Below are 461373 nucleotides of genomic sequence, written 5' to 3' on the forward strand. Positions count from 1 at the left end.
CACAGCCTTTGATTTGGTAGGGGGTTACGTCACCTCCTATTCTAAATCAAACCCGTCTCCGACATAAGCCGCCATTCGTCTAAAAACAACAACAACAATTCGGTTAAGTGGTATGAATATTCACGGACTTTTTTGCCGTGAACTCTATATTAAATTTTTGAGTCTATAAAATAGTTAAAGGTGTACGTGATGTTATTGCTATGTTTTGTAAGCTGTGCTACGCTTTATAACGCAAGATAGTGAATTATTTCACAATACAATCGTGAGGGAGAAAGATCTCAGTGGAACTGACAAAAAAGAGATGGATTATTCTGATTGCAAGCTGTTTTATCAATCTATGTATTGGCTCCATCTATGCGTGGAGTGTATTTTCTGCCCCAATGGCAGCTTATTTAAGCGGCCTTGCAGGGCGTACATTAACACCAGGGGATTTGGCTATTGTTTTCACAATCTGCAATTCGGTAGGACCGATTACCATGATATCGGGCGGATGGATTAACGACAAGTTTGGGCCGAAAAACGTTATTCTGATTGGCGGATTATTATTTGGGGGCGGCATGATTTTATCCGGATTTGCATCTTCGGTAGGTTTTCTGGTATTTGCCTACGGGATCGTACTTGGCTTGGGAACAGGTATGATCTACGGATGTACTATCAGCAACTCCATCAAATTTTTTCCGGATAAACGTGGATTGGTTGGGGGTGTAACCACGGCTGCTTATGGTTTAAGTTCTGTAATCATTCCTCCGATCGCCAATGTTATTATTAGCGGCTCGGGTATAACTTCTGCATTCATTATCATCGGGATTACTTTTCTTATTATTATCTGTGGGGCTTCGTTCTTCATTGAAAAATGTCCGGCTGACTTCGTTCCGTCTGGATGGGCACCGAAGAAAGCCGAGTTCAGTCGTGCTGCGACAGAGGATAAAAACTGGAAAGGCATGCTTGCAAGCCCGATTTTCTATGTTATGATACTGCTGCTCATTAGTGGAGCTTTTGCCGGACTTATGTGCGTATCCCAAGCCTCACCGATCGCGCAGAAAATGGTTGGTTTATCTGCTGCGGCTGCGACTACTGTTGTGTCTGTCCTGGCATTATTTAACACAGGCGGACGCATTCTGGCAGGATATGTATCAGACAAAATTGGCCGAATCAATACACTTGCCATCACGTCTCTGTTATCCGTGGCCGGGCTGATTCTGCTTTATTTATCAGGAGAGAGCAGTGCAGTCACATTTTATATGGGAATTTCCATGATTGGTCTAAGCTTTGGTGCCTTAATGGGGGTATTCCCCGGCTTTACGGCAGATCAGTTCGGGGCCAAAAACAACAGTGTCAATTATGGGATTATGTTCATCGGATTTGCGCTGGCGGGTTATTTCGGACCTTCCATCATGAGAAATGTGTACAGCCTAGACGGCAGTTATCAGAGAGCTTTTGTTATTGCAGCGATTTGTGGTCTGACTGGCTTCATTCTTACCTTCGTCTACAAATGGGCCGTTAAGTATCAGAGTAGAAGTTCTAATAACAACACAAAAGTGACAGTGTAAAAAAGACTTTTCTGATTCGATCATAGAATGTTTGAATCAGCTGACATATAGATCATAGGATACAAAATGAACCGAACCACCTGTGAATACACGGGTGGTTTTCATGTTTCGTCAAAAAGAGCGTTCTTGTCTTAAATGGGTAGTCTTTTAAGACTATAAAGCGCTGCATGATATACACACCTTTTTTACCAGTAGATTACAAAAATACTCGTTTACGGCCCTCGTTTTCGGTGGTATACTCTCCTATATTCAAGGAAGATATTAGCGCAAATATGCAGCAAGCATTGTAAAAATTTGTCGAATTGGGGCTCGTTTCGAATGATTATAGCTAGAGAAAAGGAAGAGACGATCATCCTTATTCCTTCCCTGGAACCAGATGATAGACTTTTATCCTATGTACGTCAGCTGCAGGATTATGGTTTTACCAAATTAGTTGTTGTAGATGATGGTTCTGGTGAAGCCTACCAGTCCATCTTCGAAGAATTAGAAGACAATGGGTGTGCGCTGCTGAGGCATACGGAGAATCAGGGGAAAGGTGAAGCACTGAAGACCGGATTTCGTTACATAGTACAGCACTACGGGCGGGCTCATTATGTTGTTACTGCGGATTCAGATGGCCAGCATGCAGCGGAGGACGTGTACCGAATTGCACAGGAAGCTAAGCGTCATCCCGATGATCTGCTGCTTGGTGTGCGGGATTTCAGTGAGGGCGGCATTCCCCCCAAGTCTTTGCTTGGGAACCGAATGACTTCGTTTATTTTTGCCCTGTTATACGGTAAGAAACTATCGGATACCCAGACAGGGCTTCGCGCCTTCAGCACAGGGTTATTGCCGTTTATGCTGAATGTGCGCGGCAAACGGTTTGAATATGAGCTGCAGATGCTGATCTCCTGTATTCAGTCCGGGATCACCATCCAGACGGTGCCCATTCAGGTAATCTACGAAAACGGTAATGCTGGTACGCATTTCAAAGCCATTCAGGATAGTGCTCGGGTGATGGGGGTACTGTTTGCGAATTTCTTCCGTTTCATCTCGTCGTCGCTGGCCAGCTCCGTGGTCGATCTGGGCATTGCCTGGTTTCTGATCGACTTTCTGCGTCCGATCATGGGGGAACAGCATTATTTAAGAATTCTGCTCGCCACCGTTATCGCGCGTGTGATATCTATTGTTGTGAATTACGTGCTCAATAAGTATTTTGTATTCCGGAAGGAAGACAGCCGGGGGAGTCTTTGGCGTTATTTGACGCTGTGCGGCTTGATTATTCTGCTGTCGAGCACCGGTGTTTATTTATCGCATACCCTATTCCTTGTGGATGAGAAGGCGGCGAAGTTTGTATGTGACGCGATCTTGTTTCTGCTCAGCTTCCAACTGCAGCGGAGATGGGTATTTGCGGCAAGGAGGCAGCAGCAGTAGTGCAGAACGAGAAAAGACAAAATGTATTTTTCATCATTACGATGATCCTCATGACGATCTATTTGATCTGGCGTGCGTTCTTTACGCTTCCATGGGGAGAAGGTGTGCTGAATGTCATATTTGGCATGCTGCTCATTGCAGCCGAGACCATCACGGTAGGAACAACCTTCGAGTTATTTTTCCAAAAGATGCAGAAGAAGCGGGCTCAGCTCGATTTTCCGGTGATTCCGGACGAATATTACCCGCATGTTGATGTATTTATAGCAACCCATAATGAACCTGTTGACCTCTTATATAAAACTGTGAATGCCTGTACGTTTATGGATTACCCGGACAAGTCGAAGGTACACATCTACCTGTGTGATGACGGTGCAAGACCAGCAGTGGAGGAACTGGCGAATCAGTTCGGTGTAGGCTATCTGGGGTTCCCCGGCAACAAGGATGCCAAATCAGGCAACCTGAACAATGCGCTGAGCAAGACATCTTCTCCCCTGATTGCAACCTTTGATGCAGATATGATTCCGCAGCATACGTTTCTGATGAAAACAGTCCCTTATTTTATGCTCTCCACATTTATTGAAGAAAATGGAGAATGGCGCCTACGGCGTGAAGATGAGATCGACCCCACCTTTAAGCTGGGGCTGGTTCAGACACCGCAGAGTTTCTACAACCCGGATCTGTTCCAGTTTAATCTCTATGCGGAGCAGGGCATCCCGAATGAACAGGATTTCTTCTCCCGTGAAGTGAATATTCTGCGCAATGCATCTAATGCGGTTGCATATACGGGCAGTAATACGGTAATTTCCCGGCAGGGAATGATGGATATCGGGGGCTTCCCGCTGAATACCATCACGGAGGATTTCGAGACAAGCATCCGGCTGCAGCAGGAAGGTTACATCACGTATGCCACGCAGGAGGTGCAGGCTGCGGGCCAGACGACTACCACGATTCCGAGTATGATCAAACAGCGGATTCGCTGGGCGAGGGGCATTATTCAGAGTCTGCAAAATACACGCGCACCCTTCTCCCGAAAGCTTCCTTTCTGGACCAGAGTGACCTATGTGAGCAGTTTTTTGTATTGGTGGTCTTTTTTTAATCGACTGATCTTTATCCTTTCTCCAATTCTATTTGCTTTGTTTGATTTTCAGATTGTAAATACAACCTTCTGGCAGATTCTGATCTTCTGGCTGCCGTCGTATTTCTTCTATAGTCTGTCGATGCGTTATCTGTCCAGCAACATACGAAATCAGCGATGGAGTCAGGTCATTGATACGATCTTTATGCCTTATCTAATCTGGCCTGTCATTCTGGAAACGGTCGGTATCCGGGAGCGAAAGTTCAAGGTAACGAATAAAAGTCGTTCAACCGGACGCCAGTGGATGGCCTCACTGAAATATGCGCTTCCGCATATCTTTTTGCTGCTGCTGTCCATCGCCGCAATCATCCGGTATGTTAATGGCAAGTACGGCATGGCTCTGTTTTTCAGCAGCATTATTATCTTCTGGCTCGTTCACAATATGATAGCCTTGTTCTACGCCTTGTTCTTCATGATCGGGCGCCGTGCATACCGGGAGAATGAGCGGATTCGGGCACAGGAGGAGCTCACGATTCGTTATCCAGACAGCCCACTGCGTTATGAGGCGCAAACTGTCGACCTGTCAGAGAACGGCATCGCATTCTATGTACCGTACCCGATCTACCTACCAGAGCAGAAGACAATCTCTTTGATGGTCCAATCGAGTCGATATGAAGCGAATCTGGATGCTGTTATCGTGTATGTCAAAGCAGATGGGGAAGGCTGGCGCTATTCGGCTACGGTCCAACCGATCAGTGAGGCGGATAATCGCCAATACATGCAGCTCATCTATGACCGGAAGCATTCGCTGCCAGAGCAGATGAATCTATGGGATACTGCGTATGATGACATGCTGCGCAATGTGAAAAAACGGATTGTTCAGCCTAGACCCGATCAGCGGAAGATGCCGAGACTTTCCCTCCATCTTCCCGTAACGTTCACGAACCATGCGAGCTGTACGCTGTTGAGCTTCAATTATCGTTTCTTCTCTGCGACCGGGCTGCAGGGCAAAATAGCCGAGGGGTCAGAGGTTATCTTTTATACGGTCAGTAATATCGAAGTGGTCTTGAGACATACCGGTAAAACAACGGCGAACAAACGTGAAGTGCTTCTCTCCGTGGAGAACATCGATGAGATTCTGGGGCGTGGTTTGATTGATCAACTGCTGAGTGATTTGATCCGTCCGCAGGCTGAGCGGTTCACCAAAGAGGGTTAGGAGAGATAGAAATGCTGTTCTTGCTTCAACTTGTGATGGGTATATTACTAATAATATCAATGATCGGTTATATGCAGTTTGTTCGTAAAGTCATGTCCATCCGGTGGGAGTTCATCCCGATATTTGTGTTCTCGTCTATTGCCTGTATCATCTATTTTGCCGGATTAGCGGGGCAGCTCTTCACGGGAAGTATTATTGTGCTGGTCGCAGGATTGCTGATGTTTAGAGGCAATGTGGTGCAGGCCTTGTATCAGAGCAAACGAAGGGCATGGTCATTTTCGTTTTCGTTATTCCAATTAAGCTTTTTGGGCGGGGTCTTCATATTTCTGCTGATTCTGTTCCATACCGAGCTGACACACTACGATAATTTCTCACACTGGGCAATTGTCGTGAAGGATATGCTGAGCACCAATGCGTTTCCGACGCCGGATTCCGATTTGATTGAGTTTAAAAATTATCCACTCGGCACCTCGTCGTTTATCTATTACATCTGCCGGTTTATGGGACATGCTGAGCCAATCATGCTCTTAGCGCAGGGCCTCTTGATTTTCTCCTGTTTCTACGCCATGTTCGGTATTGTGTCGGAGAAAAAACGGTTCCTGCTGTATGCTTTTCTCGGGTTTGGTTTGTCCACCTTGTCCTTCTTCAACCTGACAATTCGTATTACCAATCTGCTGGTGGATTTCCTGCTTCCGATCTATGCCCTAGCCATAGTGGCAGCCATATATCAATACCGTCATGATCTTAAGCGGGCCTGCATCATTATTCTTCCGCTGGCAGGCCTGCTGACCATTATCAAAAGCACAGGTATTATTTTTGCTGCTGTTGGCCTCATCTTTCTCGTATACATCTGGCTTAAGCATAAGCAGCGCGCTAACTGGAGAATAGGACTTGCTGTGATCGGAACGATAGTAGGAGCGCTGCTGCCCTATTTTAGCTGGAGCTGGCGTATGGCAACCGTATTCCACGGTGTAAACAACAAATTTGAGGGAGCCGCTGCTGCGCTGAAGTCAGGGAAAACAGCTGAGCAGAAGTGGGAGATCCTGGTGCTCTTCCTGAAATCCAGTATAGATATTACATCCAGACCTGTACTGGGGATTGTTATTTTCCATCTTGCTGCAATCGCTGCTTCCATTACGGTCTATGTGGTGCTCAAGAAGAAGTGGAATCTGTGGAAAGCACTGATTGCGCTCGATGTTGTGGTTGTGCTGTACTATGCTGGAATACTGGCCTTGTATCTATTCTCCATGCCGGTGGATGAGGCCGTCCGACTGGCCGGGTTTGAGCGTTATGCATCTAGTATCGTTGTGCTGTTTGCCGGGGGACTGGTACTCTGTGCTGCTGTTGATATAGAGCGTACGTTTCATTACCGCATAGGTGAGGTGCCTGATTATCAGTCATTCAAGACGGTACAGTCCAAAAGGCATTATCAGCAGGGGATTATCGCCTGTATGGCGCTCGCGGCCACAACGCTCCTGTCGGAGTATAACGGCATGATATCCATCACCCAAAGCTATGATAAAACGCTGCCTTATGAAGTTCATGCAGTGACAGGTGATCGGTGGTATACCGGCGGCAGGGAGAATATGAATCGTTATCTGTTTTATGGCTCTGATCGGGATCAGCAGGTTACGAGTTATTACATGCAGTATGTCGGCAGATATTTTCTATACGCACCGAATGTGGATGGCATCGTGCTGTTCTATGAAGATAATATGGATAATCTATTAAGTAACTACGATTACCTTGTCGTGGTCGAGACTGATCTGAATGCCAAATGGCTGTTGAAAAAACACTACGGTATTGATATGCAGAAGGGCATTTACAAAATCACCCGCACCGGGAACCAGATTGTGCTGACTTTGACATAGTCCTTAATCGACAAAAACATGTTTCTATGATAGGCTGAAAGCATCCCAAGGGCATTCTACTTTTTCAAGTAGAGTGCCTTGCTGTATATTATGGGTGTTTACATTTAATGTATTTATTATGATTGCGATGCAATGTGGAGGTGGTGATGCTATGTTTCTCTCTTTAGCCCCCTTAGGGGAATGTTGGATGATCGAAAGAGTACAAAAAATCATTGAATATAGAGGAGCGAACATAGCATGACTACTTATATACAAGCGGAGAGCCGCATCAAATTAAAGCCTTCCAGACTTCGGAATTTGCGTCAATCTGGCCGCCTGCCCGGAATTGTTTTTGGCAAGAACACAGAGAATGAGATGATTCATATACCCGCGATTCAATTCGAAAAGTGGCTCAAACAAGGCACTTCCGGTTTTATCGAACTGCAGTTTGAAGAGAAGCCTTCGCTTACCGTGCTGTTTGAGGACCTGCAGCGTGATCCGGTTACACGGGATTTGATTCACGTCGATTTTCAGCAGGTACAGAGTGGAGAAGTGCTGCGCACCAAAATTCCTGTCAAGTTCAACGGAACACCAGCGGATGCGAAGTATGGTGGTGTTGTGCAGATCCAGCTAGCTGCTATTGAAGTGGAGGCGCTGCCTCGCCATCTGCCAACCGTGGTCGAGTTCGATATCAGTGCAATGAAGATTGGAGAAACGCTGCATGTGAAGGACGCAGTGTTCGCTCCTGAGGTAACGGTAATCTCGGAGGGCAACGAGTCACTTCTTTCGGTTATTAAACCTTAAGAGTAGCGAAGTATAATTAAGTCAAGCTGCATGGGCTAATCGCCTATGCAGCTTGTTTTTTTGGAGTGTGAATCGCAAATAAAATATTTCTCATCCATGGAAGGTAATATGGGAAATAAGATACAATACTATAAGGAGGAAGTTTTTGAACAAAGGTGGTGAATGTATGAAGGAATTGCACAGTCCGGTGAACCGTAAAACGTATTATTTTTCCATGTTATTGATGATCATTCTAATGGCGGCTGGATTAGGTGTATCTACATTAGAACTTCAGTCCGTTACACCCGGGTATATAATCCACTTGTTATGTGTCATGATTATCCCTGCATGTCTGCTCATGTATCCTCAATATGAGACGTTTGCTTTCCGATTGACCATCATTTTGCTCGGGTTTGTCTATTTCTACACACTTGCCCTGCTCTATCCTCAGACGTGGACAACGTACATCATGATCTGTCTGCTTCCGGCTCTCGCTATATTGTTTTATGATTTCAAACTGTTCTATATCTCCCTCACTCTGAACGTAATCCTGCTGGTGATCGTGACGGGTTATATCCATAGTCAGGGAACGACGTACAGCTATATACATACAGATCTGGCGGGTAATCTCATTAATATTATTGCGAGTCAACTGCTGCTGTTTCTCATCTTTTATCTGACCTTTGATCGTATACGAAAGCAGGAATTATATCTAGAGCAGGTCCAGCAATCCGAACGTCTAAAAATGGTTTCGCATTTAACGGCAGCGGTTGCTCACGAAATTCGTAATCCGGTGACCGTGGTGCGGGGGTTCCTGCAGCTCTATCGGGAGAATCCTGCGTTTAACGCTTCGGATAAATCGAAGTTTGCGCTAATGATAGACGAGCTGAATACGGTCGAACAGGTAACGTCTCAATTCCTGAATATCGCCAAACCAAACCATGAGATGATTCCCGAGAGGGTGGATGTACAGGATGTGCTTGAAGGGGTTGCCAGTCTGCTGGGTTCTTATGCGACATTATCCAACAAACATATAGATATTCAGGTCGGCGAGGGATGCACCATCCTCATGAATGCGATTGAGTTCAAGCAGGTAATCATTAATCTGATCAAGAATGGCCTCGAGGCCTCGGATGTGGGGGAGATGGTTCTCGTAACCGCAAAACGCGTGAAGCAAACGGTGGAGATCAAGATTAGTGACCAGGGCTGCGGCATGACTGAGGAAGAAGTGAAGGCTCTCGGGACACCGTTTTATTCACTAAAAACGAATGGTACCGGACTTGGACTGATGATCTGTTTCAACATCGTGGAGAAGGCTCTCGGAACGATTAAGTATCAGAGTGAGAAGGGAAAAGGGACTACGGTGACTCTAACGTTTCCGGCAGCAGACCGCAGCTAAAGGGCACGGAGAGTTGTCGATTCCCTGTGAAGAGGAATAAATAAAAGAAGAGTATGAGTATAAATAGATTTAAAAAGTGAGTTAAGAAAGGCTGCCGAGGGGCAGCCTTTTTCCTGTTCTTATTCACCATCTTAATCAGCTCTGACTCAGGGGAACGAAGGATAACGCTCGCCGGCTGCAAACCCTTTTGGCGAGATGTGTTCGATCTCGGCCAGTTCTTCCGGCGTGATCATTACCTGCAATGCACCGAGGTTCTCCTGCAGCCGATCCAGACGTTTCGTACCAGGAATAGGCACAATCTGCTCCCCCTGCGCCAGGAGCCAGGCTAGAGCCAATTGAGGCGTAGTGCAGCCTTTTCGTGCGGCAAGCTGTTCAATCAGCCGAACGACTTCCAGATTTTTATTGAAATTATCCCCTTGGAAACGAGGAAAGAAACGGCGGTAATCATCCGCAGGAAGATCATCAAATGTCCGAATCTGTCCAGTCAGGAATCCGCGTCCCAAGGGGCTGTAGGGTACAAAACCGATACCCAGTTCATCCAGCACAGGCAGTACCTCATCTTCTACTTCGCGGCTCCATAGCGAGTATTCTGTTTCTACCGCTGTGATGGGATGAATGGCATGTGCCCGCCGGATCTGATCCGCCGCTGTTTCTGAAAGACCAAGAAAGCGGACTTTACCCTCCTGCACAAGTTGAGCCATAGCGCCGACGGTCTCTTCAATGGGGATGTCTGGATCAACACGATGCTGATAGTACAGGTCGATGTAATCCGTGCCCAGTTGAAGCAGGCTGGAATCGATTGATTTTTTGACATACGCCGGGTGTCCGAGTACTTTCATGGTTGGAGATACAATGCCGAATTTGGTCGCCAGAATGGCTTGATCACGGCGGCCTTTCAGAGCTCGGCCAACCAGCTGCTCGTTACCTCCGAACCGTCCTTGCTGCATGAAATGTTCACCATATATATCAGCTGTGTCGAACAAGGTAACTCCCTGATCCAGTGCACCATGGATCGTGCGTATCGAATCCTCGTTATCAGGCATCATCATGGTACCAAGTCCCAGTGCGGATACCTCAAGTCCAAGTGAACCTAACTTCCTTTTCACCACTCCATTATTAAACTCCATCATATTGTTCCTCTTTTCCGCAAATTAGAGAATATAGACCTTTCATTGTTACGCTAAGGTATGATCCTATTTTAATTCAGCAAGCTTGCCCCAACCACAGCATGCCTATGCTGGTAACGGCAGTACCAGGATGAGGTATTATTTCGGTTGTCTTGTATAGAACTACGGTGGTAAATGAAGTGTAGATCAATCAATTTGTGAAAGAAGAGGGGCAAGCAAAGTTTATGATTCCTGTTTCTTGACTGGAGAATAGATGCACAGATGCAGATCTGGATGGTCGAGGGTGAAGGATAGAGATTTAATCTCGTATACATTTACTTGCTCTTGGCCTGGAGGTTGGTAGAACACACGCGTAACCCTCTTAGCCTCTACTTGGTGCAGCTTCCATAACGATGCAAATTCAGGACTTTCTTTGGAAAGGTTGTCTACAAACCGGGGGAACCACGGATCATGTGCATATTTATCATAAGAGGTACGGAATATGGCAGCGGAATGTGCCGCCATCTCCTCCCAATTGATAAGTCGAACGCGCATTTCCGGATCTGTAAATAGGCTGGACATCATGTTTCGTTGTTCTGGAGCACGTGAAGTGAAGTCCATTACGTATTTGTCGACAGCGGTGTTCCAGGCCAGCAGCTCGGCACGGCCATTCGTGATGAACGCGGGAAAAGCCATCTGATTCACAATATCCCACCAAGATTGAGAGATTTCCGAGGTGATTAGCGGCGCCATCTCAGGTTCATTACCATTCCATAGACCGAGCAGATGAGTGTGCTCGTCGGGGGACAACTGGAGTGCCCGACCGATGCTCTCGATAACTTCTCGGGAGACTGCTGCCTCTCGCCCCTGTTCCAAAAACGTATAATAGGTTGCGCTAACCCCTGCCAGTATGGCAACTTCTTCTCGGCGTAACCCCGGTGTTCGGCGCTGCCCATGAGTCTTGGCGAATCCTGCTTGCTCGGGTTGAAGCCTTGCGCGTCGAGATTTCAGATAATCTCCCAAGGTTTTGGCACGCATGCTGTTTAAGTCCACAGGTGACAGATGGGCTGGTTGTGATAGGCTGTTCATATCAACCATGACGAGATCACCTCCTGGGCTTTTTTATCCTAAATTATATTGCTTGTGATATACGTAAATCTTTACGGAACTTACCGTATCCGTACGATATATGTTACTCCGTGTCCCAGCTATTATATCACTACTGTATCCATTGCTGCTGGCTCACGGCGTTTTCTGCGTTTACAGAATAGAGTAAGCATAAAGGCAAGGAAGTGAGGAAAATAGGAGTGCGAGCATGGGTATGTTTATTCAATCTCTATCTCCTTCACCGTCTCGCCCTCCACCAGCTCAGGCTGATAGTAGGTTTGATGGGGGAGATCTTTCTTCCCCTGCAGCTTGCGAATGACCCAATCGGCAGCGTCGCATCCCATCTGCTCTTGAGGATGCGTGAGTGTGGTGAGTCTGATATTGGCATTTTTGGCGATGTAGGAATTGTCCTGACCAATAATGGATAACTCATCCGGGATTGAAATGCCGAGCTGGCGACAGGCATGCACTACCTCTAACCCAACCTCGTCGTTGTAACAGACAATTGCGGTGAGTGCATCCCGATTTTCTTGCAGATAGGCTGTCACGTTTGCAGACAGATCAGCCTTTGATGCGGTATCAAACGAGAGCACATGCTCGGGATAGAACCTCAGTTTTGCTTCCCCCAGTGCCTTGATGTATCCCTTCATCCGGTACTTGCCCTGCAGATCATCCATTTTGGCAATTATCCCAATCTGGGTGTGGCCTTTGGAGATTAACTCTTTAGTGGCGAGATAACTGGACTGTACATCATCCAGACAGAAAAAGGGTACCTCTAACTCCTCATAATACGCATTGATCATCGCAAACGGCACATCCTGCTCCTTAAAGGACAGGTAGTATGCAATATTCGGATTATACAGATTGCTTTTGGTCGGTTCCACAATCAAACCATCCACACCATAAGAGAGCATCATTTCAAGCGCCTTTTTCTCTTGTGCCACATCATTATTTGTACTGGCGAGCAGCAGCGAGTAGTTGTCCTCATTCAGACGACGTTCGATACCGCGAATAATGGATGGGAAAATATAGTCCGAGATATAGGTTGTGATGACCCCAATCGTCTTTTTGGAAGGGTTACCACCTGTTCGCGATCGGTACAGATTGCTGACATAGGTGCCCGAACCTTTTTCGCTGCGTAAAAATCCCTCGTTGGATAATTCCAAAATGGCCTTACGAACCGTCTGACGGCTCACGTTATACCTCTCCTGCAAGGCTGATTCGGTGGGGATTTGCTCGCCGATGCTGTACGTTCCCGACAGGATATGACTCTTTATATCATCAATAATGACTTGGTATTTAGGTCTCAATTCGTCCACTTCTTTCGTTGTAACTTCTATATAAAAAATTGAATTACAGGTCGTTCGTGCATTGCAACTCGATGATAGAGTAACCTTCTATATTATTCAATCCATAGTATTTCAGTATACAAATTATTAAATCAGTGATTAAGTTGTACGTACATATTCTAGCATGGTTTGCTTTGCTTGCAAGAGAAACCGTACATTTTGTTAAATGTTGCGTACAGCTGGCTTCAATTTTGCCAAATTGAATGTTACTTTTTGAAGGTAGAACAATTGAAAATACGTTGATATTACTGAATATTTCTCAAAAGTAGTTCTTTGTTAGTATAACTTTGATATCTCATTGACAAATGTACGTACAAAAAATATACTAAGGCTGTCAGTACAGGAAAGCGCATTCTTGGAATGTTGGAATAGATTAGAGCCATTAACGGAAGTGGAACTGCACATGGTTGTGTGTGGACTGGAATAGATGCCATTCCTCGGACGTAGATGGCGACCAGAGAGGGGAAATGCGGAAGTGACGAGTCATGTGGATGTGAAAGAAGCTATTGCTAAGGGCGCAACCTCACTTGGGATTGAGCTTGGATCAACACGCATTAAAGCGGTATTGATTGATGAGCATTTCGAGACGATTGCCTCCGGCAGTTACGAGTGGGAGAACCTGCTAAAGGACGGCTATTGGACGTACAATCAGGAGGATATCATCACGGGTTTGCAGACAGCGTACCGCGAGTTAAAGCAGGATGTGCAGCAGAAGTATGGTGTACCGCTGGCGACCGTAGGTTCAATCGGATTCTCTGCGATGATGCACGGATATATTGCGCTGGATCAAGCGGGGGGAATGCTCGTGCCGTTTCGTACATGGCGTAACTCTACGACGGGTGCGGCTGCACGCGAGCTGACAGAGCTGCTGCAGTTCAATATTCCGGAGCGCTGGAGCATTGCGCATCTGTATCAGGCAGTTCTGAACGGAGAACAGCATGTGCCTCAGATTGATTACCTGACCACACTGGCGGGTTACATCCACTGGCTGTTGACAGGGAATAAAGCGATTGGGATCGGCGATGCATCGGGGATGTTCCCGATTGACGAGACAACGCATAATTATCATCCGGCGATGATTAAACAGTTTAATGACCATATTGCTGGTAAAGGGTACCCATGGAAGGTCGAGGATCTGCTGCCTAAAGTGTACCTCGCTGGAGAACATGCAGGTGCATTGACCGAAGAAGGAGCGAAATTGCTCGATCCATCAGGAGAACTGGCATCCGGTATTCCACTGTGTGCACCAGAAGGTGATGCAGGAACGGGGATGGTTGCCACCAATAGCGTTCGAAAGCGTACAGGGAATATCTCAGTGGGCACCTCCGTCTTTGCGATGATTGTACTGGAGAAGGAGCTGTCCAGCGTATACCCCGAGATTGATATGGTAACTACGCCGGATGGCAGTCCGGTCGGCATGGTGCATGCCAACAACTGCTCCAGTGACCTCAATGCATGGATCGGATTGTTCCGCGAATTCGCTCAGGCGATGGGCATAGAGGCTGATTCCGGCAAGCTGTTCAGTGTGCTGTTTAACAAGGCGCTTGAAGCCGACCCGGATGGGGGCGGATTACTCAGCTACGGGTATTACTCTGGCGAAAATATTACAGGTCTGGAGCATGGACGTCCGTTATTCGTGCGCTCACCTGAAAGCAAGTTTAACCTGGCGAATTTCATGCGCACACACCTGTTCAGTGCGTTTGGCGCACTCAAGATTGGCATGGATATCTTGACCGAGAAGGAGCAGGTGGCGATCGACAGCATTTTGGCACATGGCGGTCTGTTTAAGACACCTGTGGTGGGACAGCGAATCGTAGCTGCGGCCATGAATGTTCCTGTATCCGTCATGTCTACCGCAGGTGAAGGCGGAGCATGGGGAATGGCCTTACTGGCTTCATACCTGATTAATCAGGGTGAGCAGGAAACGCTGGACGTTTTCCTGGAGCAAAAGGTGTTCAAGGATGTCGAAGGGGTCGAAGTGGCACCGGAATCAGCAGATGTAAAGGGCTTTGAAGCATTTATCGAACGCTACCGGAGCGGACTTGCCATTGAGCACGCCGCCGTAGAGCACTTGGTAGAGAACGGAGGAAACTAAACATGTTAGAACAGCTAAAACAAGAAGTATTCGAAGCCAATCTGGAGCTGCCTAAGCACGGTTTGGTGAAGTTCACTTGGGGGAATGTCAGCGCGATTGATCGGGAAAGCGGTCTGTTCGTCATTAAACCAAGTGGAGTCGACTATGAAAAAATGAAAGCCAGTGACATGGTTGTCGTCGATCTCGACGGTAACGTGGTCGAAGGGGAGATGAGACCTTCCTCGGACACTGCAACCCATGCCGTCCTATACAAACATTACAAGGAAATCGGCGGCATTGTGCATACGCATTCCACATGGGCAACCATCTGGGCGCAGGCAGGCCTGGACGTACCTGTCATGGGGACGACTCACGCCGATACGTTCTACGGAGCCGTGCCGTGTGCACGTTTCCTGAACCAGGATGAGATCGATCGCGGATACGAAGCGGAGACAGGTCGCGTAATCATTGAAACGTTCGAGCAGCGTGGACTGGATGTGATGGCGATTCCGGCAGTGCTCCTGCATGGTCATGCACCGTTTACATGGGGCAAAGACGCCAAGTCGGCTGTGGTGAACAGCGTCGTGCTGGAGGAAGTGTGCAAAATGAACCTGTACGCCCGCCAATTGAACAACTTTGCCAAAGAACTGCCGCAAGGTATTTTGGATAAACACTACCTGCGCAAACACGGCAAGGACGCCTACTACGGCCAGAAGTAATCTGGAACTGTAGAGGTTGCGATGTTGCAATCGGAGTGACCTGGTGTAACTACCCTGCCCAACCCGCAGTTGAATAACCTTTTTACACCATTAACAGAGCAGACAGAAGAAAGCTGTAGAAGCGGAGCGTTCACCTTTATCACCGGATTTCCCCCTTAAGAGGGGAATGGAAAGGAATCCGATGATAACCAGCGATCGAAAGATGGTACTGCAATCGTGTCCTGGTGTAACTACCCTGCCCAACCCGCAGTTGAATAACCTTTTTACACCATTAACGGAGAGTGCAGAACCAATCTGAAGAAGCGAAGTGTTCGCGTTTATCCTCGGATTTCCCCATTAAGAGGGGAAGGAAAAGAAATCCGATGATAACCAGCGATCGAAAGATGGTACTGCAATCGGAGTGCCCCGGTGTAACCAGCCTATCCAACTATAAACTAACGAAATGAGGATGATTCCATGTCAGCAACAGCAGCAAAAGAGTTTTGGTTCGTTGTCGGTTCACAGCATCTGTACGGAGAAGAAGCACTCGGTGAAGTTAAAGCAAACGCACAGAAAATTACGGATGCCCTGAACGCTAGCGGCGTACTCCCTTACCCGCTTGTGCTGCAGGATTTGGCTGTAACCGCAGACAAAATTACCAGCATCATGAAAGAAGTGAACTACCGCGATGAAGTAGCGGGTGTAATCACTTGGATGCATACCTTCTCTCCAGCAAAAATGTGGATTCGCGGTACGAAGCTGCTGCAAAAGCCGCTTCTTCACCTCGCAACGCAGTATAACGAGAGCATTCCATGGGCAACCATCGACATGGACTTCATGAACCTGAACCAAGCGGCACACGGTGACCGTGAGTACGGCTTCATCAATGCTCGCCTGAGAAAACAAAATAAAATTGTTGTGGGATACTGGGAGCGTCCGGAAGTGCAGCAGCAGGTTGCAGACTGGATGGACGTAGCGGTGGCGTACAACGAAAGCTTTAACATCAAAGTTGCTCGTTTCGGCGACAACATGCGTAACGTAGGGGTAACAGAAGGTGATAAAGTCGAAGCTCAAATCCAGTTTGGCTGGACAGTAGACTACTACGGCATTGGCGACCTTGTGGAATACGTGAACGCTGTAACTGAGCAGGAGATTGATGAATTGATCACGCAGTATGCGGATCTGTATGAATTCGATTATGGCACGAACAGCAAAGAAGCGTGGGAAGCCAGCGTACGTGTGCAGGCAAGCTATGAAATTGCGATCAAAAAGTTCCTGGATAACGGTGGTTACACGGCTTTCACAACGAACTTCGAAGATCTGCACGGCATGAAGCAGCTTCCGGGCCTGGCGGTACAACGACTGATGGCTCAAGGCTACGGATTCGCGGGAGAAGGAGACTGGAAAACAGCTGCGCTGGATCGTTTGCTGAAAATTATGGCTCACAATGAAAACACGGGCTTCATGGAAGATTACACATATGAAATGGCATCCGGTCAGGAGGCGATTCTGCAATCCCACATGCTTGAGGTTGACCCGACACTTGCCAGCACAAAACCAAGAATCATCGTCTCCCCACTGGGAATTGGCGATCGTGAAGACCCGGCTCGTCTCGTATTCGACGGCAAAGCTGGAGAAGGCGTCGTAGTATCCATGGCAGACTTCGGTACACATTATAAATTGCTGATCAACGAAGTATCCGCCTTCGAACCAACCGTTCCTGCACCCAACCTGCCAGTGGCACGTGTATTGTGGACAGTGAAGCCGAACTTCCAGGACGGGGTTAAAGCCTGGATTGAGAACGGGGGCGGACACCACACGGTTGTATCTCTGAACCTGACGACAGATCAGATCATCACGTACGCGAAGCTGGTGAACTTGGAGTACGTTGTAATTAAATAGGAAAAAGACGCGGATTTATTGGTTTTATACAATCATCGTGAATAACGTAACACAAACTGCAGCGGTTGAATTCAAGTTGTATTCCGGCAGTACCTGAAGTATGATCAGAGTATAACGAGATCGGGCTGGAAAGTCATATCAGACATCAGCGCGAGCATCTGCTTGCAGTATAAAAAGTGTATTTCCAGAGGCCGAGAGATAATCTCGGCCCTTTGTTTTATTTTGCGGCAGATCGTTTCATTTCAAAGGAGGTTATTTCATCATGACACATACATACGAAAGTCTTACAGCTCAGCTTAAAACATTAGGCATAGATCCCTGCGGTACACTGCTTGTCCATTCATCCATGAAGAGTATGGGAGAAGTGGAAGGTGGAGCAGATACTGTGCTGGATGTGCTGAGTGACTACATGAAGGACGGATTGCTTGTGCTGCCTACACATACGTGGTCAACGATTAACAAGGATAATCCATTGTTTCACGTGGAAACTTCTTCCTGCTGTGTGGGCATTCTGCCTGAGCTGTTTCGTAAACGTGATAACGTAGTCCGCTCCTGGCATCCTACACACTCCGTAGCGGCCCTAGGTAAAGACGCACGGGCGTTCACTCAGGACGATCATCTCTTCGATACGCCGTGTGCACGAGGTTCTGCATGGGGCAAGCTGCTCGATCGCAAAGCTACTATACTGCTGGTCGGCGTGGACTTGAAACGGAATACGTTCATCCACGGCATAGAAGAATGGGTGGACATTCCAGGCAGAATGACAGATGATCATGAGATGCTGTATACGGTTTTGCCGGATGGAACTAAAATTTCCGTGCCTTCGCGCAGACACTGCGGTTTATCATGGTCAGAACATTTCTGGAAAGTAGATGATGTACTGGTTCAAGCAGAAGCTATGCATAAAGGAAGCTTTGGAGATGCTGTCGCCAGCGTATGTGATGCCGCCAAAACAACTGAGGTACTTACGGAGATGTTAAAGGAAAATCCGGATCTGTTCTCGGACAATGAGCCATTGGCAGATGTGAAGTAAGCGGAAATTGTCTGATACTCAGGTTGAAGAAGGAGCCTGATTTTCAATGCAAAGCAAACGATCTTCTAATGAAGCGAATGAAACAATGGGGCGTTAAGATGAGAAACGAGCTTCAGCTTCTGATACTTCACCTATAGGAGACTGATGTCCTTTCAGGTATTTGAAACAAGAAACCTACCTCTGATGATGTAGGTTTCTTTTGGTGTTTATCTCTGTTTCTGAAAAAGTTAGAAAGTGAGACCAGCTACTTTTGATGTCAGGGTCCATAAGATTAGAGAACGGCGTGTTCTGCTAGTCTGTTGTCGCTCTGTGCTAGTTACGTATCGGAATGTGAAGAGTATCATCATATTCATAAGTCAGCGTAGGTGGAAGTTTATCATCCGAATGTGTCAGTCAGCAGAAGGAGGTGCAGATGAATGACAACTCAATCCTTTGACCGCATCAAAATGCCGCCAGGTTTCTGGGGTGGACTATGTCAATTGGGGATTGCCGCACATGATGTCGTCCGCAAAGCCGGACTGCCGCTTACGATTATTTCGGAGCCGGCTGTAATTACTGCTCAATATTATGCAATCTGGCAGGCATATTCCGACTTAGCAGGGGATATTGCTCAAGGAATAATCAAACTTGCAACCACATATGAAGTCGCGAAATATCCGCCAACAATATTAGCCACCTATCACGCCTGTGATTATCGTGATGCATTGCAGCGGATGTCCCGATATAAGCTGCTCTGTCCTCCCGAAAGGTTGAACATGATTGAAGACGGCGAGGAATGCACGATTGAGTTGGATTGGCTCGTTACCGATCAATCTTGTCCACCGTTACTGGTTGGTATAACGCTGGCATTTCTGCTTGAGTTGGGACGGCGGGGGACAGGTCAGCATCTGACAGCAAAAGCTGTAGAATTTGCACAGCCGATGGGAAATGCACAGGTTCTCGAAGCGTACTTTGGGTGCCGCGTCCGAACAGATGCCGATCGGAATCGATTGACACTGCATCGGAGAGATTTGGATCGTCCTTTTCTTACTTATAATAAAGAATTGCTTGAAATTCTCACCCCTGCACTGGACTGTACGATACATGAACATCAAGAAACTTGTTCTGTGTCGGAGATGGTCCAATGGATTATGAAGCGCAGCTTCAGCGCCGGACGTCCCGATATGCATACGATAGCCAAGGAAATGGGCATGAGCGATCGTACGCTTCAGCGCCGACTAACCGATGAGAACACAAGCTTCGTAATTCTGCTTAAAAAGGCAAGGCATGAACAGGCACGAATGTATCTGGCAGACTTATCTCTGGACATTAAAGAAGTGGCATTCCTGCTTGGATATGAAGACCAAAACTCATTTTACCGGGCATTCCGTACTTGGGAAGGCGATACACCTGCTCATTGGCGCAGCGAATATGCGGAAGGATATGCAGCTCAGGCAGAAGATACACATTCGGACATTCAACGTAGTCATTAAACAACCGGAACAAAAAGGGAGAAAGTATCATGGATATGGGATTGAATAACAAAACAGCATTGATTACTGGATCAACGAAAGGAATCGGCAAAGCGATTGCCATCGAGTTGGCCAAAGAGGGCGTTAACGTGTTAATCAATGGACGGAATGTTGAAGAAGTAGAATGCGTCGTTAGCGATATCAAGGCTGCGTATCCGAATACGTCTCCTCAGAATGCTGCAGCTGATATCGTTAATGCCACTGAGCGGGAGGCTTTGTTTTCCAAGTTCCCGCAGGTTGATATTTTGGTCAATAACACCGGGATTTATGAGATCATATCTTATTATGACGTAGATGATGCGGTGTGGGAGAAATATATCCAAATCAACGTGCTTTCCGCAAACGCAGTCACCAAATTTTATTTGCCGTCCATGCTGAGCAATGGCTTTGGCCGCATCATTTTTATAGCGAGCGATGAAGCAGTGATGCCTGGACAGATGCCGCAATATGCCGTAACCAAGTCGATGCTTCTCTCCCTCTCGAAAAGTTTGTCCAAATTGACAGTGGACACGGAGGTAACAGTCAATACGATTATGCCTGGACCAACACTTTCAGAGCATGTGCAGCAGATCGTTGAGAGTGTTATTCAGGAGGAGAATATGACTTTTGAAGAGAAAGAAAAACAATTCATGGCCTCTCATCTTCCACAATCCGAGCTGCAGCGATTCATTAGACCCAGTGAAATCGGTAGGCTTGCGACATTTGTATGCAGCCCTTATGCAGCACCGTTCAAAGGTTCACCGATCCGTATGGACGGGGGAATGGTTCCGACGATTTACTAATTAAGCCGGGTTAGATATTTAAACAATAACGCAATAGATTAAAGTGAAGCCAATCGAAACAGGGGTTGGCTTTTTTGATTTTCATAACGTAGATTCCTTACTGCTGCGGGCTGGACGATGTTTAGTCGAACGCTGAACGTTTTTTGATATTGAGCGAGCCTTCAAAAACTTTCATAAAAGTGCAAAATAGATCATGATTTCAATCAGAGGTTGGTCAGAATTCCAGCGAATGGGCTACTCAGGGTATCGGGGGTGTGGTACGATATGGGTAATTTAGCCAGTGGGAAAATAGTATTGGGGTAAAGGCAGCTCATCATTGTTGCTTTTAGAACGTTCAGAAGGATAAAGTTTTAAATTATGTCAGTGTATCAGCATTATTCCTTGATAACCATGGAATCATTGTCGCATCCAAGAAGGAGAAGATTTGTGAACCCTTTAGTGTGGTATGACCTTTCGTTGTTCGTGCTGTTGTTTGGTGTGGGCGTGTATGTGTTTGCTGCGGTTAGAATTACGAACTTACATAAAGTGTACTTTTTGTTTCATGGTTTAATGATGATGTGGCCGTTCTGTCAGTTTGCGATTACGCTTACAGATGATCCGGGGCTGCAGTTGTTCTATGTTTTGCTGTCCTTTGTTTCGGTCTCTCTGCTGGGGAGCGGGTGGCTGCTGCTGACACTCTTTATCACCGGTTATGCGGAACGGCTGAGTAATGCGCGTTTGATGCTTTTGTTTGTACCTGCTGTGATCGGAGCAATTGGGGTAGTGGCCAATTCATGGCATGATTTTGTGATGCCTCTGGAGGGTGGATATATCCATCGTGCTTATGGCCCTTGGTTCTGGGTTGTGATGTCCATTTTGGTGAGCTACTTCGTTTCCTCTCTGGTGATCATGTTCCGCGCCGTATTCTCGTCCAAGACACCCGCGATGATTCAAAAGCAGGTCAAAATTACCCTATGGGGTATTTTTGTGCTGGCTGCGTTTGCAGCCCTTGATGCGATTCTGAATGTGCTGCTGAGCCGCTGGCTGCCAATCATTCCGGGTCTGACCTCGCTCGGGATTTTCCTGTCCGATCTGTTCTTTGTGTATGTGATCAAAAGGTACAATGTGTTCAATCTGGTCTCCATTGCCCATGAGGACGTCATTAATACGATCCCCTATGGCATCTTGGTGCTGGATGAGAACGGAGTCATTGTGGAGGAGAATAAAGCCTCTCGTTTGTTTATAGAACAGCATGTGGGGGATGTCTGGGACATGGAGGCATTTCTTGCAGGGGGGACTGCTGAGGGGGATGCCCGGAGGTTTTTGAATACGTATCGTTTGAAAAAAATGGAGCTTTGCCAGATCGAAGTGATTGTGGAGAGGGATCATCAGCTTTGTCACTACATTCTGCAGTCATCTCCAATCGTAGATTCGGCTCTTGCTCCGTTAGGGCATCTGCTGACGTTCCAAGATGTTACGCAGGAACGCTTCTATGCCAAGGCGATGAATCAGCAGTATAGAACGCTGCATGAGCGCACCGAGGCACTGGATCTGATTCGACAGGAGTTGTCCGAGGCCAACCGCAAGCTGGAAGAGCTGGTCCTGACGGACAGTCTGACGAATTGTTATAATCGCCGCTATCTGAAGCAGCATCTAAACCACGAAGTACTCACAAACCTGCAGTACAAAATGCCGTTCTCTCTTATGCTGCTCGATATTGATCATTTTAAAGCGGTCAACGATCATTATGGTCATGTCATTGGAGATGAAGTACTGGTGCGTACAGCAGAGGTGCTTCGGCAATCTGTACGCAGTACGGATATTCTAACCCGCTATGGCGGAGAGGAATTCATGATCTACCTGCCGCATACGGAGCATGACTTGGCCATTGAGATTGCGGAGCGTGTAAGAAGGGCAGTGGAGTCCAACCGTATAGAAGCAGACCATGAGATTGGGGACATAGCGATTACAATCAGTGTTGGAATTCTGTCGATTGATGATTTTGAGTATGATGACGACGAGGTGCCGGAAGATGGCGATCGATACCTAATCCAGCTCTTTAATGCGGTGGACAAGGCACTGTATCGGGCGAAGCAAAAGGGCCGAAACCGGGTGGAGTATGGGGTATTGGAGCGGGGAGCGGTGTGATATTTATGAAGACGATAAAGATTACAGTGGATGGGAAGGCCGCAGGAGGCGGTGGATTTTATTTTGAAGTCGATGTGTGTAGCGGACAGGCTGGGGATGGAGAGGCATATTATCAAGTGTACAGCGGTATTGGAGTCGTTGCGAGAAATAGCGACGGAGGAGCAGATTGAGCGGTATCGGGTGTTTTTAGCGGGAATAAAGTAGGGACGTTATTGGGTTTACTGAAAATGGTAGGATGTGCTTGGATGTGGGTATATGCATATAGGACTATAGCACCGATGAGTGGTGTATCAGATGTCGGGTTATAGGTAAATTCAGGATGTTAACCGGATGGTTTTACATATTATACTTCTGCTAACATAGGATAATCCTATTTCAAATGAGCGGAGAAAGCGTATGAGTACAATCAAAGTGACCCCTGAACAATTACATCACGTATCGAATCAAGTGGATCAGGCGAGACAACAGTTGGAGCATATCCAGGATAACCTTTCAAGGCAGATCATGTTTCTTCAGGCTGTATGGCTGGGTGTGACGCAGGAACGTTTTTATGGTGATTTTGCACGGTCACGTCCTGTATTACAGAAAGCACTGGAGAGCATGTTGTATACTTCAAAAGAGTTAAAGGATATTGCTACGAGGTTTGAGCAGGCAGATGCCGAGAAGGGCAGTCTGGGTGGTGTTATTGGCGCTGTGGGTGCGGCAGCGATGACGAAGAGCTCGGGGAGTGATGCGGGTTCGGGGGATAAAGGCTACCGGATGGCACAAGTCGATGTCTTTGGTAGGCTGATGTGGATGCCTGTAAACGAAAATGGTGTTCCCGATCAGGCATCTCTGCAAGCTTATGAGAAGGATCAGGGGCATTTGGATATCAATCGGATGCAAGCAGCAGGTCATGTGGAAGAGCCGGGGGAAGATATCAATGCGTTGCAGATTAAAGCTTTTGAAAATCGAATCCATCCCTTCACGGGCGAGCTTGTATCCGACAAGTATGCTCAGATGATGCTGACTTCTCTGAAGTTCAGCCAGATCGTTATGGCTTTTCAGATGGTTCGCGGAAGTATACCGGGTCGCAAAGGACCATTTCATTTGCCTGCTTCTGATCCGGCAGTCGCAAAGATGAAGGCTAATGTGGCGAATGCAGAGAAAGCTAGCGTAAACAACAAGATTCACGAAGTGAACCCAAGTAAAAAGTTTACCGGCTCCGGGATGAAGGATTATGATAAAGTGGCAGAGATGGAGTATGAGTCCATAAGACAAACAAAAATGCATGATATCAAGGACGTTGCGGCAAATACCGGATTAAGTGTAGATGAAATAAGAGCCATGAAGAAGCATTTATTCTTTGGCAAGCATCAGGTTCCTCAACCTGGTGGTAAAGAGTTTAAAATGGAACGGTTCATAGCAGACGACGAAATAGCATACGCATGGAAAACTGCTCAAAAGGGTGAACTGAGCGTTGAACAAAAATCTTGGTTCAAGCAATTGGCAGATCATGAGCTAGTTGAGCGGAAGTTGATGGCACAGGACAAAAGTATCGGACTTTAGAATCATGGAATCCAATAACGGGAAGATATGATGGATTTCCACCTGGAGCCCATGAGAACGCTCCTAAACAACCTAGAGCTTCTTTTCCTGGATATGAAGAGTATTTCTTTAATAAATCTTTTAAGTAGGTGAAAGATAAATGGGATATTTATTAAATAAAGCTGTTGAACGTCTAAAGTCAATAAATGATGTGACAGAAGAAAAGTTACAAGAATCCCATCATGTTTTGATCGTAGAATATTTCAGAAGAGTTAATTTATTTTTGGACATGAAGGCTATTAACATAGATCGGTATCCCATATTTAGTTTTGCCAAGACTATAGGAGAAACAATAAACAATGAAGTATATGATTGCCTTCCAAAACTAAATATTTTTCAAAATGTATATATGAAGGCGGTCTGTTATAGTTTTTTAGAAATTTCCGAATTAGCAGATCGAGGTGTACAAGAAGCATATAAACATATTGATTTATTTGAACCTATTATTAAATTTATGGAGAGAGGTGGGAGCTTCACAATTCGGCAAGGTGAAATGATGGTGGGAGATTCGGCATATCCTCTTAATTATTGGAGAGATAAGGTTATTGAGGAACAAGATATCAGTGAAAGGACTCTACAAATACTTGATGAAAGGCCATTTTAAAAGTTCAAATAAATACAGATTTTGCTCAAACAAAAAACATACGAAATCTGCTTGGTCAACTAGCGCCGGGTTCCTACGGCATTCTTCACGTAAAAGAACGGATATGAACAAGAGGTGACCAGAGTGATTCTGAAACAGCAGTAACCAGGATTAATACGATTAATTGGGAAAGTGTGGGGACGCGCTCTTCTGAAATAGAAGCCGATTTAGCACGGGAGTATCTAAGAAGATTAACACTCTTCTTTAGAGACACCTCTAATAAACCTCTGCCTCCTTTCATAGCTAATGTTGCTAGTATACTTGGGGATGAACAAGAAATTGAAATCTCAAATTATTGCAACGTGGAAGCCATGGCAACACACGGTAGTAACGTGTATGTGTATAAAGTTTTTGAATACTACTTGCAGTTAGCGAAGCTAGCTGATCAGGATCATGGTTATGTTGATTACTTACTTATATATGAACCATTCATCAAAATCTTTGAAAGAGAAGGATTGGTTGTACTAAAACCAGGAGAATTAAACGTGGTAGGGTTTGCACATATTCCATTAAATCATTGGTACGATAAGTTTATAGATATGGAACCGTTCGACTTAAACAACTTGAAAGAATAAATGTCCTGAATAGGTCTTCTTAGTAACTAGCATTGTAGTTTTTGAGAAACAAGACGGATGCAAAGTATATATTGAATACGATTGAGTGGAACCGGAGTGTGCTCAAAATATGTTCACGATTTCATTTAAAGCCATAGATGATTTGGACGCACTGAAGCAAATGTCGGCAGAGCAGTTTGATCAAGCCAAACAAGATATAGATGGAATAATGGAATTGAATTTCAACGGAAGAACGTTTGGTTTGTTTCTGTTAATGGTGAATTTCACCTTTTGTGCCTAAGTTAGAGGATGAATGCTGAGCGTTTGCTCTCCTGAGAGCGGAAATGAACAATACGATAAACAATTTTGATCTACTCCCTAAAATTCAATAGCATCTTTTAGTCTTGATCAGGAAGAATAGGCATTTTATCTTCTACATGAAACCATTTTTCGATATGATCATTTAAAGCAGGGATATCCTTAATACCTAATTCGCAGATTTTATTGTATCTTTCACCCAATATACGCTTTAAGTCATAGTGTTCTTTAAATTCGTCTGTTGATCTTGCTAAGAATACTTCATATGGCTCTAAGCTGTAATTTTTATTACGGCTCTCAAAACTTAGGTACAATTTCCACTGAAGTTCCCCTTCTTGGAAAGAATCTACACATTTAGCCAATTGGTTATACACTTGCCCTGGACTATGAAATCGAAAATATAATCCAGGTGTACTGTGGTAAATGTTCTCTTTTGCAAACATATTAAATTTGACCCATTCGTAGGTACAAAGCTTAGATAATGTATAGCCTATGAGGTGGGTCAATTGAACGTCTTTTTTATCCATGCTATATATATTCATAACGTCACCTCTAATTTTCTAATGGTTTAATTGATAGTTGTATTTTCCCGTTATTATGTTGTTGAATGGATTTCAAATAACTTTCTTTAAGTACAGGCTTATCTCTATATCTGGGGTCATAAACATATTTGCCGTCTGAATATACTGTGTGATAATAGAAGTCTTGCTTCGTTCCATATTGTTCAATCTCAATGGTTCCTTTATCCGAAGATTTGAGAGTGATTATTTGACCTTTCCCTTTAGCCGCTGTTGCTAAATCCTCCGCTATTTCTGAACAATCATAGGATAGGTTTGCTCTGTACATCTTAGATTTATCCAGCATTGCTTTATTCACGTAAGGGTTCCCAAATTCAGGGGGAGAATCTTCCTTAAGGTCTGATTTTTCTTCAGTATCCTCATTCCTATTCTTGCTTCCTCCAGAATCGGTATGAGGTGAATGGTGCTGTTTACCATCAATTGACTTAATCCCGACCTTCCAGCCAAAAAGGCCAAGAAGCATGGAAGTTGTGATATTTGCAGCGTACTCTGCTCCGCCTTCTTGCTTCATTTTATCGAATTCGGCTGTAATATACTTCTCTGCCTGATTTCGGGTATCTCCGTTATCCCAGGCGTAGTTCCAAGTAAATGCAATACCGTTTCCGATGTCCGTAATTGTACCGATGGTATTATCATACAAGAAGTTACCCGCAGTATCTAATGGATGTTCAATAAAGTCTTTACCTAGCTGCAGGGCAGAATCACCAATGGATATGACGTTCTCTCCGGCTTGCTTAAAAAAAGCTTCCATGTGTTCTTCAACGCTCCGTTTAGAAGGGGACTCGTTAGGACCACAAACAAGATCATTAGCACGAGCTGCACCCGTATTAGCCTGATACTGTAGTAACGCGGAGATATTAACCATAGTGGAATCACTATCTAAAAAACGATCCCGGATCTCTTCCAAACGAAGAGATATTGTATGAAGCAGATCAAGAGTGGTATTTAGGTTTTTCTCTGCATAACGAGACAAATGGGCAAAGCGCTCGGCAGTCTCGCCCTCAAAACTGTCTAGGAGAGGAGTGAGTTGACTGTGCAGCCTAGCTAAAATTTGTTGCAAATGCCCATGTCCTAACTTAAATAGACCAATTGTATGTGTCATTTGATCCACAGGAATTTGTATCTTCGCCATTATTTCAATCCTTAATTTTTATCATAAAATATATTTTACTCCATGTTAGATGATGTGTTTGAGAGTCTTTGGTGCCATTTTTTTGAATCTTATTCCTAATTTTGTGTTTTATGAGTGGATCAAATGGACTTTTTTTCAGATAAAAGTGTTGTGTACTCTGAAAAAAAGCAAGTGACTTAGATCTGTTGCTCTAAAAATAGGACCGCAACACCGAAGGAGATTTTGAATGATTTTGATGAAGGGTACAAGTCAGGAGGTTAGCCGGATAGTTTAGTGTGATGACTTCTGCTAACATAGTATTATCATTTTCATTTCTGAGTTTATAAGAGTTGAAGCAAAGTTGTTGGATTTGGTGCGAATAAGGGAGAATCAAAAGCTTTTATAAAATGGCTGAGCTTCGTCAATTTAACCTAATAAAGTTATTTGTAATTCCTAAATATAAAAGAGTACCAGCGGATATCAAAATAACTGCTAGGAACAATCCACTAAAAACAATAATTTTGTCAACCTTATTCCATTTTTTAATCATTGTCATCCACCCCCTATTTTCAATTCTCAGGAACATCATAGAAATAATCATAATATATCTTGCTTTATTCTTACTTATATGATGAACGAGGCGGAACTATTAGCATGCGGCAGGGTGAGATTATAGCAGGGGGATATGTCTTCCCTTTGCAAATGTGGAGTATATGTCTAAACAGACTCCAACGGATATAAGTCATGAGGAGCTGAGAGCATGGATAGGTCACTACTCATTGATATTAACTATCCTTTACCTGCAGTTTTTTAGTTTCTATTATCTTCATCTTTTTATTGGTATCTCCGTCTTGATCATCCGTTATGGTGAATTCAGCGACTGCCGAAATATAATAAGTGCCTGATTTCTTAATCTTATACGTGTAATCTTCCGTGATATTTGTTCTTTCCTTCAAAATACGATTAAGTCCTCCATCGTTAACAGCCATTGAATTGATCTGCCTCCTGTTCTCATCCTCGATTACATAAGTAAATAACTGCACCCTACTGGAAATGGGGATTGAGGTCATGCTTTCATTTTTCAAACTTGCTTGAATTGAAAATGGTTCATTGACCTTTGCGGTTTGTGGTAGCAAAAGCATGACTTTAAATGGATCCGGCCTGGTGTTCATAGTAGAGGAGCCGTCTTCCACAATGGACGCGGAATCTGGATTCGGGTTTGGTAAGGAACAGCCTGCGAGGAGAAACAGGGCGAGAACTCCCACAAGATACTTTTTAAAACTCATAATTGATCCCCTCCTTTCCTATATAAACGGTATTTAAGATCTTTATGTTTCAATGTCCGAATACTATTATGCCAGCGAACTTCGTAGATATTTTGAACAGATTGATCCTATAGCGTTGCAAAATGCCGAAGGTTACTGTTCACATCTACTTGAAGACTACGAAACAGGTTTGCAGCGCTCCATATGAAACAAAAAACATACCCAATCCGCTCTCATTGGAGAGTCGGATTTTTTTGCGTCCAACCCACCAAAAATATCTTGTCAAAACGTAATCATTACGATAAGATAATACTCATTGTTTAGATGATAATGATTACGATTAACAACCATATGAATTAGAATGAGAGAGGGGCATGACCTTGTTTACGAAAAAGAAGCCTTTGCTGGTGCTAATCTCCTTGGCCCTGAGTGCTGCAGTGCTGCTCACCGCTTGTGGAGCATCCACATCTAGTCCGGCGGCGCAAGGCAATACCATTACCCAAGCGAATAAGAACGTTCACTTCTTATATAACTTCTCCACCAGCTCCCTTGATCCGCATGTGGATTCAAGTTATGTGCCGCTGCGTGCGGGCATCACGGAAACGCTGCTGCGTCTGGATGAGGACAATCTGACCGTTGCGCCGTGGCTTGCCGAGAGCTGGGAGAGTAAAGATGGTCGGCACTGGACGATTCATCTGCGCGACAATGTGACTTTCCAGAATGGTAAACCGATGACAGGGGAAGCGGTTAAAGCATCTCTGGAGCGGGCGCTGAAGGAGAACGTGGCCATCCAAAACACATTGAAGGTGGATACGATCAAAGCCGAAGGGAACAAACTGGAGATCACCACGACCGAGCCGTTCCCTGAGTTTGCATCCGAACTGGTTAATCCGAACACGGCGATTATTGACGTTAGTGAGCCGGATATTGTGAACAAACCTGTCGGTACAGGCCCGTTCAAGCTTACTTCATTCACGGCAGGCAGCAAGCTGGAGCTGAGCCGCTACGATACATACTGGGACGGGGCTTCGCCGCTGAACTCCGTGACATTTTCGTTCAATGAAGATGCCAACGCACGTTCACTTGCACTGAAGTCCGGTCAAGTAGACATTGTCTACCGCCCGGAAGTGGAAAGTCTGGATTCCCTCAAAGCCATTGATGGGTTGAAAGTCGAATCCACCTCCACGTTCCGCGTGCACCAGTTAACGATGAATATGCAGCGGGAGAGCATCAAGGATGTGAATGTCCGCCGAGCGCTGGATGCGCTAATTGACCGCAAGGGCATTGTCGATACGATCCTGCTTGGCTACGGCGAGCCTGCCATTGGCCCGTTCCTGCCATCGCTGCCCTTTGCGCCTAAATACACACATGCAGCAGCGGAGAGCGGCCCGGATGTGGCTGTAAAATATCTTGGCGAAGCTGGTTACACCCAGCAAAACGGTGTGATGACCAGAGACGGCAAACCCTTGAAGCTGACGCTGCTCACCTATTCGTCACGCGCCGATCTGCCGCTCATTGCACAAGTGTTCCAGTCCGATGCGAAAAAGATCGGGATCGATGTGCAGATTCGTCAGATTGATGCACCGGAAGAATACATGGCCTCCAACCGGGACTGGGACATCGCAACATACAGTAATCTAACCGCTCCACGAGGGGATGCGGGTTATTATCTGAATGCGACATACCATCCGAAGGGTGCGCTGAACTTTAGCGGATCGGAAGACCCGGCACTGACCAAGATCATCGACGAACTGAACCTTACCGTTGAACCGCAGAAACGCGCGGAGCTGGCAGAGAAAGCAGCGAATTATGTACATGATAACGTGCTGAACTCCTTTGTACTGCATCCAGCAACGATTGTGGCCTACAACGGCAAGAAGGTGAAGAACTGGGTTACCACGCGCAGTGAATATTACATGATCACAAACAAGCTGGATGTGATGTAATGTTTCGCATTTTGATTCGCAAGTTTCTGGAGGTATTTGTATTTCTGCTCTTCATTATGTTTGTGAGCTTTCTGTTCATCCGGCTTGCTCCCGGCGATCCAGTGCTGACCATCCTGAATGTTGAGGAATTATCGGTCAGCAAGGAGCAAGTCGAAGCGCTGCGGGAGGAGATGGGCTTTAATGACTCGCTTCCGGTACAGTTTGGTCGCTGGCTGCTTGATTTTGTACGGATGGACTTTGGTGTATCCTATTCAACAGGTCAGCCGGTGATGCAGACACTGATGCGCGCACTTCCGGCAACAGCCGAGCTGACAATCGGTTCACTGCTGATCATGTTAATCGTGGCCATCCCGCTGGGCTCCCTGTCCGCACTCTATCGGGGCAGCTGGATCGATCAGGGCAGCCGCATCATATCGATTCTGGGTGCCGCAGTGCCCAGCTTCTGGTTGGGACTCATCCTGATTGACTTGTTCGGCGTGCGATTCGGAAGTCTGCCAACGATGGGACGGGACGGATTCACCTCGCTTATGCTGCCATCACTGACGCTGGGACTTGCCATCTCCAGTGTTTATGTACGTCTTTTACGCTCCAGCCTTCTGGACTCTCTGAGTCAGGAATTTGTACGTTCTGCCCGGGCTAGAGGGATCTCGGAGGGGCGTATCTTCTTCCTGCATGCATTCAGACACAGTCTGCCTCCGGTGATCACCGTATTTGGGGTCAGTTTGGGGAGTCTGATTGGCGGCGTGGTGGTGATTGAAGTGCTGTTTGCTTATCCGGGGATCGGCAAGCTGGTAGTTGATGCCATCCGCCAGCGCGATTATCCGTTGATTCAAGGATACATCCTGATCATGGCCATCATCGTGTTCCTCGTGAATACCGCCGTCGATCTGTCGTACCGTTATTTAAATCCAGAGATGAAATTGAAGGAAAGGGAGGCCCACCGATGAAAACAATGCCCCTGCGCATGCCGTCAACCAAAACAAAAAAGCACAGCTGGCAGGCCATCATCGGCATGCTGTTTGCACTGCTCGTTATCGCGGTCTCCCTCTATGCCTTTTTATACCTTAAACATGATCACACCCTCACCGACCTGCGCGGCAGACTGCAGGGCATGAGTGTGCTTCACCCGCTCGGCACTGACCATCTGGGCCGTGATGTGCTGACACGTCTGCTTCTGGGGGGCGGCCAGACACTCGGTTACAGCCTGCTGGCACTCGGCTCAGCACTGCTTATAGGTATTCCGTTTGGTCTAATAGCAGGGTACAAACGCGGCTGGATCGACAAGCTGTTCATGCGTATTGCAGATGCGTTTCTGGCTTTCCCGGATACCATCGTGGCGATTGTACTGAGCGGTCTACTTGGTGCAGGCATCGGCAATCTGGTACTGGCGATTGTCATTGTGAAATGGGTGAGTTACGCACGTCTCGTTCGAAGCACCGTCCTATCCGAGTCGCAAAAGGATTACATCCGTGTGGCCCGGACGAACGGTCTGTCCGATGCACGAATCATGACCAAACATCTGCTGCCGCATATTGCAGGTCATGTGCTGGTGCTGGCGAGTCTGGATCTCGGCAAAATCATCCTGCTGATCTCATCCTTATCCTACATCGGACTCGGCGCACAGCCACCAACACCCGAATGGGGAGCGATGCTGAACGACTCGCGTCCCTATTTCCAATCCAGACCTGAGCTGATGGTCTTTCCGGGACTCGCTATTGTCTCCGTTGTGCTGCTGGCGAATATGCTGGGCGACTACCTGAGAGACCGGTTTGATGTGAAAAAGGAGGTGCAGTCATGATTCTCTCCATCCAGGAGCTGAGCATCTTCAGCCGGGAGCGGACGATTGTGGATCAGGTATCCCTTGCTGTCCGCGAAGGGGAATTCATGGCGCTCGTGGGACAGAGCGGCAGTGGTAAAAGCCTGCTCTCACAGGCCATTGGACAGCTGCTGCCGCCCAACCTGCGCGCATCTGGACGTGTCCTGTTTGAAGGCAGCAGCCTGCTCGAACGGAAACCGAAGGAGATGCGAACACTGCGCGGACGCAATATCTCGTATATTTTTCAGGACTATCAGGGAGCATTTACACCTTTTCGCAGCATTGGCGGACACTTTGACGAATATCAGAAGGTGCATGGAGAGAAGTCTGCCGCGATCCGTAAAAAGCGTGCCGCAGAAGCGCTGGAGTCTGTTGGACTTCACCCCGAGCTTCTTCGCCGCTATCCGTTTCAGCTGAGCGGGGGTCAGCTCAGACGTGCATCCATTGCAGCGTCGCTCATGCTCTCGCCGCGCCTGCTCATTGCCGATGAAGCAACGACCGCGCTGGATAGCATGTCCGCGCATCGCGTACTGGAACTGCTCGCACGCAAGCAAGCCGAGACGGGCTGTGCAATCCTGTTCATTACGCATGATTGGCGGCATGTGCGCCGATATGCGAACCGCTTGTCTGTCATGAAAGAAGGGCAGATCGTCGAATCTGGCGGCAAGCATCGCATTTTGGATCATCCCCAGCATGAATATACACGCCAATTGATTGAAGCGGCGCCTGTATTGAAAAGCAAGTTAAAGTCTGGATTGAAGGAGGGGGGTGCAGAGTGAGAAGCCAAGCCAGCCAAGTCGTGTTACGTGTGGAACAGCTCACCCGCACCTATGCTGGTGCGGAACATCCCGCCATCAACGATATCTCGTTCACCCTTAATCGCGGCGAGTGCCTGGGTCTTGTCGGAGAGAGCGGCTGTGGCAAAAGCACACTGGCCCGGTGTCTGCTTCGCATCGAGGATGCGGATCAAGGCTCGATCCAGCTTGGCGGGCATGACATCGCGCGGCTGGATGGACGTCGTTTGCGTCCGCATCGGAGCAAAATTCAGATTGTTTTCCAGAATCCTTCGGCTGCACTGAATCCAAAGCTCACCATTGGAGCTTCCTTAATCGACCCCTATGAGCAGCTAGGGCGGGATGCCAAGCTAGAGCACTTTACCTATACATCAAAGGAAGCCTACATCCGTCAGCTGCTGGAGGCGGTAGAACTTCCGAATGAGCTGGCGAACCGCTACCCCCATGAGCTGAGCGGCGGGCAGCGGCAGCGCGTGACCATTGCCCGAGCCATCGGCATTGAGCCCGATGTCGTTGTTCTGGATGAACCAACGGCCAGTCTGGACGTCATCTCACAGGGAGCGATTCTGCAATTGCTCACCGATCTGCGCACGTCGCTTGGCCTGTCCTACCTGTTTATCTCGCATAATTTGGCGGCGGTGCACCGGATGAGCCAACACATCATCGTTATGCAAACCGGACAGATTGTGGATCGGTTTGGTGCGGATGCGTTGTTCGCCGAGGAACGCCACCCGTATACGAAGGAACTGATTTCAATATTCTGAGGGCACGGCGCGTATGAGCATATGAACTACTTCTTTCTACAATAAGAGCCGTTATGCGAGGGTTATCATGCATGCGGCTCTTTATGCACCCTTTTTCACAGCGATACATAGTCTTTAAAACAGGGCCTTTTACCAGGCGAATGCAGAGTTCCTTCTTTGCTTTGAACAAATAAATCTTTCAGGCCTATAACCGGGCTAACGAACCGCGGCAAACTAGCGTATACTGAGGAAATAGCAAATATCTTGAAATTGCATATTTAAATTGCTCTATATTATTGATACACTAGTTCAAGGTTATATTCATTCAGACAAGGCGTGAACCCTCGAAGAGTGGGCTTGCAGCCAATGCCAAATCGATAACGCTTACATCCTTTTGGCAAATATAGGATATAAGGACGGTAAACATGAGCCAGGGACAAACGAGTACAGATGTAATCTTGATCGGTGCCGGAATTATGAGTGCAACTTTGGGAACTTTGCTGAAAGAATTGGCACCAGACTGGAATATTAAGGTTTTTGAGAAGCTTGCCACCGCAGGAGAAGAAAGCTCGAACGAGTGGAACAATGCCGGAACCGGGCATGCTGCGCTGTGCGAACTTAACTATACTGTTGAACGACCAGACAAAACCGTAGATATTAGCAAAGCCATTAAGGTGAACGAGCAGTTCCAGGTTTCCAAGCAATTTTGGTCCTATCTGGTGAATAGTCGTCTGATCCGTAATCCGAGGGACTTCATTATGCCGATTCCTCACCTCAGTTACGTACATGGCGAGAGCAATGTGCAGTTTCTGAAAAGACGGTATGACACATTGTCGAACCATCCGCTGTTCGCAGGCATGGATTTCTCGGACAACCGCGAAGAGCTGGCGAAGTGGATGCCGCTGATGATGAAAGACCGTACAAGCAGCGAGCCGGTTGCGGCGACCAAGATTGACTCCGGTACGGACGTTAACTTTGGTGCTTTAACGCGTATGCTATTGAAACATCTGCAGGAACAAAAGGTGGAAGTCCACTATAAACATAGCGTGAAGAACATCAAACGTAAGAGTGATAAGTCATGGGAATTGACCGTGAAAAATCTGACGAGTGGAGCTGTTGAACGCCATCGGGCGAAGTTTGTCTTCATCGGTGCGGGCGGCGGAAGCCTGCACCTGCTCCAGAAGTCCGGCATTCCGGAAGGCAAACATATCGGAGGCTTTCCGGTAAGCGGCATCTTCATGGTGTGCCAAAATCCAGAAGTCGTGGAACAGCATCACGCCAAGGTATATGGTAAAGCTTCGGTAGGTGCTCCGCCGATGTCGGTACCGCATCTGGATACACGTTATATCGATAACAAGAAGTCACTGCTGTTTGGACCATTCGCTGGCTTCTCGCCGAAATTCCTCAAGACCGGGTCAAACGCTGACCTTATTGCATCGGTGAAGCTGCACAACCTCTTAACGATGCTTGCGGCAGGTGTGAAGGAAATTTCACTGACCAAGTATCTTATTCAGCAGCTCATGTTGACGAAGGAACAGCGTATGAAGGAACTGCGCGATTTCGTGCCAAGCGCGAAAAGCGAAGATTGGGATATGGTACTGGCAGGTCAGCGGGTACAGGTGATCAAAGACACGGTTCAGGGCGGCAAAGGTACGCTGCAGTTCGGAACGGAAGTCGTGACTGCGGCGGATGGCTCGATTGCCGCACTGTTAGGCGCATCGCCGGGTGCTTCGACAGCAGTTCAAGTTATGCTGGAGATTCTGGAGCGCTGCTTCCCGCAGCATATGAAGGAATGGGAGCCGAAGATCAAAGAGATGATCCCGTCCTACGGCATATCACTTGCAGACAATCTGGATCTGCTTCGAGAGGTGAACCTGTCTACGGCGAAATCGCTGGGATTATCAGATGAGAAGCAGGCACTGCATGTGTAACTCATGAATCATATAAGCAAGCATCAATTATTCATATATGCAGGCGCAAAGGAGAAAGCTGAGCTGGGATTAACCCCTGGCTCAGCTTTTTCAGGTTGGTTGTACTTCCATCGATACTCAATTAATTCAAATCTGGATAATCCGGAATAAAAAAGGAAACCTTCGTTCCTTGACCAGGAGAACTTACAATTGTTAAACCCTGCCCATAGAGCTGATTCAGGCGCCGATGTGTGTTAGTTAAACCGATGCCTCCAGGCTCTAACGGATATGGCTTGGGCCATGCTAAAGCTCGTTCAATCTGCTCCGGGTGCATCCCTGAGCCGTTATCTTCAATCTCGATCAGCGTGCCGCCGGTTTGGGCGAGAATGCGAATCCATACCGTCCCGCCCTCCACTTGGCTGAGAACACCATGACGAACGGCATTTTCAATCAGCGGCTGGATTGTGAGCGGAGGCAGCATAATATCGATCTCATGCGGAATGTCCCAGACTACGTTTAATCGCTCTTCAAATCGTTCCTTCTCGATGTAGAGATAGGCTTTGGAGAGGTCGATCTCATGACTAATTTCCACCATTTTCTCCGAATTCACAAAATGAAAGCTGGTTTGCAGATACTCGATAAACGCATCTCCTAACCGCTGCATCCGGTCCGTATCAATCTCACTCAGCATCATAATGGAATTAAGCGTATTAAACAGGAAGTGAGGCTGGATCTGGGCCTGCAAATAAGCCGCTTCCATGCGCAGCCTCTCATCGATCGACTGCTTCAGCACAATCAGTGAACCAATGCGGTGTCTCAGCTCCACAGCATCTACAGGCTTTGTCACATAATCTGTAGCACCGGCCATGAATCCGGCATAAATATCAGCAGGTTCGTTCCTGGCCGTTAACAGCAGAATGGGAAGCTCGGACACCGAGTAGCGTTTACGAACCGTTTCTGTCAGTTCATAGCCGGACATATGAGGCATCATCACATCAGCAATTAATAGATCCCATGACTGCGTATTTAACCATTCAAGTGCTTCTAAGGCTGAAGCTGCGGGTTGAATATCATAAGGTTCATTGGACAGCATGGAGATCAGCACGCGTAAGTTCACGGGATCATCATCGACAGCCAGAATACGGGCAGTCGTCTTCTCATGAAGAATGGGCTGCTGCTCTTCGCTTACACTTGCGGCAGTCTCTTCAAAATGATGAATATCCCATCGCGGCAGCGTTTGGTCGGATAAGGCTGCTGTATCTTCCCGTGGAAGTGAGATCTGGAAAGTAGATCCTTGTCCAGGCTCCGATTGCACGGTGAGTTCACCGCCATGAAGCTCGGTGAGCTGCTTGCTGATACTTAGTCCCAGCCCAATGCCTCCACTCAAACGCGCCTGATCTGTGCCCTGTTCGTAAGCATCAAATATACGGGCTTGTAATTCCTCGCTGATGCCTGTGCCTGTATCCGAAACCTGCATGATCACGCTGTTTTCGCAGGCTCGAGCCGATACCGTAATAGTACCCTCATCCGTGAATTTTAGTGCGTTATGCAGCAGGTTGTACAGAATCTGAACAAGCCGTCTCTCATCGGCTTGAACAAGCGGCAGTCCTTCCGGGAAATCTACATTAATCTGCACTTTCTTTCCCTCTGCCATAAATCGGAACATGCCGATGACACCGGATACAACCGATGCAAGAGATAACGGCTTTTTCTGAAGAGTAATGCGTTTTTCCTTCAGACGGATGACGTCCAGGAGATCATCAATCAACTGCGACATGCGCCTTCCGATAGTCATCAGCAGCTTCATGTCTTCGCCATGCTGTCCCCCGGACTTACGCTGTTCGCGCACCGCAATGCTTTCGGCAATGTTAATGATTCCATGCAGCGGAGTTCGCAGTTCATGAGCAGTGTTTACAAGGAATTGGTCCTTCTGCTGATCCTCCTCTTTAAGCTGTTCATACAGCATTTCAATCTCATTGGAGTTGCGAAAATACTTCCTGAACCAGTAGGCTGCGAAGCCGAATATGGCTGCGATCACATCAATCGGATAGTATACATTGGTGATTTCGCTGTGTGAATTCACGAATCCCCAGAGCACACTGGATAAGCTGCTCATTGCGGCGAAGAGCAAAAAGCTTGCGTCACTTTGCTTAGCCGCGGCCATTTTGAAGAATAGAAGTACAGACCAGCCGATAGCGAAAAAGTAGAGGAAATCAGGAATCTGGGTGTGAAGCGCATAATACACAAGTGTTACGGGTGCAATGAGCAAAAATCCAAGGTATCCTGTGATTATGCTGGCGTAAATAACAAAGAGCCTTCGTCCCTGAATGGGATTCGCAAAGCTTCTGGCCAGCATGAGAAGAAAGAGTGCAAATGATGCATATGAGATTGCCTTAGCTTTGACGATCCAGGTGAAGTTAAGCGGCAGCCAGTTTAATAACAGACCATCGTGGTCAGATACAACCGTTAGGGCTGTTGCCAGGGTCAAAAAAGAAAAGGTGAGCAGCGCTCGCTGCTTTCGGATGAACAGAAACATAACAAAAGCATACAGGCTGTGCAGCAGCAGTATGGCAAACGTTATTTTCTGCAAATCAATGGATATTCCCCGCTCCTTTCCTATAGCTTCAGGAGAACCAATGTAAAGAGAACGTGTGATTCCTCCGCTAAATGGGTCATCGAAGTTAGCTATCTGCACATGTAGAATCAGTTCACTCGACTCACCTGGTGCATAAGAAGTTACAAATGCAGTCCTTTCTGGTTGATAGTTTGCTGCTTGGCTGGCGGGCTCTCCGAACTTGGCCACAACCGTTCCGTTAATGTCAATGATGGAGGAAGTCTGCATTTTCTGGGCCCAGAGGGCAGCTTCCTTCACCGACGGATCAAGCAGTATACGAAGATGGTAGGTTCCATAGCCGAATGAAGACGCGGCTTGTGGCAGCGCATTACGCCAGTCACCCGGTACTTTAATCCATGTGGAAGGCGTATCTGAACGGGTGTTCTCTTTGGAAGAGATCAATGCATGAGGAGTGAATCCCCATTCTCCATCCAGGGAGATCGGTGAAGCCTTGGCAAGGTCCCAGCCGCGAAGGTCCAACACGCCTCGAACAGGCTCAGGATGATCGGGTATAGCAAAAGCGGCAGACCATATCCAGCGAAATCCCAGCAAAATAGTTAAAAATAGAAGTGACAGTACTACATATTTAGGTATTTTCATATTAGTTAGTGGTTTCATGGCAGATTCTAGTTTTCGACACGCTGCACCGAACTCCTGCATACCCGGCGGCAATCACGGGTATTTTTTTGATTATAGAAGTTAGACAGTTTATCTAAAGTGATAGCGCTATCAATCTAAAATTTATGGTAAAATTATAGATTAAAGGATGATAAGCAAGTCAGAGGAGCTGTGCATATGAGAGTGATTTTGGTAGATGATGAAAATCTCGCTCTGAGCAGATTAAATAAATTGTTGTTAGAGAGAGAAGATTGCAAGGTTATCGGTTCTTTTCTGAAGGCAGAAGAAGCCATAGAGCAGATCAAGCATCATCTGCCTGACCTTGTTTTCATGGATATTCATATGCCGGGAATGAACGGAATTGAGGCGACTGAACGAATTCATGAAGTTTCCCCCAAAACGGAAGTTATTTTCACGACAGCATATAACGAACATGCACTGACAGCCTATGGGCTTGAAGTCCTGGACTATATTATGAAACCTGTAACGCGGAACCGTTTGGACAAAACGATGAAGATGTATCAGCGCAGAGCTGTGCCGACACCTATGAATGTGACTGAAGAACCGGAAGAGCCGTTGATGTTCATCCGCTGTCTGGGAATGCTGCAGGTGCAGCTGCATCCCAGTGAGCCGCCCAAACATTTGAAATTCAGAACGACCAAAATCAGGGAACTGTTTGCCTATCTTCTTCATCATCGAAATAAACCGATCAAGCGGGATACCCTGCTTGAACTGTTATGGCCGGAATTGGAGGAGAGGAAAGGCATATCTAATCTGCACAGCGGTATTCATCGCATACGCGGTATGATGAACGAATTCATGGGTGAAGACCGGATGTCTGTTCGGTATCAGCATTTCGGTTATATTTTGGACACAGGCGAGTTCCGGATTGATGCAGAAGAATGGGAGAGACGTCTTAATCGGTTGTCTGTATTATCACCGTCAACACTTGCTGAACATCGATATGTCTCAGACCTGTATGAAGGCAAATATTATGGTGAGGATGATTATGCCTGGGCAGAGCTGGAACGTCAGCGTCTGCATGCGCTTTGGCAAAATCATGCCATGAAGCTTGCACAATATTATATGGATGCGGACCAGCATAATGAAGCAATTGTGTTATATCATCGAATGCATCAGTTTGACCCGACGATGGAGGAAATCAGCCTTTCTTTGATGAAACTGTATGCTGAATTAGGTAATAAAGACCCGGTAGTGGCTCAATATAATCAGCTGGCAGCGGCATTACAGCAGGAGGCAGGCATAGATCCTGGCTTCGACGTTCAGTTTTGGTACGATGAATGGAAAAATAAAAATAGTTGAACAACGGATAGATACTAGAGTATAAAATTGTTTTGGATGTTCTTAGTCTTACAGCCTCTTTGAAGAGGCTGTTTTTTGTTGTCTTCACATAAGTTGGGCTTGGTCAGAATTTGGTAAGCGGCTTGGTTTAGAATATACAAGATATGTAATACCAAGACCAAATCATACGAAAGATGACAGGAGGCTAAGTCAAGTTGAAGGTATTTAAAGCATTGAGAATATCGTTTCTGGCTTTTGCGGTTCTGCTATCAACCTTCTCATCCTATTTTGCTCCGGGAGCAAGTGCGGCGGATGAAAATATCTATGTATCCTCACAGGGAAGTGATAGTGAAGGTACGGGTAAAGCAGAAGCACCGTTTGGGACGATAGAAAAAGCACTAACAAACATAAGTGCTGCAGGGACGATTGTTCTTCGGAGTGACATCACTTTAGATGGAACCTTGGCAATTAACGCTCAAGGGAAGAACATTCACATCCAATCTGATGAAGGACATGTATATTCAATCATTCGCAGCAGCAGTAACATTGATAAAAATCTGATTGAGGTTAGTGGCGGTAATCAAACGAATACCGTTACCTTTGATAAGCTGATTATTGATGGGAATCAAGTGAACCTGAATGCTGCGAGGCATGGTGTATATGTTTATGGTGGGACTGCCATTTTTAAAGATGCAGAAATTAAAAACCATCTGGTGAAGTCAGGCGGTCAGCCTGCAAGTGTCATCTCACTTAGCGGTGGCGGCGCAAAAGTGGTTATACAGGAAGGAACCTTGATTCATCACAACAAGATTTCTGGATACCTGCGAGATAACCCGTCCAATGTATTAGGGGCTGGTAGTGGGGCAAGTCTGGAAATCGAGGGTGGAGTTATTACCGATAACGAAGTTATGACGGGCAGTAACGGAGTTATCGTCGGCGTAGGGTTGTATAAGAGCCCGACGTTTAAGATGACGGGCGGACAAATAACAAAAAACAAGCTGTCAGGAACGGAATTAGACGAGAACGCTACAATAGGAAATGTAGCCGTTTATATGCGCGGCAGTGCTAGAGATGCCCGATTTGACTTTGGGGGAACGGCTTTTGTATATGATAACCTGAATTCAGACGGGAAACAGCGAAATGTATACCTGAAAAATGCGCAAGCTACAGGTGATGCTTATCTGACACTGGTAGAGGCTCTGCAGCAGGGGGCGAAGATTGGTGTTTACGCCAATATTATGCCTGATGAAGTAGATAATCCAATTGTTGATATTGCAATCGGGCCTAATGCCGGAAGCAGCAGATATGAAGCGACGGAGGCGGACGCAGCGTATTTCGTATCGGATATTAATACGGCAGCTGTCATTCGGTATAACGGGGATAGCAAAAAAGTGGTTTTGTCTTATCAAAAACCGATCGAGCTGAAGCTTACTCAGCCTGGGGATGGCAGTATTGTTGATGTACAACCTGACGTAAGCGGGACGGTTACTCCAGGTTCAAAGGTTACCGTTACCTTGATCAGCAAATCAGGTCTGAACGAACCGCTGATCGCGGAAGCTGAAGTCCGGGAAGATGGGACTTGGAGCTTCACACCAACTACAAAGCTGCAGGGCGGGGAGTACACCCTGAAAGTATCGGCAGCAAGTAATGGCGTTTCGTCTGAAACGTTATCCAGAGATATAACGGTGGTAGACAAATCGGCACTTCGAAATAAAGTTGACGCAATCAACAGTGAAAATTTAGCTGAAGTGAACTATACATCAGAGAGCTGGACTATATTCCAAAATGCGATGAACAAAGCGGCAGAAGTTCTGGATAATCCGACTGCAGCTCAAGCGCAGGTGGACAACGCTCTTCAGGATCTGACGAATGCTCGCACAGGTCTGACTGCAGTGAATGGTACAGACTCAGCTGGTCCTGGGGGAGTGGATAATCCTGTACTCTGGCTGCTGCCGGATGAGCATATGGGAATTGCCAGCGGGGAAAAGGTGAATATCTGGAAAGATCGCAGCAGTAAAGGCAATCATGCATCACAAGAGACAGCGGCTAATCAACCGGTTTATTGGGATGACTTGAATCATAACATCAATTTTAATCCGGTATTGGCATTTGACGGGTCTAACAGTTATATGAATCTGGATGTAAGCAAGCTTCCGCAAGGAAAGAACCCAAGATCGATCGTTACCGTGAGCAAAACGAATCGAGTGGAAGGCATTGATTACATCATTTCCTGGGGGAAGAGTGATTCTAGTGCTTACTCGGGTATAGGGATGCTTCATAATGAAACAAGAGGTGGCTTGACAACCTTTAACAGCGATAGGAATCAAACGTTGTATACTCCTCTAGAGTTCCTGGGAACCACGTTCCCGAACGAGCAATTTGTCACTTGGACAGGTGGAATCACAGCGCCTAACCAAGCCAGAATGTACAGTAAAATGAAGCAGGTACAGCAGCTGAATGATTGGGGAAAAGACAATGCCAAGTTATGGGATACGGGTAATGCCGATGGAGCCATAGTCGGCAAGCTTATCCCGGAAACGAAAAAGGATGGCTATTGGAAGGGGACTATCGAAGAAATTATCATCTATGATCGTGCGCTGACAGATGAAGAACGTCAAAAAATCAGCACCTATTTGGCCATTAAATACGGTTACACGCTGGATCAGACCGTACCGAATTCCTATTATGATTCAAATCTGAATACAATCTGGGATTCACAATCGAATACAGCCTATACCCGCCGCATTACAAGTATCGGTAGAGACGATCAAGGCGGACTGCTGCAGAAACAAGCCAAAGCACAGGAGCAGGGCTCCATTGTGACAATGGCTTTGGGTGACCGCATTGAGAATACGAACTCTGCTAACCAAAACGATGTAGTGAATGATTCTTCTTTCTTTATATTTGGTGATAACGGAGCAGCTGCCGAATTCAAAACCTCCCTGACGAAAGGAGCAGAGAAACTGCTTCGAATGGAGCGGCTCTACAAAGTACAAAAATCGAATTGGGATGAAGCACAGATTACGATTTAACTCGATGCCATCGAAGGCAGCACCCAGCAGCCTCGATATTTGGTTATCAGCAATGATGATCAATTTGATACTCAGGATTCGTTCTATCCTATTGAAAACGGGAAGGTTACGCTTAATACTTCACATTTCAATTCTGATTCGTACTTTACCTTTGCCATTACAGCCAATCCGCTGACAACACCGGAAGTCACACTGACCGGAGACGAGTTGACTTGGGGAGCGGTAGAGCACGCGGATCAGTATGAAGTAACGATCAACCTGGAAAACGGCACGAAGCGGACAGTACCCGTCGAAGGCACATCACTGAACCTTTCTCTGCTGGAACCATCACTGGCGTCCGGCAGCTACACCGTGACCGTAACGGCAAAAACAAACAATCCAGCTTATGCAGATTCGGAACCATCGGCGCCTAAACCATATGTCGTTGTTGACAAAACGAATTTGAAAGCTAAAACCGATGAAATTAACGGTAAAATCCAGACCGGAGAACTGGATAAAGAAGAGTACACACCAGCCAGCTGGACAGCCCTTGATGAAGCGATGAACGAGGCACAGCGAGTGCTGGATGATCCAGCAGCATCACAAGCACAGGTAGATAAAGCATTAGAGGACCTGACGAATGCAAGAAATGCATTAACTAAGCTTACTCCTGATCCTGGAGTAGATAAAACAGGTTTGCAAAATAAGTATGATGGCATCCGGGAAGAGAATCTGGAAGAAGAAGAGTACACACCAGCCAGCTGGACAGCCCTTGAAGAAGCGATGAACGAGGCACAGCGAGTGCTGGATGATCCAGCAGCATCACAAGCACAGGTAGACAAAGCATTAGAGGACCTGACAACTGCAAGAAATGCACTAACTAAGCTTACTCCTGATCCTGGAGTAGACAAAACAGGTTTGCAAAATAAGTTTAATGACATCCGGGGAGAGAACCTGGAAGAAGAAGAGTACACACCAGCCAGCTGGTCAGCCCTTGAAGAAGCGATGAACGAGGCACAGCGGGTTCTGGATGATCCGGCAGCTTCACAAACACAGGTAGACAAAGCATTAGAGGACCTGACAACTGCAAGAAATGCATTAACTAAGCTTACTCCTGATCCTGCAGTAGACAAAACAGGTTTGCAAAATAAGTTTAATGACATCCAGGAAGAGAACCTGGAAGAAGAAGAATACACACTAGCCAGCTGGTCAGCCCTTGAAGAAGCGATGAACGAGGCACAGCGGGTTCTGGATGATCCAGCAGCTTCACAAACACAGGTAGACAAAGCATTAGAGGACCTGACAACTGCACGTACGGGCCTCACTCTGGTGAATGGTGAAGAGAATACGGCTGTACTGCAGACGCTGGTTCCATCTACAGGCAGTCTATCGCCGGCCTTTGATCCTGCCAAAGATTCGTACAGCATCACTGTGCCAAACAGTGTATATCAACTGCAGTTGACGCCAACAGCACTAGATCCCCATGCGAAGATTGAGATCTCGGTTGGAAATGGGGAATGGAGTGAGGTTTCAAGCGGGGTTGTCAGCGGTAATCTCCCGCTTCAAGTTGGCAGTAATACCATTGTTGTAAAAGTGACAGATCCTCTTGGACATGTCATGAAGTATACAATTAACGCAACCAGAATGCCTGCTTCAGACAGCAATAATGGAGGCGGCAGCGGAAATAATGGTGGAGGAAATAGCGGAGGTAACAGCGGAAGTACACCAGTGTCGACACCACCGGCATCTACCCCTGCGCCAACACCAACCCCGGCGGCTCCAAAAGACAATCTAGAAACAACGCGGGATGGCAGTCATCAGCCATTTGCAGTTTCCAAGTCATCGGATTCGAAGCAAACGGTAGTCGAAGTTGATCCTGCCAAACTGCTTGCTGCAATGTCACAGGGTACAGGGCAGCAGTTCGCCATTCATTCACCGAATGAAGGTGATGTGAACGTAGGCGGTCTAACGCTGGAAGTACTGAATCAATTAACGAATCAAGGCTCGAAACTAAACATCAGTAATCCGCTGGCGATTTATCCGGTGCCTGGAAGCAAAATGGACATGAAAGCTGTATCCAGCCAGCTGGGCAGCGCTGCAATGAACGATATAGCCGTGCTTGTCGATATCACACGTTCGTCGGACGCTTTAATCAGCAGTGCGAAGAACAAAGCTGCAGCCGACGGATATGAGCTTCTGGTTAATCCGGTAGATCTGGATCTGACTTTCACGAAAGATGGCCAAACGGTTAGAACAGGCCAGCTGAATGGCTATGCACCGAAATATATTGCGCTTCCGGAAGGAATCGATCCGAACCGGATTACTACCGGCGTGATTATCAACCCGGATGGAAGTATCTATCACGTACCTACTGTTGTAACGAAGATTGACAGTCGTTACTATGCACTCATCAATGACTTACGCAGCAGCGGCTCCTATTCTGTAATCTGGAACCCGCAGGATTTTGATGATGTACGCACACATTGGGGAAAAGAAGATGTAAACAACATTGCGGCTCGATTGGACCTGAAAGGAAATGGAGATAATACCTTCGCACCTAATCGTCAGGTTACCCGTTCCGAATTCGCAGAGCTTGTGGTTCTTAGTCTGGGCCTGATGCGTCAGGATGCTCCACACAACAAATTCCCTGATATCCATGAGACGACCTGGTTCCGATCCAGTGTAGCTTTGGCTAATGAATGGGGTATCGTTAAAGGGTATAATGACGGCAATTTCTACGGCAGTCAGCAGATGACCCGGGAACAAGGATTTGCGATGATTGCTCGTGCATATCGTTTGGTTAATCCAGAAGCTGTCGTGAGTGGAGAGCAGATCAATACCGAGCTTGCTCGATACAATGATTCAACCGCAGTATCTGCTTGGGCTCAAGCAGATATAGCACAACTGATTCAAGCAGGAATCATTCAAGGAAGCGGGAAAGAAACGTTTCGTCCTCAAGCATCGATGACTCGTGCTGAGGTTGCGGCACTGCTCGCAAGAATGCTGAAAGTAACCGATTTGATTGATAAGTAATAGAAGAGAGTTATAATAGAAAAGCCTTTGCTGATATTTGGGGTCAGCAAAGGCTTTTTCTTGTGCAGCGAACGTTTGGTAGGGGCTTTATTTTTGGATTACAGATACCACTGCTTGGCCTTCTGATTAAAGAATCGGGTAACTTCCGGGTAATGGGCAAGATCAATCTGGTGCTGCCTCATCATTCTCTGAAGGAAGATGGTGTCTGTGAACATGCTGCTAAGGATGAAACTGCATTCCTCCGGGATATCTTGGAAAGCCTCCACGAGTACCCGTATTTCTTCAAAATCAAAGAATAGTACGTACAAAGCGTAATTTTGAAGCAAAAGGGTAAAACAGTGGTCACGGTATGATACAGGTTTCTCTGAACAGTGCTCAGACGAAACACTGATCCTATGATCATAGGCATCCGCATCGCTGTTCGTATCTATGTCTGTATACATAGTCATACCCGCGAGCAGGTCTCTAATGATCTGGAACAGCGCAGCGGGATTATTCGCATACAGTTTAAGCATGCCATCAACGTCGTTGATAAGATGAATCGCTGGTTCCAAACCGCTCTCAAGGGGAAGGTGCAGCTTGTTCGATCGTCCCTCAAGGACGTGTAACAGCTCCAGGGTAAGATATTTGCAGGCCTGAATCTCTTCGGCGGAGATGACAATCTGTTCGCTGTATTTGTCTCGATGACTGATGTAATGATCATAATATGCGGTGAAGTAATCTTCCAGAGGAATCCCCGTCTTTGTATGAATCAAACGCTGCCCATGGAATGAGCAGGCATGTAACGTTTCATCATTAACCGGATGCGCATAGAGATAGAAGAAGAAGAGATATTCGTGCAGCTGCTGTTTTTGCCCATGATCTAACCGAGTTATGTCGCGCAGATGGGACAGCTGAAGGAAGCTGTATTTTTTCATGAGATCATTCATCGCACTGTAGGTATTGTATGTATTCATGGACAGCGTACTGTTTACGGTGAACAGCAGGTAATACAGAATCATCTCATCATACACATCAAGTGGATCAAACGTTTCGGACAGGACAGGCTTCCAATCGGGTACTGATCCATAGTACGGGTCTTCGGGGCGCAGCTCGGTGAGCCAGCCAGTAAAGCTTTCTTCTGGATGATCAGCAAAGAATAAGTCTGCACTGTCATCTTCATACAGCCCATATGCCATCATATTGCCATGTGTCGGCTCCAATGAAAGATTGAATCGGATGCGATAATAATCGTTATATATATTTTGTAGATTCATTTCAGGCAACCTCGTTTCTATGTATGTCGTGACTTTCTACAGCTCTGCCTCCATCTTCATTCTATTCTATCCTTCGGCTTTATTCGATACGTGTTTGAATACTCACTCTGTAGGCTCGAGCTATGCGGATTAGATCAATTTCCTCTACCCGGCTATCTTTTCTCCTGAAAATAATCCAAAAAAGCATAAAAAAATCATGTCGTAATACTTTCACCCTGCTCACGAAACCCAAATTCTGAGATGATGAGTTCACCAAAGGTTCGGGTTACGAACATCGGAACTTCGGGCCCTTGGCCTTCAGGCTATGGCGATCCTTCCTTCTACACATCATTGGAGATTCCAGGGTCGCCGCTCTCCTGAAGATTTCAATTCAGAGAGGAGGCGTCCAGGCTATCATATTCCTTCCTTCTCAAGCTAACCACCAAATGTTATATAGGGATATGGCTTTCCTGGACTCTTTGATCATGAACAATACAAATTACAATAACAATAATGAGAACAACGATAACTACAATACCGATGAGGGCAGCAGTACGAATATGAATGGCGGCATCAGTATAATGGAAACCAATATGAGAATGAACAGCATTTATGTGCGCAGAGCCGGCAAACTGATGATTCAACCGAGCGAACAGCGGCAGCATCGGCTTCCTAAAAAAGTTCTGGCGACAGTGCTCAAAAATATAGAGTCCCTCGGCTTCACCTTCTCGCTTGAACTGATGCAGGCGCTGCGAACGCTGACTCAGGAGCAGTTCGAAGTGCTGGTTCAACAGCTGATCAAAGATCTTAAAGTCATGGTTGGTGCCCATGTGCAGTACAAACCGATGTATAAAGGTTTCCCGGAACAAGTGATGGAAGAGGACGACGCAGAGCTGTATCTGAATGCGGTTCTTCATTATCTGACACATCTTACGCTGGATGATTTCGAGCCTTCGGCTGTGGCAGCGGGTGTGCGGTCTCCTTTGCTGGAGCAAACGAAGCTGAAAGTCATTGACCTCGGGAACAAGCAGGCATTCCTGAAGCTGATCCGTCAACTGATTGAAGCAAAGGGTTCTATCTCCGATACAGACAAAAAAGACATCAAACATGTACTCAAGCATGCAGACCCAAGTGATGTTGAGGCAATACTGCCTGCAGAGATTCCGTTCAAGGAAAATGTGGGCTATGTCGTTGCGGTGCTGCTGAAATATGAATTGGCAAGCATGGAACGCATCGGGTCTTATTTCAAAACGGCAAGCGATGTGCTCCGACTGGCAGTATCTTGGTCGGAGGGGGACGTCAGTTTGGCAGCAGCCTCACCTTTTCGTAAATTTAAACGTCGTGAGCGCCGCCTGCTCCTCAGCCTGCTGGAACAATGCGGCTCCATCACAGAGGATATGCTCCGCTACAAGAATCGCTGGATCAGGCTGGGTGAGATTCTGCACCCATCCGAATACAAGCATAGGTATCCGCGCTGCCAGGAGGCTTTTGATATACTGCGAAACAACAAGCCGTTCTCGACCTTCAACAGCAGTGTCGAGCTGGCTTTCCAGTATCGCAATATCTGGAGCTTGATTGATCTGCTGTCTCAGCGTCCGGGCGAATTTGCGCGAAAACTGGATCATATGCTGCGCATCACAGAGGATGAGGCGTATGTGCTGCTGGCTTTTGAAGAGGCAGCTGCAAAGGTATCGACGCCAGTGTTATTACAGGTGAGACAGCATTTTGCACAGCGAAATGAATCTCAGAATCTGCGTGTCTTTTTCCCTAAAGGCAATGTCGCCAAGGCTTTTGGCATTCCGAATGAGCTGCCGAAGCTTGATGAAACAGTCTGTCAGGAAGTGGTGCAGCTATGCGAGCAGGCTTTGATCACACGGTTTGCTGCATTTCCTTCACTGGGGAAGACGTATGTTGATGAACGACTGCAGCATTATTTGGTTCCTTTTTCCCAGCGATCTGCGAGCAAAGCTTTACGGACCATTGTGCGGGGAAGCCGCATCCCGATGGGAGAGGGCGATACGATACGCTTCTTCAGCTGGTGGAAGGAGGGCGAGGTGGACGGCACGCCTACGGGACGAGTGGATATTGACCTGTCGGCAGTCATGTATGACGAGAACTGGAATTACGTCGAACATATCTCGTATACGAATTTGCGGTCTGTCAGGTATAAGGCCGTCCACAGCGGGGATATTGTAACTGCGCCGTATGGAGCAAGTGAATTTATTGATCTGCATATGCCTTCCATTGTGAATTACGGCGGACGTTATGTGGTAACCACGCTGCACTCCTTCACCAGCCATCCGTACTGTAACTTGCCGGAATGTTTTGCGGGCTGGATGATGCGTAAAAAGCCCGGGTCGGGCGAAATTTATGAGCCTACCACGGTGGAGAACAAGATTGATATTACCGCCGATACTCAGATTGCGATTCCCGTTATTCTGGATCTGGTGGAGCGAACAATAATCTGGACCGATCTGGCGTTAAAGAGATACCCGGATTACAACAACAATGTGGAAGGGAATCAAAAGGGAATTGTGCTGATGGGGAAGGCCATGACCACATTGCGCAAACCCGATCTGTATAACTTGTTCCTGCTGCACGCCAAAGCGCGAGGTGAACTGGTGGATACAAAGGAGCAGGCCGATACCATCTATGCAGTTGATGAAGGGGTAACGCCTTATGATATAGAGCAGATTATGGCAGAGTATCTGGCTTGATCAGTAAGTATGACATGAATTGGAGCGAAGTCGTGGATACCAATTATGAATTAGTAATTGGTATAGAATAGTAATTTAACAATAAATAGTAAACATTAGGGGTTAGAAGTAGATAGATAGTAGATAGTAGAGTAGATAGTAAATAGTAAATAGCAGTTGTGGTGAGTGTCCAGCATGCGTTTAGAAATGTATAGGGATGAGAAGAAGCAGCCGCAAGGCTGCTTCTTTGACCTGTTTGACTGCCAGTTCCATTTTATAGTAACCTTGGCGTGACTCTAGGATTGTTGCTTTCTTTTTAAAAAGGAGTGATCTACATTGAACAAAAATACAAGTCAACGTGCAGGTATAGAACCAAGTATGGATGCAAGCATAGAAGTGAAAATAAACACCAGCGTCGACGTAAGTAGAAGCACAAGCATGGATTCGGTACTTAGTCAGTATGCATATAACGAGCAGTCATCCTCTCAAGAGCTGATTGAGTTCACATTGAAATCACTGCGGGACCTGCTTCCAGTGGCTGGGTTCAAGATTATCAAATCCCGTAAAGCCATCGAGATGAAAACGCGGGAATTTATCATATCCATCTATCTTCAGGCTAATAGACATAATAGGTCAGGAACGAGTATAGAAGTTATGGTGCATTGTAAGGTTACGCATACTAAGCGAAAGGCACATACGGGGCTGCCGGAAAGTTACTATCAGCATTCGGAGCTGAAGTGGTATGAACTATTTGGCAAGGACGCATTTAAGGAAAGCCTTATATCGATGACGGAATATATTATCCAGCATGAGATTCCACTCATTGAGCAGCTTTTATCGGATCCTCAGCGTGTGATAGAAGAACATCTGAGGTATGAAGAAGATGAGAAACATGAGGATCAAGAAAAACATGAGGACTATGAAAAGCATGCAGAGCTGCAGCAGAGGGTATTCAGCCCTTATTTTTACTATCGCTACGGTACAGAAGCCCAATTTGAGCAGGCGAGACAGCGATACGTTGGGAGTTTAAGCGAAGCGCAGAATAAGCAGTATGACGAGGCGGTTACCAAGTTTCAAGCCGATAGAAACAGTCCAATCAAGCGCGGAGGAGATTGGGCATATTTGACGGTGGCCAAGGCATCCGGGTATGAAATATGAATATTACCCCTGTTATTCTGATCGCTGCTGCCCTGTTCAGCTATATGTTTATCTACTTTATGTGCAAAGTCGTTAATCCGCAGGCATCAAAGAGGCATGTCGTATGGGCAGGAATTTGTTTTGCCATTCTGGTAGTGATGCTGTTCAGTATACTGCTCTTGCTTCTGCTTGTTGAGAGATGAAAAGGTCCATTTTCGCACCACGTGCAGCTAGCTCGCAGCATGCGGTGATCCGCTTCATGGGCAAGGATGGTCAGTATATTACAGACAGCGGCTAACGATTTCAGATGACGCTATTTGAGGCATTTTACCCTGTTTGAAAACGTAACGATTCTGAGAAACGTTATTTGCGCATTTTGGTTGTAAAATCTTCATTTGTGGTGCTTTTCGGCAGCAATAGCGTCGCTGGGGATCGTTATATTTCTAAACGTGAGAAAATCACCCAAATAAGGTTTCTAGAGATCGTTAGAAGATAGAGGGGCCCCCAGTCTACTAGCGTCCTCACATTCGTATGTTGAGTTCCATATAGATTACTGATCTCCATACACGTGGGTGAGCTGCGAGTAAAATCGGAGTTCACTCTAACTTGCCAGGCTGCAAACCAGGTTATATTGGATCGGTTTGCCGAGTTTCGAAGGTTTCAAAATCCAAACTACTGTGAAGCTGCGTGTCATATCATAGCTTGTACTTACCTTCCAAACTTACTGCTTCCACGCGTTCGCTTCACTGACCACTTCCGCTCCACCTGCGGACATGAACTCTTGTCTGAACTCATCGAATTCGCTGAGCGGCCGCTCGCCCGTAATAAATGCGATATAGGCTTTGTTTTTTAGCCGGATCAACGCGTCGCCATAGTTGGCTAGAGCGGGGGTAGCGACTTCCAGCGCGTTATATATGCCGTCCTGATCGAGGTGCAGCGCGGCTGCCCATTGCTCCCGTTCTCCTGTCTGTTTCAGTGGAACGGTCATTCCGATATTGGCACCAATCGTATTTTGATATCCGAACATGGCGTCATACGGGGGCATGACGATGACATTTCGGGGTTCGACAGGTGTCCAGACCCAGTGCTTGTTTTCCGCCCCGAAGGTCATGCTTGCCGCCTTGTCCGGATCCGGGTCTGCACTGACCTCGTCCAGAATGCGCAGCATCATCTCCAGCTTGCCGGGTTCTTTCACCGCATCGGCTCCGATCGCAGTGAAGCTCATTAACATATCGTTTCCTTTGGAGCCGCGCTGTCCGTGGGGGCCGACGAACGGTTCACCGAAAATAACCTGTGCCTCAGGAAACTTGGACTTTAATTCTTTGACGTTAAATGCTGCCTGAGAGGGGCTTTTCAATGCCTTACCTTCATGGTCGACACGCCAATCCTCATAATCGCCGTCCTGAATCCAGTGGTAGTAGTTACCCATCGAAGTCATCCCGATTTTACCGTTAATGAACGCATGGGATAGATGTTTATATCCGCCTTTATTCTCCCCTGTGACAAACTCTGGATCAATGACACCGTCCTTGTACCATTTCCGCAGGTAGGCCAGCGCCTCTTGCATCTCGGGTTCCAGCGCACCGATAACTTTCTTTCCGTCTTTTGTGCCGAAGTACAGCTGATCTGCAAAAACAATCTGACCAAAGGCTCCAAACACAACGTTCATGCCTTCACTGGACAAACCATACGTATCCTGAATGCCGTTGCCGTCGGGATCTTCAAAGGTAAATGCATAGATGACTTTCTCGAATTCTGCGAGCGTCTGTGGAACAGCCAAACCCAGCTTGTGCGCCAATCCTGCCTGAACACTACAGGTGTGCGATAGATGTTAGTCGGATTGATGACAGGTATGCCGTAATATTTACCGTCGATGACTCCTGCATTTTCATAGGCCGGAGCGTATTCATGGATAATGCGAATCAGATTTGGTGCATAGGTATGCAGTGTCTCTACCGGAATCTCCGCGAGTACTCCTTGCTGTTGGTACTTTAACAGATCCTGCGGCTGCCGGATTCGAAACAGGTCGGGTATGCTGCCTTGAGCCAGCTTCATGTCGAGGAGGGACTCGTATTTATTGTTTTCCATATTCCAAATGTCTAAATCTACACCAAACCGGTCCTCCACTACCTGCAGCATCTCGGCATCCTGGGGTACAGGCAAGTTCTGATGCATCGTCCATGAGATGTGATATTTGGCTTTGTCTTTTAGAGGGGAGAGCGTGCTGCCTTCTTGTGAATCAACCATAGCGCTGGGCCCTGTCAGCAAATTGCAGCCGCCAAGAATAACGCCCATCATGGTGAGCAGCGCTGTAGTCAGGAACATCTGATAGCGATAAGGTGTTTTCATTCTCGGTCCTCTCGTATTCATCCCGCTCATCCTCCTTACACTCATGATCCGGCCTCCGGCATCGCTGCCGAGGTGAGACTTCGTACATAACTCCCTGGTGTACATCCGTACATTTCCTTGAAACGTTTAATGAAATAAGCAGTTGTGCCGTAGCCAACCGAACTTGCGACCCGGTCAATGGTCATGTTGTTGTTTTCAATCAATACCTTGGCCTGTTCCATTCGTCGGGATGTGACATAATCGGTGTAGGTTACACCCATCTCTTCTTTAAAAAGCTTGCTCAAATATTTCGGACTTAGGAATACTTTGGTCCCAACAGCCTCAAGTGAGAGATCCTCGGAGAGGTTGGCTTCAATATACTGCTTCGCCAATTCAATGGTTGAGACAGCACGGTCACTATTGCGATTTTCGGTCTCTTCCATAAATGTGGTGATCGATGCTGTCAGCCAGCTGCGGTATGCGAGAATATTACGCAGACTCGTATACTCATGGTACAGATCGGGGTGCCCGAACTGCAGTGGGTGTTTATAACGTACATTCTTGGCTGCGTCCGAGTAGATGAACACCATGTTCGACAGAATAAAATGGCAATAATCAGCCGGATACTGTCCCTTTCGCATATGTTCAGCCACTTGTTCAATCGTGCCTGCAGCCTCATCCAGCTGCCTGCCCTGAAGCTTGTCTCGAAACTTGGCAAGCAGGGTCTGAGGAATTTCATCCAGACTGTGCTCACGCTGAAGCAGGGAATGATCCTTCAGAATGTGCAGTTCAGGCAAAAAATAAGCATATTTCATCAACGTATGTGCCTCATTGAAGCTCTGGTGGATGTCTCTCAAATCACTGACCCAGCATCCGGTAGACAGCTGAATGTCCGGCTGGAGCTGCTGCCGTGTCTCCGCAAGCAGCAGCTGGGCGAACTTGTCCAACAATGCCTCTGAAGCCACGTCGGTACAGAGAATGACAGCAAGTCTCTTATCCGGCAGCTCTTCTGCAATGAGACGGCTGTCCTGCAGGGACAAGCATTCAAGTCCATGCATCAGTCTGGCGATGGCTTCCGGCTGGTCTATAGAATCTGGTTCTACAGAGCTTGCTCCTGTATTCATCAGCATACAGCAGTATTCAGCATATGGCCTTGCGATACCAAGAGCGGCTCGTTCCTCTTTCCACGGTCGATGTTCCGGGTTACCCTGCAGCAGGTTAAGCACTGCTTTATGCCGGACAGCTGCGCTGTTCGCGATCATCGTTTCTTCAAGGCTGCTCACTTGTTCCTTAAGATGAAGAAATGCACTGTCGATCAGCCGGAACTCGTTAGTCATCTGGTTCGATGCCGTTCCAGTGAGATCCTTGATACGTCCTACCAGACGTTTGATCGGACTATAGTTCGCACGAACAAGTACGGCTGATAAAATCAGCCCGATCAACAGTGCGGCTAAACAGATTCCGAGAATAAGCTTCTGAATCATGATGGATTGTTCATAATAATAGCTGGACGGGGTTGCACTGTAGATCGTCCAGTGGGTTGATGGCAGCGTTTGATAGGATACAACGTATGGCGATTCTGCGATTGTTTCGTCAAAGCTGCCTTTTGCATCGCCTAGATTAAGGACTTTCTTCAGACTAGCTGCATACATGTCAGACTGTCCGGATTCCTGCTCTTGTGATTTGCTTACCGCAGCTCCGGCCGCGTTGACGATCACCGTATGCTGATATTGGGAAGGCATCATATTCTCAATGATGTGACTCACAGCCTCTTCTTTGACATCAATGGCGATGATGACGTCACTGGTTTCCCCTGTGGAACGAAAAGGATAACTGTGCGCATATGTAAACAATTCATTGGTATCCCCGGTCTGACTTGAGAAAATGTCCTTTGGAATAGGGCGTGCTGATGTCCAGAGACTGTTGTGCTTGCTGGTACGCATCTCTTGGAGCCAGTCTGTGTAATAAACAGATCCTTCACTCTGATCTGCCCCATAACGCAGGCCGTAGAGTGAAGAGAGCATAATGTTACGTGCGGGATAATAGAGATGAATCCCTTGAACAATGTCGGTATTAGCTGCGAGCTTTGGCTTTGAGCAGTTCCTGCAGGTCTACGACCTGATTAAGTCCATTTCGATCCTCCTGGTCCGCAAAGAGCCGGATGTTGGCTGATCTATCCAGAGACAGTTCAACATACATCTGCTGTACTCGCTTTAGTATAGTTTCTTCGATAGTCCGTGCTGTATTTTCAAGAATCAGCTGATTCTTATTCCTTAATTCTTCATTATAGCTGCGTGAGAAATAGATATAGAAAAAAGAGCAGATCAGCAGCACAATAACAATCACGATTGAACCATAGGAAAGGGCTAGTCCAGCCCATGCAGTGCTCCATTTTTTCATCAGGCATTCCTCCCGGCCCAAATTATACACTACCCGAATTCTGTAAGGTTCACGATTTATATTAACTTGATGTAAAATGTTGAAGATTTATGATATTGCGTCGAAATTGATACAATGACGAAATTGTTTTATTGCTGGTCTGACGGCCCGAATGCTACATTGAGACCGAACCGAGACCAACTATTAAACGATGGGAGTCGACAAGATTGAAAACAAAAATGGCTAACAACAAAAACAAAAAAAGATTGTTCACTGCTGCTCTAGGTTTGGTCGTTCTAACAAGTTCCATAGCTCCAGGTGCTGCATTTGCTGCACAGAATAATGATCCGGTAGCTTTACCGAAACAACCGGCCTGGGGTTACTTCGTGGATACGTACAAAAATAACAAGCCTGACAATATGACTGTAAATAATAATCCCGCAATTGGAACGTTATCCAAGTTCCTCGATCTATGGACACCAGGAAGTGCTTGGGATAATGGTACGAAGCTGAACAGTGCTGTACTGGACTACAACATTGATTATGTGGCACAGCGTGCCAAAACACGTTCCAAAGCAGACGAGGATGCTGCCTACTATACCGATCGTACGAATCAATCCTATGGCGCAGTAGAAGGTCTGGGGAAACTGGCTGGTGTGTATCGGGAGAAGTCAGGCACATTTACTTCTATTACAAGTATTCCGGCAGATGCAGCGACAACCAAGTATTCGGATAAAAATGATTCCAACAAAGCAGGGGATTCTAATTCGGAGCTTGGTAAAATGGTAGATCTGATCGGCAAAGTTCGCGGTGACTACGCTTCAACACAACAGGCAAAAATGTTCTATCAATATAAACGCCCGTTCCGCTGGCAGGGTGAATCCCTTATCGTGCCTTCACTCGCTGCCGTGAAGAGCAGCAAACCTGAAACGGATGGCGGTTTCCCGAGCGGTCACACGAATGCGTCCTACCTTGCAGCCATTGCTCTTGCTTACGCTGTACCTGAACGCTACCAGGAGCTTATGACGCGTGCTTCCGAGATGGGCGATGACCGAATCGTAGCCGGTATGCACTCCCCTCTGGATGTTATGGGCGGTCGTGTGCTTGCAACAGCATTTGCAGCATCTGCGCTGAATGATCCGGATAATAAAGAGCTGAAAGAGCAGGCATATGCTCAAGCACATGACATTCTTTTGAAAGAAACGGGTACAAGTAAGGATCGCTTCACAGATTATGCTCGCAACAAATCCGAGTACAGCGAGCGTTTGACTTACGGCTTCCCGCAGATCGGCTCCACAACCGAAGCGGTGCAGGTGCCTAAAGGTGCGGAAGTGCTTCTTGAAACAAGACAGCCTTACCTGAACGAGCAGCAGCGCCGTGCGGTACTGTCCACAACAGGGATTGCATCAGGCTATCCAGTGCTGGATGATCCGGAAGGCTGGGGACGCCTTAACCTGTTTGCGGCAGCAGATGGATACGGCGCGTTTAACACAGATGTAACGGTAGTCATGGATGCAGCTAAAGGTGGATTTAACGCCAAAGACGTATGGCGCAATGACATCTCTGGTACAGGCAAGCTGACCAAAGAGGGCAGCGGAGTGCTGCACCTGCAGGGTAACAATACGTATTCCGGCGGTACCGAAGTGAAAGCAGGTACGCTCGAAGGGGATGCAGCCAATGCATTCGGTGCCGGTTCGGTTGTGAATAACGGTGGTACGGTTGCAGAGAATGTAGAGGGTAAATGGAATATCCAGGGTGATTTCACACAGGCATCCGGCGGTACGCTGGAACTGAACGTGAGCAGTGCGAGTGATGTATTGGATGTAAAAGGTGCCGTGAATGCCAACGGTAAGCTGCAGGTCAATTTTGACAACAACTACGTACCTGCACAAGCAAATCTCACATTGATCAGCTTCGGTGCGAACAAACTGAATGGTAAATTTGCATCGGTGGAAGTGAAGGGTCTGCCAAGCCAGTATACAACCGAGGTTGTATATCAAAATGATCGGATTGCCCTTGCTGTTAAAGATACTGCGAATCCGGGTGCAGTAACGACGAATCCGTTCAAATCGGATATCGTCAGCCAGGATAACGTTCAGAAAAACGTAAATGCAGTAATTGAAGCGACGAAGAATGAACAACTGGCGATGAGTGATATCTCCACACACTGGGCCAAGAAAAACATTAATGCTGCACTGAAACTGCGCGTCGTCAACGGATATGAGAACGGCACATTTAAGCCGAATGCATCCGTTACTCGTGCTGAATTCACGGCAATGATTGCTCGTGCACTTGGCCTTGGTGAAAATAAAGCGGCAAACAGCTTCAAAGATACAAAAACAAGCTGGGCAGCGGGTTACATCGGTACCTTGGCGGATAAAGGCGTAATTGGTGGATACGCAGACGGTTCCTTTAAGCCGAATGGAGCGATTAGTCGTGCCGAGATGGTGACCATCATGGCTCGTGTACTGGACTTGAACACACTCGCAACAGGAACCAAGAACAGCTTCAGTGATGTGAAATCCGGATACTGGGCGGCTGAAGCAATCGAGCTGGCATCCTCCGCGAAACTGGTGAATGGATTGACTGATTCCGAGTTCGCGCCTAACGGCAAATCGACTCGCGCTGAGGCGGTAACCATCATCGTCCGTGCACTGGAAAGTGACAGCACAATCAAATCATGGATTGCAGGACTGTAATTGTAATCTAGTCCAACAGATCATCTAATCATTTGACCATCAGATCAAAACGGCCGAGGCGGTTCGAATATCGAACCGCTTTGGTCATTTTAATTTTGGCTTAGGAATGTACTGTAGACTATAAGCTCATCTATGGATGTGGTAAAATGTGGTTTATAATTTATGTGAATTACATAAAAGGCGGGGAGAATATGAGTCGAGTGAATAATAGCGGATTTTACAAAATAAAGTTTTGGATCACACCGGAAGAACTGGATGAAATCTTCGAGCTTTTCAATCATCAGGGGGCCTTATTTGTTTCTACCAATCATGCCCAGACCCCGTATGACAAGCAGCAGGTGCTTCAAGCGTATCATCGGTTCTATGGTTACTATGCTGCTGCTGAGAAAGCGGCGGACTATTTTCCACACTTTGTATACTCCATCGTGCTTACGTTGGATCAGGATACAGCAGGTTTTTTCGTCAGAAATGAAGGGATCAGTTTCCCGTATCATGAACAGTGGGCTGTGGATGAGCTGCCCTGCATCATGATTTCGCTCCCCAAAGACATTCGGATTCAGGCAGAAGGTGCCGAAGGAGCAGATTACACCTATGAGGATATCCGGGAACATCGGCCGCTGGCATACCAATTGTACGAAGAACTGGTGAGCGAGATCAAAACGAGAACAAAACTGCTGCGGTTTTTGGTTCCCGAATCAGGTGCATTGTCCTTACAAAAGCCTTCGGTGCGTATTAGCAGGAAGGCTGCTGAACATATCAGCAGTGGCTGGACTTTTGACAAGTATAAGCTAGTGATGCACACCAAGTAACAGGTCGCATCTCCCCAATAAGAAAGTGCAGCATGACAATATCGCTGTAAAAATATGTAATATAATGGTATTATATAGATGTGATTGTAAGAGGTTTAGATTAGAAATATAAATGGGAAGAAGGTGGGATACAAGTTGAAAACAATGTAGAAAGTTTGCGTATACGACAAAATGTAAGCGCTTTACAAAATGAATAAATCTCAGGAGGGATATTCACATGACTTACCGTTTGGCTAGAAAGGGATGGAGCGTGCTGCTGCTCATCGTTATGTTTGCCTCCGTTTTCGCTTTTCCTGCCTCTACAAGCCATGCAGCGACTATCCATGTCTCTGATAATGGTTCCAGAATCGAAGTAAACACCGGATCGGGACTTGTATATATCGTAAATAAAACGAATGGAGATATTATCTCGGCCAAGATGAATGGAACCGAGCTGAACAGCAGCAGAGGGTCACATATTGGTTCGGGATTAGGGTCTTCTGCCAACGTAACGTGGAATAAATCACCTTCCGGCTCAACGGTGCTGATCACCGTCTCCACCAACACGCTGACTCATTATTACGCTTCGCGCGGCGGTGAGAACATCATTTATATGGCTACCCACATTACGGCACAGCCGTCCATCGGAGAGCTTCGTTATATTTTCCGCGGCAACGGAAGTGTGCTGACAGGGGTTCCCGTTCAATCAAACAACCGGGGGAATACCGGAGCGATTGAAAGTCAGGATGTGTTCGGGTTTGCGAATGGCCAGACAGCCTCCAAATATTACGGCAATGATCAGGCAAAAGACCTGTCTGTCAGAGGGGTGACCGGCAGCGGGGTCGGGGTATATATGGCCTATGGCAATCGGGAGAAAAGTTCAGGCGGTCCCTTCTTCCGTGATATTCAGTTCCAGAGCGGCTCTGAAACCGAAGTCTACAACTACATGAATTCGGGACATGCACAGACTGAGGACTGGCGCCTCGGCCTGCATGGTCCGTATGCGCTTATCTTTACAACGGGAGGTACACCTGCAGTTCCTGATTTCAGCTGGATGTCGGGGTTGAATCTGCAAGGGTGGGTCACCAGCCGGGGCAATGTGGTGTTAAACGGGCTTTCGGACATGGAGTCAGGTTATGCCTACACCATCGGATTTGCGAACAGCAGCGCCCAGTACTGGGTAAATGCTTCTGGCAGCGGGGCTGCTGCCAAGTACGGTATGATCCCGGGGACATATACCATGACCGTATATAAAGGTGAACTTGCAGTATACACGGAAAATGTAACTGTTAATGCAGGACAAACAACAACCGTAAATACCCGCACCATTACGAATGATCCAGGCAAAGCCCCCAGCATCTGGCGGATCGGGAACTGGGACGGGACACCACGAGAGTTCCTGAATGGACAAACGATACCCATTCGTCATCCTTCGGACAGCCGCAATCCAAGCTGGGGACCGGTAAATTATACGCCAGGCAGTGCAGTGAACCGTTTTCCTGCCATTCAGTTCCGTGGGCAGAACTCACCTACCACCGTAAATTTCAACTTGAATGCAGCACAGGCATCTTCCTCGCATGTATTCAATATTGGTATTACGGCGGCATACAATAATGGCAGACCAAGTGTAACCATCAACGGGCAGACATTAAGTAATCCAGCTCCTTCGTCACAGCCGAAAACACGCAGCTTCACCATTGGCACGTACCGGGGCAATAACACGACCTTTAGCTGGAACATTCCTGCATCTTACTTTGTTCAAGGCGCCAATACAATTACCATTACACCAATCAGCGGCTCTAGTGATCTAGGGAACTGGTTAAGTGCAGGCTGGGTCTATGATTGTGTGGAACTGCTGCATTAACTTAAAAATCATTAATCAATCCAGCCCGGCGGAATGAAGTATATCAGGTCGGGCTGTTTTTGGTATGGTTTCAGATGAATGTCAGTGTAATTCGGTTGTTCCGTATGTAAAGCTGACAAGGTAGAAAGCCATGATGGTTCTGGTAGGTACCTTCTAAGCTGGAGAAGCAGTTCCGTATAGTGGTATAATTTTCAATACATAATGATGAGATGAAGGAACGGAGGCACGATAATGAGCGAAGAGTTGTTGGAACAGTTGGAAACTTGGCATGAGGAAGACGAATACGAGAAGATTGTGGATGCGGTGCAGGAGATTCCTGTAGAAGAGAGAGACTATGAACTGGTAAATCATCTGGGGCGTGCACTGAACAATCTGGAACGATATGAAGAAGCAGTAGAACAATTTCTGACCGTATCCGAAGAGGGAGCAGATGACCCGCTTTGGCAGTATAGGATTGGACTAGCGTATTACTATCTGGAACAGTATGACAAGGCTGAGCAGGCATTCGAGCGTTCGGATGAGCTGGAGCCAGGGGATGAAGATACACTGGAGTTTCTGGATTGGATTCGAACAAGGGACGAACATGAAGATGATGAGGACATGGCTGATGAAGGGAGCGATGAAGTACAGGAGGGTGGTGAGCTGGGACAGGAAACATCTGAAAAGGCTCCTGCAGCGATCTCAGCCGCACCTGTCGTTCTTGGTGATCCTGTACCAGCATCCGGCGAATTCTGGAATGACAGTGAACTGGCTCTGGAGCGATATGTATCTGATCCGCCAAGCGACGGTTTGATTGAATCGGTAGAGGAACAGCTCGTATTCCGTTTACCTGCCTCCTATATTGAGATGATGAAGAAACACAACGGCGGCATTCCATATAACCGCTTCTTCCCTGTGACGAATGAAGAATCAGGTGAAACGGGATATGTGGAGATTGAAGGGATATTGGGGATTGGTCGTGATAAAAGCAGCTCCCTATGCGGCGCAGAGGGCAGCTGGGCAGTGATCGAACGTGATGGTTATCCTGAAATTGGCGTGGTCATTGCCAAAGCGCCTTCCGAAGCGGGGGTTGTCATGCTGGACTACCGTTCCTTTGGTAATGATGGCGAGCCTGAGGTGGTCTATGTAACAAAGGATCAGCGAACGATTACACCCCTTGCACCGAACTTCGAAGCTTTTATTCAGGGGTTAATGCGTCCGGAAGTTTGAGATAGAAATGGCATGATCAGAATAAAGAATATAAACCAAAGAGAAGCTGCAGGATGAGGTCCCCCTCTGCGGCTTCTCTTTTTTCAGATATACAGCATATCCGTGGCATAATTCGAATCATTCTGTTCATTTAAACCATCTTCCGTCTCTGACGGAATGGAGCTGCCCATCCCTCAGTTTTTAAGCAGGGAATCCACCACCAGGAGGCGGCCATGCACCATAGAAACGGCGAAGCAGAACAATCTCGCCCAGATGGTATGAGTTGTGTGAAGCAATATTGCGCAGCAATCCGCCTTTGGTTTCTCCTGGAAAATAGAGCAGTGGATCGTTCAGCTGTGCAGTTTCTGCAATGGATACGGCTTGGTCGATTCCGCTTAGAAATGCTTGAATGTCCTCCTGCCAAGTTTTTTCATCCTGTGGACCTTTCTCTACAGGCCAGCTCTCGCTTACATCTGCCGGCATCTGCGGTTTACGTCCCTGGATATGCTCCAGCATGAACTGCTGCCAGTAGTGCATATGTTTCACCAGTTGATAAATCGTGTAAGGCATAGCCTCATGTGTGCGTCCCGCGAGATCCAGATCAATATCGGGCAGTGCCTTGGCGATGCGAATATGCCCGCGTTCTCCTACTAAGGATCTGACAAGAGCTTGTCCAAAACTTTGATTTACATCTGACATGTGTAATCTTCCTCTCTATACAAACAGGTCTATAAGAACAGGTCTCTCCCTGTTATTATATATATTATACAATTAAATTGCGGAAAATTAAAAAGTGGGAACAGAAACCAAATTTGCTGTATGCTTATGATATAATAGTGGAAATAAAATCGAGATCTCTGGGTCAAGGAGGAAGCTCCTGTGAAGGTCATATTGGTTGATGATGAACGTCTCGCGTTGATTGGACTGCAAAAGTTGCTAGAGAAAGAAGTAAGTGACATTCAGATTACGGCTGCCTATATGAATCCGATAGAAGTAATGCCTGGAGTCCTGCTGCATCGACCGGATGTCGTTTTTCTGGATATTCATATGCCAGAGATTGATGGAATCGAGTTGGGACGGCAGATTCAGGCTGCTGTACCCGGCACAGAGATTATTTTTGTCACCAGCTATGATCAGCATGCCGTCCATGCTTTTGAACTTCAAGCACTGGATTATGTGATGAAACCTGTGAAGAAGGAACGTCTGAAGCAGGCATTAAATCGTGTACAGGAGAGGCTTGCCGTTAGACGTGAGCAGCAAACAATCCCGAAGGAACCTCCCTTAATCTGCTGTTTTAATCAGATCCGGTTTAAACTCCCGGGTAAAAAGCCGCAGGTTGCCAAGTGGCGTACCAGCAAAGCTCAGGAATTGTTTGCGTACCTGCTGCATCACCGCAACCAGACCATTCATCGCAGTGTACTGCTGGAGCTGCTGTGGCCCGAATTGGAAGATGACAAAATTGTGCATCAACTGTATACCACCATGTATCATATCCGCCAAACACTGAAAGCATGCGGGATGAACATGATCAAGATTCAGAGCGGGCATCTGGAGGCTGGATACCGATTGGAGCTTGGTGAGGCCAGGTTGGACTGTGCGCAGTGGGAGCAGAATATCCGGCAGTGGAAGACGGTAACTCCTGATTGTGTTCAGGAATATGAGCGTGTCCTCCATCAATATGAGGGTACATATCTGGGACAATATGAGTACATGTGGGCCGAACCTGAACGCGAAAGACTCCGTTATTTGTGGCTGTTCCACATGAAGCAGCTGAATTTGTACTATCAGAAACAAGGCTTGGACGAGAACGTAATTGAGAACACACGGCGTATGCAGCAGATCCTTCCGGATGAAGAGGAAAGTTACGTTATCCTGATGAAGATGTATGCGGAGATGAATCATGATCTGGGTGTGGAAGAACAGTATCGCCTCTTAACCGCCAGAATGGAGCAGGAATTGGATATTTCGATAAGTGAAGAAGCACGTGAATGGTACACGAACTGGAAATCTGGGTTGACCAGATCAAGGCTCCGTCACCGATGAACCTACAATATAATCAACCTTTGAAGCGTTACCGGTATGTTCTGATCATGCTGGTCATCTTTGGTGTGCTGCTGGGCATGCGTTTGTCTTGGTTTTCTATGTTCCCTACTCTGGAAGGGCACCGTCCTGTGAATGGAGTGCTTGATTTGCGCGGGGTTAATCTGAACCAATCGCCAGTGATGAATCTGAACGGAGAATGGGAACTTTATTCGAGTGAGCTGCTTACGCATCAGGATTTTTTGAATAAAGCAAAAGAGCCCGCGGCTTCGATCGTTCAGGTTCCCGGAGACTGGAGAACTGCCGCCAGCATGGATCAGGACAGTTCATTTGGATATGCTACCTACCGATTGCGCATTTTGACGGATCCCCTTCAGACACCTGTCACCTTCTGGTTCAAAGACATCCGCAGTTCATCCGATGTTGAGATCAATGGGGAGAACGTGGGTGGTATGGGGCAGACAGCAGACCATGAAGATAACTATGTGCCTAGAAGCACTTCTTTTACAGCTGCCTACGATGGGGAAGGTACAACTTCCATTGAACTGCTTATTCGTACATCCAATTATGACAGCCCTTATAAGGGAGGAATCAGCAAACCTGTTCAGTTTGGTTCGCAGGCCGCTGTTGACTACGTACGCTGGTATTCGATCGGTTTTCAACTGGCTATCTTTCTTGTGCTGATGCTGCACGGGATGTATGCCTGTATTTTGTATGCGTTCAATCCGCAGGAGCGAACCCTGCTGGTTGCAGCGATCCTTACGCTGTCCGTTGGCATCACAGTCATGGCTGGTCACGATAACATTTTAATGTTATGGCTTCCGATTAACTATACATGGGGAGTCAAGCTTCGGCTGATCTGTCTGATGCTGCAGAATGCTTGTATCCTGCTGCTGTTTCAGAGGTTGGCCCTAGTTCGTATTCGTAAAAAATGGCTCCAAATCTACACAGGCACAGCCTTGATCTATATTGCTGTCATTCTGGTTGTACCGATTAGCATGGTGTATATGCTGAATCAGTACTATCTCCTCAACCTGTTCTTTCTGATCTCAGGGATCTGGTTTCTATCCATTGTCGGTGCAATGATCTTTAGAACATCACCAGACCGGGATACGGTCTTCCTGCTTCTGACCGCCGGGGGGATTATATCAAATCTGTTATGGAGTGCAGCAGACACTTTTGGGGACGGGACGACCGTATATTATCCGCTCGATATCGTGTTTGCCATTACAGGCTTCTCCGCTTATTGGTTCAAGAAATATTTCAGAAATGCTCGTGAGAATATGGAACTGAACAAGGAACTGGAGAAGGGGGACAAGATCAAAGATCAGTTTCTGGCGAATACGTCGCATGAGCTGCGGACACCACTGCACGGAATCATCAATATAGCTCATAATGTCATTACCCGGGAAAAGAGCAAGCTTGATGCACGCAGTGTGGAGGATATGGAGCTGCTGATTACGATTGGGCGGCGAATGTCTCATCTGCTTGGAGACCTGCTGGATGTTGTTCGCCTTAAGGAGCACCGCATTACACTGCAGCCTTCTCCGCTATCAGTTCAATCACTCGTTCCTGGCATCATGACGATGCTTGGTTACATGGTCGAACGGACATCGGTTCAGCTGCAGATGGACATTGAGGAAGACTTTCCTCAGGTATTGGCGGATGAGAAGCGGCTTGTACAGATTATGTACAACCTGCTGCACAATGCGCTTAAACACACGGAGGAAGGTACGATTACGGTAAGTGCCGAGATGGGTGATAGCTGTGTTCTGATTCATGTTGCCGATACAGGCACAGGTATGGACGAGGCGGCCCAAGGGCGAATCTTTCTGCCATATGAGCAGGGATTTTACGATGAACGGGATGGGCAGGGCATCGGGCTTGGATTGAGTATCTGCAAACAGCTCGTCGAGCTGCACGGCGGAACACTGTCTGTACGTTCTGTACCTGGGGAAGGTTCGGTGTTTAGCTTTAATTTGCCGCTGGCCCCGTCAACTATGCAAACAGAGCCGCAGTCACAGTCACCGTTGGAACCACAGCATCCTGCTGCGTGGGAGCAGGATGCCGCGATGCTGGAGGGAGCACTGAATGGCTTTTTGCTGCAGCATGCCGTCACGAAAAATGCGGAATCGGCTGCGGCCGAAGAAATGCCTCCGCTTTTAACCGAAGGAAAGTCATACATACTTGCTGTTGATGATGATCCGGTGAACCTGGAAGTGCTGGTCAGCAGCCTCTCCAATGAGCCCTGCCTGATCACAACTGCTCGTTCAGGGCAGGAAGCATTAAAGTTGTTAAATACACGGCAGTGGGATTTACTAATTACGGATGTAATGATGCCCAATATGTCCGGATATGAATTGACCCGGAAGGTACGTGAACAATTTTCCATGTCGGAGCTTCCGGTGCTGCTGCTGACGGCCCGAAGTCAGCCGCCGGATATCTATACCGGATTTGCATCCGGGGCTAATGATTATATCACCAAGCCAGTAGATGCTGTCGAGCTTAAGTACCGGATACGTGCATTAACGATGCTGAACCAGTCTATCAAGGAGCGCCTGCGAATGGAAGCTGCATACCTGCAGGCACAGATTCAGCCGCATTTCTTGTTTAATACGCTGAATTCACTGATGGTTCTTAGCGATATCGATGCGGAACATATGCGCAAGCTGGGCGAAGCCTTCTCCTCTTATCTTCGGATCAGTTTTAACTATCTTAATACGAGGGAAGTTGTAGATTTATCCCATGAGCTGGAACTCGTTGAAGCGTACCTGTTTATTGAAAAGACACGTTTCGAAGATCGGCTTTCCGTTGTTTTGGACATCGATCCTGATCTCAAGCTGCGTCTGCCACCACTGTCGATTCAACCTTTGGTTGAGAATGCGGTGCGACACGGTTTGCTCAGCCGCAATGCGGGCGGAACGATATGTTTGACTATTAGTAAGCGTGAGGGCTGCACCCGGGTTGAGGTCAAGGATAATGGCAAAGGCATGGGGCCTGACCAGGTCGCCGCCTTGCAGCAGTCTTCCTGGAACAGCAAAGCCGGGATTGGAATTGCAAACACCAACCGCAGATTACTCCAACGGTACGGCCGTGGATTGACGATCGTCAGTCAGCTGGGCGAGGGCACTATGGTATCTTTCGAGATTCCAGATCGTGCAGACGATCAGGAGGACAGGAGAAGTGCATCATCTCCAAATTTTAATGATTTCTAATGTTTCTAGCGTATGTTAGTATATTTTACATTAGAAGCGCAGGCTCTGGCAGCCTGTGCTTCTAAACGCTGCTATAGTAGGTGGAACGAGATGCGCAATTGGGTCAAAAACGAGAACGTACAGATGATAGCCGTTGCCCTGGCTACAGCGGCAGGTGCACAGTTCAAAATTAATCCCTTTCGGGAGGATGATTTCCGAATTGGTCTGGGGGTCAGCATTCTTCTATTTCTGCTGATGATTATGCCGCATTTACCCTACGTGAAAACAGGGATTCTGACCGGGCTGGCAAGTATTACTCTCCAATCCGCTGATCTGATTCATCATGTTCACACCTTATCGGTATGGGACAGCATGCGGGATAACCTGGGGGCAGGTTTGTATTATGTGGTCTTTGCGTATGGGCTGAGCAAGATTAAATATCGTTTTCATGAAATTCCTCCGCTCCTGCTCGGAGGGATGATAACGGGGATTGATTTTTCTTCCAACTTCGTGGAGTTATTCGTGCGGGGCGTGCTGAGCGGGACCAATATTTTTTATATGCGTGAATGGCTGTATCTGCTTATTGTGGGCGGTCTGCGAAGTTACTTTGTGATTGGACTGTATAACAGTTTTGCAGTCAGACAGATCAGGCTTCTGCATGCAGAACAGGAGAAGCGGATGGAACAGATGTTAAGTGTGAATTCAGGACTTTATGGCGAGGTCTTTTATCTGAAAAAAGCGATGAATACAATTGAGGGCATTACGGCAAACAGCTATGAGCTGTATCGTGATCTGCGAGATCGGGATATGAACGAATACAGCCAGCGAACGCTGGGGATTGCGCAGCAGATTCATGAGGTGAAGAAGGATTCACAGCGTATTCTGGCAGGACTGCTGAAGCTTTATGACAATGAGAACACCGTTAATATGAGTCTTTCGGAAGTGGTACATTTTGCGGGGAAGGCCAATCGGAAATACAGTGAGATGCTGCACAAACAGATCAAAATCGAGATTGAGCAGCAGTATGAAGGAGAATCACCTTACTATATTCCACTGCTCACGGTCATGAATAACCTGCTTGCGAATGCAGTCGAGGCCATTGAGCGTGAAGGTACGATTCAAGTAAGAGTATTTGAACAGGAGAACGATATTCACTTTGTGGTGATCGATTCGGGAAAAGGGGTACCTGACGCGAAGCGCGGGGTTATTTTTGAACCCGGTTATACGACCAAGTTCAATGAAGTTGGCATAGCCGCCACAGGTATCGGGCTGTCACATGTACGTGATATCGTGCAGTCACTAGAAGGACAGATTCTGGTGAAGTCCGCTCCATTAGGGCATGGGACTGCATTCAGTGTCATAATTCCCAGAGCCAGTCTAATGAAGGAACCGGGTGTCGAAAGCACTCTTGACCACGATCGTGGATGATCAAGTGCTGAGCCGCGGCATGGTCCATGACATCATCGATATGTGCGGAAACGGTACAAAGACTTAGAGCTTGCAGGCATGACTGAGGGTGGTCTGGAGGGCAGCCATCAATGGGATGGAAACAACGTAGGGGAAGTTCAAATGGGATTCTCGATGTGAAATGATCGAGAGTCCCTTTTTGTTTGGAAGCGTACCTGTTCATGAACGGAGTACATCGGATAAAATGAACTTGAACAGGTTGATTTGCAGGGATTCTGGCTGCTGCGCCTAATAGATATAGGAGATCTGGAAGAAGAGAAATTCATCTATAGCGTCAATACATATTACGACCAGGGAGGACATCTTCTATGGAGCGAGCAACTCAGATGGATAAAGTCATCTTTCGAACACATTTGCTGCGTGCGCTTGAAGAGATCCAAAGACGGGATCAGCTGCAGTACGAGGAGATTTATCTGCTCATCGATCCTGTTCACGAGCCAGGCACATCATTGAACGGTGCAGACGAAATGATGCGGCTGGTTGTACTGGCTCCCGACAATGTGGCACACCGGCAGTTCACTGTGGATGAGGCCGTCAATCTCTTATGCTGGCACGCACCGCTGGTCCCTCTATGGATTGATGTATCCTTGGCAGCATCGGAACGGAAGAAGGCAGTATTCCAATTGAGATGCAGCCTGCGTCTGCGCAAACCGACACAGCTGTTTCATGCCGAGACAGGCCACGCCCCGTTCCGCATCGTATAGGCAATGAACAGGAGACATGTACTGTACTGATATATCATTCAAAAACGTTAATAGTGAGACACTCATCAGAATCAGAGCGGAGTGTTGCGTAACACGGATATTATAACAGGAGGTTTTACATATGAAGCTCAGCAGCAATGAAGAATTAGAGATCACTGCCATGTCGAAGGTGCCGCATATGAGAGTGCACGGCAGAACAACGGAAGACCGTTCACCCCTGACTTTATTTTGGACAGGCAGCGCGGTCGAACTTAACGTGCAGGGCTCAGAACTGTGGGTGGAAGTAGAGTCATCATATGATCAGCTTGAGCCCTGGATCAGCGTTATCATTAACGGTGTTCCGGTCAGCCGGCAGATGTTGGTGAGGGGCAGATTCTGGATCTGTATATTCCGCGGCATGAACCCTGATGCAGTAAAAAATGTGCGTATTATTAAGGATGTACAGGCGATGAGTGTTGATCCGGGCTGCAGTCTGCAGTTTCATGCAGTGAAAACAAATGGCACCTTTCTACCGGTGGAAGAGAAGCGGCTTAAAATCGAATTTATTGGAGACAGCATCACTTCGGGTGAGGGAGCGATTGGCGCGAAGACGGAGGAGGACTGGGTCCCGATGTGGTTTAGTGCGCTGCACAACTATACGTTCATGACGGCTGAGGCGTTACACGCGGAGTACCGTGTCATCTCTCAGAGCGGTTGGGGCGTACTGAGCAGTTGGGACAACAACCCGCGCGGTAACATTCCAGAATATTATGAACAGGTCTGCGGCCTGCTGCAGGGTGAACAGAATAAACAACTTGGTGCGCTGGAGCCGCATGAATTCAGCTCTTGGCAGCCGGACGTAATCGTGGTTAATCTCGGCAGTAATGATGATGGCGCATTTCATTCTCCAGCATGGACTGACCCGCTCACCGGACAGGTGTACAAGCAGCGTTTGAATGAAGATGGAACGTATCATGAAGAAGACTTGGCCAAGTTTGAGCAGGCTTCTGTACAATTTCTGATCCAACTGCGGAAAAATAATCCGCAAGCATATATCGTCTGGGCTTATGGCATGCTTGGAGCATCCATGCTGCCCGCGATATACCGTGCGGCTGACACATATAAAAGCCAAACAGCAGATCACCGGGTTTCCATCGTGCAGCTTCCCAATACAACCCTGGAAACGATAGGCGCAAGAACACATCCTGGTGACCTGTCACATCGCAGAGCGGCTGATGTACTAACCGAATGGATTAAAGGAATTCTGAAATAAAATTATTTTGATGCGTGTCTCCATGATAATTTTAAGTCATGGGATAACGAAAGACCGTGCAGCGGGACGCTGTACGGTCTTCTTTTAGTTGTTTTATCGAAACTGATCATCTGTTAACCTGTAATGAAACCTCTGCTTGCAGGGCTGCGCCGCACCTCATAACGAATGGATATGATCTGTCCAAGTGTCTGGGTACGAATCATTCTGAGCAGTGCAGGTGAGGTACCTTTAGGAAATAAGGGGATTCCTTCACCGAGCACCTTCGGTATAATCGCTATCTCAATTTCATCCAACAGCTGTGTTTCCATCACGGATTGAACAAGCAGGCCGCCGCCTATAATCCACACATCTCCCTCGGAAGTCTCTTTGAGCCGGGGAATAAGTGTCTCCACATGCTCGGTTGTGAATTGTACATGCGGTGCAGGCGGCTGCTCTGCGCGGGAAAGGACATAGGCTGGACGATCTGCGTAAGGGAATTCCTCTGATAAGGTAAGAACCTCCTCGTATGTGGAACGTCCCATAACAACGCTCCCTATCGTCTGATAAAATGCGGCATATCCGTTATCTCCTCCGTCACCTTCAACATCAAACAGCCAGTCTACAGAACCGTCCAATCGGGCAATATATCCATCCAGGCTCATAGCAATGTAGAGAATTGTTTTTGAAGCAGTCACGTGTGCATCGCTCCCTTCTTTTGATACCTTTAGGATACCGCATAACTATGACATATCATGTCGTAGTTGGTATGCTGGCTCAAAAATTAAAGGGCAGCATTGACTGCCATCAACAATGCACTATTTCCAACAAGCAATGAATCAGCGGACATTAATCTGCAGCGGACTGTCTTTCAATGCATAGATTTTCTGCAGTATTCGAGCATACGGTTCCTTTGCTTCCACAGCTTCGGCATGGAGATACCCTTCTATAAGTCTGTATCCAAACACGATCAGAATCATCTCGTACACGCAGTGATCAGCGAGTGGGGGAGCATCAGCATACTCCGCAAAACCTTGGTAATACGCAGGAATACAGCGCTGATAGTACTCCACCATATGATCAATATCTGTTTCATCTGCGATCAGGCTGGCCAGATCCTCTCCAAGGTAACCCCATCCGGATGTATCCCAATCAATGAGCGCAATTTTCCCATCGGCATAAAATATATTGGTCACCCAGAAATCCCGGTGGTTCAGCACGACGGGCAGCTGCTCGATTCGGGCAAAGATGTTGTCCGAGTTCTCATCTATATCGATTAGCATTTGCCGGACATGCGGCGGGAAATCACAATTTTCGGAACGGATATAATCATACACAAGCGGCCAGGAGCGATAATAAAGATACGTGTTTTTCATCAGATCGACATGGCTCAAGTTGGTCAGATTCTGCAGCACGGCGGGCTGCTCCGCATACAGTTTGCCATGATAGCGACCTAACTCCAGCGCAGCCTGTTCATACATATCATCGGACAGCTCTAAACCAGTCACCCCATCGATGTATTCCAGCCACAGCTGATATCCAGTCTCTTCATCATTCATTTCTGCATAGTAGCAAACGGGCCAGCGAAAGGTATCCGAGAAGGTCGTTCCGAGATCAGACATGTAGAGATCATATTCTCGGCGCCAGGAGTCAGGGTCATTGTAACGTTCCCATTTCGACTGAATCTTCAGCACGATTTGATAGGGCAGGTTCTGACCATCAGCAGTTTCGGCAGTACCCGTAACCAGACTTACATTCCCTACTGTTCCGCCATGAAGCGTGATAGTGTCATATTCTACTGTGATTACATCTTGTTTAAAATATTGCTTTAACACCTGGTACAGCGTTTCCATCGTCATATTCATTGTTTGCGGCCTCCATTTTTCTTCGCTTGTTTACTCCACATGGCGTTTGTTTTATCTTTCGCTCTTTTGTCGATAAGATAGCTCGATCTGTGCTGCACAAACCTGTTCTCCTGCTGCTGCGATTGATACTGCTCCCATCGTTCACGGGTCAGCGAACCGCTGTTCAGTGCGGAGAGAACAGCGCAGCCAGGCTCGGTCTGGTGACGGCAGTCTGAGAATCGGCATTGGGAGAACAGCTCTTCGATATCAGTGAAGCTTGCGCTTATACCTTCTTCAGCATCAAATAGACCCAACTCGCGCATCCCGGGCGTATCAATAACCATCGCTCCGGAGGGCAGCATGAATAGTTGACGATGTGTTGTGGTATGTCTTCCCCGGCTGTCGCCTTCCCGAATTTCCTGAACTTTCATGACATGTTTTTCGAGTAACACATTGAGCAGTGAGGATTTGCCCACGCCGGACATACCGAGAAAAACAACCGTTTGACCAGGTATCAGATAAGAAGCTAGTTCGTTCAGCCCCAGACCGGAATGACTGCTGATCACGTGAACAGGTACATCGGGTATGCTTTCTTGAACTGCTGCGAGCATGGGAAAATAATCTGCAGCAAGGTCTGCTTTGGTCAGAATAATGACCGGTTGACCACCGCTTTGTCTGGCTTGTGTCAGGTACCTCAAAATACGATTAAGGTTAAAGTCCTGGTTCAGCGAAGTAAGGATGAATACAGTATCGAAATTGGCGGCTACAACCTGTTCCAGTACCGTTTTGGCGTAGCCGGCAGCGTGGCCTGTGTAATCTGCACGTGAGAACTTGGAGCGGCGGGGGAGCACCTTAATGATCAGAGAATCACCGCTTTCGCTGTACCGCAGCAGGACAAAATCACCGACACACGGAAAATCAGTCCGCATATCCGCATGGTAATAAAACGAGCCTTTCAGTAGAGCTGTGACTTCACCTAGTTCAGTCATGACGGTGAAGCGCTCCCGCTGAGATTCTGTGATTCTGCCAGGCAATAACCCATCTAAATTCTCTTCTGTTTCTATATATCCATAAGCTTTCAAATTCATCATTGGTATACAATTAGCTCCTTTAAAGTTGTTTTTGGACGCAAAAATACCGCAGACAAGCAGCCTCTTAAGAAGCTGCTGTTCTGCGGCATCAGGATGCAAAAAAAGATACGACCTTCATCGTATCTTCAAAACAGCAATATTCACGAAAGGTTACTTTGGATGGCATAACAAATAATACGGGAGTTTTCCCGCCTTTTTCAGATATGCCAGCTATTCAGTTTTAAGAACGGACCACCATATCCATATAAGTAGCTGCCATTAAAAACCTCTCCCTTCGTGTAAGGAACTTGCTTATCACTAAGCTGTCTATACAATAACCTGTATTGGAAAATAATTCAATGTTTAATGATGCGGATTTTTATGAATTCCCTACGGTTACGTTCATCGACCCCTGTTTATTGATGATTTGATGAATCATAACGAGCAGCCGAACCGTAAGATCAGCCCGAAAGTTCAGCCGGTATCCACCTCGCACGCGGTCGACAAACCCAAGTTCAATGCATTCTGTAAGGATCTCATCCAGATGTATGGAGTCTGGAAGCTGCTCCCGCAGCATTTCTTCATCTACTGCATAATCCGGCTTCAGATCATCTATATCTCGCAATAAATGAAGTAAAACAAGGCGGACCTCATCAGACAGCAGGTTCAGCGGGAAGCCTGGCTCGCTGCGTAATGTCTCAACAGCTTCTTCCAAGAACGTCGGTGAGGCAATACAAACAAGGCGATCCTTAGCCCAGGCACCCAGCCCTGCTGGCCCAAGGTGAATATGTACAAGAGACGGATGCCCGTCTGAACGAACCGGCAGTGCAGATGCAGGTCCTTCGGTTAGTGTGATCAGCTGCCCAAGAAATTCAATCCGATCGGTTAATTCCAGCTGGTGGAACGTCTCGCGGATTTGAGGAATAAGCGACGTGAGTCCACCTTCGTGTCCCAATAAATAATCCGTCGAGCAGCCAAACGTTTCGGCTAACTTTACAATCAGTGGCAGATCGGGTAAGGAATCGCCATTCTCCCACTTGGACACTGCTTGTGCGGACACGGATAAATGCCTTCCTAACTCCTCCTGAGTCATACTGCTGGACCTCCGAAGCTTTGCAATTTTGGTGCTCATATACTGAAGATTGTTCATTAGAGAAAACCTCCTTCGAAATGTTATCTATAGCATAACGTCTGTTCTTCATCTCGTGTATGGAGGCGTAAGTGACACTTCAACCAACCGTTGATATTTCTATATCTCTGGTTGAGTGATGACGGACTTATTTACTGTGTACTGTCTGCTGTCTCGTGTGTTTAAGAACGAGTGTAGATGATAAATTGCCCCTCGCTTGCAGATTCACTGCCTACCCAGCCTACGGGCATACCCTGATTTTTATATACTTCAAACATTGCTTCAAAATAAGGGTGCGGTTCCCTGCACAGCAGCCGGGCTTTGGCAATCTGATAGAGGTCGCCGCTGATTATATCTGCGAGAAGGTTAACGTACGCAGGCTGCAGGCTTAGTTCATCAGCCAGTCCATCTATTCTTTTCTTCATGATGCCATAAAAGTCATGCGCTTCTTCGTACAGAATAAGTGCTCGTGCAAGAGTTCGCTCTTCCTCACTGGAGGCAGGCGGGATATCTCCGGATGCATCTGCGGTGATGTCCAGCAGAAAATAATAAGGCGGAGCTGCATCTTCATCCTGATAAAACAGCAGGGCTTCTTCTAGATTCATAAACAGACCCGATTTCTCAGAACCTGCTCCATCTACCGCTGTGTTAGGTGCTGCTGAAGAATAAGGGCCCTTCAGCACATCGCCATGCTCAAGGTAATCAATAACCTCACGTACATCTGCTGGAAAGAGTTCTTTGCTGCTCATCGTTGGCTTCAGCTCCCGATATTTAGTCGTGAATGCTCTATATTTCTACATGGGTGTTGGAGGGCCCTGCTTGCATCTCAAACTTATCTCAGGGCCGATGCCCAGATGGGAATTCGTGAAACAGCCCCGATGTGCTACAATTTTCGTGAGACCTAATTTTATTACCTAAAGCGACATAGGTTAAGGTGGGATGATGATGAATCAACGCAGGCTGGCGATGATGCGCCTCATGGATTCCAGACATAAGTTCACGGCACGTGAATTGGCCGAACGGTTCGAGGTCTCGGTGCGAACGATCCAGCGAGATCTGGATGCGCTGCAGGCACTCGGATTTCCCTTATATACGGAGGTTGGAGTAAACGGGGGATACCGGGTGCTTCCAAACCGGATTTTGCCGCCCCTGCAGCTGACACAGCAGGAAGCACTGGGGCTGTTTATGATGCTTGAATATCTGCAGCAGGTTCCTGATTTTCCGTATGGTTCGGTTCGGGAGCATCTGGCGGAGCAGTACTTCTCCACGCTGCCTTCGGATGTACAGGACCGGATTGCAGGGATGAGAGATCATATTGCATTTATGCAGCATCCAGGTGATCATAGCGAGTTCTTAACATCCGAGCTGTTAACGGCTGCTGTTGAGAAGAAAGGCATTGTATTTATGTATCATGCTAGAAGCGGCTGGAAAAAGGTGAGTGTGTATCCTCTGGGTATCTATTATGAACAGGGATATTGGTACATGCCTGCGCGAAATAATGACCGAGTATTGCTGTACCGCGTGGACCGAATGAAGCAGCTTACCGTGCTCGATCAGACGGATGAATCACTGCCTACGCTAAAGGCATGGCTGAAACAGGCAGCGGATCAGGAGGCGGAAGCAGTTGTTCTGCGATTCACCGAATTCGGTGTTAGAATAGCGGCGTCGGATGTGCTGTTCAGAGCGGTGTCCCATCAGGAGTGGCGCGGAATGGTACCTCGAACAGAGTTTGCCTTTACGGCGCGCAGATTGCTTTCTTATGGTCCCGAGGTGGAAGTGGTGTCTCCGCCAGAGCTGCGGGAACAAGTCCGCAATATGCTGCGGCAAAGTTTACACCAGTATCAAGAAGAATAAAGGATTTCGGCTGTTTATGGGGAAATTATGATTAATGAAAGGGGGGCTACCATGATTCGATTCATAATAAATTTGACGACCCGCTCTATGCAGAGTCTACACGAGGACAACGGCGGTTGTTTGCATAGAGCCAGATTCACTTTTCCGCCATCAATGACGTACTAACGTCAGAAGTTTCTCGTACGGCTCTGCTGCCTTAAAGATTACATTTTTTAAGGAGCGGAGTACGATGAAATATGTTAATGCTGATACTATCCTTCCGGAAGAATTGCTGAGAGAAATACAGCGTCATCTTCCCGGCGGATTAATCTACATCCCGAAGCCCAAGGATACCCACAAGAAATGGGGAGAGAAGTCAGGCGGTCGACAGTTGATTCGGTCGCGAAACAACGAGATTCGCGGGCTTCATCGTGAAGGAATCACGATTGATCAGCTTGCAGCACGTTTTTGTTTATCGATCGACAGCATCAAGAAGATCGTATATTGCAAAGATAAACGGTAAAAGGATAAACAAGTAAGTCACATTCGCTCCCCTGGATGTGGCTTTTTGGTGTGCATCCATCGATGGGCCAAAACCATCTTTCGGTTCTCAAATACTAAGTTGGTCAATTAGATCGGCGGGTGCTTATCTCTAAGCTGCCCTATTTCAAGGTCATCCAAAAATTGGACTTATCATTGTGATTATTGGATAATTTAAAGTAATTTGGAGATGAAGGGGGACTTATTTATGGTGCGGAGTTCAGGTTCCATGCTGGCTGTGCTGATCCTTATATCCATCCTCATAATTGGCTGTACCTCAACTGAAACAGCAGAACCTTCCAACCAGACCCCTCCGCCAGTCATGGAGAAACTGAATGATGCTGGCGGGGACAAAGCTGGAGTTGAGGAGCAGCAGCAGGCCTTGGAAATGTCGCTTGATTATAAAACCAAAGAGCTTACGGTGGACGGCAAAGATTATGAAGATACATTAACACCAGAAGGGTTATCAGCCAAAGCGGAATCAATGAGATTATTTCTGACCTCCAGAAATTACGAGTCGTACATAATAAATCGCTATATTAGTTTGCCGCTTCACGCAGCAAGTATCGAAAAAGCGAAGCTGCACCCTGAGAACATACAGGCCAAGATTAAAGATCACAAAAGTGACTGGATCCTTGTAGAATATACACTTGATCTGAAATTTACAGATCAGAAAGGTAAAGAGTACAAGTCCATCCCACTCTCAGGCGATATCACCTTTTTGCAGGATGAGGGAGCATGGCGTATTCAGGATGATACGTACAATATGAAGCCCTTCACAGACATCATTAATAATGCGTTATAATGCGTGCTGTGTAATGTGGAGTTTCTGCATCAAGTCGCCTTTTTGGGACTGGAAATTATGCTTTAATGATCGTGGCATCCGGGGTTTGGATGCGGAAGCAGAAATTGGTGTGAACAGCTGATCAGCATAATCTTGAGCTGAGAAATATGGTCTCAAGCTGAGAAGGCCTCCAATCAGGCGAGTATCACCTGATATAGAGGCTCTTTTCACAGCTATGGTTGGGCCCTTGTCATAAAAATGGGCAGCGTGTGCGGAGAAGTGTAGACGCATTGTATAACATACGGTTTCTATTTGTTTAGGCAACTTAGAAATTCATTCGTGCAAACGTTGCATCACCCTTTGTTGTCGCGCTGCTGGCGGCGTTCACAACATCGAGCTGCAGCACATAATCATAATGCCGAATGTACATTCCAGGCTGGCTGTACGACTGCAGAGAGATTTTGGAGCTGTCGGCCCAGCCGGGGCTGATCAGGAATGTGGCATCTCCTTTGTAAGCGTTGGTATTGGTGAAAGCTTCAAGCACGACATGGTTACTGGCGTCGCGTTTCAGGAAATAACCTGGGTAATTGATCGACTCCAGGGATATACCTATAGAGCTTGCGAGACCCGGTACAGTGCGGAACTGTGCATCTGCAGCAGGCGAAACATTGGCATCAATACGAGCGATATAGTTAGCGTGACGGATTGTTCGATCCGGTACATTGTGTGAAGTGAACTGGCTGTAACCTGCAGCTTCCGGGGTGGATGGACCCAGCATTTTGACTTCATGCAGCGTTGGCGTGTACCAGTTCCCCGGATTGTTCCACAAGACAGCATTGACCATGTTGATTCGCACATAACGGGCGGTGAAATGTACTGCATCTGTGGTAAAGCCATAGGTCAGATTGTTAGTGCGGTCCAAGGTGGAATAATTTACGCCATCGTTACTAATCTCGATTTTATATTTGTAATATCCCTCTGAGCCTTTATACATAAACCACGAAATATCAATCTCCGTAATGGTCTTCGGTGCACCAAAATCAACCTGCCACCACGCAGGCCAGCTGTTGGAGGAAGCCGCCCAATAGGTCTGGTAGCTGCCATCATTGGCAAGAGAAGCAGATGAACCGGAAGCGGTGGAACTGGCGGAAGCTGACTTGCCCTGAGCATGATTGACAAGTGCAGGCAGCGTGACCTGACCGGTAGATGCATCTATACTCCATGTCGTATGCCATTCCAGTGAGGCTGTTCCATTAGCATCATTTAATGTGAGCGGCAGCCAGATATGCTTGTGTTCGCCTAGATTCATTGGATTCCAGCGATCAGCCATATAAATATAAGAGGTGGTGCTGCTCCCCTGAATCGTGGCAATATCATGGATCTGTGAGCCGAAGGCAGAAGGATTGCCATAAGGCGTAAGCGGCGACCATGGTCCGGTCATCGATGTGGCCACAGCGTATGCACCCTGATTTGGATACCAGCCTGCAGCCTGGGAAGTGAAGAGGTAATAGCGGTTTCCTTTTTTCACAACGGCAGGGGCCTCACGGTACGCATTCTCGAACAGCCATCCTTCAAAGGACTGTATCCCCGTATAACTCGAATTCATTTTAAAAATAGCCATCGTATCATTGGCACCCCCATTTTTACGGGAGGCTGTCACCAGATACCCTGTACCGTCCGTGTCCACAAAAACGGTCATGTCACGAGATTCATGATCAAGTGGACGAAAGCTGCCTTCATATGTGAATTTACCATTCGGTGTATTACTTGTGGCTACGGCAACGCGCCCCAGATTGTAATCTGTACCGTTCTCATAGTGTGCCCAGAGCACATACTGCCCTGTCGATGCATTGTAGATGACTTTAGGACGTTCAATCTTGCTGGAGGCCAGTTCGGTCGCGGAGTCTTTGGTCAGGATGGCGTTGCTGAAGGTCCAGTTTTTCAGATCTGTCGAGGTGTAGACGTTCACACTGTCAAACTTGCCCCCCACTGCGTGCTCTCCATACAGATAATACGTGGAGCCTACCTGCAGGATGTTACCGCTGTTCGCATGGATGGGGTTTCCGGCTGTATCAAGCCAATCGGTACCATTGGTAATCGTTACACCCGCCGCACTGGTTCGTTCAGGATGCAGACCAAACAAGGTTAATGTCAGTGTAAAAACCAGAAACCAGACCATCTTTTGTTTTCCCACCACGAACACCTCCATAGAGATTGGAAATAAATATAGCGCTTTCATTTATATTCTAGTTGATTTACAATCTTTGGCAAGTGAACATTTTGATGAGAGATGAACAAAGCAGCAGGCCAGAAGGCAAGAGCAGCAAGAGCGATGACCCGAATGCAAATGAAGCGGAAATGAAGCCAAGGTAGATCGGATGGCGTATACTTCTGTTAGCGTGTTTTTATTTCAAAATAAATCTGGTACAGGGTGCGGGAGGGCTGGTTGTTATGTTGAATCCCTTGTGGTGTGAGGTAAATTCAATAGAGGACTACTTATCAACGATCGAGAGGCTTCCTTACGGGAAGGACGGGTACTATTTTCGCGGAGAAAACGGGCGTTTTGCCTGTCAGAATTCCTGTTTATTGCGCCACACTTTCTCTCGATTACTTCGCGGTAACCCGCAATACTATGTCAATGTCGTGAATGATTATATGCACGATATGGCGGATGAAGCGGGTGTATGGGAACAGGAGCATGTACTGGCATGGTGTCATCAGGAGGGCCAGCCAACGAACCTGCTGGAGCTGACAACCTCTCCGCTGCAGGCTTTATTCTATGCCAGCTTGTATCGAACGAGTGGAAGCCTGAAGCGAGGCCAGGAGATATATGTATATGGATATGCGAAGACGAATACGGTAGATGCAACCCCTTTGATCCTTGAAAATACAAAAATGTCTTCAACCCGTTATAACCTGCTTGAAGATATGAACGATGATCCCCGGTGGAACCGCATGGTTTGGAGTACCGATACCGACAAAGCTATTCCCAAAGAATCACTGCCGGATTTATCCCAATTCCCCTACTTGACCTATGATGTGCCACCCAGACATAGAAACTCGCATCAACCGAGCAGTCTGTATTTCTATCAATTGTTCCAGCTGCAGTCTGCATCGGACTCTGAATTGCCCTATGACCTCATAATGCAGCGATATACGCCCGCAGTAGTCTTTAAGGTGACTGAAGCCGATCGGATTCGGCGGGAGCTCCAGCTTCGCTCAGAGGATATACGGATGTGATCTACGTATGCTGAACGAATTGACCCTGCCGAATATGAGAGCAACATTGTGTATGTCGTCTCATGATATAACTGTCCTGTGCCCGTGACGGGTGCTACTTAATTCAGTAGGGGGATAACGTATGAACGAGACATGCAGAAGACTGGAAGGACAATTGGCTCTGGTCACAGGAGCGAGCAGAGGCATTGGACGCAGTATTGCAATCCGTTTGGCACAGGAGGGCGCATATGTGCTTGTGCACTTCGGGACGCGGCAAGCCGAAGCGGAGCAGGTTGTGCGGCATATTACAGATCATGGTGGACAGGCCCAAGCCATTGGAGCTGATTTACGCACGCTGGGTGGCATTCATGAATTATTTTCCAAGGTTGATGATGCTATTCGGAAGCATGGACGTGACGACAGGCTGGACATTCTGGTAAATAACGCGGGGATCGGGCAGATTCTCGATCTGGAGCAGACGACAGAGGCTTCCTTCGACGAAGTGATGAACATAAATGTAAAAGCTCCCCTGTTTGTAACGCAGCAGGCAGTCCCGCGCCTGCGGGATGGAGGGCGAATCATTAATATTTCTTCTTTTGTTACACGGGTGGCTTCTCCAGGGGTATTTGCCTATAGCATGACGAAGGGAGCGGTGGATACCTTCACAAAGCTGCTGGCAAAAGAGCTGGGAAGTCGCCAGATTACGGTCAATGCAATCCAGCCGGGCATTATTAATACCGAGATGAATGCAGGAACACTCACGAACTCGCAAGGACAGGCATATGCAGCAGGCTTGTCTGTTCTGAACCGCTGGGGAGAGCCAGAGGATGTTGCAGATGTGGCTGCATTTCTTGCTTCAGCGGACAGCCGCTGGGTTACCGGGCAGTGTATTGATGCCAGCGGGGGATCACACCTGTAACATGTGAAGTGTAAGCAAGGATTAGAGAAGGGACCTATCTAGGAGAATTACATTGTAATCGTGGGGCATGCTGTTCGGATGTTCTTCCGGAATAGCACGTAAGAAAAAAGGTGAAATTGCATTGATTATTCAATAACTGTGGCAACAAAAGATCCCCTCTGATTCCATAGTGATGGAGGAGGGGATTTATTCAGCATTCTTGATAATGAATGTACTTGCTTATGAGTATCGCAGGTGCAGACGCTAAGCTAGGTGCGCTAGATAAGTTGGAAACATTCATTTACACGTTAACGGAGAGGACAGAAAAAACCTGGAGAAGCGTAGCGGTCGCCTTTATCACCGGATTTTCCCCTTTGGAAGGGAATCAAAAAAATCTGGGGATAACAGCGATGGGAAGGTTATTCTGTCATCGGAGTGGAAGGTGTAAAACCTTTAGTTCAACTTATATAAATGCGAACACTCAACGATTAGCTGGACGTTATTTGGATGTGTTCAAGAGGGCGTTCTCAATGAATTGCAGCTGCGCCTCCAGAGAGATCGGGTCATTATAGAATGAGCCATCTGCGTTGATGAAATAGACGTGTTTGTTTTTTACAGCAGGAAGTGCCTTCCAGACATTGCTTTCGTATACCACATCAGGGTTACCGTCATCCCATCCCCAGTTGCTTGTGAAAATAAAGTCTCCGGCATATTCAGGCAGCTGCTCCAAGGACAGGCTTGCACCTGCACCTTCCCCGTCAATCAGTTCCTTCTGGATCAGGGAGGGGGCTTTCAGGCCGAATTCTCCATATAGAATCTCCCCGCCTCGTGCACCTTTGTTCCCCCACGCGTAGATTCCTTTGGCATAGGGCTGAAGGATAGATACCGTCTGATCGCCAACGACCGCTTGAATCTGTGGTTTAACTTTGGCAATTTTGGCATTCCACTGGTCTATCCAAGCCTGGGCTTCCTTCTCTTTGCCCGTCAGCTTACCGAATTCCAGCAATAATTTCTGGGGATTCGCCGCACCATATTTCAGACTCACGACAGGAGCAATCTGGGACAAGGCTTCATACTGGTTGTCCACCAGATAGTCATACGTGATGATCAGATCGGGTTCCAGATTTAGTATGGCTTCCGCATTACTACCTTCCCCCAGATCGACAATGCCTTCCAGCATGCCTTTATGATAAGGATTTCGCATCGCATCATATGTCGATGCTACCGGCTTGACCCCCAGCACCAGTAAATTACCGATGGCACTGCCCGTCAGATCGACAATTCGCTGTGGATGGGCGGGAATGGTGATCGTTCCTCTGCTATCGGTATAGGTCTGAGTCGCTGTTGTGGCTGTCTCGGCTGCTGGAGCCGGCTTTTGTTGAGATATGCCGGATTCTGCTGTTGTACCTGTTCCGGCGTTGTTCGTGGCAGTTGGTCCGCCGGCACATGCCGAGAGAATCATGGTGAAGCACAAGAGCAATGCCGCTGTGGCGATGGATGATGATCGTTTTGTCTTAACCATGGATAAACCTCCGCTTGGATGTAAATGAGAATCGTAATCAATGAAACTATAGCATTGGGTTCCAGTGGCAACAAGGGCAGATCGGGTACGCACCTTGGGCAAATCCGGTATGAAGCTTCCGTTCTGAGCAATAACTGCCCGGTACTGGGTGGGAGTTACGCCATATACTTTTTTGAAACTGCGGCTCAACGTATGGGCATCTGGGTATCCGACGAGTTCAGCGATCTCCTGAAGTGGCGTGTCTGCGTGTGTTAGCATTCGGGCAGCCTGTTGTATGCGAATAATTGCTAGAAGCCGGATGGGGCTTTCCTTTACACGAGATTTGAACAGTTTGGTCAGATAGCTGATGCTGCAATCGAACAGGTCTGCCAGAGATTGCAGCGTGATGGGTTCCATGTAATGCTGTTCCATATAATGTATCACTTGGGCTGGCAGATCAGGAGGGACGGGGTTGATACCTTGCTGCTTCATCTGTGAGAGAAGGGCGTGAACAAACGAATAGAACAGCGCTCGTGCCTGTAACTGATGGAGTCTGTCCTGTATCGTCCAGTGCTCATACATATCTTCCAGCTTGCGCAGTAGTGAAATGGGATATTGCGGGAGGAACGCACACTGATGCAGGAAGGGACTATCGGGCAGCGGTCGTTTCTTCAGAGGATGAGAAGCGGGTAACATTAGAATAGCTCTGTACAGAATTAAATAATATTCAAACCGCTCTTCTGCGGTAATATTTAATAAAGCTCCCCGGCCTCCTTGAAGGACATGGAATCGTCTCAGAGTATACACGTTGTGGTCTAGCTGTAATGTGGCATGACCATCCAGCACATATACAAATGCATGTGCCGGGAGTTGATAACGTTGCAGGTTCTCTCCTGGCTCCAGCACGGCAAGCCGAATATCCATGACCTGGATTGAAGCATAATTCCACCAATAGATGTGATCGTCTAGTGTAAGGGTCATCTGTACCATCCTCCTACCATGAGGGCATTTCTTATATTATATTGATAATGATTCTCAACGTAAAGAGCAGACAAGGGATAACGGGCCACTGGAGACCTGTTATCCCTTGCTCTATAACTGGTTGATGAGGCACATTCCTACTGGGTATGATCTTTCTATCTGTCACCAGAGTTTGCATATTTACCCTCGTATTGAGATTGCATAGCTGCCTTTGGTTTGATTATGCGATGGGATCTGCCTATTTGCGGCCTTTACGCACCTTGAGCTGCATGCGCTTGATCGTAGTATGCTGCATGACTTCCAGCACGAGAGGACCTTTGCCGTTCAGAATCTCCACATCGGTTACGTTATCCAGAATGGTAATAATTCCGATATCGTCTGCGCTTACGCCCTCAATCTTGGCAATCGTGCCTACAAAATCGACTGCACGAAGTTTCTTCTTCTTGCCTCCGTTGAAGTTCAGCTTCATGATCTGCTGGTTCAACTGCTCACGCTTGTCCTTTTTACGTTCAGGCACAATTTTGAGCCGTTTCTCAAACTCTTCTCTGCGGCGATCGACCGCTTCCTCGGAAGGGGCCTTCATAACCGGGATTTCGAATCCAATATACGATTCAATCTCTGCAAGACGTCTGCCATCCTTTGGGGTTACCAAGGTGAAGGCTCTGCCTGTTTTACCTGCACGGCCCGTACGGCCTGTACGGTGCACATAGCTTTCTTTTTCGAGAGGGATATCATAATTGATTACATGGGTGATGTTCGTGATGTCGATTCCGCGCGCAGCAACGTCAGTGGCGATCAGATAACGGAATTGTCCGCGCCGGAAAGCATTCATTACTTCAATCCGTTCATCCTGCTCCATGCCGCCGTGTATACGATCAGCGGGATAATCGAGGTCAGCCATGACCCGGAACAGTTTATCCACATTATCTTGTGTCCGGCAGAATACAATGCAGCTGTCCGGGTTTTCCGTAATAAGCAAATCCTGCAGCAGCGCAGTTTTATTCACTTCCGAAGTGTGAATTACGGCATGTTCGATCGTGGCTGTGGTCAGTCCACTGGCCTTGATCTCGATCTCTACAGGTGTGTTCATATACTGCCGTGACAGCTTCGCTACATCTTCCGGGAACGTTGCGGAGAACAGCATCGTTGTACGCTCTTTCGGGAGAGCCTGAATAATGGCCTGTACTGTCTCGATAAAGCCCATGTTCAGCATCTCGTCTGCTTCATCAATGACCAGATAAGCGATGCGGTCCAGCGGCAGTGTGCCCCGTTCAATATGATCCAGAACCCGGCCTGGTGTACCGACAGCCACATGGGTTCGCTGCTTCAGCTCGGCCTTTTGAATGTGAAAAGGAGATTGTCCATATAGTGCGGTGGCTTTAATCCGCTTAAAGCGCCCGATGTTGGTAATGTCCTCATTGACCTGCAGGGCCAGCTCTCGTGTTGGAGTCAGAATCAGAGCCTGCGGTTTATTTTCGTTCCAGTCCACCAATTCGCAGAGCGGAATGCCGTATGCGGCTGTTTTGCCGCTGCCCGTCTGTGATTTCACCACAAGATCCTGATTCTCCAGTGCGACAGGAATGACCCGGGTCTGAACTTCTGTAGGATTCTCGTAGCCCAGGCTGTCCAGTGCTCGGACAATCTCTTCGCCCAAGCCGTAATCTTTAAAATGCTGCTTACTCATCGTTTACCTCTTTTGCGTTTAGTTTGGAATGCTTACAACTGCGCCCATGATACTGGTCCAGCAGCATCTGTCATCTTCTCTTACTACTTACAAGCATTACACCGTACATGTATCATATACTTGCCTTATTATACCTTATGTACGAGAGATGCATATGGTAATTCACAAATCCAGCGTGCTGGCGGAGTTAAAATGAAAAGAAACTTGGCAGCATGCCGTTCATATATACAGTGCAGCGTTCCACGTGAAACGTTTTGTATCATTTTCAAGAATGCAGTGTGGGAGGAGATACAAATTTGGATATAAGAATTAAGCGAGTGTGGGTGCAGATTGTATGGTCAGCCTTGCTGCTTATGATGTTTACGGTGACTTTAACAGCCTGCAGCACTGCTGCTTTCAAATCACCTCAAGGGGCAGAGCCGAGCAGGTTATCAGCGGAGCGGATACAGGAACTGCGCGATCAATACCCGGTGTACTCCGGTGTTCCGCCATTAATCAACATGAGGGAAGTAAGCTTTCGTGAGATCATGAATTATGCCGATGCAGTTATTGTGGCCGAGGTGATCGGAGACCACCCCCCTTTTAGCGTAGAATTGACTGCAGAGCCAGGCACTTCTGAAGGAGCACTTGCCGAGAAACAGCGAAATCAGGGATTAAGTCCGGATGAACCGGAATTTACAGCCTATCAGGTAAAAGTGCTTGAAGTTGTAAGCGGAGAAGATGTACCCGAAAATACGTTTCTGTTCTACAATGCGGTGTTTGCAGGTATAGAACCGGAGCTTAAACCGGGAATGAGAATAGTTACTGCGGTGGGCAAAGGTACAGCGGGCGGGCAGATCGGAGGATATTCATTCAGCCGTTCCGGCACATACTATATCGTGGATGAGGACTATGTGCTTGCAGCGTATGAAGGCCAAACAGAGGATGTGCGTGATTTTACGGATCAAACGAATGGCATTCGGCTCGGTGCGATGATGCGTATAATCAAGGATATAGGCCGGGAGGCTGCGTCAAACGATAGGCCGCACCCAAGAGGGCGATGCCATCCCATCGTCACTTGGGTGCATCGCCCTTCATATATCCAGCGGTTACTTTAGAATGCTTACATACTTGCCGTATACGTATGCTGTTCTTCCATCCAGCTTCACTTTGACCCAGCCGTAATCATGGTCTGTACTGATGACATCAAGCATCGTGCCTTTTGGTACGGAAGTGATAACTTTGGCCTTCGATGAAGCGCCTGCACGTACGTTCAGGTAATTAGCAGTAACCTTGGCTTGTTTGGCAGGAGTCTTGTTCCCCGGTTTGCCTGGTTTTACGGTGTCTGGCTTCGATGTTCCTGGCGATGTTTCCGGTTTTGGTGCTGGCTTCGGTTTCTCTGGAGCAGTAGGATTCCCAGGAGCAGGTGCAGCCGCATCGTCTTCACTGCCAGTATCATTACCAGCTGCTGTCTTGCGGGCTTTGTTCAACTGCTGATAGAATGTGCCTTTCGTTGGCACACTTTTGAACTGAGCCGCATCTACCCCTGCTTTGGAGGACAACGCTTCGATCTCTTCTGCAGTGACAGCATCCAAAATATTAATGGAGGCAATGTTGGTGTATTTGCCATCTTCCGTGGTTGGCACAGACAGGATGCCATCATTGATGAGTTCCACAACATCTGCACGTTCCGGTGCAGTCAGGTCAACGCCCGTAATTTTCCAATTGTGCTGTATCTTCGGTTCATATACACCTTTCATCACATCTTTCAAATAAGCAATAGAGAGATTGCGAATGGTGCCTTGAATTTCACCGAACGCTGCAGCGTCCTTGGAAGACCAGAGCTGCTTGAACTTGCGTCCTTCGAGTGCTCCTCCTTTGGCAATCAGCGCTTCCATTCGGTATGCATTCATGCCGAGTTTGAGCGTATCCTCTGCCAGAACCGTTTTTCCGTCACTGTATTTCAAGTCCGTAATCCGGCTGCCATACGGCTTGGTCAGATCAATCTCATACGTTACACCGCCGAAGAAGTCATCGGTGCTGTATTTGGAAGCGCGGCGCTTCGGATCAAAGCTGATGGTGACATCTCCGGGCCGTGTAGAATTAAAGTACCCCGCAGACCATTCCATATAATCTTTCAGATCACGTCCGGTCACTTCATATACGGTAACTTCACCAAAGGTGTATTGATAGTTGAATGCAATATCCTTTTTCTTGATTGGGCCAACGTCCAGCCTTGCTTTGTCATTATCGATCTGATGGGCAACGACATCGGCATCACTGTAATGGAGCATGACTTCGGTGAAAAAATCGGAAAGCGGCGTTTCCTGGATCTGTACGGCAGGTATACCTTTAATTTCATCCGCAGGGACCAGGTTGATTCCTTTCAACTCGGCCACTTCAATGTTGGCATCGGCACGCGCGAACTCGTGGAACGGGTGCAGTGTTTTTTCGAGCGAAGGATCGGAGACCTCATACGTACCATCGGCTTTTTTGACAGCAAGTGCTTTGGCTTCCTTGCTTTTCAGCGCGATCTTGCCGTCCTCTTTGGTAAACTTCAGGTCAATGCGTGACATATGTGTACCGTATTTATTCGGTTCAGAGATCAATACGCCGTTAACCGTCTGGGATTCGATCAGCTGATGCATATGTCCGGCGAAAATAGCAGCCAGCTCCGGGTTGGCATTGGCGATATCCGTTACTCCGGTACCCGGATTACCGTTCTCGTTATCCAGTCCCATATGCATCAGGCCAACCATTACGTCCACTTTGCCTTTCAGCTCGGCAATGGCTTTGCGCGTCTCTTCGACCGGGTCTTTGACAATGACACCATCCAGATGGTCTGTTCCTTTCTCGAACTCGGTGATCATCGGGGTGTTCATGCCGATCACGCCCACTTTGATGCCGTCCCGCTCTATAATGGTATATGCAGGCATGTACCTGTCACCATTTTCTTTGAAAATGTTACCGACAAGCGCCTGACCTTTGAACTGTGAAGAGATTTTCTCCAGCACGTCCAGGCCAAAGTTGAACTCATGATTTCCCATAACCCAGGCATCATAGTTCATCTCGTTCATGGCAACCATCATCGGAGATTTGGGTTGATCATTAAACAGTTCAGCAGAGTTATCCTGAATCATATCTCCCGCATCCAGCAGGATGGTGTTCGGATTCTCGGAGCGAACCTTCTTCACCATCGTATAGAGCTGTGTCATGCTGCCTGCCGGGTTGGGACCGTCTAATGCATAATCCCATGGCATGAACCGGCCATGAATATCAGACGTACCAAGCAGGGTGATTGTTGTTTCCTGATCTGCTGCAGCCGCTTGAGCGCTTTCAGAAGCAAGCGGGGTGAGCAGCAGGGAAGCACCTAACAGAATGGATAAAGACCAGCTGGCGAAACGTTTCAAACGATGTGTGCGCATGTGTAATCTCCCTTGTGTTCTAATGTGTGTGTGTTGTATGTATCATTCCATACTAGAGAAACGTCAACGGAATGTAAACGCTCATGTCATATTTGTGTTCGAAATAGTTGAACGATGAAAAGGAGAAAAGCAATACAAAGTATACTTTCCTAAGTAAATAGTATGATTTATATGTGTATAAAACCAAAATTATCCATTATGATGTCCTTGTAAGCGCTTTATAAAATATACCCAACCAAGGAGGAATATTATGTTGAAGACCAAATGGTTTAAGACGGTAGGTACGCTTGCTCTGGCAGGTGTACTGGCTGCGTCGGTCGCGGTGGGCAGTGTCAGTGCCGGATTGGCCAAAGGTAGTAAATTCCTGGGGAATATTATAGCCAGCCAGGTACCGAACAATTTCAGTCCGTACTGGAACCAGGTAACGCCAGAGAATTCCACGAAGTGGGGGGCGGTAGAAGGTACGCGTAATGTGATGAACTGGGGCCAGGCAGATATGGCTTACAACTATGCAAAAAACAATAAAATGCCTTTCAAATTCCATACCCTTGTTTGGGGAAATCAGGCACCTAACTGGATTAATGGCCTCTCTGCTAATGATCAGAGAGCCGAAGTGCTTCAGTGGATTCGTGCTGCAGGACAGCGGTACTCCCAAGCGGAGTTTGTCGATGTCGTCAATGAACCGCTGCATGCGAAGCCATCTTTCAAAAACGCGATTGGTGGAGATGGACAAACCGGCTGGGATTGGGTGATCTGGTCATTCGAGCAGGCAAGACAAGCCTTCCCGAATTCCAAATTGCTGATCAATGAATACGGCATTATCGGTGATCCTCCGAAAGCAGATCAATATATCCAGATTATCAACATCCTGAAAAGCAGAGGCCTTGTTGATGGCATCGGTATTCAAGCGCACTACTTCAATATGGACAACGTATCTGTGAACACGATGAACACGGTTCTGAACAAACTGCAAGCTACAGGCCTTCCAGTGTATGTATCCGAGCTGGACATGACTGGCGATGACAATACCCAGCTGCAGCGTTACCAACAAAAATTCCCGGTACTGTGGAAGCACCCGGCCGTTAAAGGTGTTACGCTGTGGGGTTACAACGAAAACCAAACTTGGACTAGTGGTTCCCACCTGGTAAGAAGCAACGGAACAGAGCGTCCTGCAATGCAGTGGCTGAAAAACTACCTGGCGAACAATCCTTAAACCTGAGTAGAACCATTTCTACCGCTCAATATCTAAAATCAGTTAATCCCCTTATCCCCCAAGAGCCTGTCCCGTTAGATTCGGGACAGGCTCTTCTTTAGCATACCTATGCAGTAATACAGAACGAGGATTCAGTCCGCTGTAATCACCATACTGTTAAAGGAATCGGCTTCTAACTGCACGTGAATCGTCTGTCCTTCGGCGAACGTCAAGTGAAGATCACGGCGATCCGGGAACGGATTGTTAACTATGATGACGAGACTATTATCCGGGTTGCGGAAGGCAACAGCTTTGCCGCTCCATGCGCCAGAGAGACCCAGCCGGCGAGCACCGTTAACGATATGATGAGCAAAATGTTTCATGACATAATACTCTGGATTACGAGTAATCTCCCTATTCGCAGGATCAACGGTAATCATAGAATTCTGCTCCCAGCCCCAAGTACTGCGTCCTTTCGGCTCCAGCACCATATTCCAGTAAATATAGGCATTAACGCCGTTAGTAAAATAGTGCTGGTACAGGTTATATACATGCTTGGCATAGTTCCACGAGTTATTACCATCCCCGCATTCATTCTCCGTCTGCATGTAGCGAAGCTCCGGGTAACTTGCCGCGGTACGTTGGATGGCATGTTTACCTGCCCATTGATACCCGACCCCTTTGATGTAGGAATAGGCTTTTGGATCACTCAGCACGAGTCCGGCGTATTCATCGAAACCGGTTGTTTTCTTTTTCATCAGTTCTTCCCAAGGATCAGGCGCATTGATCGTACCCAGCCATATTTCGGTGTCCAGACCATGTTTGTCAAAAGCAGGCCCCAGATAATCAGCGATAAATTCGCGCAGCTGCTCGCCTGTCCACATGCAGGAAGGGAACTTCTGATCTGCGATGACTTCATTCTGCACATGTACCTGATGAATTGTAATGCCTGCCTCGCGGTAGGCCTCTACAAACTTCACAAAGTACAGGGCGTAAGCCTCCAGGATCTCCTTTTCCCAGCGCAGTGTGCCGTAGTTATACGCTTTGGGGAACTTCATCCAGGTGGGCGGACTCCAAGGTGATGCGAACAGCTGCAGGTCCGGGTTATAACGCAAGGCTTCCTTAATGTAAGGAATCAGATATTTGAAATCTCGCTCAATGGAAAAATGGTCCATAGCCACATCGCCGTCTACCTCGTTGTGGCTGTACCACTGCTCTGCGTAATCACTTGCGCCAATAGGCAGGCGGCAGATGGTAAACCGATGCTCCCCTTCCGGGTGGAACAGGGAATGCAGCACCTCGTGCCGCTGTTCCTCACTTAAATGAGCGAGAGCCAAATATCCAAGTTCGTTGAAGCAGCCGCCGAACCCTTCGACAAGCTGATGCTGCTCTCCGGTCAGCGCTAAGTTAGCGTTTTCATTTGTAAGTACAGCAGCTAGTTCATTCCATGGATTTGCTGGTGTAGTAGAATATCCATTAAACGTATATGTCATATGATGCTCCTCCTTGTTGGTCCCTCAGCAGCCTTTTTGATTATGTTCAGTATATCAACTTCCATCCTAAAAGCAGATGTGCTAAACCGTGCAATATTTACCCTAATCCAATATAGTCAGCTTCGAACTTGAATGAATGTGGAATGATGAGAACCACGCCATTACGCATACAGCTTCTACAGAGGCTGCAGTGAGTAATTCGCTGCACGGATTACAGGAGATACCCTAATCCCTGAGATGCCGTATTTGCATAAAGAAGAGCACGGGAAAATCCCCGCTGAAGATTCAGGCGGGGATGCAGTCATGTTTCTGTGATACACCATTCTGTAATAGGTCATGCAATTGGTCATGGACTAACCTGGGGGAATGGCTGCTGTGAAGATTACCTTTATTGGTCGTAATAAGTAATACCTTTGGGGTTAGGGAGCGGCACGATCGGCACTTTCAGGCTGTGGTTTATTCTCAAAGATCAGAATCGTTTTACTGCGAGCTATATAGCCAACAGTTGTACGAAGCTGCTCCGAAATGAACCGAACGGGTACGTAGGCTTTACCTTCTCTCATCAACAGCGGAGCATCATTCAGGACGGATTTACCGTTAAGGTCCACCTGTTTACTGCCTACGCTCCAGCGAATCGTTTGATCGTCCTGCGTAATTACAGCTTCTCGTGCGCCGCTGTTCCAGGTCACACGAGCGTTCAACTGCTCGGATACAAAACGGAGCGGTACGTACGTCCGGCCCTCATCAATAAAAGGAGCTGCATCCAGTGCGTATGCACGATCACCCACATATGCCGTGGCAGACCCTTCGATCAGGCGTTGAAAACGACCCTGCGGTGTTCGTTTCTGCTCTCTCACATTCATCTGGTTGAGCTGCTGCATCGTGTGACTGCCATTGGTCACATCCAGGTAATTATTCTGTACGGTAAGTCCGGCCGGGACTGTTTCTGTCACAACACCCTGCATACCTGCGGACAGAGAGGTGGATGCCGAGATGTTGTCGACACTTGGCAGCCCTGAACTGCCCAGCGTGAGCGATAAGTCCGCGAGCGGTGTCAGGTCCCAGATGCGGTTGTTGGACAGCTTCAATACGTTCAATTTTGTTAACTTGCGCAGCGGCTCCAGATCATAGATCTGATTGGATTCCGCATTCAGTTCGGTTAAGTTAATCAATGCGGTCAAGCCGCTGAGCTGATGAACCTGATTATTTGAAATATCCAATGTCCGCAGATGGGTCATCTGACTCAGAGGTGTAAGACTGGATATATGGTTGCCTGAAACATTCAGCTCTCGCAGTGTATTTGGCAGATCTGCAAGGACATCGAGTGACGTAATATGATTGTTTGCCACATTCAACTTCTCCAGCTTCTTCTGTTCTGTCAGAGGCGTGAGGTCTGTAATCAAATTGTTGGAGATTTCAAGCCATTGCAGCGAATGCAGCTCTGCCAGAGTATCCAGACTTGCAATCCGGTTACCGCTGGCATGCAGTGTATGTAATCTGGGAAATTCCCGCACTATGTCAATGGATGTTATGGAATTGTTGCTGATATACAGGCGGCCCAGCTGCTGCAGTGCAGCCAGAGGTTCAATGGATGTAATGTAATTATTACGAACGTCAACCTCGCGAAGCTGTGTCAGGTTCTCGAGCGGTGTAAGGTCTGTAATTTCGTTGCCGTACAGACGCAGATGGGTCAGATTTACGGCATGCTCCAGCCCGGACAGATTCTGAATGCCGGCACTGCTCAGATCTACCACGCGAAGCTGCTTCAGATCCGTGGAAGTTAGAGACTGGTCTACAGGGATGTTTAGAATAAGCTTGAGTCCGTCTTCCAGTGCAGGGTCCTTGATGAGATGCTCTTCCGCTTCAGCTGCCGTTTGGGCCATCGCCTGCCCCGCTGCACTTATACTTAACACGCATATGAACAATAACAACGTTATTCTCTTTATTAACATGCCTTCCCTCCAGATCAACATCAATTTATAGTGAGAATCATAATTTTCCGATGGTGACATCCAAACCATAATAAACCAAAATGATAGTATCCAAACTCTATATGAAACTGCGTCAGCAGATCATTAACAGTTCTTTGAATGTGAGTCTGATCGTATAAAGTAAGTGTTCATGAATTATCTTTCGCCCAACTTATAGTCATTAACCTGTATTAAGAGAATAGGAACACTAATTTTACAACATGCACCTATGTATACTTTTATTCTATATGATATAGGTCATGCCCTGCACTTTTTCAGTATAACTTTGTCCAAATTAAAGATATTTCCATCATGTCATATTCAATCCCTCTATGAAGAGGGTAAAGATGTACAGATGCCATATGTGGAGAGGAAGATGTGTCGATGAGGAAAGCAATGATTATTAGCAACCCGTCGTCAGGCAAGGAAAAAGCAGAGCAGTACGTATCCAAGGTCCAAACGATTCTGGAATCCAGGCAGTATGCGGTGGTGGTCAATGAAACAGGAGGAGAAGGAGATGCTGCCAACTATGGTTTGAATGCCTGCAAAGATGGGTGCGATGTGGTGATCTCCATTGGTGGAGACGGCACCCTGCATGAAACGATTAACGGCATGCTGGATCAGGAGCATCGCCCTCTGCTGGGTATCGTGCCGCTGGGAACAGTGAATGATTTTGCACGGGCATTACATATATCTCTTGACCCGGATGAAGCCATCGAACAGCTCCGCTCGGAACAGACCCGACTTGTGGATCTCGGCATGGTTAATGGGCAGCTCTTTGCCAATGTCATTGCTGCCGGTTCTCTGGCGGAAGCCCTATTCTCTGTATCGTCAGAGGAAAAGTCGAAGCTTGGATCGTTCGCTTATCTAAAAGAAGGACTGAAGGATCTGGTGAATACACCGCCCAATACCTTGAAGATTGAATATGACGGACAGCTGTGGGAGGGAGAATCACCGCTCTTTCTGGCAGCACTCACCAACTCGGTTGGAGGGTTCGAGAAGCTTTCACCGGATGCAGAGGTAGATGACGGACTCATCCACTGTTTTGTGATTCGGAACATCGGTGTGTTCAACAGCTTGACCTTAGGCACCTCACTGTTCTTCGGCAATCTGAAGGAGCACAAAGATGTGGACTATTTTACAGCCAAAGAAGTAGTTGTCCGTTCAGACGAACCTATTCGTACGAATGTTGATGGAGAGGAAGGCCCTGCTTTACCGATTGATATTCGTGTTCTGCCTGGCTGTATGAAGGTCATCGTGCCGGAAGAAAGATAACAGATTCAAGCCCGCTGATGAGCAGCTCCGGCGAAAACAAATCATTTCTCCATATAAATGTGCGGAAAGTCTATTGAAACCGATTGCAGATATATGTCACAATCATAGACGGAAGACAGGCATGGACATGTATATACGGATCAGTCTATGCAAACAAACTATTTTTGAATATGGAGGGGAAACATCTTGAGAACCATTAAACTGGGCAGCAGTGCACTCGATGTACCTGTAGTTGCTGTAGGTTGTATGCGAATCAATTCATTGGATCGTAAGGACGCGGAGCATTTTGTACGTTCTGCCATGGAAATAGGAGCAAATTTCTTCGATCACGCCGATATTTACGGCACAGGGACATGTGAGGAGATTTTTGCCGATGCTGTGCAGATGAATCCCCAAGTCCGTGAAAATTTGATTCTTCAATCCAAATGCGGAATTCGTAAAGGCATGTTCGATTTCTCCAAAGAGCATATCCTGAATTCGGTAGATGGCATTCTGCAGCGTCTGAGAACGGAATACCTGGATGTACTGCTGCTGCACCGTCCGGATGCACTTGTTGAGCCTGAGGAAGTGGCAGAAGCATTTAATCAGCTGGAACGTGAGGGGAAAGTCCGTCACTTCGGCGTATCAAACCAGAATCCAAATCAGATTGCCTTGTTGAAAAAATACGTTAAACAGCCGCTGGTAGCCAATCAGCTGCAGATGAGTATTACCAATACGACAATGATCGATAGCGGCATCAACGTAAACATGGAGAATGATGCTGCAGTGAACAGAGATGGCAGCATTCTGGATTACTGCCGTCTGCATGACATCACCATTCAACCATGGTCTCCGTTCCAATACGGATTCTTTGAAGGTGTCTTCCTGGGAAATGAGAAGTTCCCGGAATTGAATGCCAAGATTGATGAGATCGCTGCGAAGTATGGTGTGAGCAATACAACGATTGCGATTGCATGGCTGCTTCGTCATCCTGCGCAGATGCAGCCTGTAACAGGCACGATGAACATTGAACGTCTGCAGGATTGTGTGAAAGCGAGCGAAGTCCACCTCACTCGCCCAGAGTGGTATGAAATTTACCGTGCTGCAGGTAATGTACTGCCTTAAATCCGGCACGATGAATGATGCAGCTCCAGTGCATGCACTGCAAATGTGCATGCAAATATACTGTGATGTTTGATTGATCGACACGAGTCTGACGGCTCGTGTTTTTTTTGTTCACTTTAGGTCTTGGAAAAATAACACTTTTTGATATAAAATATAGATACATACTTTTTCGTTTCAAAAGGATTAAAATGTAATTAATACAAATTAGTTGAAATTATTTTATTGAAAAGCATGTACAGATTACATATAATTACTTTTGTGTACTAACAATCTCGTTTTGGTGTTTTTATTTTGGAGGGTGGTGTTCCCTTGGAGCCGACAACCACGATACGTGATCATTTAGAACGTTATCTGAAGCGCGAACAGATGTCGATCAGTCTTTTTTCAGAACTGTCAGGAATTAATTCCGGTACACTCAGCAATATTTTGAATAAAAATAGGCCGATCTCTATGCAGCAGCTGGACCGCATCACATCAGCCATGAAGCTTGCGCCGGGCCATTTCTATGAGATGTATATTGATGAATGCTTTGTGCATGCTGCACCGGATTGGCGGAGATTAGGTCCGTTCCTGCATCGATGTGCCGAACTGGACAAGCTGGACTGCATCGAAGAGGTCGTTCGTCTAATGATGGATAATCTGTCTTATATCCCGCTGTTATTTGAGGTGGCAGAGGAATTCTATCATGAAGGCAAATGGAAACCGGCAACTCTATTATATGAAACGATAGCCGAAAGTGAGAAGATGCAGCATTCCGAGCGGCTTGCCCTCTGTCAGTATCGCTTGTTCAAGCTGGGACTGACAAATGATCAGCAGCGGAATGTCATTATTGCTGCACAATTTGAATATTACGTGGATCGACTGGATGAACGGTATCAGCTGGATGCACTAAATGAGCTGATTAATGCTTTTGCCTCACTCCACAGATGGAGCAAAGTACAGGAGTTATCCGAGAAGCTGCGGGTGAAGGCGACCATTCACTATGAACTGAATGGGCGGAAGAAGGCGGAAGAAACCAAGCGAGCAATCATTTTTTATATCATGTATGCTTATCTGGCTTCAGGAAGTGCCTACTTTCATTTGGATAATTATGAGATGGCGCTTAAATATGTTTCGTTATATTCGGATTCCACTTGGGTGAAAGATCCCGATCATGAAGAAATGGTTGTTATTCAACAATTTCAGGAATGGGCTGAGGGGAACCGTTATATATATCAATTAATGGCTGGACAATTTGAAATCCTGCCTCAATATCTATCCTACATTTCAACGAAAGAGAACGAAATATTTCCTGCGTTATGTGATATTGTAACAGCGGCCAATCGATATGATATGAATATCGATGGTGTGTTAGAGCAGTATGCGCCGCACTTTACTTATCAGGAGCAGCGGAACCGGATCGGGAAAGTCAGCAAACAGATTACAGATGATCGGTACGTCCGTCTTTTGTCTGGATTAGGCAAGTACTATCTGAGACGAGACCAATTTGCGCAGGGTATAAATTTTGTTCTGGACAGCTTGAGATTTTCTATTGAAATTAGCGATGGAAGAGGTATGCTTAGAAGTGTCGGACTGTTTGAGCAGTATAGGGATTATGCGTCCGATGCGGCTATACAGCAATACAAAATCTTGATTGGTGAGGTGCAGAAAATCAATGAAGAAAAAACTGGCTTTGCTGATAGTTACTTGTAGTATACTGGTAGGTGTTTTACCGGTCATTACGGGTCCTTCTCCAACCCCGGGTAATCTCAATCCCCCAATTAACAAAACATTCGATCACGGTTTAGGGACATAAGTCTAAGCCACCTAAGCGCTTCTGATTCTTTCAGAGGCGCTTTTTTGATGTGTCATAGAAGCAGCAGCAGGTGAAAGAGCTCATCTGTCATATCTTCTTCAACCTACTGATTGGCATAATAAGCTAAAATATGACAAAAGGAGGGGAGGCTGTGGATCGTATGGAATTAAAGTCACAGATCGAAGATGCAAGACAGCAGCTGCATCAGGTACATCTGCAATACGGCAGTCTCCTCCATCCTGAAGTGATCCGACAATCTGTAGCGCTTGATGCTCTTCTGAACCAATATAATCGAATCCAGATTAAAAAAATAATGAATTAACAAGGGCCTATTTACAAGGTAGTTATTGTATACTATAGTTAGTTACATGAGTAACTAACCAACTAACCGAAGGTCGAAGAAGATTAGTTAACGAAGTAGGCAGCAGGGCTGTCGAGCTGTTCATCGACGGATGAGGTACACCAATCATTATTATGTATGAAAGTTGGAAACAGATGAAATCGACTTTGGATGAATCTCAGCCTATTTTTCATCAGATCGCTATGATGATCATGGACGATATTGTGGAAGGCAGATTAAGGGTGGAAGAGCAGGTTCCCTCCACCAATGAATTGTCTCGCTTTTACAATATTAATCCCGCTACGGCGCGAAAGGGGCTGCAGGAGTTGGTAGACAAGGGCATTATCTATAAACAGCGGGGTGTAGGAATGTTTGTTGCCAAGGGGGCCAGAGAAACATTGATTGTGGAACGGAAGCAGCGTTTTTACGAAGAATATATCCAGCCTTTACTTGAAGAAGCCAGACGCATTCGTATGGATGAGGACATGATTATTGATCTGATTCGCGGCAAGAAGGATAAGGAGCGTGAAGTATGATTCATATGGAACAGGTAAGTTACAGCTATCAAAAGAACACCCCCCCTATGCTGGACAACGTCACCCTGCATGAGAAGGAACCTGTGATTGGAGCAATCTGGGGAAGGAATGGGGCTGGCAAAACCACATTGATGAGTCTGCTCGCTGGGCACAACCGTCCCGACTATGGGACCGTTCGGATTATGGGCCAGAACCCGTATAATAATCTCAGTGCCCAAGGGCATCTGTGTTATATCCAGGAGAATCATCCGCTCGGCAAAAACTGGACGATCCATGATCTGGTTACCATCGGATCACATTTTCATTCTCAGTGGGATGAGCAGCTTGCCAAGCAGCTTATTGACATATTCGAGCTGCCCTCCAAACAGAGAATCAGCAAATTTTCGAAGGGGATGAAGACAGCCGCGCAGATTATTCTGGGGCTGTGCAGCCGCGCTAGTGTAACGATTATGGATGAGCCTACAAACGGGCTGGATGCTGACAAAAGGAAACTTTTCTATGAGGCATTACTGGAAACGTATGAAGATCACCCGCGTTTGATTCTCATATCAACACATCACATTGAAGAGGTACAGCCTTTGTGCGAAACCCTGATGGTAGTACATCAAGGAAACATCTTGTACCATCGACCTATGGAGGAGATACGCGAACGTGGGATTCTTCTAACAGGGAATATTCGAGATGTGGAAGAGGTTTCTCAGAGGGCTGATGTTATTGATACTGCCCGGATGGGTACAACTGCCAAAGTGATGATTGATGACGTGTATTCCAAGGATTGGATAGTAAAGGCTCAGCAGCATGGGCTTTCGATCGAAAAAGCATCACTGCAGGATTATCTGGTTCATGTAACCCGGAAGCAGGAGGGAGCGAGAGTATGAATGCAGTAAAAGGGACGAACCGGCTGATTTTAGACGATATGCGATTGTATCTGATTATTTTCACTTCCATAGCTCTTGGACTAACGGCTATCTATATTGCTATTGGCCTCCTGTTTGATGTTAGTTATTCCTCGCAGTTATTCGGACCGATGTATGGGGGGATATGTACTTTTGCCATCGCGGGTCTGGTCACGCTCTATCCGGTAGCTGTGGGCATGGGCAGTACACGGGTTCAATTTATGAAATCATTTTATATTATGGGGACCTGTATGGTTGCTGGTACCATGGTTATACTGCACATGATCTATTTGTTCGTTCATCTGCTGAATGTAAAGGGAGGGCTGCATGTCATATTGTACCAACCGGGCATGCTTTACTCTTCCCATTATCTTGTACTTCCTTATCTATGGATGGATCTGATGCTTGGCTTTTTGGTTCTCGGTCTCTCCGTTTTCTTGACGGTGTGCTGGATCAGGCTTGGTATGCGTAATTTCCTGTTCATGTTTTTTGGTTTGGGTCTGGTGATATCGCTGGTGATTGCATTTGTGGACATGGAGCAATTTACGCTTTGGATCGCCTATCTAAATCGAATGATGCTGTTCACCGTACTCGGATTGATCGGCGCAGCATTTCTACTGTCCACCTATCCCATGATGAAACATGCACCGCTTGTACGGAAAAGCAGCAAGGATTAACGGTGAGCCAGCCCTAATGGCTAACGTCAACAAATTTTTCTAGGCAGGACATGAAGCTTGGTGTTCAATCAATAGAGATGGCTTGCCCATTGATAGTGGTAGTAACACACAGTGGATTAATAACACATAGTAAAAAAGGGAATCAGAAAAACACGAGGGAGATCTTCTCACCTCGTGTTTGCTGTATTTTATTTACGCTTGGGTTTGCGGTTTGAATCCTTCTTCCTGAAGATATTCACCAGCTTCGCTGCGTGTTTCAAAAGCCATCTCCAGCTCATGACCGGCATATACACACCACATATCATTATCATATTTTAGTGTAAGTGTATGTCCATCTTCATTGATCCAGATCCCCCCGCCTGTTGAGAGAGTCATTGGAGATGCAGCGGATTCCTTTAGAGGCGGTACGTTCTCACTCACTTCAACAGCATCTGGGTTATGTGACATTGCTTGGATCGCTGCATCGAGCAGGGTACGCAGATCCGCTTCCGAGTAATCGCGAATATTGACGAACCCTTTCGCATCTGTTTCGTAATCGGGCAGCAGTCCTGCATAGATATAACCATTACCGTTCGGATGAATATGAAGTGCCACAATTTTTTTCTCGTACGCACTGTCTTCGTAGTGAAAATTGACACGCCCCAGAGAAACATCTCTACGCTGCAGCTGGGGATAGGATTCCAGAATTTCAAGCTTTTGTTCAACGTTAAGCATATATGCCTCCTGTTACTGTTAGGTAGTGGGATTATACCATAGGCGGAGGCTGGAAACACCCTCCGTCCTTGAGGGATAGCTCGGTACAAATACACATCTTCATTATGAGCATTATGAGCCTGTTAAAATACGCTGCCCGAGCCCCTTCAAATGCTCCATAACCTGCAGATAAGGATAAGGGCCATAACTTACTCGTGAAGCCCCCAGTGCAGCCAGATGTTTGGGTGAAGGCTCTGAGGAGGTTACCATAACATTGACGGGAAGCGGCGAACGGCTGCACACCTCCTGAATCCAGTGATGATCCTGTAAACCTGGAACGAACAGACCGCTTGCCCCCGCCTCTGCGTAAGCTTTAGCTCGTAAGACGGCTTCGTTGATTAAGGCTTCATTGTGCTGGTCGGGAGCATGCTGCAGAAATAGATCGGTACGTGCATTGATAAAAAGAGGGATGCCGATCTGCGCAGCAGCCTCTCGAGCAGCGGATAATCTCAGACACTGCTCTGTGGTGCTGTACAGACCTTCCCCTCCGGGAAGCTGGTCTTCGATATTAATTCCCACAGCGCCATGATCCATAATTTTTCTGACATTTTGTTTCACTTCTGACACAGACCTGCCATACCCTCCCTCGATATCGATCGTTACAGGCAAATCTACACTTTGTGTGATGCGGGCCAGATTGGCAAGCACCAGTTGGAAGGGTAAAGCTTCTCCATCCTGTTCACCATGAGCCGCGGCAGCGGCCCAGCTGCCGGTAGCAATAGCCTTGGCTCCTGCAGCCCGAATGGTCTGTGCACTTCCAGCATCCCACACATTAACTAATACGAGTGGATTCCCTTTCTGGTGGTATTGATGAAATTGCTCAGCTTTTTCCCGCAGTATATTGATATTCATCTTGATGCTCCTCTTATATGAAATAGATGCAGTTTTCCCTGTGACATGCTGCTTCCTGACATTTATGATCCCTGCTTCTCATGCTGCAGCAGCCAGTTTTTACGTGTCAGTCCTCCCCCATAACCGCCCAGTTCTCCGCTTGAATTAATGACACGGTGACATGGAATAACGATGGCCAACTGATTGGCCCCGTTGGCTTGCGCTACCGCTCGGCAGGCTTTGGGCCTCCCCAGTAGATTGGCAATCCCCTGATAGGATTTGGTTTCTCCGGCTGGGATCGCCAACAATACTTCCCAGACCTGCTTCTGAAATAGTGTTCCTAAACAGAACAACGGTGTGTCGAACGCTGTCCTTTTGCCGTCGAAATATTCATTTAATTCCCGTTCAATGGATAGAATCGGTGCTGTTGTGCCGGGCACGATCGCAGATTTGGTCCGTCTGCGCAGTCGTTCCACTTCACGCTCCAATCCTCTGCGGTCAACAAATTCAAGCAGATAAAGCGCCTGCTCATCCGCCACCGCCATCATAGGGCCAAGAGGAGTATCAATCCAGGCTGCTTTGAGCACCAGTTCTTCATCGACCTGTGTAGGCGCAGCCCCCATAATCCGTGAAAAGGCATCGCGGAACCCGCTGCTGGATTCATATCCTGTGGAGAGCTGACTATCAATGACAGTACGCCCTGAGCGAATATGCTTCAGCGCCAGTCCCATTCGCCGGGCGCGGGCATACTCGACAAAGGTCATGCCGAATCTCTTTTTGAACTGACGGCGAGCTGTTGACTCATCAATGGATAGGGCTTTAAAGTCCTGTCCCTTCCAGCGCTTCTCCGGTTCCTTCTCTACAGCCTCCACTAACATGCGAACCACATCCGAAACGTGATTGGGATGGGATAAAGGGCGGCATCGCTGGCACGGACGAAAGGAGGCAAGCAGGGCTTGCTGGGCTGTTTCGTAGAACTCACAGTTCTCGAATTTCGGTTTTCGCGCCGGGCAGGTAGGACGGCAGAACACACCTGTTGTTTTAACACCGACATAAAATAAGCCTTCATATTCCGAATCTTTTTCGAGCAGTGCCCGGTAGTATCGTTCCTTCAACTCTGCAGAAATCATAAACTGCACGTCCTCACTTCAGTAGAATCATCCTTATTCTTTTATTATAAGACAGGATTGCCGTTGTCATCGCCGAAAATCAGGCATCGATTCTGATCAGGAATATTTTTTGAAAGTATAGGGATTGTTCAGAATTTGTTTAGAATGAAGTGATAACATAGACCTATAAATCAAATTAAAAGATAGTAATTTATGCCTAGTCACATAAAAGAGGTTGTTAAATATTTATGTTGTTAGATGAATTTATATAGGCGAATTAGTCATAGGTTGACGAAAAAGAGAAGATAAAAATCGGAGGTCAAAAATACAGATGAGATATTCCACGTACAAAAGCATTCATCAACCTGAACAGGCTCTGACGGTCAAGCCAGATGTTCTGTATGGGAAACCGCAATCGCATAACCTGCGTTCTCTGCCCAATCAAATAAAACAGAGAGCAATGATTAAGCTGATCATTACCATTAGTGTCTTTATTGCTGGATGCAGTGTTGTATTCACAGCCTCGGCTGGAGATCAGCCGGTCCTGTTAAATAAGAAGATCGTTGTATCATCAGGTGACACGCTGTGGAGTATATCTCTTGCCAATAAGCCGCAGCAGATGGATACCCGGATTTATGTCGAAGCGCTCAAAGATACAAACTCACTCGCTCATGGAAACATTCAGACAGGCCAGGTACTGGATTTGCCGCAATTTCATCATTAATCATAACCCATTTTACAACGTCTGATTCCGATATTCTTTTATGCAAACCCATACAATTTCACTTAAAGAGCAGCAGCAGTTTAATTTCTTTATTACTCATTTACATATTATGGAGCTTCACGAGGGACGATATGGTGTAGTGATGAATAAGATGCACGTTCTAGCTGTGTATGAGCTGCATGCAGGAAGAATGAAGGGAGACGATGGAGAGTATGAATCGGAAGATCGGAAAATCATTACTGTATACAGCTGTGTTATGTATGGTGATTGTCGTCAGCGCCTGCGGCGCCAAAAATAATAAAGAGTCGGTGCAGGAGCATGCATATCCTCAATCGAAACAGCCAGTTGAGGAAGCTGGCCAAGGTTCCATACCTAATGCGGAGGCCAAGAACAATCAGGATCAGAGCAGCACAAAAGAAGAGAGCAGGATGGAGACAAAATCCGGTACGAAGGCATCATCGGAGGAGATCGAGATTGTCATTGATCAGTCAGATAAACCAATGGAAGGCAACAGCTTTGATTTTGCGATCAAGCAGCTGCCCAAGGGGTATTCTTTAACGGAAATGCGCTGGACCTCGAACACTGTAACTATTGTGAATTCGCTCCAGGAAGCAATCGATCATGGTGCGAACGGGGAGGAAGGCTTTTATTTAAGCGGTAATGGACAGTTCTCCGGGTTTATCTATTCCGACGAGATGAAAGGCGAACGCGGAAAGGCCACATTTGTATTTACCAATGAGGAAGGCGGCAAGCTGATGTCCGAGAAGGAGATCCAATTGAAGTAACTGCTGGATTATTGTGCAGAAATAAATTAGAACAGAAAAAGCAGCCATTAGGGCTGCTTTTTTTGATGATGACATGGACATGCATAATCATTTTAGAACCATACTTTACTAGGGGTGCCTTGAAGCCTATAGAAGTGTGTTTTACCGCCTTTTTGTCCTCCATTACGTCAGTTTCGCTTGACGTGCCCCGGCATTTCTCATGAGAACTTTCTATTGGTAACGAAAATGCAGTAAAATCTGTTTCCTTCATCGTTCCCAGACACGCCCTAGTCTTTAGTGACCGTATCTCACATAAATTCAAAGAAATACCGTACAACGTGAAACATGACCGGAGAGGTGTAGGTGAGACTGTCAACCCGGCTGAGATAACTCTTTTTCAGTGCATCAGACTTGTTGTCATCCCCGATCAGCAGATCACGCTTCAGCACGGATACCGTGAGGCTGCCGAAGAATCCGGCGAGGCTGATCAGCGCCCCGATGAACAACGAGAATGGCCAATCAAATGGTGTCAGGTAAGGCGTGATGAAATAGGAAACTGCGGTCGTGACAAGGAATGCGCACACAAATCCTTCCCATGTGATAAAAGGATTCGCCGTGGGCACTACTTTGCGTTTGCCCAAATATAGAGACACCAGATAATGTACCACATCATTAAGCTGTGTTAACACTACAAGGAAGAGTACCAATTTCGATCCATACTCAGGAGAGGCAAATGGAAAATAAGCCAGATGACTGAGCCCGAACACCATCAGCATGAGTCCCCACTGGGTGGAACTGACACTGCGCAGAAACCCGATGGTGCCTTTGTTAATGAGACGCGGCATTGGCAGGACGAGAAATACATAGAGCGGAATAAAGATGATAAACATGCCATACCATCCAATGTAAATCCAGTAGAACTGGACTGGAATCGCAAGATATGCCCATAGAAACAAGCGGCGGTCAGCTTTACGTGTGTTGCGGATCATCGAGAAATACTCTTTAAGCGAAAAAAATGCAAGCACCATAAGGGAGATCAAGGAAACGATCGGATTAAACAGAGTGGCAAGGCAGAAGATAACCAGCATGCCCCACCAGGTTTTGATTTTCGTTCCGATGCCCGAATAATCCTTGTCCGGCTGCAGTTTGGCAGTGATTTTATATACGATATGAATAACAAGTAAAGCTGTGAAGATTAAAGTTAATGTGAATAGGGAGCTGCTCATGTACGAAGATCACCTGCTTATTCAATGTGAGATTCCATTATAGGGTACCTATGTTATTATGAAGGAATAGAGCCAACTTGATAAGGGGAAATATGAGGATGACCGATGAACGTTCGATTTATATTTTGCTGACCAATACAGGGACGCTGTTCACAAGAGTGATTCAGAGCTACACGAAAGCGCCGTACAATCACGCCTCGATCTCGTTTGACCGGGAGTTGACGGAACTATACAGCTTCGGCCGCAAACACCCGAGCAATCCGCTAAACGGCGGGTTCGTCAAGGAGGATATCCAGACGGGAACTTACAGTAAATATCCCAACACCACATGTGTCATATATAAGCTTCAGGTAACGGAGCGTGAAGTAGAAAAAATGAAGCGGGTGCTGCACATTTTCATCCGCAGTCGTCAGAAATATATGTACAATCTGCTGGGCGTCATAGGTATTACACTCAAGGAACCGGTGGAATTCAGCAACTCCTACTTCTGCTCGCAGTTTGTCGCCGAAATGCTCGCAGCGCTCAGGGATCAAGCTCTGGAACAAACTCCCGGCGCTCGTAACCCCGGATGATTTTCGCCAATGTGAGCAGCTGCATCTGATCTATGAGGGGAGACTGCGGGAGTATAAGCTGGTAGTAGAGGATGGAAAGGGTCAAACCCAATAAATGTTGATAAAATTTTGGGCTAAGAACAGTAGGTGGAAAGAATTTGTTTAATGGGGGATTTATAATGAACAAGGTGAAAATGTTTTATTCCAATTTAAGTAATTATGTCGATAGGAACCCTTTTATAGGTCTTGTTCTTCTCATATTTTTTGCTGCCAGCGGGGCCTTGCTTATTTATAATTTTGGCAAAGATGTCGGGGAGTTTATCCAATTGAGGCAGTCAAGTTAGGTGGCGGAAAATATAAAGAGATCCACTCTATATTTAACTATAGGGTGGATCTTTTTCCTTTTATTATCATTTTCTGTTTAGATTCTGTTTATTGCTGTGTTTTACACTAGGTCTTACGTCGCAGAACAATAAACTTATACAGAAAAACACGAGACAGGGAGGATATAAACGAGATGTATTACAAGAAGTTGGTAAGCTGCTTATTGGTGATGGTTTTAGTACTGCAGGTAGTAGGTGTGGGAGGTATTGCTAATGCTGCATCTACACCTCAGGAACTGTTGAATTGGGAGAGAAGTAACTACGATGAATCCAATGCAGAAACTAAAATAAACAATATCCGCAATTTATTGGAAACAGGGGAGTTACTTCAATTACCTGAAGATTACGCAGGATTGAGTGAAGATCAAAAAAGTGAAATAGCCCGAGGCATGCTCCTGCTGCTTCCACTGGGATATTCATATGAAAATGAGGACCAAGTCGGGTACGTATTTGATTTGGTATACCACCTCATCAAACTTCCAAAACAGATTGAACCAAATAAACTGCAGGAAAACATAAGTCTGGTTTATAGTCTGCTTGCAGAATGGCCTACCTATTTTCCAAACATTGAACAGTCGGAATGGGTCAATGATGGAAACCATTTTCTGAGCTTGACAGGTGCAGATGTGAAAATGTTCGTGAGTGATATTTTATTTTATAACCTCACATTCATAAATTTCCCTTCCACTACGTATTTTGATAGTCAGCTAAACTTTATGAGAACTAAAATATCTTCTTATAAAGAAATAAATAAAGCCATGGATCTTACCAGTATGAAAGAGTCAGTGAATAAATTATATGGAATTTATGGCTTCATTCAGGTTCATATAGATTTCCCTAACAAATCCGAAGTTCTGCCTTATGCGCTTGATATGAGTAAAATGTCGACTATTCAATCAGACGATACTAAAAAAGCTGAACTTGCCCAGTGGATGCTTGATCATAAGGGTGAGGGTTATGAAACGATATCTGACGTTCAAAAAGCGTTTGATGCTTTCTTTGAACCAGGGCTCATCAAGTATAACGAGTTAAAAAAAGTTGCGGATAGAGGCAATTATAATAACTATATTACAGAAGCGATTGAACTGTTGAGTGATGAAAATTTCATAGCCACACCTAATTTTAAACAGCTCTCTGCGGAGGATCAGAAGGCGATCGCTGTATATATGCTGAAATTAGATCCACCTACGAGTGATGGATATGCGAATAAAGAACAGGTGGAGTACCTTGTGCAGTTAGCTCTGAAGGCAGTTGAATTCATCCACAATATAGATGGTCCAAATGAAATAACTTCACTGAATGAACTGTATACGAAGCAAAATGACCGTAAACTTTATTTTGATTATCCTGCTGCTGACAGTTTATTCTATCAGGTTATCGATCTATATCTTCAGTCTTCAAACATTGAAAGAGATATGACAGCAGATATATTGGAACTGAGATCTAAAAAAAATGATCCTGTGTCACGAGTTCTTTCTTATATTGACAGCGCAGTGAAGGACACCCCTTTAATCAATAGTAAGGGGCAAACCACCGCTGAAATGAACGATTCAATGTCGAGATTGATCCAACTTCAGTTGGATATTAAGGAATACAATATTAGTAACTCCGGAAGTCCAGTGAAGAGCTTTCCGATTGATGTGAGCAAGATGGATGGGATAAAGACAGATCAAGAAAAGTTAAATGCACTTGCAGATCATATGATAAAGGAGCGTCCATCATCTGAAGGATATGCAAACTTTGAACAAATCCAGACTGCTTTTGACAAATTCTTCACCGACGATAACGGCACAGATTCTTTGTCTGTTTTGAATGCCGCGAAAAGAAGTGGAGACATTCCAGCTATGCGTGCGGCTATGGAAGACCCTAATCTGGGCATTACTCTACCTAATCGATATGGTGCTTTATCTCTACAGGTTAGAAATTTCATTGCAAACTTCCTGATCAAGAATGTAAACAAAGATTTCGATAACAAAGGCCAGGTTCAGTATATGATTGAGCTCGGTTTTCTGGCCCAATCGGTATGGGAGCAAAATCAATTCAGTACGCTGAGAGCGAGGCTTGATCTTCTTGCTCAGCAGCTGGTAGATGGCACCCTTCACTTTAATGATCAGCGTACACAAGGACTGAACAGAATTGGTGATGAATATTTGGAGCGCAGTAAACTGGATCGAGGCGTATTAGCTTACAAATATCTGCACGCTATTGCCTTTGAGAGACTGGAAGGGGAGTTTAAAGGTGATATTGTGAATCCGGATATTGTGCTTGAGCATCTGTCCAAACCTTATACTTCTTTTGGGGAGTCTAACACCATCCCTCTAATGGATGAATGGCTTGAGTCAGCAATGAACGATCAGCTTAAAGGCGAAGCCTTTTTTAACAAATATAAGTTTGATCGTATAGGTGCCCTCGATCTATCCAAAAGAGTAGAGCTCAGCCCTGAAGGAAGAATGGAATTAGCTGAGTGGGTGCTTGATGATCAACACAGCTATGAGGATATTGGAAATCTGCAGTATGTATTCAACCGATTCTTTAAAGCTCCGAAAGTCCAAGGGGATGACATCAATAACAAAATCATCGGTCTGGATAGTAAGATGGAGATTTCTTTTGATGGCAAATTGAACTGGATTGACCTTGCCTCCGCTCCGATCCTGGACTTTAGCGGCAGCAAGACTGTGTGGGTTCGCTACAAGGCTTTTAGCGATGAACTGCCAAGCCGTGCCGTGAAGATTGTCTTTACAGCAAACGGAGACAGTGGCAACGGCTCTAATCCTAACCCTAACCCTGGCAGCGGTAGTGGCGGTAATACAGGTGGAACAAGCGGCAGCACTGGTGGTGGATCATCTTCACCTGCATCGTCTGTACCAGCATCGACAACGAAGCAGGAGCAGTTAGTGGTGGATGTGAACGGCGTTAACGGCATGAACCTGACCAAAACTCCGATCACCCGTACAACGGAAACCAATGGCAAGGTTAAAGATTTGGTGAAAATGACAGAAGCGATTGCCAAACAGTCGGTCGAAAAAGCAAAACAGCTGGGCACCGATACAGCGCGCATCGTCATTCCAGATACCAAAGACGCAGTGTCCGAGACACGTGTCGAAGTTCCGAAAACGGCAGTAAAAGACCTGAGTGATGGCTCGCTCAAGCTGGAAATTTCGACGGAGAATGCCGTAATCTCCATTCCAACGAAGTCCATCGCTGGATTCGATCAAGATTTATACTTCCGCATCGTGCCGCTTAAGAAAGAATTCGAGCGTAAAGAAGTGGAAGAGCGTGCGAAAAAAGAGCAGATGATTCAGCAGGCTGCTCCGAATGCAAACGTTCGTGTACTGGCTCGTCCGGTAGAAATTGAAACGAACATGCAGAGTCGTGAAGTGACGCTGACACTGCCGCTGGGAAGCAGCCTGCCAACCGAGACAGCCGCCCGTCAGCAAGCATTGAATAACCTGGCGGTGTACATTGAACACAGCGACGGCAGCAAAGAATTGGTACGCGGCAAGCTCGTGAAGCTGACGAATAACAGCGAAGGCATCGAGTTTACCGTAACGAAATTCAGTACATTTACACTGGTTGTGGTCGATGGCCTGAACAAGGAATCGAAAGCAAATCACCCGTACATTCAAGGTTTCGGTACAGACTTCCGTCCAGATGCATTCGTTACACGTGCACAGATGGCCGCGATGCTTGCTCGTAATCTGTCGGGTGAAACAGCTGCTGTGGAAGGTACAAACTTTGCAGACGTAGCTGCGGCACATTGGGCAGCAGGCGAGATTCAACAAGCGCAGGCTGCAGGTATCATGAATGGCCTGAATGACACCGTATTTGCTCCAGAAGGATCGATTACGCGTGCACAGATGGCGACAATCGCATACCGCTGGATGCAGCAGCAGACGAATGATGCATCGGCTGCAGGCACGGCCTCCGCGGCATCAGGAGCCGCTTCCTTCACGGACGTGGCAGCAGATCTGTGGGCAGCAGACGCGATTGCCTATGTGCAATCGACAGGTTTGATGACAGGTTACAATGACGGTACATTCAAACCAGATGGCAAGCTGACCCGTGCAGAAGCGGTGAAAGTGCTGAACGTGCTGTTCAAACGTACACCGCTGACAGCAGAAGTACCATCCTTTAGCGATGTGCCTGCCGAACATTGGGCATATGCGGATATTGAGGCAGCGGCACAGAAGTAACATTTAAAAGAAGCGGAAACTCAGAGCATACAGAATGAAGGAAGACCATTAAGAAGAGCTGCACCGAAGTCATTTATTTGACTAGGGCAGCTCTTTGGTTTATATGCTCGTTATATAATGAAGCAATCTTACATCTCTTCTTTTTCTTATGCAGTTTATAAAAGAGAAGGGAATGATAATATATACAGAGGTTGGGTTTTATCCTTAATAGGAGAAACGATGCCGTGGTGTATGGCGGAATTATACATAATAATCAATTTCAAGCTATGAGTGAGATCGAATTTTGTTGTGAAGGGGTGACTTCTCTTTGAGGAAGGCAAACTGGAAGATTTACAGTAAAGGAATGCTGCCTATAATCGTACTGGTGCTGGCAATCATTATTTTTAATGGATTCCGTTTTTTCATAAAAAGCACCGTTAATCTTGTTGAAGAGTCCTATAGTTTAGGATATAAATTAGGCGATTTCCTCGAGAAAATTTTTTGAAGCCGTTTGAGAAATAACTAACAATGAAGGCTGCATCAAAAATCTAATCTGTACAGCTTCCATTATAGTTTTGTTTATCATTTAAAAGAAAGTTCCACGTGAAACGTCACGCAAATGCGTCTTTCTGGGTAAAGTTGTAAATGGGTATGCTGAAGATTTATACTCAAATAGATACACATGGTCAGTCTGATGATGTATACCTATTAATTCACTTATTTACGGAGAGGATGTAGAAGCGGCATGCGAGAACTTCAAGTTGAAACGAAATATGGTATGGTTCAAGGCGAGCTTTTACACGGTGCAAGCGTATGGAAGGGTATTCCGTATGCGAAGCCGCCAGTAGGAGAGCTGCGTTTCCGAGCTCCGGAGCAGCCCGATTCATGGGATGGAATCAGACAGGCGACCGAATTCGGACCTGAGAATATACAGCCGCGCCATGATTCAGAATGGATGGGCGGGCAGAAGCCGCCAGAGTCAGAAGACAGTCTATATTTGAACATTTGGGCCCCTGAAAAAGAAAGCAGTCACCCCCTGCCTGTTATGGTCTGGATTCATGGAGGCTCATTTGTAACCGGATCAGGCAGTCTGCCTGTATATGATGGCACACAGCTGGCCGTTCGCGGTGATGTTATTGTCGTGACCATTAATTATCGGCTTGGGCCGCTTGGATTCCTCCATATGGCCCCACTGGGTCACTCCTTCGCATCCAATGCCGGACTGCTGGACCAGGTGGCTGCCCTGCAGTGGGTGAAGGATAATATTGCGGCCTTCGGTGGTGATCCGGAGCAGGTTACAGTGTTTGGTGAGTCGGCAGGCAGTATGAGTATTGCTGCATTAATGGCGATGCCATCAGCCAAAGGGCTGTTCCAGCGTGCCATTATGGAGAGCGGTGCATCGCAGTTTATGCCAGCAGAACAGGCCTCAGCTTTACGAGAAGGTGTATTGAAAGTGCTGGGTGTGGAGCGGAATAATCTGGAGAAGCTGACCAGCATTCCAGTGGAGCAGATCATGGAAGCAGCAGAAACGGTGAAGCAGCAGAGTGGAGCAGGTATGGCTTTGCTGTTCCAACCTGTGCTGGATGGCGAGACGCTGCCTCAGATCCCGCTTCAAGCTGTAAGTGAGGGTTCCGCACAGGATATTCCTGTACTTATCGGCACCACGCTGCATGAGGGAGCGTTGTTTATTCAGCCTCATGTACCGTTTTCCGAGGAAATTGATATGGTGCAGGGGGTTGATTTCATGACTCCCGATCTGGAGAACCGTGTCGCCATTGCCAATAGTTATCCGAAAACAGCAGATGGACAGGCCCAAGTCATGACCGATATGTTCTTCTGGCGGTCAGCGCTGCAGTATGCAGCTGCACAGCAGAAGCATGCCCCCGTATGGATGTATCGTTTTGACTGGGTGATGCCTGAGCATCCTCTTCTGCAAAGAGCCATTCACAGCATCGAGATGTTCTTTGTATTTAACACGCTGGATGCCCTGAAATTCATGAAAGCAGAGCCGGATGATGCGGCTAAAGCTCTTGCGCTTAAGGTGCAGGATGCCTGGATTTCCTTTGCCAAGAATGGAAAGCCTGAGACAGCAGGAATTGAATGGCCTGAATATCGCCAGAATCGGGCAACGCTGATCTTTAATCATGAGATTGAGGTTGTTCATGATCCGGAAGCATCCAAGCGTGAGCTGTTAGGCATTAAATGATTTTTTTTAAGTGCAGCATCCGATATGTTCAGCATGCCAATATCTTAAGCCGGTATCTGAGGATACAAAGGTAAATATAAAGGCGGCGCTTCATTGATATGAAGCACCGCCTTTTTTCAAGTGAACGTCGGATAGAGGGAGCTCTTCCTTTTGTTATTTGCGCGAAGCTCGTATTTGGGATACCTCATCGAAGTAGAAGGAACGCTTTCCACCAGAGAACAGCACGACCACCACATGAATCAACAGGACGATATACACGAGGAAATACAGAGTACTTACACCCAGGGAAATCCAGATCAGATAAGAATCAAGTGCATCGTTCTGATAATTAGGGTATGCATACTTGCTTGCTAGTTGAATAATGGTTAACAGCAGCCAAGGGGCATAGATAGCGATGAATCGTTTAAATAATGCTCGCGGCTTCGGCATGCCGCTCTGGCGATCTACATAACGGAATCGCAGAACGACAGATCCTGGTGTAACCCCGCTGCGGACCCAAGGGACAAAGAGCAGCACGATAACCATCGCGGTAGATGTATTTATTACATCTTGTATATCATTTGATAAGGTAAAGATCGATAAGAAATTCGCAATAAGCACTACGACAATTCCGTCGATCAGCAGTGCAAGCAGCTGTGGTACAGGATAGACGTGGTTCTGTTCGGCAATCTGTTCACTCTTGGCCTGGATACTTGCACGTGACGGGAATAAGGCCAGCAGCAGTGGGGCGGCAAAGAATCCAATCACAGCACCGGATGTGTTCAGCATCAGGTCATCAACATCAAACAGCCTGTAAGGGCAGCTGTAGTAGCCATAAAGACCGGTAAGCTGCGTAATTTCGAAAAACAGGGAAAGTCCAAAACCGGCCACTAGCGCGTGCTTCCAGAAGGCTCTCTTTTGCCAGAAATAGCGAATATATACCCCCAGCGGCATAAGCAGCAGTACGTTAAACATCACCTGCAGGAAGGCCCGACCCTTGAGCATGTTAATCCAGGTTGATGGCTGTGACCATATGACAGGTGTCTCCCTCATAATATCTTTTACGAACATAAACGGGGACAGATTATAGAATGCATGTGCAGCTGGCCCGGTACAGTTGTTTCGAGTCGTTGGAACCGGCAGGATCACGAGACAGTAAGCAGCCAGCAGGAAAAAAATAAAAGAAAAGCTGACAGCAAACCGTGACCAGCTGAAGAAGCCATCCTTGCGATAACCATAGATCAGCCAAGGCACCAGCAGGAACATGGATGCAATGACAAAGATAATAAATGCAGTCTGAATGGGGAAAACATATGAAGACATAAACGGAAGCTCCTTTGAATAGAAAGTTTTTTATGAAATCGTTTTTTAATTATTAGCAGAACTAAGATCATTTATCGGTGCTCAACAGGTTATACATAATCGCATTAAGATGAGCTGTTATTCTTTAATCATAATGTTTTTTCCTTAAACTGAAGATCCTGTTCCTTTAAATTTTGTTTAAATATAAGACAAATGAAGAATGCAGTGAGCCATCGTATGGAACATACGCCCGAAATCACGTATACTTGCGAGATAGTGAAAATGCAGAATGGAGAGTTTAATACATATGTCTAATTTGCCTAATTGTCCAAAATGTAATTCGGAGTATACGTACGAGGATGGCCTGCTGCTGGTCTGCCCTGAATGTGCACATGAATGGTCTTTGGAAGCAGATCAAGGGGATACCGAGGAATCCAAAGTTATCCGTGATGCCAACGGTAATGTGCTGCATGATGGGGATACGGTTACGGTCATTAAAGACCTGAAAGTAAAAGGCAGCTCCCTTGTCGTGAAGCAGGGAACCAAGGTGAAAAATATTCGTCTGATCGACGGAGACCACGATATTGATTGCAAGATCGATAGCTTGGGTGCGATGAAGCTGAAGTCCGAATTTGTAAAAAAAATCTAGACTGACTTCCCAGCACTTCACTGGCTCGTTTAAGTTTTGTATTAACCTATGAAGAACGTTCATTTCTGCATTGTTGTGGAAGGGGGCGTTCTTTTTTTGCTGCGCGGAGATAGAAGAAATGAACCTTTGAAGCACCGGCTTTGTCTATAGATTTGAAAAGGCTGAAGCAGAGAAAGGAGGGGGAACGTTTGAGCGAGAAGGAATTGTTCGAAATGTACAGCAAGGATGTGTACCGGACATGTTACTACATGCTCCATCATGCTCAGGATGCGGAAGATGTCTGTCACGATGTATTTATTACGGTATTCCGTCAGGATTGGCAGAACGTCGAGTACAAGAAAACATGGCTGATGAAAATTACGGTGAATCACTGTCTTAATTATTTGAAAAGAGAACGTACATTCAAGCAGCGGGAAAAAAAGCAGTTTTTGCTTACGCCGCAGCAGACGGTCGATCCGGTGGATACACGGATTGAACAGGTAGAGGAATCGGCGCTGTGGGAACAATGGGTTCAGGAACTGCCCGAGAAGATGCGCTCAGCCATTCTACTGCGTTATATGAATGAATTAAGTCTAGCTGAAATTTCAGAGATTTTAGGAGTTCCGCTGGGCACGGTGAAATCGAGAATTTATAAGGGAGTTCGGATGCTGAGGAAGAAATGGGATCAGGCAGGTAAAAAACAGCAGAAAGGGGAAGTGTACAATGAAAAATACAGAAAATCAGTTGTCTCGTCATCTGAAAAAGGATAAAGATATTCCCTATCCCGATTTTGATGCCATGTGGGATCAGATCGTACAGGATCAGGAGCGCTGTCCTGAACTTCATCATGCAGCAGCGGGAGGCCAAGGAACACGGGGCTTGAGATGGAAAAAGACTGCACTGATCGGAACAGCTGCAGCCGTGCTTATGGCGACCCCCGTATATGCAGCAGTTCATTATAACTGGATTGATCTCCTGGATCACCGGAGTGGTATCCAGACCGCGCTTCAAAATGGACTCGGACAGAAACTGGATAAGTCTGTGACCGTACAAGGAGTAACACTAACGCTGGATACAGCTTTTTCCGATGATAATCGCACGGTTATTTTGTATACCCTGAACCCGGGTACGTACCAAGGCGATACGGTAAGATTCCCTTCCATCGGTCTGCAGGATGAGAGCGGCAAACTGATTGAGGGCAGGTACTACCATGTTCTTGATCAGACCGACGGCCTTTATAAAGGTTACTTTGAGACAGAGTGGACACCATCAGGTAATACAGCCAATGTTAAACTTACAGCAGGTGGAATCCAGGTATTGGCGCCAGCAGAGAAAGAAATTAATCTGGACCTCTCCCGTCAGCAATCACAGGTGTTCGACATTAACCAAGACGGCTTGGGTAAACTTGCAGTGAGTGTATTCCATGAGAAGGGCCATAAGGTGATGCTGTCAACATCTTTGAGTTTAGACCAGTCCGAGGTCCGTGAATATGTCTTTCCTTCTTTAAAAATATACAATCAGGAGAAGCAGATTCTGGAGGAGACGGCACCGGGTATAAGTGGTAAGCCTGGAGCAAACGGTGAGTATATTTCAGAACAATTCTATAATCTTGAAACATTGAAGCAGCAGGCAGCTTCTTATGTACTGGCTTACAGCAGAGAAGAAGGCAAAATGGATCAATCGCTGGATATCGGTATCCAGCTGGATAAAACAGAGATGCTTAGCGGTACGAGTAAAAGAGTACTGAATCTCCCTCTGGATCAGCAATCGGGTGAAACAATGGTTAAGGAAGCTGTTATTACACCAACACAAATCAGGGTGATCCTGGCTCATGATGAATCGTTTGCACGACTGCCTTATCTGAATTACAAACTGGATGTGAATGGCACTGAACTGGACGGTGGAGTATGGCCATCCGAGGGTTCAAAGCAGGAAACCGAACTGCGATTCGAAGTAAATCCGGGTCTGAAAATCAATCCAGATACACCAATGACCCTGTATGCCAATCATCAAGTTCAATATATTGAAGGTGAATTCGAGCCGGTCACTCTACCTGCGATTAGTGAGAAACCACAGGTTGTGGATTCAAACCTGGGCGGTTTTACAATCCATTGGACTTATTACCTTAAAGATGGAGATTTGTACGTGGAAAGATATAGTGATGATTCCCATTTCGGGGGGATCAATCAGACCTATATGCTGCAGCAGGGAGAACGAAGTTACGGTGTACCGGCCAAAACCCAGTTCGCCGGCGATGGAAGCAATCAGGGCATCGACCGGTATGAGAAATACACCTCGGATACAGCCGTTGTATATCCGTACATGTACAGTACGGAGGAGCCGGAACGTAAAGCTGCTGTACCATTGACGGCAGAGAAGAAGAAGTAAGAAAAGACCGAAAAGACCACTGCAGCAAGGTGAGAACTAGCTTATAGATTTCTTAGATTATGATGAGTTGACAGTAAATATTTAGAAGAACTATACTGGATAGAAATTGAACAGCTGAATGCAATGATCAGGAGTATTAAGGTATACGGCATGGCCCAGAGAACTGTCGATCGGGTGCGAGACAGTCCAGCCTGTTCCCCAACTCACCTGTGAGCAGCAGGATTGAAGAGCAGTTATATGCATGTCTTGGATTGGTTCAGCGAATGAATCAAATCCCGGGACAGGTAGGATGCACTGACTCACGTAGATTCTGACGGGTAACCTCCGTCATCAGGTCCTGAGATATTATGGATGGAAAGCTTGGTATATTGTTTATATGCTTCTCCTGTCCATGAATCAAGAAGAGTGGTACCGCGAAGGTCAAACCTGTCGCCTCTTAGCTGAGGCGGCAGGTTTTTTGGTTTCTATATGGCCTTAATCCGAGAAAAGGCAGGTGCAGCATCATGGAAAGATCACGTGTGGTAGACTATTATTCTAAATTTGACGAGTGGGGAAGATTGGACAGAGAACCACTGGAGTTCTTGATTAACATGCACTATATCCGGCAGTCACTCCCGGCCTCAGGTCTTGTGCTGGACAATGGAGCAGGGCCAGGAAAGTATGCAGTGGAGCTTGCCAGATTGGGGTATCAAGTTACGCTGTCAGATCTGACTCCTGCATCTGTTGAACTGGCTGAACAGAAGGCAAATGAGATGGGCTTGATGCAGCAGTTTGACGGTTTTCATGTGCTGGATGCGACTTGTCTGAACGGGATTACGGATGAGACATATGATGCAGCGCTTATGCTGGGGCCTCTGTATCATCTGCAGCACGAGGAAGAGCGGGCGGCAGCAATGCGTGAACTCTATCGGGTAACGAAACCGGGGGGCCTTATATTTGTGGCGGTACAAAGCCGGATGCGCATGAGCATCAATTCATTGCAATCACCGCAGCATTGGAAGCCCAATGACAGTATGGAAGCGATTTGGTCTTTTGTCGAAAAAGGGACGTTCGATCATCAGGATCAGGGACGATTCACGGGAGCATACTATTTTCATGTGCAGGATGTTGTGCCGTTTATGGAACAGCATGGATTCGAGACCGTGAATCTGATCGGTTCATCCAGCCTGAAAGCAGTGCTTACAGATGAACAGGAGCAGTATTGGAAGGAACGTGGCGAGGAACAGAAGCTGTTTGAATTCATGGTTAAAGCGGCTGAAGATCCTTCCATTCTGGGCATTTCATCGCATCTGATGTATATTGGGAGAAAACTGCTGCCATCATAGATCCTATAAAGAAAGTGCCCTCTGGAAACAGGGGGTACTTGTGTTTTTGTTCAAAATAGTTCAATATAAAGATAAATAACAAAAGGTGATCTACTTACAATAGGTTAGATGAACGACGGATCGCTTCATACACAGGGAGGAACAAACCATGGAGATCGGAATCAGTACATTTGTGGAGACAAACCCGGATGTAAATACAGGAGAAGTTATCAGCCACGCACAGCGTATTCGTGATGTCGTGGAAGAGATTGTTTTGGCAGATCAGGTAGGTCTGGATGTATACGGCGTAGGGGAGCATCATCGTTCAGATTATGCAGCTTCATCTCCGGCAGTCATTTTGGCGGCAGCGGCTTCACAGACGAAAAATATTCGCCTGACCAGTGCAGTAACCGTGTTGTCATCGGATGATCCGGTGCGTGTATTTCAAGACTTCGCCACATTGGACGGTATTTCAAATGGACGTGCAGAGATTATGGCTGGACGCGGATCGTTTATCGAGTCCTTCCCATTATTCGGATACGATCTGAATGATTATGACGAGTTATTTGATGAGAAACTGGATCTGCTCTTGAAACTGACGGAGTCGGAAAAAGTAACCTGGTCCGGCAAACACCGTCCTTCATTCAACAACCTGGGCATCTACCCGCGCCCTGTGCAGGAGAAGCTTCCGGTCTGGATTGGCAGTGGCGGTAATCAGGAATCGGTCGTTCGTGCAGGTCTGCTCGGATTGCCGCTGGTGCTTGCCATTATTGGGGGACGTCCAAAACAATTTGCACCTTTGGTAGAGCTGTACAAAAAAGCTGCCGCACATGCAGGACATGACGCTTCCAAGCTGACGGTAGCCTCCCACTCTCACGGCTTTATTGCCGATACAACGGATGAAGCCGTGGAGAAATTTTTCCGTCCTGCACAAGCGGTGATGAACCAACTGGGACGTGAACGTGGATGGGGACATTACGGGCGTGAAACATTTGATGCAGCACGCAGCCTGGAAGGTGCGCTGTATGTAGGTGATGTGGATACGGTCGCTGAGAAAATCATCTATCTGCGCAAAGAAGTAGGCATCACCCGCTTCATGCTTCATACTCCGCTCGGCACGCAGCCTCATAACGAGGTTATGCGCGCGATTGAACTGCTCGGCAAAGAAGTTGCGCCAAGGGTTCGTGAAGAGATTGCACGCTGGGAAGCAGAGCAAGCCTAAATTATGATTGTTCGGCTCATTAAATAAACAGGGAAAGAGGAGCAGCCTGTGCGTATATGAAAATACGCTCGTGGTCTGCTCCTCTTTCGGTTATTTATGAATTCATTAAGAGTAGACCATAAGCTGTGCTGCAGCCGCATGCACCAAGAGCAATGGTCTGCCATTTCCAGCTGATCCCCTTAAAATCAAACACATATGGAAGCAGCCAGTATAAGCTGACAAGAGTCCAGAAGATGTGGACTGCCGCTGCCGCTGGCAGTTGATCTGTCAAGATGAAGGGTGCGATCAGGCCGCCTACCATTCCGGGGAAAATCTGCTTGACTAACAGGTTCGCATTCCATGAACTTAACAGGAAAAGCATAAACACAACAGCCATCGTACCTGTAACCATCATCTGGATTTTGTCCCAGATTGGTTGGTGGGAAGGCCTTCGTTTGTGCGTTTGATTCCCAAACCCAATCCAAAAAAAGATAAGGCCAATCACTAATGCTGCTCCCGTTACTGACGCGTATAACGTGTTCAGGATAATTCCGGTTATTCCGATCCATTTCATGACAAACACTGTCATCTGATCACCTTCAAGTTCAACGATTCATCTAAGCTGTATATCCGTGGTGACGTATTTTCCTGCATGGCTCATATTGTACGCCTGTTTCTAGTGCGGCTCAAGGCTGGATTGTTATATCCAAACGAGGAACATTTCTTCTTCCTATTTATTCTCCATCTTCATTTTCCATCCTCGCCACTTTCCGATTCATACTTCTCACGGTGATGTTTCTTCATCTGGATATAATCCTCATCCTTCTTTGCGACTTCCCATTGGGCTTTAAATATGGCTGCAGCCTCAGCCTTCACCTCATCATTCTGATAGGGTAAGATCGAACCATCCTCTTCGGAATATTTACGCCCGCCCTTATGATTCGTGTAACGTCTCGCCCGGGTGTATCCCATCTGTAAGAACTTGCGGGCCATATCCATACCAACAAAATCACCCTTTTTCTTATATTCCAAAAATAGTTCATAGATTTTCTCTGATGACTCTGTTGCGATCTCAGGTGTTTTGAAGCGCCAGTAGGGAAGGATTTCGCTTTTGTACGGCTCTACCATGAGCACACCCTGCTCGCCCCGGCCAACGGTATATAATTCAGGCTGCTTGCGCAGATCCAGCTCCTCGTAATTGAGACTGTAATCGAATTTTTTCATCGGGTTTTCCTCCTTGGAAAAGAATCGTTTCCTCCACATAAAATACATGCTGCAGCGTTTCAGGTGTTCTTTTCCTTTTTACCCCGATTCTGATGTAACATGCGCGGTTAATGGGGAACAATAGAAGGAAATGTTCAGGGAGGGATGAAACGATGGGGATGTCGGGCAGGTATGTGGTAGTGGACGAGGAGTTGGTGCAGTCCATTCAATCAGGTGAGGTTAGCGTGCTTGATTGTCAGGTTGACCTCGATATTGATAAAACGTGGCAGATGCTGCAGTTCACGCTGAATGGCAGCCTTTTGGATGGGGAACCTCCCCTGGGTTATGTCGTGCCGCTTGCAAGCCAGCAGTATCTGGGGAATTATTCGGATATGGATCTGTTCCTGCTTGACCACAAACAAGTGCTGGAAGCTTATATGGCATTGGAACAGCTGACTCCTGATGATATAAGAGCACGTTTCAGCCTGCAGCGTATGCTTGCCGAAGGGGTATATCCCGTGATGGAAGGCTGGGATGAAGAAGAGGTCTTGCAGGAGATTGTACAGACGCTGGATCTGGTTCAGGCTTTGTTTCAGGTGACCGTCGAGAATGGGAACAGCATTATTTTTTATGTTTTCTAAACAGCTGCCATGTGAAAGTCTCTACGGAATGCTGTTTAGTCCCGGAACAATTGCCGCTGGGTATGTTTGATTCATGCGTCATCGGGTTATTGATACACACAAGGCATCGCCTTGATGATATTCCGTCGAAGAGAGGGAGAGCAGTATGACACAAAATCAGAATGAAGAGAACAAAGCCATTCAGGACGATGAACCGGATCAATTCGAGACACCAGTGACGCCGGCAGACGAAACGAAGGATGAAGCGGCTGCGGAAGCGGAAGGTCAGGAGCAGGAATAATCTGAAAATGTTACATGAAACAGCACGTTTCCACGCGCATGTTATGACATATGAAGGATAGAAGAACCAGAGGGCCGGATGAGTTCCGGCCTATTTGGCCTATTTTTTCACGTATCCGTTTACAACGATTCCTTGTGCCCTCATAATATGAATTGAACCATATTTTGCTAAGGGGGAGATCCCAATCAAGAATCGAAAGTTCTACCAATGGATGGCAGTGCCGCTTGTTCTGCTTATGGTTGTTCTTACAGGATGTCAGGCTGTAGGCGGAGTCGATGTCGGTCAAGCCATGGTCAACAACACCAACCTGAAATCCGGTGAATCCAAACAATCCATACATATTAACATAGAGCCGGATAGTCAATTTGCAACGAGTGAAGATCTTGCAATGATTAAACGAATCAACTCGATTTCACTGAATATCGATCATGCCAAAATGAAAGACACCGAAACGGCATCGGTCAAAGGATCACTGAGCATGGAGGGAACAAAACTGCCTTTCCATCTGACCGTAGACAAGTCGGGGATGACTATTGATGTAGATGGAGCTCAGAAACCGGTTTACATCTCTCTGGATACACTTGGGGGAGCAGAGACGATGCTGCTGCCTCTGGATACGAAAGAGCTGGAGAAACAGATGAAGCAGCTTTCTCCAAAAGTATTAACTTTTGTTATGAAACATCTATCTAATCCGAAAAACATATCCGTCACACCTGTTCAGGAAACCGTAAACGGTGAAACCCTGTCTCTTAACAAGCTGCACATGGAGATTAACGGTGAAGAGCTGCTCGCTATGGTTAAGCCGTTCCTGACCAGTATTGCGAAGGATGAGCAGGGTCTCAAGCAGTTAATTGGAGACTTGTATGATGTTCTGTACCCTGTATTCGAAAGTTATATGGGCTTGGAAGGTATGGAAGGTATGGAAGGTATGGAAGGTATGGAAGACGATGAAATGACTTCTATCGTTCCGCAATCGAAGGAAGAAGCAGTTAAATCCATATATGGAATGATCCAAGTAAGCTTGGACAGCATGTTGGAGAACTATGACCAGGAACTGAACAACCTGCTTCAGGAGATGCCGGAGCTGAAAACAGTGTTTGGTCCGGAAACCAAACTGAATCTTGACTTATTCATGGACAGCAAGCTGAATATTCGCAAACAAAACATGTCGCTCAAAGTAGCTGTGCCTGCTTCGGAAAATCTGCCGGTGCGTGCTGTGACCCTTCGTTCAGACAGTGAGCTTTGGAATATAGGTGGTGCGGTCACAGTAGATGAAGTGGATACTTCACGCGGTGTAATGGAGCTGACAGAAGGGGAAGTTACCCCGGGTCAGGTGCTTCGCAATTTTGACCCCAATTCGTTCATGTATCAATTACTGAAGAATGAGATGAAGATTACAGCGAAAAGCATTTTCCTCTATCCGGAAGACGAAGAGTATGGTGCAATTACCGTTAAAAACACAACTTTCGTGCCGCTTCGGTATCTATCCGAGCAGCTGGATGCGGAAGTGAAGTGGAGCAAAGGTTCCAATGAGATTGTTGTAATTGACGATATTACCGGAGATGAGATTGCGCTGACTGTAGGTTCTCCGAAAGCAGTAGTCGCGGGGAAAGAAGTAACCATGGTGGAATCAGCCTTCGTCGGAAAAAACGGCAAAACCTACGTACCGCTGCGCTTCATGGCCGAATCGCTTGGAGCCGAAGTGGAAAAAGAGCCGGATACAGGCTGGATCTTTATTGATCGTCCGTAATATGTAATTTATAGCATGAAGATGATGCGTTAATGGGAAGGGGTTTTCAGAGAATGCCAGATTTCTCGTAATGATGTAGAAAAGAACACGGCGTAAAAAATTCCGTTAGACCAACACGGGATACGTCTGTCCTTTTTGACCCATTACGAGGAGCTTCGGCGTTTCTTCTGAAAGGATGAAACGATACGGGAGCACCTCTATTGGAGGTGCTCCTTTTTGTCGTGTCATCACACAATAAATCCCTAAGAGGTGTTCATATGAATCATCAGTTTAGACTTCATGCCAATGCAGTTATGCTGCGCCCCTTTACGCTTCAGGATCAGGAAGATCTGGCGGCCTTGACCCGCCAACCTGAAATTACCGACTTGTTACCGGACTGGAAGATGACAGAAGAGCAGTTAAGTGACTTTTTGCAGTTTGTCGTGAGTAGTTATGAGCAGTTTGACCCGCAGGATGTGCGGATTATGCTTGCGGTTATCCATCAGGAGAGCCGGCAGCTGATCGGTTGGTGCGGTGTATTTCCAAATGATATGCTTGATCCGTCGGACCGTGAGGTGGCTTATGCCATCTCACGTAATTATCGGAATAAAGGTTATACCACAGAGGCAGTGAGGACATTAACCGCGTATCTATTCGAGCATACGTCGCTAACTCGGATCGTAGGCATTGTGAAGACGTATAATCCTGCTTCTCGTCGAGTACTTGAGCATACAGGCTTCCAGTATGCGAATCGGAGACGGTTGTCTGATGGAGAGGTCTATGATTATTTTGAACTTTACAGCACCAATTCCGGTGGGAAAACCACTGAGCGGATTACATCCAAACCATTATCGATAAACCTGCGTAGAGCGGAACACGAAGATGCCGTTGTGCTGACAGAAATCTGCACTCGTGCTTTTGATCATGTGATCCGCGTCTGGACCAAAGGAAAGGATGACCTCGATAGTAATTTAAGCCCTCCGGGTTATAACTCCGTCCGTTTGCATGAATATGTCATTCGTGAGTGGGACTATTATGTGGTAGAAGCGGATGGCTGTGCCATTGGCGGGGTAAGCGTGAATGTGCTTGGGCAGGAAATCGCAAGGCTGGACAAAATCTATATCGACCCTGTCTGCCAGGGACGCGGAGCAGGCTCACAAGTGATCAGACAGATTGAGGCTGCGTACCCACATATCCTGCACTGGAGGCTGGAGACCTCGGGTCGGCAGACGAGTAATCATCATTTTTACGAAAAGCTCGGTTATGTTCGTATGTATGCCTCTGACGAGGAGTACGGTTATGAGAAGAAGACCGATGCCGGGAGCGGGCAGCACAACCCAGGGATAGAACATGAACATGTTCAAGCCAATTTGGACTCGATGTGGTACAGTTCCAGCACAATGAAGAACAGCCGCATTACCGATTGTAATCTGAGCGGAAGTAAATTAACGAACCTGAACATGACAGAAATGCTGCTGGCGGATTTACGTTTAACCAATACCAAGTTTGAATTCTGCGCGCTGGACGGGGTTCAATTTCAGGATACACATCTGGGAACAGGCAAGATACCGATGCAGTGGAAACATTGTGATCTGGGGGGCAGTCGTTTTGTAGATTGTGATCTGTCCGGTGTTGAGCTGGAAGGCTGTCAGGTGACAGGAATGAAAATCAACGGGGTTCCCATTGAGAAATACATGGAGGCCTATGAGATGTCGAAACCAAACGGCTGATTTCAGAAGAGGTTGGTGGAGCGCAATTCCTGCGGATTGAAGGGCATGAGCGGGTATTGAGAGCAAGCAGAGTCTGATTGGAAATTATGAGACGGATCTGTTCAACAAAGTCATCGAAATCATCTAAAACATGTGCTGCCTGTGATGAAGAAGCAGTGCATGGCTTTCAACGTTAACACCTTCTTCCTCAGTGTTATTTGCAATATAACGTAAACATGCCCTCTCAAGCTGAACAAGAGCTTGGGAGGGTATGTTTTGTTGTTTTTTTCATTCGAAGGCCGGCTTAATATCCCGACGTTCAGTTGTGCTGCAGCAGCATTGTTTTTTTGCTAAAACCGGTACTGCCGGGGGTATAGCCCATTTCCCGATAAAATTCATGCGCTGCTTCACGATTGGCACGGTTGCCGCTGTTCAGCGATATGGAGTCCACCTGATGTGCAGCTGCCCACTGCTCAGCAGCCAGAAGCAGCTGGCGGCCAATACCGGAGCCGCGGTGATGCTCGTGAACAACCAATGCCATAATGCGGCAGTGTCTTCCGTTCTTTTCGTACATATAAGACGTCTGCATCCCAATCAGTCCCACCACGCGCCCGCGTATCTCGGCCACCAATGTGGTAAAGTTGGCATCCGCAGCAATGTGCGTATATCTCTCCTGCATTTCTGCAAAGGTTGTAGGATATCCAAGCTGATCCATGAGGATCACCATATCCTGCAGATCCTGATCCGTGCTGTGCCGGATATTCACATCCAGACTCATGCGCGGGACACCTCCCCTGCGCGTTCCTTCAGAGACAGATCGATGATCGTATCGAGCAGTTCGGCAAAAGAAATACCGGCTGCAGCTGCACTTTTGGGCAGCAGGCTGTTCCGGGTCAGCCCCGGCAGCGTGTTGACCTCAAGTACGTATGGTACGCCTTCGCGTATCAGCATATCTACCCGGGCATATACGCTGCATTTGAGCACGCGGTAACAAGTTAGCGCAGCTGCTTCAACACGCTGGTGCAGCTCAGAAGGCAGCTGCACCACCTGCTCATCTGCACCGTCATCATTATATTTGGCGGTATAGTCAAAAAAGGCAGCATTCGCACGAATGGAGATCACCGGCAGCATTTTGCCATCCACTATGGCACATGTAATTTCTTCACCCTCAATGTACTGCTCGATCATTACACTGTCATCCCAGGCTAGAGCGGCCTCCACCGCTGCAGACAGGTTAGACGGTTCATGTACAATCTGAGTTCCAATGCTGGATCCACCGGAATTTGGCTTCACTACAACAGGGTACGTCAAATGTTGGACCGCTGCCGATGACAAATCCTGCATACGGCTGACTTGAAGCCAATCACCAGTGAGTACTCCCGCCTGCCGCATAAGCTGTTTGGACATGTCTTTATCCATGCACACGCTGCTTGCGAGTACGCCGCATCCGGTGTAGGGAATACCGAGGGATTCAAGTGTACCCTGCACGGTACCATCTTCTCCATATTTACCATGGAGAGCGAGCAGGGCAGCATCGATTCCAGCAGATTTCTCGATCAGATCCCTTTTGGAATTCAGCTCAATTGGTACAACCTCATATTTACTTCTGTCCAGATTCGCAATCATCTCCTGTCCGGTGAGCAGGGAAATATCCCGCTCTGAAGATGTACCGCCCATAATAACGCCGATTTTCATGTAAAAATCCTCCCTGTTTCTGTACAAGTTGAACCAAAGGTTTTACACTATCCACTCCGACGACAGAATAACCTTCCCATCGCTGTTATCCCCAGATTTTTTGGGTTCCCCTTTCCAAAGGGGAACATCTGGTGATAAAGGTGACCGCTTCGCTTTTTCAGGTTTTTTCTGTCCTCTCCGTTAATGTGTAAAAAATAGTTCATCTTATATCGTACTTTTATTAAATTACCTTACATCATAGTGGCAGCAGTCTCCCCGATGATGCGAATCCCTTTGCGGATATTCTCGTCACTGACTCTGGAGAAACCGAGACGCATCGTGTGAAGTCCCTGGCCTGGTTCCAGATAAAAGGTATCCCCAGGAGTAAAGGTGACTCCTTTTACCTTGCAGGCAGTAAGCAGCTCTCTCGTTCTTACCTCTGGCGGAAACTGTACGAACAGATGCAGGCCGCCTGCACCGGATATTTGACACCTCGGCAGATACTGCTTCAGGCAGTGGACAACGAGTTCGTATTTTCGCTTGTACTCTGTACGGGCCCGTTTCAGATATTTTTCAAAATTACCGTTACTCAAATATTGATAGAGCAGTGACTGATCCAGTGTAGACGTATGAATGCTGCGGGCCCGCTTCATGCTCTCCAGGTAATCAATCAACGCTGCATCCGCAATGATCCATCCTACTCGCAGGCCAGGGAATAGTACCTTGGAGAAACTCCCCAGATAGATCAGGCTGTTACCGCTGCCCATGCTGGCGATCAAGGGTGAGACATGGGAACCGGAGTAACGAAGCTCTTCGTTGAAGCCGTCCTCGATGATTGGAACCTGATACTCATTCATTAAACGAATAATTTCAGTCCGTTTAGCAGGAGAAGTCACGATTCCGGTAGGATTGTGGTAAGAGGGCACAAGATAGGCCAGATCATACGCACTGTCTGCCAGTTCATGCTCCAGCTGCTTCAAGTCGAGGCCGTCGGATTCCATGGAAATACCGGTGAGCTGGAACTGATGCAGTTTAAGGTTTTTGATCGCTGTATGATGCGTAGGATTCTCACAGAGGGCTCTGCCGCTTTTTTTGCGCAGTGCCCCGAGCACCAGGTCGAAGCCCTCTGTAAATCCGTTTGTAATAAGGATATCCTTACCTGCAAGGTCTACTCCTTTATTCTCCATGTAGCGAAGTAAATAGTTCATAAGCGGTTTGTACCCTTGTGCGTAGCCGTAATTGAGCAGAACCTCTCCTTCAAGCGACATCCGATCCAGGAACGCCCGCTTCACATTGTGCAGATCAAACAGCTTCTCATCCGGCGCAATGCTGGTAAATGAAATCTCCCCGCGCTCTGCTCCCGAGCCGTGTTTCATGAGATCGTACTGCTCTGCCTGAACCGCATACTCGCTGACTTCTGCTCTCCAGTCTAACTGCCAGTGTGCTTCGGCTTTCGGGGTTTGGATGAGCGTGCTGACGTAATTACCCTTACCTTTGAGCGCATAGATCAGCCCTTCGTCTTCGAGCTCCGCATAAGCGAGCAAAATCGTGCTTCGGCTTACTTTCATCAGCGTGCCAAGCTCACGGGTTGAAGGCAGCTTCTGATTAGGCTGCAGGCCGCCTTTTAACATTAATCGCTTTAAATAATCTTTGACTTGTATATATACAGGGCGGTCCTCCGTCAATTGCAGATCGGAATACATCCCATCACTCCCTCTACTGGTATCTTGCCATATTATAAACCCGGCAGAAAGAACCACGATACCTCTGTTTCGCCGCCAGGGTGGACTGTGTTGTGTGCACAAACGGGAAAAAGCCCTGGCTCATATGCCGGGCTGAAGGTGAAATCTGTTCATTTCTAAAGTATAATGCGATTCTGTCTAACTACAGCTGTATACTCTGACTAGTCTCTACAAATTCTCTGTCTGTATCCTTCTAAGTGGAGCTTCTTGCTATCTTTTATGATATCTAGATCATTTCTAATTGCTGGATGGTAAACTTGATGCTGTGATAAATTAAATCTGTTAATGGCTACTTTTTGCCACTAAATGCTTGCTGCAATAAGGTAAGGTCGATTAGCTGGTAAATCTATAAAGCTAGATTGAACTAACTGTACTCTTCTTGTGTGCACGTCACCGAATTCAGTATGAAAAAGATTAAAACCTTAAGGCCCTTTTAGACGAACGTGGATAAAAAGACATGTGTCTTAGTGCCCAATTTCTTCCTCATACCCTTATAGTACCACTTTGAATCAGGGAAGTTAACCTTTTTTTTGAAATATTTGTCGCAATAGCGAATATTCCGTGAATTATACTTCATTTAGATTGAAATGGTGTCGGTTTATAATCTGTGTTAGGATATAAATCTATAGATTATGAGGAAGTGAAAATGATGATTCAGATTACTGTTCCAACACCGGATGTGACCATTACCAAGCAGGAGAATCCACAGTTAAGCCACATCTACGGATTTACAGATTTTCATCTGATTACGCGTGAGCTGGGCGGGATTTTTATGTTTTATAATGCCGCAGGCGAGTTGTTATTTGTCGGGAAAGCACGAAAACTAAGACCGCGAATCAAGAAGCATTTTGAAGATACCGTATCCCCTATCAAGAACCATCGTGAAGAAGTCACGACGATTGAAGTATGTCTAGTCGAAGATCCGATGGAGCGTGAAATTTACGAAACGTATATTATCAATACGATGCGGGCGAAGTATAATGTAGACAAGGTGCTGTATAAGTAATTAGGGCAGGTAAGCAGTAAAATAGCGAGATACTAGTAAGTAGGGAATGGATGAAGCAGGTGCGTAAGTGTGTACGTTAGATACTTGTTTATGCGCTGTTATGCGCATATTTTTAGATGGAGTACATGGCATGCTTCATACATTGCAGTGATATGAAAAGAATTAAGAATGGTTAGGACATATGTCCTAACAGTATATACTGGCGGGCGGGGTGTGATCTGTGGATCGCATCCGGTTTCGTTTCCAATTTGTACAGCAAGAGCAGTAATCCATATGAGGTTTCACAGATTTACCAAATACATAAGAAGAGGTGATTGTGTTGATCGGTCGTAGCGGTAACCCTACACTTAAAGACAGCACGTTTGAAAACAGAGGGTATGGAGAAGAGCGATACCAGAATTACATGACCATTAATGGTACGGTGAACAAAGCATTCATCACACTGGTTATTCTGCTGGGCAGTGCATTTGCAGCATGGATGATGTTCTTTAAAGGACAAGAGGTTATGCCGCTTGCCTATGGTGGATTAATTGTAGGATTCATTTTGGCAGTGATCATTTCGTTTAAACCGGTAGTATCTCCTTACCTCGTACCGGTCTATGCTGTTGCAGAAGGTTTGTTTCTAGGTGCACTCTCGGCAAATTATGAGTCACTGTATAACGGGATTACGCTGCAGGCTGCACTGCTGACGATGGCTGTGTTTGTGGCTCTGTTAACGGCTTATAAAACGAAATTAATCAAAGCAACAGAGAATTTCAAGCTGGGTGTGGTGGCTGCAACCGGCGGTATTATGATTATGTATCTGCTTAGCTTTGTGCTTGGACTCTTCGGTATTACGATTCCGTATCTGCATGAGAATAGTTTGATCGGTATCGGTATTTCTGTTGTCATTGTTATCATTGCTGCTCTGAATCTGGTACTGGATTTTGACTTCATCGAAGGCGGTGCAGAACAAGGTGCACCCAAATACATGGAATGGTACGGTGCATTTGGGCTGATGGTAACACTGGTATGGCTGTACCTTGAGATTCTTCGCCTGCTCAGCAAACTGCGGAGCCGGGATTAGCACTGTCCATTAAAATAGTTCAAAAAGGTTGTCTCAAAAAGCCAATGCGCGTGAACTCTCGTCGTTGGCTTTTTTACGTATCCTATATGTTTTATGACGTCGACGGTTGTGTATGTTTTGCCATATATCATTGACGGTAAGAAAATAATTGTGGTACCTTATTGATAATGATTATCAATATCGTTTGAGTTATTTTAATATGTCTGCATATTATTTAGCTATGTATCAATTTCATCAAACAGTTTTGAAAGGAGTGGCCTCATGTTACTGGAAAATGATTCGCAGTTTACTGCGCACTTGCCTGTTACCGGCCGCAGTCCCAAGACGAATCTCGCCAATGTTAAACTATACATGGACAAACACTACGACCAGCCGCTATCCATTGCAGAGCTCGCATCGGAGGCAGGCATCAGCCCGAAATATTTCGTGGATTTGTTCAAGAAAACATATGGACAGAGCGCAATGGAGTACCTTACTGATATTCGCATTAACCGTGCCAAGCGATATCTGAAGGAGTCGAACCACAAACTTCGCGATATAGCCCTGAAAGTCGGGTATAGTGACGAGTACTATTTTAGTCGCAAATTTAAAAAGGAGGTAGGCGTATCTCCATCGGATTATGCAAAAAACGCGAGAAAACGGATTGCTACTTGCTCTTCCAGTATGATTGGACAGCTTCTGGCCCTCAATGTCATCCCCGTGGCTGCGCCGATTGACCCCAAATGGACTGCGTATTATTATAATACACTCCGTACAGAGATTCAGTCTCACCTGAAATTGACTGATCCATATACAAGTTGGCGGTTTGAGGCCAATGTGGAAAGACTGGTTCATATTCGTCCTGATGCCATCGTAGGTACAGATCAGATTAGTGAACAGGATCAGGCTCGATTGGCTGATATCGCTCCTTGTTGTTTTGTCCCTAAACACGCTTCGGATTGGCGAACACAGCTGCGCATGATCGGGTCATTTCTGGAGAGGGAGGAACAGGCGGAGCAATGGCTTCGGCTGTATAACCAGCGAGCAGAGAATGCGCGCGAATCGGTACAGAAGAAAGTGGGCCCGGAGAAAGTGATCGTCGTGCGGATATACAGGCAGAATTTGTACCTCTACAGCAATCCGGGTATTGAAGAAGTGCTGTATGGAGCACTGCAATTCGATACCTTTTCTGATCTTAGTGCCAATGCTCCTTTAACGTTGGAGCAACTCGTTGACATGAACCCTGATCGAATTCTAGTCATGGTGTGCCCTGAGGCTGCTTCACGAGCATATTGGCTCAGCTTGCAGCATTCGGTTGCATGGCGTGAGCTCAACGCTGTTCGTCAATATCAGGTTCATCTGATCACAGGTGACCCCTGGTTTGATTATTCAGCTGTAGGTGTGATGCGAATGTTGGATGAAGCTTTACTGATCTTCACGGGATATTGTCCAAACATATATCTGGATAACGTCCATGGTGATTCCCGGGCGAGGTGACATATAATCCTTGTATCTAAATGAGAATGTTTATCAAGGGGGATATCACATGTTTCACGATCTCAATAGAAGCGCACAACGTTCTGTTGTTAACAAATTCCGCAGCACCCGGCTTTTAGCCCTAATCTTACTAGTGTTGATTACAGGACTGTTGTCCGCCTGTGGGGCAGCGTCCGAGAACAATACCGGAGCGGCTCAGGAGGAGCAGCCTGCAACTGAGAGTTTAACAACGGCCTCGACCGAGACGGCTGTGGAGAAGGATCAGGAACCACAAACGACGGGTGACCGAACCGTAAAAGACGACTTGGGACATGATGTGCTTGTGCCTGCGGATACAGAACGAGTATTTGCACCGTATCTGGAAGATTCCTTGTTAACTCTTGGTGTGAAGCCCGTAGCCCAGTGGGCTAGTGGTACAACAGGTCATGCTTATTTGCAGGATCAGCTCAGTGATGTGCCTACACTTGATTTCTCCAGTGGGTTGCCCTCACCAGAGGCGCTGATGAAATATAATCCGGATTTTATTATTTTGCATACGGCTCAGTATGCGGAGAATGGGGTATACGAGAGTTACTCCAAGATTGCTCCAACCTACGTATTCACGAATGCTTCGGGTGATGTAGAGAAGTCTTTGCAGGTCATCAGTGATCTGCTGGGCAAAACGGCTGAAGCCGAAAAGGCTATTGAAGCCTACCATGCGAAGGTGGAGTCAGCTAAAGCTGAACTTGCGAAAGTAGCCGAAGGCAAGAAAGCAGCCATTATTCGTTTTGCTCCGCGTGGTATCAGCATGATGGGCGGCAACTACTTTAGCGGGTATGTCGTTTACGAGCAACTGGGACTTGGTAAACCGGCATTGGTTGAGACGGAGAACAGTGCAATCGTGTCCACCGAGGTATTACCCGAAATTGATGCCGATTTTATTTTTGCCGTGGAACAAGGTGCTGGCAACATGAAGGAAATGACGGAAACGAACGTATGGAAAAGCATGCCTGCGGTGCAAGCGGGACATGTATACGCTGTTGATTCTGCTCCGTGGCTGGGTAGTGGACTGATTGCATATAGTCATGTCATTGATGATACGTTAGAGGCGTTAACACAATAATTCTGATTAGTAAAAACTCCCTATGATTACCGAGAAACGGATGTCAGTCCGTGGTTTCAGTACATACTGAGGGAGTTTTTTTGTTGGATAGCCAATACCACCATATGACACAAATATGGAAATAATCAAAATGATTTCTGGATATCGTCCATGGGACAGAAGAGTCGACTCTTTTATAATTGGTAATGAGAATCAATCTCATATGAAATATATAGTTCAGTCTTTAATTTATATAAACAGAACAACGAGGAGGACCCGTCCGTAATGATGTTTCAGCCCGATCTAACTGCTTCCGGTAGCCTTGAGCATATCGCACGCAGTAACGTTGAAATCCCGCATGCCGAACAATGGACCATGAAATCACGTACAGGGCACCATGACTATCAGATCATGGTGTTCAAGCCTGTTGAACCTCCGCCCCCGTCCGGTTACCCGGTTATCTACTTGCTCGATGCCAATTCCGTATTTGGCACGATGGTGGAAGCCGTTCGTGTGCAGGGACGCAGACCAGAGAAGACAGGGGCGATTCCGGCAATTATCGTTGGTATAGGGTATCCGATCGCTGCCCCTTTTCTCCCTATCGATACTATGACTTTACCCCAAAAACAACGAAGGAATATACCCGAAAATCCGATGGTACACCGCTACCGGAACAAGGCGGCGCTGATGAGTTCTTGCGCTTTATTGAAGAAGAGCTGAAGCCGGATATGGAGCAGCAGTTTCAGATTGATCGGGATAGGCAGGCCATCTTTGGACACTCGCTTGGCGGTTTATTCGTGATTCATGCGTTGTTCACCAGACCGGAGGCTTTTCGTTATTACATTGCGGGCAGTCCCTCGCTGCACTGGAATCAGGAGGTCATGCAGGAGGAGGAACAGGAATTCGTTGCAAGGCTGAAGCAGCATCCGGTAAACGTCAGGGTGTGGATTGGTATGGGCGAGCACGAGAAGACACATCCGGCCCGTAACAATGACAAGGCATCCGGTCTTACAGAACGCTTATCTGCGTTGAAGCAGCCAGGGCTAGATATCGCATACACCGAGTTTGAAGAAGAGAATCATGTTTCAGTACTGCCTTTTCTAATTAGTCGCACGATGCGTTTTGCCTGTAGTCCGGAGTCCTAGAAGGTAAGAAGTGAAGGGAATCATAGCAGACAGTCGTTACAAGGGAGGTGCATGAGGTGAGCTACACAGGAATCGATGGAAACGTGGCCGTAGTCACCGGTGCTGCACAAGGGATCGGTGAGGCGGTGGCACGATTGCTTGCACAGCATGGCGCTATCGTTGCTCTGGTGGATCAACAGGAAGCTGCGCTGAGTCAACTGGTTAGTGATTTGCGCAGTCAGGGCCATCAGGCCATAGCCTGCGTTGCTGATGTATCGGATCGTCAAGCTATTGAAGATACAGTCCAACGAATTGAAGAGAACGTAGGTCCCATTGGCATTTTAGTGAATACTGCGGGTGTGCTGCACACCGGAGCCGTGAGTGAGTTGACGGATGAGGAATGGACGAGGACGTTTGATGTGAATACGCATGGTGTATTTTACATATCGCGTGCGGTAGTGAGGAATATGTCTAAACGTCAAACGGGAACGGTGGTTACCGTAGGTTCGAATGCGTCGAGTGTTCCGCGAATGCATATGTCGGCATACGCTGCCTCCAAAGCTGCTTCGACCATGTTCACCAAAAGTCTGGCCCTGGAATATGCAGGTCAGAACATTCGCTGCAACATTGTCTCTCCAGGTTCAACGGATACACCCATGCAAAGAGCCCTGTGGCAGGAGGATCATGGAGCGGAGGCAGTGATTGCGGGTTCGCTGCAAACCTTTCGTCTGGGCATTCCGCTGAACAGAATGGCATTGCCATCGGATATTGCGGATGCCGTTATTTTCCTGATATCGGATCAAGCCAGACATATTACGATGCATAATCTGTGTGTGGACGGAGGCGCCACACTCGGTGTCTGAATCAAGATAAGGAGATGATGAGTCATGTCAAACGCGGGTTCGGTTATAGCAGCAACTTCTGCCATAGACCTTCTGGAGCAATATCGGGAGGGGACGTCCTTTTTTTGGTCTTCACCACAGCATACCTTGCTTGCACAAGGAGAACAAATTCGTTGGTTTGCGAAGGAAACTGCTGAAGCACTTCAATCCACTGTGAATAAATCTGTCAATGGTAAGAGTATAGAGCAAAAATATAAAGAAGAGTGTGGATTGTTCATTGAACGGATTCAACAGCTCATGGAGCAGGCCAAGCAATCGGGTCAATCGAACCCGCTTGTGGTGGGGGCAGTTCCCTTTGATCCAATCCATTCCACTGCTGAGCTATATGTGCCAGAGACGGTACAGTGGGCTGAACCTCTGCCCTCGGAGCCACGGACATTTATCCCCAAACTTCCGGCTGCGGCAGGGTGTGAGGTTACTGAGGTTCCTGCGGGTACAGTGTACGAGCAAAGTGTGAACAACGTATTGGTTGATCTGAACGAGGGCGATCTGCACAAAGTCGTGTTATCCCGTACGCTGGAGGTAACTTCGCAGACGGTTGTAAACACGCACCAGTTGCTGCTTAACTTGTTCAAGGACAATACGCACGGTTATACATTTGCTGTTCCAATGAGGGACATAGTTCAAGTTGAAAATCATGTAACAACGTACAAACAATCCAATAAAACATCCACTCCGGTTGAAAATAAACCCAGTCGCACCTTCATTGGAGCAAGCCCTGAACTGTTAGTAACTCGCCGTGGCTCCAGCGTAAGAGTCAACCCGCTGGCAGGTTCGGCCGCCCGCAGTGAAGACCCGGCGGAAGATCGTCGCCGAGCAGAAGCGCTGCTGGCTTCAGCCAAGGATCGGCATGAGCATGCCTTGGTCATTGAGGCGGTAGTGACGGCACTTAGTCCTCTATGCAAACATTTATCCGTTCCCGCAGAGCCTACTCTGATCCAAACGTGCACAATGTGGCATCTATCCACGGAAATACACGGGGAACTAGTGGACCCTTCCACAACATCAATGGAGTTGGCATTGGCACTGCACCCGACACCCGCTATTTGTGGAACGCCTGTACAGGTTGCTCGGGAAGTCATTCAAGAACAAGAGCCGTTCGACAGGGGATTGTTTACAGGAATGGTGGGCTGGTGTGACAGTAAGGGGGATGGCGAGTGGGCCGTAACCATTCGATGTGCCGAGGTGCAAGATAGAACGGTGAAGTTGTTTGCTGGAGCGGGTATTGTAGCCGGATCTACGGCAGAAGCAGAGCTGGCAGAGACGGATGCCAAGTTCAGAACGATGCTGCTCGCGATGGGTTTGGATTCAACGGTGTCCAATCGGAAGGAGGACTGAGCCATGCTGTCAGGATATCAGGCTTGGCCTGATGAATATGCGGAGCTTTATCGGAAGGCGGGTTGCTGGGAAGGGATTACGTTTGGGGAAATGCTTCGCCAGCGTGCGGATTTATATGGCAATCGGGTAGCCGTTATTAGCGGTAAGCACCAGCTCACGTATACGGAATTGAATGATCGGGTGACTCGATTAGCCTCCGGTTTGTATGGCAGGGGAATACGGAAGCATGACCGGGTCATTGTTCAATTGCCAAATGTTACGGCGTTTCTTGAGGTATGTTTTGCTTTATTTCATATCGGTGCATTGCCTGTATTTGCACTTCCCTTGCATCGAAAGAGCGAAATCACATATTTCGCCCGTTTCTCCGAGGCTGTGGCCTATATCATCCCGGATTATGATGGAGGATTTGACTATCGCACATTGGCGGAGGAGGTACAAGCTGAGGTTCCGGAGCTTCGGCATATTTTCGTCGCAGGCGAGGCTGGATCTTTTACCGCGTTGGAAGATGTTTACGCAGAGCCAATCCGCTTGTCGGATGTGCCAACGTCTTCAGATGTAGCTTTCTTGCAGTTATCGGGCGGAAGCACCGGATTGCCTAAAATGATCCCCCGTACGCATGATGACTACATCTACAGCTTGCGGAAGAGTGTCGAGGTATGTGGCCTCCATCCAGACAGCGTCTATCTGGCAGTTCTGCCTGCAGCTCATAACTATCCAATGAGCTCACCCGGCATTCTGGGCACGTTGTACGCCGGCGGGACGATTGTCCTGTCACGGGGATCAAGCCCGGATGAAGCCTTTCCGTTGATTATACGCCATCAGGTAACCATTACAGCGCTGGTGCCGCCGCTGGCTCTTGTCTGGCTGAATGCAGCAGCAGCTCGGGGAATCAGGCTTCCGTCGCTTCAGGTGCTTCAGGTCGGAGGAGCCAAATTTAGTGCAGAGGCGGCGGCACGTGTCAAACCGGTTTTTGGTTGTACATTGCAGCAGGTGTTTGGCATGGCTGAAGGGCTGGTGAACTACACACGCCTGGATGATTCCGAGTATGTAATCACCCATACACAAGGGAGACCGATGTCTCCATATGATGAGGTGAGGATTGTGGATGACGAGGATGTTGAGGTGGAGCAGGGACAAGCCGGGCACCTGCTGACACGCGGCCCATATACCATCCGTGGGTATTACAAGGCGGAGGAGCATAACGCCAGATCGTTTACGACGGATGGCTTCTATCGTACAGGAGATATTGCGAGCTTGACGGCTGATGGATATCTCGTAGTTGAAGGACGAGCGAAGGATCAGATTAACCGTGGAGGGGACAAAGTGGCTGCCGAAGAGGTGGAAAATCATCTATTGGCCCATCCTGGTGTGCATGATGCGGCCTTGGTATCCATGCCCGATGAATATTTGGGTGAACGATCTTGTGCTTTTATTGTGCCAAGCGGGGATACGCTGTCGGTGGCCGAGATCAAATCCTTTTTGCGAAATCGGGGCCTAGCGAGTTATAAAATCCCGGACCGATTCGAGATGGTGGACGTTTTTCCGAAGACCCAAGTGGGCAAGGTTAGCAAAAAAGCACTAAGGGAGATGTTGACTGCCAAGCAAGCTGCATCCAATTAGAAAATTTCGATCGCGATGACGTTGTACTTTATCCGTTAACTGATATGGCTGGACTTGTTCTGATAAATAAAGCTGAAAAGAGGGATATTCATGGCACTTCCAGTGATTCAACCATATACAATGCCTGTAGCGTCTGAGCTCCCGGTCAACAAGGTTGCTTGGACACCGGATGCGAAGCGTGCAGTACTTTTGATCCACGATATGCAGAACTATTTCATGAATGCATTTACGCCGGGAGCCTCTCCGGCAGTGGAGCTGATCGATCATATTACAGAGCTTCGTTCAACGTGTCACAAGCTTGGCATTCCTGTAGTCTACTCGGCTCAACCTGGCGGGCAGACACCGGAGGAACGCGGGCTCGGAGCTGGACTTCTGGGGTGCGGGAATCGATGGCGGAGCAGTACAGAAAGAAATTGTAGAATCGCTTGCCCCCGCTCCGCAGGACACTTTTATGACGAAATGGCGATACAGCGCCTTTCAGAAGACGGAACTGCTTGAGCTCATGCAGAAGCAGGGGCGGGATCAATTGATTGTCTGCGGCATATATGCACATATCGGATGCCTGATGACGTCCTGTGAAGCATTTATGCGTGACATTCAGGCGTTTCTGGTTGCCGATGCGGTTGCTGATTTTTCGTTGGAAAAACATCGAATGGCGCTGACGTATGCGGCAGAGCGTTGTGCGGTAACACTGACGACCGAACGTTCGGTTTCATTGCTAAATGCATCAGCCATAGCCCAAACTGGCAGTGCATTTACACCCGAAGCACATGATAATGTTCAAGACAAGCACAGGAAGCAATCGGGTGCAGTATCAGCTCCAGTAGCTGTAGCTGAGGTGAAACATCAAGTGACTTCTACCGCTGAGCTAGAGAATACTTTGAAAGGGCCAGAAGGCAGTGATCATGCAAGGCTGAAAGCATTACAGCTTCAGATTGCCAATCTTTTGCAAGTGCAGCCCGATTCGATTGGAATGCATGATGATCTGGTTCACAGCTGGGGAATGGATTCCATTCGCATGATGAGTCTGGCCGAGCGTTTTCGTGCGGAAGGAGCCGAGGTTACCTTTGTCGATCTGGCGGAGAAGCCAACATTGGCAGCGTGGGTAGCAATTCTGGATAACGCCCAACCGAAAGTGCTGCTGAACGGAGACTACTTTTGAGCGGGGCGGTGCAGTTGTCGCAACGTCGGAACACAGCTTGGCCTTTGTCTTCTGCACAGTCTGGCATCTGGTATGCCCAACAGTTAAATCCGGACAATCCGATGTACAACACTGCCGAGTATGTGGTTATTGAGGGGCAGATCCATCCTGGACTTTTTGAGAAAAGTGTACGTCAGACCGTGATGGAAGCCGAATCACTCAATATGGTGTATGGCGAAAATGAGCAAGGCCCGTGGCAATCGCTGCGCGCCAACATGAATGATTGGACATTCCATGTCATGGATGTCCGTGATCAGGCTGATCCTCATGCGGCTGCGTTGGAATGGATGAAGCAGGACCTGAGACGACCTGTTAATCTGGCGATTGGTCCACTCTTCACAGAGGCTTTGTTCCGGGTGAGTGAGGAACGGTATTACTGGTACCAGCGCATCCACCATATAGCCATTGATGGGTATGGTGTATCCCTGATCACACGCAGGGTCGCCAGCTTGTACTCGGCAAACATCAAGGGAGAGGGTGGAGCACAGAATACAGCACAGGCACAAGGTACGACAGCATTTGGCCCGCTCACTTCTGTGCTCGAAGAAGATGATGCCTACTCAGGCTCTATCCATCAAGAAGAGGATCAACAGTTCTGGATTAACCGTTATGCAGATGCACCGGATGTTGTGAGTCTTAGTCATCGAGCATCGCTGACTTCAACGGGGTTCCTGCGGAAATGTGCAGTGATTACACCATCACAGCGGGAGCAGATGAAAGCAGCAGGGGAGAGGTTTGGTGCGACCTGGTCAGATATGTGTGTTGCGGCGACAGCCATCTATGTGCACCGGATGACAGGGTCAACCGATGTGATTCTGGCTTTGCCCGTCATGTGCCGTTTGGGTTCGGCGTCGCTGCGTGTCCCGGGCATGGTCATGAATGTGCTTCCACTGCGATTGACGGTACATTCGCAGATGGGGCTGTCTGACTTGATCGGCCAGGTCGTAAGTGAGATTCGGGCTGTACGTAAGCACCAGCGATACCGTCATCAGAATCTGCGGCGGGATCTCAAGCTGCTGGGAGAGAACCAGCGTCTGTATGGACCGATGATTAATGTGATGCCCTTTCATCATGCATTAAATTTCGCAGGCGCGCGTGGCATGATTCATAATCTGTCCACGGGTCCTGTGGATGATCTGTCCATTCATATCGTGGATCAAGGGCATGGCCAAGGGATGAGTATTACTTTTGACGCCAACTCTTCCATCTACACGGAATCGGAATTGCGTATGCATCAGCTTCGCTATGAACAGCTTCTGGAATCCATGATTTCAGAAGGAGATGTAGACATAGCAATTGCACAACTGGATATTCTGCTTCCTGCCGAGCGCAAGCAAGTGCTGGAAGGATGGAACCAGACACATCATGTCGTCTCCGAATGGAACTCGGCAGCGTTATTTGAACAGCAGGTTAGGCGGACCCCTCATGCCACTGCGATCACATTCGAAGGAGAGACGTTGACCTATGCAGCGTTGAATGAACGTGCGAATCAGCTGGCACATGAACTGATACAGGTCTATGAGGCAGGACCGGAGCAGGTCATTGGCATTGCGATGCCTCGTTCATTGGAAGTGGTTATTGCGATCCTGGCTGTTCATAAGACGGGGGCCGCCTATCTGCCGCTTGACCCTGATTATCCGGAAGATCGCCTGATCTACATGATCGAGGATGCCGAACCGGCTTGTGTAGTGACAGTGATGGACAACCTTGCTAACATTCCGCAGACGTCTGATATACCGATTCTCGCCATAGATCAGACAGATATTGTACAGGCACTATGCTGTCGGTCTGGAAGCAATCCGGAAGGTGATGATCTGCCGAGCAAAGCATCTCTGCTCAATCCTGCCTATCTAATCTATACTTCCGGTTCCACGGGCAAGCCCAAGGGTGTGGCTGTGACTCATCTGGGACTAGCCAATCTGCTGGAAGACATGAAGACGAGATTGCAGGTCGGTCCGCAGGACCGCTGGCTGTCGGTGACTACGATTGCTTTTGACATCTCCGTACTGGAAATCTTCCTGCCACTGACGACAGGGGCGAGACTGGATATCGCGCCAAAGGACACTATCCTTGATCCGGTCGCGCTGGCCGGGAAAATGCGAGAGCAGGAAACTACGATCATGCAGGCTACGCCGACATTATGGAAGTCTCTGGTCCTGAGTCGGCCTGGAAGGTTCGACGGGCTAACGGTAATTACGGGCGGAGAAGCTCTGACGGAGGAGTTAAAGCTGTCACTGGAAGGGCTGGGTTGCCAGGTCAATAACCAGTACGGGCCAACCGAAACGACAATCTATTCAACAGCTGCATCGTTGGGGACGGGTCAATCAGGCAAGCCGAGTATTGGTGGTCCGGTGCGTAACACGCAACTTTATGTACTTGATCAGAGCATGCAGCCTGTGCCTCCGGGTGTAGCAGGAGAATTGTATATTGCAGGAGAGGGGCTTGCGCGGGGATATTTGGGCCGACCTGACCTGACCGCAGAACGCTTTGTCGCTAACCCTCATGGACAGCCGGGGAGTCGGATGTATCGCACAGGTGATCTTGCTCGATGGTTGCCGGATGGCTCCATTGATTATTTGGGCCGGGCAGATCATCAAATTAAGATCAGAGGGTTCCGCATTGAATTGGGAGAGATAGAGTCGATCATCGCAAATTATCCAGGCGTGGCACAGGTGACGGTGATCGCACGTGAAGACCAGCCGGGGAACCAGCGGTTAGCAGCTTATATCGTGGCTGAGGCCGGAGAATGTCAGACTGAAATCAATCTGTCTGATATCAGAGCATACGTAGCGGATGTATTACCGGATTATATGGTGCCCTCTGCCTTTATGCTGCTGCCTGAGATGCCGCTGACTCCAAACAAAAAAATTGATCGGAAACAGCTTCCTGTCCCATCCATGGCATCCAATATATCCGGAAGGGAGGCTCGTACACCGCAGGAAGAGATGTTATGCGGCCTGTTTGCTGAAATTTTGGGTGTAGCCAAGGTAAGTATTGATGATGATTTCTTCGAGCTGGGTGGGCATTCCCTGCTGGCTGGTCGAATTACAGCCCGGGTAAGGGAGGTATTTGGCGCAGAGCTGAACATCGGAACAGTGTTTGAATCACCGACAGTAGCAGGACTTGCGAGGAAACTGGATCAGGCAAATTCCGTCAGACCGGTGATTCAGCCAGTTTTGCGCGAGGGGGAGCTTCCGCTTTCCTTTGCCCAGCAACGGTTATGGTTCCTCTATTGCCTGGAGGGGGCTAGTCCGACCTACAATATTCCATGGGTTGCCCGGTTGACAGGAAAGCTGAATGTGGGTGCTCTAAGAGATGCTTTGCAGGATGTTGTTGAACGTCATGAGACGTTGCGCACATTGTATCCACCAGACCTGGGTGTGGCGAGCCAGTGTATTCTTCGTGCAGCCGAGGTGAACTTGAATATGAAATTCACCCGGACTTCGGCTGAGGAGCTTCCAGCAATGCTCTCGGAAGCGTCGCGTTACAGCTTCGAGCTTAGCTCAGAGCCGGGCATACAAGCGGAATTGTTCCATTTGGATGCGGATGAACATGTGCTGCTGCTGCTTGTTCATCATATTGCAGGGGATGGCTGGTCCTTGTCACGGCTCATCCGGGATTTGTCTGAAGCGTATACGGCTCGTCTGAATGGGGCGGCACCCGATTGGGAGCCACTGCATATTCAGTATGCGGACTATGCGTTGTGGCAGCAACGGCTGCTGGGGGATGAGCAGCATAAGGACAGTCTGATCGCGAGGCAGTTTGAGTTCTGGACAGACCGACTCGCAGGCATACCGGAGCAAGTCACATTCCCGGCAGACTATGCCCGTCCAGTGGTGTCCAGCTACCGGGGGGGAGTTATACCTTTTACAGTCAGTCAAGCACTGCATGGGCAACTTATGGTTATTGCTCGGGAAAACAAGGCCAGTCTCTTCATGGTTCTTCATGCGGCGTTAACTGCATTGCTTACCGGAATGGGAGCAGGAACGGATATTACGATTGGCACGCCGATTGCCGGACGAAGTGACGATGTACTGGATGATGTTGTGGGCATGTTCATCAATACGCTGGTGCTGCGTACAGACGCTTCGGGTGACCCTACCTTCAGAGAGCTGCTTGCTCGCGTGCGCGAAGCTGACCTGGCTGCTTACGAGCATCAGGATGTACCCTTCGAACGGCTGGTAGAAGTATTGAACCCATCAAGATCTCGTGCCAAACATCCGCTCTTTCAGGTGATGCTGGTACTGCAAAATACGCCGGACATCTGTCTTGATCTGCCAGGCATTGAAGCAGATACTCATATCCGGAGTGTGGGTTCATCCAAATTTGACATGACGTTTGAACTGACAGAGAAACGGGATCAGAACGGACAACCAGCGGGAATAGATGGGCTGCTGGAGTACAGTACAGACCTCTATCGTGAATCGACTGCTGGTGAACTGGTGATTCGGCTGTTGCGGTTGCTTGAACAGGCCGTACAGCAGATGGATATCGGTATTGGCCGATTCGATCTGGTTACACCGACAGAGCATACTCAGCTTGAAAAGGAATGGACTGCTGTACCCGATCAGTCTCCACAATGGACGATAACCGAGCGTTTCGAAGTGCAGGCGGCCGCTCATGCAAGCTCGATAGCCCTCCACTGCGGAAATGACCGTATTACTTACAGGGAACTGAATGTACAGGCAAATCGACTTGCGAGACGATTGATCGCCGAGGGTGTAGGAGCGGAACAGATGGTGGCACTGGCCCTGCCCCGTTCCGTGGATATGGTCGTAGCCATTCTCGCTGTACTCAAAACAGGTGCCGCCTATCTGCCACTTGATCCGAACTATCCGGCAGACCGGTTAACACATATGCTGACGGACGCAGAGCCGAAAGTGATGATTACAAATACAGAGGTATATGCTTCACTGCCGCAGATAGATGACATTGAATGTATTAACATGGATGATCCAAATACGTTGCGGCAACTGGAATCTATGGATGAGAGGAATCCTGCAGACGATGAACGGAATGCACGGGTAACTCCGTTGAGCCCGGCATATATGATCTATACCTCGGGTTCAACTGGGAAACCGAAAGGTGTTGTGATTCCACACGCGAATGTCATCCGGTTATTGGATGCAACGCAGCACTGGTTCCATTTTAACGAGCATGATGTGTGGACGTTGTTCCATTCGTATGCTTTTGATTTCTCTGTCTGGGAGATCTGGGGGCCGCTGCTGCACGGTGGACGATTGGTTGTCGTTCCGCATGAGATTAGCCGATCGCCTGGAGCCTTTTTACAGCTGCTTGCGGAGGAACAAGTTACTGTTCTAAACCAGACACCATCTGCATTCTACCAGCTAATGCAGGCAGACAGGGAAAATCCGGCCTGGGGAGAGCAATTGGCGCTCCGCTATGTGATCTTTGGAGGGGAGGCGCTGGAGTTGGGGCGTTTGCACGACTGGTATGAACGTCATGCAGATCATGCTCCAAGGCTCATCAATATGTACGGTATTACTGAAACAACAGTTCATGTCAGTTACAAGGAGCTGCACGCAGGCAGCTCGGCAGAGGGGGCAAGCAGTTGGATCGGATGTGCTATTCCAGACCTGCGCGTTTATGTGCTGGATGATCATCTGAGGCCTGTGCCGACTGGGGTAACCGGGGAGATGTATGTGGCGGGGGCGGGTCTGGCTCGCGGGTACTGGGGAAGGCCTGATCTAACGGCCGAGCGATTCGTTGCCGATCCATATGGTCCGCCAGGCACACGAATGTACCGTACAGGAGACTTGGCAAAACGGCTGCACGATGGTTCGCTTGATTATCTGGGACGAGCGGATCAGCAGGTGAAAATCCGCGGGTTCCGTATTGAGCTCGGCGAGATTGAGGCTGTACTGGCAAGACATTCAGGTGTGGCGCAGGCCGCCGTGGTCGTTCGTGAAGACCAGCCGGGGGATAAACGCCTTGTCGCTTACGTTGTTCCAGCACCGGATGGAGAAGCCGGACTGGAGACAGCAGCACTCCGAAGGCATGCAGCAGCAAGCCTTCCTGATTACATGGTACCTTCTGCGGTTGTGGTGATGAAGGTTCTGCCGCTTACGCCAAATGGCAAGCTGGATCGTAAAGCATTACCTGCACCCGAGATACAACTGTCGGTCGATGGCCGAGCGCCACGTAACCCGCAGGAGCAAATTCTGTGTGATTTGTTTGCTGAAGTGTTAGGTTTGCGGAGTGTAAGCATAGATGACAGCTTTTTCGAATTGGGTGGCCATTCGCTGCTTGCTGTGCGCTTGATGAGTCGAATCCGTGAAGCCATGGGCATAGAGCCCGGCATAGGCATTTTGTTCGAAGCCGCGACGGTAGCTGGACTGGCCGAGCGATTGGAGATGGGAGAGTACTCCGGTGATAGCTCGTTGCAAGTGTTGTTGCCGCTTCGGACGCATGGGCAGCATCTGCCTGTATTCTGTGTTCATCCGGCAGGGGGTCTAAGTTGGTGTTATGCCGGATTAATGAAACATCTGGGCATGGAGTATCCGCTGTACGGTCTACAGGCAAGGGGCATTGCCGAGTATGAGGAACTCCCAATGACACTGGAAGAGATGACGGCAGATTATATCCATCATCTGCGTTCAGTACAGCCTGAGGGGCCATATCGTTTGCTTGGCTGGTCACTTGGGGGAAATGTTGCCCAGGCGATGGCTGTGCAGCTCCAGTCCGAAGGAGAAGAAGTAGAGTTTCTTGCCATGCTGGATGCCTATCCGAGTCATTATCTTCCCATTCGCGGAGAGCCTGATGAAGCAGAGGCATTGACGGCTCTGCTGGCACTTGGCGGCTACGATCCGGACAGCATTGGAGACGAGCCACTTAATATGGCCACAGCCATGCGAATACTTCGCAGCGAAGGCAGTGCACTGGCGAGCTTGAGCGAAGAGACGATCCGTAAGCTGCGGAGAACCTATGAAAATTCTGTTCGCATCCTGGGGGCTTATACCCCATCCCGATTCGAAGGGGATTTGATTTTCTTCCGCTCCACCATTATTCCTGACTGGTTTGATCCGATCGAACCGGAAATGTGGAATGCGTTTATTGGAGGACATCTGGAGCGTCATGATATTGCCTGTCGTCACAAAGACCTTTGTCAGCCTGGGCCATTGGAAGAAATCTGCCGTACCCTTGCCGCGAAGCTGGAGATGCTGAACAAAAAGCGTACTATTCAACATAAATAGGAGGATAAACGGATGAGCAATCCTTTTGACTATGAAGACAGCAGTTATCTGGTGTTAAAGAATAAAGAAGGGCAGTATTCGCTTTGGCCCGCACCCATTGAGGTTCCGAAAGGCTGGACCCAGATGCTGGGGAAGGCCAAGCGCCGTGTATGTCTGGATTACATTGCGGAGCAATGGACTGATATGAGACCACTTTGTCTATGTGACGAAACGGGAATACTGGAGTCATTTCATGAGACTGGCGGATGAATTTCCTGTCAGGTTCGAAGAAAATTGTAGGCACGGTCTATGTTCTCGCCATGTTTATCGTTGCAATGGATGCAACTGTACTGAATGTGGCCCTGCGAACGATCAGTGAGGAACTGGGTGTTCCTCCGGCGGCAGCAGGTACGTTAAATGTGGGGTATCTGGTCAGCCTGGCTGTATTTCTGCCTGTGGCGGGATGGCTAGGAGATCGATGGGGGACAAAACGGGTCTTCCTGTCGGCGCTGGCACTGTTTACGTTATCTTCTGCATTGTGCGCTACAGCTGATCAACTGGAGACACTGACACTTTTTCGTATTTTGCAGGGTGCGGGGGGAGGTCTGCTTACGCCTGTAGGCATGGCGATGTTATTCCGAGCCTTTCCTCCGCAGGAACGGGCCAGAGTATCTCGTATGCTGGTGCTGCCCATTGCCCTTGCTCCTGCGCTTGGGCCGATTGTGAGCGGATTAATTGTGGATCAGCTATCGTGGCGCTGGATTTTCTATGTTAATCTGCCTGTAGGTATTCCAGCCGTGATCTTTGGCGTGCTGTACCTGAAGGAGCATAGAGAACAGGGAGCTGGTCAACTGGACCTGCCGGGATGGTTGTTATCTGCGCCGGGACTCGCACTGACGATGTATGCGCTAAGTCAGGGACCGCTCCGGGGATGGACATCCCCACTTATTATGGGGGCGGGTCTTACAGGAATGCTGCTTCTTACACTGCTCGTTAGGGTGGAGCTGCGCGCGAAACAGCCGTTGCTTGATCTGCATCTGCTGCAGCAACGACTTTTTCGCTACACAGGTCTGGTATCTGTATGTGGGGCGGCAGGGTTGCTGGGCATGTTATATGTGTTTCCGTTGATGTATCAACATGTGTTGCAAGCCTCTGCACTGGAAACAGGGCTAACCACATTTCCGGAAGCGATCGGATTAATGATCGCTTCACAGCTTGTTCCATGGACCTACCCACGTTTGGGCCCACGCAAGCTCATATCGATGGGATTGATCTGTACGGCGATCATTTTTATTACCCTTAGTCAGATTACAGTGGATACGAATCCATGGTTCATCCGGTTCTTATTATTCGGAGTGGGCATTTTCCTGGGACAGACGGTAGGGGCGGTACAGATTGCGGCCTTCGCTCAGATTCCTCCTGCTGCTATGGGACGGGCTTCGACCTGGTTCACGGTGCAAAATCGTCTGGGTTCCGCAATCGGCATGGCCATACTCTCTGCTGTTTTGGCGGTTGCAGGTACAACCACGGTGACTGCGACAGGTACACTGGAGCCGAATATGATAGCATACCGTCTGGCTTTGCTAGGAGCAGCTGCATTTCTGTTCATCGGGCTGTGGTTCGCTCTGATGATTCGCGATGCGGACGCAGCGGCTACGATTCGGAAGAAACCGATTGGAGGGACAACGCCTATGGCGAAGAGTTCCTCTGCATTAGGATCAGGATCAGTCGCAAAGCAACAAGATTGATGTAAACTCGTAAATGCAGCAGCAACAGCTAAATTAAATCAATCATGCAGACAATCAGGTTTCACAGACAAAGGAGCGGATCACCGGGAAGGTCTATCACCGGATTAAACTGTACCCCTTGTAAAGGATAATTTAAAAAAGGTTAGGCGATTTCAAGCTGCTGTCTGTATCGTACAGGCGGCAGCTTGTTTAAGTTCCATTGACCTCGATAATGATTGTAATAACTCTTGAGTCGTAAAGTGTTTTTTGGACATTCGCTTGACCGCTAGTTTTTATTCAATGTACACAAAAAAACCTACAAGATGACTTTTTTAAGTGTCCATCTTGTAGGGGCTATTTTATAGACCTGAGCAGCCCTCTTTGAGTTGTTCGGCTTGCTGGGTGGTTATTACCGTGGAGAAAGCTGGACTAAAAAGGACATCAAGAGCCGAATTGTTGAACTTCGGTTTGCTCCGCAGGAGCGTTTATATATAGGAGATACTGTGATCGGCTATGCTCCAACTGCTCATCGGTTACATGGGATACATCATGAAGTGAATATGGAGGTAGGTAATCTGCGCCAACATAACGTGCCAGTGCCTCCAGAGGCCGTAACAGCTCTTCAATTGTGAAGCGGTTGGTTCCGGCTGACTGATATGATTCAGCTGTACCAAAAGTCGATACGGCTGCGCCTATCTGTTTTCCTTGCAGCTTGCCTCCGTCAGGCCCATAGGCAAATCCAGGCTGAAGCACGGTATCAAACCACTGCTTCAGAAGTGGCGGGCTGCTATACCAATACATTGGGAATTGGAAGATGATGCGTTCATGCTGCTCCAGCAGCAACTGTTCATGTCTTTCATGGATCGTTCCTGTGGGATACTGACGGTATAAGTCGTGCACGGTAATATGATCATGCTGCTGTAATTCTTGTACCCAAGCCTGATTGATCCGTGATGAGGCCAGATCGGGATGAGCCGCAATAATCAACGTTTTCATAGTTATCTCTCCATTCTGCGGAAGGTGTGTTTTGCCCTTACATCATAGTCAATTTACTTTATAAAAGTAAGTACTCACTTTTTAGTTCAATACTTACAAAGTAGTAAGTAAGCTGAAAAAGGCAGCCCCGCATGTTCATCATGCACAAGGCTGCCTTTTTGGATGTACGCTTACGGAGAGACTAGGGAGGGTCTAGCTATCCGCCGATAAAGGAACGGAGATTTGAACAGGGGACTCCTGAGGGAGCTCTGTTGCGAACTGACTGCCCCACTGCTGTAATAGACGGATGGCTGGCGTTAATTGTTCACCCAGCTCCGTTAAAGCATATTCTACTTTGGGCGGCACGACAGGATAGACCTTGCGGTTAATAATTCCTGCCTGTTCGAGCTCACGAAGTTGTTCAGCAAGCATCTTGTGGTTAATCCCGTCAATGAGCTTCTTCAATTCCCCGTATCGCTTTGTGCCATCCATTAATTTGCATATAATTGTTGTTTTCCATTTTCCAGAGAAGAGAGAGACTGAAAGCTCGATTGGACACTGATACTGCTTGCCATTGAATTCATATTGAACAGCAGACATTCTCTAACGACACTTCCCTTCCGGTAAGTTTTGCACGAAAAAGTGTGTACTTATCTTTTGTAAGTATATTTTGTATGATTAGCGTTGTAAATAGGGATTATGGAGGTGGAAAGATGCGCAGATCGTTATTGGTTTATTTGGTTTCTCTGGCAGCGTTTTTTGGTCCATTCACACAAACCCTCTACTCGCCGTTGCTGCCAGAATTAGCGAAGAAGCTTCAAACCTCTCAAGACGCGGTTAACTTATCAATTGCTATCTATCCGATATTTTTTGCTTGTATGCAGCTCGTTTACGGTCCGTTACTGGATCGATATGGAAGGCGTAAAATGTTGTTGATCGGATTTATGTTTTATGTATGTGCCACGATTGGCGCAGCGATGTCTGATACGGTCACGCAATTAATTATATTTCGGGCGCTGCAGGCTATGGGAGTTGCCGTGGGTTCGGTAGCAGCTATTACCATCATCGGAGATTTGTTTGAAGGGCAAAAACGGGGACGATCTATGGGGATCTATCAAATGTTGGTGGCACTTGGGCCCGGTCTGGGGCCAGTCGTAGGTGGCATTGTAGGACAACATTACGGCGTGGATCATTTATTTTGGCTTCTGTTTGCAGTGAGTTTATTGTTTTGGCTCATTTTATTTTTGGGTTTGCCAGAGACGTGGACGCCCCATGTTAATGGGGGACAATTTCGGCTTCAGCAGATGACCGCGGTACTAACTCACCGCATCGGACTGGCGATTGTTGTGCTAGGTTCTGTACAGTACGCAGTCTTCTATACGTTACTTGTGCTGCTTCCGAATATTTTGATCGACGGATATGACTTGACGCCAAGCAGCATCGGGTGGCTGTTTTTGCCTATATCGGTCTGCATCGTCATCGGAAGCATGATTGGCGGACGTCTGCAGGAGTATGTCGAAGCCAAAAGGTTGCTGTTGTTGTTAGCGGTATATAATATGATGTCCATACTGTTGTTCGTAATGACAGCGTCACTGTCGATTTCCACACTGGCAATAAGTTTGGCCATATTTGGTTTGACTCTTGGATTATCGCTCCCCGTCCAGATCACGATATTGGCTGATGAAATGCCGAATCATCGAGCAAGTGCAACGGGAGTCTATAACTTTTTCCGATATGTCTGGATGACAATTGGGCCAATAGCAGGCACGTTTTTTTATCGCTTTGGATACAAGATTGAATTTTTAGTTTTCGTTCTCATTTTTGTCGCTGTCCTTTTCTTTATGTGTTCTCGGTTCTTTGGGAGAACTAAAGGGTCGCGTTCTATGGGAGCTTAACGGTTCCCTTTGAAACAGAAGGACGAGTAGTGAATAAGACTACACCGCCCGCGCGTCCAATACGTTACTTGCAGCGTTTCTTGGGGGAGGCCCGGTACTTTGCTTCAACCCCACCGGGCTAACATAAACATATCATCTCCCAGCGTTAGCGTCTTCCACCAGCTTGGTATACATCTGATCCAACGTCACAACTTCCGGTCTCATTGGCAGTTCACCATCGGCGGTGCAGGCAGCCAGCATATGCTTTGTATCCAGAGGCTGGCTGTAGAAACGATGGGGCATGACGCGTATGTATTTATCACCTTCTGCATCGCTGCTCAGCTGCTCCCCTTTTTGCTGTAGCTTTCCTGTTAACTCTGCGTGCCCAGTTTGCGTGCAGCGCCAACAGAGATCATCAACCTGTTGCCCTTGTACCCACTGGCTTGGGAGAATAGCAAAAGAATCCAGCGGCAGCGACAGACCTGTGCCTATAGCTTTAATGTAACTTTCTTTTAGCGTCCACAGGCGATAAAAGGTATTTAACTGTTGATCGACAGGCTGTGCTGCCAGATACGTATTCTCTTGTGGCGAGAAGAAACGCTCTGCGATCTGCAGATCGATCGGACTTATTTTTTCCACATCTACACCAAGTTCATCTGTCCCTCCGGAGATTAGAGCAACCCAGTCCCCAGAGTGAGAGACATTAAATGGCCTGTCAGGGTATTGAGCGAGGCAAGGTTTACCATAGATGCTGCGGGAAAAGGAAAGCTTGTCTGCCCCTATTCCCGTTATTTCGCTTAAAGTTACACGGGTCAGCACTTCACCCAGCACGGACCGATAGGCATCCGCTTGATGTATAAAACGAGAAGCTTGTGCACGCCGCTCCTCAGAGACGGATGACAGAAAAAGATCCCAGTATACTTCGGGTATCACAGAGGGTACTTGCAGTACTTGTATAGTTATCATCATTTATCACCTGATGCTGTATTCGGCACGGATGACAGGCTTTCCTCTATATTTAGCCTTATCTCGCGTTTTCCCCAGTGGATCAAGCTGGTTGTGTTTTCTTCCATTCTTCATGCGCAATTTGTATTTGATCCCACATCTCCCTACGTTCTTTTTCCGTATAATTCACCAACGGTTCAAAGAAAAGCTTGGTTAGTATGTCTTTCCACTCATTGTAGGTTTGAATTTCCGTCTTGCTAATGCCTTCGATTCCGTGCGTGCGAAGCATGCATCCACGCAGCTCATAGCTGTGTCCTCGATCTCTCTGACGGAGCAAAAATGTGTTATGCCAAGGCGAATCGGCAGATTGACTGTAGAATTCATGTTTGGGAATAAACTCATCCAAACTGATGAGCTCCTCGGGATCGAAGTCCACTCCCTTACTGGGCCCGTTAAGCTCGTATTCAAGCCTCCATCCACCGGAAACAACGGAAGAAGGCATTAAAGTATAAGTAAACGGCGCGGATCCATAGGTTCCGTAACGGAGAGGGATCGGTTCAAAAGGCATGCCGCCCAGACCGACATCTACAATCCAACGTTCCACATTCGGTTCCTCATCTGGCAAAGAGACGGACAGACCGAGATGGAACGAGTTTACACGCGGCTGTTCTCCGTGCGGCTGAACACCTGCGCGGTGCCAATGTACTTTATATCCAAGGGAATGAAGTAAAACACTGAATGCGCCATTCAAATGGAAACAGTAACCGCTTCGTCCTTGTAGAATAAGCTGCACGGATTCTTGCAGATCGATGCCCACAGGTCTACCTGCAAAAATATCGACCGTTTGCCAAGATAAATGGTGGATATGTGCCTGCTGCATTTCGGCAAGGAATTCTAAAGTCGGTTTCTTGATCGTATCCAAGCCTATCCGTTTCAGATAAGCGTTTATTTCAGCTGGAGTCAATGTAACATTCATCTCGATCACCTCAAGTTATATGATGGGCTGCAGGTCATTGTATTGAACGCTGCTGCCCTGAATTCATTGTATAAGTGAACATCTGAAATGCACACATGTGTTTGCTCTAATTGTACCGGTACAATTCAATTGACCGTAAAGTATAGGGATTACAGGGTATGCACATCATATTCCCGGTGTGGAGTTATTTCGATGTATGGGAGTTTGGTTTCTTTTTCCGGGGTATGTTAACCGTTTGGAGTGGAAATAGGTTAGAATAGAGATAGATAGCAGGATTAGGAGATGGAAAACATGGCTAATGATGAAGTGATTTTGACACAGGAAGGCTTGGAAAAGCTGGAGGAAGAACTGAAGGAACTGAAAACGGTAAAGCGCAAGGAACTGGCAGAACGACTGAAGCTTGCGATCAGTTACGGGGACCTGAAGGAGAACAGCGAGTATCATTCAGCCAAAGATGATCAGGCATTTATGGAGACCCGTATTCTGATTCTGGAGAAAATGCTGACGAAAGCAAGAGTCATCAGCTCAGACAATATCGATTCTAACCAGGTAAGCATCGGCTCAACGGTACTGCTGAACGACCTTGAATTTGCTGAGAAGATTGAATATCAGCTGGTCGGTCCTGCAGAAGCGGATGTATCCAACAATAAAATTTCGTACGAGAGCCCACTGGGCAAAGAGCTGATGGGTAAAGAAGTAGGCAGTGTTATCCATGTGAATGCTCCCATGGGTGTCATCAAATATGAACTGCTTGAGATCAAAGTCTAGACAACCTGGAGACAGAGCATAACGCAGCTTCGGGTGAGTGAAAGCGAACGCTTTGACCAGTGCAGCAGAAATCTTTAGATGAAAGAGATGCACCAGAGGCCTTGGAATTGGCTGTCTGAGGCGTCTCTTTTTTGTTTTTAACGGGATGGATGGTTAAGCTCCATAGAATTGTCCCATACTGGAATCAGCCCCCAATATGGTGATTTTTCGACAAATTTTTATTTTTGAATGACCTGACAAGCGGAGTAGTATATAATTACGGGAAAACTTTAAAGTGATGGAGTAGATACAATGAATTTGAGTAAGTCTGAACTGGACCCTAACAACGGCAGCAAAGGGGAGCGCTTCTCGCGTGCCGGTTTCATTCTGGCAGCGATCGGGAGCTCCGTGGGTCTCGGTAACATGTGGAAATTCCCGTATATCACGGGTGAAAATGGAGGAGCGGCATTTTTCCTGCTCTTTATTGTCTGTTTATTGCTGATCGGTCTGCCGGTCCTCCTTGCTGAGCTGGCTATCGGACGCAGTGGACGGGGGAGTGCAGCAACTGCGTTTATCAAAGCAGGCGGGCATAAAGGCTGGCTGGCAGCGGGTTTGCCTGCAGGTATTAACACCGTTTATCATTCTGTCCTTCTACGTCATCATCGCGGGTTGGACATTGCAGTATGCTGTAACTTCATTCAGCGGCACGTTGTTTAACAATTCGGATTATGCCGGACAGTTCAATACATTTGTAGGCGGTTATATGCCGATTGTATGGCAGTTGGCTGCCGTCCTGATTACAGGCTGGATTGTAGCGAAGGGTATATCCAACGGGATCGAGAAGTTTAACAAAATTCTGATTCCAGCCATGCTGGTTTTGCTGATTATCCTGATGATTCGAGCAGTTACACTGCCGGGCTCAGGTGCCGGGGTATCCTTTTTCCTGAATCCGGACTTCTCCCAGCTGACAACGGAGTCGGCGCTGGTTGCGCTTGGACATGCCTTCTTCTCCCTGTCGCTTGGTATGGGTATTCTCGTGACCTACGGATCGTATGTAGATAAAAGCCAATCTCTCGGTGCAGCAACAGTAGCTGTTGGTGCGGGTGACCTGCTCTATGCCTTTATCGCAGGTCTGATCATTTTTCCGACGACCTTCTCATTTGGCATTGCGCCTGACCAAGGCCCTTCTCTGATCTTCATTGCGCTGCCTGCAGCATTCTCGGCAATGCCGCTGGGATTCCTGTTTGCCGGGTTGTTCTTTGTTTTGCTGGCCATTGCAGCGCTGACTTCAGCGGTATCACTGCTCGAGGTTCCCGTAAAATATTTCATGGAACGTCTCTCCTGGAGCCGTAACCGTGCTGTATGGGTCATTTCTCTGGCTGTATTCATCGTGGGGCTTCCTTCCGTGCTGTCGCTCGGATTGTTCCCCGAATGGAAAATTGGATCGAAGAATGTATTCGACTGGCTGGACTTCGCGGCGTCCAATATTATGCTGCCTGTAGGCGGATTGTTAGTGACCATTTTCGCGGGATATTTCTGGAAGACAGCGGCTGAAGCATCCGGTCTGACATCTGGCTGGTTCCGCATCTGGCTGTTCATGCTGCGATATATTGCACCGATTCTGGTTCTGCTTGTGCTGCTGCATACATCAGGCATTATTCACTTCTAAGGGCTGCTGCGCAGATTTACCAAGCGTAAAACCTCTTGGAAGAAATGCAAAAGCCCTTGTGTTCCCCTGTTAATTTTGGGACAATACAGAGTAGAGGTTTTTTGGGTAAGACGACCGATGAGCCATATGCTTTTTGCGAAAAGAGGTTTATACCATGATTAAATCATCCATATATGGATTAACATTAGAGCAATTACGTGATTGGCTGCCCGAGCATGGGCAGAAGAAATCTCGCGCTTCCCGCATCTGGGAATGGTTATACCAGGAGCGGGCACACAATTTTGACGGTATGTCCGATGTCCGTCAGGAGTGCCTGGATGTACTCGCTGAGCATTTCACGATGAATTCACTGAGTGAACATGTGAAGCAGGAATCAGCAGACGGCACGGTGAAATTCCTGCTCCGTTTGCAGGACGGCAATCTGATCGAGACAGTGCTCATGCGGCAAAAGTACGGCTTGACCGTCTGTGTTACTACCCAGGTCGGATGTAATATCGGCTGCAGCTTCTGCGCGAGTGGTCTGATTAAGAAAAGCCGTGACCTCTCCGCAGGAGAGATTGTGGAGCAAATTATGCACGTACAGCGTCATCTGGATGCAGCGGGACAAGGGGAGCGCGTCACCAACGTCGTTGTGATGGGGATTGGTGAACCGTTTGACAACTTCGAGCATATGAGCAGCTTTATCGAAGTGGTTAAGGATCGCAAAGGGCTGGCTCTTGCGGCGAAACGTATCACAGTGTCCACAAGCGGGTTACCGGATAAAATTAAGGAATTTGCAGACAGCAGTCTACAGGTAAACCTTGCGATCTCGCTGCATGCACCGAATAATGAGCTGCGCACCCAGATCATGAAAATCAACCGGGCGTTCCCAATCGAACAATTGATGGATGCGGTGGATTATTATCTGGAGAAAACAAACAAACGTATCATGTTTGAATACATTCTGCTTCGTGATGTGAACGATCAGCGCGAACACGCTGCGGAACTGGCTGCACTGTTATCAAGCCGGAAGAGCATGGTGAGTGTTAATCTGATTCCATACAACCCGGTGGATGAGCACAGTCAATATCAGCGGAGTACGGAAGAGTCCATCTTGGGCTTCTACGATACGTTGAAAAAGAATAATATTAACTCCACGGTACGTATGGAGCATGGTACAGATATTGATGCTGCTTGCGGACAGCTGCGGAGCAAGCAGATGAAAAACAATGCAGAAGCAAAGACAGATGGCAAAGCAGCTGCAAAAGCAGATACAAGCCGTCTGGCTATGGGCTAAAGCTAAGCGGGTACCAAATTACCCTTTCATGAAACAAGAAGCAGGAAGCTCGTATCGGAGGCGAAGCACTACATATGATGCGGTGCATAAAGCCGATTGCACATGCACAGTGCTTCAACGTGAAGTAACGCTGCCCTTGTTATTTAATGTCTATGTATACAACAAACGCCTTGATCCAATCACTAATGAAGTGAGGATCGAGGCGTTTTTTTAAGACAGCAGGGTAACTTCTTCATTTCTTAAATCGTGAGCTGATTCGTAATGAGAGTATTTGCAGCCTAATTCAGCTTTTTTGTCATCAATAGATGGGGAATGCCATCTTCCATAAATACATCAGAAGCTGGAGCGTAGCCCAGACGTTCATAGAAGCCGGAGGCCTGAACCTGTGCGTGCAGCTTGGCTTTCTCCAGCCCATCTGCTGCTGCCATCTCCTCCAGCTTGATAATTAACTTCCGGCCCAGGCCATGTTTGCGGTAGTCCAACATTACGCAGATTCGTTCAAGCTTCGCCACCTGCTCCACAATGCGCAGTCTGGAGGAAGCGGCAGGCACTCCGTCTACATACAGCAGGATGTGGCGTGCTTCTGTTCCTAACGCATCATATGCATCAAATTCATCGGCAGCAGGCACACCCTGTTCTTCGACAAAAATGGCGGTGCGAATGGCAAAGCATGCATCAAGAAGCTCTTGGGTGTTTGCCTGAACAATCGTTATTTCCATAAATATTTCTCCTCTGCATAATCGTAATGTAATAGGGTAATAGAACTGAACGTGATAAACTAAGTGTAGTTATAACATTATTTATGTTGCGAATGCAACAATTTTATAGGGGAGTGGGCTCTGTGAATGAATCAAACGATCCGAGAGAAGTGCTGCGAGAGATTGGCATGATCGCCCGCTGTCTGGATTCCATCAGCAACGTTGAGTTTCAGCAATTCAATTTGTCTCGTGGACAGTATTTATATTTATACCGCATCTGCGAGAATCCCGGTATTATCCCTAACCAGCTGGCCGAACTGCTCAAGGTTGATCGTACAACGGCAGCCAGAGCAATCAGCAAACTGGAATCAGACGGCTTTATTGTAAAAAAGTCCGCATTGGGTAATAAAAAGAATAAGGTTCTTTATCCAACCGAGGCAGGGCTTGAAGCTTGGGAATTCATTCGCAGAGAAGGAGTGCATTCAGATCAGGTTACGCTGCATGGCATGTCAGAGGAAGAGATACATACAGCGATCCGTCTGCTGCGGAAGATGAGGCATAATATTGAGGTGGATTGGAAATTTGTTAAAAAGGGCGGACGCCGCTCATACATGGATAACCTTGATTAAGCGCACACTTGGGATGAGACCTTCTGTCTTACACAGAGAGGGGCAGGCCGCTTCGTCGTATATTCCGATCAGGAGGAATGGTGTGAAGTTTATTTTTCATAACAAGCGTTCAGTGTTCGTACTGCTTCTTGCTGCCGCATCTTTGCTGATAGTACTGCTGTGGAGGGAGCGATTCGTCATGGAGAAGGTATCGCCTACGGCCGTTTTTATTGAAGAACATATGACAAATCCGAATGGTACTCTTGCCACCTATCTGCAGGATGCAGCATCCGAAAGGGCAGAAATCGCGGCAGGCCGAGAAGCGTTGTCGGAATCGCTTGGACTGTGGATGCAGTATGCTTTGGCGAGTGATAACGAGCCTTTGTTCGAGCAGGCATTCAAGCAGCTCCAGGCATATTACGTGATCCGGCCGGATTTATATATTGCTTGGAAACTTGATCCTCAGGGGGATGCTCATGTCACGACGAATGCGCTGGGGGACGACCTGCGAATTGTGGGAGCGCTGCTGCAGGCAGCTGACAAGTGGGAGCAGGGCAGAGCAGACAGACTGGCGGCAGCATCGGCGCTTTCTCGTACGTTGACGAAGAGAACCGAGCAGAAGGGGTATATGGTCGATTTTTATGATTTTAAAATAGGTCATGCTGCGGATACACTCAGTTTGGTCTATGTAGACATAGCCGCACTGCAGGCGATGAGAGATCATCAGATGCTGGAGCCGGATGCCTATATGCGCTATGAAAGTGTACTGCATAAAATGCCTGACGATGGATTATTCTATCCGAAGAGCATCAACGTAAGCACCCTGTCTTACGCTTATGATGACAAGGTGAGTTTGATTGATCAGCTTATTGTAGCGAATCATGTGATGGAGACGGGAAACAAACCCGACAAGCTTATCGCTTTTCTAAAAAAAGAATATGACACCCGGGGCAGGCTCCCCGGACAGTATGATCGAAAAGCACGCACACCTGCCGTTAATTACGAATCGGCGTCAGTGTATGGCTTGGCCATCCTGCTCGCTGTTCGCACAGATGATCCGGCTTGGGCCAAACAATTGTACAAACATATGCTTACCTTCCGGGGGCAGGATGCACGGTACCCGGGCGGTTATGTGTTCGATGGAAACACTCATCTGTTCGACAATCTGTTTCCGCTGCTTGGAGAAACAAAATTGTATAATTTTCTCAAAAAGTAAATTTATAATTATATAATCACTGATAATATGGTTATATATTAGTAGATGATATTGTCACTTTTTGTAGAAGTTTCTGAGTTTATCGTTTTAATTAAAAGATATATGGGCACCGAGTGAACCTGATATTCGATGCAGCGAAGGAGGCCTATGAAAAATAAAGCACCTACTCATCGTCTTGCCTGGGGATATGCCGTCTTGATCAGCCTTGCCATCGTGCAGCAGCTCCTCGTGTATCTTCACTTGTACATGAACCAGAGTTATACCAGCCTTAATGCCGCGCTCAGCATTGCATCGCTTGGGGCACTCGCTTTAGGCCTTTTGCTTCCTGTTGGTGTATCCGTCGTGCTGGTATTTGTATACCTGGTCATCTATTTTGTTTGGCTGGTGACATTCGCGGATCCCAATGTGCTTGTGTTTTCCTGGTGGCTGCTGATTCCGGCGAATGTCATCGTCGCTGCATTCATCAAGAGAAGACTTGTGCGAAGTGCAAGGGTAATTGAACGTCTTGAGCAGATGAAAAATCAAAATCCTGAGATTGATCTGGATACCACCCTGGGCAATAAAGATGCATTACACGATACATTAATCAAGCAGAGCAATCTCGCCCGTCGTTATTCAGATTGTTACGGTTTCAGTATCGCGATGTTCAAGATCGAATTTCTACCACTTGTGCAGGAGTCCCTTGGTTCGGTGCGGTATGCACAATTCCTGCTTGAGATCTCACAGACCATTCAGAAGCAGATTCGATACGAGGATCACAAATTTTTCGTAGATCGTGGTCGCTTCGTTATTTTATGTCCCATGGTGAATGTGGAATACCTGCCGATGCTTACCCGCCGGATCAAACAAAGTGTAATGGATCTCGAGGTGCTGGACAAACGGGGAAATGAACTGCAGACCGTTATTAAATCCGGTGCACTGGTATTCCATAAGGAGCAGTTCAGCAAGTATGAAAATCTGGATGCTGTGCTGGCTGCGCTTGAGCGAAATACAGAGACGGACCTCATTGGGGAATATATCTAACAGGAAGGAGCGATGCGAATGGATTACATGTCCTGGTTTATCCCGATTTGTATTGCTGTCAGCTGTATTTTTGCGGTATTTACAATCGGGTTAACGATAGCAACGCTTCGTTTTCGCTCCAGGGTGATCCGGAGATATGATCGGAGGAAAACGGGTGGCTGATATCATTCTGATCTTATCGATATTTAGTATCTGGATTGCGGTATTTGAATCCATCGTCATTATGGCTGGAGCCATTCGATTTATTCGCAAGCAGGAAAAGAGAGGCATTCAGATCCCGGACAATATGGAGCAATACCCAACCGTAACTGTCATGGTACCCGCTCATAACGAAGGTCTGGTTATTGTAGCAACGGTAGAGCATATTTTGCGTCTCAACTACCCGGAAGATAAGGTGCAGGTAATTGTCATTGCGGATAATTGTACGGATGATACTGCAGATCGGCTGCAGTCGTTCCTAAGTCAGACCAGTTATATGCATCGCAAAGTCACGGTTCTCGAGCGTAAAGGCACCGGCGGCAAATCCGGTGCACTGAACGATGGGCTGGAACTGGCGACGGGCGAATGGATCTGCATATTCGATGCAGATGCTGCACCGGAGCGGAATTCATTGATGTTTCTCGCGCAAAAATCGCTGGAAAACCCGGAGCAGTATGGTGTCGTGTTTGGTCGTAACAAAGCACGTAACCGGGGGCAGAACTTTCTCTCCAAATGTATTAATCTCGAAATTATTACATCGCAGCGTGTTTACCACACGGGGCTGTGGGAGCTGTTCAAGCTGGGAACGATTCCAGGTACCAATTATATCATCAAGACAAGTCTCATTCGTGAGATCGGCGGCTGGGATGTCACTGCCATTACGGAAGATACCGCCCTCTCATTTGAGATCATGAACCGGGGACAGCTGGTTGCACTTGCGCCGCAGGCAGAAGCATATCAGCAGGAGCCGGAGCAGCTGCGCGTCTACATGAAGCAGCGTGAACGCTGGGCTAAAGGGAACTACCAGGTTGTTCTGGATAACATTCATAACCTGTTTAATCGTTCCAGTTGGCGCAACAAACTGCTCGTTCTCTACTATGCCGTGAGCTACTTCTGGTTTATGCTGGCCATTATCGTGTCAGACATTATTTTTGTCGTGAACCTCGTATATCAGGTCATCGCTATGTTCAAACCGGAAGTAAGTTCTCCGTTCCAGTTCGCAGGAGATGCTTACGTTTATCTCGTGATTGGGTGGGCACTGATGTACTTCATCTATGTGCTGCAGATTAATCTGGCGCTCGCTGCCGATATCGGGCAGAGCAACACCCGCAATTTTATCTATTCATGCGTATCGTATTTCACGTACGCGCAGCTCTTCATTCTGATCTCGATTCGGGCATTCTACAATCTGCTGATGGACAAGATCCGCAAACGGGAGAGCAAATGGTACAAGACCGAACGCTTTGGATAGACGATGAGAGACTGTTTACAGACGGAATCTGTGAGCAGTCTTTTTGTTATGGCAGGAGTCGTTTATGTCTGGTATACTTTCACAGATTCCAGACAGGAGAGAATCCCTAAATGGTTAAATGATGGATGTGCAGCTCATGAACGAATGGAGGACGATACAGATATGGGTGAAAGAGGTTCGGATTTCTATGACAATGATGCTGTATTTCAGACGTATATGGAACGCAGGCAGGGGCAGGACAATGCCAATGATACACTGGAGAAGCCGGTTATGCTGGAGTTGATTGGCGATGCTGCGGGTAAGAATATTCTGGATCTTGGCTGTGGGGACGCAGGGTTTGCAGCTGAACTGTTGGGGAAACAGCATAAAGGTTTATCCTACACAGGAATTGAAGGATCGACCAATATGGTTCAGGCTGCCCGCAAATCAGTTCAGGGATTAAATGCCCGGATTGAGCAGTCTTATCTGGAGGAGTGGACGTATCCTGCGGACACATACGACTTGGCCATCTCAAGATTAGCAATTCATTACGTTAAGGATGTGGATCACCTGTTTCGCAGTGTATACGGTGCTTTGAAAACGAACGGTTCCTTTATATTCTCGGTAGAACACCCGGTCATTACATCCACGCTGCAGCCTTCTGGAATACGGACGAACTGGATTGTGGATCAGTATTTCGTCGAAGGTTTCCGCGAGCAGGAGTGGCTTGGGGGTTCGGTCAAAAAAATGCACCGATCCATTGAATCCTATTACACAGCACTGCAGCAGGCCGGGTTTCGTGTGGAGCAGCTGCGTGAGTCGGCACCGCAGCGTGCTTTTTTCACGGATGAAGAGACGTATCTGCGAAGACAGCGTATTCCGCTCTTTCTGTTTCTGTCCGCACGTAAACTGAAGTGAGTAAGTTATACTCAATTTAGGGAAAGTTCTGCACAGAAAACAGTGGATAACACAACATATAGGAGTGAAAAGCCCAAAAACTATCCACATGTGGATAAGATTTTGGGCTTTGCTTATGATTTATCCCTGATGCTGTGAATCTATTCTGATGCATCTAACCTTCAGCTGCAGCTGCTCGAACATAGACTCGCTCACCATGCTGCTCCACCTCTACCGGGGCTTCAAAGAAATCACTTAATACACTCTTAGTCATCAGATCAGAGGTTAATCCGCTGCCGAACACTTCTCCCCGGCGGAGCAGCAGGCTGTGCCGGAAGACAGGCAGTATTTCCTCTGTATGATGTGTGACATAGATCAGGGAAGGCGTATCAGCTTGAGCTGTGAGTTCACTTATGCTGTCCAGCAGACGCTCTCTGGAGAATAGATCAAGCCCATTACAGGGCTCGTCGAGAATGAGCAGCTGCGGATTTGCCATCAAGGCGCGGGCAATAAGAAGTTTTTGCTTCTCTCCTTGGGAGCAGGTGCGGTATTCGCGATCCCACAGATGCTGGCAGCCCAGTGTGTGCATCCAGTGCCTGGCCTGCTCCAGATCTTCATCTGCCAACTTGTCATACAGGCCAATGGTGGCATGTTTGCCGCTGATTACGACATACTGCGTGCGGTCGGAAGCATGCAGTTTCTCCTGCAGAGAGGAGCTCACCCAGCCGATCGACTTTCGAAGCTCGCGCAGGTCCACACTGCCATATTCATGACCAAGTACCGAGATGCTGCCTTCGGTTGGCCACAGGTAACCTGTAATCATATTGAGAAGCGTTGTTTTGCCGGAGCCGTTCAGGCCAAGCAGCGCCCAGTGTTCGCCTTTGTTTACACGCCAGCTGACATCATGCAGCAGCGTGAGCGGCCCTCTTTTCCAAGTAACATGCTGTACATCAATGATCATTCCAAACGTCCTCTCTTCCATATCGCTGTTTGAGTTACACGTGAGCCTGCTTCAATATCTTTATTGTAGGCACAGATTCCGAGCAGATTCAATGTTGAATTGGGACGTAAGGGCAGGCCTCTAATATTTGTTGTTGCCAAACAGTGAAGACTTTGCTAAGATGGGAAAAAGTTTATGTAAGCGTATACATTTAAATTAAAATTACAACGTTGTAATTACGATGTAAACACGGACTGAGAAGGTGTGATTGAAACTCAAAAGATACTTTGCTCAACAATTCTCGCATATATATACTTGTATAATAGAGGTTAATACAGAGTTGTATGTGCATCAATATTAGACCATGTCGGCAGAACAGAAATCTATTTTATCAAAAAATTCAAACGTTGTAATTATGAAGCGAAGGGGAGTGGTTACGTTGAAAAAACGCATGTCTACGCTGCTGGGTCTCATCCGGCGGGATAAGTATCTGCTGCTGATGTTCTCACCAATCTTTCTGTATTATCTCATCTTCATGTATCTGCCCATGCCGGGTGTACTTCTTGCCTTTCGTAACTTTATACCAGGTCAAGGCATGTTCAGTGGCGAATGGGTGGGGCTGCGCTGGTTTGAGCAGTTTGTGAACTCGATCTACTTCTGGCGGCTGCTGCGCAACACCTTTTTACTGGCTTTTCTTCCGCTTTTGTTCGGTTTCTCCATCCCCATCCTATTTGCAGTCTGCATCGTAGAGATTAAGAACCGAACCTTTAAACGCTTCGCGCAAACGGTTACGTACCTTCCTCACTTTATCTCCACCGTTGTGGTGGCCGGCATCATTATCAACTTCCTGTCACCAACAGACGGTATTGTAAACACCCTGATCGCAAGTCTCGGTATGGAAAAAGTAAACTTCATGATGGATGCCAGCTGGTTCCGCACCATCTTCACCAGTTCTGACATCTGGCAGAGCTTTGGCTTCAGCTCCATCATCTATATCGCAGCCATTATGGGGATTGACCCCGAGATGTATGACTCCGGCAAAATCGACGGCGTGAACAAATTTCAGGAGCTGTGGCATCTTACACTACCCAGTATCAAACCAACCATTGTCATTCTGCTGCTGCTGTCGCTTGGCGGCATTATGAGCGTAGGCTTCGAGAAAGTATACCTGCTCTACAACGGGGCCACCTATGAAACGGCAGATGTGCTGTCTACCTATGTATACCGGATGGGGATCGAGGGTCAGAATTATGGCTTCGCCACAGCAATCGGACTATTTAACTCCATTATTACCTTTGTGCTTGTTTTTGCAGCCAATACGATGACTCGCCGCCTTACCAAAATGTCACTCTGGTAAGACGCCTAATGAACCAAGAGAGAAAGGAGAACCTGTATGCAAAAATCGAGAAGTGACCGATTATTCTATGTCTTCGTCTATCTACTGACGATTCTGGCGGTTGTAGTCACCTTGTATCCGTTCCTGTACGTTGTCAGCATTTCCTTCAGTTCGGTGGATGCCATCGATAAACAGAAAGTGGTGCTCTGGCCTGTAGGATTCACCTTGTCAGGGTACCAGATGGTCCTGCAGTACAAGGAGTTGTGGGTTTCCTTTTATAACACCATCTGGTATACCGTTGTGGGTACGCTGCTGAACATTGTGGCCACCTGCCTTGCCGCGTTCCCCTTGTCGAGACAGCAGTTTTTCCTGCGGCGCAAACTGAACTTTTTCATCGCTTTCACCATGTATTTCTCAGGTGGCCTCATTCCGGTCTACATGCTGATTACATCACTGGGGCTGTACAATACCCGCTGGGTGATGGTGCTGCCAGTGCTGGTGATTACGTTTAACGTGATGATCTGCCGCTCGGCTTTTGAAGGCATTCCGAATGAAATTTTTGAAAGCGCCAGCATTGATGGAGCCAATGAGATGACGATGCTGTATCGTCTCGCTGTTCCGATTATCAAGCCAACACTGGCGGTGCTGACGCTGTACTATGCCGTATTCCACTGGAACAACTTCTTCTCGGCCCTGCTGTATTTGGGCAAACAGGATATGCAGACCCCTCCAGATGTTCCTGCGAAGGGTACTGATCATGGCTTCGCCGGAGGTTATGCAGAAGATGGGTGGTACGATGACATCCGGCGCACTGGCGGTTTCAACGCTGCAGGTTCGTTATGTATCTATTGTGGTCAGCATTCTGCCAATTGTGATGATCTACCCGTTTATCCAGCGGTACTTCGTTAAGGGCATTACCCTCGGAGCCGTGAAAGGATAGATTTTGCTGCTGGGCTTTTCTGTCAGAATGAAGTGGAAAACAGGGTTGTTCAAGGATCAAGGGAGTTCAAAAAGGATTCATACCAAGGAGGAATGATGGATGAGATTCAAAGGGGCAGGAAGAAAAAGTGTCATTGCAGCGATACTTGCGATCAGTTTGGCGGGCTGCAGCGGGGGGACAGGGGCAGGAACCGATGCGGGGAAAACACCTGAGAGTACAGAAAAAGCCTTCAATTATACCGGCGCCGGGCCGGTAACAGATCAACCGGATGCGAAGCTGTCTATCCTGGCAACGAACGCATGGACAACCAACGTAGACTTGTCTACCGCAGCCATCGTCAAGAAAATCGAGAGCAATGCAGGTGTGAAGGTAGATTGGGATCTGATCCCTCCTCAGAACTACGCAGATGCTGTGAACCCAAGACTGGCAGCGGGTACGGGGCTTCCGGATATCGTGTACCTGCCGGATCAGGACCAATTAATGAAATACATTAACAGCGGTCTGTTCATGCCGATTAATGATCTGGTAGACAAATACGGAGTCAATCTCAAAAAAATATATGAAAAGTCTCCATCGGTTAAAGCCAGTTTAACGACGCCAGATGGTAAAATGTATTATATTCCGCAGCAGACGCTGACCCGAAACTACATGCCCGTATTCATGGTTAATGAGCGCTGGCTGAAAAAACTGGGATTAAGCGAACCGACCACACTGGATGAGTTCACAGCGATGCTGCGCAAATTCAAAACAGACGACCCGAACGGCAACGGCAAAGCAGATGAAATTCCATTGTCTATGGAATCCAAGTTTGTACCGATGGCCTTTGGCCCAGCCTTTGGACTTGATCTGTCTAACAATTTCTATGCCGATGATCAAGGCAAAGTGCACTTCAGTTATTATGAGCCAGCTTACAAGGAATATCTGACATACTTGAATGGTCTGTATAAGGAAGGTCTGCTTGGAGTGGACTATGCGAGCACGACGAGTGACCAGGTTACCTCACGGATCTCCCAGGATGTAACTGGAGCAACGTTTAACTTCAGCTGGTATATGTCGATGGTGTACAGCCCGCTGTTCAAGGATTACAAGCCGGAAGAGTCTATTATCAAAGGCATTCTGCCATTAAAAGGACCGCACGGAGACCAGTTCTACATCGGACGTACACCGGTTAGCGGCATCTTCGGCATCAGTAAGGACAGCAAAAATCCGGAACTTGCTTTCCGCTTCCTGGATTATGCCGTCAGTGATGAAGCACAGACGTATTACACTTGGGGGATCAAGGATGATACCTATACAGAAGAGAACGGTGTAAAGAAATTCACGGATAAAGGTAAAGACAATGAATATATCCAGAAGCTCGGAATTGGTCCGGTCAATCTGCCCAATATCCAATCCACAGATTCGGCAGATTCCATCGTTGCACCATGGCATGCGAAGCTGGACAAAGAGTTAGAAAAATATGTGCGTGAGCCGTTCCCGTTTGTGTACGCGCTTCCGGATGAAGCAAGCGTTGAAAGCATGTCGATGCCTGACATCACCACCTATGTGGAAGAGATGAACTTCAAGTTTATTAGCGGTGACGCAAGTCTGGATCAGTTCGACAGTTATATCGAGACTCTGAAGAGCATGAATGTTGAACAAGTGATTGCAGGCAGACAGGCTCAATATGATCGCTATAAAGCTGCACAGAAATAGAAACAGGTTTCAGGCATATGAGAGGTGTTGATTCCATTTGATTACCATTAAAGATATAGCCAAACTGGCGGGGGTGAGCTACAGCACAGTATCGAAGGCACTGAATGACGATCCCCGAATTAAACCGGCAACCAAGCAGAAGGTGCTTGCGGTAGCGGAAAAACACCAATACCGGAAAAACATGCTGGCCCGGCAGCTCTCTACCGGCAGGAGCAATATCATTGGTTTTGTGCTGGATGAGCTGAGCAATCCATTGTTCTCCAACATATCAGGCAGCCTGCATACCGAGCTGAAGAAGCGAGGATATCAGATGATTCTGGTTGCAGCCGATGACGGGGTGGATGTGTTCAGCCAGCTGCGGGTGGATGGTTGTATTCTGTGGGACTATGCACTCGACAACCGGGATGCATTTTGGAAAAAATTCGCAACGCTGAACATGCCATGTTTCGTACTCGGTACAGATGAAGCCCCGAATTCGCCTTACATCAAGATTGATCGTAAGGAGGGCCTGTTCAAAGCAGTGGAGCATCTGAAATCATTCGGTCACAGCCGCATCGGATTCATCGGCAACTCACAGCATGTCAAGCTGGAAGGGTATAGGGAAGCGCTGCGAGCGCACGGGTCTGACTTTTAATGAGGACGATGTGCTGCCAGCTTACTCTTCATGGGAAGATGGCTATTTTGCCATCCGAAATTATACGTTTGGCCCTGAGTCTCCAACGGCATTTATCGGCCTGAACAACCTCGTGACACGGGGGGCGCTTCGGGCGCTTCTCGAAGCAGGTTACAGCGTGCCGCGTGACATCTCGATCATTGGCTATGACGATCTGCCTGATATGCAGTATGCCGAAGTCGCGCTGACCACCATCGGTCCGCCGCTGGATGAACTCGCTGTTCAGGCGGCCGAGCTGATTGTATCCCTGATCCGTGACGAGCAGGTGGATGTACCGGTTGTCATCCAGCCGAAGCTGAATTTGCGTAATTCAACAGCAGTGTGCCGGCAGTAATGCCGGATTTCGTAGAAAGAATGAGCAGAATGAGAGCAGTGATTAGTAACAGATCCGATGTACGTCATTATTCGAACCAATACAAAATACTAGGAGGTACCGCGATGCAGGTACAGACACAGTTATCCTGGTCCGAGCGAATTGCAGCTTCGATTATGCAGCAGTGTAACGAGGAAGGCTTTCATGCATTTCCTTCAGGACGATGGGCATATGTGGAGGGCATGACGTTAATGGCTGTGGCACGAACAGGGGAAGAGTATAACAGGCAGGAATATATCGATTTTATGAAAAAACATATGGACCTGTATGTGCAGCCAGATGGCTCCATCGGTACTTACTCCTTGGAAGAATATAATCTGGATCAGATTAATCAAGGGAAAAACCTGTTTGCGTTACTGGAAGGTGCTGAGGATGGGCGCTACGCGGAGGCAGCTCATCTGCTTGCCGCACAGCTTGCGGGCCAGCCCCGAACGTCCGAGGGAGGATTCTGGCACAAAAAAATCTATCCATTCCAGATGTGGCTGGATGGGCTGTACATGTCTTCCCCTTTTCTCTCCCAGTATGCAAAGACGTTCCAGCGTCCGGATTTATGGGATGAGGTGGCCCATCAGATTTTGCTGATTGAACGAAAGACACGCGATCCACGTACCGGACTGCTGTATCACGGGTGGGATGAGTCGAAGGAGCAGATCTGGGCAGATTCCCAGACGGGATGTTCTCCGCACTTCTGGAGCCGAGCGATGGGCTGGTATGCGATGGCAATTGTGGACAGTGTGGAGCATTTTCCACTGAATCATCCCAAACGGGGTACGATTATTGGCATCTTTGAGCGGATGTGTAATGCATTGGTACGTATACAGGAGCAGGAGAGCGGACTCTGGTTCCAGGTGCTGGATCAAGGATTCCGCAAAGGAAACTATTTGGAAGCTTCAGGTTCAAGTATGTTTGTATATGCACTTGCAAAAGGAGTCCGCCTGCGATATCTGGAACCTCACTTTAGAGCAGCTGCAGAGAAAGGCTGGCAGGGGCTTACCTCCAGATTGGTCGAGGAGACGGCTGAAGGTGTGCGGTTAAACGGCATATGTCATGGGGCGGGACTGAGTCTGGATCGTGATGGATCATATGGTTATTATGTCAGCGAGGCAGTTGTAAGCGATTCCTTTATGGGCGTTGCCCCGCTGCTGCTGGCCGCACTGGAAATGGAGCGTTTGCCATGACGGAGCATCGCTTGCCGGAAGTACAGCTGGCAGCGGAGTTGGAAGCGGAGTCAGCGCCCTCTTATATCACTGTTGCTTCTGATGGATCGGGAGATTATTCGAGCATTCAGGCTGCAATCGATGCGCTGCCGGACAATAGTAATGGGTGTGTTGGAGTCAGTGATATGGGCAGTGGTAGCGACCGCGGCAGTCTTCCAATTCGAGTGAAGGCAGGCGTATATTATGAAAAGCTGCACATGGAGAAGCCGGGCATTCATCTGATTGGTGAAGGGGCCGAGCAGACGATCATCACCTACGATGATCATGCGCTCAAGAGATTTGCGGACGGCTCGCAGTACCATACGTTCCATTCCTACACAGCATTTATCGGAGCAGATGATTTTACAGCGGAAGGAATCTCCTTTGTGAACTCGGCCGGACCGGGCAAAGAGGTAGGGCAGGCGCTGGCCGTTTATGTGGATGGGGACCGTGCGGTGTTTCACAGCTGCCGTTTTATCGGTTATCAGGATACAATCTTTACGGGACCGCTGCCCGAGCAGCCTTTGGACCGCAGTTATTTCGGCGGGCCGCGGGACGGTGCGGAGCGGCGTAAGTTAAGACAGTATTTCGAGAATTGTTATATCGAAGGGGATATCGATTTTATTTTTGGCTCGGCTACGGTTGTGTTTAAGGGCTGCGAGATTTTTACGAAGAGCCGTCTGACGGAAGCGGAGGCCGCGGAAGGGCAGGTGAATGGCTGGATTACGGCAGCTTCTACACCAGAGGATGTTCCTTACGGGTATATATTTGTAGACTGTGATCTGACCAGCAATGCTCCTCCACAATCGGTCTATCTGGGCAGGCCATGGCGTAATCATGCCAAAGTCTGTTTCTTGAACTGCTGGCTTGGCGCGCATGTGAAACAAGAGGGCTGGCACAACTGGGACAAGTCTGAAGCGGAAGCGACGGTCCATTATGCAGAATATAAAAGTGCCGGACCCGGAGCAAAAGGTGCGGACGATCGTGTGTCATGGTCCAGAATACTGACGGACGAAGATGCAGCCGAGTATGAGTTATCCCGCGTTCTATCAGGGGATGACGGCTGGAAGCCTTTCATATAAACTGGGACTGGAAATTCACTCAGACCTGGAGCTGAACCGAAGTGTACGTAGAAGGAAGAGCCGGTGTAGAGCTTGAGTTCGAAGCCAGCATCAAGGTAGAGCTGGAGTCAGAGCAGTGCTGGAAGTAGAGGCTGGAATGAAATCTAGGGTGCTGGATTTCTTGGCGAGATCAGGCAGTGATATATTTCGGTGGGTATTGTTTACAAGGCGAGCAGAGGCTGTATCTAAATTTCGGATCGAATTTAGAGCAGCCTCTTTGGTGCTTTACTTTTTAAGAAGATTTGTGATTTGTTTCTCCAATGCTCTGTGCTCTGCCTGAAGTGTTTCAATTTCTTTTTTACCCGGACAGAATAAACATTGAACCGATGGAGATCGAAACAAGTTAGAACCGCTTCATTTTAGCTGAACCCATGCACCTCACCTCTCATTTAGAAGATATATGGAATAGAAGCGCTGGTTTAACACCAAGTTTTGCTCTCGGCTGCAGCTTGGATAAATGCCAGAGGAGCAGAATATAGCGTAGAGTACAGCTTAACAGGTAAGGTCTATTCAATTTGTTTGTTAACTTTCACTTTTGAAGATCAAATGTTAGATGATACTTTTATTATGGTCCCATGATGGATCTTAGCTGATATAGTTATAATAGGTTATTAACCTATTACTTGTATATTTGTGGAGGTGAGCATAATGGAGCGGGCAAATTCAATTCGAGAACAATTGATGCAATACATACAGGATAATCAGATAAAACATTCCCATTTCGCTCATCGCTCTGGCATCAACTCAGGAACCCTCAGTCGTATATTACAAGGTAATAAACCTATATCAATGAATCAACTCGCAGCGATTACTGCCGGAATGGGCTTACCCGAAGACTACTTTTTTAGTGATTATATCGATGAGTGCTTCTCTACTCTAATCACCATCAGGCGTATAAGACCCTTTATATTCCGCTGCGCTGATATAGATCGGATTGATTGTATCCAGCAGGTAACTAACCGTATATTAGAAGACCTTTCTTATGTTCCCGTATTATTTGATATGGCTGAAGAGTTATTTGAGGATAACAAACATGCGGCTGCTGGAATTCTCTATAGAGGTGTGAGTGAAGCAGAGAAATATCAGCATTCTGAGCGTCTTGCGCTCAGCCAATATCGGTTGTTTTTAATTAGTCTCGGAGAAGATATGGAGGAAAATGTACGTGCAGCCGCTCAGTTTGAAATATACGTGAATCGACTGGATGAAGCTGATCAGCTTGATGCGTTAAAACAACTAATGCATGTTTTTGGAATGGCTCATAAATGGGAAAAGGTTGATATATTAGCTAAAGAAATGCAGCGTATCGCAGTAATACAATATGAGATGCAGCATCGTTCTCTACGCCCCACAGAAGAAAGGAAGCGTGCTGAAAGACCGTTTTATTACTATATTTTATATGCCTATCTGTCTCAAGCTACAGCAAGTGAACATTGCGGTGATTACCAGAGAGCATTGGAATTTGTTGCATTGTATAACAGCGGGGAATGCTGGATTCGAGAGCAGGATGAGGAAGCCCGGCAGATTATTGGGCAGTTTTCGGAATGGGCGGTCGCTAATACATATCTGTATCGTTTGATGTCGGGAGAGGTAGGTGTCATCAATGAATATGCGGATTATATAGCAGGCCGTGAAGGAGAGATATTCCTTGCTTTGTGGCACATGATTCAGGCGGCGAATCAGTACCATTTCAACATAGATAAAATCTTGGAGCGGTTCGCAGAGTATATCCCTTATCAATCGGGAAAAGCTGCGTTTGGCGAGTATAAATCGACGATAGTTAAAGAGAGATATGTTCAGTTTTTAGGTGATTTGGCAGTTTACCGATTCAATGAGAATAAGGATATTCATGCTTCCACGGAGCTTATGTTAGAAGGGTTGAATTTATCCATAGCTATGGGGAGTAGTAAAATTATACATTCATGCTTGGCGTTTTTTGAGAAGATCAAAGCTCATTCAGAACTCTTTGAAGCTAAGTTGAAGTGAATCATTCTTTGGCTTTTACGGAAAGAAGAGCATTTTATATTTTCAATGATCTCATTTTGTGCCTTTAAAATTATTTTCTATAACTTGACATCAAATTCTAAAATGATTCAAGAAGGGTCATCGAACAGTCGGAGATTCTGGACAAACTCATTAACCAGTTTAATATGTAAAACCAAATTAAAAACAAAGCCGATTGATGAACAATCGACTTTGTTGACAGCGTATTATTTTGTACAGACGAATGAGAATCAGAAATCAAAGTTGTCCGGGTCTGGACCTACACGCACGTTCTCGTTCAGTGCATTGATGCGCTGCATCTCTTCCGCGGACAGCTCGAAGTCATAAATGGCCGCATTCTCAATAATCCGATGTTCCTTCGTTGATTTCGGGATGGTTACAACACCATTTTGCAGATCCCAGCGCAGGATGACTTGAGCGACAGACTTGCCTTTGGCTGCAGCGATCTCTGTGAGTACAGGATTGTCCAACAGTTCACCCTGCATGAGCGGTGACCAGGCCTCAAGCTGAATGCCATGCTGCTCACAAAAATCCTTTAACTCAACCTGTGTCAGACGTGGGTGGTATTCGACCTGGTTGACCATAGGTTTCACCTGCGCATCCTGTATCAGATCCTGCAGATGGTGGATCTGGAAGTTGCTTACGCCAATTGCGCGGATTCGGCCTGCTGCGTACAATTCCTCCATGGCTTTCCATGCCCCTTTGTATTTGCCGGCTTTGGGCCAGTGAATCAGGTACAGGTCCAGAACATCCAGTCCAAGCTTGTTCATCGTTGTATCAAATGCGGCAAGTGTCTCGGCATATCCGAGGTCCGCATTCCATACTTTGGAGGTAATAAAAAGGTCTTCGCGCTTTAATCCGTTCTCCTGCAGTGCTTCGGCAATCGCCTGGCCTACACCGGACTCGTTACCATAGATGGCAGCTGTATCAATACTGCGATAGCCGTGTTTAACCGCGCTTTTTACCGCTTCAATCAGTTCGGAACCTTCTTCAACCTTGAATACGCCCAGACCAAACCAAGGCATATGAACGCCGTTATGCAGTGTTGTAGTGGATTGCAGATGTTGTGCTGTTGTCATGAGAAATCCTCCTTAAGGTGAGTGAATATTTCCATTTAAAGTGAGATTGCCAAAATTTCATGATACAAAATCAAATCATAGTAGATCAAATTGCATCCAGCGTATATAGTTACGTATATAGTCTGTCGAAATTGGATATGAAACCGGTTCCCGTTTCAGACTTTTTCTCTTCAACCAGAAGATAGCTGACTTAACGGGTTAAACTTTAATGAAGTTAGGCTCCCTTTTATCCAACTTGTCTGAATGCGCTGTGACCTGCTGTTCCAGATGTTTGGCCCATATCGTCAGCATTGCCGCAATGAGCACCATTAATGCACCAACCCAGGTGGTATGAATCAAACCGATGGAGTCATTAACTACGCCGCCCAGATAGGCACCTATAGCAATACCTGCATTAAAAGAGGCAATGTTAAAAGCAGAGGCGACATCCTTAGCCTGCGGTGCAAACCGTTCAGCGAGTGAAACAACAACCATCTGAAGACCAGGCACGTTCATAAAAGCCAGCAGCCCCATGCCCATAATGGTCAGCAGTGCGGTCCATTTGAAGGGGAGGGTAAAGTATAACACACTCAGTATGATGGTCTGTACTATGAACATGTAGAGAAGGGACTTCAGCGGATTACGGTTGGCAGCCCTCCCTCCAATCATATTGCCAATGGCAATAGCGACACCGTACAGCAGCAGAATGAAAGCCGTCGTTTTGTCTGAGTACCCGCTGATGTCATGCAGCAGCGGAGACAGATACGTGAATACAACAAACGTTCCTCCATAACCTACCGCTGTGATGGTAAAGGCAAGCAGGAGCCGTCCGTTCGTTACCAGCCTCACCTGATTTCGAAATGCAGTACGAGTTCCGCGCTGTAACGCAGAAGGGACCAGCAGCAGGTTGGCTGTCCACGCAAGGACCCCGACAGCTGCGATCAGGATAAAGGCAGCACGCCAGCCCAAGTGCTGGCCTATGAACGTACCGAAAGGCACACCGGTTACCGTTGCAATGGTTAGTCCCGAGAACATGGTGGCAATTGCACTTGCTCTGCGGTCAGCAGGCACCAGGTCGGCGGCTATGGTGGAGCCAATCGACATGAATAAGCCATGTGCCAGAGCCGATATTACCCGTGCGATGAGCAGCATGGTAATCCCGGTGGATAGTGAAGCCAGCGTACTGCCTGCTGTGAAAACCAGCATGATGACCAGCAGCAGCGTTTTGCGTGATATGGCTGCTGTCAGTGAAGTAAGGATTGGCGCACCGAACATGACGCCCAAAGCATATATGGTAACGGTCAGACCCGCTGAAGTTACGGAAATATGAAGATCGTCTGCGATCAACGGTAGGAGTCCTACACTGATGAATTCGGCTGTACCGATCGCAAACGCGCTGATTGCCAGTGCCAGCAGCGCCCAAGTGCTGTGTTTTGCCTCATGATGCATGTTCTGTTCAACTCCTAGAATGTAGATTTGCTTACCGGCAAATGCTATTATGAATTATTCGGTATAACATGGCTAGTACGTACTTTTTAGTACCCTACGTACTTTTTGGTGCCCATACATTAGCATAAACGGAACGAGCGAACTTGATTAAGGAGGAAGAAGGTCATCATGGAGCGTAAAAAATACAATATTTCGGTGGAAGCTACGCTGGAAGTCATTGGCGGCAAATGGAAATGTGTCATTCTCTGTCATCTGACTCATGGCAAAAAACGGACAAGTGATCTAAAGCGGATTATGCCGGCCATCACCCAGAAGATGCTGACACAGCAGCTGCGTGAACTGGAGAATGACGGCATTGTAAAACGAATAGTATACAATCAGGTCCCACCCAAGGTAGAGTATGAATTAAGTGAATACGGATGGAGCCTGGAGCCGATTCTGAACGCACTTTGTCATTGGGGAGACCAGCATATTATTAAAGAATACGGCGACAAAGCAGCCGTGCTGGAAGATAACGGCCTCAACGATTTTAAGACTGATCATCACAGGGAGCTGATGAAACCGTGAGATACGAAATTCTATACGATGGTGCATTTGCTATGCTCAAGGTAGAATTGCAGCGTGGCGAGCGTTTCAAGGCTGAAAGTGGAGCCATGGTATCCATGTCACCAACAGTTGAACTTAAAGGATCAGCAGAAGGCGGTATGTTTGCCGGATTTGGACGTATGCTGAGCGGGGAGAAATTTTTCTTTCAGGAATTGGCGGCAGCTGGAGGAAGTTCAGAAGTTTTGTTATCTCCATCAACCATGGGCGGCATAGAGGCCATAGAACTGGATGGGTCATACTCTTTGTATGTACAGAAAGACGGGTTTTTGGCGGGAACGGAAGGCATTCAGGTTAACACCAAAATGCAAAATTTGAAAAAAGGTCTTTTTTCCGGAGAAGGCTTCTTTATTATAGAAATCAGTGGGCGAGGCACTGTGTTCCTATCTTCTTATGGTGCGATCCACCCCATACATCTGGCTGAAGGCGAAGAGGTCATTGTGGACAATGCACATCTGGTGGCATGGCCCCATTATGTCAATTATCGGATCGAAAAAGCATCACAAGGCTGGTTGTCCAGTGTGACGAGTGGTGAAGGTTTGGTCTGCCGTTTCCGCGGAGAAGGCACCATCCTGATCCAGAGCCGAAATCCGCAGGGATTTGGTCAATGGGTGAAGCAGTTTATTCCTACACGATAAATAAAATATAACATTTTTTTTTCATAGATCAGTATCTAAAGCTGCAGCGGATGCGTGTTGTGAAGCGTTAGTATAACAGATTCGTTATACAATGGATGATACACACATCTCTGCAGCACAAGATCGTACATCACGGAGGTATAAGAATGAAAAGTTCACGATACACCAATCCGCAAGATAGTCCAGGGTACCTGTTATGGCAGGTGACGACGATGTGGCAGAAGGAAGTACGCAGGGTGCTGGAACCACTCAATCTGACACAACCTCAATTTATTTTACTGCATACTTGTTTATGGCTTAATGAACGTGACGTGGAAGGTAAGGGAGTTACCCAGGTCCAGATTGCCCAATTTGCCAATGTAGACGTTAATGTTACCTCTCAGGTTCTTCGCGCTCTTGAGAAGAGAGGATACATTACGCGTGCTCGTCATCAGACAGATACACGGGCCAATATTATTACGACGACGCCTGAAGGCACAAAGCTGGCGATTGAAGGGATGAACCTCGTGGAAGAGTCCGACAAAAACTTCTTCGAGCTTCTTGCTGATCGCAGAGAGGGTTACATGGAAATTATGCAGGAATTTATCCGGCATAAAACAGACCATTAATGCTCCATTGTTATTCATCAACAAGTTACGTTTGATTAGGGCGATTCATCATATAGGTTGTGCGAAAAATGACGAAAAATGAAATAAACCTCCCTGACCCTATATGGTCGGAAGGTTTATTTGTCATTAGGCGATCTATTCCAGCCTGTAGGAAGCAAACGGCTTGCCGTGGCGGAATTGCTGGCTGATCTGATCCAGTTCATCCAGCAGTTCAGGTGGAAGCTTTAGATCAAGGCTGGCGAGATTATGCTCCAGCTGTTCAGTCCGGGTAGCTCCTACAATCACGGTCGATACTGCCGGGCGCGTCAGCAGCCAAGCGATCGACAGTACACTTGGAGAGCAGCCATAGGCATCTGCCTTGGCGCTTACCTGCTCGCTCAGCTGCATGTTGTGCTCGAGCAGGAAGCGGCTGAAGGTTGGGTCCGTGTCCGCTCTCGAACCAGAAGGTACGCTGGCCTGTCCGCTGTATTTCCCGGTCAGGATACCGCCAGCCAGCGGGAAATAAGGGATAATGCCTACGCCCTGATCAAGACAAAGCGGAACAAGTTCGTTCTCGGGTGTTCGATCGGCAAGCGAGTAGCTGGTTTGCGTGGAAATATACCGCGCGTATCCTCGCATTTCGCTGATGCCGAGGGCCTTCATCAGCTCCCAGGCGGCGTAGTTGGAGGCGCCAATGTAGCGCACTTTGCCGGACGTAATCATGTCATCCAGCGTGCGCAGTGTTTCATCCAGCGGGGTATGCGGGTCAAAGGTATGGATCTGGTACAGATCGACATAATCCGTCTGCAGACGCCGCAGGCTGTGTTCCAGCTCTTGCTGCAGATGGCAGCGCGAGGAACCGCGTCCATGAGGACCATCATGCCGGGGCAGGCCGGCTTTGGTTGCAAGCACAGCGTTTTCCCGTCGACCGACCAGTGCCTGTCCAATGATTCGTTCCGATTCCGTGCCAGCATAGATGTTGGCCGTGTCAATAAAGTTAATGCCTCGGTCCATTGCAGCATGAAGAATGCGGGTCGAAGCGGACTGATCTGCTCTTTTGCCAAATGCATTCGTGCCCAGCCCAAGTGCCGATACCCGCAGACCGCTGCTGCCTAAATGCCGATACTCCATCTCTCATCGCTCCTTCTATGTCCCTTGTTGTACAGCCGATTATAACGTAATCTATTGAAAACGTGTACTTAATATAGTTAAATGGATGAAGAAACCGCAACTAAAGGAGATATGATGGAAAACAGTGCTGCAAACTTAACTAGACGGAAGCCGAAAAAGTCGAAAAAAAATTGGAAGAAGCCGCTCATCATAACCCTCAGTATACTAATTGTGCTGGGAGGCCTCGGGTTTATTTTTCAAAAGGAACTTGTGAGGTTGGCCTTTAATATGTTCGCCTCAGGTACGGTGAAGGAAGCGCTGGACAAATCGTATAAAGCCGTTGGTAACGAAGAGGCTCCGGTCGTGGAGCATACCGATCCGTTCTCAATACTGCTGCTGGGTATCGATCAGCGCGATAATGAACCAAGCCGTTCAGACACCATTATTTATTCCGTCGTGCGTCCAGAGGACAATAAGGTGCTGCTGCTGTCCATTCCTCGTGACTCCTACACCGAAATTGTCGGTCGTGATGTGAAATCCAAAATCAACTCGGCCTATGCTCACGGCGAAGCCAAGATGGCCATTGACACGGTGGAGAAGCTGCTGGAGAACAAAGTAGATTTCTATGCGGCGATTAACTTTCACGGGTTGAAGGACATCGTAGATGCGGTTGGAGGCGTTGAGCTGCCGATCAAGAAAAACATAGAGAACAAACTTAAGATCCATGAGAAGTTATTCGTAGAGGCTAACAAACCGATCTATAACGGCGAAGAGGCCTTGGCTTATGTGCGCTACCGGGAGGATTCTGATTTTAACCGCACGATGCGTCATCGGATATTCCTGAGTGCATTCATGAATCGTGCGCTGGAGGTCAAAAATCTGACCAAAATCCCAGACGTCATCAAGATTGCCGGATCGAATTTTACAACAAATATGAAATCGGATTTTATCGTAGATTTTGCCGAGGCTTTATATATGAAAGACAGCATTCCAACCATCAGCAACTATATGCTGAAAGGGGACGGGAAGATGCGCAGTGGTACTTGGTATTATGATCTGTCCGAAGATGATCTGACCTATGTACGCGGCATGATTGCCAGCTGGCTGGACCCGAACACAACGCAGTTGATCGAGCCGGACACAAAGGATGAGGCGGACACGGCCGCTGAAACCAACTAGAACAGAAGAATGGTAAGGCAATTAATAGTAGAAGAACAGGAAAGTACACGGAGGTTCACACGCTCCGTGTACTTTTTTTATGGCATAATACGGTCACTTTACAGGCTGTGCCCTGCTGTCTTTCGTTCTCTTTGTAAATGTATGACATCATGTCAGCGATGCAGATAAGGGCAGCCGTGAAGTCAGTTGTCCAAGATCAAACTCCTCCGAGCTGTTATCTACGGTAATGAATTCGATATTTTCCCACACACAGCGATTGGCCTGCATTCCCTGGACAAAGGTATCCCAGTGATCCAGCTTCCATTGGTCTCGCTCCAAGCCCCGACTTTTGAGCCGCTGATGCAGAACCTCCACCTCCACATCAACTCGTATCACAACAGGAACAACCTCTGCCCATGCATATCTAGAGAGCAGCTGATGAATGTAATCGCTTTTATGAAAATAGCCAACAAAAGGCGCATCCAGAATGACCGATCTGCCTAATTGCAGATTGTCATTTGCTACGTTTAACAATGTTTCATACTCCAAATCCATGACGGTGTCGCGATAATAGGTGCCATCGCGGTCATGAGGGGAGAAGCCGTGTGCTTCCAGAAGCTTTCCCGTAAAGGTGTTGCACACCACATCTTTGTCCAGATAACAAAAGTGGTGCTCGGCAGCCAGTTTTTTGCCAATCGTTGATTTGCCCGAACCGGCAGAGCCAATCAGAAAAATCAGGATAGGTTTCATGAGAATTTCCCCCTATAAGTGATCCAGTTCCAGAGATCGTGGATAAGTTTTGTGCATGCGTAGTGAGTTCGAACATTCATCGGTTCGCATATACGAACTAAATTCGTGCTGGTGAACAGTCGCTTCTAGAGTATACTCTTTTTCGTGGAAATACAATCCCTTTTGAGGAAAAAGCATAAACAAAAAAAGTTTTAAGAAAGCGGTTGAAATTTCCCGAGGGGCTGATCTATAATGAGGGCATCGTTCGGTGATGTGAAATAAGTTCACATATACGAACTTCGACGTCGAAGCAGCGAAAAGGAGATAACATGGACAATATTCGCATGAATAAGTCTGCGGAGCGAGTTGCGGATTTACTCGTTTTATTTGCGAGGAGTGGTACTCCGTTAACACTGAATGAGATTTGCAAACATATGAACATGCCAAAGAGCAGTGGTTTCGAACTGGTACAAACCTTGCTGCATAAGGGTTTTGTTGAAATGGATGATGCGCGCCTCAAGACGTATCGTCTAGGCATCGCCGTGTTTGAGACGGGTATGGCTTATTTGTCCAACATGGGCGTTCCTCATATGGCCCGGCCTCTGCTTCAAGAGCTGAATCGTCAGACGGGAAGCACGGCTTTTCTTGGGATCGAGGATAAAGGTCGAATTGTATATCTGGATAAAGCAGAGAGTTATTCGGTCATGCGTCCAACAGCCAAGCTGGGCTCCCGCCGATATATGCATACGACGGGTTTGGGCAAAGCACTGCTTGCAGCCCTTCCGACCAGCAGGGTGATGGAGATTCTGGGAGAAGGCGAGATTCCGTCACGCACTTCCTACTCGAAAGTAACCATTCCTGATATTTTGCAGGATATGCAGGAGATTCGCGAGCGTGGTTACTCCATCGACGACCGGGAAGACCATCTGGAGATGTACTGTATTGGATCTGCTGTCTATGATCAGTGGAACGAGCCTGCAGCTGCAATCAGCGTGGCCAGCATGTACTCCACGATGACTCCGGAACGTGAGGCGAGCATTGTCAAACTGGTTAAGGAAGCGGCATGGAAGCTTTCAAGTCAGCTGGGTTACAGTGGTGATCGGTTATACCCTGGAATACAGGAGTAAACCGAAGCGAACATACCGAATATACAAGGTTTAACAATAGACAGATGGGCTGAGGAGGACATAGATATGTGGCGTAAGCTGGAGAATATGAACATCATTGCGGATACCGGTATTGTACTGATTATTCGATCAGAGAGTGAAGAAGAGGCGTTAGCTGTTGCCGAGGCGGCGATCGCAGGGGGCATTCGGGCGCTCGAGATTACGATGAGTGTGCCGGGTGCACTGGATGTTATTAAAGTTTTGTCCCGAAAATATTCATCCAAAGGGATTCTGATTGGTGCGGGTACCATTCTGGATGGAGAGACGGCGCGAGCTGCCATTTTGGCCGGTGCTGAAATGCTGGTAAGTCCGCAGCTTAATCCTGACATGATCAAAGTGGCCAATCGCTATCAGGCGGTTACGGTCAGTGGTGCATTCACGGCCAAGGAGATCGTGGAGACGCTTGAAGCGGGTGCAGATATTGTGAAGCTGTTCCCGGCAGAATCTGTGGGGCCGCAATATGTCAAAGCGATGTCTGCCCCTCTGCCTCAAGCAGCGATTGCACCTACGGGCGGAGTAACACCGCAAAATGTGCATGAATGGCTGGCAGCAGGTTGTGTTGGAGTTGGTGTGGGCAGCTACATTACCAAAGCCGCGAAGGATTCCGGTGATTATGGGAAAGTAACCAAGGCAGCTGAAGAGTTTCTGCAGGCCGTAAAGGCCGCACGCTGAGCTGCTTCAAATAGACCTATGAAATGAACGTACCGTGAGGTTCACAGCGATCAGGCATATAACCATCATGCCGGGCGTTGTGAACGCACAGGTCCGGAATAGATTTAGCTAATGAATGAAGAGATTCATTATTCAGTTATGAAAGCGTGTACTTCAATGGATTAATGCTTTTTAAAGGAGCAGAAGAGGCTTTCTGCAGTCTTTTATTTCCATATTTATTCATTATATATAATATGAGTAATTTAATATTTATATCTATGGAGGAGAGTGATTTTCATGGCAGTGTTAAAACCATCGCCATCCCCTGCCTCAGTCCCTCAAACCCCAAAAGTGGGTCTGAGATGGGGAATTATTCTGTTATTGCTGCTGGGTGCAGTCGTTAACTATTTGGATCGATCCAATCTAAGTATTGCCAATACAACCATTGCCGCAGAATTCGGGCTGTCTTCAACTCAGATGGGTTTGCTGTTATCAGCCTTTCTATGGCCGTATGCCTTAGCAAACCTGCCTGCCGGGTGGCTGGTAGATAAATTCGGTCCGAAAAAGATGTTTGCATGGGCATCAGGACTTTGGTCCATTGCGACCATACTGAGTGCGTTTACCAATACGTATTCGTTGTTATATGCAATGCGAATGCTTCTGGGTGTCTCCGAGTCCCCTTTTTTCACTTCAGGGCTGAAGGTAACAGAGCGCTGGTTTGCCAAAAGTGAGCGGGGCTTGCCGACCTCCATTATTAACACAGGCTCGCAGATTGCCAACGCAATCGCACCGCCGCTGCTGACCGTTCTGATGTTAACGATGACATGGAGAGGTATGTTCATCTTTGTGGGTGTTATTGGTCTGATTATCATGTTGATCTGGATCAAGGTATATCGTGATCCAACTTTTGCCGAGAAGCGGATGATCAAAGGGCCGGAAGCCGCCCCAGATCAAAGTGCCGACACGGACGAAACATCAGCCGCTGCAGCGCCCAAAGCAAACTGGGGTTCGTTATTCAAACATAAAAGCACCTGGTTTATGATTATCGGAAACTTCGGAATTATGTTTACCATCTGGGTATACCTGACTTGGCTTCCGAGCTACCTGGAGAAGGAGCAGGGCTTTACGCTGAAAGAGACAGGCTGGATTGCATCTATCCCGTTCGTAGCCGGAATTATCGGCGTGCTGCTTGGTGGATTTATTTCGGACTTTTTCATTCGAAAAGGGGTTAACGCGGTTACCTCACGAAAAGTTCCCATTGTCGGCGGAGCTATTCTGGCCGCGGCTTCAGTCGCCCCCATACCATTCATTGACAGTACAGTAGTAAGCATCATCCTGCTATCTGTAGGTTACTTTGCTTCTCAGCTGCCATCGGGTGTGATCTGGACACTGGCTGCAGATATTGCTCCGGGTGAACAAGTCGCTTCCTTGGGAGCCATTCAGAACTTCGGCGGATTTCTGGGAGCAGCACTTGCTCCGATTGTAACCGGATACATTTTGGATACGACAGGCAGTTTTAATAATGTATTTTTACTGGGGGCAGGACTGCTGCTCTTGGGGGCTGTTTCTTATGGTGTATTTTTGAAAAAGCCAATCGCTAAAGCTGCCTAATTAGGGATGTGGGATGATCTGTTCCCTTCGGTTATGCTGCCTTCTATTACAATAGAGATAATTAGATCGTATGATTAAAAAAGACATCAGCATTCTGTAGTATTTGTCAGTGTTATGGCAAATCGAGGCATGCTGATGCTTTTTTATTTGGAATCCACTGTTCATCATCCTGCATGATCTCCATGTCACCGTTTGAAAATCTATAATTATAGTCTCATTTTTTGGCATATCTATAGTAAAATATTGAAAAACATCATATGACAACCAATGGAGGATGTCCATGAACGAATTTAAGGATCGACTTAGGCAGGTTCAGGAGCAGCAGAAGCAGCTCGCCAAGGACTATCAGGCCTTGCTGCAGGAGTATCAATCCGATGACTTGACGGTTCGCAATGAACAACTGCTGGAGCAGACCGAAGCGCAGCAGCTCAAGCTGCATCAGTTGGAACAGCGTGCACGCCAGATGGAAGAGGAAAATGCGCGTCTGCGTATCGCATTGTCCGAACAGATGCTGGATGAAAAGCTGAATCTGATCCGGGTATCAAGGGAGAAGATGGAGACGTATTTTCAAGGCAAAACAGCCGAGCATAATGATCATATCAGCTATTTTGAACATCGAACAAAATCGAATCTGAACGCTCTTTTCAACAAGGCTTCCCAGCATCTGCAGGAGGATGCGGCCGAGATGAAGGAGCGGATTGCCTATCTGGCATCCGAGGTGAATGCAAGGATTGAACTGCACAGGCAGACCGTATGGGAGCGAGCCGAGGCTGTGCGCGGGCAGATGCAGCATGGTTATGAGCAGATGGCCGAGGAAGAGCTGAGCGAGGAAACGATGCAGCGCCGGATTAAGCAGAACCGAATGGAGATGCGCATTGGACTCAGCTGGATTAACAAAGTGGCCATCCTGCTCCTTATACTGGGAGTCGGTGCAGCTTTTCAATATTCATATTCCACATGGTTTAGCGATGAGATGAAGGGTTTAGGCTTCTTCCTGCTCGGCATATTGATGCTTGCAGGCGGTGAGTGGCTGTTTCGCCGTAAGCAGAAAACATTTGCGATGGGACTGCTCGGCGGAGGCATCTCTGTGCTGTTCGGTTCTATTTTCTACAGTTACTTCCTGCTGCATATCATCGGGCTGTATACGGGATTGGGCTTATCTGTACTGATATCGGCCGTCTCCGTATTGTTGTCCTTGAGGTATCAGTCTAAAACGATCTGCTCCTTTGGTCTTGTGGGCGGATATCTGCCTTTCTTTTCTTACATGTTCACCTTTGGATTGGAAGGGACAGCAGTCTATACCGCGATGATCTATCTGCTGCTTCTGAACGGTATTATTGTATTCATATCCTTTGGCCAGCGTTGGCCGGTGGTGCATTACATCAGCTTCCTGCTGCACACGCCGTCCATGCTGATTCTGTTATGGCTGTCACCAAATGAACAGGTGGGGATGCTCTATTCTGTGGTAACGTTTGCATTGTATCTTGGTATTACGCTCGCATATCCGTTTAAGCACCGGGTGAAGTTAACCTGGTGGGATTTTGCTTTGTTAGCGATGAATACGAGCTTAAGCTGTCTCGTCTTATATGTGCTGTTTGATGCAGCGGGCTGGAATAATGCGCAGGGCTTACTCGCCGTTATTTTTGCACTCGTATATGTAGGACTCGCCCGCTTCGTTCAGCGCTTTATGGCGCAGGAGAAACAGACGATCCTGCTTTTTTATCTCACGTCACTTACCTTCACCATCCTGCTCATTCCATTCCAGTTTGGTTCCAGATGGCTGTCGATGGGCTGGTTGATTGAAGGCGTGCTGCTCGTTACATTTGGACATTTCAGAAAATTTAAGGCAGTCGAACGTGCAGGCTGGGGCATTGTGCTCCTGTGTATCATGATCTTTGTACAATATGATCTGCTGTCCTTATTCTTTGTAGGGGAACAGTCGTACTTCATGTTAAAATACTCCAGTCTTACGCTCGGCACCCTGCTTATCACCCTCTATTATGTCTGGGCGCTGCGCGGCAGCTCCTCCGCAGGAACTGGAGCAAAGTTCAGTTATGCCTCGTGGGAGCGTGGTTTTCTGGATGGGTTCAGATATGTGACCCTTGTGAACGTGTGGTTATACGTGCTCTATGAATCGAATGAACTGTATGTAAGGGCAGTTGATGAAACGTTCCTGCTGTACATGTTCTACAAACTGCTTCTGTTTGCGGCACTGACAATTGCACTGGGGTATGGACTAGGTAAAGTGAAGCTGCTCCGTGATCCGTTCCTACGAGGGTACATACTCTTTTTACATGCAGTCGGATGCTGCATCGCGCTGGCAGTGACCTTGACGATGCCTGCACTGCAGCCGGGGGTAGAGCAGCATACGGCGGCCGAAATTGTCGGGCTGCTGGTGTTAATTATTTTCAATGCAGGTGTGTTCTTCGCGGGAAGGGATCTGCTCATAGCGGGTATCCGTGGTCAGTTCAAAAGTGTCGAGTGGTATCCGGTCATTGCGGGAATCTATCTGCTTGGTATCATCACCGTGTTCCTGACGATCCAGTTCCAGTGGGGTGATGTGGGACTTATGTTCAGTCTGATCTATCTGGTGCTGGCGATTCTTTATATTGCCTACGGGTTCCGCCGAAAATATGTCATGATTCGGCGCCTCGGCTTGGGGTTGACGCTGTTCGCCACAGGTAAGATGGTGTTCTACGACGTGAGTCTGCTGACCGCAGGCAGCAAAATCTTCGCCTATTTCAGCTTTGGTGTGCTGCTGCTGGGCATCTCTTACCTGTATCAGAAGGTATCCAGCCGGATGGAGGAGATCCAGTCGAAGGAACGCGCGGCAGCTGCATCATCAGATACATCCCTCGACTCGGATGATGGACAGAATCAGAATTGATGTAAGCATACAGCAAGTATCGAAGTAAATCATTTGGAAAAACGCTGTGCTTATTACGCTGTATACTTCGTTGAACGTTGTAGAAGGACTCTGGAATTGAGAGGATTTCAGAGTCCTTTTTTATTAAAATCATCGTTGTAGATGATTTCCTCCACAACCTGGAACCCTTTCGCGTCCCCATTCAGATAGCCCCGCTCATAAAAGTCGATTCCGTCCAGTGTGATGCTTACGGCGACCATCTCAGGATTGCTCTCTAAGGGCTGTGCATGGAGGTATCCTTTATCCAGCAGATAGGATATCGCTCTGTGCTTTTCAATATGTTCTGTTTGATAAAATTGCTCCTTGGGAGCAAGAAGAGATGGATTCGTAGTAAACCATGCGCTATAAAATTCACCCGTAATATCATATCTCTCCTGAATTCGCTCTTTGATCTGTATCTCAAGTTCATCTAACATGGTATTCACCTCTTATAAAGGATAGGACATTTTCTTAATGATCATCACTATGAGTCGATCCTGTATGTATAACTTACCACAATAAAGAAGGGGAGTGACATTTGAAGGAGTTGGATGTGGATCGTGAACATACCTGAGGACAAACGAGAACCGGAAGCTTTAACCTGCATCACATTGCTCATCAGTGCAGGGTTTATTAGCATTGGTAGATACCTGCAGATGCTGTTTTTATATTTTTTGAGACTGCGCAGTCGAGCTATTCGATTCTATTGTACAGTTCAGTCATCAGATCTGCTAATTCATCCTGCGGCTCGATTCGCTGCTGATTGATATTGGTGGGTGTCATCCAAAAGACAACCTCTTCCTGCCTAAACATCCTCACATGGAACAAAACTCCTGATGTATCTTCCTGGTCTGGATTCGGGATGATGTTTAAGTACCGTACCTTTTCAATCCAGTCATGCATCAGCTTTGGATCGGCAGTCCGTTTGGCAGTACCATCACTGCCGCTCCTGATTTCAATGGAATCCACCTCGGTGATGCTGGCGGGATAGAATGTTTCCAGTTTTTTTGGTGTTTTATTTAACTTCGCTGAATTGGGCAGATCAGAGCTTTGGCAGCTGCTGAGAAGCAAAGCAGCAAAGAGTGCACATGTAATGACGTTAAGCCGGTTTCTTTTCACCGTAATCCCTCCCCATTCGTCTGTAAAACGAAGGATGTTTAGAAATGTTCTGCACTGCATAGATGACATTCGTGAAACGTTTTGCTTCAGAGTCGCGTTTATAATAAATAAGCTGCTGTTTTTAAGGGTGGTTGTTCGTTTGAAGCCATGAAACCTCGGAGGCAGCTGTACCTTGTGGTACTTCACCGCCATTATCACTCACACGAGACAGTATGGTCAGGGTGATGGATAGAGCAAAAGCGAGCAGCATATATATCAACATGTTTTTTTTCTTCATGGGAAATACCTCTCTTGTTGAATAAGCTAAAGCGTTCTTACGTACGGCTGTTATGAGAAAAAAAGCACAACGTCTGGTATAGTAATAGGGTAAGTCATGTATGTTTAAATCTGTGGTGGTCCTGTATATCACTATATGAAATGTCAAACATGCAAACAATGGAACAAATCTGATGAATTTATCAGTATCGAATGAAAAGATAGAGATTGAGTGACATCAAAGGTGGGGAATAACATGCGGGAGACGGCAAAAATCGTCATTCGTACGCCGGGACAGGAGAGCGATGGTTCATTCGCTTTTGTGAGCCAAGGCCGCTCGATTACGGTGGGGCGCTACACAGGTGTTAGTGAACTGGACTTGTCCATCTATAATCAGATGATATCGAAGCAGCACTGCCGCATTCATTATGACACGAAAGAACAGCTCTGGGTCGAGGATCTGGATAGCAAAAATGGAACCGAACTCAACGGGCAGCGTCTCGTTCCATATGAGAAATACCCGTTTGGCGAAGGGGACAGCCTGACACTGGTTAACGGTCTGATCCACCTTCGGGTGGAAGGCGATCTGGGAGAAACGAGAGAATATCGTTTATCCGATCTGCTTGGCGAGGGTGTACGTCTGCAGGACCACCTGCAGACAGTGCAGGTGAACGAGGACGAAATTCCGCTATCCAAAAAAGAGTACCAACTGTTCAAGCTGCTGTACAGTGAACTGGACCATTTTGTAACGAGAGAGCAGATCATTGCTCAGGTGTGGCCGGAACGCAGCATGCTGGAGAGTGAGCCGGTAGGTATCGACGAAATCAACTCGCTGATTTATCGCACGAATCGCAAGCTTGGTATTCATTTTACGATTAAATCCGTGTACAAAAAGGGTGTATACATGAAGTCTCATGTTGGCGAGACGGATTAAAGGGATGATCAGGACGATCACGGTGATTAGAATTAAAAAAAACAGACAAAGGGAAGCTATCGCGCGATCATAGACCGCCGAAGCTTCCCTTTGTTATGATGAGGGCATGATGATTATTCAATATATTCCGTGGCTCATCGCTGTATTGACGCTAATCGCAGTTGTGTGGATTGTCGTGGTAAGCTGGCAGAATGGAATCTCACCCATGCCTACCTCTCGCCCGGTCAGGCAGGTGGTGATTCAGGAGGTCAACCGCATATCAGGTTATGCTGATATTATCGAAGCCGGCTCGGGGTGGGGGACACTTGGTATGGATGTGGTGAAGCATTGTCCGGGCAAAAGATTGACCGGCATCGAAAATTCACTCATTCCCTTGTGGACTTCTCAAGGGCTGACATGGCTCAGTATATGGCTCCGCCGTGCCGGAGGGAGACAGCATTCGTTGAAAGGGCGTCTGCGCTTCATTCGCGGCAGCATCTACACCTGCTCCTATGCGCATGCTGACTGTGTGATTTGTTATCTGTTTCCGGGTGCGATGACTCGGATCGAGGACAAGTTCCAACGTGAGCTGCCGCCGGGTGCGAAGGTGATCAGCGTCTGTTTTGCACTGCCAGGCAAAGAACCGCTGCGTGTAATCACCTGCCGTGATGCCCTGCGAACCAAGGTGTATGTGTATGCCTTTTGAGATGTTTCGTGTAGAGCAGGATTAGAAAACAGAAAACATCCGCACAGCTCAGGTGTTAGTGTAAAAGGGTGTTTTCGGAGAAAATCCTGCTGCGCTGACGGTTGGTTTACCCAGAAAGCGAGCATATAGCTGTGCGCTGGCGGCATGGTTAGACGAATATGTACCATTAGCTTGGAGGGTTCACCCAATTCGGTATATGATGAGCAAAATATTGGCCTATCTTGGTCAGCTCTTTCATCACGGGAGCAATTTTCTTATCATCAAAGAACCAATTGTCTTTGGTAATCCCGCTCTTATCTGTTACAGGTTTCACATAGAAAGAAGTCTCGTTAAAAACAGTCTGATACGTCAGTAAGGCACGGCGTGCATGGTGTGATTTGCAAACTAATATCGCTTTAGCATGTTTAATCCCCATTTGTTGAAGGACATTCTTCGAGAATCTTGAATTTTCAAAGGTGTTTGCAGCCTGATCTTCACGTAAAATGGCTGTTTCGGGTACACCTAATTCTATTCCGGTGTCGCGAAGAAATTCCCATTCTGTTGCTGGAACATTTGGTGTTGAGCCGCCTGAGGGCAGGATGTAAGGTGCAAAACCTGAATGATACAGCTCAGCCGCACTTTCCATCAACTGCGGATGGCTCCCCCCAGGAATCAGGATCACATCAGCGGTTTCTATGTTGGTTTCGAAGAACATAAACTCGGTAATGCAGTCGAATGGATATGACATTTTTATGATCCTCCTATTATAAGTATGACTCTTCCAAACCGGAGAGGAAGCGAACCCCTAGAGAGAATTGACCGTCCTTATATTTGGGGAAGACAGTAGATGATCATGCCTCACGTTCTAATTGTCAGCGATTTTGAATCAATCTCCTGTTAACGATCTCCAGAGAGGTTATCCAGCTGGATATGTCCTTTATTGTTAGGCCACCATTTTTTCGCTACAAAAGCTGTGACTTTCTCGTTTTGATAGATAATATCCTCTCGCTTGGTTCCCTGATTCGGCTGCTCGATTCCCCAAATACTGCAGAATGGACATTCATACCCTTCAGGTTGATGTGTAACAGGGGCTATCATATCTCAATCGAACTCCCTTCATATCTTGAATAAATAAGGTATGCTCACCTGTGCTGCGAGCCGCAGTTAACCGAAAACCAGCCAAAGCTCAATTTATATTATATATCCATATTCGTGTTAGGTTGACAGGTTCCTGTTGTGTGGTCTACTTTCCCCATAAGAAAAACAAGCAAAGTCCGGCTCCAGTTTCACCTTGATTGTGAAGTCAGAGCCGGACTTTTTAAATTTGCGCAGGTCAGGGCAGGTTTGCCCTTGACTCAATCTGCATATTCAGTTACTTTGTCGAATCCGTAGTTCCTGTTGTGCTTGTCGAACCCGTTGTGTCTGTAGATGTACCGGATTGCGAACGATTTCTTCCACCGCCGAATCCGCCTTGTCCACCTCCATTGCCGCCGCCAAAACCACCCATTCCTGAGCGGGCTGTTGTCACGCCCGATTCATTCACCCAAGTTACATTGCTTGTGGACTGGAATGCAGCAAGTTGAGTTCCTCCGCTATAGGTACCGCCAGTATAGAGTCCATCTACTGCTTTGCCTGTCGATGTTCCGCCAGAGAAGATGACGTAAGATCCATCTTTTGCGAGATCAGGCGAGCTGACCACTACAGTTTGATAATCTTTTGCAGGTGCAAATGTCAGAATGTTATTGCTTTTGCTGTCTTGAACATGAACCAGCGTTCCAGCCTTTTTTGTCTCAGGGAAGGTCATCACAATTGTATTTTGCGTTGAAGCATCGGAAGAACCTTGCGCCATGCCAGAACTTCCCGCAGCCACCAGATATCCGCCGCTGATTACAAATGTGCCGTCATAATCCAGCGCACCGTTACCGTTATTCGTTGGTCCATTCACGATAACCGTTCCGCCCGTCATTGTGATGGAGCCATTGGCGTCCAGGCCGTCACCGCCAGCATTTACGGTTAGGGAGCCGCCGTTGATGTGAAGCTCGTTATTGCTGGATGATTTGCCTGCCATACCGCCAGGGCCACGGTTTTGCTGGCTTGCATCTGTTCCTTGTGTCGCCGTGCCGGTTGTTGAAGTGGATTCTGTTGTTCCAGTAGTTGCTTTGCTCGTTGTTGAGGCTTCGGCTGTTGTATTAGCCGTTTCTGTCTCACCGCCAGCGGCGTTCACACCGTCATCTGATGCCGTTACGTCTACATCCCCATCATTCAGGGTAATAATTGCCCCTTCGAGTCCTTCGTAACTCTTCGAAATGGTGATGGTCCCACCGTTAACGGTCAGCAACCGATCGGCATGAATGCCGTCATCTCCGGACTGTATTTTGAAGGTTCCGTTGTTTACTGTCACATTGCTGTTGCTGTGCAGGGAATCATCCATAGAGTCAATCGTGTATGTTCCGCCATTTACCCTGAGATCGGTTCCTGCTTTAAGTGCTTTGGCACTTATGGACGCTTCCTCTGCTTCAGTGCTGGATGCATTCGTACTCGTACCTGCATCTGCTTGTGTACCTGTGTTCGAGCCATTGCTATCTGTCATCGCTGGCATATCAGCAGGCGGTTCACCGTCTGGCGTTGTACCTATATCGGTCGGAGGCGTACCGCCATTCATTGCATCATCACCACCGAAGCCGCCACGGCTTCTGCCAAAGCCAATGCCTCCTCCGGGACCCTGCTCAACCTTGGCTGGTGCATTCGCACTGCCGCCGGCTGTCACGATGTTATACGTACCGCCATCGGTGACCAGTGCGGTTTCTGCCTGAATGCCGTCGCTGCCGCTCTGGATGTTGAAGGTACCGTCTGCGATTGCGACAAATCCTTTGCTGGCATCGGTATCATTGGTTGATTTAATACCGTCTCCTGCTGCCTCGACAGTAATGGTGCCTGCTTGAATGGCAACCATGTCTTTTCCTTTGATGCCGTCATCGGCAGCTTTGACGTTGATTGTACCGCTGATGATTTTTAGATCATCTTTGCTTGTGATTCCTTCATTATAGCTGCCTGTAACGGTCAATTGACCTGCACCGTTAAACGTAAGATCAGCTTTGCTAAAGATGGCCGCATCTGGCTCATCGGTGCTGCTGTCGGTATATACGTATGTTTTACCGTCGGAAACGGCGTTTTTGGTTCCTTTTTCAAGCGTAATCACCGCTTTGCCTGCCTTTTGAATGTAGATTCCTGCACTGTCATTGTCATGAATAGTTGCGCCGTTCAACACGAGATGTACCACGCCTTTATCGGCGACATTGACCACGATTTGGCCGTTGGTTAGCTCACCGCTCAACACATAAGTGCCTGCTTCGGAGATCGTAACTGATCCGTTTGCTGCCTTTGCACCCGAACCGGTTACAGTTGCCATAGTCCCACTCAGCTTGATCATGGTCGAATCCGCTTCAGTCCAGCTGACATTCGTATCATCGGCATCGAGTGATACCAGATCGGCATACTTCACGGACGTAGACTCGCTGACGGATACGATTTTAGTAGTTCCTGTTGTGGAGACGGCTGCATTTGCTGTGCTGCTTGTCGTTGTCGGAGCACTGCATGCTGCGAGCAGACTGGTAATCATGGCGATGGACCACAGTTTGCTGCCTGTCATCATGTTTTTACGTTTCTGAGCATTTTTTTTCATCATATATATCGTTCCTCTCCAAATCAAAATGGGGTCTATCGAACAAGTGAGTAAACCAACGTTCCAAGTTTAATATTCTGTCGTTGGACTCATCGTCAACGAGATGTCCAGATTACCGTTCCGTGTACGAATCGCATCAAGAAATTGCTTCTGATTCACGCTCTCGTGAATCGTGACATTATAGACCAGTTCATAGAGGCTGCCGAGTTCGGTCGTTCTGATTTTTTTCAGATCAAATGGGACATTGAAATGATGGAATACTTCGTTCAGAGCTTCTTCATAGCTCAAATTCTCGGGAATGGTAACCTTGAGCGTCTTCTGCTGACTCTTTTTCCCGCCAAAGTTGAATCGGTTCAGTACAAACATCAGCACACACAGGATAACGGTGAACAGAATGGCGTAACCAAAGGCACCTACACCGCAGGCCAGACCGGCTGCCATCGTGAACAAAACGTAAGCAATGTCTTTCGGATCACCAGGTGCGCTGCGGAAACGGATGATGGAGAAGGCTCCCGCCAAGCTGAATGCTCGGGCAATGTTGCTGCCGATCAGCAGAATGATGATGGCAACGATCACGGGAAGCACAACCATAGTCAGCGTAAAACTCTGTGAATAGGTGGCCTGGTTGGTTTTCATATAGGTAAGGCTGATGATAAGTCCCAGGAGAATGGAAAGTCCGATCGTGATGACAGCACTGCTGAAACTCAAGGTTGAATCGTCTAGGGCGGAGCTGAAAAGGGCATCAAGCATAGAGTGCACGCTCTCTTTCTCTAATTAATTTCTCTTGTGAAGTAACCGGGGCCGCATCGTTAGGATTGAAATCTGTACCCGGCATAAGCTCACGTTCCGTCTGATAATTCAGATTGGTGGTTCTCACCAGATGTCTGTACTCATTGCCGTATTTGGAAAATCCGGTTCGGTACAGCCTGTGCTCCGACAGTAATTGGGACAGCCAGATCGGAACGGTTTTCTCTGCTTTGACTTCCATCAGCCACCGTCCGTCCTTCACCAGCGGTTCACCGTAATCTCCTTGTTCCAACTTCAGATCGTATCTACGGCTGCGAATGTTGGTGTCAAAGGTAATGCGAAGATCGCGGCTGTTCTTGTCAAACAATGCTTTTCGTTCGTAGGCCAGATACACTTTGGGCTCAAGGTCATAGAGCCGGAGAAAATATTTGATCTCTTCCAGCACCTGCGGATTCATGTAGTCGGCCAGCTCGGGCGCTTGTCCCGAGCGAACAAAATCATAGGCTTCATCCAGCTTCAGCGCCGTTCTGCGTTTGTTGACGAGGCCGAACACTTTCTTTTTGATCTCCAGATACACTTTCGCATTCTCTTCAGGTACGCCGTAGGCTCGCAAGCGCAGCTTTTCCTTGTATTTCGGTTTGGATAGACTCGCTCGAATCAGTGAATCCTGCGGTGTATCGAAGTACAGATTGCTGATGGAGTAAAACTCATGTTTTTTGTTGTAGGCATCCAGTTCCATGTAGTGGAGCAGATCGTTGTAGAAATGCTGGTATTGCTCATCGGTCAGCAGGTACTTGCTCTCATATCGGTTGAATACTTCAATTGCCATGATGGTTCAGTCCTTTCGGGTATGGATAAGTTGGTGTATGTTTTGATGATGTTTGGTATGTTGTGTGCTGCTGTCATGTCTGTATCTTAGCGAAGCAACCTTGAATGAATCTTAAATCGTTTTACATGGCGTTAACATTTCTTTCCCTTCATCTATATAGTTGTTAAATGGAGGATTCACACACGGATTCCGACGACGGATTAATCTTCCTGATTGCTGCTGCTCTTAATGAGTTCCAATTAAGGTTGATTCAAGGTTTAGTTGATAGAATAAGAACATACCAACCATCGGGAGCAGAGGATGAATAGATCATGAGAATTTTGATAGCGGAAGATGAAGTTCATTTGGCAGAAGCCGTATCGCAGATTTTGAAAAAAAACAATTATTCCGTGGACATGGTCCACGACGGAAGATCAGGACTGGATTATGCGCAGAGCGGCATCTACGACCTGTTACTGCTGGATATTATGATGCCGGAAATGGATGGCATAACGGTGCTGCAAACGCTGCGCGGTGAAGGGAACCATACGCCAGTTATTCTGCTCACAGCAAAAGGGGAATTGTCGGACAAAGTATCCGGCCTCGATTATGGTGCGGATGATTATATTGCGAAGCCTTTTGCCACGGAAGAATTGCTTGCCCGGATTCGGGCAGCCTTGAGACGTAAAGGGGAATTGATCCCTGAGGATGGATTAAAGTTTGGTGATATCGAACTGAATACCACGCAGTTGAAGCTGAGTGCACAGGGCAAGGAGATCAAATTAAATCTAAAGGAGAACGAGTTGCTGGAACTGCTGATCACCCGCAAACAAGCGATCACCTCCAAAGAGCAGATCATCGAGAAATTATGGGGATTCGACTCGGATGTCGAGTATAACAACGTGGAGGTTTATATTTCTTTCTTACGCAAAAAACTAATCTTCCTGAATTCGGCTGTTCGCATTAATACGATTCGGGGCGTAGGATACGTACTTGAGGTGACGAGCTGATGTTTAACAAACTCCGTAACCGGTTCCTGATTGTCAATCTGGTGTCGATCTCGATTATGATGCTGGTGGCCTTTGTAACGATCTACACCATTACGTACCAGAATGTGCAACGCGAAACGAATATGGAGCTGTACAAGGTGTCCGATTTCTACCATAGCCCCTTTGGTTTGGGTGCTCAACAGTCACGAGGTGAAGGGGAAAGTGAGGGAGCGGGAGCAGGAACAGGAACGGGAACGAACTCGGGGTCGGGAGTAACAACGGATACAGGTTCTACTTCAAGTTCTAGTTCAGGTACTGGCTCCGATGCTGACGAAGGAGCGAATTCAGGATCGGCAACTGTACCCTCTTCTCCGGGTAGGGGCGGGGGCAACAACGGCATGAACGGTGGGAACTTTGGTGGGTATCGAGGACCGGGTGGAGATCCCAGTGCACCTCCTGCCCGGTCGGTTTCTTTTATGATCCAGACCGATAACGAGTGGAAGATAACCGACACCCATTCGCGGTTTGATATGGAGGACTCTTTTTACACACAAGCGCTACAAAAAGTAGACCAGGAGAAAACCGGCCAAGGTGACAGTAATCGGTGGACTGGACAATTCGCACTGAACGGTACGGACTGGGCCTATGTGGTTGATCCTAGCGGGGATGGGCACATGATTGTATTCATGGATGTAACGGCGCAGCAGGGCATCCTGACCAATTTGATTTACACGTTCACGGTGGTGGGGCTGATTATGTTTGTGGTGATTTATTTCCTAAGTCGTTATTTTGCCAATCGCTCGATTGCGCCTGTGCGTGAAGCGTTTGAGAAACAGAAACAATTTATTGCCGATGCTTCTCATGAGCTGAAAACGCCGCTAGCGATCATTAATACGAATACCGATGTCCTGCTGGCGAATCAGGAGGACACGATTGAAAATCAGGCCAAATGGCTGCACTATATCAAGTCGGAAACCGAACGCATGTCTGGACTAACGAATGATCTGCTGTATCTGACTCAGATGGACGACTCACGTTCCACTCTCATGCATACCAAATTTAATATGAGTGATGCAGTAGAAAGTATTATTTTACCGATGGAAGCTGTGATTTTTGAAAAAAATATCGCCCTTGATTACAGCATTGATCCCAATCTGATGGTTCATGGGAATCCGGAGCAGATCAAACAAGTCATTTTAATCCTGCTCGATAACGCCGTGAAATATTCCGGGCCAAAGGGGGCCGTGAACATTACGCTCCAGAAGCAGAACCACGATATCATGCTGACCATCTCCAATACGGGGGAAGGGATCGCACCAGAGTATCTGGAACGGATCTTTGATCGCTTCTATCGCACGGATTCATCCAGAGCGCGTAAACACGGCGGGCATGGTCTGGGTCTGGCGATTGCCAAGTCTATTGTAGAGCAGCATAAGGGAGAGATTTACGCCAAAAGTGTCGTGGGCGAGGGGGCAGCGTTTTACGTACGGTTATCGTAAAAGAGCCAAGGGGGCTCTGTTAAGAAGGCTAAGTCTATGAGGATGTCCGGTGGGAGTATCGGCTAAGCTCATTTTCAGAGGCTTGGGCATAAGTTCTGCCTGCTGTGGGTTAACCTATGCTACAATGACAGCAAGATGGATAACCAAGGAGATGACTAACGTGGCAGACAACAATGCAGTTAATGAGCAGGAAATGATGGAATATATCTCAGGCAAAACCAGGGCAAGTAAAGCAAACATTGAACTTGTATTGAAGCATGAGCAGGCTTACATCAACAAGGCGCATGAGAATGCAAAAGGTAAAGATGTGGATATTGACGGAGACGATCTTGCCGATTACATTTTGAGCCGCAAAGACGTGAAGCTTGACGAACTGACGGTAGAAAGCATTCTGGATGCTGAAATGGATTACTTGATGGACAAGGGTCATGCAGGTTATGTGGATTAGGTAAAGTTTTGGGGTTAGGCAACGAACGTTTTGGATTAAGTAACGAACGATGGAGTAAACTAGAAATAATAGGTCTTTAACCGTGCACCAAAATTCTAACGATCACCAGCGACGCTATTTCGGTGTTTTTCGGATCTCTTTAAACCTAACGATCAGGAGAGACGTTATTTTCGGAGTAGAGGGTCATTTTTGATGAAAATAGGGTGTTTTTTACTGAAATAAGGTTCCTGGTGATCGTTAGATTAGGAAATGTGCTGAAATGGCCGAAATAAGGCCCGTGGTGATCGTTAGCGTATTGAGTCAGCTCCGGATGAGAGTGCAGCTGTTGCATATAAGAAAAAAGACCTCAACTTCACATAAGGGAATTCCTTATCGATATTGTTGAGGTCTTTTAGCTTTATGCATGTAACAGAAGCATGTTTCTGTTACTAATATGCTGTTTACCATTATAATTTTATTATATGCCTGTCCTTATGCTGGCACGGTCGGTAGTATCCTATTACTGACCCATCATGCCGCCGTCTACAGTGTAGAGGGACGCGGTCACGTAAGATGCATCTTCGGATAGCAGGAAGTTCATCACGGCTGCGACTTCTTCCGGTTCACCGTACCGGCCCATTGGAATGGCGGATACCGTAGCGGATTGGTAGTCTTCTACGTTGCCGGAGTTGGCTTCGATCTGACGCATCATACGAGTATTGATGGTGCCTGGCAGTACAGCATTTACCCGAATGTTGAACGGTGCCAGTTCATTGGCAGCGGTACGTGTGAGACCAACAACGGCATGTTTGGACATAATATATGGAGATACAGCCGGGGCACCCATCAGACCCGCAAGGGATGAGGTATTCAGGATTGCACCGGATTTTTGTTTTTTCATGACAGGAATGACGTTTTGCAGCCCGAGGAATACCCCGCGAATGTTGACGTTATATACTGTATCGAGTGCTTCTACACTCAGGTCTTCAATCAGACCGGTTGGGCCTTCAATACCGGCATTATTTGCAAAGTAATCAATACGCCCAAACGCATCGAGCGCTTTTTGCACGTAATTTTTAACATCAGCTTCATCGGATACATTGGCTTTGACTGCAATGACATGTTCTTGATCAAGGTTCAATGCAGCAATCGTTTTTGCAATCGCTTCTTCATTCAAGTCAACGAGGACCAGATTGATTTTTCGTTCAGCCAAGCGGCGTGCAAGCTCCTTACCAATACCTCCGGCAGCACCTGTAATAACGGCAGTTTGTGTATAGGATGTACTCATGATTGAATCGTCTCCTTATTATATATAGTGGGCAGGTAATCTCTAGAAGGTGAAAACCTGTCGTTTTTTCTTCCTGTCTTAATGTTAAGATATACATAAACATGTGACAATAATCATTGACAGCGCAAATGTCAGCTATTGAACATAGATGTAAGCGCTGTTCATTTAGGTTACAATAATGGACAAAGGAGGCGAAAGTGTTGATTAGTGAACACCCTCAGGATCGGAGAGCACGAAGAACGCAGGATGCGATCATCGCTGCGGCGGTGTCCCTAATATTGGAAAAGGGAGCGGATGCCCTGACCATCCGTGATATTACGGAACGGGCAGATTATAATCGGGGAACGTTTTATTTACATTTTCCCGGCAAACCAGAGCTGCTGCAGTTCCTGCTGGATGATTTTCTGCAGGGATTGGGACAGGCATATGCTGGACCTTATGCCAATCTTACCGAGGTGGACATGACGGGATTGCTGCCTTCAACGATGCCTGTTTTTGAATATATTGAGACACATCAGGATCAATTCCGGGCTTTGATGACGATGCATGGGGACATGGCCTTGAGAATCAATAATGTATTCCGTAATTACCTTACCCAAGACTTCATTTTGGTCATTGAAGATAGCGAGCAGGTCATTGATTATGACATTATGTTAAGTTATCTCGTATCTGCAACCGTGGGCGTTATTATGCACTGGGCGGAGTCCGGGTTCAAATATTCCGCACACTATATGGGGGAACAGCTGACAGCTCTGATCAACATCAAACCGACCCGTCTGCTGATTGAACCAGGGCAGAAGGGTCGAACGATGCATGAGCGTATGCTGTTTGATTGAATTTTTGGTGCTTCATTAACAATTGTATAGATACACTACATCTCATGCATGATGCGTAAATGCGTATGAAGCGCACTTTGTTCCAACGTCATAACCCGGCTCAACCTAACCCGTCATTGAAGCACTTGCAGCGCGCTGCATCTGGAGAAGCTGTTCCCGGATGAGCACAGACTCGCCAATTATAATTAGAGCTGGATTACAGATGCGATGCACGGCAGCTAGTGTCTGCAGCTCGGCAAGCGTGCCTGTAACGATTCGTTCTTCACTTGTCGTTCCGCGTTCAATCAATGCGGCTGGAGTATTTCCGGCTTTGCCATGACGAAATAATTCCTGCTGAATCAGCGGCAGCTGACTGATTCCCATATAGATCACAAGCGTATCTACGCTGTGTGCAAGCAGATCCCAGCGAACAGTAGATATACATCCATCACTGCCGGTTCCAGTCACGCAGGCAAAAGAAGAAGCGACCCCGCGATGCGTAAGCGGAATCAGGGATGAAGCAGACGCACCTACAGCCGAGGTGATACCTGGAATGATCTCATAGGGGACACCGGACTCGGCAAGCACCAGAGCCTCTTCCCCGCCGCGGCCGAAGATGAACGGGTCGCCGCCCTTGAGGCGAACGACTCGCTTGCCTTCCGCCGCATGTGACGCAAGCATACGTCCAATCATCTCCTGACTCATGGAGTGAAGACCAGGAGCTTTGCCGCAGTAAATGCGAAGGGCATTAACCCGCACCTCAGCAAGTAATTCATCTGTGACAAGTCGATCGTACATAATAACATCAGCAGCCTGAATCCGTTTCAGGGCTTTAACTGTAATCAGTTCGGGGTCTCCGGGGCCAGCACCAATGATACTTACCATCCCCCGGCTCATGACCGTGTCTCCACTGGTCAGTGTTTGTGTCCGATTCATTTTGGTTTTGTGCTCACCAATGTCAACCATAGATTGCAGTACTTCTGCAGGTTTAACGAAATCCATCGTGCGCCCCTCCTTCTGTCAGGTCGACTATCTGGAGTTAGCCAATAATACCCATTAAGATTTAGGCCAGCATCCAAGACCATCGTCCAAGATTATCATCCGAGGTCCTCATCCAAAACCCACATCCGATAGTATTGTTTTGCTCCCCATTGCTCTGCTAACCTGCAATTGTAATATAGATATCTCCACTGGTTCCATCCACTTCGGTTTTATATGTGTTCAGGCACCCGTCGTCCGGTTCATGCACTCTGCCGCTCCGCAGATCGATCTTCCAGTCATGCAGCGGGCAGTGAACGGCTGTGCCGCAGACCATGCCCTCCGATAGCTTGCCGCCTTTGTGTGGGCAGCGATTCTCCACGGCATGCAGACTGCCGTCACTCAGCTTGAAGACTGCAATTTCGGTATCCTCGACCAGAAAGGTTCGAGCCCCTTTTTCGTCAATATCGGCCAGATGCCCAATTCGTAATTTACTCATCGCTGATCCTCCTCTTCTAGTGAGCTACCGGTTCTGCACCGGACAGTGGGGTGAAGTTTTTACGCAATTTCTCATCTTCAATAATCTCTTTCCAAGGATCCACCGTGTGACCCAGTGTCACTTCCAGACGCTCAACCAGTGCGAGACGTACATCCCGTTCGGCCAGAGCCTGCTTCACGTGATCCAGACCTACCCGTTCAATCCATGCCGCTGTTCTCTCATTCCATCTCGCATTTTCTCTATAGTACTGCAGGTAAGCATACGTCCACTCTTCCACTTCAGCGTCCGTCTTCACCGTGCATAAAAGCTCGGCTGCACGAACTTTAACACCTCCGTTGCCGCCGACATGGAGCTCCCATGCTCCATCAATCGCGACGACACCCAGGTCCTTAATGGTTGCTTCCGCACAGTTCCGCGGGCATCCGGAGACCGCCAGTTTCACTTTGGCTGGAGCCACCATCTTGTCAAGCTTCTTCTCCAGACGAATGCCCATCTCAATCGAATCCTGTGTGCCGAAACGACAGAACGTATTACCTACACATGTTTTTACTGTGCGTAAAGCTTTGCCATAACCAAATCCAGAAGGCATGTCGAGCTCTTCCCAAATCTTCGGTAGGTTCTCCTTCTGCACGCCAAGCAGATCGAGCCGCTGACCGCCTGTAAACTTCACCATAGGCACGTCGTACTTCTCTGCAACTGTTGCGATCTTGATCAGTTCTGCCGGAGAGGTTACACCGCCATAGATGCGCGGAATAACGGAGTAGGTACCGTCCTTCTGGATGTTAGCGTGATAACGCTCATTGGTGAATTTGGACACCCGCTCATCCTCATACTCTGTCGGCCAGATCATGCCAAGGTAGTAGTTGAGGGAAGGGCGGCATTTGGAACAGCCCTCTGGCTCATCCCAGCCGAGCACATTCATGACTTCTTTGACCGTTTTCAGGCCCATCTCCTTGATTTGTGCTACAATCTCATCCCGATCATACGAAGTACACCCGCAGATGCCTTCTTTGGTCTGCTCGCCTACGTTATCTCCCGCATAATACGTCAGCAGTGACTCCACGATTGGTTTACATCCGCCGCAAGAAGCTGAAGCTTTTGTGCAGGATTTGACAGCACCGACCGTATTGCATCCTTTATTGAGAACGGCATCGCCGACAGCTGCTTTCGTTACACCGTTACAACCGCAGATAATCTCATCATCCGGCATGGCAGCCATGCGTTCTGCTGCAGACGGGCCGGAGCCGGAACCACCGGAAGGCATGCCGAGCAGAATTTCTTTTTCACGACCGCTGATATTTTCGCCGCTTTTAATCAAGGAGAACAGGGATGCGCCATCGGTCGTATCACCGAACAACACGGCACCGATGAGCTGACCGTCTTTGATCACCATTTTCTTGTACACACCGTCTACATCATCCTGGATGCGAATGCTGCGTGTATCTGGCGAGTCTTTGAACTGCCCGGCAGAGAATACATCGACTCCCGAAACCTTCAGCTTGGTTGAAGTGACTGATCCTGTGTATCCTTCCGTGGCTGCACCCGCAAGTCGTTTGGCAAGAACCATGCCTTGTTCATATAGCGGAGCTACGAGACCATAAGCGATGCCGCGATGTTCAGCACATTCCCCGACAGCCGAAATCCCCGGAATGCTGGTACGCATATAGTCATCCACGATGACCCCGCGGTTAACGTCGAGGCCGCTGTTTCGAGCGAGTTCAATCTGAGGACGGATACCGACGGCCATCACCACCAAATCTGCCTCAAGCACGGTTTGGTCGGTGAAACGAAGTGCTTTAACACGGCCTTTGCCTGTAATCTCTTCGGTATGTTTGTTCAAAAGGAACTTCATGCCCTGCTCCTCCAGCTCACGCTGAAGCATTAATCCTGCGGGCAGATCGAGATTTCGGTCCATCAGATGTCCGTTAATATGAATGACAGTCACGTCCATGCCCAGGTTCAGCAGTCCACGAGCGGCTTCCAGGCCGAGCAGTCCGCCGCCGATCACAGCCGCCTTACGATACTTTTGGGATGCTGCCATCATCGTTTCACAGTCTTGGATGTCCCGGAACCCGATGACCCCTTCTTTGTTTGCACCTGGAAGAGGGAGAATGAATGCCTGCGAGCCTGTTGCCATAATCAGTTCGTCGTAGGATGCGTGAACGCCATTTTGAGATACAACTTCTCTGCGCACTGTGTCGATGTGCACCACAGGATCACCTGGATAGACATGAATACCGTTATCTTCATACCAGCTCCAGTCGTTAATCACAATATCCTCAATAGATGTTCCACCTGCCAGAACGGAAGACAGCATGATTCGGTTGTAGTTTGGATGCGGCTCTGCGCCAAAGACGGTAATCTCATAGGCATGCGGAGCAAGCTTCAGAATATGCTCCAAGGTACGGATTCCCGCCATACCATTGCCGACCAGCACCAGTTTTTTCGTTGTACTCATTGTAGTTAGCCCCCTCAGATCCATTTCTGTATACTGCTTAAAGCCCAGTCTCGCCTTGAAAAATCGAAAAAGCCTGTTATGCCTCGGAGGACTGCGTACACATACGCATCCCTTTGCTCCGAATTTGCAAAACAGGCTTCATTGCCGTTTCAACCAGCTACGCCGTTGTAACTGTGAGTGGTCCCTTAGTTATAGAGTTCTTATGGCTTAACTATAAAAGAATGAATTATTCATGTCAATATAGTTAACATAAAAAAGTATTTGAAATTTGAAGTTAATTATGTTTACATGAGTTTAAGAATATACAGAATCGGCGACGAGGAATTATTGTTTTTGATTATAAAAAATAATAAAACAAATCCGTTTTATGCTCCATAACGATATACAATGTAGGAAACATGCCATGATAGAACGAATTCACTCCGTTGTTTAATCCACTTTATTCCCTTATGATCAGACCGATGAACGAGCTGCACCACATGATCTTCTTATGAATACTTCTGAACAACCTGAATTTCGAAATTTAGATGTTTATTTCTTAATTTTTGTTAGGTAATATGACATTGTGTTGCTTTTATGTGGTAATGTATTAAAAGTAAACGGAGGGTTCTGTTCTGTATATCAATATAAGGAGGGATTGATCCATCATGCGATCCATATTGGTCATCCGTGTACAGCCAATTACAGTCGGCTCTTCCGAAGCAATCCCTCTGACACCAGAGAAGCTGCTCGGAGCGGTTGGCTACCACGTACAGGTCTCGGACAATGAGGATGAGGTCATGAAGCTGGCCCGTAAGGTTGATGCCTCTATTCTGCATCTGTCTCTTGCGGACGTGGCTCGATGGGTGAACTGCCTGGGAAAGGGAAAGTCAGATACTCCCCTCCTCTGGTGGTGCGCTCCGGATACAGCATCTTCCTCTGCCCATGACTGTGAGGTGGAGACCTCGTTCGACGGTATCGTTACACCGTCCATGTCCGGGCCGGAAATCCACTGGACACTGCACTTTGCCGCACGCCGTTATATGGAACGCAAGCAGTGGGAGCAGGAGCGCAAGCAGCTGCAGTCCAGACTGGAGGATCGCAAATGGATTGACATGGCGAAGGCTATTTTGTGTGATCTGAAGCAGATTTCCGAGGCGGAAGCGTATGATTTGTTACGTAAAAAAGCGATGGATGAACGCAAACGGATGGTTGATGTAGCTACAGCGATTGTGAAGGCTCATCAACTGCTCCAGTCATAATCGAAGGAGGATGCTCTATGGATATGTCTCAGATCCTCAGAGAGGTTGGACGTGGGAAAAGAGGCTCGCGTGACCTGAGCTATGCAGAAGCGCTGGTCGTTGCCGAAAATATATTGAAACAGCAGGTTTCTCCTGCCCAGACGGCCGCCTTCCTCATGGCTGAGCGAATGAAGATGGAGAACGTTGAGGAGATGGAGGCTTTTGTCCATGCCTGCCGGAATAGTGCGGAGCGTTTCGACGTATTTCAGGATGGTTTGGATTGTGCAGGTCCTTATGACGGACGAACCAGGTCATTTTTGGCTACATATCCCGCGGCATTTGTGCTGGCAGCGGCGGGGTTGCCCGTCACGCTGCATGGCAGTGAACCTCTGCCGCCCAAGTGGGGAGTTACTTTGTCGGTTGTACTTAGGGAGGCGGGGATAGATACACGAAAGATGAACCGGGAGGATGCCCGAAGTGCAGCCCTTCACACGGGTGTGATGTATGTTTCCTCGGAAGAATGGTGTGAGCCGCTGCGAAGGCTTCGCCCTTTGAGGGAGGAGCTGGGTTTTCGAACCGTGCTGAATACTGCAGAGAAGTTGATGGATTACAATCACTCCTCCTATCTCGTGTTCGGCGTGTTTCACAATACGTTTCTGGACCGAATTGCAAAGCTGCTTACGCGTTTTGAATATAAGCGGGCATATGTTGTTCAGGGCATGGAAGGTTCAGAAGATTTGTACATTGATCGTCCTACACGTGTATATGCTGTGGAGGATGGGGACACAAGGCTTGAACTGGTGGACCCTTCAACCTACGATCTGGATATGCCGGTGCCCGATATGAACTGGACGGCTGCCAATCAGATTGAAGTGGCGGAGAGTGTGCTGCGCGGAGATGGACATCTTACGTTTGTAAATCAGGTGCTGTTAAACGCAGGGTTTCGCTTATATGCTGCGGGACGTGCCGCTTCCATAGAGCAGGGGATATACACATGCAAGGGGTATTTGGAGAGCGGAGCAGCGTACCGTCTTTATCAGCAGTGGTGTGTCTCCATGGGTGGAGAGCTGCCGGATCGCAGTGCAGTATCCATCTATCCGGCATCATCTGGTTAACCATGCTGTTAACAGGCAGTAACTCTCGTGACAACTTTTTTTCTGGATTTGCATCAACCCTCCGCAGGGAGGAAGAGGACACAGTGCAGCCCGCTGCTTTGGTGACAGCTCCGTGTCCTGTGTACTTCAGGTCAACGTATATTTCTCCGGGACGTGCCTTGAATATCGGCTGAACTGCATCTTGTATCCCCTTTTTGCCCCTGCTGCGTCACTTTCCTATGCCGTGTCCCGGCACGTGTTTGCAGTCAACTTCTTAGCTTGGAACGTAAATTCGGCATCAATGGCTTCCTGCAGTTTCTTCAGACACAGCCTGGTTATTCTTCTTTATTGTTATTCCCAAGGGTAAGTCACGGTTAGGAAGTCGGCGAATTTTTTGCTCTCTTCCCGCCGTTGTTTCCGCATGGCTGCCCGGTCAGGTGCAGTCTCGTACAGTTTCATCTCTTCTTCCGTCTCCGGAATGATTCGGGGAACGATCAGTTTACGGTTGTTCTCATCCAGGGCCACGAAGGTCAGAAAAGCCGTTGCCGCAATTTTTTTCTCCCCTGTCAGCAAATCCTCACGAATCACTTTCACGAAAATTTCCATGGAACTGCGTCCTGTCCACGTGGCGAATGATTCCAGTGTTACCGAATCGGTTGGATTAATCGGATATAGAAAATCGACAGAGTCCGTTGAAGCTGTAACGGTATTAACCCGGCACAGTTTGGATGCAGCGATAGAAGCAATATCATCAATGTAGGACATCAGTTTGCCGCCGAACAGGGTGTTATGGTTATTAACATCTGTCGGAAAAACCCGTGCCGTTTTGAAGCACCGCGTTTCTCGTACATATTTTTTCTCCACTTGTTCTATCTCTGTAGGTTTTGTTGTCTCGTTCATGCTCGTTCCTCCTTGTAATATGGCAGCGATGATGTATCCTTCTAATACGGTACTGCTGATCAGGCCTTTTGCCAGATGCGAAGGTATTCTATCTAGTATAGGTGTCGGTCAGATTCATATTCAAATGCTGTGCTTGAAGGTCCCGAGATATGAAAAAACATAATATGAAAAAAACTGCCAGGCGCGGACCGGCGCGCAGGCAGTGGATCATACATCTGTATATTAAGCCTTAGGTCTGAAGATACCGGACGGTTTGCCGATGGGCAGGAATGTATAACCGAAGTGAGCATTCAGAACGGAAGCACCTGTACCGTACAGGGACACAATACCGATTCCCATCTCAGCATAAGCAGCAATCGTATGGAAGATATGCGGTGCTACGCCGAAAGCGTCAAAGGTCAGACCAAGGAACAGGAAATCAATCAGAATGAAAATGATGAGCAGTACTTTGTTGGCTTCTACAGCACCAATTGTCATGAACAGGGTGAAGACCAGATATCCGGCAAAAGCAAATCCAAGCTGTTTGCCATCGGTTTGTTCAGCGAGAGTAGAGCCGAATACGCCCATTTTAATCATCCAGTTCGCACCCATGGCAAACCAGAAAAAGGCGTATGCCCCAAATGCGGTTGTACCAAATGTATTGCTGCGTTTGGAATCCTGAATACATGCGAACAGCTGGGCAAAAGCACCCAGAAAGATCGCCCACGGAATAGCATAGCTAAGTCCATCGGTAATACCAAGCTTTTGGGATGAAGCAACCAGGGTGACTATCGCCAACCCAAATAATCCCATCGCGCTGGGATCGGCGTTTATGATTTTGACTTTAGTTTGTGACTCGGTTTGCATGGTGTTGATAAGCCTCCAATAATATTATATCTGGATGATGAGCCTGTATAGGCCCTCCTCGAACTTCATGTTGGCATCCGCCGGACCCGGACACACATATCGACCTATTGTAACCGAATGCCCCGGTTATGGAAAGGGATTTTATTACCTGAAACACTGGAAAGACAGCTGCTTAGGTGACGGTGACTTGAACAGAGCCGCGATTATATCGGGTTTGTGGTGAAAATAGACGGATAATTACATGTTATTTCCAGAGAATTAACGTTAGTATCGAGTGGAAATCAAATCTGCAGTTCGGAATTCACCTGCTGTATGCAGCAGGATGAGCTGCGGCCGGAAGGGAGGGTCTCAAGGCGGGACGGAGCGAAGATACGGTCAGCGTTGGATCTTGGAATACTGTTTGCGAATCAGTAAAATGCAAGCGCTTACTTAATTGAGATTCAACAGGGGAATTTGCATGTATTCCATTCATGAAGAAGCGAAAGGATGGGTGTTGATGATTGCGAAACAAACGCGGCAGCTCGGCTTGATTTTGCTTATATCCGTGTTTACGATGTCCAGTTTGGGGTGGGGCTCTTTCTTTGGTACAGGAGCAGTGAGTGCAGCAGAACGGGATTATTCTGCTTCGGGTGCGGCTGTTTATCGATATGATTTTGGTTCAGGTGCAGCTGCGGATGGTTATACCGGTGTGGATGCTGACACGGTGTACACCGCAGAACGGGGATATGGCTTTGCGGATATTTCCAAAGTTGCTGCGCAGGATCGGGGGACCAGTGATCCGATCAAATCTGATTTTATAACGTTTGCTGCCGGCGGGCAGTTCAACGTGGATTTGCCGAACGGGGATTATACGGTCTCGCTTATTGCCGGGGATGCTGGTGGCGCTACGGAGATTGCGATGGATGCCGAAAGCATGAACAAGGTGCAGCTGAACAGCAAGGCTGCAGGTGAGTATTTGGAGATGAGCTTTGATATGGCGCTGGTGGATGGGCAGATGAATCTCGTTTTCTCCGGTGCGGCAGCGAACCTGAACGCACTGGTCATTACGAAGCAGGCCGAGCGCGAGCCCGGAAGCAAACCTGTCCTGTATCTGGCAGGGGATTCTACAATGCAGACTTACAACTCGTACTGGGAGCCGCAAGCGGGCTGGGGGCAGATGCTGCCTTCCTTTTTTAACGACAGCGTGGAGATCAAAAATCATTCGATTGGTGGACGCAGCTCCAAGTCGTTCCTTTTTCAAGGACGATTGGATGAAATTCTGAGAGTGATCCGACCGGGAGACTATCTGTTTGTGCAGTTCGGACATAATGATGCCACAATCAGTGTCCCTGACCGTTACGCGTCGCCAGCCGATTACAAAATCTATCTGAAAACTTACATAGACGGTGTACGGCAGCGGGGAGCCACACCGATTCTGGTGACACCGATGGGACGCAGGGATTTTAATGCAAGCACAGGCAAATTCAATGTTTCGTTCCCTGAATATGTGCAGGCAGCCAAAGAGGTCGCATCCGAAAACAATGTGCTGCTGATCGATCTGAGCAGACTGAGCATCGAATATTATGATTCGATTGGGCCGGAAGCTTCGCTGTCGGTGTTCCTGCATGTTGCACCGGGTATTTATCAGGCATTCCCTAACGGAGCAGCCGATAATACACATTTTCAGGAGTATGGTGCCATTCAGATCGCTAGAATGGTTGCGGGTGCGGTGCGCGAGCTCGATATTCCACTGGCGGATGCCGTGAAAGATGCTGAAGTGCCTGCTGAAGTTCCAGTGAAACCAAGCGGTCTGAAAGCTGGCAGTATCAGCAATGCTGGTGCTGTATTGAAGTGGACGGCAGATGATGCGGCAGATATTTACAAAATCTATCGCAAGCTGTCTTCCGAGCCAGCATCTGCGTATACGCTTGCCGGAACAGCAGCGGTTCCGACCATGACATTATCTGGCCTTACCGAAGGTGAAACCTATACGGTGCGTGTCACAGCCGTGAATGGTCGAGGCGAATCGGAGCCTTCGGACGAGGTGAGTTTCACAACGAAGTCGGCTGCATATCGATACGATTTTGGCCCCGTTGGCGCTCCAGTCGCGGAAGGGTATAACGAAGTGACTCGGAATACCTTATATACGCCGGAGCGTGGTTACGGCCTTACTTCTTCGGCCAATATGGCGGATCGGGATCGTGGTAACGCCACGGATGCGCTGCGTCGTGATTTCGTCATCTATTTTGGCGGGAATTATGAGTTTAAGGTAGATATACCGAATGGCAGCTATTCGGTTAAAGCCTACATTGGGGACTGGATCGGCTCCGCACGAACCAATATCAATATCGAGGGCAAGGACTATGGGACGGTGTCTTCCGGTTCCCAGAATATCGCAGAAAAAGTGATCAACGATGTCCAGGTTCAGGATGGTCAGATGAATCTGGTGTTCAGCGGACAGACCGCACATCTGAACGGTTTGGAGATTACACCAACCTTTATGGCTCCATCCGGGCTTCAACTGGATGAGCTTGATCTGAACAGCGATCCAATCCGTGCAGTATTGTCGTGGGAGGCAGCCGCTGGAGATTCACAGTATAGAGTCTATCGGCAATCAGCTGGAGCAGTTAAACCAGAATTGCTTGCAGCGGTTGATGACCCAACCTACACGGACAACGAGATTGAACTCGGCATGGATTATGTGTACACGGTAACGGCTGTGGATCAAACAGGAACGGAATCCCTTGCTTCCAATACACTGAACGTGTCTACGATCGATCCAAGTGTGACGAAGGCAGAAGTCCCTTCCGGGCTTACGCTCCAGGAAATTCATAAAAACGAGGCTTCCTTTACATGGGATGAAGCTGCGGGTGCGCGTTTTTATCAGATTTATCGCTCCAAACACCAGGATGGAGCTTATGAGATGATAGGTCGTACCAAGGAGACTGCGTATAAGGATACGACCATTCTCAGCACAGTTTCTTACTACTATAAAGTGGCATCAGTGAACGCAGGCGGTGTATCCGAACTGTCCAGTGTGCTTGAAACTCCGGCAGCAGTAACGCTGAATCGGGCAATGGAATATTTGGATCGTGCACCGGTTGCGGTGAAAACGGAGCAAGGCAACTACGTTGGCTGGCGCATGCTGGGGCTGGATACGGATTCGATTGCTTTTAATCTGTATCGTGATGATGTGAAGCTGAACGCAGAGCCGCTGACAGGAAGCACGAACTATACGGATGCCGAAGGTACGGACAGTTCGAAATACCGTGTCACGACGGTAGAAAATGGAGTAGAGAAGCCGGCAACAAAAGAGTTTGGTGTATGGCAGGAGCAATACCTGTCTGTGCCGCTGCAGAAACCTGCCGATGCGTATACCAAAGACGGGCAGCCTTATTCCTACTATGCAGGGGATGCCAGTGTCGGGGATGTCGATGGGGACGGCGAGTACGAAATTGTATTGATGTGGTCGCCCAATAACGGCAAGGATAATTCTCAGGCCGGAATTACCGGCATCGTATACATGGATGCTTACAAGCTGGACGGAACCCGTCTCTGGCGAATTAATATGGGGCCGAATATCCGGGCAGGGGCACATTACTCACCGTTCCTGGTCTATGATTTTGATGGAGATGGCCGAGCTGAGCTGATGATGAAGACTGCAGATGGAACCGTTGATGGACAAGGGAAGGTGATCGGGGATGCGAGTGCGGATCATCGTAACAGCTCCGGATATGTACTGCTGGGTGACGAGTTTCTAACCGTATTTGATGGAGAAACCGGGGCGGCACTGGATACCGTGAGATATGATCCGCCGCGCGGAGATGTCGCTGCATGGGGGGATGGATACGGAAACCGGGTAGACCGCTTCCTCGCAGCTGTAGCCTATCTGGACGGGGAGCATCCGAGTGCGATGTTCAGCCGTGGATACTACACACGTACTGTGCTTGCATCCTATAATTTCCGGGATGGCAGGATCAGTCAGGTGTGGCGTTTTGACTCGAACGATGAGGGCTACGGCGCCTATGCAGGTCAGGGGAATCACAACCTGTCCGTAGGTGATGTAGACGGCGATGGCAAAGATGAAATTACATTCGGAGCGATGGCGATTGATGATGACGGCAAGCCGCTATACAACACAAGACTGGGACATGGAGATGCCATGCATCTGAGCGATCTTGATCCAGCCCGTCCGGGGATGGAGGTATTCGGGGTACATGAGGATCGAAGCTCGAAATACGGCATGGAGATGAGAGATGCAGCCACAGGTGAAGTGCTGTGGGGAGTGTTTACAGGCATAGATACAGGGCGCGGCATGGCGGCTGATATTGATCCAAACTACCCGGGAGCTGAAGTATGGGCTGCCACAATTACGAACGAACAGCATATTCCGATTACCGGGCTGTATAGTGCCAAGGGAGAACTGATCACAACCAAGATTCCTTCCTCGACCAACTTCGGGATCTGGTGGGATGGCGACCTGCTGCGTGAACTTCAGGACGGTATTCGAATCGATAAGTGGGACTACGAGAACCAAACTACGGTGAACCTGCTGACAGCAGCGGGGGCGGCTTCCAACAATGGCACCAAAGCCAATCCAAGCCTGCAGGCCGATTTATTTGGCGACTGGCGCGAAGAAGTCATTTGGCGCAGTCAAGACAGCTCCGAGCTGCGGATCTATACCACAACCGATGAGACCGATGTTCGTCTTCGTACGTTGATGCATGATCCAGTCTATCGTCTTGGCGTAGCATGGCAAAATGTTGCTTATAACCAGCCTCCACACACAAGCTTTTATCTCGGTGCAGGCATGGAACAGCCGAAGGCTCCGAATATTCGCTATGTGGGTGGCCCGCAAGAGCCGGAAGACACCACACCTCCAGTCATTACAGGCATGCCAGCGGAGCAGATGAGCGAGGATGATGTGCTTCAAGTGAAGGTGAAGGCTGAAGACCCTGAATCGGGTATTACACGTCTGGAGATGACTTGGGATGGTGAGGCGGTGCAGCAGGGTGACGAGATTGCACTGACCGGACTGGCGGGCAAACATACATTCACAGCTCGTGCTGTGAACGGCGCAGGACTGGTTAGTGAGGCCTCCGTTGATGTGACTGTAACGGCTGGTGATCAGGTATCCGGTGCACCCGGAACACCCGTGCTGTCAGACGACAACGGCCATGGGAACGGTCTTAGCGATGGGAATTATACGATTACGATGAACATGTGGTGGGGTAATAATGGTACAGAGTATAAACTGTATGAGAACGGAGAGCTGCTGGATAGGCAGAAGCTATCTGCATCTACTCCCTCTGCTCAGACGGCATCCACTTCCATTCAAGGGCGGGCCAATGGGACGTACGTGTATACATGTGAGCTGACGAATGCCAAAGGTAAGACGGAATGTCAGCCGCTGACGGTAACCGTGCGTGATGCTGCACCGGCAAAGCCTGAACTGTCCAATGACAATTGGGATGGGGACGGCACCTACACGATCACAATAAATATGTGGTGGGGCACCAATGCAGCATCGTATCGCTTGTACGAAAATGGTACAGAGATTGACAGCCAGCCGCTAACAGCATCCACTCTGCATGCGCAGACAGTCACGGTGGAGATCAAGGATCGAGCCATCGGAGAGTATGAATATGTTGTGGAATGGATCAATGCAAGTGGAACGACTGTGAGTGAGAAGATGCAGGTGAAAGTCATGAAATAACACCGATTATCCCATCTGTAACATCTAATGTGTAAATTCGGTCAGCATGATATGTGGGTCATGCTCATCAAGCACAAAATAAGAGAAAACAGAGAGCACCTCCCCATTCTCAGAAGGACACCAGTCAGGTGTTCGAGATTGGAGGGGTGCTTTTTGGTGTGCTTTTATAAAATACACAATTACGACACAAACCTTTTTATAGCGGTATGGAGTGAGAGCGAGGTTTCGTACGGATTCGTCTTAAAGTGACAATGCGGCGTTACATCTGGTATTTTCACCCAATCTCTATTAGAATGGAATTAGCCCTTTCAAAAATATGGAGAAGCATACAAAACATCCATGTCTCCTATGCCATATGTTAATCCAACTATAGATTGACAGGAAACACTACAATGGAACACAAATTAAGGAGGTATCAGGGGCCATGGTTATGAGTTTGGAATTGAAGACTAAAATAGAAAAAGCCAGGCATAACCTTCATAAATTAGTAGAGCATAATAAGGGAAGGCTTGGGCATCCTGAAGTCATTCGGCAGTCGATGGCGTTGGACGAATTAATTAATGAGTATAATCGAATATCCCGAAGTCAGACGCGAACGTGAAGCGAATTAATCGGGAGTGGAACTATATACAGCAAGGCATCATCAGATGAACCTATATGACTTTGGCTTGCAGCTAATCGTACAAAACAAGAAAGGGCATGAAGATCGCCGAAAGGGTTTACCCTGCATCATCACGAGGGGACCTTGACGGCCGATCATTCATGCCTGTTTTTGTTCAATGAAGCATTCGTTTGGCTTCCAGATACAGCACCTGTACGAATTTCTTTGTATTGATGCGAGTCTGGGACAAAGAAGGCTCCACATTGTTCTGCAGTTCCAGCATCTTTTTGCGAATCTCGGTAAAGTCAAAAAATTTGGAGGCGTAATTTTCGAACTTAGGATGGGTATAATCGGTCAATCCGAGAGAAACCACATGACTTAATGTTTGAAAAATAGCCCTTCGCACCCGCTGTTCGGATGCTTTTACCTCCTTGGTTACATCCGCAGCCGAGGCATCGTGTCCGAGTTTACGCTGGGCTACATTTTGAAAGATGTCTTTGAGCGATGGGAAGGTGTACGTCGATAGCTTATGTTCTTCGGTCTCCACCTGCTCCAAATATTCGAGCATGTCGAGCAGGTCCCGACTTCCGGCCTCACCGATCATGCCCATCTCGGACAGCAGGAAATGGCCAGCTGTAGCAATGCTTTTGTCCGGAGCCTGTGTCTGCTTGCGTTCACCGGTTTGCAAAATGGACAGTCCCTGCAGTGTACGCTGGATATCAGCAATAGACTGCTGCATGCGCAGCCTTTCCTCAACCAGCCGCAGCACGGATAGAATCTCAAGCCGATTGATCGGTTTCGTAATGTAATACTCAATACCGAGAGAGTAGGCTTCCCCAATCATATTTTTGGACTCAATCTGGGAGATCATCACAATCTTGCCTTTGAATTTTCCTTCCAGCGCACGAACCGTCTGAATCCCATCCTGGTGCGGCATCAGCAGATCAATCAGCAGTACGTCCACCTTATGCAGCTCCAGCAGTTCAGCATAAATATGTGCTCCATCCTCCGCTTCCCCAGCAATTTCCCCCAGCCCTTCATCTTCAATAATGTCCATCAGCATGGAACGCATGCCTGGATCATCATCCACGATAAAATATCGCATATCCGTCATATCCTTTCTAGTTATTGATGGTAAACCCAAGATGGAATGTTATATGGTAACGACGGCTTGCTCCGTCATGCCAATCCTGTTTTATTTTCATAATGTCTATATCAAGCTTTTGAGGTACCCTTCCTTATCATACTGCCCGCTTACCCTTCTGCATAGAAGCTTACATGTAAGGTTAAATGACAATGGCTGGATGAGAGTGGCGCGTTTTTGAAAAAAATGTGCTGTAATCATGTAGGTATTTGTCGTTTTCGGTAGGTGTAATTGTAGTATAAGTCACATGCATCAATCTGAGCCTGTTGTTGTGCGAAATGTTGCAAATGATCGATTATATTCACGGCACAGCACCCGATCAGACATGGGAAGTTAGTCAGGATAACGAACGAATGCATTTGGTCTTTTTTATAATACATCATAATAAGGGGCGTATCGATGGAGCAAACAATACAAGATGTTGTCGTCTTTTTCAATGATTTTCTCTGGTCCAAACTGTTAATTATTTTGCTGGTCGTTTGCGGTGTTTATTTCACAACCAAAACAAGATTCATGCAGTTCCGTATGATTGGTGACATGGTCAAAGTACTGAAAGAGCCAAAGAGCAAGGAGCCGGGCAAAATATCCCCGTTTCAGGCATTCTGTATCAGTATGGCCGCACGCGTTGGTACAGGGAATATTACAGGGATTGCACTGGCTATAGCCTTGGGGGGACCTGGTGCTGTGTTCTGGATGTGGATTATCGCTATTATCGGGTCAGCATCCAGTTTTGTCGAGAGCACACTAGCTCAAATCTACAAAGTTCAAGACAATGGTGGTTTCCGCGGGGGACCGGCGTATTATATGGAGCGAGGGCTTGGAAAACGGTGGATGGGCGTCCTGTTTGCTGTTCTGATTACCCTTTCGTTCGGCTTGGTCTTTAACGCTGTACAGTCAAACACCATTACAGTGGCATTCCAAAATTCGTTTGGAACGGATCGTTTAACGGTAGGTATTATTATGGCTGTCGTTTTTGCAGGTATCATTATGGGCGGAGTTAAACGGATCGCGAAAGCTTCAGAGTATATCGTGGTTGTGCTTGCCGTTCTGTATATTGGTGTGGCTGCGTTTATCGTGCTGGCGAACATTACGGAACTTCCGGCAATGATTGCGTTAATTGTGAAAAATGCCTTCGGTTTCGAACAGATGGCTGGCGGAACACTGGGTGCCGCGTTGATGAACGGAGTGAAGCGGGGGTTGTTCTCGAATGAAGCCGGGATGGGCAGTGCGCCGAATGCTGCAGCGACAGCAGATACGTCTCATCCGGTCAAACAAGGCCTTATTCAGGCATTTGGCGTCCTGACAGATACGCTGGTTATCTGTACAAGTACAGCAATGATTATTTTGTTATCCGGGGTGTATCAAGGCTCCGACCTGGGCGGAATCGAGCTGACTCAGGCTGCGCTCAGTGTACACATCGGCTCATGGGCTTCGGGTTTTCTGGCGGTGATGGTATTCCTGTTTGCCTTCAGCACGTTGATCGGCAATTATTACTACGGGGAAACCAATATTGAATTTATCAAGTCGAACAAGGTATGGCTTTGGATTTATCGGATTGCCGTGATCAGCATGGTGGTATTTGGTGCGGTAGCGAAGGTGCAGCTGGTTTGGGATTTGGCGGATCTGTTCATGGGACTTATGGTAGTTGTTAACCTGATTGCCATTCTGATGCTCTCCAAAGTCACCTTTGAAGCGCTGAAAGACTACAAGCGGCAGAAGGCAGAAGGACGTGATCCTGTCTTCACCCGTGACCGCATTCACATTCCGGGCGAGATCGAATGCTGGGAGTCTGAAAAAGCGGTAATTGGTGCTGAGAAAATGGATGCGACTGGATAAGTCAGGGTTCAACTTGTCAGTTCGAGGGCTTCCGAAAAACTAAAGATGTTGTTGTCGTTTTTAATACAAAAGTGCAAAACAAAAACAGGGCTTGGACTACCATATATGGCATTCCGAGTCCTGTTTATTGCATTCTGCACTTATCTGCGGGGGTTATCAGGATCGGTTCGGCAGGTGCTGAACCGTGTATCAGCACCCCCTTCTGATATTACCTTTGTACGGAGTAGCTGATCAGCTGCTCGGACAGAGATTTCATACGTGCGCCAGTGTCATTGAGTTTCTCAATAACTTCGGTGAAGGAAGCAACCAGTGATGCCTGCTCCTGTGAAGAAGCCGCAATCTGAGACACTTCAACCTCCATCTGCTGGATCACCTGCTGCACATCTTTCAGGCTGGCATCAATATCGGTCGTTGCCTGCTTGGCGTCAACGGAAAGTTTACGTACTTCGGAAGCAACAACGCCAAATCCGGCACCGGCTTCACCTACACGGGCTGCCTCGATTGCGGCATTCAAGCCAAGCAGGTTGGTTTGTTCCGAGATTTCACGAATAAACCCTGCAACCTTGTTGATTTGGGATGAGTTCTGAACGGCTAGCCGTGTGTTCTGCAGAATCTGCTCACTGGTGGCCTGCAGTTCCTCGGCATGAGCCGCTACATGCTGTACCATATCGACCAGGTTGGCATTGATGTTCTGGTTCTCTTCTATAATTTCTTCCAGGTGGTTCTGATTGGACTGGTCATAAGATACACAGAATACGGCTACAACGTTTTGGTGATCATCAAAAATAGGAATGTTCAGCGTGTCCAGCTCAATGCCGTACACTTCTTTGGGCAGCGTAGAAAGTGTAGCTTCTCTTCCATTCTTCAGCACAGCAAAGTTTTGATAGGCGTCAAGAAGCCTCATCCCTTTTTCAAATCCAAGGTCGAACTTATCAGTTGCTAGAACGTCCAGTACCTTTTCGTGATCATAAACGGACAGGCTGGCTGGTTCCCGCAGGATCAAGCTAATATAAGGCATGACTTTTAACAGTGCGTCAACAACGTTTATGGAACTCATGGAACAAAATCATCCTCTCAATATTTTAATGTAAGTAATTTGGAAAGTTTGCAGAACCTCTATTGTTCATCGGACAGAAGTCAGGTATCCTGAATGTTTGCCTGCAATTAAATTGAACTATTTTCAAAATCATTTCAATATTTTTCCCATCTAGAACGGTTTCATGGATATAAGTTCTAATTGTAACTTTTTTTATGTCTATAAGTTAATATGAATCGGCTTGAATTATGGGACACGTGTCCATTTTGTACATAATTGAGTTTACTTTGGAGGTGTGCCCGAATGAAGGAAGTGTTGGACTTTGAGCTTATGCGCCAGTTTGCCAGGGAGCATGGATTGGATCAGGTGCTGGACGAGACAATGCTTGCCGAACTGCGTCTGCTGGAGGCAGACAAAGGTGAGGTGATATGTGAAAAAGGGGAGCGCCCTGAGCGCTTGTATTTTCTCGTGCAGGGCAAGCTCAAAATTATCACAACGCTGCCAAACGGCAAGCCGCTGCTCCTTCGATTCAGCACACCGCTCGCTCTTGTCGGTGACCTGGAGCTGGTCAACGGCAAAGAAGCTAACCATACGGTGCAGTCTGTGAATCAAAGCTTGCTGCTGGCTATCAGCTTCCGTGTGATTCAGAATGGCTATGCCGAGAATGCGAAATTTCTCTATTTTATGCTTGGTCAGGTGACCCACAAGCTGTACATGTTCTCGAATCTGTCCAGTCTGAATATGCTGTACCCTGTTGAAAGCAGGTTCGCCAGTTATTTATTATCCATTACGGGGTTGGATGCAGCGGCCTCGGAAGAGATTCATACCTCTGAACTGACAGAGCTGGCCGATCTGCTGGGCGCCAGCTACAGGCATCTCAATCGAATCATTCAGGATTTGTGCAGACGCGATATTATTCGCAAGGTCAGACGGAAGATCATCATTCAGAACATAGACGAGCTGCGAGAGATTGCGGGAGGCAGTATATACGAGTAAGTGCTGCTGTGATTAAACAAAAGGCACCCTTCAAAAACGTGAAGGGTGCCTTTTCATCCAAATCTTTGCCATTGAAGTGTATGTGTACATTATTTTAGCTAACTTAAGCTTAAGCACAGACCCCAATCAATCAGATGTTTCCCTGCTGCTCGAACAACTGTGCAATCTCTACAATAACCTTTGTGGCTTTTACCATATTATCTACCGATACATATTCAAATTTCCCATGATAATTCTCGCCGCCAGTGAAGATGTTTGGTGTCGGCATGCCCATGTAAGAGAGCTGGGACCCGTCTGTTCCTCCCCGAATCGGACGAATCACCGGGGTAATATCCAGTCGTGTCATGGCTTCATGGGCAATATCAACGATTTGACGGACGGGCTCAATTTTCTCACGCATGTTGTAATATTGGTCGTTCATCTCGACGGAAACACTTTTCTCACCATACTTGGCCTTCAGTTTGTCCGCAATGTTTAAGAGGTTGGTTTTGCGGGCTTCGAACTTTTCCCGGTCAAAATCACGAATGATATAATGCATCTTCGTCAACTCCACATCACCCTCCATCGCAAGCAGGTGGTAGAAGCCTTCATACCCATCTGTAGATTCAGGCGCTTCCTCTACAGGTAAATGTCCGTTCAGCTCCATCGCGATTTTAAGCGAATTCACCATCTTGCCTTTTGCCGTACCAGGATGCACGTTTGTTCCCCGCACTGTAATTTTAGCTGCTGCTGCATTGAAACTCTCATACTCCAGTTCACCAAGCGGTCCGCCATCTACAGTATAGGCATATTTAGCGCCAAACGCGGCGACATCGAATTTGTGCGGCCCACGGCCAATCTCTTCATCTGGAGTAAAAGCAACCCGAATCTTACCATGTTTCACCTCTGGATGTTCGATCAAATAAGCCATCGCGGTCATAATCTCGGCAATGCCTGCTTTATTGTCTGCACCCAGCAGCGTTGTGCCGTCCGTGGTAATCAGAGTGTGGCCATTGTACCCATGAAGTTCCGGAAAGTCTTTGGTAGACATAATAACATCCAGTTCCCGGTTCAATACGATATCTTCACCGTTGTAGTTCTCCACCACCTGTGGTTTCACATTCTTACCCGTAAAGTCGGTGGCCGTGTCGAGGTGAGCTAGAAAACCAATGACAGGTACATCCTTGTCCGTATTAGAAGGAAGCGTCGCCATCACATAACCGTTCTCATCCATCGTCACTTCCTGCAATCCAATGGAGGTGCACTCCTCTACGAGTAGTTTGCCTAGTTCCAGTTGTCCTGGAGTGGAAGGGCAGGTGGCACTATTTTCATCGGATTGGGTATCCATCTGTACGTAAGTACTCAGTCTTTGAATTAATATATCTTTCAAGTGTAATCGCTCCTTTGTGGGTAATATATACGTTACAAGCGGTGTATCAGGCAGTACATGTCCAGCTTTGCTGTCCGTTCCAATCTCGATCAGAATGCTGATCCTTCAGAATGAATGTGTGCACTTCGCCCGGGATCATAAAGCTGCCTGAGTCTGAAGCGTATCTGCTGGATATTTCTTCCGCCGGATCTGTAATAACATCATATCACGTTTTGAACTGATTTCGAGAACGGGATGCATTTGGTGGGTATATACTTCGGTCAGGAAGGATGCCGATGGAAGGGCACTAAAAAGTGCGTACTTTGAATTTCAGAGCCTCAGGTTCATAATAGCTATGAAGAAAGGATGTGTTCAGATCATGCCATTTATTACGGTGAAAATGCTGGAAGGCAAAACAAAAGAGCAGAAACGTCAGTTGATCGAGCGAATGACCGAAGCTGCCTGTGAGACACTGGGTGTGGAAGCGAGCAGGGTTTTTATTTTCATAGAGGATCTGGAGAAAGATAACTACGGCAAAAACGGCAAGATGTTCTCGGATCTGGATGAAAATGGATGAATAGATAGATGGTTAGCTTAACAGTAATTTGATACAGCCTTAGTTACATGTGACCGAACATGATGACCATGCTGCTGATATAGAACAAGAATAGGAGTTGTATGAAACGATGACAGAGCAATTATTTTCACCTTACGAATTCAAAAGTCTGCAGCTGCAAAATCGTGTCGTGATGGCACCGATGTGCCAATATTCAGTTACGGCCAAGGATGGTATCCCGAATGATTGGCATCAGGTTCACTATGTCAGCCGTGCAGTTGGCGGAACAGGACTCATTATTATTGAGATGACAGACGTTGATCCGGATGGACGGATTACAGACAATGATTTGGGTATCTGGTCCGATGAGCATATCCCGGCCTTCACCAAGCTGGTAGACGGAATGCATGCATACGGCTCCAAAGTGGCCATCCAGATCGCACATGCAGGTCGTAAAGCTGAAGATGCACCGCAGCCGGTTGCTCCATCCGTGGTAACGTTCCCCGGAGAAACCTATAAGGAGCCGCGTGCGTTAACCACCGAAGAAGCGGAAGCCATGGTACAGAAGTTTGCGGATGGCGTGCGTCGTGCAGTTCAGGCGGGTGTGGATGCGATCGAGCTTCACGGTGCACACGGATATTTGATCCACCAATTCCATTCCCCCTTGATGAATCATCGCGAGGATGTGTATGGTCAGGATCTGTCTCGTTTCGGTGCAGACGTCATTCGTGCGGTGAAAAAAGAAATGCCTGCAGATATGCCGCTGATCATGCGAATCTCTGCTGTGGAATATGCGGATGGCGGATATGATATCGATCATACCCTTCGGCTTGGACGTGCCTATAAGGAGGCTGGCGTGGACATGTTCCATATCAGCTCCGGCGGTGAAGCACCATCGGGTCAGCATAAGCCGGGGAACTATCCGGGGTATCAGGTTCCATTTGCCCGTCGTTTCCGCGAAGAACTGAACGTACCCGTGATTGCTGTAGGCATGCTGGAGGGTGCGGCGCTGGCACAGGCTGTCATCGGCAATGGGGATGCCGATTTGGTTGCAATAGGTCGGGGCATGCTTCGGGACCCATACTGGGCTAACCATGCAGCACTTGAGCTGGGTGTGAGCAAGGAGCATGCAGCGATTGCTGCGCAGTATTCCCGCGGATACTAAGCCAGAGTGGAGTGAATTGTAAATTATGAAGTGTTTTGAAACGTAAAGGGAGCTTGACCTCAAGGAGTAGTGGGCATCGGAATGCAGCAGATACTTTTGTTGAAGGGATCATTTCATAAATGATCCCTTTCGTTTATGTCATTTGATTGACTTAAAGATCTGAAGTCAATTGAGGCATATAATTAGATGAACCAGTATAGGAGATGCGATTCAAATACAAGTCTGCATCTCAGTCTGTACGGCTGGCCAATAGCAAGCATAAGACTCGCTTAATTATACTTTTCGTGCTGCTTCGAATACGAACTTCTGGCTGGCCTTTGTAGGAGCTTGTCCAGGCTTGAAATCTGCATAGATCTCAATGTTGGCGAACCCGATCTTCTCCAAAATCAGACGAAGCTCCTCCACACCGTACCAACGCAGTGTGAGCTCCTGCAGCTCTGTGCCGACAAGACTGCCCTGATGCCACTGTTCGTAGCGAATCAGACTGGTTTTGTATTGGTGCAGCAGATTGATTTCGGTCGTTTTCACTTCAATGGTTATCGTGTCGCCATCGGGTAAGCGGACAGTTGAAGTTTCAACTGCAGCGGGCTGGGTAATGTCTGGCAAAAACAGATCAAAGATCAGCCTGCCCCCGGGTTCCAGGTGATCGTATAAATTCTGAAGCGCCTTAATTGAAGCGCAGCGGTCCTGAATAAGCATCAGCGAGCCGCCTGGAATAATTATGGCTTCATAATGATAGGGAAGACGTAAGGTCTCAAGATCGGCCTCGAACAGCTCAGGCGTAGGCAGTGCGCGTTCGGCGCATCGGGCAAGGCAGGATTGAATCATCGCTTTGGAATAATCAATTCCGTCCACCTGCAGGCCTGCTTCGAGCAGTGGAATGAGCATTCGTCCTGAACCTGACATTGCTTCAAGTATGCGTCCACTGCACTGCTGCAGCAGATTGCCGTAAAATTCAATATCGCCTCCCAAGGAATGCCCGACAGGCTTGGTTATATCGTATACCTTGGTGCATAAGGGACCGTAGTAACTGAATGACATCGTATATTGTTCCTCCACATAGTCAGATGTTTGAAACGGGAATGTGGAAGGTAAAGCTGAGCGGTGCTATCCCTTCCGGCAGCGGTGTTTGGAAATGGATTTATCAGAGCAGACTATCATAGGAATCACACACCTTATATGTAAGATGAACCCATTATAGGTTAAATTTAAAAATAGTGTCAAGGAGGCGGTAACATGGAATCATCATCAACGGCATTGCCGGATATTCAGGAAGAGCTTGTACTATTGGCGTCTGTGGAAAAGGTATGGAATAAAGTCTCGACAGCGGAAGGCCTGGAATCATGGTTTATGCCCAGTAATCTGGAGCCGGTCGAAGGCCATGAATTTATACTGGAGGCAGGACCATTTGGACAATCTCCCTGCCAAGTGATCGAACTGCGGCCGCAGGAGAAGCTGGCTTTTCGCTGGGGTAAAGACTGGACATTAACATTCAAGCTTGCTGAACAAGCTGAGGGCACCCATTTTACCTTAGTTCACAGCGGCTGGGATGCCGACAAACTGACTGAATTCGGACAGGCGCACGCATTAATTCGCGAACGTATGGCCCAAGGCTGGTCTGGTCTTGTACAGAAGCTTGCCCAAGTCGTTAAATAGAGACGATCTTTTGAAAAAGACCGCAGGAAATAGATTCCTGCACAATCAACTGACCCCGGGTTTCTCCCCAGTTTTATCTGGCGGAGACAGCTCCGGGGCTTTTTCTGCTGCAGCAGATCCATAGTAATGACTGCATCGTCTCCCATTTTGACGAAAAAAAAGGAATCCAAACGGGTCATGAACTATTTCCGTGAGCAGCGGAAACGTGTAACATGGAATCATAGGAATAAATCGACAAAAATTGACGTCTCTCGCTGTTTGAGGATGGAAGGAATACATAGATGAGAAAACACTGGATCATGCTGACGTTAAGCTTTATATGCGTTGTGCTGCTCCCGCTGGGATGGATTGCTCAGACGTGGATCAGCGAGCGAAACAATCCACAAGTTAAAGATGGACGTATAGATCTGCGTCAATGGGATTTCAGCCAAGAGGGAGCAGCGCCGCTGAATGGCGTTTGGGAATTCTATCCTCATAAGCTGCTGGGTCCGGGAGATTTTACACCGGATATGTCGGGGCGAAGGCCGTTGTCCACTCCCTTAAATATTCAGGTTCCGTCCAGATGGAACACATCGCTTGGACAGGCTCATGGATATGGTACCTATCATCTGCAGGTGAGGCTCACTCCCCAGCAGATGAAAAACCGCTTTGGCATCCGGACGCAGAATATACGAATGTCTCATCGCATTTTTATTAACGGAACGCTTATTGGGGGTACGGGCGTGCCTGGCGTATCCAAGGACTCCGACACTCAGATGAATCTGCCCTTCACAGGGTTCACATCCCTTGAGGGAGATACAGCTGACATTGTCATTCAGGTATCCAATTACAGCTATTCTTCCGGAGGTATTGTAGCGCCCGTTCTATTTGGGGATGAGCGCAGTATCTTTCGAAGCCAGCAGCTGGACTGGTTCAAAGACCTGATGACACTATTCGGATTTATTCTGCCGGCCATTTTTTTCCTGATGCTGTTCAGGCTGAGGCGCAGTGAGAAGGAACTTCAATTTCTGGGGTTGTTCAGTCTCTCGGGTGCATTATATGCCGTCACGCATGGAGAGAAGCTGCTCGCCACATTTGTGCCGCTGCTGACACATAATGAGCTGCTTCGTCTGCAGCTTCTAAGCGGAGCCTTCGCCTATTACTTCCTGCTTCGGTACTTGGCTGCGTTAGTGCCGGGTGCTGTCCACGGATGGTTTGTTCGACTGGGTCTGGTGCTGCTTGTCATACAGACCCTTATAGGCGTCATTCTTCCACCAGCGTTGTTCTCAACCCTTGAACTTCCAATGCTGATCATCTCTTTTACTGTGATGATCTATGCGATACGCACCATGATTCATTGGTCGCGTAAACGTACAGAAGACAGCCATTTTGCACTGGTTGGCCTGATGAGCATAATGATGGTGGTCATCCTGCATACCATCGGAGCATTTGTGGCGGTTGACACTGCCTTTCTCGCACTGCTTGAGCTGCTGTTATTTGTATTAATCCAGATGGTTGTCACAGCTATTCGCTTTGCGCAGTCGTTCCGTGATGTGGAAGCTCTGTCAGAGCGCTTGCTGGTGATCGACAGCCTGAAGGATGAATTTATGGCGAATACATCGCATGAGCTGAGGACACCGCTGCATGGCATCATTAACATTGCCGAATCTATGCTGGAGGGAGCTGCAGGTGCAGTGAATCCAAAACAAGCCAAAAATCTGTCCATGATCACGTCAACGGGAAAACGGTTATCGCTGCTGGTCAATGACATTCTGGACTTCTCCAAATTGAAAAATAGGGAGATTGAATTGAAGCGGGTCCCTGTTGATCTGGAGTCGGTCGCGCGAACTGTAGTTGAGGTATCCGGGTTTACGTATGAGGATAAACCCGTCGTATTGGTACAGCAGTGGCCTGATCCACTGCCGCTGGTGGAAGCCGATGAAGATCGACTTCGGCAGATTCTTTATAACCTGCTGGGTAATGCTTACAAATATACAGAACATGGTGAAATTCGGCTGTCTGCTTCTGTTGAAGGAGATACGGTCAGGGTATCTGTTGCCGATACTGGTGTGGGTATCGCACCAGAAAGACTTGAAGATATTTTTCAATCCTACGAGCAGGCGAATGGAACGATGGAAAGGTCTTACGAAGGAACCGGACTGGGACTCAGCATTACGAAAAAACTTGTGGAGCTGGGGGATGGAGAGATTGGGGTTGAATCAGAGCCGGGTGTGGGATCAACGTTTTATTTCACCCTGCCGATCGTGAAGCTCCCGCTGCTGCAGGAACAGACGAATCCCGTTCCGGCACGTTACGTAACGGCGCAGGCGAAGAAGGCAAGTGAGGATATCGCAAATGACCTGGACCCATTGAGTTCATTACAAGAACAGGACGAGAACCAGGAAGGGGAGCATACCATTCTGATTGTGGATGATGACCCTGTGAACCGACATGTACTCTTGAGCCTGCTGTCCACGGAACGATACCGCGTACTTGCAGCAGACAGCGGTTTCAAAGCTGTGGAGCTGTACGAACAGAATCCGTCCATCGGTCTGGTTATTACAGACTGGATGATGCCCAAAATGTCCGGGCTGGAGCTCTGCCGCAAACTGCGGGAGCATCGTTCGTTGTCCGAGCTTCCGATTCTTATGCTGACTGCTCGTGGATTACCCGAAGATATCCGGCATGGTTTTGAAGCGGGAGCGAATGACTTTCTGAGTAAACCGGTAGATGCAGGTGAATTGCGGGCAAGAGTTCGAACCTTGATTGAGCTGCGCACTTCTGTGCAGGATACGATTCGGACCGAAATGGCCTTTCTTCAAGCACAGATCAAACCTCATTTTCTCTATAATGCACTGAATGTAATTATTTCCACATGTGCTGTGGACCCCGACAAGGCAACGGATCTGCTAATTGAATTGAGCCATTACCTGCGAGGGAGCTTTGACTTTCACAACAGAGATCAGCTGGTGCCTCTGTACAAAGAGCTTGAATTGGTAGAGTCCTATGTTCATCTGGAACAAGCCAGATTTGAAGACCGGCTCGTCGTCAAGATTGAAGTACAGCCGGATATTCGGTTATTTCTGCCGCCTCTTACCATTCAGCCGCTTGTAGAGAATGCCATCCGTCATGGAGTTATGGAGAGAGCAGCCGGCGGTACGGTGCGGCTTCATATATATCAGGAAGCCGAAGATGTCATTGTTCGGGTGCAGGATGATGGTGTTGGTATTCCTCCTGAACGTATGGCTCAGGTAAAATCAGGCCGGACCGAAGGTCCAGGAGGGGTTGGATTGCAGAATATCAATCGCCGTCTTGTGTCGCTCTATGGACAGGGACTGGACATTCAAAGTCATGTGGGAAGCGGTACACAAATCCAATTTCGGATTCCGCTGAATCAGGTTCATCATTTTGCATGATAAATTTAGAATGCAGTGTTATCTGGGTAATTGTGGTTAACATACGAATAAGCGGATGCCGATATAGTGTGTGTCCATATTGAATCTCTCATGGCAGGAGGTTGAGAAACGGTGAGAGCCATTGTAATTGATGACGAGAAGCCAGCGCAGCTGCATCTGCAGCGTCTGCTGCAGTCGGACGGAAGAATTACCCCTGTGCAGTGTTTTTCAACAGCGCGCGAAGGACTTCACTATCTGGCAAATGATCGTGTAGATGTTGTGTTTCTGGACATTGGCATGCCAGAGGTTAATGGCCTTGAAGCAGCTGAATATATACAGCAGTTGGACCCGACCATTCGAATCATATTTGTCACAGCGTATGCCGATCATGCGGTAGAGGCATTTGAACTTCATGCTCTGGATTACGTGTTAAAACCGGTCAGTTCGGCCAGACTGAGCAAAACGATTGATCGAATCGCAGGCGCGATGACCTATCATGCTCAGGCTGCTGCTGCGGCCGAAGTGCAGGAACCGGAAGCTGAGGAATTGGAATTCCAGGCGCCCGGACTGCTCACATTCAAACATCTCGATATCTTCAGAAGTCTGGAGCAGAGCGCGGAGAAACATAAATGGCGCACAACCAAATCACAGGAACTATTTGCTTTTCTGTTTCACCACAGGGAAGAGTGGGTAAGCAAGGAGATTCTGCTTGATAAGCTCTGGGCAGATGTATCTCAGGATAAAGGTCTGACACTGCTGCATACATCGGTGTACCAGATTCGCAAGTTATTGAAGGAATGGAGCATGACAGCCAAGCTGGAATACAATATGAACCGCTATCGTCTGTTGACCGGCAATTTGGTAAGCGATATTGAGCAGTTCGAACAGGCCATGTCCTATGAAACCATTACTTCGGATAATGTGAATGATCTGAGGCAGATTGCCCTGCTCTATCGCGGTGATTATCTGGAAGAGCATGATTACGATTGGGCAAGATCCAAGGGCAGGGAGCTCCGGCGCAAGTATATCGGACTTGTCATGGATATTGCCAGATGGGAAATGGCTCACGAGCGGGGCGAACAGGCGATTGAGCTGCTGACTGAATTACAGGAGCGTGAACCGTATTCGGAGGAAATCTGCCGTTTAATGATGGAAGTATATGCTTCCATGGATGATCAGCAGGGTATATTGCGGCTCTATCATTCATTTACACTGGTGCTGAAGGAGGACCTGGGACATCAGCCCGAGCCTGAAACGAGCAAGCTATATCAAAGTCTGACGAAACAATAGATATTCAGGCAGGAAGGGGCAGCGCGTGAAGTTATTCATACATCGTAAAGATCTGCGTACAGATGATCTGCACGCATTTGATTATTTGCGGGAACGGGATGAGAAGAGCCTGCATGTGTTGATCTACGATCCATTCCTGCTGCGGAAGGACCGGGAGAAAGAACACAGCGGTGTGAATTTCCTTCGTCACGCTTCGGCACTGGGCCGAAAATATAAGGAGGCAAAGAGGCAGCTTCATACGGCTTATGGCAAACCTGCGGAAGTGGTCGAATGGATACTGAGCTGCCTTCAGGACGAGATCAGCGAGATCGTGGTTCATCGGGATGTGACCCCTTATGCGCAGGAGCGGGACCGGCAGATTCGTGAGGTGTGCGAATCCTATGGGATTTTATTTACGCAGCTTACTGATCATCTGCTGATGGACCTGCAGGCCTTTGCCCGTTTCACAGGCAAGTCAGAACCCTATAAAGTATTTGCTGCCTTTCACCGGCGCTGGGTGGAGTTTATGAATGAACATCCCAATCCGCCATCGGCGGTAGCGGTTACAGACTTGAACGTAAGCGAACAGATGCTGGATTGGCCTGAGTCTATAAAGGTTCCTGATGCACTGCTTAAGAATGCTGATGAGGCCGTGGATCAGGACCCACATGTGCTGCTGGATCAGTTTCTGTCCGAACGAGCAGCGGATTATGGAGATCACCGGGATGAATTTGAGGCTTATGAACCAAGTCATCTCAGCTCTTATGTGGCTGTCGGAGCAGTATCCATTCGCAAGATGTATGATGCTGCGCAGCGTGTCTCAGAAGCTGGAGAGTGGATCAGACAGCTCTGCTTTCGCGACTTTTACTTGTACAGGGCAGTGTATGAGAAGCATTATTTTGAGTATGAAAAAGTATACGACCTTTCGCTTCTTCAAGATACTTACTTCGAGCGTTGGTGCAGAGCAGAGACGGGCATCCCGATTATTGATGCAGCGATGACAGAACTGAACGAGACCGGACATATGCCGAATCGGCTCCGCATTCTGACAGCCATGTTCCTGACCAAAAACCTGCAGTGCCCATTCACAATGGGTGAAGCCTATTTCAGACGGAAGCTGAAAGATTATGACAACGTTCAGAATCGTGGTAACTGGTTGTGGTGTGCCTCGCTGGGTGAAAATGCTGCGCCGTATTTCCGCGTGAACAACCCGGTTACCCAGTCCGAAAAATATGATGCTCAGGGAGACTATATCCGTAAATGGCTGCCGGAGTTGAAGGATCTGCACAGCAAAGAGATTCATCAGCCAAGGCAGGATGCAATCGTTGACCTGAAGGCGTCCAGGCAGGCAGCTATTGATGTGTACAAACAGATTCTGGCAAGTCGTTAGAAGAACTCCTTTCGTTAAGAAGCGGAATATACATGTCTCTACTGGAAGTATTCTTTGCTTGAACTTCCAGCGCATAAGCGGAAAGATCGGGTATCAATCCGCGAAGCTTTAGCTTCTTAATCATCCATAGAATCGATTCATCCATCTGTACCCGGTCAGCATCTCCGTGATGGGTATATCGGGCATATTCCCGGGCAGCCAACGTTATACCTGTCATGCCTTCGGGCAGCACGTCATAATAGGATACCTCCACCCCCGCGATATAATGATATAAGCGCTGGCGGCTCAGAACCACACCTGTCCTTACCCCTGCCTGTTTCTGGCGGGGGATTTCGTGCTGCCTCCGTTCCAGTTCCGTCCATAACCTGGGGATCATGACCTGTGCCATAAACACTGCCGTGAAGGGTGCCTGAAACTCCAACCCAACTACATAAGTCTGAGGTCGAACAGTCTGCTGAAATGGATCGCTGCGAACTGCCCGTTGGGCTGCTGTCCGGCTATCCAGGCGTTTCGGCTGCAGTAGGAAGTATCCTCCCCTGCGTCCAGGTTCTGCATATAAGGGAACACCCAAACCGCTTAGTTCATGCAGATAACGAAGCATTGTCCGATATGATAAGTCAAACTCCGCGGCCATCTCATCCACGGTAAAGGTTGGTTTTTCATAAACTCGCATCATCAGCTCAATTAAACGTGCCGTTTTGGTCATAATACCCTCCCTTGATTTAAAATAATTATACTGACAGAATTTGTCACTATTTTAGTATAAAATAGAATCATGACAGGAACAACACGACTTGCTCGACTACATTAAAGAGGGAAGGAAGAGTTATATGAAGCGTATTCACCAGACAGAATTGGTTCACAAGGATAATGCGGTGATGATAGGTTTGAAGTGGGAAGGGTCCTTTGCCGATGCAGGTGCTGGAGAAATCCGCAGGGTGCAGACTGAATTTAAGCATCGTTTGCATGAGATAAGGAATGTGCTCCATCCAGAAGAGTTATTAGGGCTGTCATATCATATGACAGACACCGGATTTGTTCATTATGCGGCTGTTGAGGTTGACCACAAGACACTACAGTCTATCCCGGAAGGGATGATTAAATTCGAAGTCCCATCGCATACTTATGCAAAATGCAGTCACGTAAAGGGGCATTTGGTTGAATCGTCCTATAATCGGATATATACATGGATTGAAGAACAGGGATATCACCTTTCAAAAGGGTCACTCACACATTATGAAGTTTATCCGATGGAACAGGACCCGTACGATCCGGAGCCTGAATTCACAATTTTGGTACCAATTAACTTGAAATAATCTGGTCCATTATAAAAAGCTTACAGACCGCGATGCTGCGGTCTTTTTGGTGTGTTAAAGTATGTAAATAATGTGAATTGGACTGAAAAATTAAAAAATATTAAGAGATTAGACTACACATGTTAAGCAATATGGCTTTTAATAGATAGAGAGTTTAATGGACTAAGTCATATTTAACATATCGACGAAAACATGAAGGAGAACCTCTAAACATGACTCAAACACTGAAAAGAGAACGAATCCCGGAACTGAACCTCGTACGGGCGATAGCCATTATCGGTGTGCTTTTTGTGCATTCTACCTCCAGTGCTACGCTGGAAATGACGGATTCCAGGTATTACTGGCTGTACAACTTTATTAATATTTTTATGAAATACGGTACGCCGACCTTTATTTTTTTGAGCAGCTTTGTGCTGTTTTATAACTACTATACCCGTCCGCTGGACAAGAAACTGGTCAGTAATTTCTACAAGAAGCGATTTGTCTATATTTTGCTGCCCTATTTCCTGTTCTCTATCTTGTATTTTGTCGTACTGCATAATATGTACTATCAAGGACGGCCATTTAATGAGTCGCTCATCACTTTTATAGAGAAGTTATTTACAGGTAAAGCTCACACGCATCTGTATTTTGTGTTTATCAACATGCAGTTTTATCTGATCTTTCCACTTGTGCTGTGGCTGCTTAAGAAATATCCTGCTGTGGTAAAGTGGTCTATACCGATCGGGCTTCTTATTCAATGGGCTTTTATCGTAAGTAATAAATATGGATTCCAAGTACCCAATAAGGGGAGCTGGGCATTTTCCTATTTTTCCTACTTTATGTTAGGAGCTTTCATGGGAGTATATTTCCCGAAAATCAAACAATGGTTTGTACTCAGCCGGGAGAATGCATCGAAATGGCGCTTGGCCTCATGGATTTTGCTGTGGGTTGTGTGGATCACGGCGGGGCTGGCCCATGTCAGTATCTATTACTTGCTGCGGTTGAAGATTGCGACGTATAACACATTGTGGTACGAGCTCTTCTGGAATGTACACACGTATGCCTGTGCGTTAGTTATTATTCAAATATCAATTTGGCTTTATCATCATGGTCCTTCAATCGTGGTCAAACCGCTTAATCGGCTTGGCGCATTGTCTTTTGGCGTTTATCTGATTCATCCGTTCTTCCTGCTTTTTTACCGTGAACATCCTCCGCAAACCGGTGTGTCCTGGTTGATTCACCTCTGGTACGCGGGCGGGTTTGGCATCGCACTGATTGCTTCATGGATTGTGGTAGGACTTGCGGCGAGGTTTGTTCCTTATGCATGGGTCCTGTTCGGTAATCTGCCCAAACCCAAACTGCGTCTTGTCCCGCAGCAGCAGTCCGGGCAGATGGATGCCTGATAGACAACAGGCTGCATATGATCTTGGTGTGTCTGAAAACGCTGAAGGAGGCAGGTTTGCCGAATTTTCGGTTCCCAGCCAGAAAATTTACTGCAGACGTGTCGGGCACGTCAGGAAAAGTGGCGTATCAGGATGCGAAAAGGTGAAATAAGAGATGCACTTCAGCAGGTTTCAAGATTTGAATTGATCTAGTTAGCCGTTTCCAGATACAGCCTTAGGGTGACTGGAAACGGTTTTTTTTGGTACTTCCGCTGCATGGTGCTGATGGTTATTCCGTTATTATGTCGTGGGAACGAATGTTTCTTTTTCTGAATGGAAGGGTAATCATAAGGCGGAATGATAATATACAGCAAACTTCGAAGACAGGATCAAGGTGATCAAATATGACTAGATGTGAACAATGCGGGAAACCGATGCAGGATATATTGGAATATGTAGAGCACATTCTTCACGAATGCAGTGAACAAACCCCTGAGTATAAGTCGGAAGATTACAACGCGTATGGCAATGAGGGTGTTCACGAGCAGATGTGATACAATAGAAAGAAACCGGATTCATTCGGAACCGAGGTGACAGCATGGAGACAGGACCAGCCCCTTCTCGCCAAGTAAGGGCAGCTCACGAAACAAGACAAACCAAGACATGTATGTATTGCGGAGAGCAGCGCCCTGCGTCTGATTTTCGGCGCAGAACAGGGAAGCGTGCGGGTCCCGGAGCCAGACGCGGCGCATGCCGTCGTTGTCGTCAGCTTGGTACACGGGACGAACATCATGGGCGGGCAGCAGTGGTACCTGATGCTTCGATGCTTCCCCAGGCCCATGATGAGACGGATAAGAACCTTAGACAGGGCAAGGCTCAGCCTCGGGTGACGAATGAACGTGAACGGAATACGCATGGCTCAGTGAAGCAGCGCGGAGAGAATGCTCGGGAAAATAATCCGGAAAGCCGTGTGCACTCAGATGTAACAATAGAATCAGCACCTTCCGATCATAGTGGTCCGGCTGCGGATCAGATATTGAAGGATGCGGCCATTTCGTCAGCTTCCTCCTCGGGCAGTCAGCGAAAGAAAAGACGAAGACGGCGGAAAAGAAAGCCGTCGGAGATGATAAGCGCTCATACCTCCGGGGAAGTGGAGTCTGAGCGCGAGTCATCCACCGGGCAGGATGCGGTGGATGATTGGAGGCCGGGCGGAGAGTATCCGCCCGGCGAAGCCCATTCGCAGGGCGCTGCCGCTGCGAATGCACAAGGCAGCGCGCAGCGGGCACGCAGACAAGCTGCCGCTGCCGTTCCAGCCGCCGAGCAGGCATCGGCGGTTGGGGCACTGCTGCCTGCTTCGCCGCAAGACCAGGCAGCAGCGCCTTTGCCTGCGGCTGCGGATCCAGCGGCCGCAGCCCGGCCCAAGCGCAAGCGGCGCCGCAAGCGTGCGGCCGCACTCGCGCCCGGCGCAGGGCAGGCCCGCAGCGGAGCTGCCGAGGCCCCTGCGCCGGAGCTAGGCACTGCCCGTGGCGATGCCAGCACGGGCAGTGCACCTGCAGCGGCGAAGGCACAGCCAGCCGCTGCAGGACGCGAGCCATCCCATTCCAGCCGCAGTCACGGGGCTGGAATGGATGGCAGGCCGCGGCGTCATCACACGCCGCCGGCCATTGACCCGGAAGATCCGGCTTCGCTCCGGACCAATCGGCAGGGCATGGTACGCATGCGCGGCAAAACCGACAAGGGAAGACGCTGGCATCAGGAAGTGGATATGGAGCTTGCGGTTACGCTGGTGAAGGAGAAAGCAGCTGTTGTGGTCAATCGGTACACTATTCGCCGATTATTCAGCAACAAGGATTTCAAGCGGTTTATTCTGGACCGGGACAACTATACCTGCTATTTCTGTGGCTCCTATGGAGATACGATTGATCATCTTCTTCCACGGGCAAAAGGCGGTCATACCACTCCGCTCAACTGTGTCTGTGCCTGCAATCTATGCAACCAGTCCAAAGCAGCGATGGATGCGGAAGAATTTATGCATTCGGGCATTCCCGAGTGGAATGCGGCCCATCAGGCGGAACTGCTTGAGCTTGCGATGCAGGAAACGGGATTGGAATGAAAAATTAAGCAAACCAGCCTGCTGTATTGGATTGGATAGGGATACAGAGGTTGTTATATGAGAAGCACACCTAGACGAATAATCGGGTGTGCTTTTTGGTTTGGCTGTCCATCCGAATATTTCTTCAAATTGACAACGATACTGCCTTCCAATGTACGTTATACTTGGAGGGCGGAGATCGAACAGATCAAATAGATTGGATGGATGTGGATGACACCAGCAGCACTTGATATTATGTCATATATCACGGAAGAAAATATTCGGTTTTGGCTGGAGAAATTCCGTTCTCTGGGTCCACTGCCGGGAATTTTACTAACGTTTATGAAGTCTTTTGTACCGCCACTGCCAACGTTATTAATCGTGGGTGTTAACGGGGCAGTGTATGGGCTGTGGGCAGGTTTTTTGTACTCCTGGATCGGTATGGTGCTTGGTTGTACTGTGACATTTCTGATTGTACGGGAGATCGGGAAATCTGCTTTTGTGGAAAGGTGGGCGCGTAAACCGCGTGTGCAGCGCAGCATGGTTTGGATTCGCCGTAATGCATTCAGTTATGTATTCCTGCTCAGTATTTTTCCGGTAGGTCCATTCGTCATCATTAATGTGGCTGCGGGGATCGCCCGAATGCGTCTGTTATCCTTTCTGCTCGCGGTTGGAATAGGTAAAGGTATCATGATTTTTTCTGTAACGTATATCGGTTCGAACGCAGCGCAGTTTCTGGAGCATCCGGTACGCTGGATTGGCGTAATTGTGTTCATTGCAGCTTCTCTATGGGCTAGCCGAAAATTGGAGCGTCACTTTACCCGGCTCAACCCGGATCAGAATGAACAGAAGCCGCTGCACCAGGCATCAGGGAATTCCATATCTTCATAACTTGAGTCAGGCAAATACCATGGGTAGAGCAGTGGCATGCTGCATGTCCATTTGAAATTGAATTTAAATTTTTAACGGCTGCTGTCCGTGAGCATGTCAATCTAATCAAGGGAGGTCTCTGGATGATTAAAAGTGTCTTTGATTTTGATAACGAACTGCATCAGATGAATGAGGAAGAGCTGAGATCGCTGCTGCGCGAGCTTTATCTGCGAACAGATATGGCGCTGCATGACAAGAGCGGAGAAGCGCATTACACGCAGTTTGCAGAGAGACAGCAGCAGTTGTTCAGCCGCCTGCATGAAGAGCGAAAGCTGCAAAAGGCGGGACGCCCACTGCCCGATCTGCAGCATGCACAGGAAATTCATATTGCTATTGGTGAATCGCCTCTGGGAAGTATCAAAGTAGCCTTGGGAAAATTCCCGGGTCGGGAAAGTCGCCGTTTTTTTTCACTGAATGATTATTATGGCATCGGTCCATTGGGAGATTTGACAGACGCATGCGCGCTGCAGCGAAGGCACTTATGGCTGCTGGAACGGCTTCACCTGACAGAGCATGGAAGTTATCTCCTGCAGGGTCTGGAGCAGCTGCGGCATTTAGAATCATTTATGAGTTCAATTGGTGAAGAGATCAAGGTCATGATCTGGTATGCAAACAATGGTCATGAACGAACCGGCCTGCTCTATGCTCTTCATCTGCTGCGTCATCGTCAAAATCCGATTAAACTAATCGATACCACAGCGCTGTACTCCGTTCTGTTTGAAGGTTCTGAACGGCATGTCCTCCACTTGGGTGAGCTGACGTCCGATCAGCTGTCCATGATGTGGGAGCACAGAGGGAATGCCGATCCGTTATCATCAGAGCAGCGGAACCTTCTGGAGCAGGAGTGGTTGGAACTGGCCGCACAGCCCGGAACACTGAGAATGTGGAAAGACGATGCGGTTTGCAGCGTGCCTGAGGACAGTCTTGATGAATTCATTATGGAACAGGTAGCAAAACTTACTGCCGAACGGACAACAGGTGAATTCATCAATACAGCTCGTGTTGTGGGAGAAGTGCTGGGCAGCCTGCCTCAGGCTGTCGGTGATTCCTTTATTGAATATCGGGTGCGTCAGCTTATACTTCAGGGCAAGCTCGACATGGAAGGCAGCCCTCGTGCCATGCGTTTCTATCGTGTCCGAATGACAGGCACAGTCTAGTTCTCGACAAGCATTTGTAACCCTGTTATATACTGCGATGTTTAGACACTATAATTTTGCCACAGCTTCGTTAACGGTCCATCTTTTCCATACACCGGGTCTGTCTCCGGCAGTGGAACCTCTTGAATCTCTCGCAGCACGTTTGGGCGCTCCCCTTCTTCCCCTGTACGTGTGTTGTAACTCATCCCTCCGGGATAGGCGCCGGCGATTCGAAAATCGGAACTGGCCTCCAGACGTTTATGGCCGGTTCCGGCAGGCAGTACAACGACATCTCCGCTCTCCAGATAAACTTTCTTTCCTTGCTCACCGCCAATAATCAACTTCACAAATCCACTCACTACGGCAAGAGCCTCATGGGCATTGCTGTGATAATGATGATAATCAAATACACCGTTGATCCAGCTGTTGCCCCAGCCGTTGCGATTCAAGCGGGATGCAGCATGGGCAGGCTCGATACGCCAAACCCCTTTGTATAAAAGCACAGGCAGAACTGGATGGTTTGGAATAACCCCATCATCTTGAAAATGCATACGTTGAATCTCGTTGTAATTGGGTTTTGGATCACTCATCTTGATTCACCTCTTTCCATTCATTAACCTGTCATTACAGGAGCAAACAAAAAAATATTGTAAAATGATACAAAATGTATCATTTTAAGTTTATACTGATGTCATAGACTCTCTTCACAGTGCCCGATGTATAAATGTATAGGGGGAAAGTGTGTGAACATTGTGGTAACCGGAGCTTCTGGATTCGTTGGATTTCATCTTTCGCAGTATTTGGCACAAAAGGGGCATCAGATCACCCTGCTGGATCAGGACGACTATTGTCAGAGACTTGTTCACCTCTCACCACTGCATGACATGCCTTATATCCAGTGCAACCTTGCTGAGGACAGCCTCCATCTGCCCCACAACACGGATTACATCATTCATCTTGCTGCTATGCCTCACGTCGACTATTCATATCATCATCCCGCAGAGGTGTTCCGCAATAATACACTCAGCACACAAGCGGTCCTGCAGTATGCTGCAGACCGTAACATTCCTCTTTTACTAGCTTCATCCGTTGAGGTGTATGGCGGTGAATGGGGCAGGGTTTACAGCGAGTCTGATCCTTATGCGCCTGTCTCCCCATATTCAGCTTCGAAAGCAGCCTGCGAGATGTTGGCACATTCTTATGCTCAATGTTATCAGCTTCCAGTGAACATATTTCGTTTAACCAACCTGTATGGGCCATGGCAGCTGCCTGACCGTATTATTCCGCGCAACTTTGGACGGATGCTGGATGGACTGCCGCTCGATATTCAAGGGTCAGCTGTTCGGGACTTTCTGTATATTGATGATGCTGTGCGCGCAATAGAGCAGATTATGATCCGCAGTCAAGACGGACAGACCTATAACATTTCTACCGGAATCGGAACAACGATGCAGGAGATTGGCATGCTGCTGGAGCCGCTGGATCAATCTGCTGCTGCAAAAGTGATACGGGAACAGGAGCCCACGCAATCCAGAGGTTCAAGCCTCGTTGTTCATTCAGGCAAGCTGCGTGCAGCGTTTGGCTGGTATCCAAAGACTACACTGGAGCAGGGACTGGAGAAAACGTTCCGGTGGTATCAGGAGCATGCCGACTGGGTCAGGCTGTTCAGCAGGGAATATCACACAACGCGTGAAAGCCGCAGCTTTATTATTGATATGGCGCGTTACTCGGTACCTGCGATGTAAATCAAACGAAAAAAGCCAGGGAAGGGTGGTTGTTTCAACACCTTCCTTGGCTTTTTTGTGCCTCCGTCACCTATATCAAATGCTCAGAACCGAATCTAAACATGGACAGTCAGGCTGGTTTACCATGCTCCAGCCGTCTTCATGCAGGATACGCACAGACCAGCTGAGTATGCAAACCCGACTGCATTATTCGTGATGTTTTTTCACATCGGCCACTTTATCTTGAACGGCCCCTTTGGCCTTATCCATTTTACCCTCAGCCTGAAGGGACTTATTGTTCGTTGCGTTACCGACTTGATCCTTCACTTCGCCTTTGGCTTTGTTAATGCCTGCTTTAATTTTATCGCCAGTTGAATTACTCATATCGAACATCTCCTTCGTTGTCTGGTGTAGTCCTTATTAACCGGGCTGAAGAATATTTAAACGTTCACGTTCAGAAGACATTTAAAATTTGTTCTGCAGTTTTGTCAGATTTCATCTCTTTGTGAAGTCATCTAAGTAGAGGCATTTTTCAAGGATGCCGCACCAGATCAAGAGGAGATGTTATGATTATGAGTAACTATATCGGGAATGCTGCGTACTGTTATGCCAACTCTGCTGCAATGTTATTATCGTCTATTGGAGAGCGTATTGAACCGGGATTGGTGGAAGTGCTGGGTGGATTTTCGTTGGGGGCATTTCTGGCACCGAATGAGATCCTTTACTTTGATAACTGCAGCCAGAGCCCAGACTATGCTGTAACCAAAGCATTGAATATTCTAGGTTTCACGGTGAAGGAAAAGGCGTATGAACGCGGCTGCGACATGCCATTGGATGAGCTTAGGGTGTCTTTAAGCGAAGGTCCGGTCATGGTTGGACCGCTGAACATGGGGAAGCTCAATTACAATCCCAATTACAGAGCACTTGAAGGTTCTGATCATTATGTGTTGTTATTACGCCTGGAAGGCAATGAGGTGCTGCTGCATGATCCGGCGGGATTCCCTCATGTGTACTTGGGACTGGAGCAGCTTGAAGAGGCATGGAGATATGAGTTTCCTTGGAGTGCAGAGGTGTATCGCAGCTGGTGGCGTCCTGAGCGTATAGAGCATCCGGACAGAGCAGAGGTAAATCGGCGGGCTTGTGTCTGGTTCCAGACAAGTATAGTCGAGCAGAACAGGGATAAGGTGTACACAGGCAGGACGGGAGCTTCAGCGATCCTTCGCAAGGCAGAGCAGATCCGCTTGGGCGATCTGAGCGATAATGAATGGGCACATTATGTCTATTTTACACTACCGGTAGGTGCACGGCGGGCGGAGGATTACCGTCTCTTTTTTGAAAAGATAAACCCCGCATTATCTGCTCTGAAGCATACCCAGTCCCTGCAGATGGGAGCATGTCAGAGCCGCCTCGTATCCCGCAGCTGGGGGGAAGCTGGTGAATGGATGAAGAAGCTGGCTGATACAGAAACGAGAATAGAGGCAGAGATGATGAGGATGGAGCTTAATGAAGCTCGATGAATCTTGATTGGATCAGCAGAAGGGACAGATCCGGTTTATGACTGTATAGAGAGGAGACAGGGATATGCATGAAGTACCGACTGGCAAACAATATAAGGACATTACAGCTCAAAGGTCTGACCATCACTCATGGATCTCTGGTGATTACTCCGGGATGCCGGATCGTATCATTGTGCAGCACATCCAGCAGGGAGACAGTCAGGCATTTGAAGAAATGGTGCGTCGATATCGTTCACAGCTGCATCGCTTCGTACGAGGCATCATACAGGATGAAGGCCTTGCAGATGATGTGGTACAGGAAGGTCTTATTCGTGCCTTCATGCATATGGATCAACTGCTGGATGCTGATCGTCTGCTCGCCTGGCTGCAGCGAATTGTGAAAAATCAGGCATATTCTCAAGTACAGCGAAGAATCCGTTTGAAAGAACAATATTTTTCGTCTTTTGCAGTCAAAAGGGACCATTCATCCGTCGGGGCTTTCTGGAGTGAACAGGATTCCTTGGACCAGCATCTGAACCAATGGATCGGTCCCACCCAGCTGCATGCACAAGAACAGTTTCGCGACCCTTTTTACGCAGCCGCTGCCCAGGACCTGAATCAGTATATTTATCAACTGCTGGCTGGACTTCATGAGAAGGAACGGCTTGTTTGTTATCATCACTGGATTGAACATATGTCACCCCAGGAAATTGCAATTCATACCAATCTATCTACAGCTAATGTGTATCAGATCCTGTCCCGTTCCCGCAAAAAGGTAACCAGGCATCATATTCAGCAAGCTGTGAATGAAATGCTGACAGAGAACATCCCTTCCCTACTCCAGTGTGTGGTGCTGAGGGAACCGCAGACATTCCGATCTCCTCAGACATGTAGCTCTGCAGCAGCAGCCATTCATGAGATGTTAAGCTATATAGGTCCGTCGGTATCTCTACCCATGGTTATGGGCTGCAGCGGGCTGGCCTTTCGGATCACCATATATCCAGCCGATATCCATATTGCGGGACCCACGGCTTATAATTTTAAAGAAGTGCTGGGCAGAGGACTGCGGCACATGGGTTATCTTCCTTCTGCTGTTGAGGCAGCTTCCAGTGAAGCCGGACTGAATGCTAATCTGGTTGATCCCGCATGGCTGCAGGATGCTGCGAAGGACAAGCGCATACTGAACCCCAGACTGGTTCGGGCACTTTCAATGATTCGCTACTCGGTATCCAGGGGCCTTCCAGCGGTCGTGTGGGATTTGAACATTCCTGAGTTCGGATTGATCTATGGCTATGATGATCAGATTCGTAAACTGCATGGTGTGGATTATATTCAGGCAGCTGCAGTTCCATATGACCATCTGGGGAGGGGTGTGAATGAGGAAATCTTTGTGCTGACGGTGGAACCGGAGCGTATGCGGGAGGAGATTCATGTTCAAGCCGTGCTTCAGGTTATTCTGGCACACTATAAGGGGTATGACCCTTATGCAATGCCAGGTACGATCTGCGGCTTGGGTGCGTATGCCGCTTGGCGGGAGGCTTTGAGGGAGGGGAAAGTCGAGCCTAATGGACATGCTTATAATATTGCTGTGCTGCGCGATGCAAGGCATTATGCCCGTGAGTTCTTCAGGGAATTATCGCAGCTGTGGACAGAGTCAGCTGATCAACAGACCAAAGTACGTCTGAATGATGTTCAGGATGTACGGATGAGAATGGATGTGAACCGCCTGATTGCTTTAAGCCAATTGGCAGAGGAGCAGTATCGTTTAATCGCAGACAGATTATATAGGTTAGTGCAGTATTTTCCCTTCCCCGATGGCGGGAAGCCGAATCATAAAGTTCATGCAGACAAGGCCATCTCTGTGCTGCATGATGTGGAGCAGATGGAGTATTCTGCTGTAACCATTCTCGAAGAGATGCTGGCTGCGCTGGAGAACATGGAGCGGAATCTGCAAGATACAGATTAGGCACATGGCATGTAAGTCTGCTGTGTGTTTTTGCATTCTCGTGCGAAGATGTTCATACTTGAGTGGGAAAGATGTTTGAACTGCAAGAATAAGGGCGGGGCTATCGCTGCATAATAACCAAAGTGACCAAATTCGTTGCATGAACGGTAAATTTTTGGGAATCCACTCCTGAAAAAACGTTCATCATGCACTTTCATATGTGCTTTTCGTACATATGGTTTGTTGTGATCATGTCTTAATACCACATATGGTAGCTTACGGGGTTTGGTAAAGAATAAAGGCCATTCCTGACGAGTCCGCACACCTTGACAAAAAGATCGATTTTGTTACAATGTTCACAATATCTTCACAAGTGTAAAAAATTTCTTTTTCATGTTCATGTGTAAGAGGTGTAATATAAGGGTATAGAGTTCGGTTTCGGCCTGCTTGTCGTTTTGTGCGTCAACATGTGTTGTGCGCAATAGACCCAACATACCATGCATACGTGAGAGTGGTCTCTGGCTGCGCTTATCCTAATGTGTGAAATTTGGTACATTTAGTGTATTGATGTATTTGTGGTTCGGCTCAGCTTGACAGGCATCATGAAAGTTGCGGACTTCTATCCCAAAGTAAAGGAGGACTTTCTCTTATGTCACAATCGCCTACTCAACAAGAGGTGCCGGTAACAGAAGGCGCCGAGCGCCAGTCCCTGGACGTACTGGATCAACTGATGAAGCCTGAGGTACAGGAGTCTTTAACTGTCTTGGTGGAGAACCTGCCTAAATTGGCTGAAATGGTTACTGCAATGACGAAAGCTTACGACTTCGCACAAGGTATCGCTACAGACAAAGTTCTGATCAGCGACACGATGAGTGCAATGGGTGAGTTCGCTAAACCTGTTGTAGACAAAGCTAAAGGTGTAGCTTCTGCTGCCATCGAGGCAAATGACCGTGCGCAAACGGAGCAAACTTCGGTTGGCCTGTTCGCTATGCTCAAAATGCTTAAAGATCCAAACGTACAGCAATCGCTTCGTTTTGCTCAATCTTTCCTGAGCATCTTGAACGAGCGTCAACAATCGAAACGTTAAGACTTAGAAAGAACGGAGGATGGATATGTCGAAGCAAATTTTGATCTTGGGTGGAGGTTACGGCGGTCTGTTGACTGCGCTGACTGCGCGTCAGTACTTGACTCCGGAAGAAGCGACAATTACAGTCGTGAACCGTTATCCTACGCACCAAATTATTACGGAACTGCACCGTCTTGCTGCAGGAAGCATTGCTGAGCAAGCTGTTGCTCTCCCGCTTGAAAAATTGCTGCGTGGTAAAGATGTGAACCTGAAAATCGATACGGTGGATACAATCAAACCGGACGAGAAGAAAGTTCTCATGACCAGCGGCTCCACATACTCTTACGATGCACTCGTCGTTGCTCTGGGCAGCGAAACAGCATTCTTCGGAATTCCGGGACTGCAGGAGTACAGCTTCACGCTCAAATCGGTTAGCGATGCAAACCGTATTCGTGCACATGTTGAAGCACGTTTGGATGCATACAAACAATCCGGCAACAAAGCAGACGCTACGTTTGTTATTGGCGGCGGCGGTTTGACAGGTATCGAACTGGTTGGTGAATTCGCTGACCTTCTGCCAGGCGTATGCCAACAGAAAGGTATCGATTTCAATGATATCTCCCTCTATACAGTAGAAGCAGGTCCTTCCATTCTGGCTGGTTTCCCGCCAGAGCTGGTGGATCGCGCGAAATCCAGTCTCGAAAAACGCGGCGTGAACTTCATCGTTGGCGTAGCGATTACCGAGATGAAAGAAAACGAAGTATTGCTGAAAGACGGCAGCTCGATCCCTACGAACACACTCGTATGGACAGGCGGCGTACAAGGTAATGCGGTTGTTGCAAACAGTGGAATTGAAGTGGATCGCGGCCGTGCAAAAGTAACGGAAGTGCTGCAATCTACATCTCACAAAGACGTGTTTGTTGCTGGTGACAGCGCAGTGGTCTTCCCTAGCGAAGGCGCTCGTCCGTACCCTCCAACAGCACAATTGGCTTGGCAAATGGGCGAAACCATTGGTCACAACCTGGGCGTAATGTTCAAAGGTGGCGCAATGGAATCCTTCTCGCCAATCTTCTCCGGTACACTGGGAAGTCTGGGTCGTAAAGACGCTGTCGGCATGATCGGTGGCAACCAGACTCGCCTGAAAGGTCTGCCTGCAACCATGATGAAAGAAGCAAGTAACATCCGTTACCTGTCCCACATCCATGGCTTGTTCGCACTGGCTTATTAATCTATAACACCAACGTTAAAGGGCGCCTATCAGGTGCCCTTTTTTTGTGTTTCTATAAAATGAAATTCTTCAGATCAAGGTACGGAACACATATAGGTATGAACATGGATCGTTATACAGATATTAATGGAATGATAGAAACGGATCGAAACCAGACGGAAACGAAAAGGGAAAGAAACAAGAACGGTGCATAGAAGTGGTGCACCGGCAGTCTGCGCTTAGAAGCGCCGGCTTTCGTTTAAAAGATAAGATGGGGATGCGTCATATTATAGTCAGAGAGCGACGGTGCTCTTTGCGCATTTGAGAGGAGAATGAACGATGAATGTATTGGTGATTGGAGCAAACGGACAGATTGGTAAACACTTGGTGGAGCAGTTGGCCCAGGAAGGTAAACATCAGGTCACGGCCATGATTCGCAAGCCGGAGCAGGCAGACGCACTGAAGGAACTTGGTGCCCAGGTGGTCATGGGTGATCTGGAGGGCACAGTTGATGAGCTTGCCGAAGTGATGAAGGATCAGAATGCCATTATCTTTACAGCAGGTTCCGGCGGTTCAACAGGCGCGGACAAAACACTGCTCATCGACCTGGACGGTGCGGTGAAAACGATGGAGGCTGCAGAGAAACAAGGTATTTCCAGATATATTCTGGTCAGCGCCTATGGTGCCGATCAGCGCAGCAAATGGCCGGAGGAGATCAAGCCGTATTATGTGGCGAAGCATTTTGCAGATCGGGCGCTGTTTGCCAGTGAGCTGAACTATACCATTATTCGTCCCGGAGGTTTGAAAAATGAACCGGGCACTGGCAAGGTGAGCGTAGGTGCGGACCTGAAACCGGGCAGCATTGCGCGTGAGGATGTGGCGCGTGTAATTGCAGCTTCTCTGCAGGAAGAGAAAACCTACCGAATGGCCTTTGATCTGGTAGCTGGAAATGACGCCGTACCGGATGCTTTGGGCAAACTGTGAACAGATGTTGTAGAATAACGGGAGATTGATATGACGGATTGAGGGGGAGTCAGCATGAATGAGGCTGTGCTGGTCATTGAGGATGAGCCCAAGATTGCACGACTGCTTGAACTGGAGCTGCAGTATGAGGGATATCAGGTCACCAAGGCAGGGAGTGGGACGGAAGGGCTGGAAAAGTACATGGAAGGGAAATGGGACTTGGTCCTGTTGGACATCATGCTTCCTGGCCTGAGCGGCATTGAGGTTCTAAGGCGGATCCGAGCCAGAGATGCAGCGGTCCCAGTCCTCATGCTGACAGCCAAGGATTCGGTGGAAGACAAAGTGTCCGGGTTAGATCTAGGTGCCAATGACTATATTACCAAGCCGTTTCAGATCGAAGAACTGCTGGCAAGAGTTCGTGCAGCCCTGCGGCTTGCTGCAGCTGCTTCAGCAAGAGCGATGTCTAACGCAGCTGGACACGAGCCGGAACAGGGAACGGCGAATCAGCTGTATGAAGGGCAGGAAGAATGGTTAACTGCCGCGGATTTGAAGCTGAACGAGGGAACACGTGAGGTGTTTCGAAACGGACAAGCGATTGAGCTTACCCCGCGTGAGTTCGATCTGCTGGTATATCTGCTGCGCAATCAGCGTCAGGTACTCAGCCGGGATCAGATTGTGCAATCCGTGTGGGGATACGATTATTATGGCGATACCAATGTGGTGGATGTGTATATCCGTTATGTGCGCAAGAAGGTGGATAACGGATTCACACCACCCTTAATACATACCGTAAGGGGCGTAGGATACGTCCTGAAGGAGCAATCATGAGCCTGCGCAGTAAAATCTACGGATATTCGTCGGTTTTATTTGCCGTGCTGTTAACCGCAGTGAATCTGTCTGTATATCTCGTATTTGAGCGAGTATCCATTAATAATGAGATCAGACGGGTGGAAGCCGAGGCAGAATCTATCGTCACAGGGGTACGGCAGTCAGCCGGCTCCATTCCGCCAGATGATCTGCTCCGGGCTTATGCGCCCGTGAATGGCATGCTGCGTATTGTACATGAGGATGGAAGCAGTTCTCCGGTAACTACAACCGCTGCGTCCGAGCAGCTCAGCAAGCTCTCTTATCAATATGAGAATGAGAAAAAAGCAGAGTACATCCAGGTGGATCAGGTCGGATACGTGTGGGTTTCCATGCCATTAATCTGGCCGGATGGTGAAGTAGTCAACCTGCAGGTTACCCAGAGTGTGGCCGAAACAGAGGGCGGGCTTACGACCCTTCGCACCGTATTAGTGATCGTCACCATTATTGCGCTGATTCCTGCCGTGATTTCCAGCCGGATTTTAGCCAACCGCATGACAAGACCGATTCAGCAAATGACACGTACAATGAGTGATATTCAAGCCAGTGGGCATTTCAAGCGGCTTCCGGTGGAGGAGAAATCCAAGGATGAATTAACAACGATGGGCCAGACGTTCAATCGCATGATGGAGCTTCTGGAATCAAACTTTGAACGGCAGGAACGTTTCGTTTCGGATGCATCGCATGAGCTGAAAACCCCGCTCACCATTATTGAGAGCTACGCCAGTCTGCTCCAGCGTCGGGGCAAGGAGCGGCCTGAAGTGTTCGATGAAGCTGTGGAAGCGATTCTGTCTGAATCGGCCCGGATGCGTGAGATGACCGAGCAGCTGCTGCTGCTGGCCAAGCAGCCGGAGCAGTGGAATGTGCAGCTGGTACGCGTAGATATCGCCAAACTTGCTGCGGATTCCACCCGTGCCTTCCGTGAAGCGTACCATCGCAAAGTTTATTGTGAAGCTCAAGGTCCAGTCTGGGCGATAAGTGACGAGAGCAAGCTGAAGCAGATGGTGTTTATTTTGCTGGATAACGCACGGAAATATAGTGAAGATGCCATTAAAGTTCAAGTGGAGACACAGGGGGAGAAGCTGCCTAATCCGTATTGTCGATACAGGGATTGGTATGTCGGAGGAGAACCTTGAGAAGGTATTTGACCGTTTCTACCAGGTGGATATCTCCAGAACTCGAAGCATCACCGCCCGTGGGTCCGGGCTTGGACTTTCCCTTGCCAGAGAGCTGGCAGGTGCTGTCGGAGCAGAGATCAAACTCTTCAGTACCGAGGGTGTTGGTACGGAGGCTTGTATTATTTTGCCGCAATCCAGATTGGAAAGCTCAGCCCGTTCACTCAGCCCACTCTCATGAAATTCTCATACTTCCCCTCTATACTGGATAGTGATTTAATCTGAACTAAGCATATTCTCATAGAACAATTCAGTGACAGTATACATTGGGTGTGCTGTGATCCCCGGATTTTTTGAATATTTCCTTGTTATGGACAAATCTGGCGGCACAGGTGAAGGTGTGGGAGAGAATGAGGAGGAAGTGCATATGGCAGAGCAGGAACAACGGCCTGAAATGACACGAAGTGAGCATGAACATGAGTCTGGACGTAGGACTAAAAATACAGATAGAAGTAACGCGGGATACGGATCAGGTAAGATGCTTTGGGGGGGAGTCGGGATATTGGCTGTGGTACTTTTTGCGGCTGTGGTGTGGTGGAGACCGTGGGAACCTGCAGGTGAGCAGCTTTCTGCCGATGCAGCAGCACAATCCGTACTTGATCAATATCCGGGGGAGATTATTCATTCCACGCTGAAGGACGGCACGTATATGATGCAGCTTCGTTCGGAGACAGGTCTCTACGATGTGCAGGTCGATGCGTTTACGGCAGCGGTTCAATCGATTAAACGGCTGGAATCGAGTCCGCAGGTACAGGAGAAGACACTATGGAGTCGTGAGCAGATGAAGTCTGAGCTGCTGAAGCAAAGAGCCGGTGAGCAGCTTGTATCGCTGGAGCTGGTTGAACAGCAGGGCAGCCCTGTGTACACCGCAGTGGTGGAAGACCAAGACAACGGCCGTCATGAACTGACGATTGATCCATATACGGGCGAGATTCTTTCCTCCAAAGCGATCAAGTCACCTCCTGCATCACAAACCGGAGAAATGGATAAAGAACCGCAGTTTCTAAGTGAAAAGCAGGCCAAACAGAAGGCACTTGCGAGAATTCCCGGTGAAGTCGATGATGTGGAGCTGCGCGGCACGAACAGCGGCAATCCATATTACCTGGTCGAGATTGATCTGGAAGACGGACGGGAGGCTACGGTGCAGGTGAATGCGATCTCCGGTGCCATCCGTTCGGTGACTTGGGATAAGGACGATGATTAATTGATGTTGAAATGAGTGATGAAATATGATCGGCCGTAGGGTACTCGTGAAGATCTTTGGCTTTAATTATGTGATTCGCTGTAAAGGGTAAGCAGGCTCTCCTCATTTTCTCATCAAATTCTAATCTTTCTCTCGCTAATCTCTCATTCGTTCAGGTTATTCTATAACTGTAGACGAGAACGAGAACAACAGTGAGGAGATGAATGATGATGAATAAACATAAACTATGGATCGGCAGCCTGTCCGCAGCGGTGCTGCTTGGTGGATCAGCCGTCGCAGCCAGCGGCAGTATGAACGGACAACAGGCTCCGAAAGTACAATCTGAAATAACACAGTCCGCTCCAGCCTCAGCGGCTCAATCTACGAGTTCAAGTCAGAACAACTCAGGTAAGCTGCTGACAGCATCACAAGCCAAATCTATAGCGCTAAAGGCAGTGGAAGGCAAAGTTGACGATGTGGATCTGGAGCGCAGAAATGGCCAGACGTTCTACGAAGTCGAAATCGACAGAAAAGGCAGCCCGGATGCATCGGTTCGGCTGGATGCGTACACGGGCAAGATTTTGGCTGTGATCAATGACGATGATGACGATGACGATGATTATCGTGATAATGGAACAGCTGAAACTTCGAGTGCGTCTGCTTCCAATCAAGTGAAATTGACAGCTGTACAAGCATCGAACATTGCGCTGAAACAAGTGACTGGTGGAAAAGTGACCAAGGTTGAACTGGATCGTGACAACGGCCGTTATGTCTATGAGATTGAGCTGAGAACGACACAGGGCGAGGCTGATGTTGATATTGATGCCAACACGGGCAAGGTGCTGTCGGTTGATCAGGATTTTGACGACGAGGATTAATCGTTAACTCACTGAATATAGTATGTCTAAGATAAAAGCTTATGTGCGGTGTAATGATAGAATGGTAGGAAGGCGCTTCGAATGAAGCGTCTTTTTTGCTGTGCATATCCAGCGATTAGTTGGGAGAAACTGCGTGACACTGCCTGCTTAAGGTCTGTCCAAGGTTCGCCTGCTGCCCCATGCCCGTGGAAGGAATAGATTAGAGCGTTCATAGGTCATTGAATCCAAACTGTGGTAAACTAGTAGAATTGTAGAAAATGATATAGATAAGGAGCTGGATAACGAAGTGGCTGGAGAACAAATGCTATCAGGAATAGGCGTAGAACATGTGCTGTCAATTGAAGGCTTGCGTATGAGGTATAACGGACGTTATGTATTGAATGGCATCGATCTTGAAGTGAAACGCGGGGAGATGATTGGATATATCGGTCCGAATGGAGCGGGCAAGAGTACAACGGTCAAAATTTTGCTGGGATTGGTAGAAGGATATGTGGGAACCGTTCGTATTTTTGGACAGGATATCGCAGATGGCGATGTGGAGTATAAACGCAGAATCGGTTATGTGCCGGAAGTGGCAGAACTGTACGAACAATTAACTCCGGCGGAATATTTGACGTTTACGGGAGAATTGTACGGCTTGTCCTATGAAGATGCGGATTATAAAGCAAAGCTGCTGATGGATTGTTTCGGACTGGAGAAATCCTATCACTCGCGCATTGCCTCCTTCTCCAAAGGGATGCGTCAGAAAGTGCTGCTGATCTCGGCGCTGCTGCATGACCCTGATCTGCTTTTTCTGGATGAACCGCTTAGCGGACTGGATGCCAACAGTGTGATGGTGGTGAAGGAGATTCTGTCTCAGTTATCAGCCAAAGGTACAACCATCTTCTATTCATCACACATTATGGATGTGGTGGAGAAGATCAGCAGCCGGATTGTATTGATTGCCGAGGGTCGTGTCGTGGCAGATGGTACGTTCAAGCAGCTTCAGCAGCAATCCATGGAAGGGTCGCTGGAGGAAGTGTTTAATCAACTGACAGGCTTTAATGAACATAAGGCGATTGCTGAGCGCTTTGTGTCGATCGTGCAGGAGGTGAACTAATATGGCGGAATCCTCCGATTTCCGTACGCTCAAAATTCTGGATCGTTTTCGGCCGATGATCACCAAGACAGGTGCTGATTATGATGTGCTTCGCCTTATTTTGCGGGTGAAGTTCCAGATGGATCAGCGCAGAGTGCCAACGATTATGGCCGGAAGGCAAAAGAGTAAGGAGAACAAAGAAGGTAACCAGTATGTACGCTCTCTCTGGCTGTATGCCCTGATGGGTGCAATCATGGTCCCCTTTGTGGTCTGGAATACAGGACAATTCATGCTTCAGATGGGCATTCTGTTTGGCGTGCTTATGTTTATGATTATGACATCGATGATTTCGGATTTTTCATCCGTGCTTCTCGACATCCGGGATAGAAACATTATTTTGACCAAACCCGTCGATGCACGAACGGTGGGGATGGCCCGAGCTATTCACGCAGGGGTCTATCTGGTGCTGCTGACAGGGTCAGTGACGGCTGCGCCGCTGATTGCCGGGCTTGTTAAGCACGGGATTGGTTTCTTTTTACTCTTTCTGGTACAGATTATTCTGATCAGCACCCTGATCATGGTGACCACATCTCTCATCTATCTGTTCATGATGAGGTTTCTGGACGGGGAGAAGCTGAAAGACATGATTAATATGGTGCAGATTCTGCTTTCGGTTGGGATTGCGATTGGATATCAGTTTGTCATCCGCTCGTTTGATTTGATTGATTTCAGTGCGGTGTTCACTCCGGCATGGTGGCAGCTCCTGTTACCTCCGCTGTGGTATGCCGCCGCATATGATTGGTTTTTCTCCGGTGGCGGCGGAGTATGGATCTACACACTCACAGCGCTTGCTGTGGTTGTTCCGGTGATCGGTTTGATGATTTACGTGAAGCTTATGCCATCTTTTGAGCTGTATTTAGAAAAAATGGCTCATTCCGGCCAGACCTCAGAGCGCCGCCGGGGAAAGTGGGATCGCCTGGCTGCCAAGCTGTTCAGTCGCTCTAAAGAAGAGCAAGCCTGCTTCCGTCTGGCGTCCAGCATGATGCGCAATGAACGGGAGTTCAAGTTGAAAGTTTACCCATCGTTAGGGTTATCGTTAGTTATGCCTTATATTTTCTGGTATACAGCTTTACAATCATCGACCTGGTCAGAATTCAGGCAAAGTTCATTTGTGTATACCTTGTACATTATGCTCGTTCTTCTGATCAGCATCGTCATCATGCTGAAATATTCCGGCCAGTACAAGGCATCATGGATTTTTCGTGCAGCGCCGATGGTTAATGAGAATGTATTATATCGAGGAGCCTTGAAGGCATTCCTGAGCAATATAATCATACCTGTATTTCTGTTGAATGGCATTGTGTTCACCTGGACATTCGGACTTCGAGTTTTGCCAGATGTTTCCATTATACTGCTCACAGCTGCGGCACTGATTCCGGTATCAGGCAAGTTTATGCTGCAAAGGCCGCCGTTCTCCCAATCGTTCAGTATAGCGCAGCAAAGTGATGGTTGGTATATCTTTGCTGCTATACCGGTGTTTGCTTTACTGTGGGGTGTCCATGTCCTTTTCCGCTCCTTCTCCGGAGGGGTATGGATTTACGGAGTTATTTTGATCTTGGCGAATGCACTGCTGTGGACACTGCTGTATCGAGTGAAGAAACCAGGGGTGGACAAGTCCTCGTTGGTACAAAGTTAGATTCAAGTAATGGTTTGATTTCTTATCTTTGAGTCAACAAGTTGAAGAAGCGAAGAGCAAGTCGGATCGGTTTAGATGGCATAATCATTGTTGATACTGGGCGAAAGGTAAAAGAGAAGTAGGGTGGAGTGAAGTGAAAGGGAGCAGCGTGTTTAACGGTGCGTTGAAGGAGAATAAAGTGAAATGCGGTAAACTGCGGTGAAGTTCTGTAAAGTCCTGTAGAGTTAAGTTGACAGAGCGAATTGCGGTGCAGTAAAGGGCGGTGTAGTAAATTGCCGTAAAGGACAGTAAATTGAGGTGCGGTAAACTGCAGTGAAGTTCTGTGCTGTAGAGTACTGTGAAGTATAGTGAAGTGCTGTAGGATAATTAAGTAAAGTAAAGTAAGTAGGGAGTAAGATGAGTGACGCTCCTTGGAGACGCTAACGATCTCAGATGTGCTTATTTGAGCGATAAAAAGCCCTCAGGAATTCTAACGATCTCCAGTAACCTTATTTCTGCAAAAGAGGGTGTTTTAGCTCGATAAAGAGCTGGTTTTTGCAAAATAGCGTCTCTGGAGATCGTTAGTTTGAATAAACAAGGAAAATTGGTCTAATAACGTCTCCTGAGATCGTTAGAGTGTATCGCAAAGTAATGAAGTGTAGAAGTATTATTTGGAAATAATTGATATAATGTAGGCGGCTCCGTATCCGTAGTGCGGCTTTAATAATCAATACGATTGATTTATTATTCACTTCATCGACACGCATATTGGTTGTTACTTACATGTCGATATTTATTATCCAATGTACATTCTCCGTATATTCTTTCATACGAATTGTGCCTGAGGGTGGAAGTGACTTCCAAAACAGGTCAGAAGCCAGCCGGCTGCAAAGTTAACGAAATGCTGCTGCTGCCACAGCTGATACACTCCTTAGGGTTCATTAGCATTTTACTTGGTCCGGCCGGATTTCAGGATGGCTTCGGCCAGACGATCGGCTGCATCTGCAGTGGAGACCCCAGATTGCGCAGCTTCTGTGTATACTTTGCTGAGCGTGCCTGCAATCCCCGCCACTTTCTGGCGGATCTGGTCAGGCCCTGCGCCCTGCAGCTCGCAGGCGGTGCTGATGATGCCGCCTGCGCTCAGCACGTAGTCAGGCGCGTACAGGATGCCGCGCGCCTGCATGCGGCGACAATAGAGCAGCGAAGCTCCTCCACGGTCGCCGGGGTTAACACGCCCCCTAGGGCACAGGGGGCGAACACCGTGCAGTCAGCGGCGTGAATACGGGCCGGATCGGCCGAGATGGCGCCGCTGAACTGCACAAGGGCACGTTGTACACGTTCCGGTACAACGTCTGCCACGATCAGCCGTGCCCCGGCTGCATGCAGGTAACGGCACAGGGCATACCCGACCTTGCCCAGTCCCTGGACAGCAACAGGTAAGCCCTGCAGATCGGCTCCGCCCTGATGGCGCAGGGAGGTGACAATGCCGGTGTATACGCCATAGGCAGTCATGTCGGCAGTGAAGTCATCCTGTGCGCCGAGTGACCCTGTGGTATCCGTCACATATGCCGTCTCCAACCGGATCTGATCCATGTCTGACGCCGTAGTGCCCAGATCGAGCCCTGTCACGAATCGGCCTTTTAGCCGCTCCAAACACCGTCCCAGCGCTCGAAAGCGCAGGGCACGCAGCACTTCGCCCTTCGCAGGGTCCATCATCCTTCCGCCGAGCGTATCGCCTTTCCCGGAGTCTGCCAGCTTTTCGCCAACTGGCTCCCCTGCCAGTGTCTGGTCTGAAGCGTCAGTCTCATTCCAGACAACAGCCTTGCCGCCGCCATAAGGGAGACCTGCCATGGCATTTTTGTAGGTCATGCCTTTGGCCAGCTTTACCGCATCATGGATGGCTTCTTCTTCGGATGCATAGGTCCAGCAGCGGCATCCCCCTAGAGCCGGGCCCAAGGCGGTATTATGAATTGCAATGACTGCTTTAAGCCCGCTGGAGGGGTCGTGGCAAAAAACCAGCTCTTCCATGCCTCCACGTGCCATTTCCCGCCAGATCTGCATGACATACTCCTCCTTCAAAGTTATTCCTTCCTGTATCCGCCAAAGGCGTCTCCATTCCCTAAAAGCCTGCATCAAGTCGATCAACCAAAGCTGTATATTGCTGCGTATGGATATGGACACTGCCTATTCCAATGGTTCATACAGCATATTCAAGCTTTGGCTTTAACGCCCCTGATACCTTGCCGGGTTGAACATCGGTACAAAGGGTTTTATAATGGCAGTTCCGGTACACATGGACAAGACAGACGCCTGAAAATTTAGTTCAAGCCGTTTAGGAAGATGGCATAACGTCCAATGATGGAGATAGAGGAACGTGATGAGCTGTATGGAGCGGGTGCTGTTAAAAGGTTTCGCCGCGCTGGATTCAAATTTTCGCCATGCAGCATGTAATAAAGGCTGATTGACGGAAAAAGGCCAAGAAAGAGGGATGTCATTGCTTAAAATACTGTTATTTATCTTTTTGATCCAGATTGTATATGTATCAGCGTATACGCTTCGCATGATCCTAACGCTCAAAGGCCAGAAATATATCGCCGCCTTGATCAGCATGGGTGAGATTGTGATCTATGTGCTGGGCTTGAACCTTGTGCTTAACTATTTGAAGCAGCCAGAGGCGCTGATTGTGTATGCAGTGGGGTATGGACTTGGAGTACTGCTCGGTGCGTGGATTGAGGAAAAGATTGCACTAGGATATGTGACGGTTAAGGTGATTTGCAATCAGATGGACGGAGGTCTGGCAAATGCTCTGCGGGATAAAGGATATGGTGTAACCTCATGGGTTGGCAGCGGACGAGATGGAGATCGACTTGTCATGGAGATCCTCGCCAAACGCAAAAATCAGAAGCTGCTCTATCAAACCATCCTGGCTCTTGATCCCAAAGCGTTTGTCATTACGGTGGAGCCCAAACAGTTCCATGGCGGCTTCTGGACACGTTCTATTAAAAAGTAAAATCGGGCAGGTCTGCATTGGATGCAGTCCTGTCTTTTTTATTTCCATTTTCCGAGGATATGTTAATCCCTTCACAATCACTCCTTTCCTTCCGCAAATCCTGATTCAGAAGTTAACTTCATACGATACCAGGTTGCTTCGGGCACAGATCTCCTCCGTTCCGCCATTCCTCCTTTAGATGTGAGTTCAGGATTATTGTTGTAATCAATCCCACCATTTACATTGTGAATATGTCACTTGCGACATGGCATGCCGCAGAGGGACAGGCAGGACAGCTCCATATCAACCTTTCGGGAGGAATCAATTCGATGAAAAAAACAGTAAAAAGCTTATGCAGCACGGCTCTGGCTCTCACGCTGGGGTTCGCCTTATTATCCGGACCTGCGAGTGTGCAGGCAGCGGGTAATGCAGATTATAATTTGACTGGTTTCTCCCCAAGCAATACAGGCGGCGGGATCATCAGTGAGTCGAACACGTCCACGTACAAAAAAGTGTACAATGCTGCTGATCTGGCGCTGGCGCTAAAAAAGAACTCTGGTGTCAAAGTTGTCGAAATTATGAATGACCTTGAACTAGGATGGAACGAGATTCCAAGCGCGGCGCAGACGTCGCCTTTTGCCAAGCATAACGACGCTCTTACACATCCTGTATTGAAGCAGACCGGCGTCAGCAAAATTACGGTTGACGGCTTCAACGGCCTGACCATTTTCTCCGCCAACGGGTCCAAGATCAAGCATGCTGCCCTTACCATCAAACGAAGCACCAACGTTATGATTCGCAACCTGGAATTCGATGAGCTGTGGGAGTGGGATGAGTCCACCAAGGGCGACTACGACAAAAACGATTGGGATTACATTACGCTGGAAGACAGCAGCGGCGTATGGATCGATCACTGCACGTTTAACAAAGCCTATGACGGACTCGTCGATTCCAAAAAAGGAACCAGTGGCGTGACCATTTCCTGGTCTACCTTCAAAGGGGACGACGGCAGCGCAAACAGCTGGGTTACCCGCCAGATTAATGAGATGGAAGCAAACAAGGCTTCCTATCCAATGTACAACTACCTGCGCAGCAGCGCGGTTGGTTTAAGTAAAGAAGATATCATTGCCATCTCCGGTCCACAGAAAAAAGGTCATCTTGTCGGTGCAACCAGTCTGGAGCCGGCTAATGCCAATCTATCCATCACGCTGCATCACAATCTGTATAAGGACATTCAGGATCGCATGCCTCGTCTGCGCGGCGGTAATGCACATGCGTATAACATCATCATGGATGCCGCGAATGCCCGTGCTGCCCAATCGCGTATTTCGACCGCTATGGCAGCAGCTATCGCTTCTAAAGGTTACAAATTCGGTATTACCAGCAATGGCGCCATCTCCACCGAAAGCGGCGCTGTGCTGGTTGAAAAATCAGTGATCAAGGATGTGCAGTACCCTGTACGCAACAATCAGACGGACCCGGCTAATGCGGTGTACACAGGTAAAATCCGCATGGTAGATACGATCTACTCTCTGGATGGAAGCTCGTTCCGCGGCAGCAGTGATACAGCAGGCAGCCCGCTGGCTCCGATCCCGGCCGTAATCAAGCCGTTCTCATGGAATGGCTTCTCATCCCTTCCATACACGTATACTATGGACGATCCGTCTGCGCTGGATGCACGCCTTGCAGGTTCCAATGGTGCGGGTGCAGGCAAGCTGTCCTGGCCCAAGGATAACTGGCTGAAGACGAACTATTGATTTTTTAGAAGAACATATGAATCTAGAAATAAGCTGTTCTGCGAGTAAGAAGCGGAACAGCTTCTCGTTTTTTATAAGGTCATATTCGGGCTGGAGATATGATATCCGTGAAGCTTTTTGGATGAGCAGAGATGGCTTTCTTTAATTATTTAATATGGATGCAGACTATGTCGATTTTTGTTGACAAAAGGGAGGCTACTTCATATTCTTAATGAATATGAGAATCATTATCACGATAATGATCAGGTGAAGAATGAGAGAAGAGAGAAAAGGGGTTTATATCTATGTTAGGACAACAACACAAACGTTCTACTACCCTTATGATGGTGACAACACTGTTGTTGCTGTTATTTATCGTGGGTTGCAGTAATAAAGAGAGCAGTTCGGCGTCTTCTTCTGCTTCGGGAGATCAGGCGTCTTCGGCGAAGTCGATTACGATGTCTTGGCCGCGTGATATCGGTACAATGAATCCGCATACGTATAATCCGTCCCAATTGTTTGCCCAATCCATGATCTATGAGCCGCTGATCAGTTACCAGAAGGATGGTAAACTGGAGCCGGCACTTGCGGAGTCCTGGACCATCTCTGATGATGGCAAAGTATATACATTCAAGCTGCGCCAAGGGGTGAAATTCTCCGATGGCACGCCTTTTAATGCGGAAATTGTGAAGAAGAATTTTGATTCCATCATGAAAAATAAAAAAACACACAGCTGGTTGGGTATTATTGGCGTGCTGGACAAAATCGAGGTCGTGGATGACCGTACGTTCCGCATGACACTTACCGAGCCGTATTATCCTGTACTTCAGGATTTGTCCGTTGTACGTCCGTTCCGCTTCCTCGGTGCGGCTGGATTCCCGGATGACGGGGATACATCCAAAGGCATCAAAGAGCCAGTTGGTACGGGGCCATGGATGCTGGCTGATTATAAACAAGATGAGTACGCGGTCTTCAAACGTAACCCGAATTACTGGGGAACTGCACCCGCATTTGATCAGATTACTGTGAAAATCATCCCCGATGCAGAGACACGTGTGCTTGCTTTTGAAAAAGGCGATCTGGATCTGATTTACGGTGAAGGTGTGATCAGTCTGGATGCGTTCCAACAGCTTCGCGAGAACGATAAATATGTAAGCGAACTGTCTGACCCTGTAGGTACTCGTGACCTGCTGCTGAACTCTTCGAATCCGAAGTTGTCCGATGTGAGAGTGCGGAAGGCACTGCAGCAGGGCTTCAACAAGAAAGCAATGGTGGAAGGCGTTACGTCGGGTCTGGAAGAACCGGCTGATACGGCACTGTCCAAAAACTATCCGTATACCGATGTGGACCTGAAACCGATTGAATATAACGTGGAGCAATCCAAAGCACTGCTGGACGAAGCAGGCTGGAAGATGCCGGCTGGTGGAACGGTGCGTGAGAAAGACGGACAGAAGCTGGAATTCGAATTGATTTTTGATAAAACCGATCCGATTCAAAAAGCGATGGGCGAAACCATTCAGGCGGAATGGAGCGAGCTGGGGGTCAAAGTAAACCTTACCGGACTTGAACTAACGGTACAGATTAAACGTCTGAAAGCCAATGATTTCGATCTGTACTTCTGGTACAATTACGGGGCACCATACGATCCGCATTCCTTCATTAACGTCGTAGCAAGCCCGGGATTCGGAATCTCCGAGACACTTACTGCTTTGCCGATGAAGAAGGAACTGGACGAGCAGGTGCACGCAGCACTGTCCTCTACAGACGAGAAGAAACGTCAGGAACTGTATACATCCATCCTGACGACACTGCAGGAGCAATCGGCCATTGTACCGATCTCTTATGTGAAGAAAACAGCTGTATATCAGAAGAAAATTGCTAAGTTTGTCTTCCCGGCGAACCGCGATGAGAATCCGTTTGTGGGAATGCAGCTGAGCAATCCGTAATCATAAAGAAAATTCAGAAAAGAGATAACACATCAGGCAACAAGAGCTTGTGTGGCAGGGTAAAAGGGGAGGAAAGTTTGGTGATCGGCTATATAGGTAAACGAATGATCGCGATCATTCCTATCGTTTTTATCGCTACACTTGTCACTTTTGGGCTGATCCATATTTCACCGGTTGATCCGGCCGAAGCGTATCTCACAGCAGCACATATCTATCCAACACCAGAATTGTTGGCAGAGAAGCGGCATGAATTCGGTCTGGATCGCCCTTTATTCACTCAGTATGTTGATACGTTGAAGAGAATAGCTCAGCTGGATTTCGGCACCTCGTATCTCACCAACAAACCGGTGATCGATGAGGTGATGGATAAATTCCCAGCCACGGCAGAACTGGCCTTGTGGAGCATTATATTCTCTGCACTGGTGAGCATTCCTTTGGGGATTTTGGCGGCGGTATACAAAAACAGCTGGATTGATATGGTCAGCCGGGCCATATCTTATTTTGGAGCTTCTATTCCGCAGTTTTGGCTGGGTTATCTGCTTATTTTCTTTTTTGCAGTCAAACTGGACTGGCTTCCCGTCGAAGGGCGCGGCTCCTGGGAGAACCTGGTGCTGCCTACGCTTACGCTTTCCATGGTGATGATTGCGTTATACACCCGTATGCTGCGCACCAGTGTATTGGAGCAGCTGCAGGAATCGTATGTGCAGTACGCCAGAACCCGCGGCATACGTGAACGGGTTATCATGCTGAAACATGTGCTCAAGATTGCCATCACTCCGTTTATTACAGGAATGGGTATGACTATGGGCAGGCTGTTAACCGGAACGATTATCGTAGAACAAGTCTTCTCGTGGCCGGGCTTTGGACGTTACTTTGTGGAAGCGATCTTTAACCGGGATATTCCGGTGATCCAATGTTATGTCTTTATCTCGGCTTGTCTGTTCATCGTATGTAATCTGATCGTTGATCTGGTGCAGCTGTATATGGACCCGCGGATTTCAGCGAAAGGACGGGCAGAGCATTGATGAACCGATGGCGAACGATGTTTCGAGGGAAAAAAATAATTTGGATTTGCTCTGCTATGATCATTCTATTCTTCATCCTGGCACTGCTGGCTCCATGGATTGCACAACATGATCCTGTGAAGGTTAATCTGCTGCAGAAGCTGAAGGATCCATCTGCCGAGCACTGGCTTGGCACAGATCATCTGGGAAGGGATAACCTCTCCAGACTTCTCTATGGAGCGCGGATTTCGATTGGATTTGCCACGATGATCTTCCTGTCGTCTTTGATTATCGGACTGATCGTTGGTTCCGTCTCCGGTTATCTGGGCGGCTGGATCGACAATGTGCTGATGCGTTTATGTGAAGGTATACTGGCATTTCCGCAGTTGGTATTGGTGCTGGGCATTGTAGGAATATTCGGTCCAGGTCTAATGCAGATTCTGCTGGCGCTCATGATGGTACAGTGGGTACATTATGCACGGATTTGCCGGAATATGGTTGTCAGCTTAAAGGAACGAAATTTTATTGCAGCCGCTCGAATCAGCGGATCTTCCACCTGGACGATCATCCGCAAACATATCATTCCCAATGTGCAGCGTCCTATCGTTGTTATGGGGACACTGGAGATGGGCTGGGCGATCATGGATATCTCGGCCCTGTCCTTCCTGGGACTTGGCATTCAGCCGCCTAATGCGGAGTGGGGAGCCATGATTCATGAAGGCACAGGGTATATTCGCAGTCATCCAGAGCTGATGATCTATCCGGGTGCAGCTATTCTGCTGGTTGTAATGACGTTTAACATTTTGGGAGAGGCATTATCCGAGCGTTATGGTATTTCCAAAAAGTAATCGTGAAACTAACTGAACAAGGGGGAGTGTGACGATGGACGAGGCAGAGATTGTACTTGCAGTGCGTGATCTAGAGGTTAAGCTCAAGACAGCGGAGGGAGCCGTCCCGTTACTGGAACCTGTTCAGTTTAATTTGAAAAGAGGTCAGGTATTTGGCTTGGTTGGGGAGAGTGGCTGCGGCAAAACCGTGACGTGTAACGCGCTGCTGCGCCTGCTTCATCCCCGCAGAATGGAATCGTCGGGCAACATTCGTCTGAACGGGAGAGAACTCAGCTCTTTATCGGAAGAAGAAATGCGGCGGATCCGGGGCAAAGATATCGGATTCATTATGCAGAATCCAATGAATGCTTTCACCCCCGTGTATACGATCGGCTCTCAATTCATTGAAACGCTGCGAACCCATGCAAAGATGTCCAAAGCAGAGGCGCGGGATCAAGCCATTGCTGCGCTGGCTGATATGAACCTGCCTGATCCGGCAAAGCTGATGAGACGTTATCCTTTCCAGCTCAGCGGAGGTCAGCTGCAGCGTGTCATGATTGCCGTTTCGATGTGTCTGAGGCCTGCTCTTGTTATTGCCGACGAGCCAACGACAGCGCTGGATGTGGTGAACCAGTTAAATGTGCTGCGAGAACTGGATCGGCTCCGCAAGGAGCACGGCACATCAATCCTGCTCATCTCCCACGATCTCGGCGTCATCTCTCAGATGGCAGACGAAGTCGCCGTTATGCAGAAGGGGCGGATCATCGAACAGGCAGATGTATACCAATTGTTCGATCATCCACAGCATGAGTATACGCGGATGCTGCTCCATGCTCGGCCGAAGTTGTCTCTGGGACACTAGAAGTTGTCTTTGGCTGCTGAAGGAGTAGACCGGGGCATGCTGTCACGGGCTTCAGGGGTCAATATGTCCTAATCGTGCGGGGACTTGTTAGAGCCGAGCCGAGGACAGGATGGGTGTAGAGTTTTACGGAGCGCTCTGGGTGAATGGGTCTGAACAAGGAAGGAGGGTGACCAACCGGATGTTAAAAGTAAATGAAGTAAGTCATCGTTATGGCAAGCGGAGCTGGCTGGAACGTTCGGGATCACGCCCTCCTGTTCTGACCGATGTTTCTCTTACGATTGAGCAAGGTGTATGTCTAGGTCTTCTGGGAACGAGTGGGGCAGGTAAAAGCACCTTGGGCAAAATCATTCTGGGGCTGGAAAGACCAAGTCAGGGTCAGGTGTTTTTCCAGGGCCAGGACATCTACCGAGCGGATAAAACAGTGCTTAAAGGGCTGCGTCGTGACCTGCAGGTTGTTTTCCAGGATTGCTACTCGGCTGTGAATCCGATGATGACAGCAGCACAGATCATTGGAGAGCCGCTGGATAATTACGAGCGATTGTCAGCTAAGGAGCAGCAGCGCATCGTTGAACAGCTGCTTGTTCAGGTCGGGCTCACCCCGCAGGATGCGGGCAAACTTCCACATCAGTTCAGCGGCGGGCAGCTGCAGCGGGTGAACATTGCCAGAGCTATTGCACTTAAGCCAAAGTTGATCGTGCTCGATGAATCGATCAGCAGTCTGGATATGGTGCACCAGACACAGATTCTGTCCCTGCTGGCAGAGCTGCGAGCATCGTACGGGCTGTCCTATCTGTTTATCACACATGACATCCGTGCCGCGCTGACCATCTGTGACAGCATCGCAGTGATGGATCAGGGAAGGCTGGTCTATACGGGGGATGCCACGGATTCCATCTTGGAGTCGGATCAGCCTGCTGTCCGGCAGCTGGTGTCCTCCATTCTGCCCGAGCATCCGTCAGGCCGAATTGTGTTTGAGTGAATGATGAAGCATACCAAGCAAACCAAAATAATCAGAGCAGTCTGCATTGGTTATACATGGATGAAAAAGGGAATGACCAAAAGGACCAGTCGAATTTTATCGGACTGGTCCTTTTGGTTATGACTGGAATCGGGATTAGAATCCAGTCATAACCTGAATGCCTTATTCTTAGCATTCACCCTTATTCTTCACTTCAATTAGATAAGATGAAGCGATAACCTCTACATAACTGTCATACCCGGCGACAAGGTAATGCTTCAGATCAAGGCGATTACGGGGATCGAATAGCGTTTTTTTTTCGTCTAGAATGGGTGAATCCACGACCTGATAAAAGCCGGGATCGGGGTGATAGCCGTTTGACTCCCAAAAGTGAAGTACATCCTCAGTGTGAGGAATTCCTTCTACCTGACCTGCATACAGCTCGAAGAAATTGAGCGTAACGCATCGCAGTTCAGCAGCGGTGCTGAAAGTAAATTCTGCTTCTCGGTATTGATCGAGAGGCATATCCTCACGCGTCTGTACATCTACACGTAAAGTTACACCGCCAGACTCCGTATAGGTGGCATGCAGATCGGTTGTGGAGATGCGAAAATCTACTTTTTCAGGCATTAGTACAATGCTCATAGTTGTTCCTCCTATGTAAAGGTGTACCCTTGGAATCGGCTATTCCATTATATCATTGTGCACAGAGAGATCGGAAAGGAATGAGCTGCACGGGTACAAACATGGCGGCCATTTAGCGGTGATAGGATAAACGATCTCGTAATATGTCTCTGTTTTCCAGTAAGAAGGACCACTTGCAGGCCGTTCGCCTGCAACGTATGATGAATAGAAATCCTGTACGGAACAGTTAGACAGAGAGGAGGAGAAGTTTATGAAGCATGCGGAGAGCTCCCAAGACATGCAGGCCATGCAGCGTACACAGAACGTAAATTATATGGAGAGCAAGCAGCATCCGGAGCGCTGGGTGACATCCGAAGGAACATTAGACGAGCAGCAGATCGCAGGCCGGCAGCTGCTCTATCAGGGCATGAACGGCAGACATGTGGAACGATTTACTGCTCGGTCGGGTCAGACTTATATTTTCAAACCGCTGACGAATCCTGCGCAGCATGGACGGGAACGCTGGATGTACAAGCATGTGATGCCGGAGTTACCTCCGGTGTATCCGCAGCTCATCGCGGCTTCGGATCAGGCGGCGGCTCCGGAGCGGAGCTGGATGATCTACGAAGACATGGGACAGCTGCAGCATCAATCATGTGAATCGGCCATGCTTCGTGCAGCGGCTCATATGGCAGAGTGGCATGCACTTCCCTTCGCTGCCGCTTGGCATGAACTGCCGCGAGTCGGTCATAAACCGCCCATCCGGGATATGCTGGATGAACTGCAACAGCATCAGTCAGCAACGGATGAACTTCTAAGCAAACTGCATCTGACGTTGTCTGCAGCGGACTGGGACAGACTCACCATGCTAATCCTTACGGCAGAGGACGAGTTGCCGCTGGTACTATGTCATGGTGATCTACATCCCGGCAATGTGGCTGAGGCGGTGGACAGATTGATCATCCTGGACTGGGAGCATGCTCACTTGAATACGCCGCTGTGGGATGTTTATCATCTGCTGGATTTGTCGCATCCACTCTTTCCTCGACCGATGACGCCGGGGCTGCGGGCGCGCGTGATGAAGGTGTATCTGGACAAACTGGAGAGCCTTGGCGTACAGGTTGAACGGGGTTCTTTTGCAAAGTGGTACGATGCTTATGCGATTGTATTCTCGCTCTGGATGCTGCATCTGATCGACGGTGATCTAAAGAATCCGGACTGTGTGTGGCCGCAGGGACAGCTGCGCAATCAATGGCATGAGACGGCCGCGGCGCTGGAACAGTGCATGAAACATTTGAACGGGCATTAGAAATAAAACGGTTGAAGTGAAAAATGAAACAAGGGGTGAAAAGTATGCGTAAAGTCGGATTGGTTATGCGTAAAATTCAATTCACGGAGGCTCAGGGACCGCGGGTGTTCGCGGATCGACTGAAGCAGATCGGGCTGGAGCTGGGCGTGGACATTGTGTTCATCTCACCGGAGCGTCATGTGAGCGGGTATGACTGGCTGCCTGGATACGAGCATGAGAAGGGTGACCTGGTGAACTATGATATCGTGCTCGATCAGATCCACAGCCAAAATATTGAGCATGTGATCTATACGGTATCGGGATTTACATTTTTAAAGATGTTTTTGCCGAAAAGTGTACTGTTTCCACACAGTTTCCCTGACCCGGCACTGACGGGGTATGAGATGATGAAGCCGTTCTACACGATGGTGGATAAAGCGATTGTACAGACCGAGTTTTTGAAAAGAGAGCTTGGGCGCAATTTCGGTGTTCATGACGTGAGCGTCATTCCGATTGGCTTCAACGAAGAGCTGGCGCACCGCCATTATGACCCGAGTCAGGTCGTTCACAATCGCGTGCTCTGGATCGGGCGGGATGAGGCGAATCGCCGTCCCGACCTTGTGCTGGAATATGCCCGTCAGAACCCGGACAAGGAAGTGTACATGGTATTTGGCGGTGTGCGCTACCAGGAGAGCATGAAGAAATACGATATCCCAAGTAACGTGAAGCTGAAGTTTGCACTTACCCAGGATGAGATATTTACGCTGATGAACTCAGCCAAGGTGTACTGGAGCTGTTCAGCGTTTGATACGTTTGCGATGCCGCTGACGGAAGCGATGGCGATGGGGAAAATGGTCGTGAAGCCCGAGCATGCCTGCTACGGGCATATAAGGTCCACGCATGCCTTTGCCGGAAATGAGGATAACTGGTTTGAGCTGGTGAACATGGCAGCAGCTGCACCGCGCAGTGTATCGGAGGATAACCGGGAATATGCATTTGGTGCCTTTTCAAGGACCATTATGAAGGAAGGGTATCGGAACTTTTTCGCAGACTGGCTGAAGTAAGAGCGCCACGGTATGAATATGTATGGATAAAAAGCGATCATTCTAGTTCATGCTCTATGGAGAGGTTACACCGTAATGCAGCTCCGCAGCGGTCGATATGAATATCCAATCATAAGGAGAGGATTTTGTGGATATCGTTATTTTGTGGACGCTTGGGATGTGGGTGGTACAGCTGTTGATCGAATGGGTGGTATATCGGGTACAGGGACGCCGCATGACGTGGATTCAATCCATTTTGCCGTGTCTGACGCTGCTTGGCGGAGCGGTTGTCATTATGATTAGCATCGATATAGGGGGTTGGAACGGTATCGGGTATGCGCTCCTTGGTGCGGCATTAGGTACATCAGGACTGCTGACGCTGATTACGGTTGCGATTGCGGCTCTGGTGATTCGGCGTCGTGGCAGGCATTAATCCGGAATATACAGGCATGCTGTTTCAGGGTCTGATGTAACCCCATGCTGCATGCTGGAAGCCATGCGGTGTAAGATAAGGTTGCTTTTATATAAGGAAAGGAACATGCGATGAATAGCTTAATCATGGAACATTGGTCTGCTGAACAGCGAGAACTGCCGGGCATGAACTGCATTGCTTTTGCGGATGGAACGGTCATCATTTTAGATATTCTGAAGATTCACGACCCTAACAACAATGAACGAACCATGCATGTTTCTCCGCTCTGTGATACAACGATTGATAGTATGGTGAAGTATAATCCAGATTGCTGGACGATGATAGATGCATGGACAAGTATCGACTATCAAGATGGGACAATCGTTGGCGGGGACGGGGCCATGGGAAATGAGGGCTTTATTGCTTATACGGATGCAGAAGACCGTTTGGTGTGGGCCATTTTTTTCGAAAATACCAATCCAATCAAAAAATTAAGTGTGAACGGAAGCACATTAAATGCGATCAATGAACATGACGAACTGCGCATTGAGATTCATTTGAACCATTTAGTAGATATCCAGATGACTTATCTGGGGTAATTCGCCTTCTGGATAGAAGAGTGGTAGAACAATCGGAAGAAGAGCGTAGGAGGTCAGCACGAGTCGTTACAGTATGAAGTATGCTGATGAAGAATGGCTGAATGAAAACCGTGGACACAGGCATATGACAGGGATGTTGGGCGCTGAGGTGGTTGCAGAGGTGCAGCCGTCTGTGATATATTGACATTACTTATGACAAAGGGAGGTGAAGACAGGTGAATCACGAGATGCTTAACAACCGTATTAGCCAGCTGCCGATTGCTATGGCTGGCATTGTTCACACTTTTTCGAACAACGGGAGAAGTCTGTCCAATTTTATATATACGGAAGTTAACATGTACGAGAAGAAGCCTGCCTTGACCTCATTCGGACGATAAGTGTATTTGCCTTATTGATTTCTGAAAGAGCCGCGGAGCTAACCTCCTGCGGCTCTTTTTGTGTTGCAGTCAGGCTCTTCCACACCTTAGGAGGAACCTTATTATGATGATCATTAGCGCGCAGCAGTTAAAACAATATCATGGAGCACATCTGGTGCTGGACGGCATTACATTTGAGATTATGGAAGGTGACAAGGTTGCGCTGATCGGGCGCAACGGAAGCGGGAAAACCACACTGATGCGTTTGATGGCCAGGTTAAGCCAGCCGGACGAAGGCCAATTGATGCTGAAAAAGGATACACGAATCGGTTACGTGGCTCAGGTGCCCGAAGGACTGGGTGACCACACCGTGCTGGATGTGCTGGGTCTCGGGTTTCAAGAGCTGATTACCTGCCGCAACCGGATGAAGGAGCTGGAGCAGCAGATGTCCGATCCGGCTTGTGCAGCAGACCCGAAGCAGCTGGAGCGTCTGCTGCAGCGGTATGCAGCCCTGCAGGAGCAGTTCGAACGCGAAGGCGGATACGAGATGGATGCACGCATAGATCAGGTCGCAGACGGGCTGGATATAGCCAAGGAACATTACAGCTGGCGGTTCGGCTCTCTCTCTGGCGGGGAGCAGACTCGGGTGGTCCTGGCTTCACAGCTGATCGTCGGTCCTGATCTGCTGTTACTAGATGAGCCAACGAACCACCTTGATCTGGAGCGCGTGGAGTGGCTGGAAGGTTTTTTAAGAGAGTACAGCGGAACCGTTGTTCTGATCTCGCACGACCGCTATTTCCTGGATCGGGTGGTGACACGCACGCTGGAACTGGAGGATGGTGAGGCACAGACCGCTGCGGGTGGTTACACCGAGTATATGAAGGTGAAGGAACAGCGGCTGCTGCAGCAGTTTGAGGAGTTTAAAGAGCAGCAGAAGGTTATGAAAAAAATGAAGGAGACGATTCGTCAGCTCGAAGAATGGGGCCGTGTCGGCGGCAACGAGAAGTTTTTCCGCCGCGCAGCCTCCATGCGCAAAGCACTGGAGCGGATGGAGCAGGTGAAGCGGCCTGTTTTGGAGCGCCGAAGTGCGGATTTTGATGTACGTCCTACGGATCGGACAGGTAAACGTGTGGCTGTGTTGGAAGACGTGAAGAAACGATACGGGGACCGGGACATTTTAAACGGCGTGTCCGCTCTGCTCGAATACGGAGACAAAGCGGCCTTGATTGGCCGCAACGGCTCCGGTAAAACTACACTGTTCAAGCTGCTTTTGGGTGAAGAACAGCCGGATGCAGGCAGGCTGGAGTGGGGTTCGCGTGTAGATGTGGGTTACCTGGCACAGCAGGAAGAAGCGGTGAATCCGAAGCTGAACGTACTGGAGCATTTCCGCTTGGAAGCAGGAGTGGAAGAGGGAGAGGCCCGCGGCATTCTGGCGAGGTATTTGTTCTATGGAGCAGATGTTTTTCGTTCCGTTGGGCAGCTGTCCGGAGGGGAGTGGACTCGTCTGAGGCTGGCCCTGCTGGTGCAGCGTAAACCGAATGTACTTTTGCTGGATGAGCCGACCAACCATCTGGACATCGCATCACGAGAGGCGCTGGAGGATTCACTTGCTGACTTTGAAGGGACCGTGCTTGCGATCTCTCATGACCGATATTTTGTGAATCGTCTGGCTTCCCGTGTATGGGAACTCGAGGATGGGCAGCTGACGACATATCTTGGGGATTACGAAGCGTACCGGGAAAAGAAGCTTGATTTGCAGGCTCGCACGGCGAATGAGGCGCGGCTGGAAGAGGGAGCAGCAGGAACGGGAACAAGAACGGGATCGGGATCGCGGATCAGCAGGAAGTCAGGGGAACGGGGAGCAGGCAAAAGTATCGGCACGTTGGAAGTAAGCAGCAAGACAGGAGAAGTGGGAGGAAACAGCAGGACACGGGATCATGAATCGGTCGAGAAGTTGGAGCAGGCGATGGCCCGGATGGAAGTCCAGATGCAGGAACTCGATCAGCAGCTTGAAGCATTGGAAAATGATCCGGAAGCTCTGGAGCAGACATGGAACGAGCGGGAACGGTTATCCGCAGCGTACGATGAACTGCTGGCTCAATGGGCAGAGATGTGAGAGTAGAAGATTAGAACTATAGGTTGAGTCGCAGAACGATAGCTAGTGCAGTACTAACTGCAGTGCACAAGATCGGATTAGGGTAACCTGAACGAGCGTGAACAGGCAGGCCAGGAATCAGCATAAAAAGGATTGTCTCTCAGTGGATATGCATTTGGCATGCAGCGGCTGACATGAGGCAGTCCTTTTTGTGCAGTACTGCTTCAGAAGTACATATGGGAAGAAGGGGCTGGAGTACATTAGATGGAGAAATTACTTGTTTCTTTTTACATGTCTCGGCGAATAGTGTAACTTTTTTCCTTCTGATGCGTTTAATACGTTTGTGTGTATGGAAACGGCTCATCTAAGAGCTCGCAAAAGGGGAGGGAACAGCAATCTATTATTCATTGACGTATCGCAGCTGGTCGGAGGATAAACAGGCAGAAACGGGTGTGCTGGAGCAGACCTCGGTTACGCGGGATGAACTGTTCATGCGTAAACTGGTGGATGCTGCCCTGATGAAAAACAAACTATGGGCCCACCTGTCCAATGAGTGTCAGGACCGGCGTGATCATGCCATTTATGTAACGGCGTATGATCAGCAGATGCCGGAAGGGTATGGTGCTGCTATTGCGGATGCAGCGCTGGGGATGTGTAAGATGTCTTCCACGTCAATGTACAGCCCGGAGTATATGCTGTGGAATGGACGTTCCTTCCAGGAGCTGGAGCTTGCGGAGTCTTCCAGCTATACGATGGAGCTGGCCGAGCAGCTGCTGGATCACTATATGGTCCGTGCAGACTCAACATACGAGATTTTGTACTCTGTACTGGATACGGATCGGAAGAAAGTGTTGTTTTTCATGAAAGAGGTGGATCTGTAATGAGGGAAGAGGAAGTACGAAAACCGTTAAACTCGCAGGAGTCTGGAGAAATCATGGGGAATACGCCCGCGCCAACGTATGAATCCATACCAGAGTTAAAATCTACGTCAGCGTTTGAAGCCGTATCGGGATTAAATCCCGCATTAGAATTGAGCCCAGCTTCGAGCATATCAGAAGCCGGTGTAGGGCGTAACATCAGACAGACGTCAGGGTCTAAACCGGGCTCCAAAGCAAAACTGGTGGCGTTTTCTCTGATGCTGGCGGTGCCTGCAGTACTCTCGGGATGCGGCAGCAGCGATGAATGTGACCCTGAGTATGATACCGGCTGTGAGTATGATTCCAGCAGCGGTCATTACTATTACGGAGGGTACGGCGGCTCATCCTATCGCAGCAGCAAAGACGGCAGCAGCTCCTATAAAAGCTCATCCAAATCCAAATCGAGCGGCTTCGGCAGCTTTTTCCGAAGTTCGGGAGGTTGATTGCATCATGAAGCAGGCAGCTGTTCTCAGCGTCAACCGGGGGAGGTCGGCAGGATGAGGGAAGTGTACCGGATGCCGTACAGTCACGAAGAGATTTTCTCGGGTGAGGCTGGAGAGAAGATTCCGTATCACCGCATGTACGGCAAGCAGTACTGTGTGCCTGCACTGACGGTTTATACCACGGAAGAAGTGCAGGAGCTGCGTGCTGCGGCAGAAGCGGTGGATGCCATTTACAGTAAAGTGATGCGTTTTATCCAGCGATATATGCCCGATTCGTTTCTGATGCACCCACTGGGCATTCATCCGGGGCTGATTCCAGCAGCTCGTATGGAGGCTGTTACGGGCGGAATCACTCGTCAGGACTGGATTATTGGTGAAGCTGGTCTGAAATGTATAGAAAATAATACCGATACGCCTACAGGTATCCCTGAATCGGCTGCACTCGAGCGCATTCTGATCGGATGCACAGCTGATCCGATGTGGACTGCACCGTCTGCAGATATGGATGCACGGCTTCGGGAGTGTTTCCGATCCTGGCTGTCGTTTTACGCTGAGCAGGGGCTGGAAGGGCCGGTTACATTTACTTCCTATGGCGAACACGTCGAGGATCGAACCAACACTGCTTATCTGATGGAACGCTGCTGTGAAGCGGGATATGAGGTGCTGTATGCTCCGTTGGAAGAGCTTGAGATTGTGCCGGGAGAAGCGCTGTATCATCAGGGACGCGAGATCAGGCTGCTGTATCGGCTGTATCCGCTGGAATATCTGATTGGCGATCGGGACGAAACGACCGATGTAGATATTGGGGCTGCGTTGATTGAGCTGGTGCGGGAAGGTCGGCTTGGCCTGATGAATCCTGTACAGCATGTGCTGATGCAGAGCAAAGGTTTTATGGCAGCCATCTGGTCACTGTACGAGCGGAATGAGCAGACGCCGGAATACTGCGGATTTACACTTTTTGATGAAGCCGAGATGGATGTCATTTCCCGTTATCTGCTGCCAACCTACTTTACCGCGGAGCCGTTTGAGCAGAGCGATGTTCCTTACGCAGCCAAAAGCTACTGGGGGCGCGAGGGTCGTGGGACACTTTTGCTGGATGGAAACGAAATTGAAGAGACGGTGGGCGTGAACATGGAAACCAATAAAGATGCTGAAGAAGACGAAGAGACAGCCGCCTACTACGAAAATCAACCCAAGGTATACCAGCAGCTTGTGCCGATGGAACAGGCTGTAATTGAGACAGAGGATGGCGAGTACAGTGGTTATCTGCTGACAGGTGTATTTGTAATCGGTGGACGTTTTGCCGGAATGCTGCCCCGAGTTGGGGAGAAAGTAACCGGAGATATGGCGTATTACTGTGCTGCTGCAGTGCGTGAACCGATGAATGATGAGGAGGAAAAGGAATGGAAAAGCTGGGAGTAAACCTCGTGAATGTGGGATTAGGGATCGGCATTCTGCTGGTGGTATTGATTGTTGGATATTTTGTGTTTAGTAAATTAACCCGTTATAACGACAGCGAGGAAATTGCAAAAGGCAATGAGGCGGCAGGCATGTATATGGGCAGCAAGCTGCTCGGGTTGTGTATTATTGTGGGAATGGTGTCTTTCTCGACGCATGCATGGCTGGATATGCTGCTGTGGTCAGGAATAGGTATCATCATTCTGTGTCTGGTCTATATTATATTTGATTTCCTGACGCCTAAAATCCGGGTATGTGATGAGATTGCGCGCGGTAATATGGCGGTAGCACAGCTGCTGCGCTCGGTGATCATCGGTGTGTCCATCGTCATCGGTACGTTTTTGATGTAAAATAGACCCTGACGTGTAATTAGGTGATTTCAACTTATATAGAACGAATATTATACAGAAGAAGGGGCGCGGCAGCATGAGAAGAGTCATCATTGATACGGATACAGCAGGAGACGATACGATTGCGATCCTGACGGCACTGCATCATTTTCAGGTGGAGGGCATTACGATCACTGGAGGCAATGTGCAGTTCGACCAGGAGGTTGAAAATGCGCTGTACACGGTGCAGGCCGCCGGACACGGCGGTAAAGTTCCGGTATATAAAGGCTGCGAGCGCCCACTAATGTCCTATGGTCAGGCGCAGCACCGGACAGTAGAAGACGTACATGGGGATGACGGCATGGGAGGTGCACATTTTCCCAAGGCAGAGCAGCGTCCCGAAAGCGGGCATGCAGTTGATTTTATCATTGAGAAGGTGCATGCACATCCGGGTGAAATCGAACTGCTGGCTATCGCACCGCTAACGAATATTGCAATGGCGATTCAGAAGGACCCGACGATTGTTCCCGAGATTGCTCACCTGTACATTATGGGCGGAACGAATAATGCTCTGGGTAATATTACACCGGCGGCAGAGTATAATTTCTACGTGGACCCGGAAGCAGCCAAAATTGTCCTGCATGCAGGTATCCCGATTACGATGGTTGGCTGGGAGATGTGTACGCAATACTCGGTTATGGATGATGACGACCATGCCGAGATTGCAGCGCTGGGCACTTCGGGTGCAGATTTCTTCACGGCGATTAACAAGGTGGTCATGCAGTTCAACAAGTCGGTACATAAATTGAATGGAACAACGCATCCCGATACCTTGTTAATGGCTGCAGCGGCAGATGAGTCACTTATGACGAAGTCCGGTCATTATTATGTCGATGTGGAAGCGGCGGGCGAACTGACGCGCGGGTACAGCGTGGTGGATATTAACGGACGCTTGGGCAAAGCGCCAAATGTACGTGTATGTGAGGCGATTGACCGTCCGAAATTCAAATCCATGCTGCTGGATGTGCTGTCTTCGATTCAGTAAACGTTTCGCGCAAATGCAGGGCGGAGAACAGCTCTGTACATTGGCTCGGTGAATCTAACAACAGACATCATTATACCAAACGATATACTTATCAAATCCGTACCTTTATCCAGGTGCGGATTTTTATTTTATTTCGTTGCACACAAACTACTTCATCTGTCGTAGTAAATGTGCTATACTCAAACTACTACGACAGATGAAGTACTGAGGGGGAATATGTTTTGTGATCAGCAGTGATGTAATACGCGGTTATAATGATACGCTGATCCTCTACATGCTGCTTGAAGGGGAATCGTATGGATACGAGATTTCCAAGAACATTCGGCAGTTGACAGACGAAAAGTATGTCATGAAGGAAACTACACTTTATTCGGCATTCACCCGTTTGGAGAAAAACGGTTATATCGAATCCTTTTATCAGAATGAAAGTCTTGGCAAGCGCCGCACCTATTACCGGATCACGCCAGCTGGCCTGGGCTATTACAGGGAAAAGTGTGAGGAATGGAAGGTTACGCAAGAGGTTGTTAATCTTTTTATCAGGGAGCTGTGACGGAATATGGAGACAATTATGGTGTATCTGGAAAATATGTTTGCGGGTTTGCCGAGAACTCCTGAGGTAGAGCGTATGAAGCAGGAGCTTCTTTCGGGTATGGAGGATAAGTATCTGGAGTTAAAACAGGAAGGCAGATCGGAGAACGAGGCAGTTGGCATTGTCATCTCCGAGTTTGGCAGCATCGAGGAGTTGATGACGGAGCTTGGCATTCAGCCCAATGAAGCTCAGGAAACCCTCCCTATACTGGAGGAAGAAGAGATCCATGGTTATATGGCAGCCAAACGAAGTGCGGGATTCTGGACAGGGCTCGGAGTATGGTTGTGTGCATTTGGCGTGGCCTTCCTGATCTTTATGGATACGCTGTTTGAGAGCAGCATCCAGTTGGGAAGTAACAGCCCTGTGGAAACAGGGGCGGTAATCGGTCTGATTGGCATGTTTTTACTGGTCGCACCTGCTGTAGGTATGTTCATCTACAGCGGTACAAAGCTGGGACGGTTCGAGCATATGGAGAATGAGTTTCAGCTTCCTCGTGCGTTTCTGATGAGTCTGCAGCAGAGTAAGGCAGGCTTTGCGCTAACCTATCGTGTTGCTCTTATTACGGGGGTATGTCTGTGCGTTCTGTCTCCTGTGTTCATATTCGCTGGGAACTATATGAATGATATTTATGCGGCTTATGGTGTGTCGGCTTTTCTGATTACGGCAGGTGTTGGCGTGTTTCTCTTTATTTATTACGGTAATATTCAGGGAGCGTATACAAAACTGCTGGAGGATCAGCATCTGGATGCATCGAAGAGAGAGGAAGCAAGAGCGGTTCGTGCAATAGAAGCCGTGGTGTGGCCGCTGGCGATCGCAATCTTTCTCTTCACCGGTTTTGTGTATCAGCGCTGGGATATCAACTGGGCGATCTTCCCGATTGTGGGTGTCCTCTCCGGCAGCTTCAGCCATGTGTATCACATTATGAAAGATAGAAAATCTTTCTGATTCTTTAATTGAACAGTGAATTGAAGAAGTTTAAAATGCTGTACCCGCCTTATTCATTCCATGAAGGCGGGTTTTTGCACCCCAAAGAGAAGCTGTAAGTTCACGTTAATGCTCTAGAAATGAACGAATTCCTGAGGTAACGAGGTCGTGGTCCTCCTCATCAGGCAGACCGGATATCGTGATAGTGCCTACCTGCCCTTCCCCTTTTAAAATCAACGGAAATGCTCCGCCAGCGAGTACATAATCAGATTCAGACAGATCAAAATCCTTCTCCAGTGTCTTGTTCTCGCTTCTTAACCGCAGAGCGGTATGCCAGGAGCTGGAGCCGAAGTAGTTCACGACATTATTCTTACGGCGAATCCAGTTTTCGTTATCAGGGTGTGTGCCTTCCATCGAATGGAGAAAGAGACGATGCCCCCTCAGCGTAATCTCAATGGTCACTGCCTGTGAGCGGTGATCAGCTTCCTGAGTCAGATGCAGGCCGAGCTGCAGTGCTGTTTCGGAATTAAACGTATCCCATACCAGTTCCTGTTCTTCCTGCTGCATCAGTTCTAATCTGGCTGTAATTTCAGGATCGATAGAATTCAATGAAAGACATCTCCTTCGTATGTGTGATGAAGCTCTACATTCGACGCAGGACATAGCTGTACCTGCCCAGAGTGAAACACGGATTTCAATAGATGTTACAGGAGGGGAGAGGCGGTATCATTTGGAGACGGGATAACCACTGTGGTAAAGTAAGAGGAACATGATGACGATGTTCTTGATGTGAATTAGGATGTTCTTCTTGGGATAAAGAGCAGCATAAGCAGACAGGAGGGAAAGGGCAATGCTGTTTTATTTTGTCGCGCTGCTGGTCACGCTGGTAGATCAAGGAACTAAAATAGCGGTGCGGATGTATATGGAGATTGGCGAAGTCATGCGGCTGGGTGACTCGGGGATGCAGCTGCAGCATTATGAAAATAGCGGTATGGCGGGAAGTATGTTCCAAGGCAATGCGCGTCTGTTCGGAGTGATTGCGGTGCTCTTTATCGCAGGCATACTGTATTATCGATACAAAGGTGAGATACGTGGTTTCTGGATGCAGGCAGGAGCAGGGTTCATGGTGGGCGGGGCGCTTGGTAACGCAATTGACCGTTTTATCTATGCCCGGGTGACGGATTTCCTCGTGTTCCCCTCCGGACGCGGTATATTAAATATCGCCGATGTAGCAATCAATATCGGTGTGATCATGATCATCATCGGCATGCTGATTCGTGCATATCAGCGATATCGGGAGAAGCGTCTGCGTAATGCACTGCCTAAATCGTAGCGTTTTGGCATAATGGATCTGTGCTCAGAGGTCTGGATTCTTTATAGCGGTGCAGTTCCTTGATGCAGATGCAGCAAATGTCAGGCTGCTGCGTGCAGGGACTGCACCCGTATATTGGAGAGAATAAGGTGATTTATCCATTGCTTAACGGCCAAAACTGTGATATTTTGAATTCGATAGTTTAATCGGTAAACAAAGTGAGGTTGAATAGAGGAAAAGAGGCGAGAAGGAAACCTCCTTTTGCAAGCGCTTTAATGGCAACACGGCAGAATAACATAGGCGAATCCGGCATCGAGTGTATCCCGTTAAATCCAGCTGCGGGCGTGAGATGGTGGGTTCTTTTACATGCAGACAGAGGAGGAGTTTGGGACATTGCAGCGTAAAAATAGACATTTTAACTCGCTCCGCAATCAGATTTTTGTCGGTTTTGTGATGGTTATGCTCGTTGTGCTGCTGCTCGCAGGCATTACAGCCTATGACCGTGTAGCCTCTCTGCTGAAAAGCAATGCCGAGAAGCATATCCATCAAACAGCTGTGCAGGCCAGCGGCAGACTGGACGCATTGATTGCTCAGGTGAATTCGTTGACGGCTCAGGTGGCGGATGATGCTTATGTGCAGCGTCTGTTGAACGGGGAGAAACACGGAGAGAAGGCAACCTTTAATCAGCGTCAGGCGCTGCTGCAGATCGCGGGCAGTTACCAGTCCTTTATTAATGGCGCTCAGAGCATGGAGATCTATACTACAGAATACAGCCGTATCTTCCCAATGGATGATCGGTCCTTGAATCACAGGCTGGAGCGAAGCTGGATTGTCAGAGCCGATGAGGGAAAGGGCCGACTGGTATGGGCAGGCTCTGATCCAGATGATCCGAGCATTCTTCTGGCAATTCGGCGGATCAGCCTGCTGGATCGTTCCTTCGAGCATGGAGGATACGTGGTTGTGCGTATGCAGCGAAGTTTTTTTCAACTGAATGATTCGGACGGGACAGACGGTTCACAGGATTCAATCATGCTTCTGGATGGCGGGGGTGAAGTGGTGACCTCCAATCTGGATGTCCATCTGGACCCGCAGGCCGTAATGAACAGTGAATCTATCGTTCAGAACGGGAAGGAGTCCTATATCGTGGTGAAGCAGCGTTCGGAGTTAACCGGATGGACACTGGCTGTGCTGACACCGCTGCGGGAAACGACTGAGGGAGTATCGATCCTGAGAACAGCTCTGCTTGTTTCGGGAATCATCGGTGTCGTTCTGTTTCTTGTGATGTCGTTTTTTCTATCGACAATGATCACTCGTCCCCTGATTCGGCTGATGCGGGCGATGCGAGGAGCGCAGCCAGGAGCGATGAGGCCCAATCTCATGGTCAGCTCTACTATGGAGATCAATGAACTGAACGAGGTGTATAACCAGATGGTCTACAGGCAGAATGAATTGGCACAGGTAGTGCATGAGAAAGAGGTTATGCAGTCCCGGGCTGAACTAAAGGCGCTGCAATCCCAGATTAACCCTCATTTCCTGTTCAATACATTAGAAGCCTTCTACTGGTCGCTGGAGGATAAAGGAGAGGAGGAGATGGCCCGAATGGTGATCGCCATGTCGCGGTTATTTCGCTATATCATTTCCAGCCCGGATCAGGATGAATGGGTTACGATGGCGGATGAACTGGAGCATGTAGAGCGCTATTTGAACATTATGCAGATGCGTCTGGGTGACCGAATGCAGTGGGAGATCAGACTGAGCGAGGAACTGCGCGGAGTAAGGATTCCTAAGCTGCTGATCCAGCCTCTGGTGGAAAATGCAGTGCTGCATGGCATCGAAAGCACCTTGAAACCGGGGAAGATAGAGATTAGTGTGCAGTCGTCGATGACAGCAGGTCTGCTGCATGTGCAGGTGCAGGATGATGGACCTGGTATGGATCAAGAGCGTCTACAGGCTGTTCTGCATGCATTGGATGGTGGTCCGGCTGCTCCCGGCAAAGGAACAGGTGTAGGGCTGATCAACGTGCAGCGCCGCCTTCAGCTGTACTTTGGCAGTCAGCTTGGCCAAGCTGTCAAACTGGAGGTTGAGAGCAAAGCAGGAGGAGGAACCGTCATTTGTTTGGAAATTCCGAGGGGAACGGGAATGGAGGCTGTACATGATTCATGAAAAAACGATTCTGATTGTGGACGATGAGCCGCGCACAAGAGAAGGCATACGCAAAACACTTGAAGCATGGTCTGTCGGGAAGAACCGGATTCAGACGGCAGCGAGCGGTGTGGAGGCTAGGGAGTGGCTTGCCAGCCAGACAGCAGATCTGCTCATTACCGATGTACGCATGCCGGAGTTCTCCGGCTTATCTCTGGTGGAAGCCATTCAGCATTCTCCAAGCAAACCTGCGGTTCTCATTATGTCGGGGTACGCGGATTTCAACTATGCTCAGCAGGCAATTAAGCTGGGTGTGGTGGATTATTTGCTTAAGCCAATCGAGAAGGAGCAGCTGCTGCAAACGGTACAGAAGGCACTGCATATTCATGAGCAGCAGCGGCGTATTCAAGCGATGCAGGACATTGTTGATCCGAAGCTGGTTGATATTCAGGAGCGAAGAGATCCGCAGGATAACAGTCCGATTGGAGAAGCTATGGCTTATATCCAGGCACATCTGGGTGAACCGATAACGATGCGTGAGCTTGCCGATTCCCTGCACCTGAACTCCAGTTATTTCAGTGTGCTGTTCAAAGAACAGGTTGGACTGAATTTCAGTGAGTATCTTATGCGCAAACGGGTACAGCGGGCAAAGGAATTGCTGGTGCAGACCGTACTGCCGATTTCGGAGATTGCCGAGAGAGTCGGTTACCAGACGGACAAATATTTTATCAAAGTATTCAAAAGTTTGGAGGGCATCAGCCCGAGCAAATATCGTCACACGGTAAATGAAAAGAGCTAACACATTATAAAAAGTATTTTCTAAAAACCTCTCAAAATAGTGGAGTTTTACCAAATCATTCTACCCTTATAGCCTGATGGTGCCCGTGCTACAATTTTTTTGAAGCGGTTACAAAAACCGAAATTCCACTATTGGGGGTTGGAAATATGAAAAAAAAGACACTGGCTATGCTCCTGTCATGGACGCTGATTCTGGCTGTCATTCTCACGGGATGTAACAATGCAGGCTCCGGTGGGGGCAGTGACTCCGGTAGTAACGCGGGTGGTGGGGACAGCGGTACAGATGGTAAGGTTACCCTGAAATTCATGCATCTCTGGCCAGCCGGAAGTTCGGCCCAACAGAACAAACTGGTCAATGATATTATCCAGCAGTATCAGACGGATAACCCAAATGTGACGATCAAGCAGGAAGTGCTGGAAAATGAACAGTACAAGAACAAACTGAAAATTTTATCTGCTTCCAATGAACTTCCGGATGTCGGCGTAACGTGGGCTGCGGGCTTCCTGGAGCCTTATGTTAAGGGCAGCTTGTTCGCACCGCTTGATGAGCTGTTGAACGGCTCTTTGGGCGAGAAGTTCATTGCCGGTACGACGGAAGCTTATGCGGTAGACGGCAAGACATATGCGCTGCCAATCGAGCTGAACATTTCCCCCATTTATTACAACAAAGCGATTTTTGACAAATATAATTTGCAGCCGCCAGCCACTTATGATGAATTCCTGAATGTGGTGAAGACGCTGAATGATCATGGTGAAGTGCCGATTGCACTGGGCAACAAAGACCGATGGACCGGCTCCCTCTGGTATATGTACTTGGCGAACCGGGTAGGCGGGGATGCGCTGGAGAAAGCCATTAATGGTTCCGGTAAATTCGATGATCCAGCGCTGACGCAGGCTGCGGCGGAAGTACAGAAGCTGGTGGATATGAACGCATTCAACAAAGGATTTAACGGTTTGTCCAACGATGAGGGCAAATCCGAATTTATGAATGAGAAAGCTGCGATGTATCTGATGGGAACGTGGGAACTGCCAAATTTCACAACGAACCCGGATATTCCGCAGGAATTCAAAGATAAGGTTGGATTTTTCAAATTTCCGACGATTGACGGCGGCAAAGGTGATATTAACAGCTGGGTAGGCGGACCAGGTGTAGGTTTGTTCGCGGCCCAGAACTCGAAGGTGAAGGACGAAGCACAGAAATTCATTCAATACTTTGTGGAAAAATGGGGCGAAAGCTCTGTGACTGAAGCAGGTGTCATTCCAGCGACCAAAGTGGATACAGCTGCCGTGCAGCTGCCGCAGCTTTACATTGATCTGCTGAACGAGCTGAACCAGGCGAGCAGTCTGACTCTCTTTGCAGATGTGCAGATGAAACCGGCTGCTGCTCAGGCGCATCTTGATATGATTCAAGCGTTGTTTGGCAAAGCAGTCACACCGGAGGACTTTGTGAAGAACCATCAGGCTGCGATCGACAAAGGCAACTGATGTACACCTCGCCTACACTTACACCACTTGGATGGTTAAACGTTTGAAGGGAGGAACCCATCTTGGACAAAGTCATGTCGAACCGTCTGGTGGCCGCGCTGTATGTACTTCCTGCGCTGCTTCTGCTGCTGGTTCTGGTTTACATTCCGATCGTGCTCACCGGATATTATGGTTTGATGCAGTGGGATGGGATCGGGGCAATGACGTTTATTGGTTTGGATAACTACACCAGATTGATCCAGGACAGCACATTCTGGCAGAGTGCAAATCATACCTTTTTGCTGGCCTTATTCTCTGCGCTGAGCCTCATCGGTTATCTAATGATTGCCCTGGTGCTGTCGGGCAAGATCAAGGGCGCGAATCTGTTCCGCAAAATATATCTCATTCCAATGCTGCTTTCTTCCGTTGCCATCGCTCAGTTATGGCTAAAAATCTATCACCCCAGTAACGGAGTGCTGAACAGTTTTCTGGAGGCAATCGGATTTAGCAATCCGCCAGCTTGGCTGGCGGAGCCATCACTGGTGCTGTATGCACTGTTCGTGCCGATTCTGTGGCAGTATGCAGGTTTTTATATTTTGATCTATTATGCGGCACTCAAAAATATCCCGGAATCGCTCATTGAGGCTGCGCGGATTGACGGCGCGAACCCGTGGCAGATTGCTTTTCGTATCAAGCTGCCGCTCATTACAGAAGTCATCAAAGTCACTGTAGTGCTGGCCGTGGTCGGCTCGCTTAAATATTTTGATCTCATCTATGTGATGACGGATGGCGGCCCGAATGGTGCGAGTGAAGTGATGGCCTCCTACATGTATCGTCAGGCGTTCCGCAGTTTTGACTTTGGATACGGCAGTGCGGTAGGTTTCTTCCTGCTTCTGATCTGTCTGGTCGTGACTTGGCTGCTTCGCAAAGCAACGGCATCCAAAGATACAATTCAGTATTCCTGACGTAATCGTAAAATGAAAGGGGGTTTATTCGGTGAAGACGGATACAGCTGTTCGGCTGCCAGTAGGCCCGGAGACAGGTCACAGCCCTGCATGGACGAGAAGGCTTGGATATGTCCTGCTCTATGTACTTCTGTCACTGGTGGCTTTGCTTCAAATCCTGCCTTTAATCTGGCTGATGTTATTCTCACTCAAAAATAACCAGGAAGTATTCGACATGGCTCCTTTTGCGCTTCCGGCACAGCCGCGCTGGGAGAACTATGTTAAGGTATGGACAGAAGGCAATATCAGTTTATATTTCTTCAACAGTGTATGGATTACGGTTGTTTCTGTCGTGTTTACGGTGCTGTTTGCCAGTCTCGTCACCTTTGCGATTACACGTATGCGCTGGAAGGGACGTTCGCTGGTGCTAGGGCTGTTCATGGTGGGACTGATGATTCCGGTGCATTCCACACTGATTCCTCTGTTCAGCCTGTTCCTGAAACTGCACCTCACAGACCATCCCTTATCGGTCATTCTGTCTTACATTGCATTTAATATGCCGATCACCATTATGATTCTGCTCGGCTTCTATTATGCACTTCCGAGGGAGGTCGAGGAGGCAGCGGTGATGGACGGATGCTCGGTGAACCGCATTTTCTTCCGCATTGTGCTGCCGATGACGGCCTCCGTCATTGCCACGACGGCGATCATTAACATGATCTATGACTGGAACGAGTTTATTTTCGTGAATACCTTCATCAGTTCGGATACGTATAAAACGCTGACCGTTGGAGTGCAGAACTTTATCGGGCAGTATACAACGGATTGGGGTGCCATTGGTGCTACGCTGATGATCAGCATCCTGCCGATTCTGATTGCGTTCCTTGTGCTGAGTGAACGAATTGTTGAAGGGATCGCGGCAGGTTCAGTCAAAGGATGATTCGAGGATATACTTTTCCAAATAGAGGCCCTTCCATTACTCACTTGTCCGTGAGTTGGAAGGGTTTTTAGTGTGAAGGGAGAAATAGGTGAAATAACACATTGCAAAGGAGCTGTCATAATGAAGCTGAACAAACGAATATCGTTATTAATGGCTGGAGCTGTATTGGGGGCAATATTATTTGCATCCACTACGACGGCAGAAAGACCTGCAGCCCAAACTCCGCTGGAAGCCGCAGCTGGCTATTATGACGCTTATATGGATCGGGATGCAGCCGGAATGATGTTTTATTCAGAAGACACCAATTATCTGGATGAGAAAAGTCGTAAAGAAGGTTACCTCAAAGATTTTATAACGAACCCTACTACCGATTACCAGATCGTAGGCAGCAAAAAAATGAACAACTATGAATTTCAGTTCTATATTGTACAAGAGTATGCGGGGCAAAATTATGATCAATCACCTCCACTACCCCATAAGGTATTCAAAACTGAAAATGGATGGAAGGTTCTGGTGGAACCTCTGGAAATCAACACAGTAACTGGTGAGGTCACGAAAGGCACGCCAATTCATGCTTTGAAGCATACGGAAGAATAAGCTGTTGTAACGGTTTGTTTGCTCATGTATGCTGCACCATACTTTTGAAAGTGCTAAAATACCTATTACTGGAATTTTCAAAATATTTTCAATTATTTTCGCAAAACTACTGCATTTTCAAACCACCTGTGCTAACATACCCTATGAATTAAAGCAAACGTTGGAAAGGTGAGAAAATGACAGCAATATCCTCGACCAAAGAGTCCCTCCGTTCAGACGCCCAGGACCTGAAGCTGATCCGGCTGACTTGGCCTATTTTCCTAGAACTCTTCTTGTTTATGTTGATGGGGAGCGTGGATACGCTCATGCTTAGCTCGGTATCGGATAATGCCGTTTCCGGGGTGGGCGCAGCCAACCAAATTATCTCGATTGCGATTCTTGTACTTGAAGTCATTGGACATGGTGCTGCAATTGTTGTGGCCCAATATATCGGTTCGAAAAAGCTGACAGAAGCAGCGCAGGTTACAGGTAATGCCATTACGCTAAACCTAGCGGTCGGATTGATCCTTAGTGTGATCTTCCTGGTGTTTGGTGGACATTTGCTGTCACTTTTAAACATACAAGGTGAAATTTACGATTATGCTCGATCCTATATCAGTATTGTAGGGGGCGGGATTTTCCTGCAGGCCCTCATTAATGCACTTGCTGCAACGATCCGGACACACGGTTATACGAAGGAAACGATGTATGTCTCCGTGTTTATGAACGTCATTCACGTGATTGGTAACTATGCGCTGATTTTTGGACATTTCGGCCTGCCGAAGCTGGGGGTGGAAGGGGCAGCGATCTCGACGGTGGGCAGCCGTTTCATCTGCCTGCTGGTCTTCTTCTGGCTGCTGTATCGTGTAAGCGAGGTACGTGTTGATTTTGAATACTACATTAAATTGTCCAAACATTTTATTGGTAAAATTCTGCGAATCGGCATTCCATCTGCGATGGAGTCCATGGTATATCACTCCTGCCAACTGGTATTCACGCTGTACGTGACTTATCTGGGGGCAGAAGCTATGGCAACGAAGCAGTACGCAGGCAATATCTCTAGTTATATTTATCTGTTCAGTATGGCGATCGGTATGGGAACGTCCATCATTGTGGGCCGGCTTGTGGGCGCAAGGCGCAAGGATGATGCATACAAACGTGTATTTGACAGTGTGAAATGGGCGCTTCTGGCCACGATTGTCATTGACGTGATTATCATCATTTTCCGTGTGCCGCTGATGGGTATCTTTACGGAAAATCCGGAGATCATCCGACTAGGTGCTCAAGTCCTGCTGCTAAGTTTAGTACTTGAAACCGGGCGAACCTGCAATATCGTCATTATTGGTTCCCTGCGTGCAGCGGGGGATGCGAAGTTCCCGGTATACATGGGGCTGATCTCCATGGTGTGCATGAGTCTGCCTCTTGGATATCTGCTGGTATTCCAGCTTAACATGGGGCTTGCAGGTGTGTGGCTTGCCATTGCCGCAGACGAATGGACACGGGCGGTTATTATGTACTTCCGCTGGAAGAGCCGTGCGTGGGAGAAACATGAGCTGGTGGAGCACGAGGAAGATGAGGTTAGCGGACAGCCGGTTCCGGCAGTTTAAGGGAGTTATTGCTTGTGAGATTGTTAAGAGTCAGACGAGGACATGGTTGTCCCGGTCTGGCTCTTCTTTTTTAATTTCGCAAAAATGATCAAAACGGCTGCTGCGCGAACACGTATAGTATGGATATGGAAGGGGGGCCATCCTTAATTGAGCCGTTATCAGGAGATGATTCAGGACAGTTTGTTCTATATTGAGAGCCATCTGCATGAAGAGATTGGACTGGAAGACGTGGCTGCCAAGGCGTTGTTATCGCCTTATCATTATCACCGGGTATTCCGGGATGAGGTGGGTATGACGGTCGTTGATTACATTCGCCATCGGCGGATGAGCCTGGCATCTACGGCACTGCGTTCGACGAAAGCAGGCATCCTGGACATTTCGCTGGCATGTGGATTTGAAAGTCAGGAAGCGTTTACTCGTGCTTTTCGCAAAATGTATGGCATGCCGCCCGGACGTTTTCGTAAACTATTTAATCTGAAACTATTCACTGGAAAAACTAGAGGAGGAGAATTACAAATGAATGCTGAAACTGCAATCAAAGGCTGGATGTTGACCGGGAGTCACCCGCAAAATTATGAGATGGGTATTGATCCTGCAGAGGTACATCAAGGGAAGGCCTCAGGGTATTTGAAGGCAGTCACACCGATGACACCTAATGAATTTGCTACCATGATGCAGCAGTTTAAGGCGGATAAATATTTGGGCAAACGGATGAAACTGTCTGGCTTTGTCAAAACCGATCGTGTGGAAGCATTTTGCGGACTATGGATGAGTGTAGCTAACCAGGCTCAAGATGTACTGCAGTTTGATAATATGCATGACAGGCCGATCACGGGTACACAGTCCTGGAATCAATACAGTATTGTGCTGGATGTCCCGGCAGCGAGTGAAACGATCTCGTTCGGGGTACTCCTGAACGGTAAAGGTAAGGTCTGGGTCGACAGTTTCCGCTTTGAGGAAGTGGACCCGAGCACTCCTGTGACCCATATGGAGACAGAATATGAGATGGCGGACGAGCCTTTAAATTTATCGTTTGAGGAGTGAAAAATTAAAAGTTGTTGGTGTAACATAAACAAGTTTTACTCATTCTATCTGAATTTTGTGCGAAGTTAGAGCCATCCCATCTGGTGGAATGGCTCTTTTTGCTGCCTTTAGGGTATAAAAATAGAAGAGCGGCCAGCATGCCGTCCGTTTGGTACCTCTCCTGCTGGGAATGATCAAACTTTTCATGGCGTATTTAGACAATACCTTGCTAACATAGACGCATAAACATTATGACTCAGATAAAAAGGATGAATCCGATGAATAGAAAAGTGCTTGTTGTGGATGATGAATCCAGCATTGTCAGTGCCATTGCGTACGCATTGCGGCGTGAAGGATATGAGGTGGAGACAGCGAGTGATGGTGAAGAAGCACTGATGAAAGTGGCTGCGTTCAACCCGCAGGTCATGATCCTGGATGTGATGATGCCCAAGCTGGATGGATACGGTGTTTGCCGCAGGCTGGAAGACCGCGAGGATATCGGCATTATTTTACTTACTGTGAAGAACGAACTTGTGGATAAGATTGTCGGTCTTGAGATGGGTGCGGATGATTATATGACGAAACCGTTTGAAATCCGTGAACTGCTGGCCCGCGTGAAGGCACTGATGCGCCGGGTAGAAAAGACCGCTTCAACCCCACTGGACGATACCAAGGGTCAGGCTGTTGTGAACGGGGCAGTTCGCATTCATGCCGCCCACCGCACGGTAACGGTAAATGAAGAGAAGCTGGATTTAACGCCGAAGGAGTTCGACCTGCTGATGATTCTAATGTCAAACCCGGAGCGAGTGTACACACGAGATGATTTACTTGACCGGGTGTGGGGCATGGAATACGCAGGGGGCACTCGGACGGTAGATATTCATATGCAGCGTTTGCGTAAAAAAATCGGGGACACCGACCAGCAAATGCTGCAGACTGTATACGGAATTGGGTACAAGGCTGCAGCTCCTGAAGCAGGCGGGGCAGTATGAGAGTCAGCATCAAGCTGAAATTCAGTGTGTTTCTGGCGGCACTGCTCATTCTCACCGTAGTTGTCTTGAGTTCACTGGTACTGCGAGGTATTGAACTGAATCAGCAGTCACAGGTTGAAAGTATTCTGGCCCAGCAGACAAGGCTGGTCAATCTGAATGTACGCCAAGCGTATTATACCGAAGCTGTTCGCCAGGAGCCGGGAATGTTTCTGCAGCAGAATGGGCGAAGGTTGGTGCAGGCTCTGTCTAATTCAACAGGCCTGCCGATTGCGCTGTATGATATGAGCGGGAAACAAGTGGGTGCTTCTTTTCCCCAAAATGAAAGTGAACTGGTTCAGGAGACGTTGAATTACGCCTTACAAAATAAAATAGCTTATCATGAGCAGGGGGAGACACTGCTTTATGCTGCGCCGCTGGACGGTCCCGAGGGACAAATCGGTGCGGTATGGATTCAGTATCCGGTCCAGAGTTATCATGATTTTTACGCGCGGATTCGGCAGCTGTTCCTGTGGGCAGGCATCGTAGTAGTTGCACTGAGCTTCATTCTCGGATATCTGTTCTACAACCGTTTTGCCGCAGCCATTACCCGGTTGAAGAAGTCGGCAGCCTCCATTCAGGAAGGGAACTATATTACCGAGTCTCCGGTTAAACGCAAGGACGAACTGGGTGAGCTGGGACAAGGGATATACTATATGAGCACATCTATTCAACAAAATATAGCAGCCATGCATACCGAGCAGCAGAAGCTTCAGCTGGCGATTGAGAAATTACAGGCACTGGAACAGCAGCAGAAACAGTATATCGGCAATATCAGTCATGAGTTCAAGACACCGTTAACGTCCATTAAGGCCTATGTGGAGCTGCTGAACATGTACAAGGATGATCCACAGCTGCTGGACGATGCGATCAGTAACATCGGTAAAGAAACCGAGCGATTATATGAAATGGTAGAGAAGGTGCTGCATCTGTCTGCGCTGGAGAAGTATGATTTTGAGAATCTGGCCGAGGATGTAGAGATTCGCGCGTTGCTGGAGGATGCCTGCGGACGAATGCGAGGCAAAGTGGAGAAGTTTGCATTGAAAATGGAACTGCATCTTGAACCTGCCATTATTCACAGTGACCGCGAGAGCTTGATGCACATTTTCATTAATCTGCTGGATAATGCGATTAAATATAATATTCCGGGAGGTACCATCCGGGTAGAGAATGAGCGGCGAATGCAGGGACAGCCCCGAGTCATGATTCGTATCCATAACTCAGGAACGCCGATCCCGGATGAGGCAAGAGAGAAGATATTTGAACCTTTTTACACTGTCAATAAGGATAGAGCTCGAAAAACAGGCGGAACCGGGCTTGGCCTGTCGCTTGTAAAGCAGTTTGTGGAAAAGCAGGACGGAACCATTACACTGCTGCCTGGCGATGAACAGAATCAAGAAGGCGTAACATTCCAACTCGTATTCCCACTCGTAGATACAGATATAGATACAAGTTTACAAGTTGGAAACAAGTCTGAATAACTTTGGAAGTATCCCGGCTTTAGAATGGGTCTTATACAAGAGAAATCAAGGGGGACCATGAAAATGATGAATTGGATGAAAGCGGCATTTGGAGCGCTGGGTGCAGTCGCTTTGCTAACAACAGCTGCCTGTGGAAGTACAGCAGAGCCGGGGGGCAGTGAAGCAGGGGGCAAAACAGCCACCGATATTACCGTGAAAGATAATACCAATACTTCCGTCTACCAGAGCCTTAAGCTGGAGAAAATAGATAAACTGCCTAATATGCGGGGAATCACTTGGTTAAGTAAGGGCTCCGTCGTCACAGATAAAGAAAACACCTCCATGAAACCCGTTAGTGTAGAGGGAGAAGAACGGTATCCGCATAACCTGTATAAGTATGATCTCGCGAAGGGCACAGATACAGCGCTCAAAGAAAGTGAAGTTAATTTGGGAGCACCGCAGGTGTCACCGGATGGACAGCATCTGTTCTACTGGGAGACGGAGGAAACAACGGGCTGGCCCTTCATTTTAAACCTGCAGAGCGGAGAAGCCGTGGCAGCGGGTAAAGAGGATGGATTTATTCAGGAGGGTGCATGGCTGGACAATGAACATGTCGTTTTCTCGAATATGAAAGGAGATCTGATCTCGGCTGCACTGGACGGCACCACGAAGGTACTGGTTGAGACAGGTACTTTTAACGTAAAGAGCATCAAGGTGGCAAACAGCGTGGTCTATTATATTACCGGAGAAGATGGACAGTTGAATGCGTATGATGCAAAGACGGGCGAAGTAAGACAAGTGCTTAAAAGCGCAGAGTGGGTTATTCCTTCGAACGACGGGACAAGACTTGCCATTGTGAAAAAAACAGCAGATACGAAACGGGCGCTGGTGCTCACCGATCTGGAAGGAAATGAGAAGGCCACACTTGCCAGAGGCACACAGATTTTTGGCACAAGCTGGTCGGGTGATGACTCCAAGATTGCGTACACGATTAATTCCGATAATGATAACGAAAAAGGGTTATTTGTTTCCAACACCGAATCGGCAGAGCAGTTTCAAATTTCTGCGGATATGGACAATGTGTCCGATCCGGTAGCCTGGAGCCCCGAAGGGGACAAAATGCTGCTGTCACAATCCGTGATGGAGAATGAAAAATATCATTTCGTGACATCGATCATTACGATATCAGAATAGGCTTCACATAAGGGGCCTGTTCCATATCTTTCATGCCTTTCTATACATTTATATTGACTAAGTTAATCTGCTTCCGATAAACTAGTATGCAGGAATATATAGTCGAATGGTAGACAGCAGTTCGAGACCATGTTTCGGGCGGCTGTTTCTTTTCTTTTTCTTCAAGTAAGGGTGCAGCGTAGGAGGCTCGCCGGAGGAACCGGCCAACAACATGGAAGAGGAACAGGTGATATACATGTGTAACAGCGCGTACCGCGTGCTTTTATATTATAAGTTCGTGAAGATTGAAGACCCCGAGACGTTTACGCAGGAGCATCTGCAGTACTGTAAAGACCTAGGGGTGAAAGGCCGTATTCTGATTGCTTCCGAAGGAATCAACGGTACCGTATCGGGAACGCCGGAGCAGACGGAGCAGTACATGAAGGACATGCATGCAAACCCGTTGTTCAAAGACATGGTGTTCAAGATTGATGATGTGGAAGAGCATGCGTTCAAAAAAATCTTTGTACGTCACAAAGCAGAACTGGTGACGTTCCGCGTAGATGAAGAGCTTGATCCGAACGAGATCAGCGGCAAGCGCCTTTCGCCGAAGGAGTTCCACGAACATCTGCAGCGTGAGGATGTGATCGTCATCGATGGTCGTAATGACTATGAGTATGAAATCGGTCATTTCCGCGGGGCGATTCGTCCCGATGTCGAATCGTTCCGCGAGTTCCCGGAATGGATTCGGGAGAATCTTGGCGATATGAAAGATAAAACCATCATTACGTACTGCACGGGCGGTATTCGCTGCGAGAAGCTGACAGGGTTCATGATCAAAGAAGGCTTCCAGGATGTTGCCCAGCTTGAAGGTGGTATTGTCACGTACGGTAAAGACCCTGAGGTGCAGGGACGTCTGTTTGACGGTAAATGTTATGTATTTGATGAGCGAATCTCAGTGCCGATTAACCGCACCGATGAAGATATTGTCATCGCCAGCTGTTATCACTGCGGAACGACACATGACCGATATATTAATTGTCCAACCTGCAACCTGCAGCATGTGTGCTGTGAGGATTGCGAAGAGACGCATAACCGCTTTTGCTCGGATGCTTGCCGGGAGGCAGCGCCCGTACACGCATAAGCAGGAGAGCAGGTGCTGAACGTGAAGCGTGAAGAAGAACGTACAACGCGTGAACGGATTTTGTTCATGCTGAAACAGCAGGGAACGATGACTGCACGGGAAATCACTGCAAAGCTTGGACTGACCGGTATGGCGATTCGCCGCCATCTGACAGCACTGGAGCAGGACGGCTGGATTGAAGTACGCGAGGCTCGGGCAACAGCGGGACGACCATCGTCGGTATACCATCTGACGGATCGTGGAGATAGTTATTTTCCGAAGTCTTACTCTTCCCTGACACTGGAGCTGCTTGAAGAATTGTCAGACACCGCAGGTGGTAGTGTCGTGGATGCCCTTTTCGAAGGCCGCCGTGACAAGCTGCTTCGCAGCGGCTTGCCGCAGATGGAGGGGCATGACCTCGCGGGACGCGTGGAGGAACTGGCACGAATCCAGAATGCCAACGGGTATATGGCGGATGCGTCCAGAGAAGAGGATGGCACGTATGTCATCACTGAGCTGAACTGTCCGATCGTACAAGTCGCGAGTGTGTACAAGCAGGCCTGCCGCTGTGAACTGGAGCTGTTCCGCTCGCTGCTGCAAGCAGAGGTGGAGCGCACTGAATGTTACGCTGACGGCGGCAAGAAGTGCAGGTATCAGATTCGTGAAGCGTCGGGAAATTAAGTGAGAACGAGAATGATCTGAGCAGAATAATTTGTATAAAGAGATGGTCTTGGTATATCGAGGCTGTCTCTTTTTTTGATAAAAAATCACGTTTTTACGAATTAAATTACGTATTTACGTGTCAAAATGGAGATAAACCTGCTATAATGGAGTTCACATCTTGTGCATGCTGCATCTTTATATCTGTAGGCATAGAGCGGATATATATTGTTAAATTTGCGCATAGGAGCGAATAGTGATGAATGAACTTCTTGATCCCAAGAACGATTATGTGTTCAAGCGTATTTTTGGAAGTGAAGATAACAAGGATGTACTTTTGGCTTTTCTTAATCAGACATTCAAGAATGCAGGAGAATCTCTTTTAACAGAGATTGTTTTACTAAATCCATACACGGACAAGAATACGCCGAGAGAGAAGCAGTCCATATTAGATATTCATGCAAAAACAGATAAGGGCAAACTCATTAATGTAGAAATGCAGTTGTTTAACCAGTATGATCTAGAAAAAAGAACGTTGTTTTATTGGGGGAAGCAATTTTCTGGACAATTACTCGAAGGGCAGCGTTATAATGAACTTAAGAAATGTGTAACCATCAATATTATAAATTTCAGTATGCTTCCTAATGATCAGTATCACAACATATTTCATTTAAGAGAGGATCATACCAATATACCGTTAACCGATGATTTAGAAATTCATTTTATGGAAATCCCTAAGTTAAATGATAACAACATCAAGATGGATGACGGATTAGTGCGTTGGCTGTTATTTTTGAGGGGGATAACCAAATCCAGCTGGGAGGCGTTTATGATGCATGAATTGGAACCTGCTTTGAAAAAGGCCATGAGTGTACTCGAGTTCCTAAGCCAAGATGAACAGGCGCGCCAGGAATACGAAGCACGGCAAAAGTTTCTGCGAGACGAAGCCTCGATGATTGAGGGAGCGAGGGAAGAGGGATTAAAAAAAGGTCTTGAGGAAGGAATCAAAGAAGGTATTAAAGAAGGTATTAAAGAAGGTGAAGCTGTGAGTAAACGCAAAATTGCGCAAAATATGCTGGCTCTTGGTCTTGATGAAGAGATTATCATTAAAGCGACAGGACTAAGCTCTTCTGAATTGGAAAGCATCCAACAAAATAAATGACCTTAATATGTCAGTTTCCTAATAAATCAGCAAGGCAATTCGTATATTCTACGGATTGCCTTTTTTTGATAACATGTAAAGAAACCTACCATATTTATTCTCCGAAATGAAATTGGAAGCGGTTCAACCATTGACGGAAGCCGGGATGCACTTTAATATTAGGAAAACAATAAAAGAGCAGCACGGTATGGACTTCAGTCGCATGCCCAAAGTCTAGATTTGTCTGCTTTTGTCGATCAAAGCAACAATGCGTTGAAGCGTTCGTTTTATCCCGCCTTATCGTATCGACGGAAGGTTGACGGAGCAGCGGTGTGGGGGATCACATTTTAACAAATGGAGAGGGGTTCTTACAGATGAAAAAGAAGTTTTGGATGTCACTGATGATGGCTGCTTCGATGATCGTGGCAGCAGGTTGCGGAAATAACAGCGGTTCAGGCTCGGAGTCCAAAGGATCAGACAGCACAACAGGCGGAGGCAGCGCTGAAAAGTCCTATCAGATTGCTATCTCCCAGATTGTTGAACATCCATCACTGGATGCAACACGTGAAGGTTTCATCGCGGCCCTGAAAGACGCAGGCATTGAAGAGAACAAAAACCTCAAGATCGATTACAACAATGCACAGGGGGATTCAACGAATAACCTGTCTATTGCACAGAAAATTGCGGGTGATTCCAAAAACGACCTCGTACTCGGAATTGCTACTCCATCTGCACTGGCCCTCGCGCAGCAGGTGAAGGACAAGCCGCTCCTGTTTGCTGCTGTAACCGATCCACTGGGTGCCAAGCTCGTGAGTGACATGGACAAGCCGGGCGGCAATGTGACCGGAGCATCGGACACGAACCCGGAAGCCATCGTGCAGCTGGCTGACTTTATCGCGAAAAATATGCCAAACGTGAAGACAGTGGGATTGGTGATCAACGAAGGTGAACCGAATGCCGTTGTCATGGCTAACAATGCAGAGAAGGCTCTGGCAGCACATAACATCAAGCTGGTTAAAGCACCAGTAACCAATACATCGGAAGTAAAACAAGCGACAGACTCGCTGGTTGGCAAAGTTGACGCGTTCTACATTACACTCGACAACTCCGTCGTGAGTGCAGTAGATACGATTATCCAGACAGCAAACAGCAATAAAATTCCATTCTTCTCCAGTGACCGCGATACGGTGGAGAAAGGCGCATTTGCGACCGTAGGCTTCAAATATTATGACCACGGCTACCAAGTTGGTGAGATGGCTGCGGACATTCTGAAAAATGGAACAAAACCAGGCGACATGAAAGTTACCGTACCGGATAAGCTCGATCTGATTCTGAACCTGAAGGCGGCTGAAGCCCAGGGGATTACGGTAACGGATGAGATGAAGGCCGAAGTGAAAGATCAGGATAACAACATTATCAAATAATGAGCCAATGAACAAAACGGCCGGTTTCATTTATGGTGCAGCTGGCCGTATGACAATACTTCGACAGACGGATTCGAGGCGAACGTACAGAGGGTTCGCCTCATTTTTTTCGATAGAGATAGACAGGGAGGAAGCAGTGTGAGTATAAGTTGGAATTCCATTGAAGGGGCAATCGAGCTGGGACTGTTATATGCGCTGATGGCACTGGGTGTATACATTACGTTCCGCATTCTGGATTTCCCCGATCTTACCGTAGACGGAAGTTTTACTACAGGGGGCGCAATTGCGGCGGTCATGATCTCCAATGAGTACTCTCCTTGGCTGGCCTGCTTGGCTGCAATGGCTGGCGGAATGATCGCTGGAGCCCTCACGGGTCTGCTGCATACCAAAGGCAAAATTAACGGACTGCTGTCCGGGATTTTGATGATGATTGCCCTATATTCAATCAACATGCGCATTCTTGGCGCACCAAATAAATCGATTATGGGCGTAGAAACGCCGTTCTCAGGTGAACATGTCATGATTCTGATCATCATCGTTGTGCTGGTATTCAAAATCATGCTCGATCTGTTCATGAAAACAGATATCGGTCTCGCACTTCGTGCCACAGGAGATAACAAACGAATGATTCGCAGCTTCGGTGCGAACACAGATGTGACTACCATTATTGGTGTAAGCCTGTCCAATGGACTCGTGGCCTTGTCTGGTGCATTTATTGCCCAGCAATCCGGGTTTGCAGATATTACGATGGGCATCGGGATGATTGTCATTGGTCTGGCTTCCGTCATTATTGGCGAAGCGATCCTCGGAGCCAGAACGGTATTCTGGGCAACGCTGGCGGCTGTAGTCGGCTCAATTATTTACCGTATTGTGGTTGCACTGGCCCTGCAGGTGGAATGGTTTGATACGTCCGATCTCAAGCTGATCACGGCTGTTATCGTTATTATCGCACTCGTCTTCCCGACGATGCAGCGTTCAATGAAACAGCGCAGTCTCGCTCGCAAACGAACCGAAGAGCTGATGCGCTCCGGCGGCCAACAGGCAAAGGGGGGCATGTAGCATGTTAGAGATTACACAAGTTACGAAGCTCTTTAATCCAGGCACAACCGACGAGAAAACGGCGCTGGTTGGAGTAAACCTGACAATGAATCCAGGCGATTTCGTAACGGTCATTGGCAGTAATGGAGCCGGAAAATCAACCCTGATGAATATTATTTCGGGAGTCATGAAACCGGATATGGGCGACGTACTGATCAATGATCGATCGATTAAAAATTTGCCGGAGCATAAACGCAGCAGCTGGATCGGTCGTGTCTTTCAGGACCCGATGGCTGGAACGGCACCGCATATGTCTATTGAAGAGAATATGGCAATGGCGTACAAACGCGGCAAGGGACGCGGACTTGGCTTTGGTGTGACCCGTGCCAGACGTGAAATCTTTAACGCGCAGCTGGAGAAACTGGGAATCGGGCTGGAGAAACGCCCGAATGCCAAGGTGGGTCTTCTGTCGGGCGGCGAGCGTCAGGCGCTGAGTCTGCTGATGGCAACGTTCACTCAGCCGCAGATTCTGCTGCTGGATGAACATACGGCTGCACTTGATCCATCTCGTGCAGAGCTGATTACCGAGCTGACAGAGACACTTGTTCGCGAGATGAGGCTCACTACGCTCATGGTGACTCACAACATGGAGCAGGCTATCCGTCTTGGCAATCGTCTCATCATGATGGATAAGGGACGAATCATTCTCGATGTCAGTGAGGAGCGTAAGCGCACACTCACGGTGCCTGAGCTCCTCGGCGAATTCGAGCAGATTAGCGGCAAGAAGATGGCAGATGACCGCGTTGTGCTGGGATGAAATTTAGAGCACAGGGGGTTCCTTTGAGGGATTCTTGTTAGATTAGATCCACATTTAATATATTAACAGGGCTCTTTGCGTTATCGCAAAGAGCTTTTTTTATGGTATGTTGAAGAGGCCCGAGATCGGGATAGAAACCAGAAATAAGAGTCCGCAGAACAGCTGGATAGAAAAGAAGAGAGACATGATAGGTACTTGAGAGATACGTAAGCAGGAAGAGATAAAGAAGATCGCTGACCTCTCCTATTTTACATAGAAGCACACAAGGGGGAAACGAGGAATGTCTTTGCAATTTGATGAGAGCACTTATACAGTATCCCAGCGTATGGACTCCATCCGTCTGTTGGCGAAGGAGTTCGCACTCTTCCATTTTCTGTATAAAAATAAGGATAAAGCCTTCACACGCAGTCAACTGTTGGATCGGGTGTGGCCGATGGAATACCCGGTGGAACGCACCGTAGATGATCACATCTATCGTCTGCGTAAGAAGCTGAAGTGCTGGGATGAAGTCAGTTTGGATACAGTACGCGGCTATGGTTACCGATTAGCTATACGGGAGAATAGAGCCATGCTGCCTTCCAAGCCTTCGATCCATGATCCCGAGATGCAGGAAGTTGTTCATGGACTGCTCCGTAAATATCATCTGTTCGGCCAGGGTAATTCAATCCAAATGCTGGTACGTCAGCAGGAGGCACTTGGCGTGCAGATCGAACCGTACTACCAATTGTACCTGCATTTTATACAGGGAGATCTGGATTGGCTGCTGAACACAGTGGAGTTCCCTTTGGAAGAGCGTCTGTATTGGCTGCTGATTTATGTGCATGCTTTCGTTGAACCGGCGGAAAGTCTGCTTTTATACAAACAAGCGATTCATTCATCTGTACTGCCTGCAGTGCACCGTCAGGAACTGAGAATCCTAAATATTATTGATATCTATGCCGAAACAGGCAGGTATCAGGAAGCCAAGGAGCAGCTCGAAGAAACGTATCGCGTGATGGAAGCAAAACAGTTAATCTATTTCAAGCTGCCCGTGAGTATCGCCGCATTGTCTGTGGAGCTGTGGGGTGGAAGCGGCGAGGCCGTTGAGGAACAGATGAATGTTGTGCGTGCACAATTAAAAGACGCCCCCTATCTGAGAGAGATTGGCCGTTTTCAGGTGCTGGAGGGCTGCTGGCTGCTGCGGCAGGGGCGGATAAGAGAAGCGGAACTGCGAATGGACGACGGTCTGGAAGTGTTGAAAATGTCACTCCATGCACCGCTGGTTCTGAATTCAGCGTATCAAATTCTTCTATTTATGAATCACCATCGCACCGAGGGGAGACTTCGCAATAAATATCAACAAATCTATGCGGAGATTAGTAAATCGTACGGCGCATCCATCTACGGGCAGCAGATCGTGAAGACGATCCGCGATTTTTTATCTTCAGATTCCTCATCCTCTGATCTTCCTCTGACATAACACCTCTAAGATTACAGTCAAGGAACATTTAGCTTACAAGCTGGCTGTAATCAAGGGAGGAAAACCAAAGATGACCAACAAAAAAACGATGATGGGTGAGTCGAACTTGTCCAATGCAGCAGATCCACCCAATTCAACTAACCCAAATAACCCATCTGGTGAATCTACTGTCCAAGCCCCCAGAAGCCTTTGGGCTAACCTTAGGTTTGTGCGTCTGTTTATGGCTTACGCGCTCGCCACTTTTGGTGATTGGTTCGATGCACTGGCCATCCAGGTAATGGTGGCTTATCGCTGGGGTGCTGACCCGTTAATTATTGCGCTAATCCCCGTCTGTATGGCGGTGCCGGGTATCCTGTTTGGCTCGGTCGCCGGTGCACTGGCGGATCGGCTGCATAAAGTCAGAATCATGCTTCTCTGTGATGGTATTACCATCGCCCTAACGGTGGGGATTTTATTCGCCCCAAGCCCGGCATGGCTGCTTCCGCTTCTGGCGCTGCGTGCGATGATGAGTGTATTTCATGTTCCTGCCCAGCAGGCGCTGACCCGCCAGATCGTGGCAGAAGAACAGTTATTCAAGGCTTCATCCCTGAACGGATTTGTGAATCAGTGTGCGAAGATAGCCGGCCCTCTTCTGGGTGCAGTCGTACTGGCCTTTTTCTCTCCGCAAATCTGCATTCTGATCAATGCATGTGCCCGCCTGCTATCAGGTGCTGTACTGTGGCCTTTGCGGCGTTTGGTGGAGAAGCAGGAGTTTGCTGTATCCAGCGATCCTGCTGGTCATGATGTAAAGGAGTCTAGAAGTTTGTTCATTCAGTGGCAGCAGGGGTGGAAATATTTGCGTCGTAACCACACCGTAAGGAATACCATCGTGTTTGGGTGTTTAGGCCTGATGTCTATTTTAATGATTGAATATCAATTTACGACCCTATTCCGGGAGATTAAGCCAGGTAATGAATCCCTGCTCGGCTGGCTCGGTTCATCCGTTGGCGCTGGAGCGGTTTTGATCATTCTGCTGTTAGATCGTTTGCCGAGAATAGGGTATGGATGGGGTCTTGGCGGTGGGTACTTCCTTATTGGTACCGGAATTGCGGCACTAGGCTGGGTTGGTCCGGATACTTCGACAGCATGGATTGTTGTCATGGGGCTCTGTACGGGTCTGGGGAATGGACTGTTTATGGTTACGATGAATTATTTGCTGCAAAAAGAGACCTCTCCTGACTATGTAGGACGTGTATTCGGCATTCAAAATTCATTATTCAGCGTTGTGCTGGTTGCTGCCCCGCTGGCAGGCGGTGCGCTCATTCATTTGGCAGGGCCAAGTCCCACCTTTCAGATGATCGGTATGGTTACGCTTGCGATTGGGCTTGGCGGTATCTTGTTACAGCATATGTTATGGACAGTTCCGAGCTCTTCCGCTTCGAAAGCAAATCCGGAGTCTGCTGCATAAGGAATTTCGTGAAATGTTTGTCTTTCAATAACAAATAGCCGCCTTCGGTACTTATCCGAATGTGGCTGTTTTTGTTTTCTGCATCGGAAGGCTTAAAGACATCCGCTCAACTTTCCCACCAGGTGAGATACGTTGTGGAGGCCAGCAGGCCGGCAACAGAGAGTGATCCGGTTACAGTCAGATTGATGGCCTGACCTGGCGGAATCACATATTTACCAAACTCATTGGACTGAAACGGCCCAACTTGCAAAGGCATAGATACCAATGTTGTCGCTCCCGTCGGAGCAGATGTGGAGAAGCGCACTGCAGCAATACTTGTATTGGTGCTGGAGAAATTGCTGTTTACTGCAGGAAGTGTGCTGGGAGAAGAAAGGGTGCCGTTAGCACTCAGAGTCATGGTACCGCTGAAGGAAGACAGCAGATTGAGTGCAACCGTTATGCCGCCGGATAAACGCGAGACATACAGCGTTCTGCCGCTTAAGGCCGGATTCGCGAGCTGCAGCGCTGCTGTGACACTCCCTCCAAGCAAACCGAGTGTAGTGGAGTTGGTAGATCCTCCGTTATAGAGATTGCCTGTGCTGCCCGCACTGTTCTCAGGTGGGGCAGCAATGCCTGGCGAGATATAGGTGTTTGTATTGAACGTATAGACGGGTCGATTTAATGGATTAAACACATTGTTATTCGGCACGATATACACCACCTTGGCTCAAAAGTTAAGCTAGAATTCCCACCAAAACAGATTAATGGCTCCAGTCTGGTTGCCAATTCCCAAACTAATGGAAAGTGATTGTCCGGGCGGTACAACAATCGAGCCATTCAAGTCCAGAGCATACATGCCCGCGGTGAGCGGTATACTGAGCAGACTTGTGAAGGTCCCCCCTAGCGTCCCTGTATTCTGCCTTGTTGTCACGATGCTGGTATTGGCATTGCCCAGTAATGTATTCACAGGCACGGGTGTGCTGCCGACGGTTACGGTTCCGCCTGAGTAGAGCACAAGCGTGGCTGCCGCGGTTGTACCTCCCGAGAGACTCGCGATCCGTATCGTTCTGCCGCTCCCGGCTGCATTCAGAATTTGCAGCAGCAGGTTCTGGTTGGATGGAATTAACGTATTGTTCGTGGTCAGGGCGAAAAAGCTGCCTGCTGCTGCCGCACCAGTATCCGGTGCGGCCCCGATTCCCGGAGCTGTAAACGTGTTGGTTAGTTGTGTAAATATAGGTCCATTGGACTGATTAAACACATTCGTATTGGTCATGCCGATTGACCTCCTACGGACGGATAGAATAGAGGAGAAGTAACGCGCGGCTTCCCTTTTTCGCATGTCCTCATTACCAGCAATATATGTAAAAGGGAGATGGAGCGTTTGGGAACCCGGGTACGAATTCCCGAATAGCGGCGAATGCCGTGCCCGTATTTCCATTCCGGGCATACGATGCGTAAGCACATTTTTTAAGGGGAAATCGAGATGAGTCGATCAGCAAAGCGAAGCAGGAAGAGAACAAAATTCTCAATCAACCAGACATTAAGACAGAAAACTAAATATGTCAGCCGCCGCCCATCCCGTTGTTCTCGCCAAGCCAAACTGCTGAAGCCCCCTTGTTCCCGGATCACTCGTCCCCGGTTCAAACAGGGTGCTTTCTCACGCACGAAACTCCCTGGTGCTGCTCACTGTTTTACAGAGCATACCTATTCTGGAGCAGAGACAGGTCAAGGTGAGAATGCACTTCCGCCGCAGGACACCTCATCTCTAAGCATGTACAGTTATGGCGTGGTAAATCGCGGAGCCCATCCGGCGATCGTCCAGATTCAGATCAGCCCGAATGCTGTGGATTACGCGGTAGATAGCCAGGAAGTGATCGAAGCAGGTCAGACCAAGGCACTTGTGCCCGTACGATTTCTGCATTATACCCGGCTGGTCATCCTGCCTGTGAACCCGGGCCAATCCACCCGGCTTGATGTTTACTTCCAGGCTCAGCGTATGCTCGTAAGGTAGTTTTATTACACAGAATGTCCAGGGAGGAGGACGAGGCTCATGCCTAACTTTACAACGTTTAATACGAATCCGGATAACTTGAGAACGCTGATTTTTGGTCAGGATAGTACGGGTACGGCCCAGCCCGTCAGAACGGATACAAGCGGAAATGTAGTAGGTATCATTCTGGACGGAACGATTAGCAATATTTCGGGTCTTACCACGGTGACGATTAACGCAGGTACAATTACTAATTTGCTGAACGGTACAATCACGAGCGTACTCGGTGCAACAATTACGGCAGGAACCATTACGAGTGTCTTGGGTGCAACGGTAACAGCGGGAACACTGACGAACTTGCTGAACGGTACAATCACGAGCGTACTCGGTGCAACGATTACGGCAGGAACGATTACGAGTGTCTTGGGCGCAACGGTAACAGCGGGAACCCTGACGAACTTGCTGAATGGTACGATCACGAGCATACTCGGTGCAACGATTACGGCAGGAACGATTACGAGTGTCTTGGGCGCAACGGTAACAGCGGGAACCCTGACGAACTTGCTGAACGGTACGATCACGAGCGTACTCGGTGCAACGATTACGGCAGGAACGATTACGAGTGTCTTGGGTGCAACGGTAACAGCGGGAACGCTGACGAACTTGCTGAACGGTACGCTCACCAGTGTGCTCGGAGCCACAATAACCGCCGGAACGCTGACGAATCTGTTGAACGGAACCATTACAAATGTACTCGGTGCGACAATCACAGCGGGTACGATCACGAGCGTACTTGGGACAACGATTACAGCAGGAACGATCACCAGCGTACTTGGGGCCACAGTCACAGCAGGAACATTGACCAATCTGCTGAATGGTACCATTACGAGTGTTCTGGGCGCGACAGTCACTGCCGGAACATTGACGAATCTGCTAAACGGAACCATTACCAGCGTCCTTGGTGCAACGATTACTGCCGGGACATTGAGCAGTGTAACATCCATTTCACAGAAAAGTTTTCAGGAGAATCAGCTAATCGGCACGCCGACGGCTAACACGTTCACACCCCTACCTGCTGTGACAACCAGTGTGTTTGGCACATATTCTTTCTTCGTATATAACAGGGGACCCGGACTGAACAGGGTGGATGCTCAGGTAGAGATCAGTGCCAACGGAACCAACTGGTATACAGATGTGACTACGGTAACTGGTATTTTGTCGGGTTCTGTAGATGTTCTGGTACCGCAGCGATTTCTGAAATACACCCGGCTCTCCTATCGTTCAAGCCTGATTGGTGCCCCCAGCACGATTGACGTGTTCTTTAATGGACAAGGCACATAACCAGTTCTGCCGTCATATAGGTACATGGAGTTCACTTTGGTGGGCTTCGTGTACTTTTTTGTATTGGAGGTGGATGTGGATGCAGAACCGATTGCTTGGCATTCATATGATTGTGCAAAATGAAGAACGGCACCTGTCCCGCTGTCTGAACAGCTTGAAACAAGCAGGATTAGAAATGTTTATTACAGATACCGGCTCATCCGACCGTACACCTGATATCGCCAGAAATTATGGTGCGACCGTACTGCACGCCAGTTGGGAAGATGATTTTGCCAAAGCTCGAAATATTAGTCTGCCTTTGGCAGCCTCGGAATGGATTCTCTGCCTGGATGCTGATGAGTATGTCATTGAAGGCCTGGAAGAGTTAATGCATGTTCTGCCAAATGTCCATAAAAGCGTTACGAGATTACGCATAACGATAGAAAATCAGCTCGGTGATGGACCGGAGAACAAGGTTCTATCCTATCCGGTACGCTTGTTCCGTGCACATCATGGTTATCGGTACACAGGGCGTATTCATGAGCAGTTGGTAAGGCAGCGCCATGAAGGGTGTCGCGGGGACGATACCCCTGCAGTGAATGAGTCTGGAAGGCGAACCGATGCACGTTCAGATTCACCAGAAGCCAGGACAGCGGATGAAGAAGCAGTTCTAGAACCGCTGATGCCTTTACGTATACATCATGATGGTTATCTGGCATCGGTCATCACTGCAGGTGATAAACCCAAGCGGAATCTGCGTCTGATTGAGCTGGAACTGGCGGATCAACCGGCACACCCCTTCCATCTGTACAATCTGGGAGTAACCCATTGTCAGCTGGGTAGTCTGGAGCAGGCGGCGGATGCATTCACTGAATCGCTGCGGCTTGCTGCACTGCAGGCCCCTTACCGTCCTACTCTGGTGAAAGATTTAACCAAAGTGCTTACAGCACTGAAGCGTTACGAAGAGGCACATATGCTGCTTGCCGCCGAATGTCATCGTTACCCTGCATATGCAGATCTGCATTTGATATATGGCGAGATTCTGGAGTGCCAGGGTTTGCAGGAACGGGCGTATGGGGCCTATGCACGGGCGAGCACCTGTCACTCCAGACAGGATAATCAAGAAAGGGCTGGCTCGGATGAAGCAGTAACCGAGCCTGTTTACGTAACTGAAGCGGGCTCAGGTAGTTACCGGGCATATACATCCATGGCCCGGCTCGCACAGAAGCGGGGATTCGTGCAGGAAGCTGTTGGTCTATACGAGCTGGCGCTGAAGCATCTGTCCACCTATGAGCCTGCATGGACGGGGCTGGCAGATGCGCTGCAGCAGCAGGGGATTTCGGATGAACAGATTGCAGATCGGCTGCTGAACTTGTCTGATCTATTGAATCAGAGAGATTCGACCGATCAAGCAGATCAGTCGGATAGCCCCCACTGCTCTTGGGATAGAGGGACCGAGCTTATCCAAATCGTCTATGCCCTTGCTGAATGTGGAGCATACAAGCAGGCACTGCAATTACTAGGCAGTGAAGCGTCCGACCTCTGTATCCCTGCGGGTGATCGCATTCATTGGCTGCTGTGTGCAGGCCAAGTCACAGATGCATGGCATCTCGCTGAGGATCGTTGGGGAGAACCAAGCAGAAAGAACAGGAAGCAGGTCGACAGCGGATTAGTCAATGCTGCCGAGGTTCAGGGAGTTACGACTGGAGCCCTTCGAGCAGTGGAGAAAAGTGACTGGGCTCTGGCCTGCTGGGCGATCGGAAAGAGGTTAACTCCCTCTTTTCTCGCGACATCAGCACCACCGGAGAGGGACATGTGGAAGGTAGCAGACCGACTGCTGTATGAGTACAGATATCAACCATCTACTAGCTATTCCTCAATAGATGTGACGGAAGCTCAGCTTCTGCAGTGGAGCGAAGCCGCACAGCTTGCGGCAAAACAAGTCGTAACCCGGGCGGTTCAGAGCGGCCAGCTGTTGATTGCGCAGGAGCTGCAGGAGCAGTTTTCCAGGATTATGCCGGGACATGAGAGGAACAAGTCAGCAATTCGGCGGAGTTTTGCAGGTCTGCTCTATCGATATGGATATACGATGATTGCTGCCGAGATGCTGATTCAGTGTATGACCGAGGGTGAGCTGGATGCGGAAGGGCTTTTTTGGCTTGGGGAGACGCTGTATGCGAAAGGGCACTCGGAACAGGCGTTGTCATTGTTTGAACAGGCACTGGAACGTAGATCAGATCTCAGTCCAGCTCGTGCCGGAGCAGCCGTCTGTTATCTGCGGATGGCTGTTGAGATAATCCGTCAGGAACAGATTCGTTCCCCTGAAAATGCAGCGCTTGGGGCTCAACGGATGGCTTTGGAACTGCAGCTGCGGACTGCCGAGGGCATCCCTTGGCGGACCGTGTATTGTGCAAAGGAGAGGAGGAATCACCATGCAGGCACAGCAGCACCAGATTCATCAGGGTCAGGCGCAGCGAATCTCCCTGTGCATGATCGTGAGGGATGAGGAAGACGTGCTGCCGCGCTGTCTCGAAAGTGTACGCGGTGCAGTTGACGAGGTCATCGTAGTGGACACCGGCTCGTCAGATCGGAGTGCGGCGATTGCACGGAAGTATGGCGCGAAGGTCGTTGAGTTTGCGTGGTGCGATGACTTTGCCGCAGCACGGAATGCTGGCCTGGAGCAGGCTTCCGGCGACTGGATTCTGTTTCTTGATGCGGACGAGGCACTGGAGCAGGCAGCACGGGAGCAGCTCAGAAGCTGGACGGCAGTCAGCGGATGTGACGGATTGTTTTTAAACATTCATAACTATACGGGTTCGGGTCAGCAGGGCGTAACGGTTAATCCGGTGCTGCGTCTGTTTCGCAATGCTCCTGGGCACCGGTTCAAGGGGCGAATTCATGAGCAGATTGCCGCAGCGATCTGTGAGCGAAATCCGGAGGCTGCGTTTCATGTGACAGACATGGTCATTCACCATTACGGGTATCAGACGGAGATTGTGGAGCGTAAAGATAAGGTGAATCGCAACGTGCGTCTGCTGCAGCAGGCTGTGGCAGAGGAGCCGGGCCAGCCGTTTCATCACTATAATCTGGGCGTGGAGTATTTGCGTGTAGGTGAAGCGGAGCAGGCACTCGAATCGTTTGGCAGAGCTCGCAAGATGATTGATCCGACGACAACCAGTTATGCTCATCTGCTGTTGAAATACGAAGTTCGCTGTCTGGAGCATCTGCAGCGCTGGCAGGAGGCTCTGGATTGCGTGGATGGGGCGCTGGAGTTGTTCCCGGAGTACACGGATCTGATGCACCACCGTGCCATCTGTGCGGATGCCATAGGGGACACGGCAGCAGCGGAGAAATCGCTTCGTGAAGCCATTCTGCAGGGACCGCCGCCGGCGATATATCACACCGAAGAAGGGATGGGCACATACCAGACATGGTACACCTTGGGCCGCCTGCTGGAAGGGAAGGCTGATCTGGAGGGAGCTGTGGATGCTTATGTGGAAGCCGTGCGTGCGAAATCCAGTCTGCTGCCGCCGCTGTATCGTATATTTCGAATTATGCGGGTATCCGGTCAGGAACAGCAGATTCCAGCGATGGCTGCGTCACGTTTTGCGATAAATTCGGAGGAGGCTTTGGCTAAAGTACTGGGTATTCTGGAGCAGTGCCGCTGCTGCGATGCAGCTCTTGAACTGCTTGGAGAGATGTCACCTGTACCTTCCGGGGAACAGCGGGAGAAACGATCTGCTGCGGAGGCATTACTTCATATCCAGCGGGGAGATTGGGGCAAAGCGCGTTTGAAATTTGAAACCGTGAAGCGAAAAAAGGGCTCAATGGCATCTCTGGCTGGCCGCTGGCTTGAACGAATGCAGTGGTTGGAGGGAAAGGAAGCAAGTCCAGGTGATTCCCTTACACTCTGGCTGATGAAAGGCGCACAAGAAACCAATAGATCTGAACTTCAAAACAAACCTGACAGTAAGAACATCACGAACACAGTTCGTGAAGGGATGTATGATGGCTGGCAGGCAATCGGACTGATGATGGAAGGGTGCGTCCGGTCTGGAAGATGGCAGGCGCTGCATGGATTAATCCAAAGAGGACGTCAGCTGCTGGAGGAAGTGGATCGTATAGCGGGGCAGGGATTGAATCAGAAACAGAGTACTGGCAGTGAACCGGAGCGCTGTGGGACTGAAAGAGAACGCCGGGAGAGCGATACGAAGGGAAAACGGAGTGAGCAACCTTTCCCGGGAGCGTCAGATACTTTGAGCGGCACAAGCTGGCTCGTTAAAGGACTGATTAGTGCGGCCGATCATCATCTGGCACAGCTTGTACCTGGCAGCGAACAGATGGAGCAAGAGAGGCAGCGTCATGCGTACTGGCCTGTCATTCAGCATATAAGGCTGGAATTGCCGGGAGCAGATGGATTTGAGAGCTGAGCTGAGAGACAGAAGTCGTGAGCAGTAAAAGTGAACGTTAAAAGTGAACGTTAGAAGTGATAAATCAGAGCGGGGTAGACTTCTTTGGTAAAAACGCAAAGGTGAGTAGTGAAAAGAGACATGTGCAGTAACGGCACAGGCAGAGAGGCACAGAAAGGAAATATGAAAGGAGAAACTTGAGAAGAAAATCTAGAAAGGAGGGGTGACCTAAACAGTCCTGATTGTTGTGATAGTGCAGCCTTTGTTGAAGGGAGGGATGGTGCGGGTGAGGGGTGGGATCAGCTTATGTATGATTGTGAAGGATGAAGGCGGGTTTCTGGATCGTTGTTTGAATTCGGTGAGCAGTATGGTAGATGAGATTATAGTTGTAGATACAGGATCGACGGATGATTCAGCAGCGATAGCCCAGCGCTACGATGCAGTGGTCATTGATATGGAGTGGAGTGGTGATTTCAGTCAGGCACGTAATCTGTCGCTGGCCGCAGCGAATTATTCATGGATTCTGATCTTGGACGCAGATGAAGAATGGATGCAGCCTTTTCAGACGAAATCGGAGCTGATGGAATGGCTGGAAGCCGGAAGTGAAGAGGTCTGGGGGTATTGGATTAAGGTAACGAGCCTGCTGGGCACATCAGGCGAGGAACGTGTAACGGATGAAGTCTGCCGTCTGTTTCGTAATGATCCCCGGATTGCCTTTCGCGGAAGGATTCATGAGGAAGCAGCTTCTTCCATTCTGGCTGTTATGCCGTACGGGATTCGACACTCGGTAATAGAGATTATTCATTATGGCTATTTGGATAAAATCATTGCCGCCAAGCGTAAAGATGTCCGGAATATGCAGCTCATCCGGCTGGCTCTACAGCATACACCGGATCAGCCAGAACTGCTCTATGCGCTGGCCGCCGAGTGGTTTCAGCAGGCCAAGTATGATGAAGCACTTCGATTATTGATGCCGCTGCTCGCACGGCTTGAACCGGAGTGTGGTTATCATTCTGATGTGGTGCTGAAAACAGCTTATGCCTGGAGAGAGCTCGGCCAAACTGAGCGGGCGCGATCCGTGGTGGAGACGTGGGCTTCGGTATACGGGGATTTTCCGGATTTGCTGGAGCTGGGCGCCGTACTGGAATTGGATCAGGGGCGGGTTGACCTTGCCCTGAAGTGGTTAAAGCGAGCGAAGTCAGGTGCATCGTCAGCAGGTCGGTATACTTCTGTGTCGGGTGCGGGAACCTACCGCAGCCTGACACTGGAAGGAATGGCTCATGAGCAGGCTGGCCGCTGGCAGGAAGCGGAAGCCGCCTACATGGCGGTGCTGAGCATGCAGCCGGGCAATCGGGCAGCTTGGCAGCGACTGCTGCTGCTTGGCGCAGCCACGGGACGGCCGCAGGCCATTGCCAGTGCGGCCGAGGGAATGAGCCTGCCGCCAGCAGCGCAGCAGGCAATGGTTTCGGCCGCGCTGGCTGCGCATCGGCCGGAATGGCTGCTGCGCCATGCGGCTGCGCTGGGCCCGGCAGTGCGGATGCAGCCGCTTGCTGCCGGGCTTGTGCTGGCGCAGCTGGGTGAGCATGCATCCGCCAGTGCGGCAATACGGCCTTGGCAGGCGCATGCGCAGCACGGGCCGGAGGCTGCTCTTGCGCTGTGGGCGCTGGGACACAAGTATCGGAGCACAGGTGGGCGTAGAGCAGCATGCCGGCAGGCAGTCGTACCCGAAGCGGCGTTTGCTGCCGAGAGGCTGCTGCAAAGCGGGAATGCATCCGCCAGCGGTGATGTATACAGCCAGAGGCTGCAGACAGATGCACAGATTCGGACACAAGCGGATTCGCAAAAACAGGCGAATGCAGTGATGCAGGTGCAGGGCGGGGGAGAGTCCCGATCGAAGACGCGGATAAATGCACAGATAAACGCACAGGAAGGAGCGGATGCAAAGACCGAGGCACATGATCGTGCACCTCGGCCCAGCAGCCTTGTGCTGCCAGCAGCAGCTCCGCAGCCCAGCCCCGTGCCTGCGCTGCTCGCGCCCGCACAGGCGCTCGCCGCCGTAGGGGCGTGGCCCGCATGGCTTCGCCTGCTGCAGGCACTCCCGCCGGGCGGCGCGCTGGCGCTGCTCACAGCGCTCCCGCCTGCGGCTCGCTGCGGGCTGCTGCGCGCACCCGCACGCGTCCGCGAAGGCCTGCTTGCGCTGTGCGGCACGCCCGGCAGCGCGCAGCAGCCCCTCGCGGACGAAGTGCCCGCCCCTGCTCGCGCAGCGCATGCGCTCTTGGCGGGCACGCTCGCGCTGCTCGCCGGGCGGCAGGGCCTGGCACGTGATTGGGCCGAACATTCGGCCCGGATCACGGCACAGCAGGCTGCCGCCCAAGGCCGCCCGGCGCAGGTCCAGCCGCCGGGCCTGCAGACCCTGCTGCGCCTGACGGCTCCCGGCGCAGCCACCGCCCCTACTTTCCAGCAGCAGTGCAGCATGCTGCTGGTGTACCTGTAATCCGGCTGTGCCCCTGCCGGACAGCACAAGGATGCCCCTTCTTTAACAGAGCAAAAAGTCGGGGCATCCGGCAGACGCTGTACCCAGCCTTATTTTTCATCAATATCCTGTCCGTATTTGAAACTTCCGAACCCTTCCTGACTAATTAAATGGAGCTGTATCCAAATGCCCCGGTTTCCAAAAGAACGGCCTAATGCATTTCAGAAAAAGCCTAATACACAGTTCTAAGGACACTGCTGTAGTAGTTCATCCGGTAATCCCACATTCTCACATTCCATGTACATTTCACAGTGTGTTCCCCATGCATACAGTGTGTCTCTCACGGACGGTATCCTTTATCCGTCTTACAGATCACAGCCCGGAAGCAGCGGATGGGGGCGCCGTACATATCCGAGGAAATGGCGTCATCCGGTTCTTCTACATTCAGCTTATCTTCAATGGTCAGCCCGGTGACAGCCATGATCGTTTCCAGCAAATCCGGACGCATCTCGGGTACATCAAAGGTGGCGATTAATTGTCCATCCCGCTTTAATACCCTTGCAAATTCACGGAAAGCTCGCAGCATTGTGCCGGTATCCAGATGTTCCAGCACAGAGATGCAGAATACGCGGTCAAACTGTTCGGCAGCATACGGCAGCTGAGCCAGGTTGGCCTGTGTGCGGTTGAGCCGTGTCAGGTAGAATTCCGGCAGCTTCCGGGCTGCCTGTTCACCGAAATCAGCTGCGATATCCAGCCGAATCGCCTCTTCGGACAAAATGCGTTCATCCCAGTCGCATGCGTGAACCTCACGGCAGTGTTCAGTGAGCCAAAATTTGAACGGGTGAGATATGCCGCAGGCCGCATCCAGCACGACATCATCCGGGCGCGCGAACTGGCGAGCCCACTCATACTCATAAGGACGACTCCACCATGCGGGGTGAAGTGGAAAGACCAGCGTATCTGTCTTCGGATCGTTCTGCCGAATGTACCGTGATTCCATGATCTCCGCGGCGCCGGGTGTATCCATCATGTGTGAATTCCCTCCTTCAATCCTGTTTCCGCTAAAAAAGATTCCAGCACCCTGCTCCACCGGCTGCGCCATATGGACAGATCATAGGACAGCGCAGTTTCACGCGCGTAGATGCCAAGCCGCTCCCGTTCGGCGCGGTCCTGCACGAGACGAACAAGTGCGGCGGACAGTGCTTGCTCCCCTGGAGGAATGAGCAGTCCGTTGAAGCCGTCCTGGATCAGATCATTGAGCCCCCCGACGTTGGAAGCAATAACCGGAAGACCGCAGCTCATCGCTTCCAGACAAGCGTAGGAGGTGCCTTCGGAAAATAACGTAGGGATGACAACGATATCCGCCTGGTGGTAGGCGCTGCGAATATCTTTGAAATCGTACGTATGCTGCCGAATTCGTGCTGTATGTGGATGTGTGCGCTGCCAATAACGAAAGGCTCTGCCAACGGTACTGCCTTCCACCAGTTCCCCCGCAAATTCAACCTCCACATCCGGGAAAGCTCCCAGGAGCTTATCTGCAGCGAGCATCATCGGAATAATGCCGCGTTCGCTGCTGATACGGCGTGGATATAAAATACGAACAGGGCGGGGAGGAGACAGAGGCTTATCGTCCTCAGTCTGGTCCTGTGCCCTTTGATGAGGAAGAGCTTCGGTAGTTCCGTATTCTACAGAGATCGTATCTGGGCTGCCTAACGGATCTGCATAAAGACTCTTCGTTCTGACCTTTTCTTCGTTACTACTACTACTGTATGCATCAGTACTATCATGATCTGCATCCTCATGAATCGATGTATCATCTCCCGACTCTGGAGCCATCATGTGTGCATGTTCAGCAGGCACTGCTGTTTCCCTTTTCCAAGCCTCCATCCATTCTTCCTCATGACGCTGCGTGAGTGTTCTGCTTGGCGGAGCAGGGGTGAAGTAAGCAGTATCCACTGCATTAGGAATCAGCACAATTTGTTCCGGATCGCTATACATACAGGCTGCCCGGCAAAAGGTCTGGAAATGGGAGTCCACCGAGACGATGCGAACGAGTCCATCCAGTGCCAGCTGGATATGTTCGGCAACCTGACGTTTGGTGTCCAGCGGCAGACCAGGGCGATCCCAGTTAATGCCATGACATATTCCGAGACTGCCTGGCTTGTAGTTGATGGGCTGCCATAGGCAGCTTGCATAGATAATGGGTCCACGGGCTGCTGCAGCCATCCGTTCAAATGCCTCCGGTACATTCTCCATGTCATAATCGTAGCCATAGACGTCAATCTGCTCCGTTCGGGTCTGGAACGCTTCGAAATAGGACAGCTGATGGACTTCGGGAATATGACCAAGACGGCGAATGACACTGCATAGATCTAGAATGTAGCGCTCCAGCCCGCCGCCGAATACACGGCCGTATTCCCGGTTGTACCCATCGGTAAAACTATGGGTAAGTATGCTGACCACACTCATATTACAGCTCCTCCTTCCAAGGGAGCAGCCGCGGTTCGGGGTCCAGAATGGACTCATACTGGGCGGTACTGCCCCACTCCCCGTGCGGATCAATGCGCTTGTATCGTAAATATTTACGAACCCGATCTTCCAGACTGCCGGCCCAGCCAAGATGCTGTACTTTCAGTTCTGTGTGTACCCCCGGCAGTACTGTACAGGATACAGGAAGACGGGGAACATGGTGATTCTGCTGCGGGTAGAAATAGGGATATCCGGGCATGTAACGAACAAGGGATGCCGTATGGCGCTTGTGCATGGACCAGAGCTCATCCTCCCGGTAATGGGTTCGCCCACCCCACATATCAAAGAACCGGAAGGCAAACCAGTCTGCATAGTCCTGATTGATAAGCTTCCGTATGGCCTTTTTGGCTTCGGTGCTGTACAGTTCATCGGCATCAACAGAGAGAAGCCAGTCTGGATCTGTACTGACTGCTGCCTGCCACAGTGTGCTGCGAAGACGCCATTCCTCGGCAAACAGCGGTTTCTCCAGCACCTCCAGACGCACTACCTTTGGAAAAGCACCGCATATATCGGGTGTTCTATCTGTACTGGCATCATCGACAATGACAATCTCGTCCACGAATCCGCTCAGATCATGCAGCACTTCCTCGAGATAACGCCCTTGTTCGTTTCGTACTTGAAGCATGGCTGTCAGTTTGTTGTTTTTACTTTTGCGTACCCGTCTTACAGTGAAGGGCTGTGTAAAAGCATCCATTCCGGTATCCCGTATCGGAGGAGAGCCCGGGTCCTCTTCAATTCGTGAATTAAAGACGCGATGAACCTGGCTCTGCGCGCTTTGGGATTGGAAACCAGAAGACACCGCCTGAAGGCTCTGAGGAGGAGTGTTATCTCGTTTATCGGTCGTCTGCGTTTGAAGCAAATCATGCATGATGGGCCTGCTTCCAGGAGTTCTACGCTTTTTCGGGTCCATCCTTAAGGCACCTCCCCAAGCAGCTGCTGTACGGCATGATCCAGCAGCTCCATTTCCATAATCCGAGCCAGCGCATCTTCATCCTCTAGGGCCGTCTCCAGAAACAGCCTCACTGCACCGTGACGCTCTCCTCGGAGAGCTAAGGCTGTCCCGGATAACTGCCGGTACTGCATAAGGCTGGCTCCGTCCAGAATATCGATGGCATGAACCAGAGCGAGTGCGGACTCTACCCGCTCTGTTTCCTGGTAGATACGAAACTTCCAGTGTCTCGCTGTTTCCCCGCCCAGATCATCCAGAATACGCAGTGCAGTATCGTAGTCGTCATTGATGCGCAGCAGTTCCGCTTGAACCAGCTGATTCTCCCCTGCTTCCAACCAGCGGCATAACTGCTCGTAATGATGGCGTTCTTGTTCAGTGGCTGCGCTGATGCCGAACACCTGTAAAGCTTCTTCGACCTGACCTGACTTCGCATGAATGGCCGACAGGAAGCGATAATGAGACACCACACAATCCTGCCGCCCGTTGAAGACCGCATGAGTGAAGGCTTCCTGAAGCGAAGCGGCAGCATGAGAATCGTGCAGCAAATACTCATAAGCCGAGAGCAGAAAGGAGATCGTTTCATGAGGCCCCGCTTTGGATCGAAGCTGTCTGTAATAGTCCGCTCGCACACGACACTGAAGGGGTGTAATGCTGTCCGGTATACCTGACAGAACCTGCCGCAGTGCATGCAGGAAAAACAATTCATAGTCCCTCAGTGCAATCCGTGTGCTGCCTTGGTGTACATAACCGACAGGGGAGGGGTCCTCACCTCCCAGCCAGACGGATCGAATGCCTTGAAAGAGCAGTTTCATGTACCGGGTTTCCGAAGATGTGCCTACCAGATCGGCAATGCCGACAAGTCTGGAGATGCTGCTCTCCCACAGCGGAGATGCGGCTTCATCTCCTGCGGGTTCAGGCAGCAGTGCAATGCATACTTCCGGCTTTAATGAGGCCACAGCCATAAGCCAATAGGGATGTGCAACAACTGCAGCTGTGTTCGGCTCCTGTAATCGGTTCTCCGCTTCCGAAAGGGAGATCACTTGAATCGCTTCTGGCAGTTCTTCCTCCGCAGCCGTACGGCTGCTGACATAATAGAGGTTTCCTTGTTCTGCCGCCAATAGAGCCGCGATATCTGGATATGGAAAGGAAGGCCATCCTCCTTTCCGCGGAAAAAGTACGTATTGGACGGCTTCGTTTGCAGAAGGTGTGGACATAGACAGTTCTGGTGCTGCCTTTTTTGAGTCATCTGTATGTTCCGGGTTCAGCTTGGGATCTGCATCCGTTAACGGTTCGAATGGTTCCATCTGTACTCACCTCACTTAGAAAGGGGAATTTCTCTTATGTAAAAAGTCATTGCCGTCCTGTGTATCATCTGTCTGAAACTAACATATGGGCATTTGTCTCCAAACATGAACAACTTCCATGAATAGATGCAGGAGTCGAGACAAATCAGCTGCGGGCAAGCCGGATAAATAGGCTTAATTTTATCTATTGTGTGACCGAGGTCACTTTTTTTGTCGGGAAGAGGCGGGATTGTGATAATTCTCACATGTGAAAATTAGGTAATCTGGCACAATACGTTCAATAACGTATTTGGAGAACAGACAGCGAAGGTACCTGCTTCAATGCCATTTACGTATCTGCTAAAGCGAACAGAAAGAAGGGGTAAACGTATGGATCCGATTATGCTATCGCGTATCCAGTATGCACTTACAACGATTTTTCACTTTTTCTTTGTACCGCTGTCCATCGGCCTTGTGCTGCTGGTTGCGATCATGGAGACGTTGTATGTTGCGAAGGGAAAAGAAATCTACAAAACAATGGCCAAGTTCTGGGGCAAGCTGTTCCTGATCAACTTTGCCGTCGGAGTAGTAACAGGTATTTTGCAAGAATTTCAGTTTGGCATGAACTGGTCGGAGTATTCCCGGTTTGTCGGTGACGTCTTCGGTGCGCCGCTGGCAATCGAAGCCCTGCTGGCATTTTTTATGGAATCGACATTTATCGGTCTATGGATCTTCGGCTGGGACCGTTTGTCCAAAAAAGTGCATCTGGCTTGTATTTGGCTTGTCTTTATCGGCACTTTCCTGTCCGCGCTTTGGATTTTGGCGGCCAATTCCTTTATGCAGCATCCGGTCGGATTCGCCATGAATAATGGCCGGGCAGAGATGAATGATTTCTTTGCACTGATTACAAATGGGCAGCTCCTCGTTGAATTTCCGCATACGATTTTTGGTGCGTTGATGACAGGTGCTTTTGTAGTAACGGGTATCAGTGCCTATAAGCTCATGAAAAAGAAGGACGTCGAAGTATTCCGCAGATCCTTCAACATCGCAGTTATTGTCGGTCTTGTATCCTCGCTAGGTGTAGCTTTTTCAGGACACTTCCAGGCTCAATATCTGGTGGAAACACAGCCGATGAAAATGGCTGCAAGTGAAGGGACATGGACGACAACAGAAGATCCGGCACCTTGGACGGTCATTGCCTCCATTGATCCGGAGAAGCAGGAGAACTCCGGCGAGATCAAAATCCCCGGACTGCTCAGTTACCTGTCTTACAGTAAATTCTCAGGCAGCGTCAAAGGGATGAAAGAGCTGAATGCGGAGTACCAGCAGACGTACGGCCCTGGAGACTATATTCCGCCTGTACGAACTACGTTCTGGAGCTTCCGTGTCATGATCGCTGCGGGTGGTTTGATGATTCTGCTGGCGATGTATGGTACATATCTGGCTTGGCGCAAGAAGCTCGAAGCGGCCAAACCTTGGTTTATGCGTCTGATGGTTTTTGCGATCTCCCTGCCTTTTATTGCGAATACAGCAGGCTGGATTATGACCGAGGTTGGCAGACAGCCGTGGACCGTATTCGGTTACATGACGACTGAAGCAGGTGTATCACCTAATGTATCAGCAGGTATGATTTTGTTCTCTACGATAGCCTTTACTGCGGCTTACACGGTTTTGGGTATCGTGATGGTGTATTTGTTTGTACGTAAAATCAAAGCAGGACCATACGCTGTTGACAAGTCGGAAGAAGAGGATGAGTCGGCTGATCCGTTTGGCATGGATGGGGGGTATTCCGTTGTTACTAAATGAACTGTGGTTTGTACTGATTGCCGTATTGTTCATCGGTTTTTTCTTTCTTGAAGGTTTCGACTTTGGTGTAGGCATGTCTACAGGTCTGATTGCCAAAACGGATCGTGAGCGTCGTACATTGATTAACTCGATTGGTCCGTTCTGGGATGGAAACGAAGTCTGGCTGCTGACCGCGGGCGGTGCCATGTTTGCGGCTTTCCCGCATTGGTACGCAACGCTGTTCAGCGGATTCTACCTGCCGCTTGTCGTTGTACTGCTGTTATTGATCGGACGGGGAGTTGCCTTTGAGTTCCGCAGTAAAATGAAACAGCAGCGCTGGCGCAAAACATGGGACGTCATCATTCTGGTGGCCAGTGCACTGCTGCCATTCCTGTTTGGGGTTGTTTTTGCCACACTGATGAAAGGTCTGCCTATTGATGATCAGATGCAGATGCATGCCGGTTTCCTGGATATTGTGAATCCATACACCGTTGTAGGCGGCTTGAGTGTAACCCTGCTGTGTCTTGTACATGGGCTGTTATTTGCTTCTCTGCGTACCGTAGGTGAATTGAGGGAACGTGCACTTCAGATGGCCCAAAAATTAATGGTGCCGCTTGCTGTAGTTCTGGTCTTGTATGCTGTATTGACCTATCTGATGACAGATGTATTCGCTGTTCGCGGCTGGGCGCTCTGGATTATGGCGGCGCTTGGTGCAGCTGCATTTGCCCTTGCAGCGTATTTCATTCGTCAGAAGCGTGAAGGCTGGGCTTTTGGGATGACAGGGGCCGTCATTGCGATCGCTTTTGCATCCGTATTTATCGGGTTGTTCCCAAGAGTCATGGTAAGTTCACTCGGTTCAACATTTGACTTGACGGTATATAACGCGTCATCGGGCCCGTATTCCCTAAAAGTGATGACCATTGTTGCCTGCACGCTGCTGCCATTTGTGCTTGGCTATCAGATTTGGAGTTATTATATTTTCCGCAAACGTCTGAACGAACAGCATCACCTGGAGTACTGACATGGGACGCGGGCTGATGAAGCTGCCGGGCATCCGCCCGGTACTCGTACTGGCATCTGCGCTGGTGCTGCTGCAGGCGATGACGATTATTATGCAGGCCAAATGGCTCGCGCAGGCTGTTACTGCACTTTTTGAAGGTGCTGCCGTCGCGTCACAAGCTGCAGTACTGCTGCTGTTCCTGGCTGCTTTTGCCGCCCGCTACGCCCTGTCATTCTGCCTGCAGCTTGTTACCACGACGTATGCGGAGAAAACGGGAACCGATCTGCGGAGACAGATGACGGAACAGTGGTTTCGACTTGGGCCGCGTTACGCCAAGACAGAAGGTACAGGACATCTGGTAACGCTGGCACGTGAAGGCATTTCCCAGTATAAAACGTATCTCGAACTGTTTATTCCACGTATGCTCGGTATGGGATTTACGCCTGTTGTCATTTTGTTCTATGTGTTCAAACTGGATACAATGTCCGGTGTCATATTAATGCTGACACTGCCTATTCTGATTGTGTTCATGATTCTGATTGGTCTGGCAACCCAGCGAAAAATAGACGGACAATTCAAATCTTACAAAGCGCTGGCAAATCATTTTGTGGATACACTGCGCGGGCTGGAAACGTTGAAAACGCTGGGGCAGAGCAAATCACACGAAGGCTCGATTATGCGCGTGAGCCAGCGATATCGAAAAGCAACGATGTCGACGCTCCGCATGGCCTTTTTATCCTCCTTTGCTCTTGATTTCTTCACCATGCTGTCTGTTGCTTCGGTTGCAGTAGGACTTGGACTCCGGCTGACAGAAGGGCACATGCTGCTTGGTCCTGCCCTGACAGTACTTATTCTGGCACCGGAATATTTTCTGCCAGTACGGATGTTGGGCGCAGATTACCATGCGACTCTGGACGGCAAAGAAGCCGGGGAAGCCATTAATAAAGTCATTGAACGAGGCAAAGCTGCAGAGCAGCGTCAGAACGAAGTGTATGCAGGCATGATGGACCGGGCAGAAGGGCTGCATGGATGTAAGAGTGGAAATGAAGGAGACGTAGGTGAGGATGAGTCTGCACAAACCCCACCCGAGATACAGAACGCTCTAGATACCCGGAAGCTTTCTCCACTCCATACCTCTGTTTCCGCTTCACAGCTTCGAGTGGTGTTTAATCGGGATCTACATGCAGCGCAGCGGGCGAAAGCCTCATTTCCCACTTCGGCAGCAGCCGTGCATGCTGAATCCTTGGCCCTCGGCTCTGCCAATTCCTCGGTTTTACCGTTTATGTGGGGGGAGTGCAGTCGATTAGCGTTAACTGATATTCAGGTCCAGCATGAGGCGGAGGGGCCTTATTCTCTTCGGGATGTGACGTTCCAGCTGACCGGTCTTGGTAAGATTGGAATTATTGGTGCCAGTGGAGCTGGAAAATCAACGCTGATCGATATACTGGCGGGGTTCCAAACCCCGACGGCCGGACAAGTGCTGGTCAATGGACAGCATCTGAATCCGGATCTGCTTGAGTCTTGGCGTAGTCAGACGGCGGCAATCCCGCAGCATCCGTATATTTTCAGCGGTTCGATTGCGGATAACATTCGTTTCTATATGCCTGATACATCCGATGCCGTAGTGGCACAAGCTGCACAGGCTGCGGGGTTAACGAAGCTGCTTTCGTCTTTACCAAATGGACTGCATGAACAGATTGGTGCAGGAGGAAGACAGCTCAGCGGGGGGCAGGAACAGCGTGTGGCGCTGGCAAGAGCTCTGCTCAGTGAACGCCGCATTCTGCTGCTCGATGAACCTACAGCGCATCTGGACGTAGAGACTGAATATGAGTTGAAGCAGACGATGCTGCCGCTGTTCGAGGGCAGGCTTGTTTTTCTGGCCACGCATCGTCTGCACTGGATGCAGCATATGGACCGAATTATCGTTATGGAAGGCGGCACGGTGGCAGAGATCGGAACACATCAGGAGCTGCTTGCAAGACAAGGAGCATACTATCAAATGATTCAGGCGCAGATGGAGGCGATATGAGATGAGATCAGGACATCCTAGGGAGGAGACAGAACACAGCAAACATCTTAAAAACAGCTGGATTGCTCCATATGCAGCACAGTACCGCTGGCGGTTTATCGGTGCGATTGCGCTGGGTACGTGTGCGGCTCTCTGTGCGGTCATGCTTCTTTTTACCTCCGGATATCTGATCTCCAAGTCTGCGCTGCGTCCTGAGAACATTTTAATGGTGTACGTTCCGATTGTTGGCGTACGTGCCTTTGGTATCTTTCGCGCTGTATTTCGATATGCAGAGCGCCTGGCAGGACATGATGCTGTTCTGCGTGTGCTGGCAGATCAGCGGGTGAAGCTGTATCGTATTTTAGAGCCGCAGGCCCTGTTTTTGCGTTCGCGTATGCAGACCGGAGATGTACTTGGCGCGCTTGCCGATGATGTCGAACGTCTGCAGGATATCTATCTGCGCACCGTATTCCCGGCGGTTACTGCGCTTGTGATCTATGGCGCGGCCGTGCTGGCTTTTGGCAGTATTGATCCGATGTTTGCGATGTGGATGGCGCTGTACATGTTATTTATTGCTGCGGTCCTTCCGGCAATTTCTTTGAAATTAACCTGGGCATGGCGTATACAGCTCAAAAAAGAAAACAGCAGCTTGTATACCCGTCTGACCGACGGGGTGCTTGGGCTTGGGGACTGGATTGCCAGCGGCAGAGCGGCAGCTTTTGTGCAGTGGCAGGAAGAGGATGAGGAACAAGCAGACCGGATTCGCCGCAGATTAAGGCGCTGGAGCCGCTGGCGGGATTTCATCGCCCAATGTGTCATTGGGCTGATGGTTGTTTCGGTAACCATCTGGGCAGGACAAGCGGCATCTGCTGCCCAGCTGCCTGCGGTGATGATTGCGGCGTTTGTGCTGGTTCTGTTCCCGCTAACAGAATCACTGCTGCCTGTAAATGACGCACTCGGGCATGTGCCGGACTACCGTGAATCCTTGGATCGGCTGAACCGACTGGAAGGGCCGGAGGAGATGGCGAAATCCAACTCCAAGGAAACAGCATCCTCACTGACAAACAGCATGGATAGAAGCAAGGGTGAGAACAAGGACGGGGACGACCATTGGGGAGGATTGAAGAAGTCTCAGAGAACTGCTCTTCATTCTGAACAGCGAGCTGATTCGGTTGGTGGACAGCGGAATGATGAGACAGCTGCAGCGCATGGACGGATTCGGCTGCGAATTCCGCCGAAGCTGCGTGCAGATATAGTAATCGAGCAGGTGAGCTATCGTTATGAAGCAGAGGGAGAGTATGCCATTCGGGATATCTCGCTGCATCTGCCTCAAGGTAAGCGCGTGGCCATCCTCGGGCGCAGCGGCGGTGGCAAATCCACGCTGTTGAAGCTCATACAGGGTGCGCTGTCTCCTTCATCCGGTAAGGTGCTGATTAATGAGCTGCCGGTGGAAATGCTTGGCGAGAGTGTAACTGAAGTGGTTGCGGTGCTTAATCAGAGCCCGCATCTCTTCGATACCACGGTTGCGGGGAATCTGCGCATTGGCCGTCCAGATGCGACGGATGAGGAGATTCAGCAGGCAGCTGCGCAGGTCGGTCTCGCTGATCTGATCGAATCTTTACCGCAGGGGTATCATACCCCGATGCTGGAGACGGGATTGCGCTTCTCTGGCGGAGAACGTCAACGGATTGCACTAGCACGTGTGCTGCTGCGGAAGACCCCTGTTGTCATTTTTGACGAGCCGACGGTAGGGCTTGATCCCGTAACAGAACGCGCACTGATGCGCACCATGCTGGACAGCCTGCAGGGCAAAACATTGATCTGGGTCACCCATCACCTGATTGGTGCGGAGAAGATGGACGAAATTGTGTTTGTGGAAAACGGAAACATCGTCATGCAGGGTTCTCACGAACAGCTGCTGGCTCGGGAAGAGCGATACCGTAGGCTCCTTGAACTGGATCGGCCCGGATGGCTGGATCGGCAGCGAAATGCACCGCTGCCGCCCGCCGCTTCGAAATAGTCGGCGGCTCCGAAGGGGCCTGCCTATCCGTAAGGCGACCCGGTGCGCTTATTAGAGCTGACAAAAAAATCCCGAAGTTAACCGCTAATCATATATGATTTATGGGCAAAAAGACGAAGCAGTCCTGCTTCGTCTTTTTGGTATTCGCGGCAGCTTTTCGCAGCTCGCTAAAACTCTCTATCTGCCCATGCAGCGCTCATCAAGTGGTGACGGTCATGCACTTCTCACCCATATACCGAAAATTATGCACTACCTGTCTAAGTACTGACTAGTGTCAATGGACAGGGTACTTGCTTTCGTTAGGAGTATGAAGGATAGACAAATACAGTCTATCGACCTGTATGGTCGGCTGAGCATCGTTACCTTGAATAAATCTGGGCTAACGATCTCAGATGACGCTATTTGGTGCATTTTAGCCCTTTTCAAAACCTAACGATTCTGAGAAACGTTATTTTGCACGTTTTAATCCGAAAAAGACCTTAAATCAGCCTTTTTGGTTCAAATAACGTTCCTGGTAATCGTTAGAATATTTAATAAGCCGGAATCCGCTAAATAAGGCTTCCGGGAATCGTTAGACTACCTAGAGAGCGTTAGACTGCCTGGAGAGCATTTGATTACTGGTAATCGTTAGCTGTGAGGAAGAGGAAGGAGACGGGGCAGTTGGCGCCAATCCGCCCTTCCCTTCCCCGCTTACTAACTCATCCTCTTCTTCCTCCGTAGAACTGCCTCACTTACTGATACGCCAGCAAAGTGCCGCAGGATCGGCGCAGCACCAGCTCCGGCTCTACTTTGATACAGCGGTTGTCCATCTGTTTATTCATCAGGTCAAACAAAATCATGGCAGCAAGACGCCCGATTTTGTCGGTGTCCTGCTTCACAGTGGTCAGCGGCGGGTCGCTGTAGCGGCAGGCTTCGATGTCGTCGCATCCTGCAACAGCGATATCCTCCGGAACACGCAGTCCAGCCTCTTTAAAGGCACGTACTGCTCCAAATGCAAGCAAATCCGTAGCAGCGAATACAGCACGCGGCAGAACATCTGCTGTCAGCAGCTGTTTGGCTGCTTCGTACCCGTCAGCAGCAGCATAATCTTTACTGTATACCATCCATTCAGGTCTCTCTTCGAGACTAAACTGCTTTAGTGATTGCTGGAAAGCCTTCTCCCGCTGCTGCATTACGAGAGAGGCACGCTGGAGCCCGATAAACCCGAGTTCCCGATATCCGTTCATGTAAAACTGTTCTACCACTTTGGTCGAAATTTTTTCGTTATCAGACATAATGTAACAGGAGTTCTGTCCTGTCAGCTCGATATCTATCCCTATGCACGGGATGGGACTGGAATCAAGATCGGATACACTGCTCTCCACCTCATCACCCGCGATAATAATACAGCCATCTACTTGAAAATATTTGGACCGTGCCAGGTAATCTTCCCCCTGATCAAGGAACTTCTCGTTGGAAAAGAAGAGCAGATCATAGCCTAACAGGCCAATCTGTTTTTTGAAGGCATTAATGACCTCTACAAAGAAAGGGTGGCTGAAATCTACATTCAGTTTTCCCGCAAATACAACACCAACCAGATTGGATTTTTTGGTCGCGAGCGTTTTGGCTGAAGAGGAAGGGCGATAACCAGTCTCCTCCATAATTTTAAGCACGCGTTGGCGTGTCTCTTCACCGATGTCAGGGTAGTTGTTAATGATTTTGGACACCGTTGCAACAGACACGCCGGCTAAACGAGCTATCGTTTTGATATTCATATATATACATCCCTCAAGTTCTAAACTAGTTTCGTAGATTTCGGCTCTGTCTTTTTTACGCTTTCCTGCCAACATTCTATGTCACAACTACCAGAGAGTCAATAACGGAAGGGGGGATAATCAAGGTGATTATGATATGTATAGATATATTTCAATCTTTTAATCTGCAATACTACGAAAATGATAAGCTATTTTAGTGAAATTACACCATTTTTACGAGAATTTCAAGTGTGGTTTGATAGGGAAATAGAATAAGCAAACATGGAAAATTACAGCTGCTGGTTATTTGGTTTCGTAAATTGCACTTGAATTCTTCTTCAGTATACCTTCAAATTTCCTTTTGTGATGCGGTTTTCGCCTAATAAATTGTAAAAATTCAAATAAACTATTTACAAATTTATCAGGTGAAGTCATAATGAGGGTGTGATTAACGAAACTGATTTCGTAAATTGACAAATCAATCTGGAATGGTTGGGGGAAAGCGATATGAAGAGAAAGATTTTATCTATTACACTTGTAACCGCTTTACTGTTTGTGCTTGCAGCCTGCGGCAGTGCTTCCAAAGACTCGGATGGGAAAGCATCTACAGATGGAAGCAAAAAAGTGACGTTGAAGATCATTCATTGGCAGCAGGAGAATATCAACAACTACATCAAAGAATTCAATACAAAATTTGAAGCAAAGTACCCGGATGTGAAGGTTGAGTACACGACAGTTCCAGCGGATGCAACTTACGATCAATTGATGCAGACGCGCATGAATGCGGGTACTACAGGCGATGTAGATATCATCCCGCTCAAGTCCAGCTTTGTTGGTGCTCCTCAGGACTGGTCTAAGGGCGCGGCTGATCCGATGTGGAAGCAGTGGATTGATGCAGGGCTGATCAGTGATCTGTCAGGCCAGGCCTTTATCAAAAATTATAATGAAGTTGATGTGCAGAACGCGATGACGTACAACGACAAAGTGTACGGTGTCAATATGGGTAAAGTGGCATTTACGGGCCTGTTCTATAATAAAGACCTTTTCGCCAAATATAATCTGCAGGTACCTGCAACGTGGGATGAACTGCAGAATGTGATCAAAGTATTTAAAGACAACGGCGTAGAAGCACTCGGCTTTGCAGGTAAAGATGTTTGGCCGATCGGCCTTGCGGTGCAGGGACTTCAAGCCTCGATTCATGACGACCAGCTGAGCTACATCAAAGGTCTGTGGACAGGACAAACCAAGCTGACTGATCCGGTACAGATTGAAGTACTGCAGAAAGCTCAAACGCTGATGAACAGTGCAATGCCTGGTTTCATGGGAATTGATTATGGAACACTGCCAAGTCTGTTTGCCACAGGTAAGGTGGCGATGATTGCTGACGGTACGTGGGATGCAACGACGATTCAAGCGGCTAACCCTGAACTGAAATTTGGTTATTTCCCGATTCCGGGCAGCAATGATGCGGCAAAGAACAAGGATTTAGCTGGTAAATACGATATGACCTGGATGGTTGTAGATAAGTCACCGAACAAGGATTATGCAATGAAATGGCTTGAAATGCTGTCAGAGAAAGATAACTACACGGATTTTGTCAATGCAGCCGGATTCCTTCCGACACAGCCTGATGTCGAGATCAAGAGCGAATTCATCAAGGACATTCAGCCATATCTCGAGAACTTTAAGCTTTCATGGGATCAGCTGTTCATTAACCGTCAGAACGTAGGACAGTACATTGCAGAGTCCAGCGTTCATGCTGAGATGCTCAAACCAGCCGGACCAATTGCAGCACCGGAGGAACTTGCGAGCAAATCACAAGCAGACTGGGATGCAGCTGCTCCGAAATAACAAGGAAGTCCTGCTTCTTGATGCAGCTGTAACATGAACCGGAATAGCGCTTGGGGTCGGAGCCTTCAGGCCAGCCCATATCAAGTAAAGCTGTTATTCCGGTTTTTTGTTTTACCCGATGAAAGGTGTGAGGACGATGTATCCGTTTGGAAAAGGGAAGGCACGGCTGATTCCTTATCTGTATTTGAGCATACCGCTGCTGCTTTATGTCGTGTTTGGCTTTGGCCCATCACTCGTGACTGTGTTGTTTTCGTTCACAGATGCAACAGGTGTGCGTGGACAGGAATGGAGCTTTGTTGGCTTCGAAAATTATAAAACTTTTTTTGGCGCATCCAATGCGGGGGATCGATTGGATGCAATTGGCCGATCTTTATATTTTGCGTTTGCTGTGGTCATCATCCAGAACGCAGTCGGCCTGTTCATGGCCATTCTGATTAACAAAAAGCTTCGCGGCGACAAGCTGTACCGTGCGGTATTCTTTTTGCCTGTTGTACTTGGTGTAACAGTCTCTGGACTGATCTGGCAGCTCGTAGCCAATCCGCTCGGCGGGCCGGCACAGTCCATTCTGAATTTCTTCGGCACCAGTTCCAACTTTTTCGGAGATTACAATATTGCCTTTGAGTTAATTATTTTCGTGCAGATCTGGATGTATATGGGGTACTCCATGACCATCTTCCTGGCAGGACTGCAGACCATTCCGAATGATTTGTACGAAGCGGGATATATGGATGGTGCATCGGGCTGGAAAGCTTTTACGAACATTACGTTCCCGATGATCGCTCCTTCTTTTACCGTGAACATGCTGCTGTCCATCATTGGCGCACTGCAGACCTTTGACATTATTTACGTCCTCACTGGCGGTAAATTTAATACAACAACACTGGCGTTTGATGTTTATGCAACAGCGTTTGGCACGGGTACAGCGGATTATGGTCTGGCTTCTGCGGTAGCGATGATTCAATTCCTGTTTGTATTTACGATTTCCATGGTTGCCTTGTTCTATCTTCGCAAAAGAGAGGTGGAGGTATAATGAAGCAGAGCAGAACGTCAAGAACGATCAGCTATATCATAGTGATGCTGATGCTTGCCCTGTACGTCTTCCCTCTGTTCTACCTGTTTAATGTGTCGATGAAAACACAGACGGAGTATTTGCTGAATCCCGTCGCGCTCACGGAAGGCATAAGGCTGGAGAACTTTGCCGAAGCATGGACGAAGGGCAGCTTCTCGCAGTACATGTGGAACAGTGTGCTTTATACCGGGATGTCTACACTGCTGACCTTGATTTTGTCCATATTTGCAGCTTTCCCGCTTGCTCGCAGGTACGTAAAATTCAGCACGCTGATCTATATTTTCTTTTTGATCTCGATGTATTTGCCGAATCCTCTGATTCCGCAGTTCTCTTTAATTAATCAACTGGGTCTGTATAATACCCAAACGGGTTACATTTTGCTGAAAACGACGGGCACGGGCATTGCGTTTCTGATGTTTGTCGGTTATATCAAGTCGGTATCCCGTGAACTGGATGAGGCGGCTGCCATGGATGGGTGCGGGTACACCCGGTATTTGTTTACCATCCTTGTTCCTTTGATGAAGCCGATCCTGGCAACAGGCATTATTCTCACAGCCATCGGGGTATGGAATGATATCATCGGTCCGACGATTTACTTATCTGATCCGAATTATCAGCCGGTGACCAAAGGGTTGTTTACCTTCTATGGGCAGTACATGAATAACTGGCCGCTGCTGGCCTGCGGTATTCTGATTGTGACGCTGCCGCTGGTTGTGCTGTACGTTGCACTGCAGCGTTTCATTGTCGGCGGAGCAATGGCAGGTGCCGTTAAATCCTAAGGTTTTGCACTTGGGAAAACGACCGACTCTGATTCGAGAGATATCCAACAATAAAGCCACCCTCATTAGAAGACATGAAGGTGGCTTTATTGCGTTTCTATTGCAGTAATCCGCGTACGTTCTGGTAAGTGATGCTTGATGAAGCTTGTTTTTCTACATATCCACTAACAACAAAATAATAGAGGAGAGACACAGACAGGTGCTGACCAGATAGAGCACGCCGACCACTTGTTTATGGTTTAAGCCTGCACGCAGAAGGCGATAATGAGCCTGACTTGCATCAGCCTGATAGATTGCTTTTCCCTGCAGGAAACGTTTGATCACGACAAAAATATTGTCGAAAATCGGTACGCCCAGCGCCAGAATCGGAATGAAAATGGACAGCATCGTTGCTTGTTTGAATGCACCGTCGAGTGCAATTACTGCCAGAATGAAACCAAGGAACGTAGCGCCTGCATCGCCCATAAATACTTTCGCCGGAGCCTTGTTGTATTTCAGATAACCGAGCGTGACCCCCACCAGTGTGATGGACATGAGCGCAGAATCGCTCTGGCCCTTCGTGATGGCTACGATAAACAAGGTAATCGCCGAGATTGCAGATAAACCGCCAGCCAGTCCATCCATGCCGTCCGAGAAGTTAATCACGGTGGTTACGCCGAAAATCCAGAGGATCGTCAGAATGAACTGCAGCCAGATGGGCAGCATTACGTATTCTGCATTAAACGGATTTACAAAGCCGGTAAATGCAATGCCGGACGCAAAAACGAGCACCGCAGCCGAGACCTGAATGATCATTTTAGGCAGGGCGGGGAAATCTTTACCTTTGGTTTTGTACCAGTCATCAATCGTACCAATCGTCAGGAGCAGCATACCACCAGCAATTAGCGCAGCTGTTTCCCAAGTCAATTCTTTTGTCAGGGCAATGTATGTCAGGAAAAATCCAGTAAATATCGCGTAGCTCGCCGTCAGTGGAATCGGCTGTCTGTGCAGCTTACGCTCCACATCTTCGCGAGGCTTGTCCACAAAATCCAGCCGGTGTGCCAGTCGGCCCAGCGGCGGAATCAGCAGAACCACGACAGCAAAAGACAATATGAAAGCCAGTATGTAGATCATAAACTCGCTTGGTTCACTCCCATCATCCCATTTCCTCTTATTATACGAGTTTTACCCGAAATCTGTCGATGTCATTATTGTAACCTGGTGCACCGATCGTGATGCGTCAGACAACGTCTATTTACTCGTTTGAGGTAGGTAAGGGCTGAAATAATCAATCGCGTTCTCAGCATGATAGCCATCATCGCCCTGCCATGCTGCTGCAAAGACAAAGTCACCGGAACCGCCCTTGCGTTTCCTAGGCGTATCCCTTTCAACCAGTATGCCGGCTGCTGCCCAAATTTCCAATAGAGCATCTCGTTCCTGTTTACTGGAAGGCAGGCATTCTTTCCACCTTTTCTCCAGAGAGCGTGCGCTGTCATTCGGGTCTCCCGTCTGTGCGGATTCCAGCAGTTTGGCTAGGATCATTTGATCTTCCGCAGTTACTTCATATGGGCTAATATTACTGGCATCAGTGCTGCTGTTATCATTTTCATCCTGAAGCAGTAATTCCAGGTCCATCAGGCAGTAAAGCAGCCAGTTATGGCGGACGCCGCCCCACTTCATCCGTTCAAAATTCAATACATTCATATCGGCATGAACATAGTGCTCATCCGATTGTAAACGAAGGAAATTACAGTCCCCGCAGGCGCTTGTATTGGCATGCAGAGCTGGGCGTTCACCATAGGTATGCAGAGGCAATTTTCGTGTCAAAGCCCAGCTGGATAATGCGCTGCGCAGATAAACTTTTTTGGTAGATAGACTGTGTAGAAAGGCGGTAATGACTCGTTCTTTAAGTGCAGGGTTCTGATGCATCCTGTGCAGGCGCTGTACGACCTCGTCATGCGTAATGGTGAGTGGGTCAAACATGACTCCCTTACTTTTGGCGTATTCAAAATCATCACCCGAAAAAGGAGCATGGGGTGATTTCCAGCCGCCCCCTCCCCAGAATGTGTTTAATAGAATTTTGACTGCTTTTTTATCCATTAATCCGAGCCTCCTGTCTTATCTGATTCTGATTATTCATCGAGCAGCAATGCCGTGGAGTGGATGCAGCTGTTCTGGAAAGTTTTAGTAAGTTAGTAACGCAGCGGATGCCTTAAACGGTTGTGTCCAGAATCATCGCGACAAGGCCGGGAAAGCGTGCGTTCAGATCATCCTTTCGAAGTGAATAAAAGTGGTGTTTGCCTTCAATGCGCGGCTGGATTATACCGGCTTCGCGCAGCAATTTGATATGGTGGGACAACGTCGATTTGGAGATGTGGTCTACTTCGAAAGCCGAGCAGTTCTTTTCGCCCGAGCTGGCCAGACAATGTGCAATTTTCATGCGTATCGGGTCACCAAGTGCATTGCAGACCCTAGTCAGGTTCATCTCCGAAGCTGTGGGTATCGGTAAAGTTCTCATAATATAGACGTTAGCATATTCAACATCTCCTTTCAATGTTTGAAATATTTCGAAATGTATCTTGCAGTGCAGCGTGGAAGTGTGATAAAGTTCTTTTTGCATTAAATTGTTCGAAATAATTCGAATTGATAGAAACTCAATGCATAATATATATATTTTGAGACAGCACGAGAACTATAGGAGGTCATGAGATGACGAATACAGCAGCAGGAATTCACAACAGTAATAATAGTAATAACCAAGGTACAGAGTTGAGTCATCCAGACGTTCATTCAAATGGCAGCAGTGATGCCAATGGATTAAACACCAGCAGCACCAGTGCTGTAAATACGGCAGCAAGCATCACGATGTTAAATAACTATTTCCGTTTATTTGATGCTTCACGTACAGACAAGCGGGCTATGCAGGACTTGTTATCCTTGTTTACCCCGGATGCCGAGATTGTGTTAAATGGTACCAGTCATACTGGGTTTGAGGGCTTTATGAAGGCCTTTTATGATTACAACCAAGATATTAAACATATGTGGGATGCGTGGGTGCTTCAGCCAGATGGCAGTTACCAGACGAACTGGGCAGTGTGTGGACAAGCGGCAGATGGCACGGTGTATGCAAAGTCAGGCATAGATATTGCACGTGTGAATGAAGCGGGGCAGATCGTGTATCTGGAGAACGTGCAGACGGACGAGAATGCATTCAGCAAATATAATTCATAAGACTGAACCAATTAGCAGGACTGACTGAACAACTTCGTAAGACTTGCAAATTAACATGAATTAACGAATTCATAAGAGCAATCTTGCATGAGCAATATAATGGAGTGATGATTTGTCGCTCATCCCCGTTGTGTTACAAACTCCACAGCTTTAGGCTGTGGGGTTTATTTGTATCTTTGGAGAGAACGGACTGCGTATAACGGACATATTTTCTGAAAAAAAATGGAATGAAATAGGCTCTTCCCATCTCTAGGTTTGGGAAGAGCCTTCATTGAGGAGTGACATATGCATGCTGCGCTAACCAATGCTGCTTCATTTCATATTCCAGTGCAGCTGACCTTTACATGGTGGGAGGTTTCGAAGGGTTGGGGCGGCGCCTAACTTCTCAATCTTCTCGTTCCTGCATCAATCGGCTCTGGAATGCAGCAATATCGGCGTATTCTTCTTCAAATTTACGTGAGATGCGGATGAAAATAGGCAGCAGTTCGCGATACACGCGCACACTGTCCGGCTGCGGCTGATGGCGGTGTGTTGATCCAATCATGCCAGAGACGGCATGAAGGGAATCGATACGGCCAGTGGCATACAGGCCGAGCACGGCAGCGCCAAGACAGGAGCTTTCGATGCTTTCGGGGATGATCACATCCTGATCAAAGATGTCAGCCATCATCTGCCGCCACAGTTCGGAGCGGGCGAAGCCGCCGGTAGCTTGGATTTTTTTCGGACGGCCAATCTTCTCTTCAATCGCGAGCATCACTGTATACAGATTAAACAGTACACCTTCCAGTGCAGCGCGAATCATATGTTCCTTCTTATGATGCAGCGTCAGTCCAAAGAATGAGCCCCGTGCATTCGGGTTCCATAGCGGGGCACGCTCTCCTGTCATATACGGGTGAAACAGCAGTCCCTCCGAACCCGGCGGTACATTTTCGGCGACACGTGTGAGGACTTCATAGGGGTCAATGCCAAGACGTTTGGCCGTCTCCACCTCAGAGGCAGCAAACTCATCGCGAATCCAGCGAAAGATCACTCCGCCATTGTTCACCGGGCCGCCGATTACCCATTGGTCTTCGGTAAGCGCATAGCAGAAGAAACGCCCTTTGGGATCAGTCACCGGTTTATCTACGACCGTACGGATGGCGCCGCTGGTGCCGATGGTCACGGCAACGATCCCTGGATCAATGGCGTTCACGCCCAGATTAGAGAGCACGCCATCACTTGCACCAATGACAAACGGAGTTGACTCGGCAATGCCCATCGCTTTGGCATACTCGGGGTGGAGTCCCTCTTTTAAGACATGAGTCGTCGGCACAAGGGTGGACAGATGTTCTGGCGTAATGCCTGCGGCATGCAGTGCCTCTGCATCCCAGTCGAGCTTTTCCAGATTCATAAGCCCGGTAGCCGAAGCCATGGAATGGTCAATAACGAACGTAGAGAACAGCTTGTAGAATACATACTCCTTCATGGAGATGAATTTATGTGTTTGCCGAAACATGTCCGGCTCTTCCCGGGTGAGCCACATGATTTTGGTTAAGGGAGACATCGGATGAATCGGTGTGCCGGTTCGCAGGTAGATTTCATGTCCGTTCATCTCTGATTTGAGCGCTTCCGTCCATTCGGCGCTGCGATTATCTGCCCATGTCATCGCTCGCATCAGCGGTGTGCCATGAGCGTCTACAGGCAGGATGCTGTGCATCGCGGAACTGAATGAGACAAATAGGATGTCGTCCGGCTTCACCCCGGCTTTGGAAGTGGCCTGCTGTACAGATGCGATGACTGCCTGAAAAATATCCTCCGCATCCTGCTCTGCAATCGCAGGCGTTGGGGTATAGAGCGGATAGTCTGCACTGCCTTGCGCCACGATACTGCCGTCCTGCTTGAACAGTACAGCCTTGGTGGAGGTTGTACCGATATCTACACCGATCATATAAGGTGAAGCTGCCATGGTGATCATCCCTCTTTCTTGAAAATAAACCTTACGAAAGCTAATAGATGTGAACAGTGGAAGACAAAGGGTGCAGAAGATTTCCCCGGAAAGGCGTGCTGGAACCTGTTCTGAATCGCAGTGCGGGGTTCGGCTTCCTTACTTCGTTCTGTCTCCTTCGTGCACATTATGCTGCTCATTCAGGTTTATTTAACGTCTGGTTTTTCGTCTATAGATTAGAATATCAGACTTAAGGGATGGATCAAAATGAGAGCAGGTTAACAAGGCCAAGCAGCGCTCTGCTATCCTTAGTCCTTGACCGCACCTGCAGCAATGTCCGAGATAAATTGGCGGCTGATAAACAGGAACATGATGATCAGTGGAAGGACGGCGAGCAGTGTGCCTGCAATGACCATCGCATAGTCCGTATTATACAGTCCGTTTAATTGAGACAGCGCGATTTGGAGTGTGTATTTGCGTGCGTCCGTCAGTACGATTAAAGGCCACAGATAGTCGTTCCAGACTCCGATAAAAGTGAATGCACCAAGGAAAGCGAACGCAGGCCGCAGAATGGGCAGTGCTACGTTCCAATATAAGCGAAAGAAATTACAGCCGTCGATGCGCCCCGCATCCAGCAGATCGTTCGGAATGGATTCCGTCGCGTACTGCCTAATCCAGAAGATGCCGAAGGCGTTGACCATGCCCGGAATAATGAGGGCTTTGAAGGAACCCACCCAGCCGAACGCGGCCATCAGTACGAAGGAAGGGACCAGCGACAGCTGGGAAGGCACCATCATGGTGGCGAGCAGCAGGACGAAGAGCCATTTTTTACCGGGAAACTCAAACTTCGCAAACGCAAAACCTGCCAGTGAATCAAAGAACAACACGAGAATGGTCACTACACCTGACACAAAAAGAGTATTTAGAAAAGCTCCCCAGAAATCAATCTGCTGCAGTACTCGCGTAATATTGTTCCACAGCTCACCGCCGAACCAGAGCTGGGGTGGAAACTTGTAGATATCGGACGTGGTTCGTGTAGACATAACAATCAGCCAATAGAACGGGAACATGGATATGAGCATGCCACCGATCAGGCCGGTATACAGCACCAGCGACTTGAGATGTTTGGACGCCATGAGCTCTCCCCCCTTGTCACATCAGGATGATTTGCCTTGAACAAGCTTCCAGTTCACGATGGAGAACAGCGCGATGATCAGGAACATGCCCCAGCCAACGGCAGCGCCGTATCCGAAATAATTGTTAATGAAGGACTCGCGGTACAGATACAGCACAATCGTCATACCTGCCGCTCCCGATCCACCATCATTCCCCACCAGTACCTGAGGTTCGGTGAACAGCTGCATGCCGCCAATCGTAGATGTAATCACTGTGAACAGAATGACTGGACGCAGCATCGGAATCGTAATGCGGAAGAAGGACTGGACAGCAGATGCACCATCGATTTTGGCTGCTTCGTACAGTGTCTGCGGGATGCTCTGAAGTCCAGCCAGATAGATAATGGCGTTATATCCCGTCCATCGCCACACAACCATGGAGGAAATGGCCACTTTGATGCCCCATGGTGCATTCAGCCATTCGACCACCGGAAGACCGATCGACTGCAGCAAATAGTTAAGGAAGCCGTAATTGTTTGCAAAAAGTGCACCGAAGATGATCGCTACGGCCACAATGGACGTAACGTTAGGCAGAAAGTAACCAACCCGGAACAGGGTGCGGAACTTGACGAAGGGAGCATGCAGCAGGAACGCAATAATGAGTGCAAAGAAGAGCATCGGAATCGTCGAATAGATCCAGATCATAAACGTGTTACCGACTGCCTGCCAGAATTCAGCATCTGTAAGCATGTATTTGAAATTGTTCAAACCGTTATAGGTCATGACACCGATGCCATCCCATTTGTGGAAGGCCAGATAGAGCGAGAAGGCGATCGGGAACAGTCCGAACACGGCAAACAGAATGTAAAAAGGCGAGATGGCAGCATAGAGTGCACGATGCTCCCATATGCGGGCCCAGAGCGATTTTTGCCGATCCAGATCGGGATGGAACGGTCCGGAATCAGGCGACATGCGAGTTTCGGTGACAGCCATATGAATCCCTCCTTTACGGATAACGAAGCCACATCAGACGATAGCCAGTGAAGCTGACCAATAGAAGTGATAACCGTTGGAATCAAATTCAAGCCTTAACGCTCGCAGCTTCCCGCTCGACGCGGTGTACCGTATCCGACCAGACCTGCTGCGGATCGGCATTCTGTTTGGCTATATCGTTCAGCCGCCGCGTGATGATGTTGTGGACCGAGGGATATCGTTCGCCAAAAAAAGCATCCGGCACATGCTGTGCCGATTCGGCAAATACCGTCCCTGTCGCCTGCCCGCCGAAGAAAGTTTCCTTCTCCTTCAGAGCGGGTTTATCAAACACACCTGGAGCTGACGGGAACAGGTTGAGTGTCTGGTACTGCTCCAGTTGGTTCTCGGGACTTTGCAGCCAGCGAATCAATTCGAAAGCTTCCTTCGGATGCTTGCTCGATTTCAGAATAGAGAGAAAGGAGCCGCCGTTATTGCCGTCTCCTCCGGGAGCGCGGGTAACACGCCATTGGCCTGAAGTGTCCGGTGCGGCCTCCTGAAGAACCTGCTTCATCCAGACTGCTCCGACGAAGGAGGCGATCTCCCCGTTATTCATTGCTGCATTCCAGGCGGGTGTCCAGCCGTCAGCGTTAGCGAGCAGCCCTTTTTGCTTAAAAGCAACCGCTGTATCCCAGCTTGTGCGTACAGCAGGAGAATCCATGCCGATAAATGACCCATCCGGGCGGAAGTATCGTTCTGATGCTTGGGACAACACTTGACTGTAAACGCTTCCAATATTGTCGGTCAGAAAGACCTTTCCATCGAATTTCTCCTTGATTTTCTCTCCGGCAGCAGCATAAGCATCCCAGTTATCGATCTGGCGTGCAACTTCTTCAGGTTCGGATGGCAGGCCAGCCTCTTTGAAGAGGTCTGCACGATAGAAAAGAGCTGTCGGACCCGTGTCCATCGGGAATCCGATCATCTGTCCGTTTGGCGTCACGCCCTGCTTCCATTTCCACGGCAGATACTGATCCTCGACCTCTCCTGCGCCCAGATCGTACAGGTTATAGAAGCGATCCTCGCTCGGGAACAATTCCATGATCCAATCGTTGAGCGCCACAATATCAGGTTCGCCTGAACGTGCAGCAAGGGTGGTTTTGAGCTTCGCTTTGAAATCACCGCCAATCTTCTGGGCAGTCAATTCAATATTCGGGAACTTCTCCTTGGCCCTGGCAATGAGTTTGTCATCGATCGATCGGTTCCAATACCAGAGTGTGAGCGCTACCTTTTTGCTGGATGCTGCATCATCCTGTCCCGGCCAGACGGAGCATCCGCTGATAAGCAGGACACAGGCCATGATCATGGCTGTCCAGCAGGTTCTTTTCCGGCGGATCATGTGCATAACCCCCTCATCATTAAGTTTGAGGCAAGAAGTATCAAGGACTGCGGGTGGGCTTCATGGACTACACCAATAGTGTATGAGCAGTTTCTAAACTCATACCCAATATTCCTCGAATGAAACACAAGGAATGTGTCCATTGCGTAACATAAATTTAGTAGTTACTTTAAAAATAAAAGTTACTTGACACAATATATTTTTTATTCTAAACTAACTTACATTAAGTAACTAATTATAGTGAGGATTATATAGATACGTAATATTTTGCCGTATATCTGTGTTAATGGTTGCTGTATTGCTTGAACAAGTGATCCAAAATCGAAGCGGATGCGAATGCATTATATTATGACAAGTGATGACAATAAGATGGCTTAACAGGAGGAACGAACGATGATCAATTCACATATTATTCAACTGCTTGCCCCCAAAATCCAGACTTTTCCGAGTGGAAAAGAATTCATACACCTGGTAGGCCCGATTAAGCTGCCGGTCAATCTGGATGGCGAAACCAGAACATTCCAGTGGTACAGCTGGCTGAAGACGGACAAAGCGATGGACAGCGGGGAGCTGATCGCGTCTCTAGCAGATGCTGAACTGGCAGAACGCCAGCAATCCAGCGTGCTGGTGTATGGTGATTTTGCCGAGGCGCAGGAGGCTCTTATTCGTATGCACAGCATCTGCCACACGGGTGATATTTTTGGCAGCAAACGCTGTGACTGCGGCTTCCAACTGGAACAGTCCATGAAGATGATCGCAGCTCACGGCGCAGGTGCATTGTTCTATCTTGCAAATCACGAAGGACGAGGCATTGGCCTGTTCAGCAAAGCAATGGCTTACATTTTGCAGGAAGAAGGCCTGGATACGGTGGATGCGAACCTGCAGCTTGGGTTCACGGATGATGCGCGTAATTATGACGATGCCATTGCTGTACTGCGTGCACTTCGCTCGGCTCCGGTTACACTGATTACAAACAATCCGCGCAAGCTGGCAGCGCTGCAGGAAGCAGGGCTCAATGTGGGCGGACGTGTTCCGCTGTGGGGAGACCGTTCGGCTTATAACGAGAAGTATTTGCAGACGAAAGTGAATCGTTCCGGTCATTTGGCAGCAGGTGATGGCTGGGTACAGGATGAGGCACGAATCCCACACGCTCAGGCTTGAAGTAGGGTTCACAAGCGCTCACAGTCTTGATCTAGGGTTCGCAGGCTTTCGCAGGATGCAGTGATAAAGAGCAGTGCGTAGTGGTGTTGTGATCCTGCGCAGTACGCAGTATAGACCGGCTGTTACCGTACTTTGAATGAAAAGTGCAGTAGCAGTCTTTTTTATTTAAAGTGAGCAGGGTTCGCTCAATTCAGCCTCTTCCACCCGATTCGCCCGAGTCACCTGATTTGCTGCCAAATAACTTGCCGTTGATGTGTGACGAATTATACAATATAGTCATCTGAAGAGTGCAGGAGGAACGATAGTGGTATTTGAGGCACAGCGTATTTTGCCAGCTGCGAAGAGCATGAAGCAGTTTGAAGCGATAATCGAAGGCCCTTATACATACGGGGTCATGCTGGAGACGCATATTGCACAGCTGCAGAGCATGATGGAGCAGGCGAGGCGGTATGGGAAAAAGATTCTGCTGCATGCCGATTTGGTACAGGGTCTGAAAAATGATGAGTTTGCCGCAGAGTATCTGTGTCAGCATATCCGTCCGGCAGGACTGATTTCCACACGGGCCAGCGTGATCCAGAAAGCAAAACAAAAAGGCATCACAGCAATTCAGCGGGTGTTTCTGCTGGACACACACGCGCTTGAAAAGAGTTACCTGCTGCTGGCCAAAACACAGCCTGACTACATCGAGGTATTGCCGGGCGTCATTCCGCATATTATTGCGGAGGTATCGGAACGCACGGGCATTCCAATCATTGCAGGTGGACTGATTCGCACACCCGAAGAAGTGGAGCTTGCACTTGGGGTAGGAGCGGCGGCAGTGACGACGTCGAATGATGATTTGATTAAACATTTCAAGAAATCGCTTACAACATAACCCTACGCAGGAGGCATCCATATGGAAAAATTCATTTTGGCTCTGGATCAGGGCACAACAAGCTCCCGGGCTATTCTTTTTAACCACAGTGGAGAGATTGTACATACTGCACAGCAGGAGTTCCCGCAGTACTTTCCCAAGCCGGGCTGGGTTGAGCAGAATGCCAATGAAATCTGGAGTTCTATTCTGGCTGTGATGGCCTCATGTTTGGCGGAGAGCGGCATCAAACCCGCACAGATTGCGGGTATCGGCATCACGAATCAACGTGAAACTGCGGTGGTATGGGATAAACAAACCGGCAGACCGATCTATAACGCGGTGGTGTGGCAGTCGAGACAGACGGCATCCATCTGTGAGGCGTTGAAAACGCAGGGGCTGGACGACCTGTTTCATCAGAAAACAGGTTTGCTGATCGATCCATATTTTTCGGGCACGAAAGTAAAATGGATTCTGGATCATGTCCCTGGTGCCCGTGAACGGGCGGAGAAAGGGGAGCTGCTGTTTGGCACCATCGACAGCTGGTTGATCTGGAAACTCAGTGGCGGCACACATGTCACAGATGTATCCAACGCTTCGCGCACATTGATGTATAACATCTATGAACTGCAGTGGGATGATGAGCTGCTGGATATTCTGGATATCCCTAAGGCGATGCTGCCCGAAGTGCGGGGGTCATCGGAAATTTATGCACATACGACGGATTATCACTTCTTTGGTCACCGTGTCCCCATTGCCGGAGCGGCAGGGGATCAGCAGGCTGCTCTGTTTGGTCAACGATGTTACACTCAGGGCAGTATGAAAAATACATATGGTACCGGATGTTTCATGCTTATGAACACTGGTGAGAAACCGGTACACTCGGACCATGGGCTGATTACAACGATTGCCTGGGGGGTGGATGGGAAAGTTCAATATGCGCTGGAAGGCAGTATTTTTGTGGCAGGGTCTGCGGTACAGTGGCTGCGAGACGGCCTGCGCATGCTCCGCTCGTCCAAAGACAGTGAGGATTATGCGAAGCGGGTGCCCTCGACGGAGGGAGTTTATATGGTGCCCGCCTTTGTGGGACTCGGCAGTCCATATTGGGACAGTGATGTGAAGGGAGCAGTATTTGGCTTGACCCGAGGTACAACCAAGGAACATTTCATTCGGGCCACGCTAGAAGCACTGGCTTACCAGACCAAGGATGTCCTGGAGGCGATGGTAACCGACTCAGGATATCCCGTAGATACGCTGCGTGTAGATGGCGGCGCTGCAGCGAACGATTTTCTGATGCAGTTCCAGAGTGACATGCTGGGCATACCCGTGGAGCGCCCATCGGTTAATGAAACGACGGCCCTCGGAGCAGCCTATCTGGCAGGATTAGCCGTCGGATTCTGGTCAGGTGTAGACGAATTGAATCAGCATGATCATACCGAACGAGTCTTTGAATCTGTGATGGCTGAACAGGAGCGGGAGCAGTTGTATTCTGGCTGGCAGCGTGCGATTAAGGCAGCGATGGCCTTTTAAATCGAGTAACCAGAATCTTCACTGTTTCAGCACATGGTCATTTGTACTTTTTCGTTAAACATATGTTATAAATGATAATTACTGGTGGAAAATCATTCATAATTTACAGGGATTATATTCCTTGGACTGTTAAACCGACTGCCCACAATAAGGAAAATTAAAAAGTTAGTGGGTCACTTTGGAATTCCATCCTTGTGCCAAAAAAAAAATTAAGAATTTTTTTGAATAATGTGTGAATTCAGGCCTTCACGCCGCAGAAAATCTGTGATAGGATTAGGTTACAAGTTAAAAAATGATGTCTGGAGATCGGGAGGGACCACGTGCGTTCAGCAATTGCTGAACGAATGACGTGGTCCTTTTTTTGTTGTTTTTTAGAGAGAAAATAGGTAAAAAATGGAGGGTATTGTCATGGCAGCAGCGTTCTCGGCAGCACAGCGAAATGAAACGATGGAACGAATGGCGAATGCACATTTTGACGTATTGATTATTGGCGGCGGTATCACGGGTGCGGGAATCGCACTGGATGCTGTATCCCGCGGATTAAAAACAGCACTCGTCGAAATGCAGGATTTTGCGGCAGGTACATCCAGTCGATCCACAAAACTGGTTCATGGCGGGCTGCGTTACTTGAAGCAGTTTGAAGTGAAGATGGTAGCTGAGGTTGGACGGGAGCGGGCGGTTGTTTATGAGAATGGTCCGCATGTGACAACACCTGAACCGATGCTGCTTCCGATTTACACGGACGGCACGTTTGGCCGATTCAGTACATCGATCGGTTTGATGGTGTACGACCGACTTGCTGGTGTGAAGCGCAGCGAACGGCGGCAGATGCTGAATGCCAGCAATACATCGGCAAGTGAACCTCTGCTGCGGACACAGGGGCTGCTGGGCGGCGGACGGTATGTGGAGTATCGGACAGATGATGCCAGACTAACCATCGAAGTCATGAAGGAAGCGGTCAAACGAGGAGCGGAAGCCATTAACTATGTGAGGGCAACCTCCTTCCTGAAGGAGGATGGCGTCATTACGGGAATCCATGCCGTGGATCAGTTGAGCGGAAACGACTGCACGCTTCGAGCTAAAAAAGTAATCAATGCTTCAGGCCCCTGGGTGGATACCCTTCGTGAAGTGGATGGCTCACGCCAAGGCAAAACGCTGCAGATGACCAAAGGTATCCATCTGGTATTTGACAGCGCACGTTTTCCACTGCGGCAGGCGGTTTATTTTGATACACCGGATGGACGCATGGTATTTGCCGTACCGCGGGATGGCAAAGCGTATGTGGGTACAACCGATACGGTGTACCGTGATGACCCGGCGCATCCCCAGATTACAGAGGCTGACCGAGATTACGTCATCGATGCGATCAACTTTATGTTCCCGGATGTTCACATTGGCCGGGATGATGTGGAGTCCGGTTGGGCAGGCGTCCGTCCGCTGATCCATGAGGAGGGCAAAGGTCCATCCGAGATTTCACGCAAGGATGAAGTTTGGGTATCCGATTCCGGTCTGATTACGATTGCCGGAGGTAAACTTACGGGATATCGCAAAATGGCCGAGATGGTAGTTGATCTGGCTGCACGTCAGCTGCAGCAGGAATTTGGGTACACTTCCGGACCGTGTGTGACCAAACAGATGCCGATCTCTGGAGGAGATGTGGGCGGTTCGGCCGGATACGTGTCATATACTGAACGGAAGATCAAGGACGGCGTTGCGCTTGGTCTGGATCGAACCGCGGCGGAGCGAATTGCTCGTACGTATGGCTCCAATGCAGATGCGCTGTATGAACGCATGCCTGATCCTCGTACCAAGGCCGAGCTTCACGGCATGCCGCAGGAGCTGTTGCTGATGCTGCGTTATGCGATGGAGGAAGAGATGGCGGTTACACCAGCCGACTTCTGGGTACGCAGAACGGGAGATTTATTTTTCCGTATCGATGAGGTTCGCCGTTATAAATCTGCAGTCAGCACGTATATGGCAGATCGGCTTGGCTGGTCAGAGCAGCAGACCGCAGCTTATGCGAAGGAACTGGATCAGCTGCTGCTGGAAGCATCCGGAAGGAACTAGTGCGGCAGGATTTAGCGGATCTGGGTCGAATGGAACATGTAAGCGCGTAACAGAGAGGGGATTACATCCATGACATTACAGATCGGAATTATAGGAACAGGTTGGTTCAGTAAAGTGCACGCAGATATTCTTACACGTATGGAAGGTGTCCGTGTCTCGGGTGTATGTGGAACAACAATGGAAAAGGCAGAGGCGATGGCCTCCGTGTATGATGCTGCCGGTTACGATCAGCTTGAACATATGCTGGATGGGGAAAAGTTGGATGCCGTATACATCTGCGTGCCTCCTATGTCCCACGGGTCTATTGAGACAGAGCTGATCAAGCGAGGCATCCCTTTTCTGGTGGAAAAACCGCTGAGTACTGGAATGGACATACCGAGCCGCATACTGGAGCAGGTACAGCAGTCTTCATTGTTAACTTCCATTGGATATCATTTCCGTTATCAAGAGGCTGCACAGCTCATGAAACAAGCGATGCAGGAGCAGCGGGTAGGCATGGCTCTGGGACGCTGGATGGGAGGTATGCCTGGAGTCAGCTGGTGGCGCCGTCAGGAAGGCTCCGGAGGTCAGTTTGTGGAACAAACGACTCATATTGTGGATTTGCTTCGTTTCTGTGCAGGCGAGGTGACAGAGGTCTATGCTGCTGCAGCACAGCGAAGCATGCATGAGAAGCATGAGGACGTGACGGTGGCAGATGTGGCAAGCGTGACACTGAAGCTTAAAAGTGGCGCAATAGCAAGTATTTCCAATACATGTTTACTGCCTGACGGTGAGGGCGGAGCCGGACTGCAATTCTATACAGACGCAGGTGTATGGGACTGGACGCCAGAGCGTCTGCTGCTGCCGAGCGCGGCTTCACATCCGATGGCCGGGCTGGAGGTGTCCGCGGGGCATAATCCATATGAACGTGAGAATGAAGCATTTATTCATGCGCTTCGCACGGGTGACCGCTCCCGTATTATGTCCGATTACGCAGATGCCTGCCGGACACAGGAGATCACAACCGCCGCACAGGCATCGGTGGATTCGGGTATGCCTGTGAAGCTCGATTGAAAATTCAACTCCACCTGAAACTTAAATACGCCTGCACCGGAACCATTCTCTCCGTGGTCCGGTGCAGGCGTATTTGTTATGTTTCACAACCGCAGCAATGCATGTTCGCTTGGGATCAGCAGCAGTACGGTTGATCTTAAGTTGTTTTCCTGCTCTTGCAACGATGCAGCTCTCGAGCTGTTTATTTCACCTGCTGCTGTTGTTGTAACCAGTCCGAGGACCAGCTGTAGATTTGATTGATGACAGGTTCAATGGCTCTGCCCTTAGGAGTAAGCTCATATTCTACACGGGGAGGTATTTCGGGATACATATGCCGGGTTACGATGCCCTCCGTCTCCATCTCTTTCAGACGCTCCGACAGCAGCCGTCCGCTGATGGCCATCTCGGCCTCCAGTTCCGTGAACCGTTTCGGTCCGGACAGCAGCTGATACATAATCAGCAGCACCCACTTTTTCCCGATAATATCCATCGCCTGTGTAATCAAACAGGGACTTGGAGATTTGACTTTTCTCAGCTTCAACGTGTTTCACCTCGATTCATGGCAAAAGTGCAGGATAACGCTATATTAAAGGACAAAACGCTGCCGTTCTAAAAAATATAAAACGTTCATGCAGGGTGGTTACTACAAAATACACTGTAACATACCTTTTGTATGTATTATACATCATTTCAAGAAAAATTACTTGAAGAAATTATCTTATTATTATATACTCGCTTCATAAAAGTAAGTTTGTGAATAATAATGCGTATTATACACATACATATGATTTCTCAAATGAGCAGCTGGCTAAGAAGCTGAAAAATCGTCCTGCAGGGACATTGATATAGATAAGTTCTACATAAATAAATGATTCTATTTACTGAACTTCATGAACAGTCAGCTGGATCAGGAAATACTTTTGTAAATAACATTTGATGATTAGGAGATGAAGGGCATGAAGAAAGTGCTGGGATATGTTTTTCTGGTGGTGTTGGCGGGTGTATTTGTAATGACGGGGGTTAGTAAAGTTACAGGAACAGAGATGATGATGGAAACATTCGATAGTTTCTCCTACCCAACATGGACGATGTATCTGATCGGCGGGCTGGAACTGCTGAGTGCAGTCGGGCTTCTCATCCCGCTTACGCGTATTCTGGCTTCGGGTATACTGACGTTTATTATGATTGGGGCAGTAGGCAGTCATCTAATCTATGCGCAGTATGCAGCTGTGCCGTTCCCGGCTGTATTGCTGGTGGCTAATATCGTTGTCCTGCTGGTCAGTCTGAACAAACTGGAAGAAGAGGAAGGTAGTATGGACATGGTGCAGGCCTGACAAATGCAAACAACCTTCAGCCAGGCTGTGGCAGGTTTATCTCATGCCTGGCTGCACGTACATCCTCGACATCATTACATACTTCGTTGACCGCGCTTCACAATTCGCTGTGTATGTTTGGTGTCCGATTGCTCGAGCCAAAGAGCACATACTTCACGCACCCAATCCGGGTTCGTTTTACCTGCATCGTTCAGCCAGTTACTCACGGAATCCTGCACATAGGGGTGAGCATCTGATTTTACGGCAGACAGCAGGGGGAGAGCGATTGCCGGATCTTCCTTTAGTGGCTGGATGTGTTTTGCCCACACCCCGCGAGGTCGAGTCGATTCGATGGCAAAGCGCCGAATCATCGGATCGGGATCGGTACTCCAGGGTGTTAACCACTGGAGCGCTGCAGATAAATCTGCACGAATGGAGTCCCGTACCGCCATCCACGCGATCTCTCTCACGCCAAAGTGAGCATCCGCTGCAAACGGACGGATCTGTTCCAGCTTTTCTGTCACCTGTAGTTCGGGATTTAGTCCGATGATATAAGCTGCCCAGCAGCGAATACTGTCTGAACGGTGTTTTGCCAAGAATGTGAAGAGGTCTGCTTTTTCCTGTACGGGTATGCTCTTCATATACTCCAGCCACTGTATGCCAATTGCGGGGATGACCTTCATAATACGCTGTTGATCCTTCGGTTCCAGCCTTGAGGCGATACCCTGGCTGGAGATCGGTATATCAAGTTCATGGGTGATCTGCTCCAAAAGAACAAGATGATCCACAGCAAGCCATTCCGTCAGATTCACGGATTCAATCGTCCCGCTTTGCAGCAGGTGGCGGATGTGTTCTGGAATTTCGGCCGCTTTACGCGCACCTTTGCGAGAAAGAATATCTTCAGAAATGATGAAGTCCGAATTTGCCTCCATGGTTTGGCCTCCTTAACTTGTCTGTACTCATTAGGCATACCATACAATGGGACAGGCGTGCTTGGATGTAAGGCAGCTTACAAGTTACGGATTTTGTAGCGAAGGAGCCAGTTTACGAAAGGACTTGATCTCAACAGGATGAAGGGCAGCTGATTTGAATGCGGTACGAATTCGTCCTGTTTGCGAGAGTTCTTTCATAGCTGCTGTGACCGATTCTCTGGAGGCACCAGCCATCCAGGCAATTTCCTGATGTGTAATCGTACACTGGATAAGGCAGTATCCATCCTTTTCCGTCCAACCCACCTGCTCGGCCAACCGACACAGATTATGCATGATTTTGTCATGTAAATTCCCCAGTGCAAGTGTCTGCGTCAGCTCGCTCATTCGTTTAATTCGTTCACTCAGCACGTTCATCATTCTCATCATGAATGCCGGATGATCGATTAGAAACTGCTCAAATCGGCCGCGATCCATGAGGCAGATATCGCATATGTCCATCGTCTCAATATATAAATCACGTGTGCCAAGAGAAAGACCGTTCATCTCTCCAAAAACGTTACCCTCGCTCAGAATATCCAAGGTAAACTGCTTTCCTTCAGGGTTCAACGTGTACAAGCGTACTCTGCCCCGTTTCACAAAATAGAAACCTTCCTTAAATGTATCGGGTGTCTGAATGGCTGTATGTGCAGGGAACGAAGTGATGGAGGTCATGCTGTCCATCTCAACGAGGTCTGACTCTGATAAGGAGGACATGAGGTCGAATTGAGACAGATACAGAATTTTATCCATAATGATCTTCTCCTTACCCATATTGTGTACAAAAAAAAGAAGAACCCAATAAAACAGCGGGTTCCTTGGCAGCGTACCTCTGTATTGAAAGGTGCTGTCTATTTATGATCATATGCCATTCTAATTACAGCAGCTTTTTTAATTGAGAGACACGTCCTTGGCTGATGCCAAGTTTCTCTGCAATTTGCTGTTGAGCAAGGCCTGGATGCTGTTCAATAATTTCTTTCATTTGCTGCAGCATGCGTGCCGTCTTCGGCCGCAGGTCGGGGTAGTCCTGGCTTGCCGCAATGTCTCCTTCATTCCATGAAGAAGCCGCGGGTTTCGCAACAGGGCGCTCTGTTGGTGCAGAAGCCTGTTTGTTCTCAGGGATGAACCAGTTGGGAGTGTCATCTGGGTGTTTTAGTTGAATCGCACAAGTCCGGCAGATGAATTGCTCTTTGAAATACATTTCCGTATCCACGTCACCGCAAAAAATACACAATGTTGATTTGTACTTTCTTAAAATCAACTCTTTCCCTTCAATGAAAAATTCAAGCGGATCGCCGATATGGATTTCCATTGTATCCCGCATTTCTTTGGGAAGGACAATTCGTCCGAGACGGTCCAGAGATCTCTTCATTCCGGTTCTTTTCATCGCATCTCCCCCGCAATATTAACATTAAAACCTGTCCTTATTGTAAGGAAGAAAGGGCTTTAATACAACAATAATATTTCAAAAAAAAGGGATTATTCCAACTATTATGGGAAAATAAGTTTAGAAAGCGCGGGAGCAACGGCCAATGTGAAGAGTGCAGCCAAAACCATGGAGATACTGGAAATGGTACCTGTGAGCGAACTTAGTTCGAAGGCTTTCGAAGTACCCGTCCCGTGAGCACCGGTTCCGAGCAGTGCACCTCGTGCAATTTCACCATCAATACGAAGCATTTTGACGATAGAAGGCCCCATAATCGCTCCAAGCAACCCTGTCATGATCACAAATACGGCTGTGACAGCCGGGATTCCTCCGATGGAAGCCGACACATTCATGGCAATCGGTGTTGTGATGGAGCGCGGGATCAGACTGTGAATCAAACCGGAGTCCAAACGCAGCCACTTCGCCAGCATAGCCGAGGAGAGTACGGCAACGACCGAGCCGGCCATCACACTGACCACGATCTCGGAAATGTGTTTTTTGAGCACATGAAAAAAGGTATAGAGGGGTACTGCAAAAGCTACTGTAGCAGGCTGAAGGAGCAAACTGAGCCATTTGCCTCCGCTGCTGTACGCGGCATAATCCGTCCCCGTCATCAGCAGTATGCCTACAACGAGCAGTGGTGTAATAAGCAGAGGTGACAGATACACTTTAGGCAGGCTGCGATACATCCGTTTGGCAACCCAATAGATTCCGACCGTTAACAGCAAACATAAAAATCCAATCATCCGGTGTGACGCTCCTTTCGTTTGGCAATACGTGCAGCAACCAGGCCGGTGCAGGCCATAACCAGAAACGTGCTCAGCAGCACGATAAATACAATTTGCAGTCCGTCATGTTCCAGCATAGGCATGTAGTTCATGATGCCAACGGCCGACGGGATAAAAAATAGCAGCAGCTCACCAAGCAGCCAGGCTGCTCCGACCTCAATCCAGCGCAGCTTCACAACACCGGTCTGCAGCAGGATGAACAAGACTGCCATTCCTAGAATCGAGCCGGGTACAGGCAGGTGGAGAGTACGGGCCAGCAGGTCCATGAGTAGTGAAAAAATCATTAACAGCGCAACCTGCGCTGCGCCGATGCCCCATTTTTTCACGTAAAATCCCTCCTTGTATATGCGCATTTATTTGATGTATTTGAATGCAATATTTTTGAAAAAAGAATGGAAATGCTGCTTCGTATCACAAATTTTACAACGCATTCTTTCATGAGTAAAATGCATATTAAGAATGTTTTCTATTCCATTTGTCTATGGAGAGAAGATATAGTTGATGAGGATAGCGATAAGAAAGGAGGAGGGACCACATAATGGATATACGTCATCTGCAGTATTTCCTTGAAGTCGCGCGGCAGCAGAGCTTCACCAAGGCTGCCGAGGTGCTGTACATCACCCAGCCTACGATCAGTAAAACCGTCAAAAGCTTGGAAGATGAGTTAGGCGTAATCTTACTGGATCGGTACGGTAAACAGGTGAAGTTGACGGACGCAGGGCATGTTTTTTTTCGGCAGGCGCTGGAGATTGAAAAATCGTTCCGCAGTCTTTCGTCCGAGCTGGACGATCTGATGAATCTGAAGAAGGGGCATCTGCGCATCGGCTTGCCACCGATGGTGGGATCGAGCTTTTTTCCGATGATTATCGGTGAGTTCCACAAAGCTTATCCTCAAGTGAGTATTCAACTGTTCGAGGACGGGGCGAAAAAAGTTGAGGCCGATGTGATCAGTGGTGCCTTGGATATTGGTGTGGCAGTCCTGCCGACTGTGGATGAGCTGCTGGATCATTTTGTGTTTGTCCAGGAAAAGCTGAACCTGCTGGTGCATCCTTCCCATCCGCTTGCCGGAAAAGAATCGGTTGCAATGCATGAACTGGAGCAGGATGCTTTTGTCCTGTTTCGGGAGGACTTTGCACTCCATGACCGCATTATTGCGGCCTGCCAGCAGGCCGGTTTCCAGCCGCGAGTTGTCTATGAGAGCTCACAGTGGGATCTGCTGAGTGCGATGGTTGCCGCGAATCTGGGGGTTGCCCTGCTGCCAGAGACGATCTGCCGTGAGGTGGATCACATGCGTGTGCGAATTATTCCGGTCGTCGAACCTGTCATTCCATGGCAGCTGGGCATGATCTGGCGAAAGGATCGATATCTTTCTTTTGCTACCCGGGAGTGGATTGCATTTACCCAGTCGATGCTGGGGAATAGATGAAATGAAGTCACGTTTAATATCAATAATCGAGCCTATCTGTAATGAGTAGTGGATTGCAGGATGGGGACATTGCTGTCCCTACCGAAACAGCTAAATATGGCTTGATCAGATGACGTTACACTGCCTCAGCATCATAGATATATCACGGGATCATTGTTACAATGGAGACACAATACTGATGGAGGTGTGGGACATATGAAACTGCGGGTATCCGCTGTACAGTACCAACTGCAAACGATTCAAACTTTTGAACAATTTGCCGCTCAGGCTGAACATTACATACGGACAGCTGACGAATTTGGAACGGAATTTGTGCTGTTCCCAGAATTTTTTACAACTCAGTTGATGTCCATTGGAGACGCACAGGGAAATGCATTGACGATTGAAGATCTGCCTGACTTCACGGAGCAGTATGAGCAGCTGTTTATCTCTCTTGCTGCCAAATACAACATGCATCTGATCGGAGGCACTCATGTCATTCGCAAGGAAGGCAAGCTGTATAACACGGCGCATATGTTCTACCCGGATGGGCGGATTGCACGTCAGGCGAAGATTCATATTACCCCGACCGAAGTGACGGAGTGGAATATGGCAGCAGGTGACGGGCTCGAAGTGTTTGATACGGATAAAGGACGCATTGCAATGCTGACCTGTTACGATATTGAATTCCCAGAGATCGTGCGTATGGCTAAAGCCAAAGGAGCCGATGTCATTTTCTGTCCGTCCTGCACGGATGATCGCCACGGTTTTTATCGGGTACGGTATACAAGCCATGCCCGCGCAGTGGAAAATCAGGTTTATGTTGTATTAACCGGAACGGTGGGGCATCTGCCGACAGTGGATTTCATGCGTGCCAATTATGGACAAGCGGCGATTATTACGCCGAATGATGTGCCATTCCCCCCACGCGGCATTTTGGCGGAAGGTGAAATTAACAACGATATGATCGTCACAGCCGACCTTGATCTGGACTTGCTCTATGAGGTGCGTGAACGCGGCTCCGTAACAACCTGGCGTGACCGGCGTACGGATCTGTACACAGACTGGGAGTAAAGCGAAGAAAGGCTTTGTTCTGTTTTTCGCCGCGGCGCTTTATGTACGGGAGATTGTGCAGGGCAGCCGTTTCATATTTTGTGTTTCGTCATTTGATCTTGGGAAGGAGGGATGAGCGGGATGTACGTTAAAGAAATGCTGATCACTGTGCCTAATACATGCGGAGAGAAAGGTAGAGCTAGAGCGGTCATACGCAATTATGCGGCCCCTGACTTTGAAGAATTGATTCGCATTCAAGCGGAGAGCTTCCCTCCGCCATACCCGGAAGAACTGCTCTGGAACCAAGAGCAGCTCAGCAGCCATGTGCAGCATTATCCTGAAGGAGCAATCTGCATCGAGGTGGATGGGGAACTGGCTGGATCTATGACTTCACTGCGAATGCAGTGGGACCCTGCGCATCCATCCAGTCATACATGGGCGGAGGTCACAGATGACGGATATATCCGCAACCACCAGCCGGAGGGTAACACGCTGTACATTGTTGATCTCTGTATTCGCCCGAAATATCGGAAGTGGGGGCTGGCTCAGCTCATGATGCAGGCTATGTACCATCTTGTGATAGCACAAGGGGTGGATCGTCTGCTGGGGGCAGGACGGATGCCGGGTTATCATCTTGTTTGCGAGCAGCTGTCAGCACTGCAGTATCTGGATCAGGTTGCGGCCGGGGAGAGACATGACCCGGTCATTTCCTTCCTGCTTCGGTGTGGACGTATGCCTGTCGGTGTAGCGGCAGATTATCTGGATGACGAGGAATCCTGTAACTATGCGGCTCTGATGGAGTGGCGTAATCCATTCAGAAGATGATCCTGTTTTTGATCTGCACGTCTTCTGGCTTGATCTTATGTATTCTACAGCACGCAGCACCCGGTACATGGCAGTCTGCTTTGTAACAGGTATGGCAGACACATGCAGTAATTTCGGGTATTGAAGTTTCTGCTGCGGCTCTTGGTGTTCCGTTTACAGCACCGAATATACACCTAATATAGGGAGGTTTTTTATCTATGGAATTTACACGTATCACATCCATTCAGGACCCACTGTTCGCTCAAATGCACAAGCTGTTGCAGGAGATTTTCCCACCAGAGGAAGTACTGGACTTCCCGTTATGGGCTGAACCGCTGGAAGATCCGGGCATCCGGGTATTTGTGGCTGTGCATGAAGGTCAAGTTGTCGGTGCAACGGAGTATCGCTACTATGAGGACTGGAATGTGGCAATGACCGATTTTACCATTATTGGTCGTGAAGGTTTGGGAATCGGTGCCTTTCTGGCAAATCAACGCAAACGTGATCTGGAGCAGCTTGCAGCTGCGAATGGTAAAGAATTGTTCGGCATGTTTGCCGAAATCTATAATCCATATCTGAGTCAGGACCATGCATTTGGCGGCATCAAACCAATGGACCCGTACGTGCGCCGCGAAGTGCTGTCACATCTGGGGTATCAGCGTCTCGACTTCCCATATGTGCATCCATCTTGGCAGGGAGACGGCGAAGCTGTAGGCGGACTTGATCTTTGCTTTATGCCTGGGGAAGAATCGGTGACGGAGCTGCCTGCCAGTCTGGTGGCCGATTTCCTGAATCGGTACTATGCTGTGCTGCCAAACAAACCACAAGAGTGGCTCGCCATGGTAGAGCAATTGAATGTCCGTGAAACCGTGGCATTGCGTCCGTTGTAAAAGAAGGCAGCAGCTTGCAGCACCAGAGCAGCTGTAGAAGGATTATGCTGCTGGGAAATTCTTGATTCGAGTATTGGAGTTATGGCTGATGCTCCCGCTCCACGAATGGGGTGGTGATAGCGGGGGCGCTAACGATCTCAGAAAGCCTTATTTAGGCGTTCGAAGTCACTTTCAAGTCCTAACGATTCGGAGAGACCTTATTTCAGCGAAAAGAGCCTATTTCAAAAGAAAAGTGTGAATTTGGCTCAAATAGCGTCCCCTGAGATCGTTAGATTTCCAAAAGGACAGAAGTGGCCTGAATAAGGTCTCCTGGAATCCTTAGAATTACAATACCAGGATGGTGAACCATGATCCCAGGCTTATACGACAGCACCACGCCCCGTAACTCCGTACCCTGTACCTCCGTACCCCGTAACTCTGTACCTCCGTACCCCGTAACTCTGTAACCCCGAACCCTGTAACTCCGCATCCCGTAACCTCGCTACTGCATGTTTCTGTCCTTCATAAATCCTGCAGCTGTTTAACTCGGTAGCCTACCTAGGGTTAATATTCAAATTATCCAATATCAATCTAAGAAGATAACAAAAAAACCTCTCCCTATTGCAGGTAGAGGCAGCTGTATCGTACACGAAATCGTCTGTTACCAGTTAAACTCACTAACCAATGCATGAGACCTACTAAGACTCAAATCAGCTCGGCTTAAATCAGTTATGCTCAGGCTCATCTCAAATAAATCCAATCAAATTTACTCAATCGTATACGTTGTCACAAAGGAAGGCCTAGGGAACATGGTTGGTTTCTGCGCGGTCAAACCTTCACTTGTGCTGCGGTTGCGGTGGGCATGATTGTAGGCTTGGGACTGCTGCCAGCCCTTGAAATGTTCTTCCGATTGCCAGAGCGTAAGCACGACATAGGTGTCGCCTTTAAGTGGACGGAGTACACGAATACCGATAAACCCGGGTTCGTCTTCTACTTTGCGGGCGCGGTTTGTAAAACGTTCCTCAAAATCATTCCGTCCATCTTCAGTCACAGGAATGTTGTTCAGCACAGCAAATCCGCCGCCAGTCCATGATCCGGCTTCGTCAAAAGCCTCGTAAGCAGCCACCTGCTCATCCGACTCGATATGCAGCAGCCGATCCGTAGTTTCAATAGCGAGAAGCACCTGATCTTCTGCACCTCTCAATCTCAGATGCGGATAAGCCGCAAGTGCATCCGGTAAGGGAGATGGAACCAAATAAATGTACATAGGATTTCGGCCTCCTTTTATAGTAGGTTAATATCTTATCTGCATCACTATGAAGTACGATCTATCTTGTTGTAGAGCTGATTTAGTCCTCCAGCCGCTGGATTTAATTCTCAACAGATATTTCTAACATAGCATACGGCAAGGGGCGAGTCCAACAGGTTCACATTTTGCCTATAGGGGACTAATTTCGAGCGGAGTAGTAGAAGTTTGCTGCCAGAGAAGACAAACAGTGAATGACAAACAGAGCAGTAATCATGAAAAATGAAAGTGAAATCCCATCCAGCATCACTGCGATAATCCATGCCAGAGCAAGACTGACAGTTGTTGCATTCCACGAGAAGGCTTTTGCTTTGGTCAGGCAGTACAAATAACGCTCATCCAACCCATGCTGTCTCCTGCTTATTCCTCTTGCAAGGAACATAATAACAACTGCGAGCAGCAGTCCAACGATAATTCCGCCAATGCCAGTCAAGCGATTCAGCAGCTCAGGATTCAATATTCTCATCTCCTTCAAAAATAAATAAATCTTCAATCCTACAGTCGAATAGTTGGGCGAGCTTGTGAGCAAGCACAAGTGAAGGTTTATACTTTCCAGATTCCAACGATATGATGGTTTGTCTGGAAACCTTGAGCCTTTGAGACAGTTCTTCTTGTGTGATGTTCATATGTATACGTTTGTCTCGAATTAGATTTTGCAATGTATCCTCCTTAAAGTAAAGCATGCTTTACGTAAAGTTTACTTTACATGTGTGGAGAGAGAAAGTCAATGATGCTTATTTTGTTTCCATTTATACCCATATTATATTTTCATATACACTCTAAAAAAGGAAAAAATCACATGATCATTTGATGTAAAAAATGGATTATATTTCATTTTCCGCGTTCCTATCAATGCTAAAATATAGGAACTCATGTTCTTTATTTTGGGAATTGGTTGTAAAAAATGAGTCTCATTTCTCTTTATAAAGTAGGAATGATCTCATTAAAAAGAACGGGGGGCTTATATTGAAAACGAATGATGACTTGAATCGTCGTTTTATCACGTATATGGCCAATCTTATATACTACAATTCTATTAATTATGACAAAAAGAGAAGAATGAAGGACAGCCGCTTCCAGCTAACTTTAGACACCGATCAAAACATAGATTCTGCCTTACTTTCAGTGTATGACTCCGAATCTGTGCCACCAAATTTAAAAGATCACATTGCGGATCACTCACTTTATCAAGCGTATGAATCTCTTTCAGCACAACAACAACAGATTTTATCTTTTGCTTACGTACAAGGATTAAATGACAAGGAAATAGCCAGAATATTGGGAGTATCCCAGCAAAATGTCTCAAAACACCGATTAAAAGCTCTTACTAAATTGCGCAATTTGATAACGGAAGGGGATGATTATAATGGAGGGTGACATTGCTGCTTTTATTGCTAATTTAGGCTTCCCGATTGCAATTACTTTGTATCTACTTATTCGATTTGAAAAAAAAATATCTGATCTAAGCGATGCCATTAATGGCTTAAAGAATGAAATACAAAAAAATGTAAAGAGGTGATTTTATGTTGGCCGAACTTTTAGTACAAGCACAGCAGCATCATGATCAGGAAGCGACATTACACATTCTAGAATCTTTCACACCAAAGATTAAAGCTTCCTTACGACAAGTGCCTAGCGATCATCGAGAGGATCTAAAACAGGAACTCTATGTCAAAATGATTGAGGTCATACAAACTTTTAATATTAGATAAAATTTGCAGAGTGGTTGTAAAAGAAGTAACCCAGTTCTCTTTATATAGATGTGAAGGCCAATACGGCATTGCAGAAAACTTGGGAATGGTGTTCTGGCTATGATTCCTCCTATTGTTCTTCTACCAAAACTAATTCAAGGAGTGATTATTATGGCATCTTTAGGTTCTAGTGGTGCAGCTCTTATTAAATCGCATGAGGGATTTTCTTTAAAATTCTATGGAGACCCCAAGGGGTATCCAACAGTTGGATGGGGACATCTTATAACATCGAGCAAAACATATAAGAAAAACACAACAGGTAATCCCAATGATTCTCTTCTAACCCAAGCAGAAGCTAATGCTCTATCAACTTCTTTGGGACTAAATTATACTTCTCCAATTTCTCAGACTCAGGCAAATACATTTTTTAACAACGATACCGCAGAGGCTGTAGGAAGAGTAAATCGGTTGACACTTCCTGCTGGTATGTCTTTGTCACAAGCTCAGTTTGATGCACTTGTTTCGCTGACTTTTAATGGAGGTCCTAAAGTGCTTGAAACCACTGATGTAAAAAATCTGCTTGCATACAAGTTGATATATTCGTCCTTTCAAGGCCCTCGTTCAGAGGTAGAAAAAGATAATTGTTCGAGACTGGTCAGCAAAGCATTTTCATATGACACAAGCTTAACGAGACGAAGAAATGAAGAAGCAACTTTGTTTTGTAAAGGACAGCCTTATACTCACAAATATCCAGTATATTCACTTTAGTCAATTATGTTGTAACATAACAAGAAGGTCAGCCTTTAGGCTGACCTTCTTTCATTTTCAGAATTTTATAGGATTCCTCAGCGCAGCGCAGAACCAATACATAACCTTAATTTATTGTATTCGAGAGCTTCTTAAGCTCAAAAATAGTTGCCTCTGATATCAAAATAAGTCTCTCGTTATTAACAACAAAAAAACCTAAACTTACAGGTATACTCATTTTTGTAGAAGGGTTACTTACATCTATTGCTTTTACCACATCATTTTCATTTAAGTCTGGAATATCTATTTTAAATGATCTATAAAAAGAATCTTTATTATTGCAAGTCGCTGTAATCTCATATAATGGGTTTCTTAGTTCAGTTTGATATTGACTGTAGTTTTTAATTCCTTTTGATGAAAACAAGTCTTTTTTGATGATTAGTTCATCTCCGATAAACTTCTGCCCTGTTGGATATTCAGAAGCATCATTATATGAATTTGCAAATCCCAAAAGCTTCTCAACTTTCCAAGTTCCATAGAAATAATTTTCAGTCTCACTATCCAAACTTGTACTCTCTGTAGTACAGTAATCACTATTTTGCTGTGTTGTTACTTGTTTACTGGGAGACTCACCCGAACCTTGCGTAGCGGTTGCGGGCTTACCTGATCCAACACATCCTGAAAGCAAGAGGAAACTCAACACCATCAATACACCGACTGCTTTTTTCAATCCTAAAATCTCCTTTCGTCTACCTAGCAGAAATTATATCAGAGCAAATGAACCTAAGAATGACATAAAAATAACATTATTTACGATTAAAGTTAATTTTATGTTATATGATCACAATCAATAAATTGCTCAAACAGCGCAGCGTGATGCAGCTATGCCGCGCTCTTCCCCGGTTTAGGCGCTCTGATCGGGCCAAGTAACCCCGTAGCGGTGCGTACAGGCTCTTAGGGGCCCACTCTTGCCGCCTTAGAGCCTGTAACATTGCCCGATCTAGCTCTTCAGCTCCTTTTCCTTCCGGAACAATATATGCTTCAGCCGCACAAAAAAACGTCCAAATGGATGCCCCCACCTGAACGTTTTTGAATTACTGACCTAAGAGATGCTTGATACCAATAAGAACTAATTGAATCAATGTCTGACGTCCCTCTTTAGATTTCAGATATTCCCAAACATGCCGACCGGCAGATTTCATGCTTGTCCACATTTTCGAAAAAATCGGTTTGATTCTCTTCATCTCAACCCCTCCCTTCCTTCCTGCATTCAGCATAAGAAAGCCAGCCATGGATTTATCAGGTGAGCGTAACCAGCTTGCCTAGCGAATCGGATACAACATGATAAGCAAAACGGCGCGTAATATAATTAATAGCGTGTCGTATACCTGTTAGGCTGGTTACACTCCGGCTGCTCACTCTCGTATAAATTGGCAGAAGAAGATTTCAGGGTTTTTAATTTCAAGCTGAAGAAACTAAAAAAGGGATTTTTCTATGTATTTTCATCATAAGCTGTTCATTCTTAAATATAACTGTTTAGCAAATCGATCTCTTTAATCCCACCATTGGTTGCACCCATTCATGTTGCCACTTATGCAATGTTCGGATTTAAACCAAAAAAAGACCAGCTGTAGTAGCTGGCCGAAGATCCAAATTGTATTAAAAGACAAACATTAAGAAGCCCATTCTAAAAGCATATTCACGCGGTCTGAAGCTATTCCTATCCTGGTTCAGTAATGCAACAATAGCCGCATCATCCCCGGGCAACAAAGACTTGAATGGCAGAATTGCTAATGAAAGCCCAGCTCTACAAAATGATCAAGATGCTGCGTTTTACCCCAAAAATAAATTCGTCACTACGTCAAGTTCCTCCTGATTACCGAGAGGATTTAAGGCAAAACCTTATTTAAAGATGATAGAGGTTATACATCAATTCAATCTTAATTAAAAAAATTTGTATTGTGGTTGTAAATATTGAAGTTCATTTCTCTTTATATAGTGTAACCTGATTCAAATCAAACGAGGTTGTAGGGGCAACTTAGTTTGATCTCCCCTTACTAAAATCTAATTATGGAGGTATTTCTATGGCTGATTATGATGAGTACACAGGTAGAGTAAGTGTAACTTTGAGTGAACTATCTCAAATGGTAAAAGTCCAAAAACTGATGCGTGAGGGCGCAGAAAAAGTACATTCTCAGTCCAAATTGAAAGAACATCTTGAATCGCTTGGCATCACAACAGGAACATTCATTGCCATGTTTGGGAAAATCCCTGCTCTAAAAGGTCTTGCTGGCGCTGCTGCTATTGCATATTCTATCTACTCATGGGTTGATAATTTTGTGAAACCATTTCGATTGGAAAAACTACTCAGAGCTGCTGAAGCGAATCTTAATGACCATCTCGTTTGGTTCTCGAAGAATGCTTCAAAGTATAAACGGATTGAATTTGAAGCTGCGTACCTAGAGTATTTCTTCGGAAGTGCTACCGGTACTCGTGAATCTATCCGTTATATGCAACAAGCAGCTAAAATTGATCGAATTCAATTAAATGATGGTACTTGGATGAGCGCTTCTTAAAAAAATAACCCTAGGATCATTTTGATTCTAGGGTTATTTTAGTTCTACCAGCATGGGAGCTATCCAAGTACCGGCTACTCGATCAGGCTAGGCTAAACAAAGTTAATTCAAAGATAAATCTACAAAATGCAAAGTAATAGTAAAAAAGTAGTAAATAATAATGATATAACAGTTACAGTATTTAAAACTAAATAGCGACTTGTTTCCCTAATGTATTTCAATTCCATAAAAGCTCGAAAATAAAAACATAATATTAATAATGGGAATTGCAAAGATAATTGAGCCGCTTTAGTTCCCACTAAAGCCAAGCTCTCTTTCGTACTCTTTAATAATCTTGCAAAATGTATTTTTTTTCAAGTCTAGTTGTCCCATCAACTCTACGGCCGTTAGCACCCCACCCTTCCACTCACCATACCCTTTATTGTGTTGGCTAACTGATAACGTATTCAAATTTATCTGCGGCCGCCCCAGGTGCTTCCCTTTTTTCTTAGGACTGCAGAACCTTATTTTGATAGAGAGGGAGCAGATCTTCTAGCAATGAGGAGTGTCAATGATAGTGCAAAGTTCATCAGGGTTCAATCAAAAGGGCGAACAGTAATTAAAACTATGTATAACTTCAACTAAAGTACCGCAATCATATGTAACTACTGATTTTGTTGTCTTTCTGTATATTCAATTCGAGTCTGAGATAGATGAAGAGATAGAGACCTACCTATACTGTTTTTCAAAGAGGATATTAATACTTATTTGCTAAAGGATGCTACTCAGGTACTTGATCGCTGACCCGCACAATGATTTTTTCATTAACAAAGATGTATCACTCCCTCATTGATGTATTTTACCAAATATAAACATTTAATTCATAATTACCTTTTTTAAAAAGATATTTTCATTTACCAATTGACCTATAGTTAATTTTTGTATATATTTGTAATAATATGGGGAAAAAATAGCCGGGTCTCATCACTCTTTGACTCCATGAATATGGTAGATATGGAGGGATTACATTGCAAGAAAATGAAGAAGTTTTCTTACTATCAGATCAAAATCATGTTCTGGATAAAGCCTTTGAATTATTTCGCATATGTTACAAGCAGAACGATTGGAATGAAGCCAAAAAAATCATAAGACACATGCATAAAGTCTCAGAAAATCTATACAAAACTCAACAAAAATATGGTGATATTTCACCATTGCAGCTACCTATGAAAAGACCGCTGATATTTTACATAGGTTATAGCTACCTTGCTGAATCTATCGTGTACCAGAAGCAAGGACTTTATGAAGAAGCGCGCTCATGCATATCACATTATGAAAACCTGGATCAGTACAACCTTTCAGATCCGGAAAGCCAGGAAGAAGTTAACAGGTTCAAAATTTTTGCTAAGGCTAACTCTTACGCTGCTGATCTGTTAGCCGGTAACTTTGAAATTTTACTAGAGTACCATAACTTTATTAAATCAGATGATGAAGAGGTATTGCCAGGTTTAATTACCATATTGGAAGCAGCTAACCTTAACAACTGGAACGTTGATCATATTTTAAACGATCATCTTCCTCACGATCTTGAGGCATTTGCAAGCTATGAGGATATTGGGAATCGCGTGTATTACATCAAACTACTATTTCAACTCGCCCTCTATACTTTCAATAAAAAATCTTACCACGATACAATAAATTACATTCTTGAATATCTGGCAATAGCAGTTAATATGGATGTGTATAGGGAATTTATTACAAATGCGGCCATGTACGAAAAAGTCAGAAAATTAGCATCAACAGAGCAGCAACTAAGGTATGAAATTATAATCAAAGGAGTCCTGACAAATGAAAAAAACATTAATAGCCATGTTCTTAACGGTAACGCTTTGTAGTGTCATTGTTGTTGTTCCACCCCCACCACCTAATGCACCACCAGTTGCACCGTTTAATCATGGGGTTAATGGCTAAATACTTTTCTAAGACCATCTTTTTAAGGTGGTCTTTTTTCTTGCGCCAATTTAATTGCTGAATTCCCCTCTCTTTTTTTGCACATAATAATGAGCATAAATGGATGAAGGATGTGTTCTAGTGCCGATTGAACCTATATGTATATGTACATGGATATCAGAAAAATTAATGGGAGATCAGCCGATTTACAATGTAGCAACATTAGATGAAAAAAGAGCTTCTTCGTATTGGGGCGTGAAATTTTCTTCTCCTAGTCATATTCGACTGCTTGAAAATCAAGATCAATTTATATACCGAAGTGAAGACATCGTTCCTGCGGCAGAAATTAATAGCCCCCAAGGAGCTAAATTAAAACGTTTATTTGACCATGTAATTAAAGCTGAAGTATGCAGGGTAGATTCAAGAAGGCTTTTACATGTGTTTTATTTCAATATAACTAAAATTGGAGATTCCTCAACAGGAAGAACCTACTTTTACAATAATCATCTGTATATTGTTCTAACAACCAAGGATCATGCAGGGATAAATTTATTCTCACACGAACTCGGACATGCGCTATACTTCTCTAATCCTGAACTAAAGGGAAATGACCCGGTAACAGGAAAGAGCCATCATAATATAGAAGGTAACTTGATGTATCCAAGTGTTGATCTTAATAAAGTTTTACAATTGGAACAAAAACAATTGGATGCAGTGAATAACAGTTATTTAGTTAAACCCGATACACTATCTGCATTCCCGCTAACTAATGCCAATACAGATATAGAATAGGAAACTGAAGAGTATGGAAATGCTCCCCGATCTCGTTTGGATCGCAGCCGCACGCCTGGCGTGCGCCTTCAGCTCGGGCGCTCCTGTACGTGCGTAGCTGTTCGATCTTCCGGAGACGTGCAAAAGGACGGCCATAGCCGTCCGGAATTTCTATTCTCTTTTTATCGTTCTAGATCTGATGCCTTGATTTTTTCTGTTTGTTTACCTTCACGTTCAGGTGTACTTTCATTCGTATGTGTATGCTCCTGTACTTTCTCCGCTTCTCTTAAAAAAGTGGTTTTAACCCACTGCGGTATGTCTTTAGATATTGTTTGAACCTTTCCTTTGTCTATCTTCATTACTAACCTAAACTTTGAAGTGTTATCAACAATAAAAGAACGATCAGCTAATTTTATTGCATCAGGTAAATGACCGATTGAACGGTCATATCGTCTTCGAATATCTTCCTCTGGAATATGATGCCCACCATTTTTAACTCGCATTTCTACCCGCTCGATATGATATTCTACATTTTTAAGTCCTACATAATAAAGATTTATTTCAAATCCTGCTTCTTTGGCTTGTTCCATTTGCCGTATGGCGTGTTTACCAGCAAGAGTCGTTTCAATGGAAAAGCTTTTACCGTTCTGTATGCATTCTCGAACGCGTTTAATGGCTTCTCTTCCTGCTGATGGAGAAACCGATTCAGGGTTATGAGGATTGATAGTTTTCGCAATGGCATCAGGATCAATAATTTCTCCTAACTGATCATTAAAATTCCTGGTTAATGTGCTCTTTCCTGCTCCATTTGTGCCAGCGAAAACAGTCATGACAGGTTTGCTCATGGATATTCAATTTCCCTTTTGATTCCATTTTCATAGATGATTTCGGTTTTTCTCCCATCCGGATATTCCTTAATCATTTTTTCATTTTCCTCATACACAATGGGGACACCGTTCGTTTTGGCCTCTTGTCTGGCTGAGAATGTAGCTTTTACTAATATTTCATTCAATTCAGATATTGATATACGTTTCACGCGAAGACCACCCTTTCTAATAATAATATTCTTCCACTTAACACATGCATCTATGATAGAACATAGGCCACGAAATACAAAGTTTTATTCTATATCTGCTGTTCTTTAGTTCTTATTCTCATGGCTTTACGGTTTATTTTTTCAGCTTTTGCAACTAATTTATGCAAATAGTCATTTGTGATTTTATCAGGGTAGACTCCGGTGCGATCCCTTAGAATATTTTCTAATACCCAGGCTTTTCGCGTCCAATACTCATAGTCCTTGCCTGTTAACTCAGCATGTTCCTTAAATTCACCCTCGGCCTTGTTAAAAACCCTTAAATAGTTATAAAAATCTGTAGCCTTCTGACGAACTAGACGCAGCAGAACGATTAACTCATTGGTCGGTCTTTGCATGAGCTGTATAGTGTTCTCGTCTGCATTTGAAATGGCCACATTGTTTAGCAGAAAAGGAATATGCTTTCGTTGGCCATTCTCCTGTGTATCTTCTTCTGGAATATCCATTTCACAAAAATCACAGTAATATGCATAGCTTATACTCTTCAGAACACTGCCACAATAAGGGCATGTACATGTATCCATTCTTGCGCCATCCTCTCTTTCCGTGGCTTTAATCCTGCTGTATACCCTCCATGATGTATGATAAAATAGGAAGGGTGAGCGACCCGGCAAAGTTACTCACCCTAAGTCGATTGCTTATGCAGTCGGCTTTTTATTTTTCATTTCATTATACTGGTTCAAATTGCATCAAGCTCCTGGGACTTTTCCAAGGTTCGAGGATCATGTAAACCATAATCTGCGACCAGCTCATTTTTGGAGAGGCCATTGTGACTGAAAGCATGTTTCATGATAAAGTAGAACCACTACAAGCAGAACGGGTGATCGCATGAAAACAACAATTCGGATATCAGTCCGACCGCTGGTTGAGTACGTGTATCGCAGCGGCAGCATACGTCCGGGGTTCCGTACCAATGCGTCGATGCAGGAGGGGACACGGATTCATCAGCGGGTACAGAAGGCCTATACGGAAGAGGATTTGAAGGAGATTGTGCTGGAAGCCGAGCTTCAGCATGGGGATCTGACGTACGTCATCGAAGGACGATGTGACGGCCTGATCCGCTTAGAGGGTCAATTGACGGTGGATGAGATCAAGTCCACAGCAGGCAATCTGGACGAGCTGGATGATGGACTCGACGTACACTGGGCGCAGGCAAAGATGTATGCCTATATGTATGCCGTCCAGCATGATGAGCCGCGAATGCAGGTGCAGTTGACGTATGTGCATTCGGTGACGGGTGAAGAGCGTCGGTTTCGTCGCATGGCGGAGCGACAGGAGCTGGAGCAGTTTGCAGCGGAGGTCATTGCCGGATATGCACCGTATGCCGAGATGATTGCTGCTTATGAAGCGGAACGGGACGTTAGTGTGCGCGAGCTGCCATTTCCTTTTCGCAAATACCGGGAGGGGCAGCGCAAGCTGGCAGGTGCAGTGTACAAAACGATTCGTGAAGGGCAGGGGCTTATGGCAAAAGCACCCACAGGCATCGGCAAAACGATGTCCGTGCTCTTCCCTACGGTGAAAGCCATCGGTGAAGGTGAGGCCAGTCGTTTGTTCTACCTGACTGCGAGAACGACAACGAGAGTGGCGGCTGAAGAAGCTTTTGCCCGGATGCAGGCGGAAGGGTTGAAGATGCATGTCATCAGTCTGACGGCGAAGGACAAAATCTGCTTCAAGGACGAGGAAGCCTGTGATACAGGCCAGTGCGGTATGTGTGATGGGTATTATGACCGGATTAACGGTGCTGTGCTGGACATGCTCGAACACGAGACGCTGATGACTCGCCCCGTTATTGAGCAGTATGCCCGTAAGCATCGGGTGTGTCCGTTTGAGTTTTCATTGGATGCAGCGTATGCAGCCGATGCAGTAATTTGCGATTACAACTACATTTTTGATCCGCGTATATCGCTGAAGCGTATGCTGGAGGAACAGAAGCGCAGGACGGTGCTGCTGGTGGATGAGGCACATAATCTGGTGGATCGTGGGCGAATGATGTTCTCGGCTGAGCTGGAAAAGGCGGTGTTTCTCGATGTCAAAAGAGAATTCCAGACGCTGGGCAGCGATGTACCCGCCGCGAAAGCGATAGTGGACTACACCGGAGCAATCGACAAGTATCTGATCACCCTTCGTAAGAATGGCGGAGAAGAGGGTAAGATCATTCAGCAGGAGGCGCCAGAGGAACTGATCGAACGACTGGAGCCTTTTATTATGGTGGCAGAGCAGTGTCTTGTCGAAGGGGGATCAAAGAATGCCGAGACGGACCAGCCTGCTGGATGCCTATTTTACGGCCCAGAATTTTGTGCGGATTGCCAAGCTGTACGATGAGCGTTTTATCACATATGCGGAATGTGTGCGGAGCGAGGTGCGGGTGAAGCTGTTCTGTCTGGACCCTTCGCTGCTGCTGCGTCAGACTGCGAAAGGATTCCGTTCGACGATTCATTTTTCGGCAACCTTGTCACCGCTTCGTTATTATCGGGATATGCTGGGGGCAGAGGAGGAGGACTACACGCTCCAGATTCCGTCACCGTTCAATCGGGAACAGCTGGATGTGCGTCTAATGCCATTGTCTGTTCGTTATAAAGACCGAGAGCGTTCCAAGCGGCCAATTGCCGAGATGTTACAGCAGCTTGTATCCGAGTGGCCGCGCAGCAATCTGCTCGTCTTTTTCCCTTCTTATCCGTACATGCGGGAGGTGTATGAGGCGTACGCGCAGCTTCCGAGCGATGCAGATACGGTGATGCAGGAACAAGGCATGAACGAGCAGGAGCGGGAGCAGTTTCTGGCGGCATTTCAGCCGCATCCCGAGCGTACACGTCTTGTTTTTGCCGTGATGGGCGGCGTGTTCTCGGAGGGAGTTGATCTTCCGGGAGACCGCTTGAATGGAGTTGTCGTTGTCGGTGCGGGGCTGCCGCAGATTGGTCTGGAGAACAACGTGCTGAAGGATTACTTTGACAAATCGGGACGTAACGGTTTTAACTACGCTTATGTATTCCCGGGCATGAACAAAGTACTTCAGGCTGGGGGCAGACTCATTCGAACGGAAGAGGATAAGGGTGTATTGGTGCTGGTGGATGATCGCTTCACGCAGGAACCGTATCGTTCCTTATTACCGGAAGAGTGGCTGGATTATAAGCGAATTTGACGGATATTCCACATTTTTAGTTCTGTTTTTCAAAATTTTACGTAAAATATTCGTTGTTTTCTTAACATTCTTTCATTTTCATGATTGAAACATAGGGTAAACGGGTTATAACTTGGTTAGCACGAACGAACAACGGCGATACCCTATCCGTTCCGCGGTCCGATTCGAATGCAAATCAAGGAGGTCGGTTTGTGATGAAGAAAAATCATACGATGATGCAGTTTTTTGAATGGCATTTGGCTGCAGACGGCAATCATTGGAAACGACTGGCTGACATGGCCCCGGAACTGAAAGCAAAAGGCATAGACTCCGTATGGGTGCCTCCCGTAACCAAAGCGGTGTCTGCAGACGATACAGGTTATGGTGTATATGATCTGTATGATCTGGGCGAATTTGATCAAAAGGGTACGGTGCGCACCAAATATGGCACTAAGCAGGAGTTGGTGGAAGCCATCGCCGAGTGTCAGAAAAGCGGCATTGCTGTTTATGTGGATCTTGTGATGAATCATAAGGCCGGGGCAGACGAGAAGGAAGTATTTAAGGTCATTGAGGTTGATCCCAATGACCGGACCAAGGAAATTTCCGAACCGTTTGAGATCGAAGGGTGGACCAAATTCACATTTCCCGGACGCGGTGATCAATATTCGTCCTTTAAATGGACGTCCGAGCACTTCAACGGTACCGATTTTGATGCCAGAGAAGAGCGGACCGGTGTGTTCCGCATTGCGGGTGAGAACAAAAACTGGAATGAAAATGTCGATGACGAATTTGGCAACTATGACTACCTGATGTTTGCCAATATAGATTATAACCACCCGGATGTGCGGAATGAGATGATTGAGTGGGGCAAATGGCTGATTGATACCCTCCAGTGCGGCGGTTTCCGTCTGGATGCGATTAAACATATCAACCATGAGTTCATCAAGGAATTTGCTGCCGAAATGATCCGCAAACGTGGTCAGGATTTCTACATTGTAGGCGAGTTCTGGAACTCGAACCTGGATGCCTGTCGTACGTTTTTGGATACGGTGGATTACCAGATTGACCTATTTGATGTATCGCTTCACTATAAGTTCCATGAGGCTTCCCTCGCAGGCCGGGATTTCGATCTTTCCAAAATTTTTGAGGATACGCTCGTTCAGACTCATCCGACTCATGCGGTAACCTTTGTAGATAACCATGATTCACAGCCCCATGAAGCTTTGGAATCCTGGGTGGGTGATTGGTTTAAACCGAGTGCATACGCACTGACACTGCTGCGTCGTGACGGATATCCCGTTGTCTTCTACGGCGATTATTATGGCATTGGTGGACCTGAGCCGGTGGAGGGCAAAAAAGAGATTTTGGACATTCTGTTGTCAGCTCGCTGCAACAAAGCCTATGGAGAACAGGAAGACTATTTCGATCATGCCAATACGATTGGCTGGGTGCGCCGCGGCGTGGACGAGATCGAAGGCTCCGGCTGCGCAGTGGTCATCTCCAATGGGGATGACGGTGAGAAGAGAATGTTTATCGGTGAACATCGTGCAGGAGAAGTCTGGTCAGACCTGACACACAGCTGTGACGATGAGATTACCATTGAAGAAGATGGTTGGGCCACGTTCCATGTGTGCGGTGGTGGTGTCTCCGTCTGGGCTCTGCCAGATCAGGACGAGGATTGCGGGACAGTTACTGCAGATACAGAGTGATATGCGTACGCCTGCTCGCAGAAAGTGTACGCTGCATGCGGATACAGATATTGCGATTGCTGCAGATACAGAGTCATGCCTGTTCGTGTGCAGGAAACGCATGCTGTATGCTGCTGCAGATGCCGCGGATACCGCGAACGGGTTGTATAAAGTAATCAACAGGATGTTCATGAGTTCAAAGTGAATGTTATGTTACTCGCATTTGCATTGGCAGAATAATATCTCGGCATAATGATTACGTAAAGCTCGATCAAGAATCTTAAGTCGTTAAGTCGTTATTAAACCACCTGAAGCTGAACTGTTTTCCCACTCGTTCTATAGCGGGTTGTGAGAGGGGCAGTTTGATCACGCGTGCTGTCGCGTGCTGATTCAGGTGGTATTTGTTGTGTTTTGGAGAACTATGGATTCTAACGATCTCAGGAAACCTTATTTGCCCCAAATAGGGTTTCAGGAAATCTAACGATTCCCAGTAAGCTTATTTCGCTGGAATTCGATCAAAACAGTATCATTTACAGCAATTTCAACGATATAACGTTTCTGGGGATCGTTAAAATTTAAAACTCTCCTATATACGCTAAATAACGTTTCTGGAAATCGTTAACGTAAAATGGATATTTAAATGAGTATACACTGCTAAAATTTCCTCGGACTTATATAGTATGACCAACTGCTCCAGGTTTCCCCTACGAACTCTGTCTGCTCTTGTGTAGTTCGGCTGCTCTTATGGAGCTGCTCTTTATGTACTCTTGCTGCTTCGACTGCTCTCTATCTACTCAACGTTACCAATGGACCCATATCATCGTTACTTGTGTATCCATGATTCACATAGTAACGATTCATAGTAGAATTTATGATACAATAACCCAAATATAGGAATAAGGTGTTTTGAAATCTATACGAGCCAAGTTGGCATGTTTCAGGATTTATATAAGATAGAAGCGAGGAGACTGGCATGCGTCGAAGAATCAAAACAGAATTCAAAGCAAGAACAACAATATCAAAAACAACAATATCAAGAACAAGGACTAGAACGACACAAGCAGGAAAAAGAAGACGTCTTTTTCTGCTTGCTCTATATCTTCTTCTAGCTGCAAGTTTGGCGGCATGCAGTTATGATGCAGAACAGGGACCACATGGAGAAGCAAAGCGCACGGACAGCTATACGTTTAATGGGGAACGCAGGGAAATAACCAAACGGATGACGAAGGAGCAGGAGATTTTCAAGGAGGCCCCACCAGAGGGGTATCATCTGGCTGCGGCGGTAGATGTAAATCGTGAATCTGGAGCAGAGGAGATTACATATGAGATTATGCTTAATGAGGTTCACATACCGATGTTGAACGTCATTCAATCCTTCACCCTTGATCCCGAGATATTGCAGGTCGTCCATGCAGGTGAACTTTTCACTTCGAATGTAAGTAATACCTATGAAACTACACTGGGACCGGGTAAGGAGCCGCTGGGCTTAAGTCTGTCCAGAAGTTATGTAATGAAACCGGAATCAGAGATCAGTCCGGAATATCTCCAGAATTATACTGAAATGTATGTCAAAATTTCATATGGACCGGAAGAGCAGCGGACTGAAGATTATTTTCGCCTTCAAGCAAAGCCCTCTTCAAGAATGGTTGAATATATGAAGATATGGGGGGAAAAAGAGTAATGGGGGATTACAGGGCAGGGTTTGCCCTGATCCCCCGGTCACCGGTTCCTCATTCTACTCCAAAGTCCGCTCCTGCTTATGCCTTCAACTCAAAAGACTCCAAGGTGCCAGCCATACGCAGATCATCCGCGTGCTCGCGGTTGAATGCTGCACGTTTAGCATCGTTCGCGTACTCATCATGGTAGTGCATCAGCACCGTTTTTTGTCTTACCTCGGGGGGAAGCTGCTCGAGATCCTCCAGAGAAGTATGAGATTTGATAACCAAGTCATGCATATGGCATTCATGGAAAATCAGCTGCACATCGGGTGCGGTCCGCTCTACCAGCTCACGATCCAGTGTGCTGTCCGCACTATAGTAAAAATAAGACTTGGCCATCAGTCCGCTGCTGACCATGCCGGGAACATGCTTCGTGCGGAACGTCTCGAATGTTACCCCGCCCAGTTCAAAGCTTCCGCCATCCGGCAGCGGAACCACGTCATAATAATCACTCATCGTACGCTCGCCGTCCGTAGTATAACGCATGCCTGGAGAGAGGATGCTCCACAGCGGATCAACCAGCTCTTCATGAATAAACAAACGCGGCTTACGATCTCCTACAATCTGGGCATAATACCCAAGCATCTGAACCCCGTTAATATGATCCTCATGCAGATGGGTAATGAACACATTATGAATGCCGGTCATTGCGAATCCGTATTCTTTAAGTGCTTTGGCGTTGGACTCCGGAAAATCAATCACCAGATGGGTGCCGCCGAATTCAGCCAGCATACTGTTATGATGCTGCTCAACACTGAACATATCCCCTGTACCAAGAAAAGTGACTTTCACCGCATTTCATCTCCTTGTTTGACAAAGGTAAACCTGCCTGGCGAATGCAGGACCGGTAACGGATTAACCTTTGATCTTATTATCCGTATTCATCTTTAAATCAGCACCATTCGTGTTAAATCCAGTATAACGTGTTCCCGAGAGTATGCCCAAACCAACCTTTTTTGAGAACGCTATCATTTTATATTGAACTTTGCGGGCAAACGGTGTAGCGTAAAGATTGGAAAGTGAACCTGTATGAACGTAAACTCACCTAAAGGGAGCGTGCAAGGCGAAATGAAATCTTTTCTGGATGAACAGTTCCTGCTTCACAATGAAACGGCGGTAAGGCTGTACGAGCAGTACGCCAAAGACATGCCGATTATGGATTATCACTGCCACCTCAGTCCTCAGGAAATTTACGAAAACAAAACATTTGGCAATCTGACTGAGGCCTGGTTATATGGCGACCATTACAAGTGGCGGCTGATGCGGGCTAACGGGATTGAAGAAAAATATGTGACCGGCGGGGAAGGCGTAACCGATTACGACCGCTTTCTCGCTTATGCCAAAACGGTGCCCATGATGATTGGCAACCCGCTGTACGCCTGGTCCCACCTAGAATTACAGCGTTATTTCGATGTGCATGAGGTATTGAATGAGTCAAGTGCTCCTGCGGTCTGGGAAAAAGTAAATGCCAAGCTGAACAGCGACGGCTTCGGTGCGCGTGATCTGATTACCAAATCCAATGTCACCGTTGTGTGCACAACCGATGATCCGACAGATTCTCTCGAATACCACCTGAAAATTCAGGAGATTGAAGGTTTTGATACGGCGGTCCTGCCATCGTTTCGTCCAGATAAGGGGCTGGAGTTGAATAGAGATACCTTTACCCAGTGGGTGGCCAAGCTTTCACAAGTGGCGGGTACAGAAATTGCCGATTATGACTCGTTCCTGGCTGCGCTGGAATCCCGCGTAGAGTTCTTCCATTCGGTTGGTGGACGTGTTTCCGATCACGCACTGGATTATGTGCCATACGCTGCAGCGACTCGCGAGGAAGCAGCGGCTGCCTTTGCCAAGGCACTTGCCGGGGAGAAGGTTTCCCGTACGGAAGAGGATGGATACAAGACGGTTACACTGACGTTTCTAGGCAAGCTTTATGCGGAGCGCGGTTGGGTCATGCAGTTCCACATCAATGCGGCACGTAACAACAACACGAAGATGTTCAAGCAGCTCGGCCCTGATACGGGTTATGATTCGGTTAATGATACCCCTCTATCCGGAGCTGTTATCGGATTGCTGGATACATTGGAGCAGCAGGATGCTCTGCCCAAAACCATTCTCTACTCCCTCAACCCAAGGGACAATGAGGTGCTGGCTGCAATTATCGGAAGCTTCCAGGGCGGCGGTACACCGGGGAAAATCCAGCTTGGTGCAGCATGGTGGTTCAATGATACGAAGGACGGCATGCTTGCTCAGATGAAAGCACTGGCGAATGTAGGGCTTCTCAGCCGTTTTGTGGGCATGTTAACCGATTCGAGAAGTTTTCTTTCTTACACCCGGCATGAATATTTCCGCCGACTCCTCTGCAACCTGATTGGAGAATGGGCAGAACAAGGCGAAGCACCTAATGATATGGAACTGCTCGGTCGGATCGTGCAGGGGATTGCTTATAATAATGCCGAGGCCTATTTCCCATTTGCTGATGTGCCGAAAAGCGTTTCCGCTTCAAAATAATATTGAATCTATCCTTTTTACATGAACATGCTCTCAATTCCTTCAGCTGGCCTTTCGCCAGAGGGGGATTGGGGGCTTTTTGGCCTGATCAATTGACATGGGGAGGCTGTCCGGGATTTTTGGATTCAATTTACACGAATGAAAGGATTGACATAGACGTATGCTGAACATATAATTAGTATATCTAATTAATTGATTGGCTATTAAATTGTGAACCTATTATATAAAGGACCTATTTAATAGATAGGCTATGATTATTTTCAGGACACCGAAGTTCTGATAAAGGAGGACGATAAGATGACTGGTATAGATCCGGTAGCCCAGAAGCTTTTATACTCCATCATGCAGTTTAACAAGGGCAAATGGAGACAGCATAAACCGTCCGGACGCAATCACAATGAAATTATGGTACTGGCCTGTCTGCTTCACGGTTCACATCCGGGTGAACGTATGGATTGGCGGGATAATCCACCCGATTTTGAGAGCCATTTAAATCAGGAACATCCAGGATTGAAAGTATCGGAGATCAGCGCATTAATGCGCGTAAAATCACCGACCATTACGCCTGTTATTCGCGGCCTTGAGGATGAAGGTCTGGTTGAGCGCACGATGGACCCCGAGGATCGGCGAGCAGTGCGGATTACAATTACGGATGCAGGACGTGCAATTATCCGTGCCGCGCATGAAGAACGGATGACAACCTTTAACAGGCTGGTTGAACATCTGGGCGAAGAGGACAGCCTGCAGCTGGCTGCACTGCTCAGCAAAGTATACACTTTCTTTGATACACAACTTTCGGGACAGAACGAAGCATCTGAAGACCCAAATGCGACAGCTGGACAAGATCACCAGCCGGATGCACAAGAGAATCAAGCAAATACACAGGACAACGAAATACCCGAACAAGGAGCAGCCAAACAAGGAGATGATACGCCATGATGAAATTGTTTCGCATGCTTAAGCCATATCGAATCCCGATTTTTTTTATTTTGGCGCTTATATTTCTGCAAACGATGGCCGAGCTGTATCTGCCTACGTTAATGGCAGATATCGTGAACCTGGGTATCGTCAAAGGTGATGTACCTTATATCTGGAAAATCGGCGGTTTCATGCTGCTGATTGCTATCGGTGGAACCGCATGTTCCATTATTGCAAGTTACCTGTCTTCCCGCACAGCGGGTGGATTCGCCAAGCAGCTGCGCAGCAGAGTGTTCCGGCATGTCGAGAATTTCTCGCTGCAGGAATTCGACAAGCTGGGCACAGCCTCACTGATTACTCGTACAACGAACGATATTACACAGGTTCAGAACGTATTAACGATGATGCTGCGCATGATGATAATGGCTCCGATGATGTGTATCGGGGGGATTTTCATGGCCGTTTCCCAGGATGCTAAGCTGTCCACCATCTTTCTGGTCGTGCTGCCCGTACTTGCGGGAGCCATCGCTTTGATTGGTTCCAAAGGATTCCCGCTGTTCAAGCAGATTCAGAAAAAGCTGGACCGGCTTAACCTCGTGCTTCGCGAACAGCTGACGGGTATCCGGGTTGTTCGTTCTTTTAACCGGGGCGAACATGAGCGTGTTCGCTTTAACGGGGCAAATACGGAATTAAGAGATGCATCAATCAAGGTCAATGTCCTAATGGCTACAGTTATGCCTGTAATGATGGTGGTCATGAACTTTTCGATGATTGCGATTCTGTACTTCGGCGGTCTGCGCATTGATAGCGGTCATATGAATATTGGTTCGCTGATTGCCTTTGTGCAGTATGCCATGCAGATCATGTTCTCACTGATTATGGTATCCATGATTTTTGTGATGATTCCAAGAGCGTCAGCTTCGGCAGAACGGATAAATGAAGTGCTCGATATGCAGCCGGATCTGTCCGACCCTGCACAGCCTCGCACGATGAAATCCATGCAGGGAATGATCGAGTTTGATCATGTCACTTTCCGTTATCCGGGTGCAGAGAATGCTGCCTTATCCGATATTTCGTTCACGGCTCGTTCGGGTGAAACGACAGCGATTATTGGCGGTACGGGCTCCGGTAAGACAACGCTGCTGAGCCTCATTCCGCGTTTCTATGATGTGACCGAGGGTAGTGTGCGTGTGAACGGAACGGATGTGCGGGAGCTTAGACAGGAAGAACTACGGTCCAAAATCGGGTTCGTCCCACAAAAAGCAGTCCTGTTTACTGGAACAATCGCAGAGAATATTCGCCATGGTAAAGATGATGCAAGCATGGATGAAGTCATGCATGCAGCGCGTACAGCACAGGCAGAGAACTTTATCTCCGAGATGAAAGATGGTTATGACAGCCTGATTGCACAAGGCGGGAATAACGTATCCGGTGGACAAAAACAGCGGTTGTCCATTGCACGGGCACTGATTCGCCGTCCGGACATTTATATTTTCGATGACAGTTTCTCGGCCCTTGATTTTAAAACGGATGCCAAACTGCGAGCTGCACTCAAATCGGAAACGACGGAAGCAGCGGTGCTGATCGTAGCTCAGCGTGTGAGCACGGTTATGGATGCGGATCGTATCCTCGTTATGGATGAAGGCCGAATTGTCGGGTCGGGAACACATAAAGAGCTGCTGGAGAACAATGAAGTGTACCGCGAGATTGTATCCTCCCAGCTGACTGAGGAGGAGATCGCATGAGTGAACGTACAGCAGAACGCAAAGCAAGTGCTCCGCGCGGGCCGGGTCACCCTGGTGGGGGTATGGGCATGCGGCCTCCAGCAGAGAAAGCGAAGGATTTTAAAGGTACGCTGCGCCGCTTGATTAAGTATCTTCGGCCGCACAGTTCCCGTTTGATCGGTGTCCTGATTGCTGCCATTTTAAGTACGGTGTTCGGCATTATTAGTCCAAAGGTTATGGCTGAGGGTACCGATATTCTTGCCCATGGCGCTATTGCTATTATGCAGGGTGTGCAGGGGGCGGGAATTGATTTCCCTGCTTTGATGAGAGTATTGTACCTTCTGCTTGGATTGTATCTGTTCAGTGCAGCTTTTGCATATGTACAGCAATATCTGATGGCTGGTGTAGCCCAGCGGGTTGTCTATGATATGCGGGAGCAGGTCAGTGCCAAGGTTGGGCGTCTGCCGCTAAAATATTTTGACTCCCGTACGCATGGTGAGACGCTTAGCCGTGCAACCAATGACGTGGACAATATCAGTAATACGCTGCAGCAGAGTTTGGCTCAGTTTATTACGTCAGTAGTAACGATTGTTGGTGTCATCATTATGATGCTGACGATTAGTCCGTGGATGACTCTTATCACGCTTCTGACCCTGCCGCTTAGTGTTGTGGTGGTTATGCTGGTGGCTTCCCGTTCGCAGAAACATTTTGCTGGGCAGCAGAAATCGCTTGGTGAACTGAACGGTCACGTAGAAGAGATGTATACAGGCCACAAAGTGGTCAAAGCATTTGGACGTGAAGAACAATCCGTACAGCAGTTTGAGAAAGTGAATGAGGAGCTGTATGCATCGGGTTGGAAAGCACAGTTTATCTCAGGGATTATTATGCCTCTAATGAACTTTGTCGGGAACTTGGGCTATGTGCTGATTTGCGTAGTCGGCGGGATTTTTGTTACACGTGGCTCGATCTCCATCGGGGATATCTTGGCCTTCACGCAGTATTCACGTCAATTCACACAGCCTATTAATCAGATTGCTAACATCTCCAATATTATTCAGTCGACAATTGCCTCGGCAGAGCGGGTATTCGAGCTGCTGGATGAGGAAGAGGAAGTTCCGGAGTCGAAACAACCTGCGGTGCTGCGTCACCCGGCAGGTGCAGTTGCTTTTGAAGCAGTAGATTTTGGTTATAAGGAAAATGAACTGCTCATTCACAATATGAATATTGACGTCGCACCAGGGCAGACCGTCGCAATTGTCGGTCCGACAGGTGCTGGTAAAACGACGTTGATTAACCTGCTGATGCGGTTCTACGAACTTCAGCGCGGCCGGATTACCATTGACGGCATTGATATTAAGGACATGTCACGTGGTAATCTGCGCGGTATGTTTGGTATGGTGCTTCAGGATACGTGGTTGTTTAACGGTACAATTCGGGATAATATCGCTTATGGACGGGAAGGTGCATCGGAAGAAGAGGTGGTCAAGGCTGCTGCGGCTGCCCATGCTGATCATTTCATTCGTACACTGCCGGATGGCTACGATACGGTGCTGAACGAAGAGGCGTCCAATATCTCACAAGGCCAGAAGCAGCTGCTGACGATTGCGAGAGCGATTCTAGCGAACCCGTCTATCCTCATTTTGGATGAAGCAACCAGCAGTGTGGATACGCGAACCGAGGTCTTTATCCAGAAAGCGATGAATGAACTGATGAAAAACCGTACGAGTTTTGTCATTGCCCACCGTCTGTCCACCATTCGCGGCGCCGATCTGATCCTTGTGATGGATCACGGTAACGTGATTGAGCAGGGCAGCCATGATGAGCTGATGGCAAAGCAGGGCTTCTATGCCGATCTGTACAACAGCCAGTTTTCAGAGCGGCAGCCGCAGGCGATCTAAGGGTAATATTTAGTCATGTTTATAAAGTAGAAGTGTCTAAAACAATCATAGTTCTCAAACTGACGTCGGTACAGTTACTGGCGTCGGTTTTTTTATTTCGTTGTGCTGGGAGGAACCTGCGAAACAATTCACACAGTTTATTAATATCACTGACCTTCTTTGTCTTCTCCTTTCTTCTTACAAATCCTTATTCTTGGGTAATTATCCCCTTTTTATATCCCTCCAAGTACACCTTGAAAGTGTGTCCTATCCTTTCGTCACCATAAAGTCAACTTCCTAGAATTTCACCTGTGCTGCAAGTGTGGGAGATTACGTTTACTATGTACTACAAAATAATGAATTTATACATCAAGGGTTGACTTAAATGTATTCATATGGAAGAATATATTTATGGAATTTTACTTCCAAATTATATCATAAAAGGAAGGAGGGATTTGCATGTCAAAGTTGGTACTGGAAGATTTGATTGAGCATGTTACAACAACTTCAGATTATGAGGCGAGCAGTGTAATAATCGGAGATGAACAAAGAGCAGCATCGCAATATCCACTGGTTACTACTCCACAAGAGGATATCGATAACGTGTAATACCTAACAAGAAGGGCAGCTGTTGCCCTTCTTTATTCAATTTTTTCTCATGAACTATAAGGAGTGAAAATAAAATATATGGTTAATCAATTTAAACGAATTGAGGAATTTTTTACGGATGGACCTTATGGAAAAGGAGAAGCTCTTAACTATAATTTTAACCAATTCAAAGATGGAATGATTAATACCTTTTCCAATTTATATAGATTGAATCTCAAAAATGAACCGAATTCGCTGACAGCATCAGGTCAAATTGCTATTTCTGGAACGTGTATTTTGTCTTCATCCTCTAATGGAGGATATTCTTCACATGAGATTAAAAAGATGCTGGAACTTACTTATGAGGCATTAAGTTTACATACCATTAATGAAGTTAGATTAAAAGATTCCGAATTAGTTTTGCTTGATTGTGAAGGGGTTGATTCATCTAACTTGATGTATCGTCTGTTGAGCAGCCGTTTCGAAGAAAATATGAGAGAGAGTGGGGTCTCGATTCAACTTCTTGCTTCATGCATAGACGACAAGGTTAAGGAAAAGTTTCATTTGGCTATGAGATTACTTAGCGAAACCATTCCTGAGTTATCATCTGATACGTTATCAATGATTACTGCTATTCTTCCTGTTACTAAGACTATAGATTCAGGTTTTACATTCACGACCCCACAACTTATTTATGTTGATCCAGAACTATTTAATAGTGAATTGGATTTAGCAGATGCCTTATTGCATGAAGCTTTGCACCACAAGCTTCTTACAATCCGCTTGACAAAACGTATGCTAAGACCGGGTTACAACGACTTTGGGAGTTTCTCTGTACCAATTCCTTGGGGGGGAGAGAACTATCGAATGTTCCCTGTTGGAAGAGCAATAGCTGCTGCGCATGTGTATCTTCATTTGTCATTTTTATTTGCTAAGATACTTTTTAATAGTGATAAGTATATTAAATTTGGATTAACACTAGGAGATATTGAACAGCGATTTCTGACTAGGTATAAGCGTGCCAGCTATTTACTGGAAACATTGTCTATGTCCCATTATCGTCATGAACTTGGAGCAGATGGTATCGATTTTATTACATGGATGAATAATGGCTTCCGATTTATCAGCGATCTACCTAACGTGCATGAAATAATTAGCTCGAACAAAGTTCTTAACTATATATGAATTTTGATAAGGAGTGATTTATTTGATATTTACACAAGCAGATCAAAGGCATGAAATCTTTGAGGAGCTTAAGAAGTATAGAGAGTTCTATCCTTTTCAACGTGCATTTGGCCAGGTTGAGAATATTACAATTCACAATGATCTATATAGTGGAGTTTGGTGTGAGTATTCAGCTGATCTAGTAGAAGGAGTAGTGTGGGATCTTGAATTGGTAGAGGTAGGTCTATCTAAATTAAATATATCTAAGGAAACAGATGTTTTGGTCGACTTATGTTGTGGGGAAGGAAGGTTGGCTCGTCACTTAGCAAATAAGTCCTATCGTTTGAAAGGAATAGATTATTCTGCTGATCAGATTAACAGAGCAAGACTTCTTGACTCGGACAACATTGTCGGTGAGGATTCATGGGTTGTTTCGGATCTATTAGATAAACAATCTGTAAAATCTTTTAGCTCTATGTGGGATTCGGTAATAGCTGTGACATCGGCCGCATCTGTCAACTGCTTTACTTCACATGACCAATTGAGTTCGTTTTTATATAACATCAGAACATGTTTAGGGAAGAATGGACCTCGTTTTTTATTACTGCCAGTATTTGATGATGAGGCGGTCTCTAATTTTGAAAAAACTTTTAAAGGAAACATCCTTTGTCATCCATTTAAATCACAAACTAATAAGGACATGCTTGCATGGATTAGTTTGCTTTATGATAAGGAATCGAAATTGCTGATGCAGCCATCCATAACAGCGCTCACCGATTCTGAGGGAGAGTTGAAATATGAATTTGTATTTTCAAAAGATAGGATCTGGACAACTACAGAAGTAGCAGGAATTGCGGCTGATGTTGGATGGACCAAAGAGTTTATCTTACCGAGTAATGTCGTTAGTGGAGGGGCTGATCAATGGCCTTTTGCATTGCTGGTTCTAAAAAATGAATTTTGACTCGTTGACTCGTATAGATATTAAGGAGTTGAAGAAATGGACAATCTTTTTGTTTCTATTGCAAAAGGTGTGGAAGTCAAATCTTTGTATGATGGTAAATCAGCATTTGTTTTTAAAGAAGCACCCATAAGTGTCTCATTAATTGGTTCTCTGCCATTGGCTGTTTTCACATTTATTGATCGTGAGAAGAGATGCACAATTGAACATATCCGAACTTCTTTAATGAAGATGGCAAAATTAGATAATGTTCAAAAGAAATTACAATTTGACAATGCAATTTTATGTGCTATCGGACAGCTTCAGGAGCAGAAAATACTCTCAGTATCAAGTGTGTAACCGATCTTAAGGAGGGGTTAATTTGGATTATACAGGTAAAATTACGGATGTATTAAAGGATATTTCACAAGAAGCGTGGGCGAAGTACCCTGTTATAATTACTGACAATATGGAAGAAGGCTGGGGAGAAGAGCTGTTCGGCCAAGAGGCGTTAAAAAGTATTTTTACTGATGCTCGGATTCCAGAAGGTTGTTTTCGTATTGTAAAAGAAGGCACCTTATTGGCTCATAAACATTATTCTAGACCTGTACTTGTGGGTGAAACCATTGTTTCACGTGTGTTGGACGGTTCGAAGGCTGTAAAAGCGCTAAATGAGGGGAATTCGGTTATACTTTCAGCCTTAGAGGAGTATTGGAAGCCTATTAGAACACTATGCAGTACCTTGGGAAAAAGATTAGGAACAAAATGTGCTGCTTTTGCTGTTATAACGCCGCCTGGGCGAACAGGGTTTGTTCCTCATATTGATAGAACGGAGCAGTTGGTGATTCAATGCAGCGGAGATAAAAACTGGAGGGTATTTGATGTACAGACACGTGGAAAAGGAGGAGTACCCGTTAACCTGGAGGATTTGGGGGTTCCTGCATTGGAAACGCTATTAAAAGAGGGACAGATGCTGTATCTTCCTCAAGGTGCACCCCATATGGCATCTTCGTCAGAATCACTTAGCATTCATATTACACTTACTTTTGAACCGGTAACTATGGGACAATGGATTGATGCAGCCGTAAAAGAGATTATAAGTGAAGACGATGATTTAGTTAAAGATTTAAAACCCTTTTGGTTTGAAGATGAAGAATATCAGTTACAGCTGCTGAAGGCAAAGTGTGAGTCGATTGCTTCTAAAATTGCTCATAGAGCTGAAGTAAAAGCGAAAGAGCTGATGTTGAAAAATAAAATTAATACAAATAATGATAGTTATAACACCATAAGTTCTACAGTGGGTGGGAGGTAAAAGTGAAGGAAGTTTTTAATATTTTAAGAAAAGAGGTACGTTATCAGAGGCTTGTGACGGCCAATTTTGTTAGTGGAATTGGGGATTGGTTTAGTAGTGTTGCTATTTTAAGTTTACTTCTTCAAATTACAGGTACAGGTCTGGCAGTAGGCATTACGCTTGCAGCAAGGACGTTACCTTTTTTGTTTATGGGTCCTATAGGTGGAATTCTAGCGGACAAGATGAATAAAAAAGTTATTCTTATGATTTCAGACTTTGCTCGTATATTTCTGGCTCTTTCACTTTTATTTGTAAATTCATCTGATACCATTTGGATTGCTTATGTAGTCACTGTTGGACTGGTTGTTTTTTCTGCATTGTCCTCACCAGCAAGACAGTCATTAATTCCACAAATAGTTAGTAAAGAAAACTTGACGACTGCGAATGCGGTTGATCAGTCACTGAATGGAATTAACATGACTCTTGGTGCTGTTTTCGGGGGGGTAATCAGTGCTGTGCTGGGACATGAGTTAGCCTTTGTAATTAACACTCTGACTTTCCTCATATCGGGATTAATTATTTCTACCATGTCTTATGACAGAAAGAGTGTTGATATACCGGCCAGTAATGAATATCAAGATACAGTGGGAAATCCCGAGCAAGAAACAACCTTGTGGAAAGAATTTAGAAGATCACTTATGCTGAAGGTTATTGCTCTTCAAGCTATATTTTGGCCAATAGGTGGAGGAGCTATCAATATCCTTATAAGTGTTTACGGTTATCAAGTGTATCAGGAGGGAAATACAGGAGTAGGGATCTTATATGGTGCTTTGGGTTTTGGATTTCTAATCAGCGGATTCATAGCTAGTTACTTTAGAAAATGGATGATTCAAGTAGTGATATTATCATCCGTAATTGAAGGGTTATCTCATGCATTAATGAGTCAATCTTCCAATCTTTGGATCGGAGCTGCCTTAATCTCAATTGCTACACTTGGGGCAGGCATTGGGAATGCTTCATACACGACTCTTATCATGAGAACAGTACCTGAGCAGGTGTTGGGAAGAGCATTTGCTCTAAGCGAAACAACTTCCAACGTTATGATGGCTTTATCTATGGTTGGAACTGGTGTATTACTGAAATATTTCCCTGCCCAACAGGTAGGATTTTGGGCGGGAATTTTGATTATACTATCTGCATTGACGGCTTTACCTCTTTTAAAATTAAGAAGCAGTGATATGGTCAATCTTAATACAGTTAGCCAGTAGCTCTGTCTACAGTTAGAAAATAACATTTAAACGGGACGAACGGCATTTTGGCCTCTTCTGCCCGTTTAAATGTTACACATTAGAACCAGACGGTATTTACAGCATCGTATCCTCAGATTTATCCTCAGATTTATCTTCAGTCTTACCTGCAGATTCATCCTCAAGCTCCATTTTATCCTGAGACTTCTCTTTCAATTGATCCATGGAATCAAGTTTGAAATCCGCATTTTCCAGTACTGCCTGAGCTGGTTCGCCTGGCAGCCCATCACGCTGCTCAATCATTCGTTTGACCACCTCATAACAGTCATCAATGTGTTTGCTGCCGACATACCGCATGGCGGTGAAGCTGAGGGCTGCGGCAAGGCCTTGGCCCGCAAACGGTACAAATTTGGCAACCGATTTGGCTGCAACGCGCACACCCACTCGTTTGAGCACCTGTACGACCAATTCCTTCGTGACCATACGGCCGATGATTTTACTTCCGATCGACATGACAAATCCGTAGATCATAGACTTGGTCTCAGGGTCCATACCGTCGAGCTGTTTCTGCGACAATCCAAATTTATTGTTAATCGCAGGTAAAAGCTGCATCAGCATGCCCACGTCAGCTAAGACGTCTGTACCGGGAAGGGGCACAAGGGTGGACCCGGCTGAAGCAGTGGCTCTTTTGCGAACCATGGTACGGCATTCTTTGCGGACTTGTTCTAATTGTTCCAATGTCGCTGGAATCATAGGGAATTCCTCCATTCGTATAGTGTACATTTAACCAATCCGAAGCGGATTGAATGGGCTGCTCCCACGAAGTACTCACCTATATTGTATAGGTTGCGGAGGAACGATTTTTCTCATGCATACATTTGTTTGAAGCAGGTTATGGCTGTGGAGAATGGTGAATTATAGAGTCATCAGATACTACGCAAGAGGAAACAAAAATGGTGCGTTATCCGCATAAAAAAGTATCTTAATCGAACTCTACCTTCTCAGGTTCGGCTGTGAAACAGGCATCTGATCGTGAAGCCCTGATTTTGTTTATTCTTCCAAGCATTTTGGGTAAAGGGAAACAAGCATTGGAATGGAGGAAGAGCAGCATGGAATGGAAGAAAGCTTTGTTAATTCATCATCTTCATGCAGGTAAAGCGAACCGGGAAAATGCAGTAGGTCTGGTGACAGGCGTACTGGCTCCAGCCATTCGTGAATTGGTCGTTGTTCGAACAGATGAACCGGGTGAAGGGGAGAAGCTGTGCCGGGAACGCGGTGAAGAGTTTGAGGTTGTGTTTATTCTGGGTGGTGACGGTACGGTGCATGAGTGTGTGAACGGGCTGGCTTCCCTGCAGCATCCTCCACAGATCGGGATACTTCCAGGCGGTACATGTAATGATTTTGCGCGTTCACTAGGCTTATCTCCAGATGTAGAGACAGCTGCTCAGCAGCTTCTGACAGGGCGGGCTGCTGCAGTGGATGTGGGACGGGCAGATAACCGGGTATTTACCAATTTCTTCGGGATCGGTTTGATCAGTGATACATCACAGAACATTAATGAGAATTTGAAAGGTGCACTGGGCAAAGTCAGCTACTTCATCAGCACGCTGCAGACCATCAGTCGATCTGAGCCGTTTCATTACGAGTTAGAGGTAGACGGGGAGTGGATGGAAGGTGAAGCAGTGATGATATACGCGGCTAATGGGCGTTTTCTGGGGACAAATGCGCTCCCTTTTGCTCCAGATGCACTGCAGGACGGTAAGCTTGATGTGCTCATTATCCATGAGACAGGTATTCCGCTAATGCGAGAGGTACTTTCTCATAAACCGGAGGGGGAGTGGCAGCCTCGAAACGAGAGTATCTCCTACTTCAAGGCAGCTGCACTTCAAATAAAAACGGATGCACCCATGCCGGCGGACACGGATGGCGAGCTGTACATGCAAACACCCGCCGAGCTGTCGGTGCTGGCGGGTCATCTGCATTTTCTGATCGGGGCAGGAGAATAGTCTGCTCCGATTTATTTTTATAAGAAAGGTCAGCTTCACTTTATCTGTCTGTTTTCAGATGTTTTTCCCTGAATTCATCTTCGAGGATGCTCATCAGAATGGCGTCATGGTACTGGTGATCGTAGTACAACATGTCCCTCTTCACGCCTTCACGCTGGAAGCCGAGCTTTTCATACGTGCGAATGGCGCGTTCGTTAAAAGCAAAGACATCCAGCTCAATCCGATGCAGATTGGCGATGCCGAACCCGTAATCGAGCATAAGCAGCAGCGCTTCACTACCATATCCCTTACCTTGGTGTGCTGGCTGATCGATAGCAATGCGAATGTGTGCACTGCGATTTTTGGCGTGCATGTCCATCAGGGCGACATCCCCGATAATTTCGTCTGTGCTTTGTAATGCGATAAGCAGGTTCAGTCGTGAGTCGTCCTGAGCTAAATTCTCCACATACTTTTCAACCTGAGAACGGATAAAGCTTGCTTGAGTCCCTGTTAGTTTGCGCATTTCGGGCTCAAACAGGCTTGGATAATAAGCATCCACATCGGTTATATCGAATGGACGCAGATATATACGTTCAGTCTGCATGAGTTTGGCGGTACGATTCGTAGGTGTAGGGTATGACATGTTTCTTCCTCCTGTCATATTCAAACAGGCTTGGACGGATGCGATCACTTCGGCATTCCGCTCTTATACTGTTTGGATATATTGATGATGACATAAGTATATCCGGATACTGTATACTTCAAAATATACAGTTTTTACGAATTCAGCAGGACAGATGGAGTGAAGAAGCGATAATGCAGCTGCCAAAACTTGATGAGCAGGATAGTACACCTATTTATGTTCAATTATCGGATCATATTAAAAGGGAAATTTTCTGCGGGGCGCTTGTGGAACACAGCCGCCTGCCTTCCGTTCGCAAACTGTCAGAAATGCTGGACATCAGCACAACACCTGTGGAATGGGCATATCAGCAGCTTATTGCAGAGGGCTACGTCTACAGCGAGCCGCGCCGGGGTTATCGTGTGCGTGCTGTGGTTGAAGGTTATCACGATATATGGCTGGGGAGATCTGATACCGACATCTCAACCAAGAAGCAAAAGGAAGAGAATGCCTTGGCATCATCACCAGATTTACAGGGCTTGCGCCCTGCAGCGTTGGTTTCCTATGATTTTCATATGTCACGCAATGACTTCGGGCTGTTTCCAGACGTGAAATGGCAGCAGTATGCAAACCGGGTATGGCGTGAAGAAGCCAAGAATTTGTTATTTTACGGAGATCCTCAGGGGGAGCAGGGATTAAGGAGAGAGATTGCAGACTATTTGGGACAGTTCAGAGGTGTTCGATGTATACCGGAGCAGATTGTAATCGGTGCGGAACAGCATCTGCTGATGTCACTGCTCGCACAGACAATGCTGTACAAGGGAAGTCGTAAATCCATCGCTGTAGAGAATCCGGGATACCGGCTGCCTGCCCGGTACATTTCGCAATTACGGATATGAGATTATCCCTGTTTCGCTGGATAACGACGGGATGAATCTGAATGAGCTGGATCATGCAGCAGTGTCGCTGGCCGGTGTGTCACCATCACATCAGTTTCCTATGGGCATGACCATGCCAATCAGCCGCAGACTTGCCTTGTTGGATTGGGCAGAACGCTCCGAAGCATACCTTATTGAGGATGATTATGACGGAGAGTTCAGGTATTCCGGGCGCCCGATTCCTTCTATGCAGGGGTTGCGGGAGAAAGCACCCGTGATCTATATGGGAGGATTCTCTCAGGTGCTTGCACCCGCCTTCTGCGTACACTATATGGTATTACCGAAGGAACTTCTCCCGCATTTTCACGAGGTATATAGAAACGTCCTATTTGAGCAGTCAGCTTCTCGTCTGCATCAGCGGGTGCTGGAATTATTCCTTCGTGATGGAGAACTCGGTAAACATATTCGTAAAATGCGTCATTTGTATAAACGCAAACACGATCTGACAGTGCAGGCTATGCAGCTGCATTTTGGCGATTGGCCTGGATTTGAAATCCGGGGTGAACATGCAGGTTTTCATCTGGTATTGCGGTTGACCCATCCGAATCCAGCCCAGAATATGGTGGATGCGGCGTTAGAGGCAGGTGTACGAGTGGCCTCGGCGGAATACCTATGGGCAAACGAAAGTCTCCCTGCTGACGGTAAACGAGAGTTCATCATTGGATTTGCTGGCATCGAGCTGGAAAAAATTGAGCCGGGTATTGCAGCGCTGGCAAGTGCATGGAAAAGTTGAAAATTTACGTATGATTAGATGCCGATAAATGATTGAGGGTACAGTTATATTCAGGATTTACATATGAGCTGCAGTGCATGAGAGTAAAAGAAAAGGCTGTGCCTTCTGAGAAGTGTGCAGCCTATTTGCCTTATCTTTAGATTAATTTCAATGTTAATTTGTTCACCAGAGGAAGGGTTTAATTACATATAATTACTAACCTTACAAAATTGTAAGGTAGATGTAAGTTTGATCGATTGGTACGTTCTTTTAACGGCCGTATACTGGTAGTTGAGAAACAAGAAAGATTGGAAATGCCGTCACTTAACACGCACTAAGGTAAGGAACGATAGCTGTTCTAATCGTTTTGGCTTGGGAGACTGATTCAGATCTTCAATGCAGGGAGATCTATCAGCTTCTCATGGCATTTTATTTTTTTGTTTTATGTGGAAAATATTTGAATTTAGTATTTTATATGGATGAAAAGGGGTGTTGTGCATTCACGATGTGGTGGCGTTAAGAGCGCTTCGGAAATGTGCCTTATTCATCTCACCATAGATTAATCAAGGTGAGCTTCATTTATCATGCATTCAGTAATTCATTTCAGATGGAGGTGGACTTTTTGTTCCAACTAGATATTGATATTTTTCGGGCCATTAACGGCTTAGGCCGACAATTTCCTTTTCTGAATCCGGCTGCTGTTATTGCAGCAGAATATATGATGTATCTGCTTGCACTGGCCATGCTGATTTATTGGTTTACCCGCAGCATGCAGCATCGAATGATGGTCATTCAGGCAGGCCTTGCTTTTATTATGGCGGAGATCATAGGGAAAACGATGGGCTTATTGTATGAGCATTATCAGCCGTTTGCGGTACTGCCGAATGTTAACAAACTGATCGATCGCAGTATAGATAATTCTTTTCCTAGTGATCATACCATTTTGTTTTTCTCCGTTGCGTTCTCTTTCTGGCTGGTTCGAAAAAAAGAAGGATGGCTCTGGTTGTTACTCGCAATCTGCGGTGCAATCTCCCGCGTTTGGGTTGGTGTGCATTATCCAATCGATATCATAGTAGGGGCGTTAATTGGTATCGGATCAGCATGGTTTATGTACTGGCTGGCCCCTAAGGTTGGAATAATCGGAAGATCTCTGGCTTTATATGAAAAAATGGAGCAGCGTATCTTACCGACTCGTCATAAGTCTGGAAGTATGTAAAATTTCAGTAGTGCGTTGATAAGCCGTATGCTGTATATATTTGCTGACATACGTCTAGCTAATTGCATGCATATCTAATTCATGTTAAGCTGCAGGCAGGTTATACATTACCAAAGCAGTGGCAAGTCTGGAACTGAGATTCCGGATTCGCCACTGCTTTTTTTGGACTCGACAGCAATAGAACATGTAAAAAGAGAAAATTTGTTTTATTGAAGGCATCCATATTTCATCATAGCCGTACAATCTAGCTTTTTTTAACTGCTCCATTCAAGAACAATCTCACCAAATCCTGAGCTAACTCCTCAATTGTTTCCTTCATATTGCGTACATCCTCACGGTTGGCAAGCATGAGCAGGGAGGTAAACGCCTGAGCGAGCAGCAGAGGATTGGCCTTTCGCAAATATCCGTGATCCATCTCCTGCTGGAGGTGAGCAGCCAGTACATCAAAGATGCGATTCTCTGCATCTCGAATCTTGGCAAGCTGCTCAGCATTCAAGTATACATTGGCTTCGCGCATCATCGTTTCGGTATCGACATGAGAACGCTGCATCTTGGCAGCCGCCACGTTGACCAGCCGTTCATGCAGTGTGCCTTGTTCGCCCAAACGCAGGGTTGTCTGCTGCATGCCCATGTCCATCATACGGGTAATGGCTGCGGTGAATAGTTCCGGTTTGCTGGAAAAATGATAATAGATGGACGCTTTGGTAACGTGGCATAACGAAGCGATCTGTTGAAGAGAAACAGCTTCGTATCCGTATTCCATAAACAGCCGTGAGGCTGTCATTAAGATGTTGGTGTAGGCGGAAGCCTGATCGGTGCCTGCCTTGGGTCTGCCTGGTGCACGCGTTGGGCCTGCTGTTTTTTTTGGCTTTTTGTTCATGATGTTCGACCTCATTTACGGATAAAATAACGTATTGCAGCATTTCATAAAATTAGGGATTGCATAATTAACCTTCCGGTAAGTATAATTAACTCGATTATATTATGACTCATGGTTCATTTCTATACCATGACATTAATTTCAAAGCTGTTTTGATTAACAAAACTAGGGAGATGAATAGACCATGCAGGAAGGTTCAGGTTATGGCCGCTTTGTAGCGGGCAAACGAAGTAAATGGGTCACGCTGCTCGTATGGATTATCATTGCGGTTGTGCTTGGTATGGTGTGGCCGGCAGTAAATCAACGTGAGACCAACAACGCACAGGACCTGAGTGATTCCAAACCATCCGTTCAGGCCGCTGCTCTGGCGAAAAAAGAATTCCCCGGCGGTGAGGGACTGCCAGCACTAATCGTCTGGCGCAGTTCCACCGGCCTTACGGATGATCAGATACAGCAAATTCAAGCGTTGACAGAGCGTCTTGATCAAGACCCGGTGGAGCAGCAGCAGTCCGTTGTGCCGCTGTATCAGCTTCCGCCGCAGGCGATTAAAGGGCAGCTTTCGGAAGACGGAAGCACCATCGTCATGCCGCTATTTTTTAATAAAGATGCCGATGCAGAGCAGCTGAAGGCAGGCATTGAAGGGTTAGAGGAAAAAACCAAAGCGATCTTTGGCATGAATCCATTTGAAACGGCGATCGACAACGACAGCAAGCTGATTGCCCGGGTAACGGGACCCGTTGGAATTTCCATTGATGCTACCGGATTGTTCTCTTCAGCCGATGTATCTCTGTTAATTGCAACTGTAGTGCTTGTGCTTGTCCTGCTGCTGCTGATCTATCGCTCGCCAGTTTTGGCGATTATCCCAATTATCGCAGTAGGCTTTGCCTATATGGTGACCAGTCCGATTCTCGGATTTATGGCAGATCAGGGCTGGATCACGGTGGATGCACAGTCCATCTCGATCATGACCGTATTGCTCTTTGGAGCAGGTACGGACTACTGTCTGTTCATGATCTCCAGATACCGTCAAATTCTGTATCATGAGCAGGATAAAAAGAAAGCTATTTTCCAAGCGATCACCGGTTCATCCGGCGCGATTGCGATGAGTGGATTTACGGTCGTTGCCGCTTTGCTCGTGCTGCTGCTGGCTGAGTATGGTGCATATCATCGTTTTGCCGTACCATTCAGTTTGTCCATCTTCATCATGTTTATAGCAAGTCTCACGCTCGTTCCGGCGCTGCTTGCCATCTTCGGGCGGGGATCGTTCTATCCGTTCGTTCCACGTACTCACGAGATGGAAGTGGAGCGGACGAAGAAAAAAGGCAAACCGGCTCCGTCTCCGCGTAAAGTCCGTGAAAGCTGGATCGGACGCATCGTAACGACTAAACCTTGGACGGTTCTGGCGATTACGGTAGTGCTGCTCGGTGGACTGGCTGCTTTTTCAACACAAGTGAAATTTACGTACGACTTGTTATCTTCCTTCCCGGAAAATGTACCTTCGCGTGAAGGCTTCAAGGTTATTGGGGAGCAATTTTCCCAAGGAGAGCTCGCTCCAGTTAAAGTGATCGTGGATGCCGGGGGCAAAGAGACAGATCTGAAGCAGCGTCTCGAATCACTGGATTATATCAGCAAGGTGGGTGACGCGCAGCAAGGCGCGGAGAATGCCAACATTACGGCGTATGACGTAGAGTTCAATCTCAATCCATACTCCATTGAAGCGATGCAGCATATTCCAGACCTGCGCGATGCGGCGGAATCGGCATTGAAAGATGCCGGGGTTGCCAACGTGGATCAGCAAGTCTGGATTGATGGACAGACGGCTGAACAATATGATATCGAAGTCGCTGGAGAGCGCGATGCGAAGATTATTATTCCAGTCGTTATCGGTATGATTACGCTGCTGCTGCTGCTCTATCTGCGTTCGATTGTTGCGACAGCATACCTGATTGCGACTGTAGTCCTGTCGTATTTCTCCGCACTCGGCCTGGGGTGGATTATCATCCACTATGGTCTTGGCGCAGAGGCGATTCAGGGAGCGATCCCGCTGTACTCCTTTGTCTTCCTCGTGGCACTCGGCGAGGATTATAACATCTTCATGATCTCAAGCATCTGGCAGAAACGCAAAACGATGCCGCTGCGTCAGGCTATTAAGGAAGGTGTAGGCGAGACGGGTTCGGTTATTACCTCTGCGGGTCTGATCCTGGCAGGCACGTTCGCCGTTCTGGCCACCCTGCCAATCCAGGTGCTGGTGCAGTTCGGGATTATCACCGCCGTAGGTGTTATGCTTGATACGTTCCTGGTTCGTCCGTTCATGGTTCCAGCGATTACAGCGCTGCTGGGCAAATGGGCTTTCTGGCCAGGCAAGTATATGCCGATTGCGGAAAAGCAAGAAAAGAAACCAACCCGATCCCTGTAAACTATGGAGAGGGACAGATGGACGGCGGGGCTTCATGCCCGTGGTCCATCTTTCTTTTTTACCAGAGGCGAGAGCATTGAGGTTTGTCTGTCTGAGATGGAATGGATAAGCTGGTAAAAATGCGCAGAAAATGCTGTAGGGACGGGGTTCTTTGGGTGCGGAAGGTTTACTCGGCTAAGGGTTATGGGACATAATAGAGGAAGCGTCGGCCTTGGGCGGACGGACAAGTTCACATCAATGGGGTAACCAGAGGAAGGATGAAAGCAAGCATGACGAACAAACTGAATGTGTATTTCAATCATGACGGCGGCGTAGATGATCTCGTATCGCTGTTTATGCTTCTGCAAATGGACAATGTACATGTAACCGGTGTATCGGTTATTCCGGCAGACGGATATTTGGAGCCGGCAACTGATGCGAGCCGTAAAATTATCGATCGTTTTGGGACGTATTCCATTGAAGTATCCAAATCCAATTCCAGAGGCAAAAACCCGTTCCCGCCAGCGTGGAGACTGCACTCATTCTATGTAGATGCACTGCCGATTCTGAATGAATCAGGCAAAATGGAAGCGCCGCTCTCGGCTGTACCAGCACATCAGCATCTGATTGAGAAAGTACGCAGCACCGAAGGGAAAACGCTGCTTCTGTTCACCGGTCCGCTGACAGACCTCGCACGTGCGCTGGACGAAGCACCGGACATTGAAGAGAAGATCGACAAGCTGGTATGGATGGGCGGTACATTCGAACGTGGAAACGTAGAAGAGCCGGAGCATGACGGTACTGCGGAATGGAACGTATTCTGGGACCCGGAAGCAGCCTATCGCGTGTGGCAGAGCGGCATCCAGATTGATCTGGTTGCTCTGGAGAGCACGAACAAAGTACCTCTTACACCTGCAGTCCGTAACCGCTGGGCAGCAGAACGCCGCTTCGAAGGCGTGGATTTCCTAGGGAACTGTTATGCAGGCTGTCCGCCACTGGTTTACAGTGAAACGAATTCCACCTATTATCTGTGGGATGTGCTGACTACGGCTTCCGTAGGCCGCGAGGACATTGTGAAGAAAAAAACCGTGAACTGCATCGTCATCCCAGATGGTCCAAGCCAAGGCCGCACGGTGGAGCAGGCAGACGGACGTCCGGTACAGCTGGTCTATGATACAGACCCGGATGCGTTCTTCACATACATGACAGATTTGGGCAAAAAGGCTGCTCCGCAGCGCTACTAATGATCGGCAGCCCCGCGGCTGACCTTCATTTAAGATAAAAAGGCCTTTATAGGATACGTATCAATGATGCGCATCCTATAAAGGTAAGAGCTAAAGAAAGCCGCAGGCTGTGTTCCGATGATCGAGAAAACCCCGATCACTGGAATGCAGGCCATGCGGCTTTTTGTTCTAGATTTTAAATCGGCTGATCAGGCCATTCAGTTCACTGGATAGAACACGCAGCGACTCGGCGGAGTCACTGATCTCACCCATGGATTGCAGCTGCGTTTCGGCAGCCTGAGATACTTTCTGGATGCTGGATGAGGATTCTCGCGAGATATGTTCCATGTTTTCAATGGATGCCGACACTTCCTCTGAACTTGCTGATAGCTGTTCGGAAGCTGCGGACACTTCATGCAGCCGCTCGTTAATCGTTTCAATGCCGCCATGAATGGAAGAGAAAGATTGACCTGCCTCCTGCACGACAGTCAGACCGGATTGCACTGCTGTAGTGCTTGCCGACATATGTTCTGCAAGCAAAGAGGTCTGACGTGTCATCTCCGTAATCAGCTCGGATACGTGCTGTGAGGATTGTTCGGATTCCCCTGCGAGCTTGCGCACCTCGGAGGCAACTACAGCAAAACCACTGCCATGTTCACCTGCACGGGCAGCTTCGATACTGGCATTCAGTGCAAGCAGGTTTGTCTGGGAAGCAATATTTTTCATCAAATGAGCGACGGATTCGATCTGGCTGGAGTAATCCGTTAGCTGTGTCGTTGATGCCGCCATCTGTACGTTGGCCTGATAAATCTCGTCCATGCTGCGAATGGCTGTATCCAGCTTGGCTTGTCCCTGAAGGGCATCGTTTGTTGTCTGCTGCGACACGTCGGCAACCTTGGATGAAGAATGAGCAATATGCTGCATACTGCGTGTAATCTCTTCCATGGCAACCGTGACTTCTCCAGCACGTACCACCTGTTCGGAAGCCCCTTGTGCAGTATGATTCGTGTGCTCTGCAATCCGCTGACTGGCCTCAGCCGTTGCCTGGGAATGACGAGACACACCTGCCGCAGCATGCAGCAGGGAATCCGAGCTTTGACGAATACCTGTCATGACTTGCCGGGTATCCGTGACCAAGTGTTTGAACTCGGAAGCAAGCTGCCCAATTTCGTCTTTGCGTCCAAGCTCTACGTTGACGGTGAGGTCTCCTTTTCCCACTTCGGTAATGAGCTGTTTCAGCTTCACCAGCGGCCTTGTCAGATAACGTGCGAAAATATACACCAGCAGTACACTAAGCAGTACAATCGCCAGCGCTGTCCAAACCATCGTGATTCGGTTGCTTGCCATGAGTTCATAGACTGCGGTAGAGTCCAGATCGGCTCCTACAATACCTAACATCTTGCCATCCGTTCCATGAATCGGCACATAAGCGGTAATCGTAGCCCCGTAATCTTCATCCCGAGTAAGCTCTCCGCGAACCGATGTATCTTGTGCAAAGGCTTGAAGCATACCAGCGTACAGTGTTTCCTCTGCTTTGCCGTAAGGCGAGAAATCATCCTCGGGTGTATCGGGAGCAGCTCCATCCACCACGTAATAGTATGCGGCCTTCCCGTTCTCTTCCCTTGTGCTCATCGTGTAAAGATACTTAAGCCCGTTGGCCTCTCGCAGCTGACTAAGCTGTTCGCGCAGTGTGTCATAATACGCGGTCTTGTCCTTCCCCGTACTTAGCGGAGCATATAGTGAAGTATCAATTAAGGCGGCGGCCCGTTCAGCTACAGCCTGAGCCTGCATTCCCATGGATTGTTCCACCAATTGGGCTGACGCACGGTACATGGTGATGCCAAGAATAGCACCCGCCGCCAGCATCAGACAGGAAAAAAATAAAAAAATACGCATAAATAAACTATTCATCGTTCTAATTGCTCCCCTTTGTTGAACCGGTTTGATCTTTTGTAGTCTATCTGTAGGAAAAATAATTGACCAGCTAACGTGCATTTTATGTATATACTTCTAATTGAATTTATCGGCTCAAGAGAGGGAAAGGATTAGAGACAGGGCTGGATTGATTTGGGGTAATTTTCGGTAAAAAGAATCTGCAGATTGTCTTAATCTAGATAGACCGATTATTAGTCAAATAAGGTTCCTGGGGATCGATAGACATTAGAGGGGGAGATCCGATACTAAAACTGAGAAACTGGAAAATGATGAATCCCCCTCACCTGCATTTCATTCCTCTTTCCTTCGATCTATCCTGCGAAAATGTGTGCCATCTCTGTTCAGCAGACTCATTGCTACTTACATCGTTCCGCCGCCTTGGCGAACGGATGGTGGGATCTTCTCGGGTCCCTGATTGATGTATCGATTGATAAAGGTTCCCACCTTGGCATCGTCAAACTTGTCCAGTTTCATCGTTTTGGTCCAAGCGGTCATGACGACTTCGCTGCCATCGGGAATATCTTTGTTCGGTACGGCAAGAATGCCTGATCCTGCTTTACGAAATTTTGTGAGATATTTCAGATGTTCCTTAAGCTCTTCACCAGCATTTTCACGATAATAAATAATGATGTCCCCGTGCTCCATGTTATGAACCAGATAAGGGTAACCAGGAAAGTCCGTATAAAAACCAAACTGAATATCATGCGGATTGTGCGGCCCCGAGGTCGGAATGGTCATCTCATAGTGAATGGGTTCTTCGGTGTGGTTGGCCCCATAATATTTGTCACTGGTCACATTGATCGCTGCGCTGCTGTCCAGGTCTGCGGTATTATATGTTTTATCAGCACGCTGCAGAGAAAAAATCCCGAATGCTGTGATGGATAGAGCGATCACAATATGAGCTGCAGTATGAATGGCTCGGCTTTTCTTTTGAATTAATGCACGCTCTTTCTTTTTCATATGACTGAGAATGCTGCCGCGTGTACGCGATGCCCAGACATAAGCGGCAGCGGAGAGCAGCAGCAGGGCGGCTCCAAGAATCAGCCATAGGTATGAGGTGCCCGTTTGTTGTTCCATCTGCATATGATCCATGTGGGTCATGTCCATTCGAATTCCCCTTTCTTTCGTCTTAAAATAATGAATAATGACACTACATATTGTAGTGTTTATGGGTGAAGAGATAGTAACAAAGAATCCATCCAAATCCATGCTGAATAAAGATTTATAAGCGTAATCTTTCAGGAAAATCGCTTGGGAAATGTTAAGTAAATAAAAACATATGATTCGCACTACACATTATAGTGTAAATCATATGTTCCGTGCAACGCTTCTAGCGCGCCTTCGAAATATGAAAAAGGCTTCACCCGACAGGTGAAACCTTCAGAATTTTAAAATAAGGAGAATGAAGACCAAGCTACAAGCCTCTATAAGGTGCGAACAGTGGATCGAAGAAACCTGCAACCACGGCATATAACAAACGATAGGTTACGTAAAACAGCACCGCATTAACGATCAGCACGCTGTACACACTATCAAGTGCAGCTTTGGTACGATTCAGCGGATGGTGGAACAGCACCGTATTCATAGCGACAAACATAACGATATACGACAGCACCAGCAGGGAAATGGCAAACGAATACGAGATTACAATCATCAGGTTAGCCAGCAAAAGGGTAACGATCCCTGGCACCAGCAGGGTTCCGAACTGGGCAATCAGTATTTTCGGACGGAAAGTAATCCGTTCCAGCTTCAGCACACCATAGATCAGTGCGGCCGCGGCAATGAGAATAATTGCTGTAAACAGCAGTGGACGCAGGAATCCGCTAATGAACAGTCCATCCGCACCAAGACGTCCAAATGTGATTAGAATATATGTAGAGGTCAAGACAGCAAACAGAGCCATGGTTACCAGACCATGCAGGGCATGCTGTTCCCCGACGGTTTTCATCGACTGATACGGACGAGCCAGTACGCTTAGAAAATAGGAAAGATATTGTTTGCTCACTTCTTTGGCTTGCTGTACTTTCTCATTCTGCACGAGGTTGCTCCACTGATTTCCTGCGCTGTTTTGGGCAGAACCGTGGTCGGCAGCATCGTTGTTACTGGCATGATTCGTTTCGTAAATAGGTGATGGTACGGGTGAGACGGATGATGAACGTGTGGATGCGGATTCATGAGAAGCTGGTTCCTGAGTACTGGACCAACGAGTGTACTCCTGATCGGCAGGCACCGAATCTGTGTGGTTGACAGGATTCGCAGGTTCAGAAGAAGCGTGGTTTCCAGTCAGGTTAGAGCCGCACCTCTCGCAAAAACGGGCATCTCCATTTTCATGATTACATACTGAGCATTTCATGTGATAAGCCTCCAATTTCTTGAAATATGTAACAGTGTACATTGTGTCTCATTTTAACGTTCGATGACGAACTTTGTCTATGTATCGCAGAATTAAATACCCAAAAATATTTTCCTGAAACAGGGAAGGAAATCAACTCGTATAACTCCTTCTCACTGCAGCAGCGATTGGATAGAAGTTAGAAGTTACGGAAATAATTCCATATAGTACAGGGTTCTGCGTATGCAGGTTCAGCTGCTTTATTTCAGGTCATTACGCTCAATGTTCGCTTTTGTGTGTTTTTTATATGTGAAATATATCTTTTGGGTTGCCCATTACAGAAGAATTATGTATAATCAATCGTGTTAACACGTCGAATGTACGGTAGTAAAAGATGTGGGTGAGTTCAATGGAACTGCTGGACAACAATGAGAGCAAGAAGAAGATGTGCCAGTATTATAATGAAATCTCGAAGGAACTATTCGGATTTGGTACCACTCTCCTGAGAGTGACCATTGACCAGAATATTGTAACCTTCTATGCGAAACACCGTCGTTCGCCGCGCTCTGATGCCCTGGAAGGGGAGGCCCCCGGCTTGAAGCTGGAAGTGGACTTCCGCATGTCTGTCTTATATAAGAAGAAATTCCGGGAGAAACTCGAGCAGCATATGGGTTTGCCTATTGAAGCAGTATTGCGGGATTATGATGCGTCCACCCAGTGGGCCATCACCAATGTGATTTTGAAACAAGTCTAGATCGGATCGGCAGGATAGACTCTTGCAGATACAATCATAGATGTGATTCGATCTCATGCATGATTCCGAATCCTAATTTCATATGATGGCGTCTGTCTTCGGATTGATTCTGAAGCGGAAACCGATGATGTACCGGCAGCGGGTGTCGCTTTCCTTTGTTTACGAAGAAAAGTGTTCTTGTTCTTACAAGAATGCTTTTCTTTTTGTTTTATTTAGATTGTCATATCACACATATCAGGGGGAACTAAATCATGAAGAAAAAATGGATTAGCGGGTTGGCAGCAGCGGCCCTGACATCGGTGCTGCTTGCAGGCTGCGGCAGCGGCAGCGGCACGGAGAACGCGTCGGGTGGATCAGGCAGTGGAGGAACAGCAGCGAACAAACTGGTTATCTCGACCTGGGGTTTCTCGGAAGATTTCTTTAATGAAGAAGTATTTGGCCCTTTTGAAAAGGAACATAACGTTGATATTGTGCTTGAAGTCGGCAACAACGCAGAACGTCTGAACAAAATCCGTCAGGGTACATCCAATGTGGATGTCATCTATCTGTCCGATTATTATGCACAACAGGGCATTGATGAAGGTCTGTTTGAGAAAATTGACCGCTCCAAAATTCCGAATATTAACGACATTTATGATATTGCCAAAGCACCGCTAGGCGAAGATTATGGCCCGGCCTACACGGTTGGACAGCTCGGCATTGCCTACAATCCGGATATGGTATCCAAAGAAGTCAGCTCTTGGAGCGATCTGTGGGACCCCGCGTTTGCGAATAATCTGACAATTCCGAACATTACGGCAACAGCAGGTCCTATGGTTGTCGATGCAGCTTCTCGTGTGGCAGGGAACGAAGCGTTTAACGAATATGCAGCCTTTGCCAAATTGAAAGAGCTGAGCGGCAACGTAGTGAAATTTTACAGCCAAACATCCGAGTTCGTGAATATGTTCTCCCAAGAGGAGATTGCGGGCGGACCGATCATGGAAATGTACTTCAAAGACCTGAAAGCGGCTGTTCCGAATGCAAAGTTCGTAACACCTAGTGAGGGTGCTTATGCCGTGATGAATACGATCAATGTGGTGAAAGGCAGCAAAAACAAAGAGCTGGCGGAAGAGTTCATCAACTGGCAGCTGAGCCAGGACGTACAGGCCAAATCAGCCAAAGCCAAAGTGGACTCCCCGGTGAATACCAAAGTTGAGCTGACTGCGGAAGAAGCGGAAGGTGTTACGTATGGTGCGGATGTGGTAGAGAAGCTGAACAAGCTGGACATGGAATTTGTGAACCAACAGGTCAAAGGCTGGACAGACCGCTGGAACCGCGAGATTGCACAGTAATTGCAAGCACTGCTGCGAAAAGCAGAGGCTTTCGAGAAGAAGTTTGTGAATCGATGAATCAAAAAAGGAAAGTTATATCACTGCACAGGAGCTGAGAACGGATGAGTGAAGGGCTTAAACGCGTCATTCTGGATGTGGATACAGGGATTGATGATGCGCTGGCCATACTGCTGGCGGTCAAAAGCCGGAGGCTGGACATTCTCGGAATCACTACAGTCTGTGGGAACGTCTCACTGCAGCAGGCGACAGATAATACATGCAAAATCCTTGAACTTGTGGATGCTAACGTGATCCCTGTCATTGCAGGAGCGGCAAAGCCGCTGGTTCGCGAGTCGCACTATGAGCATCGGGTACATGGACAGGATGGACTTGGCGGTGCACTTCCTGATTCGGCTTCCAAACAGGCTGAAGAAGGATTCGCCCCAGACTTTATTGTGGAGCAGGCCAAACGCTTTCCGGGAGAGCTGACCCTAATCATGACGGCCCCGTTAACAAATCTGGCGCTGGCCTTGATGAAATGTCCAGAACTGCCTTCTTTATTGAAGGAAGTGATTTTTATGGGCGGGGTAGTACGCGGACACGGCAACATTACACCAACCGCTGAATACAACACATACGCCGATCCGGAAGCAGCACGAATCGTGCTGCATGCTGGCATCGAGAAGCTTACGCAGGTTGGACTGGATGTGACGCGGCAAACACTGCTGGATGAAGCGGCAATTGGGCGTCTCACTGACCCGATACTGCGTGCGTACGTGGCCCAGAGTACGGAGATCTACATTAATCGCTATGAACAGATGAACGGGGTTCGGGCCTGTGCCCTGCATGATCCGTTGGCTGTAGGCGCAGCGCTTGTACCAGAGTTGGTTGGGCGCAAGTCCTATTACGTAGATGTCGAAACGGCGAGCCGCCTGTGTGACGGACAGATGGTATGTGATTTCCAAAACCGTCTCGGCAAACAGCCCAATACTCTCGTGTGCGAAACGGTGGATGCCGAAGCATTCCTTGAACTATTTATTAACGCATTAAATGCGTAAGTATGAGCTTCACGGCGCCCGGGTACATTCAGACAGAGATTTGGTCCTTACGTATACGCTCGTAGTGCAGGGGGCGAAATCGATTCTGAAGAAGCGAAGCGCTCGCCTTTATCCTTGGATTTTTCCTTCTATTAAGAAAGAATCAAGAAAATCCAAGGATAACAGCGATCGTAAGAACGATTCGTAACCGGAACGGCTGGCGTGATAACGTGGAGAACTAATCTATGAAGGCTGTACCAAACGAAACGTGTGAATAAAACATTTTAGAAGTCAGGAGTATCCCGATGAAAAAATCAGTAATCTACTGGCTGCTGCTGCCGGGATTTGTGTTTTTGGCGGCATTTATGATCATTCCGATTGTCCTGACGATCGGGTCAACGTTCTTTCAGGAGAACGAGTTTACCTTTGAAGGATATATGCATTTTTTCAGAGACCCATACTTTTTGAAAATATTGCTGACCACCCTGCAGGTTAGTGTGGTTACCACCATCGTCTGTGTGGTGCTCGGATTCCCGACAGCTTATTATATTTCGCGGAAAGCACCGCGCCGCAAAGGTATTCTGCTGGCCCTTGCCATTTTCCCTTTGCTGACCAGCCCGGTCGTGCGCTCGTTCAGCTGGATGATCATTCTGGGACGCAAAGGATTAATCAACAATACGTTGATTGGACTCGGCATCGTGGACAGACCGCTGGACATTCTGTATACCCCGGCAGCCATGATGATTGGTCTGACGCATCTGTTTCTGCCGCTCATGATTATCTCGCTGGTCGGTGTACTGGAGAACATTGACGGTGATCTGCTGAAGGCAGCGCAGAGTCTGGGGGCATCCCGTCTGACTGCGTTCCGCCGAGTGGTGTTCCCGCTGGCTGTCCCCGGGCTTGTGATTGGAGCCGTGCTGGTCTTTGTCGGCAGTCTGACGGCGTATACTACGCCTGCCCTCCTTGGGGGTAAACAGCGAGTAATTGCCACGTTCCTGTATCAAAATGCGATGACCCTTAACGACTGGTATCTGGCCTCCGTTGTTGCCGCGATTATGATTGTCATTACATTTGTCGTGGTTGGTGTCATGAACAAAATGGCCAAAACTTTAAATCCGAAGGGGTAGACATATGCGGGAGAAACATATCGGGCTGGGCCTGTTCAGTCTGCTGGTCTTTATCTTTCTGCTGGGCCCGCTTCTGATCATCTCGGTCACTTCATTTGAACCGGGAACGGTACTCAAATTTCCGCCGGAAGGTTTCTCCTTCCGCTGGTACGAAAATATTTTCAACACAGGCGGTTTCCTCCGCACGTTCCAGACATCCATCATCATTTCCCTGCTGGGGAACCTGCTGGCACTGGTGCTTGGAGTTCCGGCAGCATATGCACTCAGTCGTTATGATTTTAAAGGCAAATCCGTGCTGAACGCCCTGTTTCTGTCTCCGGTACTCATCCCGGGAATCGTGCTTGGTTTTACATTGATGAAATACTTGATTGTGATCTATCATCTGCCGATGTACCTGGGTTTGTTGATCGGTCACACGATTATTATGCTGCCGTTTATCATTCGGGTCATTGCATCGAGTCTGTCGAGCTTTGATTTTGCAGTGGAGGAGGCAGCGCTCAGTCTGGGTGCAGGACGGGTAAGAACGTTCTTCACGATTGTGCTTCCCAACATTCGCTCAGGGATTTTGGCGGCGGTGCTGATTGCCTTCCTGGAGTCCTTCAACAACGTGGACATCTCTGTATTCATGACGGGACCTGGAGTAAGCACACTGCCGATTCAGATGCTGACGTATGTGGAGAATTATTTTGACCCGACGATTGCAGCCATTTCGGTGCTTCTGATGGTATTGACCGGACTTTTAATGTTTGTGATCGAACGGATCATGGGCGGATTTTCATATTTTACTAAACGTTAATTGGAGGCGCAGAACGCTATGGCATTGCTGACACTAGACCACGTATCCGTGGCATACGACAAGCAGACAATCCTGAAGGATTTTCAGTTGGAGCTGGAAAAAGGCAAGCTGCTCTCCCTGCTCGGACCGAGCGGTTGCGGCAAAACGACTACGCTGCGCCTCATCGCCGGATTCCTGGAAGCATCACAGGGCAAGTTTATGTTCGGCGGGAAGGATTATACGAAGGTTCCGGTAAATAAGCGGAATTTCGGATTTGTATTTCAGAGTTATGCGCTGTTCCCGCATCTGTCGGTGTATGACAATGTGGCCTTTGGCCTGCGAATGCGAAAAGGGAAGGACAAGGATATTGCTTCCCGTGTGATGCGTATCCTTGAGGTGGTGAATCTGACCGGGTTCGAGAAACGATTCCCTACAGAGCTGTCCGGTGGACAGCGTCAGCGCGTGGCCATTGCTCGCGCACTCGTGATTGAGCCGGATCTTCTCCTGTTTGATGAACCGCTCAGCAACCTGGACGCCAACCTGCGGCTGAACATGCGTGTGGAGATTCGGCGAATTCAGCAGGAACTTGGCATTACGACGCTGTATGTATCGCATGACCAGGAGGAGTGCTTCTCCATCTCGGATCAGGTGGCGATTATGAATAAAGGCGTGGTCGAGCAGCTTGACCGCCCGGAAACCATTTTTAAATATCCGGCCACAGAATTTGTAGCACGTTTTATCGGATTCCATAACTTTATTGAATTTGCCGATCGCAGTGATGCAGGTGAATCGATTACGCTGCATGCAGGAGGCCGCACGTTTACGGCGACAGCGCACCCAGGGACAGCACGTCCGGGAGCACGCAAAGGGGCTATTCGTCCAGATGATCTGATCGTGAGCGGAGAGATGACAGGAGATACGAGCAACGCACTGCCGGGTATCATCAAAGTCAGCACGTACCTTGGGCGCAGTTATCAATATGTCGTTGAGACGGAACTGGGTGACTTTACAGCCAATCAGGAGATGGAGACGCCGTATCTCAGCGGCCAGCGTGTGAACCTGATTTTCCCGCAGGATAAGCTTGTACTTGTAGAGTAGAACGAGTGTGAGACTTGAATTGGGGATGACATGACGAGGTAAACGCAGCAACGAAGGCATTTCACGGGTGAGGTGCTGGTAAAGAAGGAGATTATGCTCATGCGTGCAGATCAACTGATAACAAACGTGAATATATATAACAGTTATTATAAACGGTTTGAAAAGAATAATGCTGCCGTACTGGACGGCCGCTTTATGTATATCGGCCCTGGTGGCCCGGAGATGATTGAGGCGGAGGAAGTCATTGATGCCCGGGGAAGGTACATGATTCCCGGTCTGATTGATATCCATCTGCATATTGAGAGCACGATGGTGACGCCGATTACATTTTCTCACGGCTTGATTCGCTGTGGTGTAACTTCGATTGTGGCTGAACCACATGAGATGGCGAACGTGTTTGGTTTGGAGGGTGTTCAGGAGATGATGGCTGCCAGCCGCGAGACGCTGGTGGACATGTTTTATGCCATTCCGAGTTCTGTTCCCGCTACGCCGATGGAGACGACCGGAGGAGCCATTGAGATCGAGGACATGGATGCGCTGCTCGCTACAGGGGAGATCATCTGTCTGGGCGAGATTATGAATTATGTGGATGTAATCCGTGACCCGGATTGCAAAACCAATCAGATTTTACAGCATATTCGTAAAAACTATCCTGATCTCGTCATCGAAGGACATACTCCGAAGTTACTCGGCTTGGACCTGCATCGTTTAATCTACGCCGGTGTTGATTCCGATCACACACATCAGAGTATAGAAGGACTGCAGGCCCGCATTGCAGCAGGCATGTTTATTGAGATTCAGGAGAAGTCAATGACCCCGGAAGTGATGGATTACCTGGTACGGCATGATGTGGCGCAGCATTTCTGCTTTGTCACCGATGATGTCATGCCGGATTCTCTGGTGGAGCGCGGGCATCTGGATCATATTGTTCGCAAAGCAATCCAAATGGGGATGCGTCCGGAGGATGCTGTTTATGCAGCAACATCCACTCCGGCGCAGCGTATGAAAATGACGGATCGCGGCAGCATTGCACCGGGAAAGGTGGCAGATTACATACTGCTGTCAGATCTGGAGCAGCTGACGATTGATCAGGTGTACAAAAAAGGACGCAAAGCTTATGACGACTACGAACCGTATAAGCAGGAACGAAGCACGGGTCAGTTTCCCTCTCACTTTTATACCAGTGTGAAGCTGGATATGCTGACTGCGGCAGACTTCTCCATCCAGTTATCGGACCCGAAGGTCGGCGGGAAAGGTTCAAATTCCTCTGGTGAAGGGGAAGGAGAAGGAGAAGGACCATATGCATGCCGTGTCATGATGGTGAAGGATGGATCGACCTTTGTGGAAGAGCAGATTGCTTCCATACCGGCAGCAAATGGTGAACTGCTGTGGGAAAACAGTGAGTATGGACAGATTGCCACCTTTGAACGTTATGCAGTGAACGGCAACCGTGCTCACGGTTTAATAGGTGGAGATACGATCAAACGAGGTGCGATTGCCACGACATATTCCCACGACAATCACAACCTGTTAGTGGTTGGACGCAATCGTGAAGATATGATTTTGGCGGCTAACACGGTAATTTCGAGCCATGGTGGATTCTGTGTGGTGGAGGATGGCAGGGTGCTTTCACATTTGGAACTGCCTGTTGGCGGTATTTTGACCGAAGAACCCCTTGCCGTCGTGTCTCATCAGGTGAAGGAACTGCGTGCGGCTATGTTATCTCTGGGCTATGTACACTACAATCCGATTATGTCGATCAGCACCCACTCTCTTGCTGTAAGTCCTGCATTGAAAATAACGGATCACGGCCTGATTGATGTGAATGCAGGCCAAGTTGTGCCGCTGATTGTGTAATTTAAATATACAAATTTCAAAGATTTAGTAGTGGAGTACTTTTAGCATAAAAAGTTTTAGACCCCGTTTCGCCATTGGAAAGTGGTGCGGCGGGGTCTTATTGTTCAAGCGGCGAATTCGAAGTCATCCTTCTGTATGCTTAATCGTGCAGGATAAACATGGACTAGATTTTAATCTTTCCTTGTAATGACCATTCCACATATTTGGACACCGACGGGGCAACCCACTTTCGACTATCATTTTCATGATTCCATACAAATACGTCACCTCTACAGAGTCCTTCCCCTGTCACTGGAAACGCGAATAAATCGCCAATGCCGCTTTCTCCGAAGAAAATCAGGTTATTAAATGGCATATAATATTCTTGGAAGTGATCGTCACGATAGTGTCTGTTTTCATTCTTGATTCGATCTGCTGACCAGATTAATCCTAAATCATAAATGGCCCTAACCCCATTGGTTTCCAACAGTATTTCCTTTAATTCGGAAGGGAGAGTGACATGGAACAAGCTCTCAACCTTTAGAATTTCATCTGCAGGTGCAGGAGAACTGAACGTACACTCTTCTGAAATTCCCTTGAAATATTCTTTCCACATGTAGGAGTCCTCCCGTCGTATGTAGTGTAATCATATACCTCGTATGAAACAGCTCTTCTTAGTGTTTAATGAAAAGAAGGCAGCCTGTAATAGACTTCTCCTACTATTTGCTGCTAAATAACGATAGGGAGAGCTATGAAGGACTACCTTTGTTAATTCATGCTTACCAAGTAAGCCAACCACTTGTACGTTTATAATTGTGCAGGAGATCATATTTCTCTTGTTGAATCAGACGTTTCATTTTCGTCCTATACAGACGATAATCGTGTTTTCGATTCATTTTACTTTCTTTGTTGAAATGCACACTCTTGATTCCTTTACGAATCTCCTTGAGCTTCTCTTTTCTTGGATCAATGAACTTCCTGCTGGTTTTCAATTCAAGCCATTTTTCATTTTCCCAGGTTGGAATCTCTTTGTGTGTAAACATCTTCATCCCTGTTGTGCGAGGTTATATTTTGGCTTCGAGAGCCATGGCCTTAGACACAACTAATAGAAGAAGACTTTTGGATTGAACATAAGCATCACCTCTGATATTGTTCATCCTAATTTTAACATAAGTACAACTTGTTTTCCCGATGTCATCATCTGATTTAGGGTTGTAATGGTCTCTTTGAAGATACACCGTCATTAATCCCCCTTTGGACGGGACAAATGAATACATATATAGTAAGAAGAGAATGTTCGGACTCGAAAGCAGGAGGGTAGAGAACGACTATGGATCAAATGAATTGCGTTAAAACTATATTTTTCGACGTGGATGATACTTTATATGATCACCTGCAGCCGCTTCGCGGAGCGCTGCAGGAGGTGCTGGGTTTACCCGATACGTTCGACTATGCGATGGCGTATCATCATTTTCGGTATTACAGCGACTGGTTGTCTGCACAGGAAGATTTGTCTGCGGTTCCCGAACCGGATGCAGTGGAGCGTATGCGAAGCCGCAGGTTTGAACTAACCATGGAGGAGTTTGGAATTGCACTGCAGTTTGGACAAGCACAAGAACTGCAGCGTACGTACCTGAGCAGACAGTTTGAGATTACTCCTTTCCAAGGAGTCTATGATCTGATTCGAAGACTTCAGGCGGAGGGGCATATGGTGGGTTTGATTACGAATGGAGAAGGCCCGCATCAGCGGCGCAAGTTAGAAGCGCTGGATGTGTTCAGTCTGGTGGATGAGCAGCTGATCTTTATCTCGGGTGAGATTGGTTATGCCAAACCGGACAGCAGACTGTTTGAACATGTGAACAAGCAGACAAGGACAGCAGCAGATCACTGCTATTATATTGGAGACTCGTGGCGCAACGATGTGGCAGGTGCGGTTGATGCTGGCTGGAACATCATATGGTTCAACCACCGCGAGGCGTCGCCCGAATCAGACCATCAGCCTCATTTTACAGCACAGAACTATGCAGAGATTAGCCGGATTCTTACGTTTGAGCATGCTCGTTCATAAGAAAAATTATAAATAAGAACACACCTACTAAGACATACCTATATTGTCATAGAAAGCATGCAGTCCTGTCATCTGCCGAAGAGGAAGGGCTGTCTTTTTATGTTTAACGAGGTGTGTGAGAATGTTCACTGAAGACCGGTAGGGTTGACTGTATAACTAAACAAGCAGCTTTGGGATGAAGAATACGCTCAAGTTGATCATGAAGTCAGCTTCATGGAATCTTCATTTGGAAGAGAGAGCAAAGCTCTTTTCAAAGTGTATAGGTGGTGTTATAATTAAAACAAGATTTAGATTAAGTCTAAATTAAAGATTGGATATTTAATTAACGCAGTTAAAATCAGTTTTAAATGTATGCTTAAAAAACTTAACGAACTATTCGAAAGGGGATAAATTCCATGAGCACAATCCAAACTAACCAAAACACATCTGCAGCAAACACAGCTAAACTTCAAGAGGTCTTGAACCGTCAGATCGCTGGATGGTCTGTTCTCTACACAAAGCTCCATAATTTCCATTGGTATGTTAAAGGACCACATTTCTTCACACTTCATGCGAAATTCGAAGAGCTTTACAATCTGACTACCGCGAATATGGACGAAGTGGCTGAGCGTCTACTGACCATTGGAGGTCGTCCTTCAGCGACAATGGCAGAACAGCTGCGTCTATCTCCAATTCAAGAGGCAGAAGGACAATTTTCCGCTGAACAAATGGTGGAACAGGTGGTTGCTGATCTGAATAAGATGCTGTCTGTTATTCGCCAAGGCATTGATGAGGCTGGAGAAGCAGGAGACAATGCAACCGAAGATATGATGATCGGGTTTACAGCAGCGCTGGATAAAGAAATCTGGATGTTAAATGCTTTTTTGGGCAAGTAACCAAATTTTCTCGTCCTCCTGGAAGTGATATGTAGAGTCCGTGAACAAACATCCCGTTCGCTTACAAATCCGGTGTACTTCCCGTATAATAATGGCATCCAAGATGTACAGAATGGTGGAATGAAAATGCGGACAGACCTGGATCGATTGCAGGAAGAAGCTGAACGGTTTATATATACAAGTTATGAAGAGCTGGGCCATACGCGTGAAGACGCAGAGGCCCGGCTTATTGCCATTACACGCGAAATAGAAGAAACAGGTACTTATATCCACACCGCCAAAGAGCTGGAACATGGCTGCAGAATGGCTTGGCGGAACAGCAACCGCTGTATCGGTCGTCTGTTCTGGGACAAGCTGCGAATCGTGGATGCCCGGCATGCGGATACGGCAGGTACAGCTGCGCAAGCGGTATTGGATCACATCCATAATGCTTCAAACGGGGGGAAGATCATTCCGACAATCACGATCTTGCCGCCGGAAGGCCCATCCGGAGCGCCCATCCGCATCTGGAATCACCAGTTGATCCGGTATGCGGGATACGAGACGGAAAAAGGTATTGTGGGTGATCCAGCATCCGTTGAGCTCACCAAAGCTGCTATCTCACTCGGCTGGCAGGGAGCTGGCGGGGATTATGATGTGCTGCCGCTCATTATCCAGGCCCAAGGACAAGCTCCAGAATGGTACGTGATTCCTGACGATGAGATCGTCGAGGTACAGATTGAGCACCCTGAGTGTACCGAGATCGCCGAGCTGGGTTTACGCTGGTACGGTGTGCCAATGATTGCGGATATGCGTGTGGAGATCGGGGGTATTAACTACCCGGCAGCACCGTTTAACGGATGGTATATGGAAACCGAGATTGGTGCGCGTAATCTGGCCGACACCTTCCGATATAACAAGCTGCCGGCTGCAGCTGAAGCACTTGGACTGAATACGTCGAGTGAAACGACACTTTGGAAGGATCGCGCTCTGGTGGAGCTGAACGTGGCTGTGCTGCATTCCTTCAAGAAGGCAGGCGTGAGCATTGTAGACCATCATACGGCTGCTTCACAATTTGCCCTGTTTGAACAGCGGGAAGAGAAGGCTGGACGCGAGCTGACCGGAGACTGGGTGTGGTTGATCCCTCCGGTATCTCCAGCCACCACCCATATTTTCCACAGTTCTTACCGGAATGAGATTGTTAAGCCGAACTTTTTCCACCAGGACCCTGCATATCAATTTCAGGGCAGCATTGCCGTGGCTGCTGATCCGAGCAGCAGTAAGCAGCGTGTTGAGCAGCCGAATCAGACACTCCGAGCGTATCCATCTGCTGAACCCGCTCGGTCGCAGGCAGGGAAGTCTCAGGCCGAGAGTACTCCAATGAAATGCCCGTTTGCACATTAAGTTGTGTGAGCGGGTTTATTTTTTTGGATCTTTCTGTATATAAAATATGAAAATTCAAACCCACTTTTTTCTATATATGAATACATGAAACAGCTCCATACTTAGTACATACATTATAGGGAGGCGATAGTATGGGATACATTGAGATGCTGCGAGGGCTGGTGGGGAATACTCCATTAATTTTGGTGAGGCCAAGTGTACTTATTGTTAATCACAAGCAGGAGATTCTATTAGTCAGGTATAGGGATGATAACAGTTGGGGAGTACCGGGTGGAATGATGGAACTGGGGGAGTCTGTTGAAGAATGCGCACGAAGAGAAGTTAGAGAAGAGATCGGCATAGAAATGAAAAGATTACAGTTATACGGTGTATTTTCGGGAGAAGAGTTACATACTCGATTAAGAAATGGTGATGAATATTACAATGTAGTTATTGGTTATATCTGTACCCAGTATGAAGGAGAGTTAAAGCCTGATGGGGAAGAAGTTGTTGAAGCAGGGTTTTATAGTCTGACAGAGCTGCCTGAGAGAACAGATCCGTATATAAAACAAAAAATTCTAGAAAATGCACACGCTTTGAATATGCTGCTCTAAACGTTCCGAAGAGATGCACCTTTAGGTAGGTCAGCATCTCTTTTAGCATTCTGTGACAGCTGCAGATTTTACAGCCGCAATTTTGAGTCATGAACAATATTTACAGCCTGGTCCAGATGATTTGCAAATAAAAAACTCCCTCACCCCTGTTTTACCCGATACCGGGTTCGCATCACAGCCTGGACAGCAATGGCCGCTGCGATCAAAAGCAGGTTGAAGACGAACACAGCATAGAGGGATGAAGTCTCCATCAAAAGCGCTGCAATCAGAGGAGAAACGATAGAGCCGATCTCGGCTGAGGAGACAATTTTACCAATGGCGGAGCTTCGATTCGCTTCAGGGACGTGATCACCAATATGCGCGAAAAAAGAATCCATGTAACATGCTCCGCCAATACCCCCAATGAACATACCGATGTATACCCAGAGGTGGGCAGACGTACTCAAGAAGACCATGACTTCTACCCCAATCAGGGACATTCCGAGCATGCATAATAGAAGCCGATCTCCCAATCGGTCGGAAAGAAAACCAACTAAAGGGGCGGAAGCAAGGGTAGATACACCGGCTATGGTGAAGGCTAGACTGACGGCTAAAGTACTCCACTGCATTACTTGAGAGGCGTAGAGCGCAAAATACGTCAGAAAAACAGCATAGGCACTCATCTCCAAAGCATGTACTGTAATGTAACCGATAAGCAGTGGTCTCTTTGTCATTGTAACCGGATGAGATATTGCCTGAATGGATTCTGTCGTGGGAGCTGCCGGAGGAGGAACATTCTTTTGATTATTCTGATTCCGATTGTAATGATGATTGTTGACTGAATGGGAAGCTTCTAATGATACAGATTGTTTCCGTGTGGAGTCTTTGATACCCATGGCTGTAACGACTGCAATGAGGCAGCAGAGTGCGACCAGCAGAAAAGGTACAGACAAGGGCCAGTGTATGGCAAGCCAGCCGCTAATCACCGGGCCAAGAACCATACCACCACCTTCACTGCTGCTGATATAACCGTTGTACAAGCCCCGATTCTCGACACTGCCGCCATCCCCAATGATGGAGCGTACCACTACGGTCAGGCCGGAAGAGGCGAGTCCCTGCAGCAGGCGAAGGAGACCGAAGAAAATTGCGGACTTGGATACGGCGAATCCCCCCATACACAAGGCGAGTGCAGCCAGCATGAAGATTAGTGCTCGTTTGCCCCCGAGTTTACGGTAAAGAGCTGCTGCCGGAACGCCGCCGATCACTTTCCCGACATAAAACAGGGCAAATATCATTCCGAGCATCCAGCCGGACAAACCGAATTCCTCCATAAACAGCGGAAACAAAGGCAGAATCATAAATCCGCCCATTTGGCTAAGAAAACAGATACCGATTAACAGGGGCAGATTACGGCGCATCTCCATGATTCTCCTCACCTCATATCCATGATATTACCTGTCTCCGCTTCATACGTCATATACAGAGCTCTTGATTGGTATTACTTGGACGGATACTGTTTCGGAACAGTTATCAATCGAAAATCCGATAACAACATAGTATTGGAAGTTTTAGAATGCAGTTTTGTAGTAAAAGGGATGAGTTAATAAGGCTGTGCAGTGGAACGATTCATAATATTGATCAATGATGAGGAAGGTGCATCGGACCTATAGGAGATTTCTCTTGAACAAGTGGGAGATATCACTTTCGTGGGATTTATCTGGATCAGGATGTGAAATGCTAAATGCATTTATAAGGCAAATTATAGAGGTTCTATATCATATGGCTGTTGCAAAAGACCCCCTATTTTTCGAGGGGGCTCTTCATCGTGGAGAGGAATTGATAGTGAAAATTGTCGATTTTTAAGGTTTTTTTAAGGTTGATTTTTTTATGATGGGTGATATGTTGCAGTACTGTGCCGAACGAGGGGGAAGAAATAAATGAAAAAGAGCAGTAAGAGCAGCAGAAAAGCTGTTATATGGATGCTGGTATTTGCATTCATCGTTGGGCCGCTTGTAATATTCCAGGGGGCAGATTCTGACCGTGCCTATGCAGCTTCAAGCAAGTGGAAGGTTCTGGGTGGGGAGCACTTTTATACGAAATACATGCGATACACAGATATGGCAGTGGACAATGGAGCTGCCTATGTGACTTTGCAAAATGAGAATGGCAGCATCGAGATCATGAGATACCGGAGCACAGATGGTTGGACAAAGTTGGATAAAACGGGAATTAACGATCAAACATTCTATCATACTCCGATTGTAGTACGTGACGGCATCCCTTACATCGTGTATCCAGACCGTTCTTTAGAGAATAAAACTACGATTATGAAGTATACCGAGGGGAGTGGTTGGTCTCCAGTAGGAAATCCAAGTTCCGTACCATTGTGGGGACATGAACCAAGTATGGCCATTGGTGAGGATGGGACCTTCTATCTTGCTTTTGGTAATAATAGAAAAATATACGTTATGAAGCTCGATTCGACAACCGGGAATTGGGAGTATGTGGGCAAGGAAATCTATTCACCAGATAGTATTTACCGTATGACACTTAAGGTTGATAACGGGGTACCCTTTTTATCTTATCAGTATTCATATAATGGCTATAACACAATCGTAATGAAATACACCGAATCTACCAATTGGGAACGGCTTGGGAATAATGCGTTAGATCCGAACTCAAATTATCTTGCTTCTTTTGATGTGTATCAAGGGAAGCCATATATATCTTATGTGGACAGGCTTCATGATTATAAAGCTACAGTACTGTCTTACGATGAGCAGAGCGGTTGGACTCCAGTAGGTTCTGAGGGTTTTACCCCCGATAGGGCTGCTTTCACAGCATTAGCTTTGGATAGTCAGGGAGTTCCCTATATTGCTTATCGAGAAGGCAATCAAGCTAAAGCAACAGTGATGAAATACAATGGTGTCAATGGATGGGAAACGGTTGGACAGAACAGTTTTTCTGCAGAAGCAGTTTATGAAACAATGCTTGCTATTGATCATGATGATGTACCGTATATCGCTTACACAGACAGCACCACTGGCATAGGCGGCGTCATGATGACATATGCGGAAGGAAGTCAAGTATCCTATGACAGTAACGGAGCTTCTGATGGTACTATACCGAATGACTTGAAAGTATATGAGGATCAAGACACTGTCACTGTGTTTGGAAATACGGGGAATTTATTAAAACTGGGTCATACATTTGCCGGATGGAATACTGCTGCGGATGGTAGTGGAACTAATTATGCCAGCGGGGATACGTTTACTATGGGCGGAACGGATATTGTTCTATATGCCAAGTGGTTGTCTTCAAATATAACAGTTGGCTATGAACCTGGCGAGCATGGCACCATCAGTGGAACAAGTGAGCAAATACTACCTGGCAGCCATCCAGTGGATGTGCCAAACGTCACGCCAGCAAATGGTTACCGGTTTGTCGGTTGGAGCAGCGACGGGGGAGTTACCAAGTTAAGCACAGCGCAAGTACAGGTCTTAACGATTACAGCACCAATTACATTTACAGCGTATTATAGTGGATTCCTTAAAGGGGATGCTGACGGAGATGGCATTGTTACAGCCGCTGACGCGCTGCTGCTGACCAGATATTTAAAGGGGAAAATCACATTATCCGCTGAACAGCTTCAAGCTTTAGATGTCAATGAGGATGGCGTTCTGGATGAACGAGATGTACATGCTATTTTAAGTCTATATGTAGGAAAGGGTTGAATATATGCAGACGCATAGGTTCTACAAACATAACACTGTATGTAAAAAGCTTATTGCCATGTTGGTAATTATAAGTATAATGTTGCCCGCCAGTTTAAGTGCTGTTGTTTGGGCGGATAACTCTCCCTCACCTGATACAGTCGAATTAATTCAGGCAGAAGGTTTTTCAGGTGAACTGGTCGACGTGCCGGTGTATGTTACACCGGATGAATTCATTTATAAGTACAGCATTCATATACAATATGATTCAGAGTCACTGGAACTTGTGCAGGATCGGGCGGTGACTAATGAACTCTTAATAAATCCTCAAGAAGAGTTTAATACAGATGTATCGACCGCAGGTATTATTAAGATGCAGGCTAGTTTAATTGAAAATATAATTGTGACAGAGAGAACCAAGGTAGCTACAATCCATTTTAAAATCAAGGATAACGTGCCAGCAGGATCGATAATTCTCGATGTAACTAAACACGATTTGTACGAGAGTAATGAACCGGCCAATCCTTCATTCGGTATTCAGGGGGAAATTACAGTGAAGACTCCCCGATATACCGTTATATTTGACTCCACAGGTGGCAGCTTAGTAGAGAATACTCCAGGTGTAAGCAAAGGTTCGCTTATAAATGAGCCTTTATCCCCAACGAAGGATGGCTATCATTTCGCAGGATGGTACAAGGATGAAGCTTTGACAGAGGATTGGGTTTTCTTAACGGATATCGTCAATGGAAACCTCACATTATATGCCAAATGGATCAAAGATGAAGTGAAAAAGGCAGATATTCAGATTGGTTCTGTCAGTGGATTGCCAGGATCGAATGTACAAATTCCTGTAACGGTAACAAACACAACGGCCGGAATCGGCTCTTATGGTATGCAGATTGACTTTGATGCTAATGCACTTGAGGTCACCAGTATCATCGGGGGGACAGACCTCTATTTTGATAGTAATTATAACAACCAGGCTGGTTGGTTAAAGACAGCATGGGCAGACCGTGATGGTGGAGATGCACGGATTGAATCAGGCCAAACGATGTTTACCGTGTCGTTCCGTATCAAGAGTAGTGCAGCGGCAGGTGAGAAAGCTTTGAGCGTACGCACTCAAGATGCTGCCTATTTCAAAGTCACTAACGAATCAGGACTTGACATGGAGAAAACACTGATTCCAGGAAAAGTGACAGTGAACGGTAATGGAAGTAATGGTAATGGCGGAGGTTCTGGCGGTAACGGCGGAACTGTCGGCAGCGGGGGGACGAGCAGTAACGGAAGTTCTGGCAGCACGGGAGAGCCAAGCAGACCATCTCCAGTTGCGACGTCACCTGCAGCACCTCCACAACTAGGTGGTGTCGATGTTCTGGTGAACGGAAAAGCAGAACAGGCCGGTATATCGGTAAAGAGTGCTCGGGGAGAACAAGCTGTCAACACGGTTCACATGGATTCTCGGAAATTGGAAGCAAAGCTGGCTGCTGAGGGTGAAGGCTCACGTGTGACAATTGCCTTTAAAGGAAATGAGGACATTGTCATTGGACAGTTGAATGCGCAGATGGTCAAAAATATGGAGCTTAAAAAGGCTGTGCTTGAACTGCGCACATCTCAAGCGACATACACCATACCTGCGCAGTATTTGAAGCCTGAAGCTATCGCTCGTCAGATGGGTAGCGGCATCGCGCTTCAAGATATTGAGGTTCAGATTGAAGTTAGTCCTGCATCGGCTGAAACAGTAAAGCGTGCAGAGCGCGCTGCGTTGCAGAATAACCTGACACTGGTTGCCCCTACGTACGATTTTACCATTCGTGCACTGCATCAGAATCAGACAATAGAAATCTCCAAGTTTGATGCCTATGTTGAGCGAAGCATAGCTCTGCCTGAGGGTATTGATCCTACACGGATTACAACTGGAGTAGTCATTGATGCCGATGGAAAAATACGACACGTGCCAACAAAAGTAATCAAGGATAATGATACGTACTTTGCTCAAATTAACAGCCTAACGAACAGCACATATTCCGTTGTATGGCATCCACTTGAGTATGTCGATGTTGCGGATCATTGGTCCAAAACAGCTGTAAACGATATGGGCTCAAGGATGATTATTGAAGGAACTGGCGAAGGAATGTTCAGCCCGAATCGCGACATTACCCGCGCTGAGTTTGCTGCCATCCTGATTCGGGGTATGGGTCTTGCACCGCAGCAAGGATCATCATCGTTCTCGGATATTGCTGATTCAGACTGGTATAACGGAGCTGTTAACACAGCAGTATCATTCGGGTTAATGGCTGGATACGCAGATGGCATGTTCCGACCAGAGGACAGAATTACACGTGAGCAAGCCATGGTTGTTCTGGAAAGAGCGATGTCTAAAACCGGGTTGAACCTTCAGCCTGTCAGCACTGTGAATGAAGAAATGCTCTATCCATTCCAAGATACAAAACAATTGGCAGATTGGGCACGTGGTGCTGCTGCATTTAATCTGCAGCAGGGGCTCATTACAGGTAGACATGCTGTAGAATTGGCACCTAAAAAGCATATGACCCGCGCTGAAGCAGCGGCTGTAATGCAGCGGCTGTTGAAACAGTCCAAACTAATTTAATTTCTCCAATTTCTGTACGGAAATGTGACTGTAATGAGATGAAGAAGTTTATCGTCTGCGGGACTCCAAAGACGTTGTCAATAACCCATAAACCTGAAAGAGACGCGGCAGGACGTCGATCCGCTGCGTCTCTTTTTGTGATATCTGTTTTTGAATTGTATAAATGATAAGAAATGATCCAATCATTGATGACGGTGATGTTGTTTTTCTTCGTGGTCAGGGGATACACTGTACTGTCTTGAATCTATTAATCCGTTTGTATAGAAGACTAATTAATAAAAAAATAGATTTATTGCCATATTAATAATATTTGGAATGGAAGAGCTTGACTTTCAAAACAAAAGAAAATGGGGTAAATTAATCATATTCGAGATATGACTTATTCAAAGTCGTGTATAATAGGTAAGGTTTCTTAGGATAAACCCAAGGATAAGGAGGCGGCGTGAAGCATGTCAGAACAACAACCGATCATTCGGTTTGAGCGGGTGACGCAGCAATATGACCAGGATGAGGCTGTATTGAAGGCAGTTAGCTTTGAGATTGAACGTGGTAAATTTTATACGCTTCTCGGCCCTTCCGGCTGCGGTAAAACAACGATATTGCGGCTGATCGCCGGCTTTGCGGAGCCGACGGAGGGCAGCATTTATTTTAACGGGGCATTGATTAATAAGGTGCCTGCGCATCAGCGTCAGGTGAATACGGTATTCCAGGACTATGCGTTATTTCCACATTTGAATGTATTCGAGAACGTAGCCTTTGGCTTGCGGATTAAAAAAATGAAAACATCCGAGATTCGCAGCAAAGTGCTGGAAGCTCTCAAGTTTGTCAATCTGTCCGGTTATGAGAACCGGGAGATTGGCGAGATGTCCGGCGGACAGCGCCAACGGGTGGCGATTGCCCGCGCGATTGTGAACGAGCCTGAAATTCTGCTGCTGGACGAGCCGTTGTCGGCGCTCGACCTGAAGCTGCGTACGGAGATGCAGTACGAACTGAGAGAGCTGCAGCAGCGGCTGGGCATCACGTTTATTTTTGTCACGCATGATCAGGAAGAAGCACTCGCGATGTCTGATGAAATCTTTGTCCTGAACGGTGGTGTCATTCAGCAGAGCGGTACGCCGAATGATATTTACGATGAGCCAATTAACCGCTTTGTCGCGGACTTTATCGGAGAGTCGAATATCGTGGCAGGCAGGATGAAGCAGGACTTTGTCGTTGAGTTTGCAGGTGCACAGTATGAATGTGTCGATCAGGGACTGCAGCCGGACGAGCCTGTTGAGATCGTCATTCGCCCAGAGGACTTCGAGATCACAACGGAGGAGCAGGGCAAGCTCAAGGTGAAGGTGGACTCCCAGCTGTTCCGCGGCGTGCACTACGAGATTTCGACCTACGATGACGCAGGCAACGAATGGCTGATCCATTCGACGAAGAAAGCAGTCGTGGGATCGCGCATCGGGCTTTATTTTGACCCGGAAGCCATTCACGTTATGCGCTTCAACGAAACCGAGGAAGAGTTCGATAGACGACTCGAAGCTTATCAAGAGGCCGCTCATGCAGACTAAAGCCAGCACGCGCAATGCGTATCTAATTCCATACGTGTTATGGATGGTGTTGTTCGTTGTAGCGCCGGTGCTGCTGGTCATCTATTATTCGTTCTTTGATGTGGAGGGTAACTTCACACTGGGCAACTACGTGCGGTTCTTTACGCCAGTGTATATGCAGATGACGCTTAGTTCGTTCTGGTACGCGTTTCTGATTACAGCGTTCTCGCTGCTCATCTCGTATCCAACGGCGTACATGCTGACCCGAACGAAGCATAAGCAGCTGTGGCTGCTGCTGATCATTTTACCGAGCTGGATCAATCTGTTGTTAAAAGCGTACGCCTTTATCGGCTTGTTCGGTACGTATGGTCTGACCAACTCCCTACTCGAAGTGGTGGGCATTGGTACGCAGCAGATTTTGTTCACCGATTTCAGCTTTATTTTTGTGTCGGTGTACATCTTCATTCCATTTATGATTCTGCCGATCTTTAACGCGCTGGAAGAGATGAATCCGTCCTTGATCTATGCTGCACGGGATCTCGGTGCTTCATCGTGGCTGACGTTCCGCCGCGTGATCTTTCCGCTGACAATCAGCGGGGTGAAATCAGGCTGCCAGGCGGTATTTATCCCGGCGCTGTCCCTGTTTATGATTACTCGTCTCATTGCAGGGAACCGTGTTATTACGCTGGGTACAGCCATCGAGCAGCATTTTCTCGTGACCCAGGACTGGGGCATGGGTTCGACGATTGCCGTCTTTTTAATTATCGCAATGGCAGTTATTATGTTTCTGACCGGATCAGGCAAGAAGGAGGTGCGGAATGGGAAGAAACGGAAAACTGTCTAACGTCTATCTGGCGGTTGTATTCGCCATTTTGTATGCACCGATTGCCTATCTGATTTTCTATTCTTTCAATAGCGGCGGTCATATGCGCGGGTTCGAAGGCTTCACGCTGGAATGGTACAGGGAAGTTTTTGCGGATACCCGGCTGCTGATTATCGTCTTAAATACGTTTATTATCGCACTGTTGTCTTCGGCCATTTCAACCATTCTGGGTGTGGCAGGGGCACTGGCGATTTATCATGTACGCCGCAAACGAACCAAAAACACACTGTTATCCCTGAACAACGTGCTGATTGTTAGTCCGGATGTCATTATCGGTGCATCCTTCCTGATCCTGTTTACGATGATTGGCATCAAACTTGGCTTTACGTCGGTACTGCTGTCCCATATCGCATTCAGTGTGCCGATTGTAGTCATCATGGTGCTGCCGAAGCTGCAGGAGATGAGTCCAACCTTGATGGATGCGGCTCGTGATCTGGGTGCAGGGTCATGGCAGATTCTAACGCGTGTTGTGCTGCCTTACGTGAAACCTGGTATTTTCGCTGGATTTTTCATGGCCTTGACGTACTCGCTCGACGATTTTGCTGTAACCTTCTTTGTGACGGGGAACGGATACTCCACGCTTTCGGTGGAAATTTATTCCAGAGCAAGACAAGGGGTGTCGCTGTCGATTAATGCGTTGTCTACCCTGCTGTTCCTGCTCACGGTGCTGCTGGTGGTTGGATATTACTTCATTAATCGCCGTGCAGCACGCATACCAGCGGGAGGAAAGGGGCTGCGTCCATGAAACAGCTGGTACGGACATTTGCACTTGTGTTTGTGGCCGCTTTTGCCTTGATGATTCTCGCTTCATACTTGAATAAAAGCCAGGGGTACTCCGGTGGTAACACACTGACCATCTACAACTGGGGTGATTATATCGACCCGGATCTATTGAAGGAATTTGAGCAGGAATCCGGTATGAAGGTCATCTATCAGACGTTTGATTCCAATGAAGCGATGCTGACCAAAATTGAACAGGGTGGCACAACGTTTGACGTGGCCATTCCTTCCGAATATGCGATTAGCAAAATGAAAGAAGAAAAACTGCTTGTTCCGATCGATCACAACAAGCTGCCGAACCTGAAAAACATTGATTCCCGGTTCCTGAACCTCAACTACGATCCGGATAACCAATTTTCTATCCCGTATTTCTGGGGAACCGTTGGTATTGTGTACAATCCGGAGCTGGTGGGCGGTCTGACATTTGACAGCTGGAATGATTTGTGGGACCCGCGTTTGAAAAATCAGATCCTGCTGCTCGATGGTGCTCGTGAAGTCATCGGTATGGGTCTGAACAGTCTGGGCTATTCGCTCAACGATACGAACGAAGACCATCTCCAAGCTGCACTGCAAAAACTGTCCACGCTGACTCCTAACGTAAGAGCCATCGTTGGGGACGAGATCAAAATGCTGCTTGCGAACGAAGAAGCCGCAGTTGGACTCGTATGGTCTGGGGATGCATCGGAGATAATGGATCAGAATGACAAGTTGGATTACAAGGTGCCGGAGGAAGGTTCAAATCTCTGGTTCGACAGCATGGTCATCCCGAAAACAGCCAAAAACGTGGACGGCGCGCACCAGTTTATCAACTTTATGCTGGACCCGGATCATGCTGCACGCAACGCAGAGTACGTGGGGTATTCTACACCGAATGCCGAGGCACTCAAGCAGCTGCCAGAAGATATCTCAGAGGATGAGCGTTTCTATCCGGATGAGACTTTGACAAGCAAGCTGGAGGTCTACAACAATCTGGGCAAAAAAATGCTGTCGCATTATAACGACCTGTTCCTGGAGTTTAAAATGCACAGTAAATAGCTGCCCTCCAGGTTGCTGCAGCTATCAATTCACGGAGACCATCAGCGATTGCTCGATGTACCGACATTCAATCTTCTGGATATTGTTTTTGTAGAGAAGCAGCTCCTGCATAGATGGGAGCTGCTTCTTTGGTTTGTTTGACTCCGTGAATGAAATAGCTGTGCAACCTTATCGGAAAAGTAATTTTTTCTTTCTGGATACCCAAGATCAGTACCAATTTGTAGGAAAGCCGACCATTACGGAGCAGGAGGACATAGACCGTATAGATGTTAGTGTAAGGTTGAGGTCTAAGGTAAATGGACCTGAAATGGATGAGGACGTCAAGGAAACGGGGATTATGTACAATTTTAAAAAGAATGCATCCGGGAAGTGGAAAATTGTATTAATCGACTAGAGCAAATCCCATAACCCATATCAGCACCAATCATAGGTTCAGCAATTAACAAAATCACCCCTGATCACTAATAGATCAGGGGCGGTTCACATCCTTTACCTGCTTCAGAGCATCAGCATCTGAGTGCGATATCAGATCATTAACAAGTTACACATTAACGGAGAGGGCAGAGATAAGCTGTAGAAGCGGAGCGTTCGCCTTTATCCCCGGATTTTCCCTTTTAAAAAGGAATTCAAAAAATAAGGGGGTAACAGCGATCGGAAGATTACTCTGCGCGCGGAGTGGCCTAGTGTAATTAGCTTATGCATCTTATATCACTGCCACTACATATGCTTTTTGCGTCCCATGATGAGGTAAGCCCCGCCCACAATCAGCACAATAGCAATAAACGGCTGAATATAACTCATATTGTTTAGTACCGAGCCGATGGACATTACGGAGAAGAACAGGAGTGAAAGGACCGTCAGAATGTTAATCGGAATGAGCAGCCATCTATTCCGTCCGCCAAACCAATAGAGTTCAAACAGACCAACGGCTGGCGCCAAAATGAAACCCGGCCACATGGTACCCCAGTTTCCAAACAGCATTGCGATCTGGCAGACAAGCCCAACAGTCAGCAGCAGACCACCTGGAACCAGCAGCCCCACCCCTCTGCCAATCATGGAGAAGTACAGCCAGTGGAAGAACAGCCCCAGCGGTATAACAAATAAGGTAGGCCAGAAGGCAGCAAAGATCGTGCCAGGCCCCATAGAGCCGCCTTGATTCAGAATCAGGTATACACCCAGCAGAATCAGGACAGGTGCAAGAATCGTACGTTTAGCCATAATTACTCTCCTTTTTAATGCAGTATCATTTTACCGAGCGTATGTATTCACCGCTTTCGTTACTCACAGCATACCACGAACTGGAAAACATCAACCTCCGTCTTTGGCGTTAAACTTCACCTAGACTAAAGTCTAGGTATGCGGACTGTAGGCCAGTCTTCATTCAGGCTCCTCACACGTGGTATATCTCATGACATAACAGCTGGCGGTCAAGGGAAACATTAGGATTGTGATTCAGCGAGACTTGCCCGGTATTGTCCGGGTGTCTGTCCAGTCCACTTTTTAAAAGCATTCTGAAATGCACTTTGCTCCGAAAAATGCAGAGCATACGCAATATCGCCCATAGAATAGCTGCCTCTTTCTAAATAACGCTGTGCCATTTCCTTCCGTACCTGAACGGAGATTTGATTATATGTTGTACCTTCTTCACGCAATCGACTCTGGAGTGTGCGAATGCTCACGCCCAGATGCGCTGCTGTATGCTGTAATGTGGGGAAGAAGGAGGGGAGATTCTCTGTGATCCAACGGCTTACTTTGCTGGAGAAGGGCTGAGAGGCATAGAGATCTGCTCTGCTCTCCTCGGCCATCGTCTCAAATACTTTCAGCATTCTGGCATCCGAATATAATACGGGCTGCTTCAGAATATCTCTGGATAGACACAGGAGGGTATTTTCAGCTCCAAAAAGGGGAGCGACCCCAAATGAGTTCATGTAAGCAGACAGATCACCCGCTGCGTCAGGAGCCTCATGACGAAAATGCACTTCTCGCACCAATGCCCGGCGATTAGCCAGCTTGTTGATCAGCTGCAGCACCGAAACAGCCATATCCTCTACGCAGTGGCGAGACATGGGAATATTCTCATTTTGCACCGATAACCGAAGGACCAGATCTGGTCCGTTTCCTTCCCAATCCAGTTGAAAGCCGCTGTACAAAATATCGTTATACCGCTGATAAGCCGTGAGCGCATCTTCTATCGTTTTGGAGTGCATCATGACATATCCGGGCAGGCCAAGGTCCGCAAAATCCAGTCTTAGGCCCTGATTTAACCCAAAATACAAATCTTTCGTATAATCAGCAGCGCACCGCATAATCCGTTCCAGTTCGGTGACGGGTATCCGTGCATCCGGGTTTGCCATGAGGGCAGGATCTACATGGACGTCTTGGAAAAAAGAATCGGGATCAAACCCTTTGTGTACCAGCGTTTTCAGAATAGGATACACCATGCTGATCGAGACGCTTTGATTGAGATGTTTCATAATTCCTCCGTTTGCGCGAATCCGCAATGATTCGGCGCCGTTGATCATTTGTTTATGCTGTCGTTCGCTCTATGCTTGTGACATACCCGTTTTATCGGCCTTCATGAACATTATTATACAGGAGGAACACAAGTATGAATGCAAATAAAATTCTCATCATTAACGGACACCCTGACCCGCAGAGTTACTGCAGAGCACTGTCAACGTCTTACGCAGAGGGAGCTAGAAAATCCGGGGCAGCTGTTAAGCTGATCGATCTGAGTGAGATCGAGTTCAATCCCAATCTGCGATACGGCTATCGCAAGCGGACAGAGCTGGAGCCTGACCTGCTGCAGGCCCAAGAATTTATCCGATGGGCAGACCATCTTGTATTCGTTTATCCAACGTGGTGGGGAACGATGCCTGCTGTAATGAAAGGTTTTATTGATCGGATTTTCCTGCCCGGGTTTGCCATGAGATATCGCGACAATTCACCTCTTTGGGACAAATTGCTGAAGGGCAAGTCTGCGCACCTCATCGTAACATCAGATACACCACGCTTATACAATCTACTGGTATACAGACAGGCTGGACACCGAATCATGAAATCCAATATCCTTAAATTCAGTGGTGTATCCCCTGTGCGTGTAACCGAGATTAGTCCGATTCGCAAGTCTACGGAAACGTTCCGTCAGAAATGGCTGGATAAAGTGAAAGAAATGGGTGTGAAGCAGGCAAGGTGAATATCGGACTAACAAGAACAAGATGATCAACATGAGTAATGTGTAATGAGATAAAGCCTATGAGGTGATCTGGCATTGAAATGCCGCAAGAGCATTCACATGGGCAGTACACGATAAAGGGAAATATCAAAGAGACGAAGCGGCACAAATCCGCTTCGTCTCTTCTTCGGCACACACTTAAGGGTGCAGCTGATAATCATTGATTTTAATATTATTTCACCACGTCCGATTGTTTTTTGCCCCAGCTGTTCACCCCATCATCTTCAATAATGGAGATGGCTGCATCTGCAATGTCCGGGTTCGCCATCAGTTTCTCCTGAATTCGGAATTTGATATCGTCTGCATCTGCGAGGCTCAGGCCTTTGGTCAGCTCAATCAAACCTTCGACATGGTAATAACGGCCTTCCTGAATGATGCGCATCATCTGGATGTCGGCAACATGGCTGTCCGCCAGAATCGTCTGGGATACCTTGTCCTCGATATCCTGAGGCGCTGCGACACCGATCAATCCAATCATGTTGTCGTAGCCGACACGGAAAGCTACAGCGATCATCAAACATCCAATGATGGTGGTAACAATACCGTCCAGCAAAGCAAAGTTGGTTAGTGCAATAACGACAACGGACACGAGCGCAAGGGCTGCCCCAAGCACAGCTACGACATCTTCATAGAATACGAGGCGGGTCGGAGGTGCAGCGCGTCCTACGTTTTTGATCGCTGCAGGTACGAGTGCCAGTCCTGTCGCTTTTGGCGCGCGGGCTTCCTTGAGAATTTCCTTCATCGCTTTGATGAGGATTGCGCCGTCGATCGCAATATTAAGCACAAGCACACCAATGTTGATCCACAGCCCACCCGAGTGACCAGCAGGATGCTGGAGCAGGTGAATGCCTTCATGAATCGTTTCATAGGCCATGATCGTTACTACAATAACGGCAATCATGCAGAAAATGTTGATGACCCGTCCGAATCCGGTCGGAAAGCGGCGTGTAGGCTGCTTCTCGGATAACACACTTCCGACAAAAACAAACCCTTGGTTAATGGCATCGGCGAGTGAATGCATCGCTGAAGCAAACATGGCGCCGCTGCCGCTGAAGATAAAGGCTCCTCCCTTACACAGCGCAAGTATGGCATTTCCGGCCATAGCTACGGCAGAGGATGTGTTTCCTTTTTTGACGAGAGACATAAAGCTCTCTGACTTCGGTTGTTCAGCCACTTCGGTAGTTCCTCCCAGATAATATGTAGTTGATGTAGAAAGACAGTCCTTGTTCCGGTAGTTTGTGCATTTCACTAAATGTTATTATACTCGCCTTCGCATCTCCCAGCATTATGAAAAAATGGTCATATCGCCATCCAACAAAATCCGGCTGTCGCTGCGTGCCAACTTAATATTCGATTGCTTCTATCTCACGCAGATTACGATTGGACTGCTCCAGCAGCTCCGTGAAGGTTTCAGCTGTGTAATAGACAAAGTCAGGATCGTGTGTGAACATAATGATCTGCCCATATGTTCCCTGCTCTGCTGGGTCAAAGTCCAGCATTAAATACAGTGAGCCGCCCCCCAGCTTACCAAAGGTAATCCACGACTTCTGATGCAGATAAGGTTTGATTCGCGGATCCAGCTCAAGCATTTCTTCCTTGGAAAAGTAGTCTTCCATCGGAATCTCTACCGTACCGTCGTTTTCCTGCTGCATCTGTTCCAGCGATAACATGTAGAAGACATTGTCCTCATTTCGTGCTGCATCGCCTGGGAACAGGACATGAAAGGCATATCCACTACCATTTTTACGTTTGTAAAATGCCCGGAAATCGGGTGGGAGACGTATACCGTAATGCTGTTCGAACGAATCCAGTTCCTCATCAGCTGCCCCTTCCCGTTCGCGGTAAGCTTCCAGCAGCTCCTGGTTTTCCTCGTCCTGAACCTTTTCTTCCAACAGTTCCAGCAGCTCATCCATTAATTCATCGATACGCTGTTCCGATCTCGGCTCTGACATGTTGTTTCGCCTCCTTAGGAGAGTGGATATTCCAAAACGTATCCGGTATCCTATTCGTTTTGGTGTGAATACATGATTCAACTTATACTATAAAGTTACTCCAAAAGCTTGTACAAGAAACGATAGACCCAAGGCGGGAGCTCTATATATTGAACTAATTTGATGTATAAAAGTGCACTCGTGCTCTATGCAGCTGCGATTTGCTATCTTTAACAACCCCAAAAAAGCGTGAGCGGCAGGGGACCCTGCGACTCACGCTTTCGCGCATCTATAGTGTACATCTTATATCTTACTGGAACTGTATCCATATCTATATCTGTATTGCTGCATCCGCGATTTTCATATCTCTAATATTTCTTGTATTCACAGTCTCATGCGTCCAGCTTATTCAAATTTCCAGCAGGACAGACTCAGGTTTCCAAGCTGATATGCCCGGAACAAGAGGGAGGCTTGCTTTTTTGCATCTCCTGCACCCATTGCCAGCAGTAGAGGTACAAAATGCTCTGGTGTAGGGACTGCAGCCTGAGCAGACGGTGCAGTTTTGTCATAAGCAAAGAGAGCATCCGTATCCCAGCGCTCCAGCTTATCCTGCAGCCAGCTGTCGAATTCTAAGGCCCATGAATCCACACCTGTACTTTCCCAGTTCAAACGTCGCAGGTTGTGCACCGTTCCCCCGCTGCCGATGACCAGAATGTCTTGTTCACGCAGCGAGACGAGTGCTTTACCAATCTGGTACTGCTGCTCGCCTGTCAGGTAACGGTTAACAGACAAAGCCACGACAGGGATGTCTGCTTCAGGATAGAGCAGACGCAGTACAACCCATGCTCCGTGGTCGAGGCCGCGCATATCATCGGTCTGTACAGGGATTCCCGCCTCGGTTAGCCGTTTGACGACTTCAGCAGTTGTTTCGGCATGCCCCTCCGCCGGATATTTAATCTGGTAGAGTTCAGGCTGAAAACCGCCGAAATCATAGATCGTGTCATATGATCCGCTTACAGAGGAGACAAGCTGTGTGTTCGATTCCCAGTGAGCGGAGAACAGCACGATTGCTTTTGGCTTGGGCATCTCCTGCCCCAGTTTTTGCACGAACTCAGTGTAAGCATTCTCCTCGAGCGCCAGTGAAGGAGCGCCATGAGCGATAAACAGAGATGGCATCATGATTCTTTCATTCCTTTCGTATCTTCAGTCGTTACCTGGATATCCGTTTGCAGGAAATGTTGAAGTTTGGCGTATAACTCAGGGGTCACGGTATGACCGCCGCTGTATGGTACATAAGTGACATGGTCAGTGTACTTTCGGAAGAAAGCAGCGTTATCTTCGCCAAGCTGCAGCGGGAACAGATGGTCCTGATCACCATGCGAGATAAACGCAGACAGATTGGGCGAAGGCTGAAGAGTGTATTCGTCTTTGACAAACTGCGGAATGTATCCGCTCAGGGCAGCAATGCCCTTGATTGCGTCACCCATAACCAAGGCCAGCGTCATTGCCATGATGCCGCCCTGACTGAATCCGGCGATGTAACGTCGTGCAGGATCAATCGCATATTGAGCCGACAGCTCAAGGATGAGCTGCTGTAGCCCCTGAACCGAGGCATCATATAATTCGCGGACAGGATTCCCTATACTTTTGATCTGGAAATAAGCATATCCACCACCTTGAACAATAGGGCCGCGAATGGCAGCGATAATGAAATCAGAAGACAAGGGCTCCAGCAGCCGAAGCATGTCCTGTTCATCCGATCCCATACCGTGCAGAGCGAAAATAACCGGGTACTGCTGATCTTTATCGTAATCGGGAGGCAGCATCACCTCATGAATATAAGAAGAATTCAAACCAATACACCTCCAGGTGAAATGTAAGATATGCATGAATCAAATGTGTAAACCGAACCCATAAAGAAATAGAATAGATTGAATCGACATCTTTCGAAAAAAAGTTCACTAATGTGAAAATAATATTCTTATTAATGAACAAAATTTATCACGATTTCATTGTAGGGTCAACACTTTTTTTGTATGATGAAAATATGTTTTGTATCAAGGAACTTGAGAAAAGGGAAATGTATATTCATTTTTGGAGAAGGAGCTGCTAAGATGATGAAACGGATTGTACCTATTCTGAGGATATTTGATGAACTTAAAGCAAAGGATTTTTATATTGATTATCTGGAATTCAAGCTGGACTGGGAGCATCGATTTGAGGCAGACATGCCCTTATATATGCAGGTGTCCCATGGCGATGCTGTCATTCATCTATCTGAACATCACGGAGATTGTACTCCGGGTGCGGCAGTACGTATTGAGACGGAGCAGTTGGATGAGCTGCATGAGCGGATTTCTCTGAAAAATTACAAATATGCCAGACCCGGTATAGAAGAAACACCTTGGCATTCACGGGAAATGACGATTACTGATCCATTTGGCAACCGGCTTATTTTCGTAGAGACAGCGGTTGAATCTTGAATGAATTGAGCAGTAATCAGAGAGAGGAAGAGCAGGACTATGGATATCGGCTTGGCAATTCGAACGATACGAAAACAGAAACAGATTACCATCATGCAGATGTGTGAGGGCACGGGACTGTCCAAAGGTTTCATCAGCAATGTGGAAAATAACAAAACCTCACCCTCCATTGCTACACTGGAAAGCATTGCCGACTATCTGGATGTGCCGCTGCCGTACCTGCTGCTAACACCGGAACAGCGGATGAATGTGGTGCGGAGGCATGAACGCAAGGAAACGACTGCGGGCAGCGGGCAGATCAAAGTACAGCAGTTAACGGCGAAAGGCGCTATGCGCATGTCGATCGTAGAGCTGCCACCAGGGGCTTCTACAGGTATAAGTAAACATGCGGGTGAGGAGAGCCATCTGGTCATGCAGGGGGTGATCCAGGCAAAGCAGGGAGAGGATGAGGAAACGCTGGAAGCGGGAGATTCATTTACGTGGAACGCGATTGTACCGCATGAGGTTACCAATATTGGCGATGAGCCCGCCGTTGTATTGATTGCAGTGTCCAAGGAATTGGAGCTGGATCACCTGCTGAACCCGTAAGTGGGAGAGAGATAATGAAGTATTATAAAAACCACCAACCAGAACGCTGGTTGGTGGTTTTCGGGCTCTCTTTCTGCTTCTAATGAAGCTGGCCTTCGCTTGAGGCTTACTGTGGATTGGTTGTCCAGAGACCTGCGGCTTTAACGAATACACGATCGGACAGCTTCAATGTTGCCAGCGCAAGCTCAGCCACATCTTCAGCCTGCATCATGCGATCTTCGTCTCCAATCTTGAGTCCGGCATTCACAGCCAGTTCGGTATTCACCGTGCTTGGTGTCAATGCAGTTACACGAATATTGGATTTGCGGACTTCCTGCATCAGGGATTCTGTCATTCCAAGCAGTGCAAACTTGGAAGCACAGTAGGCGGAACCTGTAGCGAATCCGCGCTCGCCTGCTGTTGAAGCAATATTGATGATGCTGCCGCTGCTCTCCTTGATCATGCTTGGAAGGACGGCACGTGTCACGTAGTATGTACCCATTACATTGACATGCAGGATGCGCTCCCACTCTTCAGGGTCCATGTCCAGGAGTGTTCCGAATTTGCCGATCCCTGCATTATTAATCAGGATATCAACGGCTCCAAGCTCCAGCTCAATCGCTGCGACTGCAGCTTCAGCTTGAGTGCGATCCGAGATGTCGGCTGCTGCGCTGGTTACTTTTATACCATATTCCTGGCTTAAAGACTCTTGAAGGGCCTGAAGGTCAGAAGCCGTGCGGGCAATCAGTCCGAGATGTACGCCTTCCTTGGCAAGGGCTTCGGCAATGGCACGTCCGATACCTTTACCAGCACCTGTAATAATGGCTGTTTTATTTTTAAGTTCCATGGGATAATCCTCCTCAGCATTTGGGTTAGCACTTGATTATACTATACTTTACCCAACGATCGGAAATATGCTTCATGGCTGTTTAGTAATCTCAATGCTGCCGGATGTTGTTCTGGCCTTAATCAGTTCCTTGCTCACCATTGGTGATTCAGGTACATCGACATCACCTGAAGTGGCGCGGGCATCATAGATACCGTCAAAATCAGGTGCAGCCTGAATGTAGATATCTCCCGAAGTCCCCGAAGCGTTAACGGAAGCTGCTTGAGACTGCTCGATATGTATACTTCCCGAAGTGAACTCGACGTCCGCATCACCGTTTAAATTTGTAATCCGGATATCTCCTGACTGAATGCTGCTTGTTACTTTTCCGGCAATCTGATCTGCTTTAAAGCTTCCTGAGGTTTGTTCAACGGTCATATCTCCGTTGATTGTGGAAGCAGCAATGTCTCCGGAAGTCAGTGATAGTTCAATTCGAGGAACTTTGACTTCCTGCAAACGGATAGAACCGGACGTGTTTTTCATTTCTAGTGATTGAGCGTGCAGTCCATTTACATCCCAGTCACTTGAGGAGGAATGCAGTGAGACATCATTTAAACGATATCCTTCCGGTAAAGCTACGGTTATTCTTGAATCCTCTTCGTCCCAATGAAAGGTAAGAAATTGAAAGCGGGCACGCTTTTCCTGGGTCAGCTTGAATGTGCCATCGGTCAATTTTGCCTGTTCAAAGCTTTTGATCTCATGTTCATCCCATTTGCCGTCTACCTCGATATATGCATCGTTATCCGGGCTGACAATGAATTCAATATCAGCATCAAAGCTGCCGTTCATCTGGATGTTCTGCAGCTCCCCGGAATTGAAGTCCCACCGTTTAGCGTATGGCTCCCGTTCGTCTCCAAACTGAACGCCGTAGATGGATGTACCAAGCAAACCTATTCCGATACAGATGACGGCAATTGCAATCCATTTTTTAGTACTCATGAAGAAACATCCCCTTTCATCACTTTTGCATTCCAACGAATATATTGAAGCGTAATGGTTTTAAATGCTCGAAAAACAAACTTGGAGGCAAAGGCAAACAGTATGCCAATTCCGAATAAACCAATGGACACGAAAATTTCCGCTTTTTCGAGGTGGTTCAGAAATAGATAATCTACAATAGCGGCGACAGGGGCCAGGGTCAGCAGGGACATGCCTGCAATGGTGAGCCACACCGACCAGAGGCTGAGACCGATGGGAATCATGAGCATCAGATTCAAGAATATCAAGCCGATTAGGGCGAAAAAATTGCGTGCAGCCCGATTCCGGTTCACGGCTGGCTGCCTCTCTCCGAATGGAGGTGCATAGAAGGGGTCCGTACCGGATATATCAGAGTATGTGTGAGCCTCGTACCGATCGCCGAGTGCTTCACGCGCAATCTCCTCCGGACGACCCAGTTCCCGGGAGATTTCCTCTTCGGATCTGCCTTCACGCAGTCCGATGGCGAAATGCTGGTCATAATCCGCAAGCAGTTCGGCACGTTCTAACGGGTCCAGCGGACGTAAATGCTTTTCCATCGCCTGCATAAATTGTTGTCTATTCATCTTCGGTTCCTTCCTCTATCAGATTTGCAACGCTGCGTACAAATGTGTTCCATTCTGTGGTTAGTACTTCCATATATTCACGGCCTGTATCGGACAGGCGGTAATATTTACGGGGAGGTCCCTCACTGGATTCTTGCAGATAAGTTGTACAGTATCCGTCCTTCACAAGCCGGCGGAGCAAAGGATACAGCGCACCTTCAGCCACTTCAAAATGTTTGGAGACCGCCTGAGCCAGTTCGTAACCATAGCGATCCTGACGATGAATCAAGACCAGGACGCACAGCTCCAGTACCCCTTTTTTGAACTGGATGTTCACATTCACATCGGTTCCTCCTGGTTCTTTTCAATATTCACTATTATGTATTATTCAGTAGTGATGAACTCATCATAGCATTCACTAGTGTGTAATGCAACGCAGTATTTATAAATAAGCCTTGATATCAGCATACAGAAAAACCGGATCGGCTGCTTCCGTCTGGAGGCGGATACCGACCCGGTCTATAAGATGAATGTACGAAAGGCACCCTGAACGCGGCTTCACAATTCGGGGTTCACGGGGTTCAGATGAGACAGCTCGTGTAATTAAGGTCCCTGCACATCCAGGATCGGAAGGTCTTCTACCGCAGGTCCTTCTATGACGCGGCCTTCATAATTGAAACGGGAGCCATGGCAGGGACAGTCCCAGGAACGCTCTCCTTTGTTCCATTCCACTTCGCATCCCAGATGGGTGCAGGTTGTATCGACCAGAAAGAGCTTTCCGCTGGTGTCCTTGTAGGCACCGGCCCGTTTGCCGTTATGACGAACGACGGCTCCTTCGTCATTCTCAATCTCGCTTATATTTTTGTGAACGATGCCTACTTTTCCGGAAATTAATTCCTTTGCAACATTGACGTTTTCCACAATAAAGTTTTTGATGCCCGGGTCGGCTTTGAATCTTGCCGGATCAAAAACAGCGGCATGTGGATTATCCCGTCCAGTAATCCGGTCTGCCAGTATATGCCCAGCCATCGTGCCTGTAGTCATTCCCCATTTGGCAAAGCCTGTGGCAACATAGATCCGTTCATGTCTTCCGGTGATCGGTCCGATGTAGGGTACTTTATCGATGGAGATGAGATCTTGGGCAGACCAGCGAAATGGAATGCTGCGAATGCCAAACGTTTCTGCTGCATACTGCTCCAGGCGCTCGTAGTGACCGAAGGTGCATATGCCTTGTCCGGTTTTATGGTTTTCCCCGCCGAAGAGAATATGCTCTTTGCCATTGTGTATGACGGCACGAAGTGAACGGGCCGGTTCATCATCCGAGATGTACATGCCGCCGGCATACGTTTTTTCTGGCTCAACCATCACCGCATAGGAACGCTCGGCATGAAGCCGGGTGAAGTAAAATCCGGGATCATACACGGGAAAATGAGAAGCGACAACGATATGCTCTGCCGTGACGAATGAACCGCCATACGTTCGTATTCGAAGGGAAGCTTCTTCCTCAACATCGGTTACCGTGGTGTGTTCATAGATGCGCACACCCTGCTTCACGGCTGTTTCCAGCAGATAATGAAGGTAGGCTAACGGATCAAACCGTGCTTGCCCGGGCATACGAATACCTGCTCTGGATGGGACAGGGATTGGCAGTGGATCTACCCATTCACCGGGGATGTTCAATTTGCCGTAAGCAGTCAGCTCAATCTCGAGCTTTTTAATATTGTCTTCGGATTGAATATAGACATAGGCATCCTCATCGGACCACTGGCAGTTGATGTGCTTTTCCTTGACTAAACTGCGCATCCAGCTCGCTGCACTCGCATTCCCTTCATAGTACATCTGTGCCTGCTCCTGCCCGAAATGATGCATGATTTCGTCAAAGATCACCCCATGCTGTGCAGATACTTTAGCAGTCGTATGGCCGGTTGTACCATCCAGCACCTTGCCTGCTTCAAGCAGCACAACACTCAGACCAGACTGTGCAAGCAGATAGGCCGTTGTAATGCCTGCGATCCCGGCACCAATAATGGCTACGTCGGCTGAAGTGTCCTCTGCCAGCTTCGGATAGGTATTGAATGTATTCGCGGCTCGCCATAAAGATTCCGGGATCGGCGGCAAATTTGTTTTTAACTGCTCGTGTTCACTCATTTATTTTCTTCCTCCTCGATCTGGATCAGACCCTATTGCGGGATGCCTGGGTTCATATATTCCAGTACTTCTAATCAGGATTGCCAGAGTATGCCAGAAAAAAACGAGTACACCTATAATTTAAGAGTGGAAGCTTCACATTTTCATGAATCGGCCCCTGTATTTTTGACTTCATATGTTTTATAGTAGGAATATCGAAATCGTTTTAGAAAAATATAATGAACATCCTATTCTTAGAAGAATGCATGTATGACAAAGGGTTTTTAGTCAATTTAGCAGTATAATGCATCTGAACTAATGCATAATTTATTTTAAAATTGTATTCGCTATCATTATAATTATAATTTCATTTATTGAAGGAGATTGGATATGACAACTCATCAAACGAAATACCCGTTTCAAGATACTGCACTTCCGCTTAACGATCGGGTAAAGGACCTCGTATCCCGGTTGACAGATGAAGAAAAAATCGAATCCATGCTCCAGTACCAGCCAGCCGTTGAGCGCTTGGGTGTGGCGGCTTACAAACACGGAACGGAAGCTGCGCACGGACTGGCATGGCTTGGTGAAGCGACATCCTTCCCACAGCCTGTTGGGCTGGCATGTACGTGGGATACAGATTTGATGAAACAAATCGGCTCCGTCATCGGAGATGAAGCACGTGTATTCTATAAGCGTAATCCTGCCGTCAATGGTCTTACCCTGTGGGCACCAACGGTGGATATGGAACGTGATCCGCGCTGGGGTCGGAATGAGGAAGCGTATGGTGAGGACCCGGAGCTGACAGCAGAGCTGACAACCGCATTGGTAAAGGGCATCCAGGGTGATCACCCCCAATACTATAAAGCGGTGGCTACCCTCAAACACTTTCTAGGCAACAACAACGAGGTGGATCGCGGCAGCGGCTCATCCAGTATCGATCCGCGCAATATGCGCGAATATTATTTGAAAGCATTTGAAAAGCCGTTCAAGCAGGGCGGAGCACAGTCAATGATGACTGCGTACAACTCTATCAATGGAACGCCAGCTCTGCTGCATCCCTATGTGAACGAGATTGTCAAAGGTGAATGGGGCATGGATGGTTTTATCGTCAGCGATGCGGGTGACGTGATGGGCATCAAAAATGACCATCACTACTACGATTCCCACACACCAGGTACGGTGGAGTCAGTCAAAGCAGGGATTGACAGCATCACCGATGATGCCGAACTGTCCAAGCAAGCGCTGCGTGAAGGGCTGGAGCAGGGGCTGCTCAGCATGGAGGATATTGATAAAGCCTTGTTCAACACTTTCCGTGTACGTTTCCGTCTCGGTGAGTTTGATCCCGAAGAAGGCAACCCGTATGCTGCAATCGGCGAGGAATCTATGATGACAGAGAAGGCCAAGGCATTGTCTCTTCGGGCGGCGAGAGAACAAATGGTCCTGCTTAAAAATGATAAAAGCATCCTGCCCCTGGACAAAACCCAAGCAGGTAAAGTGGCTGTCATTGGTCAGCTCGGCGGAACAGTCTATCGGGACTGGTATGCAGGAACGCTGCCTTACCATGTGACACCTCTGGAAGCCATTCGCAGCAAAGTAGGCAGCGATAACGTAACCTTCCAGGATGGTGATGACCGCATCACGCTGACTTCTAAAGCAAGCGGTAAGAAGCTGGGACTTGTCCGGACCGAGAACTCACCTGTGATGGCAGTCAAAGCTTCGGAAGAAGCCGAGACGTTCCGAGTGACGGACTGGGGTTTTGGCAGTTACACGCTGCAGGCCGAAAGTAATGGCAAATACCTGACCACGGATGAAGAGTCCGTCACTGCGTCAGCTAATGAGGTGTATGGCTGGTTTGTCAAAGAAGTATTTCACCTGCTTCCGCAGCCTGACGGCAGTGTAGGATTGACAACTTGGAATGGCAAAGTGGTGACCGTGCCGGCTGAAGGGCATGATGCGCTCAAGGTGTCTGAAGAGCTGAAGAAATTTGGTGATGCCGAGACATTTCAGCAAAATGTAGTAATCAGCGGAATAGAAGAAGCCGTTACTGCTGCCAAAGAAGCCGAGACAGCCATTGTATTTGTTGGTAACAACCCACTCGTCAACGGCAAAGAAGAAGTGGATCGTCCGGGTCTGGATCTGGCCGAATCACAGCAGCGGCTGGTGCAGGCCGTATATGAGGCTAACCCGAATACGGTAGTGGTCATCGTGGGAAGTTATCCATTTACCTGTAACTGGGTTCAGGAGAATATTCCAGCGATCCTGTACACGTCACATGCCGGACAGGAACTGGGCAGCGCAGTCGCTGACGTGCTGTACGGGGATTATGCTCCTGCGGGCCGTTTGAACATGACTTGGGTACAATCGGAAGATCAGCTGCCCGATATTCGCGATTACGATATCATTCAATCTGGACGGACGTATCAATATTTTGAAGGCAGTGTGTTATATCCGTTCGGACACGGGCTGACATATGCATCATTTAAATACAGCAATCTGGAGGTTAGTCCTTTACAAGCGGGCCAAGATGACCAAGTGACGATCCGTGTGGATGTGACCAATACCGGCTCAATCGACAGTGACGAGGTGGTGCAGCTGTATGTACGTGCAGGCAAGTCAAGAGTTAAACGTCCGCTCAAAACGCTGAAAGCTTTCCGCCGCCTTCATATTAAAGCAGGAGCGACAGTAACGGTTCATTTTGAGCTGCCTGTTCAGGAACTGGCAATCTGGGATGTCACGCGTGACCGGTACGTAGTGGAGGAAGGCATTTATTCCATCATGGCAGCCAAGTCTTCATCGGATGTGCAGTTAGTTGCAGATCTGAAGGTAGTGGGAGAGACTATTCCTGCACGTAATCTAAGTGTGAGTACACGCGCCGAGAACTATGATGCGTATCAGGGTGTGGAACTGGATGAGTGCAAAGAAGGCGGAACAGCAGTCCGTGTTATCGGAGAGCGGGGGTGGATTGCCTTTAAGGATGCTGATCTTGGAAGCGGGATGACTGTTCTTGAAGCACGCGTATCTGCAGAACAGGAAGATGGTGTGCTGGAAGTGAGATTAGGTGCACCTGATGGCGCAATTGCTGGTCGTTTGGAACTGGCACGGGGCGGTGCGCAGCAGTGGCAGTCGGTTAAAGCTGAACTGACAGGAGCAGCGGGATTGCAGGATGTTTATCTGGTACTGACTGCGGGTGTACGCATTCGTCATTTCGAGATTCGTTAGTTATAGAACATATAAAAGAGAGCTTACGATTAGCAGAAGGTCGCCGACTTTCTATTGTATCCTCTCTGTAATATGGGGCTGCCAGCTTTGCTGGTTGGCCCTTTTTGCGTTTTTTCTAAGGTTCCCATTCAAAAACAGAAATTATATAACGATAAATACTATATAGTGTCATATCATTAACTGCTTGCAAAGGTGAAGAAAAGCCAATCTCAGGCGCATTCTTTATCAGGACGGATATGTAAGCTGGAAAAGCCAAGGAAAAGAGGAAACTCCAATGTTACACTATTTTCGCAATCGAAGTTTAGTTTTTACAAGTTCTGTTCTAATTGCCTTCATCCTGTTTGCTCTGATCCTTACGATGAGTTTTATCAATTTTAAGCAGAGCGAGCAGGCCTACTATGAAGAGATTAACCAGGTCGGTAAGGCCTTGTCCGGCCAGCTCCAAGTTAACTATCACCAAGTAGAGACAGCCAAGAAGCAGCTGGAAACCTCTGATCAACCATCCTCACCTGAACTTACGTCCCTGAAAGAACAGCTGGATGCCATGACGGGTGCTGCATCCATTGCGAACGCTTATATCTTTAAATCGGATATTATTGAACGTGATGGGAAACAGATTTTGACCGGAGTACAGGTCAATCAGGCCCTGATTGATCTGGGTATGGTACCCGGCGTCGAATATGAAATTCCGGCTTTAGTTCAAGATACATATAAACTTGTTCTGCAGCAGGGGACAGCTTTTACTGAACCTTATACTGATAGCGCAGGAACTTGGGTGACCTATCTAAGCACGATTAAGGATGACCGTGGGCAAGCGGCAGCTATATTTGGTCTGGATTTGGACGCCGCCAAAGTAAAGCAGGATCGGATGTGGATGTTTTTATACAGTTTGGGCGGGGGACTGCTGGCAGCAGCGGTGCTGATCGTTCTGCTGATTATTCTGCTGCGTATTGTCCTTCGTCCGTTACAAAATCTGGCGGTTGTATCCAATCTGGCTGCGGAAGGCAATCTGACGGTAAGCCTGACGGTGCGCAATAACAATGAAATCGGACAGTCTGCAAAAGCATTTAATCATATGCTCGCAGCGCTGCAGCAGCTGATTACAGGAATTCAGTCAACCTCCTCAAACGTGACCCGTTCCGCATCTGATCTGCAGTTAAGCGCGGAGCGAACAACGGAAGCTTCACAGGAGATCACCGAATCAATGCTGCAGGTATCCTCCAGGGCAGAACGGCAGCGCCAATCCACATATGAATGCCAGGAATCCATCAGCGAGATGGTGACGGGTATCCGGCGTATTGCTGAATCAACCCAGACAGCAGCCGCATTGGCTGCGGATACGACGGATCGGGCAACCACGGGCGAAGCAGATATTACAACCATGGTCGATCAGATGCAGCGAATTGAACATAACATGACCGGGACGGTTACGGTTCTTCATGAGCTGCAGCAGCAGAATAGTAACATTGGCGGAATCATGTCTATGATTCGGGATATCGCGGATCAAACGAACCTTCTTGCTCTCAATGCTTCTATTGAAGCCGCTAGAGCGGGGGAATCCGGCAGGGGATTTGCTGTAGTGGCTCAGGAGATTCAGAAGCTGTCTACCCGCTCCAAAGAATCCTCCGATCAGATCGACCAAATCCTGAAAGGCATATTTAATTATACAGAGAGGGCCGTAGGCTCCATTGAAGAGTCTGTGAACGCAGCTAAAAAGGGTGCAGAGACGTCTGAAATCACCGCCGGGGCCTTCCGTCAGATCGTTGGAGCGATACAAAAGGTGTCGGAACAGATCTATGAAGTATCTGCCGCCTCAGAGCAGATGTCAGCCAGCAGTGATCAGATTGCTGCCGCTCTGTCTCAGCTCGGTACTGCAGCTTCTGACTCATCTGACAATGCAAACAAAGCTCGTGCTTCTTCTGAAGAGCAGCTGGCCTTAATGCAGGAAGTGTCCAGTCTATCCCATGAGCTGAGAAGCCTGGCTCACGAACTGAATCAAGTTATTCAAAGATTTCAGGTGTAACACTGCTCGTTTTGTTGTGTCAGCATAGAAAAACATCGTTACCCTGCATCGATCTGCAGGGTAACGATGTTTCCCGAATTCTGCGTGGCACGCACATCAATCAAACGCTGATTACGGCTGCCGCGGAAGGGCAGGGATACATCACGCTCAGCTGCAATGTAACGTCCATCTATAATCACATCGCACAGCTGCGCAAGCGCTGCTCTCTCCGGGTCGGTGACGAGCTCCTCATATTCAAATCCTGTGTAGGCCCACACCGTCAGATCAGGCCGTGCATTCCGGAACTGGCGCACCCACCGGACACATCCTGCTGCCGAGAAAAAAGGGTCACCTCCGCATAACGTCACACCGTCCAGCAATGGGTGGTGTGTGACCTCCTGCAAAATCTGCTGCTGCCGCTCTTCGGTGAAGGGTTCCCCTGCTCTGAAGCTCCATGAATCAGGGCTGAAGCAGCCAGGGCATGCGTGACGGCATCCGCTGATAAACAGCACGGCACGCAGACCCGTTCCTTCATTGACCGATTCGGGAATGTAACCAAACAGGTTCATCGGTGTTTCACTCGATCGCGTACCTCAGCCTGCTTCGCAGCATTGAAGCGGACTTTATAATCTCCTGTCAGATAGCCGGTTACGCGGCGCAGGCGTTGAAAATGCACATCATTTTCGTGCACCTCGCATTCCGGACAGCGATCACCGATAACCCCCTCATACCCGCATTCCGGGCAGCGATCGATCGGATGATTAATCGAGAAGTACCCGATATCCTGTGCCAGTGCGTACTGCACAATGCGCATAAAAGCCGCCGTGTTGGCCCGCACATTGCCGTCAAGCTCAACATAAGAGATGGCTCCGGCATTACACAGGGCGTGAAAAGGCGCTTCCAGCTCGATCTTACGATAGGCAGGAAGATGATGATAAACCGGGATGTGGAATGAGTTCGTATAATATTCACGTTCATTTACACCGGAGATGGGGCCATAACGAGCACGGTCTAATTTGGTGAATTTACCGGATAGACCTTCTGCAGGTGTCGCAAACAGTGTAACGTTCAAGTTATGCTGCTCACTCATGCGATCACAGAATTCTCTCATCGTGCGGATGACATGCAGCGCTTCGCGATGTACATGCATGTCCTGTCCGTGATGGCGTCCATACATAGCGGTCATACATTCGGCCAGTCCGATAAATCCAAGCGACAACGTTCCGTGCTTTAACAGATCGGCAACCGGTTCATCCGGTTCCAGCTTCTCGCCGCCTTCCCATACGCCTTCACGCATCATGAAGTCTGATGATTTGGCGGGCTGTTTTTTCTGTATGGCATACCGGTGCAGCAGGCCGTCCACGGCATTGTGCATGATTTTATCCAGAGCCGCATAGAAACCTTCCCGATCCGCGACAGCCCGGTTTCCCCGGCAGATACCGAATCGAATCCCCAATTTGACCAGATTAACCGTGTTGAAGGACAGGTTTCCTTTACCGCTCTGCCGATTCCGGCCAAACCGATCCGCAAGGGTACGCGTGCGGCAGCCCATAGTCGCAATGATCGTATCCGGGTCTTCCGGGCGGTAATAGGGCAAATTAAACGAGGCATCCACATTGACAAAGTTAGGATACATACGCCGTGAAGAACAGGTCACCGCGAGGCGGAATAAATCATAGTTCGGATCGTCCTTAGACTGGTTAACGCCCTGCTTGCACTGGAAAATATGCTGTGGAAATACGGGTGTCTCTCCATGCCCAAGGCCGCGAATGGTTGCTTCCAGCAGCGAACGAGACACGAGGCGTCCCTCTGCTGAGGTACACATTCCGTAATTTAATGAGGTAAAAGGAATTTGCCCACCTGCGCGGCTGCTCATCGTATTCAAATTATGTATAAGTGATTCGGCCGCCTGTCCAGTCTCCAGTTCTGTCTCTTCATATGCGAATGCAAATGCACGCGGACACTGCTGCTTCGCTTCGGCACTATCCAGATGAAGGTGCTCGTCCATTAGTACGGCATGCTCGTCGAAGAGGCGCTGTCCTTTGCGGAAATGCTTTATGAATGAGCGGCGTACATAAGGCGCGAGATCCCAGTCTATTTTGTTGGCAGAAACGCCGCCGTACTGACTGTTTTGCTGGGATTGGAAGATGATCGCAACCAGTGCCATCGCAGACATAATCGTCTGGGGGGTACGAACAGACCCATTCCCGGTATTGAACCCGGAAGCCAGCAGCCGATCAAATGGAATGAAGATGCAGTTGGTCGTTCCAAGGGCATACTGATCCAGATCGTGCACATACAAGTCTCCGCTCTCAACAGCTTCTGCAAGTGCCACAGGCAGTACATGACGCATAGCATGCCATTTGGCAGTCTCTGATCCAAGCCTGCTCATCTTGCCGCTGAACGAATCCCCATTCAGATTCGCGTTCTCTCTCAGCGTATCAGCGTCTTCTGCGCCAATAATACGTCTTCCCAGGTCAGATAACAGATCGGCTGCCGGTGGTGCGGCATACTCAAGCATAGTCATGTAACGTGCCTCCTAAATGATTTTTATAATAGATTATAATTTTGATAATATATAAGTTATATACTACATGTTGATTGGTATTATCCATTTATAAACTATATGTGGGTTTTTGGGTGTGATTATGATCACACTCCCTTAGGGGATGAGAGCAATTTCCGTGATTTGGCGCGGGATTGAGGTTTCCAAATTTCAAGCGGGAGCGTATAATTTCTATTTATCCTGCAAGTATATACTTCCAAGTCAGAAGTCGTAGAATGAAGCATTCTTACAGATTTGTTTGGCGAGGTAAAAGGTTAAAGATCCCAGTATGATTCTCTTATACTTCTGTGGTGTTAAACATATAAGTATAGTTTGTGACAATCATTCTGATTTCCTAGCAGAGTTCTGCATGTAATTTAACATTCTGATCGGTGAATTTAATATAGCACCAAGATAAACAAAGAGGGGTTGGATCATGGGGACGGTAGAAGGCATCAACCAAGGCTTCTATGAAAATATCGAAGAAGCAGCGGCCCATATTGTGGACGTATTAAGTGGCATATTAAGAGTGAATACCATCTTCGTAGCCACGAATGACGGAGTGACTAATGTCATTCTGGAAGCCTTCAACCGCAAAGAAGAACTAATTGTCAAAGGTACTGAACTTCCGTTCGAGGAATCTTACTGCAGCCTGGTCTTGAAAGACAAAGGTAACGTCATCACGACGATTTCGGATACCTGCGAGCATTCGATGACAAGCTCTATGAATGTCACGAATGAATTAGGAAACCGATTCTTTTTAGGTGTACCCATTATGCGAAGAACAGGTGAAGCGTTTGGGACGATCTGTCTAATGGATAATCCGGGTTATGTGGTCAGTGAGACGGACATGAAGACACTGGAAGCAATGGCCGTGTTCCTGGGATATGTTGTTGACCTGGAGCGTGCACTCCATGTTCAGGAACAGAAGCTCAGTGATTCGGAACAGCTGCAGGAAAAACTTCAGGCCGAGAAGGAACGTGCCGAGTCGGAAGCAATGACCAAGACACAGATGCTCAAGCTGATGAGCCATGAGATCCGTAATCCGCTGAACGGCATTTTGGGATTGACGGACCTGATGCGAACACCCGATATGTCGGACGAGCAGGTCGAGTATATAAATATGATTGAAACAAGCGGCAATATTTTGCTATCGCTGCTTAACAATATGATGAACTTTAATATTAATGAGGCTGGAAAAACAGTGATTCATGATGACCCCTTCGATCTGGTCAGCACCATCGAGAACACGGTTTACCTCTATGCTGGTGCAGCAACGAGCAAAAATATTGAGCTTGGTTTAAATCTTGATCTGAATGTGTCGCAGGTTTTCATCGGTGACGAGGTTAAGCTTGGCCAGCTGCTTGGGCATCTTATGCAGTATGCCATGGATTCTACCCGGGAAGGTGCAGTGCTGGTGACAGCAGAGATGAAGGGAGAGGAAACGGAAGAGACGGGACTCCTCCTGCTTCGAGTTAAATATTCGGGACAGATGTTATCCGATAACCGCTTGCGAACCTCTTCCGTCAAACCGGAGATGATCAGCACCGAGAAGCTGATTGGAAGCAATCTGGGTCTGGCGGTCAGTCAGAACCTGGCGATTCTGATGCATGGCCGCATTCAGGTGAACAGCATGCATGGGAACGAGACAGAATTTGAAATTTCACTTCCCTTACGGAGATACTGGGATCTGCCTCAAATTACAAGTGTACAGCAGCGTCTGAAAGCGAAAAAAGTGCTGCTCGCTAAAGATCCTGACATCCTGCAGGGGGTATCCTCTTTAATGCGGAGATGGGAGATGGATGTGCACATGACTTCCGGTTCCGCAGTCGCTTGTGAATGGATCAAGGAAGGCTTCAGGCCGGACGTGGCTGTCGTTGATATGGGATTGCAGGAGGGCATTACCTCCGATTTCGTCGTTGCGCTGAAGCAGCACATCGAGAATTTGCCCGTCATTGTGCTCGTTCCGTACGGAATGCATATGGACATTCATCAGACGGAGGTCTTTGATGCTGTGCTGACGAAGCCGGTAAGACAGACCGAGCTGTTAAATGCACTAAGCATTATTTTGCCGTAATAACCGTCCTTATTAAAGGGGCTGCGTCGCGTTCCTTTCACGTGCCTCGGTACGTCTGCAGTAGACTCCCGACTGGGAACGCAAATACGGCAAAAAGGGCTTCCCTCAGTATTATCAGCCACACCCTAAGCACATCGCTTCAGGGTGTGCTTTTATTTTTTTGCCTGTTCCTCCTGCTTGTACACTTAAAGTTTCTTCATTCGCTTAGGTTAGGTTACAATAGGATGTGGAACTTCATCATTTCTACATTCTGAGGAGGACATGCATTCATGGATTATCGCAGGTTGGGTGGAAGCGGACTGAAAGTAAGCGAGATCAGCCTAGGGAGCTGGTTGACGTACGGAGGATACGTGGAACGTGAAAATGCAGTGAAATCAATTGAAACGGCATTTGATGAAGGTATTAACTTTTTTGATACAGCCAACGCCTATGAGCGGGGAGCTGCCGAAGTACTGCTGGGCCAAACATTGAAAGCGTACTCACGGAATTCTTATGTGCTCGCAACCAAAGTTTTTAATAAAATGGGTGAAGGCCCTAACGACCACGGGTTATCCCGCAAACATATTATGGAGCAGTGTGAAGCCAGCTTGACTCGCCTCGGCACCGATTACATCGATATTTACTATTGCCATCGTTATCATCAGGAGACGCCGATCGAGGAGACCCTTCGTGCACTGGACGATCTGGTGCGTCATGGTAAAGTGCTGTACGTGGGTGTCAGCCAGTGGACAGCGGCTCAGATGGAAGACGCACTTGGTACAGCGGATCGCCTGCTGCTGGATCGCATTGTTGTGAATCAGCCGGTCTATAATATGTTTGACCGATACATTGAACATGAAATTATCCCTTTGGGTGAACGTAAAGGGATCGGACAAGTGGTCTATTCTCCGCTTGCTCAAGGTCTGCTGACAGGTAAGTATACATCTGTTTCGGATATCCCGGAGAACAGCCGGGCTGCCAAACTCGGCTGGGATGAAGGCAAAATCAACGCAGACCGCATCGGCAAAGTAAGACAGCTCACTGAAGTGGCAGACAAACTCAATCTAAAAGTGGGCCAGCTGGCCTTGGCTTGGATTCTTCGGCAGCGTAATGTCTCCAGTGCATTGGTCGGTGCAAGCCGCCCGGAACAGGTCAAAGAAAATGCTGCAGCTTCGGGAGTTAAACTGGATGCTGCTGTTATTGAAGAGATTGAACGCATTCTTGCCTGATACTTCTTCTGCATGATTAGGTGATAGATAACCGTATCTGTTCAAAGTTTAAAAAGGGATGTCCAGCATCTGCCTGATATGGAGGCAGACGGGACATCCCTTTTATGATTCGAGCTTTCTCAGAAAAGTTCGTTATCAACAACCGTGATGTTGCGCGGCGGCAGAGAGCATACTTTATTCCGTCCCGTATTTTTTGCTTCGTACAATGCACGGTCAGCCTGATCAAAAAGATCACTGTCATCAAGGTCATCACAATGATCAGGGTATACGGCTACACCAATAGAGATGGTCAGCTTTACCGTCTGACCGTCAGGCAGGGCGAATAAAAATCGGGCGACGGCTTTCCGTACCGATTCCGCAATGGCCATGGATTGATGGTAACCGCAATCGAGCAGCAGAATCGCGAATTCCTCCCCTCCGTTACGGGAGACAAGATCGGTGGAGCGTGCGTGGGTAACGAGCAGTTGTCCAAGCTGTTTCAGTACAGCATCACCAGCAGAGTGCCCGTATGTATCGTTTACTTTCTTGAAACGGTCAATATCAATGACAAGCAGGGACAGCTTCTGATGGTACTGCCTTGCATGCTGAAGCTCGGACCGCAGCGAATGCTCAAACTGCCGCCGATTACTCAAATCCGTCAGATGGTCGGTAGAAGCACGCCGCTCAAGCAGAAACAGCATCTCATTCGATCGATTAATAAATTCGGCAATAAAATAAATGAAAATACCTCCGGCAAATGCGATGGTCATCTGTATTGGATAAACTTTCATCAGAGTACTCAAGCTGGTCGTGTTCATCAGCAGCACAACAAATATCATGGTCATGCCGAGCAGATTCATGGTAATGATCTTGGTTAATCTGGACCATGAAGCATAGGCAAAGTATACTCCTGTCAGTCCGAGCAGTGTCATGATGAATGCTGCATCAATTGCAGAAGAGGTTATACCGAACATCAGGATCCGAAGAATGGCAATGATGATACCGGAAATGACCGAAGCCATCCCGCCAAGATATACAGCTGCAGTCACAACAGCAAGATGCCGCAAATCCACGATGGTTGTTTCATTTATATGAAAAGAATAATTCATAAGCACTGTACCGTATAAACCGAATAACAAGCCGCCGATGACCTGAACGCGCAGCGAAGGAAAAGGCAGGCGAATGCTGTAGAATTTGGCGATAATCCCTGACAGGTACAAAAAGGTGATTATCACACAGAGATTAACAAAAAAAGTGCTTAACAACCAGCATCCCCCCTTTTACGCACATCCCTCTATTTTATCTGAAAAACGGTGCGGCAGCGAACCATATAATCCCAAATGCTTGAAGGGTTTGGTTCTAATTCGCTATAAAGTTCCAAGGCCAGTGAAGATGAAGCAATATTGACTTCGATATACATTAAGATTTATACTTAATCTAAATCAAAATTAATTTGAAGTTTATAAAAAGCTGAAGCGAACAATAGCGTTCGAAACAAAATATAGCCATGATGAGCAGTATAAAAAGGAGACCTGGTTGTGAAAACTTTAAATTTAACGATCCAACGGCAAGCGGTATATGATGTCGTACGTAATTCAGAAGATCACCCGACAGCTGCCGAAGTCATGAATCGGCTGGTAGAACAGGGATATAACCTGGCATACGGCACCGTATATAATTCTCTTCGGTACTTAACAGACAAAGAGCTGATTCGGGAGCTTAAGCTCGGTGAAACAGCGAGTCGATATGATGCGAGAATGGATGATCACCAGCACATTATGTGTGAGGTATGCGGCAAAGTGGATGAGGTGATGACAGAAGTCCCTCCACAGTGGATGAAGCAGGTAGCAGCAGAAACGGGTTATGCAATTGATCATGCTCATGTGGTATTTGGAGGTGTCTGCGGGGAATGCAAAAACAAACGGATCAAGTAAAAGTGAAATGGTCAGGGCGGCGTTTACCTCTTCGGGTTAAACCTGCTCTGGCAGACTCCATGACTGAACCGCCTCTGGTGGATAACTGCCCGATTACGAGACGTGTCATTCTGATCAGCCCGATGCCGGGACAAGTGCATGAACTGGTAAAGGCTTTGACAGATAGCTGTTTTGACGTACTTGTGTTTCATCGCTGGGAACCGGATCTCCATGAGCGCCTTGTTTTTGATCTGCTGATCTATGATCTCTCGGTTGCGGGAACGATCGATGCGTTTACGGGAATCCACAGTCGGTTGAACCGCGAGGCCGAGCACACGACCCCTTGTCTCTACCTGGTGGGAGAGAAAATGATTGGCAGTGCAAGCGGACCGATGCTTCAGGAGGAGCTGCTGGTGTGGCCTGCGCGCCCGCAGGAGGCGCTTTACCGGGTACAGCGCATGATCGGCAGCAGCCCGGTAATGCCCAAGCGGGCTTTTTTACCTGAAGAAGGACAGCGAATCGGATTCAAAGACTTGGTGCTGGATCGGGAACGCATGAGTGTACAGCGTGATCAGGATCGAATTCACCTGACCAAGACGGAGTATGATCTGCTGCTTAAGCTGATTGATGCCAAAGGTGCAGTTATCTCGCGTGAAGAGATGCTGAGTGATATCTGGGAGACGGATTTTACAGGCGGCAGCAATGTGGTGGATGTTCATATCAAAAGCTTGCGCAAAAAATTGGGCGATAATGCTTCGTCCCCTCAGTATATCGTAACGGTAAGAGGCGTAGGCTACCGGTTGGCGGATTAATTTTATGCGAAAAATAGTGGTCAATGGAAGCACCTATTGGTGGAGTTATAGAACGGTCAGAGACGTTTACTGCAGGTCCAAACTGACGTTCATTACGGAAAAGAAGGACATGAGATATATCATTGTATTTGGAACCCGGGATACACCGATTTCCGGCAGTCCTTTGAATGAAGGATTACGGATGAAAAAAGAGGATGTAACACATGCTGTGAATTTTAACCAGCCCAGATATGTGGCCGAAGTGCTGAAGTCCGTACTTGAGATGCAGTTCGATACAAGTAGGAAGAACGTGCTGGAGCTGAATGGCAATGAGTTATTAACACGTATGGGGTATGAGGATCTTACAGGGCTAATGATCTAGGTACATGACTGTAAACGGTAAAAAACAATTGAGGAGCATTCACCATGGTGCTGCTGATTATGCCCATTCAGGATGAAATATGGCGTAGACCGTTATGAAGCGGTCTGCGCTTTTTTTGTGATTTCCGGTGTCATATGAAACGTGTTTCGCATCCTTCATATATCATTCATTTTAGGTATATTAACCTCATCCTAATCTCATGTGAACCTCATGCAGCGAAGGGATGGGACATGTTAGAATCATTTTAACAGTTAGATCAAGTCTAAATGTATATTTCGGCAAACGACGAATATGATTGGAATTAGATAGATACAGCAGACATGATACCCATTCTAGAGGAGGACGACATGATGACAGATCGTTTGACAACCAACCAGGGAGCTCCCGTAGGAGATAACCAGAATTCACGGACTGCAGGAAGAAGAGGGCCTACCCTGCTGGAGGACTACCATCTGATTGAGAAGATCGCCCATTTTGACCGAGAGCGTATTCCTGAACGAGTTGTACATGCGAGAGGTGCAGGGGCACATGGGATATTCAAGCTGGAGCAGAGCATGACGGCGTACACAACAGCGGATTTCCTGCAAGAACCGGGCACTGAAACCGATGTGCTTGTACGGTTCTCAACCGTTATTCATGGTACGGGTTCTCCCGAAACTGCTCGTGACCCGCGGGGATTTGCTGTTAAATTTTATACACGTGAAGGCAACTATGATATTGTCGGCAATCACCTGCCGGTCTTCTTTATTCGCGATGCGATTAAATTCCCGGATATGGTACATTCCCTGAAGCCTGCTCCAGATACTAACATTCAGGACCCGGCTCGTTATTGGGACTTCATGACGCTCTCCCCGGAATCAACGCATATGATGACATGGCTGTTCTCAGATCTGGGAACGCCCGCGAGTTACCGGGAGATGGATGGTTTCGGTGTACACGCATTCAAATGGATCAATGCCGAGGGCGAAGTGCACTATGTAAAATACAAATGGGAATCGGTTCAAGGGGTTCGCGCTTTCTCACGTCAGGAAGCTGCTGAAGTTCAGGGACAGGATTTCAACCATGCAACACGTGATCTGCACGAACATATCAAAAACGGTGATTTCCCGCAGTGGAAGCTGCAGGTGCAGCTGCTGAAGCCGGAACAGATGGATGATTTCTCTTTTGATCCACTCGACCCGACCAAAACATGGCCGGAAGATGTTCTTCCCTTCCAAACGGTGGGGACGATGACATTGAACCGTAATCCGCAGAATTTCTTTGCAGAAGTGGAGCAGGCAGCATTCTCACCGAGCGCGGTTGTACGGGGAATTGAACCATCTGAGGATAAGCTGCTGCAGGGTCGTTTGTTCTCTTACCCGGATACACAGCGGCACCGACTCGGACCTAACTATCTGCAGATTCCGGTGAACTGCCCTTATGCACCTGTGCGCAATCATCAGCGTGATGGGCTCATGAATGTGAACCAAGATCCGTCTCCTGTAAACTATGAACCTAACAGTTCGAGCAGCAGCCCGCAAGAAGATCCGGCTTACCGTGAAATTCAGGTTCCACTGCAGGGGCATGTCACGAGAGAGAAAATTGAGAAAACAGATGATTACACACAAGCCGGGGAATTGTTCCGTTCGTTCACGCCTGCTGAGCAGCACAACCTGTTGGATAATTTGACGAATGATCTCAAAGCCGTACCGGTAGATATTCAGATGCGAGCCTTATGCCATTTCTTCCGGGCGGACGGACAGTTGGGTGCTCGATTGGCTCATGGCTTGGGCATAGATATCTCCGGGCATATGCCAAAATAAACGAAATGACGGGCGAAGGTGTATAGTCCTGCATTTAATACGAAGGGAGTGCCATTCTTTTCAATGACTTCGTAAAGGTACGTATTAATGTATATTATGAACACCGGGCAGGACTGCAGTTATGCAGAATAGCCCGGTTTCCTTATGTCATTTGATACGCAAATGGAAAACAAATTTACAAATCATTTACATAAAATACCTGACATAGAGGTTGACTTCTCCTTCGTGGGCACTACAATGGGTAGTGTGAGGGGTGTCAGATGATGAGAATACTTAATTTCAAAGTGGGAGAGCGTGGACTGAACCGATTCTTCGGTCCGTTGGAGGCCAGAATTATGGACATTCTGTGGGCTCGCCCCGGAAGCAGCATCCGTGAAGTACAGACTGCATTGGAGCAGGAAAAGGATGTAAATTTCAATACGGTTATGACTGTGATGAATCGTTTGGTGGATAAGGGACTGCTCAGTAAAACACAGAAAGGCCGCACATCGCTGTATAAACCGGTACAGAGCAGGGAGGCGTTTATGAACGATCAATCCAAGGAATTGTCACAGGAATTGGTGGATGAATTCGGGTCGCTGGCATTGAACCATATGCTGGACGCGCTGGATGAAGCGGATGAAGGCTTAATTGAACGACTCGAAATGAAGATTAAGCAGTGGAAAAAGGATAACGATTAATATGTGGAAGACCCGTTCCAAGATTTTGTTCACCGTCGGGTTTGGTATTCCGGTACTTGTGCTCGTGCAGATGTTCATGTATGCGATGTACAAAATATATGGATGGGATATCCGGCTGAATCTGTTATGGCTGTGCAATCACTGGATGAGCCAGTTGGGCTGGATGTCTGTAGGGCATTTCTTAATGCTGCTGGTGGTGCTGACTTTCGTGGGTACAAGCTGGATGCTGTCTGTACGAATTATTCAGACTCGGGCAGCATTGACCAAGCTCCGCTCGATGGAGATTCGAACGTGGTCAGCGGAGCTGAGTGCAAGATACCGGCACCTCAAGAAACCTCGGTTTCTCGTTGTGGACAAGCCTTCTCCAGCAGCGTTTACAATTGGGCTGTGGCAGCCGTGCATCGTGTTATCCACAGGACTGCTCAGCATGCTGGATCCCGATGAAGAGAGAGCTGTCATCTACCATGAGGTTCACCACCTGCGGCATCGGGACCCGCTCAAAACGACAATGCTCTCCGTGTTTGCTGCTGTGATGCCGTATATTCCTGTGCTGAAACATACGTCACAGCAATATCGAACCGTGAGAGAGATTTTAGCGGATAACGAAGCCATTGAACGTACAGGTAACGCTGCCGGTATTGGCAGTGCGCTGTTAAAACTTCTTCGGACATGTTCACCATCAGGTGAAGGCAGAGCGCCAACAATTCAATCCTCGTTTGCCGATACGTCGGTTAATGTGCGTATTTCCCGTTTGCTGGACCCTGAACTGGACGTTGCGCTGCGGTTACCGCGTTATGCCATTCTGGTCTCGGCAGCGGTGTTCCTGTTGTTGTCCATTCTGTTTGTGTGGTCAATTGGATAGAAGACAGCTTTGGAACAAAGTCATAATGAACAAAAAATGAATGAAATGAGGAGATGAATAATGAATAATAAAAACGTTGAAATTGGTCTCTTTTTCTCAAGGATTATGATTGGTTTCATCTTTGTATTACATGGATGGAGCAAATTTGAGGGGGGGATTAGCGGAACCGTTGGTTTCTTCGAAAGTATAGGTATTCCGGGCTTTATGGCTTCGGTTGTTGCCATCATTGAGCTGGCAGGCGGTGCAGCGATGATTCTTGGTTTGGGTACTCGTGTCTTTGCAGCTTTGTTCATCGCTGTTATGGTAGGTGCACTGTTCACAGCCAAGGCAGGTCAGCCCTTCTTGAGCGGAACAGAATTGGATTATCTCTTGATGGCAGGTTCGCTGACTCTTCTTCTGACCGGAAGCCGCTTCCTCGCGCTGGATTATCTATTTAACAGAAAAGGAAGCACACGTCAGAATGTCAGTGCTTGATTTGATTATTGGGAATCGGCATAACATATTCATGAGCGCAGTATAAAGGTAAATATAAGAAAAGCTTTAGAGCGCCGCATGATTTCTGCAACCAGCTCTTTGCTTGCCAGTTTGATGAGGTAATGTGGATTGCCGATCAAACTGACGGGTAAAGAGCTTTTTGTTTTGGACGAAATCATTTTAAATTTGGTATAATGAGAATAAGTATGCTGCTAAGAAAAAATAAGAGAGATACAACATGTACAATAATAGATCTGAGGAGGTTGCACGATATGATTAAGGTCATTCCATCCGAAGCACGTTCCAGCTTTGACAGGGGCTGGCTGCGCGGCAGTCACAGTTTTTCCTTTGGTGAATATCAGGATTCCGACAATACAGCGTTTGGACCGATGCGGGTAGCTAATGATGATGTTATCGCACCAGGTCGCGGTTTTGGGGCACATCCACACAGTGATATGGAGATTGTATCCATCGTGCTGCATGGCAAGCTGAGACATGAGGACAGTCTGGGTAACGTTGCTGTAACAGGCTTTGGCAGCATTCAGCGCATGTCCGCAGGAAGCGGAGTCATTCATACGGAGCATAATGCCTCAGATACCGAGGAGGTAAGACTTCTCCAGCTGTGGTTTATGCCGCATACGAAAGGGCTGGAGCCTTCCTACGAAACGACTTCGTTTGATATAGCGGCCTTGGAAGGTGCTCTTGTGCCTGTAGCCTCCTCCGATGGTGGGCCGCGGGTTGCCACGGTTCATCAAGACATGACGATTTATCTTGGGCGATTATCCAAGGGCAAGACGCTTGAGTATGAGCAAAAAGAAGGGCGCCGCATGTACATTTTCTCCATCGAGGGCAAGCTCGGTTTGCAGCATGAACATGTGCTGCATCCAGGAGATACGGCACGTGTGGAGCAGACCTCTTCCATGAAGCTGGAAGGGCTTGAAGACACTTTTTATATGCTGATTGATCTGCCTTAATAAAAGAAGACGAACTCCACTTCAAGATCCAAGGAGGAACGATGCGTATGGCGCAGCAGGAATGGTTTATGGTAAAACACGGAGTGACCGGGCGTGGACTGGCGAACAGCAAAATGGATGCAGGTCTGTCTTATCGCTTTCAGCAGGATGGAACGGGATTCCTGTTTACAGTTTCGGGACTGGACGAGCAGACCGTTGCGAAGATTATCGAGCTGAGGCAGGAATTAAACGTATTTCGATTCGTTCAGCGTAAAGACCGCCCTCTGACGAAGCACTGGTATTATGTCGATGGCGATCGCGTAAAATATGACAGCGAGCGGCATACACTTACGATCTATGCCAAGTCAGAAATTCAATATGTACCTGAGGATTATTTTGCAGACTAACACAGACATGGAATGGCCGCATGGTCTATTGTGCGTTCAACCTACTGCATGAGACTTCCATCACTTCGATCTGTAAGCCTTCCTTCATGGGAGGCTTATTTTTTTGTATTAAAAACCACATAATTCCCTGTCTTATGGCACAAGCTACCTCGTATAAAAACATGAATGGAGGGGCGGCATATGGCAGGTAAAACATCATCAGACGGTGGTAAGTCCAAAGCTTCAGGAGCATCCTCCGACAGCAGCAGACATATACCCTTGGGACTGCCGTCCCCGCCTATTCTGAAGCAGCCAATTAGTGGAGTTCATACGACTCAGATTCAGGCATTAAAAGAAATATTCTCGGAATGTTCCGACGTAGTATTCCGCAATGTTATGATCACACCGGAGGTGCAGGGACTCCTCGTATACGTCGAGGGCATCGTGAATTCGGCAGATATTCAGGAGCATATGCTGCGTCCGCTTATTCGGGGACTGATTCAGCAGCGAACAGACGAGCCGGATGTGCCGATTGATGATACACGGATTGAATTAACACAGGTAAAGCGAGTTCAGACCTGGGCCGCTGCGACAGAGGGCGTGCTTGCCTCATCGGCGTTACTGGTCATGGATGGAGAAGCTGAAGCATGGCTTTTCAATGTCAAGGGCGGTATAAGAAGGGGCGTAGAAGAGCCGCAGACGGAATCGGTCATCCGCGGACCCCGGGAGGGATTCACGGAGACGCTCCGCATGAATACAGCTTTACTGCGGTTCAAGCTGAAGACACCTGCACTCAAAATGGTGAGTATGACACTGGGCTCCGATACGAAAACAGATGTTGTTTTGGTCTACCTGGAAGGAGTCGCCGATCCCAAATTGATTCAGGACGCCAAGAAACGTCTCGAAAAAATTGAAATTGACGGTATTTTGGAGAGTGGTTACATTGAGGAGCTCATTGAAGATCATCCTTATTCTCCTTTTCCGCAGCTGCACTACTCGGAGCGTCCAGATACGGTTGCTGCAAACCTGCTGGAAGGTCGATTCTCCATCATGGTGGACGGGACACCGTTTGCATTGATTGCACCTGTGACCATGTGGCAGATGCTGCAGGCAAGCGAGGATTACTATGAGCGGTTTTTCATTACGAATCTGATTCGCTGGATTCGCTTTTTGTTCGTAGCGATTGCTCTGTTCCTGCCAGCTCTGTATATCGCGGTTACAACCTATCATCAGGACATGCTTCCAACCACACTGATTCTCAGTATTGCCGGTGCCCGTGAAGCTATTCCTTTCCCGGCGCTGATCGAAGCGCTCATTATGGAATTATCCTTTGAAGCGCTTCGAGAGGCCGGGGTCAGGCTGCCCAAGACGGTGGGGCAAGCGGTCAGCATTCTCGGTGCCCTGGTGATCGGCCAAGCTGCCGTACAGGCAGGTATTGTGTCTGCCCCAATGGTTATCATCGTGTCGATGACGGGCATAGCTTCCTTCACTATTCCGCGCTTTAACTTTGCCATTACCGTAAGGCTGCTGCGGTTTCCGATCATGCTTCTGGCAGGCATGTTAGGGTTATACGGCATAGTCATTGGTCTGGTACTCATCTCCGTGCATCTGACACAGATGACATCATTTGGTGTACCATATCTGTCTGGTTTAAGTCCGTACAGCAAGAAGGATACCAAAGATATTTTGGTCCGGGTGCCTTGGTGGAAAATGATCAATCGCCCTTCGACTGTACATCGGGACCGCAAACGTATGACCAGAGATATTAATGGTTCGCCGGAAGCTGAGGAAGGATGGTGATTCCATGCAGGTTCTTATCAAATACAGAGCTGTGATTGCGCTGATTCTGTGTACTTCCATGCTAGCAGGCTGCTGGGATCGCGAAGAGATCAATGACATTGCCTTTGTTATCGGCATTGCCGTTGATAAAGAAGAGGAGAACTACAGAGCAAGCCTGCAAATTGCTCTTCCAGGACAGTCAGGTGCATCAGGCAGTGAGGGTGGTGGCGGGGGGACCAGTGGTGATAAGTCATGGTTCCTGCTCTCGAACACGGGTCCAACGCTGCGGGAAACAACACTTGCAGGTCAGAAATCATTGTCTCGCAAAATTTATTATGCGCATCGCCGAACCATCCTCATTGGAGAGGAGCTTGCCCGGGAAGGTGTGGCCTCGATGCTGGATTTACTCACGCGGTATCCGCTCAACCGGTTATCGGCAATGCCTGTCGTCACTCGGGGTGAAGCTTATAAAGTCATTGATACGGATGCTCCCATTGAGAAATTCCCTTCAGAGATGGTGCGAGAGTTATGTTTCCTGAATATGCGAAATCCGCGTTCTCTCAAAACATTTATCGACTCCATTCTGAGCGAGGGTATTGATCCTTTTCTGCCTATTGCTTCGGTTTCGGACAGCGTACCGAAAGATTGGAAAGACTCCAAGACCAATATCAAGCTGGATGGTCTGGCTATTTTCAAAAAAGATAAACTTGTAGGCATGATGGATAAGGAACCAGCAGATGCTCTGATTCTGGCGATGGGTGAAGCGAATGCACCTGAAGTTTTGATCAAGGCCCCTCGAGGGAAAGGGGATTTGTTTATCAAGCTGAACGAGAACAATGCTTCGCTTCACCCTCATATAGAGAATGGGAAGGTGAGTATAACCATTGAACTCTATGCCAAAGGGGTATTGGTCGACAACGAATCCAATTATGGGGATCGGCAGGAGAAGGAGATTCTTAATATTAATGAGGCTGTTCACCAGAAGCTCAAAGAGGATATTGAAGAAGGGGTCCATCTGGTACAGAAGAAGTTCAAAGCGGACATTCTCGGTATGGGCAGATCAATTCATCAGCAGCGGCCAAAGGAGTGGAAGAAGATTAAGGATCGTTGGGATGTTCTCTATCCGGACGTCAAGGTGAATGTAGAGCCCCATGTCATCATTGAGAATGTTGGCGTTGTCAATAAACCGATCGGGGTCGTGGAGGAGGACATTGTGCATGATTAAACCGCTTCTGTTCACATATTTAGCGATGGTTGTTGGCGCGCTTATCATGGATTTTCGTCATCTGAAACAGGCAGCCCCGATTAATCGCTGGTTGTCTTACGGTTTAATGGCCATAGGGATTGGTATCTGGTTGTATGTAACTGCATTGAGCACGAAGACGTTTTTTGTAACGGTATGGATCAGTCATGTGATCCAGCGTCTGCTGCCGCTGCCCGGATGAAGTGCAGTATGATTGCTTAACATGCAGAAGGTATGCGCAGGAAAGGAGGGGACAGGATGAGTCAGAAAGTAACCCACCGACAAATGGTATTGATCATTATGCTGCTCAGTATTACAGGTACGCTGCTTCAACCTCATGCTCAGGCCATTTTTTATGCAGAACAGCATGCTTATCTCTGTTACGTACCGGTTGTTCTGATTATGTTTACATCGATGTGGATGCTCAGCCGTGTCCAGCGGCGTTTTCCAGACAAGGATTTGTTTGAGTCGCTGGCGGAGCGCTTCCCCTTCCTCGGGAGAGTAACGGGGTTTCTATACATCACGTTTTTCTTCTTTGTACTTGCCAGAGATATACGGCTAACAGGGGATTATGTAAGTATCACGTTACTTGAAACAACACCTATATCGATAATCGTGCTTTCTTTGATTGTCATGGCCGTTTTTATCGTTAGGGGAGGTCTCGGTTCCCTAATCGGTATGGTGGAGTTATATGTGACTCTATTTGTGTTAAACTCCATCATCGTTCCGTTTATGCTGATTCAGCAGATCAATCTGGATAATTTGAAGCCCTATCTCGATGTTGACCTCGCGGGAGTGGGGACAGGAAGCTGGTATATCTTTTCATTTTATGGTGAGATGATTGCCCTGCCTTTTGTGGTAAGAGGTAGTGACTTTCGCGTGAAGTCAATTCTTTCGGGTACTATTGTTACGGGATTGCTGCTGATGCTGATTGTTGTAGAAACGATTGCTTCAATCGGTGTACCCATTGCTTCAAGACTTGTATATCCATCGTATGAGCTGGCAAGACAGCTGCAGATCAGTGACTTCCTGGATCGGTTTGATCTGGCGCTTGCTGCCGCAACGCTGCCTTGTATTATTACCAAGATTGCATTTGACCTGTATTTTGTATGCTGGGGATTAAAACGAATGATTCCGAAGGTGTCTGGTAAAGTATTAACTGGACCGATTGCGCTGCTGGGTTTTGTATGTGCCTTTTGGTTTTTCCGCAATGCGGTTCAGCTCAATCGCTTTACTCGAGAGTGGACGTGGATTGCGATCGTGTTCGAGGTGTTATTCCCAATTGTATTGTTTCTTTTCCTTCGTCCGCGCAAGAAGGATGCACAGCATGTCCCGGATTCCGGGTCCGAAGAACGTGCGTCCAGAGACAAACAGCGCAAAGAGGATGAGAAGCAGCAGGCACACGCTGAACCGGATCACTCTGAAGAAAAGTCCGGGGAAAAGAAGGGGAAAACATCACATGGTGGCGGTAATCTGCAGCCTTCCTGATGAAAACTATAAAAAATCGTTATAGCCAAGAGCCCGGAATGAAAGCAGATATGGTTTCCCTCCGTACAAGCAGCCTGTATACTGTAGTCAGACTGATGAACATTCGGCTGATTTGAACGGAGGGGACAGGTATGGCGCAGCATTTGGCAGGGGTAAGAGTAGCATTAACCGGACCGCGAAAGTCCAAAGAGATGTCTTTATTAGTAGAAAAAATGGGTGGAGTCCCTCTTGTGCGTCCTGCACAAGGAACGGTATTTCTGGATGACCGCAGCATCAGGGATGGATTGGTCTCCTGGATTTCCAATCCGCCGGATTGGGCTGTGTTTACAACCGGTATGGGACTGGATGCCTTGTTTGACATGGCGGAGGATATGGATGTGGCCGGGCAGTTTCGGAATGTGCTGTCTGAATCGAATGTCGCAGCCAGAGGATACAAAACGGTAAATGCACTTCGGAAGCTGAAGTTAACACCTTTGGTACGAGACGATGATGGCAGTACGGACGGATTGATTCGTGAGTTCGGCTCGCATGATCTCTCAGGTAAAAAGGTGATGCTGCAGCTGCACGGAGAAACGGCCCCCAAGCTGGTCCACTGGCTGGAAGAGCAGGGAGCCGTCGTACGCCAAGTGCTGCCTTATCGTCACGTACCACCGGAAGAAGCTGCGTTGAAGCAGCTTTTGGATGAAGTCCTTCGGCATGAGCTGCATGCCGTAGCTTTTACAAGTGGTCCGCAAGTTCGATTTTTAACGGAATATGCCGCTTCTCAAGGAAAGCTGGAGCAGATGCTGAAGGCCTTCAGGGAAGGTGTAGTTCCGGCTTCCGTCGGTAAAGTGACCGCAAATGCGATGCGTGAGGAAGGCATTGAAGCACTCGTTGTACCGGAGGAAGAGAAGATGGGTGCACTTATTGTTGAACTGGGGCGTTATTTTGCTGCTAATCCGGTTGGTGTCCGGGGGGAGTCTTAGAGGGAGCTCTGGCGGGAATGAGTTGAGAGCAGCAGCGTATACGGAGGCAGGAAGGCACGTCAGATCACTGGATGAAGAAAACGTAAACGCGTGGAGAGTTAACGCTGCAGGAAAAAACAGAAGCTTGTTATACAGGATACATAAAGGTTCTGGTCCGTTTGGCGGATCAGGATCTTTTTTCATTTTTATCCGAAAATCAAGATATGGACAATATTCATTATCGTGGACATTTTTTCCTGACCGATGGTATGATGAAATCAATATGAAAGCAGCAAGGTGCTCTTGCGTAAAGCAAGAGGTAACAGGGAATCGGGTGCAAGTCCCGAGCGGTCCCGCCACTGTAATGGTGAAGCGCTTTTCAATAAACGTCACTCGGAAAACGGGGAAGACAGAAAAGAAAGCTGATGATCCAAAGCCAGGAGACCTACCTTGCATGTGTCACCAAACCCTTCGCGGAAAGGAGTGGTGTACGATAAATTCGGAAAGGGACAAACATCAGTTTGTCCTGAAAGGCCTTATATGGGCTGTTTTGGTCGTGTGTACCTCCTTTTTTGGGGGATTCATGCGTTCGTTTCCTGAGTTTAAGTACATGCGTATCTCATCCGTGAACAGGATGAGATTTTTTTGTTTTTCGGACAGCAAACAGCTTCAGGATCAGGCGAAAAATGAGGAGTACCATCAGCATGAAGTCAGGAATACCGCATATCACGGGGAACTTGCTGCCTGTAATCAAGAGAGGAAGTTCTTATCAATAAAGTTAACATTTTAGATAAATAGGCTGAGATGTAAACCGCGTGACGAGTGGAATGAGGGAGGAAGAGATATGCAAAAGCAAGGCAAACTGCTGATTATCGGGTTCGGCCCGGGTGCGATGGAGCATATAACGAAACGGGCACTGGATGCACTGCAGGAAAGCGAGGTTATTATCGGATACAACACTTATGTGGATCTGATTCGCCCACTGCTGAATGGACAAGCCATTGTACGTACGGGCATGACCGAGGAAGTCAGCCGGGCACAGGAAGCGGTGAGACAGGCGGAAGCAGGTAACATTGTGGCCGTAATCTCCAGTGGAGATGCAGGGGTATACGGCATGGCTGGACTTGTCTACGAGGTTCTGATGGAGCAGGGCTGGAAGCCGGACACAGGCGTAGCCGTTGAGGTTATTCCCGGCGTGTCAGCTGTTCAGTCCTGCGCTTCCCTGCTGGGTGCACCCGTAATGCACGATGCGTGTACGATCAGTCTCAGCGACCATTTGACACCATGGGATACGATTATTCGCCGGGTTGAAGCGGCAGCAGCGGCTGATTTTGTCATTGCTCTGTACAATCCCCGCAGTGGACGCCGTACACGCCAGATTGTGGAGACGCAGGAGATGCTGCTTCGTTACCGTGATCCCAAGACACCGGTGGGTCTGGTCAAAAGTGCGTATCGGGAACGTCAGGATGTGGTCCTGACGACACTGGAAGATATGCTGCATCACGATATCGGTATGTTGACTACCGTAATTATCGGCAATTCCTCAACCATGATGTACGAAGGACTCATGGTCACTCCGCGCGGATATCAGCGGAAGTATACGCTGAACTCCGCGGAACAGCCGCTCAGACCTCATGAGCGGCTGCGCACCGAAGCCGAGCCATGGTCGCTCGGCGCACAAGAAGCCCGCGCTGCCGCCTCCGGCGAGGCAGCGGGCGATAGCGCGGCCCGCGATGCGCAGGCCGCGCTAACGGCGGAGCCAGCCCTGCACGGCGCGAGCGCCGGAGCGGGCACGGCTCCGCAAGGGCAGCCGCCCGCTGGTGCATGGGCGGCGACCCCGCCTGCAGCAAGCCCGGCGCGCGGTGCCGGCACCGCCGTGCTTGCTGCATCGCGGTCCGTGCCCGCGGCGGCAGAAGCCGCACCGCGCGCCGCTGCTGCTGCGCCGCGTGCCGGCGCTGCCGAGCTTGCTGCCGAGGCGCTGACGCGGCTCGCGGCAGGCGGTGCGCTCGGGGGCGAAGCGGCAGGCCGCTGGCTGGACGCGGCGGCGTCAGGCCCGGCGGCCGTGGCGGCGCATCGCGCTGACGGCGCTCGGCGGTTGGCACCCCAGCTCGGCCCGTGCCGGGACGCAAGGCGCCGCTCTTCGAGGTCGGCGTAGCGCCCGGCGTGGGCAACAAAAAGTTCACCGCCGTCCAGATGGCCCTGCTGGCGCAGTGCGCAAGCGAGGACGGCGAGCTGGAGTATACGCCGGAGCACCAGATCATTCTGAGGGTGCCGACGTTTGAACCGGATGCGCTGGTGGAGCAGCTGCGTGCAGCGAATTTTATCGTTGTTCCCATCGGTGATGTCATCAAGGTCAAAGCCTGTGATTTCTGCAATCTGGAGAAAGATGATGCCGTTCCGATGGCTAACCATCTTCAGGACGTGATTGGCGGATTATCTGCTCCGAAGGAAACCAGTGTAGCGCTGAACGGTTGCGGTATGGCTTGTTACGGCGCGGTGCTGGAGGATATTGGTATCGTTTACCGCAAAGGCGGATACGATCTGTTCCTTGGCGGCAAAAAGTTTGGGCGCAACGCACATCCGGCCCAACCTGTAGCCGAGGGTATTCCCGGTGATGAAATTGGCGGCATCGTAGAACGCATCGTGGCGGAGTACAAGGCAAAGGGCCATCCGAACGAGCGCTTTCACAAGTTTTTCAAACGTGTAGGGGTTATTCAGGGCTTCCGCCATGTGGATGCACCAGTCACCGTCGAAGTGAATCCGGTATGCGGAGATTAAGTGAACGAAGATAGATGATACAGGTCGATCAAACGCGCTGCCGATCCTTGATCAGACTGAATCGCGGCCTATAGCGCTAACGATTCTCAGAAGCCTTATATCGCGGAAAAGGGCATGTTTGAAAATGTAACGATCCGTAGGAACGCTATTTCATTAAAACCCAGCCCAAGTTGGTGTAAAAGGCATCATTTTGGTGAAATAACGTCTCCTGAGATCGTTAGAATTCCAGCGAGTATAAATTACTCCAAATAACGTTATCTGGGATCGTTAGCGCCGAGTTGTGAGCGTAGTAGGCATTAAGTAAGTGAGATGGTTAGCGTGTGGTTGATGTTGATAGATGATGGTTACATGAAAAATCTGATCTGTGGATCGGACAGCGGAGGAGATAAGAAGATGGATGCCATTTTGTTGGTGGGACACGGGAGCCGTGATCCTGAGGGAAACCGTGAGTTAAAGGAGTTTGCGCGTGGGGTTGCCGAGCAGGCACCAGAGAACACGCTGGTGGAGACCTGTTTTCTGGAGTTAACGAGACCGAGTATTGCTGATGGTGTGACAGCTTGTGTAGACAGAGGTGCGACGCGTGTTGTACTGGTGCCGATCATTTTGTTTGCAGCCGGTCATGCCAAGATTGACATTCCGAATGCCATTGACCGTGCCAAAGCACGTTATCCTCAGGTGCAGTTTATATACGGACGCCCGATTGGCGTACATGAAAAAGTGGTGCAGATTATGCAAACTCGCCTGCAGGAGGCACAGCCTGTGCGGGCTGCAGCTCAAGGTGAAGGTGAAACAGATACAGCAGCTGCAGTAGCCGCTCCGCCTGCTGCGTTGAGCGTAACGGATGAAGAGACAGCCGTGCTTGTGTTGGGACGGGGGAGCAGTGACCCGGATGCGAACAGTGACTTTTTCAAAATGACCCGTATGCTGTGGGAGAAGCTTCCGTATAGATGGGCGGAAAGCAGTTTTATCGGGGTTACCCAGCCTTCTTTCCCGGATGGCTTGGAGCGCTGCCTGCTGCTTGGTGCGAAAAAAATTATTGTCATGCCGTACTTCCTCTTTACCGGTGTGCTGATTAAACGCATTGACGAGATGACGGCTGAATTTGCAGCTGCACATCCAGACATTCAGGTCGAAATTGGTGGTTATTTCGGTTTCCATCCAAAGTTGGTCGAGCTTGTGCTGGAGCGTGCTCACGAGGGATTGTACGGGCGTGTGGCAGCGAACTGCGACAACTGCCAATTCCGACTTGAAGCGGCCAAACACCATCATCACCATCACGACCACGACCATGGGCATGACCACGATGAACATGATCATCACCATCATGATCACGATCACCACCACGAAGATCAACATGTCCACAGTCATGATGAGCATACTCATCACAACCATGACCATAGTCACGACCACGAACATGAGCATACAGAACAGGGTTCCGTCCACCATGAGGCATCGCTTGATTTCCATCATGACCATGATGGAGAGATGCACCACACACATCACGAGCGTGAGGTCAACCGGAACAGCGGGCAGCGGGCAGCGCAGGAGCCCGTTCATGTACAGCCAGATACGTCCTCTGTTCACGCACAGGCCGCAGCGGCTTCAGAGCAGGTGAAGCATTCATGATTTTCATGTTGTGCGGCACCAGTGATGCACGGGAACTTGCGCTTCAAATCCGGCAGCAGGGCTATGACGTATTAACCTCCGTTGTGACGGATAGCGCGGCCCAAAGTCTGGCGGAAGCCGGACTGTCTGTGCGGACAGGCCGATTGACGGTAGAGGCGATGGTGCAGCTGATCCGTGAAAAAAACACCTCTGTCTTTGTGGATGCAAGTCATCCTTTTGCCGAAGAAGCACATGCGAATGCTATGGAAGCCGCGAAACAGGCGGGCATCCCTTACATTCGTTACGAACGAACCGGGCTTGTTTACGATGACCATGAACTACTGCATGTCGTGTCATCTTATGATGAAGCAGCGCTCAAAGCCAAAGAGCTGAAAGGTTCCGTGATGCTGACAACAGGCAGCAAAACGCTGCAAATCTTCACCAAGCACCTGCTCGGTGATCCGGATATACGACTTGTTGCACGCATGCTCCCCCGTCTCGACAATATGGAGAAATGCGCTGAGCTGGGCGTAGAGCAGCGCAATATTATTGCGATGCAGGGACCCTTTTCCCGAGAAATGAACGAAGCACTGTACAAGCACTATGCAGCAACGGTGATGGTTACCAAGGAAAGCGGCAAAACCGGGGCCGTGGACGAGAAAATCCAGTCTGCACTGGAACTGGGGATTCATGTTGTGCTGATCTCACGTCCAGAGGCGGAGTTTGGCACGGTATTTGATCACTATGACGGTATACTAAACGAGCTGAACGAGATGCTGAGGCAGTCATTTCTCCGATAGGCCTAATTTGAATAGTGCAGCTTTGAAGTGCCTGATAGAAAGCAGCAGACTCGGATGTAATGTTCGTTTCGTAATTTATTTCAGGCCGTGTTTCAAATCAATATTTGACAAGGAGTGATTGAGTCGATGGACTTCAAAACGGAGTTTAAACCGCTGACCGTGCAGCCGCAGGAGATTGAGGGTAAAAGTTTTGAAATGATTACGGAGGAACTGGGCGAGCACCCGTTTACCGATGAGCAGTACCCAGTCGTACAGCGTGTCATTCACGCTTCGGCTGATTTCGAGCTGGGCCGCAGCATGGTATTTCACCCTGACGCGATCCAGGCAGGTATCACCGCGCTGCGCGCAGGCCAATCGGTTATTGCTGACGTGCAGATGATTCAGGCGGGTGTGAGCAAGGACCGTATTCGCGGATTTGGCGGCGATGTGCATGTGCATATTTCCGACCCGGACGTGATGGAAGAGGCGAAACGTCTCAACACCACTCGTGCCATCATCTCGACGCGCAAAGCAACCCAAATGTATGAGGGGGGCATCTACGCCATCGGTAACGCACCCACCGCGCTGCTGGAGCTGATTCGTCTTGTTAAAGAGGGCGAGGCCAAGCCAGGGCTGATTATCGGCATGCCGGTAGGTTTTGTATCCGCTGCCGAGTCGAAGGACGAGCTGCGCAAGCTGGACATTCCGTTCATCACCAACATCGGCCGCAAAGGCGGCAGTACAATCGTTGTGGCTGCCCTTAACGCGATCTCGTTGATGGCTGTGAAGACATAGATCTGTGTGGGAGTAATAAGGAGGTTTGCCTCGATCGACCAGTGAGGTCGAAAGAAATCTAACTGATCTGATTTAAGTCTGGTTAGCGAGCCGTGCCGAATCCTAATGAGAACTGGAATAGTCTTCACGAAGGGCTATGTCCGAATCTGTTAAAGTCCAGCAACTTCTAACGATCACCAGGAAGCTTATTTTGCGTAAAATCAGCCTTTTGAAATTGTAACGATCCTGAGGGACGTTATTTGGCTGAAACTCGTCCAGAAGTGCCGAAAATGACCCATTATTGGTGAAATAGCGTCTCCTGAGATCGTTAGAAATCCAGCGAGGTCAAATTAGTCCAAATAACGTCATCTGTGATCGTTAGCGCGTACTTGTGGCATGGGCGGATCTTATGTAACTGAGATGGTTTGCGTGCGTGCCATTAGTAGGTATAGGTCTAGTCCAGCAACTTCTAATAATTTCCAATGGTTAGCGCCCAGTTACTAGCGTCATATTTGCTGAGTACACCGAGAAATTGATTAACCAA

389 protein-coding genes, 8 pseudogenes and 1 riboswitch are annotated in these 461373 nt (G+C 47.9%); of the genes and pseudogenes, 275 read left to right on the top strand and 122 right to left on the bottom strand.

Going from position 1 to position 461373, the window contains the following annotated elements:
* Nucleotides 1-281 precede the first annotated feature (281 nt).
* From ABXS70_RS26610 to ABXS70_RS26635, 6 genes are all read left to right on the top strand, one after another.
* Complete coding sequence (locus ABXS70_RS26610) at nucleotides 282-1550, top strand: OFA family MFS transporter (protein ID WP_342553507.1); 1269 nt, start codon at nucleotides 282-284, stop codon at nucleotides 1548-1550.
* Between the two features lie 318 nt (nucleotides 1551-1868).
* Complete coding sequence (locus ABXS70_RS26615) at nucleotides 1869-2963, top strand: bifunctional glycosyltransferase family 2/GtrA family protein (protein ID WP_366292152.1); 1095 nt, start codon at nucleotides 1869-1871, stop codon at nucleotides 2961-2963.
* On the top strand, nucleotides 2963-5254 hold the full coding sequence (locus ABXS70_RS26620) for a glycosyltransferase family 2 protein (protein WP_366292155.1): 2292 nt from the start codon (nucleotides 2963-2965) through the stop codon (nucleotides 5252-5254). Before ABXS70_RS26615 ends, ABXS70_RS26620 begins: the two co-directional genes overlap by 1 nt.
* A gap of 11 nt (nucleotides 5255-5265) precedes the next feature.
* Nucleotides 5266-7125 (top strand): hypothetical protein, encoded by a 1860-nt coding sequence (locus ABXS70_RS26625; RefSeq protein WP_366292158.1) that lies wholly within the window; start codon nucleotides 5266-5268, stop codon nucleotides 7123-7125.
* A 237-nt stretch (nucleotides 7126-7362) separates the two neighbouring features.
* Nucleotides 7363-7908 carry a 50S ribosomal protein L25 gene (locus ABXS70_RS26630; protein ID WP_342553503.1) on the top strand — a complete coding sequence of 182 codons (546 nt, stop codon included), beginning with the start codon at nucleotides 7363-7365 and terminating at the stop codon, nucleotides 7906-7908.
* A 166-nt stretch (nucleotides 7909-8074) separates the two neighbouring features.
* Nucleotides 8075-9286 (top strand): HAMP domain-containing sensor histidine kinase, encoded by a 1212-nt coding sequence (locus tag ABXS70_RS26635; RefSeq protein WP_342553502.1) that lies wholly within the window; start codon nucleotides 8075-8077, stop codon nucleotides 9284-9286.
* 146 nt (nucleotides 9287-9432) lie between these two features.
* Here the strand turns inward: ABXS70_RS26635 and ABXS70_RS26640 are convergent, their stop codons facing one another.
* From ABXS70_RS26640 to ABXS70_RS26650, 3 genes are all read right to left on the bottom strand, one after another.
* The gene (locus ABXS70_RS26640) at nucleotides 9433-10413 is read right to left on the bottom strand and encodes an aldo/keto reductase (RefSeq protein WP_342556483.1); all 981 of its coding nucleotides are present in this window, start codon (nucleotides 10411-10413) and stop codon (nucleotides 9433-9435) included.
* Between the two features lie 222 nt (nucleotides 10414-10635).
* A complete protein-coding gene (locus tag ABXS70_RS26645) occupies nucleotides 10636-11490 on the bottom strand; it encodes a helix-turn-helix transcriptional regulator (RefSeq protein WP_366292162.1) in 855 nt (284 codons plus the stop codon).
* A gap of 227 nt (nucleotides 11491-11717) precedes the next feature.
* The gene (locus ABXS70_RS26650; RefSeq protein WP_366292165.1) at nucleotides 11718-12809 is read right to left on the bottom strand and encodes a GntR family transcriptional regulator; all 1092 of its coding nucleotides are present in this window, start codon (nucleotides 12807-12809) and stop codon (nucleotides 11718-11720) included.
* A gap of 514 nt (nucleotides 12810-13323) precedes the next feature.
* On the opposite strand from ABXS70_RS26650, the gene ABXS70_RS26655 reads away from it, so the two are divergent.
* From ABXS70_RS26655 to ABXS70_RS26710, 12 genes are all read left to right on the top strand, one after another.
* Nucleotides 13324-14943 carry an FGGY-family carbohydrate kinase gene (locus ABXS70_RS26655; RefSeq protein WP_342553499.1) on the top strand — a complete coding sequence of 540 codons (1620 nt, stop codon included), beginning with the start codon at nucleotides 13324-13326 and terminating at the stop codon, nucleotides 14941-14943.
* Nucleotides 14944-14945: 2 nt separating this feature from the next.
* Nucleotides 14946-15641: an L-ribulose-5-phosphate 4-epimerase gene (locus ABXS70_RS26660; RefSeq protein WP_090923505.1), complete on the top strand. Its 696-nt coding sequence runs from the start codon at nucleotides 14946-14948 to the stop codon at nucleotides 15639-15641.
* Between the two features lie 456 nt (nucleotides 15642-16097).
* Nucleotides 16098-17522 carry an L-arabinose isomerase gene (araA, locus tag ABXS70_RS26665; protein ID WP_123063856.1) on the top strand — a complete coding sequence of 475 codons (1425 nt, stop codon included), beginning with the start codon at nucleotides 16098-16100 and terminating at the stop codon, nucleotides 17520-17522.
* A gap of 262 nt (nucleotides 17523-17784) precedes the next feature.
* A complete protein-coding gene (locus ABXS70_RS26670) occupies nucleotides 17785-18555 on the top strand; it encodes an AAC(3) family N-acetyltransferase (RefSeq protein WP_366292170.1) in 771 nt (256 codons plus the stop codon).
* Between the two features lie 416 nt (nucleotides 18556-18971).
* Nucleotides 18972-20027: an AraC family transcriptional regulator ligand-binding domain-containing protein gene (locus ABXS70_RS26675; protein WP_342553497.1), complete on the top strand. Its 1056-nt coding sequence runs from the start codon at nucleotides 18972-18974 to the stop codon at nucleotides 20025-20027.
* A 29-nt stretch (nucleotides 20028-20056) separates the two neighbouring features.
* Nucleotides 20057-20848: an SDR family NAD(P)-dependent oxidoreductase gene (locus ABXS70_RS26680; RefSeq protein ID WP_366292173.1), complete on the top strand. Its 792-nt coding sequence runs from the start codon at nucleotides 20057-20059 to the stop codon at nucleotides 20846-20848.
* 426 nt (nucleotides 20849-21274) lie between these two features.
* Nucleotides 21275-22975 (top strand): diguanylate cyclase, encoded by a 1701-nt coding sequence (locus ABXS70_RS26685; protein ID WP_366292176.1) that lies wholly within the window; start codon nucleotides 21275-21277, stop codon nucleotides 22973-22975.
* Nucleotides 22976-22980: 5 nt separating this feature from the next.
* Nucleotides 22981-23145, top strand: a complete 165-nt coding sequence (locus tag ABXS70_RS26690; protein WP_366292179.1) for a hypothetical protein — start codon at nucleotides 22981-22983, stop codon at nucleotides 23143-23145.
* A gap of 226 nt (nucleotides 23146-23371) precedes the next feature.
* Complete coding sequence (locus ABXS70_RS26695; RefSeq protein WP_366292182.1) at nucleotides 23372-24523, top strand: WXG100 family type VII secretion target; 1152 nt, start codon at nucleotides 23372-23374, stop codon at nucleotides 24521-24523.
* Between the two features lie 139 nt (nucleotides 24524-24662).
* Nucleotides 24663-25166, top strand: coding sequence for a hypothetical protein (locus ABXS70_RS26700; protein WP_366292185.1), 504 nt, complete (start codon nucleotides 24663-24665; stop codon nucleotides 25164-25166).
* Between the two features lie 173 nt (nucleotides 25167-25339).
* Nucleotides 25340-25780, top strand: coding sequence for a hypothetical protein (locus ABXS70_RS26705; RefSeq protein ID WP_342553491.1), 441 nt, complete (start codon nucleotides 25340-25342; stop codon nucleotides 25778-25780).
* A gap of 109 nt (nucleotides 25781-25889) precedes the next feature.
* On the top strand, nucleotides 25890-26060 hold the full coding sequence (locus ABXS70_RS26710) for a hypothetical protein (RefSeq protein ID WP_342553490.1): 171 nt from the start codon (nucleotides 25890-25892) through the stop codon (nucleotides 26058-26060).
* A 97-nt stretch (nucleotides 26061-26157) separates the two neighbouring features.
* Here the strand turns inward: ABXS70_RS26710 and ABXS70_RS26715 are convergent, their stop codons facing one another.
* From ABXS70_RS26715 to ABXS70_RS26725, 3 genes are all read right to left on the bottom strand, one after another.
* Entirely contained in the window at nucleotides 26158-26619 is a 462-nt protein-coding gene (locus ABXS70_RS26715; protein WP_342553489.1) for a hypothetical protein, read from the bottom strand.
* A gap of 10 nt (nucleotides 26620-26629) precedes the next feature.
* On the bottom strand, nucleotides 26630-27787 hold the full coding sequence (locus tag ABXS70_RS26720) for a WXG100 family type VII secretion target (protein ID WP_366292190.1): 1158 nt from the start codon (nucleotides 27785-27787) through the stop codon (nucleotides 26630-26632).
* 764 nt (nucleotides 27788-28551) lie between these two features.
* Complete coding sequence (locus ABXS70_RS26725) at nucleotides 28552-29052, bottom strand: hypothetical protein (RefSeq protein WP_342553487.1); 501 nt, start codon at nucleotides 29050-29052, stop codon at nucleotides 28552-28554.
* Between the two features lie 359 nt (nucleotides 29053-29411).
* Between ABXS70_RS26725 and nikA (ABXS70_RS26730) the strand changes: the two genes are divergently transcribed.
* The 6 genes from nikA (ABXS70_RS26730) (at nucleotide 29412) to ABXS70_RS26755 (ending at nucleotide 36261) form a co-directional block, all read left to right on the top strand.
* Complete coding sequence (gene nikA, locus ABXS70_RS26730) at nucleotides 29412-30977, top strand: nickel ABC transporter substrate-binding protein (RefSeq protein WP_366292193.1); 1566 nt, start codon at nucleotides 29412-29414, stop codon at nucleotides 30975-30977.
* Nucleotides 30977-31924, top strand: coding sequence for a nickel ABC transporter permease (gene nikB / locus ABXS70_RS26735; RefSeq protein ID WP_342553485.1), 948 nt, complete (start codon nucleotides 30977-30979; stop codon nucleotides 31922-31924). Before nikA (ABXS70_RS26730) ends, nikB (ABXS70_RS26735) begins: the two co-directional genes overlap by 1 nt.
* The gene (gene nikC, locus ABXS70_RS26740) at nucleotides 31921-32775 is read left to right on the top strand and encodes a nickel transporter permease (protein ID WP_342553484.1); all 855 of its coding nucleotides are present in this window, start codon (nucleotides 31921-31923) and stop codon (nucleotides 32773-32775) included. The genes nikB (ABXS70_RS26735) and nikC (ABXS70_RS26740) overlap by 4 nt, the downstream gene beginning before the upstream one ends.
* On the top strand, nucleotides 32772-33572 hold the full coding sequence (locus ABXS70_RS26745; RefSeq protein ID WP_366292198.1) for an ABC transporter ATP-binding protein: 801 nt from the start codon (nucleotides 32772-32774) through the stop codon (nucleotides 33570-33572). The genes nikC (ABXS70_RS26740) and ABXS70_RS26745 overlap by 4 nt, the downstream gene beginning before the upstream one ends.
* The gene (locus tag ABXS70_RS26750; RefSeq protein ID WP_342553482.1) at nucleotides 33569-34351 is read left to right on the top strand and encodes a dipeptide/oligopeptide/nickel ABC transporter ATP-binding protein; all 783 of its coding nucleotides are present in this window, start codon (nucleotides 33569-33571) and stop codon (nucleotides 34349-34351) included. The genes ABXS70_RS26745 and ABXS70_RS26750 overlap by 4 nt, the downstream gene beginning before the upstream one ends.
* 404 nt (nucleotides 34352-34755) lie before the next feature.
* Nucleotides 34756-36261, top strand: coding sequence for a malate:quinone oxidoreductase (locus ABXS70_RS26755; RefSeq protein WP_342553481.1), 1506 nt, complete (start codon nucleotides 34756-34758; stop codon nucleotides 36259-36261).
* 121 nt (nucleotides 36262-36382) lie between these two features.
* Here the strand turns inward: ABXS70_RS26755 and ABXS70_RS26760 are convergent, their stop codons facing one another.
* A complete protein-coding gene (locus ABXS70_RS26760) occupies nucleotides 36383-39454 on the bottom strand; it encodes an ATP-binding protein (protein ID WP_366292202.1) in 3072 nt (1023 codons plus the stop codon).
* Nucleotides 39455-39649: 195 nt separating this feature from the next.
* Between ABXS70_RS26760 and ABXS70_RS26765 the strand changes: the two genes are divergently transcribed.
* The 3 genes from ABXS70_RS26765 (at nucleotide 39650) to ABXS70_RS26775 (ending at nucleotide 46818) form a co-directional block, all read left to right on the top strand.
* Nucleotides 39650-40795, top strand: coding sequence for a response regulator (locus ABXS70_RS26765; protein WP_342553479.1), 1146 nt, complete (start codon nucleotides 39650-39652; stop codon nucleotides 40793-40795).
* 194 nt (nucleotides 40796-40989) lie between these two features.
* On the top strand, nucleotides 40990-43806 hold the full coding sequence (locus ABXS70_RS26770; protein ID WP_366292205.1) for an Ig-like domain-containing protein: 2817 nt from the start codon (nucleotides 40990-40992) through the stop codon (nucleotides 43804-43806).
* Nucleotides 43807-43845: 39 nt separating this feature from the next.
* On the top strand, nucleotides 43846-46818 hold the full coding sequence (locus ABXS70_RS26775) for an S-layer homology domain-containing protein (protein WP_366292208.1): 2973 nt from the start codon (nucleotides 43846-43848) through the stop codon (nucleotides 46816-46818).
* 98 nt (nucleotides 46819-46916) lie between these two features.
* Here ABXS70_RS26775 and ABXS70_RS26780 read toward each other — a convergent pair whose 3' ends face one another.
* A complete protein-coding gene (locus ABXS70_RS26780; protein WP_342553477.1) occupies nucleotides 46917-48074 on the bottom strand; it encodes a hypothetical protein in 1158 nt (385 codons plus the stop codon).
* A gap of 572 nt (nucleotides 48075-48646) precedes the next feature.
* On the opposite strand from ABXS70_RS26780, the gene ABXS70_RS26785 reads away from it, so the two are divergent.
* The 3 genes from ABXS70_RS26785 (at nucleotide 48647) to ABXS70_RS26795 (ending at nucleotide 52089) form a co-directional block, all read left to right on the top strand.
* Nucleotides 48647-50770, top strand: a complete 2124-nt coding sequence (locus ABXS70_RS26785; RefSeq protein ID WP_342556482.1) for a TerD family protein — start codon at nucleotides 48647-48649, stop codon at nucleotides 50768-50770.
* A gap of 315 nt (nucleotides 50771-51085) precedes the next feature.
* Entirely contained in the window at nucleotides 51086-51907 is an 822-nt protein-coding gene (locus ABXS70_RS26790; RefSeq protein WP_342553476.1) for a hypothetical protein, read from the top strand.
* Nucleotides 51904-52089: a hypothetical protein gene (locus ABXS70_RS26795; protein ID WP_342553475.1), complete on the top strand. Its 186-nt coding sequence runs from the start codon at nucleotides 51904-51906 to the stop codon at nucleotides 52087-52089. Before ABXS70_RS26790 ends, ABXS70_RS26795 begins: the two co-directional genes overlap by 4 nt.
* A gap of 518 nt (nucleotides 52090-52607) precedes the next feature.
* Here ABXS70_RS26795 and ABXS70_RS26800 read toward each other — a convergent pair.
* The 3 genes from ABXS70_RS26800 to ABXS70_RS26810 all read right to left on the bottom strand — a co-directional run bounded on the left by ABXS70_RS26800 (nucleotide 52608) and on the right by ABXS70_RS26810 (nucleotide 56614).
* Complete coding sequence (locus tag ABXS70_RS26800) at nucleotides 52608-53684, bottom strand: hypothetical protein (RefSeq protein WP_366292213.1); 1077 nt, start codon at nucleotides 53682-53684, stop codon at nucleotides 52608-52610.
* A 592-nt stretch (nucleotides 53685-54276) separates the two neighbouring features.
* On the bottom strand, nucleotides 54277-56238 hold the full coding sequence (locus ABXS70_RS26805) for an AraC family transcriptional regulator (RefSeq protein ID WP_366292216.1): 1962 nt from the start codon (nucleotides 56236-56238) through the stop codon (nucleotides 54277-54279).
* A gap of 49 nt (nucleotides 56239-56287) precedes the next feature.
* Nucleotides 56288-56614 (bottom strand): hypothetical protein, encoded by a 327-nt coding sequence (locus tag ABXS70_RS26810; RefSeq protein WP_366292219.1) that lies wholly within the window; start codon nucleotides 56612-56614, stop codon nucleotides 56288-56290.
* Nucleotides 56615-56820: 206 nt separating this feature from the next.
* Here ABXS70_RS26810 and ABXS70_RS26815 point away from each other — a divergent pair, with 206 nt between their 5' ends.
* The 4 genes from ABXS70_RS26815 (at nucleotide 56821) to ABXS70_RS26830 (ending at nucleotide 63153) form a co-directional block, all read left to right on the top strand.
* On the top strand, nucleotides 56821-59292 hold the full coding sequence (locus ABXS70_RS26815) for an S-layer homology domain-containing protein (RefSeq protein ID WP_342553472.1): 2472 nt from the start codon (nucleotides 56821-56823) through the stop codon (nucleotides 59290-59292).
* A 191-nt stretch (nucleotides 59293-59483) separates the two neighbouring features.
* Nucleotides 59484-60101: a hypothetical protein gene (locus tag ABXS70_RS26820; RefSeq protein WP_366292222.1), complete on the top strand. Its 618-nt coding sequence runs from the start codon at nucleotides 59484-59486 to the stop codon at nucleotides 60099-60101.
* A 217-nt stretch (nucleotides 60102-60318) separates the two neighbouring features.
* On the top strand, nucleotides 60319-61944 hold the full coding sequence (locus tag ABXS70_RS26825) for a rhamnogalacturonan lyase B N-terminal domain-containing protein (RefSeq protein WP_366292225.1): 1626 nt from the start codon (nucleotides 60319-60321) through the stop codon (nucleotides 61942-61944).
* A gap of 231 nt (nucleotides 61945-62175) precedes the next feature.
* Nucleotides 62176-63153, top strand: coding sequence for an SMI1/KNR4 family protein (locus tag ABXS70_RS26830; protein ID WP_342553469.1), 978 nt, complete (start codon nucleotides 62176-62178; stop codon nucleotides 63151-63153).
* 180 nt (nucleotides 63154-63333) lie between these two features.
* Here ABXS70_RS26830 and ABXS70_RS26835 read toward each other — a convergent pair whose 3' ends face one another.
* Nucleotides 63334-63831, bottom strand: a complete 498-nt coding sequence (locus ABXS70_RS26835; protein ID WP_366292229.1) for a DinB family protein — start codon at nucleotides 63829-63831, stop codon at nucleotides 63334-63336.
* Nucleotides 63832-64011: 180 nt separating this feature from the next.
* Here ABXS70_RS26835 and ABXS70_RS26840 point away from each other — a divergent pair, with 180 nt between their 5' ends.
* The 5 genes from ABXS70_RS26840 to ABXS70_RS26860 all read left to right on the top strand — a co-directional run bounded on the left by ABXS70_RS26840 (nucleotide 64012) and on the right by ABXS70_RS26860 (nucleotide 71789).
* A complete protein-coding gene (locus ABXS70_RS26840) occupies nucleotides 64012-65175 on the top strand; it encodes a response regulator (protein ID WP_366292232.1) in 1164 nt (387 codons plus the stop codon).
* On the top strand, nucleotides 65121-68387 hold the full coding sequence (locus ABXS70_RS26845) for an ATP-binding protein (protein ID WP_366292235.1): 3267 nt from the start codon (nucleotides 65121-65123) through the stop codon (nucleotides 68385-68387). The genes ABXS70_RS26840 and ABXS70_RS26845 overlap by 55 nt, the downstream gene beginning before the upstream one ends.
* A 90-nt stretch (nucleotides 68388-68477) precedes the next feature.
* Nucleotides 68478-69794, top strand: a complete 1317-nt coding sequence (locus tag ABXS70_RS26850) for an ATP-binding protein (protein ID WP_366292238.1) — start codon at nucleotides 68478-68480, stop codon at nucleotides 69792-69794.
* A 347-nt stretch (nucleotides 69795-70141) separates the two neighbouring features.
* Entirely contained in the window at nucleotides 70142-70537 is a 396-nt protein-coding gene (locus tag ABXS70_RS26855) for a hypothetical protein (protein ID WP_366292241.1), read from the top strand.
* Nucleotides 70538-70658: 121 nt separating this feature from the next.
* Nucleotides 70659-71789 (top strand): SGNH/GDSL hydrolase family protein, encoded by a 1131-nt coding sequence (locus tag ABXS70_RS26860; RefSeq protein ID WP_366292243.1) that lies wholly within the window; start codon nucleotides 70659-70661, stop codon nucleotides 71787-71789.
* Nucleotides 71790-71902: 113 nt separating this feature from the next.
* Here the strand turns inward: ABXS70_RS26860 and ABXS70_RS26865 are convergent, their stop codons facing one another.
* The 5 genes from ABXS70_RS26865 to ABXS70_RS26885 form a co-directional block, all read right to left on the bottom strand.
* The gene (locus tag ABXS70_RS26865) at nucleotides 71903-72463 is read right to left on the bottom strand and encodes a dihydrofolate reductase family protein (protein WP_366292246.1); all 561 of its coding nucleotides are present in this window, start codon (nucleotides 72461-72463) and stop codon (nucleotides 71903-71905) included.
* A gap of 141 nt (nucleotides 72464-72604) precedes the next feature.
* A complete protein-coding gene (locus tag ABXS70_RS26870) occupies nucleotides 72605-73630 on the bottom strand; it encodes a phosphotransferase (protein ID WP_366292249.1) in 1026 nt (341 codons plus the stop codon).
* A complete protein-coding gene (gene rsgA / locus ABXS70_RS26875; protein ID WP_366292252.1) occupies nucleotides 73627-74700 on the bottom strand; it encodes a ribosome small subunit-dependent GTPase A in 1074 nt (357 codons plus the stop codon). Before rsgA ends, ABXS70_RS26870 begins: the two co-directional genes overlap by 4 nt.
* Before the next feature lie 358 nt (nucleotides 74701-75058).
* Nucleotides 75059-75829 carry a helix-turn-helix transcriptional regulator gene (locus ABXS70_RS26880; protein ID WP_366292255.1) on the bottom strand — a complete coding sequence of 257 codons (771 nt, stop codon included), beginning with the start codon at nucleotides 75827-75829 and terminating at the stop codon, nucleotides 75059-75061.
* 161 nt (nucleotides 75830-75990) lie between these two features.
* Entirely contained in the window at nucleotides 75991-76557 is a 567-nt protein-coding gene (locus ABXS70_RS26885) for a hypothetical protein (RefSeq protein ID WP_366292258.1), read from the bottom strand.
* 190 nt (nucleotides 76558-76747) lie between these two features.
* On the opposite strand from ABXS70_RS26885, the gene ABXS70_RS26890 reads away from it, so the two are divergent.
* From ABXS70_RS26890 to ABXS70_RS26900, 3 genes are all read left to right on the top strand, one after another.
* Nucleotides 76748-77662, top strand: a complete 915-nt coding sequence (locus ABXS70_RS26890; RefSeq protein WP_342553455.1) for a YafY family protein — start codon at nucleotides 76748-76750, stop codon at nucleotides 77660-77662.
* Nucleotides 77663-77891: 229 nt separating this feature from the next.
* A complete protein-coding gene (locus ABXS70_RS26895) occupies nucleotides 77892-78164 on the top strand; it encodes a CD3324 family protein (RefSeq protein WP_342553454.1) in 273 nt (90 codons plus the stop codon).
* A 225-nt stretch (nucleotides 78165-78389) separates the two neighbouring features.
* Nucleotides 78390-78986, top strand: coding sequence for a hypothetical protein (locus ABXS70_RS26900; protein ID WP_342553453.1), 597 nt, complete (start codon nucleotides 78390-78392; stop codon nucleotides 78984-78986).
* A 304-nt stretch (nucleotides 78987-79290) separates the two neighbouring features.
* Here ABXS70_RS26900 and ABXS70_RS26905 read toward each other — a convergent pair whose 3' ends face one another.
* Complete coding sequence (locus tag ABXS70_RS26905; protein WP_366292263.1) at nucleotides 79291-81159, bottom strand: AbfB domain-containing protein; 1869 nt, start codon at nucleotides 81157-81159, stop codon at nucleotides 79291-79293.
* 257 nt (nucleotides 81160-81416) lie between these two features.
* On the opposite strand from ABXS70_RS26905, the gene ABXS70_RS26910 reads away from it, so the two are divergent.
* Nucleotides 81417-82205 (top strand): hypothetical protein, encoded by a 789-nt coding sequence (locus ABXS70_RS26910; protein ID WP_366292265.1) that lies wholly within the window; start codon nucleotides 81417-81419, stop codon nucleotides 82203-82205.
* Between the two features lie 121 nt (nucleotides 82206-82326).
* Nucleotides 82327-83103 carry an SDR family oxidoreductase gene (locus tag ABXS70_RS26915; RefSeq protein ID WP_366292268.1) on the top strand — a complete coding sequence of 259 codons (777 nt, stop codon included), beginning with the start codon at nucleotides 82327-82329 and terminating at the stop codon, nucleotides 83101-83103.
* Nucleotides 83104-83581: 478 nt separating this feature from the next.
* Here the strand turns inward: ABXS70_RS26915 and ABXS70_RS26920 are convergent, their stop codons facing one another.
* Both ABXS70_RS26920 and ABXS70_RS26925 read right to left on the bottom strand, forming a co-directional pair.
* Nucleotides 83582-85564 carry an ABC transporter substrate-binding protein gene (locus ABXS70_RS26920; RefSeq protein WP_366292271.1) on the bottom strand — a complete coding sequence of 661 codons (1983 nt, stop codon included), beginning with the start codon at nucleotides 85562-85564 and terminating at the stop codon, nucleotides 83582-83584.
* Nucleotides 85565-85802: 238 nt separating this feature from the next.
* Nucleotides 85803-87248: a DEAD/DEAH box helicase gene (locus ABXS70_RS26925; protein ID WP_342553448.1), complete on the bottom strand. Its 1446-nt coding sequence runs from the start codon at nucleotides 87246-87248 to the stop codon at nucleotides 85803-85805.
* A gap of 296 nt (nucleotides 87249-87544) precedes the next feature.
* Between ABXS70_RS26925 and ABXS70_RS26930 the strand changes: the two genes are divergently transcribed.
* Complete coding sequence (locus ABXS70_RS26930; protein ID WP_342553447.1) at nucleotides 87545-88345, top strand: hypothetical protein; 801 nt, start codon at nucleotides 87545-87547, stop codon at nucleotides 88343-88345.
* Here the strand turns inward: ABXS70_RS26930 and ABXS70_RS26935 are convergent.
* Nucleotides 88337-90652 carry a 5'-nucleotidase C-terminal domain-containing protein gene (locus ABXS70_RS26935; protein WP_366292275.1) on the bottom strand — a complete coding sequence of 772 codons (2316 nt, stop codon included), beginning with the start codon at nucleotides 90650-90652 and terminating at the stop codon, nucleotides 88337-88339. The two genes, ABXS70_RS26930 and ABXS70_RS26935, sit on opposite strands and share 9 nt — an antisense overlap.
* Before the next feature lie 250 nt (nucleotides 90653-90902).
* On the opposite strand from ABXS70_RS26935, the gene ABXS70_RS26940 reads away from it, so the two are divergent.
* Nucleotides 90903-91865 (top strand): endo-1,4-beta-xylanase, encoded by a 963-nt coding sequence (locus tag ABXS70_RS26940; protein ID WP_342553445.1) that lies wholly within the window; start codon nucleotides 90903-90905, stop codon nucleotides 91863-91865.
* Nucleotides 91866-91996: 131 nt separating this feature from the next.
* Here ABXS70_RS26940 and ABXS70_RS26945 read toward each other — a convergent pair whose 3' ends face one another.
* Complete coding sequence (locus tag ABXS70_RS26945) at nucleotides 91997-93337, bottom strand: glycoside hydrolase family 30 protein (RefSeq protein WP_342553444.1); 1341 nt, start codon at nucleotides 93335-93337, stop codon at nucleotides 91997-91999.
* A gap of 419 nt (nucleotides 93338-93756) precedes the next feature.
* On the bottom strand, nucleotides 93757-95289 hold the full coding sequence (locus ABXS70_RS26950) for a leucine-rich repeat protein (protein WP_366292279.1): 1533 nt from the start codon (nucleotides 95287-95289) through the stop codon (nucleotides 93757-93759).
* Nucleotides 95290-95691: 402 nt separating this feature from the next.
* Here ABXS70_RS26950 and ABXS70_RS26955 point away from each other — a divergent pair, with 402 nt between their 5' ends.
* From ABXS70_RS26955 to ABXS70_RS26985, 7 genes are all read left to right on the top strand, one after another.
* Complete coding sequence (locus ABXS70_RS26955) at nucleotides 95692-96582, top strand: diacylglycerol kinase family protein (RefSeq protein WP_342553442.1); 891 nt, start codon at nucleotides 95692-95694, stop codon at nucleotides 96580-96582.
* Between the two features lie 186 nt (nucleotides 96583-96768).
* The gene (locus ABXS70_RS26960; protein WP_366292282.1) at nucleotides 96769-97686 is read left to right on the top strand and encodes an aldo/keto reductase; all 918 of its coding nucleotides are present in this window, start codon (nucleotides 96769-96771) and stop codon (nucleotides 97684-97686) included.
* Nucleotides 97687-97995: 309 nt separating this feature from the next.
* The gene (locus tag ABXS70_RS26965; RefSeq protein WP_342553440.1) at nucleotides 97996-99378 is read left to right on the top strand and encodes a helix-turn-helix transcriptional regulator; all 1383 of its coding nucleotides are present in this window, start codon (nucleotides 97996-97998) and stop codon (nucleotides 99376-99378) included.
* Between the two features lie 263 nt (nucleotides 99379-99641).
* Nucleotides 99642-99803, top strand: coding sequence for an aspartyl-phosphate phosphatase Spo0E family protein (locus tag ABXS70_RS26970; protein WP_342556481.1), 162 nt, complete (start codon nucleotides 99642-99644; stop codon nucleotides 99801-99803).
* Nucleotides 99804-99976: 173 nt separating this feature from the next.
* Nucleotides 99977-100357, top strand: coding sequence for a GntR family transcriptional regulator (locus ABXS70_RS26975; RefSeq protein ID WP_342553439.1), 381 nt, complete (start codon nucleotides 99977-99979; stop codon nucleotides 100355-100357).
* A complete protein-coding gene (locus tag ABXS70_RS26980) occupies nucleotides 100354-101235 on the top strand; it encodes an ABC transporter ATP-binding protein (RefSeq protein ID WP_366292286.1) in 882 nt (293 codons plus the stop codon). The genes ABXS70_RS26975 and ABXS70_RS26980 overlap by 4 nt, the downstream gene beginning before the upstream one ends.
* Nucleotides 101232-101930 carry a hypothetical protein gene (locus ABXS70_RS26985; protein WP_342553436.1) on the top strand — a complete coding sequence of 233 codons (699 nt, stop codon included), beginning with the start codon at nucleotides 101232-101234 and terminating at the stop codon, nucleotides 101928-101930. Before ABXS70_RS26980 ends, ABXS70_RS26985 begins: the two co-directional genes overlap by 4 nt.
* A 192-nt stretch (nucleotides 101931-102122) precedes the next feature.
* On the opposite strand, the gene ABXS70_RS26990 is transcribed toward ABXS70_RS26985, so the two are convergent.
* The 3 genes from ABXS70_RS26990 to ABXS70_RS27000 form a co-directional block, all read right to left on the bottom strand.
* A complete protein-coding gene (locus ABXS70_RS26990) occupies nucleotides 102123-102644 on the bottom strand; it encodes a hypothetical protein (RefSeq protein WP_342553435.1) in 522 nt (173 codons plus the stop codon).
* A gap of 111 nt (nucleotides 102645-102755) precedes the next feature.
* Nucleotides 102756-103535, bottom strand: coding sequence for an isocitrate lyase/phosphoenolpyruvate mutase family protein (locus ABXS70_RS26995; RefSeq protein WP_342553434.1), 780 nt, complete (start codon nucleotides 103533-103535; stop codon nucleotides 102756-102758).
* Nucleotides 103536-103597: 62 nt separating this feature from the next.
* Complete coding sequence (locus tag ABXS70_RS27000; protein WP_342553433.1) at nucleotides 103598-104644, bottom strand: trifunctional transcriptional activator/DNA repair protein Ada/methylated-DNA--[protein]-cysteine S-methyltransferase; 1047 nt, start codon at nucleotides 104642-104644, stop codon at nucleotides 103598-103600.
* Nucleotides 104645-104954: 310 nt separating this feature from the next.
* On the opposite strand from ABXS70_RS27000, the gene ABXS70_RS27005 reads away from it, so the two are divergent.
* Both ABXS70_RS27005 and ABXS70_RS27010 read left to right on the top strand, forming a co-directional pair.
* On the top strand, nucleotides 104955-105347 hold the full coding sequence (locus ABXS70_RS27005; RefSeq protein WP_342553432.1) for a LysM peptidoglycan-binding domain-containing protein: 393 nt from the start codon (nucleotides 104955-104957) through the stop codon (nucleotides 105345-105347).
* A 212-nt stretch (nucleotides 105348-105559) separates the two neighbouring features.
* Nucleotides 105560-106132, top strand: coding sequence for a hypothetical protein (locus tag ABXS70_RS27010; RefSeq protein ID WP_342553431.1), 573 nt, complete (start codon nucleotides 105560-105562; stop codon nucleotides 106130-106132).
* A gap of 287 nt (nucleotides 106133-106419) precedes the next feature.
* Here ABXS70_RS27010 and ABXS70_RS27015 read toward each other — a convergent pair whose 3' ends face one another.
* Nucleotides 106420-107337 (bottom strand): phosphatidate cytidylyltransferase, encoded by a 918-nt coding sequence (locus ABXS70_RS27015; RefSeq protein ID WP_366292291.1) that lies wholly within the window; start codon nucleotides 107335-107337, stop codon nucleotides 106420-106422.
* Nucleotides 107338-107435: 98 nt separating this feature from the next.
* Here ABXS70_RS27015 and ABXS70_RS27020 point away from each other — a divergent pair.
* The 3 genes and pseudogenes from ABXS70_RS27020 (at nucleotide 107436) to ABXS70_RS27030 (ending at nucleotide 114649) form a co-directional block, all read left to right on the top strand.
* A pseudogene (locus tag ABXS70_RS27020) lies at nucleotides 107436-108003 on the top strand (hypothetical protein).
* A 402-nt stretch (nucleotides 108004-108405) separates the two neighbouring features.
* Nucleotides 108406-112464: an S-layer homology domain-containing protein gene (locus ABXS70_RS27025; RefSeq protein WP_366292294.1), complete on the top strand. Its 4059-nt coding sequence runs from the start codon at nucleotides 108406-108408 to the stop codon at nucleotides 112462-112464.
* A gap of 724 nt (nucleotides 112465-113188) precedes the next feature.
* Complete coding sequence (locus ABXS70_RS27030) at nucleotides 113189-114649, top strand: carboxylesterase/lipase family protein (protein ID WP_366292297.1); 1461 nt, start codon at nucleotides 113189-113191, stop codon at nucleotides 114647-114649.
* 153 nt (nucleotides 114650-114802) lie between these two features.
* Here the strand turns inward: ABXS70_RS27030 and ABXS70_RS27035 are convergent, their stop codons facing one another.
* Entirely contained in the window at nucleotides 114803-115951 is a 1149-nt protein-coding gene (locus tag ABXS70_RS27035) for a VanZ family protein (RefSeq protein WP_366292300.1), read from the bottom strand.
* A 286-nt stretch (nucleotides 115952-116237) separates the two neighbouring features.
* Here ABXS70_RS27035 and ABXS70_RS27040 point away from each other — a divergent pair, with 286 nt between their 5' ends.
* The 5 genes from ABXS70_RS27040 to ABXS70_RS27060 all read left to right on the top strand — a co-directional run bounded on the left by ABXS70_RS27040 (nucleotide 116238) and on the right by ABXS70_RS27060 (nucleotide 121472).
* Entirely contained in the window at nucleotides 116238-116579 is a 342-nt protein-coding gene (locus ABXS70_RS27040; protein WP_366292303.1) for a zinc ribbon domain-containing protein YjdM, read from the top strand.
* Between the two features lie 188 nt (nucleotides 116580-116767).
* Nucleotides 116768-117328 carry an RNA polymerase sigma factor gene (locus ABXS70_RS27045; RefSeq protein WP_366292306.1) on the top strand — a complete coding sequence of 187 codons (561 nt, stop codon included), beginning with the start codon at nucleotides 116768-116770 and terminating at the stop codon, nucleotides 117326-117328.
* Nucleotides 117282-118946: a DUF4179 domain-containing protein gene (locus ABXS70_RS27050; protein WP_366292309.1), complete on the top strand. Its 1665-nt coding sequence runs from the start codon at nucleotides 117282-117284 to the stop codon at nucleotides 118944-118946. Before ABXS70_RS27045 ends, ABXS70_RS27050 begins: the two co-directional genes overlap by 47 nt.
* A 503-nt stretch (nucleotides 118947-119449) precedes the next feature.
* Nucleotides 119450-120271: a class I SAM-dependent methyltransferase gene (locus ABXS70_RS27055; RefSeq protein WP_366292312.1), complete on the top strand. Its 822-nt coding sequence runs from the start codon at nucleotides 119450-119452 to the stop codon at nucleotides 120269-120271.
* A 148-nt stretch (nucleotides 120272-120419) separates the two neighbouring features.
* Nucleotides 120420-121472 (top strand): LLM class flavin-dependent oxidoreductase, encoded by a 1053-nt coding sequence (locus tag ABXS70_RS27060; protein ID WP_342553420.1) that lies wholly within the window; start codon nucleotides 120420-120422, stop codon nucleotides 121470-121472.
* 94 nt (nucleotides 121473-121566) lie between these two features.
* On the opposite strand, the gene ABXS70_RS27065 is transcribed toward ABXS70_RS27060, so the two are convergent.
* Together ABXS70_RS27065 and ABXS70_RS27070 are read right to left on the bottom strand one after the other, a co-directional pair.
* Nucleotides 121567-122040: a hypothetical protein gene (locus ABXS70_RS27065; RefSeq protein WP_366292315.1), complete on the bottom strand. Its 474-nt coding sequence runs from the start codon at nucleotides 122038-122040 to the stop codon at nucleotides 121567-121569.
* 158 nt (nucleotides 122041-122198) lie between these two features.
* A complete protein-coding gene (locus ABXS70_RS27070) occupies nucleotides 122199-122675 on the bottom strand; it encodes a DUF4385 domain-containing protein (RefSeq protein WP_366292318.1) in 477 nt (158 codons plus the stop codon).
* 152 nt (nucleotides 122676-122827) lie between these two features.
* Between ABXS70_RS27070 and ABXS70_RS27075 the strand changes: the two genes are divergently transcribed.
* The 4 genes from ABXS70_RS27075 to ABXS70_RS27090 all read left to right on the top strand — a co-directional run bounded on the left by ABXS70_RS27075 (nucleotide 122828) and on the right by ABXS70_RS27090 (nucleotide 127034).
* Entirely contained in the window at nucleotides 122828-123295 is a 468-nt protein-coding gene (locus ABXS70_RS27075; RefSeq protein ID WP_366292321.1) for a DUF1877 family protein, read from the top strand.
* A gap of 145 nt (nucleotides 123296-123440) precedes the next feature.
* On the top strand, nucleotides 123441-123575 hold the full coding sequence (locus ABXS70_RS27080) for a hypothetical protein (RefSeq protein WP_342553416.1): 135 nt from the start codon (nucleotides 123441-123443) through the stop codon (nucleotides 123573-123575).
* A 211-nt stretch (nucleotides 123576-123786) separates the two neighbouring features.
* Nucleotides 123787-125325 (top strand): copper amine oxidase N-terminal domain-containing protein, encoded by a 1539-nt coding sequence (locus ABXS70_RS27085; RefSeq protein WP_366292324.1) that lies wholly within the window; start codon nucleotides 123787-123789, stop codon nucleotides 125323-125325.
* 257 nt (nucleotides 125326-125582) lie between these two features.
* Nucleotides 125583-127034 carry a GNAT family N-acetyltransferase gene (locus tag ABXS70_RS27090; RefSeq protein ID WP_366292327.1) on the top strand — a complete coding sequence of 484 codons (1452 nt, stop codon included), beginning with the start codon at nucleotides 125583-125585 and terminating at the stop codon, nucleotides 127032-127034.
* 298 nt (nucleotides 127035-127332) lie between these two features.
* Here the strand turns inward: ABXS70_RS27090 and ABXS70_RS27095 are convergent, their stop codons facing one another.
* The 3 genes from ABXS70_RS27095 to ABXS70_RS27105 all read right to left on the bottom strand — a co-directional run bounded on the left by ABXS70_RS27095 (nucleotide 127333) and on the right by ABXS70_RS27105 (nucleotide 130390).
* Nucleotides 127333-127791 (bottom strand): GNAT family N-acetyltransferase, encoded by a 459-nt coding sequence (locus tag ABXS70_RS27095; protein WP_366292330.1) that lies wholly within the window; start codon nucleotides 127789-127791, stop codon nucleotides 127333-127335.
* Nucleotides 127788-128708, bottom strand: coding sequence for a D-alanine--D-alanine ligase (locus ABXS70_RS27100; protein WP_366292333.1), 921 nt, complete (start codon nucleotides 128706-128708; stop codon nucleotides 127788-127790). Before ABXS70_RS27100 ends, ABXS70_RS27095 begins: the two co-directional genes overlap by 4 nt.
* A 230-nt stretch (nucleotides 128709-128938) precedes the next feature.
* Nucleotides 128939-130390, bottom strand: coding sequence for a PLP-dependent aminotransferase family protein (locus ABXS70_RS27105; RefSeq protein WP_366292336.1), 1452 nt, complete (start codon nucleotides 130388-130390; stop codon nucleotides 128939-128941).
* A gap of 688 nt (nucleotides 130391-131078) precedes the next feature.
* On the opposite strand from ABXS70_RS27105, the gene ABXS70_RS27110 reads away from it, so the two are divergent.
* The 13 genes and pseudogenes from ABXS70_RS27110 to ABXS70_RS27170 all read left to right on the top strand — a co-directional run bounded on the left by ABXS70_RS27110 (nucleotide 131079) and on the right by ABXS70_RS27170 (nucleotide 150184).
* A complete protein-coding gene (locus ABXS70_RS27110) occupies nucleotides 131079-131435 on the top strand; it encodes a nucleotide excision repair endonuclease (protein WP_366296787.1) in 357 nt (118 codons plus the stop codon).
* A gap of 319 nt (nucleotides 131436-131754) precedes the next feature.
* Nucleotides 131755-132501 (top strand): Bax inhibitor-1/YccA family protein, encoded by a 747-nt coding sequence (locus tag ABXS70_RS27115; RefSeq protein WP_366296789.1) that lies wholly within the window; start codon nucleotides 131755-131757, stop codon nucleotides 132499-132501.
* 261 nt (nucleotides 132502-132762) lie between these two features.
* Entirely contained in the window at nucleotides 132763-133977 is a 1215-nt protein-coding gene (locus ABXS70_RS27120) for an AraC family transcriptional regulator (RefSeq protein WP_366292339.1), read from the top strand.
* A gap of 49 nt (nucleotides 133978-134026) precedes the next feature.
* On the top strand, nucleotides 134027-135079 hold the full coding sequence (locus tag ABXS70_RS27125) for an ABC transporter substrate-binding protein (protein WP_366292342.1): 1053 nt from the start codon (nucleotides 134027-134029) through the stop codon (nucleotides 135077-135079).
* A 264-nt stretch (nucleotides 135080-135343) separates the two neighbouring features.
* A complete protein-coding gene (locus tag ABXS70_RS27130) occupies nucleotides 135344-135778 on the top strand; it encodes an alpha/beta hydrolase-fold protein (protein WP_366292345.1) in 435 nt (144 codons plus the stop codon).
* Complete coding sequence (locus ABXS70_RS27135; RefSeq protein WP_366292348.1) at nucleotides 135754-136203, top strand: alpha/beta hydrolase-fold protein; 450 nt, start codon at nucleotides 135754-135756, stop codon at nucleotides 136201-136203. The genes ABXS70_RS27130 and ABXS70_RS27135 overlap by 25 nt, the downstream gene beginning before the upstream one ends.
* A gap of 56 nt (nucleotides 136204-136259) precedes the next feature.
* Nucleotides 136260-137045, top strand: coding sequence for a 2,3-dihydro-2,3-dihydroxybenzoate dehydrogenase (locus tag ABXS70_RS27140; protein WP_366292351.1), 786 nt, complete (start codon nucleotides 136260-136262; stop codon nucleotides 137043-137045).
* 24 nt (nucleotides 137046-137069) lie between these two features.
* Nucleotides 137070-138422: an isochorismate synthase DhbC gene (dhbC, locus tag ABXS70_RS27145; protein ID WP_366292354.1), complete on the top strand. Its 1353-nt coding sequence runs from the start codon at nucleotides 137070-137072 to the stop codon at nucleotides 138420-138422.
* Between the two features lie 3 nt (nucleotides 138423-138425).
* On the top strand, nucleotides 138426-140042 hold the full coding sequence (locus ABXS70_RS27150) for a (2,3-dihydroxybenzoyl)adenylate synthase (protein WP_366292357.1): 1617 nt from the start codon (nucleotides 138426-138428) through the stop codon (nucleotides 140040-140042).
* Nucleotides 140043-140132: 90 nt separating this feature from the next.
* Nucleotides 140133-141204 (top strand): annotated as a pseudogene (locus ABXS70_RS27155) (isochorismatase family protein).
* 14 nt (nucleotides 141205-141218) lie between these two features.
* Complete coding sequence (locus tag ABXS70_RS27160; protein WP_366292360.1) at nucleotides 141219-148457, top strand: amino acid adenylation domain-containing protein; 7239 nt, start codon at nucleotides 141219-141221, stop codon at nucleotides 148455-148457.
* A gap of 12 nt (nucleotides 148458-148469) precedes the next feature.
* Nucleotides 148470-148706, top strand: coding sequence for an MbtH family protein (locus ABXS70_RS27165; RefSeq protein WP_366292363.1), 237 nt, complete (start codon nucleotides 148470-148472; stop codon nucleotides 148704-148706).
* Nucleotides 148703-150184: an MDR family MFS transporter gene (locus tag ABXS70_RS27170; RefSeq protein WP_366292366.1), complete on the top strand. Its 1482-nt coding sequence runs from the start codon at nucleotides 148703-148705 to the stop codon at nucleotides 150182-150184. The genes ABXS70_RS27165 and ABXS70_RS27170 overlap by 4 nt, the downstream gene beginning before the upstream one ends.
* Before the next feature lie 420 nt (nucleotides 150185-150604).
* On the opposite strand, the gene ABXS70_RS27175 is transcribed toward ABXS70_RS27170, so the two are convergent.
* Both ABXS70_RS27175 and ABXS70_RS27180 read right to left on the bottom strand, forming a co-directional pair.
* Nucleotides 150605-151159 carry an NAD(P)H-dependent oxidoreductase gene (locus ABXS70_RS27175; protein WP_366292369.1) on the bottom strand — a complete coding sequence of 185 codons (555 nt, stop codon included), beginning with the start codon at nucleotides 151157-151159 and terminating at the stop codon, nucleotides 150605-150607.
* A gap of 192 nt (nucleotides 151160-151351) precedes the next feature.
* Nucleotides 151352-151738 carry a helix-turn-helix domain-containing protein gene (locus tag ABXS70_RS27180; RefSeq protein WP_366292372.1) on the bottom strand — a complete coding sequence of 129 codons (387 nt, stop codon included), beginning with the start codon at nucleotides 151736-151738 and terminating at the stop codon, nucleotides 151352-151354.
* 113 nt (nucleotides 151739-151851) lie between these two features.
* Between ABXS70_RS27180 and ABXS70_RS27185 the strand changes: the two genes are divergently transcribed.
* On the top strand, nucleotides 151852-153033 hold the full coding sequence (locus tag ABXS70_RS27185; RefSeq protein WP_366292375.1) for an MFS transporter: 1182 nt from the start codon (nucleotides 151852-151854) through the stop codon (nucleotides 153031-153033).
* Nucleotides 153034-153165: 132 nt separating this feature from the next.
* On the opposite strand, the gene ABXS70_RS27190 is transcribed toward ABXS70_RS27185, so the two are convergent.
* A complete protein-coding gene (locus ABXS70_RS27190; protein WP_366292378.1) occupies nucleotides 153166-153981 on the bottom strand; it encodes a 4'-phosphopantetheinyl transferase superfamily protein in 816 nt (271 codons plus the stop codon).
* A gap of 79 nt (nucleotides 153982-154060) precedes the next feature.
* Nucleotides 154061-154933, bottom strand: coding sequence for an arylamine N-acetyltransferase (locus ABXS70_RS27195; RefSeq protein ID WP_366292381.1), 873 nt, complete (start codon nucleotides 154931-154933; stop codon nucleotides 154061-154063).
* 291 nt (nucleotides 154934-155224) lie between these two features.
* Here ABXS70_RS27195 and greA point away from each other — a divergent pair, with 291 nt between their 5' ends.
* From greA to rlmN, 3 genes and pseudogenes are all read left to right on the top strand, one after another.
* Nucleotides 155225-155701: a transcription elongation factor GreA gene (greA, locus tag ABXS70_RS27200; RefSeq protein ID WP_342553405.1), complete on the top strand. Its 477-nt coding sequence runs from the start codon at nucleotides 155225-155227 to the stop codon at nucleotides 155699-155701.
* A gap of 291 nt (nucleotides 155702-155992) precedes the next feature.
* A pseudogene (locus ABXS70_RS27205) lies at nucleotides 155993-157349 on the top strand (sodium-dependent transporter).
* Nucleotides 157350-157503: 154 nt separating this feature from the next.
* On the top strand, nucleotides 157504-158625 hold the full coding sequence (gene rlmN, locus ABXS70_RS27210; RefSeq protein WP_366292384.1) for a 23S rRNA (adenine(2503)-C(2))-methyltransferase RlmN: 1122 nt from the start codon (nucleotides 157504-157506) through the stop codon (nucleotides 158623-158625).
* A gap of 278 nt (nucleotides 158626-158903) precedes the next feature.
* Here the strand turns inward: rlmN and ABXS70_RS27215 are convergent, their stop codons facing one another.
* Entirely contained in the window at nucleotides 158904-159344 is a 441-nt protein-coding gene (locus ABXS70_RS27215) for a GNAT family N-acetyltransferase (RefSeq protein WP_366292387.1), read from the bottom strand.
* A 167-nt stretch (nucleotides 159345-159511) separates the two neighbouring features.
* On the opposite strand from ABXS70_RS27215, the gene ABXS70_RS27220 reads away from it, so the two are divergent.
* From ABXS70_RS27220 to ABXS70_RS27240, 5 genes are all read left to right on the top strand, one after another.
* Nucleotides 159512-159952 (top strand): MarR family transcriptional regulator, encoded by a 441-nt coding sequence (locus ABXS70_RS27220; RefSeq protein WP_366296791.1) that lies wholly within the window; start codon nucleotides 159512-159514, stop codon nucleotides 159950-159952.
* 82 nt (nucleotides 159953-160034) lie between these two features.
* Entirely contained in the window at nucleotides 160035-161147 is a 1113-nt protein-coding gene (locus ABXS70_RS27225) for a glycosyl hydrolase (protein WP_366292390.1), read from the top strand.
* A gap of 147 nt (nucleotides 161148-161294) precedes the next feature.
* Nucleotides 161295-162170: a diguanylate cyclase gene (locus ABXS70_RS27230; protein WP_366292393.1), complete on the top strand. Its 876-nt coding sequence runs from the start codon at nucleotides 161295-161297 to the stop codon at nucleotides 162168-162170.
* A gap of 154 nt (nucleotides 162171-162324) precedes the next feature.
* On the top strand, nucleotides 162325-163620 hold the full coding sequence (locus ABXS70_RS27235) for a glycosyltransferase (RefSeq protein ID WP_366292396.1): 1296 nt from the start codon (nucleotides 162325-162327) through the stop codon (nucleotides 163618-163620).
* 162 nt (nucleotides 163621-163782) lie between these two features.
* Complete coding sequence (locus tag ABXS70_RS27240; RefSeq protein ID WP_366296793.1) at nucleotides 163783-164517, top strand: class I SAM-dependent methyltransferase; 735 nt, start codon at nucleotides 163783-163785, stop codon at nucleotides 164515-164517.
* Nucleotides 164518-164671: 154 nt separating this feature from the next.
* Here the strand turns inward: ABXS70_RS27240 and ABXS70_RS27245 are convergent, their stop codons facing one another.
* On the bottom strand, nucleotides 164672-165457 hold the full coding sequence (locus ABXS70_RS27245) for an ABC transporter ATP-binding protein (protein WP_366292399.1): 786 nt from the start codon (nucleotides 165455-165457) through the stop codon (nucleotides 164672-164674).
* Nucleotides 165458-165887: 430 nt separating this feature from the next.
* Here ABXS70_RS27245 and ABXS70_RS27250 point away from each other — a divergent pair, with 430 nt between their 5' ends.
* From ABXS70_RS27250 to ABXS70_RS27290, 9 genes and pseudogenes are all read left to right on the top strand, one after another.
* Nucleotides 165888-166793 (top strand): ABC transporter permease subunit, encoded by a 906-nt coding sequence (locus ABXS70_RS27250; RefSeq protein ID WP_342556476.1) that lies wholly within the window; start codon nucleotides 165888-165890, stop codon nucleotides 166791-166793.
* 36 nt (nucleotides 166794-166829) lie between these two features.
* Nucleotides 166830-167681: a carbohydrate ABC transporter permease gene (locus ABXS70_RS27255; RefSeq protein WP_366292402.1), complete on the top strand. Its 852-nt coding sequence runs from the start codon at nucleotides 166830-166832 to the stop codon at nucleotides 167679-167681.
* Between the two features lie 130 nt (nucleotides 167682-167811).
* Nucleotides 167812-169407: an extracellular solute-binding protein gene (locus ABXS70_RS27260; RefSeq protein ID WP_342553396.1), complete on the top strand. Its 1596-nt coding sequence runs from the start codon at nucleotides 167812-167814 to the stop codon at nucleotides 169405-169407.
* Between the two features lie 37 nt (nucleotides 169408-169444).
* Nucleotides 169445-170041: a LacI family DNA-binding transcriptional regulator gene (locus ABXS70_RS27265; protein ID WP_366292405.1), complete on the top strand. Its 597-nt coding sequence runs from the start codon at nucleotides 169445-169447 to the stop codon at nucleotides 170039-170041.
* Nucleotides 169986-170414, top strand: coding sequence for a substrate-binding domain-containing protein (locus ABXS70_RS27270; protein WP_366292408.1), 429 nt, complete (start codon nucleotides 169986-169988; stop codon nucleotides 170412-170414). Before ABXS70_RS27265 ends, ABXS70_RS27270 begins: the two co-directional genes overlap by 56 nt.
* Nucleotides 170415-170518: 104 nt before the next feature.
* Entirely contained in the window at nucleotides 170519-171631 is a 1113-nt protein-coding gene (locus tag ABXS70_RS27275; protein WP_342553394.1) for a glycoside hydrolase family 88 protein, read from the top strand.
* Nucleotides 171628-172731, top strand: coding sequence for a pectinesterase family protein (locus ABXS70_RS27280; RefSeq protein WP_342553393.1), 1104 nt, complete (start codon nucleotides 171628-171630; stop codon nucleotides 172729-172731). Before ABXS70_RS27275 ends, ABXS70_RS27280 begins: the two co-directional genes overlap by 4 nt.
* A 687-nt stretch (nucleotides 172732-173418) precedes the next feature.
* A complete protein-coding gene (locus ABXS70_RS27285) occupies nucleotides 173419-174753 on the top strand; it encodes a helix-turn-helix transcriptional regulator (protein WP_342553392.1) in 1335 nt (444 codons plus the stop codon).
* A 107-nt stretch (nucleotides 174754-174860) separates the two neighbouring features.
* Nucleotides 174861-174923: pseudogene (locus tag ABXS70_RS27290) on the top strand (hypothetical protein); the annotation flags it as partial.
* A 78-nt stretch (nucleotides 174924-175001) separates the two neighbouring features.
* Here the strand turns inward: ABXS70_RS27290 and ABXS70_RS27295 are convergent.
* On the bottom strand, nucleotides 175002-175850 hold the full coding sequence (locus ABXS70_RS27295) for an aldo/keto reductase (protein ID WP_342553391.1): 849 nt from the start codon (nucleotides 175848-175850) through the stop codon (nucleotides 175002-175004).
* A gap of 198 nt (nucleotides 175851-176048) precedes the next feature.
* Entirely contained in the window at nucleotides 176049-177278 is a 1230-nt protein-coding gene (locus tag ABXS70_RS27300; RefSeq protein ID WP_342553390.1) for an MFS transporter, read from the bottom strand.
* A gap of 168 nt (nucleotides 177279-177446) precedes the next feature.
* Between ABXS70_RS27300 and ABXS70_RS27305 the strand changes: the two genes are divergently transcribed.
* The 3 genes from ABXS70_RS27305 (at nucleotide 177447) to ABXS70_RS27315 (ending at nucleotide 179127) form a co-directional block, all read left to right on the top strand.
* Nucleotides 177447-177845, top strand: a complete 399-nt coding sequence (locus ABXS70_RS27305; RefSeq protein ID WP_366292414.1) for a winged helix-turn-helix transcriptional regulator — start codon at nucleotides 177447-177449, stop codon at nucleotides 177843-177845.
* The gene (locus ABXS70_RS27310; protein ID WP_342553388.1) at nucleotides 177842-178519 is read left to right on the top strand and encodes a TIGR00266 family protein; all 678 of its coding nucleotides are present in this window, start codon (nucleotides 177842-177844) and stop codon (nucleotides 178517-178519) included. The genes ABXS70_RS27305 and ABXS70_RS27310 overlap by 4 nt, the downstream gene beginning before the upstream one ends.
* 146 nt (nucleotides 178520-178665) lie before the next feature.
* Nucleotides 178666-179127 carry a MarR family transcriptional regulator gene (locus ABXS70_RS27315; protein WP_342553387.1) on the top strand — a complete coding sequence of 154 codons (462 nt, stop codon included), beginning with the start codon at nucleotides 178666-178668 and terminating at the stop codon, nucleotides 179125-179127.
* Between the two features lie 135 nt (nucleotides 179128-179262).
* On the opposite strand, the gene ABXS70_RS27320 is transcribed toward ABXS70_RS27315, so the two are convergent.
* Complete coding sequence (locus ABXS70_RS27320; RefSeq protein WP_342553386.1) at nucleotides 179263-180237, bottom strand: aldo/keto reductase; 975 nt, start codon at nucleotides 180235-180237, stop codon at nucleotides 179263-179265.
* Nucleotides 180238-180348: 111 nt separating this feature from the next.
* On the opposite strand from ABXS70_RS27320, the gene ABXS70_RS27325 reads away from it, so the two are divergent.
* Nucleotides 180349-181395, top strand: coding sequence for an LCP family protein (locus ABXS70_RS27325; protein ID WP_366292419.1), 1047 nt, complete (start codon nucleotides 180349-180351; stop codon nucleotides 181393-181395).
* Nucleotides 181396-181542: 147 nt separating this feature from the next.
* Here the strand turns inward: ABXS70_RS27325 and ABXS70_RS27330 are convergent, their stop codons facing one another.
* Nucleotides 181543-182124, bottom strand: a complete 582-nt coding sequence (locus tag ABXS70_RS27330) for an AAA family ATPase (protein ID WP_342553384.1) — start codon at nucleotides 182122-182124, stop codon at nucleotides 181543-181545.
* Nucleotides 182125-182432: 308 nt separating this feature from the next.
* On the opposite strand from ABXS70_RS27330, the gene ABXS70_RS27335 reads away from it, so the two are divergent.
* The 4 genes from ABXS70_RS27335 (at nucleotide 182433) to ABXS70_RS27350 (ending at nucleotide 188418) form a co-directional block, all read left to right on the top strand.
* A complete protein-coding gene (locus ABXS70_RS27335) occupies nucleotides 182433-183230 on the top strand; it encodes an IclR family transcriptional regulator (RefSeq protein WP_366292423.1) in 798 nt (265 codons plus the stop codon).
* 66 nt (nucleotides 183231-183296) lie between these two features.
* Nucleotides 183297-183941 (top strand): bifunctional 2-keto-4-hydroxyglutarate aldolase/2-keto-3-deoxy-6-phosphogluconate aldolase, encoded by a 645-nt coding sequence (locus ABXS70_RS27340; RefSeq protein WP_342553382.1) that lies wholly within the window; start codon nucleotides 183297-183299, stop codon nucleotides 183939-183941.
* Nucleotides 183942-184217: 276 nt separating this feature from the next.
* A complete protein-coding gene (locus tag ABXS70_RS27345) occupies nucleotides 184218-185531 on the top strand; it encodes an MFS transporter (protein WP_366292426.1) in 1314 nt (437 codons plus the stop codon).
* A 280-nt stretch (nucleotides 185532-185811) separates the two neighbouring features.
* Nucleotides 185812-188418 (top strand): DUF2339 domain-containing protein, encoded by a 2607-nt coding sequence (locus ABXS70_RS27350; RefSeq protein ID WP_342553380.1) that lies wholly within the window; start codon nucleotides 185812-185814, stop codon nucleotides 188416-188418.
* Between the two features lie 107 nt (nucleotides 188419-188525).
* Here the strand turns inward: ABXS70_RS27350 and ABXS70_RS27355 are convergent, their stop codons facing one another.
* The 3 genes from ABXS70_RS27355 to ABXS70_RS27365 all read right to left on the bottom strand — a co-directional run bounded on the left by ABXS70_RS27355 (nucleotide 188526) and on the right by ABXS70_RS27365 (nucleotide 189832).
* Nucleotides 188526-188873, bottom strand: coding sequence for a hypothetical protein (locus ABXS70_RS27355; protein WP_342553379.1), 348 nt, complete (start codon nucleotides 188871-188873; stop codon nucleotides 188526-188528).
* Nucleotides 188874-189129: 256 nt separating this feature from the next.
* Complete coding sequence (locus tag ABXS70_RS27360) at nucleotides 189130-189555, bottom strand: hypothetical protein (protein WP_342553378.1); 426 nt, start codon at nucleotides 189553-189555, stop codon at nucleotides 189130-189132.
* Between the two features lie 121 nt (nucleotides 189556-189676).
* Nucleotides 189677-189832: a hypothetical protein gene (locus ABXS70_RS27365; RefSeq protein ID WP_366292431.1), complete on the bottom strand. Its 156-nt coding sequence runs from the start codon at nucleotides 189830-189832 to the stop codon at nucleotides 189677-189679.
* Between the two features lie 234 nt (nucleotides 189833-190066).
* Here ABXS70_RS27365 and ABXS70_RS27370 point away from each other — a divergent pair, with 234 nt between their 5' ends.
* Both ABXS70_RS27370 and ABXS70_RS27375 read left to right on the top strand, forming a co-directional pair.
* On the top strand, nucleotides 190067-190744 hold the full coding sequence (locus tag ABXS70_RS27370; protein WP_366292434.1) for an FHA domain-containing protein: 678 nt from the start codon (nucleotides 190067-190069) through the stop codon (nucleotides 190742-190744).
* A 106-nt stretch (nucleotides 190745-190850) separates the two neighbouring features.
* Nucleotides 190851-191429, top strand: coding sequence for a class I SAM-dependent methyltransferase (locus ABXS70_RS27375; RefSeq protein WP_342553376.1), 579 nt, complete (start codon nucleotides 190851-190853; stop codon nucleotides 191427-191429).
* A 166-nt stretch (nucleotides 191430-191595) separates the two neighbouring features.
* On the opposite strand, the gene ABXS70_RS27380 is transcribed toward ABXS70_RS27375, so the two are convergent.
* The 5 genes from ABXS70_RS27380 to ABXS70_RS27400 all read right to left on the bottom strand — a co-directional run bounded on the left by ABXS70_RS27380 (nucleotide 191596) and on the right by ABXS70_RS27400 (nucleotide 196666).
* The gene (locus ABXS70_RS27380) at nucleotides 191596-192156 is read right to left on the bottom strand and encodes a YdcF family protein (RefSeq protein WP_342553375.1); all 561 of its coding nucleotides are present in this window, start codon (nucleotides 192154-192156) and stop codon (nucleotides 191596-191598) included.
* Between the two features lie 149 nt (nucleotides 192157-192305).
* Nucleotides 192306-192506, bottom strand: a complete 201-nt coding sequence (locus ABXS70_RS27385; RefSeq protein ID WP_342553374.1) for a hypothetical protein — start codon at nucleotides 192504-192506, stop codon at nucleotides 192306-192308.
* Nucleotides 192507-192780: 274 nt separating this feature from the next.
* Complete coding sequence (locus ABXS70_RS27390; RefSeq protein WP_366292439.1) at nucleotides 192781-195093, bottom strand: carbohydrate-binding domain-containing protein; 2313 nt, start codon at nucleotides 195091-195093, stop codon at nucleotides 192781-192783.
* A gap of 66 nt (nucleotides 195094-195159) precedes the next feature.
* Complete coding sequence (locus ABXS70_RS27395; protein ID WP_366292442.1) at nucleotides 195160-195840, bottom strand: DUF4956 domain-containing protein; 681 nt, start codon at nucleotides 195838-195840, stop codon at nucleotides 195160-195162.
* Complete coding sequence (locus ABXS70_RS27400) at nucleotides 195833-196666, bottom strand: polyphosphate polymerase domain-containing protein (protein ID WP_342553371.1); 834 nt, start codon at nucleotides 196664-196666, stop codon at nucleotides 195833-195835. Before ABXS70_RS27400 ends, ABXS70_RS27395 begins: the two co-directional genes overlap by 8 nt.
* A 311-nt stretch (nucleotides 196667-196977) precedes the next feature.
* Between ABXS70_RS27400 and ABXS70_RS27405 the strand changes: the two genes are divergently transcribed.
* The 3 genes from ABXS70_RS27405 (at nucleotide 196978) to ABXS70_RS27415 (ending at nucleotide 199581) form a co-directional block, all read left to right on the top strand.
* Nucleotides 196978-197655, top strand: a complete 678-nt coding sequence (locus ABXS70_RS27405; RefSeq protein WP_366292447.1) for a response regulator transcription factor — start codon at nucleotides 196978-196980, stop codon at nucleotides 197653-197655.
* The gene (locus ABXS70_RS27410) at nucleotides 197655-199133 is read left to right on the top strand and encodes a HAMP domain-containing sensor histidine kinase (RefSeq protein WP_366292450.1); all 1479 of its coding nucleotides are present in this window, start codon (nucleotides 197655-197657) and stop codon (nucleotides 199131-199133) included. Before ABXS70_RS27405 ends, ABXS70_RS27410 begins: the two co-directional genes overlap by 1 nt.
* 151 nt (nucleotides 199134-199284) lie before the next feature.
* Entirely contained in the window at nucleotides 199285-199581 is a 297-nt protein-coding gene (locus tag ABXS70_RS27415; RefSeq protein ID WP_342553368.1) for a hypothetical protein, read from the top strand.
* Nucleotides 199582-200080: 499 nt separating this feature from the next.
* Here ABXS70_RS27415 and ABXS70_RS27420 read toward each other — a convergent pair whose 3' ends face one another.
* Nucleotides 200081-200848: an SDR family oxidoreductase gene (locus tag ABXS70_RS27420; RefSeq protein ID WP_366292453.1), complete on the bottom strand. Its 768-nt coding sequence runs from the start codon at nucleotides 200846-200848 to the stop codon at nucleotides 200081-200083.
* 200 nt (nucleotides 200849-201048) lie between these two features.
* Between ABXS70_RS27420 and ABXS70_RS27425 the strand changes: the two genes are divergently transcribed.
* Nucleotides 201049-201684: a TetR/AcrR family transcriptional regulator gene (locus ABXS70_RS27425; RefSeq protein ID WP_342553366.1), complete on the top strand. Its 636-nt coding sequence runs from the start codon at nucleotides 201049-201051 to the stop codon at nucleotides 201682-201684.
* 105 nt (nucleotides 201685-201789) lie between these two features.
* Here ABXS70_RS27425 and cobA read toward each other — a convergent pair whose 3' ends face one another.
* The 3 genes from cobA to nirB form a co-directional block, all read right to left on the bottom strand.
* Complete coding sequence (gene cobA, locus ABXS70_RS27430; RefSeq protein WP_366292457.1) at nucleotides 201790-202665, bottom strand: uroporphyrinogen-III C-methyltransferase; 876 nt, start codon at nucleotides 202663-202665, stop codon at nucleotides 201790-201792.
* A 157-nt stretch (nucleotides 202666-202822) separates the two neighbouring features.
* Nucleotides 202823-203140, bottom strand: a complete 318-nt coding sequence (nirD, locus tag ABXS70_RS27435; RefSeq protein ID WP_342553364.1) for a nitrite reductase small subunit NirD — start codon at nucleotides 203138-203140, stop codon at nucleotides 202823-202825.
* A 16-nt stretch (nucleotides 203141-203156) separates the two neighbouring features.
* Nucleotides 203157-205598 carry a nitrite reductase large subunit NirB gene (nirB, locus tag ABXS70_RS27440; protein WP_342553363.1) on the bottom strand — a complete coding sequence of 814 codons (2442 nt, stop codon included), beginning with the start codon at nucleotides 205596-205598 and terminating at the stop codon, nucleotides 203157-203159.
* Between the two features lie 647 nt (nucleotides 205599-206245).
* Between nirB and ABXS70_RS27445 the strand changes: the two genes are divergently transcribed.
* Both ABXS70_RS27445 and ABXS70_RS27450 read left to right on the top strand, forming a co-directional pair.
* A complete protein-coding gene (locus ABXS70_RS27445) occupies nucleotides 206246-206839 on the top strand; it encodes an ANTAR domain-containing protein (RefSeq protein ID WP_342553362.1) in 594 nt (197 codons plus the stop codon).
* Nucleotides 206840-206856: 17 nt separating this feature from the next.
* Nucleotides 206857-207933, top strand: coding sequence for an anthranilate phosphoribosyltransferase (locus ABXS70_RS27450; RefSeq protein ID WP_366292461.1), 1077 nt, complete (start codon nucleotides 206857-206859; stop codon nucleotides 207931-207933).
* 330 nt (nucleotides 207934-208263) lie between these two features.
* Here the strand turns inward: ABXS70_RS27450 and ABXS70_RS27455 are convergent, their stop codons facing one another.
* Nucleotides 208264-208776 (bottom strand): acyl-CoA thioesterase, encoded by a 513-nt coding sequence (locus ABXS70_RS27455; RefSeq protein WP_342556475.1) that lies wholly within the window; start codon nucleotides 208774-208776, stop codon nucleotides 208264-208266.
* A gap of 258 nt (nucleotides 208777-209034) precedes the next feature.
* Nucleotides 209035-209658 carry an acetate uptake transporter gene (locus ABXS70_RS27460; protein ID WP_366292464.1) on the bottom strand — a complete coding sequence of 208 codons (624 nt, stop codon included), beginning with the start codon at nucleotides 209656-209658 and terminating at the stop codon, nucleotides 209035-209037.
* A gap of 457 nt (nucleotides 209659-210115) precedes the next feature.
* Between ABXS70_RS27460 and ABXS70_RS27465 the strand changes: the two genes are divergently transcribed.
* Together ABXS70_RS27465 and ABXS70_RS27470 are read left to right on the top strand one after the other, a co-directional pair.
* Nucleotides 210116-215353 carry a fibronectin type III domain-containing protein gene (locus ABXS70_RS27465; protein ID WP_366292467.1) on the top strand — a complete coding sequence of 1746 codons (5238 nt, stop codon included), beginning with the start codon at nucleotides 210116-210118 and terminating at the stop codon, nucleotides 215351-215353.
* 424 nt (nucleotides 215354-215777) lie between these two features.
* Nucleotides 215778-215954, top strand: coding sequence for an aspartyl-phosphate phosphatase Spo0E family protein (locus ABXS70_RS27470; protein WP_342553358.1), 177 nt, complete (start codon nucleotides 215778-215780; stop codon nucleotides 215952-215954).
* 175 nt (nucleotides 215955-216129) lie between these two features.
* Here ABXS70_RS27470 and ABXS70_RS27475 read toward each other — a convergent pair whose 3' ends face one another.
* Nucleotides 216130-217059, bottom strand: a complete 930-nt coding sequence (locus ABXS70_RS27475; RefSeq protein ID WP_342553357.1) for a response regulator — start codon at nucleotides 217057-217059, stop codon at nucleotides 216130-216132.
* 438 nt (nucleotides 217060-217497) lie between these two features.
* Between ABXS70_RS27475 and ABXS70_RS27480 the strand changes: the two genes are divergently transcribed.
* Nucleotides 217498-218934 carry an alanine/glycine:cation symporter family protein gene (locus ABXS70_RS27480; RefSeq protein WP_342553356.1) on the top strand — a complete coding sequence of 479 codons (1437 nt, stop codon included), beginning with the start codon at nucleotides 217498-217500 and terminating at the stop codon, nucleotides 218932-218934.
* A gap of 208 nt (nucleotides 218935-219142) precedes the next feature.
* On the opposite strand, the gene ABXS70_RS27485 is transcribed toward ABXS70_RS27480, so the two are convergent.
* Nucleotides 219143-219982, bottom strand: coding sequence for a methyl-accepting chemotaxis protein (locus ABXS70_RS27485; RefSeq protein WP_342556474.1), 840 nt, complete (start codon nucleotides 219980-219982; stop codon nucleotides 219143-219145).
* Nucleotides 219983-220273: 291 nt separating this feature from the next.
* On the opposite strand from ABXS70_RS27485, the gene ABXS70_RS27490 reads away from it, so the two are divergent.
* A complete protein-coding gene (locus ABXS70_RS27490; RefSeq protein ID WP_342553355.1) occupies nucleotides 220274-220966 on the top strand; it encodes a cyclic nucleotide-binding domain-containing protein in 693 nt (230 codons plus the stop codon).
* Between the two features lie 130 nt (nucleotides 220967-221096).
* Here the strand turns inward: ABXS70_RS27490 and pepT are convergent, their stop codons facing one another.
* The gene (pepT, locus tag ABXS70_RS27495) at nucleotides 221097-222335 is read right to left on the bottom strand and encodes a peptidase T (RefSeq protein ID WP_342553354.1); all 1239 of its coding nucleotides are present in this window, start codon (nucleotides 222333-222335) and stop codon (nucleotides 221097-221099) included.
* A gap of 358 nt (nucleotides 222336-222693) precedes the next feature.
* Between pepT and ABXS70_RS27500 the strand changes: the two genes are divergently transcribed.
* Both ABXS70_RS27500 and ABXS70_RS27505 read left to right on the top strand, forming a co-directional pair.
* Nucleotides 222694-222891 carry a 2-hydroxymuconate tautomerase gene (locus ABXS70_RS27500; RefSeq protein ID WP_342553353.1) on the top strand — a complete coding sequence of 66 codons (198 nt, stop codon included), beginning with the start codon at nucleotides 222694-222696 and terminating at the stop codon, nucleotides 222889-222891.
* 109 nt (nucleotides 222892-223000) lie between these two features.
* Complete coding sequence (locus tag ABXS70_RS27505) at nucleotides 223001-224035, top strand: NADH:flavin oxidoreductase/NADH oxidase (RefSeq protein WP_342553352.1); 1035 nt, start codon at nucleotides 223001-223003, stop codon at nucleotides 224033-224035.
* 273 nt (nucleotides 224036-224308) lie between these two features.
* Here ABXS70_RS27505 and ABXS70_RS27510 read toward each other — a convergent pair whose 3' ends face one another.
* On the bottom strand, nucleotides 224309-225076 hold the full coding sequence (locus ABXS70_RS27510) for a methyltransferase domain-containing protein (RefSeq protein ID WP_342553351.1): 768 nt from the start codon (nucleotides 225074-225076) through the stop codon (nucleotides 224309-224311).
* A gap of 195 nt (nucleotides 225077-225271) precedes the next feature.
* Between ABXS70_RS27510 and ABXS70_RS27515 the strand changes: the two genes are divergently transcribed.
* The 4 genes from ABXS70_RS27515 (at nucleotide 225272) to ABXS70_RS27530 (ending at nucleotide 231724) form a co-directional block, all read left to right on the top strand.
* Entirely contained in the window at nucleotides 225272-225691 is a 420-nt protein-coding gene (locus ABXS70_RS27515; protein WP_342553350.1) for an SRPBCC domain-containing protein, read from the top strand.
* A 281-nt stretch (nucleotides 225692-225972) separates the two neighbouring features.
* Nucleotides 225973-229086: an ATP-binding protein gene (locus ABXS70_RS27520; RefSeq protein WP_366292475.1), complete on the top strand. Its 3114-nt coding sequence runs from the start codon at nucleotides 225973-225975 to the stop codon at nucleotides 229084-229086.
* A gap of 111 nt (nucleotides 229087-229197) precedes the next feature.
* Entirely contained in the window at nucleotides 229198-230355 is a 1158-nt protein-coding gene (locus ABXS70_RS27525; protein ID WP_342553348.1) for a response regulator, read from the top strand.
* A 25-nt stretch (nucleotides 230356-230380) separates the two neighbouring features.
* Entirely contained in the window at nucleotides 230381-231724 is a 1344-nt protein-coding gene (locus ABXS70_RS27530) for an FAD-binding domain-containing protein (RefSeq protein WP_366292479.1), read from the top strand.
* Here ABXS70_RS27530 and ABXS70_RS27535 read toward each other — a convergent pair.
* Complete coding sequence (locus tag ABXS70_RS27535; RefSeq protein ID WP_342553346.1) at nucleotides 231687-232430, bottom strand: HTH domain-containing protein; 744 nt, start codon at nucleotides 232428-232430, stop codon at nucleotides 231687-231689. The genes ABXS70_RS27530 and ABXS70_RS27535 overlap by 38 nt on opposite strands.
* Before the next feature lie 124 nt (nucleotides 232431-232554).
* On the opposite strand from ABXS70_RS27535, the gene ABXS70_RS27540 reads away from it, so the two are divergent.
* The 6 genes and pseudogenes from ABXS70_RS27540 to ABXS70_RS27565 all read left to right on the top strand — a co-directional run bounded on the left by ABXS70_RS27540 (nucleotide 232555) and on the right by ABXS70_RS27565 (nucleotide 238583).
* Nucleotides 232555-233040: a GyrI-like domain-containing protein gene (locus tag ABXS70_RS27540; protein ID WP_342553345.1), complete on the top strand. Its 486-nt coding sequence runs from the start codon at nucleotides 232555-232557 to the stop codon at nucleotides 233038-233040.
* A gap of 212 nt (nucleotides 233041-233252) precedes the next feature.
* Nucleotides 233253-234425, top strand: a complete 1173-nt coding sequence (locus tag ABXS70_RS27545; protein ID WP_342553344.1) for an acyltransferase — start codon at nucleotides 233253-233255, stop codon at nucleotides 234423-234425.
* A 383-nt stretch (nucleotides 234426-234808) separates the two neighbouring features.
* Complete coding sequence (locus tag ABXS70_RS27550) at nucleotides 234809-234958, top strand: hypothetical protein (RefSeq protein ID WP_342553343.1); 150 nt, start codon at nucleotides 234809-234811, stop codon at nucleotides 234956-234958.
* Nucleotides 234959-236088: 1130 nt separating this feature from the next.
* Nucleotides 236089-236517, top strand: a pseudogene (locus tag ABXS70_RS27555) (HNH endonuclease); the annotation flags it as partial.
* A gap of 210 nt (nucleotides 236518-236727) precedes the next feature.
* Nucleotides 236728-237387, top strand: a complete 660-nt coding sequence (locus tag ABXS70_RS27560) for a TVP38/TMEM64 family protein (protein ID WP_342553342.1) — start codon at nucleotides 236728-236730, stop codon at nucleotides 237385-237387.
* A 122-nt stretch (nucleotides 237388-237509) separates the two neighbouring features.
* The gene (locus ABXS70_RS27565) at nucleotides 237510-238583 is read left to right on the top strand and encodes a DUF1835 domain-containing protein (RefSeq protein ID WP_342553341.1); all 1074 of its coding nucleotides are present in this window, start codon (nucleotides 237510-237512) and stop codon (nucleotides 238581-238583) included.
* A gap of 41 nt (nucleotides 238584-238624) precedes the next feature.
* Here ABXS70_RS27565 and ABXS70_RS27570 read toward each other — a convergent pair whose 3' ends face one another.
* On the bottom strand, nucleotides 238625-239152 hold the full coding sequence (locus ABXS70_RS27570) for a cupin domain-containing protein (RefSeq protein WP_342553340.1): 528 nt from the start codon (nucleotides 239150-239152) through the stop codon (nucleotides 238625-238627).
* A gap of 153 nt (nucleotides 239153-239305) precedes the next feature.
* On the opposite strand from ABXS70_RS27570, the gene ABXS70_RS27575 reads away from it, so the two are divergent.
* A complete protein-coding gene (locus ABXS70_RS27575) occupies nucleotides 239306-240307 on the top strand; it encodes an NAD-dependent epimerase/dehydratase family protein (RefSeq protein WP_342553339.1) in 1002 nt (333 codons plus the stop codon).
* Nucleotides 240308-240493: 186 nt separating this feature from the next.
* On the opposite strand, the gene ABXS70_RS27580 is transcribed toward ABXS70_RS27575, so the two are convergent.
* On the bottom strand, nucleotides 240494-240670 hold the full coding sequence (locus ABXS70_RS27580) for a CsbD family protein (protein WP_342553338.1): 177 nt from the start codon (nucleotides 240668-240670) through the stop codon (nucleotides 240494-240496).
* Between the two features lie 188 nt (nucleotides 240671-240858).
* On the opposite strand from ABXS70_RS27580, the gene ABXS70_RS27585 reads away from it, so the two are divergent.
* The 12 genes from ABXS70_RS27585 to ABXS70_RS27640 all read left to right on the top strand — a co-directional run bounded on the left by ABXS70_RS27585 (nucleotide 240859) and on the right by ABXS70_RS27640 (nucleotide 253837).
* The gene (locus tag ABXS70_RS27585) at nucleotides 240859-241803 is read left to right on the top strand and encodes a hypothetical protein (RefSeq protein ID WP_342553337.1); all 945 of its coding nucleotides are present in this window, start codon (nucleotides 240859-240861) and stop codon (nucleotides 241801-241803) included.
* Nucleotides 241804-241867: 64 nt separating this feature from the next.
* Nucleotides 241868-243748, top strand: coding sequence for a sigma-70 family RNA polymerase sigma factor (locus ABXS70_RS27590; protein ID WP_342553336.1), 1881 nt, complete (start codon nucleotides 241868-241870; stop codon nucleotides 243746-243748).
* A 628-nt stretch (nucleotides 243749-244376) separates the two neighbouring features.
* Nucleotides 244377-244814, top strand: coding sequence for a DUF1641 domain-containing protein (locus ABXS70_RS27595; protein ID WP_342553335.1), 438 nt, complete (start codon nucleotides 244377-244379; stop codon nucleotides 244812-244814).
* A 25-nt stretch (nucleotides 244815-244839) separates the two neighbouring features.
* Nucleotides 244840-246021: an NAD(P)/FAD-dependent oxidoreductase gene (locus ABXS70_RS27600; RefSeq protein WP_123064009.1), complete on the top strand. Its 1182-nt coding sequence runs from the start codon at nucleotides 244840-244842 to the stop codon at nucleotides 246019-246021.
* A gap of 318 nt (nucleotides 246022-246339) precedes the next feature.
* A complete protein-coding gene (locus ABXS70_RS27605) occupies nucleotides 246340-246984 on the top strand; it encodes an SDR family oxidoreductase (protein ID WP_342553334.1) in 645 nt (214 codons plus the stop codon).
* A gap of 54 nt (nucleotides 246985-247038) precedes the next feature.
* On the top strand, nucleotides 247039-247791 hold the full coding sequence (locus tag ABXS70_RS27610; protein WP_366292489.1) for a response regulator transcription factor: 753 nt from the start codon (nucleotides 247039-247041) through the stop codon (nucleotides 247789-247791).
* Entirely contained in the window at nucleotides 247788-248963 is a 1176-nt protein-coding gene (locus ABXS70_RS27615) for a HAMP domain-containing sensor histidine kinase (RefSeq protein WP_366292494.1), read from the top strand. The genes ABXS70_RS27610 and ABXS70_RS27615 overlap by 4 nt, the downstream gene beginning before the upstream one ends.
* Entirely contained in the window at nucleotides 248944-249183 is a 240-nt protein-coding gene (locus ABXS70_RS27620; RefSeq protein WP_366292497.1) for an ATP-binding protein, read from the top strand. The genes ABXS70_RS27615 and ABXS70_RS27620 overlap by 20 nt, the downstream gene beginning before the upstream one ends.
* A gap of 186 nt (nucleotides 249184-249369) precedes the next feature.
* Entirely contained in the window at nucleotides 249370-250206 is an 837-nt protein-coding gene (locus tag ABXS70_RS27625; protein WP_366292500.1) for a PepSY domain-containing protein, read from the top strand.
* Between the two features lie 203 nt (nucleotides 250207-250409).
* The gene (locus ABXS70_RS27630; protein WP_342553330.1) at nucleotides 250410-251063 is read left to right on the top strand and encodes a PepSY domain-containing protein; all 654 of its coding nucleotides are present in this window, start codon (nucleotides 250410-250412) and stop codon (nucleotides 251061-251063) included.
* 301 nt (nucleotides 251064-251364) lie between these two features.
* Complete coding sequence (locus ABXS70_RS27635) at nucleotides 251365-252162, top strand: ABC transporter ATP-binding protein (protein ID WP_342556473.1); 798 nt, start codon at nucleotides 251365-251367, stop codon at nucleotides 252160-252162.
* A 1-nt stretch (nucleotide 252163) separates the two neighbouring features.
* Nucleotides 252164-253837 (top strand): hypothetical protein, encoded by a 1674-nt coding sequence (locus ABXS70_RS27640; RefSeq protein ID WP_366292503.1) that lies wholly within the window; start codon nucleotides 252164-252166, stop codon nucleotides 253835-253837.
* 1119 nt (nucleotides 253838-254956) lie between these two features.
* Here ABXS70_RS27640 and ABXS70_RS27645 read toward each other — a convergent pair.
* On the bottom strand, nucleotides 254957-255997 hold the full coding sequence (locus ABXS70_RS27645; protein ID WP_366292506.1) for a Glu/Leu/Phe/Val dehydrogenase dimerization domain-containing protein: 1041 nt from the start codon (nucleotides 255995-255997) through the stop codon (nucleotides 254957-254959).
* Nucleotides 255998-256310: 313 nt separating this feature from the next.
* Here ABXS70_RS27645 and ABXS70_RS27650 point away from each other — a divergent pair, with 313 nt between their 5' ends.
* The 7 genes from ABXS70_RS27650 (at nucleotide 256311) to nikE (ending at nucleotide 264159) form a co-directional block, all read left to right on the top strand.
* Complete coding sequence (locus ABXS70_RS27650) at nucleotides 256311-256826, top strand: DUF2179 domain-containing protein (RefSeq protein WP_342553327.1); 516 nt, start codon at nucleotides 256311-256313, stop codon at nucleotides 256824-256826.
* Between the two features lie 308 nt (nucleotides 256827-257134).
* A complete protein-coding gene (locus ABXS70_RS27655; RefSeq protein ID WP_366292509.1) occupies nucleotides 257135-258562 on the top strand; it encodes a hypothetical protein in 1428 nt (475 codons plus the stop codon).
* A gap of 284 nt (nucleotides 258563-258846) precedes the next feature.
* Nucleotides 258847-260487 (top strand): nickel ABC transporter substrate-binding protein, encoded by a 1641-nt coding sequence (gene nikA / locus ABXS70_RS27660; RefSeq protein WP_366292512.1) that lies wholly within the window; start codon nucleotides 258847-258849, stop codon nucleotides 260485-260487.
* 80 nt (nucleotides 260488-260567) lie between these two features.
* Nucleotides 260568-261512, top strand: a complete 945-nt coding sequence (gene nikB / locus ABXS70_RS27665) for a nickel ABC transporter permease subunit NikB (RefSeq protein WP_366292515.1) — start codon at nucleotides 260568-260570, stop codon at nucleotides 261510-261512.
* Nucleotides 261509-262339 carry a nickel ABC transporter permease subunit NikC gene (gene nikC, locus ABXS70_RS27670; protein WP_366292518.1) on the top strand — a complete coding sequence of 277 codons (831 nt, stop codon included), beginning with the start codon at nucleotides 261509-261511 and terminating at the stop codon, nucleotides 262337-262339. Before nikB (ABXS70_RS27665) ends, nikC (ABXS70_RS27670) begins: the two co-directional genes overlap by 4 nt.
* A gap of 34 nt (nucleotides 262340-262373) precedes the next feature.
* A complete protein-coding gene (locus ABXS70_RS27675; RefSeq protein ID WP_366292521.1) occupies nucleotides 262374-263180 on the top strand; it encodes an ABC transporter ATP-binding protein in 807 nt (268 codons plus the stop codon).
* Nucleotides 263181-263358: 178 nt separating this feature from the next.
* Entirely contained in the window at nucleotides 263359-264159 is an 801-nt protein-coding gene (nikE, locus tag ABXS70_RS27680) for a nickel import ATP-binding protein NikE (RefSeq protein WP_366292524.1), read from the top strand.
* Between the two features lie 168 nt (nucleotides 264160-264327).
* Here nikE and ABXS70_RS27685 read toward each other — a convergent pair whose 3' ends face one another.
* A complete protein-coding gene (locus tag ABXS70_RS27685; protein WP_366292527.1) occupies nucleotides 264328-264783 on the bottom strand; it encodes a hypothetical protein in 456 nt (151 codons plus the stop codon).
* A 250-nt stretch (nucleotides 264784-265033) separates the two neighbouring features.
* On the opposite strand from ABXS70_RS27685, the gene ABXS70_RS27690 reads away from it, so the two are divergent.
* The 13 genes from ABXS70_RS27690 (at nucleotide 265034) to ABXS70_RS27750 (ending at nucleotide 276281) form a co-directional block, all read left to right on the top strand.
* A complete protein-coding gene (locus ABXS70_RS27690; RefSeq protein ID WP_366292530.1) occupies nucleotides 265034-266071 on the top strand; it encodes an aminoglycoside phosphotransferase family protein in 1038 nt (345 codons plus the stop codon).
* Between the two features lie 44 nt (nucleotides 266072-266115).
* The gene (locus tag ABXS70_RS27695; RefSeq protein WP_366292533.1) at nucleotides 266116-267114 is read left to right on the top strand and encodes a glycosyltransferase; all 999 of its coding nucleotides are present in this window, start codon (nucleotides 266116-266118) and stop codon (nucleotides 267112-267114) included.
* A gap of 127 nt (nucleotides 267115-267241) precedes the next feature.
* On the top strand, nucleotides 267242-267526 hold the full coding sequence (locus ABXS70_RS27700; protein WP_366292536.1) for a hypothetical protein: 285 nt from the start codon (nucleotides 267242-267244) through the stop codon (nucleotides 267524-267526).
* 110 nt (nucleotides 267527-267636) lie between these two features.
* A complete protein-coding gene (locus ABXS70_RS27705) occupies nucleotides 267637-268104 on the top strand; it encodes a hypothetical protein (protein WP_342553316.1) in 468 nt (155 codons plus the stop codon).
* Nucleotides 268105-268319: 215 nt separating this feature from the next.
* The gene (locus ABXS70_RS27710) at nucleotides 268320-268481 is read left to right on the top strand and encodes a hypothetical protein (RefSeq protein ID WP_342553315.1); all 162 of its coding nucleotides are present in this window, start codon (nucleotides 268320-268322) and stop codon (nucleotides 268479-268481) included.
* A gap of 103 nt (nucleotides 268482-268584) precedes the next feature.
* Nucleotides 268585-270576, top strand: a complete 1992-nt coding sequence (abc-f, locus tag ABXS70_RS27715; protein ID WP_342553314.1) for a ribosomal protection-like ABC-F family protein — start codon at nucleotides 268585-268587, stop codon at nucleotides 270574-270576.
* Nucleotides 270577-270962: 386 nt separating this feature from the next.
* Complete coding sequence (locus ABXS70_RS27720; RefSeq protein ID WP_342553313.1) at nucleotides 270963-271436, top strand: hypothetical protein; 474 nt, start codon at nucleotides 270963-270965, stop codon at nucleotides 271434-271436.
* Complete coding sequence (locus ABXS70_RS27725; RefSeq protein WP_342553312.1) at nucleotides 271436-271915, top strand: hypothetical protein; 480 nt, start codon at nucleotides 271436-271438, stop codon at nucleotides 271913-271915. The genes ABXS70_RS27720 and ABXS70_RS27725 overlap by 1 nt, the downstream gene beginning before the upstream one ends.
* Nucleotides 271916-271969: 54 nt before the next feature.
* On the top strand, nucleotides 271970-273337 hold the full coding sequence (locus ABXS70_RS27730) for a glutathionylspermidine synthase family protein (RefSeq protein WP_342553311.1): 1368 nt from the start codon (nucleotides 271970-271972) through the stop codon (nucleotides 273335-273337).
* Complete coding sequence (locus ABXS70_RS27735) at nucleotides 273319-273723, top strand: DUF350 domain-containing protein (RefSeq protein ID WP_342553310.1); 405 nt, start codon at nucleotides 273319-273321, stop codon at nucleotides 273721-273723. The genes ABXS70_RS27730 and ABXS70_RS27735 overlap by 19 nt, the downstream gene beginning before the upstream one ends.
* Before the next feature lie 76 nt (nucleotides 273724-273799).
* Nucleotides 273800-274747, top strand: coding sequence for a nucleoside hydrolase (locus tag ABXS70_RS27740; RefSeq protein WP_342553309.1), 948 nt, complete (start codon nucleotides 273800-273802; stop codon nucleotides 274745-274747).
* A gap of 223 nt (nucleotides 274748-274970) precedes the next feature.
* Entirely contained in the window at nucleotides 274971-275297 is a 327-nt protein-coding gene (locus tag ABXS70_RS27745) for a PadR family transcriptional regulator (RefSeq protein ID WP_342553308.1), read from the top strand.
* A 6-nt stretch (nucleotides 275298-275303) separates the two neighbouring features.
* Nucleotides 275304-276281, top strand: a complete 978-nt coding sequence (locus ABXS70_RS27750; protein WP_366292545.1) for a permease prefix domain 1-containing protein — start codon at nucleotides 275304-275306, stop codon at nucleotides 276279-276281.
* A gap of 105 nt (nucleotides 276282-276386) precedes the next feature.
* Here ABXS70_RS27750 and ABXS70_RS27755 read toward each other — a convergent pair whose 3' ends face one another.
* Nucleotides 276387-276869, bottom strand: a complete 483-nt coding sequence (locus ABXS70_RS27755) for a heme-degrading domain-containing protein (RefSeq protein ID WP_366292548.1) — start codon at nucleotides 276867-276869, stop codon at nucleotides 276387-276389.
* Between the two features lie 241 nt (nucleotides 276870-277110).
* Between ABXS70_RS27755 and lspA the strand changes: the two genes are divergently transcribed.
* From lspA to ABXS70_RS27855, 20 genes are all read left to right on the top strand, one after another.
* On the top strand, nucleotides 277111-277593 hold the full coding sequence (gene lspA / locus ABXS70_RS27760) for a signal peptidase II (protein ID WP_366292551.1): 483 nt from the start codon (nucleotides 277111-277113) through the stop codon (nucleotides 277591-277593).
* A 372-nt stretch (nucleotides 277594-277965) separates the two neighbouring features.
* Nucleotides 277966-279735: a sensor histidine kinase gene (locus tag ABXS70_RS27765; protein WP_366292554.1), complete on the top strand. Its 1770-nt coding sequence runs from the start codon at nucleotides 277966-277968 to the stop codon at nucleotides 279733-279735.
* A complete protein-coding gene (locus ABXS70_RS27770; protein ID WP_342553303.1) occupies nucleotides 279725-280513 on the top strand; it encodes a response regulator in 789 nt (262 codons plus the stop codon). The genes ABXS70_RS27765 and ABXS70_RS27770 overlap by 11 nt, the downstream gene beginning before the upstream one ends.
* Nucleotides 280514-280659: 146 nt before the next feature.
* Nucleotides 280660-281997 carry an extracellular solute-binding protein gene (locus ABXS70_RS27775; RefSeq protein ID WP_342553302.1) on the top strand — a complete coding sequence of 446 codons (1338 nt, stop codon included), beginning with the start codon at nucleotides 280660-280662 and terminating at the stop codon, nucleotides 281995-281997.
* A gap of 62 nt (nucleotides 281998-282059) precedes the next feature.
* On the top strand, nucleotides 282060-282941 hold the full coding sequence (locus ABXS70_RS27780) for a sugar ABC transporter permease (protein ID WP_342553301.1): 882 nt from the start codon (nucleotides 282060-282062) through the stop codon (nucleotides 282939-282941).
* A 55-nt stretch (nucleotides 282942-282996) separates the two neighbouring features.
* Nucleotides 282997-283860, top strand: a complete 864-nt coding sequence (locus ABXS70_RS27785; protein WP_342556472.1) for a carbohydrate ABC transporter permease — start codon at nucleotides 282997-282999, stop codon at nucleotides 283858-283860.
* Between the two features lie 120 nt (nucleotides 283861-283980).
* A complete protein-coding gene (locus ABXS70_RS27790; protein ID WP_342553300.1) occupies nucleotides 283981-284457 on the top strand; it encodes a hypothetical protein in 477 nt (158 codons plus the stop codon).
* A gap of 176 nt (nucleotides 284458-284633) precedes the next feature.
* Entirely contained in the window at nucleotides 284634-286043 is a 1410-nt protein-coding gene (locus ABXS70_RS27795) for an MATE family efflux transporter (protein ID WP_342553299.1), read from the top strand.
* 165 nt (nucleotides 286044-286208) lie between these two features.
* On the top strand, nucleotides 286209-287087 hold the full coding sequence (locus ABXS70_RS27800; RefSeq protein WP_342556471.1) for an AraC family transcriptional regulator: 879 nt from the start codon (nucleotides 286209-286211) through the stop codon (nucleotides 287085-287087).
* Between the two features lie 257 nt (nucleotides 287088-287344).
* On the top strand, nucleotides 287345-288058 hold the full coding sequence (locus ABXS70_RS27805) for a response regulator transcription factor (RefSeq protein ID WP_342553298.1): 714 nt from the start codon (nucleotides 287345-287347) through the stop codon (nucleotides 288056-288058).
* Entirely contained in the window at nucleotides 288055-289575 is a 1521-nt protein-coding gene (locus ABXS70_RS27810) for a HAMP domain-containing sensor histidine kinase (RefSeq protein ID WP_366292561.1), read from the top strand. The genes ABXS70_RS27805 and ABXS70_RS27810 overlap by 4 nt, the downstream gene beginning before the upstream one ends.
* 63 nt (nucleotides 289576-289638) lie before the next feature.
* Complete coding sequence (locus ABXS70_RS27815) at nucleotides 289639-290748, top strand: hypothetical protein (protein ID WP_366292564.1); 1110 nt, start codon at nucleotides 289639-289641, stop codon at nucleotides 290746-290748.
* Nucleotides 290749-290983: 235 nt separating this feature from the next.
* Nucleotides 290984-291871: a rhodanese-related sulfurtransferase gene (locus ABXS70_RS27820; RefSeq protein WP_342556470.1), complete on the top strand. Its 888-nt coding sequence runs from the start codon at nucleotides 290984-290986 to the stop codon at nucleotides 291869-291871.
* Between the two features lie 12 nt (nucleotides 291872-291883).
* Nucleotides 291884-292531: a winged helix-turn-helix transcriptional regulator gene (locus ABXS70_RS27825; protein ID WP_366292567.1), complete on the top strand. Its 648-nt coding sequence runs from the start codon at nucleotides 291884-291886 to the stop codon at nucleotides 292529-292531.
* A gap of 238 nt (nucleotides 292532-292769) precedes the next feature.
* On the top strand, nucleotides 292770-293672 hold the full coding sequence (locus ABXS70_RS27830; RefSeq protein ID WP_366292570.1) for an Rpn family recombination-promoting nuclease/putative transposase: 903 nt from the start codon (nucleotides 292770-292772) through the stop codon (nucleotides 293670-293672).
* Nucleotides 293673-294025: 353 nt separating this feature from the next.
* The gene (locus ABXS70_RS27835; RefSeq protein WP_342553293.1) at nucleotides 294026-295075 is read left to right on the top strand and encodes an ABC transporter substrate-binding protein; all 1050 of its coding nucleotides are present in this window, start codon (nucleotides 294026-294028) and stop codon (nucleotides 295073-295075) included.
* Nucleotides 295076-295213: 138 nt separating this feature from the next.
* Nucleotides 295214-296134 carry an ABC transporter permease gene (locus tag ABXS70_RS27840; RefSeq protein WP_342553292.1) on the top strand — a complete coding sequence of 307 codons (921 nt, stop codon included), beginning with the start codon at nucleotides 295214-295216 and terminating at the stop codon, nucleotides 296132-296134.
* Nucleotide 296135: 1 nt separating this feature from the next.
* Nucleotides 296136-296930, top strand: coding sequence for an ABC transporter ATP-binding protein (locus ABXS70_RS27845; protein WP_342553291.1), 795 nt, complete (start codon nucleotides 296136-296138; stop codon nucleotides 296928-296930).
* A gap of 280 nt (nucleotides 296931-297210) precedes the next feature.
* On the top strand, nucleotides 297211-298389 hold the full coding sequence (locus tag ABXS70_RS27850; RefSeq protein ID WP_366292575.1) for a winged helix-turn-helix domain-containing protein: 1179 nt from the start codon (nucleotides 297211-297213) through the stop codon (nucleotides 298387-298389).
* Nucleotides 298390-298459: 70 nt separating this feature from the next.
* A complete protein-coding gene (locus tag ABXS70_RS27855; protein WP_366292578.1) occupies nucleotides 298460-299836 on the top strand; it encodes an MFS transporter in 1377 nt (458 codons plus the stop codon).
* Nucleotides 299837-299942: 106 nt separating this feature from the next.
* Here ABXS70_RS27855 and ABXS70_RS27860 read toward each other — a convergent pair whose 3' ends face one another.
* Both ABXS70_RS27860 and ABXS70_RS27865 read right to left on the bottom strand, forming a co-directional pair.
* Nucleotides 299943-300524, bottom strand: coding sequence for a hypothetical protein (locus ABXS70_RS27860; RefSeq protein WP_342553288.1), 582 nt, complete (start codon nucleotides 300522-300524; stop codon nucleotides 299943-299945).
* A gap of 30 nt (nucleotides 300525-300554) precedes the next feature.
* A complete protein-coding gene (locus ABXS70_RS27865; RefSeq protein WP_366292582.1) occupies nucleotides 300555-301088 on the bottom strand; it encodes a hypothetical protein in 534 nt (177 codons plus the stop codon).
* Nucleotides 301089-301298: 210 nt separating this feature from the next.
* Between ABXS70_RS27865 and ABXS70_RS27870 the strand changes: the two genes are divergently transcribed.
* The 5 genes from ABXS70_RS27870 to ABXS70_RS27890 all read left to right on the top strand — a co-directional run bounded on the left by ABXS70_RS27870 (nucleotide 301299) and on the right by ABXS70_RS27890 (nucleotide 310028).
* The gene (locus ABXS70_RS27870; protein WP_342553286.1) at nucleotides 301299-301826 is read left to right on the top strand and encodes a DUF6385 domain-containing protein; all 528 of its coding nucleotides are present in this window, start codon (nucleotides 301299-301301) and stop codon (nucleotides 301824-301826) included.
* Between the two features lie 39 nt (nucleotides 301827-301865).
* Nucleotides 301866-303146 carry a DUF6385 domain-containing protein gene (locus ABXS70_RS27875; protein WP_342553285.1) on the top strand — a complete coding sequence of 427 codons (1281 nt, stop codon included), beginning with the start codon at nucleotides 301866-301868 and terminating at the stop codon, nucleotides 303144-303146.
* Nucleotides 303147-303225: 79 nt separating this feature from the next.
* Nucleotides 303226-305631, top strand: coding sequence for a glycosyltransferase family 2 protein (locus ABXS70_RS27880; protein ID WP_366292586.1), 2406 nt, complete (start codon nucleotides 303226-303228; stop codon nucleotides 305629-305631).
* Entirely contained in the window at nucleotides 305558-307555 is a 1998-nt protein-coding gene (locus ABXS70_RS27885) for a glycosyltransferase (protein ID WP_342553283.1), read from the top strand. The genes ABXS70_RS27880 and ABXS70_RS27885 overlap by 74 nt, the downstream gene beginning before the upstream one ends.
* A gap of 265 nt (nucleotides 307556-307820) precedes the next feature.
* Nucleotides 307821-310028 (top strand): glycosyltransferase, encoded by a 2208-nt coding sequence (locus ABXS70_RS27890; protein WP_342553282.1) that lies wholly within the window; start codon nucleotides 307821-307823, stop codon nucleotides 310026-310028.
* Between the two features lie 319 nt (nucleotides 310029-310347).
* On the opposite strand, the gene ABXS70_RS27895 is transcribed toward ABXS70_RS27890, so the two are convergent.
* Genes ABXS70_RS27895 through ABXS70_RS27910 form a run of 4 tightly spaced genes read right to left on the bottom strand, consistent with a single transcriptional unit; the run spans nucleotide 310348 to nucleotide 314789 of the window.
* On the bottom strand, nucleotides 310348-311037 hold the full coding sequence (locus tag ABXS70_RS27895) for a class I SAM-dependent methyltransferase (RefSeq protein WP_342553281.1): 690 nt from the start codon (nucleotides 311035-311037) through the stop codon (nucleotides 310348-310350).
* The gene (locus ABXS70_RS27900) at nucleotides 311034-312476 is read right to left on the bottom strand and encodes a glycosyltransferase family 4 protein (RefSeq protein ID WP_366292590.1); all 1443 of its coding nucleotides are present in this window, start codon (nucleotides 312474-312476) and stop codon (nucleotides 311034-311036) included. Before ABXS70_RS27900 ends, ABXS70_RS27895 begins: the two co-directional genes overlap by 4 nt.
* A gap of 1 nt (nucleotide 312477) precedes the next feature.
* Complete coding sequence (locus tag ABXS70_RS27905) at nucleotides 312478-313446, bottom strand: glycosyltransferase family 2 protein (protein ID WP_342553279.1); 969 nt, start codon at nucleotides 313444-313446, stop codon at nucleotides 312478-312480.
* A gap of 2 nt (nucleotides 313447-313448) precedes the next feature.
* Nucleotides 313449-314789 carry a hypothetical protein gene (locus ABXS70_RS27910; RefSeq protein WP_342553278.1) on the bottom strand — a complete coding sequence of 447 codons (1341 nt, stop codon included), beginning with the start codon at nucleotides 314787-314789 and terminating at the stop codon, nucleotides 313449-313451.
* Nucleotides 314790-315158: 369 nt separating this feature from the next.
* Between ABXS70_RS27910 and ABXS70_RS27915 the strand changes: the two genes are divergently transcribed.
* Genes ABXS70_RS27915 through ABXS70_RS27930 form a run of 4 tightly spaced genes read left to right on the top strand, consistent with a single transcriptional unit; the run spans nucleotide 315159 to nucleotide 321581 of the window.
* On the top strand, nucleotides 315159-316574 hold the full coding sequence (locus ABXS70_RS27915) for a cytochrome ubiquinol oxidase subunit I (protein ID WP_342553277.1): 1416 nt from the start codon (nucleotides 315159-315161) through the stop codon (nucleotides 316572-316574).
* Nucleotides 316546-317574 (top strand): cytochrome d ubiquinol oxidase subunit II, encoded by a 1029-nt coding sequence (gene cydB / locus ABXS70_RS27920; RefSeq protein WP_366296797.1) that lies wholly within the window; start codon nucleotides 316546-316548, stop codon nucleotides 317572-317574. The genes ABXS70_RS27915 and cydB overlap by 29 nt, the downstream gene beginning before the upstream one ends.
* A gap of 1 nt (nucleotide 317575) precedes the next feature.
* Nucleotides 317576-319582: an ABC transporter ATP-binding protein/permease gene (locus tag ABXS70_RS27925; protein WP_342553275.1), complete on the top strand. Its 2007-nt coding sequence runs from the start codon at nucleotides 317576-317578 to the stop codon at nucleotides 319580-319582.
* 1 nt (nucleotide 319583) lies between these two features.
* Nucleotides 319584-321581, top strand: coding sequence for an amino acid ABC transporter ATP-binding/permease protein (locus tag ABXS70_RS27930; RefSeq protein WP_366292595.1), 1998 nt, complete (start codon nucleotides 319584-319586; stop codon nucleotides 321579-321581).
* Nucleotides 321582-322312: 731 nt separating this feature from the next.
* On the opposite strand, the gene ABXS70_RS27935 is transcribed toward ABXS70_RS27930, so the two are convergent.
* Nucleotides 322313-323335, bottom strand: coding sequence for a LacI family DNA-binding transcriptional regulator (locus ABXS70_RS27935; RefSeq protein WP_342553273.1), 1023 nt, complete (start codon nucleotides 323333-323335; stop codon nucleotides 322313-322315).
* A gap of 486 nt (nucleotides 323336-323821) precedes the next feature.
* Here ABXS70_RS27935 and ABXS70_RS27940 point away from each other — a divergent pair, with 486 nt between their 5' ends.
* The 3 genes from ABXS70_RS27940 (at nucleotide 323822) to ABXS70_RS27950 (ending at nucleotide 327013) form a co-directional block, all read left to right on the top strand.
* Entirely contained in the window at nucleotides 323822-325165 is a 1344-nt protein-coding gene (locus ABXS70_RS27940) for an extracellular solute-binding protein (RefSeq protein ID WP_342553272.1), read from the top strand.
* Between the two features lie 136 nt (nucleotides 325166-325301).
* Nucleotides 325302-326195, top strand: coding sequence for a sugar ABC transporter permease (locus ABXS70_RS27945; protein WP_342553271.1), 894 nt, complete (start codon nucleotides 325302-325304; stop codon nucleotides 326193-326195).
* Nucleotides 326195-327013 carry a carbohydrate ABC transporter permease gene (locus ABXS70_RS27950; protein ID WP_342553270.1) on the top strand — a complete coding sequence of 273 codons (819 nt, stop codon included), beginning with the start codon at nucleotides 326195-326197 and terminating at the stop codon, nucleotides 327011-327013. Before ABXS70_RS27945 ends, ABXS70_RS27950 begins: the two co-directional genes overlap by 1 nt.
* Before the next feature lie 153 nt (nucleotides 327014-327166).
* On the opposite strand, the gene ABXS70_RS27955 is transcribed toward ABXS70_RS27950, so the two are convergent.
* From ABXS70_RS27955 to ABXS70_RS27965, 3 genes are all read right to left on the bottom strand, one after another.
* Entirely contained in the window at nucleotides 327167-328126 is a 960-nt protein-coding gene (locus ABXS70_RS27955) for an MraY family glycosyltransferase (RefSeq protein WP_366292601.1), read from the bottom strand.
* Between the two features lie 117 nt (nucleotides 328127-328243).
* Entirely contained in the window at nucleotides 328244-329092 is an 849-nt protein-coding gene (locus ABXS70_RS27960) for a hypothetical protein (RefSeq protein ID WP_366292604.1), read from the bottom strand.
* Nucleotides 329093-329204: 112 nt separating this feature from the next.
* The gene (locus tag ABXS70_RS27965) at nucleotides 329205-329510 is read right to left on the bottom strand and encodes a metalloregulator ArsR/SmtB family transcription factor (protein WP_342553267.1); all 306 of its coding nucleotides are present in this window, start codon (nucleotides 329508-329510) and stop codon (nucleotides 329205-329207) included.
* A gap of 191 nt (nucleotides 329511-329701) precedes the next feature.
* Between ABXS70_RS27965 and ABXS70_RS27970 the strand changes: the two genes are divergently transcribed.
* A complete protein-coding gene (locus ABXS70_RS27970) occupies nucleotides 329702-330223 on the top strand; it encodes a nuclear transport factor 2 family protein (RefSeq protein WP_342553266.1) in 522 nt (173 codons plus the stop codon).
* A gap of 385 nt (nucleotides 330224-330608) precedes the next feature.
* On the opposite strand, the gene gntK is transcribed toward ABXS70_RS27970, so the two are convergent.
* The 4 genes from gntK to ABXS70_RS27990 all read right to left on the bottom strand — a co-directional run bounded on the left by gntK (nucleotide 330609) and on the right by ABXS70_RS27990 (nucleotide 335627).
* Nucleotides 330609-332168, bottom strand: a complete 1560-nt coding sequence (gntK, locus tag ABXS70_RS27975; RefSeq protein ID WP_342553265.1) for a gluconokinase — start codon at nucleotides 332166-332168, stop codon at nucleotides 330609-330611.
* A gap of 287 nt (nucleotides 332169-332455) precedes the next feature.
* Complete coding sequence (locus ABXS70_RS27980) at nucleotides 332456-333283, bottom strand: carbohydrate ABC transporter permease (RefSeq protein ID WP_366292608.1); 828 nt, start codon at nucleotides 333281-333283, stop codon at nucleotides 332456-332458.
* 21 nt (nucleotides 333284-333304) lie between these two features.
* The gene (locus ABXS70_RS27985; protein ID WP_342556469.1) at nucleotides 333305-334234 is read right to left on the bottom strand and encodes a sugar ABC transporter permease; all 930 of its coding nucleotides are present in this window, start codon (nucleotides 334232-334234) and stop codon (nucleotides 333305-333307) included.
* Between the two features lie 109 nt (nucleotides 334235-334343).
* Nucleotides 334344-335627: an extracellular solute-binding protein gene (locus ABXS70_RS27990; RefSeq protein WP_366292611.1), complete on the bottom strand. Its 1284-nt coding sequence runs from the start codon at nucleotides 335625-335627 to the stop codon at nucleotides 334344-334346.
* Nucleotides 335628-336020: 393 nt separating this feature from the next.
* Here ABXS70_RS27990 and ABXS70_RS27995 point away from each other — a divergent pair, with 393 nt between their 5' ends.
* From ABXS70_RS27995 to ABXS70_RS28015, 5 genes are all read left to right on the top strand, one after another.
* The gene (locus ABXS70_RS27995; RefSeq protein ID WP_342553262.1) at nucleotides 336021-336788 is read left to right on the top strand and encodes a GTP cyclohydrolase II; all 768 of its coding nucleotides are present in this window, start codon (nucleotides 336021-336023) and stop codon (nucleotides 336786-336788) included.
* A 304-nt stretch (nucleotides 336789-337092) separates the two neighbouring features.
* Nucleotides 337093-337662 carry a glycerol-3-phosphate responsive antiterminator gene (locus tag ABXS70_RS28000; RefSeq protein ID WP_342553261.1) on the top strand — a complete coding sequence of 190 codons (570 nt, stop codon included), beginning with the start codon at nucleotides 337093-337095 and terminating at the stop codon, nucleotides 337660-337662.
* 21 nt (nucleotides 337663-337683) lie between these two features.
* Nucleotides 337684-339168 carry a glycerol kinase GlpK gene (gene glpK / locus ABXS70_RS28005; protein ID WP_342553260.1) on the top strand — a complete coding sequence of 495 codons (1485 nt, stop codon included), beginning with the start codon at nucleotides 337684-337686 and terminating at the stop codon, nucleotides 339166-339168.
* A gap of 408 nt (nucleotides 339169-339576) precedes the next feature.
* The gene (locus ABXS70_RS28010; protein WP_366292616.1) at nucleotides 339577-341235 is read left to right on the top strand and encodes an FAD-dependent oxidoreductase; all 1659 of its coding nucleotides are present in this window, start codon (nucleotides 339577-339579) and stop codon (nucleotides 341233-341235) included.
* A 69-nt stretch (nucleotides 341236-341304) separates the two neighbouring features.
* Nucleotides 341305-342288 carry a Gfo/Idh/MocA family oxidoreductase gene (locus ABXS70_RS28015; RefSeq protein ID WP_366292619.1) on the top strand — a complete coding sequence of 328 codons (984 nt, stop codon included), beginning with the start codon at nucleotides 341305-341307 and terminating at the stop codon, nucleotides 342286-342288.
* Between the two features lie 181 nt (nucleotides 342289-342469).
* Here the strand turns inward: ABXS70_RS28015 and ABXS70_RS28020 are convergent, their stop codons facing one another.
* Nucleotides 342470-342757 (bottom strand): helix-turn-helix domain-containing protein, encoded by a 288-nt coding sequence (locus tag ABXS70_RS28020; RefSeq protein WP_342556468.1) that lies wholly within the window; start codon nucleotides 342755-342757, stop codon nucleotides 342470-342472.
* Nucleotides 342758-343223: 466 nt separating this feature from the next.
* Here ABXS70_RS28020 and ABXS70_RS28025 point away from each other — a divergent pair, with 466 nt between their 5' ends.
* Nucleotides 343224-343601, top strand: coding sequence for a DoxX family protein (locus tag ABXS70_RS28025; protein WP_342553257.1), 378 nt, complete (start codon nucleotides 343224-343226; stop codon nucleotides 343599-343601).
* Between the two features lie 74 nt (nucleotides 343602-343675).
* On the opposite strand, the gene ABXS70_RS28030 is transcribed toward ABXS70_RS28025, so the two are convergent.
* From ABXS70_RS28030 to ABXS70_RS28050, 5 genes are all read right to left on the bottom strand, one after another.
* Nucleotides 343676-344512 (bottom strand): DNA alkylation repair protein, encoded by an 837-nt coding sequence (locus ABXS70_RS28030; protein ID WP_342553256.1) that lies wholly within the window; start codon nucleotides 344510-344512, stop codon nucleotides 343676-343678.
* An 84-nt stretch (nucleotides 344513-344596) separates the two neighbouring features.
* Nucleotides 344597-345301, bottom strand: a complete 705-nt coding sequence (locus tag ABXS70_RS28035) for a Crp/Fnr family transcriptional regulator (RefSeq protein ID WP_342553255.1) — start codon at nucleotides 345299-345301, stop codon at nucleotides 344597-344599.
* Nucleotides 345302-345425: 124 nt separating this feature from the next.
* Nucleotides 345426-345935: an AbrB/MazE/SpoVT family DNA-binding domain-containing protein gene (locus ABXS70_RS28040; protein WP_366292624.1), complete on the bottom strand. Its 510-nt coding sequence runs from the start codon at nucleotides 345933-345935 to the stop codon at nucleotides 345426-345428.
* Nucleotides 345936-346039: 104 nt separating this feature from the next.
* The gene (locus tag ABXS70_RS28045; RefSeq protein ID WP_342553253.1) at nucleotides 346040-346720 is read right to left on the bottom strand and encodes a CidB/LrgB family autolysis modulator; all 681 of its coding nucleotides are present in this window, start codon (nucleotides 346718-346720) and stop codon (nucleotides 346040-346042) included.
* On the bottom strand, nucleotides 346717-347088 hold the full coding sequence (locus ABXS70_RS28050) for a CidA/LrgA family holin-like protein (protein ID WP_366292628.1): 372 nt from the start codon (nucleotides 347086-347088) through the stop codon (nucleotides 346717-346719). Before ABXS70_RS28050 ends, ABXS70_RS28045 begins: the two co-directional genes overlap by 4 nt.
* Nucleotides 347089-347300: 212 nt before the next feature.
* Here ABXS70_RS28050 and ABXS70_RS28055 point away from each other — a divergent pair, with 212 nt between their 5' ends.
* The 4 genes from ABXS70_RS28055 (at nucleotide 347301) to ABXS70_RS28070 (ending at nucleotide 350914) form a co-directional block, all read left to right on the top strand.
* Entirely contained in the window at nucleotides 347301-348188 is an 888-nt protein-coding gene (locus tag ABXS70_RS28055; RefSeq protein ID WP_342553251.1) for a LysR family transcriptional regulator, read from the top strand.
* A gap of 195 nt (nucleotides 348189-348383) precedes the next feature.
* A complete protein-coding gene (locus tag ABXS70_RS28060; RefSeq protein WP_342553250.1) occupies nucleotides 348384-349241 on the top strand; it encodes a carbon-nitrogen hydrolase family protein in 858 nt (285 codons plus the stop codon).
* A 120-nt stretch (nucleotides 349242-349361) separates the two neighbouring features.
* Nucleotides 349362-350045, top strand: a complete 684-nt coding sequence (locus tag ABXS70_RS28065; protein ID WP_366292633.1) for a GNAT family N-acetyltransferase — start codon at nucleotides 349362-349364, stop codon at nucleotides 350043-350045.
* Between the two features lie 197 nt (nucleotides 350046-350242).
* Nucleotides 350243-350914: a GNAT family N-acetyltransferase gene (locus ABXS70_RS28070; RefSeq protein ID WP_366292636.1), complete on the top strand. Its 672-nt coding sequence runs from the start codon at nucleotides 350243-350245 to the stop codon at nucleotides 350912-350914.
* A 745-nt stretch (nucleotides 350915-351659) separates the two neighbouring features.
* On the opposite strand, the gene ABXS70_RS28075 is transcribed toward ABXS70_RS28070, so the two are convergent.
* The 3 genes from ABXS70_RS28075 to ABXS70_RS28085 all read right to left on the bottom strand — a co-directional run bounded on the left by ABXS70_RS28075 (nucleotide 351660) and on the right by ABXS70_RS28085 (nucleotide 352858).
* On the bottom strand, nucleotides 351660-352160 hold the full coding sequence (locus tag ABXS70_RS28075) for an antibiotic biosynthesis monooxygenase (protein ID WP_342553247.1): 501 nt from the start codon (nucleotides 352158-352160) through the stop codon (nucleotides 351660-351662).
* Between the two features lie 181 nt (nucleotides 352161-352341).
* Nucleotides 352342-352656, bottom strand: a complete 315-nt coding sequence (locus ABXS70_RS28080) for a hypothetical protein (RefSeq protein WP_342553246.1) — start codon at nucleotides 352654-352656, stop codon at nucleotides 352342-352344.
* Nucleotides 352646-352858, bottom strand: a complete 213-nt coding sequence (locus ABXS70_RS28085) for a helix-turn-helix transcriptional regulator (protein ID WP_342553245.1) — start codon at nucleotides 352856-352858, stop codon at nucleotides 352646-352648. Before ABXS70_RS28085 ends, ABXS70_RS28080 begins: the two co-directional genes overlap by 11 nt.
* Nucleotides 352859-353165: 307 nt before the next feature.
* Between ABXS70_RS28085 and ABXS70_RS28090 the strand changes: the two genes are divergently transcribed.
* From ABXS70_RS28090 to ABXS70_RS28105, 4 genes are all read left to right on the top strand, one after another.
* Nucleotides 353166-353576 (top strand): sigma-70 family RNA polymerase sigma factor, encoded by a 411-nt coding sequence (locus tag ABXS70_RS28090; protein ID WP_366292641.1) that lies wholly within the window; start codon nucleotides 353166-353168, stop codon nucleotides 353574-353576.
* Nucleotides 353566-353718, top strand: coding sequence for a YvrJ family protein (locus ABXS70_RS28095; protein ID WP_366292644.1), 153 nt, complete (start codon nucleotides 353566-353568; stop codon nucleotides 353716-353718). Before ABXS70_RS28090 ends, ABXS70_RS28095 begins: the two co-directional genes overlap by 11 nt.
* A gap of 4 nt (nucleotides 353719-353722) precedes the next feature.
* The gene (locus ABXS70_RS28100) at nucleotides 353723-353911 is read left to right on the top strand and encodes a helix-turn-helix domain-containing protein (protein WP_074097102.1); all 189 of its coding nucleotides are present in this window, start codon (nucleotides 353723-353725) and stop codon (nucleotides 353909-353911) included.
* 150 nt (nucleotides 353912-354061) lie between these two features.
* Nucleotides 354062-354658: a lysozyme gene (locus ABXS70_RS28105; RefSeq protein WP_342553243.1), complete on the top strand. Its 597-nt coding sequence runs from the start codon at nucleotides 354062-354064 to the stop codon at nucleotides 354656-354658.
* Between the two features lie 106 nt (nucleotides 354659-354764).
* On the opposite strand, the gene ABXS70_RS28110 is transcribed toward ABXS70_RS28105, so the two are convergent.
* On the bottom strand, nucleotides 354765-355367 hold the full coding sequence (locus ABXS70_RS28110) for a hypothetical protein (protein WP_366292648.1): 603 nt from the start codon (nucleotides 355365-355367) through the stop codon (nucleotides 354765-354767).
* 364 nt (nucleotides 355368-355731) lie between these two features.
* Nucleotides 355732-355881, bottom strand: a complete 150-nt coding sequence (locus ABXS70_RS28115; protein ID WP_366292651.1) for a hypothetical protein — start codon at nucleotides 355879-355881, stop codon at nucleotides 355732-355734.
* Nucleotides 355882-356721: 840 nt separating this feature from the next.
* On the opposite strand from ABXS70_RS28115, the gene ABXS70_RS28120 reads away from it, so the two are divergent.
* Complete coding sequence (locus ABXS70_RS28120) at nucleotides 356722-357213, top strand: hypothetical protein (RefSeq protein ID WP_342553240.1); 492 nt, start codon at nucleotides 356722-356724, stop codon at nucleotides 357211-357213.
* A 119-nt stretch (nucleotides 357214-357332) separates the two neighbouring features.
* Here the strand turns inward: ABXS70_RS28120 and ABXS70_RS28125 are convergent, their stop codons facing one another.
* Together ABXS70_RS28125 and ABXS70_RS28130 are read right to left on the bottom strand one after the other, a co-directional pair.
* On the bottom strand, nucleotides 357333-357512 hold the full coding sequence (locus ABXS70_RS28125) for a DUF4181 domain-containing protein (RefSeq protein WP_366296799.1): 180 nt from the start codon (nucleotides 357510-357512) through the stop codon (nucleotides 357333-357335).
* Nucleotides 357502-357702 (bottom strand): annotated as a pseudogene (locus ABXS70_RS28130) (recombinase family protein); the annotation flags it as partial. The pseudogene ABXS70_RS28130 and the gene ABXS70_RS28125, both read right to left, overlap by 11 nt.
* Before the next feature lie 518 nt (nucleotides 357703-358220).
* Between ABXS70_RS28130 and ABXS70_RS28135 the strand changes: the two are divergent.
* Together ABXS70_RS28135 and ABXS70_RS28140 are read left to right on the top strand one after the other, a co-directional pair.
* Nucleotides 358221-359087 carry a DNA-binding protein gene (locus ABXS70_RS28135; protein WP_342553239.1) on the top strand — a complete coding sequence of 289 codons (867 nt, stop codon included), beginning with the start codon at nucleotides 358221-358223 and terminating at the stop codon, nucleotides 359085-359087.
* Between the two features lie 196 nt (nucleotides 359088-359283).
* Nucleotides 359284-359934 (top strand): hypothetical protein, encoded by a 651-nt coding sequence (locus tag ABXS70_RS28140; RefSeq protein WP_342553238.1) that lies wholly within the window; start codon nucleotides 359284-359286, stop codon nucleotides 359932-359934.
* A gap of 161 nt (nucleotides 359935-360095) precedes the next feature.
* Here ABXS70_RS28140 and ABXS70_RS28145 read toward each other — a convergent pair whose 3' ends face one another.
* The 4 genes from ABXS70_RS28145 to ABXS70_RS28160 form a co-directional block, all read right to left on the bottom strand.
* A complete protein-coding gene (locus tag ABXS70_RS28145) occupies nucleotides 360096-360758 on the bottom strand; it encodes a zeta toxin family protein (protein ID WP_342553237.1) in 663 nt (220 codons plus the stop codon).
* The gene (locus ABXS70_RS28150) at nucleotides 360755-360949 is read right to left on the bottom strand and encodes a hypothetical protein (protein WP_342553236.1); all 195 of its coding nucleotides are present in this window, start codon (nucleotides 360947-360949) and stop codon (nucleotides 360755-360757) included. The genes ABXS70_RS28145 and ABXS70_RS28150 overlap by 4 nt, the downstream gene beginning before the upstream one ends.
* A gap of 89 nt (nucleotides 360950-361038) precedes the next feature.
* Complete coding sequence (locus ABXS70_RS28155; RefSeq protein WP_342553235.1) at nucleotides 361039-361530, bottom strand: hypothetical protein; 492 nt, start codon at nucleotides 361528-361530, stop codon at nucleotides 361039-361041.
* Between the two features lie 155 nt (nucleotides 361531-361685).
* Nucleotides 361686-361796 carry an aspartyl-phosphate phosphatase Spo0E family protein gene (locus ABXS70_RS28160; RefSeq protein WP_366292657.1) on the bottom strand — a complete coding sequence of 37 codons (111 nt, stop codon included), beginning with the start codon at nucleotides 361794-361796 and terminating at the stop codon, nucleotides 361686-361688.
* Nucleotides 361797-361834: 38 nt separating this feature from the next.
* Between ABXS70_RS28160 and ABXS70_RS28165 the strand changes: the two are divergent.
* The 3 genes and pseudogenes from ABXS70_RS28165 to ABXS70_RS28175 all read left to right on the top strand — a co-directional run bounded on the left by ABXS70_RS28165 (nucleotide 361835) and on the right by ABXS70_RS28175 (nucleotide 367493).
* Nucleotides 361835-364145, top strand: a pseudogene (locus tag ABXS70_RS28165) (helicase C-terminal domain-containing protein).
* Nucleotides 364146-364339: 194 nt separating this feature from the next.
* Entirely contained in the window at nucleotides 364340-365833 is a 1494-nt protein-coding gene (locus ABXS70_RS28170) for an alpha-amylase (RefSeq protein WP_342553233.1), read from the top strand.
* A gap of 952 nt (nucleotides 365834-366785) precedes the next feature.
* Nucleotides 366786-367493 (top strand): hypothetical protein, encoded by a 708-nt coding sequence (locus ABXS70_RS28175; RefSeq protein ID WP_366292660.1) that lies wholly within the window; start codon nucleotides 366786-366788, stop codon nucleotides 367491-367493.
* A gap of 76 nt (nucleotides 367494-367569) precedes the next feature.
* Here ABXS70_RS28175 and ABXS70_RS28180 read toward each other — a convergent pair whose 3' ends face one another.
* Nucleotides 367570-368322, bottom strand: a complete 753-nt coding sequence (locus tag ABXS70_RS28180; RefSeq protein WP_366292663.1) for an MBL fold metallo-hydrolase — start codon at nucleotides 368320-368322, stop codon at nucleotides 367570-367572.
* Between the two features lie 276 nt (nucleotides 368323-368598).
* Here ABXS70_RS28180 and uxaC point away from each other — a divergent pair, with 276 nt between their 5' ends.
* From uxaC to ABXS70_RS28230, 10 genes are all read left to right on the top strand, one after another.
* Entirely contained in the window at nucleotides 368599-370038 is a 1440-nt protein-coding gene (gene uxaC / locus ABXS70_RS28185) for a glucuronate isomerase (RefSeq protein ID WP_366292666.1), read from the top strand.
* Between the two features lie 297 nt (nucleotides 370039-370335).
* Entirely contained in the window at nucleotides 370336-370977 is a 642-nt protein-coding gene (locus ABXS70_RS28190) for a MarR family transcriptional regulator (RefSeq protein ID WP_342553229.1), read from the top strand.
* The gene (locus ABXS70_RS28195; protein ID WP_366292669.1) at nucleotides 370974-372701 is read left to right on the top strand and encodes an ABC transporter ATP-binding protein; all 1728 of its coding nucleotides are present in this window, start codon (nucleotides 370974-370976) and stop codon (nucleotides 372699-372701) included. Before ABXS70_RS28190 ends, ABXS70_RS28195 begins: the two co-directional genes overlap by 4 nt.
* Complete coding sequence (locus ABXS70_RS28200; RefSeq protein WP_366292672.1) at nucleotides 372698-374578, top strand: ABC transporter ATP-binding protein; 1881 nt, start codon at nucleotides 372698-372700, stop codon at nucleotides 374576-374578. The genes ABXS70_RS28195 and ABXS70_RS28200 overlap by 4 nt, the downstream gene beginning before the upstream one ends.
* Before the next feature lie 438 nt (nucleotides 374579-375016).
* Complete coding sequence (locus tag ABXS70_RS28205; protein WP_366292675.1) at nucleotides 375017-375166, top strand: hypothetical protein; 150 nt, start codon at nucleotides 375017-375019, stop codon at nucleotides 375164-375166.
* Nucleotides 375167-375244: 78 nt separating this feature from the next.
* Nucleotides 375245-376330 carry a hypothetical protein gene (locus ABXS70_RS28210; protein ID WP_366292678.1) on the top strand — a complete coding sequence of 362 codons (1086 nt, stop codon included), beginning with the start codon at nucleotides 375245-375247 and terminating at the stop codon, nucleotides 376328-376330.
* A gap of 22 nt (nucleotides 376331-376352) precedes the next feature.
* Nucleotides 376353-377270: a class I SAM-dependent methyltransferase gene (locus tag ABXS70_RS28215; protein WP_366292681.1), complete on the top strand. Its 918-nt coding sequence runs from the start codon at nucleotides 376353-376355 to the stop codon at nucleotides 377268-377270.
* Nucleotides 377271-377306: 36 nt separating this feature from the next.
* The gene (locus ABXS70_RS28220) at nucleotides 377307-377606 is read left to right on the top strand and encodes a hypothetical protein (protein ID WP_366292683.1); all 300 of its coding nucleotides are present in this window, start codon (nucleotides 377307-377309) and stop codon (nucleotides 377604-377606) included.
* Between the two features lie 22 nt (nucleotides 377607-377628).
* The gene (locus tag ABXS70_RS28225; RefSeq protein ID WP_366292686.1) at nucleotides 377629-378558 is read left to right on the top strand and encodes a cupin domain-containing protein; all 930 of its coding nucleotides are present in this window, start codon (nucleotides 377629-377631) and stop codon (nucleotides 378556-378558) included.
* 2 nt (nucleotides 378559-378560) lie between these two features.
* On the top strand, nucleotides 378561-379805 hold the full coding sequence (locus ABXS70_RS28230) for an MFS transporter (protein WP_366292689.1): 1245 nt from the start codon (nucleotides 378561-378563) through the stop codon (nucleotides 379803-379805).
* 96 nt (nucleotides 379806-379901) lie between these two features.
* Here ABXS70_RS28230 and ABXS70_RS28235 read toward each other — a convergent pair whose 3' ends face one another.
* On the bottom strand, nucleotides 379902-380537 hold the full coding sequence (locus ABXS70_RS28235; protein WP_366292692.1) for a hypothetical protein: 636 nt from the start codon (nucleotides 380535-380537) through the stop codon (nucleotides 379902-379904).
* 356 nt (nucleotides 380538-380893) lie between these two features.
* Here ABXS70_RS28235 and ABXS70_RS28240 point away from each other — a divergent pair, with 356 nt between their 5' ends.
* Nucleotides 380894-381790 (top strand): YegS/Rv2252/BmrU family lipid kinase, encoded by an 897-nt coding sequence (locus tag ABXS70_RS28240; protein ID WP_342553224.1) that lies wholly within the window; start codon nucleotides 380894-380896, stop codon nucleotides 381788-381790.
* Nucleotides 381791-381830: 40 nt separating this feature from the next.
* On the opposite strand, the gene ABXS70_RS28245 is transcribed toward ABXS70_RS28240, so the two are convergent.
* Nucleotides 381831-382412 (bottom strand): GNAT family protein, encoded by a 582-nt coding sequence (locus tag ABXS70_RS28245; RefSeq protein ID WP_342553223.1) that lies wholly within the window; start codon nucleotides 382410-382412, stop codon nucleotides 381831-381833.
* Nucleotides 382413-382585: 173 nt separating this feature from the next.
* Between ABXS70_RS28245 and ABXS70_RS28250 the strand changes: the two genes are divergently transcribed.
* From ABXS70_RS28250 to ABXS70_RS28260, 3 genes are all read left to right on the top strand, one after another.
* Nucleotides 382586-383290: a GntR family transcriptional regulator gene (locus ABXS70_RS28250; RefSeq protein WP_366292696.1), complete on the top strand. Its 705-nt coding sequence runs from the start codon at nucleotides 382586-382588 to the stop codon at nucleotides 383288-383290.
* A 31-nt stretch (nucleotides 383291-383321) separates the two neighbouring features.
* A complete protein-coding gene (locus ABXS70_RS28255) occupies nucleotides 383322-384062 on the top strand; it encodes a PLP-dependent aminotransferase family protein (protein ID WP_366292699.1) in 741 nt (246 codons plus the stop codon).
* Nucleotides 384063-384648: 586 nt separating this feature from the next.
* Nucleotides 384649-385257 carry an undecaprenyl-diphosphatase gene (locus ABXS70_RS28260; protein WP_366296801.1) on the top strand — a complete coding sequence of 203 codons (609 nt, stop codon included), beginning with the start codon at nucleotides 384649-384651 and terminating at the stop codon, nucleotides 385255-385257.
* Between the two features lie 244 nt (nucleotides 385258-385501).
* Here ABXS70_RS28260 and ABXS70_RS28265 read toward each other — a convergent pair whose 3' ends face one another.
* Nucleotides 385502-386137, bottom strand: coding sequence for a TetR/AcrR family transcriptional regulator (locus ABXS70_RS28265; RefSeq protein WP_342553220.1), 636 nt, complete (start codon nucleotides 386135-386137; stop codon nucleotides 385502-385504).
* Nucleotides 386138-386321: 184 nt separating this feature from the next.
* Between ABXS70_RS28265 and ABXS70_RS28270 the strand changes: the two genes are divergently transcribed.
* Nucleotides 386322-388553, top strand: coding sequence for an MMPL family transporter (locus tag ABXS70_RS28270; RefSeq protein ID WP_366292702.1), 2232 nt, complete (start codon nucleotides 386322-386324; stop codon nucleotides 388551-388553).
* A gap of 269 nt (nucleotides 388554-388822) precedes the next feature.
* Nucleotides 388823-389776 carry a nucleoside hydrolase gene (locus ABXS70_RS28275; protein WP_342553218.1) on the top strand — a complete coding sequence of 318 codons (954 nt, stop codon included), beginning with the start codon at nucleotides 388823-388825 and terminating at the stop codon, nucleotides 389774-389776.
* Nucleotides 389777-389944: 168 nt separating this feature from the next.
* Here ABXS70_RS28275 and ABXS70_RS28280 read toward each other — a convergent pair whose 3' ends face one another.
* The 3 genes from ABXS70_RS28280 to ABXS70_RS28290 all read right to left on the bottom strand — a co-directional run bounded on the left by ABXS70_RS28280 (nucleotide 389945) and on the right by ABXS70_RS28290 (nucleotide 394043).
* Entirely contained in the window at nucleotides 389945-391666 is a 1722-nt protein-coding gene (locus ABXS70_RS28280) for a methyl-accepting chemotaxis protein (RefSeq protein ID WP_342553217.1), read from the bottom strand.
* 384 nt (nucleotides 391667-392050) lie between these two features.
* On the bottom strand, nucleotides 392051-392797 hold the full coding sequence (locus ABXS70_RS28285) for a DUF3105 domain-containing protein (protein ID WP_366292707.1): 747 nt from the start codon (nucleotides 392795-392797) through the stop codon (nucleotides 392051-392053).
* 307 nt (nucleotides 392798-393104) lie between these two features.
* Nucleotides 393105-394043 (bottom strand): zinc ribbon domain-containing protein, encoded by a 939-nt coding sequence (locus ABXS70_RS28290; protein WP_342553215.1) that lies wholly within the window; start codon nucleotides 394041-394043, stop codon nucleotides 393105-393107.
* Nucleotides 394044-394431: 388 nt separating this feature from the next.
* Here ABXS70_RS28290 and ABXS70_RS28295 point away from each other — a divergent pair, with 388 nt between their 5' ends.
* The 7 genes from ABXS70_RS28295 (at nucleotide 394432) to ABXS70_RS28325 (ending at nucleotide 401980) form a co-directional block, all read left to right on the top strand.
* Complete coding sequence (locus tag ABXS70_RS28295) at nucleotides 394432-394776, top strand: Na-translocating system protein MpsC family protein (RefSeq protein ID WP_366296803.1); 345 nt, start codon at nucleotides 394432-394434, stop codon at nucleotides 394774-394776.
* 251 nt (nucleotides 394777-395027) lie between these two features.
* Entirely contained in the window at nucleotides 395028-396107 is a 1080-nt protein-coding gene (locus tag ABXS70_RS28300) for an ABC transporter substrate-binding protein (RefSeq protein ID WP_366292710.1), read from the top strand.
* Between the two features lie 101 nt (nucleotides 396108-396208).
* Nucleotides 396209-397144, top strand: a complete 936-nt coding sequence (locus tag ABXS70_RS28305; protein ID WP_366292713.1) for a nucleoside hydrolase — start codon at nucleotides 396209-396211, stop codon at nucleotides 397142-397144.
* Between the two features lie 284 nt (nucleotides 397145-397428).
* Nucleotides 397429-398250 (top strand): ABC transporter permease, encoded by an 822-nt coding sequence (locus ABXS70_RS28310; RefSeq protein WP_366292716.1) that lies wholly within the window; start codon nucleotides 397429-397431, stop codon nucleotides 398248-398250.
* Between the two features lie 4 nt (nucleotides 398251-398254).
* Nucleotides 398255-399046 carry an ABC transporter permease gene (locus tag ABXS70_RS28315; RefSeq protein WP_145324685.1) on the top strand — a complete coding sequence of 264 codons (792 nt, stop codon included), beginning with the start codon at nucleotides 398255-398257 and terminating at the stop codon, nucleotides 399044-399046.
* Between the two features lie 18 nt (nucleotides 399047-399064).
* Nucleotides 399065-400123 carry an ABC transporter ATP-binding protein gene (locus tag ABXS70_RS28320; RefSeq protein WP_366292720.1) on the top strand — a complete coding sequence of 353 codons (1059 nt, stop codon included), beginning with the start codon at nucleotides 399065-399067 and terminating at the stop codon, nucleotides 400121-400123.
* Between the two features lie 99 nt (nucleotides 400124-400222).
* A complete protein-coding gene (locus ABXS70_RS28325; RefSeq protein ID WP_366292723.1) occupies nucleotides 400223-401980 on the top strand; it encodes an adenine deaminase C-terminal domain-containing protein in 1758 nt (585 codons plus the stop codon).
* 163 nt (nucleotides 401981-402143) lie between these two features.
* Here ABXS70_RS28325 and ABXS70_RS28330 read toward each other — a convergent pair whose 3' ends face one another.
* Nucleotides 402144-402575 carry an SMI1/KNR4 family protein gene (locus ABXS70_RS28330; RefSeq protein WP_366292726.1) on the bottom strand — a complete coding sequence of 144 codons (432 nt, stop codon included), beginning with the start codon at nucleotides 402573-402575 and terminating at the stop codon, nucleotides 402144-402146.
* Nucleotides 402576-402738: 163 nt separating this feature from the next.
* On the bottom strand, nucleotides 402739-403002 hold the full coding sequence (locus tag ABXS70_RS28335) for a hypothetical protein (RefSeq protein ID WP_366292729.1): 264 nt from the start codon (nucleotides 403000-403002) through the stop codon (nucleotides 402739-402741).
* A 287-nt stretch (nucleotides 403003-403289) separates the two neighbouring features.
* On the opposite strand from ABXS70_RS28335, the gene ABXS70_RS28340 reads away from it, so the two are divergent.
* The 4 genes from ABXS70_RS28340 (at nucleotide 403290) to ABXS70_RS28355 (ending at nucleotide 406878) form a co-directional block, all read left to right on the top strand.
* Complete coding sequence (locus ABXS70_RS28340; protein ID WP_366292732.1) at nucleotides 403290-404027, top strand: HAD family hydrolase; 738 nt, start codon at nucleotides 403290-403292, stop codon at nucleotides 404025-404027.
* Nucleotides 404028-404422: 395 nt separating this feature from the next.
* Nucleotides 404423-404902 carry a DNA starvation/stationary phase protection protein gene (locus tag ABXS70_RS28345; RefSeq protein WP_342553206.1) on the top strand — a complete coding sequence of 160 codons (480 nt, stop codon included), beginning with the start codon at nucleotides 404423-404425 and terminating at the stop codon, nucleotides 404900-404902.
* Between the two features lie 120 nt (nucleotides 404903-405022).
* Complete coding sequence (locus tag ABXS70_RS28350; RefSeq protein ID WP_366292735.1) at nucleotides 405023-406285, top strand: nitric oxide synthase oxygenase; 1263 nt, start codon at nucleotides 405023-405025, stop codon at nucleotides 406283-406285.
* 131 nt (nucleotides 406286-406416) lie between these two features.
* Complete coding sequence (locus tag ABXS70_RS28355) at nucleotides 406417-406878, top strand: NUDIX domain-containing protein (protein ID WP_342553204.1); 462 nt, start codon at nucleotides 406417-406419, stop codon at nucleotides 406876-406878.
* A gap of 140 nt (nucleotides 406879-407018) precedes the next feature.
* Here ABXS70_RS28355 and ABXS70_RS28360 read toward each other — a convergent pair whose 3' ends face one another.
* Nucleotides 407019-408281 carry an MFS transporter gene (locus ABXS70_RS28360; protein ID WP_366292740.1) on the bottom strand — a complete coding sequence of 421 codons (1263 nt, stop codon included), beginning with the start codon at nucleotides 408279-408281 and terminating at the stop codon, nucleotides 407019-407021.
* 256 nt (nucleotides 408282-408537) lie between these two features.
* Here ABXS70_RS28360 and ABXS70_RS28365 point away from each other — a divergent pair, with 256 nt between their 5' ends.
* The 7 genes from ABXS70_RS28365 to ABXS70_RS28395 all read left to right on the top strand — a co-directional run bounded on the left by ABXS70_RS28365 (nucleotide 408538) and on the right by ABXS70_RS28395 (nucleotide 417414).
* The gene (locus ABXS70_RS28365) at nucleotides 408538-408720 is read left to right on the top strand and encodes a hypothetical protein (protein WP_366292743.1); all 183 of its coding nucleotides are present in this window, start codon (nucleotides 408538-408540) and stop codon (nucleotides 408718-408720) included.
* 74 nt (nucleotides 408721-408794) lie between these two features.
* Entirely contained in the window at nucleotides 408795-410591 is a 1797-nt protein-coding gene (locus ABXS70_RS28370) for an InlB B-repeat-containing protein (protein WP_342553202.1), read from the top strand.
* A gap of 79 nt (nucleotides 410592-410670) precedes the next feature.
* The gene (locus ABXS70_RS28375) at nucleotides 410671-413178 is read left to right on the top strand and encodes an S-layer homology domain-containing protein (RefSeq protein ID WP_366292746.1); all 2508 of its coding nucleotides are present in this window, start codon (nucleotides 410671-410673) and stop codon (nucleotides 413176-413178) included.
* A 449-nt stretch (nucleotides 413179-413627) separates the two neighbouring features.
* On the top strand, nucleotides 413628-414737 hold the full coding sequence (locus tag ABXS70_RS28380; RefSeq protein WP_123064123.1) for an ABC transporter ATP-binding protein: 1110 nt from the start codon (nucleotides 413628-413630) through the stop codon (nucleotides 414735-414737).
* Complete coding sequence (locus ABXS70_RS28385) at nucleotides 414727-415560, top strand: ABC transporter permease (protein ID WP_366292750.1); 834 nt, start codon at nucleotides 414727-414729, stop codon at nucleotides 415558-415560. Before ABXS70_RS28380 ends, ABXS70_RS28385 begins: the two co-directional genes overlap by 11 nt.
* Nucleotides 415535-416344 carry an ABC transporter permease gene (locus ABXS70_RS28390; protein WP_342553200.1) on the top strand — a complete coding sequence of 270 codons (810 nt, stop codon included), beginning with the start codon at nucleotides 415535-415537 and terminating at the stop codon, nucleotides 416342-416344. The genes ABXS70_RS28385 and ABXS70_RS28390 overlap by 26 nt, the downstream gene beginning before the upstream one ends.
* Complete coding sequence (locus ABXS70_RS28395) at nucleotides 416341-417414, top strand: ABC transporter substrate-binding protein (protein WP_342553199.1); 1074 nt, start codon at nucleotides 416341-416343, stop codon at nucleotides 417412-417414. The genes ABXS70_RS28390 and ABXS70_RS28395 overlap by 4 nt, the downstream gene beginning before the upstream one ends.
* Nucleotides 417415-418131: 717 nt before the next feature.
* Here ABXS70_RS28395 and ABXS70_RS28400 read toward each other — a convergent pair.
* Both ABXS70_RS28400 and ABXS70_RS28405 read right to left on the bottom strand, forming a co-directional pair.
* Entirely contained in the window at nucleotides 418132-418632 is a 501-nt protein-coding gene (locus ABXS70_RS28400; RefSeq protein WP_342553198.1) for a hypothetical protein, read from the bottom strand.
* 221 nt (nucleotides 418633-418853) lie between these two features.
* Nucleotides 418854-419888, bottom strand: a complete 1035-nt coding sequence (locus tag ABXS70_RS28405) for an AraC family transcriptional regulator (protein WP_366292754.1) — start codon at nucleotides 419886-419888, stop codon at nucleotides 418854-418856.
* A gap of 134 nt (nucleotides 419889-420022) precedes the next feature.
* Here ABXS70_RS28405 and ABXS70_RS28410 point away from each other — a divergent pair, with 134 nt between their 5' ends.
* Nucleotides 420023-420610 carry an NAD(P)H-dependent oxidoreductase gene (locus tag ABXS70_RS28410; protein WP_366292756.1) on the top strand — a complete coding sequence of 196 codons (588 nt, stop codon included), beginning with the start codon at nucleotides 420023-420025 and terminating at the stop codon, nucleotides 420608-420610.
* Between the two features lie 211 nt (nucleotides 420611-420821).
* Here ABXS70_RS28410 and ABXS70_RS28415 read toward each other — a convergent pair whose 3' ends face one another.
* The 4 genes from ABXS70_RS28415 to ABXS70_RS28430 form a co-directional block, all read right to left on the bottom strand.
* Nucleotides 420822-421823 carry a cation diffusion facilitator family transporter gene (locus ABXS70_RS28415; RefSeq protein WP_342553195.1) on the bottom strand — a complete coding sequence of 334 codons (1002 nt, stop codon included), beginning with the start codon at nucleotides 421821-421823 and terminating at the stop codon, nucleotides 420822-420824.
* Nucleotides 421824-421992: 169 nt separating this feature from the next.
* The gene (locus tag ABXS70_RS28420) at nucleotides 421993-422601 is read right to left on the bottom strand and encodes an SMI1/KNR4 family protein (protein WP_342553194.1); all 609 of its coding nucleotides are present in this window, start codon (nucleotides 422599-422601) and stop codon (nucleotides 421993-421995) included.
* Nucleotides 422602-422985: 384 nt separating this feature from the next.
* Nucleotides 422986-423759 carry a class III extradiol ring-cleavage dioxygenase gene (locus ABXS70_RS28425; protein WP_366292759.1) on the bottom strand — a complete coding sequence of 258 codons (774 nt, stop codon included), beginning with the start codon at nucleotides 423757-423759 and terminating at the stop codon, nucleotides 422986-422988.
* Nucleotides 423756-424433, bottom strand: a complete 678-nt coding sequence (locus ABXS70_RS28430) for an alpha/beta hydrolase-fold protein (RefSeq protein WP_342553192.1) — start codon at nucleotides 424431-424433, stop codon at nucleotides 423756-423758. Before ABXS70_RS28430 ends, ABXS70_RS28425 begins: the two co-directional genes overlap by 4 nt.
* Nucleotides 424434-424694: 261 nt before the next feature.
* Here ABXS70_RS28430 and ABXS70_RS28435 point away from each other — a divergent pair, with 261 nt between their 5' ends.
* Complete coding sequence (locus ABXS70_RS28435) at nucleotides 424695-425063, top strand: glyoxalase superfamily protein (RefSeq protein WP_342553191.1); 369 nt, start codon at nucleotides 424695-424697, stop codon at nucleotides 425061-425063.
* Nucleotides 425064-425102: 39 nt separating this feature from the next.
* Nucleotides 425103-425651, top strand: a complete 549-nt coding sequence (locus ABXS70_RS28440) for an XRE family transcriptional regulator (protein ID WP_342553190.1) — start codon at nucleotides 425103-425105, stop codon at nucleotides 425649-425651.
* 106 nt (nucleotides 425652-425757) lie between these two features.
* Here ABXS70_RS28440 and ABXS70_RS28445 read toward each other — a convergent pair whose 3' ends face one another.
* The 5 genes from ABXS70_RS28445 to ABXS70_RS28465 form a co-directional block, all read right to left on the bottom strand.
* Nucleotides 425758-426477 carry a 3-ketoacyl-ACP reductase gene (locus ABXS70_RS28445; RefSeq protein ID WP_342553189.1) on the bottom strand — a complete coding sequence of 240 codons (720 nt, stop codon included), beginning with the start codon at nucleotides 426475-426477 and terminating at the stop codon, nucleotides 425758-425760.
* Nucleotides 426478-426549: 72 nt separating this feature from the next.
* The gene (locus tag ABXS70_RS28450; RefSeq protein ID WP_366292764.1) at nucleotides 426550-427455 is read right to left on the bottom strand and encodes a DUF4097 family beta strand repeat-containing protein; all 906 of its coding nucleotides are present in this window, start codon (nucleotides 427453-427455) and stop codon (nucleotides 426550-426552) included.
* Nucleotides 427452-428057 carry a DUF1700 domain-containing protein gene (locus tag ABXS70_RS28455; RefSeq protein WP_342553187.1) on the bottom strand — a complete coding sequence of 202 codons (606 nt, stop codon included), beginning with the start codon at nucleotides 428055-428057 and terminating at the stop codon, nucleotides 427452-427454. Before ABXS70_RS28455 ends, ABXS70_RS28450 begins: the two co-directional genes overlap by 4 nt.
* Nucleotides 428050-428379, bottom strand: coding sequence for a PadR family transcriptional regulator (locus ABXS70_RS28460; RefSeq protein ID WP_342553186.1), 330 nt, complete (start codon nucleotides 428377-428379; stop codon nucleotides 428050-428052). The genes ABXS70_RS28455 and ABXS70_RS28460 overlap by 8 nt, the downstream gene beginning before the upstream one ends.
* Before the next feature lie 260 nt (nucleotides 428380-428639).
* Complete coding sequence (locus ABXS70_RS28465; protein ID WP_342553185.1) at nucleotides 428640-430184, bottom strand: FAD-dependent oxidoreductase; 1545 nt, start codon at nucleotides 430182-430184, stop codon at nucleotides 428640-428642.
* 369 nt (nucleotides 430185-430553) lie between these two features.
* On the opposite strand from ABXS70_RS28465, the gene ABXS70_RS28470 reads away from it, so the two are divergent.
* Together ABXS70_RS28470 and ABXS70_RS28475 are read left to right on the top strand one after the other, a co-directional pair.
* Complete coding sequence (locus ABXS70_RS28470; protein ID WP_342553184.1) at nucleotides 430554-433385, top strand: glycoside hydrolase family 3 C-terminal domain-containing protein; 2832 nt, start codon at nucleotides 430554-430556, stop codon at nucleotides 433383-433385.
* 274 nt (nucleotides 433386-433659) lie between these two features.
* Nucleotides 433660-435408, top strand: a complete 1749-nt coding sequence (locus ABXS70_RS28475; RefSeq protein WP_342553183.1) for a methyl-accepting chemotaxis protein — start codon at nucleotides 433660-433662, stop codon at nucleotides 435406-435408.
* 38 nt (nucleotides 435409-435446) lie between these two features.
* Here the strand turns inward: ABXS70_RS28475 and nrdG are convergent, their stop codons facing one another.
* Both nrdG and ABXS70_RS28485 read right to left on the bottom strand, forming a co-directional pair.
* Nucleotides 435447-435956 (bottom strand): anaerobic ribonucleoside-triphosphate reductase activating protein, encoded by a 510-nt coding sequence (gene nrdG, locus ABXS70_RS28480; protein WP_342553182.1) that lies wholly within the window; start codon nucleotides 435954-435956, stop codon nucleotides 435447-435449.
* A complete protein-coding gene (locus tag ABXS70_RS28485) occupies nucleotides 435953-437914 on the bottom strand; it encodes an anaerobic ribonucleoside triphosphate reductase (protein ID WP_366292770.1) in 1962 nt (653 codons plus the stop codon). Before ABXS70_RS28485 ends, nrdG begins: the two co-directional genes overlap by 4 nt.
* Before the next feature lie 454 nt (nucleotides 437915-438368).
* Here ABXS70_RS28485 and ABXS70_RS28490 point away from each other — a divergent pair, with 454 nt between their 5' ends.
* Together ABXS70_RS28490 and ABXS70_RS28495 are read left to right on the top strand one after the other, a co-directional pair.
* Complete coding sequence (locus tag ABXS70_RS28490) at nucleotides 438369-440009, top strand: histidine kinase dimerization/phospho-acceptor domain-containing protein (protein ID WP_366292773.1); 1641 nt, start codon at nucleotides 438369-438371, stop codon at nucleotides 440007-440009.
* A 269-nt stretch (nucleotides 440010-440278) separates the two neighbouring features.
* On the top strand, nucleotides 440279-441217 hold the full coding sequence (locus tag ABXS70_RS28495) for an aldo/keto reductase family protein (protein ID WP_366292775.1): 939 nt from the start codon (nucleotides 440279-440281) through the stop codon (nucleotides 441215-441217).
* 119 nt (nucleotides 441218-441336) lie between these two features.
* Here the strand turns inward: ABXS70_RS28495 and ABXS70_RS28500 are convergent, their stop codons facing one another.
* On the bottom strand, nucleotides 441337-442461 hold the full coding sequence (locus ABXS70_RS28500; RefSeq protein ID WP_342553178.1) for a diguanylate cyclase: 1125 nt from the start codon (nucleotides 442459-442461) through the stop codon (nucleotides 441337-441339).
* Nucleotides 442462-442734: 273 nt separating this feature from the next.
* Here ABXS70_RS28500 and ABXS70_RS28505 point away from each other — a divergent pair, with 273 nt between their 5' ends.
* The 18 genes and pseudogenes from ABXS70_RS28505 to ABXS70_RS28590 all read left to right on the top strand — a co-directional run bounded on the left by ABXS70_RS28505 (nucleotide 442735) and on the right by ABXS70_RS28590 (nucleotide 460850).
* Complete coding sequence (locus ABXS70_RS28505) at nucleotides 442735-443130, top strand: transcriptional repressor (RefSeq protein WP_342553177.1); 396 nt, start codon at nucleotides 442735-442737, stop codon at nucleotides 443128-443130.
* Nucleotides 443106-443921 (top strand): winged-helix domain-containing protein, encoded by an 816-nt coding sequence (locus tag ABXS70_RS28510; RefSeq protein WP_342553176.1) that lies wholly within the window; start codon nucleotides 443106-443108, stop codon nucleotides 443919-443921. The genes ABXS70_RS28505 and ABXS70_RS28510 overlap by 25 nt, the downstream gene beginning before the upstream one ends.
* Nucleotides 443922-443925: 4 nt before the next feature.
* A complete protein-coding gene (locus ABXS70_RS28515) occupies nucleotides 443926-444282 on the top strand; it encodes a hypothetical protein (RefSeq protein WP_342553175.1) in 357 nt (118 codons plus the stop codon).
* 350 nt (nucleotides 444283-444632) lie between these two features.
* Nucleotides 444633-446084 carry a catalase gene (locus ABXS70_RS28520; protein ID WP_366296805.1) on the top strand — a complete coding sequence of 484 codons (1452 nt, stop codon included), beginning with the start codon at nucleotides 444633-444635 and terminating at the stop codon, nucleotides 446082-446084.
* A gap of 263 nt (nucleotides 446085-446347) precedes the next feature.
* Entirely contained in the window at nucleotides 446348-446764 is a 417-nt protein-coding gene (locus ABXS70_RS28525; protein WP_342556465.1) for a BlaI/MecI/CopY family transcriptional regulator, read from the top strand.
* A 1-nt stretch (nucleotide 446765) separates the two neighbouring features.
* Nucleotides 446766-447626: a M56 family metallopeptidase gene (locus tag ABXS70_RS28530; RefSeq protein ID WP_342553174.1), complete on the top strand. Its 861-nt coding sequence runs from the start codon at nucleotides 446766-446768 to the stop codon at nucleotides 447624-447626.
* 60 nt (nucleotides 447627-447686) lie between these two features.
* A complete protein-coding gene (locus ABXS70_RS28535) occupies nucleotides 447687-448100 on the top strand; it encodes a DoxX family protein (protein ID WP_342553173.1) in 414 nt (137 codons plus the stop codon).
* Between the two features lie 272 nt (nucleotides 448101-448372).
* On the top strand, nucleotides 448373-449074 hold the full coding sequence (locus ABXS70_RS28540) for a pirin family protein (protein ID WP_366292780.1): 702 nt from the start codon (nucleotides 448373-448375) through the stop codon (nucleotides 449072-449074).
* A gap of 47 nt (nucleotides 449075-449121) precedes the next feature.
* Nucleotides 449122-449460: a hypothetical protein gene (locus ABXS70_RS28545; RefSeq protein ID WP_342553171.1), complete on the top strand. Its 339-nt coding sequence runs from the start codon at nucleotides 449122-449124 to the stop codon at nucleotides 449458-449460.
* A 180-nt stretch (nucleotides 449461-449640) separates the two neighbouring features.
* Nucleotides 449641-451239 (top strand): spore germination protein, encoded by a 1599-nt coding sequence (locus ABXS70_RS28550; RefSeq protein WP_366292783.1) that lies wholly within the window; start codon nucleotides 449641-449643, stop codon nucleotides 451237-451239.
* Nucleotides 451240-451243: 4 nt separating this feature from the next.
* Complete coding sequence (locus tag ABXS70_RS28555) at nucleotides 451244-452443, top strand: Ger(x)C family spore germination protein (protein ID WP_342553169.1); 1200 nt, start codon at nucleotides 451244-451246, stop codon at nucleotides 452441-452443.
* Nucleotides 452436-452663 (top strand): hypothetical protein, encoded by a 228-nt coding sequence (locus ABXS70_RS28560; RefSeq protein WP_342553168.1) that lies wholly within the window; start codon nucleotides 452436-452438, stop codon nucleotides 452661-452663. The genes ABXS70_RS28555 and ABXS70_RS28560 overlap by 8 nt, the downstream gene beginning before the upstream one ends.
* 56 nt (nucleotides 452664-452719) lie before the next feature.
* Nucleotides 452720-453949, top strand: a complete 1230-nt coding sequence (locus ABXS70_RS28565) for an endospore germination permease (RefSeq protein ID WP_342553167.1) — start codon at nucleotides 452720-452722, stop codon at nucleotides 453947-453949.
* Between the two features lie 131 nt (nucleotides 453950-454080).
* Nucleotides 454081-454914, top strand: a complete 834-nt coding sequence (locus ABXS70_RS28570; RefSeq protein WP_342553166.1) for a uroporphyrinogen-III synthase — start codon at nucleotides 454081-454083, stop codon at nucleotides 454912-454914.
* A 257-nt stretch (nucleotides 454915-455171) separates the two neighbouring features.
* Nucleotides 455172-455361: riboswitch (cobalamin riboswitch) on the top strand.
* A 376-nt stretch (nucleotides 455362-455737) separates the two neighbouring features.
* Nucleotides 455738-457671 (top strand): annotated as a pseudogene (gene cobJ / locus ABXS70_RS28575) (precorrin-3B C(17)-methyltransferase).
* A 393-nt stretch (nucleotides 457672-458064) separates the two neighbouring features.
* Entirely contained in the window at nucleotides 458065-459297 is a 1233-nt protein-coding gene (locus ABXS70_RS28580) for a sirohydrochlorin chelatase (protein WP_366292787.1), read from the top strand.
* Nucleotides 459294-460076 carry a precorrin-6A reductase gene (cobK, locus tag ABXS70_RS28585; protein ID WP_366292790.1) on the top strand — a complete coding sequence of 261 codons (783 nt, stop codon included), beginning with the start codon at nucleotides 459294-459296 and terminating at the stop codon, nucleotides 460074-460076. The genes ABXS70_RS28580 and cobK overlap by 4 nt, the downstream gene beginning before the upstream one ends.
* 126 nt (nucleotides 460077-460202) lie before the next feature.
* Nucleotides 460203-460850: a precorrin-8X methylmutase gene (locus ABXS70_RS28590; protein ID WP_366292793.1), complete on the top strand. Its 648-nt coding sequence runs from the start codon at nucleotides 460203-460205 to the stop codon at nucleotides 460848-460850.
* The last annotated feature ends 523 nt before the right edge of the window (nucleotides 460851-461373 follow it).

The organism is Paenibacillus sp. AN1007, from assembly GCF_040702995.1.
Classification (GTDB): Bacteria; Bacillota; Bacilli; order Paenibacillales; family Paenibacillaceae; genus Paenibacillus.

Coding starts and splice junctions, on each gene's coding strand:
- ABXS70_RS26615 (WP_366292152.1), top strand. CDS start 1,869: ATGATTATAGCTAGAGAAAAGGAAGAGACGATCATCCTTATTCCTTCC.
- ABXS70_RS26625 (WP_366292158.1), top strand. CDS start 5,266: ATGCTGTTCTTGCTTCAACTTGTGATGGGTATATTACTAATAATATCA.
- ABXS70_RS26630 (WP_342553503.1), top strand. CDS start 7,363: ATGACTACTTATATACAAGCGGAGAGCCGCATCAAATTAAAGCCTTCC.
- ABXS70_RS26635 (WP_342553502.1), top strand. CDS start 8,075: ATGAAGGAATTGCACAGTCCGGTGAACCGTAAAACGTATTATTTTTCC.
- ABXS70_RS26640 (WP_342556483.1), bottom strand. CDS start 10,413: ATGGAGTTTAATAATGGAGTGGTGAAAAGGAAGTTAGGTTCACTTGGA.
- ABXS70_RS26645 (WP_366292162.1), bottom strand. CDS start 11,490: ATGGTTGATATGAACAGCCTATCACAACCAGCCCATCTGTCACCTGTG.
- ABXS70_RS26660 (WP_090923505.1), top strand. CDS start 14,946: ATGTTAGAACAGCTAAAACAAGAAGTATTCGAAGCCAATCTGGAGCTG.
- araA (WP_123063856.1), top strand. CDS start 16,098: ATGTCAGCAACAGCAGCAAAAGAGTTTTGGTTCGTTGTCGGTTCACAG.
- ABXS70_RS26670 (WP_366292170.1), top strand. CDS start 17,785: ATGACACATACATACGAAAGTCTTACAGCTCAGCTTAAAACATTAGGC.
- ABXS70_RS26675 (WP_342553497.1), top strand. CDS start 18,972: ATGACAACTCAATCCTTTGACCGCATCAAAATGCCGCCAGGTTTCTGG.
- ABXS70_RS26680 (WP_366292173.1), top strand. CDS start 20,057: ATGGATATGGGATTGAATAACAAAACAGCATTGATTACTGGATCAACG.
- ABXS70_RS26690 (WP_366292179.1), top strand. CDS start 22,981: ATGAAGACGATAAAGATTACAGTGGATGGGAAGGCCGCAGGAGGCGGT.
- ABXS70_RS26695 (WP_366292182.1), top strand. CDS start 23,372: ATGAGTACAATCAAAGTGACCCCTGAACAATTACATCACGTATCGAAT.
- ABXS70_RS26700 (WP_366292185.1), top strand. CDS start 24,663: ATGGGATATTTATTAAATAAAGCTGTTGAACGTCTAAAGTCAATAAAT.
- ABXS70_RS26710 (WP_342553490.1), top strand. CDS start 25,890: ATGTTCACGATTTCATTTAAAGCCATAGATGATTTGGACGCACTGAAG.
- ABXS70_RS26715 (WP_342553489.1), bottom strand. CDS start 26,619: ATGAATATATATAGCATGGATAAAAAAGACGTTCAATTGACCCACCTC.
- ABXS70_RS26720 (WP_366292190.1), bottom strand. CDS start 27,787: ATGGCGAAGATACAAATTCCTGTGGATCAAATGACACATACAATTGGT.
- ABXS70_RS26725 (WP_342553487.1), bottom strand. CDS start 29,052: ATGAGTTTTAAAAAGTATCTTGTGGGAGTTCTCGCCCTGTTTCTCCTC.
- nikB (WP_342553485.1), top strand. CDS start 30,977: ATGTTTCGCATTTTGATTCGCAAGTTTCTGGAGGTATTTGTATTTCTG.
- nikC (WP_342553484.1), top strand. CDS start 31,921: ATGAAAACAATGCCCCTGCGCATGCCGTCAACCAAAACAAAAAAGCAC.
- ABXS70_RS26745 (WP_366292198.1), top strand. CDS start 32,772: ATGATTCTCTCCATCCAGGAGCTGAGCATCTTCAGCCGGGAGCGGACG.
- ABXS70_RS26755 (WP_342553481.1), top strand. CDS start 34,756: ATGAGCCAGGGACAAACGAGTACAGATGTAATCTTGATCGGTGCCGGA.
- ABXS70_RS26760 (WP_366292202.1), bottom strand. CDS start 39,454: ATGAAAATACCTAAATATGTAGTACTGTCACTTCTATTTTTAACTATT.
- ABXS70_RS26765 (WP_342553479.1), top strand. CDS start 39,650: ATGAGAGTGATTTTGGTAGATGATGAAAATCTCGCTCTGAGCAGATTA.
- ABXS70_RS26780 (WP_342553477.1), bottom strand. CDS start 48,074: ATGAATCTACAAAATATATATAACGATTATTATCGCATCCGATTCAAT.
- ABXS70_RS26785 (WP_342556482.1), top strand. CDS start 48,647: ATGAGAATGAACAGCATTTATGTGCGCAGAGCCGGCAAACTGATGATT.
- ABXS70_RS26795 (WP_342553475.1), top strand. CDS start 51,904: ATGAATATTACCCCTGTTATTCTGATCGCTGCTGCCCTGTTCAGCTAT.
- ABXS70_RS26805 (WP_366292216.1), bottom strand. CDS start 56,238: ATGCTCTCTTCACTCTACGGCCTGCGTTATGGGGCAGATCAGAGTGAA.
- ABXS70_RS26810 (WP_366292219.1), bottom strand. CDS start 56,614: ATGAAAAAATGGAGCACTGCATGGGCTGGACTAGCCCTTTCCTATGGT.
- ABXS70_RS26820 (WP_366292222.1), top strand. CDS start 59,484: ATGAGTCGAGTGAATAATAGCGGATTTTACAAAATAAAGTTTTGGATC.
- ABXS70_RS26825 (WP_366292225.1), top strand. CDS start 60,319: ATGACTTACCGTTTGGCTAGAAAGGGATGGAGCGTGCTGCTGCTCATC.
- ABXS70_RS26830 (WP_342553469.1), top strand. CDS start 62,176: ATGAGCGAAGAGTTGTTGGAACAGTTGGAAACTTGGCATGAGGAAGAC.
- ABXS70_RS26835 (WP_366292229.1), bottom strand. CDS start 63,831: ATGTCAGATGTAAATCAAAGTTTTGGACAAGCTCTTGTCAGATCCTTA.
- ABXS70_RS26845 (WP_366292235.1), top strand. CDS start 65,121: ATGGTACACGAACTGGAAATCTGGGTTGACCAGATCAAGGCTCCGTCA.
- ABXS70_RS26850 (WP_366292238.1), top strand. CDS start 68,478: ATGCGCAATTGGGTCAAAAACGAGAACGTACAGATGATAGCCGTTGCC.
- ABXS70_RS26855 (WP_366292241.1), top strand. CDS start 70,142: ATGGAGCGAGCAACTCAGATGGATAAAGTCATCTTTCGAACACATTTG.
- ABXS70_RS26860 (WP_366292243.1), top strand. CDS start 70,659: ATGAAGCTCAGCAGCAATGAAGAATTAGAGATCACTGCCATGTCGAAG.
- ABXS70_RS26870 (WP_366292249.1), bottom strand. CDS start 73,630: ATGAATATGACGATGGAAACGCTGTACCAGGTGTTAAAGCAATATTTT.
- rsgA (WP_366292252.1), bottom strand. CDS start 74,700: ATGATGAATTTGAAAGCTTATGGATATATAGAAACAGAAGAGAATTTA.
- ABXS70_RS26880 (WP_366292255.1), bottom strand. CDS start 75,829: ATGAACAATCTTCAGTATATGAGCACCAAAATTGCAAAGCTTCGGAGG.
- ABXS70_RS26885 (WP_366292258.1), bottom strand. CDS start 76,557: ATGAGCAGCAAAGAACTCTTTCCAGCAGATGTACGTGAGGTTATTGAT.
- ABXS70_RS26890 (WP_342553455.1), top strand. CDS start 76,748: ATGATGATGAATCAACGCAGGCTGGCGATGATGCGCCTCATGGATTCC.
- ABXS70_RS26895 (WP_342553454.1), top strand. CDS start 77,892: ATGAAATATGTTAATGCTGATACTATCCTTCCGGAAGAATTGCTGAGA.
- ABXS70_RS26900 (WP_342553453.1), top strand. CDS start 78,390: ATGGTGCGGAGTTCAGGTTCCATGCTGGCTGTGCTGATCCTTATATCC.
- ABXS70_RS26910 (WP_366292265.1), top strand. CDS start 81,417: ATGTTGAATCCCTTGTGGTGTGAGGTAAATTCAATAGAGGACTACTTA.
- ABXS70_RS26915 (WP_366292268.1), top strand. CDS start 82,327: ATGAACGAGACATGCAGAAGACTGGAAGGACAATTGGCTCTGGTCACA.
- ABXS70_RS26920 (WP_366292271.1), bottom strand. CDS start 85,564: ATGACCCTTACACTAGACGATCACATCTATTGGTGGAATTATGCTTCA.
- ABXS70_RS26925 (WP_342553448.1), bottom strand. CDS start 87,248: ATGAGTAAGCAGCATTTTAAAGATTACGGCTTGGGCGAAGAGATTGTC.
- ABXS70_RS26935 (WP_366292275.1), bottom strand. CDS start 90,652: ATGCGCACACATCGTTTGAAACGTTTCGCCAGCTGGTCTTTATCCATT.
- ABXS70_RS26940 (WP_342553445.1), top strand. CDS start 90,903: ATGTTGAAGACCAAATGGTTTAAGACGGTAGGTACGCTTGCTCTGGCA.
- ABXS70_RS26945 (WP_342553444.1), bottom strand. CDS start 93,337: ATGACATATACGTTTAATGGATATTCTACTACACCAGCAAATCCATGG.
- ABXS70_RS26950 (WP_366292279.1), bottom strand. CDS start 95,289: ATGTTAATAAAGAGAATAACGTTGTTATTGTTCATATGCGTGTTAAGT.
- ABXS70_RS26955 (WP_342553442.1), top strand. CDS start 95,692: ATGAGGAAAGCAATGATTATTAGCAACCCGTCGTCAGGCAAGGAAAAA.
- ABXS70_RS26970 (WP_342556481.1), top strand. CDS start 99,642: ATGGAATTAAAGTCACAGATCGAAGATGCAAGACAGCAGCTGCATCAG.
- ABXS70_RS26975 (WP_342553439.1), top strand. CDS start 99,977: ATGAAATCGACTTTGGATGAATCTCAGCCTATTTTTCATCAGATCGCT.
- ABXS70_RS26980 (WP_366292286.1), top strand. CDS start 100,354: ATGATTCATATGGAACAGGTAAGTTACAGCTATCAAAAGAACACCCCC.
- ABXS70_RS26985 (WP_342553436.1), top strand. CDS start 101,232: ATGAATGCAGTAAAAGGGACGAACCGGCTGATTTTAGACGATATGCGA.
- ABXS70_RS26990 (WP_342553435.1), bottom strand. CDS start 102,644: ATGCTTAACGTTGAACAAAAGCTTGAAATTCTGGAATCCTATCCCCAG.
- ABXS70_RS26995 (WP_342553434.1), bottom strand. CDS start 103,535: ATGAATATCAATATACTGCGGGAAAAAGCTGAGCAATTTCATCAATAC.
- ABXS70_RS27000 (WP_342553433.1), bottom strand. CDS start 104,644: ATGATTTCTGCAGAGTTGAAGGAACGATACTACCGGGCACTGCTCGAA.
- ABXS70_RS27005 (WP_342553432.1), top strand. CDS start 104,955: ATGAGATATTCCACGTACAAAAGCATTCATCAACCTGAACAGGCTCTG.
- ABXS70_RS27010 (WP_342553431.1), top strand. CDS start 105,560: ATGAATCGGAAGATCGGAAAATCATTACTGTATACAGCTGTGTTATGT.
- ABXS70_RS27015 (WP_366292291.1), bottom strand. CDS start 107,337: ATGAGCAGCTCCCTATTCACATTAACTTTAATCTTCACAGCTTTACTT.
- ABXS70_RS27025 (WP_366292294.1), top strand. CDS start 108,406: ATGTATTACAAGAAGTTGGTAAGCTGCTTATTGGTGATGGTTTTAGTA.
- ABXS70_RS27030 (WP_366292297.1), top strand. CDS start 113,189: ATGCGAGAACTTCAAGTTGAAACGAAATATGGTATGGTTCAAGGCGAG.
- ABXS70_RS27035 (WP_366292300.1), bottom strand. CDS start 115,951: ATGTCTTCATATGTTTTCCCCATTCAGACTGCATTTATTATCTTTGTC.
- ABXS70_RS27040 (WP_366292303.1), top strand. CDS start 116,238: ATGTCTAATTTGCCTAATTGTCCAAAATGTAATTCGGAGTATACGTAC.
- ABXS70_RS27050 (WP_366292309.1), top strand. CDS start 117,282: ATGAAAAATACAGAAAATCAGTTGTCTCGTCATCTGAAAAAGGATAAA.
- ABXS70_RS27055 (WP_366292312.1), top strand. CDS start 119,450: ATGGAAAGATCACGTGTGGTAGACTATTATTCTAAATTTGACGAGTGG.
- ABXS70_RS27060 (WP_342553420.1), top strand. CDS start 120,420: ATGGAGATCGGAATCAGTACATTTGTGGAGACAAACCCGGATGTAAAT.
- ABXS70_RS27065 (WP_366292315.1), bottom strand. CDS start 122,040: ATGACAGTGTTTGTCATGAAATGGATCGGAATAACCGGAATTATCCTG.
- ABXS70_RS27070 (WP_366292318.1), bottom strand. CDS start 122,675: ATGAAAAAATTCGATTACAGTCTCAATTACGAGGAGCTGGATCTGCGC.
- ABXS70_RS27075 (WP_366292321.1), top strand. CDS start 122,828: ATGGGGATGTCGGGCAGGTATGTGGTAGTGGACGAGGAGTTGGTGCAG.
- ABXS70_RS27080 (WP_342553416.1), top strand. CDS start 123,441: ATGACACAAAATCAGAATGAAGAGAACAAAGCCATTCAGGACGATGAA.
- ABXS70_RS27085 (WP_366292324.1), top strand. CDS start 123,787: ATGGCAGTGCCGCTTGTTCTGCTTATGGTTGTTCTTACAGGATGTCAG.
- ABXS70_RS27090 (WP_366292327.1), top strand. CDS start 125,583: ATGAATCATCAGTTTAGACTTCATGCCAATGCAGTTATGCTGCGCCCC.
- ABXS70_RS27095 (WP_366292330.1), bottom strand. CDS start 127,791: ATGAGTCTGGATGTGAATATCCGGCACAGCACGGATCAGGATCTGCAG.
- ABXS70_RS27100 (WP_366292333.1), bottom strand. CDS start 128,708: ATGAAAATCGGCGTTATTATGGGCGGTACATCTTCAGAGCGGGATATT.
- ABXS70_RS27105 (WP_366292336.1), bottom strand. CDS start 130,390: ATGTATTCCGATCTGCAATTGACGGAGGACCGCCCTGTATATATACAA.
- ABXS70_RS27110 (WP_366296787.1), top strand. CDS start 131,079: ATGATTCAGATTACTGTTCCAACACCGGATGTGACCATTACCAAGCAG.
- ABXS70_RS27120 (WP_366292339.1), top strand. CDS start 132,763: ATGTTACTGGAAAATGATTCGCAGTTTACTGCGCACTTGCCTGTTACC.
- ABXS70_RS27125 (WP_366292342.1), top strand. CDS start 134,027: ATGTTTCACGATCTCAATAGAAGCGCACAACGTTCTGTTGTTAACAAA.
- ABXS70_RS27130 (WP_366292345.1), top strand. CDS start 135,344: ATGATGTTTCAGCCCGATCTAACTGCTTCCGGTAGCCTTGAGCATATC.
- dhbC (WP_366292354.1), top strand. CDS start 137,070: ATGTCAAACGCGGGTTCGGTTATAGCAGCAACTTCTGCCATAGACCTT.
- ABXS70_RS27150 (WP_366292357.1), top strand. CDS start 138,426: ATGCTGTCAGGATATCAGGCTTGGCCTGATGAATATGCGGAGCTTTAT.
- ABXS70_RS27165 (WP_366292363.1), top strand. CDS start 148,470: ATGAGCAATCCTTTTGACTATGAAGACAGCAGTTATCTGGTGTTAAAG.
- ABXS70_RS27170 (WP_366292366.1), top strand. CDS start 148,703: ATGAATTTCCTGTCAGGTTCGAAGAAAATTGTAGGCACGGTCTATGTT.
- ABXS70_RS27175 (WP_366292369.1), bottom strand. CDS start 151,159: ATGAAAACGTTGATTATTGCGGCTCATCCCGATCTGGCCTCATCACGG.
- ABXS70_RS27180 (WP_366292372.1), bottom strand. CDS start 151,738: ATGTCTGCTGTTCAATATGAATTCAATGGCAAGCAGTATCAGTGTCCA.
- ABXS70_RS27185 (WP_366292375.1), top strand. CDS start 151,852: ATGCGCAGATCGTTATTGGTTTATTTGGTTTCTCTGGCAGCGTTTTTT.
- ABXS70_RS27190 (WP_366292378.1), bottom strand. CDS start 153,981: ATGATGATAACTATACAAGTACTGCAAGTACCCTCTGTGATACCCGAA.
- ABXS70_RS27195 (WP_366292381.1), bottom strand. CDS start 154,933: ATGAATGTTACATTGACTCCAGCTGAAATAAACGCTTATCTGAAACGG.
- greA (WP_342553405.1), top strand. CDS start 155,225: ATGGCTAATGATGAAGTGATTTTGACACAGGAAGGCTTGGAAAAGCTG.
- rlmN (WP_366292384.1), top strand. CDS start 157,504: ATGATTAAATCATCCATATATGGATTAACATTAGAGCAATTACGTGAT.
- ABXS70_RS27215 (WP_366292387.1), bottom strand. CDS start 159,344: ATGGAAATAACGATTGTTCAGGCAAACACCCAAGAGCTTCTTGATGCA.
- ABXS70_RS27220 (WP_366296791.1), top strand. CDS start 159,512: ATGATCGCCCGCTGTCTGGATTCCATCAGCAACGTTGAGTTTCAGCAA.
- ABXS70_RS27230 (WP_366292393.1), top strand. CDS start 161,295: ATGAAAAATAAAGCACCTACTCATCGTCTTGCCTGGGGATATGCCGTC.
- ABXS70_RS27240 (WP_366296793.1), top strand. CDS start 163,783: ATGGGTGAAAGAGGTTCGGATTTCTATGACAATGATGCTGTATTTCAG.
- ABXS70_RS27245 (WP_366292399.1), bottom strand. CDS start 165,457: ATGATCATTGATGTACAGCATGTTACTTGGAAAAGAGGGCCGCTCACG.
- ABXS70_RS27250 (WP_342556476.1), top strand. CDS start 165,888: ATGTCTACGCTGCTGGGTCTCATCCGGCGGGATAAGTATCTGCTGCTG.
- ABXS70_RS27255 (WP_366292402.1), top strand. CDS start 166,830: ATGCAAAAATCGAGAAGTGACCGATTATTCTATGTCTTCGTCTATCTA.
- ABXS70_RS27260 (WP_342553396.1), top strand. CDS start 167,812: ATGAGATTCAAAGGGGCAGGAAGAAAAAGTGTCATTGCAGCGATACTT.
- ABXS70_RS27270 (WP_366292408.1), top strand. CDS start 169,986: ATGTCAAGCTGGAAGGGTATAGGGAAGCGCTGCGAGCGCACGGGTCTG.
- ABXS70_RS27275 (WP_342553394.1), top strand. CDS start 170,519: ATGCAGGTACAGACACAGTTATCCTGGTCCGAGCGAATTGCAGCTTCG.
- ABXS70_RS27280 (WP_342553393.1), top strand. CDS start 171,628: ATGACGGAGCATCGCTTGCCGGAAGTACAGCTGGCAGCGGAGTTGGAA.
- ABXS70_RS27285 (WP_342553392.1), top strand. CDS start 173,419: ATGGAGCGGGCAAATTCAATTCGAGAACAATTGATGCAATACATACAG.
- ABXS70_RS27295 (WP_342553391.1), bottom strand. CDS start 175,850: ATGACAACAGCACAACATCTGCAATCCACTACAACACTGCATAACGGC.
- ABXS70_RS27300 (WP_342553390.1), bottom strand. CDS start 177,278: ATGCATCATGAGGCAAAACACAGCACTTGGGCGCTGCTGGCACTGGCA.
- ABXS70_RS27305 (WP_366292414.1), top strand. CDS start 177,447: ATGGAGCGTAAAAAATACAATATTTCGGTGGAAGCTACGCTGGAAGTC.
- ABXS70_RS27315 (WP_342553387.1), top strand. CDS start 178,666: ATGAAAAGTTCACGATACACCAATCCGCAAGATAGTCCAGGGTACCTG.
- ABXS70_RS27320 (WP_342553386.1), bottom strand. CDS start 180,237: ATGGAGTATCGGCATTTAGGCAGCAGCGGTCTGCGGGTATCGGCACTT.
- ABXS70_RS27325 (WP_366292419.1), top strand. CDS start 180,349: ATGATGGAAAACAGTGCTGCAAACTTAACTAGACGGAAGCCGAAAAAG.
- ABXS70_RS27330 (WP_342553384.1), bottom strand. CDS start 182,124: ATGAAACCTATCCTGATTTTTCTGATTGGCTCTGCCGGTTCGGGCAAA.
- ABXS70_RS27335 (WP_366292423.1), top strand. CDS start 182,433: ATGGACAATATTCGCATGAATAAGTCTGCGGAGCGAGTTGCGGATTTA.
- ABXS70_RS27340 (WP_342553382.1), top strand. CDS start 183,297: ATGTGGCGTAAGCTGGAGAATATGAACATCATTGCGGATACCGGTATT.
- ABXS70_RS27345 (WP_366292426.1), top strand. CDS start 184,218: ATGGCAGTGTTAAAACCATCGCCATCCCCTGCCTCAGTCCCTCAAACC.
- ABXS70_RS27350 (WP_342553380.1), top strand. CDS start 185,812: ATGAACGAATTTAAGGATCGACTTAGGCAGGTTCAGGAGCAGCAGAAG.
- ABXS70_RS27355 (WP_342553379.1), bottom strand. CDS start 188,873: ATGTTAGATGAACTTGAGATACAGATCAAAGAGCGAATTCAGGAGAGA.
- ABXS70_RS27365 (WP_366292431.1), bottom strand. CDS start 189,832: ATGAAGAAAAAAAACATGTTGATATATATGCTGCTCGCTTTTGCTCTA.
- ABXS70_RS27370 (WP_366292434.1), top strand. CDS start 190,067: ATGCGGGAGACGGCAAAAATCGTCATTCGTACGCCGGGACAGGAGAGC.
- ABXS70_RS27375 (WP_342553376.1), top strand. CDS start 190,851: ATGATGATTATTCAATATATTCCGTGGCTCATCGCTGTATTGACGCTA.
- ABXS70_RS27380 (WP_342553375.1), bottom strand. CDS start 192,156: ATGTCATATCCATTCGACTGCATTACCGAGTTTATGTTCTTCGAAACC.
- ABXS70_RS27385 (WP_342553374.1), bottom strand. CDS start 192,506: ATGATAGCCCCTGTTACACATCAACCTGAAGGGTATGAATGTCCATTC.
- ABXS70_RS27390 (WP_366292439.1), bottom strand. CDS start 195,093: ATGATGAAAAAAAATGCTCAGAAACGTAAAAACATGATGACAGGCAGC.
- ABXS70_RS27395 (WP_366292442.1), bottom strand. CDS start 195,840: ATGCTTGATGCCCTTTTCAGCTCCGCCCTAGACGATTCAACCTTGAGT.
- ABXS70_RS27400 (WP_342553371.1), bottom strand. CDS start 196,666: ATGGCAATTGAAGTATTCAACCGATATGAGAGCAAGTACCTGCTGACC.
- ABXS70_RS27405 (WP_366292447.1), top strand. CDS start 196,978: ATGAGAATTTTGATAGCGGAAGATGAAGTTCATTTGGCAGAAGCCGTA.
- ABXS70_RS27410 (WP_366292450.1), top strand. CDS start 197,655: ATGTTTAACAAACTCCGTAACCGGTTCCTGATTGTCAATCTGGTGTCG.
- ABXS70_RS27415 (WP_342553368.1), top strand. CDS start 199,285: ATGACTAACGTGGCAGACAACAATGCAGTTAATGAGCAGGAAATGATG.
- ABXS70_RS27420 (WP_366292453.1), bottom strand. CDS start 200,848: ATGAGTACATCCTATACACAAACTGCCGTTATTACAGGTGCTGCCGGA.
- cobA (WP_366292457.1), bottom strand. CDS start 202,665: ATGGATTTCGTTAAACCTGCAGAAGTACTGCAATCTATGGTTGACATT.
- nirD (WP_342553364.1), bottom strand. CDS start 203,140: ATGAGTAAATTACGAATTGGGCATCTGGCCGATATTGACGAAAAAGGG.
- nirB (WP_342553363.1), bottom strand. CDS start 205,598: ATGAGTACAACGAAAAAACTGGTGCTGGTCGGCAATGGTATGGCGGGA.
- ABXS70_RS27445 (WP_342553362.1), top strand. CDS start 206,246: ATGCGATCCATATTGGTCATCCGTGTACAGCCAATTACAGTCGGCTCT.
- ABXS70_RS27450 (WP_366292461.1), top strand. CDS start 206,857: ATGGATATGTCTCAGATCCTCAGAGAGGTTGGACGTGGGAAAAGAGGC.
- ABXS70_RS27460 (WP_366292464.1), bottom strand. CDS start 209,658: ATGCAAACCGAGTCACAAACTAAAGTCAAAATCATAAACGCCGATCCC.
- ABXS70_RS27465 (WP_366292467.1), top strand. CDS start 210,116: ATGTATTCCATTCATGAAGAAGCGAAAGGATGGGTGTTGATGATTGCG.
- ABXS70_RS27470 (WP_342553358.1), top strand. CDS start 215,778: ATGGTTATGAGTTTGGAATTGAAGACTAAAATAGAAAAAGCCAGGCAT.
- ABXS70_RS27475 (WP_342553357.1), bottom strand. CDS start 217,059: ATGCGATATTTTATCGTGGATGATGATCCAGGCATGCGTTCCATGCTG.
- ABXS70_RS27480 (WP_342553356.1), top strand. CDS start 217,498: ATGGAGCAAACAATACAAGATGTTGTCGTCTTTTTCAATGATTTTCTC.
- ABXS70_RS27490 (WP_342553355.1), top strand. CDS start 220,274: ATGAAGGAAGTGTTGGACTTTGAGCTTATGCGCCAGTTTGCCAGGGAG.
- ABXS70_RS27500 (WP_342553353.1), top strand. CDS start 222,694: ATGCCATTTATTACGGTGAAAATGCTGGAAGGCAAAACAAAAGAGCAG.
- ABXS70_RS27505 (WP_342553352.1), top strand. CDS start 223,001: ATGACAGAGCAATTATTTTCACCTTACGAATTCAAAAGTCTGCAGCTG.
- ABXS70_RS27510 (WP_342553351.1), bottom strand. CDS start 225,076: ATGTCATTCAGTTACTACGGTCCCTTATGCACCAAGGTATACGATATA.
- ABXS70_RS27515 (WP_342553350.1), top strand. CDS start 225,272: ATGGAATCATCATCAACGGCATTGCCGGATATTCAGGAAGAGCTTGTA.
- ABXS70_RS27520 (WP_366292475.1), top strand. CDS start 225,973: ATGAGAAAACACTGGATCATGCTGACGTTAAGCTTTATATGCGTTGTG.
- ABXS70_RS27535 (WP_342553346.1), bottom strand. CDS start 232,430: ATGACCAAAACGGCACGTTTAATTGAGCTGATGATGCGAGTTTATGAA.
- ABXS70_RS27540 (WP_342553345.1), top strand. CDS start 232,555: ATGAAGCGTATTCACCAGACAGAATTGGTTCACAAGGATAATGCGGTG.
- ABXS70_RS27545 (WP_342553344.1), top strand. CDS start 233,253: ATGACTCAAACACTGAAAAGAGAACGAATCCCGGAACTGAACCTCGTA.
- ABXS70_RS27550 (WP_342553343.1), top strand. CDS start 234,809: ATGACTAGATGTGAACAATGCGGGAAACCGATGCAGGATATATTGGAA.
- ABXS70_RS27560 (WP_342553342.1), top strand. CDS start 236,728: ATGACACCAGCAGCACTTGATATTATGTCATATATCACGGAAGAAAAT.
- ABXS70_RS27565 (WP_342553341.1), top strand. CDS start 237,510: ATGATTAAAAGTGTCTTTGATTTTGATAACGAACTGCATCAGATGAAT.
- ABXS70_RS27570 (WP_342553340.1), bottom strand. CDS start 239,152: ATGAGTGATCCAAAACCCAATTACAACGAGATTCAACGTATGCATTTT.
- ABXS70_RS27580 (WP_342553338.1), bottom strand. CDS start 240,670: ATGAGTAATTCAACTGGCGATAAAATTAAAGCAGGCATTAACAAAGCC.
- ABXS70_RS27585 (WP_342553337.1), top strand. CDS start 240,859: ATGAGTAACTATATCGGGAATGCTGCGTACTGTTATGCCAACTCTGCT.
- ABXS70_RS27590 (WP_342553336.1), top strand. CDS start 241,868: ATGCATGAAGTACCGACTGGCAAACAATATAAGGACATTACAGCTCAA.
- ABXS70_RS27595 (WP_342553335.1), top strand. CDS start 244,377: ATGTCACAATCGCCTACTCAACAAGAGGTGCCGGTAACAGAAGGCGCC.
- ABXS70_RS27600 (WP_123064009.1), top strand. CDS start 244,840: ATGTCGAAGCAAATTTTGATCTTGGGTGGAGGTTACGGCGGTCTGTTG.
- ABXS70_RS27605 (WP_342553334.1), top strand. CDS start 246,340: ATGAATGTATTGGTGATTGGAGCAAACGGACAGATTGGTAAACACTTG.
- ABXS70_RS27610 (WP_366292489.1), top strand. CDS start 247,039: ATGAATGAGGCTGTGCTGGTCATTGAGGATGAGCCCAAGATTGCACGA.
- ABXS70_RS27615 (WP_366292494.1), top strand. CDS start 247,788: ATGAGCCTGCGCAGTAAAATCTACGGATATTCGTCGGTTTTATTTGCC.
- ABXS70_RS27620 (WP_366292497.1), top strand. CDS start 248,944: ATGTCGGAGGAGAACCTTGAGAAGGTATTTGACCGTTTCTACCAGGTG.
- ABXS70_RS27625 (WP_366292500.1), top strand. CDS start 249,370: ATGGCAGAGCAGGAACAACGGCCTGAAATGACACGAAGTGAGCATGAA.
- ABXS70_RS27630 (WP_342553330.1), top strand. CDS start 250,410: ATGATGATGAATAAACATAAACTATGGATCGGCAGCCTGTCCGCAGCG.
- ABXS70_RS27635 (WP_342556473.1), top strand. CDS start 251,365: ATGCTATCAGGAATAGGCGTAGAACATGTGCTGTCAATTGAAGGCTTG.
- ABXS70_RS27640 (WP_366292503.1), top strand. CDS start 252,164: ATGGCGGAATCCTCCGATTTCCGTACGCTCAAAATTCTGGATCGTTTT.
- ABXS70_RS27655 (WP_366292509.1), top strand. CDS start 257,135: ATGAAAAAAACAGTAAAAAGCTTATGCAGCACGGCTCTGGCTCTCACG.
- nikA (WP_366292512.1), top strand. CDS start 258,847: ATGTTAGGACAACAACACAAACGTTCTACTACCCTTATGATGGTGACA.
- ABXS70_RS27675 (WP_366292521.1), top strand. CDS start 262,374: ATGGACGAGGCAGAGATTGTACTTGCAGTGCGTGATCTAGAGGTTAAG.
- nikE (WP_366292524.1), top strand. CDS start 263,359: ATGTTAAAAGTAAATGAAGTAAGTCATCGTTATGGCAAGCGGAGCTGG.
- ABXS70_RS27685 (WP_366292527.1), bottom strand. CDS start 264,783: ATGAGCATTGTACTAATGCCTGAAAAAGTAGATTTTCGCATCTCCACA.
- ABXS70_RS27690 (WP_366292530.1), top strand. CDS start 265,034: ATGAAGCATGCGGAGAGCTCCCAAGACATGCAGGCCATGCAGCGTACA.
- ABXS70_RS27695 (WP_366292533.1), top strand. CDS start 266,116: ATGCGTAAAGTCGGATTGGTTATGCGTAAAATTCAATTCACGGAGGCT.
- ABXS70_RS27705 (WP_342553316.1), top strand. CDS start 267,637: ATGAATAGCTTAATCATGGAACATTGGTCTGCTGAACAGCGAGAACTG.
- abc-f (WP_342553314.1), top strand. CDS start 268,585: ATGATGATCATTAGCGCGCAGCAGTTAAAACAATATCATGGAGCACAT.
- ABXS70_RS27725 (WP_342553312.1), top strand. CDS start 271,436: ATGAGGGAAGAGGAAGTACGAAAACCGTTAAACTCGCAGGAGTCTGGA.
- ABXS70_RS27730 (WP_342553311.1), top strand. CDS start 271,970: ATGAGGGAAGTGTACCGGATGCCGTACAGTCACGAAGAGATTTTCTCG.
- ABXS70_RS27735 (WP_342553310.1), top strand. CDS start 273,319: ATGGAAAAGCTGGGAGTAAACCTCGTGAATGTGGGATTAGGGATCGGC.
- ABXS70_RS27740 (WP_342553309.1), top strand. CDS start 273,800: ATGAGAAGAGTCATCATTGATACGGATACAGCAGGAGACGATACGATT.
- ABXS70_RS27750 (WP_366292545.1), top strand. CDS start 275,304: ATGGAGACAATTATGGTGTATCTGGAAAATATGTTTGCGGGTTTGCCG.
- lspA (WP_366292551.1), top strand. CDS start 277,111: ATGCTGTTTTATTTTGTCGCGCTGCTGGTCACGCTGGTAGATCAAGGA.
- ABXS70_RS27770 (WP_342553303.1), top strand. CDS start 279,725: ATGATTCATGAAAAAACGATTCTGATTGTGGACGATGAGCCGCGCACA.
- ABXS70_RS27775 (WP_342553302.1), top strand. CDS start 280,660: ATGAAAAAAAAGACACTGGCTATGCTCCTGTCATGGACGCTGATTCTG.
- ABXS70_RS27790 (WP_342553300.1), top strand. CDS start 283,981: ATGAAGCTGAACAAACGAATATCGTTATTAATGGCTGGAGCTGTATTG.
- ABXS70_RS27795 (WP_342553299.1), top strand. CDS start 284,634: ATGACAGCAATATCCTCGACCAAAGAGTCCCTCCGTTCAGACGCCCAG.
- ABXS70_RS27800 (WP_342556471.1), top strand. CDS start 286,209: ATGATTCAGGACAGTTTGTTCTATATTGAGAGCCATCTGCATGAAGAG.
- ABXS70_RS27805 (WP_342553298.1), top strand. CDS start 287,345: ATGAATAGAAAAGTGCTTGTTGTGGATGATGAATCCAGCATTGTCAGT.
- ABXS70_RS27810 (WP_366292561.1), top strand. CDS start 288,055: ATGAGAGTCAGCATCAAGCTGAAATTCAGTGTGTTTCTGGCGGCACTG.
- ABXS70_RS27815 (WP_366292564.1), top strand. CDS start 289,639: ATGATGAATTGGATGAAAGCGGCATTTGGAGCGCTGGGTGCAGTCGCT.
- ABXS70_RS27820 (WP_342556470.1), top strand. CDS start 290,984: ATGTGTAACAGCGCGTACCGCGTGCTTTTATATTATAAGTTCGTGAAG.
- ABXS70_RS27830 (WP_366292570.1), top strand. CDS start 292,770: ATGAATGAACTTCTTGATCCCAAGAACGATTATGTGTTCAAGCGTATT.
- ABXS70_RS27835 (WP_342553293.1), top strand. CDS start 294,026: ATGAAAAAGAAGTTTTGGATGTCACTGATGATGGCTGCTTCGATGATC.
- ABXS70_RS27845 (WP_342553291.1), top strand. CDS start 296,136: ATGTTAGAGATTACACAAGTTACGAAGCTCTTTAATCCAGGCACAACC.
- ABXS70_RS27850 (WP_366292575.1), top strand. CDS start 297,211: ATGTCTTTGCAATTTGATGAGAGCACTTATACAGTATCCCAGCGTATG.
- ABXS70_RS27855 (WP_366292578.1), top strand. CDS start 298,460: ATGACCAACAAAAAAACGATGATGGGTGAGTCGAACTTGTCCAATGCA.
- ABXS70_RS27865 (WP_366292582.1), bottom strand. CDS start 301,088: ATGACCAATACGAATGTGTTTAATCAGTCCAATGGACCTATATTTACA.
- ABXS70_RS27870 (WP_342553286.1), top strand. CDS start 301,299: ATGAGTCGATCAGCAAAGCGAAGCAGGAAGAGAACAAAATTCTCAATC.
- ABXS70_RS27875 (WP_342553285.1), top strand. CDS start 301,866: ATGCCTAACTTTACAACGTTTAATACGAATCCGGATAACTTGAGAACG.
- ABXS70_RS27880 (WP_366292586.1), top strand. CDS start 303,226: ATGCAGAACCGATTGCTTGGCATTCATATGATTGTGCAAAATGAAGAA.
- ABXS70_RS27885 (WP_342553283.1), top strand. CDS start 305,558: ATGCAGGCACAGCAGCACCAGATTCATCAGGGTCAGGCGCAGCGAATC.
- ABXS70_RS27895 (WP_342553281.1), bottom strand. CDS start 311,037: ATGATGGATACACCCGGCGCCGCGGAGATCATGGAATCACGGTACATT.
- ABXS70_RS27900 (WP_366292590.1), bottom strand. CDS start 312,476: ATGAGTGTGGTCAGCATACTTACCCATAGTTTTACCGATGGGTACAAC.
- ABXS70_RS27905 (WP_342553279.1), bottom strand. CDS start 313,446: ATGGACCCGAAAAAGCGTAGAACTCCTGGAAGCAGGCCCATCATGCAT.
- ABXS70_RS27910 (WP_342553278.1), bottom strand. CDS start 314,789: ATGGAACCATTCGAACCGTTAACGGATGCAGATCCCAAGCTGAACCCG.
- ABXS70_RS27915 (WP_342553277.1), top strand. CDS start 315,159: ATGGATCCGATTATGCTATCGCGTATCCAGTATGCACTTACAACGATT.
- cydB (WP_366296797.1), top strand. CDS start 316,546: ATGGGGGGTATTCCGTTGTTACTAAATGAACTGTGGTTTGTACTGATT.
- ABXS70_RS27925 (WP_342553275.1), top strand. CDS start 317,576: ATGGGACGCGGGCTGATGAAGCTGCCGGGCATCCGCCCGGTACTCGTA.
- ABXS70_RS27930 (WP_366292595.1), top strand. CDS start 319,584: ATGAGATCAGGACATCCTAGGGAGGAGACAGAACACAGCAAACATCTT.
- ABXS70_RS27935 (WP_342553273.1), bottom strand. CDS start 323,335: ATGAATATCAAAACGATAGCTCGTTTAGCCGGCGTGTCTGTTGCAACG.
- ABXS70_RS27940 (WP_342553272.1), top strand. CDS start 323,822: ATGAAGAGAAAGATTTTATCTATTACACTTGTAACCGCTTTACTGTTT.
- ABXS70_RS27945 (WP_342553271.1), top strand. CDS start 325,302: ATGTATCCGTTTGGAAAAGGGAAGGCACGGCTGATTCCTTATCTGTAT.
- ABXS70_RS27950 (WP_342553270.1), top strand. CDS start 326,195: ATGAAGCAGAGCAGAACGTCAAGAACGATCAGCTATATCATAGTGATG.
- ABXS70_RS27955 (WP_366292601.1), bottom strand. CDS start 328,126: ATGATCTACATACTGGCTTTCATATTGTCTTTTGCTGTCGTGGTTCTG.
- ABXS70_RS27960 (WP_366292604.1), bottom strand. CDS start 329,092: ATGGATAAAAAAGCAGTCAAAATTCTATTAAACACATTCTGGGGAGGG.
- ABXS70_RS27965 (WP_342553267.1), bottom strand. CDS start 329,510: ATGAGAACTTTACCGATACCCACAGCTTCGGAGATGAACCTGACTAGG.
- ABXS70_RS27970 (WP_342553266.1), top strand. CDS start 329,702: ATGACGAATACAGCAGCAGGAATTCACAACAGTAATAATAGTAATAAC.
- gntK (WP_342553265.1), bottom strand. CDS start 332,168: ATGGCAGCTTCACCTTATATGATCGGTGTAGATATCGGTACAACCTCC.
- ABXS70_RS27980 (WP_366292608.1), bottom strand. CDS start 333,283: ATGGCGTCCAAACATCTCAAGTCGCTGGTGCTGTATACCGGCCTGATC.
- ABXS70_RS27985 (WP_342556469.1), bottom strand. CDS start 334,234: ATGTCGCCTGATTCCGGACCGTTCCATCCCGATCTGGATCGGCAAAAA.
- ABXS70_RS27990 (WP_366292611.1), bottom strand. CDS start 335,627: ATGATCCGCCGGAAAAGAACCTGCTGGACAGCCATGATCATGGCCTGT.
- ABXS70_RS27995 (WP_342553262.1), top strand. CDS start 336,021: ATGATCAATTCACATATTATTCAACTGCTTGCCCCCAAAATCCAGACT.
- glpK (WP_342553260.1), top strand. CDS start 337,684: ATGGAAAAATTCATTTTGGCTCTGGATCAGGGCACAACAAGCTCCCGG.
- ABXS70_RS28010 (WP_366292616.1), top strand. CDS start 339,577: ATGGCAGCAGCGTTCTCGGCAGCACAGCGAAATGAAACGATGGAACGA.
- ABXS70_RS28015 (WP_366292619.1), top strand. CDS start 341,305: ATGACATTACAGATCGGAATTATAGGAACAGGTTGGTTCAGTAAAGTG.
- ABXS70_RS28020 (WP_342556468.1), bottom strand. CDS start 342,757: ATGGATATTATCGGGAAAAAGTGGGTGCTGCTGATTATGTATCAGCTG.
- ABXS70_RS28025 (WP_342553257.1), top strand. CDS start 343,224: ATGAAGAAAGTGCTGGGATATGTTTTTCTGGTGGTGTTGGCGGGTGTA.
- ABXS70_RS28030 (WP_342553256.1), bottom strand. CDS start 344,512: ATGGAGGCAAATTCGGACTTCATCATTTCTGAAGATATTCTTTCTCGC.
- ABXS70_RS28035 (WP_342553255.1), bottom strand. CDS start 345,301: ATGGATAAAATTCTGTATCTGTCTCAATTCGACCTCATGTCCTCCTTA.
- ABXS70_RS28040 (WP_366292624.1), bottom strand. CDS start 345,935: ATGAAAAGAACCGGAATGAAGAGATCTCTGGACCGTCTCGGACGAATT.
- ABXS70_RS28045 (WP_342553253.1), bottom strand. CDS start 346,720: ATGATTGGATTTTTATGTTTGCTGTTAACGGTCGGAATCTATTGGGTT.
- ABXS70_RS28055 (WP_342553251.1), top strand. CDS start 347,301: ATGGATATACGTCATCTGCAGTATTTCCTTGAAGTCGCGCGGCAGCAG.
- ABXS70_RS28060 (WP_342553250.1), top strand. CDS start 348,384: ATGAAACTGCGGGTATCCGCTGTACAGTACCAACTGCAAACGATTCAA.
- ABXS70_RS28065 (WP_366292633.1), top strand. CDS start 349,362: ATGTACGTTAAAGAAATGCTGATCACTGTGCCTAATACATGCGGAGAG.
- ABXS70_RS28070 (WP_366292636.1), top strand. CDS start 350,243: ATGGAATTTACACGTATCACATCCATTCAGGACCCACTGTTCGCTCAA.
- ABXS70_RS28075 (WP_342553247.1), bottom strand. CDS start 352,160: ATGTACATTTATTTGGTTCCATCTCCCTTACCGGATGCACTTGCGGCT.
- ABXS70_RS28095 (WP_366292644.1), top strand. CDS start 353,566: ATGGAGGGTGACATTGCTGCTTTTATTGCTAATTTAGGCTTCCCGATT.
- ABXS70_RS28100 (WP_074097102.1), top strand. CDS start 353,723: ATGTTGGCCGAACTTTTAGTACAAGCACAGCAGCATCATGATCAGGAA.
- ABXS70_RS28105 (WP_342553243.1), top strand. CDS start 354,062: ATGGCATCTTTAGGTTCTAGTGGTGCAGCTCTTATTAAATCGCATGAG.
- ABXS70_RS28115 (WP_366292651.1), bottom strand. CDS start 355,881: ATGAAGAGAATCAAACCGATTTTTTCGAAAATGTGGACAAGCATGAAA.
- ABXS70_RS28120 (WP_342553240.1), top strand. CDS start 356,722: ATGGCTGATTATGATGAGTACACAGGTAGAGTAAGTGTAACTTTGAGT.
- ABXS70_RS28145 (WP_342553237.1), bottom strand. CDS start 360,758: ATGAGCAAACCTGTCATGACTGTTTTCGCTGGCACAAATGGAGCAGGA.
- ABXS70_RS28155 (WP_342553235.1), bottom strand. CDS start 361,530: ATGGATACATGTACATGCCCTTATTGTGGCAGTGTTCTGAAGAGTATA.
- ABXS70_RS28160 (WP_366292657.1), bottom strand. CDS start 361,796: ATGAAACATGCTTTCAGTCACAATGGCCTCTCCAAAAATGAGCTGGTC.
- ABXS70_RS28170 (WP_342553233.1), top strand. CDS start 364,340: ATGAAGAAAAATCATACGATGATGCAGTTTTTTGAATGGCATTTGGCT.
- ABXS70_RS28175 (WP_366292660.1), top strand. CDS start 366,786: ATGCGTCGAAGAATCAAAACAGAATTCAAAGCAAGAACAACAATATCA.
- uxaC (WP_366292666.1), top strand. CDS start 368,599: ATGAAATCTTTTCTGGATGAACAGTTCCTGCTTCACAATGAAACGGCG.
- ABXS70_RS28190 (WP_342553229.1), top strand. CDS start 370,336: ATGACTGGTATAGATCCGGTAGCCCAGAAGCTTTTATACTCCATCATG.
- ABXS70_RS28195 (WP_366292669.1), top strand. CDS start 370,974: ATGATGAAATTGTTTCGCATGCTTAAGCCATATCGAATCCCGATTTTT.
- ABXS70_RS28200 (WP_366292672.1), top strand. CDS start 372,698: ATGAGTGAACGTACAGCAGAACGCAAAGCAAGTGCTCCGCGCGGGCCG.
- ABXS70_RS28205 (WP_366292675.1), top strand. CDS start 375,017: ATGTCAAAGTTGGTACTGGAAGATTTGATTGAGCATGTTACAACAACT.
- ABXS70_RS28210 (WP_366292678.1), top strand. CDS start 375,245: ATGGTTAATCAATTTAAACGAATTGAGGAATTTTTTACGGATGGACCT.
- ABXS70_RS28220 (WP_366292683.1), top strand. CDS start 377,307: ATGGACAATCTTTTTGTTTCTATTGCAAAAGGTGTGGAAGTCAAATCT.
- ABXS70_RS28235 (WP_366292692.1), bottom strand. CDS start 380,537: ATGATTCCAGCGACATTGGAACAATTAGAACAAGTCCGCAAAGAATGC.
- ABXS70_RS28240 (WP_342553224.1), top strand. CDS start 380,894: ATGGAATGGAAGAAAGCTTTGTTAATTCATCATCTTCATGCAGGTAAA.
- ABXS70_RS28245 (WP_342553223.1), bottom strand. CDS start 382,412: ATGTCATACCCTACACCTACGAATCGTACCGCCAAACTCATGCAGACT.
- ABXS70_RS28250 (WP_366292696.1), top strand. CDS start 382,586: ATGCAGCTGCCAAAACTTGATGAGCAGGATAGTACACCTATTTATGTT.
- ABXS70_RS28255 (WP_366292699.1), top strand. CDS start 383,322: ATGAATCTGAATGAGCTGGATCATGCAGCAGTGTCGCTGGCCGGTGTG.
- ABXS70_RS28260 (WP_366296801.1), top strand. CDS start 384,649: ATGGAGGTGGACTTTTTGTTCCAACTAGATATTGATATTTTTCGGGCC.
- ABXS70_RS28265 (WP_342553220.1), bottom strand. CDS start 386,137: ATGAACAAAAAGCCAAAAAAAACAGCAGGCCCAACGCGTGCACCAGGC.
- ABXS70_RS28270 (WP_366292702.1), top strand. CDS start 386,322: ATGCAGGAAGGTTCAGGTTATGGCCGCTTTGTAGCGGGCAAACGAAGT.
- ABXS70_RS28275 (WP_342553218.1), top strand. CDS start 388,823: ATGACGAACAAACTGAATGTGTATTTCAATCATGACGGCGGCGTAGAT.
- ABXS70_RS28280 (WP_342553217.1), bottom strand. CDS start 391,666: ATGAATAGTTTATTTATGCGTATTTTTTTATTTTTTTCCTGTCTGATG.
- ABXS70_RS28285 (WP_366292707.1), bottom strand. CDS start 392,797: ATGGACATGACCCACATGGATCATATGCAGATGGAACAACAAACGGGC.
- ABXS70_RS28290 (WP_342553215.1), bottom strand. CDS start 394,043: ATGAAATGCTCAGTATGTAATCATGAAAATGGAGATGCCCGTTTTTGC.
- ABXS70_RS28295 (WP_366296803.1), top strand. CDS start 394,432: ATGGAACTGCTGGACAACAATGAGAGCAAGAAGAAGATGTGCCAGTAT.
- ABXS70_RS28300 (WP_366292710.1), top strand. CDS start 395,028: ATGAAGAAAAAATGGATTAGCGGGTTGGCAGCAGCGGCCCTGACATCG.
- ABXS70_RS28305 (WP_366292713.1), top strand. CDS start 396,209: ATGAGTGAAGGGCTTAAACGCGTCATTCTGGATGTGGATACAGGGATT.
- ABXS70_RS28310 (WP_366292716.1), top strand. CDS start 397,429: ATGAAAAAATCAGTAATCTACTGGCTGCTGCTGCCGGGATTTGTGTTT.
- ABXS70_RS28315 (WP_145324685.1), top strand. CDS start 398,255: ATGCGGGAGAAACATATCGGGCTGGGCCTGTTCAGTCTGCTGGTCTTT.
- ABXS70_RS28320 (WP_366292720.1), top strand. CDS start 399,065: ATGGCATTGCTGACACTAGACCACGTATCCGTGGCATACGACAAGCAG.
- ABXS70_RS28325 (WP_366292723.1), top strand. CDS start 400,223: ATGCGTGCAGATCAACTGATAACAAACGTGAATATATATAACAGTTAT.
- ABXS70_RS28330 (WP_366292726.1), bottom strand. CDS start 402,575: ATGTGGAAAGAATATTTCAAGGGAATTTCAGAAGAGTGTACGTTCAGT.
- ABXS70_RS28335 (WP_366292729.1), bottom strand. CDS start 403,002: ATGTTTACACACAAAGAGATTCCAACCTGGGAAAATGAAAAATGGCTT.
- ABXS70_RS28340 (WP_366292732.1), top strand. CDS start 403,290: ATGGATCAAATGAATTGCGTTAAAACTATATTTTTCGACGTGGATGAT.
- ABXS70_RS28345 (WP_342553206.1), top strand. CDS start 404,423: ATGAGCACAATCCAAACTAACCAAAACACATCTGCAGCAAACACAGCT.
- ABXS70_RS28350 (WP_366292735.1), top strand. CDS start 405,023: ATGAAAATGCGGACAGACCTGGATCGATTGCAGGAAGAAGCTGAACGG.
- ABXS70_RS28355 (WP_342553204.1), top strand. CDS start 406,417: ATGGGATACATTGAGATGCTGCGAGGGCTGGTGGGGAATACTCCATTA.
- ABXS70_RS28360 (WP_366292740.1), bottom strand. CDS start 408,281: ATGGAGATGCGCCGTAATCTGCCCCTGTTAATCGGTATCTGTTTTCTT.
- ABXS70_RS28370 (WP_342553202.1), top strand. CDS start 408,795: ATGAAAAAGAGCAGTAAGAGCAGCAGAAAAGCTGTTATATGGATGCTG.
- ABXS70_RS28375 (WP_366292746.1), top strand. CDS start 410,671: ATGTTGCCCGCCAGTTTAAGTGCTGTTGTTTGGGCGGATAACTCTCCC.
- ABXS70_RS28380 (WP_123064123.1), top strand. CDS start 413,628: ATGTCAGAACAACAACCGATCATTCGGTTTGAGCGGGTGACGCAGCAA.
- ABXS70_RS28385 (WP_366292750.1), top strand. CDS start 414,727: ATGCAGACTAAAGCCAGCACGCGCAATGCGTATCTAATTCCATACGTG.
- ABXS70_RS28390 (WP_342553200.1), top strand. CDS start 415,535: ATGGGAAGAAACGGAAAACTGTCTAACGTCTATCTGGCGGTTGTATTC.
- ABXS70_RS28395 (WP_342553199.1), top strand. CDS start 416,341: ATGAAACAGCTGGTACGGACATTTGCACTTGTGTTTGTGGCCGCTTTT.
- ABXS70_RS28400 (WP_342553198.1), bottom strand. CDS start 418,632: ATGGCTAAACGTACGATTCTTGCACCTGTCCTGATTCTGCTGGGTGTA.
- ABXS70_RS28405 (WP_366292754.1), bottom strand. CDS start 419,888: ATGAAACATCTCAATCAAAGCGTCTCGATCAGCATGGTGTATCCTATT.
- ABXS70_RS28410 (WP_366292756.1), top strand. CDS start 420,023: ATGAATGCAAATAAAATTCTCATCATTAACGGACACCCTGACCCGCAG.
- ABXS70_RS28420 (WP_342553194.1), bottom strand. CDS start 422,601: ATGTCAGAGCCGAGATCGGAACAGCGTATCGATGAATTAATGGATGAG.
- ABXS70_RS28425 (WP_366292759.1), bottom strand. CDS start 423,759: ATGATGCCATCTCTGTTTATCGCTCATGGCGCTCCTTCACTGGCGCTC.
- ABXS70_RS28435 (WP_342553191.1), top strand. CDS start 424,695: ATGATGAAACGGATTGTACCTATTCTGAGGATATTTGATGAACTTAAA.
- ABXS70_RS28440 (WP_342553190.1), top strand. CDS start 425,103: ATGGATATCGGCTTGGCAATTCGAACGATACGAAAACAGAAACAGATT.
- ABXS70_RS28445 (WP_342553189.1), bottom strand. CDS start 426,477: ATGGAACTTAAAAATAAAACAGCCATTATTACAGGTGCTGGTAAAGGT.
- ABXS70_RS28450 (WP_366292764.1), bottom strand. CDS start 427,455: ATGAGTACTAAAAAATGGATTGCAATTGCCGTCATCTGTATCGGAATA.
- ABXS70_RS28455 (WP_342553187.1), bottom strand. CDS start 428,057: ATGAATAGACAACAATTTATGCAGGCGATGGAAAAGCATTTACGTCCG.
- ABXS70_RS28465 (WP_342553185.1), bottom strand. CDS start 430,184: ATGAGTGAACACGAGCAGTTAAAAACAAATTTGCCGCCGATCCCGGAA.
- ABXS70_RS28470 (WP_342553184.1), top strand. CDS start 430,554: ATGACAACTCATCAAACGAAATACCCGTTTCAAGATACTGCACTTCCG.
- ABXS70_RS28475 (WP_342553183.1), top strand. CDS start 433,660: ATGTTACACTATTTTCGCAATCGAAGTTTAGTTTTTACAAGTTCTGTT.
- nrdG (WP_342553182.1), bottom strand. CDS start 435,956: ATGAACCTGTTTGGTTACATTCCCGAATCGGTCAATGAAGGAACGGGT.
- ABXS70_RS28485 (WP_366292770.1), bottom strand. CDS start 437,914: ATGACTATGCTTGAGTATGCCGCACCACCGGCAGCCGATCTGTTATCT.
- ABXS70_RS28490 (WP_366292773.1), top strand. CDS start 438,369: ATGGGGACGGTAGAAGGCATCAACCAAGGCTTCTATGAAAATATCGAA.
- ABXS70_RS28495 (WP_366292775.1), top strand. CDS start 440,279: ATGGATTATCGCAGGTTGGGTGGAAGCGGACTGAAAGTAAGCGAGATC.
- ABXS70_RS28510 (WP_342553176.1), top strand. CDS start 443,106: ATGCAAAAACAAACGGATCAAGTAAAAGTGAAATGGTCAGGGCGGCGT.
- ABXS70_RS28515 (WP_342553175.1), top strand. CDS start 443,926: ATGCGAAAAATAGTGGTCAATGGAAGCACCTATTGGTGGAGTTATAGA.
- ABXS70_RS28520 (WP_366296805.1), top strand. CDS start 444,633: ATGACAGATCGTTTGACAACCAACCAGGGAGCTCCCGTAGGAGATAAC.
- ABXS70_RS28525 (WP_342556465.1), top strand. CDS start 446,348: ATGAGAATACTTAATTTCAAAGTGGGAGAGCGTGGACTGAACCGATTC.
- ABXS70_RS28530 (WP_342553174.1), top strand. CDS start 446,766: ATGTGGAAGACCCGTTCCAAGATTTTGTTCACCGTCGGGTTTGGTATT.
- ABXS70_RS28535 (WP_342553173.1), top strand. CDS start 447,687: ATGAATAATAAAAACGTTGAAATTGGTCTCTTTTTCTCAAGGATTATG.
- ABXS70_RS28540 (WP_366292780.1), top strand. CDS start 448,373: ATGATTAAGGTCATTCCATCCGAAGCACGTTCCAGCTTTGACAGGGGC.
- ABXS70_RS28545 (WP_342553171.1), top strand. CDS start 449,122: ATGGCGCAGCAGGAATGGTTTATGGTAAAACACGGAGTGACCGGGCGT.
- ABXS70_RS28550 (WP_366292783.1), top strand. CDS start 449,641: ATGGCAGGTAAAACATCATCAGACGGTGGTAAGTCCAAAGCTTCAGGA.
- ABXS70_RS28555 (WP_342553169.1), top strand. CDS start 451,244: ATGCAGGTTCTTATCAAATACAGAGCTGTGATTGCGCTGATTCTGTGT.
- ABXS70_RS28560 (WP_342553168.1), top strand. CDS start 452,436: ATGATTAAACCGCTTCTGTTCACATATTTAGCGATGGTTGTTGGCGCG.
- ABXS70_RS28565 (WP_342553167.1), top strand. CDS start 452,720: ATGAGTCAGAAAGTAACCCACCGACAAATGGTATTGATCATTATGCTG.
- ABXS70_RS28570 (WP_342553166.1), top strand. CDS start 454,081: ATGGCGCAGCATTTGGCAGGGGTAAGAGTAGCATTAACCGGACCGCGA.
- ABXS70_RS28580 (WP_366292787.1), top strand. CDS start 458,065: ATGGATGCCATTTTGTTGGTGGGACACGGGAGCCGTGATCCTGAGGGA.
- cobK (WP_366292790.1), top strand. CDS start 459,294: ATGATTTTCATGTTGTGCGGCACCAGTGATGCACGGGAACTTGCGCTT.
- ABXS70_RS28590 (WP_366292793.1), top strand. CDS start 460,203: ATGGACTTCAAAACGGAGTTTAAACCGCTGACCGTGCAGCCGCAGGAG.